Source organism: Microlunatus soli, assembly GCF_900105385.1.
Lineage (GTDB): Bacteria > Actinomycetota > Actinomycetes > Propionibacteriales > Propionibacteriaceae > Microlunatus > Microlunatus soli.
This window is the reverse complement of record NZ_LT629772.1, coordinates 568,195-1,028,306: the sequence shown is the minus strand read 5'-3', so window position 1 is coordinate 1,028,306 and position 460,112 is coordinate 568,195. Positions and strand designations below refer to the sequence as shown.

Genomic DNA, 460,112 nt, shown 5'->3' with positions numbered 1-460,112 from the left:
ACGTCACTGGCCTCGCCGGCGAGGATCTGCCCCATCGCCCACGCCGTGTCGTCGCGGTCCAGGGCCTGGCCGCGGATCAGCGTGGTGAGCACGCCCGGCCAGTTGCGCGGTGCCGGGGGATCGGCGGCAGGGTCCGCCGGTGCCGGGGCGGCGGGAGTGGGCGGGACCGGCTGGGGTGACTGCGGGGTCATCCCGGCACCCGATCAGGCGACGGAGCGCTGTTGCCCGAGCCGCTCACGCAGCAGGGCGGCGACAGCGCCGGGCAGGCTGATCGGATCGATCGGGTGCGGTGCGACCGCGTCGGCCCGAGACCAGGTCGCCAGCCAGGCGTCGTCGGCGCGTCCGGCCAGGATCAGCACCGGCGGGCAGTTGAAGATCTCGTCCTTCAGCTGACGGCAGACGCCCATGCCGCCGGGCCGGGCCTCACCGTCCAGCAGCATCAGATCGATGCCGCCGGCATCGGCGGCCTTGACCACCGCCGGTTGGGTCGCCGCCTCGACGATCCGGATCTCCGGCAGGTCGGAGGCGACCTTGCGGCCGAGCGCGGAGCGGACCTGGGAACGGACCGTCCGGTCACTGGCGTAGACCAGCACGGTCGCCACCCGGGCGGGGGTCTCCTGGCTCATCGGTGCCTACTTTCTTGCCGTCGTGTCGTCGCGTGTTCGTTGCCTGATCCGTCGGCGACCCGGTGTCGTCGACGGCCGTCCGGTCGCCACGCCGAGCGGGCGAACCGGTCACGGTTCCAGGAGAACCACTGACGTATTCGGGTGCCGCAGCGTGCGCTGGTGGCCCGAATGGATCAGTGCTTCCCTGGTGTCGGCATCGTATCGCGCATCCCGGTTTGAGAACTCACCACCGCCCCGGGATGACCTACAGCGTGTAGTAAGGCAATAATGACCCCGTGGCGCTTCACACTCACGGACAGACGGCTCCCGTCATCAAACCGCACTCGGCACTGCATGAGCTGCCGACCTCGCGGCTGCGTGGCCGTCCCGGCCGCCCCGATGCGGTAGCGGTCGGCACGATCATCTGGCTGGCCAGCGAACTGATGTTCTTCGCCGGCCTGTTCGCCGCGTACTTCACGATCAAGAACGTGACCACCGCCCAGGCGGTGCAGGCAGGCCTGACCCCGTTGTGGGAGCAGGGCACCTCGATGCTGAACGTGAAGTTCGCGATCGCCAACACCACGGTGCTGGTGCTCAGTTCGGTCACCTGCCAGCGCGGCGTGTTCCTCGCCGAGATCGGCCGGGTCGGCAGGATCGGCTCGGTCTTCAATCCGCTCAAGTGGGGGATGCGCGAGTGGTATGTGCTGACCTTCCTGATGGGCGCGTTCTTCATCGGCGGCCAGGTCTATGAGTACGCCAGCCTGGTGCACGAGGGCCTGACCCTGTCCAGCGATCCGTACGGGTCGGTCTTCTATCTGGCCACCGGCTTCCACGGCCTGCACGTCACCGGCGGTCTGATCGCGTTCGTGCTGCTGCTGGGCCGCACCTACCTGGCCCGTACCTTCACCCATGAACAGGCGGTCAGCGCGATCGCGGTGTCCTACTACTGGCACTTCGTCGACGTGGTCTGGATCGCGCTGTTCGGTGTCATCTACATCTTGCAGTAGGGACCTGCCAGCCGGGGCGCGACAGAAAGCAGGCGATGGGATAGCCTCATCTCATTGCCTCCGACGAGACGTAGTACTTAGCGAGTAGTGTCGGATCAGATCCGAAGAGTGAGAGGGAAATCCGTGCGATTCCTGTCTTCCAGACGGCGGCACCCGGCGGCAAAGGTGCTGCTTCTGGTTGCCGCGTTGTTCGCCGTGGGAGCGCTGTATGCGGCTGTCGCACCGACCGAGCAGTCCTCGGCCGAACCGGCGACCAGTCAGCAGGTCAAAGAGGGCCAGCAGCTGTTCGCCCAGAACTGCTCCTCCTGCCACGGCCTGAACGGCGAAGGCACCAGCCAGGGCCCGACCCTGCAGGGTGTCGGCGCGGCTGCAGTCGATTTCCAGGTCTCCACCGGCCGGATGCCGCTGGCCCAGCCGGGTGAGCAGGCACCGATCAAGCCGAGCGAGTTCAGCGAGCAGGAGGTGGCCGCGCTGGCCGCCTACGTCGACACCCTGGGCCCCGGCCCGGGCGTGCCGGATCCGTCGACCTACTCCGGCGAGGGGCTGACCGATGAGGAGATCGCCCGGGGCGGCGAGCTCTTCCGGACCAACTGCTCGGCCTGCCACAACTTCACCGGCCAGGGTGGTGCGCTGCCCGAGGGCAAGCAGGCCCCGTCGCTGGTCGGCGTCAGCAGCAAGCATCTGTACGAGGCCATGCTGACCGGCCCGCAGCAGATGCCGGTGTTCTCCGACGAGGTGCTGACCCCCAAGGACAAGGCGCAGATCATCGCCTACCTGCAGACCATCCACGCCCAGCCGAACAACGGCGGCCTGTCGCTCGGCGGCATCGGCCCGGTCAGCGAGGGAGTCGTGATCTGGACGGTCGGCATCGGCGTCCTGATCGGCTTCGCGATCTGGATCACGGCACGAGGTGTTCGTTCACGATGAGTCAGTTGGAGAGCTCAGAGCAGGAGCAGACCGTGGACAGCCCCTCGTCAGAGCATGTGGGTGCGGAGCTGAACGTGCCCGATCACGACCGTCCGGTGGACGATCCGGGCGTCGAGGAGCACATCCCGCGACTGTCCGACGTCGACCAGGCAGCGGCCGACCGGGCCGCTCGCCAGGTGATGACGATGTTCGCGCTGGTCCCGGTGACCGCCGTGTTGTTCATCCTGGTCTACTACCTGGTACCGCGGGACGCGACGATCGACTTCGGCCCGATGCACGCCTCGGCGATGCATCTGGGGCTCGGCCTGACCTTGGGTATCGGTGTGTTGTTGATCGGGTTGGGCACCCAGCAGTGGGCCCGGCAGCTGATGAGCAACCACGAGATCACCGAGGAACGACACCCGTCCAGTTCGCCGGACGACGCCAAGACCGAGGTACTGCAGCAGTTGGACGTCGGCATTGCCGAGTCCGGTGTCCCGCGCCGCAAGATGTTGATCATCTCCGCCCTCGGAGCGGTCGGCATCCTGGTGGCGCCGGCGCTGGCCCTGCTCACCGACCTCGGCCCGGTCGCCACCGGCAAGTACCGCCGCAAGGCGTACGAGACGACGCTGTGGAAAGAGGGCGTCCGGCTGGTCAACGACATCACCTACGCCCCGATCAACGTCAAGGACGTGGTGATCGGTCAGCTGGTGAACGGTGCACCGGAAAACCTGCAGGAACTGCACGGCACCGAGTTCAACAACGAGAAGGCCAAGGCGCCGATCGTGATCGTCCGGATGAACCCGGCCGACATCAAGATCCCCGCCGATCGCAAGGACTGGCAGGTCGGTGGCATCCTGGCCTACTCCAAGATCTGCACCCACGTGGGTTGCCCGATCTCGCTGTGGGAGCAGCAGACCCATCACCTGTTGTGCCCGTGCCACCAGTCGACCTTCGACCTGGCCGACGCCGGCAAGGTGGTCTTCGGTCCGGCCGCCCGGGCCCTGCCGCAGCTGCCGATCAAGGTCGACGACGACGGCTTCCTGGTCGCCCGCAGCGATTTCACCGTCCCACCCGGGCCGAGCTTCTTCGAGCGTGATTCGCGTCGTGATCTTGGACAGAGCGAGGAGTACCGCTGATGGCCAAGCCAGCCAACACCGCGGCGCCGGAGCAGTCGGCGCCGGAACAGCCGGATCGTCAGCTCGGTCCGGTGATGAAGTTCATGTCCGGTCCGGCGAAGTGGGCCGATGACCGGACCGGGATCGGCGGCATCATGGCCGGCCGGATCCCGAACCTGTTCAACCTGCGCAAGCTGTTCCCTGACCACTGGTCGTTCATGCTGGGCGAGATCGCGTTGTACTCGTTCATCGTGTTGTTGATCACCGGCACGTTCTTGACGTTGTGGTTCAAGCCGTCGATGGGTGAGATCGAGTACGAGGGCAGCTACCAGTTGCTGCGTGGGCTGCCGATGTCGGAGGCCTACGCTTCGACGTTGAACATTTCCTTCGATATCCGTGGCGGGCTGCTGATCCGGCAGATCCACCACTGGGCGGCGTTGTTGTTCGTGGCCTCGATGCTGGTGCACGCGATGCGGAACTTCTTCACCGGAGCCTTCCGTAAGCCGCGCGAGCTGAACTGGGCGATCGGCGCGACGCTGCTGTTCCTCGGGATGACCGAGGGCTTCCTGGGCTACTCCATCCCCGATGACCTGCTGTCCGGCGTCGGCGTCCGGATCATCTTCGGTGCGATCCAGTCGATCCCGTTGATCGGCAGCTATCTGGAGACCTGGTTCCTGGGCGGGGAGTATCCGGGTGACCTGTTGGTGCCGCGGATGTACATGTTGCACATCCTGTTGATTCCGGCGGTCATCTTGGCGTTGGTCGGTGTGCACCTGATCTTGATCTTCTACAACAAGCACACCCAGTTCCCCGGACCGGGTCGGACCGAGAAGAACGTGGTCGGTTTCCCGTTCTTCCCCGTCTACACCGCCAAGGCCGGCGGCTTCATGTTCATCGTTGCCGGTGTCATCGTGCTGATGGCGGCGCTGATGCAGATCAACCCGGTGTGGGTGTACGGGCCGTACAACCCGGCGGAGGTCAGTGCCGGTTCCCAGCCGGACTGGTATATCGGCTACCTCGAGGGCGCGTTGCGGATCATGCCGAACTGGGAGTGGCATCTGGGGCCGACGACCTGGTCGTGGAACATCTTCATCCCCGCGATCATCGGGTTCGTGGCGTTGCCGTTGGCGATCGGTGTCTATCCGTTCCTGGAGAAGTGGGTCACCGGCGACGACCGGGAGCACCATCTGCTGGACCGGCCGCGGAACGCGCCGAACCGGACCGCGATCGGGGTCGCCGCGATCACCGTCTATGTGGTGTTGATGGTCGGTGGCGCCAACGACGTCATCGCCACCCACTTCCATTTGAACCTGAACCGGATCACCGAGGTGTTGCGGTGGGCGATCTTCATCGCGCCGATCATCACCTTCATCATGACCAAGCGGATCTGTATCGGGCTGCAGCGTGCGGCCAATGATCGGGTGCTGCACGGTTCGGAGACCGGTGTGATCACCCGGGCACCCTCGGGTGGCTACTCCGAGGCCGACAAGCAGATCACCCAGGGCGAGAAGTACATGATCACCCAGCACGAGCAGCAGGTGCCGCTGGAGCTGGGCGAACAGACCGACGAGAACGGCGTCGCCCGCAAGGGAACCCTCAAGGAACGTGCTCGGCGTCCGTTCACCCGCTGGTTCTACGCCCACAACGTGCCCCTGCCGACCCGCGAGGAGATCGACGAGGCCGCCCACCACGGCGCCCACGGCGACGGGCACGAGATCGATGGGCACGAGGTCGACGGGCACGGCGTCGACGGGCACGAGATCGAGGGCTCCGAAACCGGTCGTGAGGTGACCACCGGTCACTGACCCCTGCAGCTGAACGACACCAACCGATGCGCGTGAGCCCCGAGCTCACGCGCATCGTTTGGTGTGTGGCCGGCGGGCGTGACGGTCGGCGCACGAGGTGCCGCGATCGGGGAGTGCTGGGCCGTGCGGGTGCTGCGTGGTAGTTGCCGACGAAGGGCTGCCACCGGACGGCGGTGATCGGAGTGCGGGGTGTCGGGCTGCAGGGCTATCGGACGGCGAAGGTGGCCAGCGACCGTTCGGCCAGGGTGCTGACCTGGTGGGAGGCGTCGTCGGGGACCGAACTGACGGCCGCGACGACCGAACCGTCGGTGCCGTCCGGGCAACCGACGATCCGGACCCGGTCGAACTTGCTGGCCAGTCCCTTGACCGCGTAGTGCACGTTGGCGGTCAGCTCGGCGCAGGCCGTGCTGCCGACCGTGACCGGGTGATAGTCGAACTTGTCGACCGAGGTCGGGGTGTAGCCGAAGAACTGTTCGGAGATCCCCTTCAAGGCCTTCCGGCCGAAGCCGGGCAGGTCGTCGTCGGTCCAGGCCTCGGCCGGGATGTGCCCGATCCCGACCGTCGAAGCCCAGGTGTCGGCGCCGTTGTAGTCGGCATGCACCGGGGCGTTCGCGACGAACATCGCGTCGAAGACGTGCGGGATCGAGACCGGATCGCTGACCAACTCGTACGGTGCCGGTGGCAGCGTCATCGTGGCCCGGCCGATCGATGCCCGGCGGGTGACCTCGTCGAGCCGTCCGGATCGGTCGGCCTGAGCGTCCGACCCGGAGCCACCGCCGGGACTCGGCCCGGACGATGCCTGCGGCCCAGCCGCCGAGGACTGTTCCGGGCCGCCGGCCGCCGAACCGGCGGGGGAGCGGGCCGACTGATAGCTGCGCCAACCGATCAGCCCGACGACACCGCCACTGACCACCAGACTGACTGCGACCAACAAGGCGACCAGCCGCCCACCCCGAGGCTGCGCCCGGTCCGAGGGGGTGATCGGCTGATGGCCCTCGGCCGGCCCGTCGATGCCGGCGTACTGCGACCGCTGGTCCGGGCCGGCATCGGCGTGTTCGGCGTCGGCGTGGTCGACCGGCGATCCGACTGGTCGGGCATCCTGAGGCTCGGCGACGTCGGCGGTGTCGCTGATCGCATCGGTCCAGGTCGTACCGTCCCACCAGCGGAAGTCGGCGGCGCCGGACGGATCCGGATACCAACCAGCGAGCGGTGCAGTCACGATTCCCGAGCGTACCTGGGCGCAGGAAGGCGTGATGTGCTCACGCCGTCGGTCGCCGCGATACCGGCAGGAGCACACTGGAGGGGTGATCTCCCGAGAACTCGCGGTTCGCCTGGGGCCGTACCTGAACTGGACGCCGCAGAATGCCGACCGCTTCTTCATCCCGCGGCCGGAGATCGGCGACTCGATCTTCATCGTCAGCGACATGGTCGTCGAACTCGTCCGCTATCAGGGAGAGACCAACTTCCATTTCAACGGCACCACCGAGTGGGCGCTGGATTCGGTGGAGTCGGAGGTCGCGGTCTGGATGCCGTCGGAGCAGCAGTTGCGGGATCTGCTCGGCGACGCCTTCCTGTCGCTGGACCGGGTCGGCGAGCGTTACGTCGTGACGCTGCAGGCACCCGAGGGCGCTCGGCACACCGCGGAGATGGTCGACGCCTCGGACGCCTACGCCCTGGCCCTGCTGCGGTTGCACGGCGGCGACGACTCGGTGCCGGTCGACGAACCCGCCGCCGGCGAACCGGCCGACGATCGCTGATCAGGCCCGCAGCATCGGTGATCAGGCGGCATCGGCGATCAGGCAGGATCGGGGTGATCGGGCAGGATCGCAGACGGGGTCGTGCCGAGTCAGGAGTCGGGCAGCCGATCAGGGCAGCGCTCGGAGCAGTAGTGCTGCGGCGTACGGCCCGGCGACCAGCGCGGGCGCATACGGGAAGGCGCCGCGTCGTCGCAGCACCAACCGAACGATCCCGATCACAGCGCCGACCACACTGCCGAGCAGGATCGACCAATACAGCCCCGGCCAGCCGAGGGTGCCGGCCACCGCACCCACCATCGGCATCAGCCGGACGTCGCCGAACGCGATCGCCCGTCCGCCGGTCAGCCGCCACAGCAGGAGGTAGCCGACGCCGGCGATCGCCGCACCGCCGAGGATGGTGATCAGCAACGTCCAGCGGTCGCTGCCGGCGGTGATCACCGCGATGGCCGCGGTGACCGTCATCGCGCCCCACCCGCGATAGATCAGGCCGCTGGGCAGCCAGGTCGTCGCGGCATCGATCGCGGCCAGCAGCACGGCAACGGTCGAGAACACCAACCAGCAGCCCAGGGTCTGCTGGGGTGCGGCGATGCTGGCGACGATCATGCCCAGCACGCCGAACGAGGCGGCACCGAGCAGGAACCTCGGCCGGGCCAGTGACCGGTAGCTGATCTTGGCCGCGTATTCCGCGCGGAGTACGTCGTCGGCGTCCCCGGGCAGGGTCGGCTCCGGCAGGCCACGCAGCACGAACCGGCCGCCGACGGCGATGGCCGTCCCGACGATCACCGCCGTGACCACGATCATCGCGATCGGGGCGGGGGGACCGGTCATGCCGGTGATGGTAACCGGCGGGCACCGGCGACCGGGCTCATGCCGCGTCGGCCAGCAGTGCCCTGGGGGCCGGCCGCGCGCTCACCGGCGGGGTCATCGACCACAACGCCTGCGCCGCCGCCTTCACCGTCGCCTCGGTGAGCTGACTGCAGTCCGCCCGACGACCGGTGGCCACCGCCTGCAGCTCGGCGGCCGGTAAACCGGTGCGGTCGCTGATCTCGGCCAGCGGCCAGCCGCGCTCGGTCAACGCCACCAGCAGCGAACGGGTCAGCCCGGCATGCGCCGGTCGACGGGCCGCGGCCGTGATCGCCTCCGACGTCAGGTGGAACAGTCGCTCGGCGATCAACGGATGCAGCCGCGGCACCGGACGGCTCTGCCGTCTGATCTCCGATCGGGGACCGCCGCGACGTCGTCCGGCCCGAACCGCCGTGCAGCGGCCGCGGATCAGGCCGGCCAACGCCGGCGCCGGCACCTCGGCGAGGACGGCGACGGTCCGCCAGGTCAGGCCGTGCGACTCGATCAGCTGTCGGACATGGGCCCGGAACGGTGCCGCGTCCACCCAATCGGCGTGCTCGGCGTTGTCCAGGTCGTCGAAGTCCGGCTCCAACAGATCGAGCTCGGCCGCTGCTGCCGCACCGACCTCGGCGGTCGGCCGGATCAATTCCCGCACCATTGTCATCGTGCTGCCTCCCCACTGGTGTCGGCGCTGCTGCCGACCGGTTCATCTGGGGAAGGCCCCGACGATGTGTTGACTGTGAGCGGCCGGTGTTGGCCGCCCGGCCACAGGTGTTGTCCGAACCCGATCGCGAGTCCGTTCCGCGGCCGATCCGCGTGACCTGACAGGACACTCGGTCGAGATGGACAAACACTCTTGCCGTCGTCGCGGCGTAGGGCGTAAGGAAGGAGCCATGACAGCTGGCTACCTGCGTTCTCCCGACATCCGCGGCGACCTGATCACCTTCTGCGCCGCCGACGACATCTGGCTCGCCCCGGACAGCGGCGGCCGGGCCTGGCGACTGACCGACGATCAGACCCCGGTCCGCAATCCGCGCTTCTCACCCGACGGTCGCGCCGTCGCCTGGGCCAGCACCCGGGACAGCGGCTGGGAGATCTTCGTCTGTGACGTCGACGGCGGACCGGTCCGGCGGTTGACCTACTTCGGGCATGCCGCGACCTGGCTGCTCGGCTGGGCCGACGACAACGCCGTGCTCGTCGCCTCCGCGGCCCGCAGCCACGAACGTGCGCTGACCTTCGGCTACCGGGTCGGGTTGGACGGGTCGGTGACCCCGTTGCCGTACGGGCCGGTCGCCGGCGTCGCGGCCGGCGAGAACGGGGTGGTGGTGTCCAGCCGGGCCATCCGGCCGGCGGCCGAATGGAAACGCTATCGCGGTGGGACGGCGTCCAAGCTCTGGTGGGACCGGACCGGCGACGGCCGCGACTACCAGCGGGTGCTGGCCGACATCCGAGCCGGGCTGGAGGCGCCGTCCTGGGTCGGCGAGGAGTTGATCTTCACCTCCGATCACCTCGCCGAGCTGCCCGGCACGGCGGACGGGCAGGCCAACCTGTTCTCGATCCCGCGGTCCGGGCTGGCCGAGGCGACCGCCGCCGATCTGACCCAGTGCACCTTCCACACCGCCGAGCAGGGCTACGTACGGGAGCCGGTCACCGACGGCAGCCGGGTCGTCTATCACTCCCGCGGTGTGCTGTACCTGATGGCGGATCCCGGTGCCGAACCGCAGCCGATCGAGATCTCGCTGCCGGTGCTCGGGTCCCGGCGGCCGCGATCGTTGGCGCCGACCGAGAACCTGACCGCAGTCCAACCGGACCAGACCGCGACCGGTTCCGTCGTCACCTGGCGCGGCAACGCGTTCTATCTGAGTCATCGGGAAGGACCGGCCCGCGCCCTGGTGGCATCGTCGGCGGTCCGGGTCCGGGAGGCTCGTCCGCTGGGCCGCACCGGCCAGGTGGTGCTGGTCAGTGACGAGGCCGGCGAGGACCGGCTGGAGTTGCATCCGATCAGCGGCATCGGCGAGCGGCGGGTCGTCGCCGACCTCGGACTCGGCCGGATCCTGCATCTGGCCGCGGACCCGGCCGGGGAGCGGGTCGCGCTGATCAGTCACGACGGACGGATCAGTGTGCTGGACGTCGGCTCCGGTACCGTCCGGCAGCTCGGCGTCAGCCCCGACGGTGAGGCGACCGGGCCGACCTTCTCACCCGACGGTCGTTACCTGGTCTGGTCCCAGCCGGTCGGTCAGTTCCACTCCCAGCTGTGCTGTGCCGACCTGGCGGTCGGCGACGGCCGGCAGCAGGGCGATCGCGACGCCGCCGTTCCGCTGACCAGCGGCCGGTTCGCCGACACGTCGCCGGCGTTCACCCCGGACGGCAAGCATCTGGCGTTCCTGTCGGTCCGCACGTTCGATCCGAGCTATGACGTGCACGCCTTCGAGATCACCTTCCCCGACGGCACCCGGCCCTATCTGGTGCCACTGTCGGCCACCGAACCGGCACCGTTCGGTCCCAGTGTCGACGGCTGGGCCCTCACCGATCCCGAGGACAAGCCCGCATCCGCGACCGATCCCGAAACAGCCGACGCCGACGGCACTGCGACGTCGGCGGCGGCGCAGGACAAACCGGCCACCGACGAGCCGCCGGCCAGCCCCGACCTCGACCTCGACGGCTTCGAACAGCGGTTGGTGCCGTTCGGCGTACCGGCCGGCAACTATCGGCAGCTGCGGGCGGCCAAACACGGGCTGCTGTGGATCCACGAGGCGCCGACGCACGGCGTGCTGGGCAGCGGCCGCGCCGGGGTGACCGAGGACAAGCCGGCCGACCGGTTGGAGCGCTACGACCTGACCAAGCGCTCGGTCGAGGTGCTGGTCGACAAGCTCGACGACTACGCGGTCAGCGGGGATCTCGGCTGGATCGTCGTCCGCGACGGTGATGCGGTGACGGTTCGGCCGAGCGACCGGGAGATCAAGGACGACGACGACCCGGCGCGGGTGATGGTCGATCTGGACCGGCTGCGTTTCGAGCTGGATCCGGTCGCCGAATGGCGTCAGATGTTCGACGAGAACGTCCGGCTGATGCGTGATCACTATTGGCGCGCCGATCTGGACGGCGTCGACCTGGATGCGGTCGCCGACCGCTACCGATCGGTGCTCGACCGGCTCGGCAGCCACGACGATCTGATCTCGGTGCTCTGGGAATTCGGCGCGGAGCTGAACACCTCGCACGCCTACGCCAGCCCGCCCGGTCCGCTCGGTGACCAGGACCGGGCGCTCGGGCTGCTCGGCGCCGATCTGGTGCGAGCCGGCGAGGACTGGGTGATCGAACGGATCCTGCCCGGCGAGAGCTCCGATCCCGACGCCCGGTCCCCGTTGCAGGCCGCCGGGGTGGATGCTCGACCGGGGGACCGGATCGTTGCCGTCGACGGTCAGCCGGTCGATCCGCAGGCCGGGCCGGCGGCCGCGCTGGTCGGTGCGGCCGAGAAGCCGGTGGAGTTGCTGCTGCGTCGACCCGGCAGGCCGGCCGGCCGCCGGGTGGTGGTGGTGCCGCTGGCCGGCGAGCAGCAGCTGCGCTATCAGGACTGGGTCGCGTCGCGGAAGGATTATGTCGCCCGGGCCGGTGGCGGCCGGATCGGCTATCTGCACGTGCCGGACATGATGGCGGTCGGCTGGGCGCAGCTGCATCGTGATCTGGAGCAGGCGACCCGCTGCGAGGCGGTGATCGCCGATGTCCGGTTCAACGCCGGTGGGCATCTCAGCCAGCTGGTCACCGAACGGCTGAACCGCAAGGTGGTTGCCTGGGATGTCGGCAGACACCATGCGGCCGCCGAGGAGTATCCGTCGCAGGCACCGCGCGGTCCGGTGGTGCTGGTGGCCAACGAGTACGCCGGGTCGGACGGCGACATCGTCAACGGCGCGGCCAAGGCGATGGGGATCGGGCCGGTGATCGGAATGCGGACCTGGGGCGGCGTGGTCGGTATCGACGGTCGCTTCGACCTGGTCGACGGCACCTCGGTGACCCAGCCCCGGTACGCGTTCTGGATCTCAGGTCAGGGCTGGGGTGTGGAGAACCATGGCGTCGATCCCGACATCGAGGTGCCGATCACACCCGCCGACTGGCACGCTGCCGCCGATCCGCAGTTGGACCGAGCCATCGCCGAGGCACTGGAACGTCTCGACCGGACGCCCGCAGCGACCCCACCGCAGCCCGCTCCGCCGCGAGTCCGCTGAGCGCCCGCCGACAGCATTCGGGCGGCCGAACCAACCGCCTGAAGCACAGCCGCACCGGTTCCGTACCTTCGCACCCCGTACACCTGGTGCGAAGGTACGCAACCGGTGCGGCGGGGGCGGTCGGGCGAGGTCAGCGGCAGCGCCAGTCGCTGGGACGACGAACGCCCCGGGTTCGCACAACCCGGGGCGTTCGTGGTTTCGGTCGATCTGCTGTCAGCGCTGGGCCTTGGTGAAACCGGCCGCCTGCGCGTCCATCTCGGTCTGGAACCAGACCTCGGCGATGGTCCGGTCGTAGCCGGAGGAACCCACCACGTGGTACTTCATCGAGCGCTCATTGCCCTTGATCAAGAAACCTGCCGGCGGTTCGGAGCCGACGAACGATCCCGGCCCGTAGCGGGACGCGGAATCCGATCCGGACGCGGAATCGGATGCCGCGTCGTCGGCTGCATGAGCCGGCTTCGGTGCGGTGTCGCCGGACTCGGAGCCGTCGGCGGCATCAGTTGCGTCGGACCGGGCGTCACCGGATCCGGTGTCCGCCGAATCGGTATTCGTCGATTCGGTGTTCGTCGATTCGGGGGTGGCGCCGGATGCTCCGTCATCGCCGGGTTCTTCGGCGCCGGTCGGCTCTGGGACGTCGGAACTGGCGATCGCCTCCGGGACCCCGGAACCGGCACCGTTCTCGGTCGGCGACGCGGACGGCGTCGACTCCGCCGCTGCGGCTGCACCGGTCGACCCGACGACCTCGTCCGGCTCGGGTGCGGTCGAGGCGCTGGCGGCGACCGGGTCGGTCGCCGGCTTGGAGGCCGACGGCTGCGGCTCGGTGATCGTCGTCGACGCGTACGGGGTGGCCGGCCGGGCGGCCTGCCAATCGGTGTCATCCTTGCCGCCGAGCAGTCTGCGGGCGGCGACGAAGGCGGCGCCGCCGACGGCGAGGATGCCGGCGAACAGCGCGATCCGCTTGCCCCAACGACCCTTCTTCTTCTGCACCGGCAGCAGTTCGTCGGCCTTCTGCACTGCCGGAACCGCCGCGGCCGGCAGCGCATCGGAGGCTGCCAGTTCGTTCAGTCTGTCCGACAGCTTGGGCAGCACCTCGGACTGGATCCGTCCGCGGGCGTTCTCGACCGCCGGGCTCAACTTGCTCGCCGCCTCGTCCAGTTTCGGACCGAATCGCTCCACGGCCTCCGAGGCAACTCGGGCACCCCGCTTCTTGGCCGACTCGGCGTACGGACCGAACCGTTCGGCCGCCTCGTGCGCGTACGGCTCGAGCCGCTGCGCTGCCTGTTCGGCATAGGGACGGACCCGTTCGGATGCCTGTTCGGCGTAGGGACGGACCCGATCGGCAGCTTGCACGGCGTAGGGCTGGGCCTTGTCCACGGCTGCCTGAGCCAGCGGCGCGATCCGCTCGGCGGCGTCGTGGGCCAGCGGTCCGATCCGGTCCGCGGCCTCGTGCACGAGCGGTCCGATCCGATCGGCAGCGTCGTGGGCCAGCGGACCGATCCGGTCAGCCGTCTGCTGGACGAGTTGTCCGACGGGCAAGTTCTCCGGGGCGGCGGCGAGATCGCGGCGGCCCTCCTGCAACTTGGGAGTCACGGTTCCTCCGATTCTGCGCGTTGGACGCGCGGTGGTTGCTCCAAGGATGGAGCCCATCAACCGTATCGTTGCCACCGGTCGGGATGTCCAGCCCCGGGGCCCGGTCCGGGCGAAGACCCGGAGGCTTGCCGTGCAGACCCCCAGATGTCCCCGAGCCGGAGCGGTTAGAGTTTCTTCCCGCTACCTAGGAGTGCGCTGAACAATTCGCTCTGCTACGCACCACGCTGCACGCACACGGGCGGCGCCGCGCTCGCTCGACGGGCCCCGGCCCGCCTTCGCTCCCGCGACGTGCCCGTGCACGCACATCGCGGCGCTCGCGACGAGCCAATTGTTCAGCGCCCTCCTCGGCGAGCAATCCGCCACCACGGCGAGCAATCAGGCGGCCACGCGGCTGCCGCATCGGATATCGCGATCGAAGGGATCCACTGTGACCGCATCGAGCTCGGCGGGCGCCACGACGGCGACCCTGCACACCAATCACGGCGACATCGTCATCAACCTGTTCGGCAACCACGCACCGAAGACGGTCGCCAATTTCGTCGGCCTCGCCGACGGCAGCAAGGAATACCGGGACGCCGAGACCGGCGCCAAGACGACCGGCAAGTTCTACGACGGGCTCACTTTCCATCGGGTGATCCCCGGCTTCATGATCCAGGGCGGCGACCCGGCCGGCAACGGCACCGGCGGCCCGGGCTACACCTTCGCCGATGAGTTCCATCCCGAACTGCAGTTCGACAAGCCCTACCTGCTGGCGATGGCCAATGCGGGCCCCGGCACCAACGGCTCGCAGTTCTTCATCACCGTCGGTCCGCAGCCGCACCTGAACCGGCGACACACCATCTTCGGCGAGGTCGCTGATCAGACCAGCCGCGAGGTGGTGGACAAGATCGCGACCACCCCGACCGGTTTCAACGACCTGCCCAAGGAACCGGTCGTGATCGAGACCGTCGAGCTGAACTGATCGATCGTGCCGCCGCGGATCCGTTGCCACCCGCACCGGGTCCGCGTCCGGCCAAGATCAACTTGTACCACTCACATACAGTGCGCCTGTGCGAACAATGCTGGTGCCGACACGACGATCAGGGGACCGCCGGTGAGCCGGCCTGACTTCAGTGCACCCAGCTTCGAAGGGTGTTACCGCCATCCGGACCGTTCCACCGGCATCCGCTGCCAGCGCTGCGGGAAGCCGATCTGCGGCGAGTGCATGAATCCCGCCTCGGTCGGCTTTCAATGCCCCGACTGCATCCGGCTCGGTCAGAGCACGACGCGTCGACCGCGGACCTCGTTCGGGGCAGCCCTCAAACTGCGCGGCGGCGCCGTCACCAAGGTGCTGATCGGCGTACTGGTCGCCTTCTACGTGATCAACCTGATCTCCCGCAATCTGCTGATCGGCCTGTTCTCGATGAGCAACCTGGCCGTCGCCGAAGGGCAGGTGTGGCGCCTGGTCAGCTACGGCTTCACCTCCTACGGACTGTTGAACACGGCGATGATCGCGCTGGTGCTGTGGTTCGTCGGCCGGCCCCTGGAGGATCAGCTCGGTGGCTGGCGATTCCTGGTGCTCTACGCCCTGGCCGGGCTCGGCGGCGCGACCCTGCTGTACGCCGTCGGCTCGCCGAGCGTCGGTGCGGTCGGTGGAGCATCGGCCGCGGTGATCGGGCTGCTGACCGCCAACGGCGTGATCAAGTACAAGCACGGTGAGGACATCAGACCCGACATCGGGTTGCTGGTGATCTTGGTGCTGCTCAACCTGGTGGTCGGTTTCGGCAGCCTGGTCTGGGTAGCGCAGATCGGGGGGATCCTGCTGGGCGGACTGGCCGGGATCGCGCTGGTCTATCCGCCGCGGGTGCGGCGGGCTCAGCTCCAGGTGGCCGGTCTGGTCGGCATCGTGGTGCTCTGCGCGGCCGTGGTCGTGATCAAGACGATGGTCAGTTACGGGACCGTCTGAGGATCGGTGACCGAGGGTCGGTCCGGTCAGGCCTTGCCGACGACCGGGATCTTCAACGGCTCCATCGGCGGTGTCAGCCAGATGATCAGGCAGATCACGATGGTTGCGACGGTGATCAACAGCACGATGCCGGCAGCGATCGGGAGTGCCCGGCCGGGCAGCCAGTGTGCCGGGTCGGCCTGCCAGTCCACCGGGGCGATCTCGTCGGGCTCGTCGAACGGATCGAATGTCGACGGAGCTGCCCGGTCCGCCGTCCTCGGCGCCGCATCCCTGGACGGCGACGTAGGTACGTCGCTATCGGCCGCCGACCGATCGCTCTCGGCCGTGCCGCGCAGTGCCGGTCCCTGCAGTCCTGGCCCCGGGTGCTGGTCGGGCCGCTTCAGGTCGGGCTGGGTAGGTGCCGGCGGGAGCTGACCGGTCAACGGTTCGCTCGGACGATCGGAGTTCGCCATCGCAAGCGGCGGCTCAGGCCGTACCCAGCGAGAACGCGGCCTCGAGGTCATGGCTGGAGTAGGCCCGGAACGCGATGTGGGTCTCGGTGCTGAGCACACCGGGCACCTTGTTCAGCTGATCGGCGATCACCTCGGCGACCTGGTCGTGGGTGCTCACCCGAACCATCGCGATCAGATCGATCGCGCCCGTCACGGAGTACACCTCGCTCACTCCGGGCAGCGCCGCGATCTGCTCGGCCACGTCCGGGATCTGCGAGACCTCGGCCTTCACGAAAACGATCGCCGTCACCATGGCGATCATCCTACTGGAGCACGGCTCGGTCGCCCGGTGCGCTCGGCCTCGGAGTTCCCGGCGTCCGACCGCTCGCCGCCAGGCTGCCGATGTGCTCGGCGTCCGGCTGTTCGGCTGTGGACACCTCGGCGATGGTGCGGGACCCCGCGCTCGACGGCGCCGGCTGCTCCGCCCCGAGCAGCTGCTCGACCAGGCTCTGATGGCTGAGCACGCCGTACAGCGGCCAGGCCCAGTCGCCGTCGATCTCGATCAGCCGGACGCCGGGCCGTTCCATCCAGTCGGCGATCCGCAGGCTCTCCTCGACCGTCGCGGCCGATTGCGGACCGACCGGCGGCGGCACGGTCTCGGCGGTCGCCACCAGGGCCCGCGCCACGGCCTGCGGCACCTCGCCCGGTCGGGCCACTCCGGCGGCGGCGAGCCGACCGTGTCGGATGACGTGGATCTGCCACTGCGGTGCCTCCCAGCGGGCGGCGACGATCTGTCGGCAGCCGGCCAGGCTGGTGACCCGGTGGAACCGGGCCGCGGCGTCGAGCAGCGCGGCCACCCGACGGCGTACGGTCTCGGCCTCCTCGTAGCGCTGCTCGGTGACCAGCCGCCGGAGCCGCCGGCGCAACGCCGCGCAGGCCGGCCGGACGTCGCTGAGCAGCGTGCTCCGGACCTGCCCGACCAGTGCGGCGTAGTCGTCGGCCGAGGTGCTGTGGTCGCACGGCGCGACGCAGCGATGGATGCCGGCCAACGCACACGCCGGACTCGGTTTGGTCACCGACAGCCGCTGGGTGCACTGCCGGATCGGGAACGCGTCGTACAACGCGTCGACCACATCCTCACAACCCTGCCGACGACCGAACGGGCCGAAATAGGTCGCCCGGTCGTCGCGGACCTGGGTGACCCGGGACAGCCGGGGGAAGGCCTCCTCGGTGATCTTGATCCAATGCTGCCGTTCGGGAAACTTCGAACGCCGGTTGTAGCGCGGCGCGTGCGCCGCGATCATCCGTAGCTCGGTGACCTCGGCATGCAGCGGGGTCTGACACGGATGGGCCTCGACTCCGGTGGAGACGCGGATCATCTCCTCCATCCGCGGTCGCTTCTCCGAGGCGGTGAAGTAGCTGCGCACCCGTCGTCGCAGGTTGCTGCTCTTGCCGACGTAGAGGATCTGCCGGTCCTCGGGATCGCCGGAGATCGGATTGTCGGCGACGAAGAAGTAGACGCCGGGCTCCTCGGGCAGATCCTTGGCCCAACTCCGCTTCGAACGGCGCTGCGGCGACACCTTCAGGGTGAACTCGCGCAGCTCCTCATAGCTGCCGACGCCGAGGTTGCCGACCCGCTCGATCAGCGCGTGCAGCACCTCGACGGTGGCCTGGGCGTCCTTGAGTGCGCGGTGGTTGGGTGTGACGGTGGTGCCGAAATGCCGGGACAGGGTGGACAGCCGACAATCCGGCACCTCGTCGGCGAGCAGGATGTGCCGGGCCAGGGCGACGGTGTCCAGGATGCCGACCTTCGGCCACGGATAGCCCAGGGCGGCGCAGTTGCGACGCAGGAAGCCGACGTCGAAGCGAGCATTGTGGGCGACCAGCACGCAACCGTGGGCGAACTCCAGGAACGCCGGCAGCACCCGGTCGATGGTCGGTGCGGTCGCCACCATCTGATTGGTGATCCCGGTCAGCACGGCGACCAACGGCGGGATGTGGGTGTGCGGGTTGACCAGGGTCTGGAACTCGCCGAGCACCTCACCGCCGCGGACCTTCACCGCGCCGAACTCGGTGATCGCGTCCTCCTCGGTGCTGCCGGTGGTCTCCAGGTCGACCACACAGAACGTGGTCTCCGACAGGGGCACTCCGAGATCGTCGAACGAGTCCTGCAGAGAGTTGTGTTTCGGCTGAGTTTTTGCCCCCGAATTCGCTTTGCTACTCGTCTGCGTTCGACTCTGTTTTCGATCCTGTGTTCGACCTGCCGATCCCATGCCGCCGACGGTAGGACGAGGCTCGGACATTCCTGGTCGTCACGGTTCGCCGGACGGCTCGACGGCGGAACGGTCGGGACTCGGGCGGACAGAACCGTCGGTGGTCGACGGCACAGTGTCGGCCATGAACGATGTCACCAGGATCGACTGCGCCGGATGCCCGGTCGGGGACGGCGCGGTCGCCGCCCACGCCGAAACAAGCCCGTCCGTGCAGGAAACAGGGCCGACGGAGCCGGAAAGCGTGATCGGCGGCCGCTCGCACAGCTGCGCGGAGTGTGTGGTGTCGCTGCTCCTCGACGTTCCGTCCGGGCCGTCCGGTCTGGCCACCGTGCACGGCCCGACCGGGGCGTCGCGGCGGCCGGTGCCGTGGGCGTCCGAAGGCGCCGGCAGGGCCGTTTTTGATGTCGAGATCGGCCCGCAGGTCGGTCACGAGTGTGACACTGGACACGTGGTCGGGATCCGGACCCGGAATTGCCAGTAATCAAATCGTGACCTAATGTGCTACCTGGCATTCGGCTCGTCGGGTGACCTGACGGTCGCCGACCGGATGCCGTGCGACTGGGAGGACTGCGCGTGAGTTCACGCTGGCTACGGCGGGGAGCCGCTGTTTCACTGTCGGGAGCCGTCCTGGCCGGCACGCTGTCGCTGTGCCCCCAGTTCGCGGCTGCCGATCCGGCGGCGGAGAACATCGCCCAGGCCAAGGCCCAGGTCGAGAAGCTGCAGCAGGAGGCCGCGGCGACCGACCAGGAGTACCTCACGCTCAAGGAGAAGCTCGATCAGAGCAACAAGGAGCTGAAGGACAAGCAGGCCGACGTCAAGGCACAGACCGCCAAGGTCGCCGAGATGCGGTCCCGGGTCAGCAAGGTCGCGCTCGCTCAGTTCCAGAATCGCAGCCTGGACACCCGTACCAAGCTCTTCCTGACCCGCGACACCTCCGGCTTCCTGAACCAGATCGCCACCGTCGAGAAGGTCAGCCAGAACCAGAATTCGGCCCTGCAGGACTACCAGGTCGAGCAGGCCAACCTGGCCGACCTGCAGCGTTCGACCAAGGCCGAGGTCGCCACCCTGGGTGAGGACCAGAAGAAGCTTGCCGCACTGCGGACCAAGGCCGACGACAAGGTCGACCAGGCCCAGGGCGTGTTGGACAAGCTCACCGCCGAGGAGCGCAAGCGGCTGGAGCTGGAGCAGAAGCGGCAGGAACAGGAAGCCAAGAACGCCGCCGACTCCGCGCAGTCCGGATCGTCGAGCAGCACGGCGACCACCACCGACTCGACGTCGGACTCCAGCGTCAAGGCCGCGACCTCCGACGACTCCTCGTCGTCCTCCTCCGGATCCAGCAAGGGTGCCGAGGTGGTCGCCTTCGCCAAGGCCCAGATCGGCAAGCCGTACGTCTTCTCCGCGACCGGCCCGAACGCCTACGACTGCTCCGGCCTGACGCTGGCCGCCTGGAAGTCGGTCGGTGTCCAGCTCAGCCGCACCTCACAGTCCCAGATCAACGACGGCACCCGGGTGTCGAAGTCGGATCTGCAGCCCGGCGACCTGGTCTTCTTCTACAGCTCGACCGCCCCGAGCCACGTCGGCATCTACGTCGGCAACGGTTCGATCATCCACGCACCGCGTCCCGGCAAGTCCGTGGAGTACATCAAGATGAGCTACATGCCGTTCTCCGGCGCCGTTCGGCCCGGCTGATCCGGGTCCCGACCGGAATCGGGTGGCCGCCAAACCATCTCCCAGGCTCGTCAGCCTCCAGGCCGTGATCGGCCTGGTGCTGGCGGGCCTGTTCGGTCTTCTGGTCGGCTGCTCCGACCTCGCCGGACCACCGGCTCAGACCAGCAGCAGGGCCAGTACCCCGACCGAGTCGGCGCAGCTGCAGGACCTGGTGCACCGGATGACCACCGCCGTCGACCGACGGGACCGCCGCGGCTTGCTGTCCCTGGTCTCGGACCGTGATCGCAACTTCGACGCTACGGCCCGGATGATCATGGACAACCTGCTGGCCATCCGGCCGACCGCGTTCACGCTGCACCCGACCGGACACCAGCGCCGGCTGGCCCAGGATCGCGCCGACCTGCTCGGCGATCAGGCCTACGCCGCCGAGATCCGGGTCGGCTGGGCGGTTTCCGGTGATCGCAGAGCCAGCGACCAGACGGTCTGGATCACGGTCGTCCCGGCGGGCGACGGATCAGGGTTGGCCTGGGCCGGGACCAGCGACGGTCCGGACGGTGACCGGCCGACCCCACTGTGGTGGTTGGAACCGGTGCATGTCGATCATGATCACCGGGCGACGGTGATCGGCGGCGATTCGGTGGACACCGCGGCCTGGCTGTCCCGCGCCGACGATGCGGTGCAGGACGTGGCACGACGACTGTCCGGTCGGTTCGACGGCTGGAACCAGCGGCTGGTCGTGATCATCCCCAGCACCGAAGGGCTGTTGGAGCAGATGCTCGGCGTCGGGTCCGGCGCCGAATCCGGACTGGCGGCGATCACCTGGCCGGACGGATCGTCCACCGGGACCGCGCCGATCCGGGTGATGATCAATCCGGTCAACGCCCGGGACGGACTGAGCGCAGACATCGTGCTCACCCATGAGACCGTGCATGTCGCCACCGCGTCGCCCGCCTCGGCGGCACCGACCTGGCTGATCGAGGGACTGGCCGACTACGTCGCCTATCAGACCTATCCGCAGGCCGAGGATGCTGCCGCCGACAAGCTGCTGACCCAGGTCGCCGCTTCCGGTCCGCCGGCGGAATTGCCTGACCAGCAAGCGTTCCGGGCCAGTGGTGCCGACCTCGAACGGAGTTACACCGAGGCCTGGTTGGCCTGCTACCAGATCGCCCAGCGCTACGGCGAGGACAAGCTGCTGGCCTTCTACGCTGCGGTCGACCGTTCTCCCACCGGCGCCGTCGCCCCGGCTGCCCGGGCGACACTCGGTATCGACCAGGATCAGCTCGTGGCCGACTGGCGGACCTTCCTGCAGCAGGCGGCGGCCCGAGGAAGCATCTGACCGTGCCGCCGGTGTTGATCATCAGCAACGACTTCCCTCCCACGGTGGGCGGGATCGAGGGCTTCGTCGGTGAGCTCTGTGGGCTGCTCGACGAGGACGTGGTCGTGCTGACCCGGCACACCCCGGGCTGGCATCGTCACGACAGCAAGATCAACTTCCCGGTGCACCGGTTCGGACGACTGCTGCTGCCGACCCCCGCCGTCGGCCGCCGCGCCGCCGACCTGATCCGTCGGCACCGGGTGGACGCGGTGATCTTCGGAGCGATGGCACCGTTGGCCCTGCTGGCGCCGACCGTGCGTGCCGCCGGTGCCCGGCGACTGTTGGCGATCAGCCACGGCCACGAGAGCTGGTGGGCGACCGTACCCGGCAGTGCCCGTCTGCTGCGCCGGATGGCCGACGATGTCGATCACGTCTCCTACATCTCCGACTACACCGCAGCGCGGATCGCCCCGGCGCTGAGCCCGGCGGCCCGCGCGACCATGATCAGGATCTCGCCGCCGATCGACCTCGCCCGGTTCACCCCGGAGCAGCCGTCCGCGGGAGTTGATCATCGCTTGCTGCGTTGTGTCGCGGTCGGACGGATGGTCCGGCAGAAGGGATTCGACACCCTGCTGCGGGCCTGGCGGCGGGTGCTGGACGACGGCCCGACCGATCCGGATCGGGAACTGGTGCTGGTCGGCGACGGGCCACAGGCGCCCGCGTTGCGTCGACTGGCCGACCGGCTTCGGCTCGGGGCGTCGGTGCGGTTCACCGGGGCCGTGGACCGGGCCGAGGTGGCCCGGCTGCTGCGGACCGCGACGGTGTTCGCGCTGCCGGTCCGAACCCGGTGGGCCGGACTCCATCCGGAAGGGCTCGGCCTGGGCTTCCTGGAGGCCGCCGCGAGTGGGCTGCCGGTGATCGTCGGCCGGTCCGGGGGAGCGCCGGAGACGGTGATCGAAGGCGAAACAGGCTTCGTCGTCGACCCCGAGGACGTACGGGGCTTGGCGAGCAGGATCGACCGGATGCTGACCGACCGGACGCTGGCAGCGACGATGGGTGCCGCCGGCCGACGCTTCGTGGCCGACCGGTACGCCGGATCGGTCGTCGCGGACGCGGTCACCGCCGCGCTGGGCCGCTGAAACCGACCGGACCGGCCCGGGAGTCCGCAGGCTGAACACCTCGCCATCGGGACCGGTGGGCAGCGGATTAGGCTGACCCGGTGGCCAACAGCACGCAGTCCAGCATCGAGATCCCCGCGGATCCGGATCAGGTGATGGCGGTGATCGCCGACCTGGACGGTTACCCGCAGTGGGTGGACGCGCTCAGCACCGTCGAGGTGCTGACCACCCGGGACGACCGTCCGGACACCGTTCGGATGGTGCTGGAACACAAGCTGCTCTCCGACGACTACACGGTGGCCTACCAGTGGCAGCCCGAACGGGTCAGCTGGAAGCTGATCGAGGGCAGGACGCTGAAGGCGATGGACGGGTCGTACGAGATCGAGCAGATCGCTGCCGGGACCAAGGTGACCTACACCCTGAGCGTCGACGTCAACCTGCCGTTGCCGGGGCTGCTGAAGCGGACGGCGGAGAAGACCATCATCGACGCCGCGCTGAAGGGACTGAAACGTCAGGTGGCCGCGGTGCGGGACGGACGGTGATGGCCCGGGCGACCCGACCGGTCGCTCGGAACCGGGCGCCGGTCGCGGTCCCGTACGGCATCGGGGTCGACATCGGCGGTACCAAGGTCGCTGCCGGCGTGGTCGACGGTCAGGGCACCATCATCGAGCGGAAGCTGGCGGCAACGCCCTCCCGCAGTGCGCAGGCGGTGGAGGACACCATCGCCGCCGCGGTCGGTGAGTTGCGGGCCAAGCATCCGGTCGAGACCGTCGGCATCGGTGCCGCCGGCTGGGTCGACACCGACCAGGCGGTGGTCCGATTCTCCCCGCATCTGGCCTGGCGCCAGGAGCCGTTGAAGGAACGCCTCGAAGATCGCATCGACCTACCGCTGATCGTGGACAACGACGCCAACGCGGCAGCCTGGGCCGAATACCGCTTCGGTGCCGGCCAGGGCGCATCGGTGATGGTCTGCATCACCCTCGGCACCGGCATCGGCGGTGGGCTGGTGCTGAACGGTCAGTTGTTCCGCGGCAGCTACGGGATGGCCGGTGAATGGGGCCACATGATCGTGGTGCCCGGTGGCCACCTGTGCGAGTGCGGGAACCGCGGCTGCTGGGAGCAGTACGCCTCCGGCAACGCGCTGGTGCGTGACGCCAAGGAACTGATCTCGTCGGGTTCTCCGGTGGTCCAGGGGCTGTTGGACGCCGTCGGTGGCGTCGACGAGATCAACGGTCCGGCGATCACCCAGGCCGCGGTCGGCGGTGAGCCGCTGGCCCGCGAGTTGCTGGCCGACATCGGCCGCTGGCTGGGGATCGGGATCGCCAACCTGGCCGCCGCGCTGGATCCCGAACTGGTGGTTGTCGGCGGCGGTGTCAGCGCGGCCGGCGAGCTGCTGCTCGCCCCGGCCCGGGAATCGTTCCGGCGCACCCTGACCGGTCGCGGGTACCGCCCCGAGGCCAGGATCGAGTTGGCGTCGTTCCGCAACGACGCCGGCCTGATCGGCGCCGCGGATCTGGCCCGGCACTCGCTGATCGAGCCGCCCGGACGGGCGGTCGGCGGCTTCTGGCCGCGTCGCCGGCGCGGTGCCAAGCGGGCCCGCCGCCGTGAACCCGGGGCACTGCGTCAGTCGGCGGTCAAGCGGGTCCATCGCCGCGCGGACTGATCCGTCTGCTGCTGGGGATGATCTGCCGTCGGGATGTTCGTGCCGTCGGATCATCGTGCCGTCGGATGATCGGGGCAGTCAGAGGCGGGCGCCGTCGTCGTCGTCCGGTGGACGGTGTCGGGGCAGCCGGCTGAGCAGCAGCGCCAGACCGCCGAGGAACGACGCGATGGCGATCCAGCCGGCCCATTGCGGCAGCGGCACGCCGAAGGCCAACAGGAACATCGCGACGATCGCGTAGACGATGCCCAGCCAGCCGACGAACACCGGTCCGGTCGGCCGAGGCAGCGGCGGAGCCGGTGGCGGGATGTACCGTTCCTCCGGCTCGTCGGGCTCTGCGGCAACCGATTCGTCCAGATCGAGTCGGAATTCGAACGGCGGCCGGGCCGACCTCGGGTCCCGCCGACGCTCCGTCGGCCAGGCCGGCCCATCAGCGAGGTCGTCGGGGAACGGGTGGTCGGGGATTCGGCGGTCAGGGTTCTGGGATTCTGGGTCCTGATCGTCGTGGGTCGGATCGCCGGCGGTCGATGCCGGATCGCCGGCGCCGATTGCTCCGTCCCGATCGCTCGGTCCGGCGGGGCCGCCCGGTTCGCCGAGACCGGTCGATTCGCCAGGGCCGGTCGATTCGCCAGGGCCGGTCGATTCGCCGGGAGTGGCCGCCTCGGTGGGTTCGCCCGCCCCGGTCATCGGGTGCGAGTCGGCAGCACTGCCCGACTCCGCACCGAAGGGGCGGCGCCCGATGGGCGCATCGGGGGAGCGGTGGAAGTCGGCGACCAGCTCGGCGAAAGCCCGGTCGATCGCCGCTTGGTCGTCCTCGGGGCGCGAATCGTCGTTCCGCGCGTCCCTCATGACTTCAGGGTAGTCATCGCGGTGGCGATTCTCTATTGCTTGATCCGATCGCTGCTGACCCGGCGGACGAATCGGCTCGACTCGCTGATGATGTACGGCGCGTCGTAGTCCAAGGTGGCGACGTGGAAGCTCAGCCGCAGCTCGCGCTCGTCGATCTCGGCGCTGCCGATCCGGTCCCGGAGCAGCCGGACCGAGGACGGGTCGACGACGTGGTCGTGCAGTGAACGGAACAGCAGGATCGGACAGTCGACCCGGTGCAGGGAGGCGATCGTGACATCCCACAACTGCAGCATCGAGCCGACCGCACGCAGCGGCGTCCGGCTGTAGCCGATCTCGTCGGCGAACGGTCTGGCGATGTCATTGCTGATCCCCGGCGTCGACGCGATGATCCGCTTCAGGATCGGCAACAGCACCAGCCGCGGATCGTTGTTGCGCAGCGCCGGATTGACCAGACAGAGTCCAGCGACCGGATGCAGTTCGGCGAGTCGGAGGGCCAGTGCGCCGCCCATCGACAGCCCACCGACGACCACCGTCCGGGTACTACCGGCCAGTTCGAGATAGGCCTGCTCGACCGTCCGATACCAGTCATGCCAACCGGTCAGATTCAGTTCCTGCCAGGACGTGCCGTGACCGGGCAGCCGCGGCACCCGGACCCGGTAGCCCTCGGCCACCAGTTGCTCGGCCCAGGGCCGCAGCGATGCGGGGGAGCCGGTGAAGCCGTGGATCAACAGCACACCGACGTCGCCGTCGCCGGCGGCGTACGGTTCGGCACCCGGTCTGATCGAGGCGGGTCTGATCGAGGCGGGTCCGATCGAGGCGGGGCCGGTGGATCCTGCCGCGCGATCGCTACGAAACCAACGCTTCGGCAGGAGCTTCATGGATACGAGCGTATCCGGCCGTTCGACCGGCCGAGGACCGAATCCGCAGACACCACCCCTCCTCGACCTGTGGCGACGACCCGGGCTCGTCAACGAGCCCGATCCGAGCCGCACCAGTAGGATCACCGCACGTAGGTGTCGTGATGTCGGCGAACCCGTGCCTGGAGGGAACTTGTTGTACTGGCTGTTGAAGCGTGGGATCGCCCAGCCCCTGTTCAGCGCCTGGTGGCGACCCTGGATCGAGGGTGAGGAGAATCTTCCCGCCGATGGTCCGGCCATCCTGGTCGCCAACCATCTCGCCGAAGGCGAGACCATCCTGCTGCCCGCCATGCTGAAGCGTCGGCTCTACTTCACCCCGAAGGCGGAGTTGTACTCGATGGGCGGCTTCAAGGGATGGGCGCTGAAGTGGTTCCTGCGCGGCATCAGGATGACGCCGCTGGATCGTTCCGGCGGACAACGCAGCGCCGACGACATGGCCGGTTTCGTCCGGGTGCTGCACGAGGGCAACCTGTTGATCATGTTCCCCGAGGGCGGCCGTTCCCCGGACGGTCGGCTCTACCGCGGTCGCACCGGCGCCGCTCGGCTGGCCCTGCAGAACGGCGTCCCGGTGATCCCGATCGCGGTCTCCAACACCAAGATGTTCAAGGGCCGGCTGCGGATCCCGCGGCTGCGACGCCCCGGCATCCGGATCGGCAAGCCGATGGACTTCTCCGCCTACCGCGGTGCCGGCAACAACCGGGACACGCTGCGCTGGATCACCGACGAGATGATGAACGCGATCATGGAACTGTCCGGCCAGACCTACGTCGACGCCTACGTCTCGGCGGTCAAGGCCGGGATCCGCCGCGGGCAGCCGCTGGACGCGCAGGTGCTCGAACGCCCCGGCCTGGGTAAGGAGGCCCCACCGTTGCCCGGACGGGAGGCCGAGGCAGCCTGATGGCGGCCGACGGCGAGAAGCGTCGGCTCCGGGACCGGCTGCCGGTGGTGCGCCGACGCGACCTGAAGGTCCCCGAATTCAAGGTGCCGGACATCTCGGTGCCGGAAAAGCTGCGCGGCCCCGAGGACGAGGAGTCCAATGCCGGAGCGGTGCTCTATTGGCTGCTGCGCAACGTCATCCTCGGCCCCGGCGTCGACCGGTTGTTCCGGCCGAACTACGAGGGCGTGCACAACGTGCCGAAGATCGGCCCGGCGATCCTGGCCTCCAATCACCTGTCCTACGTGGACTGGATGTTCATCCCGCTCGCGCTGCACCGTCGGGTGACCTTCGTGGCCAAGTCCGACTACTTCACCGGCGCCGGGGTCCGTGGCTGGGCGCAGCGCCGGTTCTTCAAGGGCACCGGTCAGGTGCCGGTCGACCGCAGCGGCGGCCGGGCCAGCGAGTCCGCGCTGCAGGCCGGGCAGAAGGTGTTGCGCCGCGGCGAGTTGTTCGGCATCTTCCCCGAAGGCACCCGCAGCCACGACGGCCGGCTCTACAAGGGCCGTACCGGGGTCGCCCGGTTGGCGTTGGAGGCCGGCGTCCCGGTGATCCCGACGGCGGTCACCGGCACCGACGTGATCGCCCCGACCGGGAAGGTGCTGGCCAAGGTGATCAGCCCGACCGTCACCTTCGGTGAACCGCTGGACTTCGGTCGCTACGTCGGGCTGTCGACCGATCGATTCATCCTGCGATCGGTCACCGACGAGATCATGTACGCGATCATGGAACTGTCCGGGCAGACCTACGTCGACAGCTACGCCACCTCGGCCCGCGCCAAGCCGACCGAAGCCCCGGACGAACCGCCGCCACCCGAAGGTACCTGACACCCTGTCCAAGGTCCCTGAGCCTGTCGAAGGGCGGGTTCAGTCGGCGGGATAGACGTCGGGCAGGCCGAAGGCTGCGAACAGTCTCGTGTCGAAGTAGCACTCGACGTGCTGCACCAGGCCGTCGCCGATCGTCAACTGCTGCAACTGGAAGGCTCGATGGGATCCGTCGGATGAGCGCATGTAGAGCGCCAACACCGGCGCCCCGTTGGCCCAGGTGAAGGTGATCAGCTGATCGCCCGGGCCGTCGGCGGGGCAGTGGTTGCTGATCAGCGCACCGATGTTCTCCGCACCCTGGTACCAACCCAGGAACGGCGGCATCTCCCAGATCGCGTCATCGGCGAGCAGCGAAACGATCTTGGTCACGTCGTACTGCTCGAAGGCGTCGGCGAAGTCCTTGATCAACGTCGCGGTCCGTTCGTCGGACGGATCGATCGGCGGCAGCGTCTCGGCGTCGATACCGGCCAGGTGGGCGCGGGCCCGCTGCAGGCTGCTGTTCACCGAGGCGACCGACAGGTCGAGAGCGTCGGCGACCTCCTGGGCACGCCACTGCAGCACCTCACGCAGGATGATCACCGCCCGCTGCTGAGCGGTGAGCAGTTGCAGGGCGGCGATGTAGGCCAGCCGAACACTGTCCTTGGTGATCACGACCTCGGCGGGGTCGCTGCTGCCTTCGGCCCAGATCATGGCGTCCGGGAGTGGCTCCAGCCAGTCGATCTCGAGTCTGGCCTCCAACGGTCCGCGCGGATCGGCGGCCGGTTGCCCGAGCCCGGTCGGGACCGGTCGCCGGGTCCGGGACTGCAAGGCGGTCAGGCAGGTGTTGGTGGCGATCTTGTAGAGCCAGGTGCGGACCGACGATCTGCGTTCGAAACCGTGGAACGCACGCCAGGCCCGGATGTAGGTCTCCTGGACCTGCTCCTCGGCGTCGTGGATCGACCCCATCATCCGGTAGCAGTGCACGACCAGTTCGCGGCGCAACGGCTCGACCAGCGCGTTGAACTCATCCTCGACCATCACCGTCATGGTCCAAATCTAAGCCCCGATCCACCGATGTGCCGCGACGGCGCGACCCCATCCGGGCACATCGGCGGATCGAGGCCGAGCCTTCCGTGCGCCGGTCGAGAAGAAACTTCGGGCGGACCCGATGAGTTCGGCGTACCGCCCCGGTCTACCCCTGCAACACAGCACATCGGCCCGGTTGATCGGCACTGATCAACGGGCCTCGAGCACAGGGTGTGAGAACAAGCCGATGAGTCGCATGATCTTCGTCAATCTGCCGGTTGCCGACGTCGCCCGGTCAACCGCCTTCTACGCCGGACTGGGGTTCACGGTCAACCCGACCTACTCCGATCAGCGGACCAGTTGCATCGTCGTGTCCGACACGATCTTCGTGATGGTGATGACCCGCGACCGATTCGCCGACTTCAGCACCCGGCCGATCGCCGATGACAGCACCGAGGTGATCAACTGCCTGACCTGCGACAGCAGGCAGCAGGTCGACGACCTCGTCGGCCGCGCCCTCGCGGCCGGCGGCTCGGCGCTGCGCGAGCCGATGTCCGACGGCCCGATGTACGGCCACAGCTTCGCCGATCCGGACGGCCACGCGTGGGAGGTCATGTCGATGGACCTCGATGTGGCCGTCCGATGAACACCAGAGGTCCGGCCCCGTTCTCGTCCAGCCCCGTTCCCGTGCGGCCCCGTTTCCGTGCAGCCGGTTCCCGTCCAGCCCAGATCCGTTCTCAGTAAGGAGAAATCATCATGACCACGTTGACCGATCCCGTTCAGATCAGTGCCGTTCCGACCGCCGAGCAGCCGAGACCGCAGCGCCGGAGCCTCACCATCGCCGGCTGGATCCTGACCGCCTTCGGTGGCGCCTTCCTGGTCTTCGACGGTGTCAACCACGTGCTGCTCAGCCAGTCGGTCCAGGCCGGCGCGAACAATCTCGGGATGGATCCGCAGCTGTTTCTGCCGATCGGCATCATCCAGCTGATCTTTGTCGGCCTCTACCTGGTGCCGCGGACCTCGACCTTCGGTGCCATCCTGCTGACCGCGTTCCTCGGCGGAGCCGTCTGCAGCAACGTGATCGCCGGCCAACCGTTCTTCGGCTACGTGATGTCGGGTGTCTACACCGCCGTGATCATCTGGTTCGGCGTCTGGCTGCGCACTCCCGCGCTGCGCCGACTCGTCCCGTTCCGTCGCTGATCTTCGTCGGCACGATCGCAACCGCGGCGGATGGGCCCCGCAGCTGGTGAACCCGGCACCGGCGGCTCGTCCGCTGCGGCACTGCGCTCAGTCGGACGCCTCGTCGGAGCTCTCCTCGGCGGCCTCGGCGACGTGGGTGTTGAGGTCGTCGACCAACCGGGTCAACAAGGTCCCGAGGGTGCGCAGGTCCTCCGGTGACCAGTCGGTCAATGCGTCACCGAACCAGCCGACGATGCTGCGGACGTAGCCGTTCGCGGCATCCGCACCCTCCGGGGTCAGCTCGACGAGCCGGGCCCGGGCGTCGGCCGGGTCGCTGACCCGACGGGCCAACCCACGGCGTTCCAGGTCATGCAGCAGGCGAGTGACGTGCGGTCCGGCGACCTGCATCCGGCGGGCGATCTCTCCGATCCGCAACGGTTCGTCGGCCAGCAGCAGCGACATCAGCACCGACATCGACGGGCGGTCGAGGCTGACGCCGCCGTCGCGCAGCGCCTGCTCGACCAGCCGGCCGCGGTTCATCGCGTGACCGAACTGGGTGAGTCGGGGCAGCACCGCCATCAGGTCGGCGTAGTGCTCGGCCAGCGGGTTCTGCGGGCTGTCGGGCATCGGTCCCTGCCATTCCTTGAATTAGATACCTAAGTTAGTTAGTTTTGTTGGCGGAGGTGCCGATCAGCGGCGATGGGAACCTCCAGCAATCAGCTACCTACGGTATCTATTTCTCGGGCGGTCGACGCAGGTCCGCGCGCCGTTCGGATCGGAGAACATCATGAAGATCCTGGTTTCCGGTGCCAGCATCGCCGGCCCGGCGGTTGCGTACTGGCTGCAGCGGTACGGCTTCGAGGTCACCGTCGTCGAACGCGCACCACGGCTGCGGGGCGGCGGATATCCCATCGACATCCGGGGGACCGCCCTGGAGGTGGTCCGGCGGATGGGGATCTATCCGCAACTGCGGGCCGCCCATGTCAATACGCGTGCCATCTCCTTCGTCGAACCGGACGGAGCGCCGATCGCCAGCGTGCGTCCGGAGGCGTTCTCCGGCGGCGACGACGAGAGCGACCTCGAGGTGCCGCGCGGAGATCTCGCCCGGGTGCTGTACGACGCCACTCGGGACGGAGTGGAATACCGCTTCAATGACTCGATCGAGGAAATGGTCGAGGATGCCGACCGGGTCGACGTCCGGTTCGCCGGGGGCGCGACCGAACCCTTCGATCTCGTGGTGGCGGCCGACGGCTTGCACTCGACCACCCGGGCGCAGGTCTTCGGTCCCGAGGAGCCGTTCCACCGGTATCTCGGCTACTCCTTCGCCGGGTTCACCATGCCCAACCTCTTCGGTCTGTCCCACGAAGCCCTGCTGTGGAACGAACCCGGCCGCGCCGCGGCGCTGTATGCGGTCAATGATCCGGACACGGTGCATGCGTTCCTCAATCTGTCGCTGGTCGAGCCGCCGTTCCACGCATTCCGCGATCCGGCCGCCCAGCGGGAACTGGTCGCCTCGGCGTTCGACGGCGACGGCTGGTGGGTGCCGCGGATCGTGCAGGCCATGCGTACGGCCGACGACCTGTTCTTCGACGTGATCAGTCAGATCCGGATGCCGCGCTGGGCCTCGGGCCGGCTGGTGCTCCTCGGCGATGCTGCGTACGCGCCGTCATTCTTGACCGGCCAGGGATCCAGTCTGGCGTTGGTCGGTGGTTATGTGCTGGCCGGTGAGTTGGCCACGGCCGGAGACCACCAGACAGCGGTCGAACGCTATGAGAAGTTGGTCAGGCCGTTCGTCGAGCAGAACCAGGACCTGGTCAGCACCGGCGATGCGATGATGTTTCCGAGCACCGCACAGGCGCTGATCGAGCGTAATCGGATCGTCCGGCAGTTGACCACGCTGCCGGCCGACAGGAACGCCGCGCATTCGGCGCTGGAGCTGCCGGACTACTCCTGACCGTCGATCAGTCGATCCGTCGGCCGGCGTGCAGCGAGCGGGGCCATCCCCGAGCTCCGATGCGGCGTGTACGGCCGGGGCAGATTAGTCTTGTGCTGTGTCTGAGCTGCCGAGTCTGCCAACGCTGAAGGATCTGCACGCGCTGAAGCCGCTCCAGCAGCCGACCTATGCCGATGCCGACGAGGTCGGCGACGTCGTCCGGCGGCTGCGTCGACTGCCTCCGCTGGTGTTCGCCGGCGAGTGTGACGAACTCCGCGAGAAGATGGCCGGCGCGGCCGCCGGACGGGCGTTCATCCTGCAGGGCGGGGACTGCGCCGAGACCTTTGCCGGCGTGACAGCGGGCAACATCCAGAACAAGCTCCGTACGCTGCTGGCGATGGCCCTGGTGCTCACCTACGCGGCTCAGGTGCCGGTGATCAAGATCGGCCGGATGGCGGGTCAGTTCACCAAGCCGCGCAGCTCCGATACCGAGACCCGTGGTGAGGTGACGCTGCCGGCCTACCGTGGTGACGCGGTCAACGGCTTCGACTTCACCCCCGAGGCGCGCAGTCATGACCCGCAGCGATTGCTCGGCGTCTACAACGCGTCCTCGGCAACGCTCAATCTGGTCCGCGCCTTCGTCAACGGCGGTTTCGCCGACATGCGCACCATGCACTCGTGGAATTCCGACTTCGTCCGGAGCAGCCCGGCCGGGGTCCGCTACGAGCAGCTGACCGCCGAGATCGAACGCGCGTTGGCGTTCATCGAGGCCTGCGGCATCGAGAGCGAGGCGACCCGGCGAGTCGACTTCTACTCCAGTCACGAGGGTCTCAGCCTGGAGTACGAGCACGCGATGACCCGGATCGATTCCCGCACCCATCGGCCGTACAACACCTCCGGCCACCTGATCTGGATCGGTGAGCGGACCCGGCAACTGGACGGCGCGCACGTCGAGCTGATCCGGCACGTCCGCAACCCGGTGGCGGTCAAGCTCGGACCGACGACCACGGCCGACACCGCGCTCGAGCTCGCCGACCGGATCGACCCCGACGGTGAGGCGGGACGGATCAGTTTCATCACCCGCTTCGGGGCCGGCAAGATCCGCGACCTGTTGCCCGACGTGGTGGAGAAGGTCACTGCCAGCGGGCGGCACGTGACCTGGGTCTGCGATCCGATGCACGGCAACACCTACGAGGCCGCCGGAGGTTTCAAGACCCGCGCCTTCTCCGACGTGATCGACGAGGTGAACGGCTTCTTCGACGTGCACGACGAACTCGGCACCTGGCCGGGTGGGGTGCACATCGAGCTCACCGGCGACGACGTCACCGAGTGTGTCGGCGGTTCGCACGAGCTCGCCGAGGCCGACCTGGCCAGCCGGTACGAGACGCTGTGCGATCCGCGGCTGAATCGCAACCAGTCGTTGGAGCTGGCCTTCCAGGTCGCCGAGCGGCTGGTGCAGAGCCGGGCCAACCGGCCGGCGCCGGTGATCGACCTGCAGAGCTCCGGGCTCTGATCGGGCCGCTGATCAGGCACCGGTGTTCCTCGCCACCGTGAGGTCGTGGCCGACGGGCACGCCGATGCACCCGTCTGGTGCTGCTCGCGACGCGGCAGATCGGCGGATCGAGGCCTAAGCCTCGATCCACCAATGTGCCGCTACTGCGCGACCCCATCCGGGCACATCGGCGGCGTTGCCGCCGCTCAACGGTCAACCAGACCGCCCTCGCGGCGGCAACTTGCCGATGCACCCGTCTGGTGCCGCTCGCTACGCGGCACATCGGCGGATCGAGGCCTAAGGTGAAGTCGTGCAGATCACTCACCTGGGACATTCCGCGATTCTGATCCAGACCGATGGAGCGAGGATCCTGCTCGATCCCGGCAACATCGATCCCGAGTGGCATGAGCTGACCGACCTGGACGCGATCCTGGTCACCCATCAGCACGCCGATCACATCGACGCCGAATTCGTCCCGGCGCTGCTGCGGGCCAATCCGGGCGCCACCGTGATCGTCGAGCCGTCGGTGCTCGCGCTGGCCGGCAAGGAGGGCCAGGGCGGCCCGATCCCGGAGCTGCCCGGCGCCGGCAGTCTGGCGCCGGGGGACAGCACCACCATCGGTGGGCTCAGCATCACCGCCGCCGGCGGGCAGCACGCGATCATCCACGCCGACGTGCCGCGGATCGGCAACGTCGGCTACCTGATCGGCGGCGCGGGGGAGCCGACCCTGTTCCATCCCGGCGACTCCTACGAGTACGCCCCCGAGGGTGTCGACCTGCTGGCCTTCCCGACCCAGGCGCCGTGGGCGGCGCTGAAGGAGGGGATCGACTTCGCGCGGGCCGTCGGCGCCCCGACCGGCTTCCCGATCCACGACGGTCTGGTCAACGATCGCGGTCGCGGGATGGTGCTCGGGCGGATCAACTCGATGACGCCGACCCAGCTGGTCGATCTGCGCGGCGCCGGTGCGCAGAGCTTCTGACCGGTTCAGACCAGGCTCAGGGTGATGGTCGAGCCCTTCGGCGCCTTGGTGCCGCCGGCGGGGTCGGAGGCGGCGACGTAGCCGAGGCCGAGGAAGAGCACGCCGGATTTGTTGGTCCGGACCGTGAATCCCTTGTCCTCAAGGGTCTTCTTGGCCGCTTCGACCCCCATCGACTTGACGGTCGGGACAGTCACCATCACCGGTCCGAGCGAGGTCACCAGGGTCACCCGGTCGTCCTTGTGTCCCTCGCCGTCGTCCGGTGACTGCTTGATCACCGCGCCCGGCGGCACCGTGGCCGAGTGCTTGTTCTTGATCTTGACGGTGAAGCCGGCGTCCTTCAGGGCCGCTGCCGCCTGGTCGGCGGGGCGGCCGGTGTAGTCGGTGATGGTGATCGGGCGGGGTCCGGCGGATATCACCAGGTCGATCCGGCTGTCCGGTTTGAGTTGATCACCGGGTGTCTCCGAGGCCTTGATCACCAAGCCCTTGTCGACGGACTCGCTGTAATCGGTGTGCACCGTGCCGGACCGAAGATGCTGGCGGTCCAGGGCAGCAACGGCCGAGTCCTCGGTCAAGCCGGCCACCGTCGGCATCGGATACCGCTCCGGGCCACGGGAGACGGTCGCGTCGATCTCGCCACCGCGCAGGATCTTGCCGCCTGGCTGCGGCGAGGTGTTGATCACGTTGCCCTTCGGCACGGTCTCGGAATAGTCCTTGGCGAAGGCGATCTGCAGACCCGCCTCGCGGGCGATGATCTTGGCCTGGGCCTGCGGCATCGAGGTCAGCGCCGGTGCCGAGGTGAAGCGTCCCTTGGCCAGATACCAGCCGGCAGCGGCGGCGACCGCGGTCAGCAACAGCACCAAGATCAACACGATCCAACCGCGGAACCGGTGCCGGGGGCGGTGTACGGGTTGATTCGGGCGCCGACGCCGGACGTCCCGGTCGTCGTCCACGTCGATCGGGCTCAGCTGCGACGAGGCGCTGTCCTCCGTAGACGGTGAGGACAGGTGGGCCGGCGTCGACGGACCGCTCAGGAACCGGATGTCGGTGGGGGTGAACTCCTGTTCGTCCTCGGCGTAGGCCGCCGGTGTCGGGTCGACCGCCGGCCGGATTTGTTCGGCCCTGATCTGTTCGGCCCGGGGTTGTTGCGGCTGGGCGGCGAACTCCGCGCGTTCCTGCAGCGCGGCTGCCTCCAGCGCCGGGCCGATGGCCGTCGTCGACGCGTACGGGTCGACCTCGTCGGCGGCGTCGCGGGCTCGCTGCTGGCGCAACGCCAGCAGCGGCACCGTCAGATCCTGGCTGAGCTCGGGATCGGAGCGCAGCCCGGCCTGCAGCGCGGAACGTACCCGCCGGACCTGGGCCAGCAGGATCTTGGCGTCATGCGGTCGAGCATCGGCATCGCGGGCCGTCGCCCGCGCGATCAGGGCGTCGACGTAGTCCGGGATCGGCCCGGCGGTCTGGAAGGTCGACGGTGCCGGCACATCGTTGTGGACGTGGGCGTAGGCAACCTGGATCGGGGTCTCTCCGGTGTGCGGCTTGCGGCCGGTGAGCAGCTCGAACAGCACGACGCCGGTGCTGTACACATCGGAACGCGCGTCGGCCTTGCCGGAGACGACCAGTTCCGGTGGCAGGTAGGACACCGTGCCGATCAGCAGTCCGGCGGTGGCCGTCGACGTCTGAGCCGTGACCGCGCGGGCCAGCCCGAAATCGCCGACCTTGATCTCGCCGCGCTCGGAGATCAGCACGTTCTCCGGCTTGATGTCGCGGTGCACCAGACCCGCCTCGTGTGCGGCGGCCAGCGCGCTGAGCACCGGTTCGATCATGGTCAGCGCGCGGATCGGAGTCAGCGGCGACTCCCGGGAGATCACCGAGCGCAGGGTTCGGCCCTCGACCAGCTCCATCACGATGTACGGGCGTCCGGCGTCGTCCCCCTGGTCGAACACCGAGACCACATGAGGGTGTGACAACCGGGCCGCGGACCGGGCCTCGCGATCGAACTTCCGCGCGAAGTCGGCATCGTCGCCGAGCCCGACGTGCATCACCTTGACCGCGACCATCCGGCCGAGCCGGGTGTCGGTGGCTCGGTATACGGTCGCCATGCCGCCACGGGCAACCCGGTCGAGGACCTGGTAGCGGCCGTCGAGTACGTGCCCGACCAGCGGGTCGCTCGTACTCGTCATCGTCACGCCTGCTCCAAAAAGGTGCCGAGGGGAAGGGCGGGTCGGCGCGGTCGACCCATGGCCGAGTGTAGGGCGACCGCCGCGTGATTCCAGGGCCAACGCGCCGTACTCCCGCGTTGTGTCCTGGATGTGCCGTGGCTGTCGAGGCTCGTGTCCTGACGGTGATCACCGCGAGACCTCTGCCGGATAACCAACGGGTGTTCGATTTTCCTTGCTCTGCAGCGATTCCGCGCCCCCCGCCGGCCGGCCCGGTGTGTGGGGCATTGCCGTGGTGATCATCGACGACCCGTGGGCCGGCCCGTCTGCGGGCCAGGTGATCTCGAGTCGGGGGCTCCGGTCTCGTGACAGCGAGACAGCGGCGTTCACATCGCGGACGTCCGGTCGGGGCTGCTGCGACGGCGGGTTAGCGTTGTCTTCGTCAAGAGCGTCAGCGCCAAGCCCCGGCTTGCTGACCGGCAACCCTCCTCCGCGGCGGGGTGCCCCGGGTGAAGACATGGCTGTACGGCCCATCCGGGCGGTAGTGGCAAGTGCGGGCCCATCAGATCGGGGTCCCTGACGAGAGGACCAGGACGCGGTGAACTGTCGATCTAAATCCTAGTTAAACCGTAGGTAATACAGAGAATCTGATGATCATGAAAGGACGATCGGCCCGATGGCTCTCTCCACCTCGCTGCACCTCGGTGTCGCGCTCGAAGGGCTCGGTACCCACCCCCGAGCGTGGCGACTTCGGCCGCAGCTGGCGCGCCGTGCCTTCGGCGCGCGCTACTACCTCGACCTGATCCGGGTCGCCGAACGGGCCGGGATCGACTTCGCCTATTTCACCGACGGCTATGCGTTGCAGAGCGAGGACGACCGCAACTTCCGTGGCCGGCTGGACGCCGCATTGCTGGCCAGCCGACTCGCGCCGGTGACCGGGGGCATCGGCCTGGTGCCCGAATTCACCGTCACCCACGCCGAGCCGTTCCACATCTCCAAGGCGGTGGCCACCCTCGACCACACCAGTGAGGGGCGGGCCGGCTGGGCCCCGATCACGGCCAGCAGCGCCGACCCGACCGCGGAGGAACAGAACCGGCACTTCGGGCGACGGGAGCTGCTCGACCCCCAAACGGCCGACGCCGAGGCCGGCGAGGTCGCCGACGTCGTCCAGCGACTGTTCGACTCCTGGGAGGACGACGCGGAGATCCGCGATCTGCCGACCGGCCGCTTCATCGATCGGGACAAACTGCACTACGTCGACTTCGACGGGGAGTTCTTCTCGGTCAAGGGTCCGTCGATCACGCCGCGACCGCCGCAGGGCCGGCCGCCGACCGTGTTCGTGGTACGGACGGCGGCCGCGGCCAGCAACGCCGGACGTCATGCCGACGTCGCCGTCGTCACTGCCGGTGATCTCGAAACCGACCGGACCCTGGCCGACGGGGTCCGAGCGGCGGCACTCGAGGCCGGCCGCAGCGAGCCGCTGCCGGTGCTCGTCGGCTACCAGGTCCTGCTGGCGGGCACCGCCGATCAGGTCAAGGAGCAGCGCGCGGTTCTTGATCACGGCCTGGCGCAGCGCCCGACGGCCCGCGGGATCGGATTCGAGGGCACGCCGGGAGCGCTCGTCGAGGAGCTCGCCGGGATCGGCTCCGCCGGGTTCGCCGGCGCCTTGATCAACTTCGAGGTACTGCCGGGCGGGTTGGAGCTGTTCGCCGACGCCGTCGTCCCTCAGCTGGAGGAACGAGGCCTGTTCCGAGCCGGCGATCGGGATCTGACGCTTCGCGGACGCTTCGGCCTGACCAGACCCGTCAATCGGTACGTGAGGAGTTGATCATGAGTCAATCGCAGGACCATCGACAAGCCGGGCGGCCGACCAAGCAGGTCCGGCTCGGTGCACACTTTCCCGGCGTCAACCACAACACCGTCTGGTCCGACCCGCAGGCCGGCAGTCACATCGCGTTCGGGTCGTTCCGCGAACTCGCCCAGAGCGCGGAACGGGGCAGGTTCGACTTCTTCTTCCTGGCCGAAGGCCTCCGGCTGCGCGAACGGCACGGCAAGATCCATGATCTTGATGTCGTCGGCCGGCCCGACACGTTGCCGGTGCTGGCGGCGCTGGCGGCGGTGACCGAGCACCTCGGGCTGGTCGGGACGATCAACGCCACCTTCAACGAGCCGTACGAGTTGGCTCGGCAGTTCGCCTCGTTGGACCTGCTGTCCGACGGCCGTGCCGGCTGGAACGTCGTGACCTCCTCCGACGCCTTCACCGGTGAGAACTTCCGCCGCGGCGGCTACCTGGCGCGCACCGACCGATACGTCCGGGCCGCGGACTCCGTCGGCACCGCCCGTGAGCTGTGGGACAGCTGGCAGGCCGATGCCGTGGTCGCCGACCTTGATCATTTCACCCGGCCCGGGGCGATCAGCCCGTTCAGCCACCACAGTGAGCAGTTCGACATCAGCGGGGTGTTCGACACACCCCGTCCGGTGCAGGGACATCCGGTGATCTTTCAGGCCGGTGACTCCGCCGACGGCCGCGACTTCGGGGCCCGAACTGCGGACGCCATCTTCGGACGCTGGTTCGACACGGCCGAACGACGCCGGACCTCCTATGCCGACTTCAAACAGCGCGCGGCGAGCTTCGGCCGGCAGCCCGAGGAGCTGAAGATCTTCCCCGGGGTCAGCTTCGCCCTCGGCGACACCGAGGAGGAGGCACAGCACAACGACTATCGGATCCGTCGGGCGCAGATCACGCCACAGACCGCACTCAACCTGCTCGGTCAGGTCTGGAACCGGGATCTGTCCGACCTCGATCCCGACGGCCCGCTGCCCACGGTCGATCCCGACCGCGGCGGCCCGTCGGTGGTGGCGGGACAGTCGCGGCGCAACGACGAGGATGGTCTTGCCGACCGCTACCGGACGCTGGCCCGGGAGAAGGGGCTCAGCATCCGCGAGCTGATGATCGAGGTGCAGGCGTCGCGGACCTTCGTCGGTACACCCCGCCAGGTCGCCCGACAGCTCGCCGATGCGGTGGCCGACGAACAGGCCGACGGCTTCATCCTGGTGCCGCACCTGACTCCGTCCGGGCTGGACGGCTTCGTCGACACCGTCGTCCCCGAACTGCAGGATCTCGGTGCTTACCGCACCGACTACGAGGGCGGCACGCTGCGGGAGAATCTCGGCCTGCCGGAAGCCGGCCGGCAGCCGATCGCCGATCCGTTGTCGCACCGGGCGGCATCATGATCACCAAACGGATCGGCGGCGTGATCGGCACCGCAGTGGCGGCACTGCTGGTCGTCGGCTGCGGCGGCAATGGAGCAGCACCGGGTGACGAGCCGACCACGAAGAGCGACTTCAGCTTCGCCCTGGCCTCCGATCCCAGCTGCATCAATCCACGGGTCGCCGGCAACAACGACGGCGCCTACCCGGCACGACAGCTGGTCGACTCGCTGACCGATCAGGATCCGGAGACCGGCAGGATCGTCGGTTGGCTCGCCACCAAGTACGCCGTGAACTCCGCAGCCACCCGGTTCACCTTCACGCTGCGTGACGGGGTCACCTTCTCCGACGGCACGGCCTTCGACGCGACGTCGGTGAAGCAGAACTTCGACGAGATCGTCCGCAACGGCGCCGAGCAGCCGCAGTCGCTGCAGTTCCTTGCGGGCTACCAGCGCACCGTGGTGGTCAGCGACCGGGTGGCGCGAGTCGAGTTCAGTGAACCGAACGCCCAGTTCCTGCAGGCCACCGCGAGCCACTTCCTCGGCATGCTGGCGCCGTCGTCGCTGAAGACACCACCGGCGGACCGCTGCGCTGGCCACCTGGTCGGCACCGGGCCGTACACGCTCGACCATTACACCAAGAACACCGAGGTGGTGGAGAACCGGCGGAACGACTACCGCTGGGGCTCCTCGCTGTGGGACAACAAGGGTGCCGCCCTCAGTGCAAAGTTGATCTTCAAGGTGATCCCGGAGTCGGGGGTGCGGACCGGGGCGTTGAAGTCTGGCCAGGTCGACGCCATCGGCGGCGTGCCGCCGCAGGACGAAGCCGGGCTGAAATCGTCCGGGTTCACCCTGCAGTCCCGGCCGAACCCGGGGCAGGTGTTCTCCCTGGTGGCCAACGAGAAGAGCGCGATCGGCCGGGATACCGCAGTCCGACAGGCGCTGAGCAAGGCGATCGATCGACAGGCCGTGGTCAAGGCCGTCCTGAGCCCGAGCTACCACCCGGCGACCAGCACGTTGGCCAGGACGACTCCGGGCTGGACCGATCTGTCGTCCGAGCTGACCGTTGATCAGGCCGCCGGCAGGAAGCTGCTGGATCGTGCCGGCTGGAAGGTCGGACCCGACGGGATCCGGACCAAGGCCGGGAAGCGGCTGCAGCTGAAGAGCTACTGGTCGACCAACTTCAACCCCAACCAAGCAGCTCTGGAACTGATCCAGCAACAGGCCAAGGCGGTCGGCATCGAACTCGATCTGAACTCCACACCGATCGGGGAGCTGCAGGCGAAACTGAAGACCGGCGACTTCGACCTGTCCTGGGGCAACAGCACCCGACCCGACCCCGACATCCTGCGCAACGTGTACTGGCAGAACGGCAACGCGGCCTACGGGATCACCGATCCGAAGTTGATCAAGAGCCTCACGGCGCAGCAGGAGACGATCGATCAGCGCAGGCGCTCCGGCTACGCGGCGCAGGCGCAGAAGATCATCGTGCAGCAGGCCTACGGCATCCCGGTGTTCGAGTTGACCACCGTGCTCGGCCTCGGTCAGCACGCCACCGGGATCCGCTTCGACTCCTACTCCCGGCTGCAGTTCCACGACGCGAAAGCAACGGAGGGGTAGGGATGATCCGCTATCTGCTGGGCCGGCTGCTGCAGGCGGTGATCGTGTTGTGGGCGGCGTACACGGTCGCGTTCGTGATCTTGTACGCGCTGCCCGGTGATCCGGCGGCGCTGATCGCCTCCGGCGGCGATCCGGCCAACAGCACCGCATCACCGGAGCAGATTGCCGAGCTCCGGGCCCGCTACGGATTCGATCAACCGGTCGTCGTCCAGTATCTGCAGCACCTGGGTGCGCTGCTGACCGGTGACCTGGGAACGTCGCCGCGGACCGGATCGGTCTCGGCCGCGATCGCGGCCGCTGTTCCGGCGACCGCCCAGATCGCCGGCCTCGGGATCGCGCTGTCGATCATCGTCGGCGGTGGCTGGGCGCTGCTGGCGACCGCCGTCCGGGTCGGCTGGCTGCGGCAGGCGATGCTCGCGCTGCCACCACTCGGCGTCAGCGTGCCCAGCTTCTGGGCCGCACTGCTGTTGCTGCAACTCTTCTCGTTCCGACTGGGACTGCTGCCGGCCTTCGGCAACGACGGGTTCGCCAGTCTGATCCTGCCCTCGGTGACGCTGTCGATCCTCGGCACGGCCGTGATCGCCCAGGTGTTCGGTCGCGGCCTGCGGGCGCAGGAGGACCAGGCCTACATCGACACCGCTGTGGCCAAGGGCGCGGGCCGGGCCCGGGTGCATCTGCGGCACGCGGCACGCAATGCGGCACTGCCGACGTTGACGATCACCGGAGTCCTGGTCGGCAACTTCCTCGGCGGGGCGGTGGTCACCGAGACCGTCTTCTCCCGCACCGGTCTGGGGCAACTGACCGCAACGGCGGTCAGCACCCAGGACATCCCGCTGGTGCTCGGGATCGTGGTGTTCGGCGCGGCCGTGGTGGTGCTCTGCACGCTGCTGGTCGACCTGATCTATCCGCTGCTCGACCCGCGCGTCGGTCGGTCCACCCGATCCGGCGCCCGGCCTCGTCGAGCTGCCGTCGAGAGGACACCGCTGCCGGCGGGTGAGACCCGATGACCGCTGTTCTGGTCGATCGGCGTTCCGAGCCGGTCGATGTCGATGATCTTGATCGGACACCCGTCAGCAGCCTCGGTCCGGCTCGTCGGCTGCTCCGGGCCGCGCGCCCGGGCCTGGTGTTGTCGGTGCTGTGGCTGCTGGTGGCCCTGCTGGCTGCCGTCGTGCCGGCCGTCTTCACCGGCCACGACCCGTACGCAGCCGATCAGCGGGCGTTGCTGCAGCCGCCGTCGGCGCAGCACTGGTTCGGGACCGACCAGATCGGCCGGGACCTGTTCAGCCGCGTCGTGCACGGGTCGGGACTGTCCCTGCTGTCGGCGGTGATCGCCGTCGCGGTCGGGGTCTGCCTGGGCAGCCTGGTCGGCCTGGTGGCCGGAGCGATCGGCGGCTGGGTGGACGTGATCGCGATGCGACTGGTCGACGTGATCATGGCGATCCCCGGTCTGTTGTTGTCGCTGGCGCTGATCATCGTGCTCGGCTTCGGGACGATCAACGTTGCGATCGCGGTCGGTTTCGCCAGCGTCGCCAGTTGCTCACGGGTGATGCGTTCGGAAGTGATCAAGATCAAGGTCAGCGACTACGTCGAGGCGGCGAGCTCGCTCGGCGTCCGGCGCTATCGGGTGCTGCTGCGGCACGTCCTGCCCAATGCGCTGCCGCCGGTGCTGGTCCTGGCGGCGCTCGACTTCGGCACCGCGATGCTGGCGGTCTCCGCATTGTCCTTCCTCGGCTACGGCGCCAAGCCGCCGACCCCGGAGTGGGGCTCGCTGGTCGCGGCCGGGAGGGACTTCCTGGACACCGGCTGGTGGCTGACCACGATGCCCGGGCTGGTCGTCGTGCTGACCGTCCTCGCCGCCAACCGGATCGCCCGCGAGCTCGAACGGGGAAACCGATGACTCGACAGACACGGGACCGGACAACCGAGTTGCTGACCGTGGACCAGCTGACGGTCGGCTACCGCACCGCCGGCGGATTCGGCGGCAGACAACGGACCCTGGCCGTCCGGGACGTGGGTCTGACGATCGGACGGGGCGAGATCGTCGCAGTGGTAGGGGAGTCCGGTTCGGGCAAGTCGACCACCGCGCACGCCCTGATCGGACTACTGCCGCGTACCGCCGCGATCGATGCCGGTCGGGCGGTGCTGACCGCAGGCGGCAGAGCTCACGACCTGCTCGGACTCTCCGAACGGCGCCGTCGCTCGGTACGTGGTCGGCTGATCGGCTTCGTCCCGCAGGATCCGATGGTGGCGCTGAATCCGGTGAAGCGGATCGGTGATCAGGTCGCCGAAGTCCTGCTGGTGCACAAGATCGCCACCAAGCGGGAGGCACGCCACCGCGCGATCGACGCCCTGGCGGAAGCCGGGCTCGATCAGCCGACGGTCCGCGCCGGCCAGTATCCCCATCAATTGTCCGGCGGGATGCGACAACGAGCGCTGATCGCACAGGCCATGATCGCCGGACCGGAACTGCTGATCGCCGACGAGCCGACCAGCGCTCTCGATGTCACCGTCCAGCGGCGCATCCTGGACCGGATCACCGAGCTCACGCTGGGATCCGGCACCGGCGTCCTGCTGATCACCCATGATCTCGGCGTGGCCGCGGAACGTGCGGACCGGATCGTGGTGATGAAGTCCGGCCGGGTCGTCGAGCAGGGCAGCGCGGACGACATCCTGCATCGGGCCGAACATCCCTACACCCAGGCCCTGCTGGCCGCCGCGCCGAGTCTCAGCTCCGTGCCGCTGATCACCGAACGCCCCGTTCAACCGCCGACCGCCCCCGATCCGGCGCAACCGTTGTTGGCCGTCGAGGGGCTCGTCAAGGAGTACCAGTTGCCCGGTGTCCACGCACCGTTCCGAGCGGTCGACGATGTCGGCTTCACGATCGGCCGCGCCGAGACCTACGGGCTGGTCGGCGAATCCGGTTCGGGGAAGTCGACGACGGCGCGGCTGGCCGCCCGCTTGATCGATCCGGACAGCGGATCGGTGATCTTGGACGGAGCCGATGTCACCCGGACCGACGGCGAGGCGTTACGTCGGCTCCGCCGCCGATTCCAGGTGGTCTACCAGAATCCGTACGCCTCGTTGGATCCTCGGTTGACGATCGAGGCGATCATCGCCGAGCCGTTGTCGGCATTCCGGGACGCAGACCGGCACCGGCCCGACCCGGTCGCACGGCGGCGCCGGGTCACCGAGCTGGTCGACCGGGTCGCGCTGCCGTCCTCGGTGCTCCGGCGACGCCCGGCGGAGCTGTCCGGCGGGATGCGGCAGCGGGTGGCGATCGCCCGTGCGCTGGCGTTGCAGCCGGAGCTGGTGATCTTGGACGAGCCGGTGTCGGCGCTCGACGTCTCGGTCCAGGCCAAGATCCTGGAGTTGCTGGTGTCGCTGCAGGACGACCTGGGGCTGAGCTACCTGTTCATCTCCCACGACCTGGCGGTGATCCGGCAGATCGCCCATCGGGTCGGCGTGATGCGGGCCGGCCGACTGATCGAGTCCGGTCCAACCGACGCCATCTTCGAACAACCGGACAGTGACTACACCCGGGATCTGCTGGACGCGATTCCCGGTCGGCAGCCCGCGATGGAAGGACGATCATGACCAAGGACGTGAACCCCGACCGGCGGGTGCCGCTGTCGGTGCTGGACCTGATCCCGGTGACCAGCGGACAACACGTCGGCGAGGCGGTCGGCAACGCGGTTGATCTTGCCCGCCGGACCGAGGAGTTCGGCTATCGGCGTTTCTGGATCGCCGAGCATCACCTCAACCCCGGGGTGGCCGGTTCGGCGCCCGCGGTGGCGATTGCGCTGATCGCGGCCAACACGTCGAGCATCCGGGTCGGGTCGGGTGCGGTGCTGGCCGGCAACTACTCCGCGCTGGGCATCGTCGAACAGTTCGGCCTGATCGACGCGCTGTATCCGGGGCGGATCGATCTCGGGCTCGGTCGTTCGGCGCATCGCGCACCGGGGCCGCCCCCGAAGACCGATGATCAGGCGCCGGCCGATGACCAGCTGAACACCGATGATCATGAGCCGGTGCCGACCGCGGAGAACGGTCTCCTGCTTCCCAAAGGGCCGAAGGGCCTGCTCGGCAGGATCGGACGGTCGCCGCGCTTCATCGCTCAGGCCAAGCTGCTGGGCAGCCTCGAGGTCGGTCAGGAATACACCGACCAGGTCGGTGATCTGCTGAGTCTGGTCGCCGGCGAGTATGCCGACGACGACGGTGTCGCGTTGCACGCCGTTCCCGGCGAGGGGGCAGGCTTCGAGGTGTGGGTGCTGGGCAGCAGCGGGGGCGAGAGCGCACACCTGGCCGGCACCCGCGGGCTGCCGTTCGCCGCCAACTACCACGTCGCCCCCGAACGGGTCCTGGAGGCGGTTGACGCCTACCGGTCGGCGTTCAAACCCTCCGAACGCCTCGCCGAACCCTATGTGGCGATCTCGGCCGACGTGGTGGTCGCCGAGGACGACGAGTCGGCACGCCGGCTGGCCGCCGGATACGCACCCTGGGTGCGCAGCATCAGATCCGGCCAGGGAGCGATCAGGTTCCCGTCGCCGGAGGAGGCCGACCGGCTGGAATGGTCCGACGCCGATCGGGCACTGGTCGCCGACCGGACGCTGACCCAGTTCGTCGGATCGGCCGAGACCGTGACCGCTCGGCTGGAGCAACTCGCCGAGGCGACCGGGGCCGACGAGTTGATCATCACCACCATCACCCACCGGCACGCCGACCGGGTGCAGTCCTATCGGCTGCTCGCCGAGCACTGGACGAAGAGTTCCCCCACACCCACCGCACCAGAAGGAGACCCGAGATGACCATCACCGACCGCACCATCGTCGATGCCGAGCGAGCCTGGCACGAACTGCGGGCCGAGCGGTTCGGCAAGCTCAGCGAGCCCTACTCGGTGTTGGCCCAGTCGGGGCTGCACTGGTTGACCGAGTCGCCGCAGCGGATCACCGACCTACCGGGGCGCTGGTATGTGGACGGCGGCCGGGCGGCCCTGATCGCCGACGAGGGCGACAGTCTGCGTCGGCCGGTGACCGAGGAGTTGATCATCGGCACCGTCCGGCTGGCGGTGCCGGAGGCCGGCGCTGCGCTGTTCGCCGAGTTCGGACCGCTCGGCGAGGGCGCCAAGCGGATCGAGTTGATCAAGCGCACCGGCAGCTACGCACTCCGGATCTACGACCCGGCAGCGGTCGCCCGGCAGGAGTTCCGCGGCGTACCGGCGTACCCGTTCGATCCGGCCTGGGTGGTGCGGGCGAGTTTCACCGAGTACGTCACCCCTCGGTCGATCACCGTTCCGGGCGCCCAGACGGGCCTGGAGCACCATCGCGAGGCGATCGGTGAGGTGTGGTTCGAGCGGGACGGAGCCGAGCATCGGCTGGTCGTCTTCGGCGATCACGGCACCAGCATCCTGTTCTCCGACGTCACCAGTGGTGCCGAGACCGCACCGTGGCGGATCCTGCCGATCGAGCTCGGCGACCCGACCGCGGGCGGGCCGGCCGACGTGCTGCTGGACTTCAACCGGGCGGTCAATCTGCCGTATGCGTTCAACGACTTCGGCACCTGCCCGCAGCCGCCGGAGGACAATCGGATCGAGCTGGCGGTGACCGCCGGCGAGCAGGCGCCGTACCGGGTCGATCTCGAACCGGCGCTGACCCCCGTCGCCGAGGAACCGGGGATCGGGGCCGATGCCGCATGAAGTTCATCGGACTCACGCTCGGCTTCAACCCCGAACCGCGGCTGTCGTCGAAGGAGAAGCTGGACAACGTCGTCGCTGCCGCGGTCTGGGCCGAGGAGGCCGGCCTGGACGGGTTCGGCGTCGGCGAGCATCACACCCCGGACACCGAAATCTCCTCGCCACCGGTGATCTTGGCCAGCATCGCCGCCCGGACCACCCGGCTGCGCCTGTTCACCGGTGTCACGGTGTTGTCGGTGCTGGACCCGGTCCGGGTGGCCGAGGACTACGCCACCCTGGACAACCTGTCCGACGGACGGGTGGAGATCATCATCGGCAAGGGCAACACACCGTTGCAGGGCAAGGTGTTCGGCTACGACGCCGAGGACCAGTGGGATCGCAACGCCGAGAAGTACGATTTGCTGCACCGGTTGATCACCGAGAAGTCGATCACCTGGTCCGGTCGCTACCGGCCGCCGCTGACCGACTTCAGTCCACGGCCGGACTGGCTGCAGCCGGCGCCGCGGATCTGGCACGGCTCGGCAACCAGCACCCAGTCCACCGATCTGGCGGCCCGGGCCGGTGACCCACTGTTCTCGGCCAACGTGACCGGCAAGCTGGAGCAGTACCGTGATCTCGTCGACGACTACCGCAAGCGATGGGCCGACCACGGTCGCGATCCCGCCGATGCGCTGGTCGGTGCCGGGGCAGCAGCGTTTCATGTGGCGCCGACATCGCAGCAGGCGCACCGCGAGTACGAGCCCTACTTCCGAGCTTTCCTCGACCGGGCTTCGACCTTCAAGCAACAGTTGCCGTTCGCCGACCTGGACGAGGCGATCGCCGGCGGTTCCTACTACGTCGGGAGCCCGGAGCAGGTGCTGGACAAGCTGCACCGCTATCAGCAGGCACTCGGCCACGAGGTGCAGCATGTCGGTGACGTCGACCTGACCGACCCGGTCCGGCTGCGCGGGCTGGAGGCCTTCGCGACCGAGGTGTTGCCGGAGGCCAGGAAGATCCCCGACCGGCTGTGGGAAGGCCCGGCCGGCCGGCCGCCCGTCGACGATGATCATGATGTCAAGGAGGGGACACCGGCATGAGCGCGCACCCCGATCCGCAGCGGTCACCCGATGCCGACCGACTCGCCGAGGTGACCGCCGACGACTTCAGACAGATCTTCCGGCGCCATCCGGCCGGGGTCGCCGTCATCACCTTGATCAACGCTGCCGGCACCCCGGTCGGATTCACTGCGACCTCGGTGATCTCGGTGGCCGCCACACCCCCGACCGTCGCCTTCTCGCTGGCCGCGAGTTCACGATCCTGGCCGGCGGTCGCCCGTAGCGAGTCGTTGGTGATCAACTTCTTGACCGCCGAACAGGCCGAGGCGTCGTCCCGGTTCGCGGCCACCGACGTGGACCGGTTCGCGGCCGGCGGCTGGTCCGTCCTGGAGTCCGGCGAGCCGGTGCTGGACGGCGGACACAGCTGGCTACGCGGCACGGTCAATCGTCGGATCCCGGTCGGGCCCAGCTTCTTGATCATCGTCGACGTGCTGCGGACCGAGGTCCGCTCCACCGAACCGCCGCTGGTCTACCACGACCGCGCCCACCACACTCTCGTGCCGGCCGCGCCGAGAGAGAACGGAGAGCATCGATGACCACCCCACAGCCTGCGACCGCCGGAGCACCCCCGGTCGTGGTCGTCTCCGGCAACCCCCGACCCGGATCCCGTACACTGCGGGTCGGCCGCGCAGTCGGCGAGGCCGTCGCGGGCTCGATCGGAGCCGACCACGGCGATCCGGCGGTATCGGTCGCCGACATCGAGGTCAGTGCGTTCGGCGCCGATCTGTTCGTCGCACCCGACGCCCGTCCGGCCGCTCTGCTGGATGCGCTGCAAACAATCCGTACGGCGTCGCTGCTGGTGGTCGCGACACCGGTCTACAAGGCGTCCTACACGGGTCTGCTGAAGGCGTTCCTTGATCATTACCAGGCCGGGGAGCTGTCCTCGGTGGTTGCGATCCCGGTGGTGGTCGCCGGCGGCCCGGCGCACACGTTCGTGGGGGAGTTGTACCTGCGGCCGTTGCTGACCGAGCTCGGGGCGGTGCTGCCGACCCCGGCGTTCACCATCACCGAAGGTCAACTGCCCGAGCTGGCGACGGTGGCCGCGGATTGGGCCGGTCGGTACGGAGACGTGCTGGCCCGGCAGCTCGCCGGGGCGACGGGATCCGACCCCGGCCGGCGAGAGGCGCTGGGTGTCGCAGGAGGCTGACCCGGTGGCCGGCGAGACGGTCGAACCCGAAGAGCCCTATCCACAAGGCGAGTGGTCCGACGATGCGCCCGACCTGGTGATCGCCGACAGTCACGATGCATCCGAACGATCCGATCAGTAAGGTTCGGGGTGTGAATGTCCTGATCGGCGTCGGAGCCCAGGTGAAGCTGGCCCGACTGATGCTCGTGACCGATACCCGCTCGGCCCAGGGTGACCTGGATACGTTCCTGGAAGCCGCCGTGACCGGCGGGGTCGATCTGGTCCAGATCAGGGAGTCCGGGCTCGCCCATGACGTGGAGTTGGCGGCCCTGCGGACGGCGTGGGACGTCGCTGCGCGGCACCGCCATCTGGTGGTGGTCAGCGATTCGGCCGAGCTGGCCGGTGATTTCGGGGCCGACGCGGTCGAGCTCGCCGAGCCGGCGGACCATCAGGCACTGGTCGACTTCAAGACGCGGCTCGGACGGTTCACCCGACTCGGCGCGACGGCACGGGACCGGGCCGAGCTCGACCGTCTGCTGGCCGAATCGGCGATCGACTTCGTGCTGGTGGACGCGAGCTCCGACCTGGAGCTGGCGGCGGCTGCCGCTGCCGCAGCACCGGTCGGGGAGCTGACTTCCAAGCCCTGGTATGCGGTCGGAGAGTTCGATCTCGATCGGCTGAATCAGGCGATCGAGGCGGGCGTTCGCCGGATCACGGTGACCACGACGCTGACCGAGGCGGCCGATCCGCGGGAGGTCGCGCGGCAACTGTCCGGCCGGTTGCGTGAGGTGTGGGCCGGTGACGAGGAGTTGACCCGGTTGACGTTCTCGGCACTCGCGGAGCAGGCGTGATGCGCCGCGGGGTCGGCCGGCTGGCGGCCGTGATGATCATGCTGATCGCGCTGCTGGCCGGCTGCAGCGCTACCGCGACCGACAGTGACAGCGAGGTCGATTCGGCCTCCGGGCTGCCCTATATCAGTCAAGATCAACTCCCGGCCGAGGCACGGGACACCCTGCAACTGATCGACGATGGCGGACCGTTCCCGTACGACAAGGACGGCGCGACCTTCGGTAACCGGGAGGGCATCCTGCCGGACGAGGCGAACGGCTTCTATCGCGAATACACCGTGCCGACGCCGGGGGAGGACGATCGTGGGGCCCGCCGGATCGTGACCGGCGACCAGGACACGATCTTCTATTACACCGATGATCACTACGACAGCTTCTCCAGGATCCGCCGATGAGCAGCGACGACATCAGCCCTCTTCTCGTCGAGCCGATCACCGGCGGACTCTACGATCTGCCGGATTCCTTCAGCCTCAAGGTCGCCGACCGGCTGACGACTGCCGGCTGGACGGTGCGGCAGGTCGACGGCTTCGACGAGCGGATCGGCTTCTACCGCCAGTTCGCGCACCGGCTCGGGTTTCCCGACTATTCCGGCCACAACCTGGATGCGCTGTGGGACTCGTTGCGTGACGTTCCGGCGATGACCGCGGTGATCATCGACTGGCTGCCGTTCGCGGTCGAGGACCGCGACTATGCCGCCCGCGTGCGGAAGGTGCTGGCCGAACGGACGGCCATGGAACCGCCGTTCGCCGTGATCCTGGACATCGGTGGGGTCGGCGAAGCGGCCGACCACGGCCTGCACTTCTGAGTCCCCACACGGCTAGCCGGTGAGCAGTTCGACGATCTCGTGATGGCCGGCCTCAGCGGCCAGGTCGGCGGCGGTCCGGTTGCCGAAGTTGGGGTGGTAGCCACGATTGTCGGACGACACACCGTGGGCGAGCAGCAGCCGGACCCGGTGGATGAACCCGTGACCGGCGGCCCAGCGCAGCTGCTCTCCCAGCATCTGAACCGGGGTCGGGTAGCTGTCACCGAGCCGATCCCGCCACGGGCTCGGCAGATCGGTGCCCAGACCGTAGTCGAAGAGCAGCTCCAGATGATCATCGGCCGGTGTGAACATCCTGTTGTACAAGGCCTGGTTGTCGTTGGGGTCGGCGCCGGCGTCGAGCAGCAGCCGGGCGATCGGGATCGCAGCGGGGTGCGGCGGCTGGCCCTGCTCGCCGCCGCCGATCGCGCAGGTCAGCGCGGTGAAGGCGGAGGTGAGGCCGAACCACAGGTAGCCGGTGTTCGGATCTGCTCCGGCAGCGAGCAGCGACCGGACGACCGCAACGGCCGGCTCCGGCTCCGACACCCGCGAGGAGCAGCAGTAGAGCAGCGGCGGCCAGTCATAGGGGCCGCCGGACCGGGAGGCTGCCGCGGGGTCGTCAGCCAGCAGCCGATCCAGCTCGTCGCTGCGTCCGGTGGCCGCCATCGTGAAGGCGTCGGCGGTCGCCAGTTCCGGTCGGCGTTGCAGCAGCCGCCGCGGACGATCGAAGGTGTTGCCGCGGTCGCGGGTGTAGTTCAGCACGCTGAGCGCCAACAGGTGGTCGACGACTGCCCGGTGGTCGCTGCTCTCGGGTTCGGTCTCCGCGGCAGGTTCGGGACGTCGGGTGTAGGTGGCGATGACGTCCAGCTGCCGGCGTAACCGTGGCCAGCTGGCGAATCCATAGCAGCGTGCCAGCAGCCATTGCGTGCTGGACAAGGAGATCTGGCTGAAGTCGATCTGCTGGTCCGCCAGCTGCTCCGACACTTCCTTGATCAACTGTTCGTCGCCGGACCGCAGGGACCGTTGCAGACTGCGGGCCTCGTTCTTCAGGTGTTCGAGGCTGGGATCGTCGGGCAGCCGACGGGTCGGTGGGTTGCTGCGCGTGGACATCACAAGCTCCTGTCTCCGGATCCCTGTTCGCTGCGTGGGATGGAAGTCAGGAACATGACGCCTGTCTCCAGCTTGAATCAGGTGGGCTGAGCCCTGCCCGCGAACCGGTGGCGCCCTGATGCGCTCATCAGGAAACTAGCATCCCGCACCCGAGATCTGCCACACCGTGCTGCGGGTGCGGGCCGGTCGGTGCGGCTCAGCTGAACGGTCCGGTCAGCCGCGACGCGGCGTGCTCTCCCGGATGATCACCGAACCGTCGACCGGGACGACCAGGTCGGCGGGGTTGTCGGACAAGGCCAACGACACCGCGAGCTGGCCGATCCGTTGCAGCGGCAATGCCACCGTCGTGAGGGCGGGGGAGACGTCGCGGAGAGTCTCGATGTCGTCGAATCCGGCGATGGCGATCTCGCGGCCGAGGTGCAGGCCGGCAGTGCGGAAGTAGGCCATCGCGCCGACCGCCATCACGTCGTTGACCGCGAACACCAGTTCGGTGTCGGCCAGCTCCCGGCGATGCAGCTCGGCTGCGGCGACGAAGCCGCCGTCACGGGTGAATTCGCCGTGCACGATCTTGCGATCGGGGATCTCGATGCCCCGCTCGGCACAACGCCGGACGAAACCGGTCACCCGGTCCCGGGCGGTCAGCAGGTGTTCGGGTCCGCCGAGCACCGCCATCGACCGGTAGCCGAGTCCGATCAGTTGCTCGGCCAGTTCGGCGGCGGCTTCGGTGTTGCGGACCGCGACCGTACGGAACGGCATGGTCGGCTGGGCGATCACGGTGACGCGGCCACCGGCCTGTTCGTAGGCACTCAACTCGGCCTGCAGTTCGTCGGTCAGCCGTGGGTCGGAGCGGCGACTGCCGACCAGGATCAGCGAGCGGGGTCGCATTCCGCGCAGTGCCCGGACCAACTCCGCCTCGCGTTCGGGGCGGCGTTCGGTGATCGACATCGTCACCACCAGGCCCTCGTCCTCGGCCGATCGCATCACCCCGGAAGCGATGCTGGAGAAGTACGGGTCGGCGATGTCGGAGACGACCAGGGCGACGGTCTGACTGCTGCCTCGGGCGACCGCCTGGGCGGAGTGGTTGGCCGAGTAGTTGAGCCGGCGGGCGGCCGCCAGGACCCGCTGCCGATACTCCTCCCGGACGGTCCGATTGCTGCCGTTCAACGAGCGGGACGCGGTGGCCAGCGAGACGCCGGCCTCACGAGCGACGTCGCTCAGGGTCGCGCTGCGCAACGGTCGTCCGGTGGGCTCTCCGACCGGGGGCCCGTCGTGACCCACCGGTCGCCGGCTGTCATCGGGCTCCGCAACACTGTCGGTATCGTCCACGGGTTCACCCTAGACTCACGCTTTCCGTTCGCGCCAGCACCTGCGCTCCGAATCGGGTGGGAAATGATCGCCGGGCGACTCCCCGTACGGGTGTGATCGGCGGCCCGATGAACCCGATTGACGGCACAATCGGGGACCAGTACGCTGGGAAGCGCTTTCCAGATCGTTCGCAACTCCTGCTCGGTCATCCAGCTCGGTCAACCAGAAAGACGGTCAACGTGTCACACAACGAAGTCGGCATCATCGTCAACGGCGTCACCGGGCGGATGGGCTACCGGCAGCATCTGCTCCGTTCGCTGCTGGCGATCCGCGAGGACGGCGGGGTCGAGCTGGCCGGCGGCCGCCGGGTCCAGATCCGCCCGGTTCTGGTCGGCCGGAACGCCGAGAAGCTCAACGACATCGCGGTCAAGCACGACCTGGCGGAGTGGACGACCGACCTCGACGCGGCGCTGGCCGACCCGTCGATCGACATCTACTTCGACAGCCAGTTGACCAGTGCCCGGGTGCCGGCGGTCAAGAAGGCGATCGCGGCCGGCAAACACATCTACGCCGAGAAGCCGATCGCCGAGACATCGGCGGAGTGCCAGGAGTTGATCACCCTCGCCGAACGGGCCGGGGTCAAGAACGGTGTGGTCCACGACAAGCTGTATCTGCCCGGTCTGCGCAAGCTGCGCAGCCTGATCGACTCCGGGTTCTTCGGTCGGATCTTCGCCGTCCGCGGTGAGTTCGGTTACTGGGTCTTCGAGGGGGACTGGGTGCCGGCTCAGCGTCCGAGCTGGAACTACCGCGCCGAGGACGGTGGCGGCATCGTCTCCGACATGTTCCCGCACTGGAACTACGTCTTGGAGAACCTGTTCGGTTCGGTGCAGTCGGTCTACGCCCGGGCGATCACCCACATCGAGCAGCGGGTCGACGAACAGGGCAAGCCGTACGCCGCCACCGCCGATGACGCCGCCTACGCCGTGCTCGAGTTGGACGGCGGCATCATCGCCCAGATGAACTCCAGCTGGGATGTCCGGGTGCACCGCAAGGAACTGCTCGAGTTCCAGGTCGACGGCACCCACGGCAGTGCCGTGGTCGGGCTGTTCGGTGCCGAGGTGCAGCCGCGAGTCGCGACACCGCGGCCGACCTGGAATCCGGACGTCAAAGATGATCATGATTACCTGTCCGACTGGCAGCAGGTGCCGGAGACGACCGAGTTCGGCAACGGGTTCCGCGCCCAATGGGAGGACTTCATCCGACACGTCGTCGAGGACGGGCCGCATCGGTACGATTTCCGATCCGGCGCGCGCGGGGTCCGGCTCGCCGAACTGGCCCTGCAGAGTTCGACGACCGGATCCCGGATCGAGGTGCCGGCCGATGCCGATCATGATCAGCCGGCGACGCAGAACGGCGCCGCCGCGTCCTCGAAGCCCGCGGTGGCGGCCGTCTGATGACCGACTTCACCCTGGTCGATGATCATGGCGGCCTGATCTCCTACGCTGCTCCGGCGGTCGAGCCGCTGACCCGACCGACCGCGCGATTCGGCAGTCGGATCGCCTTTGCTGCCGCGCATGTGGTGCCGAACGCCTACGCCGACAACACCCCCGGCCGCCCTGCCGAGATCGACTGGGATGCCACGCTGGGTTTCCGCCGGCACCTGTGGTCCTGGGGGCTCGGTGTTGCCGACGCGATGGACACCGCTCAACGCAACATGGGTCTGGACGCCGCCGCGACCCGCGAACTGATCGCCCGCAGCGCGGCCGAGGCGCGGACCGAGTCCGGCTTCGATGATCTTGCCGACGCGGTGGTCGTCGGCGTGAACACCGACCACATCGAGGCCGCGGACATCGATCGTGATCAGGTGATCGCCGGTTACGCCGAGCAGCTGGAGTTCAGCCAGCAGCAGGGCGCCGGGGTGGTGCTGATGGCCAGTCGGCATCTTGCGCGTGCGGCCCGGTCGTCGGCGGACTACGTCGATGTCTACGGCCGGTTGCTGGCCGACGTCGAACGTCCGGTGATCCTGCACTGGCTGGGAGAGGCATTCGATCCGCAACTCGCGGGCTACTTCGGCAGCGCTGACGTCGCCGAGGCGAGCAAGACGGTCCTGGAGATCATCGGCAATCATCCGGACAAGGTGCGCGGCATCAAGATGAGCCTGCTGGACGCCGACGCCGAGATCGCCTTGCGGGCCGAGCTTCCCGACGGTGTCCGGCTGTTCACCGGAGACGACTTCAACTACGTCGGGCTGATCGAGGGCGACGGCGTGCGGCATTCCGATGCGCTGCTCGGTGCCTTCGCAGCCGTCGGCCCGAATGCGGCGGCCGCGTTCGCCGCGTTGGACGATGATGATCATGAACGCTACCGAGCCATCCTCGGTCCGACCGAGGCGCTGTCCCGGCAGATCTTCGCCGCGCCGACCTTCTACTACAAGACCGGTGTGGCGTTCCTGTCCTGGCTGAACGGCCATCAGCCGAGCCCGGCGATGATCGGTGGCCTGCACAGCGCACGCAGCCTGCCGCACCTGTCCGAGATCGTCCGGCTCGCAGCCGAGGCCAACGCCCTGAGCGATCCTGATCTTGCTGCCGCGCGATGGCACGGATTGCTGTCGGTGAACGGAATCGAGGTCCAGCGATGACCCACGGCCGGTTCTCCCTCAACCAGGCGACGATCAAGTACGCCTCCCTGGCCGAGGCGCTGCAGGTCGCGGTCGACACGGGTTATGAGACCATCGGTCTGTGGCGTGAGCCGGTCGCCGAGGTCGGTCTGGACAAGGCCGTCGAGCTGGTTCAGCAATCGGGGCTGCGGGTGTCGAGCCTGTGCCGTGGTGGCTTCTTCACCACGCTGCCCGGACCCGAACGCGACGCGGCCCTGGAGGACAATCGGCGTGCGCTGGAGGAAGCGCACCGACTCGGCACCGACACCCTGGTGCTGGTGGCCGGCGGTCTGCCGGTCGGTGATCGCGATCTGATCGGCGCCCGCGAACGGGTCCGGGACGCGATCGGAGCGCTGGCCGAGGACGCGCGCTCGCTCGGTGTCCGGCTGGCGATCGAGCCGCTGCATCCGATGTATGCCGCGGATCGTGCGGTGATCAACACCCTGGGGCAGGCGCTCGATATCGCCGAGCAGTTCGCCCCTGAGGTGGCGGCAGTGGTGGTCGACACCTATCACGTGTGGTGGGATCCCCAGGTCCTGGAACAGATCGCGCGGGCCGGTAAGGACCGGATCGCCAGTTATCAGATCTGTGACTGGATCACCCCGCTGCCGGCCGACAACCTGCTGGCGCGGGGGATCCCGGGCGACGGCCACATCGACTTCGAGCCGATCACCCGTGCGGTGCTCGCCGCCGGGTACGAGGGTGACATCGAGACCGAGATCTTCCACGCCGATGTCTGGGCCCGCCCGTACGCCGAGGTCGCGACCGAGGTCGCCGACCGCTATCACCGACTGATCGAACCGTTGCTCTGATCACGATCTGCCGACCCGGCGACCGAGTGGGTGCGGCGTCCGGTGCGAAGTCGATTATGGTTCGTCCTCGTCCCGGCCCGAGCTCGGCCGCCCGGGCTGGGGGCTGCGTCATTCAGCTGCGCCGGCCAGATCGGTGAACCGCTGCAGGTAGATCGGCCAGCCGTTCGGGCCCTCGATGCCGTCCCGCTCGGACTCCCAGCCGTCCCCGTGTCGATCGAGGTGGCGGTGTTCCAGCTCGACTCGAGTGTTGTCCTCGCCGTCGGCGACGAAGCGGACCTCGACCTCGCTGCAGCGAGCCGGGTCGGTCTCGATCTGCCAGCGCGGGGTGATGTCCCAGCTGATCACGAACCGGGTCGGCGGTTCGTAGGTGAGCACGCGCGCCCAGCGGCAGATCGAACCGTCCTCGCCACGGTCGTAGACCGAGCCGCCTTCCTTCTGCTCGAAAACCGACTCGACGATCGGCACGGACAACATGTTGTGCTCGCGCGGTTTGATCTTGTCGAACTGTTCGGTGAACAGGGCGAACGCTCGGTCGACCGGCAGTGCGACGGTGACCTGTTGGCGGACGGTGCTGTCGGTGGATGTGCTGCTCATGATCATTTCTCCTTCGGTGATGCTGCTTCGGCGTCTGCGAGCTGTTTGAAGTTGGCCAGTGCGCTGCTCCAGAACCGATCGAGGTCGGCACGGAGCGCGGCTATGCCGTCCGGTCTGAGCTGGTAGACCCGGCGTGCGCCGTCGGGGCGGAAGCTCACCAATTCGCTGTCCCGCAACACCTTCAGGTGTTGGGAGATCGCCGGCTGGCTGATCGGCAGTTCGCCGGTGAGCTCGGCCACCGTCTGTGGCCTGTCTGCCAGTCGCTCGACGATCTCCCGGCGGCGTGGGTCGCCGAGTGCTGCCCACGCGTCGGTTGGATAAGTCGTCACGAATCATAAGGTACTGCTTATTACAAGAATCGGCAAGGGCGGTCACTGCCGGGGGCAGATCGCTGCCCAGTAAGGTCGGAGCCATGGCCCGATCAATTGCCACCAACACCACGGTCGACCTGACCGAACTGCTCGACTTCGTCCGCCCGCGGCATCACCTCCTGCTGGCCACCACCCGAGCCGACGGCCGCCCGCAGATCTCACCGGTCACCGGTGGCGTCGATCAGGAGGGCCGGATCGTGATCTCGAGCTATCCCGGCCGGGCCAAGACCCGCAACGCCGAGCGGCGTCCGCAGGTGTCGGTGCTGGTGCTGTCCGACGACTTCGGCGGCGCCTGGGTCCAGGTCGACGGGGACGCGGAGGTGTTGCACATGCCCGATGCCGCCGACGGGTTGGTCGACTACTTCCGCTGCATCTCCGGGGAACATCCCGACTGGGACGAGTACCGCGAGGCGATGCGGGTCCAGGACAAGTCCTTGATCAGGATCACCCCGACCCGGTGGGGGCCGATCGCCACCGGCGGTTTCCCCGCCGACGTCGCGGAGCGTCTCGGCGACTGATCGCCAGCGTACGTCTCCTTGTCCATAAGGGGCGGGTTGTCCATAAGGGGCGGGCGTTCCTTGTCGGAGCTGCACGGTCCGCGGTCAGCGCCATACGCCGGCCGGATCCGGTCGGCACATTCCCGAGTGACTGGGCCGGCCACGCCGGGAGTGCACGACCTCCCGAGTACCTCGGACCGATCACGCCGGGTACACGACCTCGTAGCTGCTCGAACCCGCCGAACGGGAGGGATGGCCACCAGCCTGCGGACCGCTGCCTGCACGGCCGCGACGACCGGTCCGTCGCCGGTCGTGTTGGCGGGCTAGCGTCGTGCCGGGCACGCGGGGTGTCGGGCACGCGGGGTGTCGGGCACGCGGGGTGTCGGGCAACTGTCGTGCCGGGGAAACTGTCAGTGCGTCGTTCTAGTGTGTTGGACATGAGGAACGGGACGCTCACGACCGGTGCTGCGGGTGATGCTGCGCCGGAGCTGTTGACGGTCCCGGACTGGTTCTATGACGATCCGCGGAACGGGCCCGCTGATGATCATCCGTGCTGGGAACCTCCGTCGCGGTGGGACGATGAGTTGCCCGACGATCCGGGTGAGGATCTGCATACGGTGCCGCCTCCGCTGGTAGGGCTCCGGCAGGCGGTCGAGCGGTTGATGGCTGCAGAGGTGTGGCAGTTGTCCGATGCCGAGTTGTTGGAACGGCTGGATCAGTTGGGTGGTTTCGCCGACCGGCTTCGGGGTGAGCAATTGCGGACCATTGCCGAAACCCAGCGTCGCCGGGTCTGTGAGGAGCAGCAGGGCTGGACCGTCGCTGACCGGGTCACCGATACCGACCGGCTCCGTCCCCGGCAGGGCCGGGCGATGGTCCGGTTGGCCGAACAGTTGGAGCGGTTCCGGCTGATCGCTGCCGCGGTCGGTTCGGCGGATGTGACGGTGGAACAAGCCACGGCGATCTGCACCAGTTTGAAGGAACTCCCGGTCACTGCCGACCCGGTCGAGGTCGAAGGATTGCAGGTCGAGTTGATCATCCGCGCCGCCGAGTTCCCTGCCGATGCGTTACGTCGATTGGCGAATCGTCTGGTCGAGGAGCTCGAACCCGACACGGTGGAGGAACGGCTCGGCGCCCAACTGGAGGCCGAGGAGCGCCGCGCTCAACGGGACCGGTATCTGACCTGGCGCCACGGCAGGCACGGGTCGGTCGACTTTCATGGCCGGTTGCCCGCGGTGGCCGGGGAGGCGTTCATCGGTCAACTCGACGCCTATGAGAAACACGCCCGCGCCAAGGGGGTGGATCATCGGATCGATCCGCAGGCCGAGGTGCCGACGTTGGCGCAGCGTCGGGCCGACAGCCTGACCGCGATGATCGACGACCTGTCCCAACGCCAACTCGCCCCAACGGTCCATGGTGACCGACCCCGGGTGGTGATCGCGATCGACTACGACCAGCTCCTGGCCGGACTTCGATCCGGAGGAGTGATCCTCGGCTCCGACGAAACCGTGACCCCCGGCGAAGCCCGACGACTCGCGTGTGGTGCGGACCTCCTGCCCGCCGTCTTCGGTGGCCCGTCGACCGTACTGGATCTCGGACGCAGGGTGCGGTTGTTCACCGGCGCCCTGCGGCAGGCACTGACCCTGCGAGACGGCGGCTGCGCCTTCCCCGGCTGTGATGTGCCACCGATCCGGTGCGAGGGTCATCATCTGAGGCCGTGGTGGGACGATGGTGAGACCTGCCTGTCCAACGGCGTGTTGTTGTGTGCTCACCATCATCAACTGGTCGAACCCGACCCCGCCGCACGACCGGGGAGTCGGTGGACCATCCGGCTGGATCGACACGGGTTGCCGGAGGTGATCCCACCGGTGCGGATCGATCCGCGGCAGCGGCCCCGACAACACGCCCGCTTCACCGAACGATCGATGCGACTACGCCGCTGATTCGCCGCGGCCGGTCGGCCTTTGTCTCGCGCGGATGGCTACATCATCGGAGTCGACCGGATCCAGTAGCGCGTTGCAGCTCATCAATCGCTTCCGACGTGATGGGCCACCGTGGAGGCCGACCGAGGACAGCTACCAGGACTTGGTGTCGGTCGTGCTGCCGGAGGGCGAGGCCGGTTCGGCGCGTCGTGATCGCCCGCTGCTGGGCACACGCTGTCGTTTCCGAATACGAGGCATCGCAGGTGCTGCGCACAGCCTGTTCTGTCGGGCCTGTGCGTGGCCGCGCCGAAACCGCGCCCTTCTCGTCGACCGCACCTTCGAGACCGCGTACGTCCCGGGGCCGAAGTCGTCGTGCGTCCGCGTGGACTCTCCGAAACCACGGCATAGGTGACTTGGTCTGATCAAGAAGGATGTCCTGAGGATCTTTGCGGTGCTGTGGAGATGGTCCTGGGCGATCGGTCGCGACACCCGGTGTTCCTCTCCCTTGCTGGATACCCACTGGACACGTCGAACCACCTTCGGTGCGAACGTCCTCGCGTTCAGGAGTTGATCTTGGTGAGCAGGGCGACGACTGTGCGGCACAGATCGTCGGTCCAGGACAGGACATCGTTGTCAACGCTCCAACACGCATTGAAGAGATGATTGATCATCCGATACAGATCGACCCGGCGATCATCCACCGGATTGCCGGTTCGTGCTGCGTACTCCGCGATCAGCCGTGGCTGCGGGACCTGCTGGATCGGATCGCCCGCCGGGCCGCCCATCGAGAAGGTGGCGACGTCGTACAACGGATCGCCGATGATTGCCGCTGCCCAGTCGAGGAGACCGGTAACAGTGCGGCCGCTACTGTCCACCAGGACATGGCTCAGTCCCAGATCGCCGTTGAGCAGGCTGCCAGCGGCGAGCTCCGGTGCCGCTCGGTCGATCGCCTCGTAGGCGTCACGGACGAAGTCCGGCGGCAGCCGATCTACCAGAGTGGTCGCACTGTCGGTGACCTGTCGGCGCAGCCATTGCGACCATGAGTCCGAGGTGCCGTGGCCGGTGTCATCGATCCAGCCCCATCCCGGCAACCTGACCGCCCGCAACTTGATCAACAGATTGCCGACCTGATCGATCACCGAGGTGATCTGATCGTCGTCGGCGGAGCCGGCGTCCCAGGATGTACCAGGCATCCTCTTCATGATCATCCAGCGTCCGCCCGGCAGTCGGGCGTCGACGCCGCTGTCGATCACGTCGGGCGCCGGCACACCGGCAGCCCTGGCGCGACCGGCGACCAGTGCTTCGGCCGTCGTGCTGCGATCACCACTCGCCTTGATCAACAGCTCGCCGATCTCGACCACGATCGACGACCCCCAGGTCTCGTGCACAACGGCGGGACCGTCGAGTGCATGGCGCCGACGCAGCAGTCGGGTCGCGATGTCGATCATGACCACACTCTGCGGCAGCCGGCCGGGGTGGCGTCAACCGGATAGCCGTTCCGGAAACCGGCTTTGTGCGAAAGTTGCCGACAGGGCCGGAAAGCTGCCGGCAGGGGATTGTTCGAAATCGGTTTCATCGCTACTGTCTCAGCCACACACACACAACGAAGTGGGGGACGACGATGAACGTCGTGGGGTCAGGTTCTCAGATCAGCAGCTCGGTCGGTTTGTCTCGTCGGATGTTCCTCGGCGGAGCAGCCGGTGTGGTCGGTGCCGGATTGGTTGCCGGCACCATGCCGAGCGCGGCGGCGACCGATTCCGTCGTCGCCGACGGCATCAGGATCAGCAAGGTCGCGGACCTGACCGGTCCCGACATCACCGGCAAGTACGGCATCGGCTACGTCGACCTCGGCATCCCGGTGCGCTGCCCGGACGGCCGGACCCTGTACGTCTTCGGCGACAGCTTCGGTCCCAATTGGGGCGACAACTGGAAGTCGCCGACCGCGTTGTGGTCGCGGACCCGCGGTCTGTCGAGCGGGGTGACGTTCTCCGGTGCGGTCGGCGGCGAGCAGGCCAGCCAGCTGATCCCGTACGAGCACGGTGACGAGATCTCCACGATCATCCCGTCGGACCTGATCACCATCGGCGACACGATGTATTTGCAGGGTGTGGTCAACCAGGGCTTCGGCAACGTGATCTGGAGCGGCATCTGGACCTCGACCGACAACGGCGCGACCTGGACCGACTCCGGAGCCCGATTCCCGGGCGCTGCCTACGACAAGATGTGGCAGCTCTTCACCTGGGCCTTGGGATCCGACGGCTGGATCTATGTCTATTCCGCCGAATTCCTTCGGGAGAGCCCGATGATCCTGCATCGGGTGCGCCCCGACAAGATCACCGACCCCGACGCCTACGAGCCGTGGGGGAAGGCCGGCGACAGCTGGCAGTGGGGAGCCGGACCGGACCCGGTGACCGACGGCATCATCGGTGAGATGTCGCTGCGCCAGCTGGGAGATCGCTGGGTCTTCACCTGGTTCAACTCCGCCGACTACCGGATCGACGCGATGGTGCTCGATCATCCCACTCAGGACCTGCGCACAACCGAGAGCATTACGCTGCTGCACGGCACCAGCTGGGACAACGAGGACATCAACCACGTCGCGCAGCTCTACGGCAGCTACGTGATTCCCGGCTCATCGTTGGACGATCTGCATCTGACCGTGAGCCAATGGAACACCGGCGACAACAGCATCTACCGGGTGATGCAGTACCGCTTCCGAGGGCTGGGGCGGCGACTCTGACCGGTCCTCAGAAGGAACGCCGTACGGCGGCGGATGCCAGCGCGGTCAGGGCGGTCCGGCCCGCATCGGTGATCGGTGCATCGGCGAGCACGGTCATCGCTTCGGAATAATCATGGTCGATCATCTTCTCCACGGCCTCCCGGGCACCGCTCTCGGTGATCACTTGTTGCAGGCCGGCGATGCCGTCGGCGTCGAGATCCTTGTTGCCCAGCTGGGATTCCAACAGCCTGCGACCGGCCGGGTCGGCGCCGGCCAGCGCCTGCGCGACCAGGACCGTACGCTTACCTTCCCGAAGGTCATCACCACTGGGCTTGCCGGTGACAGCGCTGTCGCCGAAGACACCGAGCAGGTCGTCGCGATATTGGAAGGCCCGGCCGATGGGGGAGCCGAACGCGCCGAGTTGATCATGCAACCGGATCTGATCATGCACACCGGACTGCTGGTCAGCTGCGTCGTCGGCACCGCCGAGCGCAGCGCCGAACTGCAGCGGCCTGCGGACCGTGTAGCGCGCGGACTTGTACTCCACCACCCGGGCCGCTTCGTCCAGGGCCTTCTGCAGTTCGGCGTCGTCGCCGGCGGTCCGTCCGGGGAGATAACTGGCGTGATCACGGGCCTGCGCGACCACGTCCAGGAACTGGCCGGCGGTGACCTCGGTCCGCATGCTTTCGATGATCGGCAACCCGCGGTCGAGCATCTCCAGTGGCAGCCCGGCCTGGTGCAACATCTGCATCGACCACATCAACAGCAGATCGCCGAGCAGGATCGCGCCGGCCCGACCGAAGGTCGTCGGATCGCCGACCCAGCCCAGATCGTCGTGCAGTCGCTCGAAGCGCCGGTGCGCAGCGGGCAGACCCCGGCGCAGATCGGAGGAGTCCATCACGTCGTCGTGCACCAGCGCGCTGACGTGCAGCAGCTCAAGACTCGCCGCCGCCGACAACAGCGCGGGCCGCAGCCGGCCCGGTTCGCCGGCCACCGCGACGTAACCCCAGTAGCAGAACGCGGGTCGCAGGCGCTTGCCGCCGCCGGTCAGATCGGCGGCGATCCGCTGGACCGGGTCGAGTTCGGCACCCAGCGGCTTCAGGACCTCGGTCTGGCCGTCGAGGAAGTTGCCGATCGCGGCGGAAATGGCGTCGGTGAAATCCGCGTTCAGCGGCGTGGTCGGATCGAGTGGGGCCGGATCGAGCGAGGGCGGAACGAGCGGGGTCACGTGTCGAGCCTACGTCTGCGCGGACGTCGAACCCGCGTCGGATCACCGACCGGTGGCTGTCCTTGTCGGGATCGGCTTGCCCGGCGTGCGGACGTTCGTCGAGGTTGTCGAGTCGGACGGCGCTGCATCGGTGGGCACCGGGCGTCGCATCCTGATCGGCCAGTGCCGGACGGGCTGGTGCCGGACGGGCTGGTGCCGGACGGAGCAGGGGCGGGTTACTCGGTGACGTGAGGGCCGCCGGTTAGGCTTGGCCGCTATGGCCGTCAACACGACTCCGTCGACCCCACCGACCGCAGCCGGTGAGGCGACCCCGCTGCGTACGCCGACGATCGCCGAGCTGCTGGCTCAGCGGACCCGGCCGCTGTTCTCCTTCGAGCTGTACCCGCCGCGCAACGAGGAGGAGGAACGACGGGCTTGGTTCACCGTCCGCCGGCTGGAGCAGCTGCAGCCGGACTTCGTGTCGGTCACCTACGGCGCCAGCGGATCCACCCGGGACCGGACGATCAAGATCACCGAGCAGATCGCCGAGACCACCACGCTGCGCACGATGGCGCACCTGACCGCGGCGTCGCAGAGCAGGACTGAGCTCCGCCGGGTGATCGGTTCGTACGCCGCCGCCGGCATCCGGCACGTGCTCGCCGTCCGCGGTGACATGCCGGGCGGGCCGACGGTCCCGTGGGAGCGTCATCCCGAAGGCCTGGCCAATGCCACCGAACTGGTGGCGACGGTCAAGGAACTCGGCGACTTCTGCATCGGCGTCGGAGCCTTCCCCGATGTCCATCCGCAGGCCGCCGACGCCGATCTTGATGCCCGGATCCTGAAGGCGAAGGCCGATGCCGGCGCCGACTTCGCGATCACCCAGCTGTTCTTCACCCCGGCCCGCTACTTCGAAATGGTCGATCGGGTCCGGTCGCTCGGCTGCGACATCCCGATCATCCCCGGCATCCAGCCGGTGACTCGGATCAGCCAGATCCAGCGCTTCGCCGAGCTCTCCGGTGCGGCGTTGCCGGCACCGGTGGTGGCCCGGCTGGAAGCCGTCGGCGACGACCCCAAGGCGGTCCGCAAGGTCGGCGTCGAGATCGCCGCCGAGATCGCCGAGGAGGTGCTGGCCGGCGGCGCGCCCGGCGCACACCTCTATACGATGAACCGTTCGCTGGCTACTCGAGAGGTTTACGCCAGGCTGCGTTCGGAGTTCGGTCGAGCGTGATCAACCGCTGGGTCGGCCGGGTCAACGCCACGTAGAGCACCCGCTCGCCGCCCGGTGACTCGGCGACCACGTCGTCGGGGGAGACCACCAGCACGCCGTCGTACTCCAGGCCCTTGGCCTGCAACGGCGTCACCATGATCAACCGACGCAGTTGATCGTCGTCGGTCACTGAGTTGATCATGGTGCTGATCTCGTCGATCAGTGACGGCGGGCAGATCACCCCGACGGTGCCTTCGACCGCGTCGAGCAGATCGCCGGCCGCCGTTGCGGCGTCCCGGGCAAGATCAACTTCGCTGACCCGGAGGTCGGGCTCGACCCCGGTCGATCGGACCGCCTGCGGTAGGTCGGCCTCGGGATAGGCCTGCAGTGCGACCTTGGCCGCGAGATCGAAGACCTCCGACGGGCTCCGGTAGTTGGTGCTCATCCGGAACTCCCGATGCGGTGCCTTGCCGATCACCTGCTGCAACGCCCGCTGCGCCTCGGCCGGATCCGGCCACGAACTCTGCGCCAGATCGCCGACGATCGTCCAACTCGCATGCTGCCCGCGGCGACGCAGCATCCGCCACTGCATCGGTGAGATGTCCTGGGCCTCGTCCAGCAGGATGTGGGCATAGGTCTGATACGGCTCGGCGAACAGGTCGATCTCCCGTTGCACACTGAGCTTGTCGGCCATCGTGACCAGTTCACTGACCTCGGAGCCCTCGTCGTCGAGGAAGATGTTCGGCTCCACCTCCGAGGGCGGCACCGGGCCGATCTTGTCGATCAGCTCGTCCAACAGAGCGCCGTCGGCAACGGTCGGTTCGCCGCCGGCCCCGATCCGGTTGGACCGGATGCTGTCGGCCAGCAGTTGTTGATCATGGGACGACAGGCTGCCGTCTGCCACCGAGGCCAGCGTTGCCGGGTCGCCCAACCGGGCCAGGGTTTCCTCGGCCGACAGGAACGGCCACCAAGCGTTGCAGAACATCCGGAAGCTGGCCATCCCGGTCACCAGGTCGTCGAACTGATCACGATCCAGATCGAGCTGCTCCGGTTTGCGCTGCCACAGCGCATTCCGCAACGCCTCCTCGGCGGCGGCGCGGCCCTGATTGACCCGATAGCGGGACAGCACATCGGACCGGATCCGGGCCAGGGTCTCCGCCCGCAGCACCAGCGGCTCACCCTTGATGGTGATCGCCAGCATGTCCGGCGTACCGCGGGCCGGTTCGGCGGCCAGCCGCTTCAGCACGCCGACCATCGACAGCCTGCCCTTGATGCCACCGACCTCGGCGGAATCGATCCGCTCGCCGTTCAGCCGGACGACGTCGGAGGCGACCGCACCGATCGGGCGCAGCGTCACCGACTCCTCGCCCAGGGACGGCAGCACCCGTTCGATGTAGTTCATGAACACCCGGCTGGGGCCGACCACCAGCACGCCGCCGGACTCGAAGCGGCGGCGGTTGGAGTAGAGCAGGTAAGCCGCCCGGTGCAACGCGACCACGGTCTTGCCGGTGCCGGGGCCGCCGGTGATCATCGTGACACCCTGGTACGGCGCCCGGATCGCCTCGTCCTGTTCGCCCTGGATGGTCGCCACGATGTCGCGCATCTGCGGACCGCGGGCACGACGCAGCGCCGCCATCAGCGCCCCCTCGCCGACGACGATCAGCGAGCCGTCGGCGTTCTCGCCGTCCAGCAGGTCGTCCTCGATCCCGATCACCTGCTGGCCGCGGGAGCGCAGCACCCGGCGCCGGATCACGTCCATCGGCTTGGTCGGGGTGGCCCGGTAGAACGGTTCTGCCGCGGGAGCCCGCCAGTCGATCACCAGCGGCTCGTACTCCTCGTCGCGGACACCGATCCGGCCGATGTAGAAGGTCTGCTGGTCGACCCGATCGAGTCGGCCGAAGACCAGCCCCTCGTGTTCGGCATCCAGCGTGGCCAGTCGTTTGGCGGCCTGGAAGGCGAACACGTCCCGTTCGTAGAGGCCGGTGCCGTCCTCCTCGCGGACATAGGAACCGCGGTCGGACTGATAGAGCGATCGGCCCTCGGTGGCGACCTGCCGGGCCGATCGGGTGGCTTCGCCGAGTCGGTCGTAGACCCGGTCGACATGGGCTTGTTCGCCGGCGATCTCGGCGGCGATCACCTCCGGGGAGGTGGTGGCGGACGGCCCGCTGCCGTTGCCGGAGGCGGTCGGTGCGGGTGTGGAAGTGTTCGACGGCTGAGTCTCACCGGGAGTTGTCAAGAAGGATCCTTACTCCGTAAGTCGAACCGACAACTTTACTCCGCTCTCGCGGCGTCCGGCTGTCGTGTTCGTCACCGGGGTTCCAGCGGCCGGTCCGGGGCGATCAGGTGCTGGCAGCCGTACGCCGCCAGGGCCCCGGACAGCACCTGCATCGAGGGCGCCGGGCCGCCGCGGGAGGACGGGCCGGCGATGAACAGCCCGGCCGGCTCGCTGCTGGCCGGTGGCCGGTCCAGCCAGTGTCGGAACCCGTTCCAGCCGACGCCCGCGGACCGATCCGGCTCTGCGTCGGCGTAGTCGTGCCGGATCAGCACCGTACGGCCCGCCGCGGGTCGGGTGTATTCGATCAGCGGCCCGCCGGTGCTGCGGTGCCACACCGTCTCGGTCGGGGCGTCGGAAGCTGTCGGGTGGGCGGGACCGGCCGGACTTTCCGGGCCGATCGTGCTGTCGGGGGAAGTCGGGTCGGCCGGAGTCGCGGTGCCGGGGACGGCTTCGTCGGTCGGGTGCGGTTCGGCCCAGTCGAGCGTCACCGTAGGCCGCAGCGCGCCGGGCAGCCGGCGCAGCAGTCGGCGTTCGGTACCCGCCACGGTGTCGGGCAGCAGGTCGCGGTAGAGCTGCTCGGGATCGCAGGTGGCGACCACGGCATCGACGGTCAACGGCCCGTCCTCGGTGCTCACGGTGCGACCGTCCGGCCCGATGCCGGTTGCCCTGGTGCCGGTACGGACATCGACCTTGCGCAAGGCGAGCCGCTGCTGCAGGGAGCTGATCAGCGTCGTCCCGGAGCCGGCGGTCCAGCGGCCGAACGTGCGGTCGAGATAGAGCTGGACGGCGCAGAACGCCGGCGTCCGCTCCGGAACCGAGCCGGCGGCGTACGCGAGGTCGGTGATCACCGCCGACAGCTGGGGATGGTCCATCCGGCGGGCGAGGTCGGCGACGCTCTGCCGATGCAGCAGCGCCTTCTTGACCGGCCGGGTGAGCTGTTCCCGCGAGCGCAATTCGGCCTCGATACCCAACGGCCGCAACGCCTGCCAGACGTCGCCGAGACCGTCGACCAGATCCCGCCATCGATCGGCGACCGGTCGTCCGAATCGCTCGGAGATCGCCGCATCCTGGTCGCCGCGTCCGATCGGCAGCACGAACGACGAGCCGTCGGCGAACACGTGCCGGGTGGGCTCGGCGTCGACCAGTTCATCCCCGCTGCGGGCGAACTCGGCCTCCAGGGCACGGCCGCTCTTGCGGAACAGATCCCGCCACGGGGCGGGGAAGGAGAAGATCGGCGGCGCGGCGTCCACCACGGTCTCGTCCAACTCGCGGGCAGCCCAGGCGCCGCCGAGCCGGTCCCTGGCCTCCAGCAAGGTCACCCGATGTCGTGCCTTCGCCAACCGGGCCGCCGCCGCCATCCCGGCCAGCCCGGCCCCGATCACCACGACATCCGCCACAGCGGCAGAGACTACCCAGTCGCCGTCGGTCCGACGTCCATCGCGGTAGCCGGTGGCCGTGGGGTGGCAGGCAATGGTGCGGGTATCGGCGGGTCAGCCATGGTGTCGGGTCGAAGCTGTGCCAATCTGACCGACATGGCAGGTCCGAGGATCGTGATCAGCTATTGCACCCAGTGCCGGTGGTTGCTGCGGGCCAGTTGGGTTGCGCAGGAACTGCTGACCACCTTTGCCAAGGAACTCAGTGAGCACGACGGTGAGCTGACGCTGCGGCCCGGGACGGGTGGCATCTTCCAGGTGTACATCGGCGATGAGTTGATCTGGGACCGGGCTCGCGACGGCGGATTCCCCGACGTTGCCGAGCTGAAACGGCTGATCCGGGACCGGATCGCACCCAAGCGAGACCTGGGCCACATCGACCGAGCCGCTCTCGCCGAGTAACTGAGGCACGCATCCTCTCCGTGAACTAAGGGGTGAGATTCGGCCGCATCGTCGCGGCTGATTCCCGCCCACAAGCATGCGAGGTTGATAGGTGAGTAAATGCTCACCTATGGTTGTGGCGTGGGTGATGTGTTCCGTGCGTTGGCCGACGAGACCCGGCGCGACATCCTCGACCTGTTACGCCGTCGGGACGGTCGCACGCTGGTCGATCTCACCGAGCACTTCCCGAAGATGACCCGGTTCGGCGTCGCCAGCCACCTGCGGGTGCTGGAGGAGGCCGAACTGATCACGATCGTCAGGGCGGGCCGGGAGAAACACCATCACCTCAATGCCGTACCACTGCAGGAGATCGCTGCCCGCTGGCTGTCGGACTTCTCAGCACATCAGGCCCGTGCGCTGCTCGCGCTGCGGAATCATCTGGAAGGATCATCGATGTCCGACTCCGTCTATCGCATCCGGATCCGCTGCACAGCCGAGGCGCTGTGGCGGGCACTGACCGACAACGACACCCCACGGCCCTGGATGTGGGGCGGGACGATCCGCAGCGGATGGGCGGTCGGCGACCGCTACGCCATGTCCGGCGGAGGCGTCGACCTGATCGTCGGTGAGGTCCTCGAGGCCGATCGCCCTCGTCGGCTCCGGCTGACCTTCGATCCGCGGTGGGACGACACGGTGTCGGCCGAGCAGCCAGGCACGCTGGAGTACGAGATCCGTGTCCTGGATGACGGAGTCTGCGAGTTGATCGTGACGATCGCCGGGCTCGACGGTGCGTCTGCTGCGTCGGTTGCCGAGGACACCCCGGAGATCTACAGCAGCCTGAAGAGCTATCTGGAGACCGGCGCCGCGCTCTGAGGAACAAGGTGGCCGCGGCCGTACCGTGGAAGAGTCCGTGGGATCATCGGCCGATGAGCACGTCAGAGGTCGTTGGCTACGACGAGTGCTGGCCGGCGATGTTCCGCGAGATCGCGACGGCGGTCGACCGCGCCCTCGATGAAGTTGATCATGGGATCGAACACATCGGGTCCACGTCGGTCCCAGGCCTGGCCGCCAAACCGATCATCGACCTGTTCGCCGTCGTCCCCACTGCCGATCAGATGCCGGCGGTAATCGCTGCGTTGGTCGGCGCCGGTTGGGGACATGAGGGGGACGGCGGTCTGTCGGGCCGGGAACGGTTCGCGTCACGGCCCGACCTGCCGTACCACCATCTGTATGTGGTGGTCCGCGGCAATCGGCAGCACACCGTTCAACTCCGGTTCCGCGACATCCTGCGGACCGACGCCAACGCCCGCGAGCTGTATGCGGCAAGGAAGTACGAGCTTGCCCCGTTGTTGCGGACCGACCGGACTGCCTACAACGCCGGCAAGTCCGATCTCATCGCATCCATCCTGGACCGTGACCCTTCGAACGCCGCGGATCGTGGCACCAGGCGATAGATTGATCGGCCCGCCCTGCCTGTGAACTCTCGCCCGAAGAGGTGCCTTCAGCATGTCCAAGATCAACAACTCCGAAGCGATCGCAGCCTGGTCGGCGATGCCGGCCGCAGCGATCGCCGCCTATGACGATCAGGGCGACTTCGTCAAACGTCACCTGATCAACGCCAATCTGTTGCGGTTGCTCGGGCCGGTGGAGGGGCGGCGGGTGCTGGATGCCGGCGCCGGCCAGGGCTACTTCAGCCGGCTGTTGGCCGAACACGGCGCGGACGTGGTCGCTCTCGAACCGGCGGCTGCGCTGATCGAACAGGCCCGAAGCATCGAGCGCGAGCGTGACCAGGGGATCAGGTACCTGCAGGCGGATCTCTCCGATCCGGAGACGTCCGGATGGTAGCGCGTGGACCGGCCAACCGCAGGAATTCGATGCGGTGGTCTGCAGCATGGTGCTGCTCTCGATCCCGGACTGGCGACCGGCGATGGCCACCTGTGTTCGGGCGCTGAAGCCTGGCGGCAGGTTCGTGTTCTCGATCAGCCATCCCGCCTTCGAGAATCTGATCGGGACCTGGGCCGTGCACGGGCACTACCGGCTCGATCGCTATCTGGACGAGTACGAGATGCCGGGCGCCCACGCCACCGACTTCCACCGTCCGCTGTCCAGCTATCTCAACGAACTGATCGGTCTCGGCTGCCGGATCACCGAGGTGTGCGAACCCGGTCTGGATCCGCAGGTCGCACAGGACAGCGGCATCGACGGGATCGAGTCCCATGTCGCACTGCCGGCGTTCATGATCATCGCCGCCGAGCGACTGGGATGACGTCCGAGGGTCAGCTGCTGGCACCCTGGTCGTCGTTCAGCCTGACCGGCAGTGCCTTCAGGCCGTACACGATGGAGAGTTCCTGGAACTGCAGCTCGGCGGGATCGACCGCGAGGCTGATGTTGGGGAACCGTTTGGCGAAGGCGGCAAAGGCGGCCCGCAGCTCCATCCTGGCCAATTCGGCGCCGACGCAACGATGGAAGCCATGACCGAAGGCGAAGTGTGACTGACCGGGCCTGCGGTGCGGGTCGAAACTGTCGGCACCGGCGCCGAAGATCGCCGGGTCGCGGTCGGCCCCGCTCAGCGAGACCAGCACCGGGTCGCCGGCCTTGATCTGCTGGCCGCCGAGAAGATGATCTTCGCGGGCGAACCGTGGGAAGCCGATCTGGACCACCGTCAGATAACGCAGCATCTCCTCGACGATCTCGTCCACCGAGTCCGGGTCCTCGGCCAACATCTTCATCGCCTCGGGGTTGCGCAGGAGTACCAGGGCACCGAGCGACAACATGCTGACCGAGGTCTCGTAGCCACCGGTGAAGACACCGTCCGCCAGCCCGGCAAGATCAAGATCGGTGACGTCGGCACGGTTGTCCTTGATGATCTGTCCGATCAGGCCGTCACCGGGGTGCTCCCGCTGTTGCCGGACCGCGTTGATCATGAATGCCCTGGACTCGACCCCGGCGCCCAGCGCACCCATCCCGCCGCTGGTGACATCGAACCGGGCCGGCCCGAGCTCCAGGAAGGTCTCCCGGTCCTCGATCGGCAGTCCGAGCAGATCGCAGATCACCGTGAACGGGATCGGGAAGGCGAAATCGCGGACCAGATCCACCACCGGCCCCTTGGCGGCGACCTCGTCCAGCTGCTGATCGATGGTGTGGGTGATCTTCGGCTCCAGGCGCTGCAGCCGCCGACGGGTGAACTCGGGGGTCAGGATCTTGCGGAGCCGGGTGTGGTCCGGCGGATCGGTGAAGCCGAGTCCTCCGATCCCGTTGGCCTCGGAGTCGTTGATGTTGCCGATGAACGGCCGGATGTTGTTGCTGTAGGCGTCGCGATGACCGAGCACCTGCTTGGCCTCGTCGTAGCCCGACACCATCCAGATGCTCAGCCCGAACAGCTTGCCGAGTCGGGTCACCGGCTCGCTGGCTCGCCGCTCGGCGAGCTCCGGGATCGGGTCGACGCCGTCACGCCGGAACGGCAACCGGAACGGCTGCGGGATCGCCGCCAGCTGGGACAGGTCGAGCTGCCCGCCGGACCTGGCCAACAGCCGTCGGCCCAGCCAGGAGCGGATCGTAGATCTGACGCCCATCGTTCCCTTTTCTTCGTCGACCACCGACCGGTCTGCCGCGGTCGAGTCACCTCGATCGAGGCAGCTGTGATCGGGCGGTCCCGATCGAGCCCCCTCGACCGAACTGCTCGCTCCGTCTCGCCGGCAGCCTCTACGTTCTGTTCCTTGAGACGATACTTGGCGCAGCCGGATCTGTTCGGCGGCCACGCGCATGTGATCAATCACGCAGTCCCGATCGGTCCGTACGGACGACGTGTCCACGCCTCGGACCGATCGGCACCGCGGGAATCGACCGCGGTCCGACCTGGTTCTGGAGTTTTGTCGGAGCTGAGCTGTACCGTGCTCAGTGTCGAATGGTTGTTCGATAACGGTATGTCGTCGGATCGTTCCTCGAGGACTCACAAGTCTCTGGAGGGCCGTCCGGTGGCTCCTTGGGGAAGGGCCCGTACCGAGCAACCGCGACGAGCGTGGTGTTCGCGGCATCGCGCTTCCGGGCCGCTCCGGCCGGGACGGAACTCGACCCCCGTCCCAGCCGGAGCTCCCGAGGGATTGCCGACCGGTGCGTGAAAGGGGGCGAGGTGTTGAGAGACTTTGTGCTGGAAGCCGACCCGACAGCACAGGAGGATCCCGATGGCCGAGTCCCGGCGCAACCGATCCCGTTCGGTGGCGGGAGCATTCCTCGACGATCTGGTCTCCGGACAGATCGCAGCCTGGCAGGCGGAGCGGGGGATCGACGACTTCACCGTCACCGACCTCGGCGGTGGCACCGGCACCTTCGCGATCACCCTGGCCCAGCAGGGTCATCAGGTCACCGTCATCGACCCCAGCCTGGATGCGTTGGCGTCCCTGCAACGGCGGACGACCGAGCGACGGCTGAGCGACCGACTGCGCGGCGTGCAGGGCGATGCTTCGGAGTTGGTCGGACTGATCGGCGCGGACTCCACCGACGTGATGGTCTGTCACCGGACCTTGGAAGTGATCGACGACCCGACCACCGCACTGGCCGCGATGGCCGAGGTGGTCCGTCCCGGTGGCGTGTTGAGCGTGGTGGTTCCGCTGCGCCGGGCGGTGGTGCTGAGCCAGGCACTGCAGGGGCACATCGACGCCGCGTTGGAGGCGTTGGACGACCCGACCCGGTTCGATCCGGACGACGTGGCGGCGCTGATCGGACGGGCCGGTTTCACGGTCCAAGACATCAGTGGCGTCGGGACGCTGGCCAGCCATGTTCCCCAGGCGGTGCTGGAGGAGCAACCCCGACTGGCCGACCAGCTGTACGAGTTGGAGTCCCGGATCTGTCGCGATCATGCGTTCCGGGCGATCGCGCCCTGGGCACACATCTTCGCGCGGCGCTGACCTCGAGCCGGCCGCCGGGCGCGGGTGCCGGCGCGCGGCGGAGTGGTGGCTCGCGGCAGGGTGGTGGCGCCGGATGAGCGTGATCATGCATGTCGACATGGACGCCTTCTTCGCCTCGGTCGCGCTGCGCCATCGGCCGGAGTTGTGGGATGTCCCGGTGATCGTCGGCGGCGAACACCGCAGCGTGGTGCTGGCGGCCAACTATCCGGCCCGGCGTCTCGGCATCAGTTCAGGGATGCCGGCGGTGCGGGCGCGCCGGTTGGTGCCCGGCCTGGTGACCGTGCCACCGGACTACGACGCCTTTCGTACGGTGTCGGCCGGCGTCTTCGCGATCTTCGACAGCATCACCTCCCGGGTCGAGCGCGGCTCGATCGAGGAGGCGTTCCTGGACGTGACCGGCTCGACACGCCGTCTCGGGTCGCCGACCGAGATCGGCGAGCTGATCCGGGCCACCGTCGCCGACGAGCAGAAGATCACCTGCTCGGTGGGGATCGGGCCGACCAGGTTCGTCGCCAAGGTCGCGTCCCGGCAGGCCAAGCCGGACGGCCTGGTCGAGGTCGCTCCCGATCGGGTTGCCGACTTCCTGCACCCGCTCCTGGTCGAGGAACTGTGGGGCATCGGCAGGTCGACCGCCGACTCGCTGAACCGGCTCGGCGTCCGTACCGTCGCCGACCTGGCGGCGATACCGAAGACCGTGCTGCAGCACGCCTTCGGTCCGCGCTACGGCGCGATGCTGGCCGATCTTGCCTGGGGACGGGACGGCCGCCGGGTCACCCTGGGGGCCCGGGAACACAGCACCGGAGCGCAGGAGACCTTCGCCGTCGACACCGCCGATCCACGGATCATCGAACGCGAGCTGTTGCGGATGGCAGGCAGGGTCGCTCATCGGCTGCGGAAGGCCGAGCAACTGGCGCGGACCGTCAGCATCACCATCCGCTACTCCGATTTCTCCACCGTCACCCGATCGGCGGCGTTACCGACGCCGTCCGATGTCACCAGTGAGCTGCACGAGGTCGCGGTCCGGTTGTTCGCCAAGCTGGCCCGCCGGGGCAAGCGGATCCGCCGGGTCGGCGTCCGCGGGGAGGGGATGGTGCCGGCGCGCCGCACCTACCGGCAGCCGCTGCTGACCGAGCCCGAACACGGCTGGCGTGACCTCGAGTTCGCCATGGACGAGGCGGGAGCCAAGTTCGGCAGCGGTGCGGTGCAGCGACTGGCACTGGTCCGCCGCCCGGTCGGCACCGCAGCAGGCTTCGGGTCCGACACCGGGGACGAGCAGGGGCCACGGCCGTTTCTCGGCGGATCGAGCGCGCAAGGGGGTGCTGCGGAACCGGCCCGCCAGTGAGAGCCGGCCCGCCGGGCAGAATCCGGGCCCGAAGGGATTCGCTTCCGGTCCGGCGGTGCGCCCATGGAGAGCGGTCGCCACCGCGGGGACCGGCGTACCACGTCCGTCGAGCAGGTGCGGTCGCGCTGCCGGTACGGCCATCTTGCAGGCACGGTCGGCCCAACGTAAGGTCAGGCCCAACAGCGCGCGGGAGCGCGGATGGCCCGACGGTGTGGTTGGGGAGTGCAGGGCCGAGGACCGAGCTTCGCGTTCGGCTCGAGGACGGACCTGTTTCAGGGACAGATCAGGATCTGTTCCGGGTTCAGGTTTCCCGTTACCCCCTTGACGCCTAGACTGGTCGGTACATCCACGCTGTTGCGTGGACGAGGCGGACACAGAATGGTCGGAGGTGGCCCATGGCCCTCTCAGATGAGGAAGAACGACTCCTCCATCAGATGGAGGAGGCGCTGGCAGCTGAGGACCCCAAGCTCTCGCACGCGCTGAGCGGCAAGGGCAGCCGCCGCGTTCACCGTAGACGGGCCGCGCTCGCAGGCGTCGGATTCTTCGTGGGCCTCGCCCTGCTGGTCGTCGGCATGTCGACGAACATCTTTTTCAGCGTGCTCGGCTTCGTGGTGATGCTCGCCGCAGCTGTGACGGCCATCTACTCCTGGCAGCACGTCAATGACGCTCCGGTCGACGGCGGCAACACCGATCGTCCGAAGACGCCGCAGTCGGCGCCGAATGCGCAGGGTTTCATGGACAAGATGGAGGAGCGCTGGCGTAAGCGCCGCGACGAATCCGGCTTCTGACCTCGCCGACCCACGGCACGACGACGGTTGCAACCGTAACCGCGCCGACCCGATCACCAGCCGCCGTACGGCTTCGACGCGCTCACACCCGTTCCAGGGGTGTGGCGCCGGCGAAACCGTGCGGCGTCGTCGTTTTGCGTGGTGCGCTCCGAGGCCGCTGAACAATCCGCCGTTGCGCAGTCGGCGGCCGTTTCCCGCCACCTCCGATTCGCCCACAACAGCGCTCACCGACGTGTTGTGCTGGGATCAAGCGACGATCTGTCCCGGTGTTGCGAGATGACCGGCCGACCTTACCGGCGGCGCAACACCGACCGTGGCAGCACGGTCATCGCGATCTTCGCGGGCAGAGTCCGGTCGGCGAGCAGTTCGAGCCGGATGGTTCGGACCAGCCCCGGCACCGTCGCGGCGGCCTCGGCGTCGGCGAAGTGGGCTGCGTACCGCTCCCGCTCGACCAACAGGGCCAAGGCGGCCAGCGCATCCTTCGCCCCGCGATCGTAGTGCCGGCCCACCTCGGTGGCGATCGTCCGCGGTGAACCCGCCGGCCACGGCCGGCCCAGATCTCGTACGGTGTCGCGCACCTCCGACCAGCCCGCCTCGATCCGATCGCCGGGGTCGGGCAGCGGGCCGCCGTGAGCGGTTCCGCCGACCGCCAACCGGCTCCGTCGGCGGCCGATCCTGATCGCCGCCGGCGTGCCGAGCAGCGCCACCAGCAGCAGCGCACCGCCGCCCAGCCCGAGGGCCCGTCGCCAGGGAAATCCGGTGTCCGCCGGCGTTGCCGGTGCCTGCACCGGGCCGCTGGACTGCTGCGGGTTGGCCGTCGGACGGGACTGCGTCGTGGGATCGCTCTGCGCCGCGCCGGCGCTGGGGTCGGGCTCCGGTCCGGTGTCGACCGGGACCGTCCAGGACGGTGCGTTGCCGGTCTGACTGGACGGCGTCGGCTCGTAGCGCACCCAGCCGTAGCCGCTGAAATACAGCTCCGGCCAGGCGTGCGCGTCGCGGCCGGTGACCGTCCAGACGTCGCCCTTCTTGCTACCTGGCAGGAAGCCGACCGCGACCCGGCTCGGGATCCCGACCAGCCGGGCCATGATCGCCATCGAGGCCGCGAACTGCTCGCAATAGCCCTGTTTGTCCCGGAACAGGAAATTCTCCAACGCCTGATAGCCGCTACCCGGTCGCGGGTCGGTGCTGTAGGTGAAGTTGTTCGGGTCGCGGAGGTAGGCCTGGATGGCGGCAGCCTTGGCGGCCGGACTGCCCGCCTCGGAGGTCACCCGCTCGGTCAGTCGGCTGATGTTGGCCGGCAGGTTGTCCGGGACCGCGGTGGTCAGGTTGGAGTCCGGCGGGTCGCCGGAGATGATCGCGTCCAGCGTCTCGGCGTCCGGGTCGACGTCTCGACTGACCACCGAATAGTCCAGTCCCTCGGTCGCCCGGTTGCGGTTCTGGCCCCTTTCAGAGGAGATCACCACCAGCGAGTTGGGGTCGTAACCCCAGCGGCCGTCGGCGTCGAACGACTTCGGCACGAACGGCAACGGCAGGTACTCGCTGCCGAAGTCGCGGATCTGGATGCTGGTGCGTCGGTCCTTCCCGGTCGGCTCGGTCAGACCGACCGGTTGCGGTAGTCGGTCACCTTCCTCGATCGAGGTCTGAGCATTCTGCCAGCCGGCATCGCTGAAGGCGGGCAATGACGCCATCCGCAGATACTGGCCGTCGGGTTTGTTGGTCCGGTAGGTCAACACCACTCGATTGGTCGGCAGTGTCAGGTTGCGTTTGAGGTCGAGGGTCGGATCGGTCAATCGGAGTGGGCCGCCGCTGCCGGCGCTGCCCTCGCCGAACCCCCATGCGCCGACCGACAGGGTCGGCAACACCGAACCGGCGATCAGGGTCAGGACCACAGCCGGGACCGCGACCCAGCCGACGGCCCGCCAGACCACCACGCCGGCCTGTTCCTGCACCGAGCCGCCCAGGCTGTCTCGGCTCAACCCGCGGGTCCAGCCGGCATAGCCGTTCAGCCCCTCGGCGAGCAGGATCGCCAGGTAGCCGGCCGCGATCAACAGGAACGGGCGCAGTCCGGTGTCGGTGCCCAGTCCGATCGCCGGCACCAGGAACGCGGTCAGCGGCGGCGCCAGTCCGAGCGCCGGCTTGTGCAGGGTGATCACCAGTAGATCGGTGAGCAGCGTGATCACCCCGAGCGAGGCGATGAAGACGAAGATCACGCCGTTGTCCGGTGGCATCGGCGCGGCCTGGGACTGCATGTGTTCGCCGGCGGTGTGGAACAACAATGCGGTCCGCTGCAGGACGTTCAGCCCGTCCACCGGCGCGAGCTGCCGGGCCACCAGCCCGAGGAAGGTGCCGAGGACGACGAGCTGCACCAGCAGGGCGCCGGTCGAACCGACCCGGGTCCGGCGGCACAGCAGTCCGACGCCACAGATCAACAACGTCAGCAGCCAACTCGACCCGAGGAACGATCGGTCCTCGGTCAACGGCCCGAGGGTGAAGCTGGCCAGGATGAGGGAGAACGCGACCGCGATCGCGTACCGATCGGTGGCGCGCATCTATCCACCCGCCACAGTTGCGTGGTCCGACTCCGCCGACTCCGCCGGCTGCGGCGGCGTCGAGCCGGCGCGACCGGTGGTGCCGGCCAGCGTGGCCCAGGCCGCGGCGACCGTCATGCCGTGGCCGACCCGGACCACCTGCCACCCGTCGGCGGCCAGCAAGGCAGCCGTGGCCCCGAGGTCGCTGCCGCGTCCGACGCGGTCGTTCGATCGTCCGCCGGGCTGCTGCGCCGAGCCGCGGGCAGCGGCGGCCGGACGCTCTCTGGCGTCCTCGGATTCCGGATCGGCGAAACTGTCGACGTCGAGCAGGATCGCCAGCCCGCGCGAGTGCTGACGGCGCACCCGGAGCAGCAGGTGGGCGTCGTCGCTGGTCATCTGCCCCATGATCGCCACCACCAGCTGTCCGCTGCTGTCTGCGGCCGCGGCGTCCAGGGCGTACCGCAGGCTGACTGTCCGCCGCGGGTGCAGGTCGGTCAGCCGGGAGATCACCAGGTCGCCGGTCGCCCGCCGGTTCATGCCGCCGATCGACTCCAGGTGCATCGGGCCGTCGGCCTCGTACAGCTCGGTCCGGAAACCGTCGTCGATGAACCGCAATCCGATCGAAGCTGCCGCCGAGACCGCCCACTCCAGGGAACTGTTCATCCCGGCACCGGCATGGGCACCGGCCCGGGAATCGAGGATGATCCGAGCGGCCGGATCCCAGGCCTGCTCCTCGCGACGCACCATCAGGTCGCCGCGGCGGGCGGTCGAGCGCCAGTGCACCCGGCGGACGTCGTCTCCGTGCCGATACTCCCGGATCAGCACGTCGTCGGCGCCGATCATGCCGATCCGGTGCGGTTGCGATTCGCCGGAACTGGATGCCCCGCCGGAGCCGGACACCGAGGTGAGCGGCACGATCTGCGGTGTGACCAACACCTCGCTGGTCGCGGTGAACTGCTGGGTCCGCTGCACCAGGCCGAACGGGTCGCTGGTCCGGACGATCAGCGGACCGCACTCCCAACGACCGCGGACCCGGCCGAGCAGCGGATACTCCAGCTCCCGTTCCCAGCCGAGCCCGGCGCGGTCGATGGTGAACCGCGGCCGGGTGCCCAACTCCGGCGGCACCGGATCTTCCAGCATCACCAGGCCGACCGGCAGCCGGCTCTCCAGCGAGAGCACGATCTTGCCGATCATCGGCGACCCGAGCTGACCCCGTTCGGGAACGACCGAGCGTTGCGCGGAGAGCCGCAACCGGGCGGCGGCGATGAAGATCAACGCGAGCACCGGCAGAGCGATCAGCAGCAGCCCGATCCGCATCACGTCCCGCTGGCCCGCAAAGATGGCGATCACCACCACGGCGATCCCGAGTCCGAGCGACAACCGGCCCCGTACGGTCAACATCCGCAGCGGATGCCGACTACCCCTCTCACTCATGGCTGGTCACTCATCGTCTGGTCTCGCTCACGCCTGGTCATCCCCGGATCTGATCATCGGCCGACGGTGGCTAACGATGATCAGGTACGGCGACGGTTCGCACGGCGGCGGAGATGATGTCCTCCACGCTGTGCCGGGCAAGTTGTGCCTCGGTCGACGGCAGTACCCGATGAGCCAGCACCGGGACCGCGAGCGACGCGACGTCGTCGGGAGTGACGTACTCCCGGCCACTGAGCGCGGCCTGCGCCCGGGCGGCGCGGAGCAGTTGCAGGCTGGCCCTCGGGGATGCGCCCAGCCGGAGATCGCGGGAGTGCCGGGTCGCATTCACCACCGAGATGATGTACTGCCTCACCGGCAGACTGACGTGCGCGCGCCGGGTGGCCTCGATCAGACCGCGGACGGTTGCGGCGTCGGTGACCGGTTGCAGCGAATCCAACGGATTGGCCGCACCGTGTGCGTCCAACATGTCCAGCTCCGAGGCGGGCGTCGGGTAACCCATCTCGATCCGTGCCATGAACCGGTCCCGCTGCGCCTCCGGCAGCGGATAGGTGCCTTCCATCTCGATCGGGTTCTGGGTCGCCACCACCATGAACGGCGCCTGCAGGCCGTAGGTGGTGCCGTCGACCGATACCTGACCTTCTTCCATCGACTCCAGTAGAGCGGACTGGGTCTTGGGGGAGGCCCGGTTGATCTCGTCGCCGACCACGATGTTGGCGAAGATGCCGCCCGGTTTGAACTCGAACTCCCGGCTCTCGGCGTTGAACACCGAGACCCCGGTGATGTCGGAGGGCAGCAGGTCGGGGGTGAACTGGAGCCGGCGGACCGAGCAGTCGATCGAACGGCCCAACGCCTTGGCCAGCATCGTCTTGCCGACACCGGGCACGTCCTCCACCAGCAGGTGTCCCTCGGCCAGCAGCACCGTCAACGCCAGGTCGACCGACGCCCGCTTGCCCTCGATCACCTGCTCGATCGCGGACCGGACCTTGCCCATCACCTCGACGACGTCGTGCAGTTCGAACGCCGACGTGTCGGCGAACTGCCGGCCGTCGTCGCCGTCGGAGCGGGCTCGCCGACCGTTGGAGACGGCGGCTTCGTCATACGCCTCGGCGGCGTCGTCGTACCTCAGGCTCACGGGTTTCCCTCTCCCAGGCGGTCGAGCTACATGCTATGCGCCCGCAACCGCCCGCGCAGGCGCTGACGAACCCTGATCTCTGGCCCGACCTCTGGACGGTGCGACGACACGTGTCGTTCGAAGATCGGGAGTCAGTGGAGGCAAAACTGGTCTCAGTGGGGGGAAATGGAGTACAGTGGCGCGAAATGGAGGAGATCGGGCCAAGATGACGCAGTTCGGAACCGTGGTGGAGCTGGGAGGTGCAGGCCGTGTTTCTCGGTACGCACACCCCGAAGCTCGACGACAAGGGCCGGCTGATCCTTCCCGCCAAGTTCCGCGAAGAGTTGGCGGAGGGGCTGGTCATCACCCGTGCGCAGGACCGGTGTCTGGCGATCTATCCGATGTCGACCTTCGTCGAGATGACGAAGTCGATCTCGGCGGCACCGACCAGCGTCAAGCAGGTCCGGGACTTCCAGCGGATGCTCGCCGCCGGCGCGTCGGACGAGACACCCGACAAGCAGGGGCGGATCACCATTCCGCAGCAGCTCCGCGGCTACGCGGGACTGGAGACCAACGTGGTGGTGGTCGGTGCCATCAACCGCGTCGAGGTCTGGAACACCAGTGCCTGGGAGGAGTACTCCGGGGCTCAGGAATCGGCATTCGCCGAGATGAACGAAGAGGTATTCCCGGGCATGTGAACACACCGTGATCGCTGCACCGGGCTGAAAGACCCCCGTCCGCGGGGTGCACGGCTCGTGTCTTCAGGCTTCAGCCCTGGGATCTGACTCCCTGGCGCAACTTCCCCGGCGCCAGGTAGTACTTCCCGCAGATCCAGGGCTGAAACCCGAGGACACGAACCGTGCTCGGCACAAGCAGTCGCGAGGGTAGGTAAGGGTCGAGATGGCAGCGCAGGGTCCGTGTGTGCGCAGGAGCAGCCGCAATGGCTGATGCCGCATCCCCTGACCGCACGCCACCCGGTGGCGACCAACACATCCCGGTGATGCTGGAGCAGATCGTCGACCTGCTCGCGCCCGCGCTGGAGTCCTCTCCCGAAACCGAAGCCCCGATCCTGGTCGACTGCACCCTCGGCCTCGGTGGCCATTCCGCGGCGTTGCTCGCGGCCTGCCCACAGGCCCGGTTGATCGGCCTGGACCGCGACACCCAGGCGATCGCCGCCGCCGGTGAGCGGTTGGCGGCCTACGCGGACCGGATCGAGTTGGTGCACGCGGTCTACGACGAACTTCCCGAGGTGTTGGCCGAGCGTGGCATCACCGCCGTCCAGGGCGTACTGCTCGATCTGGGGCTGTCCTCACTGCAGATCGACCGCGCCGACCGCGGTTTCGCCTACGCGCGCGACGCACCGCTGGACATGCGGATGGACCAGACCGCCGACCTGACCGCCGAAGAGGTGGTGAACAGTTACTCCGCCGCGGAGTTGACCCGGATCCTGCGGGACTACGGCGAGGAACGCAGCGCACGGCGGATCGCCGACGCGATCGTCGCGCAGCGGAGGACCGAACCGATCAGCAGCTCCGCCCGACTGGTGCAGATCATCTCCGGCGCCGTCCCGATGGCACTGCAGCGGTCCGGCGGGCACCCCGCCAAGCGGACCTTCCAGGCGCTGCGGATCGAGGTCAACCACGAACTCGAAGCGCTGCGCGGTGTGCTGCCCGCAGCGGTCGCCGCGCTGGACGTCGGCGGCCGGATCGCGGTGCTGGCCTATCACTCCTTGGAGGACCGGTTGGTCAAACAGGTGCTCCGGGTCGCCGCCAGCGATCGGGCGCCGCGCGGCCTGCCGGTGGTACCGCCCGAACTCGGCCCCGAGCTGCGGCTGCTGACCCGTGGCGCCGATCGGCCGGACCAGACCGAAGCGGACAGCAATCCCCGGGCGCGGTCGGCACGGCTGCGCGCGGCCGTCAGGATCGCGCCGGCCCGAGGACGGGCGGCATGACGTACGGCAACAACCACCCCGAGGAGGCGAAGCGATGAGTGCCCTGTGGGCCGACGATTCCCGACGATTCGGACTGCGGAGTCCGGGGTCCGGCCGTGCCCGGAAGGCCACGCGTCGATCGCCGGGCCAGGAGCCGCGGAAGTCCTCCGGTTCGGGAGCCTCGAGCCGCGTCGCCGCACCGGCCAGGCTTGGCCGGGTCCCGTTCGTCCTGGTGTTGATCGCGGTCTTCGGTATCGGGATGGCCGGGCTGCTGGCGCTGAACACCACGCTGCAGGGACAGGCCTTCCAGGCCGGCCGACTCCATCAGCAGGCCAATCAGCTGACCTACCAGCAGGCCTCTCTGGAACGCAGGGTGGAGGAACTGCGGTCGATCGACAACCTCGCCGCCCGGGCGTTCGGGATGGGCATGCGGCCGAACCCACGGCCGGGATTCGTCGAGGTGCCGTCCGGCAAGGTCGACTACAAGCCGAAGCCGGTGACCGGCGACGAAGTGCCCGGCCTGGTCAAGACGCCGGAGCAGATCCAGGCCGAGCAGGAGGCCGCCGAAGCCAAGAAGCAAGCGGCGAAGGCCAAGAAGCAGGCCGACGCGGCGCGTCGCGAAGCCGAACGGGCCGAGAAGAAGCAAGCTGGCAACCAGGCGGCCGGGGCGTCGGAGAACAAGACGAAACGTACGGACGGACGGGGCTGATCGGTGATGGGTGAGCGACGGCAGCATCCTTCCCAGCGCGGCAAGCAGAATCCGAAGAAGGCGGCGACCGGCGCGACGAAGCGGACCGCCGGCGGGCGGACGCTCCGCAACGGACAGTCCGCCGGCAGTGCGAAGAGCGGGGCACGCAAGCAGACAGCACGGGCGACCACCGCGAGGTCGGGTGCAGCGGCCCGCCCCAAGATCAAGACCGGTACCGGTCGGACCCGGTCCGGCAAGATCAACTCCGTAGCCGGCAAGATCAACTCGGGTCGGCCGCGGAAGAAGCGGGCCCTGCGGATCCCGTTGGGCTCGGCCGCCCGGCGGGTGCGGGTGATCGGCATCGTGATGGCGATCGCCATCTCGCTGTGCGCCGGCCGGCTGTTGCAGTTGCAGGGCTTCGATTCCGCTGCCTACGGAGCGATCGCCAGCGCCAACCTGACCACCAAGACCCCGCTGCTACCGGCCCGGGGTGAGATCACCGGCCGGGACGGCACGGTGCTGGCCGGCACCGAGCCGGCCGTCGACATCACCGCCGACCCGACCCTGACCAGTCAGGACTGTGCGGGCAATTACGTCGGCAAGCTGTGCGGACTGAACGAGGCCACCAAGATCGCCCAGATCATCGGCGCCCACACCAAGATCGACATGAAGAAGACGATCAGGACGCTGACCACCACCAAGCAGCCCGACGGCGATCCGTTGCGGTTCGCCTACGTCGTGAAGAAGGTGCCGGCCGACGTCTACAGCGACATCGCCAACGAGCTCGATGCGCAGAATCTGCCCGGCATCTACCGGGAGAGCAACCCGATCCGGACCTACCCGTCGGGCAGCATCGCCTCCAACATCGTCGGCTTCGTGAACTCCGAGAACAAGGGCCAGGCCGGCATCGAGTGGTCGATGAACCGCGAGCTGGCCGGGGTCGAGGGTTCGGAGCAGTACGAGAGCGCCCCGAACGGGAGCAAGATCCCGCTCGGCGAGAGCACGGTCACGCCGGCCAAGAACGGCACCAACTACCAGCTGACGATCGATCCCTCGCTGCAGTGGGTGGCCCAACGTCGGCTGGACGCGCAGGTCGCCAAGACCGGCGCCAAGTCCGGCATGTTGATCAGCATCGACGTCAAGACCGGGCAGCTGCTGGCCGCAGCGCAGTCCCCGGGCTACGACTCCAACGCCCCGGGTGCGGCCAGCGCCGATGATCTTGGCAACCGGCCGGTCAGCCAGGCCTACGAACCGGGCAGTGTGGAGAAGGTGCTGACCGCGGCAGCGTTGCTGGACAGCGGGACCGCCACCCCGGAGACCCGGGTCACGGTGCCGCCGACCATTGCCTCCGGCGGCGGCCGGATCAAGGACGCCGAGCCGCACGGCACCGTCAACTACACGATGCGCGGGATCATTGCGAACTCCTCCAACATCGGCACCCTGATGCTGGCCCGGCAGATGGACAAGAAGACCCTGCACGACTACCTGTCCAGCTTCGGGCTCGGCAAGACGACCGGCGTCGGGCTGCCCGGTGAGGCGACCGGCACACTGCCCGGAGCGGACATGAAGGACTACACCCGCGACCAGATCGCTTTCGGGCAAGGCCTGTCGGTGACCGCGGTCCAGGAGGCGGCAGCGATCGCCGGCATCATCAACGGTGGTGTCTACCACGCGCCGTCGGTGATCGAATCGGCGTCCAACGCCGACGGCACTCCGGTCGACGTCGACCACCCGGCGGGCAAGCGGATCATCTCGGAGAAGTCCTCGGCACAGATCCGGGACATGATGGAAGCCGTCGTGACCCGCAACGAGATCAGCCAACAGCTGCTGATGCTGGACGGCTACCGCAGCGGCGGCAAGACCGGCACCGCCCAGCGGTACGACCCGGACTGCGGTTGCTACAACGGCTACGTCACATCGTTCGTCGGCTTCGCGCCGCTGGACGATCCGCGGATCCTGACCTACGTGGTCTTCGACAAGCCCAAGCGCGGCGACTCCGGCACCGGCACCGCCGGCCCGGTCTACACCGACGTGATGGACTACGCGCTGCCGCGGTACGGCGTGAAGCCCGACATGAAGAGCAAGAAGTGGGGTGCGGCCCAGATGGACCGCCCGCTGACCTGGTGACGTGCAGAACAACGTGAAGGGTTCCCCGATCGCCAAGATCTCTGACCTGGTCGCCGAGGTCCCTGACCCGGTAGCCAAGGCCCCTGAGCCTGTCGAAGGGCACACCCGACCGAGCACGCTGGGCTGGGTGCGGCCCGGTGTCCGGCACTCCACCGGGCTGGGCTGGTTCGGGTCGCGTTCGTTTGGTCCGGCCGGTGCCGATCGGGGTACCGTTCACGCCGTGCCAGCCGCAGCATCCGATCCCGTTCGCCGACCCGGGCTTCGCCCGATCCGGACCGAGCCCTATCCGTTGTCGAGACTGGCCGAACAGCTCGACCTGCAGCGCACGGTCGGCGATCTCGGGGGAGTGCAGCTGACCGGCGTCGCCTTCGACTCACGGTCCGTCCGGGCCGGCGATCTGTATGTCGCGCTTCCCGGGGCCAAGACCCACGGCGCCCGCTTTGCGCCGGCGGTCCTGGACGCCGGCGCGGTTGCGGTGCTGACCGATCCTGCCGGTGCGGACCTGCTGGCCGCAGCGGGCGAGCCTGCGCCGCCGCTGCTGGTGGTCGGCGATCCGCGGCAGGCGATGGCGACCGCTGCTGCGGAGGTCTACGGCCGGCCGGCGACCAAGCTGGCGATGCTGGGGATCACCGGCACCAACGGCAAGACCACCACCAGTTACCTGCTGGCCGCCGCATTGGCCGCCGCGGGGCGGAGCTGTGGTCTGATCGGCACCCTGGGCTACTTCCTGGACGGCGTCGAGATCGCCGCCGACCGGACCACCATCACCACTCCCGAATCGCCCGACCTGCAGGCGCTGCTGGCGGTGTTGGTCGAACGCGGCGCGGACACCGTGGTGATGGAGGTTTCCTCGCACGCGTTGGCGCTCGGGCGGGCCGACGAGATCGTCTTCGACGTCGCGGCCTTCACCAACTTCGGCCGCGACCATCTGGACTTCCACGGCACCGTCGAGGCCTACTTCGAGGCCAAGGCGCAGCTGTTCACCGCAGCCAGGGCCCGTCGGGCAGTGATCAACATCGACGACGACCGTGGATCCGAGCTGGTCTCCCGTTCGGTCGCCGAAGGGCTCCGGGTCGCCACGACGAGTTTCAACGGTGCCGCGGGCGGCGGTTCGGGTGATCACTTCCGGTGCCTGAGCTACACCGCCGAGGGTGATCCGACGCCGGTCCGGATCGCCACCCCAGACGGGGAATTGGACTTCCGGCTCGGACTGACCGGTTCGTACAACGCGGCCAACGCGATCACCGCGCTGGCGATGCTGGACGGCATCGGTGTCGACCTCGGCGCCGCCGCGACCGGGCTGGCCGACGTGTCGGTACCCGGCCGGTTGCAGCGGGTCGATCTCGGAGCCGGCGCACCGCGGGCATATGTCGACTTCGCCCATACGCCGCAGGCCGTCGGGTCGGTGCTGAGCGAACTGCGGATGACCCTTCGACAAGCTCAGGGACCTGTCGAGGGCCCTGAGCCAGTCGAGGGTCCTGAGCCTGTCGAAGGTCCGCTGACCGGGCGGCTGATCTGTGTCGTCGGCTGTGGCGGCGACCGGGACCCGGAGAAGCGCGGACCGATGGGGGAGGCGGCGGCCGAACTGTCCGACGTGGTGATCATCACCGACGACAACCCGCGGACCGAGGATCCGGCCGCCATCCGGGCGGCCACCCTGGCCGGCGCCCGCCGCCGAGCAGCGGTCGGCGATCGTACGGTCACGGTGCTGGACGGCGGCGATCGCACGACGGCGATCCGGCAGGCGTTGCGGATGGCCGATGCAGCCGACGTGATCGCCCTGCTGGGCAAGGGACATGAGCGCGGCCAGGAGATCGGCGGTCAGGTGTTGCCGTTCGACGACACCGACCAACTGGTCAGCGGCTGGCAGCAGCAGCGAGATGGTCGGACGAAGGCAGATTCATGATCAACAACACCGTCGGCGAGCTCGCCGAGCTGATCGGTGCCCGGGTCGTCGGCGAGGGTGACCTGCAGGCACCGGTCGGGGATCTGGTCTACGACTCCCGTTCGGTCTCGCCGGGCAGCCTGTTCGTGGCGTTCCTCGGGGAGCGGGTCGACGGCCACGACTACGCCGTCCGTGCCTGGCAGGCCGGTGCGGTGGCCGCCATCACCCAGCGGCCGGTGGCCGGCGGGCTGTGCCTGGTGGTGGACGACCCGCAGACCGCGATGGGCCTGATCGGACGGCACGTGGTCGCTGCCGCCAAGCGCGGTGGCTTGCGGGTGATCGGGATCACCGGGTCGGCCGGCAAGACGACCACCAAGGACCTGCTGGCCCAGATCCTGGAGCGGGCCGGTTCCGTGGTCGCGCCCCGGGAATCGATGAACAACGAGATCGGTCTGCCGGTGACGGCGAGCTGGGTGACGACCGACACCCAGTTCCTGGTCTCGGAGATGGGAGCGAAGGGGATCGGACACATCGGCTACTTGTGCTCCATCACCCCGCCCGACATCGGTCTGGAGCTCAACGTCGGCGTTGCCCATCTGGGCAAGTTCGGCAGCCAGGATGCGATCGCCGAGGCCAAGGGCGAGTTGGTCGAGGCGCTGCCCGCCGACGGCCGAGCGGTGCTGAACGCCGGCGACCCGCGGGTCTGGGCGATGGCCGGTCGGACCACCGCACCGGTGCTCGGCTACGCCGTCGAGGGCGACCGGTTGCCCGACGGCGTCGTGCCCGAGGTGTACGCCTCGGCGCTGGCCGCTGATGATCTTGATCGTTGGGCGTTCGAGCTGCGGATCGGCGACCGTACGATGCCGGTCCGGCTCCGGATCCTGGGCCGACATCAGGTCGGCAACGCGGTCGCCGCAGCCGCCGCCGGGCACGCCGCCGGTGTCGATCCGCAACTGATCGCCGACACCCTGAGCGGCGTCGGACTGCGTTCGCACTGGCGGATGGAGTTGCACGAGCTGTCGGGTGGCGCGGTGTTGATCAACGATGCCTACAACGCCAACCCGCCGTCGATGCAGGCCGCTCTGACGACGGTCGCCAGTATCGGGAGCCGTCTGCAGCAGGCGGGCCGGCCGGCCCGGTTGACCGCCGTGCTGGGTGAAATGTTGGAGTTGGGAGAGGATTCGGTGGAACTGCATCGCGGCGTCGGCCGGATGGTGGTGCAGGCCGGCATCGACCGGTTGATCACCATCGGTGCGGGCGCGGAGCCGATCGCCGACGGAGCGCTGGCGGCCGGGATGGCTGCCGACGCGATCGAGCGGGCCACGGACAAGTCGGCGGCGGCATCGCTGCTGGGGAACAACGGGGCCGGTGACGTGCTGCTGATCAAGGCTTCCCGGGACGTCGGTCTGGAAACCCTCGGCGAGCAGTTGGTCGGCGCGTCGGCCACCGAGGCCTGATCCGTGATCGCCATTGCGATAGCCGGGGTGATGGCTCTGTTCGGAGCCTTGTTCGGGACCCGACTGGCCATCGGCCTGTTCACCCGTCTGGGCCTCGGTCAGCCGTTCCGGGACGGCACCCCGGACAGTCACCAGATCAAGCGGGGCACGCCGACGATGGGCGGGGTGGTGATCATCGTCGCGGTCGATCTGTCCTACCTATTGGCGAAGTTGATCACCATGGAGAAGCCCAGCATCTCTGCGGTCCTGGTGCTCTTCCTGATCAACGGGCTCGGCGTGATCGGCTTCCTCGACGACTGGCTCAAGGTGACCCGGCAGCATTCCCGCGGGCTGCCGGGGATGCTCAAGATCATCGGCCAGTTGCTGATCGGTGGCGTCTTTGCCGTCGGGGCACTGAGCTTCCCGGACCGGCGTGACCTGACGCCCGCCTCGCCGTTCATCTCGCTGCTCCGGGACATCCCGCCGCAGCTACCGCTGGTGCTGGTGGTGATCTGGATCCTGCTGATGATCGTCGGCGCCAGTAACGGGGTCAATCTGACCGACGGTCTGGACGGACTGGCCGCCGGATCCTGCACAATGATCTTCGGTGCCTACGCGTTGATCAACATCTGGCAGTACAACCAGTCCTGCGCCCGGTTCGCCTCGGCCGGCCCGAACTGTTACGAGGTCCGCGACCCCTACGACCTGGCGGCGGTGGCACTGGCGCTCGCCGGCGCCTGCTTCGGCTTCCTGTGGTGGAACGCCAAGCCGGCCAAGATCATCATGGGTGACACCGGCGCGCTCTCGCTCGGTGGTGGGCTGGCGGCGTTCGCGATCTTCAGCCGGACCGAGCTGCTGCTGATCCTGCTCGGCGGGCTGATGGTGATCGAGGCCGGCTCGCTGATCCTGCAGACCAGCTACTTCAAGGCCACCCGGCGGCTGACCGGCACCCCGAAACGGCTGTTCAAGAACTCGCCGCTGCACAATCATTTCGAGATGCTGGGCTGGGGCGAGGTGACGATCGTGATGCGGTTCTGGATCATTGCCGGCCTCTGCGTCGCCGGTGGTCTCGGGATCTTCTACGCCGAATGGCTGGTCCGATGACGTACCCGACCCTCCGCACCGGTTGCGTACCTTCGCACCGTGCACACAGGGTGCGAAGGTACGCAACTGGTGCGGCGTGGGTCTGGAGTGGTGTGAGAGGGAGCAGGGGTGAGCGATGACGGGCACGGATGAGCTGGCCGCGCTGAACGGTGCGAGCGACTGGAGCCGGTTCCGGGTGGTGGTCGCCGGGCTGGGCGTGGCCGGGTTCGCCGCCGCGGACGGGCTGATCGAGTACGGCGCCCGGGTCACCGTGCTGGACAACGCCGATTCCGGGCCGGTGGCCGAGCGGGCCACGCTGCTGGAGACGCTCGGCGGCACCGTACGGCTCGGGCCGGGCAGCACCGATCGGCTACCGGCCGATGCCGACCTGGTGATCACCACCGGGCTGCCGCCGCATCAGCCGATGATGCTGGAGGCGGCGGCCCGCGGCGTACCGGTGTGGAGCGAACCGGAGCTGGCCTGGCGGCTGATGCAGCCCGAGAAACAGATCCCCTGGCTGGGGATCACCGGCACCAACGGCAAGACCACGACGACCGAGATGCTGGCTTCGATGCTCACCGCGGCCGGGCTGCGGACGGCTGCGGTGGGAAACATCGGCCGGCCGCTGACCGAGATCGTGCTGGACCCCGAACCGTACGACGTGCTGGCCGTCGAGCTGAGTGCGCAGCAACTGCACCGCACCAACAGCCTGTCGCTGCATTCGGCCGCCGTGCTCAACCTGCATCCCGACCACCTGGAGTGGCACGGCAGCGAGCAGCAGTACGCCGCCGACAAGGCGGTGATCTTCCACAACGTGCAGCACTCCGCGGTCTACAACGTCGCCGAGGAGGTCACCCGGCGGATGGTCGAGGAGGCCGACGTCGTCGAAGGGGCACGGGCGATCGGCTTCACCCTCGGCGTACCGAAGGTGGCGATGCTCGGCGTGGTGGAGGACATCCTGGTCGACCGGGCCTTCATCGAGCAGCGGCAGACCTCGGCGGTCGAGTTGGGCACCCTGGCCGACATCGCCCCGGACGCGGCCGGCGCCGGTTCGGCACCGCACAACGTGGCCAACGCGTTGGCCGCGGCCTCGCTGGCCCGATCCTTCGGGGTCAGCCCGACCGCGGTTCGCGACGGGCTGCGCGCGATGCGGGTCGGCGGGCACCGGATCCAGACCGTCGGCGAGATCGGCGGGGTGCGCTACATCGACGACTCCAAGGCCACCAATCCGCATGCCGCACACGCCTCGCTGACCGCGTTCGACTCGGTGGTCTGGGTGGCCGGCGGCCAGGCCAAGGACGTCACTTTCGACGAGATGGTGACCGAGCACGCCGAACGGCTCCGCGGCGCGGTGCTGTTGGGGGTCGATCGGGACCGGATCGCCGAGGCCCTGGCCCGACACGCGCCGCAGGTCCCGGTGATCAGCGTGCCGGACACCGACACTGGTGCCATGGCTCGGGTCGTCGAGGCGGCCGCGTCGTTGGCTCGCCCCGGCGACGTGGTGCTGCTGGCCCCGGCGTGTGCGAGCCGGGACATGTACACCGATTACGCCGAGCGGGGCGACGCCTTCGCCACGGCGGTCCAGGGCTTGGCTGCCCGAGGGGAGTGACTCAGGTTGAGCGCCACCAGCGACGTACGGCCATCCCGGACCAGAACGGGCAGGGCCCGATCGGGCGGTAAGAGTTCGTCGTCGCGTCCGACCTCGGCCTCGAAGACGGCCGCGACCCCGACGGCCGGTCGGTTGGACTGGCTGCGGACGATGCTGGACAAGCCGCTGGCCAGCTTCCATCTGGTGCTCGCCTCGGCCGGCCTGCTGGTCGCTCTCGGGCTGATGATGGTGCTGTCCAGTTCCAGCGTGTACGCCTACCAGAACAACGACGACGCCTACTACTACCTGAAGCGGCAGGCGGTGTTCCTGGTCGTCGGGCTGATCGCCGCGTTCGTGGTCACCAGGATGTCCCGCTCGATGCTGCAGGTGGTCGGCTGGCTGGCACTGTTCGTCTCGGCGGCGCTGTTGATCCTGACCTACACGCCGCTGGGCGTGACGGTGAACGGCAACCAGAACTGGCTGGAGCTGGGCAGCCCGATGCTCCGGCTGCAACCGTCAGAATTCGCCAAGCTCGCGATGATCGTCTGGGCCGCGGACGTGCTCGCCCGCAAGGACAAACTCCTTGATCAACCCAAACACCTGCTGATCCCGTTCCTGCCGGTCACCGGCCTGATGATCATGCTGGTGGTGTTCCAGGGCGACGCCGGGACCGCGGTCGTGATGGCCGGCATCGTCGCCGGTGTGTTGTGGATCGTCGGGGCACCGATGCGGATCTTCGCCTCGATCGGAGTGCTCGGCATCGCCGGCGTCGTGGTGCTGTTCATCAGCAGCCCGAACCGGATGACCCGGCTGTTCGCCTTCCTCAACCCGGCCGCCGACACCGCCGGCGCCAACCTGCAGTCGACGGTGGCGATGCGCGGCATCGCCTCGGGCGGCTGGTGGGGTGTCGGACTCGGCGCCAGCCGGCAGAAGTGGGGCAGCCTTCCGGAGGCGCACACCGACTTCATCTTCGCCGTCATCGGTGAGGAACTCGGTCTGTTCGGCAGTCTCGCCGTCCTCGGGCTGTTCCTGGTGCTCGGCTATGCGGGCCTGCGGATCGCGGCCCGTTCCGACGACCGGTTCTCCCGCTACCTCGCCGCCGGTGTGACGTCCTGGTTCATGGTTCAGGCACTGATCAATCTCGGTGTGGTCCTGCGACTGCTGCCGATCGCCGGTGTGCCGTTGCCGCTGCTGTCCTACGGTGGTTCGGCGTTGATGGCCAACGTGATCGCGGTCGGCGTGCTGGTGTTCTGCGCTCGCAACGAGCCGGCCGCTCGCAAACTGCTGTCCAAGGCCCCCAAGCCGGTGCGGCCGGAGATGACCACCGTGGTCGACGGTCGCGGTCGGAAGCGGAACACCGGCCGATGAACGATCGCACCTCGGGGCAGTCCACCGCGCGCGACCATCGGGTGGCCGGCGTACATCGCGTCGTGCTCGCCGGCGGCGGGTCGGCCGGGCACACTTCGCCGCTGATCGCCACCGCCGAGCAGCTCCGGATCCTCGAACCGGGCATCACACTGACCGCGATCGGCACCTCCCGCGGCCTGGAGACCACCACCGTTCCGGCGGCCGGGCTGCCGCTGGAGCTGATCCCGCCGGTGCCGATGCCCCGCAAGCCGGGCGCCGACCTGGCCAAGCTGCCGTTCCGGCTCGGTGCCTCGATCTCCGCAGCGGCGGCGATCCTGCGCAAGACCGACGCCGACGTGCTGCTCGGCTTCGGCGGCTACGTCTCGACACCGGCCTACCTCGCGGCCCGGCGGCTCGGGATCCCGATCGTGATCCACGAGCAGAACGCCCTGCCCGGGCTGGCCAACCGGCTGGCCGCCCGCTTCACCCGGCACGTCGCGACCTCGTTCCCCGACACCCCGCTGCCGCATGCCCGATGGATCGGCTTGCCGCTGCGCAGCGCGATCACCGAGCTGGCCGACGCCGACGACCAGACCCGGCAGCGGCTCAAGAGCGAGGGACGTTCGGCGCTCGGGCTCGACCCGGACATGCCGACCCTGCTGGTCACCGGCGGATCCCAGGGCGCGCTGCGGATCAACCGGGCGGTCGTCGACGCCCGGGCCGGCCTGCTGGCTTCGGGGATCCAGATCCTGCACGTGCTCGGCGGCCGGAACATCACCGACGCCGATGTCGCGATCACCGACCCGCAGACCGAGGCGCGCTATCTGCCCGTCGGCTTCGTCGAACGGATGGAACTGGCCTATGCCGCGGCCGATCTGGTGCTCAGCCGCGCCGGTGCCAGCTCGACCCTGGAACAGGCATTGCTCGGTCTGCCGTCGCTGCTGGTCCCGTACGCGGTCGGCAACGGCGAACAGGCGCGCAACGCGACCTCGGTGGTCAAGGCGGGCGGAGCCAAACTCCTCGACGACGCCACCCTCACCGGTGACATCCTGGCGACCGAGGTGCCGGCGATCCTGGACGACCCGGCGGTGCGGACCGCGATGTCGCAGGCGGCGCGTAGCGTTGCCTCGGCCGACGCCGCGTCGGCGTTGGCCCGGCTGACCCTCGAGGTCGCCGCCAGCAAGCAGAAGACGTCCGGGGAGCAGCGATAGCCGTGGCATTGATCGAACCGACCGTGGTACCAGACCCCGACCAGCTCGGTCCCGTGCACTTCATCGCGATCGGCGGCTCCGGGATGAACGGCGTGGCCACCGTCTTCGCCCAACGCGGGATCGAGGTCAGCGGCAGCGACCGCAACGACTCCGACTACCTCAGGTCGCTGGCCGCGCTCGGCGTCCGGACCCACGTCGGACACGCAGCCGAGCAGTTGGGGGATGCCCGTACGGTGGTCGCCTCGTCGGCGATCCGGGACAGCAATCCGGAGCTGGCACGGGCCCGGGAACGCGGTCTCACGGTGCTGCACCGCAGCGTCGCGCTGGCGTCGTTGATGTCCGGCAAGCGGGGCATCTCGATCGCCGGCACGCACGGCAAGACCACCACGACGGCGATGACGGCCCACCTGCTGACCGCGCTCGGTGCCGATCCCTCGTACGTGATCGGGGGAGCGCTGCATCACCCCTCGACGGGCTCAGCGACCGAGGACAGGTCGGACTCAGGGACCGAGAAGGGTGACGCGGCCGAGCACCCGAAGACCGGCGGACATCTGGGATCGGGACCCGACTTCGTGGTCGAGGCCGACGAGTCGGACGGCTCGTTCCTGCAGTATCCGACCGAGATCGCGGTGATCACCAACGTCGATCCCGATCACCTGGTCAACTGGGGCACACCGGACAACTACCGGGCCGGCTTCCTCCGGTTCGTCACCACGCCGCATCCGACCGCGGACGGCAGCAGGGTCAGACTGCTGGTGATCAGCGCCGACGAGCCGGGAGCGGTGCAACTCACCGAGCAGGTCCGTGCCCACGGTGCTGCCGGCGAACCGATCCCCGAGATCGTCACCTTCGGCCACGACGCCGATGCCGACATCCGGATCAGCGACGAGTCCTTCGCCGACCTCGGCTCCCGGTTCACCCTGACCGACGGGGAACACTCCGGACCGGTGCGGCTGGTCGTTCCGGGCGACTACAACCTGTGGAACGCCGCCGCCGCCTACGCGGTCGCCACCCGTACCGGCCACCAGCCGGCAGCAGTCCGCGAGGCGCTGAGCAGCTACCCCGGCACCTACCGGCGGTTCCAGTTGGTCGGCAGCAACGGTGGTGTCCGGGTGTTCGACGACTACGCACACCATCCGACCGAGGTGGCCAACACCGTGAAGGCCGCCCGAGCCGCCGTCGACGACAGCGGCAGTGGCCGCCTGGTCGCGGTGATGCAACCGCATCTCTACACCAGGACCCGGGACTTCTGGCGCGAGTTCGGCGCCGCCCTGCAACCTGCCGACGAGGCGGTGGTGATGGACGTCTGCGGTGACCGGGAGGACCCGATCGACGGCATCACCGGCAAGCTCGTCGCCGACGCGGTCCCGGCCGGCAGCGCCCACGTCACCTACGAACCGGACTGGGATGCCACCGCCGCGACGGTTGCCGGCATCGCCCGACCCGGCGACCTGGTGATCACCCTCGGCTGCGGCGACGTCACCAAGGTGGCCCCGCTGATCGTGAACGAGCTCGGCACCCGCTCCGGTGACCCGGGCTACGGAGACCGCGGCCCGGCAGGCCGGGAGGCGACCGGCGATCCGACGGCGGCGCGATGACCATCACCCGCGAGGATCTGCGGATCCGACACGACGACGATCCCGATCAGATCGAACGGCGGGCCCGCCGGCGTCGGCTGCTGCTGGCCGTCCTGGTGCCGTTGCTGATCCTGGTGCTGATCGCCGCAGCGATCTGGGTGGTCGGCTTCTCCTCGCTGCTGGCCGTCTCCCGGGTCCAGGTCAAGGGCGCCAAGCAGCTGGACGAATCGGCCGTCGTCGAGGTCGCCGCCGTACCGAAGGGCGCACCGCTCGCACGACTGGACGTCGACGCCGTCCAACAGCGGGTCGCCGGGATCGGCGAACTGGAGTCGGCCCGGGTCAGCAGGGACTGGCCGCACACGGTGCGGATCGATGTCGTCGAACGCACCCCGGCCTACGCCGTGAAGCAGGGGAACGGTTACCTGCTGGTCGATCGACATGGCGTCGGCTACCAGACCGTGACGTCGCCGGCGGACGAACTGCCGAGGGCCACGGCGAACAGCTCCCAACCGCAGCTGCTGAAGGCGTTGGCGACCGTCGTCGCCGCCCTGCCGAACTCGTTGCAGCGCAAGATCGAAACCATCCAGGCACCGACCAGGGACTCGATCCAGCTCAAGCTGAAGAACGGCGACGTCGTCTTCTGGGGCAGTGAGGATCAGTCCGCGCTGAAGGCGGAGGTGGTGGCCCCACTGCTCAAGCAGCCGGGCACCCACTTCGACGTCTCGGCACCGGGCAATCCGGCGATCCGCTGAGGCCCCTTACCCGACTCCGGTTTCATGATCAACTAGCCGTCAAGGTCAAGTAGAACTTGAGACAAATATGGGCTCTGACACACCGATCTCGCGCCCAAGGTATGTCGTGTGGACTTTCCCGATGCAGACCTCATAACGTGACGTGCACGCCTCGGTCTGGACGTTGGACTTCTTCCCCGTGGACCTCAGGTCGAGACTGACCCGCAAGCAGCGCCGCGGGCCGGTCGAGATCGTCTGATCCGAGCGTCGAGACCTCCCACAGGGGGTTCAGGGCGGGGCATCGACAGACATGCAAGAGCTACGAACCGTTGCACATACCCGGCAGCGAGAAGAGGCGGGATCAAGTGGTCACTGCATCGCAGAACTACCTGGCGATCATCAAGGTGGTCGGGGTCGGTGGCGGCGGAGTCAACGCCGTCAACCGGATGATCGAGGCAGGTTTGCGAGGCGTCGAGTTCATCGCGGTGAACACCGACGCCCAAGCCCTGCTGATGAGCGATGCCGATGTCAAGCTCGACATCGGCCGCGACCTGACCCGCGGTCTCGGCGCGGGAGCCGATCCGGACAAGGGTCGGCAGGCCGCTGAAGATCATTCCGACGAGATCGAGGAGGCGCTGAAGGGCGCCGACATGGTCTTCGTCACCGCCGGTGAGGGTGGCGGCACCGGCACCGGCGGCGCGCCGGTGGTGGCCCGGATCGCCCGATCGCTCGGCGCATTGACCATCGGTGTGGTGACCCGGCCGTTCAGCTTCGAGGGGCGGCGTCGCTCGGTGCAGGCCGAGGAGGGGATCAACAACCTCCGTGAAGAGGTCGACACCCTGATCACCATCCCCAACGACAAGCTGTTGGCGATGACCGACCATCAGGTCGCCATCCTGGACGCCTTCAAGCAGGCCGACCAGGTGCTGATGCAAGGTGTCTCCGGCATCACCGACCTGATCACCACTCCGGGCCTGATCAACCTCGACTTCGCCGACGTCAAGTCCGTGATGTCCAACGCCGGCTCGGCGCTGATGGGTATCGGTTCGGCCCGCGGCGAGGAACGCGCCCGCGCTGCCGCCGAGATGGCGGTCTCCTCACCGCTGCTGGAGGAGAGCATCGACGGCGCCCGGGGCGTGTTGCTGTCGATCGCCGGCGGTTCCGATCTCGGCCTGTTCGAGGTCTCCGCGGCCGCCGACCTGATCCAGAACGCGGCCCACGAGGAAGCCAACATCATCTTCGGTACGGTCATCGACGACGCCCTCGGCGACGAGGTCCGGGTCACCGTGATCGCCGCCGGCTTCGAGGACGGCCATCCGCCGCGCCGCCAGCCCGGCGTCGGACGAACCGCCGTCCGCTCGGGACAGCAGCAGGGTCAGGCCACCGGCAACCAGTCCCGCCCCGCACCGACGTCCACCGGCGCACCGAACAGCGGCGCCGGTGCACCGGCACGGCAGCCGGCGCCGGTCGGGCAGCAGTCCGGCTTCGGTCAGGGTTCCGGCCAGCCGTCCGGTTTCGGTCAGGGTTCCGGCCAGCAGTACGGCGGTCAGCGTCCGGGGCAGCAGGGTGGTAACGCTCAGAACGGTGGCCAGCAGGCCGCCGGGCAGGGCAACGGCCGGACGCCCGGACAGCAGGCCGGCAGCCAGCAGGGAACCGGGCAGCAGGGTGGCCAGCCGGGAAATGGTCAGCAGGGCCGTCCGAGCGGTGCGCCCGCGGCGCAGCCCGGCCAGTCCGGCCGGCAGAGCCCGTTCAACCCGCCGGCGTCCAACGGCTTCGGGCCGCGCACCAATCAGCCGGTGGAGGACGACGACGACCTGGACGTTCCCGACTTCCTGAAGTAACGCCGGCTTCGTGAAGTACCAACAGCTTCATGAGTGAGGCAGCTTCATGAGTAACACAGGCGACCGGGCGGGTGGTGATCGTGGACGAGGAAGCCGCGATCGCCACCCGGTCGGAGGGTTCGGCACCGATTCGGCTCCGGCGGCCGGACGCGTACCGCTGAAGCTGCCTGGGAGACCGCTGAACAATCTGCCCTGCTGCGCGGGCGCTGTACGCACCGCTCGCGACGGGCACATTTGTTCAGCAGCCTCCTAGGCGTGTCGGGCGTCGGTTCGGTCGCAGCGGCCGGACCAGCCGGTAGGGTCGAGCGCGAACGTATCTGGAGCGGAGAGGTCACAGGAAAGATGGCGGATAGGCTGAAGCGGGCGGCGGCGTGGCTCGGTCTCGTCACCGACGACCGGTACCCCGAATACGACGACAACGAGCCGACCGAGGGCGTCGCCCGAGAGGACCTGTTGGCCGAGTCCGAGGGGCAGTCGCGCCAGTCCTCGGGGTACGGCCAGGGCGCCTCGTCGGACCACAGCCAGGACCAGCGGTCCAACGGCGCAAGTGTCACGCCGCTGGAGACCCGCCGCGAACCGGCCGGTCAGCCGACCGCGCACAGCAACGCGCAGCCGGTGGTCACCGGCAACCAGCAGACAGCCGCCGCGCAGGCGGTCGTCGAAGCACCAGCACCTCAGCAGGAGAGAGCCGACTTGTCCCGGATCGTCACGGTTCATCCCCGGTCGTTCAACGACGCCCGGACCATCGGCGAGCACTTCCGTGACGGCGTGCCGGTGATCATGAACCTGACCCAGATGGAAAATGCCGACGCCAAGCGCCTGGTCGACTTCGCGGCCGGGCTGATCCTCGGCCTGCGCGGCAACATCGAACGCGTCACCAGCAAGGTCTTCCTGCTCTCCCCGGAGAACGTCACCGTGACCGCCGAGGACAAGGAACGGATCGCCGGCGGCTTCTTCAACCAGAGCTGACCGGCGCCGCCGAACGTTCGGCGAGCGGGATTCGGGGAGCTCTCCGGGTCGCCTGACCCGGACGACCCGCTGATCTCCGCGTACTCTGGAGTCGACAACGGCAGGCGAGCACAGAGAGTCACGAGGGCAGCATGCAGGCGATCTTCGGAATGATCATCTACTTCATCTTGTGGCTCTTCCTGTTGTTCATGATCGGACGGATGATCCTGTCCTGGGTCCCGGTGCTGGTCCGCGACTGGCAGCCGCGCGGAGCGCTGTTGGTGGTCGCGGAGGCGATCTACACCGTGACCGACCCGCCGCTGCGGCTGCTCCGCAAAGTGCTGCGGCCGGTCCGGATCGGCAACATGATGCTGGACATCGCCTTCCTGGGGCTGTGGCTGGGCGTCATCATCCTGATGCGGGTCAACGCCTACGTGCTGCTGACCTGATTCTCACCCCGACATTCTCACTGCGACCGGGACGCGCTACGGGGTCGAGTGGCCCCGTACGGCGCTAGCGTGGCAGTCCTGCCCAGCACCGCATCCCGGGGAGAATCGAGAATGTCCGATGTGCTGAACGAGATCCGCAACGTCCGGTTCCGGATGGCCAAGCGCTCCGGGTACGAGGTGGTCGACGTGGACGAGTTCATCGACCTGGTCGAGCAACACGTGACGGCGCTGCTCCAGGAGAATCGGCTGTTGCGCGCCGACGTCGAGCGGCTCCGCCAGCAGCTGCCGCAGTGAATCGACAGTTGCCGCAGTGATCTGTCGGTGGCGCTCGAGCCCGGTCCCGCAGGGCCTGCCGTTCGAGTCCGCGCTGTCGGTACCGAGCGGAGTGGACCGGACGGGGTGAATCGGTCCGGACGAAAACTTGTCAACCGTGATTCGCTCACAGTCGCGTGGATTAGGTACGGTAGGTGGGTGTGCCCTGGTTGATCGGGCGTGAACGATGGTCAAACCGGGCGTTGAAGCAGGCAGTGCCTGTCAAGAACAGCAACTTTCAGAACCTGAGGTGAACGATGTCGCTGACTCTGGACGAGGTCCGGAACATCAAGTTCCGGATGGCCAAGAGGTCCGGCTACGAGGTCTTGGATGTCGACGAGTTCGTCGACCAAGTCGAAGCGTCCTTCGAGCAGTTGCAAGAAGAGAACGCCAACCTGAAGCGCCAGGTCGAATCGCTCAAGGCGACCGCCGGCTCGACCGAGAAGGCCGCCGAGCGGCAGCCCGCGGCCGCGGCACCGTCGTCGTCTGTCGCGAACGCCTCCGGTGCGGAGCGGCTCGTCGTCACCACCAGCGCTGAGGCCAGCCCGGCCGTCGTCCGACTGGTGCAGATGTCGACCGAGCAGGCCGAGAGCCTGGTCGCCGAGGCGGAGGCGCAGGCGAGCCAGATCAAGTCCGACGCCGAGCGCACCAGCAAGCAGGTGACCACCGACGCCACCACCCGCGCCGAGCGGGTGGAGAGCGAGGCACGGGTCAACGCCGAGCGGATCCGCTCCGACGCGCAGAACCGCGCCGACAGTCTGGACCAGGACACCGAGGACAAGCGTCGCGAGCTGTTCAGCGAGCTGGAGAAGCAGCGTGACCAGCTGGTCCTCTCGGTCTCCGAGCTGCGGAAGTTCGAGAGCGACTTCCGACAGAACATGACCAATGAGCTGAAGAGCCACATCGACTCGCTGAGCTCCGGCCGCGCCGAGCCGCAGGGGTCGACGCCGAAGCTGCTGTCGGAGACCAATGCCCAGCCGAGTCGCGGTGCGACCGGGTCGGGGTCGACCGGGAGTTCCGGCAACTCCGGGTCGGGCAAATCGTCCTCGGGTAACGCAAGTGGCAACGGTTCCAACGGCAGCCGGGCCGCCAATCAGCAGTCCAGCACCGACAAGGCGTCCGACAGCAGCAGCGCCGACAAATCGCAGGGCTCCTCGGAGACCCCGCGGTTGGACGCCCTGCTGGGCGAGCAGCACTGAGCAGACCTGTTTCGTCCCGGACCGATGGCGCCCATCGGCCCGGACGATCCTGATCGATCATCGACACCGAGTCGTTGCCGAATGGGCCCCACTGCGGGCCCATTCGGCGTTTCTGTGCTCGGATACCGGTGAAAACCCCTGAAGTTACCGAAACATGCGGTTTATTCATTGAAGAAACCCACGTTGGGCCCTACTGTTCGTGAGACTTCCTCGCATCCGCCGTACGGAGCATGAAGGGGCCTCGATGATGACCGCCAACGCGACAAGATCTGCCGCTACGAGTCGACGATCGGTGCCCGGTCCGAAGACCGGGAGCGGTGCCACGCCGGCAGCAGCGCGCGCGGAGAGCCGCGCCGCAGGCAGGACGGGGACGAAGGCCACGGTCCTGGCACAGGCTTCGGCCGCGAAGACGACGGCGACGAAACGGACGTCCACGAAACAGGCCACGGGAACGAACGGCGCATCGGCAAAGAAGACCCAGACGAAGAAGGCCCAGGCGAAGAGGGCCCAGGCGAAGAAGGCCCAGCCGACGAAGGCCCAGCCGAAGAAGGCCCAGCCGACGAAGGCATCGGAAAAGGCGAAACCGGCTGAAAAGACGTCGGCAAAGCAGCCGGGGACGAAAGCCACGGCAAAGAAGACGGCGACAAAGCAAACTGCGGCAAAGAAGACGACCAAGAGCCCGGCAAAGCGCGTGGCGACGAAATCCTCTCACTCAAAGGCCGCCCAAGCCGGCACCGGCGAGACAAAATCGACCGGGACGAAGTCGGCTGCTACCAAAGCGGCGGTGAAGAAGGCCGCGACGAAGAAGACGGCCACCAAGCAAGCCGGGACAAAGCGAGCGGCGACACCGAAAGCGGCCACCCGGAAGCCCGCCTCGACGTCCGACGCGGCGGCCGAGCCGACCACCGGTCGGGCAGTACCGTCCCGGACCAAGTCGTCGGCCTCGGGAGATCAGGCCACATCAGAAGTTCAGACCACATCAGAAGTTCAGGCCACATCAGAAGTTCAGGACAGACAAGACAATGGTTCCGCAGCGACGCTGAACACCGATGTTGAGAATTCGGCCCGAAAGCCGACCAAGACGAAGAAGATAGGGACCGTGACGAAGACATCATCGGCGACCGCAGGTTCGCCACCTTCCGAGACCGCCGATCGGGGCGCGACCGCGACGGCGAGTTCGACCATCGACCCGTCCGTCGCCACCGGCGCCGGGACCACAGCGGCCGACCTGCCGATCCGGCCGGGCGAGGATCCGTGGACCGCAGAGGAGCTGCAGGAGGTCCGCGACGAGCTGGAAAGCGAGATCGCCCGGCTGGCCGATCAGATCGAGGTGTCGGAATCGGAGCTGGTCGGGCTGCTCCGGGACGGGAGCGAAGGTGCCGGCCGCGATCCGGCCGACGTCGGCTCGACCAATTTCGAACGTGACCACGAGATGTCGCTGGCCAACAACGCCCGTGAACTGCTCGACCAGACTCGGCTCGCGCTCCGACACATCGCCAACGGGACCTACGGTGCCTGCGACAACTGTGGCAAGCCGATCGGTAAGGGGCGGCTGCAGGCGTTCCCGCGTGCCACACTGTGTGTGGAATGCAAACAGCGCGAGGAACGTCGATAACCGAGTCCACTCCCAGCAGCAGCCGCCGGCGAGCACCGAGCCGGTGGCTGTTTGCTGCCGTCGCGCTGGTCGGCCTGGCGCTGGACTTCAGCACCAAGCAACTGGCGGTCGCCCACCTGGACCCGGCCGATCCGCCGTCGCTGTTGGGTGGATTGATCACGCTGCAGCTGATCCGCAATTCCGGTGCCGCGTTCAGCCTCGGTGAGAACTACACGATCGTGTTCACCGTGCTGGCGATGGCGGCGCTGCTCTTCGTGCTGTTGGTGTTGCTGCGACGGATCGCCCATCTCGGGTGGGCGGTCGCACTCGGTCTGCTCACCGCCGGGGTGGCCGGCAATCTCACCGACCGGATCTTTCGCCCGCCGTCGCCGTTCCACGGCCACGTCGTCGATTTCGTCCAGTTACCGCATTTCGCGATCTTCAACGTCGCCGACATGTGTGTCACGGGTGCTGCCGCGCTGATCCTGATCCTGGCGATCTTCAAGAACGTCTCACTCGGTGGCGTCCGGTACCCGACTCGAGCCGAACGAGAGGCGTCGGAGACGGCCGTAGCGGGCGCGACCGTGGTGGAGGGCACGACCTCACCGGCGGATCTCGATGATCAGCGGCAGGCAGGCAAGGACTCCGCGGCCGAGGACGGCACTGACCTGGACAGCTCGCGATGAGCGAATCGAAGACCGTCCTGGTCCCCGACGGGCTGGAGGGTGAGCGGGTCGATGCCGCGGTGGCCCGGATGCTCGGGCTGTCCCGCAGCAAGGTCGCCGACCTGGCGGCGTCCGGAGCCGTCCGGGTGGACGGGGCGCCGGCCGCCAAATCGGACCGGGTGCTCGCCGGATCGCTGCTGGAGGTCGACCTCCCCGATCAGCGGGCCGGCGTGCCGGTCACGCCGCAGGTGGTGGCCGGAGTCCGGATCATCCACGACGACGACCACATCGTGGTGGTCGACAAGCCGGTCGGAGTCGCCGCCCATCCGAGCCTGGGATGGGACGGGCCGTCGGTGACCGAGCATCTCGCCGGTGCCGGCTTCCGGATCTCCACCTCCGGGGCCCCGGAACGTCAGGGTGTGGTGCAACGGCTGGACGTCGGCACCTCCGGACTGATGGTGCTGGCGAAGAGCGAACGCGCCTACACCGTGCTGAAACAGGCGTTCCGAGATCGTACGGTCGACAAGACCTACCACACCCTGGTGCAGGGCCATCCCGATCCGTTCGAGGGAACGATCGACGCCCCGATCGGTCGGCATCCGGGTGCGGACTACAAGATGGCGGTGATGGCCGGCGGCCGGCACAGCGTCACCCACTACACCACCCTGGAGGCGCACCGCGGCGCCTCCCTGCTCGAGGTCAAGCTGGAGACCGGGCGGACCCATCAGATCCGGGTCCACATGGCTGCCATCAAGCACCCGTGTGTCGGCGACCCGACCTACGGCGCCAATCCCAAGCTGGCCGCCGAGCTCGGGCTGATCCGGCAATGGCTGCACGCCGTACGGCTCGGATTCGTCCATCCGGCGACCGGTGACTACGTCGAATACGCATCCGACTATCCCGACGATCTGCAGCAGGCCCTGGAGCTCGTCCGCGCCGGCTGATCGGTCGGATCGGGGCTGCGGACCGCCGCCGAGGTCCCGTTCCGCGGTCCGCTGTGCTCCTTCTCAGTCCGACGTAATAGGGTCTGGGGCGTGCGTAGAGCGAAGATTGTCTGCACCCTCGGCCCAGCGACCGCCTCGGAGGAGCGTTTGGTCGAACTGGTGCGCGCGGGTATGGATGTTGCCCGGTTGAACATGAGCCACGGTGACTATCCCGACCACCTGGCCAACATCAAAGGCGTCCGGGCCGCTGCCGAGGAGGTTGGTCGCCCGGTCGGCATCTTTGCCGACCTGCAGGGACCGAAGATCCGTCTCGGTCGCTTCGCCGAGGGCAAGGTGCAACTGGCCTACGGTGCGAAGTTCGCCATCACCACCGATGATTGCGACGGCACCGTCGAGCGGTGCTCCACCACGTTCAAGGATCTGCCCGGAGACGTCCAGCCCGGTGACCTGATCCTGATCGACGACGGTCGGATCCAGCTGCAGGCCGACGAGGTGACCGACACCGACGTGATCACCACCGTCAAGGTCGGCGGTCCGGTCTCCAACAACAAGGGCATCAATCTGCCCGGCGTCGCGGTCAGCGTCCCGGCGCTCGGTGAGAAGGACCAGGCCGATCTGCGCTGGGCACTGGCCCAGGGTGTGGACATGATCGCGATGTCCTTCGTCCGCACCGCAGCCGACATCGAGATGGCCCACAAGATCATGGCCGAGGAGGGACGCAAGGTCCCGATCATCGCCAAGATCGAGAAGCCGCAGGCGGTCGAGAACCTCGAGGAGATCATCGACGCGTTCGACGCGTTCATGGTCGCCCGCGGTGATCTTGGTGTCGAGCTTCCGCTGGAGGAGGTGCCGCTGGTCCAGAAGCGGATCGTCACCGCGGCCCGCCGCTGGGCCAAGCCGGTGATCGTCGCCACCCAGATGTTGGAGTCGATGATCAGCGCGCCGCGGCCGACCCGTGCCGAGGCCTCCGACGTCGCCAATGCGGTGTTGGACGGTGCCGACGCGGTGATGCTGTCCGGCGAGACGAGTGTCGGCCAGTACCCGGTGCTGACCGTGGAGACGATGGCTCGGATCGTGAACGAGACCGAGGCCCACGGAATGGCTGAGATGCATTCGATCGATTGGGATCCGCACACCACCGCCGGTGTGCTGACCAAGTCGGCCGCCGACATCGCCGCCGGTGTCGGTGCGAAGTACCTGGTGGCGTTCACCCACTCCGGTGACTCCGCCCGTCGGTTGTCCCGGCTGCGGTCCGGCATCCCGGTGTTGGCGTTCACGCCGTTGGAGAGCACGCGCGCCGAGCTGACCCTGAGCTGGGGGATCGAGACCCACCTGGTGCCGATGGTCACCCACACCGACGACATGATCCGTCAGGTGGACAAGGCGCTGACCGAGTCCGGTCAGATCGTCGAGGGCGAGCGGGTCGTGATCATCGCCGGTTCCCCGCCCGGCAAGGCCGGCGCGACCAACATGGTCCGGGTCCGCAAGGTCGGCCTCCCACTCTGACCCACCCCCACACACCCGCCGAACAACAGCCGACCCGTCAGTTTCTCCCCGACACGCCCGGCGTGTCGGGGAGAAACTGACGGGTCGGCTGTGTTGTGGTGCGGGGTCAGGACTCGCGGGTGAAGACGCCGACGATGGTCTGGCCGAACGGGATCGGGAGCTTGTCCAGCACTCGGGTCACCGGGACGACGACGGCGTCGTAGATCTTGACCAGGGCCGGCTTCGGGCTGCCGGTGCCGCCCTTGCCGACGAAGGCCCACCAGGCGATGCCGCCGAGCAGGTTCACCGGCTTGCAGGTGCTGACGCCGAGACCGGCCTCCCGGGCGGCGGCCGACAGCGTGTCGGGGGTGTAGCGCCGGACGTGACCGACCTTGCGATCGAAGTCGCCGTACAGCTGCTGGTAGCCGGGCACCCACTGCACGATGGTGCCGCCGGGGCGCACCAGCCGGGACAGTGACCGCAGCGCGGTGACGTGATCCTCGATGTGTTCCAGGACATTGATGGCCAGCACGGTGTCCACCGGCCCCTGGCTCTCGACCAGTCGGTCGGCGTCCTCCGGGGAAAGCGCTGCCAGGTCCAGTCGGGTGGACTGCACCTCGGGGCGATCGGCGAAGCGTTCGGCCATCGACGCGACGGCTCCGGGGTCGACGTCGGTGACGATCAATCGCTTGCGGTCGGTGAACTGGGCGGAGAAGTCACCCATCCCGGCTCCGACCTCGAGGAGTTCGGGGCCGCAGTGCGGCGCGATCAGATCGAACTGGTAGCGGCGGTAGTTGCGTTGGTCGCCGCCACCACCGCTCTGCTCCAGATCGCGTCCGGTCGCGGCGGCGTAGGCGCCCGCCCCGCTGTCGGAAGCAGCCCCGCTGTCGGAAGCAGCCCCGCTGTCGGAAGCAGCACTGCTGTCGGTGTGGGCGGCGTTCTCGGTCTCGTCGACGGTAGTGCCGTCGGCCGGATCGCGGGTGCTGTCATCCGGAACCTGTGAAGCATCCATGATGCTGGAGTGTTTCAGAAACAGGATCCGATCTCCAACGGCCGTCGAGCCTGATCCGGCTCGGCGATGGCACCCGGGCGAGACGGGACGCCGAACGCGCTGCCAGCTGGGCATGGAACAAATTGTCTCCCCATGTGGACAACTGCGGCAGAAATATCGAGGCTCGGTGCTTGACAGCCAAAGCCGCAGGCAAACACCGCTTTCCCGGGCGTGTCGGACTGCGACATGAGACGGCGTGTCGAAATATTTCGAGGCCGCTGCGGTTGATCCTCCGCAGGATCTCGTTAACTTACTTGCACGTGATCAGCGCCCCCGTGACACAGGACCGAACCGCTACCTCGACCCTCGCGATCGACGTCCGCGAACCGTCGTTGGACGATGCCGGAGCTCTGTGGCAGATCGCCGGGGACTCTCGGACGCTCGACCTGAATCCGTCGTACGCCTATCTGTTGTGGTGCCGCGACTACGCCGCAACCTCGGTGATCGCCACCGTCGATGACGATCGCAGGCCGGCAGGATTCGTCACCGGCTATCGGCGGCCCGACGAACCGCGGACGCTGATGGTCTGGCAGGTCGCCGTCGACGAACAACACCGCGGCCGTGGCGTTGCCGGCGCGATGCTCGACCAATTGGTCGATCGGGTCGAGGACATCGATTGGTTGGAGACCACGATCACCGACGACAATGCCGCCTCGATCGCGCTGTTCACCTCCTTCGCCGAACGGCGGGGGAGCACGCTCAGCCGATCGGATCTGTTCCAGACAAAGCATTTCCCGGACAATCACGACGCCGAGCGGCTGTATCGGATCGGCCCGCTGGGCTGACGGTTCGCAGCAGGGCGGCATCCGCCCTTGATCAACTTCGCGCCGATCGGCCGCTGCCCGCACGCGCCGGCCGACCAAGATCAGATTTGTGACGTTGATCGGATGTCACCGTGCAGCACCGCGCACGCCCTTGTCCGTAGAGCGGTCCGCAGACTCGACCGCCACAGCCGGCCGTTGTGACCGTACCGACAATCACACCCACCACCGGAAGAAGATCATCTGATGCCCACCAAGCCGAGCCAGACGCCGCTCGAACAGCAGCGCAACCGGCAACCGGCCGCCGACAGTGACGGCGACGCCGACCCCGCGAAGCCGACCCCGGAGACGCAGATCTTCCATGATCGCGAGTCCCAGGTGGCCAGCTATTGCACCGAATGGCCGGCGGTCTTCGACACCGCCCGCGGCTGTTATCAGTACAGCGAGGACGGCACCCGCTACCTGGACTTCTTCTCCGGCGCCGGTGCGCTCAACTACGGGCACAACCACCCGGCCCTGCGCAAGCCGTTGCTGGATTACCTGACCGGTGAGCACGTGACCCATTCGCTGGACACCTTCACCGTGGCCAAGCGGAACTTCCTGGAGGCCTTCGACCGGATCGTGCTCGGTCCGCGCGGGCTGGATTACAAGGTCCAGTTCCCCGGGCCGACCGGGACGAACTCGGTCGAGGCAGCGCTCAAGATCGCCCGCAAGTGCACCGGTCGTGAGCAGGTCGTCAGCTTCACCAACGCCTTCCACGGCATGACGCTCGGGTCGCTGGCGGTGACCGGCAACTCGATGAAGCGGGCCGGCGCGGGGACACCCCTCTATCACGCCAGCCCGGCGCCGTACGACGACTACTTCGACGGCCAGACCGCCGACTTCCTGTGGCTGGAGAAGGCCTGGGAGGACAGCGGCTCCGGTCTCGCCGTTCCGGCTGCTGTGATCGTGGAGACGGTCCAGGGCGAAGGCGGTCTGCGGGCCGCTCGGATGAATTGGCTCCGCGAACTGCACGCACTCTGCCGTCGGCACGAGGTGCTGCTGATCGTCGACGACGTGCAGGCAGGCTGTGGCCGTACCGGCACGTTCTTCTCCTTCGAACCGGCCGGAATCCAGCCCGACATCGTCTGCCTGTCCAAGTCGATCAGCGGATACGGGCTGCCGATGGCGCTCACCCTGCTGCGGCCCGAACTGGATCAATGGGATCCGGGCGAACACAACGGCACCTTCCGCGGACACAACCCGGCGTTCGTGACCGCAACCGCTGCGCTGGAGACGTTCTGGACCGACGACCGGTTGCAACGCAATGTCGCCGATCGCTCCGAACAGTTGCAGGACGCGCTGAACCACATCGTCGAGTCGGTGGACGGCGCGGCGCTACGCGGTCGCGGCCTGCTGACCGGCGTCGCCTTCGACGACGCCGAGGTCGCGGGCAAGATCCAGGCCGCCGCCTTCGAACGCGGTCTGTTGGTCGAGACGTCCGGGCCGGAGAGCGAAGCGATCAAGATCATGCCGGCGCTGACGATCACCGAGGACGAGCTGGCCGAGGGCATCGACCTGTTGCTCGCCGCGACCGGCGCCGTACTCAAGATCGATCTGAGCCGCGAACCGTCGCTGGTCGGCTGACCGCGGACGTCCCACCCCGAAAACTCGAAGATCCGAAAGGCACCAGATGAAGGTCATCCACCTCGATGAACTGAACGACACCGAGTCCGACGTCGAGCACGGCACCTGGCGGAGCCGCCGGTTCGTGCTGGCCAAGGACGGTGTCGGGTTCTCGTTCCATGACACCGTGCTGTACGCCGGCACCGAGACCGAGATGTGGTACGCCAACCACATCGAGTGCGTCTACGTCTACCAGGGCACCGGCAAGCTGCTGAACCGCGACACCGGCGAAGAGTTCGAGCTCAAGCCCGGGACGATGTACCTGCTGGACAAGCACGATCGACACACGGTCAAGCCGGAGACCGACATCCACTGCACCTGCACCTTCAACCCGCCGGTCACCGGCCGCGAGGTGCACGACGAGGACGGCGTCTACCCCCTCCTCACCGAGGAACCGGCCACCGCAACAGCCTGATCCCACCCGCCCCACAAGCCACAACCGAACCTCGATATATCAAGGTTGGACACGTTCCCGCGGTCCGGGAACGTGCGCAACCTCGATATATCGAGGTTTCTGTGGCAGGGGTGGGGACAACTGAAAAGGAATCTCTCGCGACTTGTACGAAGGAGAAGCCGACATGTCCGTCAGCACGCAGACCGACGCCTACCCGACGCGCACGATCAGCCGGCCGCAGGTGATCGAACGCCGTGAGCCACCGGTCTGGGGTGATGCGGCTGGTGGCCCGTTCGGGACCGCCGACCTGGAACACTTCGCCGAGACCGGCTACGTGCTGATCGACCAGCTGGTCGATGCTGACGAACTGTCGCAGCTGCGGGCCGAGTTGTCCCGGCTGTCGGCCGACCCGAAGGTCCGGGCCGACGAACGCACCATCGTGGAGGCCAAGTCGCAGGACGTCCGGTCGATCTTCGAGGTGCATCGCAGCAGCGAGGTGTTCGCCAGGATCGCCAACGATCCGCGGGTGGTCAATCGGGCCCGACAGATCCTCGGCTCCGAGGTCTACATCCATCAGAGCCGGGTCAACTTCAAGCCGGGATTCGAGGGCAAGGAGTTCTCCTGGCATTCGGACTTCGAGACCTGGCACGCCGAGGACGGGATGCCGACGCCGCGGGCGGTCAGCATCTCGATCTCGCTGACCGACAACTACTCCTTCAACGGACCGTTGATGATCATGCCGGGCTCACACACCCGCTACATCGGCTGCGTCGGTGAGACCCCGGAGGAGAACTTCCGCGGCTCGCTGGTGATGCAGGGCGCCGGTACCCCGGATCGGGAGACCCTGACCCGCTTCGCCGACCAGTACGGGATCGACGTGATCGAGGGGTCGGCCGGCGGCGCGTTCATGTTCGACTCCAACTGCATGCATGCCTCGAACGGCAACGTCACGCCGTACTCGCGGTCGAACGTGTTCATCGTCTACAACAGCGTCGAGAACACCTGTGTCGAGCCATTCGCCGCGCCCGCTCCGCGGCCGGAGTTCCTCGGGGCCCGCGACTTCACCCCGGTCGGTTAGTCCGAGCCAGCACCACCACAGCCGCACCGGCTGCGTCGATCCGCACCAGGCACACCTGGTGCGGATCGACGCAACCGGTGCGGCTGTGTGCTGTCCGCGCACGGTGCCGGCCGGCTGTCTCGTCCGCGGGTGGGTGCCGAGGAGGGGAGTCGAACCCCTACGCCCTTGCGGGCAGACGGGTTTGAGCCGTCCGCGTATACCATTCCGCCACCTCGGCAGGCGGGCCCGAAGTGGACCCGCGAGTAGAGCGACGAACATTGTGCCACAGCCACCTCGCGGGAGCAGAACCCAGGCAAGTCTCCGAATCGTAACGTCGGCTGGTTACAGTTGTCCCGTGACCGAGAGCAAAGCGGCGGTTCCACCGCAGACCAACACGACAGCCAACCCGAGCAAGTCGGCCAAGAGCGCAGCGCCGCGCGTGGTCGTTGCCGAGGACGAGTCGCTGATCCGACTCGACCTGGTCGAGATGCTCGGCGAGGAAGGGTACGACGTCGTCGGCGAGGCAGGCGACGGTGAGCAGGCAGTGGCCCTGGTCACCGAACTCAAGCCTGACCTGGTCGTGCTGGACGTCAAGATGCCCAAGATGGACGGCATCTCCGCGGCCGAGAAGATCGCTGCCGATCGGATCGCGCCGGTGGTGATGCTGACCGCGTTCAGCCAGCGAGACCTGATCGAGCGCGCCCGCGAGGCCGGGGCGATGGCCTACGTGGTCAAGCCGTTCGGCAAGGACGACCTGGTGCCGGCGATCGAGATCGCGATCGCCCGCTACCAGGAGATCCTGGCCGTGGAGGCCGAGGTCGCCGACCTGGAGGAACGTCTGGAGTCCCGCAAGATCGTGGACAAGGCCAAGGGGCTGCTGCAGGTCGGGCTGGGGCTGACCGAGCCGGAGGCGTTCCGGTGGATCCAGAAGACCGCGATGGACCTGCGCAAGTCGATGCGCGAGGTGGCCGAAGGCGTCATCTCACACGGTGCCAAGCCCGGCAACTGACAGCAGCCGGCGCAGATCTGCCGACGCAGATCTCTTGAACCGTCACAACCGAATCAGGACGTTCGACTACGCCCGACCGTGGCCAACGGTCGGGCGTCGTCGCGTTCCGGCCGCGGGTCGTGAGCCGGGTCGTTCGCACAGCCGACACGCAAGGGACGGTTGGGTAACGAAGCGACAACACGACCGGTTGTGGTTCACATGCACTCTCAGTTCGATCTAAAGTTCATCCCCATCCGGGCTTGACGTTGGCGGGAGACCCCTGCCGGGGGCCGGGTAGTCGGCTGACCAGCCGACCTATTCAGGAGGAATCAGTGCGCAAGCATCGACTTGTCATCGCAGGGACGACTCTGCTGGCCCTCGCTCTGACTACGACCGCCTGCGGCACCCGGTCAGGGTCGGGCGGCGGCGGTGGCGAAGGAGGGTCGGGTGAGACCAAGACCGCGACCATCGGCGTGGTGGCGCCGTTGACCGGCGATCTGGCTCCGCTGGGCCTGGGCATCAAGAATTCGGTCGATCTGGCCGTCAAGCAGGCCAACGAGAACAAGACCATTCCCGGTTGGACGCTGAAGGTCCGTAGTGAGGACGACGAGGGTAAGCCGGACACCGGTCGTAACGCTGCCACCAACCTGAGCAGCGACGACGCCGTCGTCGGCGTCGTCGGGCCGCTGAACTCCTCGGTCGGACAGACCGTCCAGCCGGTGCTGAACAGCGCCAAGATCGTCGAGGTCTCACCGGCCAACACCGGGGTCTCGCTGACCAAGGGCGAGGACGCCGACAACCCGAAGCGGGCTTACGAGAACTACTTCCGGACCTGTACGACCGACGACGTGCAGGGCCCGTTCGCGGCTCGTTACCTCTACCAGGAAGCCGGCATCAAGCAGCTCGCGACGATCCACGACAAGAAGGCTTACGGCCAGGGCCTGGTCGCAGCCTTCAGCAAGGAGTACAAGAAGCTCGGCGGCAAGATCGTCTCTGCGCAGACGATCAACCCCGACGACTCCAACTTCGGCCCGGTGATCAGCAAGACCAAGGCGGCCAAGCCGAAGGCTGTCTACTACGGCGGTGAGTACCCCGAGGCCGGTCCGCTCAGCCAGCAGATGAAGGCCGGTGGCCTCGATGTCCCGCTGATGGGTGGCGACGGCATCTACGATCCGTCCTACATCGAGCAGGCGGGCAAGACCTCCGAAGGTGACCTGGCCACATCGGTCGGCGCTCCGGCCGACACCCTCGACTCGGCGAAGGCCTTCGTCGATGCCTACAACAAGGGCGGCTACAAGGAACCGTACGGTGCCTACGGCGCCTACTCCTACGACGCGGCGAACGCGATCATCAACGGCCTGAAGACCTCGCTGCCCAAGGCCGAGGACGCCAGTGCGGCTCGTGAACCCACCATCGCCGCGGTCGGCAAGAGCGACTTCGACGGTGCGACCGGTCACGTCGCGTTCGACGAGTTCGGTGACGCGACCACCCGAGTGCTGACGGTCTACGAGGTGCAGGACGGGAAGTGGAAGCCGGTCAAGACCGGCGAGTTCAAGTGAACAACCACACCGGCGACGCCATCGGGCGATGATGGGTGGACGTCGATGGGGATAGGAGCTGCGTCTCCTGTCCCCATCGGCGCCCTGTCCCGATCATCGATCGGTGGTTGTCGCGTGCGAGCCAATCGAGGGGAGTCCGAGTGCTCGTCCTGCAAGCCTTGATCGACGGACTGTCGCTCGGCGCGTTGTACGCGCTGATCGCGGTCGGCTACACCGTTGTCTACGGGATCATCCAGTTGATCAACTTCGCCCATGGCGAGATCTTCATGGTCGGCGCCTTCGGTGCCGTGACCGTGTGGCTGCTCGTCCCCGGTGGCGTGTTGTCGTTCTGGATGCTGCCGCTGATGCTGATCGGCGGCATCATCGCCTCGGTTGCCGTCGCGCTCCTGATGGAACGGGCTGCCTACCGACCGTTGCGGAACGCCCCACGACTGGCGCCGTTGATCACCGCGATCGGTGTCTCGGTGTTCCTGCAGGAGTTCGTCCGGTTGTTCTACAACCGGATCCCCGGTTTCCCCGACGCGAAGGCCAACGTCGCATTCCCGCGGATCCAGGGCGTCACCGGCGAGGTGATCAGATTCGGCGGCCTGCAGTTGGACCGGCCGTCGATCTTCACCCTGCTGGCGCTGATCATCTGCACGGTGTTCTTGTACTTCTTCATCAACAAGAGCAACCTGGGGCGGGCCATGCAGGCGACGTCGCAGGATCCCGACACCGCACGGCTGATGGGCATCAACGTCGACCGGATCATCATGATCGCCTTCGCCGTCGGCGCTGCACTGGCAGCCGTCGCCGGTGTCGCGCAGGGACTCAAGGACACCAACATCAACTTCCGGATGGGCTTCCTGGCCGGTCTGAAGGCCTTCTCCGCGGCCGTGCTCGGTGGCATCGGGAACATCTGGGGTGCCCTGGTCGGCGGCCTGGTGATCGGACTGTTGGAGTCGTTGGCGACCGCGGTGATGCCGAGCGGCTCGGCGTGGAAGGACGTCTGGGCGTTCGTGGTGTTGATCCTGATCCTGGTGTTCCGACCACAAGGTCTGCTCGGAGCTCGGGTGGTGGACCGCGCATGATCATCCCCGGAGTTCCCGTTGCCCTGCAACGCAAGTACGAGCCGGTCGCGCGGATCGTGGCGATCGTTGCCGGCGTGCTGCTGGCCGGCTCGGCCTATCTGCCGTGGGCCTACAGCGGCGACGCGTTGGACGACGTCAGCTATCTCGGCGGGCCGTCGTTCCTGCAGTTCGTGATCCTCGGCTTCGGCCTCGGCCTGACGGCGCTGATGGTCTGCTCGATCCGATTCAGCCAGGGGATCGGACGCTTCCGGATCGGCTGGATCCGCGGTGCGAAGGCGCTGGCCACCGGTGCGCTGATCGCGATGGTGGTGATCGTCGCTGCGATCTCGTTCGAGCTCGGCGGCACCATCAACGTGATGTACGGCGGCTGGATCGCCACCGTGCTGGCGTTGCTGGCCTTCGTCGCCACCCGCTTCATGATCACCGAGCTGGATCCCGATCTGAACACCGCGAAGACGCCGGCCTGGCTGGGCATCCTGGCGATCGCGCTGATCATGCTGGTGGTGCTGTTCACCGCCTACTACGCCTTGGACCAGAGCGATCCGGGCACCTTCGTCACCTTCGGCATCTACGCCGGGACGGTCGTCGTCGTGCTGCTCCGCACCGGTGCGATGGGCTGGCTGACCTCGGTCTCGTCCAAGCATCGGCGGGTGCTGATCCTGTCGGCGTTCATCGTGGCCTTCCTGTTCCCGTTCACCCAGGGTGGCTCGCAGGCCAACATGTCGATCGCCACCCAGGTGTTGATCTTCGCCGCGACCGCGATGGGGCTGAACATCGTGGTCGGCCTGGCCGGCCTGCTGGACCTCGGCTACATCGCGTTCCTCGGTGCCGGTGCGTTCGTTGCCGCCATGTTGTCGGAGTCGGCCTTCGCCACCATCGGCTGGCATCCGCCGTTCATCGTCACGATGCTGATCAGCGGCTGTGTCTCGGCCACTCTCGGCCTGATCATCGGCTCGCCGACCCTGCGGGTGTCCGGTGACTACCTGGCGATCATCACGCTGGCCTTCGGTGAGATCTTCCGGGTCGCCATGATCAATCTGGACGGCACCGACGGACCCGACCTGACGCACGGCTCGAACGGCATCCCGGGCGTCCCCGGATTGAATCTCTTCGGCTTCGACTTCAGCGAAGAGCACACCATCCTCGGCTTCCAGTTGGGGATGTACAGCAACTACTACTTCGTGCTGTTGGTCCTGGTTGCCGTCGTCATCCTGATCTTCAGCCGGTTGAACAACTCCCGGATCGGCCGCGGCTGGGTCGCGATCCGGGAGGACGAGAAGGCCGCCGAGGCGATGGGCGTGAACGTCTTCGGTCTGAAGCTGTTCGCCTTCGCCAGCGGTGCCTTCCTGGCCGGGGTGGCAGGGTCGATCAAGGCCCACCACGACATCTCGGTGACCCCGGACCAGTACATCTTCCTGGAATCGGCGTTCCTGCTGGCCGCCGTCGTGCTCGGCGGCATGGGCACCGTGCTCGGCGTGCTGATCGGCGCCACCCTGCTGCGGATGATGCCGGAGAAGCTGCGCTTCGTGAACGAATACCGGCTGATGATCTTCGGCCTGCTGTTGGTGGTCATGATGCGGTTCCGGCCGGAGGGCCTGATCGCCAGTGAGCGCCGGCAGTTGGAGTTCCACGACGAGGACGAACAACTGGCGGAGCGGATCGAGGAAGAGCGTCATGACGCCGGTGAGGCCGAGGGCGTTCCCGCCGGGACCGAGGAGGTGACCCGATGACCGAGACCACGACGACCCGATCGGATCCGCCGGACACCAGCGGCACGCCGCTGCTGCAGGCCAGCCAGGTGACCATGCGGTTCGGCGGTCTGGTGGCCGTCGACTCGGTGGACTTCGACGTCCACCCCGGCGAGATCATGGGACTGATCGGCCCCAACGGAGCGGGCAAGACGACCTTCTTCAACTGTCTCACCGGGTTGTACCGGCCGACCTCCGGCCAGGTGATGTTCAACGGTGCGATCCTGCCGCCGAAGCCGCGCAAGGTCGTCCAGGCCGGTGTCGCGCGGACCTTCCAGAACATCCGGTTGTTCGCCAACATGACCGCTCTGGAGAACGTCATGGTCGGCCGCTACTGCCGCACGTCCAGCGGTCCGCTGACCTCGATCCTGCGCGGGCCGAAGTTCCGCCGCGAAGAACGCCAGACCCGGGAACGGGCCGAGGAACTGCTGGATTTCGTCGGATTGAGCAAGGTCTCGGACAACCTGGCCCGCAACCTGCCGTACGGGGATCAGCGGCGGCTGGAGATCGCGCGGGCGCTGGCCACCGACCCGAAGTTGCTGTTGCTGGACGAGCCGACCGCCGGGATGAACCCCCAGGAGACCCGGCAGGCCGAGCGGTTGATCTTCAAGATCAGGGATCAGGGCCTGGCGGTGATCACCATCGAGCACGACATGCGCTTCATCTTCAACCTGTGCGACCGGGTGCTCTGCCTGGTCCAGGGGCGGCCGCTGGTGCTCGGCACTCCGGAGCAGGTGCAGTCCGACCCGCGGGTGATCGAGGCCTACATCGGCACCGGCGCCGAGGCCGAGGAAGACACGGCCGAACAGGACAAGGAAGGCCCCGATGCTTGAGGTGAAGGATCTGCAGGTCGCCTACGGTCGGGTACGGGCGGTGAAGGGGATCAGCTTCACCGTCGAGGAGGGCCAGATCGTCACCCTGCTCGGCACCAACGGTGCCGGCAAGACGACCACGCTGAAGACGGTGTCCGGGCTGCTCCGGCCCGAAGCGGGGGAGATCTGGTTCGACGGCAAGCGGATCGACGCGATGCCGGCCCACCAGATCGTCACCCTCGGCCTGGCCCACTCACCCGAGGGGCGGCGGATCTTTCCCCGGCTCACCGTCGAGGACAACCTGCGGCTCGGCGCCTTCGCTCGCAAGGACAAGGGCGGGATCGCCAAGGACCTGCAGCGGGCCTTCGACCTGTTCCCGATCCTGAAGGATCGGCGTTCGCAGCCGGCCGGCACCTTCTCCGGCGGTGAGCAACAGATGCTGGCGATCGGGCGTGCGATGCTCAGCCATCCGCGGCTGCTGATGCTGGACGAGCCGTCGATGGGGTTATCCCCGTTGATGATGCAGCGGATCATGACCACGATCGCCGAGTTGCAGAACGAGGGCGTCACGATTCTGCTGGTCGAGCAGAACGCTCAGGCCGCGCTGTCGCTGGCCGACTACGGCTACGTGCTGGAGACCGGCATGATCACCCTGCAGAACACCGGGCAGGCGTTGCTGACCGACGAAGGGGTCCGCAAGGCCTACTTGGGCGAGGACTGACCCTCCGTCCAGTTCTTCGGTCGGTCGTAGCGCGATCCGGGTGATTGGGTGCCGTTCGGTGTGGCTGAGGGGGCTCCCGCCCTCGCAGCCTCACCCCTGCTCGCAGGCTCGCAGGGCTGAGTTGCAAACGCCCGACCCACCCAGAGCCCCCTCAGCCACACCGAACGGCACGTTGCGCTGGCGAGTTGCGTTGCCCGCCGGTCGACCGCTCAACTCTTCGGGCATCCTGCTGTCGTCGGGGCCGGAGCCTGCGCTGCTGCGACCTAGGCCCGGAGCTTCTCGAAGGGCTGGGATCTCCCGGGAAGCAGGAACTCTCCTGATGCCTGCGGCTGTCTCGACGTTCCATCGGCGGTTCCTCACAGTGGGGTCTAGGTCTGGGCATGGTTGGGTCATGGGCGGATCAATCGGTGGGGTTCTGGACCGGCGGTGTTGCAGGTTGGGGCTGCGAGCTCGTCGGCGGGGCCGGATGGTGTCGTCGGCGGGATCGCAGCAAACAGCCCTACAGCACGATCGACGAAAGAGGACCTGTCCACCGATGAATCGCATCAGCAAGATCGCTACCGTAGCTGCCCTGACCGTCGCCGGGTTCGGGGTGGCGTCGACCGGCACCGTTCCGACGGCGTCGGCTGCTCCGACCTCCGGGACACCCCAGCAGGTGCGGGCCGCGCAGCAGACTCATCAGTTCGGAGACACCGTCACCGTCGACGGGTTCAAGATCACGATCACCCATCAGCACGCCGGGCGTCTTCCCGCCGGGGACGATTTCGCCGGGCACTACGCCGAAGACATCACCATCCACATCGCTCCGACTCAAGATCACCAGGAGTGGAAGCCGAGCGACGGCTGGTCCGATCGGATCCGGTACGGCGCGCACCAACAGCACGAGCCGACTCTGGTTGCCGGGCAAGGATTTGCCGACGAACGCCCCTGGGTCGCCGGTGGCCGGTATGCGGTCGGCAAGCAGCACTACGCCAAGCACCTGCACTACACGTTCAGCTTCCGCGGCCACAAGATCAACTGGGTCAACGACTGACCAGCCGGCCTGCTCCCCGTCGCGGGTCAGCCGGCTTGGGCCAGCAGGAGTTCGGCCCGTCGGGCGATCGGCTCGTCGACCATCGAGCCCTCGAAGTCGATCGCGCCGACGCCTTCGGCCTGCGCGACGCGATAGGCCTCGACCAATCGTCGGGCTCGATCGACCTCGGCCTTGCTGGGGGCGAAGCCCGCGTTCATGATCGGGACCTGCGAGGGATGGATGGCGCTGGCACCTACGAACCCCAGCTGGCGTGAGGTAGCGACAAGATCGGCAAAGGCGTCGGAATCCTTCCAGTCGGCCAGCGTGCCGACCAGACCGAGCGGCAGGATGCCCGCGGCCCGGGCGGCGAACACGATCGATTGCTTGGGTCCGATCAGCAGATCACCGACGGGTTCGATGCCGACATCGGTGGCGAAGTCCTCCGCGCCGAGCGTGAGTGCGACGACGCGCGGATCGGCGGTGGCGATATCGCGGACACCGAACACGGCGTCCGCGGTTTCCACCATCGCGATCACCGAGACGGATCCGTGTGCCAGTCCGCGTTCGTTCTCGAGCTCGGCGATGATCTCGCTGACCGCCCGGACGTGGCCGGCATCGGGGACCTTGGGCAGTGCGATGGCCCGCACGCCGCTGAGAACGGCGGCTTCCAGGTCGCGTACGGCGAGCCGCCACGGTCGGTTGATCCGGACCACGATGTCCGGTCGGCCGGCTCGACGGCTGTCGGTGATCTGTTGTACCGCGTCGGGCAGCGTGTTCCGCGCGGCCTGCTTTTCCTGCGGTGCAACGGAATCCTCCAGATCCAGCTGGATCGCATCGGCGTCCCGGGTGTGCGCTTTGGCGATGAAGTCCGGGCGGGTCATCGGGACGTACAGCATCGACCTCCAGCGCGGCAGGGCGCGGCCGTTCAGCTCCTCGGACATCTGTTCACTCCTCGATCGTCGCGTCATGCCGGTGGGTCCCGGACAGCAACGGCCCGAGGATCTCGTCGTTGTGTTCGCCCAGGTGTGGCGCCGGTCGCGCGATCGCACCCGGTGTCCTGGTCAGCCGCGGCACGACGTTGTGCATCGGGACCGTGTCCCGGTCATGATCATGATCGTCGCTGTCGTCGGTGGGTGCCGGACCGTCGACGATCACCTGACGACTGGTGACGTATTCGCTGTCCACCAGGTCGGCGATGTCGCTGACCGGAGCGGCGGTAACGCCTGCGGCTCGCATCAGGTCGACAATGTCGGCCAGATCCCGGGCGCCGAAGTAGTCGTCGAGGATCTTGTCGAGTTCGGTCACGTTCTGCAGCCGCGCGCTGTTGTCGACGAAGCGTGGATCGGTGATCAACTCCGGGCGACCGATCGCCCGGAACAGGGTCTCGGTCATCGGTTGGGTCGATCCGGAGAGAGCCAACCAGCGGCCGTCTGCGCAGCGGTACACGTTGCGTGGTGCCGATGTCCGTGACCTGCTGCCGGACCTTTGTGGCGGCTGCCCGGTGATCTTGTACATCGCCGCCTGCGGGCCCAGCACGGAGAACAGCGGTTCGAAGAGGGAGAGGTCGATGTCCTGACCCTCGCCGGTGGTCTCCGCCGTACGGATCGCCATCACCGCGGCGAAGGCTCCGTAACTGCCGGCGATCATGTCGGCCAGCGCTCCTGGCGGGAGGACCGGTTCCCGGTCGGGAAAACCGTTCATCGCCGCCAGGCCGGACATCGCTTCCACCAGAGTGCCGAAGCCGGGACGGTCGGCGTACGCGCCGGTCTGCCCCCAGCCGGAGATGCGGACCAGAACGAGGGCAGGGTTGCGATCGCGCAGCGTCGGTCCGTCGATTCCGAGCCGTTCCAGGGTCCCGGGTCGGAAGCTCTCCACCACGAGTTGCGCACCCTCGGCCAGCCGGAGCAACAGGTCGCGTCCGCCGTCGGACTTGAGGTCCAGGGTGATGCTGCGTTTGTTGCGACCGTAGACCTGCCAGTGCGCATCCTGTCCGTCGGTCCGCCAGCGGCGCAGCGAGTCGCCGACGCCTGGTTGTTCGACCTTGATCACGTCGGCGCCGAAGTCGCCCAGCAACAGGGTCAGTTGGTTGCCGGCGACCAGCCGGGACAGGTCGAGGACGCGGACCCCGTGCAGCGGACGGTCCCGGGCCGGTCCGAGTGTCGTGGTCGGGTCGACCGGAGGGTTCATACGGCGACCTCGACCCGATCGGCCTGGTCGGAGGAGCTTGCCGCGTCGGGCGTGCTCGGGTGCAGCAACTCCCGGTCCGGCTCGCCGGGGAAGATCGAGACGGTGTCCGGGTCGATCACCAGGCCGACCTCCGGCCCGTCCACGACGCAGGTGTCCTCCGCGACCAGGGTCTGATCCTGATAGCTCAACCGATACTCGTAGGTCGACCCGGAGTAGAGCCGTTGCTGCAGCCCGGCCCGCAGCACGTTGTCGCCGTTGTGATCATGGTCGACGACGCGGAGACGTTCGGCGCGGATTCCCAACGTCACCCGGGATCCGCGGATCAGCGACGGGTCCGAGCGTTGATCACCCAAGGCGATGCGTACGGTGCCGGCGCCCAAGGCGATCGTTGCCTGCCGCTCGTCCAGCTGGTCGATGGTGCCGGCCAGGAAGTTGCACCGTCCGACGAAGTCGGCGACGGCCGGCGATGTCGGTCGTTCGTAGATCTCTTCCGGACTGCCCACCTGCAGCATCCGACCACGGCGCATGACGGCGATCTGATCGCTGAGGGTCAGTGCCTCGGCCTGGTCGTGGGTGACGTAGATGGTGGTGATGCCGACATCCTGCTGCAGCTGTTTGAGCCAGCCCCGGGCCTGCTCGCGCAGCTTGGCATCCAGGTTGGACAGCGGCTCGTCCAGCAACAGCACGTCGGGGGAGTAGACCAGGGCACGGGCCAGGGCCACCCGCTGTTGTTGGCCGCCCGACAGCTGGTGCGGATATCGATCACGGAACGGGCCGAGCCCGACCTGTTCCAGGGTCCGATCGATGCGACGCGCACGCTCGGACCCGGACACCCGACGCAGCTTCAGCGGCAGTTCGAGGTTGCCGGCCACCGTCATGTGCGGCCACAGCGCGTAGGACTGGAAGACCATCCCGAGGTTGCGCTCCTCCGGGGTCAGGTAGACGCCTTGATCGGAATCCAGGAAGGTCATCGACCCGGCTGCGATCCGGCCGTGATCGGGCCGCTCCAAGCCGGCGATCGATGCCAGCGTCGTCGACTTGCCGCAGCCGCTGGGACCGAGCAGGGTGAAGAACGAGCCGTCCCGCACGGTGAACGACACTTCCTGCAATGCGGCGTGCGTGCCGTAGTTCTTGGTCAGCTCGTGAACGGTCAACTCAGGCATGAGGCCTCACTGTGAAGAGTTTCTCGGCCGCCGCGACGACCGCGGCGGTGATGGCGATCTGCAGACAGGACAGGGCAGCGACCGAGCCGGTGTTCCCGTTCGCCCACAGCGTCAGCGAGGTGGTGCCGATCACCTGACTGTCGGCATCGCCCAGGAAGACCGCGGCGGAGAACGCCTTGATCATGGTCACGAAGACCAGCACGAACGAGGTCAACATCGCCGGCAGCACCAGCCGCAGCAGCACTCGGCTGACGGTCCGCCACCAGTCGGCGCCGACCGACCGGGCCGCCGCGTCGAGCTCGTCGCCGATCTGGAGCACTGCCGGCGAGATCGCCGAGAACGCCGCCGGCAGTGCCGCGATCCCGAAGGCGATCGTGATCGCAGTCAACGTGCCCTGCAACGGACGGAGGGTGGGGACGAACAAGATCGTCCAGAAGAGTCCGAGCCCGAGCATCACCCCCGGAAGGGCCTGCGGTGCCAGGCTGACGAACTCGACCGCGCGCCGGGGGCGCATCGGCGATCGCCGGGCGACCACGACCGCGAGGGCCGCCAGCAGTGTCGTCAGCACCCCTCCGACCAGTGCGACCAACAGACTGTGACCGACCGAGCCGATGTATTCGCTGTAGCCGAAGATGATCTGGAAGTTCGCGGCTGTCAGCACCCGGAACGGGTTGATCAACGGCGTCAGCACCTGGGTGAACGCCCGGGCCAGCAGCCCGAGCAGCGGCAGCCCCGGCCCCAGCAGCAGGTAGCCGACCGCGATCAGCAGCCCGACCCAACGCAACCGGCCGAGATCGAATGGGCGGATCCGGGTGGCCTTGCCGCGCACTGCGATGAACCGACGGCTGTTCCGCAGCACCAGTCCCTGGACCACAACCAGTACGGCCAACATCACCAGGAACAACACCGCTGCAGCACCGAGCACCCCGTAGTCGGGATTGGCGTTGTCCAATCCGTAGTCGTAGAGGAAGCTGCCGAACAGCTCGATGTCCACCGGTTCGCCGTACAGCAGCGGGATGGACAGCTCCTCCAAGGAGGCGGTGAAGATCAACAGCGCCGCGTACATGATCGGCGGCCGCAGCATCGGGAGGATCACCGACCAGATCACCCGTAGCGGCCGGGCGCCGACGGTCCGGGCCGCATCCTCCAGGGACGTATCGGCCATCCGCAGGGCGTTGGCGCAGTAGAGGTAGGCGATCGGAGTGAAGGCGACGGTCGAGGCCAACGCCATGCCGGGGATCGAGTACAGATTCCACGGTGCTTCGACGCCGGTCACCGCACCGACGATCCGGGTCAGGTAGCCGGCCGGTCCGTAGATGATGATCCAGCCGAAGGCGAGCACCAGGGGCGAGATGTAGATCGGCCACAGCACCATGCCGCCCATCAGCCGGCCGCCGGGGATGTTCACTCGGATCAGCAACACTGCCAGGACGACGCCGGCGACCAACGAGAACACCGTGGTCAGGATGGCCAACAGCAAACTGTTGATGATCACCGTGCCGAAGTCCTCGTCGGCGAACAGCCGGTAGTAGGACGACGGATCGAAGGCTGCCTTCGCCTCGTACAGCGGCCGGCTGGCGAACGACTGCAGGACGGTCGGTACGACCGGTGCCAGGACCAAGATCAGCAGGACGATCAGGGTGGCGTACTGGATCCACCAGCCGCGGGTCCTGCCGAACAGTCGGCGGTAGCGGGGTGCCGGCAGCGCGGATGAGTTGTTGATCATGTCTCGGGTGGGTGCCGTGTCAGCCAAGGCGACGCTCCCATTGCTCGACGAAGTCGTCCTGCTCCTGTTGGCTGCCGAAGTCGTAGCCGATCATCACCAGATCGTCGGACCCGACCTGCTGCCGGATACTGGCGAAACTCGGGTGCGCGGCGCTGGCCGGCACATCGTCGCGGTACGGGGTGAACCCGCCCTGGGCGACGTTCTGCTGACCCTCCCGGGACAGGACGTAGTCCAACATCAGGCGTCCACTGTTGGGCGTCGGTGAGCTGGCCGGGATCCCCATCCCACGCTGGAACAGCGGTGTGGCGTCCCGGGCGAACTTCCAGGTGACGACCCGATCGAGCTGTGCTCGCTGCGGGAACAACACCGTCGAGGAGAGGAAGAAGGCGATCAGGTATTCACCCGAGGCGAGTTTGTCCAGCATCGGGCCGGACGACTCCTCCGCACGGGTGTAGGGCAGCAGGGCGTCGTACGGTGCCCAGCCGTCCTCGCCGCGCCGTCGACGGGTGCGGTAGTAACTGTCGTGGATGGCCAGCCCGAAGCTGAGTCCCGCGGCGTAGGTGGTGAGCTTGTGGCGGAACCGGTCGGGTTCTCGACGGACCAGGCGGATCAGCCCGGAGATCGAGTCGGGTCGCTCCGCGGGGCCGAGCAACAGCTTGTTGTACACCATGATCATCACGTCGGCCGAGAAGGTGTACAACCCCGGGCGAGGACGGGCGAACGACGGCAGATGATCAAGCTCGGGTGAGTGATAGTCGGCGACCTTCTTCGCTGCGGTGAGGTCCAGCCAGTTCTGCGGCGACCCGGACACCAACAGTCCCGCCTTCTGCTGCCCGGCAGCTTCCTCGGCCAGCTGTCGTTGGAACACCTGGGAGCTGCCGAGATTGGTGGTGGCGACGTCGGTGATCCACGGATAGTGCTGCTGGAAGCCGTCCACGATCGGCTTCCAATTGAAGGTGTCCATGTTGGAGTAGATGGTCAGCCGACCCTCTCCCCGGGAGCCGTCGACGATCCGGTCGTAATCGGCGGGGTAGTAGTCCGGACGGGGAAGCGGCGGGACAGCCTCACCGACGGCTCCCTGGGGCGGCTCGCAGCCGAGCAGCGCGCCGCCGGTCAGCAGTCCGGCGGCGGCCGTTCCGGAGCGGAGTAGTGCACGACGCGACATCATCGGCGCTGTCATGATCAACTCCGGCTCAGGACATCGGTGAAGAACTCCTGCACCGTGGGCAACACACCCAGACCGTCGTGCGCGATCCCGGGCACCAGGTCGAAGCGGACGGCGATGTCGTGTGCTTCGAAGTCTCGCTGCAGGGTCTGCAACCGGGCGATCCGGGTGTCACCGGTGGCCTCCACCCCGGGCATCCAGTTGGAATCACCCGGGTTGTTGATCTCCCAGGTCTCCACATCCTGATCACCGACGATCATCTGGACCGGAACCTCGCGGATCGCCGCGGTGTCGACACTGCGTCCGAAGCGTTCGCCGAGGTCACGGGTTCCCAACCACCACGCGGTGTCCGGATCGAGCCGGGTGATCCGACCGGGCGCACCGATGGACGCGGCGGCCAACCGGTCGGGATGCAGATAGAGCATCCGGTGGGTGAACTGACCGCCGCCGGAGAAGCCGTGCAACAGGAAACGCCTGCCATTGACCCGGTAGCGTTCACTCACCTCGTCGACCATGTCGAGCATGATCAGATCGAAGCGGATGCCGTGATACTCGATGAACTTGAAGTTGTGCAGGTCATCGGGATCGTCGATCCCGGCAGGGAACAAGGGCGCCAACACCACACAGTCGTGCTGCTCGGCGAAATCGGCGAAGGCGTCGCGGTATTGCGGTGCCATCCGTCCGGTTCCGTGCATGATCACCACCAGCGGCAGTGGCTCGGTGGCATCCCGATGGGCGTGTGGGACGTAGAGGCAGTAGGAAAATCGCTGATCACTCCGACAGGCGAACAACGGGGTTGCGCCGGTCCGGTAGAAGTTGCGGGTGTCCTTGACCTTGGTGTCGGTCAACGCAGAACTCCTTCACAGGGTGCGTTCCGACGCGGCCTTCGACGTCGGAGGTTGGGCACAACCCTGGAGAAGGAGGAACGGACTGGCAAGAAGATTGCCGCACTCGCGACAATGTTCACCGTCGTCGGGCACGGGGCCCGCAGGTGCCGTCAGCGCCACAGTGTGCTGAGCAGATCCGCGCCGATCCGGCTGATCACCTCGGTGTCCAGGCTGTAGAACACGAGCGCGCCTTCCCTGCTGGTACAGACCAACTCGGCCTCCCGGAGCCGACGGAGGTGGCGGGACACCTGGGGTTCCGACATCCCGGTGTAGTGGGCAAGATCAACTGTGGTCCGGCGGCCGCGGAGCAGGGCGCGTGCCAGCCGGATCCGGCCGGGATCGGAGAGGGCGCGGATCCGCCGGTTGATCTCCTCGTACGGCGGGAGGCGGTGGTTGCCGGCGGCGTACTGGATGATCAACGGTGACGCCGGCGCGTGTTTGATCACGATATGCGGTCCGACCTGCAGCGACGGCACCATCAACAGCGGCTGTCGGCCGACCGTGCCGACACCGTCATACAGCTTGTCGAAGACGATCCGCCGTGGTTCGGGCAGCTCGGTCGCGGTGTCGGAGACACTGCCGATGGCCCCGAGTCCGTCCCGCGCCAGTTCGTACAGCAGCCGCTCCGCCTCACGGTGCAGAGCGGGAACGGTGCGCCGCCACTCAGCGGCGAACGCCCGCCGATCGAACTCGGCGAGGAACTCCAGCAGGCGGCGCCGGCACTGTTCGGGATCCGAGATCAGCTCGGCGGCGAGTTCGGCATGCTGAGGGGAGAATCGGCCTGCATGATCGACGAACCGACGGCCGGCGTCAGGATCCTCGATCACCAGCGAGTAGGGCATCGCCCGATCCCGATCGATCACCGCCTCGACCACCATCGAGGTGAAGCTGCCGACCGGTAGCTCGGCGATCGCTGCCAGTTCGTCGTCCAACGACCGGTCGCCGGCGGCGTCCAGCGGGAAGAGGAATCGGGCCCGCAAAGCGCTCCACAGCGGTGACCAGTGTTCGGCGGCCCGGAGTTGCTGCGCAGTCAGCGCATCGCGGGCAGCTGCCGCCCAGTCGGCGCCGTGGGCGCCGTGATGCTGGGGCACTGCCAGCACATGGAGTGCTGCTCCGAGCTCGCTGAGTCGCGACAGCCGCACCTGTACCCGGTCGGCCGTGGCGCCTTCGATGATCACCGTGACCGGCACTGCTGCATGATAGGGCGCCGCCGGACGGCTGATCGCGCGGGATCGGCTCCGTCGCCTGGATGCGCGTCGGTCAGTCGCCGCGGCCCGGCAGGAGTTGCGCCGCGAGTGACCGCGCGGTGGCGGTGAGGGCGACCGTGTCCATTCCGGTTCGTCCCATGAACACCAGCCCCTGTTGGGCAGCGAGCAGGGCTCGTGCCAGTGCGACCGGGTCCGTTCCGCTGGGCAGGTCGCCTTCGCGCACCGCGCGAACGACACAGTCGGCGATCAGTGCTGTCGACGTCTCGTAACTGCTGCGGGCGTGGGCGAGGACGTCGGGATCGGCGTTGCCGAGTTCGCAGGTGGAGTTGGCCAGCAAGCAGCCGCGCCGGGTCTCGGTCGGGTCCCCGATCGGTGCCTCGAGCATCATCCGGAGTGCCTCCACGGCCCGGGGCGCCTCGGTGAGCGCTTCCCGGAGCCGACCGTGCATTTCATCGGTGTAGCTGCGCAGTGCCTGCAGGAAGAGCTCATGTTTGTCGCCGTACGCCGCGTAGAGGCTGCCTTTGCCCGGACCACTGATCCGCTATTCAGGGGAGTGCGGGCCGCCGCGTTCCGGGCTGATCAGGCCGATGCGTCCCAGGCAGCCGGACTGATCCATGACGTGGCCGAGCAGTTCGGCAGACTGGACATTCTGGTCAACAACGCCGGCGTCACCGTTGCCGCGCCGATCGACAGCGACCTCGTCGACGAAGCGGCGCTGGATCGTCAGCTCGCGATCAACTACACCAGCGTGGTGGCTGCGATCCGGACGGCCTTCCCGCTGTTGCCGGACGGTGGGCGGATCGTCAACATCAGTTCCGGTGTCGGCATGCGGGTGGGGTTCTCGGGGATGACCGATTACGCGGGCACCAAAGCTGCTCTCGAGGGGTACAGCCGGGGTGCCGCGCGCGATCTTGCGCACCGGGGCATCACGGTCAACGTCATTCAGTCCGGCTTCGTCGACACCGAGATGAACCCGGCCGACAGCGCGGCCGCGCCCGCCTTCCTCCCGACGACGGCGATGGGTCGGTACGGCAGGCCGGAGGAGATCGCCGCCGGCGTCGTCTTCCTCGCCAGTCCACAGGCCTCCTACGTCACCGGCGCCGTCCTGAGGATCGACGGTGGCTACGCTGCTTGACACGACGAGCACCTGCAGCCCGTCCGGCAACGGATCACATCGCGATCTGGCTGACCAGGATCGTGCTCCCGCATCGAATCGCCATCCGGCTGTCGTCGGTCGAGATCCAGTTGATCCGGTCGCCGCAACCGTCCAGCTTCGCCGGCTCCAACTGTTCGGGTTGCCCGGGCTCGGATCCGACCGTGGTGAGCGTGACCGCGTGCTGGCTGTCGGCACCGTCCCAGGGCCAGGTTGCCAGCATCGGACCGATCCGTCGGTAGTCGGTGCCGCTGGTGATCTTGGTGGTCTTGATCGGCTTCAGCTCCGACGACAGGGTCACCCATCGGTGGTATCGGGAGTCCGATCCGGGCTCGCCCGCCAGGACGACGGCGACGGCTGAGTCGGGTGCCGGCGACAACGGCGTCGGAAGCATCCGGACGATGCCGCGGCGACCGAGCTGCGGCGGCGACGTGCCGAGCAGGTTGCCACCGCTGTCGAAGATCTGGGTGACCTGCTGATCGGGGCGATCCGGATCGGACGAGTCCTTCCCCGAACGCCATCGTGGCGAGGTGACCACCCGATCGGCTCCGACCGCGGCGATCGTCGGCGGTACGTCGGAGAACATCGTGTCGAGCGCGTGCTGCGAGGACGGGTCGACGAAGCCGTCCGGTGCGTGCAACGTGACGTGGAAGACAGTTTGTGGACCGTCGTACGCGATCAACTCGGTGCGGCACGGCGGCTCGCCGCCGGCCAGCAGATAGACCCGCTTGCCGGGGCCGACCGCTCGGGCGAGTGGGCAGCGGTCGGAATCGGCGGTGTACTGCCAGAGCGGTTCGCCGGTGCTGACGTCGTAGCCGGCGGCGAAACCTGCTCGGCTGCCTCCCAGGTAGCCGCCGAACACGGCGACCCCGCTGGTCTGCACCTCCGGTGCCGAGCTGCCGAGGACGTCGCCGATCATGCTCGGCTGTTCGGTCGGCGACACCGACTCCGCCAGCGGTTTGTGATAGCGGACCGCACCGTCGAAGTCGAGTCCGATCAAGACGGAGCCGAAGTGGATCATGATCATCCGGGTGTTCGGATCGATCACGGCTGCATCGACCGATGCCCGGGCGCCGGAGCTGCCGATCCGATAACGCCACAACATCGCTCCGTCGGTCGCCCGCAGACCGACGACTGCGGATGACTGCTGGTCGTCGGATCCGCTCTCGATCGCGATCACGCGATCACCCGCCGGCTGGGCGGCGGCGATCTTGCCCCGCGACCAGCCGGGACGGTCACCCACGGTCACCGTCGACAGCCCGCTGGTGTCCGGTCGGTCGAACACCTGCGACTCCTCGGCGCTGTTGATCACGCGTGCCCTGCTGAACCGCTGCAACCCGAAACCCGCCGGCACGGCGATCGCCACCACGAGGGCGGCGACGATCACGCCGATGCCGAACCTCAACGCTCGTGGTGGTTGCCGGTCATCGTCATCTGCCGTCGTCCGTCCGAAGGCCAGAACGCAGGCCAGTAAGGCGATTCCGGCCGCAAAACATCGGAGCAGATCGGCGGCACCGACCGCCAGCAGGGCCTGATCCAGTCCCTGGATGCGACCGCTGACCTGCTCGGTCGGCGAGCCGGGGAACAACACCGCGGACCAGAGGACGAAGGTCTGGATCAGCAGCAACAACACCGCCCCGGGCCGGGTGCGGCGCACCGACCAACAGATTGCTGTCACGGCCGCCGTGATCGGCCACACCCAGCCGCCGACGGGAGCAGTCGGATGGTCGCCGATGATCATCACGCACTCGATCACGGTCAGCGTGATGATCAACAGCAGCACGCAGGACAGCCGCGCCGGGCCGACGAGCGACCGCCGAACGTCCGGCCGCCGGGGCGTCACGGACGGGGGGCTCATGGGCCGGAATGGTAGCGGGGGGCCGGGCAACGGGACGAGTTCGGCACAGCGCTCGGCGGCCGGGGTCGGTGCCGCGGGCTGCCGTCTCCCGGGGCATCGTCGGCGGTGTCTCGGTATCGTCAGCGGGTGGCCCGCGGCCGCGCTGTGACCGTCGAGTTATCCGACCGGCCCGGCGGTCGGCTGCCGGTCGCCGGGCGCGGCGATCAGCTGGCAGGTCAGCCGCGCGGTGCAGACCCGGTTGTTGTCGTCGTCGGTGAGCACGATCTCGTACATCGCGGTGTTCCGGCCGAGCTTGAGGGCGGTGGCGGTGCCGGTCACGTGGCCGTCCCGGACGGCGCGGTGGTGGGTGGCGTTGATGTCGACCCCGACGGCGAACTTCTCCGGCATCCCGTGCGCCGCGGCGCCGATCGATCCGAGCGTCTCGGCCAGCACACACGACGCCCCACCGTGCCACAGCCCGATCGGCTGGGTGTTGCCCTTGACCGGCATCCGGCCGACGACCCGTTCGGCGGAGACCTCGAGGATCTCCAGCCCCATCGAGACGTCCAGCGCACTGGGCAGTTCGCGAACCCAGTCCGGCAGCTCCGCAGCCCCGGACACGTACGACGGTGTGTCAGCCATGGCTTCAGCCTAGGGAGTGCCTCCCGTTCCGAGGTCCAGGGTGTCGGTCCGAGGTCCAGGGTGTCGGCCCCGAGGTCTCGTATTTCGCGGGACGCTAGGTTGTCGGCATGGCGGAGGATCGAGGGCCGGAGTTCGACGGTGTGCGGATCGGGCGACCGGCAACCGGCGGCCTGATCGACGCCGGCTACCGGACCCTGGCGGACCTGCCCGACGACCTCACCGAATTGCTCCGATTGCACGGTGTCGGGCCGAAGGCCGTTCGGATGTTGCAGGAAGCCCGCGGCTGAGCGTCGGCGCGAGCGTGCCGACGGCGCAGTCCTACCGATGCGTGACGACGGTTGTCGGTGCCGCCGGTTAGAGTCGGGCCTGTGCCAGCTCAGCGAACCTCGACCCGCAAGACCGCCGCAAAGAAGGCGGCCGCAGCGCCGGCGGCCCCGGATCCGGACAAGCCGCGGCTGCTGCTGATCGACGGCCATTCGGTGGCCTATCGCGCCTTCTTCGCGCTGCCGGTGGAAAACTTCTCCACCCAGACTGGCCAGCACACCAACGCGGTGTTCGGGTTCACCTCGATGCTGATCAATGTGCTCCGCGACGAGCAGCCCACCCACGTCGGGGTCGCCTTCGACGTCTCCCGGCAGACCTTCCGGTCGGAGATGTACGGCGAATACAAGGCCAACCGGTCCAAGTCCCCGGACGAGTTCAAGGGGCAGGTCGCGCTGATCAAGGAGGTGCTGGACGCCCTCAACATTCGTTACGTCGAGAAGGACGGCTTCGAGGCCGACGACATCATCGGCACCCTCACCAAGCAGGCGGGTGAGGCCGGGCTGGAGGTGCTGATCTGCAGCGGTGACCGGGACTCCTTCCAGCTGGTCAACGACCGCACCACCGTGCTCTACCCGCGCAAGGGGGTCTCGGATCTGGCGCGGATGACACCGGAGTCGGTGCTGGAGAAGTATCTGGTGCTGCCCGACCGCTATCCGGAGTTGGCGGCGCTGGTCGGTGAGTCCAGCGACAACCTGCCGGGCATCCCGGGCGTCGGCCCCAAGACGGCCGCCAAGTGGCTGAGCACCTACGACGGGCTGGAAAACCTGATCACTCAGGCCGGTGAGATCAAGGGCAAGGCCGGTGACGCGTTCCGGGAGCGGATCGCCGACGTCCAGCTCAATCGGCAGATCAACGCGCTGGTGCTCGACCTGGATCTGCCGTTGTCGGTCACCGACCTGACCCGACAGGACTGGGACCGCGAGGCGGTGCACACCCTGTTCGACGGCTTGGAGTTCCGGGTGCTCCGGGACCGGCTGCTGGAGACCCTGCCGGCTCATGACGCCGAGCCGGAAGGCGGCTTCGAGGTCACCGGCACGGTGCTCGAGGCCGGGCAGCTCGCCGGCTGGTTGAGCGAGCATGCCGGTGCCGGGCGGACCGGTGTCGCACCGGTCGGGCACTGGGCCGCCGGTGCCGGCGACATCACCGCGCTGGGCTTCGCCTCCGGTGACGGGGCGGCAGGCTATGTGACGACGACCGATCTCACGCCCGACGACGAGCAGGCCCTGGCCGGCTGGTTGTCCGATCCGGAGCAGCAGAAGGTGATCCACGACGCGAAGGGGCCACTGCTGGCGATCTGGTCGCGTGGCTGGGAGCTGCAGGGGCTGGTGTCGGACACCCAACTCGCCGCCTACCTGGTCCGCCCGGATCAGCGGACCTATCAGTTGGACGATCTCACGGTCCGCTACCTCAAACGCGAGCTGAAGATCGACGCCCTCGATCAGGAATCGGCGAGTGGGTCGGATCAAGATCAACTCGCGCTGGAGTTCGACGACGGCGAGGACCATCGGGCAGCCGCCGACGCCGCGATGGTGCAGGCGAGGGCCGTTGTTGATCTTGCGGCAGCGTTGGACACCGCCATCGATGATCATGGTGGTACCAAGCTGCTGCAGGAGGTCGAGCTGCCGCTGCAACGGACCCTTGCCCGGATGGAGCGGGTCGGGATCGCGGTCGACACCGATCACCTGGAGTCCTTGGAATCCGACTTCGGGTCCAAGGTCGACGACGCCGCGCGATCGGCCTACGACGTGCTGGGCAAGGAGATCAACCTCGGATCACCGAAGCAGCTGCAGGTCGTGCTGTTCGATGAGCTCGGGATGCCCAAGACACGCAAGACCCGGACCGGCTACACCACCGACGCCGATGCGCTGCAGGGGCTGTTCGAAAAGACCGAGCATCCCTTCCTGGCCTACTTGCTGGCACACCGGGACGCGATCCGGCTGAAGCAGACCGTGGAGGGTCTGCTCGGATCGATCGCCGACGACGGCCGGATCCACACCACCTACATGCAGACGATCGCCGCCACCGGGCGGCTGTCCAGCACCGACCCCAATCTGCAGAACATCCCGATCCGGACCGAGGAAGGGCGACGGATCCGGGAGGCGTTCGTGGTCGGGCCGGGCTTCGACAACCTGATGAGCGCGGACTACAGCCAGATCGAGATGCGGATCATGGCCGATCAGTCGGCCGACGCCGGCCTGATCGAGGCGTTCAACTCCGGCGTCGACTTCCACACCGTGACGGCGTCCCGGGTGTTCGGTGTCGAGGCCGACGAGGTGACGCCGGGGCAGCGAGCCAAGATCAAGGCGATGAACTACGGCCTGGCCTACGGGTTGAGCGCGTACGGGCTGAGCCAGCAGCTGAAGATCGAGGTCTCCGAGGCCCGCGGTCTGATGGACGAGTATTTCGAACGCTTCGGCGGAGTGCGGGACTTCCTGCGTTCGTTGGTCGACGACGCCCGTCGCACCGAGTACACCGAGACGATTCTCGGCCGCCGCCGCTATCTGCCGGATCTGATGAGCGACAACCGGCAGCGTCGCGAAATGGCCGAACGGATGGCGCTGAACGCACCGATCCAGGGATCGGCGGCCGACATCATCAAGATCGCGATGCTGGACACCGAACGCGCCATCGACGACGCCGGGATGAAATCCCGGATGCTGCTCCAGGTGCACGACGAGCTGATCTTCGAGATCGCGGCGGGCGAGCAGGACGCGGTGGAGGAGTTGGTCCGGGAAAAGATGGGTCATGCGGTGGAGTTGGCAGTGCCGCTCGACGTCTCGATCGGCGTCGGCCGGTCCTGGCACGCCGCCGCTCACTGATCCATCGCTCGCCGGGCGCCATCCGGGACAGCGGAGGCTCGACGAGGTCTAGCGAGGGCGACGGCTGTACCACCAGCGAGCAATGACGACACCGAGCCCGCAGCCGAACGCCATCGCGCCGAGCAGCAGCAACCACCAGGCCCCGACCAGGTGGCCGACAACGGCCACCACCAGCCCGGCCGCGACAGCGATCGGATGACCCCAGCGACTGACCGCCGACGGCGTCGCGTCACCCGATCCGAAGCCGACGAGATAGAAGACCGCGCCACTGATCGCCAGCAGCACGACGCCGAGGTCCCGGAGCACGGCGTCACCGAGAACGAGTCCGGCCACCAACAGACCGAAGCCGGCAACGAACACCACACCGAACGGAGCAGCCTTCGGCCCGCCCATGATGAACAGTCCGCCGACCGCACCGATCATCAACGCCAATCCGATCAAGGAACACATCACAATGATCGCGACCACGGTCGCGTACTCGAACGGATAGATCTCGGCAGCGCCGAGCATGCCGGCGCCGAGGCCGAGCACCGGCCCGGCGATCACCAGCGCTACCGCAAGCCGAGTGGCGTTCTTCTCGAACGGTTCCAGTCGCCGCCGGCGGTCGGCGCGCTGTTGTCGGGTCCGGCTCCGCTGCATGTCCGCACCGTAGGCGACAACGGTTCCTGGTGCCAGCCGGCGTGCCTTGTCGCCCGGGTTCTGATCGGACGTCGTTCGGGCTCCGGTCGAGGAACGTCCACTGTACGGCGCCCTCGGTCGGGCGTCGCGACAATGTGAGCGTCCGGCCGACCGACGCACGAAACGTCGGAACGCTGTGACCGGGTGGACCCGCGTCCTCCACCTCGCATCTCCACCCACTTCTCCACCCCTGGTTGGTGGGCCGGAGCAGCGGATTTCCCGAGACTTGAGACATCAAGGACGCGGGTTTGCTCGATCGGTCGGCACCGGCCGATCACCGGCAGCCCAGCACCGAACTCATCCTCACGGAAGCTGGTATCTCTGATGTCTCCCACCCTGGTCCTCTACGTGGTCGTCGGCCTGGCCCTGCTGCTGTTCATCTCCTTCCGTCAGATGCAGTGGCAGTCGGTGAACGCCGCCAAGATGATGCGGATGCCGCTGATCCTGGTCGGTGTCGGTCTGTTCGTCGCGGTCAAGACCTTCGACACTCCCGGGTCGCTGCACATCCAGGGCGGCGACCTGCTGCTGATCGGGATCGGCGCCTGCCTGGCGCTGCTCGGCGGCTGGGTGATGGGCCGGTTGACCCAGATCGGGACGGTGAACGACGCGACCCACTCCCGGCTGCGCCCTTCGGGCCTGGCCATCTGGTTCGGATTTCTCGCGGTCCGGATCGGGATCGACGTGCTGGCCCACTCGCTGCACTTCGAACTGGCCGCCAGCACGCCGGTGATCCTGTTCATGGTCGCGATCGTGAAGGCCGCACAGGCGCTGACCGTCCGGGAACGGGTCGAGCGGCACGAGCTGGCGGCTGCACGGGACGGCTCGCTGCAGCGGGTCTGACCCGCAGACAGTGGCCGACCCGACCGTAGGATTCGACCATGCGGCACGCCGAGCTGGAGCAGCACGCGGAGAGGCAGAAGCTTCTCAGCGCGCTGCTCCGTTTCGTCGCCGCGGTGGCGATCGCCTACTACATCGTGGTCAGCGGCGGCTTCGCCCGCTCCGCCTGGACGGGCGTCGCGTGTGCTGTCGCGATCGTTGCCACGATGGCGTCGGTTGCGCTCACCTGGGCACCGGCCCGCAATCTTTGGTCCTTGATCATCCGGATCACGATGGTGGTGAGTGGCGGCCTGGTGACGGCCCTGATCGGGGTGCCGGGATGGATCGTGCTCGGCGTCGGTGCCGTGAACATCATCGGGATCGTCGGCATCGACCTGTGGATCGGAGTCCTCGCGGTGGCAGCCGGCGGGGTCCCGATCGTTGTCGGCGCGGTGCTGAGCCGGGACAACCTGGAACAGGTGCTGCTGACCCTGTGCAGTGTCGTCGGCATCGGGGTGGTCGGCTACAGCCGGAGACTGACGCGGGTTCGGCGAGCGCAGGAACAGGCGCTGGTCGAACGCAGTCGGCAGCTCGAACAGCGAAGCCTGGAAGTCATCGAGCAGACCGAGCGGGCGAGGACGGAGACCGCCCGGGTCGCTGCCCTGGAAGAACGAGCTCGGATCGCCCGTGATCTGCACGACGTGTTGGCCCATTCGCTGGGCGGACTGGTCGTGCAGCTGGAGGCCGCCGACGCCGTGTTGTCGGCCGGCGGTGATCGCGAGCAGGTCGCGGCCCGAGTGCGTACCTCCCGCCGGTTGGCCGTCGACGGTCTGCAGGAGGCTCGGGCTGCCGTACGGGAACTCCGTGCCGACCAGGACGGCCCGGGCGCCGATGAGGGAGCGTCCGAGGACACCGCGCAGCTGGACGTCGTCGACGCCGTCCTCGGTGTTGTCCGCGGCCCAGTGGGTATCCAGCTCCGGTTCGACCTCGATGTGGTGGGGCAGCGGCGACCGGTGCCGGCCACGGTCGCGGCAGTGTTCGCAGCGGTCGCCCGAGAATCGCTGACCAACATCAACAAGCACGGCAGCGGGCGGTCGGCCGGATCGTTGATCTTCACCGACGACACGATCCGGTTGGAAATGATCAATGCGGTGCCGACGTCGGCCGAGCCGGAACGCGCCGGCCTGGCCGACACCGGTGGCGGGTACGGATTGTCGGGCATGCACCGCCGACTCAGCGACATCGGCGGTACGCTGACGGCCGGCCGGCGCGGCGACCGCTGGGTGGTCTCCGCACTCTGGCCGGCTACGACGGGACCCGAAGATGATCACGTCGACGCTGCCGAGCGCGACGACGATCGAGCCGGCCGGTCGACCCGAGGGAATGGGGAGGTGTGATGACCGACGTCGGGAGCGGCGACGGCACACCGATTCGGGTGATCGTCGTCGATGATCAGGGCATCGTCCGCGACGGGCTGGTCACCGTGCTGTCCCTGCTCGACGGGATCGAGGTGCTCGGCGCCGCCGACAACGGCCGACGCGGCGTCGAACTGGTGGCGGAGCTGCATCCCGACGTGGTGCTGATGGACCTCCGGATGCCGGAATTGGACGGCGTCGCGGCGACCGCGGTGATCACCGCAGAGCATCCGCAGACCGCGGTCCTGGTGCTGACCACCTTCGATGACGACGCCTCGATCGCGGGGGCGTTGCGGGCCGGCGCCCGCGGCTATCTCACCAAGGACGCCTCGCGCGATGACATCGCGGCGGCGCTCCGCTCGGTCGCGCGGGGACAGGCGACCTTCGATGCGGCGGTGTCGGCCCGGTTGGTCTCCGGCCTCGACGGACCGGCTTCCGCGGCCGATCCAGGATCCGGCGATGATCATGGTTCTGCCGGGGCCGACTCACCGTCGACCGCGGTCGGTCGGTCAGAGGTTGATCAGCTCACCCCTCGCGAACGCGACGTGTTGAGGCTGATCGGCGAGGGTCTGAACAATTCCGAGATCGCTGATCGGCTGTTCGTCAGTACGGCGACAGTCAAGACCCACATCAACAATCTGTTCGCCAAGCTCGGGCTGCGGGATCGCGCGCAGGCCGTTCGGTTGGCCAATCGGGTGCGATGAGCGCCGGCCCGCCGCCACCAGCCGAATGGAAGCTGTCCGATCTTCGGCCGTTGGAGGGCGGAGTATCGGGCGCGACCGTGCTGCGTGGCCTCTCCGCCGGTCGACCGGTGGTCGCCAAATACACCGATCGGTGCGAACGGGACGTGCTGCGGTTGCTTGCCGATCTGGACGAGCCGCTGTTCCCACGGCTGCTGGACAGCCACGGCGAAGGCGATCCGCTCTGGATCATGATCAACTACCACACCGGCGCGGCCGCCGGGATCGCCGCCGGGTTGACCGAGCAGGTGCACGCCGCGGTCGGCCGGATGCACGGGCGGTTCGTCGGCCGTCGGGCGGAACTACCGGCCGACATCGAACTCATCGATCGCGACTTCCTCCGCCGGATGCTGACCAGCTTCGGCCCGGAGCAGTTGATCAAGGCCCGTGATCTCCTCGGTGAACGACTCGTCGGCCGGGCATCGGCGCTGATGCGACGGCTGGCCGCAGACCCCCGCTTCATGAATGCCGGCGAACTGTTCCCCTCGACGCTGCTGCACGGAGACCTGTACGGCCTGAACGTGCTGCTGCCCGGCCCCGGCGATCCGTTGCCGTTGGTGATCGACTGGAACACGGCCCGCTACGGTCCGGCGATGTTCGATGTGGCGATGACGGCGCCGTACGACAGCGAGGCCCGGCGGGCAGCCGGCGACGGATGGACGGCCGTGACGGGGCATCGCCCGGCACCCGCACGGGAGGAGCTCAGCCACGCCTGGTGCTCGACGATGCTCAATCTCGGCTACTCCGGCGTGGTGGCCTGGCGGTCGTCGGCCGCCGACGCCGAGCAGATGATCATCGAAGCCGAACGCGGCGCCGATCGGTTCGCGACGCTGCTGTCGCGGCTGGATCGCTGAGTACCGGAGCGATCAGCTGGACCGATACGTCAATTCGCGGTGGCATGCGGGAAGTCCTCGCCGCTGTACTCGCCCTGCTGGACGAGGACCAGGAAGTTGCCCGAGTTGTCCCGGGCGACCGCCTCCGTCCCGTACGGACGGACCGACGGTTCCTGGACGAACTCGACCCCCTTGGCCGACAGATTGGCGTAGCTCTGCCGACAGTCGGTGGTCCTGAGCACGAACGCGTGCATCACGCCCTTCGCCAGTGAGCGTCGGACGAATTCGGCCGACTCAGGATCCAACGGCGGACCGGGGACCTGGAGATTGACCGACAGGTCGGGCTGGTCGGGGTGGAAGACGGTCGTCCACCGATAGCCGTCGCCGAGAGTGATGTCGGTGTTCACCGAGAAGCCGAGTTTCTCGGTGTAGAACTTCAGGGCCTCGTCGATGTCGGTGACCCACACGCTGAAGAGCGAGATTCCGGTGATCATGATGACGACGGTACGGCAGCAGCTGCGCTCACGGCTTCTCCGGAATTGCGCTGTCTCCGTCGGCGACGTGCTGCCCGCCGGCCCCGATCCTCTGACGATCGGGCCCCACGCCCTCGGCCCGGTCCGGCTCCCGGTCCTGCAATCCGATCATGAACAGGAAACACCCGGGAATCATCGGCGCCCCGGTCGCGGCGTACCGGTCCTGGTATGCGCGCGGCCCGACCCCGACCAGTTCGGTGAACCTGCTGCTGAAGGAGCCGAGGCTGCTGTAGCCGACCAGGTCGCACACCTCGGTCACCGTCAGGTTCGTCGCACGTAACAGATCCTGTGCCCGTTCGATCCGACGATGCGTCAGGTACTGCGCCGGAGTCTGCCCGTAGGCAGCAGTGAAACAGCGCAGGAAGTGATACTTCGACAAGCCGGCGACCGCGCTGAGTCGATCAAGATCGAGGCGCTCGGTGTAGCCGGAATCGATGAGATCACGGGCGCGACGCAGGTGCGGCAGCAGATGAGAGCCGACGGCGGTCGGCGGCAGGGCAGCAGCTGACCCATCGACGTGCCGAGGGCGCGCGGGTTGACTCACACCAGAACCGTATCCGGGCCACAGCAGTTCGCAGTATGGACGAGGTTGTATACGAATCGAGATGATTTGTATACGATCCGTCGCATCATGAAACGTTCTCCCGATCTGCGCCGGGCATCGCGGTTGATCGTCGCCCTGCTGCTGCTGGTGGTGGCCACCGCCGGCTGTTACGCGGTGCAGCGCCCCGGGCCGGCGCCCGAACGGCCCGCCCGGCCCAGCGATCCGATCGGGCAACGCCAGGTCGTCCGCGGCGGGGACCTGGTGATGGGTCTGTCCTCGGAGCCGGACAAGCTGGACCCGACCACGTCGACCTCGCTCTACACCCGGTACGTGATGAGCAGCATCTGCGAGAAGCTGTACGACACCGACGCCGACGGCGGAATTGTCCCCCAGTTGGCCACCGCGCTGCCGACCTTCTCCGCCGGCGGCCGCAAGGTCACCATCAGGGTCCGCGACGACATCCGGTTCGCCGATGGCACCCGATTCGATGCCGACGCGGTACGCACCAGCCTGCTCCGGCACTTGAAGAAGTCCGATTCGGCACGGGTCAGCGAACTCGGTCCGATCACCTCGATCGGCACCCAGGGCACGGACAAGGTGGTGATCAACTACTCCTCGGCCTTCGCTCCGATCACTGCCTCGCTGGCCGACCGGGCCGGAATGATCATGTCACCGACGGCCCTGAAGAAGTACGGCGACTCCTTCGCTGATCACCCGACCTGCGTCGGCCCGTTCCGATTCGAGTCCCGAGTGCCGCAGACCTCGATCACCGTGGTCAAGGATCCGAAGTACTACGCGGCCGACCAGATCAGGCTGGACTCGATCACCTACCGGATCATGTCCGACGCCAACATCCGAGCCGCCAACCTGCGATCCGGTGACATCCAGATCGCCGACTCGATCTCTCCGCAGGACGTCGATGCGCTCAGTCAGGAGCCGGGGATCGGGTTGCTGCAGACCACGTCGTTGGGTTACCAGGGGTTGACGATCAACCTCGGCAACACCCGCGGGGTCGGCAAGAAGCCGGGCACGATCAACACACCGTTGGCGAAGGATCCACGGGTCCGTGAGGCCCTGGCGGCAGCGATCGACCGGGACGGCCTGGTCAACTCCGCCTTCAACAACTGGTACGCGCCGGCCTGCTCACCGATCTCGCCGACCTCGGAATTCGCCGGTCCGGCAGGGGACAGCTGTCCCGATCATGATCCGGCGAAGGCCAAGAAGCTGTTGACCGCCGCCGGTGTACCGGTGCCGTACCCGATCACGGTCAAGGTCTCCAACACCGCCGACGGACTGCGATTCGCCCAGGCGTTGCAAGCCTCGGTCGCCGATGCCGGGTTCAAGATCACCATCGAACCGGTCGAATATTCCACACTGCTCGACCAGCAGTCCTCCGGCGACTTCGAGGCCGTGCTGCTCGGCTGGTCCGGCCGGATCGACCCGCACGGCAACATGTACGGCTTCCTGGCCACCGGTGGCTCGACCAACTACTCCGGCTACAGCTCGCCGACGGTGGACAAGGCACTGACCGATGCCACCCTGACGACCGATCCGAAACGGCGTCGCGCGCTCTACGACAAGGTGGTCGGTCAGGTGCAGCAGGACAATCCGCTGATCTACCTGTACCGGCAACGCAATCTCACGGCCTACACCGACGAGATCGCCGGTGCGGCCACCTATCCCGACGGTGTCGTCCGCCTCACCCGGGCCGGATTCGTGCAGGAGAAGTGATGATCCGCCACATCCTGACCAAGCTGCTGCACGCGGTGATCACCCTGTTGCTGTCAGCGTTCGTGGTCTTCCTCGGGGTCCGTGCCCTGCCCGGTGACCCGGCCTTGGCGCTGGCCGGTGAGGAAGCCGATCCGGCAACCGTCGCCGCCGTCCGACGCAGCCTCGGCCTCGACCAGCCGGTGCTCACCCAGTTCGGACACTTCCTGGCCAACATGGTGCGCGGTGACTTCGGCACCTCGATCCGGACCGGCACGCCGGTGATCGATCTGATCGCCGCAACCCTGCCGGTGACCCTGTGGCTGTCGGCCTACGCGATCGTCATCGCCGTACTGATCGGCATCGTCGCCGGCACCGTGGCAGCGTTGTACCGCGGCAAATGGCCGGAGTGGGTGGCCAACCTGTTCTCCCTGGGCGGACTGTCGATCCCGCACTTCTGGCTCGGCCTGCTGGCGATCCTGTATCTGGCAGTCACCCTGAACTGGTTCCCCGCCTCGGGGTATGTCGCCGTCACCGAGAACCCGCTGCGGGCGTTGTACTACCTGACCCTGCCGGCGGTGATCCTCGGCACCGCACTGGCTGCCGTGGTCGCACGACAGACCCGATCATCGATGATCGAGACTCTGGGTGCGGACTACGTCCGGACCGCACGGGCCAAGGGGCTGTCCCGCCGCTCGGTGCTGGGCAACTACGTGCTGCGGAACTCGCTGATCGTGGTGGTGACGATCATCGGCCTGCAATTGGGCGGACTGATCTCCGGTGCGGTGGTGACCGAACGGATCTTCGGACTCCCCGGGTTCGGCAAACTCACCCTGGACTCGGTGTTCACTCGTGACTATCCGGTGATCCAGGCGGTGGTGGTGATCATCACCGCGGGCTACGTCCTGATCAACCTCGCGGTCGACGTGGTGTACTCGCTGCTGAACCCGCGGATCCGGGTAGGAGGGGAGGCCTGATGGCGACCCAGACCGTCACCGATCTCGACCTCGGCGCCGTCCGCGGCCGGGTCTGGCGGCGACTGCGCGGCAACCCGCTCGGCGTCGTCGGCATGGTGCTGCTCGCGGTGGTGTTGATCATGGCGATCGGCGCGCCGGCACTGGCGCCGTACCCGCCGACCCAGGTGCACTTCGCCACCCCGTTCCAACGGATCGGCACGGTCGGCTTCTGGCTGGGCAGTGATGATCTTGGTCGCGACATCGTCTCCCGGGTCCTCTACGGCACCCGGGCATCGCTCGAGGTCGGTGTGTTGTCGGTCGGGCTGGCCATCCTGATCGGTGTTCCGCTCGGACTGATGTCGGGCTTCTGGAAGACCCTGGACGCGTTGATCTCCCGACTGACGGACCTGATGTTGGCCTTCCCGTTCCTGATCATCGCGGTCGGGTTGGCAGCCATCAACGGTGCCAGCCTTTCCGGAGCCGCGATCGCGCTGGGTATTGCCCAGGTGCCGACCATGATCAGGGTCGTCCGCGCCGAAACCCTGCGCTGGAAGGAGTTGGACTTCGTCGCCTCGGCCCGAGCTCTTGATGCGACCGGTCCCCGGATCATGATCAGTCACATCCTGCCGAACGCACTGCCCGCGGTGATCGTCCAGGCCACCGTGATCATGCCGGTGGCGATCATCGGTGAGGCGACGCTGTCCTTCCTCGGTCTGGGGATCCGGCCGCCGGCCCCCAGCCTCGGCATCATGCTCTCTGATGCCCAGCAGTACATCTATCGCAGTCCGGCGGCCGCCGTCGTACCGGGCCTGATGATCGTGATCATCTGCCTGGCCTTCAACCTCTTCGGCGACGCCCTCCGCGACGCCCTCGACCCTGCCAGGAGCTGACCTGATCATGACCTACACCCCGCCCGCCGAATTCACCACCCGCCCCGATCTGCGTGGCAGCTTCGGGATGGTCGCCAGCACGCACTGGTTGGCCAGCTCGGTCGGCCAGGCCGTCCTGGAGCAGGGCGGAAACGCTTACGACGCCGCCGTCGCGACCGGCTTCGTGCTGCATCTCGTCGAACCGCATCTGAACGGTCCCGGCGGGGACATGGTCGGCATCGCCGCACCGGTCGGGGGCCCAGCGCGAGTGCTGTGTGGGCAGGGGCCTGCGCCAGCGGGGGCCACCATCGAGCACTACCGGTCCGAAGGGCTGGATCTGGTGCCGGGTGCCGGCGGCCTGGCGGCCGCGGTGCCGGGTGCGGTCGACGCCTGGCTGCTGCTGGCCCGTGATCACGGGACGATGGAACTGGCCGATCTGTGGGCCTACACCATCGACTACGCCGAGCGGGGTTATCCGCTGGTGTCCCGGGTCGCCGGCACCATCGGGACCGTCGCCGAGCTCTTCACCGAGTCCTGGACCTCGTCGGCCGACTTCTGGCTGCCCGGCGGGCAACCGGTGGTCCGCAGCCATCGCAATCCGGCCTACGCCGACGTGCTGCGTCGGTTGCTGGCGGCGGGGCAGGGGGCAGCCAGTCGGGAGGATCGGATCGAAGCGGTCCGGACCGAATGGGCGCAGGGCTTCGTCGCGGAGGAAGCGGCGGCGTTCCTGGCCGAACCGCACCGGCACTCCGACGGCCATGATCACGCTGCGGTGATCACCGCCGCAGACTTCGCCGGGTTCGGTGCCGGCTGGGAGACCCCGGCGAGCATCGAGTTCCGCGGTCACACCGTGCTGAAGTCCGGCCAGTGGGGACAGGGACCGGTGCTGCTGCAGGCGTTGCGGCTGCTGGACGGATTCACCGACGACGAACTCGATCCGCAGCAGCCGGCGGGTGCGCACACCATCCTGGAGGCGTTGAAGCTCGCGATGGCCGATCGGGACGCCTACTACGGAGATCCGGGCACCGCTGTTGATCATGGAACCGCCGGCGATCGGGACGCCCTGCTGCAGCAACTGCTGTCGACCGAGTACGCCGATCGGCGGCGTCGCGAGATCACCGACCGCGCGATCGAACAGGCCTTGCCGGGAAGGGTGGACGGCTGGGACCCGTACCCGGTCCCGGTGCTCCTGGAGTCGGCGACCGCAGCCGCGGGTGTCGGCGAGCCGACGGTGCGGCCGACCGGCGAGACCCGCGGTGACACCTGCCATCTGGACATCGTCGATCGGTGGGGCAACATGATCTCGGCGACGCCGTCGGGCGGCTGGCTGCAGTCCTCACCGCACATCCCGTCGCTCGGGTTCTGCCTGGGGACTCGGCTGCAGATGACCTGGCTCGATCCGGCGTCTCCGTCGGCATTGACACCGGGGCGTCGGCCGCGGACGACCTTGACGCCGACCGTGCTGCTCACCGATGGCGTACCGACGTCGGCGCTCGGCAGTCCCGGGGGCGATCAACAGGACCAGTGGCAGCTCAGCTATCTGCTACGCACGCTGGTCGGCGGCTACAGCGGGCAACAGGCGATCGATGCGCCGTCCCTGCACACCACCGCGCTGGCGGGCTCGTTCTGGCCGCGGACCCAGACACCGGCCGGAGCCGTCGTCGAAGACCGGCTCGGTGCGGACGTCATCGGTGATCTTGAACGCCGTGGCCATCGGGTGACCCGGGCCGGCGACTGGGCGCTCGGCCGGTTGTCCTCGGTGAGCCGCGACCCGCGGACCGGTGAACTGACCGCGGCGGCGAATCCGCGAGGGGCACAGGGCTATGCCGTCGGACGCTGAGTCGGCCGTGACCGAACCGGTGCTGGCGGTGCGCGACCTCGAGGTCTCCTACCGCAGCGACCGGGACTGGGAACCGGCACTGCACGGGACCTCGCTGACGGTGGCCGCCGGCGAACGGGTCGCCGTCGTCGGCGAGTCCGGCTCGGGCAAGTCGACGACGGCAGCGGCCGTGCTCGGTCTGCTCCCCGGCACCGGCAGGATCACCGCCGGCAAGATCAACTTCCGGGGCGAGGACGTCACCGACCCGACGCCGGCCCGGCTGCGCCGACTCCGCGGCCGGCAGATCGGCCTGGTCCCGCAGGACCCGATGTCTAACCTCAACCCGGCCCTACGGGTCGGCCGCCAGATCGCCGAAACGTTGGCGGCACACGGAATGGCGACCGGTGCGGCAGCCCGGCGACGCGCGATCGAGCTGATGGGGGAGGCCGGTATCCCTGAGGCCGAGCAGCGTTACCGGCAATATCCGCATGAATTCTCCGGAGGGCTGCGGCAGCGAGTGCTGATCGCGATCGCGCTGGCCTGCGAACCGGAGTTGTTGATCGCCGACGAGCCGACCTCGGCGTTGGACGTCACCGTGCAACGCCAGATCCTTGACCATCTGGAGCAGCTGCGTGCCGCCCGTGGCACGTCGATGCTGTTGATCACTCATGATCTTGGTCTGGCCGCCGAACGGGCCGACCGGGTGATCGTGATGGAACGCGGCCGGGTGGTGGAGAGCGGCCCGGCCGTCGACCTGCTCACCGACCCGCAGCAGGAGTACACCCAACGACTGATCGCGGCCATTCCGTCGCTGAAGGTCCGTGATCGCCAAGCGCACAAGGGTCCCGGGGTTGTCGAGGGATCGGTGGATGCCCTTCGACAGGCTCAGGGATCTCCGGCGGCGGATGTTGTGCTGTCCGCGCACAATCTGCGCAAGGAGTATCGGATCCGTGGGCAGCGTGGGCAGCGGCTGGTGGCTGTCGACGACGTCTCGTTCGACCTGACCAAGGGCAGCACGATCGCCGTGGTCGGCGAGTCCGGATCGGGCAAGTCGACCACCGCCAAGCTGGTGCTCGGCCTGGAACGGCCGACGGCCGGCGAGGTCCGGGTCGACGGCCGCGTCGTCCAGTTGGCCACCGGGCAGGCCCGGCGATCGATCCGCCGCGAGATGCAGCCCGTCTTCCAGGATCCGTACGCCTCGTTGAACCCGACCTACTCCATCCAGCACCTGATCGACGAACCGTTGCGGCTCTTCCGGATCGGGGATCGGACCTCGCGGCGGCGTCGGGTGGCGGAGCTGCTCGACCAGGTCGCCCTGCCGACCTCGATCGCCGGCAGACGTCCCTCGGAGCTGTCCGGAGGTCAGCGACAGCGGGTGGCGATTGCCCGTGCTCTTGCCCTGGAGCCGTCCATCCTGGTCTGCGACGAGGCCGTCTCGGCGCTGGACGTGGTGGTCCAGGACCAGACCCTGCGGCTGCTGGATGATCTTCAACGGCGGCTCGGTCTGAGCTATCTGTTCATCACCCACGACCTGGGGGTGGTCCGTCAGGTCGCCGACCGGGTGTTGGTGATGAATCGGGGCAAGGTCGTCGAACACGGCGACGTCGACCAGGTCTTCGACGCGCCGCAGTCGGAATACACCCGCCGGCTGCTGGACGCGATTCCCGGAGCCGGGCTGCTGGTATGAACGGCGCATCGACGACACTTCCGGTGTGGCCGCGATGACCAGCCTGACGACGCGGGTCGTCGACCAGATCCGTACCGCGATCACCTCCGGCGGTTACGCGCCCGGTGATCGACTCACCGAGACCGCGCTGAGTCGCGAGTTCGGCGTCTCCCGGGTGCCGATCCGCGAAGCGCTACGGACCTTGGAATCGGAGGGCTTCGTCGTCCTGCGTCCCTTTGCCGGAGCGGCCGTGGCGTCGCTGGATCGCGCCGAGGTCTCCGACCTGTTCGCCGTCCGCGAGGTGATCGAGACCCGGATCTTCCGACGCTGCGCCGAGCGGTTCGCCGCCGCCTCCCGGTCCCGGACCGAGCCGACCGGATCGACCATCGTCCGCGAGGCCAGCCAGCAGGCCTGGGCGACCGAACGCGAGGAATTGCGACGGATCGGCTCCGAGCTGGACGCCCTGGTCTCGTCCGGCGAGCGGCTGGTCGCAGCCGGTGAGACCGCCGAACTGCCGGCGCTGAACACCGCCTTCCACCTGGGGGTCGCGCATGCCAGCCAGAGTGCGAGCCTGACCGTGCTGCTCCGCCAGGTCGCCGCCAAGATCGAATGGGTCTACAGCCGCGACGTCGAGACCCGCGCGGCGTCGTCCTGGCAGGAGCACCGGGCACTGCTGGACGCGATCCTGGCCGGCGAGATCGACGCCGCCGGCGCCCTGATCGCCGACCATGTCGGCAAGGCCCGCCGCGCGCACTTCAAGGAGACCCTCGACGCGGCGCGGTGACCGTCTGCGCCTCCCCTGGATCCGTCGGCGTGCCACCCGCGTCGGTGAGCCATGCGGACGGGTCGAGTGTGCCGAACGATCAGAATGACGACCGGCTCGACCGGAGCGTCGATTTTCCGACCCGGAGCAGCGAGCCGGACGTGACAGTCGTCGTGTGCACTGGGTCCGCCGGACCGCAGCCAGCGCGCTCCCCGTTGGAGATGGTTCACGGGTTGTTCTCGACGTGCTGGAGCCACCCGGCGATCGCTCCGGTGCCAAACCCGGGTGGCACCGATCCCGCGCTCAGGTGCGTACGCGGCGAAGCTGCCCGTCGTCAAGATCGAATAGAGCTCCAGCCGAAACGTGGAGACAATGCCTGTTCGGCGGGCACGTCACAGAAGCCGTCAGCGCGTCGCCGTGATCGTCTCCTCGTTCTCGCGTCGGAACGCTGCGGCGGCGTGCCAGCCGACCTCGCGGGCGATGTCGGGCCAGACCCAGCTCGGGATGTAGTGCCCGACGCCGGAATGCACCACCAGCTTGGCTCCCGGGATCGCCCGGACCATCGCCACTGCTGCTGTGACCTTGAGCAGGGGATCGTCCAGCCCGTGCATGATCAAGGTCGGGGTCCGCAGCTCACGCAGCCGGCGACCGTGCCACGTTGCGCCGAGTTGACGGCTCATCGCGCTGGGGTCGCGCAGTCCGGAGTCCTCGTCGATCTCTGTCCAGGCTCGCAGCACCTCCTCGTCGATCGGCACCTCGGGCGAGGCCAGACCGTTCATCGCCATGGCCGCCGCGGAGGCGTCCCCGGCCTTGCCGTCCGGGTGCTTCGTGATGGCGAACCGGGCGACCTGGAGAAGGTTGATGTGACGCAGCACCGCGAGTCCGGACAGGTCGCTGGGCTGGGCGCCGGACGAGGTGAGGCTGATCACCCGATCGGGATGGCGCAGCGCGACCCGCTGAGCGATCAGTCCGCCCATCGAATGTCCGAACAGGTGCGCCCGCTGCCAGCCGAGAGCGTCCAGGACCGCCACCGCGTCGTCGGCCAGGTCTTCGAAGGAATAGCTCGAGCCGCGCCGGAATGCCAAGGCAGCAAGGGGATTGCGGACCGAGGTGTCGGGAAGTCTGCTCGACCGGCCGGAGTCGCGATTGTCGTAGCGGGCGACGTCGAACCCCTGGGCCGCGAACGCCTCGACCAGACCCTGCGGCCACCAGGAACGCGAGATCGCCCAGCCCATGATCAACAACAACGGCTCGGCCCGCGTGTCCGGTGGCGAGCCAGCTGATCGGGGGCTGTCCGGTCGAGGGGCGAACCGCAGCCTGTCGTAGGCCAAGGAGATGTCGCCGTTGTGGGCGTAGCGGGTCTCTGTCCACGGCGAGGAGTGCTCGGAGGTCATGATCGGATCCTTTCTGCGAACGACGTTCGCAGTTGGTGTGTCCACCACAATAGTGCGTACAGTGTTCGCAGAAAAGGGGTGTGATGTGACGAACGGATCGGCGAGCATCTGGCGGCGACCGGCGCGCGGCGGACGAGGGCCGACGCCGAGCTTCGACCGGGACCGATTGGCGGCGGCAGGTGTCGCGTTGGCCGACGAACGCGGTCTGGCCGCGGTCACGATGCGGGCGGTCGCCGAGGCACTCGGGTCGAAACCCGCGTCCTTGTATCGCTACATCCGGACCCGTGACGAGTTGATCGAATTGATGGTCGACCGGGTCAACGGCGAGATCTTACGGCCCGCCGACGGCGACGGATGGCGTACTGAGCTACTCGCGCTCGCTCGGTCCGGACGGGACTGCTATCGACGACATCCCTGGCTGTTGGATGCCACCGCGTCCGCTCATCCGATGGGACCCCGCACCCTCGACTATCTGGAGGATGCGCTGTCTGTGCTGCGCGATGTTCCGTTACCGCCGGGACGCAAGCTGGAGGCGATCGCCGTACTGAACGCGTTGACGGCAGCCTTGGTGCGCAACGAACTCAACTCGCACCAGCGGTCACTACCGATCGGCGAGTCCGAGCTCGCGCCGGGCCCCGACAGCCACCCCATGCTGACCGCCGCTTTGGCGGCAGGAACCGAAGCCGAGCAGGACGACGAGGCGGAGGTCTTCGATCGGATCGTCGCCGGCGTGATCTCTGGTCTGCTGGGATGAGGTCGGTTACCCCGCCTCGGCGGCCCGCCAGGTGAAGGCCTCCTGCCACCAGTCGTCCTCCTCGGCCCAGGCTCGCATGACGTCCAGGGTGGCATCGGCGTTCGGGGTGGTTGCGACCAGTCGCTGCCGGCCGTCGACGATCTCCACCTGCCACCGGCCGTCCACCGGCCGGGCGATCGCGGCCCGTCCCGGCCAGTCGTCGCGACGCAACTCGGCGTAGGTCTCACACTCGTCGAGGAACTGCTTCAGACTGTTCGGCGCCACCTGGGAGATCGTGTTCTGGTTCCCGTCGGTGACCGTGTACGTCGGCATGTTCGCCATTGTGCCAACCGTCCGGTACGGCTCACCTCCGCAGGTGCACGGCTATGGTCGGCGGGTGAGCGTACGCATCCGGTCGGCGACGAACGATGATCTTGACGCCATCGCCGAGCTGGCCCGCGAATCGGTCGGCTGGCACGCCGACCGGTGGCCCGACATCAAGCAGCCGCCGGACGCCGCCGGCATGCGGGCCGCCTATGCCGACCTTCCGACGGGCGACGGCTACTACTGTGCGGTCGCCGAGCAGGACGGCGTCCCCGTCGGTTTCCTGACCGGCAACGTCTCTCCGGCTCCCGAGGGCGGCATCGAACGGCATCACGGTCCGGTCGGGTACGTCGCCGATGTCGCGGTCACGGCCGCCGCGCGCCGGTCCGGCATCGCGACCCTGTTGATGAACGACTTCGAACGCTGGGCTCGCTCGGCAGGTGCAGCCACCATCACGCTGAGTATGCATGCCGGCAACGACGCCGCATCCGCGCTCTATCGATCACTCGGCTTCAACGACAGCTGGATCCGGATGCGCAAGGACCTGTCGGACTGACGGCCCCGACGACGGCCGGCGCGGCGGGCACCCGTGGCAGCGTCCGCACCGACGGCGTCAGTGCCGGTGGTCGGTCCTGACCCGTTCGCTGCCGAGTGCGGCCAGGAAGGCCAGCTTCTCGGCGTCGGCGGACCCTGTCGGTGCGCTGTACAGCACCAGGTGTTGGTCGCGGTCGGTCAACTGCAGGGCGTCGCAGTCCACCGTGATCCGACCGACGATCGGGTGCTCGAAGGTCTTGCTGAGGGTCGGCGCCGGCTGGATGTCATTGCGTTCCCACAACCGGGCGAACTCGCTGCTCCCGGCCCGCAGATCGTCGACCAGTCCGGTGACATCGGGATCCGCGGGATAGCGGGCGGCGACCGAACGCAGCTCGATCGCGACATGCTGGCGGAACTCGGCGGCGTCGGAGATGCCGTACAGCGGTTCGTCCGCCGGTGCGTCGTGCAGGAAGGCGAGCCGGGCGAGATTGCGGCGGTCCGGGTGGTGTGGTCCGAAGTCCTCCAGCAGGGCCACCGCCAGGTCGTTCCAGGCGAGCACCTCGAAGGCGGCGGAGGTGACGAGCCCGGCGGTCTGCGGCAGCCGGTCGAGCAGCGCCAGGATGCTGGGTCGGACGTCGCGGCGGTGCCGTCGGGTGCGGTTCGGCGCCGTGCCGGCCAGCAGGTGCAGATGGTCGGTCTCGGCATCGGTCAGCCGCAACGCGCCGGCGATCCCGGTCAGCACCTCGGCCGACGGCCGGGGCGCGCGGGCCTGCTCCAGGCGTACGTAGTACTCCGTTGAGATGTGCGCGAGGACCGCGACCTCCTCGCGGCGCAGGCCCGGAGTACGACGCCGCGGGCCGTCGGGCAGCCCGACGTCCTGCGGCCGCAGCCGCTCGCGCCGGCTCCGGAGGAACCCGCCCAGCTCGTGCTTGTCCATGACTCCAGGATCGCTCCTCGCGGCCGGCGGAGCCAGGTACCGATGGTGCCTGCATCCGGGCCGGCGAGCCGCCGACGCTGGTGACCATGGCAACCAGAACTGACATCAGCACCGGCGCGACCGGCAGCACCACCGCCGGCCTGCTGGCCGGCAAGATCATCTTCATCACCGGGGCGAGCCGCGGCATCGGAGCAGCCGCCGGCCGGCTCTTCGCCGCCGAGGGCGCCTCCGTCGTGCTCGCCGCTCGGAGCACCGATGCCCTCGATCGCATCGTGGCCGACATCCGTGGCACCGGCGGGACGGCCGACGCGGTGCCCGTCGACCTCGCCGACAGCGCCAGCATCCGGGCTGTTGTGGACCGGGTGCGCGAGCTGTACGGACGGCTGGACGGTGCGTTCAACAACGGCGGCGCCGGCCAGCAGCCCGGCCCGCTGGACAGCACCAGCGACGCCGATATCGACACCCAGTTCTCCGTCAACTTCCGCGGGCAGTGGACCGCGATGAACGCCGAGGCCGAGTTGATGCGTGCCGGTGGTGGCGGTGCGATCGTGAACACCTCCAGTATCGGTTCGCGCCGGGCGAATCCGGTGTTGCCGGCCTACGGGGCGATGAAGCGGGCCCTGAACAGCATCACCGAATCCGCGGCCGTCAGCTGGGCGGCGGACGGCATCCGCGTCAATGGCATCACTCCCGGTGGCACGGTCACCGAGATGATGCTCGAGTGGGAGCGAGCCACCCCCGGCGTCATCGACCGGAACACGGCCGCCACTCCGATGGGTCGGATGGCCGAGGCCAACGAGGTCGCCGAGGCGGCTGCCTGGCTGCTCAGCGACCGTGCCTCGATGGTCACCGGAGCGATCATCCCGGTCGACGGAGGCGCCGGCGCCTGAGCGAAATCTCAGGTCCGCCGGAGCCGCCCGGCCGGATCAGGCAGCGACCGGATCCGGCGACTACAGTGCGGACGTGATCGAGAAGGTGTGGGAGATCGAGCCGTCCGGACCGTTGCGCGGCGACGTCACCGTCCGCGGGGCGAAGAACGCGGTCAGTAAACACATGGTGGCCGCGATGTTGGGCAGCGGCCCGAGCACGATCCGCAACGCCCCCGACGTCGGCGAGGTCGGGATCACCGCCGGCATGCTGGAACACATCGGGATGACGGTCGAGCGCAACGACGGCGAGATCACCGTGGTACCGGGGCCGGTCACCGAACCGAGCGTCGGCAAGGCGTTCTCCGGGCTGAACCGGATCCCGATCCTGATGCTCGGACCGCTGTTGCACCTGGCCGGCGAGGCCTTCGTTCCGTTGGTCGGCGGCGACCCGATCGGCCGTCGGCCGGTCGACTTCCACGTCAACGCGTTGCGTGCCTTCGGAGCGGAGGTGCGGATCGAGGTCGACGGCATCCACGCCAAGGCGACCCGGCTGGTCGGCACCCGGATCGAGTTGCCGTATCCGAGTGTCGGGGCCACCGAGACGACGCTGCTGGCGGCGGTGCTGGCCAAGGGCCGCACCGTGATCCGCAATGCCGCCACCGAGCCGGAGATCGTGGAGTTGGCGCTGTTCCTGCAGCGGATGGGCGCCCGGATCTCGTTCGCACCGGACCGGCGGATCGTGATCGACGGGGTCGACCGGCTCAATCCGGCCACCACCAAGCTGGACGGCGACCGGATCGAGGCGTTCTCCTACCTGGTCGCCGGCCTGGTGACCGGGGGAGAGGTCCGGGTCCACGGCTGCCCACAGGATCGGCTGGTCACCGCGATCACCACGCTGGCCCGGATGGGCGCGGAGTTCGAGATCACCGACGACTGGATCATGGCCTCGGCGCCGAACGGGCTGCGACCGGCGGCCGTGCACACCGACACTCATCCCGGTTTCGCCACCGACTGGCAGACCCCGCTGATCGTGCTGTTCACCCAGGCCGACGGGATGTCGGTGCTGCACGAGACGGTGTACGAGAACCGGCTCGCCTACGTGCCGGCGCTGCAGCGGATGGGTGCCGAGATCGAGACCTACGACACCTGCCTCGGCGGCGCTGCCTGCCGCTATCACGACACCGCAGCCGTGCACTCGGCCGTTGTCCGCGGCGTCACCAAGCTGCGTGGTGGCGACGTGACGATGCCCGACATCCGGGCCGGCTTCTCTGCCGTTCTCGCGGCGGCCGTCGCCGAGGGCCCGTCGACCCTGCGCGGCGTGCACCACATCGAACGCGGCTACCACCGGCCGGTCGAACAGTTCAACGCCCTCGGCCTGTCGCTCATCAGCCACGAGGTCTGAGCCCAGGATCTCGAGCACCGATGGTGCGCCGGTGGCTGCTGCGCATCGACCGGATCGGCGACGGCAGGATCAGGCCGGCTCGGCGGCACCGGCCTCGGTCCACTCCGCGCGGAGTATCCCGTAGCTCATCCCGTCGTGCCAGCTGCCGTCGCGGTGCAGCGCGGTGGCCCGGCTGAATTCCTCGCGGCGCATCCCGAGCCGTTCCATCAGCCGCCAGGAGGCGGCGTTGTCGGCGAAGCAGCCGGCATGCACCCGGCGCAGCTTCAAGGAGTCGAAGCACACCCCGACGACGGCTCGGATCGCCTCCGTCGCGTAGCCCTTCCCGCCGTACGCCGGATCGAACATCCAGCCCAGCTCGGCCTCCAGACCCTTGGCCTGCTCGGCGACATCCTTCTGTGCCCAGCTGTCCCTGGGCATGATCATCACGTGGCCGATCAGCGTCGAATCCAGGAGCACCATCACCTGGGTTGTGGTGCTGGTCTCGGACTCCATCGCGTCGCGCAGCTCGTCGCGGGTGTGTGGTGCCCAACCGAGCCAGCGTTGCACCTCCGGCAACTGTTCGAACGCCCAGAGGGGATCAAGGTCGTCCGGCGTGTACGGACGCAACGCCAGTCGCTCGGTGCAGACGGGCCAGTCGATGGAGGTCACCGGCAGATGGTAGCCAGCAAGCGTGCCGTCGGTCCCGCGGATTTGCCGTGCAGTGGACAACCCGCGCCGCTTGCGGTCGGGGGAACCACTGCTCGGTGCTTCCGCAGGCGGAATGAACGGTCGGCCGGATGCGTTCGACACAGATACGGAGGAGTACGGCGGAACGGAATTGACCGACTTCTCGGCGCAACGTTAAGCTGTAATGTCGCTGTGGTCTGCGCAGACTTCGGACGGAGTAGGTCTCGCTCGCCTCTCGACGGTCGAACGACGGTGAGTCGATCGTCCCGCCGGGGTGTGAAATCAGGCTGCGGCACACCGTACAACCCACTCATCCATAATCGGAGCCCTACTACATGACGTCCTCCCTTGAGGCAGCCCCGCAGGTCGCGATCGACGACTTCTCCTCGCCCGAAGAGTTCCTCGAAGCAGTCGACAAGACCATCAAGTACTTCAACGACGGTGACATCGTCACCGGCACCGTCGTCAAGGTCGATCGAGACGAAGTCCTTCTCGACATCGGCTACAAGACCGAGGGTGTGATCCCCTCCAAGGAACTCTCCATCAAGCACGACGTGGACCCGCATCAGGTGGTCAGCGTCGGCGATGAGGTCGAGGCCCTGGTCCAGCAGAAAGAGGACAAGGAAGGTCGCCTCATCCTCTCCAAGAAGCGGGCTCAGTACGAGCGCGCCTGGGGCACGATCGAGAAGATCAAGGAAGAGGACGGCGTGGTCACCGGTTCGGTGATCGAGGTCGTCAAGGGTGGTCTGATCATCGACATCGGTCTGCGTGGCTTCCTGCCCGCGTCGCTGGTCGAGATGCGTCGGGTCCGGGACCTGCAGCCGTACGTCGGTCAGGAGCTCGAGGCCAAGATCATCGAGCTGGACAAGAACCGCAACAACGTGGTGCTGTCCCGTCGCGCCTGGCTGGAGCAGACCCAGTCCGAGGTCCGGCAGAACTTCCTCACCCAGCTGCAGAAGGGCCAGATCCGCAAGGGTGTGGTCTCCTCGATCGTCAACTTCGGCGCCTTCGTCGATCTCGGCGGTGTGGATGGCCTGGTGCACGTCTCGGAGCTGTCCTGGAAGCACATCGACCACCCGTCCGAGGTTGTCGAGGTCGGCCAGGAAGTCACCGTCGAGGTGCTCAGCGTCGAGATGGACCGCGAGCGGGTCTCGCTGTCGCTGAAGGCGACCCAGGAAGATCCGTGGCAGGCCTTCGCCCGCACCCACCAGATCGGTCAGATCGTTCCGGGCAAGGTCACCAAGCTGGTGCCGTTCGGTGCGTTCGTCCGGGTCGAGGAGGGCATCGAGGGTCTGGTGCACGTCTCCGAGCTCGCCGAGCGTCACGTCGAGATCCCGGAGCAGGTCGTCCAGGTCAACGACGAGGTGATGGTCAAGATCATCGACATCGATCTCGAGCGTCGCCGGATCTCGCTGTCGCTGAAGCAGGCCAACGAGAGCATCGACGTGAACTCCGACGAGTTCGACCCGACGCTGTACGGGATGGCGGCCAGCTACGACGACCAGGGCAACTACCTGTACCCGGAGGGCTTCGATCCGGAGACCGGCGAGTGGCTCGAGGGCTACGACGAGCAGCGGGCGGCCTGGGAGTCCCAGTACGCCGAGGCTCAGGCCCGTTGGGAGCAGCACAAGAAGCAGGTCACCGAGGCCGAGGCGGCCGAGGGCGCGGCGGCCGAGGCACCGGCGTCGTACTCCTCCGGCGGCTCCACCGACGGTGAGTCCGGCAGCAACGGCAGCACCGGCGGTGGCGCGGCAGCCTCCCGCCCGGCGGCAGTCGTTCCGCAGGATCCCGAGGGTTCGCTGGCCTCCGACGAGGCGCTGCAGGCTCTGCGGGAGAAGCTGACCGGCGGCAACTGATCATGGAGCGATGATCGATCCCGATCATCGCGATGATCTTCGAACGAAGCGGCCTCTCACCAGTTGGTGAGGGGCCGCTTCGTCGTTGTCGTGGCGCGACCCGCGATCGTGCGGTGACTGCGTGGCCAGGCCGCCGGGCACACCGCTGGATAGAGTGCAGCCATGGCACGGACTCGAATCGGACTGACCGGTGGGATCGCATCAGGGAAGTCAACGGTGGCGGCGATCCTGGCCGATTGCGGTGCGGTGGTCATCGACTCCGATCAGCTCGCGCGTGACGTCGTGGAGCCCGGCACCGAGGGTCTGTCCAAGATCATCGAACGCTTCGGTGACGGGGTGATCACCGACGGACGACTCGACCGTCCTGCGCTCGGCCGGATCGTCTTCGGCGACGCCGAGGCCAGAGCGGACCTGGAGGCGATCATCCACCCGGCCGTACGTCGGCGCGCCGACGAACTGGAGGCCGCGACCGAGCCGGACGCCGTCGTCGTCCAGATGATCCCGCTGCTGGTCGAGACCGGCCAGTCCGACGACTTCGATGCCGTGATCGTCGTCGACGCGTCGGAGGAGATCCAACGGCAGCGGCTGATGCAACGTGACGGGATCGACGCCGCGCAGGCCGATGCCCGGATCTCGGCCCAGGCCAGCAGGGAGGACCGGCTCGCGGCCGCCGACCTGGTGATCGACAACAGCGGACCCGACGACGAAGATCTCCGGACTCGAGTCGCCGCGGCGTACGCGGCGGTCGTCGGCCGTGTCACCGGAACACGGTAAGTTCTTGCCCCGAATGTCATCGCCGGACGTCCGAATGGACCGTCGATGGGCCAACCTGGTGTCCCGCTGCTTGGCGACACCCGACCACCCGAGGAGGATCCCGTGACCTGCACCCGGTGTGGCGCGGAGACGGCCGAGGTCGCGCATTTCTGTCAGATCTGTGGACTCGATCTCAGGTCACCGGACATGGCGCGCAAGAAATCGTTCGCTGTCAAGCCCGACGAGCCGGTGGCCTCGTTCGCGCTGATCTCGACGATCATGCCGCGCGGGACCGGCCAGCACCCGCAGACCTACCGGATCGCACTGGCCATCGGTCTGGCTGTCGCCCTGGTCGCAGCGATCTTCGGTGCGCTGCCGGTCGCCATCCTGGTGGCAGCGTTCGCGATCCCGATCGTCTACATCGTCTATCTCTACGACGTCAATCTCTGGGAGGACGAGCCGGTGCTGGTCACCGTCGCGGCCTTCCTCGCCACCGGCGTGTTGGCGCTGGCGTTCACGATCCTCTGGACCTCCTGGCGTGCACCGCTGGCCGACGTGGTGAGTTACGGCGGCGGGCTGGCCCAAGGGCCTCAGGTCGGAACACTGCTGCTGGTCGGTGTGCTGGTGCCGATCGTCGCTCAGTTGATCACTCAGGCCGGACCGATCTACCTGGCCAGCCGCCCGAAGTTCGACGACCTGATGGACGGTCTCACCTTCGGCGTCATCTCCGGCGTCGCCTACGCCACTTTCGACACCTTGGTGCGGCACCGGGAGGCCCTCTTCGGAGGTTTCGTCGACAGCGGGAACGCAGCCGGCTGGGTCGCGTTGATCTTCCTGGAAGGCTTCGTCAAGCCGCTGCTGATGGGCACCGCGGCGGGCATCGCCGCGGCGGAGTTCTCCGGACTGGGCAAGGGATACGACGGCTTCACGCCGCGCTACTTCCGTGGCCTCGCCGAGGCGATCCTGGCCAACATCGCCTATCAGGTCGGCGCCTACCTGCTGTCCTACCTGCCGGCCACCCAGGGACTGATGCTGACGCTGCTGTGGGGCCTGATCATCCTCGGGGTCCTCATCCTGCGGGTCCGCAACGTCCTGCACCTGGGGCTGATGGAAGCCGCCCTGGAACGGGTAGCACGCAATGACGAGAGTGTCGGCGACGACGGCGAGCTGATGTTCTGCGCCAGCTGTGAGATGCCGCTGGTGCCGGGGGCGTCGTTCTGCAACGCCTGCGGAACGGCCGTCCGGATCGGGAACCGGCAGCAGTCGCGGTCCGATCTGCCGGACCGGATCGCCCTGGCCACCGGTTCGACCGGACGCGGCGCGGCGCCGGCAGGGTCGGAGCCAGCAGCCACTCGGACGGGATCGGCGACGATGAGCCCGGCGCAGCCCAACGGATCTGCCCCCGGTTCTGCACCATCAGCGGGCCCGACCCAGACGAGTCCCGCCCAGGCCACAAGTCCCTCTCGGACGGCCGATCCTGATCGGTCGGTCGAGCCCGATCGGCCGGCGCGGCACGCGTCGGCGGGCGCCGACGATCCGCAGCAGTCCGATGTCCATCCGTCATCGCAGGTCACCCCGCCGCGGGTGAACCGCAATGATTCCGGCGACCAGAACCGGGGGCAGGCATGAGTAACCCGTGGGCGAATCCGCAGCAGCCCGGTGACGGACAGCGAGGTCAGCAGGGCCAGTTCGGCCAGCAAGGACCGCAAGGTCCGGGTCAGCAAGGTCAGCAGGGACAGTACGGTCAGCCGGGCCAGCCGCAGGGCGGTTACGGTCAGCCGGGCCAGCCCGGACCGTACGGTCACCCGGGCCAGCAGCAACAACCCGGCCAGCAGCAACAACCCGGCTATGGTCAGCCCGGCCAGCAGCAGGGCTACGGCCAACCGGGCCAACAGGCCTACGGGCAACAGCAGCCGTACGGGCAGCAGGGCTACGGGCAGCAGGGCTACGGCCAGCAGCCCTACGGGCAGCAGGGATATGGGCAGCAGGGCTACGGTCAACAGCCACCGGGCGGCGGCGGACCGGGCGGTTCGGGCGGCGGCCCACGCAAGCGGAGCACCGGACTGATCCTGGCGATCGTCGGCGGCCTGGTGGTGTTGGTGGTGATCATCGCGCTGATCATCAGCGCGGTGACCGGCAACAGGAGCGCGGGTTCGACGATCGAACCGGGGTCGGGAGTGCCGACCGCCCAGGGACCGCCGGAGCAGGACCCGTCCAGCCAGCCGTCCGAGCAGCCGAGCAGTCCGCCGTCGGAGAAGCCGTCGGACGAGCCGACCGATTCGGGTGGATCCGAAGGTGGTGGCACGTCGCTCCCGATCGGTGGTGGCTGCGAGGTCACCCCGCCGAGCGGGTGGAAGGTTCAGACCAAGAAGTCGTCGCTGGTCTCGATGACCAACAGTGAACTCGTGGCAAAGGCGAGTGCGCAGTGCGTCGACGTCGGTGGCAGCGCCGATCCGGAGCAGGTCCTGGACACCTGGCTGGACCAGCTCGGCGAGGAGGAAAGCGGCGTCAAAAAGGGGTCCGCGTCGTCGATCGACACCGGCACCAGCAAGCTGAAGGCCGCATCGCAGAGCATGCAGTACGTGGATTCCAGCAGCCAGGGGACCACGACGGTCGCCGTTACCTCGGTGGTCGCGGTCCGGGAGGACGGACTGGCCTCGGTGGTGACCACCTGGTACACGTCCCAGACCGACACCGACGCACTGAACACCGACTTCCAGGAGATGGTGACCTCGGTCTGGAAGACCATGCTCTGAGCCGTCGACCGAAGGGCTGTCAGAGGTCGGGCATACAGTCTGTCTCATGCGTCCGATCGAAGAACTGCAGCGCACCGTCCACCCGCTGCAGGTGCAGAGCGAGTTCGCGCCCTCCGGCGACCAGCCGGCGGCGATCGACGACCTGGAGCGCCGGATCAACGGCGGCGAGCAGGACATCGTTCTGCTCGGCGCCACCGGCACCGGGAAGACCGCGACCGTCGCCTGGCTGGCCGAGCGGCTGCAGCGGCCGATGCTGGTGATGCAGCCCAACAAGACACTGGCCGCCCAGTTCGCCAACGAGCTGCGCCAGTTCTTCCCGAAGAATGCGGTGGAGTATTTCGTCTCCTACTACGACTACTACCAACCCGAGGCCTACATCCCGCAGACCGACACCTACATCGAGAAGGACTCCTCGCTGAATGAGGAGGTCGAGCGGCTCCGGCACTCGGCGACCAACTCGCTGCTGACCCGGCGGGACACCGTCGTGGTTGCGACCGTGTCGGCGATCTACGGTCTGGGCAGCGCCGCAGAGTATTTGCGGCTGGCGGTGATGCTCAAGGTCGGGCAGGTGATCGACCGCGACGACCTGCTGCGTCAACTGGTCAACATCCAGTACGCGCGCAACGACCTGTCCGGCGCGCGGGGCACGTTCCGGGTCCGTGGCGACACTCTCGAGGTGTTCCCGAAGTATGAGGAGATGGCGGTCCGGATCGAGTTCTTCGGCGACGAGATCGAGCGGCTGATGGTGATGCATCCGCTGACCGGGGAGATCATCTCCGAGGACGACGAGGCGATCCTGATGCCGGCCAGCCACTACTCGGCCGGCGCGGACACGATGGCCCGGGCGATCGACGGGATCGAGGCCGAGCTGGAGCATCGGCTCGGTGAGCTGGAGAGCCAGAACAAGCTGCTGGAGGCCCAGCGGCTGCGGATGCGTACCACGTACGACATCGAGATGATGCGCCAGATCGGCACCTGTGCGGGGATCGAGAACTATTCGATGCACATGGACGGCCGGTCACCGGGCGAGCCGCCGAACACGTTGCTGGACTACTTCCCCGAGGACTTCGTGCTGGTCATTGACGAATCGCACGTCACCGTGCCGCAGATCGGTGGCATGTTCGAGGGCGACGCCTCCCGTAAGCGAACGCTGGTCGATCACGGCTTCCGGCTGCCGTCGGCGGTGGACAACCGGCCGCTGCGGTTCGAGGAGTTCGTGGAGCGGATCGGCCAGACCGTCTATCTGTCGGCGACCCCGGGGGACTACGAGCTGGCCCGCACCGACGGCGTCGTCGAGCAGATCATCCGGCCGACCGGTCTGGTCGACCCGGAGGTCATCATCAAGCCGACCCAGGGGCAGATCGACGACCTGATCGGCGAGATCCGGACCCGCGCCGACAGGAACGAACGGGTGCTGGTCACCACGTTGACCAAGAAGATGTCGGAGGACCTGACCGACTATCTGCTGGAGAACGGGATCCGCACCCGTTACCTGCACTCCGAGGTCGACACCCTGCGCCGGATCGAGCTGCTCCGCCAGCTGCGGATGGGGGAGTACGACGTGCTGGTCGGGATCAACCTGCTGCGCGAGGGACTCGACCTGCCCGAGGTGTCGCTGGTCGCCATCCTGGACGCCGACAAGGAAGGCTTCCTGCGCAGCGACAAGAGCCTGATCCAGACCATCGGCCGGGCCGCTCGTAACGTGTCCGGTCAGGTCCACATGTATGCCGACAAGATCACCCCGTCGATGGCCGCGGCGATCGACGAGACCAACCGGCGCCGGGACAAGCAGTTGGCCTACAACAAGGAGCACGGGATCGACCCGACTCCGCTGCGGAAGAAGATCGCCGACATCACCGACATGCTGGCCCGCGAGGACGCCGACACCGACGACATGCTGGCCGGGACCTCGATGGGTAAGCGGGCCGGCAAGGACCGCAAGTCGCCGACCCCCAACCTCGGTGCCGATGCCGTCGAGCAGGCCCGCAAGACCGCCGGGATGCCGGCCGGCGATCTGGCCCAGCTGGTCCAGGAGCTCACCGAACAGATGCACACCGCAGCCGCGGATCTGCAGTTCGAGGTGGCCGCCCGATTGCGGGACGAGATGTCGGAGCTGAAGCGGGAGCTGCGGCAGATGGTGGAGGCCAATCGCTGAGCCCGGATGGGCGAATCGGAATCGGTTCCGAACCGAAACGCGAGTCTCGCCACAGCGCCGGGTCAGGATTTCCCCGGGGCGTACCCGGAGTGGGACACTGGACGACGGAGGGGAGTATTCCTTCGCGACGGCATCGTCATCACGGACAGGCCGTCGACCAGTTCTGGTCGGCGGACACAGCACCCGGTGCCGGCGGTCGGTCTGCTGCGATGCTGCAGCAGCTCGGCGGAAGAGACCTCTGAGGTAAGCGCATGTTCGCACTCAGAGCTCTCGAAAGGTCTAACGGGTGGACGTACATCTCTATGCCTGGATCATCACCGTCGGTGTGATGGTCCTCATCCTCGGCTTCGACGTCTTCGTGATCGGTCGCCGGCCGCACGAGCCGTCCATGAAGGAAGCCGGCCTGTTCATCGGCGTCTTCGTCGCGTTGGCGATCTTGTTCGGGCTCGGTGTCTGGTTGGTCTCCGGTGGCCAGTACGCCGGGGAGTTCTTCGCCGGGTGGCTCACCGAGTACAGCTTGTCGGTGGACAACCTGTTCATCTTCGTGATCATCATGACCAAACTGAAGGTGCCCCGGCAGTATCAGCAGTACGCATTGCTGGTCGGCATCCTGCTCGCGCTGCTGTTCCGCGGTGTCTTCATCGCCCTCGGGGCCGGGCTGATCAGTCTGTTCAGCTGGGTCTTCTTCATCTTCGGCGCCTTCCTGATCTACACCGCGATCCGGCTGTACCTGGACTATCGCAAGGGTGAGGACGAGGAGGACGCTCCGGACAACCCGCTGATGCGGTTGGTCAAGCGTCGGATGCCTTCCACCGAAGAGTTCCACGGCACCAAGCTGACGATCCGCGAGGGTGGCAGGCGACTGATCACCCCGATGCTGTTCGTGATCATCGCGCTGGGCAGCACCGACCTGCTGTTCGCCCTGGACTCGATCCCGGCGATCTACGGCCTGACCCAGGAGCCGTACCTGGTCTTCACCGCCAACGTGTTCGCGCTGATGGGGCTGCGGCAGCTGTACTTCCTGATCGGCGGACTGCTCAAGCGGTTGGTCTACCTGTCGGTCGGACTCTCGATCATCCTCGCCTTCATCGGCGTGAAGTTGGTCTTCCACGCGATGCACGAGTACCACCTGGACGAGAAGCTGCACATCCCGTTCTCCCTCGACATCCCGATCTGGTTGTCGCTCACGGTGATCATCGTGACGCTCGCCGTCACCACCGTGGCAAGCCTGATCAAGTCCAAGCGGGACGCCGACTCCACGGCCGCCCAGCCGAGCAACTGACGACCTCCGGGTCCTGAGCTCGTCGAAGGACCGCAACTCGCTGCTCGGCTCGCCGGCGGAGTGGGACGCGGCCCTTCGACAGACTCAGGGACCTCGGCACGCCAGGCTCAGAGGCTCGAATCAGCAGGTCCAGGGCCTCGACTCAGCAGGCACCGGCGGTTCGACCCGACCCGTGACGATGCGGGAGACGGAACCGATCAGAGATATTCCTTGACAAGAATATTCTTCATAGGGAATGATTCTGGTCATGGAGCAGAACTCAGCGCTGGCGGCGCTGGCCGACCCGGCCCGCTGGCGGATCGTGACTGCGCTCGCGGACCGTCCGCAGTCGGTGGGCGTGATCGCCGACGAGGTCGGCTTACGTCAACCGCAGGCGACCAAGCATCTGCAGACCCTCGAGCGCGCCGGCCTGGTGGTCTCGCAGCGGTCCGGCCAGCGCAAGATCTTCGCGCTGGAGGCCGGACCGTTGCGTGATCTGGCCGTGCGACTCGGTCGGCTCGCCGACGGTGCCGACCGACAGAGCACGGTCCGCGCCGACTTCGACAACTACGGTGCGTCGCTGGCCGAGGAGTTGGCGTCCGCGACGGCCCACCGCTGGGCGGACGGCCGCAGCTTCAGCTTCCGGCGTCGGCTGGCGGCGCCGCGCGAGACGGTGTGGGCGGCGGTCACCGAGGCCGATCGGATGGCCCGGTGGTGGGTGCCGGACCACCTGCGGGTCGCGCGCTTGATCTTCGAGGCGGTCCCGGGCGGACGCGTGATCCAGGAGTACGCCGACGCTGCCGATCGGACCGGCGTCGACGGACTGGTCGGCCGCGCCGAGGGCGTGGTCCGGTCCGTCGTCGACGGTGAACGGATCGGCTTCCGGCTGTCGCCGCTGCTGCCGACCGGAGCGGTCGCGTTCACCGCGGACTACACCGTCACCCTGGCCGACCATCGCGACGCTCCGGGCGGAGCGTCGGCGGGAGATCCGTCCCGACCTGAACCCGTCACGACCGAGTTGGACGTCCGCTTCCGGATCGACGACAGCGTCGTCGAATCCGCCGATTTCATCGCCGGCATCGAGCTCGGCTGGAACCAGTCGCTCGACCGTCTCGCAGCACTGATCAACGCCGAGCAGAAATGATCCGGTCGCCGTGTCGTGATCGGCCTCGGTCCGTCCATCCTGATCCGTCGCGGCCGCGTACCACCGACCGATCGAACCACTCAACACATTCCTCAAGTTCCCGCAGAAGGAGTAACTCCCATGTCCACCAACACCACTCGTCGCGTCGTCACCAACATCAGCCTCACCCTGGACGGCCGGTACGCCGGCCCGGGTGGAGCGACGGACATGGCCTGGCTGATGCCGTACGCGATCAGCGACGTCGCCCGTGATCATCTGACCGAGCTGTGGAAGCCGGCCAGCACCGCGCTGCTCGGCCGGGTCAACGCCGAAGGCTTTCTCGGCTTCTGGCCGACCGTTGCCGACGATCCGAATGCCGATGAACGCGACCGCGGCTACGCCCGCTGGCTGGTCGACGCGGACAAGGTGGTGCTCTCCCACACCCTCACCGAGGCGCCGTGGCAGCGGACCAGGATCCTGGATCGGCCGGCGCCGGAGGTCGTGGACGAGCTGCAGGCCGAGGACGGCGGCGACATCGTCGTCTTCGCCAGCGCCAGCGTGATCAAGGCCCTGCTGGCCGCCGACCGGGTGGACCGGCTGGCGTTCATGATCTTCCCCGAGACCGTCGGTGGCGGAGCCCGGCTGTTCGAGGACGGGCTGCCGGCGGGAAAGTGGGCGCTGGTGAGCAATGCGGCCGGCGAGGACGGCACCATCAGCCTGGTCTACGACCGGATCCGCTGACCGGTCCGGACACGCCGCCGGGGCGCAGCGCACCGCGAACTCGGCCCCGACGTTCCCACGACCCAAGGACGATGTGGTAACACGTGGGGCGATCCGTCCGGACTGCCGGGGGCGGACGAGGGCGATATGGCAACACGTGTGGCGGTCCGTCCGCGGTCGGCGAACCCGGCGGGCAGGTCGTCCGGGGGTATCGGCCGTGGATGTTGCCGACCGTCTCGATCGGGCGAACCGGATTGGCCGCCGACAATCCGGGGTGCGATGATCATCCGGAGATGACGAACCTGGGTGATGAGGCGGCCGAGCACGATCTCGGCAGCGGCCTACGGGCCTACGGCCGGCTGTTGCGCTACCGGCCGGCAGCCAGTCCCTTCCTGACCGCGGTGGTGGCCCGGCTGGCGATCGCGATGGCGCCGCTCGGACTGCTGGTGCTGGTCGAGTCCGAACGGAACGCGTACGGCATCGCCGGGGTCGTGACCGGCGCCTTCGCGATCGGTTGTGCGATCGGCACCCCGTTCTGGGGACGGATGATGGACCGGGCCGGTCAGGTCCGGATCCTACTGCCGACCGCATTGTCCTCGGCGGCGCTGCTGGCCGGCGACGCGCTGGCGACCGTAGCCGGCGCGCCGCTGGCGGTGTTGATCATGATGGCCGGCCTGGCCGGGGTCGCGTTCCCGCCGATCAGCCCGGCGATCCGTACGGCCTGGCGGGTGGTCTTCCCCAACCCGGCCTCGCGGCGGGTCGCCTTCGCTCTGGACGCGACCGCTGTCGAGTTGCTCTTCGTGCTCGGCCCTCTGCTGTTGTCGGCCCTGCTGGCCCTGTCCTCGCCGGTGGTGCCGGTGCTGGTTGCGGCCGGTTGCATGGCGGCCGGAGGGGTTGGCTACTGCCGAACGGCGGCCGCTCGCCGTTCCCGACCGGCCCGAAACCAGCCTCAGACCCAGTCTTCGGACACCGGTATCCCCGTCCGGCATCATCGCTCCGCGATCACCGTTCCCGGCGTCGCCGCGGTGCTCGGCGTGATGCTGGCGATGAGCATCGGCTTCGGCCAATTGGACACCTCGCTGGCCGGGACCGCCGGCGAACTGCTCGGCGGCACCGACCGGGTCGGCATCCTGTTCACCGCGATCGCCGGCGGCAGCACCGTCGGCGGGCTGATTTTCGGAGCTCGCAACTGGCGGCTGCCGGAGCGGCAGGCCGTGATGATCACCACCGGCACGTTCTCGGTGCTGCTGGTCGGCATCGCGTTGATGGTCGGCAGCGGCAAGCCGCCGTTGTGGCTGCTGTTGCCCCTGCTCTTCGGCACCGGTCTGACGATCGCGCCGACCTTGATCATGCAGCAGGGCCTGCTGGATCAATTGACTCCGTCCAATCGTCTGAACGAGGCGCAGTCGATGCTGTCCTCGGTGACCCAGGTCGGCGCCGCGGTCGGCACCGCGCTGGCCGGTGTCCTGATCGACAGCAGGGGACTGGGTTGGTCGTTCAGCGGTGCCGCGATCGCGGTCGGCGCCAGCTGCCTGGTGGCGATCGGCTGTCAACGCAGCTGGGCCCGGCTGACAGCCGCCGGCACCGTACCGGCTCGGGTCTGACGACGCCGAGCAGGCTGCACCCACACCCGACCGGCAGACCCCGTCGACAGCGCCGCACGGTGCGTTCATCGCGGGCGTGGAGACGTTTCCATGGAGTGCTGGTTCGTGCTAGCTTCCTCAGCGACAGAGTTGTCGTACGGTCTGGCGTCCCCCGCTCGGACCGAAGGAGGCATGACATGGTCAGCCGTCGGAGATTTCTTGCAACCAATGCCACCGTCCTCGCCGGGATCGCCCTGACTGCCGGGAGCGGCAGCATGATCGCCAGCACCGGGACCGCCGCTGCATCGCCATCGGGTGTGCAGTGGCAGCCAGGCAGGTTGTTGCCCCGCTTCGCCGTTCCGGGCCGGCTGCAGGCGGGCTCGATCGCCGAGTTGCCCGGTGAAGATCAACTTCTGCTGACCACCCTGCAGGGGATCGTCAACAGGACTCGGCCGGAGCTCTACTTCAACTACGACAAGGGTGACGACACCGCCGACCTGACCTGGCTGCAGGACTTCGCCGGCAGCCGCTGGCACGACGATCCGCGGACCTTGATCGACAAGTACGCCGCCCGGGTCGCCGGGGCGATCCTCTACGACCCCGACGTGCCCGACACCATCAACGTCGCGACCACTCTGGCCGGCCTCCGCAACGCTGTGGTCGCCACCGCGGAGCAGGCCGAGACCTACGGGCTGAAGATCGTGGAGGACCTGCGCGGTCGGTTCACCGGTCAGGACAAGGTCGCGATCTACCGCTGGCAGCTGGACAATCTGTGGCCGCACTGCGAGCAGCGGCTGCTGACCGGGCTGCCGCCGACCCGGACCGTCGCCGTTGACGGCGTCACCTGGCGTGAGGTCGCTCGGGAGACCGAGCAGATCCGGGACTCCTCCAACCGGACCACGCTGACCCTCGACGTCAGTGCCGAGCTCGGAGGCGAGGCGGTCTACGTCCGATTCGCCGACGCCTTCGGCAACGACGGGTGGGGTGCCTCGGTGGCCTCGGTCAAGGCCACCGCCGACGGCACGGTGATCGCCGACTTCCTGCCCGACACGACCGAAGAGGAGGAGTTCCTCTTTGCCAGCACGTCGTCGATCGGTGGCGAGCAGAACCGGTTCGCCGACGGCGGCAACTACTGGATCTACCGTTTCCAGCCGCCGGCCGGGACCACCGAGCTGACCGTGACCGTCGACATCTGGAACCAGTACCTGATCACCGCGACCGATACCGCTCCGACCCGGGTCGAGCCGTTCCCGTACTTCCGTGACTACGTGGTGGCGACCAAGGCGATGTTGGTCTGGCTGGATCCCAACGGTGCGCCCGGGGAACTGCTCGCCGAGATCTTCGGCAGCACAGCCAGCACCACGCCGTACCTGGGTTGGTTCTCCAACGACGTGGCCGGCGAGTGGGGTGGAGTCGATCTTGCCGCGACCAAGCGGGTCGAGGTGTTCGCTGCCGACTTCTACGCCAACGGCACCGTGCACGGCGGAGTGCCGGCGAAGATCTCGTCCAAGATCAACACGCCGGCGCCGAGCAAGCCGGCGAACAAGATCTATCTGACGCTGACCTTCGGCGAGGGCGACAACATCCAGTACTGCCAGCGGCATCTGCGGGAGCTGTGGGACAACCCGGACCGCGGCAAGGTGCCGACCAACTGGACGATCAGCCCGGTGCTGGCCGACGCCGGCCCGGCGATCTACCGCTACTTCCAGCAGACCGCGACCGACAACGACCTGTTGATCTGCGGCCCGTCCGGTGCCGGCTACACCTACCCGGTCTCCTGGCCGGACAGCAAGAGCCTGACCGAGTACGCCGACGTGACCGATCGCTATCTGCGCGAAACCGGGCTCGACCTGGTGTACGCCTACAGCAACGGTGACGGTTCGATCCCGTTCACCGACGAGGTGCTGGACATCTACCGCACCCACACCGGTCTGCGGGGGATCATCCAGTCGTCGGGCCGTGGCGGCGTGGTGACCGGCGGCGAGCTGCCGGTGATCAGGAACTTCAGCCCGGCCGGCGACGCAGCCGAGTTCAAGGCCGGGATGGACGAGTACGCCGCCGGCTGGGACGGTTCGGCCCCGTTCTTCATCGCCGGCGGCGTCAACGCCTGGAACTGGACCCCGACCGATGTCGCCGAACTCGGTGCACTGCTGGCCGACGACGACCGCTACCAGGTGGTGCTCGGCGACGTCTTCTTCGATCTATTGCGGCAGACCGACGACCCGAAGCCCGCTCCGGCAGCTGCGGCAACCACCCGCCGCGCGAGCTCGTCCAGCACCGGCGTCGCCGTCCCGCCACACCGCTGATCACCCCCACACGCCGCACCGTTTCGGTACATCCGCACCCTGCACACCCGGTGCGGAGCTACCGAAACGGTGCGGCGGGGTGGAACGGGGGAGCAGCGGTCCCGCCCTAGGCGTTGATGAAGGCCAGGACGGCGAGGACGCGACGGTGGCCGCTGTCGGTGGCCGGCAGGTCGAGTTTTCGGAAGATGTTGCCGGTGTGTTTGGTGACGGCGCGTTCGGTGATCACCAGCTGGCGGGCGATCGCGGGATTGTCCAGCCCCTGCGCCATCAGTTCCAGGACCTCCCGTTCCCGCGGTGTCAGTCCGTCCAGCGGGCTGCTCCGCCGGCCCATCAGCTGGGAGACCACCTCGGGGTCCAGTGCGGTGCCGCCGGTTGCGACCCGTTCCAAGGCATCGAGGAATTCCTCGACCCGGCCGATCCGGTCCTTCAACAGATAGCCGGTGCCTTCTGCGCCGGCGGCCAGCAGCTCGCGGGCGAACGCCTGCTCGACGTATTGGCTGAGCACCAGGATCGGCAGACCGGGCAGCTGTTCGCGGACCTCGATCGCCGCGCGCAGGCCTTCGTCGGAGAAGGACGGCGGCATCCGAACATCCAGGACGGCGATGTCGGGCCGCTGTTCGATCAAGGTCGGCACGATCTCGGGACCACTGGCGGCGTAGCCGACCACCTGGTGGCCGGCGCTCTGCACCAACATCACGATCCCCTCGCGGAGCAGCGCGTTGTCCTCGGCGATCACGATTCGCACGGCAACCTCACCTCGATCGTCGTTCCACGGCCTGCCGGGCTGTCCAGGGCGAAGCGTCCGTCCAGGGCTGCGACCCGACGACGGATCCCGATCAGCCCGGTGCCGCGCGTCTCGTCGGCGCCACCACGGCCATCATCGCCGACCGTGATCAGCAGCAGGCCGTCGGCCTCGGCGATGATCACCGTCGCGGATCGGGCCGCGCCGTGCTTGGTGGTGTTGGTCAGCGCCTCGGCGACGACGAAGTAGGCCGCCGCTTCGACCGGTGCGGGCAATCGCGGCAGGTCGTCGGCGATCCGTACCTCGACCGGGAAGTCCCGGCCGACCGCCAGCGCGCGGATGGCGCCGGCCAGTCCGCGGTCGGTGAGGATCGGCGGATAGATCCCGCGGATGATGCCGCGCAGTTCGCCGAGTACTTCCTCGATGCCGGTCCGCGCATCGGTGATCAACGGACCGGCGGCAGCCGGGTCGCTGTGGAGCGCGCGATCCGCCAGTCCCAACCGGACCGAGATGTTGACCAACTGCGCCTGTACGCCGTCGTGCAGATCGCGTTCGATCCGCCGCAGCTCGGCGCCGTGCGATTCCAGGGCCGCCGTCCGCGTCTCGGTGACCCGCTGCAGCTCGCCGGTGAGCGCCGCTTGCGAGGTCGGCCGCAGCAACGAACGGCCGATGCCGATCCACCAGCGCGTCACCGGTGGCACCACGAACAGCACCAGTGCGGCATAGCAGATCGCTTGCAGGAATGGCAGCGTGAGCGCCTGCGGCCAATTCCGGATCAAGATCAACATCGCGGTGAACGTGCCGGGCGGATACGCCTGCCAGATGATCGGCAGCACCAGGCTGACCAGGACCGCCGGCCAGAGCGCGACCGCGAGGACCGTGGTGATCGTCCAACCGAGACCGTGTGTCAGCAGCCAGATCAGGTCGCGCCAGGTCGCCGGGTCGGAGAACACCGTCCGGACGGCTGCAGCGTGGCTCCGGGATGTCGATGGTGGGGGGATCGGTCGATACGGCCGGAGCACCGGCCGGCCCGACGTCGAGAGCCGGCTCCGTTCCCGGTCCGCCAATGCTCGCACCGGTCGCATCGCATCGGGAACGAACGGCAGCAACACCAGCAGCAGCGGCAGCAGGGCGAGCGCGAAGAGCGCCGGCAGCGCGGTGGCCAGGCCGGCCAGCAGGCTGCCGGTCGCCGCGGCTGCACGGGTGATCCAGGACTTCATGATGGGTCCATCCTGCCCGGTGCCCGGCACACCGACGAGGGGGCCGGCTGCCCTGTCGATGGTGGACCGTGCGACACCATCGGATGGTGTTCGGCCCGACTGTGCCGACCAAGATCACTTCGTAGCGTCGTCTCCATGACAACACAGCTGCCGGATCGAATTCCGGACCTGACCACCGAGTCCGCACCCGTGCCGAGGGCGGGCGACCTCCGCGCCCTGATCAGCCGTCGGCCGGTGATCAGCTTCTTCGTGCTGGCCTTCGGGCTCAGCTGGCTGGCCTGGATCCCGTACGTCCTGTCCCGCAGTGGACTGGGCATCTGGGACTTCGACTTCCCGACCGTGCTCGGGACAACGCAACTGCTCGGCATGCTGCCCGGCGCCTACCTCGGCCCGATCGTCTCGGCGTTCCTGGTCACCGCCATCAGCTCCGGCCGTGCGGGACTGGCGGAATGGCTCGGCCGGTTCCGTCGCTGGCGGGTCGATTGGCGCGCCTATCTGGCGGTGATCGCCGGCGTCCCGCTGTCCTTGACGGTGATCGGGTTGTTGCTGTCCGGCGGTCGTGATGTCCAGTTGCCCGCCGTGTCGGTGCTGCTGGTCTACCTGCCGATGCTCGCACTGCAGATGGTCACCACCGGGCTCGCCGAGGAGCCGGGTTGGCGGGACTTCGCACTGCCGAAGCTGCAGCCTCGCTTCGGGTCGCTCGGCGGCAGCCTGATCCTCGGGCCGCTGTGGGGTTGCTGGCATCTGCCGTTGTTCCTCACCAGCTGGGGGAACTGGCCGAATGTGCGGATCGTCGACGTGATCGAGTTCGTCGGCACCGCGATGGCGATCTGCATCGTGATGACCTGGGTCTTCAACCGCACCAACCAGAGCCTGCCGCTGCAGATGATCTTGCACAGCTCGATCAACACCTATGCGTCGGTGGTCTGGTCCGGCGTCTTCCCGACCATGGATCACGCGGCGATCACCCACGGTATCGGCATCACGGCCGGTATCGCGGCACTGATCCTGGTGGTCGTCACCCGCGGTCGGCTCGGCTGGAGCGGTCCCGCCTTCGGCTAGTGTCCTGCACCCGAAATGCGGTGCGTAAGTCGGTCGTCTGGAGTAGTGAGCTGCAAGGCGGCGGAGGTGCGCTTACCGGGTGGATGTCAGCCGACGCCAACGCAGCAGATTGCTGCTCCAGGCGCTCGAATTGTGTAGCGGATTTCGGGTGCAGGACACGAGGAGTCGCGGCGTCCGGCCGTAACGGGCTGAGAGGCCGAGGGAATAGTCGATCGCGTCGATCGTGTTGGACCTGGCATGGCAACGATCGGAATCATCGGTTCAGGAAACATCGGCAGCGTGGTGGCTCGGGCGGCGATCGGCATCGGCGACGATGTCGTGATCGCCAACTCGCGGGGGCCGGAGAGTCTGCGGGACCTGGTCTCCGAGCTCGGGCCGCGAGCGACGGCGGGAACCGTCGCCGAGGCCGCTGCGGCAGCTGATCTGGTGTTGGTCGCGATCCCGCTGAAGGCGATCGGCGCGCTCGATCCAGCCGACTTCGACGGCAAGATCGTGATCGACGCCGACAACTACTATCCGCAGCGGGACGGCAGGATCGCCGAGCTGGACGACGAATCGACGACCACCAGCGAGTTGTTGCAGCGTCAGTTGCCCGGAGCGCGGGTGGTCAAGGCGTTCAATCACATCCGGGCGGCGGAGATCATCTCGGCGGCATCAGCGCGGGGGACCGCCGACCGGCGGGCGTTGATCGTCGCCGGCGACGATCAGTCGGCCAAGGATCGGGTGGCGGCGTTCATCGATGCGATCGGCTTCGACGTGCTGGACCTCGGACCACTGGCCGAAGGATGGCGGATCCAGCGAGACACCCCGGCCTACGTCGCGCCGCTCGATCTCGCGGGACTCCGGGACGGCATCGCCAAGGCACAGCGCTATCGCGACATGTGATCGACCTCGCCGGCGGCGTGCCGTCCGTCTGCTGGAAATCATCGAGTGCCTCTGATCATCGCAAGGGCGTGATCATGGAATGCTGCTGGTGGTGGACGAGCCTGTGCCGGTAGGGTCGATGCGGCCACGGCAGGTGGTCGCCGACCTCACGAGCTCAGGAGCTTCATGATCAAGCCCGACAGCGTTGTCGTCTGCTACGGCGACAGCATCACCGACGCCGGCCGATTCGGCGACCCGGACGCCCTCGGCACCGGCTATGTCCGTCGGCTGGCCGACCGGCTGTCCGAGCAGACGGTGATCAACTCCGGTGTCGGCGGCAACCGTGCCGTCGATCTGCAGGCCAGGCTGGCCGACGACGTGCTGGCACACCGGCCGGATCTGGTGTCGATCATGATCGGGATCAACGACACCTGGCGGCGCTTCGACCGCGACGATCCGACGTCGGCAGAAGACTTCGAACGCAGCTATCGCGACATCGCCACGCGGATCACCGACACCGGGGCCGGGTTGGTCCTGCTGGAACCCTTCGTACTGCCGGTCACCGAGGAGCAGGCAACGGCGTGGCGGGAGGATCTGGCGCCCCGGATCGAGACCGTCCATCGGCTGGCGACCGAGTTCGGTGCACCGGTGGTCGCGTTGGACGCCGAGCTGAACAAGCTGGCCGCGGCGAGCAGTGCGGCCGAGTTGGCCGAGGACGGTGTGCATCCGACCGCGATCGGGCACGACGAGATCGCCCGGCTCTGGCTGGCCGCCGTTCAGGCTTGATCAGCGACCTCGCACCGGAGCCGTGTCCGCCGCCCGAAACTGAGGGCGCTGAATCGTGAGGGCCCTGAACCAGGAGTGGACTGCGACCAGGAACGGGCGCGGACCGATCACCAGCCGCGCGACCGCCATTCGTCCAGATGCGGGCGCTCCCGGCCGACCGTGGTGTCGTCGCCGTGGCCGGGATGGATCACGGTGTCGTCCTCGAAGACGTTGAAGATCTTGTGTTCGACGTCTTCGATCAGCGAGGTGAAGTCGGCGGCCGAGCCGGTCTTTCCGACGCCACCGGGGAACAGGCCGTCACCGGTGAACAGGTGGGTGACGTCGCCACGGTAGATGATCACGATCGACCCTGGAGTGTGGCCGACCAGACCGAGGATTTCCAGCCGTTCGTCGCCGATCGGGATCTCGTCGGCGTCCCAGACTCCGGTGACGTCACGGACGCCGGCACCCTGCTGGATCGCTTCCAGGTCAGGGGATCCGGCGTACAACTGAGGACTCCACCGCGCAGTGAGATCGGCCAGAGCCTGCCAATGATCATGATGGCGATGTGTGGTGACGATCGTTCCGGGCGGCGGGTCGCCGGCCGCGGCGACCAGACGGTCGGCGTCGTTCGCAGCGTCGATCAACACCGGGGCGCCGGTCCGGGGCTGCAGCACATAGGCGTTGTTGTCCATCGGCCCGACCGACATCTTGATCATGGTCAGCTCGGGCGACAGCTGCTCGACCAGCGGTTGTCCGCCCGGTTCGACATGTCCTCGTCCGGTCATCTCGGTGTCCTCCTCGAATGCTCAGGGCTCGGTTCTGCTGCTGGTCGGCTCAGCCGAAGGTCGGCAGGGTCGGCACGTCCCCGCGCAGACCTTCGGCACCCGAGCGCTGGGTGAGCCAGCCGAGCAGCCGGTTGGCCGGCCCACTGACCACGATCGGATCGGCGGACTGTGTCGCACCGACATCGACGGTCACCTCGGCGCCGGACCCGCCGTCCGAGCAGGTCAGGCGGAGCGCCGGATAGTCGGTGCGACCGCCCTGGCGGATCGCAGCCCAGCGCAGACAGTGTTCGGCCAACGCGGGATCGATGTCGTCGACGGTCATCCCGATATCGAGATCGACGTGGTGCACGACGACCTCGAAGAGTCGGCCGAGCGGCAACCCTTCGGCGGCCACCCGGATGCCGTGCCGCAACTGGACCGGGGTCTGCCACCCGTCGGCCTCGGCCAGTTGCTCGAACTCCTGTTCCAGTCGCCCGACACTGGTGTCCAGATCGGTCTGGATCTCCAGTCCGCTGCGATCGGCACCCTGCTCGATCTCGGCGTCCCGGTCGCCCGGATACATCACCTCGTCGGTGCCCGCCCGAGCCCCGGACGCCAGTCGTGCGAACGCGTCGGCGTGCCGGCTGAGGTGGGTCGCGACATGGCCACGCGTCCAGCCGGGCAGGGCGGACGCGGATCGCCAGTCCTGGTCGGTGACGGCGATGGTCGCCCCCAGCAGCTGGCGGTCAGCCCGATCGAGCAACTCGCGCACCTCGGCGACGTCGGTGGTCGGCGGGGCCGCGTCCGGCCGGCTCGGCTGTGTCATGGCCGACAATCTAACCGCCCCGCAGGTCGCGCCGAACGGCTCCCCTCCGGCTCACCGGATCCGGTCGCGATTGTGTTGTCTGCGACGGATGTGACGCCTGAGAAACAGCAGACCGGTTCGGAACGGACGATGGATCGACGGCGCGGAGGAAATGTCGGAGGGTGCTCCTAGAGTTGCCGTCGTGACCGATCGACTCATCATCCGCGGTGCCCGAGAGCACAACCTGCGCGACGTCTCGCTCGACCTACCCCGGGACGCGCTGATCGTGTTCACCGGGCTGTCCGGCTCGGGCAAGTCGAGCCTCGCGTTCGACACCATTTTCGCCGAGGGGCAGCGGCGTTACGTCGAGTCGCTGTCGGCCTATGCCCGGCAGTTCCTCGGTCAGATGGACAAACCCGACGTCGACTTCATCGAGGGGCTGTCGCCGGCGGTCTCGATCGACCAGAAGTCGACCAACCGCAACCCGCGATCGACCGTCGGCACCATCACCGAGGTCTACGACTACCTGCGGCTGCTCTATGCCCGGGCCGGTCACCCACACTGCCCGGTCTGCGGCGAGCCGATCAGCCGACAGTCACCTCAGCAGATCGTCGATCGGCTGCTCGGGCTGCCCGACGGCACCCGGTTCCAGGTGCTGGCGCCGGTCGTCCGCGGCCGCAAGGGGGAGTATGTCGATCTGTTCCGCCAGCTCGGCACCGGCGGTTTCAGCCGGATCCGGGTGGACGGCGAGCTGCACCAGCTGACCGATCCGCCGACCTTGGACAAGCAGAAGAAGCACAACATCGATGTCATCGTCGATCGGCTGGCGGCCAAGCCGTCCGCCAAGCAGCGGCTGACGGACTCGGTGGAGACAGCGCTGGCCCTGGCCGCCGGTGTGGTGTCGATCGACTTCGTCGACCTGGACCCGAAGGATCCGGGACGGGAGCGTCGCTATTCCGAGAAGATGGCCTGTCCCAACGACCACGACATCTCCGTCGAAGAGCTGGAGCCGCGGCAGTTCTCGTTCAATGCGCCCTGGGGTGCCTGCCCGGAGTGCTCCGGGATCGGCACCAAGATGGAGGTCGATCCGGAGCTGGTGGTGCCCGATCCGGACAAGAGCCTGGATGAGGGAGCGATCTCGCCGTGGACCGGGATGCATGTCGCCGACTACTTCGGTCGGCTGATCGAGGCCTTGGCCAAGGACGCCAAGTTCAGCACCAGCGTGCCCTGGCACGAGTTGCCTGCGCGGGCCAAGAAGCTCCTGCTGCACGGCGTCGACGGCCAGGTGCACGTCTCCTACAAGAACCGGTACGGCCGGGAGCGGTCCTACAACGCCAAGTTCGAGGGCGTCGTGACCTACGTCGAGCGTCGTCACGCCGAGGCGGAGTCGGACTCCTCCCGGGAGCGGTTCGCCGGCTACATGCGGGAGGTGCCCTGCTCGGTCTGTAAGGGTGCCCGGCTGAAGCCGACATCGCTGGCGGTCACCGTCGGCGGTAAGAACATCGCCGAGGTAGCGGCGATGTCGATCGACAACGCCGCGCAGTTCCTGGCCGCGCTGAAGCTCAGCAAGCGGGAGAAGCAGATCGCCGAGCGGGTGCTCAAGGAGATCAACGAGCGGCTCCGGTTCCTGTTGGACGTCGGCCTGGACTATCTGTCGCTGGACCGGCCGACCGGCAGCCTGTCCGGGGGCGAGGCGCAGCGGATCCGATTGGCGACCCAGATCGGTTCCGGGCTGGCCGGGGTGCTCTACGTCCTGGACGAGCCGTCGATCGGGCTGCACCAGCGGGACAACCGGCGACTGATCGAGACGTTGGTCCGGCTCCGGGACATCGGCAACACGCTGATCGTCGTCGAGCATGACGAGGACACCATCCGGACCGCCGACTGGGCGGTCGACATCGGACCGGGCGCCGGTGAGCACGGTGGCCACGTGGTGGTGTCCGGTCCGGTGGACGAGCTGCTGGCCAGTGCGGAGTCGCTGACCGGTGCCTACCTGTCCGGGCGCAAGTCGATCCCGCTGCCGGCCAGTCGTCGGGCGCGGGACGGTCGTGCGATCACGGTCAAGGGTGCCCACGAACACAACCTGAAGAACATCGACGTGTCCTTCCCGCTCGGTCAGCTGATCGCTGTCACCGGGGTTTCCGGTTCGGGCAAGTCGACGCTGGTCAACGGCATCCTCTACACCGAGATGGCCAAGCGGATCTACAACGCACGGACCGTAGCGGGCAAACACAAGTCGATCACCGGCGCCGACGAGATCGACAAGATCATCCACGTCGACCAGTCACCGATCGGTCGTACGCCGCGGTCCAACCCGGCCACCTACACCGGCGTCTTCGACCACATGCGCAAGCTGTTCGCCGACACCCCGGAGGCCAAGGTCCGTGGCTATCAGCCGGGCCGGTTCTCCTTCAACGTCAAGGGCGGCCGCTGCGAGAACTGCATGGGCGACGGCACCATCAAGATCGAGATGAACTTCCTGCCCGACGTGTATGTGCCGTGCGAGGTCTGCCACGGGGCTCGGTACAACCGGGAGACCCTCGAGGTGCACTACAAGGGTCGGACGATCGCCGAGATCCTGGACATGCCGATCGAAGAAGCAGTGGACTTCTTCGCTGCCATCCCCGCGATCGCCCGACACCTGAAGACGCTGAACGAGGTCGGCCTGGGGTACGTCCGGCTCGGCCAACCGGCGCCGACCCTGTCCGGCGGCGAGGCACAGCGGGTGAAGCTGGCCAGCGAGCTACAGAAGCGTTCGACCGGCCGCACGATGTATGTCCTGGACGAGCCGACCACCGGTCTGCATTTCGAGGACATCCGCAAGTTGCTCGGTGTCCTGGGCCGGCTGGTCGATGCCGGCAACACGGTCGTGGTGATCGAGCACAACCTCGATGTGATCAAGACCGCCGACTGGCTGATCGACATGGGGCCGGAGGGTGGCTCCCGGGGTGGCACGGTGATCGCCGAAGGGACGCCGGAGGAGATCGCCCGGGTGGCTGAGTCCTACACCGGGCAGTTCCTCAACGAGGTCCTGCAGGGCCGCGAGGTGCCGGTCGGTCCCGCGCAGCCGGAGTTGGTGGCGGCAACGGAGTCTCGACGGCCGGTGGCGACGAAGGCGGTCGCCGGCCCCCGGAAGTCGGCGGCCCGCGCGTCGGTTGCCAACGATTCTGCGAAACGGGCCGCGGCGAAGAAGGCCGGGGCACGGAAGGCCCCACCGAAGAAGGCTGCACCGAAGAAGGCCACAGCGAAGACGGCGACCCAGAAGACTGCCGCCGGGAAGGCCGCGGCTCAGAAGGCGGCGACGAAGAAGAGCACCACCAAGAAGGCGACGTCGAAGAGGAGCACGACGAAGTCGGCCGCGGCCCGCTGATCAGCCCCGATCTCGGTGGGTGGCGAACCATCCGGCGTGCTACTCCGTTGACCCAGATGATTGAGTAGTCAGCGATCCGGAAGCCGACGGCGAGGAGACAGCGGTCTTCTCGCGGTGCGGGAGCCGGTCACCTTCACCCCGGAGGACACCAGCATGGTCGACGCATTCGTCAAGCCCACCACCACCCGCAGCCGGCGCGAGCTTTTCCGATCGATCGGGATGGTCGCACTCGGCGGCGCCACCGCGGTGCTCGCCGCGTGCTCCGGGGGTTCCGGAGCCTCCGGTGGGGGTGGGGGTTCCGCGGCGGCTTCCACCGGCCCGATCACCGTCGCCAAGTCCTCGGTGCCGGAGGGCAGCGGCGTGATCAAGGGAGCCTACGTCGTGACGCAGCCGACGGCCGGTGACTTCAAGGCGTTCAGCAGCAAGTGCACGCACGAGGGGTGCCCGCTCAGTGCGGTCGACGGCGACGCGATCGTCTGCAACTGCCACGGCAGCCAGTTCTCGGTCAAGGACGGTTCGGTGTTGCACCCACCCGCGCAGAAGCCGTTGCCCGCGGCGACCGTCAGCGTCGACGGCGACGATCTCAAGGTGTCCGGTTGAGCTGTCGCGCCGGCCGGTCCGGTCGCCCGAGCGGTCGCCCACGCCGCAGGATCGACGCGAGAATCGCGGTGTGAAATGCCAGCACCGATCACGCGTATTTGTGATGACGACATTTGCGAATAGATATACCCATCTTGTATTTGCGTGATCAGGCAAATGCGGCGACGGCGGCGAGAGCGAGATAGACGGTTCCGGTAAGACGTCTGATCAGGAGTTGGAATCGTGCCGACGTCCAGTGCACGGACAGTCGACTCGCCGCCATCGCATAACCGCCGTCGCAGATCAGTGCCAAGCCGACGAAGAACAGTCCGAGCAGCCCCGACTGCAGTGCCGGCGATCCGCGCGACGGGTCGATGAACTGCGGGACGAACGCCAGGAAGAACAACGCGGTCTTCGGATTCAACAGGTCGACCAGCAGGCCGTCCCGATACAGCGACAGCCGACTGCGTGGAGCAGCGCAGGTCTCGGACCGGATCAGTTGTCGACTCGGTCCGAACTGCCGGATCGCCAACCACAGCAGGTATCCGACGCCGAGCAGTCGCACCACGGTCAGAGCCGTCGGGGAGGTCTGCAGCACCGCTGCCACCCCGCCGGCGGCGGCCAGAGCGTGCACCACGGCGCCGGTCTCGACGCCGAGTACGGACCACAGTGCGCCGCCGCGTCCGTACTCGACGCTGCGGGTGACGACATAGACGACGGCCGGTCCGGGGATCAGCAGGGTGGTCAGCGAGGCGATCATGAACGCGAGCAGGGCACTCGTGGCGGGCAGCCCCATGATCAGTCCGTTCTCGACGCGCGGGCCCCGACGGCCAGCAGACGCCAAACCCTCGCCGATCACGGGGGCGCTGCCCAGGGTGTTTCGAACGCCGTCGAATCTCGGTTCGCGGAAAAGGGGTACCAATCCCTCTTGTGACCGGTCCCGGACAAATTGTTTGAGTAATGGGGTATCGGATCGACCCTTGGTTGAGCATAATGTCTGGGTCATCCCGTGATCCGATCGAGGGATTGTGCTCAGAATCCAATTCACACCTGACGACTTGATGCGCGTCCGGGTGACCGATGTGATGGACCCGATGTGGGAAGTCGTCGGCAGCGTTCAGATGTTGCAGTTGGACCGCGGCCGCCGCCCACCGATCTTCGAACCGTGGGTCCGCCGCTCCCGGTCCCGGTTGCGTCATCGTCCGACCCGCAGCGCCACCGAGGTGCTGGCGACCATCGCGCCGTTGAACGACTACTTCCCCGATTTCCTGACCCCCGATGCTCCGTCGGTGGGACTCGACGGTGATCTCGAGACGGTGCTCAGCACGCCGAAGTCGCGGCTGAGCTCCGAGATCGGCCAACTGGGCGGCTCGGCGCCGTGGCTCAAACAGCTGGCCGACGGGCGGCCGGAGACCTTGAAGCGTCTGGGGGACGTGGTCCGTCACTACTTCAGCACGATGATCGAGCCCGACCGGGCGTCGATCGAGGGGGTGTTGGCCGCCAACCGGACCAAGGTGCTCCGGCGGATGATGGTCGGCGGTACCGAAGCCGTTCTGGACGATCTCGGGCCATCGATGCGGTGGCGTTCGCCGTACCTGGAATGCCGCTACCCGATCGACAAGACGGTCGAGCTGAACGGTCGCGGTCTGCTGCTGGTGCCGTCCTACTTCTGCTGCCGGATGCCGGTGATGCTGGCCGATCCGCACCTGTCGCCGGTGCTGGTCTACCCGGTCGAGCATCCGGAGACCGAGGTCGGCGGACGAGGCATCGCCGAGCTGATCGGCAGCACCCGGGCTGCGGTGCTCAGCTCGGTACTGGACGGGGCCAGCACCAGTGATGTCGCCAGCAGGGTCGGGATCTCGTTGGCGACCGCAAGCCATCACACCGGGGTGCTGCGCGGCGCCGGACTGATCACCTCGACCCGACGCGCCAACCGGGTCGTCCATGCGCCGTCATCGTTGGGGCTGGCCATGTTGGACGGCGAAGCTCGGCTCTGACCCGGGGCCACGTGCCGCGGGCCTGCCGGGCCCGGCGGCGGCCGCTCTCCGATCAGGCCGGCGCGCGCATCGCGGCAACCACCTGCTCCTCGGACAGCGAGGGCTGCGACAGCGGGTGGGCTGCGCCGGCGCGGAGCCCGTCGAGCTGGAGATCGACATAACGCTGCCACGCGTCCGGTGCCACCTCAGCAGTCGCCGCGATCACCCGCGACGTCGCCCAGATCAGGAACGCCAGATCCTGCGTCGTGAAGTCCGCCCGGAGCCGGCCCGCCCGCTGGGCGCGCTCGATCAGCGCGCCGACCTGAGCGAAGCCGCGATTACAGGCCTCGGTGAGGGCGGTGGCGTCCGGGAAGCGCATGGTCATCGCCTCGTTCAGTCCGCGATCCTCGGCCTGCAACGAGAAGATCATGATCAGAAAATCCTCGAAACCCTGCCAGGGATCGTCGGCGGCTAGAGCCTTCGTGGCCGCTGCGTCGAGCGCTGCGATCCGCTCCGGATAGACCGCATCCAGCAACCGGTCGCGGGTGGGGAAGTGGTTGTACAGCGTGCCGATGCTGACCTGTGCCTGCTTGGCGATCGCCTCCAGCGGTGCCGCGACGCCACGGGCGGCGAACAGTTCGCCGGCAGCGGTCAGCAGCTTCTGCCGATTCGCCGTGGCGTCGCGCCGCCTCGCCTGGACTGTCATGGCCGCAACGCTACTCGCGACATTCGAGGACGTACTTGAGGGTCGTCTCAGTTTCGCCTATTCTGCTGATCTTGAGGGATGACTCAACTTAATCCGGAGGAATCGATGACCGAACAGGGCAGCTCCACGGCACAGGGCAGGCCAACCGCACAGGACAGGCCAACCGCACAGGACAGGCCAACCGCACAGGACAGGCTGGTGGAACAGACGCCGTCCGGCGGCAACGCATCCCGCGGTGCCGCCGTCGTCCTCGGCGCCGGGCCGGGACTCGGGATGTCGATCGCTCACCGATTCGCCCGGGCCGGCCATCCGGTCGCGGTAGTGTCGCGGACCGATGCCCGGCATCCCGACTACCTGCGCTCGCTGGCGGACGCCGATGTGCCGGCGATCGCCGAGGTCGCCGATGTCCTCGACTCCGCACAGGTGTCGGCCGTACTGGATCGCATCGTCGCCCGCCTCGGGCCGGTCGAGGTGCTCTACTTCGGTCCGGCGGCGATGGAACCGCAGAACCTGCCGGTGCCGATCGATCGGCTGACCGGTGCCGCCGTACGGGACGGACTGGCGATCGTCCCGCCGGCGGCGGACGCGGTCGCCGCCGTGCTGCCCGGCATGCTCGACCGCGGCACGGGGGCGATCCTGCTCCCGACCGGCCTGAGTGCGGTCCGGCCGATGCCCGAGCTCGGCAATCTCGCGCTGGCGGGCGCCGCGCTGCGCACGTACGCGCTGACGCTGAATGCCGCCGTGGCCGACCGTGGCGTCTACGTCGGATCGTTGGTGATCGGCGGTGGCATCCTGCGCGGAGACATCTATCGGGCCATGGTCGAGAACAGGCTCCAGGAACTGGGCGCCACCGGGCTCGATCCCGAGCAACTGGCCCGGATGTCGCTCGATCCCGACGAACTGGCCGAGACCGCGTATCAACTCACCGTCAGCCGGGACCGCGCCGAGGCGGTCTTCTCCGTACTCGACTGAGGGCGGCCGGTGCGAAGGAGGTCAGCCGCGAGCCGTCGCCAGCGCCGAGCTGAAGCGCTCGGCCTTGGCCGTGATCCCCGCCCAGTCCAGAGCCTTCATGTCGGCGGCGCTGCACAGCTCGCTGCCGGCGCCGACTGCGAATGCTCCGGCGGTCAGCCAGTCGGCCAGGTTGTCGGCCGACACTCCGCCGGTCGGCATCAGCGGCACATCGGGGAACGGACCGCGCAGCGCCTTCAGATAGCTCGGCCCGGCCAACGAGCCGGGGAACACCTTCATCGCGGTGACTCCGAGGTCGAGGGCCGTCATGATCTCCGACGGCGTCAGAGTGCCGGTCATCGTCGGCAGCCCGGTGTCGACCATCGCGGTGGCGATCCGAGCCGTGGTCCCGGGGCTGACCAGGAAGGCGGCGCCGGCGGCAGCCGCCTCGGTGATCTGCGGTTCACGGGTCAGCGTCCCGGCACCGACGATCGCGTCGGGAAAATCCTGGGCGATCTTGGCGATGGCGGCTGCCGCGTCCGGGGTGCTGTAGGTGACCTCGATCGCGGTCACGCCGCCGCTGATCAACGCCTCTGCGGCGGCAACCGCGGCCTCCGGCGAAGGTGCGCGGAGGACGGCGATCACGCCGGCTCGGCCGACCTCCTGCAGGGTCTGGGTAACGTGCGGCAGAGCAGGCATCGGGCTGGCAACCTCGTCGACGGGGCCGGGACCTCCGGCCGAGCTGGCAGAAACGGACACCCGTGATCGTACTGAGTGGTCATCGGTCGGATCGGGTGGGCCTCGACAGGATCGGGCCGTCGCCGGTCGAGGGGCACCAAGAATGATCAGCGCGAAGGTGTCGAGGCGGGTTCGGTACGCTCTGCGGGATGAACGTGCTCACGCCGGTGATGGTCGTGCTCGCACATCCGCGCGCGAACAGCCTCGATCATGAACTGGCAGGCAACGTCCGAGGGCTGTTGCGGCAGTCCGGCGTGCGGCAGACCTTCCATGATCTCTACGCCGAATCGTTCGACCCGGTGCTGACCGAGGACGAGGGGATCGCCGGTGAAGTCTGGACCCGCGGGACGAGCTCCGAACAGGTCCGCCGGCAGACAACCTCGGCGCCCGATCCCCTGGTCGACCGACATCGTCGGGAGCTCGCCGAGAGTCGTGCGCTGGTCGTCATCCACCCGGACTGGTGGGGCAAGCCGCCGGCGATCTTGACCGGCTGGCTGGATCGGGTGTTGCTCTCGGGACCGTCGCCCGGTCCGGTCGACCCACCGGCCCCCAACCTTCGGCGGGTGCTGGTGATCAACACTTCCGACCAGGAAGCAGACGGCGCCGACGCGGCGACCGACCCGCTCGGTCTGCTCTGGCGTGAGCAGATCGGCCCGTTCCTCCGCTCACCCGACCTGGAACGTCTCACCTTCCGACCGGTGGCCGGCGCAACCTCCGAACAACGCGCGCGCTGGTTCGGCGCAACTCAACGAGCCGCTGCCTGGGTCTGCGGCGCTGCCCGCTGACGCGGAATGATATATCGAGGTTAGGCACGTTCCAGCACTCCTGGAACGTGCCTAAGTCTGATATATCGCGGTTAGTGCGGGCCGCGGCGGGGGTGTCGGCGGGGGCTTCTAGTCTGGGGGACGTGGCAGATCCGCAGAGTTATCGCCCGAAGCCGGGGGCGATCCCCGACCGACCGGGGGTCTATCGGTTCAGTGACGAGCGTGGGCGGGTCATCTATGTCGGCAAGGCCAAGAGCCTCCGGTCTCGGCTGAATTCCTACTTCGCCGACCCGACCGGGCTGCATCCGCGGACGTACGCGATGGTCAACACCGCCGCCAAGGTGCAATGGACGGTGGTCCAGACCGAGGTCGAGTCGCTGCAGCTGGAGTATTCCTGGATCAAGGAGTACGACCCCCGGTTCAACATCAAGTATCGCGACGACAAGTCCTATCCCTGGTTGGCCGTCACCTGGTCCGAGGAGTTTCCCCGGGTGCACGTCGGGCGGGGTGCCAAGCGCAAGGGCAACCGCTACTTCGGGCCGTACAGTCACGCCTGGGCGATCCGCGAGACGGTCGACCTGCTGCTCCGGGTGTTCCCGATGCGGTCCTGTTCCAAGGGGGTCTTCCGCAACGCCCAGCAGGTCGGGCGGCCGTGCCTGCTGGGCTACATCGGCAAGTGCTCGGCTCCGTGTGTCGGCCGGGTCAGCGCCGACGAGCACCGCGAGATCGTCGAGGACTTCTGCCGGTTCATGGCTGGCCAGACCGCACCGGTGGAGCGCCGGATGAAACGGGAGATGCAGCAGGCCAGCGACAACCTCGAATTCGAGAAGGCGGCCCGGATCCGCGACGATCTCGGCGCGCTGAAGCGGGCGATGGAGAAAAATGCCATCGCCTTCGTGGACGGCACCGACGCCGACGTCGTTGCGATCGCACCCAAGCCCGACGGCAACGGCGCGCTGGACGAGGATCCGCTGGAGGTTGCGGTGCAGATCTTCCACGTCCGCGGCGGCCGGGTCCGCGGCGAGCGGGGCTGGGTCGCCGACCGGGCCGACGATGCCGATGCCGGCGAACTGGTCGAGCAGTTCCTGCTGCAGCTCTACTCCGAGGCCGACAGCGACGACCCCGACCAGCAGGCGATTCCGCGCGAGATCCTGGTCCCGGCGCTGCCGCCCAGCAAGGAGTCGCTGACCGAGCTGCTGACCGAGATGCGCGGCAGCCGGGTCGACATCAGGATCCCGCAGCGGGGCGACAAACGCGTACTGATGGACACCGTGGCCAAGAACGCCGAGGAGGCGCTGGTCCGGCACAAGACCGTACGGGCGCAGGACCTGTCCACCCGCAACCGGGCGCTGGAGGAGATCCAGACCGCGTTGGAACTGCCGACGCCACCGCTGCGGATCGAGTGCTACGACATCTCCAACCTGCAGGGCACCGAGGTGGTCGCATCGATGGTCGTCTTCGAGGACGGCCTGCCCCGCAAGAGCGAATACCGGCGCTTCGTGATCAAGGGCTTCGACGGACAGAACGACGTCGCCGCGATGCACGAGGTGATCACCCGCCGGTTCAAGCGGATGCTCGACGAACAGCGGGCGATGCAGGCGCCGGGGGAGGCGGCGTCCGGTGAGGGCCCGCTGCTGGTCGATCCGACCACCGGCGCACCGAAGAAGTTCGCCTACACGCCGGCGTTGATCGTGGTCGACGGTGGTCCGCCGCAGGTCGCCGCCGCTGACGCGGCGATGACCGAGCTCGGCATCAACGACGTCGCTCTCTGCGGTTTGGCCAAGCGGTTGGAAGAGGTCTGGTTGCCCGACGAGGAGGACCCGCTGATCCTGCCGCGGAGCTCCGAAGGTCTGTATCTGCTGCAACGCATCCGGGACGAGGCCCACCGCTTTGCGATCACCCACCACCGGTCCCGTCGCAGCAAGTCGATGGTGGAGTCGGTGCTCGATCAGGTGCCCGGGCTCGGCGAGGTACGGCGCAAGGCGCTGCTGTCGCATTTCGGTTCGCTGAAGAAGCTGCGGGCAGCGCGGGTGGAGGACATCGCCGCGGTGCCCGGCTTCGGTGAGCGGACCGCTGTCGCGGTCAAGGCGGCGCTGGACGACAAGCCGAACGGTGAGGTGATCAACACCGCCACCGGTGAGATCACGTCGGATTGATGATCACCCGGTTCATGATCAGATCCGTTGACGAGCGGGCCCGGCTCTCGAGCAGGTGCCGAAGATGATCAGACCCACCGAGTCGACCACGTCGTCGACCCGGGTGCGATCGCCGCTGCAGCCTCGGATCCGCACGCCCCGTCCGGTCACCACTGTCGACGGTGCCGACGGCGAATTGATCATGAACGGTGTGCAGGTGCGATCGATCGACCTGACCGGTGTCGACAGCGACTTCGCCGAGCTGGCCGGCAGTCGGCTGGCCGAGGTGCGACTGTCCGCTTCACAGTGGCGGCACGCCGCCTTCGCCGACAGTGAGCTGATCGGCTGCGATCTAGCCAATGCGGAGTTCGTCGAGTCCGGTTGGCAACGGATCGCGATCGGGCACAGCAAGTTGGTCGGCATCCGAGCCGCCGGCTGCAGCTGGAAGAACGTCCGACTCTCCGACTCCATGATCAATCTGGCCAATCTCCGATTCCTGGAGGCGCAGCGGGTGCAGTTCGAGGGGTGCAATCTGACCGGTGTCGATCTCGGGTCGGCGCAGTTGACCGACGTACGGTTCGTCGACTGCGATCTGTCCGAGGCCGACTTCAGCAATGCCCGACTCGCTCGGGTGCGTTTCGAGCGCTGCCGGTTGGCCCGGATCGGCGGTGTCGCCGGCCTCGCCGGGGCAAGTGTCGGCCCCGACGACCTGCTGCAGCTGGCCGATTCGCTCGCCGCGGCACTCGGGCTGCGGGTCGAGACCGAGGAGGACGGCGACGACAGCGCACCGGAGCCGAGGACCGCATCGACGTTGACCGTCGAGGAGTGAATAATGGCCGCCGTGAGCACCCCCTCGACCGACCAGGCCGACGCAACCACACCGAACGAGACCGGACCCGATCAGGCCGGATCCGACCAGGCCGGATCCGACCAGGGCGGGCCGGGGCCGATCGGACCCGAGAGCACGGCGTTGGCCGAACCGCACTCCGCCGGTTCCGAGCCCGGTGCCGGCCCGACGGGCAGCGGTCGGGGGAGCGCATCGGCAGAGGCCGACGCAGCCGACCCCTCGTCCGATCCGGCGGAGGAGCCGAGCGGGCAGTCCGGTCCCGAGGAGCCGACCAGCGACGCCGAACAAGATCAATTTCGGTTGGTGATCGTGACCGGGATGTCCGGGGCGGGCCGGAGCACGACGGCGAACGCCTTGGAAGACGTCGGCTGGTACGTCGTGGACAACCTGCCGCCGAGTGTGCTGCTGGAGGTCTGCGAGCTGGCCCTGCAGGCCAACCAGACCCGGCTCGCGGTGGTCCTCGACGTCCGCACCCGATCGTTCTTCGAACAGCTGCCGACGATGTTCTCCGATCTCAGCAACGCCGGTATTCAGGCCGAGATCGTCTACCTGGAAGCCGATGACGACGTGATCGTCCGCCGTCAGGAATCGGCCCGCCGACCGCACCCGTTGCAGGGCGACGGTCGGTTGATGGACGGCATCACAGCCGAACGGGCCAGCCTGGCGACGTTGCGGGCCGCCGCCGATCTGGTCGTCGACACCTCGTCGCTGAACGTCCATCAGCTGGGCAGCCGGATCGGTGCCGCCTTCGGCGGCAGCCAGCATGATCAACTTCGGGTGACAGTGGTCTCGTTCGGTTTCAAGAACGGCATCCCGATCGACGCCGACCTCGTCTTCGACGTCCGCTTCCTGCCCAACCCGCATTGGATTCCGGCGCTGCGGCCGCTGACCGGGCTGAGCCGCGAGGTCAGCAGCTACGTACTGGAGCAACAAGGAGCAGAGGAGTTCATCTCCCAGCTGCAGGCGATGCTGGCTGTGATCGGCTCCGGCTACATCAGGGAGGGCAAGCGATTCGCCACCATCGCTATCGGCTGCACCGGCGGCAAGCATCGCAGCACCGCGATCACCGAGGAGTTCGCTCGCCGGCTGCGCGCCGACGGCACGGTCACCAACGTGTTGCATCGTGACCTCGGCCGGGAGTGAGCCGATGAACATCGAACGGCTCCCGACGGTCGTCGCGTTCGGTGGTGGCCACGGGCTGTCGGCCAGCCTCGGCGCGCTGCGCCGGATCACCGATCGACTGACCGCCATTGTCACCGTCGCCGACGACGGCGGGTCGTCGGGCCGGATCCGGGCCGAGCTGGACTGCCTGCCGCCCGGTGACCTGCGGATGGCGCTGGCCGCACTGTGCGGCGACGACGAATCCGGCCGCACCTGGGCCGACGTCCTGCAGTACCGGTTTCCCGGCGACGGCAGCCTGGGCGGCCACGCGATCGGCAACCTGCTGATCGCCGGGCTCTGGCAGCGGCTGGGCGGCGATCCGGTCGCCGGGCTGGAAATGGTCGCCCGGCTGCTCGGTGCTCGTGGTCGGGTGTTGCCGATGTCGGCGGTCCCGTTGGAGATCGAGGCCGACGTCGTCGGGCTCGACCCGTCGGTCCCCGACGAGGTCGGCACCGTGCACGGCCAGGAGAAGGTGGCCAAGACGACCGCCGAGGTCCGCGCGGTACGACTGATCCCGGCCGATCCGCCGGCCTCGGTGCAGGCGGTGCAGGCCGTCCGGGACGCCGACTGGCTGATCCTCGGTCCGGGGTCCTGGTTCACCTCGGTGATCCCGCATCTGTTGGTGCCGCAGCTGGCGGAGGCCATCGTGGACACCGGCGCCCGACGGATCCTGACCCTGAACGTCCAGTCCGACGCCGAGACCAAGGGTGCCTCCGCCGCACGTCATCTGGAGTTGCTGGCCGAGCACGCACCGGCGCTCCGGCTGGACGTCGTGCTCGCCGACAGCAGCTTCGTCCGCGACGATCCACATCTGGAGTCCTACGCCACCTCGCTCGGCGCCGAGCTGGTGGTGGCCGACATCGCCCATCGTGACGGCAGCGCCCGGCACGATCCGCTGCGGTTGGCGGCGACCTACGCCGAGGTGATGGGAGTCTGAGACACCGCGCCGACCGGTGCCGACGGTCAGCCGAAACGGCCGGCGTTGCGGACCGCCCAGTCGCGGAAGCTGTGCGGCTGCCGGCCGGTGATCTCGGCGACGGTCGGTAGCACCGGCGACTCGTCCAGTGACCCGTCGACATAGAAGTCGAAGAACGCGTCCACGTACGGTTTCGGCATCGTCGCCGCCATCTCCCGCCGGGCCACGTCATCGGGCTGTGCGACGAAGCGGAGATCACGGCCGAGCACCTCGCCCAGTACGGCGACCCGGTCGGCCGGCCGGGTCGCCTCCGGTCCGGAGATCCGGTAGGTCCGGCCGGCATGGCGGTCATCGGTGAGGGCGGCAGCCACCACGGCGCCGATATCGGCGGGATCGATGACGGCCGTCGCGACCGCACCGAACGCTGCCGTGACGACGTCACCTTGTCGCAGTTGATCACGCCAGGACAATGCGTTCGAGGCGAACATGCTCGGGCGGACGATGGTCCAGGACAATCCGCAAGTGCGTGCCAGGTCCTCGCTGTCGATCATGTAGCGGGTGATCGCGTTGCTCCGATCGCCGCTGCCGGCGGAGACTCCGGACAGTTGGACCAGCCGCCGGACGCCGGCCCGGTCCGCCTCGGCGAGGATGGTCGCCGTACCGGAATAGCCGGGCAATCCGAAGATGCCGTCGACGCCGTCCAGCCAGGGCCGGACGGACTCCGGCCGGTCCAGGTCACCGACCGCGCGCTCGACACCGTCGGGGAGAGGGGTATCGGCCGATCGGACCAGCGCACGGACCGCTGCGCCCTGGTCGAGCAGGGCCCGAACCACCTCACGGCCGGCATTGCCGGTCGCACCGCTGACCAGATACATCTGCTCTCCTCGTTCACGAGCGGGTCGGCCGGTCCGCGGACGATGCCGGGACCGTCCCGCCGTACGGTAGGCCGGTCCGATCGCCAGACGCCGCCCTTTCGGCCCCGCCCGAACGGTCCGCCTGAGCCGGCGGCGTCGACAGCAGGACGGGTGGACTCCTGCGGAATGTCTTCCACAACGCCGCCGAGCTGGTCGCCCGCGGGGCCGGCCCGTCTTTCTATCGACCCAAGCTCGAATCGCGTCACCACCGGCGCCTACCATCGACACCTGGTCCGGGTCCGTTGACCAAGATCATCTCCCGGTCACGATGAGCGCCATGGTCGGCTATGTGAGATAGTGCGGCAATGGCTATGACGGCGCAGGTGAAGGCGGAGCTCGCGACGATCAAGGTCACCAAACCTCATGTGCGCAAGGCCGAGGTGGCCGCGACCCTGCGGTTCGCCAGTGGTCTGCACATCGTCAGCGGCCGGATCGTGATCGAGGCCGAGCTGGACACCGGTGCCGTTGCTCGGCGGCTGCGGACCGACATCGCCGACGTGTTCGGTCACTCCTCAGACCTCGTCATCGTCAACGGTTCCGGTATCCGTCGCGGCACCCGCTACATCGTCCGGGTGATCAAGGACGGCGAGGCGTTGGCCCGTCAGACCGGGCTGATCGACGGCCACGGCCGGCCGGCCCGCGGGCTGCCGCCGCAGGTCGTCGGCGGCGGTATCGAGGAGTGCGTCGCCGCCTGGCGGGGCGCCTTCCTGGCCCACGGTTCGTTGACCGAGCCGGGGCGGTCGATGTCGCTGGAGGTCACCTGCCCGGGCCCGGAGGCGGCCCTGGCGTTGGTCGGCGCGGCCCGTCGGCTGAACATCTCGGCCAAGTCCCGCGAGGTCCGCAACGTCGACCGGGTGGTGATCCGGGACGGTGACGCGATCGGTCAGCTGCTGACCCGACTCGGTGCGCACGAATCCCTGATGGCGTGGGAAGAACGACGGATGCGCCGCGAGGTGCGGGCCTCGGCCAACCGGCTGGCCAACTTCGACGACGCCAACCTGCGGCGGTCCGCGCGAGCCGCCGTCGCGGCCGGTGCTCGGGTCGAAAGGGCATTGGAAATCCTCGGCGACGACGTACCCGATCATCTGAAGGCCGCCGGCATGCTGCGGGTGGAGAACAAGCAGGCCAGCCTGGAGGAGCTCGGGCAACTGCACACCCCGCCGCTGACCAAGGATGCCGTGGCCGGCCGGATCCGCCGACTGTTGGCCACCGCCGACAAGCGCGCCGCCGAGATCGGCATCCCCAACACCGAAGCCAGCCTCAGCCCCGACATGCTCGACGACCGCGACTGACACCTGAATCGTTCGACAACTTCGGCTTCTGACAACTTCGGCTTCTGACAACTTCGGGTGGTTGGATCATCACCATGGCGGCGACGTTCGTTCTCATCCATGGGTCGAACGCCAATTCGTTCGGGTTCGCGCCGTTGCAGCGGGAGCTTGCGCTGCTCGGGCATCGGTCGCTGGCGGTCGATCTGCCGGGGCACGGATTCGCTGCAACCTTTCCGGCCGCGTACCAGGCGCCACAGGATCGCGATGGTCTCGCGACGGCTCCGGCGTCGATCGCGGAGGTCGGCCTGGCCGACAACATCGACCACGTCGCGCAGGTGCTGCGACGGGTACGGGAACACGGCCCGACGATCGTCGTCGCCCACAGCCGGGGAGGTGTCACCCTGACCGGACTGGGCAACGCCGTACCGGACATGATCGACAGGATGGTCTATCTGTCGGCCTGGTGTTGTGTGCGCCGGACGCCGCGGGAGTACTGGGCGCTCCCCGAATTCGCCGACAGCCTGCCGGCCATCGACGGGGTACTCGCCGCTGACCCTGCGGTGCTGGGCGCGGTCCGGACCAACTGGCGGACCGCCGACCCCGAGCAGCTCCGCGGGTTGAAGGAGCTGTTGCTCGCCGACGGGACCGACGACGAGTTCCGGGCCCTGTTGAGCATCCTGCAGCCGGATGAGAACCGTGATGCCGGCGGTCCGGACGACCTCGTCCGCCCCGACACCTGGGGCCGGATCCCGCACAGCTATCTGCGGCTGACCGAGGACCGATCGATCCCGATCGGACTGCAAGATCTGTTCATCGCCGAGGCCGACTCGCTGCTGCCCGACAACCCGTTCGACGTACACACCCTGCAGACGAGTCACGTCGGGCCGTTGGTCCGACCGGCACCGGCGGCGGCGATCCTGGCCTCGCTGGTTGATCGAGACGATCTGGCCTGATTGAGGGGATGCAGGATCGGCAGGTCTTTGCAAGACTCGGTGACCGGGTGCGCCGCCGGCCGGCGCACTTCCGAGTCGGCGTCATCCCCCGGACGCCGGTCGGCTGATGCCGCCTGGAGCCGATCGCATGATCATCCGCCCGCTGTCTGCGCTGCGCCGATTCGTCGCAGCCGTCCTCGGACTGGCGCTGATCGTCATCGGCGGCGTCGCGTTGATCATCGCCCCGACACCACCGCAGGCGGCCGCCCAGCAGCTGCCGGTCTGCCCGGACCCCGGCGAGGGCCCGGACATCGGCTACCTACCGGCCTTCACCGACTCCGGGATCGCGGTTTATGCCGGTGGCGACTACCGAGCCGCCGGCGGCGCCGCGGAGTCTGAGGGCCTGCTGGTCGTGCAGGGTAACGCGACCGTGGCGACCTCCGGGCCCTTCAACGTCGGTACCGTGGGGGTCGGCTCGCAGATCGCCCCACCGCCGGGCAGCGACATGATGGTCGTCGGCGGCGACGTGACGGTGCAGGACCCGGCCGCGTTACACGTCGGCGCCAACTCCTTCGACGAGAACGGGACGCTGGTCGGCGGCAACATCAACGCCGGCGGCTCGGTCACCGGAACGATCGACACAAATCACGGTGCGATCATCCAGAACAACGCGAACGCGACCGCACCGTACGACGATTTCGGCCAACTGCTCACCGACACCTCGGCCGAACTCGCCGGACTGACCGACACCGGGACGGTCGCCCGGAGCGGCCAGCAGGTCACCTTCACCGGCGACAACTCCAGCCGGCTGCAGGTGTTCACCGTTTCCGCGGACGATCTGGAGGCCGGTCGCGAGTTCGCCTTCACCCAGATCCCCGACGGTGAGAACGGTGGCTGGGCGTCGATCGCGATCAACGTGATCGGCGACCCGGGGCAGTTGACCCAGACCTTCGTCAGCATCAACGGCACCCGGGTCGACGACTTCAACGCTCCGGGCCATGCGTTCGGCAACGCCGCCCGGTCCCTGCTGTGGAACTTCACGGATGCCACCGCAGTGACCATCGGTGGCAGCTCCCAGACGATGGGTACGCTGCTGGCGCCACGGGCGGACATGTCGATCAGCGCCAGCACCAACGGACGTGTCCTCGCCGGCGGCGACCTCACCACCTCCGGGGTCGGCAACGAACAACACAACTATCCGTGGAACGGCAACGACGAATTCGACTGCATCCCACCCAATCCGGCACCGACCGGATCGATCGAGATCAGCAAGAGCCTGACGCCGGGCTCGCCGCTGGACGAGGACCTGAATTCCGACGGCCAACTGCCCCGATTCCACGGCGCCGTCGACTGCCAGCTCGATGAGGGCAGCTACCACGAGGCCTTCACCATCCGGCCGCCGTCGACCGTGCAGCTCGACGGACTGCCACTGAACGTGCCCTGCACGGTGCAGGAGGATCTGACCGCGACCGACCAGGGCACCTCGGCCGACGGATACCGCCCGGTCGACATCGGAGCATTCGCCTGGGCAACACCGGTGATCACGATCAACGGCGAACAGACCAACGAGTTCACCGTCACCGAGGAATCGCCGTCGAGCGACATCAAGATCACCATCGCCAACACGCTGTTGGGGTCGGCCGAGCTGACCAAGTCCGTCACCGGAGCACCGGCCGGCGACACCTCGTACGCGATCAACTGGAGGGCCGAGAACGCCGACGGCGAACCGGTGGACGGCTATCTCGCCGGCGACGACGATGCGCCGGCCGAGCCGGTCGCCGACTCGTCTTCCGGCACCATGACCCTCGCCGACGGCCAGACCGCGACACCACGCAGCGCCGACGGTGCTGCACTGCTGTTCCCGACCGGCACAGTGATCAACTTCGCCGAGGCGACCCCGGACCAGATCCCCGGCTACAGCTGGCAAGGCGTCACCTTCGATCCGGCTCAGGCGACCGTCGGCGTCGACGGCAAGGCCACGGTCGACGTCGGCGCGACCAACGCCTACCGGGCCGACAACGCCACCTTCCAGATCGCCAAGGCGATCACCGGCGACGGAGCCGGCGACGTCCCGCCGGACACCGAATTCCGGATCGAGTACGCCGTCAACGGCGAACCGGCGGACGAACCACTGGTGATCCTGGCCAACGGGTCGGTGCAGACCGGGCCGACCCTGCAACACGGCGACACGATCAGCTTCAGTGAACCGGATCTGCCCGACGTACCCGGCGTGGACTGGGGCACGCCCGAGATCAGTCCACAGACGATCACCCTGGACGCCACCGCGGACCAGCCGACGCAGGTCGTCGTCACCAATCGGGCCGATACGGCGGACGCGAGTTTCCGGATCCGCAAGGAGATCACCGGCGACGGCGCCGACAAGGTGCCGGACGACACCGTCTTCAGCATCGACTACACCGTCAACGATGTGCCCGCCGACGAACCGCTGAGGATCACCGCCGACGGAGCCGTTGTCGACGGCCCGACGCTGCAGCACGGCGACGTGATCACCTTTTCCGAGCCCGACCTGCCGACTGTGCCGGGGGTCAGTTTCGGTGCGGTCAGCATCGATCCGCAGACCCTCACCCTGGACGCCTCCGAACCCGACGTCACCGTCACGGTCACCAATCAAGCGCAGCAGCGACACGGGACCTTCCAACTCCGCAAGGCGGTGGACGGCGACGGCGCCGGGCTGGTGCCACCCGACACGGAGTTCTCCGTCGGCTACACCGTGGACGGGCAACCGGCCGATCAGCCGTTGATCATCACCGCCGACGGTGCGATCACCCAAGGCCCCACCGACCTCGACGAGGGCGCGACGGTTGAGTTCACCGAGGTGATGCCCGCCGACGACCTGGGCGGGATCAGTTGGCAGGGGGCGGAGATCACTCCGCAGTCGATCACCATCGATCCCGATGCGGCCACCCCGGTGGTGACGGTCACCAACACCTACAGCACCGATCCTGCGAGCTTCCGGATCCACAAGACGATCACCGGTGACGGTGCCGATCTGGTGCCACCGGACACGAAGTTCTCCGTCGACTACACCGTCAACGGTGCGCCGGCCGACGAACCGTTGACGATCACCGCCGACGGCACGGTCGTCGACGGACCGACGCTGCGACACGGCGATGTCGTCTCGTTCAGTGAGGCGCAGCTACCGAATGTTCCCGGGGTAGCGTGGGGAGCGGTGTCCATCGATCCGCAGACGATCACCCTGGACGCCGACGAGCCGCCGGTCGCGGTGACCGTCACCAACCACGCGATGCCGAAGGATGCGTCCTTCACCATTGCCAAGGAGATCACCGGCGACGGTGCCGATCGGGTCCCCGCCGACACCGAGTTCACCGTGGACTACACCGTGAACGGTGAACCGGCGTCCGATCCGTTGGTGATCACCGCCGACGGCGCCGTCGTGCAGGGTCCGATCCTGCGGCACGGGGACGTGATCAACTTCACCGAGGCCACACCGGAACCCGTCGACGGCATCACCTGGGCCGAACCGACCATCGAACCCGAGACGATCACCTTGGACGCCGAGGCGACCTCGCCGGTCGCGGTCACCGTGACCAACAAGGCATCGCTGGACGATGCGGCCTTCCGGATCCACAAGTCGGTCACCGGTGGTGCGGCCGACAAGGTGCGGGGCGACACCGCGTTCATGATCGACTACGCCGTCAACGACATCCCGGCCGCCGAACCGCTGAAGATCACCGCCGACGGCGCTATGGTCGACGGCCCGACGCTGCGACACGGCGATGTGATCACCTTCAGCGAGCGGCCGCCGACCCCGATCCCCGGCGTGGCCTGGAGCGATCTGTCGATCACACCGAGCACCCTCACCCTGGACAGCAGCACACCACCGGTCGAGGTGACGGTGACCAACACCGCGACGATCAAGGAGGCGACCTTCCGGATCCACAAGTCGATCAGCGGCGGCGGAGCCGGCCTGGTCGACCCGGACAGTTCCTTCGTCATCGACTACACCGTCAACGGACGGCCGGCCGACGAGCCACTGCGGCTGAAGGCCGACGGCAGCGTGGTCGACGGACCGACCCTGCGGCACGGCGACAAGATCAACTTCTCCGAGCGGCGACCGTCGAACCCCGGCGTGCAGTGGCTCGATCCGCTGATCACGCCCGAGTCGTTGACCCTGGACGCCGACGCCGAGGATGTAGCGCTGGTCACCGTCAACAATCAGGCCGACCGGACCCCGAAGCCGACACCCAAGCCGACCCCGACACCTGAGCCGACGCCGACACCTGAGCCGACTCCGACACCGGTGCCGAGTGAGACACCTGAGCCGACCCCGACGCCGGGACCGTCCGACGGCTCCCGGCCCGGCGGAGACAACGGAGGACCGGGCAACGCAGGCAACGGTGGCCAGGATGTCGCCGAGACCGGAGCCCCGGACCTGATCGTGCCGGTCGTCGGCGGCCTGCTCGCCCTGATCGCCGCCGCCGGCGCCTTCTGGGTGGCCCGCCGCCAGCGCCGCCCCCGATGATCCCGCTTCTGAGGTGGGGTGGCAGTGCACGAGAGTGGTTAAGACCAGAGACCAGGTGGTCTGTGATGCAGACCACTAGGGGAGGCGGTTATACCAGCAAATCTCGCGGCACGCTAGCCTGAGGGCGCAATGGGACGAGAGTGCCTGAGCGCAGCACCTTTTCGCAGACAACCCCAGGGAGTAATACCAGCATGACCGTACGCGTTGGCATCAACGGCTTCGGCCGCATTGGACGCAACTTCTTCCGGGCCGCCCTGGCCTCGAACGCCGACATCGAGGTCGTCGCCTTCAACGACCTCGGTGACGATGAGACCCAAGCGCATCTGCTCAAGTACGACTCGATCCTCGGCCGTTACCCCGGCGAGGTGTCCGTGGTCGACGGCGGCATCTCCGTCGACGGCAAGGTGATCAAGTCCTTCGCCGAGAAGGACCCGGCCAAGCTGCCGTGGGGTGAGGTCGGCGCCGACGTGGTGATCGAGTCCACCGGCTTCTTCACCGATGCCACCAAGGCCAAGGCACACATCGACGGTGGCGCCAAGAAGGTCCTGATCTCCGCCCCGGCGAAGAACGAGGACGTCACCGTGGTGATGGGCGTCAACGACGGCGACTACGACCCGGCCAAGCACAACATCATCTCCAACGCCTCCTGCACCACCAACTGCCTGGCGCCGCTGGCCAAGGTGCTGGACGACGAGTTCGGCATCGTCAAGGGCCTGATGACGACGATCCACTCCTACACCCAGGATCAGAACCTGCAGGACGGCCCGCACAAGGACCTCCGCCGCGCCCGCGCCGCCGCGCTGAACATCGTGCCGACCTCGACCGGTGCCGCCAAGGCGATCGGCCTGGTGCTGCCGCAGTTGAAGGGCAAGCTGGACGGCTACTCGCTGCGGGTTCCGACCCCGACCGGTTCGATCACCGACCTGACCGTCGAGCTGCCCAAGGAGGTCTCGGTCGACGACATCAACGCCGCCTACCAGGCCGCCGCCGACGGCCCGCTGAAGGGCGTGCTGCGCTACAGCGTCGACCCGATCGTCAGCAAGGACATCGAGACCGATCCGGCGTCCTGCATCTTCGACGCACCGCTGACCAAGGCGATCGGCAACCAGGTCAAGGTCTTCGGCTGGTACGACAACGAGTGGGGCTTCTCCAACCGCATGGTCGACCTGTCGCTGCTGGTCGGCAAGTCCCTCTGACCCGCAAGTACCCCACACCCCTCCGCTGACCCGTCAGTTCCTCCCGCCTTTCTGCGGCGTGTCGAGGACAAACTGACGGGTCAGCGTCGGGTTTTCGGTTTGCAATGTGCTAGGAAGAGAGCTCGATGAAGTCCATTTCCGATCTTGGTGATCTGCAGGGCAAGCGGGTGCTGATCCGCTGCGATCTGAACGTGCCGCTGGACGGCAGCACGATCACCGACGACGGTCGTATCAAGGCGTCGCTGCCGACCCTGAACAAGCTCCGCAATGCCGGCGCCAAGATCATCGTGCTGGCCCACCTCGGTCGGCCGAAGGGGCAGGTCAAGCCCGAGTTCTCGCTCGCCCCGGCAGCCAAGCGGCTGGGCGAACTGCTCGACACCGAGATCAAACTGGCCGGTGACGTGGTCGGCGACTCTGCCGCCGAAACCGTTGCCTCGTTGGCCGACGGCGAGATCGCCATGCTGGAGAACGTCCGGTTCGAGCCGGGCGAGGAGTCCAAGGACGAGGACGAACGTGCCGCCCTGGCGGACAAGTACGCCGCTTTCGGTGACGTCTTCGTCTCCGACGGTTTCGGCGTGGTGCATCGCAAGCAGGCCTCGGTCTACGACCTGGCAGCCAAGCTGCCGAACGCGGCCGGCACGCTGGTCGAAGCCGAGGTCGAGGTGCTGAAGCAGCTCACCGAGAAGCCGGCGAACCCGTACGTGGTGGTGCTGGGTGGTGCGAAGGTCAGCGACAAGCTGGCCGTGATCGAGAACCTGATCAAGAGCGCGGACACCCTGGTGATCGGCGGCGGGATGCTGTTCACCTTCCTTGCTGCGCAGGGACACGGCGTCGGCAAGAGCCTGCTCGAGGAAGATCAGATCGACACCGTCAAGGGCTACCTTGACCAAGCCGAGCAGGCCGGTAAGAAGATCATTCTGCCGACCGACGTGATCGTCGCGCCGGAGTTCAAGGCCGACGCGGCACCGACCACGGTGACGGTCGACCGGATTCCCGAAGATCAACTCGGACTGGACATCGGGCCGGAGTCCGCGCAGGCCTTCGCGTCGGTGATCACCGAAGCCAAGACGGTCTTCTGGAACGGCCCGATGGGCGTCGCCGAATGGGAGGCGTTCGCCGGCGGCACCAAGGCCGTCGCCCAGGCACTGACCGAGGTCGACGGGCTGTCCGTCGTCGGTGGTGGCGACTCGGCTGCCGCCGTTCGTGATCTTGGTTTTGCCGATGATCAGTTCGGGCACATCTCCACCGGCGGTGGCGCCAGCCTGGAATACCTCGAAGGCAAGGAACTGCCGGGACTGGCCGTCCTCGGCTGACCCGTAGAGTAGTCAGACCGAGATCGCAGAGTAGAGAGAACAAGCATGCGCAAGCCGTTGATGGCCGGCAACTGGAAGATGAATCTGAACCACGTCGAGGCCGTCGGCCTGGTCCAGAAGCTGGCCTGGACGCTGGAGGACAAGAAGCACGATCCGGAACAGTCCGAGGTCGTCGTGCTGCCGCCCTTCACCGACCTGCGGACGGTGCAGACCCTGATCGACGGCGACAAGCTGAAGCTGGGGTACGGCGCCCAGGACGTGTCGGCGCACAATGCCGGCGCCTACACCGGTGAGGTCTCGGCGGCGATGTTGCACAAGCTCGGCTGCGAGTACGTCCTGGTCGGCCATTCCGAACGCCGGCAGTATCACGGCGAGGACGATGCGCTGATCAACGCCAAGGCCAAGAAGGCGCTGCGGTCCGGGATCACGCCGATCATCTGTGTCGGCGAGGAATTGCAGGTCCGCGAGGAGGGACGCCACGTCGAGCTCTGCTCCGACCAGATCGCCGGCGCCCTGCAGGGTCTGTCGGCCGAGCAGGTGTCCGGCGTGGTGATCGCCTACGAACCGGTCTGGGCGATCGGCACCGGCAAGGTCGCCACCAGTGAGGACGCCCAGGAGGTGTGCGCGGCGATCCGGGCCAAGATCGCCGATCTGTACGAGCAGCCCATCGCCGACGCCGTCCGGATCCTGTACGGAGGTTCGGTCAAGGCCAACAACGTGGCCCAGATCATGGCCGAGCCGGATGTCGACGGCTGCCTGGTCGGCGGCGCCAGCCTGACGGTCGACGAGTTCGCCGCCATCGCCCGCTTCTACGCCCTGCCGCAGATCGGCGCCTGACCCCTTCACCGATCGCACCCCACGTCCGACCCGATCCAGGCAACCGATCGAATCGTCCGGGAAACGGGCGACTCGATCAGGAAACGATCGGGACCAAACGATTCTCGCAACGTCTGAAACGTGAGTTAGGGTTACTGGGTGATTTCCGTGGTGCCGATGATGAGCTTTCCGATGACGGCCGTCTCGATCGTGCTGATCGTCACAAGTCTCGCGCTGGCGCTGGCCGTGCTGATGCACAAGGGCCGCGGCGGCGGCTTGTCCGATCTGTTCGGCGGTGGCGTCTCGTCCTCGATGGGCGGCGTCTCGGTCGCGGAGCGGCAGCTCGATCGGATCACCATCATCGTCGCGGTGATCTGGCTGGCCAGCATCATCGCACTCGGCCTGATGTACAAATTCGGTGTCTGAGACCTGACCGCGTTCGGTCGGCGCCTCGCGACGCCGGCTCGACGCTTCCGAGTTCGTAGCGAAGATCGACCAAAGGGGAAAGATCGTGGCTGGTGGGGGAAGCGCCATCCGAGGGAGTCGTGTCGGCGCTGGTCCGATGGGCGAGGCCGAGCGCGGCGATGCCGCACCGCGGCTCTATGTCTCCTATTTCTGCAGCAACGGGCACGAGACCCGGCCCGCTTTTGCCGCCGACGCGCAGGCTCCGGACACCTGGGACTGCCCGCGCTGCGGACTGCCGGCCAACCTGGACTCGTCCAACCCGCCGCCGCCACCGAAGAACGAGCCCTACAAGACCCACCTGGCCTACGTGAAGGAGCGCCGCAGCGACTCCGAGGCCGCCGAGATCCTCACCGAGGCGCTGGCGTCACTGCGCGATCGCCGCGCCCGCGGTGAAGTCATCTACTGAAGCCGAGGCCTTCTGAGTCGGTCGACTGACCGCTCAGCCCATCGACTTGGCCCCGTCCAACGTCTCCCGGATGATGTCGGCGTGCCCCGAGTGCTGCGTCGTCTCGGCGATGATGGTCAGCACCGCCCGCCGCGCCGACCAGGCCTTCTCGGTGAACCAGGGCGCTTCCGGCAGCGGCGTCATGGTGTCCAGTGACGGCAGCGACCGGATGATCTCGTCGGTCTCCTGAGCCACCATTGCGTACGCCTCCAGGACACCCGCCAGGGTCTCTCCCGGCAACAGTTGGAAACCCTTCTCCCGCTCGGCAAAGTCTTCCTCGGTCCAGTCGGCGAAGTCCCTGCCGTCGTCCGACGCCATCGCCGACGGGCCCTCGACCAGGAACCGCGCCCAGTTCCGTTCGCTGTCGGTGACGTGCTTGATCAGCCCGCCGATGCAGAGTGCGCTGACGGTCGGCCGAGCCGCCGCCTGCTCGTCGGTCAGCTCGCGAGCGGTGTACCGCAGGAAGTAGCGGGCCTGAGCCAGGGCGGCGAGCAGATCCTCACGCTCACCGGTCGATGCCGTGGTGGTGGTGCTGGCGGGGGTGGTTGCAGTCATGGTCGGGCCTCTCCTCAGTGAACCGCCGGACGACTTCCGATCGGCTTGAGAACGAGCCTATGGCCAATTGCTGACAGTTTTTGTCCTCAATAGCGAGCAGAATGTGGCCATGGCCAACACCAGTTCGCGGACCCTGCGCCTGCTGTCACTGCTCCAGACCCATCGTTTCTGGTCCGGCGAGGAACTGGCAGACCGACTGGACGTCTCGGTGCGGACGCTCCGTCGTGACGTCGATCGGCTGCGTGAGCTCGGCTATCCCGTCCAGGCAGATCGCGGGATCGGCGGTGGCTATCAACTGGCTCCCGGCGCCTCGTTGCCGCCGTTGGTGCTGGATGATGAGGAAGCGGTCGCGCTCGCGGTCGGCCTGCAGTCAGCGGCGAACGGATCGCTGACCGGCATCGCCGAGGCATCGGTCAGGGCCTTGACCAAGGTGGTGCAGGTGATGCCTCGGCAGCTGCGGCGGAGGGTCGAGGCGATCGGTTCGACGACGGTCGCGACCCAGTGGGGCGAGCAGGAGTCGGCCGACCCCGAGCTCCTGGTGCTGCTGGCGCAGGCCAGCCGGGACGACGAAAGCATCCGTTTCGAGTATGTCGCCCGGGATGGGGCGGCGACCAACCGACGGGTCGAACCGGTCCGTCTGGTGACGGTCGGTCGGCGTTGGTATCTGGTCGGGTACGACCTGGATCGTGGTGACTGGCGAAGCTTCCGGCTCGATCGGATGGCCGCCGCCCGTCGTACCGGCCGGCGGTTCCTTCCCCGGGAGGTGCCGGGCGGTGACGCCGCGGCGTATGTCCGGGCAGGGTTGGAGCGCAACGCCGGGCAGGCCAGGGTGAGTGCCGAGCTGCGGGCGCCCGCCGAACTGATCCGGGACCGGATCGGTCGGTGGGCCGAGGTGACGGCACTGGACGCCGATCGCTGTCGAGTGGACATGGGGGCCGAATCGCTGGAGTGGGCGATCTTTGCGCTCGGTGTCGCCGACGCTCCGATCGTCTCCTGCGCGCCTGCGAGCTTCGCCGCCCGACTCGAGGATTGGTCCCGGCGCTTCCGGGACGTGCCGCTGACGATGTCCGACCCGGATGCCGGGGGAACCGGTCATCCGTTCGAAAGCTGATCCATGGACTTTGTCAGGAATCGACATCGGCTGCTCCGAACGGAAGCAAAATGCGTTTGATAGACCGCAGCGCGGGGCATGATGAGGGCAATTCCGAGGACTGGAGTTGCCATGAGTACATCAACCATCATTTGGATCATCGTCATCGTGGTCGTCGTCCTGCTGATCATTGCGATCATCGCGGGAGTGACCCGCGGTCGGCGCGCAGCGAACCGTCGGAAGGCCGCGGAGCTACGCGACAAGACCGAACAGCAGAAGGCGCAGCTGCAGAAGAGCGACGCCGACGCGCGAGCGACCAGGGCCGAGGCCCAGGGTGCGCGGGCCGAAGCCGATCAGCACAGTGCAGCTGCCGAACAGCAGGCAGCCGTGGCTCAGCAGAAGAACGCCGAGGCCGAGAAGGTCGAGGCGGATGCCGCTGCCAAGGAGTCGGATCGCGCCCAGCAGGAAAAGGAACTGGAGGAGACCCGTCGGGAAGCCGACCGGGTGGACCCCGATCGGCCCAATCCGACCGATGAACCGACCGCGGCCGAGTCGGCAGCGTCGAGCGATGGCGCGGCTGCTGGTGCAGGTACGGCTGCCGGTGCGGGGACAGCTGCTGATGCGGGTACGAGCGCCGATGGAGGCGACAGCGCGGGTGCACCTGACTCCGCCGGTGTGGGTGAACCCGCGGGTGCGGGTGATTCTGCCGGTGCCGGTGAGCCGGTCGGTGCGCGTGAATCCACTGATCTCGGTGAAGGCGCCGGGACCGGTGCCCCGGCCCGCGCGGATGAGACCGGGCAGGGCCGGACGACCAGTGCCGGTGACGCCACCGCGGAGGACGGCTCGCGTGCTGCGGGTGATGCGGCGGAGGACGACCACGGGCCCGGTGCCGGCGCAGTCGGCGCAGCCGGAGCCGTCGGCGCGGTTGGTGCCGCCGGCGCCGTGGCAGCCGGCTCCGGAGGGGACGACGAATCCGATCAAGGGCAAGCTGGCTCCCCGGAGCGGCAGTCGGAGTCCGTCGGACAGGGAGACCGTGCCGACACGGCCGGCGCCGCGGAAGGTTCGGCCGCCGAGCCCGGGACCGCGGCTGCCGAGCCCGGGACCGCGGCTGCCGAGCCGGCCGATCGGCCGGGCGAGCAGCCCACGGAGGAATACGGTCGGGCCGGCGAGCAGCCGGGGCAGGCTGACGACAATGCGTCGTACGGGCAGGTGACGGAGCCGGGCACTCAGCACGGCGAGCCGCAGGATCAGCAAGGGGCTGACTCCGGGCAGGATCTGTCGACCGGTGCGGAGGCCCCGTCCGATCAATACGGCCAGGCCGATCAATACGGCCAGGCCGATCAATACGGCCAGGCCGGTCAATACGGCCAGGCCGGTCAGTTTGAGCAGGGCGACCAATTTGACCAGGCCGATCAGTCCGGCACCTCAGATCACTATGGCCAGTCAGATCAATACGGTCAGTCAGGTCAATTCGGCCAGGCGGATGAGCCTGGCCAGTCAGATCAGTACGGCCAGCCAGATCAGTACGGTCAGCAGGGCGATTCCGCTCAGTACGGCCAGCCGGAGCAGCACGGCCAGACCATCGACCCGGTGGCGCCCCAGGACGGCGCCACCGGCGGACCGGCCGAGCAGTATGGTCGGCCTGCCGATCAGGGGGCTGCCGGTGAATACGGTCAGGCTGGGGATCCGTACGGACAGCCCGGTGGCGACCAGACCTCCGGCGGTGAGTTCGGCTCGCCCGACCAGCCCGGAGTAGCTCCGGCCGAGCCGGCTGTCCCGTACGGAGACCCCAACGACGCCGGGGCGTCCGCGCAGTACGGGCAGCCGGGTCAGGACGGGCAACCGGACCAGTACGGGCAGCCAGGTCAGGACGAACAGTCAGGCCAGCACGAAGCAGGGCCGTATGACCAACCCGGCAACGATGCGACCGCCGGTCAGTACAGCCAGGGCGATTCGTACGGCCAGGAGGTTTCCTCCGGCCAGGGCGATCAGGTCGGACAGGGGCAGTACGGCCAGGGCGAGCAGGTCGGCGAAGGCGGACAGTACGGACAGTACGAACAGCCCAGCCAACCGTCCGCTTCGACCGGCGAACCCGCCGGCCAGCCGGGTGAACAGTCGAGTGAACAGACTGGGCAGCGGCTCGATCCCTACGGACGGCCGATCGCATCGTCCTCGCCGTACGCCGAGCAGCCTGCTCCCGCCGATCAGCCCTCCCAAGCCGGCCAGCCGGCCGGCGATCAACCGGGCGGCGATCAACCGGGCGGGCAGGGCTACCAGTCCGAGCCAGGCGACCGGTACCAGTCACCGGGCGCCGAGCCGCAGGGCCAGCGGCTGGATCCCTACGGCCGACCGATCCCGCCGTCATCGCCGTACGGCGATCAGGGCACGGATCCAGTGCCGCCGCGCGATCCTGGCACCGACTTCCCGGTTCGGGAGCCGGGCACCGACTTCCCGCCGACGGAGCCGGGCACCGACTTCCCGCCGACGGAGCCGGGCACCGATCTGCCGCCGAGAGAACCGGGCACCGACTTCCCGACCGAGGAACCAGGGCCGGACGGACCGCCGCAGCGGCAGTGAATCAACGCTGACCGATGAAGTCGGCGCAGCGTTCGCCGATCATCATCGTGGTGATGTTGGGGTTGACCGTGGTCAACTCCGGCATCACCGAAGCGTCCGCGACCCGCAGCCCGCTGACACCCTTCACGCGGAGCTGCGGGTCCAGCGGTGACTGAGCGTCGTCGACGGACCCCATCCGTACGGTGCCCGCCGGGTGGTAGACGGTGTTGTGGGTCCGGCGGATGTAGTCGGCGATCTCGTCGTCGGTGTTGACGTCGGGCCCGGGGTAAAGCTCGACCCCCGCCCACTCGGCCATTGCGGGCCTGCCGACGATCTCGCGGGCCAGTCTGATCCCGTGGGTCATCACCCGCAGATCATGGTCGTCGGTGAAGTACCGCGGGTCGACCATCGGCTTGTCGCGAAAGTCGCGGGACCGCAGTCGGACCGTGCCCCGGGACCGGGCATGGGTGACGTTCGGCGTCAGACAGAATCCGTTCTCGGTGGTCGGATAGCCCTGCCGCGCGGTGTGCATGTCGAACGGCACCGATCCGTAGTGGTACATCAGATCCGGTCGGTCGAGCCCCTCCTCGGTGGTGGTGAAGATTCCGATCTCCCACCATTGCGTCGAGGTATTGATCATCGGCTGCTTGGCCTCCCACTGGATCACCCCCTCGGGATGATCTTGGAGTTGAGCGCCGACACCGGGTGAGTCGACCAGCAGTCCGATTCCGTGCTCGGCAAGGTGATCGGCGGGCCCGATCCCGGACAGCATCAGCAGCTTGGGCGAATCGATCGCTCCGGCGGACAGCACCACCTCACGGTCTGCGCCGTAGCTGCGGGTGTGGATCAGGTCCGGTTCCAGTACGTCGACGCCGGTGCACCGGCGGGAGTCGTCGAAGTTGATCTTCTTGACCCGATGATCGGTGAGCACCGTCAGATTGGGCCGGTCCAGGATCGGGTGCAGATAGCTGACCGAGGACGAGGCCCGGACACCGTCTTCTCGACCGTTGATCTGGAAGAAGTTGGCACCACGGGTGATGGTGGTCCCGTCGTTGAACTGCACCCGCGGGATACCGGCCTGCTGACAGGCGTCGAGCAGTGCGACACCGCACGGATCGGTCGGCGGCACCTGCCGGATCCGGACCGGACCGTGATGGCCGTGGTGAGCACCGTTCTGATCGTTGTTCTCGAGTTTGGTGAAGTAGGGAAGGGATTTCTCGGCCTCCCAGCCGGTCGCTCCCATCGCAGCCCACTGATCAAGATCCTCGGCCGGAGCCCAGAACGCGATGCACGAGTTGTGTGACGAACAGCCGCCCAGCACCCGAGCCCGTGCATGCCGCATGAAGGAGTTGCCGCGCTCCTGCGGTTCGATCGGATAGTCCCAGTCGTAGCCGGATTCGAGGAGCGCCATCCAGCGGTCCAGCTGCAGGATCGCCTCGTCGCCGACGTCGGACGGACCGGCTTCCAGGAGCGCCACCGTGACGTCGCTGTTCTCGCTCAGCCGAGCGGCCACGGCCGCGCCGGCCGACCCGCCACCGACCACGATGTAGTCGTATCTGATCTCGGTCATGTTTCCTTTCTCAGACGCCGACCCGTCAGTTTCTCCCCGACACGCCCGGCATGTCGGGGAGCAATTGACGGGTCAGCGGGTTGGGGGTGGGGTGTTGGGGAACCAGCCGGTCACCTCGGGGCGGAGGTTGTGGTAGATGTGCTTGGCCTCGCGGTACTCGTCCAGACCGGTGGGGCCGAGTTCGCGGCCGATACCGGACTGGCCGAAGCCGCCCCACTCGGCCTGCGGCAGGTAGGGATGGAAATCGTTGATCCAGATGGTGCCGTGCCGCAACCGTTGCGCGACCCGCTGGCAGCGGCCCGCGTCACTGCTCCAGACCGCACCGGCCAGACCGTAGCGGGTGTCGTTGGCGATCTCGACCGCCTCGTCCTCGCTGCCGAAGGTCTCCACCGTGACGACCGGCCCGAACGCCTCGTCGGTGACCGCCGCCGAGCCGCGACGGACACCGTCCAGCACGGTCGGCAGGTAGTAGCTGCCGACCGCCAGGTCTCCTTCGCCCCAGCGGCCGCCGCAGCGCAACACCGCACCGTCGGCGACCGCCTGCTCGACGTAACCGGTCACCTTGTCGCGGTGCGCCGTCGAGATCAGCGGTCCGGTCTCGGCGGCCTCGTCGAACGGCCCACCGAGCCGGATCTGCTCCGCGCGACGGACCAGCTCGTCGACGAAACGATCATGGATGGATTCCTCCACCACCAGCCGAGCGCCGGCAGAGCAGACCTGACCGGAGTGTACGAAGGCGGCGTTCAGTGCGTTGTCGACCGCCGCGTCGAAGTCGGCGTCGGCGAAGATCACATTCGGATTCTTGCCGCCGAGCTCCAGGGCGACCTTCTTCACCGTTGCTGCCGCCGACGCTGCGATGATCTTGCCGGTGGCCAAGCCCCCGGTGAACGAGACAAGATCAACATCCTCGTGCTCGGACAGCGGTGCACCGGCCACCGGGCCGGCGCCCAGGACGAGGTTGGCCACCCCGGCAGGCACGCCGACCTCGGTCAACAGCTCGATGATCATGATCGCCGTGTGCGGGGTCAGCTCACTGGGCTTCAGGACGAAGGTGTTCCCGGCGGCCAGTGCCGGCGCGATCTTCCAGGCAGCCTGCAACAATGGATAGTTCCACGGCGAGATCAGGCCGCAGACCCCGACCGGTTCATAGCGGATCCGACTCAGCACGTCCGGGCTGCCCGCGTCCACCAGCCGGCCGGCGTCCTGGGCCGCGAGCTTGCCGAAGTAACGGAAGCAGGCAGCGATGTCGGCCATGTCGATCTGGCTCTCCACGAACCGTTTGCCGGTGTCCAGGGATTCGGCACGGGCGAAGGCGTCGGCCCGTTCGGTGAGCTGATCGGCGACGGCGATCAACAGATCGCCGCGTTCGGCAGCCGGTCGGGACGACCACTCGCCGGCGTCGAAGGCTCGGCGTGCGGCGCCGATCGCCCGGACGGTGTCGTCGGCGGTCGCCTCGGAGACGGTGGCCACCAACGTACCGTCGGCGGGGCAGTGGATGTCCCGTGTTCCGCCGTCGGCAGCGGGCACCCACTGGCCGTCGATGAAGAGCGTGGCTGGTCCGGTCATGATCTCCTCGCTGGGGCTGTCTCGTTCATGATCATCAGGGCTGGTCTTCAGCCGGTGGCCACCGGATCGCCATCGGTCAGCGGACGGCTGTCCAGATGCAACAACTGCAGGTGGCGTTCGTACTGGTCGAGGATGTCGTTGATCAACTGTTCCTTGCTGTAGCCGGTGATGTCGTAGCCCTGGGTCCCTTCGTCCAGGCAGACCTCGATCCGGTAGTAGCTGTCGTCGTGCTGGGGCAGGCGACTGGCGAAGGACGGCGTCCGGTGCTCCTCCGGCCACAGCCGGTAGCTGAAGTCCGGATGATCATCCCAGCTGACCACAAGATCGACATGGGGCAGCCCGATCTCGTCGATCTGCTGTTCGGACCAGGTTGCGGCGGCGCCCCGCTCGGTCAACTCGGCCCCGACCTCACCGATCGCCGGCCGACCCACCGACTCCAGGTACCGCAGCGCCTGCTTCTTCGTCGGATAGCTCATCACCCGGGCCAACCGCTGCCGCCAACTGGGCTGCGCGCCGTCGACCGGCGTGGTCCGACCGGAGAGGCTGCCGGGCAGCGCCACCCGCAGCGAATCGATCTTGCGACCCTCGTACTGCAGCGCCCGATACAGCCCGAACATCACCAGGTACATCACGAACGAGAACGGCAGTCCCATGATCATCGTCGCGCTCTGCAGCGTGGTCAGACCGCCGGCCAGCAGCATCCCGAGGGTCAGCAGACCGGTGGCGCAGGCCCAGAAGATCCGCAACCAGTTGGGCCCGTCCTCGCCGGCGGCGTGCAGCCGGGAGGTGAAGTTGGACAACACCAGCGCACCGGAGTCGGCGGAGGTGACGTAGAACAGCAGACCGGTGATGATCGCCAGGGTGATCGTGACCGGCGCCAGCGGGAACTGCTGCAGCAGATCGTAGATGCCGCGTTCGGGTGCGTCCATGGCCTGTTGACCGAACTGCTTGCCGGCCGGCCCGCCGCGCAACACGCGATCCATGGTGCTGTTGCCGAACACCGATACCCACAGCAGGACGAAGATGAACGGGATGCTGAGGGTGCCCGCGACGAACTGGCGGATCGTCCGGCCCCGGGAGATCCGGGCCAGGAACAGGCCGACGAACGGTGCCCAGGCGATCCACCAGGCCCAGAAGAACAACGTCCAGGTGTTCATCCATTCCTGCGGGTTCTCGAAGGCGTACGTGTCCAGGGTCATGCCGACGAATCCGGAGACGTAGTCACCGACGTTCATCACCAGACCGTTCAGCAGGAAGGTGGTCTTGCCGGTGATCAGGATGAACAGCATCAGCGCCAGCGACAGGGCGACATTGAGTTCAGACAGTCGTCGGACGCCGCGGGCGACACCGGAGACGACCGACAGGGTGGCCATCAGCACCGCCAACAGCAGCAGACCGAGCTGAGCCGGTATCCCCTCCGGGATCTTGAGCAGCACGAACAGTCCGCGGTTCAGCATCGCGACCCCGATGCCGAGCGAGGTGGCCAGCCCGAAGATCGTACCGATCACCGCGGCGATGTCGACCAGGTCACCGAGCCGACCCCAGACCCGGTCGCCGAACAGCGGATGCAGCACCGAACGGATGCTCAGCGGCAGGTTGCGACGGTAGGTGAAGTAGGCCAGCGCCATGCCCATCAGTGCATACATCGCCCAGCCGATGATGCCGTAATGGAACAGGGTCCAGACCACCGCCTGTCGAGCCGCGTCCAGCGTCTCCCCGCCGCTACCGGACGGCGGTTTGAAGAACTGGTAGGCCGGCTCCGACACCGAGTAGAACATCAGGTCGGTGCCGATGCCGGCGGCGAACAGCATCGCCGCCCAGGTGAAGAGCCGGAACTCCGGCCGGGACTGTTCCGGTCCGAGCTTGATCCGTCCGGAGCGGGAGACCCCGACCGCGATCACGAAGATCAAGATCACGGCGGCGGTGACGATGTAGTACCAGCCGAAGACGCCGGAGATCCAGCCGACCACGACGCCGATCGCAGCCTCGGTCCCGGCCGGAAAGATGATGGCGAGCGCAGCGACGGCGAGGATGACACCGGCGGAGCCGAAGAAGACGGTCCGGTTCAGCACCTGCCGAACGGCGCTCTGACCCTGCGCGAGCGGGTCGCTCGATGGCCCGGTCGTTCCAACGGTTGCTCGGTGTTCGCTCACACTGACCCCTCGTCGGTCGGGCAGGACGAGCGGCCGACGGTGGCCACCCAGGCGCCGCGGACTGCGAGCGGCACGCGGGTTCAGCTAACCACCACCACTCGGCGGTTGGCCAATTCGGCGAGACCGGTGCGCATCGTCGACACCGTGGCATTCGTGGCGCCACCACGGGTCGGACCGGAGCCGAGCGGGCACCGACGGGTCAAACGGTGCGCACGCAATGTCCGGGGCGGCTCGGACAGCCCGGGACCGGTCAGCCCGGCAACCGGGCGGCCGCCTCCTGGTCGAGCAGCCAGAGGGTCTCCTCGGTGCCCTGGGCGTGACCGGCGGGGACGTTCTTCGATCCGGATGTTGCCCAGCCCACGGCGTCGGCCTTGTCCGCGCCGGAGACGGTGAACCAGACCGCTGCCGACCGGTTGATCGCCGGGTGGGTGAGGCTGATCCGCAGCGGCGGGGGCTTGGGGGAGTCGCGGACCGCGATCACGTCGGTCGACGCGGCCAGCGAGCCCTGGAACGACGGATGGTCGGGGAAGACCGAGGCGACGTGGCCGTCCGGACCCATGCCGAGCAGGCAGATGTCGAAGCTGATGTCGCCGAGCTCGTCGGCGTAGGCGGCGGCCGCCGCGTCCAGGTCGACCGAACCGTCGTCGGCCGGCATCCGGTGGATGTTGGCCTCGACCAGCGGCAACGCCGGGATCAGCGACTCCAGCGCGCCGCGGTCGTTGCGGTCCTCGGAATCGGCGGCGACGAAGCGTTCGTCACCCCACCACAGTTCCACCCGAGACCAGTCGACGGCGGAGCCGGGCCCGTCGACAGCCAACCGCTGGTAGGCGCGGGTCGCGATCCGGCCACCGGTCAGCGCCAACTGCGCGTTGCGTTCCGGATGGTCCCGCTGCACCGCGGTCAGCGCCGTGATCAGCCGCTCGGCGATGGCCTCGGCGACCGCGTCGCCGTCGGCCAGCACCGCGAACTCGGTGCTCATCGGGCCGCCTTCCGCGCCGACTTCTTGGCGGGTCCCGAGCTTGTCGACGGACGGGTACGGGAGCCGGCACCCTTCTTGGCTGTGGCCTTCTTGGTCGCGTTCTTCTTCGCCGTGCTCTTCGTGGCCGCGACCTTCTTGGTTGCGGTCCTCTTCACCGCCGTGGGTTTCGCTCCGCCGACCGGCTCAGAAGTCTTTCGCGTCGCCGAGGTCTTCCTCGCCGTCGACCGCTTGGCGAAGGTGCGCAAGGCCTGCTCGTAGACCACGTCGTGGTCCATCCGACGCAGTTCCTCGGCGATCAGTTCTGACGTCGGTCGACGCTTCAACGCCACCATCCGATCCGGCTGACCCGGTACCGAATAGGAGGCGACCAGGCCGTCGGCGCGGGTGATCGCGATGTCGCCGGCGGCGGTGGTCATCCGGACCGCGGTGATCCCGGGACCGGCACTGGTGGTCAGCCTGACGGGCTGCTTGAGCCGGGCCTCCAACCAGCCGGTCAGCAGGTCGGCCGAGGGGCTGCCACGCTCGGACTCGACGTTGATCGCGGTCACCTTGGACGGGAACTGGTCCAGCGCTGCGGCCAGCAGAGTCCGCCAGGAGGTCAGTCGGGTCCAGGCAAGATCGGTGTCACCGGCGGTCAGCCGTTCGGCATGTCGGCGGAGCTCGCGACGCGGCTGAGGGCTTGCCGCCGCGTCAGTGATCCGTCGGTTGGACAGATCGGCCAGCGCAGCGGCGCTCTTGTTGGTCGGCACCGAGCCGGGCCACCAGGCGACGACGGGGGAGTCCGGCAGCAGCAGCGGCCGGATCACCGAGGCGGGGTGATCGGCCAGCGGTCCACGCATCCGGACCACGACCACCTCGCCGGAGGTGCCTTCACCGATCCGCACCTCGGCGTCCAGCGATGCCGTGTGCCGCCCGTTGCCGGTGACCACCAGCAGGATCCGGCACGGATGCTCCCGGCCGGCGGCCATCGCCGCATCCAGTGCGGCCGGGTATTCGTCCTCGGTGGAGACGATGATCAAGGTGAGCACCATCCCCGAGGCGGGACTGCCGGCACTGCGCCGGGCGCTCAGCAGAGCCGACGAGATCTTCGCCGAAGTGGTGTCACTGAGAGTGATGACCATGAAAACGTCCTAGTTCAGAAGTACTGACGGCTAGCGGCCAGGTGACCGATTCGGGGGTCCAAGGGGGTCGTCCCCCTTGCTCTTCGACTACGGCCTGCGCCAGGCGAAGCCGTCGCGGGCAAGCATCTCGTCGGCGCTGGCCGGACCCCAGGTGCCGGCCTCGTAGTCGTCGGGCGGCGTGCCCAGAGACTCCCAATAGTTCAGGATCGGATCGAGGATCTTCCAGGACAGTTCGACCTCCTCGTGCTGCGGGAACAGCGGCGGGTCACCGAGCAGCACGTCCAGCATCAGCCGCTCGTACGCCTCCGGGGACGACTCGGTGAAGGAGCCGCCGTAGGCGAAGTCCATGTTGACCTCGCGGATCTCCATCTGGGTGCCGGGCACCTTGGCCCCGAACCGCAGCGTCACACCCTCGTCCGGCTGGATCCGCAGCACCAGCGCGTTGTAGCCGAGCTCGGCGGTGTCGGTCTCGGCGAACGGCAGATGCGGGGCCTGCTTGAAACCGAGCGCGATCTCGGTCACCCGTCGCGGCATCCGCTTGCCGGCCCGCAGATAGAACGGCACCCCGGCCCAGCGACGGTTGTCGATGTCGACCCGGATCGCGGCGTACGTCTCGGTGGTCGAGTCGGCCGGGATCCGTGGCTCGTCCAGGTAGCCGCCGACCTTCTCCCCGCCGGCCCAGGCCGCGGTGTAGCGGCCGCGGGCGGTGTGCAGGTCGAGTCGCTCCGGCGGTCGGGTGGCGGCCAGCACCTTGGCCTTCTCGGCCCGCAACTGCCGAGCCTCGAACGAGGTCGGCTCCTCCATCGCGGTCAGCGCCAGCAGCTGCAGCAGGTGGTTCTGGATCACGTCCCGGGCCGCACCGATGCCGTCGTAGTAGCCGGCCCGGCCGCCGATCCCGATGTCCTCGGCCATCGTGATCTGGACCTGGTCGACGTAGTTGTTGTTCCAGACCGGCTCGAAGAGCTGGTTGGCGAACCGCAGCGCCAGCAGATTCTGGACGGTCTCCTTGCCCAGGTAGTGGTCGATCCGGAACACCGAGCTGGACGGGTAGGCGGTGGAGACCACCTCGTTCAGCTCCTGCGCCGACTTCAGGTCGTGGCCGAACGGCTTCTCGATCACCACCCGGCTCCACTGCCCGTGGTCCTGAGCGGCCATCCCGTGACTGCGCAGCAGGCCGATCACGGTCGGGAACAGACCCGGCGGGATCGACAGGTAGAACGCGTGATTGCCGCCGGTGCCGCGGGACTCGTCGACCTCACGCAGCACGTCGGCCAGCCGGGCGAACCCGTCGGTATCGAATTCGCCGCTGACGAACCGGATCCCGTCCCGGACCTGCTGCCAGACCTCGTCGCGGAACGGGGTCCGTGCCGACGCCTTGACCGCCGGCAACATCACGTTGTCGGCGAAGTTGTCGTCGGTCCAGTCCCGTCGGCCGAATCCGATCAGCGCGAACCCGGGAGGCAACAGGCCACGGTTGGCCAGGTCGTAGATCGCCGGCATCAACTTCTTCGACGCCAGGTCGCCGGTGACACCGAACATCACCAGGGCGCACGGGCCCGCGATGTGCGGTAGCCGCCGGTCCAGCGGGTCGCGCAGCGGATTGGTACGTGTCGTCTGACTCAACTCAGAACCTCTTCGGGCAGCAAGATCAACAGGGGGTGATCCGTTTCAACAGAACATTAGTGAGCCCGGTACGACTCATCCAACTGGGGGCAACGCCCGTCCGAGGAGTGGAATTCCGCACTGGTGCGCGGTTTTCGGCCGATCCCGCGTCGGCTGAGCCACGAATCCCCGACACTCGGCCGGTCTTCGCGTGTGGTGTCAGGGGTGGGCGGCGATTTCTGGACACTCGGCCGGTTTTCGGGTGTGGTGCCGGCGGCGTACCGTCGATCTGTCGGGTTCGGACCGGTCCGCCGAGTTGCTCGTGGAACGCAACGACCGCACCGAGCCGGGCTCGGTGCGGTCGCGCGGTCAGGCTGTGCCGGGTGGTGATCAGGCCGACTGGGCCGCCTTCAGGGCGGCTTCCACGGTCTGCTCCAGTTCGCCCCAGGAGACGTCGAACTTCTTGACGCCCTCGTCCTCCAGGACCTGGATGACATCGTCGTAGGAGATGTCGAGCGCGGTCAGCGCGTCAAGCACCTGCTGCGCCTGATCGGCGGTGCCGGTGACCTTGTCGCCGTCGATCTCGCCGTGATCGGCGACCGCTTCCAGGGTCTTCTCCGGCATCGTGTTGACGGTGTCGGCGACGACCAACTCGGCCACGTACAGGGTGTCGGGGAGCTCGGGATCCTTGACCCCGGTGGACGCCCACAGCGGACGCTGCACGTTGGCGCCCTTGGCCTCCAACGCCTTCCAGCGATCGGAGGAGAACGCCTTCTGGTACAGCGCGTAGGCCAACCGGGCGTTGGCGATCGCGGCCTTGTCCTTCAGCGCCTTGGCCTCGTCGGTGCCGATCTTGTCCAGCCGCTTGTCGTACTCGACATCGACGCGGGAGACGAAGAACGACGCCACCGAACGGATCGTGGACAGGTCGATGCCGTTGGCTGCGGCCTGTTCCAGCCCCTCGAAGTAGGCGTCGATCACACCCTGGTAGCGCTCCAGACCGAAGATCAACGTGACGTTGACGCTGATCCCTTCGGCGGTCGCCGCGGTGATCGCCGGCAGTCCCGGCTTGGTGGCCGGGATCTTGATCAACACGTTCGGCCGATCAACCGTCGACCACAATTCCTTGGCCTGGTTGATGGTTCCGTCGGTGTCCATCGCCAGTCCGGGCTCGACCTCGATCGAGACCCGGCCGTCGACGCCGTTCGTGGCCTGGTACGTGTCGGTGAACAGGTCGCAGGCATTACGGACGTCGGTGGTGGTGATCTCCCGGATCGCCTCGGCGGTGGTCTTGCCGTCGGCTGCCAACTGCTTGACCTGCTGATCGTAGGCCTCGCCCTTGGACAACGCGGACGCGAAGATCGTCGGGTTGGTGGTCACTCCGACAACGTGCTTGTCCTTGATCAACTTCGCCAGGTTGCCCGAGTCGAGCCGCTCTCGCGACAGGTCGTCGAGCCAGATGGACACACCGGCGTCGGCCAGTGTCTTCAGCGCTTCACTCATCTGCCTTCATCCCTTATCTCATTGGGAAATCGTGGATCGTTGTGGATCTCCATCGGCACCCGAGGTGAGACGCTCGGGGGTCCAAGGGGGTCGCCCCCCTTGCTAGGAAATCGTGGCGCCCGGCTCGTCCAAGGTGTCGGCGGGGCCGGACGGTCCGCTGGTCAGCGGGTGTGTCGGGTTGCCACCGGACTTGGCTGCCGCGATGCTCTCGTTGGCCGCCTCGACCACCTTCGCCGGTGTGAAACCGAACTCCTCGAACAGCACACCCGCCGCGGCCGAGGCACCGAAATGCTCCAGGCTGACGGCCCGACCGGCGTCGCCGATCAGCCCACGCCAACCCAGCGCGATGCCGGCTTCGACCGACACCCGGGCCTTCACGCCGGCCGGCAGCACCGACTCGCGGTACGCCTCGTCCTGTTCGAAGAACCACTCCACACACGGCATCGACACGACCCGTGCCTTGACCCCGTCCGCGGCGAGCTGCTCGGCCGCCTTCACCGCCAACTGCACCTCCGAACCGGTACCGATCAGGATCACCTCCGGATCACCTTCACTGTCCTTCAACACATACCCGCCCTTGGCTGTTCCATCCGCAGCGGCGAAACCGTCGGTGTCCCGCGGGAAGGTGGGCAGTGCCTGCCGGGACAGGATCAGACCGGCCGGACGGTCGGAGTGCTCCAAGATCGTCTTCCAGGCCCAGGCGGTCTCGTTGGCGTCGGCCGGGCGGACCACGTCCAGGCCGGGAATGGCGCGCAGCGCGGTCAGGTGCTCGACGGGCTGGTGGGTCGGGCCGTCCTCGCCGAGCCCGATCGAATCGTGGGTCCAGACGTAGGTGACCGGCAGCTTCATCAGCGACGCCAGCCGGACGCTCGGCCGCATGTAGTCGGAGAAGGTGAGGAAGGTGCCGCCGTAGACCCGGAGCCCGGTGGACACCGCGATCCCGTTCATGATCGCGCCCATCGCGTGCTCGCGGATGCCGAAGTGCAGCACCCGACCGTACGGCGAGCCGGAGAACTTCTTGGACTGCCGGTCCTCGGGCAGGAAGCTGGGCTGGCCGTCCGGGGTGGTGTTGTTCGAACCGGCCAGGTCGGCCGAGCCGCCCCACAGCTCCGGCAGCACCGGCGCGAGCGCGGTCAGCACCTTGCCCGACGCGGCCCGGGACGCGACACCCTTCTCGTCGGCGTCGAAGGTCGGCAGCGCCTTCTCCCAGCCGGGGGTGAGCTCCCGCTTGGTCAGCCGCTCGAACATCGCCTTGCCGTCGGCATTCTTCGAGGCCCAGGCGTCGAACGACTTCTGCCACTCGGCGTGCGCATCCTTACCGCGCTGGACCAGGCCCCGGGTGTGCTCCAGGACGGCCGGGTCGACGTCGAAGGTCTTGCTCGCGTCGAACCCGATGACCTCCTTCAGCGCCTTGACCTCGTCGTCGCCCAGCGACGAACCGTGCGCGGCGCCGGTGCCCTGCTTGCCGGGGGACGGCCACGCGATGATCGTCCGAAGATCGATGAAGCTAGGCCGGTCGGTGACCTCGCGGGCGGCCGCCAGGGCGTCGTTCAGGGCCTTGATGTTCTCGCCGTAGCTCTTGCCGTCGTTGGTCCAGTCGACGGTCTGGACGTGCCAGCCGTACGCCTCGTAGCGCTTCGCGGTGTCCTCGCTGAGGGCGATGTTGGTGTCGTCCTCGATGGAGATCTTGTTGTTGTCGTAGATCAGCGTCAGGTTGCCCAGCCGCTGGGTGCCGGCCAGCGAGGACGCCTCGGAGGAGATGCCCTCCTCGATGTCGCCGTCTGAGGCGATCGAGTAGATCTGGTAGTCGAACGGGCTGGTCCCGGGGGCCGCGTCCGGGTCCAGCAGGCCACGCTGCCGGCGGGCGGCCATCGCCATCCCGACAGCGTTGCCGACGCCCTGACCGAGCGGTCCGGTGGTGACCTCGACGCCTGCGGTGTGACCGTACTCGGGGTGGCCGGGGGTCTTGGAGTCCCAGGTCCGCAGCGACTTCAGGTCGTCCAGCTCCAGACCGAAGCCACCCAGGTAGAACTGGATGTACAGGGTCAGGCAGGAGTGCCCGGCGCTCAGCACGAATCGGTCGCGACCGACCCAGTTGGTGTCCGACGGATCGTGCCGCATCACCTTCTGGAAGAGCAGGTACGCCGCCGGCGCCAGGCTGATCGCCGTCCCGGGATGCCCGGCCTGCGGCCCCTGGACCGCGTCGGCGGCCAGTGCGCGAACGGTGTCGACGGCCTTGGTGTCGAGGTCGGTCCAACCTTCCGGCAGCTGGCTGGGGTCCTTGGCAGTAATTGTGTCAGTCACAGCGAACTCAGGTTCCTTCCGCTTGCTTCTCCCAGGCCGGGCGAGGCGTATCTCTTGTACATAGGGGTGCGCTTTGGGCTTACCCAAACTCCTGCCGAGCCTATCGCTGCCGGGTACGGATGCGTGAGTTGCGGGTGCCGGAGGCGATACGACGCGCTGAACGGTCCAGGGCATGCCCTAGACTTGCATCCGCGCAGCTTTGCTACGACACGGCGTAGGAGTTAGTGTCGGAAGGAACAATCGCGCTCGGTGATGGCAGGGGAACGCTCACAGTGACAAGCATTGACGTGACCGGTTCGGCCGGTGACGCCGCGAGCCCGGCAACACGTCAGGCGACCGATGCCTCGTCCGGTGATCTCGGCCCCGACCATGTCCGGTCCGAACATGTCGGTTCGGGCCAGGGCGGCACGCGGCGCGATCAATCGGATCGGCACCACGGCAGCCGGGTTCGCGATGTCATCAGTGCCTATGTCGCGCTGACCAAGCCGCGGATCATCGAGTTGCTGCTGGTCACCACGGTGCCGGCCATGTTCCTGGCCGCACAGGGCGTCCCGAATCTGGTGTTGGTGCTGCTCACCCTGGTCGGCGGAATCTTCGCCGCGGCCAGCGCCAACGTCTTCAACTGCGTGCTGGACCGCGACATCGACGAGCGGATGCGACGGACCCGTCGGCGCCCGCTGCCGCGGCATGCGGTGAGCTGGCGGACCGCAACCCTGTTCGGTGCGGTGCTCGGCGCGCTGTCCCTGCTCTGGTTCGGCTTCTTCGTCAACTGGCTGTCGGCACTGTTGGCCCTGGGCGCGAACGCGTTCTACGTGCTGATCTACACGATGATCTTGAAGCGGCACACCTCACAGAACATCGTCTGGGGTGGCATCGCCGGCTGCTTCCCGCCACTGATCGGTTGGACCGCGGTGACCGGCGAGCTGGCGTTGGCGCCGTTCGTGCTGTTCATGGTCGTCTTCTTCTGGACCCCGCCGCACACCTGGTCGCTGGCGATGCGCTACCGCGAGGACTACGCAGCGGCCGACGTGCCGATGCTGCCGGTGATCATGGGGCCGGTCGGCGTGACCAAGCGGATCCTGATCTACTCCGTGCTGACCGTCGCCACCTCGCTGGCGCTCTGGCCGATCGCCGACACGGGACTGCTCTATCCGATCGTCGCCGGCGCCTGCGGCATCGCGCTGCTGGTCGAATCGGTCCGATTGCTGGGCCGCGCCCGGGCCGGGCTGAGCGATGCCCTGATGAAGCCGATGAGGCTCTTCCACTGGTCCAACTCCTACCTGGCCCTGATCTTCGTCGCTGCCGCGGTCGACCCGCTGCTCCCGTTCTGACCGCTGAGGGGATGCCGCTCCCCGTCGGCCGGACCGGCGCCGGATCGGGTCATTCGACCTGACGGGGAGCCGATTGTTCTCAGGTTGTGCCCATCAGGAGGGTCGCGGTGACCCGCGAAGTCGGCCATGCTGCGGTGATGAGCGCAAATCTGTTCGATGCCGCGCCGCTGCCCGGACTGGACGGTGCGAGGACGGTCCCGATCGCCGATTACGGCTTCCTCAGCGACGGCGAGGTGTGTGCCCTGGTCGCGCCGGGCGGTTCGGTCGACTGGATGTGCGTGCCCCGGTTCGATGCCCCGAGCGTCTTCGGCGCCCTCCTGGGCCGGCAGGCGGGTTCGTACGGGTTCGCACCGATCGAGGTGTCGGTGCCGGTCGCCCGCCGCTATCTGCCCGGCACGATGATCCTGGAGACCAGCTGGGGCACCCCGACCGGCTGGGTGATCGTCCGCGATGCGCTGCTGATCGGCCCATGGCATCACTCGGAGGACCGGTCCAAGACCTACAGCCGGACACCGACCGACTACGAGGCCGAACACATCCTGCTACGCACCGTCCGCTGCGTGAACGGCGAGGTCCAGATGGTGATGGACTGCGAACCGTCGTTCGACTACGGCCGCAGCGGCGGCAGCTGGGAGTACACCGAGGAGGGCTACCACCAGGCCCGGTGCACCGCACCCGACGGCGAACTCGAGCTGTATCTGACCTCCGACATGCGACTCGGTTTCGAGGGCGGCCAGGCTTCGTCCCGCACCCTGCTCAAGGAAGGCGATCTGCACTTCGTCGCGCTGTCCTGGGGTGGAGCACCACCGCCGCGCGACTATGCCGACGCCTACAGCCGGCAGGTGTGGACCGCGCACCATTGGCAGCATTGGCTGGCCCGGGGCAACTTCCCCGATCATCCGTGGCGGAGCTATCTGCAGCGCAGCGCGCTGACGCTGAAGGGCCTGACCTACGCCCCGAGCGGCGCGATCCTGGCAGCCGGTACCACCTCGTTGCCCGAATCCTTGGGCGGTGAGCGCAACTACGACTACCGCTACACCTGGATTCGCGACGCCACCTTCGCGCTGTGGGGGATGTTCTCGCTCGGCTACGACTGGGAGGCGGTGGACTTCTTCTCCTTCATCGCCGACCTCGCCGACGGTGACGAACCGCTGCAGATCATGTACGGCATCGGCGGCGAGAAGGACCTGCCCGAATCCGAGCTTGATCATCTTCCCGGCTACGCCTCGTCCCGGCCGGTGCGGATCGGCAACGCGGCCTACCGGCAGCAGCAGCACGACGTCTGGGGTGCGCTGCTGGACTCGGTCTATCTGCACTCCAAGGTGACCAATCATCTGGACAACCGGATCTGGAGCATCTGTGAGAAGCAGGTGCAGGAGGCTCTGGAGCACTGGAGGGAACCGGACGCCGGGATCTGGGAGGTGCGCGGTCCGCTGCAGCACTTCACCTCGTCCAAGATCATGTGCTGGGTCGCCGCCGATCGCGGCGCGCTGCTCGCCGAGGCCTACTCCGAACACGAACGGGCCAAGCAATGGCGGGAAGCGGCCGAGGAGATCAAGGCCGACATCCTGGCCAACGGCGTCGACTCCCGCGGCGTGTTCACCCAGCACTACGACACCGACGCCCTGGACGCCTCGCTGCTGCTGGCACCGTTGCTGCGTTTCCTGCCGCCGGATGACGAACGGATCCGCAACACCGTGTTGGCGATCGCCGACGAGCTCAGCGTGCACGATCTGGTGCTGCGCTATCAGGTGCACGAGACCGACGACGGATTCGCCGGTGAGGAGGGCACCTTCACGATCTGTTCGTTCTGGCTGGTGTCGGCGCTGTGCGAGATCGGCGAATTCCAACGGGCGCACAAGCTGTGTGCCAAGCTGCTCGCCGCCGCCGGTCCGCTGGAACTGTACGGCGAGGAGCTCGACCCGCGGACCGGCCGCCATCTGGGCAACTTCCCGCAGGCGTTCACCCACCTGGCGCTGATCAACGCGGTGATGCATGTGATCCGGATGGAGGAGGAGCGCGGCGGGGTGGACGGCAATCGGCAACAGCGCGGCCGACAGGCCACCCGGGCCGCCGATGACGAACCGCTCGCGACGCGTCCGACAGGTCGCACCGACCAGCCTCCGAGCAATCCGACGGCCAGTACGGGATAATTCGTCTCAACCGACAGGGAAGGCACCCGGTGGTTCACTCGATCGAGTTGTTGCTGGACGACGAGGCCGAAGCCGCGATCCGGCGGCAATGGCGGCTGCTCGCAGACGCCGGGTTGCCCAGTGAACATCGACCACCGCAGGGTGGCGGGCCGCGACGGCCGCACGTCACCTTGGTAGCGGCCGAACAGATCCCCGCCCAGATCGCGACCGGGCTCGGGCCGGTGGTCAGTGAGGCGCTGCCGATTCCGCTGGTGATCGGCGTACCGATGGTCTTCGGCACGGCGAAGGTCGGCCGACCCGGTCTGATCCTGGTCCGCCAGGTGCACCCGACGGTGCCGTTGCTGGAACTCCAACAGCAGGTACGGCGGAACAGCCCGCCGGCGGTCGATGATCATTTCAATGCCGGTCGGTGGGCGCCGCACGTGACGCTGGCGCACCGGCTGCGGCCCGATCAGATCTCGGTCGCGCTGCAACTGTTGGCCCGTACCGGCGCATCGAACGGCGCACCCCGCGAGATCGAGGCCCAGGCGGTCGGCTGCCGATGGTGGCAGGGGGACGTGAAGCAGGCCCGGAACCTCGTCTGAGCCCCGATCCGCCGATGTTCCCGGATGGGGTCGCGCAATAGCGGCACATCGCTGGATCGAGGCTGAGCCGTCCGGGCTCGGGTCAGCCTCGGTGCGGCCCGCGGAGCGAGCAGAACAGGTTGGAGGCACAGGCGATGGTGCCTGCTGCACCCAGCAGATGCAGCTCGACGACACCGATCGGCAGGCCGTTGAAATACTGCACGAAGCCGATGATGCCCTGAGCGATCTCGACGGCCAACAGCAACAGTGCCGGCCGGTGGCCGCGGAGCATGATCACCAGCAGCACGGTGGCGGCGACCAACGCGTACACCGCCGTTGCGTGCAGATGGCTGATCACCACCGGGTCCAGCCCGGTCCGGTGGGCGTTGACGTCGCCGGCGTGTGGTCCGGATCCGGTGACCACGGTGCCCAGACAGACGACCAGCCAGGACAGTGCGAAGATCACCGCCGACAGGGCCCGGGCCGGACCGGAGACCGTACGGCGTGGCGCCGGCCAGGTCAGTCGGACCAGCCAGGCCGAGAGTGCGACCAGCACCATCGAGTTCAGCATGTGCAGGGCGACGACGTACGGGTTGAGCCCGGTGTGCACGGTGATGCCGCCGATCACGCCCTGGAAGGGGATACCGAACCCCATCCCGAAGGTCAGCCAGCGCAGCTTACGGTCCGGGGTTCCGTCGGGTCGGCGGTACAACAACGTGGCGATCCAGGTGATCAACGCGATCACGATCAGGACGAAGGTCAGGGTCCGGTTGCCGAACTCGATCACGCCATGGATGCCGAGCGCCTGGTGCGGGGTGTAGGAGCCGGGTGTGCACTGCGGCCAGGTCGGACAGCCGAGTCCGGAGTCGGTCAGCCTGACCAACCCACCGGTCAGAATGATCACGATGTTCATCACCAGCGATGCGACGCCGAGCCGACGCAGCCAGCGCGGGCTGCCCAGGCCACCGAGTGGAGCCGGTGGTCGCAGATCGGTCAGGGAACCCATCGGAAAGCCTTCCTGGCAAGGAGAATGAACACTGCCGCCCAGATCGCGAGCACCAACAACGGCCAGCCGGTCGCGGTGCCCGCAGCTGCGGCCCGGAGTTCCTCACCCAAGGCACCGGTGGGCAGCAGTCGGACGACCACCGCCAACGCTCCGGGGAACCGTTCGGCCGGGATGACCAGGCCACCGCCGACCAGCAGGATCACGTAGATCACGTTGGCCAGCGCCAGCGTCGCCTCGGCCCGCAACCGACCGGCCAGCAACAGCGCGAACGCGACGAAGGCGATGATCGCGATCACCACGGCCGCGACCGCCAGCAGCACGGTCGGCGCGGTGAACGCGGGATGCCAGCCGAGCAGCAAGGCCACCACGGTCAAGATCACCAGCTGGCCGAGCACGATGATCACCACCGCCATCGCCTTACCGGTCAGCAGTCCGGACCGACCCAGCGGGGTGGTGGCCAGCCGTTCCAGCACGCCGTAGCGTCGCTCGAATCCGGTAGCGATCGCGATCGAGGTGAACGCCGACGACCACACTGCCAGCGCCAGCACCGACGCCGGGAGTTGATCACCGAGCAGCCGGGTGCCGATGAAGCGTGCAGCCACCAGGATCGCCACCGGGATGATCAACGCCAACAACAGCTGCTCACCGTTGCGGACCAACAGCTTGGTCTCGGTCAGTCCGTGCGCCAGCACTCGCCGACCCGCCGGTGCCGCCCCACCTGCAGGAGTGAAGTCGAGCCCCGCGTCCTGAACCACCGCAGGGTCCTGAGCCTGTCGAAGGATCGGTTCCCGCTGGCCGCCGCTCATCCGCCCAACCCCGCATGGGTGTTGGCCAGGAAGACGTCCTCCAGGCTGCTGCCGTCGGCGGTGAGCTCGGTGACGGTGCCGGAGACCGCCACCCGGCCCCGGTCGACGATGTGGATCAGGTCCGACAGGGCGGCCGCCTCCTCCATGGCGTGGGTGGTCAGCACCAGGCTGACGCCGGCCGTCCGCAACTCGCGGAGCAGCTCCCAGGTGGCTCGACGGGCATGCGGATCCATCCCGGCGGTGGGTTCGTCCAGGAACACCAGTTCGGGTCGCCCGATCAGCGCCCCCGCCAGGTTGACGGCCTGTTGCTGGCCGCCGGACAACCGCCGGTAGGGCGTCTTGGCCAGCGGATGCAGCCCGAGCCGGTCGGCCAGCGCGTCCACCGGCAGCGGTCGTGCGTACAGCGACGCCAGATAGCGCAGCAGTTCCAGTGGACGGATGCCGGACCAGGCTCCGGTGCTCTGTGGCATCATGCCGACGCGTGCGGCGGCCGCCGTGCCTCCCGGCTCGGTGCCGAGCACCGAGACGCTGCCGCGCGTCGGCCGGATCAGGCCGGTGCAACAGCGGATCAGGGTGGTCTTGCCGGCGCCGTTCGGGCCGAGGATGCTGGTCAGAGCGGATCGAGCTGCGGTCAGCGAGAGGTCGTCGAGCACCGGGTGGCCGCCGAGATCGACGCCCAGCCCGGTCACCTCGAGGGCAGGACGCAGACCTTGCACGCAGGCGAGTCTAATCCGGACGGCGGCGGTGTACTACACGCGGTCGTATTCCCGGCGTCGCCGTCCGCTGACCCGACACCTTTGCTGCCGGAGGACGGCCGGGCGCGAACCGAGGAACAGGGGATGCTGTCCTGGCTGGCGACGATCGGCACGACGCCGGTTTCTGCGGCTGCGGGCGACCGGCCCCGAGAACCGGACCCGATGGCGCGACAGCGGGCCGCCGATCGGTCAGGATGGGTGCATGGAGCTGCCCGTGATGCCGCCGGTGAAACCGATGCTGGCCAAGTCGACGAAGACCATCCCGACCGGCGAACTGACCTACGAGCCGAAGTGGGACGGATTCCGTTCGATCATCTTCCGCGACGGCGACGAGGTCGAGATCGGCAGCCGTAACGAGCGTCCGATGACTCGCTACTTCCCGGAACTGGTCGAAGCCTTCCGCCGGCTGCTACCCCCGCGCTGTGTGATCGACGGGGAGCTGATCCTGGTCAGCGCGTCGGGTGACCGACTGGACTTCGAGGCGCTGCAACAACGGATCCATCCGGCGGCGAGCCGGGTCACGATGCTGTCCGAGACCACTCCGGCACGATTCGTCGCCTTCGATCTGCTGGCGCTGGGCGACGAGGACTACACCGGTCGGCCCTACGCCGAACGACGTGCCGCACTCGCCGAGGCGCTGGCCGACGTGCCCGAGCCGATCCATCTCACGCCGGTCACCACCGATCCCGCCGTCGCCGAGCAGTGGTTCACCGAATTCGAGGGGGCCGGGCTGGACGGCATCGTTGCCAAGCCGCAGGGCGGTGCCTACCAGCCGGACAAGCGGGTGATGTTCAAGATCAAACACGAACGCACCGCGGACTGCGTGGTCGCCGGTTATCGGGTGCACAAGAGCGGCCCGGACGCGATCGGCTCGCTGCTGCTCGGCCTCTACGATCGGGACGGCCGCTACGGCGAGGCCGGCAATCTGCTGTCGGTCGGCGTGATCGGCGCCTTTCCGCTGGCTCGCCGCAAGGAACTGTTCACCGAGCTGCAGCCCTGGGTGACCTCGTTCGATGATCATCCCTGGGCCTGGGCGAAGCAGCTGGAGGGCAATCGGACCCCACGCAACAGCGAGGGGAGTCGCTGGAGTGCGGGCAAGGACCTGTCGTTCGTCCCGCTTCGGCCCGAACGCGTGGTGGAGGTCCGCTACGAACACATGGAGGGAAACCGCTTCCGGCACACCGCCCAGTTCAACCGCTGGCGCCCGGACCGGACCCCGGAGTCCTGCAGCTACGAACAACTCGACGAGCCGGTCAACTTCGATCTGGCAGCCATCCTGGGCTGACCGGCGTCGTACGCGGCGTCGGTCAGAGGTCGAGCGGGCCCTCCACCACCAGCGCCCACAGCCCGGCTGTTGTCCTCGTCTCGTGCTGCTCGCCGTCGGTCCAGGCCGCGGCGCGGCCGGGGGCGATCGAGGACTGCGCACCGTCCGAGCCGGTCACCAGAGCGTCGCCCTGCAGCGGAATCAGCAACTGGTCCTGAACCGCCGGATGCCGACCGACGACGCCGCCGGGGGCGAGGCGCAGTTGACTGATCCGCGTCGGCCCGGCCGCGGCAGTGATCTTGCCGATCATGAAGCCGTTGCTGTCGAATCGGTGGACAGGGTGCAGCTCGGCGGTGCCGAGGTCGAGGATTCGCACACGTGATCATGGCACGGCGCTCGGCCGGCCTCGGCACGGCCGGCGCGCTACGGTGACCGGTCGATCGTCGGGACTGCCCGTCGCTCGGCAGCGACCAGCCTTCGTTCCTGCGAGTTGAGCAGCACGGTGAAGCGATCGCGGCCGCCGTGCAGGTCGTCGAGGTAGTCGTACAACGCCATCAGCGAGACGCCGAGGCCGGCCTGCCAGTCGCCCGACCGGGACAGCCGTCGCGCCAGCCCGCGACCGTCGGCGACGGAGACCGCGGCGTTGATCGGCTGGTCCAGCCGCACCACCGGGTCGGGACCGGAGTCCGATTGCACTCGGGCCCTGGTGATCGCGGCTGCCATCGTCTCGCGCTCCGGCGGACTGAGCAGACGGTCGAAGCCCGCCGGGCCGGACAACTCGTCCAGATAGTCACACAACGCGGCGAACAGTTCGATGCCGTCCTGCTCGTCGTCGCTGCGTGCGAGACGTCGCAGCCGTTGGATCTCCGTACGGACCCGGATCACCGGCACGCCGGCCAGTCCGGGATCGTGGTCGACGTGGGGTGAGGTCATGAGGCTCTCCCGGTGGGCTGGGCGACGGAACGGACCGCCGGCCGGCGCGCCGACAGGGTGCGGGCGACCGGCGGCTGCACGGCGTGCAGATCGGTGACCGGCCGGACCGACTTGGCTGCCGGCCTCTTCGTGGCTGCGCCGGCCGTGGCAGACGACTTCGACGCGGTCTTCGCGGCGGAGCTCGACTTCTGGTTGTTGATCTTGGTCCTGCTGGTCTTCGTGGTGCTGGTCTTGCTGGCGCTGGGCTTGCTCCGGCTCGGCTTGGTGTTGCTCATCGTGACCGTGCGGTTGCCCGTCGCCTGTGCTGACTTCTTGGCTGTCGACTTCTTGGCTGTCGACTTCTTGGCTGTCGACTTCTTGGCTGTCGACTTCTTGACAGGGGACTTCTCGACAGGGGACTTCTCGACAGGGGACTTCTCGACAGGGGACTTCTCGACAGGGGACTTCTCGACAGGGGACTTCTTGGCTGTCGACGTCTTCGCTGCTGCCTTCTCGGCGGCCGACTTCTCCGCAGCGTCGCTCTTGGCCGTCGGCTCTGCAGCACCGTCCTTCTTCACTGAGGCCGCCTTGGCGGGGCTCTTGTCGGTCGGGGACTTCTTGGCGGGCGACTTGTCGCCAGCTTCCTTCGTAACGGGATCCTTCGTAGCCGCATCCTTCGTAGCGGGATCCTTCGTAGCCGCATCCTTCGTAGCGGGGGACTTGCCGTCGGCGTCCTTCTCGGTCGCGTTGTCGTCGGGGGTGGACAGTGACGGCCGGCTGCCGGTGTGATCGGTGATCCACTGCTGCAATCCGGGGTCGGCGACGACGAGTGTGCCCTCGGACTCCCGGACGAAGCCGGCACCGATCAACTCGTTGCGAGCAGCATCGCGCTCGGCCCATTCGTCGGCATCGATTCCCGTGTTGAGGTCGGCGATGCTGCCGCCGGTCGGGTCGGCAGCGGCGTCGGCCAGGATCGCCTTGGCCCGACCGGTGAGGTTGTTCCAGCCGGCGTTGTAGATCCAGGCGTCGTCGTGCCGCAGCCGGGTGATCGCGGCGGTTGCGGTGTCGGTCGTCACGCCGTGCGGACCGGTCGCGAGATCGGTGGCCTGGTCGGCGAGGCGGAGCAGCCGGCCGGGATCGCCGTTGGCTTCGGCAACCAGCCGGTCCGCGGCATCGGGCAGGACGGCCGCGCCGCTGCGAGCGATCCGAGCCGTCAGCGCGGGGCGCAACTCGGCGTCGGGGACCGGCCCGCAGTTGCGGACGTCGTAACAATGGGCGGCGCCGGATGCCAGCCCCTCCGGCATCGCCGCGACCAGCAGCTTGTCCAAAGCCGGTTGGGAAGCTGCCACGGTCAGATTGACCGGACGCTCACTGCCGTCGAGGTGGGTCGCGAGTTCGTTGATCGCGGCAAGATCGCCCTCCTGAGCCCGATCGAGGCTGTCGATCAGGACCATCACCTGTTTGCCCCGGTCGGCGGCGAGGTCGCCGAGTCGGTCGGCGAGATCGTTCATCGAGGAGGTGGGCCGTTCGAACTGTTGATCACGGCCGCGGGTGAAGGCGATCCGCAGCGGTGGCCACCAGGAGAGCGATCCGGAGATGGCGTGCTGGATGTCGAAGCGGTTGGACAACATCGTGTCCAGCGTCTTGTACAGCCGATTCAACAGTCTGTTCGCCCCGACCGGGGTCTCGCGTTTGAGCTGCTCCAACTGGTCGCCGATCGCGCGGGTCATCCTGCTCTGCAAGGGTTCCCGGGAGCTGGCGTCGATCCTGATCACCAGGTCCCCGGCAGCCCGCGCTTGCTCGGCCGCGTGCCGCAGCACGAACGACTTCCCACTGCCCGGCGCGCCGGTGAAGATCACCGAACGCGCGTTCGCCGGCCGATCGCGCAGATAGATCGAACGGCCGTACTCGTCGGCCCTGTTGATCACGAAGTCGTCCATCGCCACCCCTGTCCTCGCATCGCGTGCCGCTCTGGCCCGCCGGCACCTTTGCCGTCGATGCTAAGAAGATCTCGCCGCTGCTCGGCCGAGTTATCCACAGCTATCTCCCATGGTCCCGGGCTCGACGATCGGTCCTGGGCGGACCAGAGATCGGCAATCGGCCGGGCCGACGACTCGGGCCCGGTCCGTCCGGCAAGCTCTGGTCTGGACTGTTGGGATCGCGAATCGGTTCGCTGATTCACGATCCGAACTTTGTATCGGACGATGCCGCGGTGGTCGTGGCGGCCGGGGGAGGCGTCCGGGTGAAGCGGATGGTTGCCGCCCCGACGCCGGCGACGATGATCACGGCGGCTGCCGCGTAGAAGAACGGCGCAGCCCCGGCCGCCGCGACCACCGCTCCGGAGGCGGCGAAGACGATCGGACTGACCCCGAGGGTGAGCAGTGCCAGCAGTGCGGTGACCCGTCCGAGCAGATCAGGCGGAGTGGCTTGTTGGATCTCTCCGTGGCAACTGATCATGGTCACCGCAGTACTGACCCCGAGCAGCGCGCCGATGATGATCGCCGACCAGGTTGCGGTCGCAGCGGTCAGCGCCACCAGCAGGCCGGCGGTGACGGCGATCGCTGCCAGCACCGTCGGCTTGCTCAGCAATCGCGACGGGGCGACGGCGCAGAGCAGACCGGTGATCAGTGCGCCGATGCTGAAGGCCGACAGCACCCCGCCCGCCGCGGTCGCGGGCCAGTGCCGTTCCTGGACCAACAGGATGACGCCCACCAGCACCGGACCCGAGAACGGGATGTCGGTCAATGCGGTCACCAGCACCAGCCGTCCGAGGCCGTGACGGCGGAGTCGGGCGAGCGTCATCCGGATGCCGGCACGACTGATCCGGCGGCTGTCCTGTGTCGCCGCAGGCGCTGCGTCGGCGCGCGGCCGCAGCCGCACCGACACCAGCAGGCCGACCGACACCGCGAACAGCACGGCGATCGCGGCGAATGCGTGTGCCGCACCGAACGAGATCAGCACCGCTCCGGCGGTCGGGCCGATGATGTTGCTCACCCGGACACCGCTGATCCGCCAGGCCTGCAGGCGTTTGAGGTCGCCGGGACCCACCAGTCCGGCCGGCATCGCGCCGACCGCCGGCATGAAGATCGCGTCGATCACGCCGAAGATCGCGGCGACACCGAGCAACCACCACGGCAACAGGCCGAGCAGGATGCCGAGTGTCGCCGCCACCAGCATCGCCAGGCAACGGCCGAGGTCACTGCCGATCGCCAGCCGACGTGGATCCACCCGGTCGGCGAGGACGCCACCGGGCAACATCAGGATCACCCGAGGGACGGCGCCGGCCGCCAGGATCAGGCCGGACCATTGTGGACCACCGGACTCTGCCGCTGCCCAGGTGAGCACGACATAGAACGTGGCGTCACCGGCGACGGCGCAGGTGTAGGCGACAACCCAGCGGGCGGCGTTCGTCCGGCCGAAAGCGGCAGCGGTCATGATCGCGGATACAACTGCAGGTGGGCGGCAACCCGGCGAGCGTCGTCGGAGTCCGCGCAGGGGTGGTCGCGATAGCGATCGATGACGGCGAGCAACTCTTGCTTCAGCTCCTCGGTCGCCGTCGCCGTCAGTGACAGTTCGCTGTCGAAGAAGGTGGTTGCATCCAGCCAATCCTGCGGTGACGCGGCGACGGTCGAGGCGATCCGCTGCAGTTCGTCGGCCTTCGACAGCACGACGGCCTGCAGATACTCCCGGGACAGTTGATCATGATCATGGTGCCGGGCGGTCTCGAACTGGGTGAACGCCTCGGCGGCACGCCACCACCGTTCGCGCCGGGTGCCGCGCTCGACGTCCTCGACGATCTGGCCACCCTCGGCAAGCCGGCGGAGGTGGTAGCTGATCGCGCCGGAATCGATGGCGAACTCCCGGCCCAGTGCCCGGGCTGTCGCCGGCCCGTCACTGCGCAGTCTGCGGAGCAGTGCCAGCCGGGTCGGGTGGGACAGCACGCGCAGCTGTGCCGTGGTCGGTTCCGGCGAGATCATTCAACAAATCTAGGGGTTGCGAACAGTTCTTCGCAACTGAATGGCGGGTCGCAGCAGCTGCCGCGATTCCCGGACACTCGGTCGAATGTCGGGCGGCGTACGGCGGTGGAGGCCGTGATATCTGGACTCTCGGCCGATCTTCGGGAAGGGGTTCCGGGGGCCGGCCGATCTCCGCGATGCCCGGTCAACCGGGCGTCGCAGGAGTCGGGCGAGGGTGGTCGATTCTCAGGTCGTGACGGCCGCCGAACGACCGAACTGCCGGACGAAGAAGCGCGCCGCCTCATCGGCCACGTAGCTCGGCAGTTCGTGATGCCCGCCAGTGGTGGCCAGCAGCGACTTCTCCGTCGAACCGAACGCGTCGAACAGGTCCAGGCCGGTCTGCCGGTCGATCTCGTGATCATCCCAGGGCAGCAGGAACCTGATCGGGATGGTGATCATCCGGGCCGCCGCCATCAGAACGTCGTAGACGAACACCCCGCCGACGACGGCGGCGCTGATCCGCGGTTCGACGGTGATCAGCGGCAACCCGATCGCCGAGGCCAACGTCATGCCGCTGTACCCGATCGGTGCATCGGGTCCGATCTCCGGCAGTTCCTGCAGTGCGTCGATGGTGGCCCGCCATTCTCCGATCGCCCGCTCGGCGAGTGATCCGTTGTACTCGGCGATGATCGGTCCCATCGGTCGCCCCGATTCCCGGGCCTGCAGCATCTTCGCGACCCATTGCTGATCGCGGACCGAGCGCGGTCGTTCACCGTGTCCGGGGGAGTCGATGGCCGCCACCGAGAACCCGTACCGGGCGACGTACCGTCGGGCCCGCGCCACCAGGTCGGGGGATCTCTTGTGCAGACCACCGCCGTGGCCCATCAGGACCAGCGGAGCCGGTGCCGTCACCGTGGTCGGTGTCCAGAGCACACCGGGTACCTCGCCCAGGATGAAACTGCGTTCGGTGACGCCGTCGGAGATCGTGTGTTCGAGAGTCTTCATGATCGTGCCTTTCTTCGGGATGCCTGTGTTTCGGGCGCTCCCGGCGACGGCTACGTCACTCGCACGACCGTGAACGTGAGAGGAGCACCCAGAGGGTTACGGCCTGCATGGGTTCCACCTCCTCTCCTGAACGTCACGGCATTCGAACAGTATCGGTGACCCGCTGGATGCGGTCGGCTTTTCAGCCTCACCACAGCTCACCTGCGCTCCGTACGATCGGGGCACCGGTAGCGGGTGCTGCCCGGTGCCCTGTGCAGCAGGCCGCGGTCGACCAGACCTCGACGGATCTCTGCCGGATCGTCATGCACAGCAGCGATCCGAGCGTTCACGCCAGCCTCGGTCATCGTCTCGCCGGGGGTGAACAGCTCCGCCAGAGCGTCGTAGAGTTCGTCGAGCAGCACCGGCTCGGTCGGCATCCGGGTGAAGCGTCCCGATTGCACGAACGCCGCCAGGCGCGGTCTCGTCCGCGGCGTGTCCAGCAGCGGGCTGTCGGCGACCAGCTGGCCGACGACCAGATCTCGATGATCATGGTCCAATGCCAGCTCGCCGGCGCGGCGCCGCAGCACACCCAGGGCCTCCAGTCGGCTGACCGTCGTCCAGAATTCCTTGATCGACAACGCCGACCCGTCGCGTACCAGATCGGCGGCGCGCATCCGACCCGGGCCGGATGGCAGCTGGGCGATCACGGCCGCACTGGCCGGCCGACACAGCTCATGCAGCAATCGGGCTGCCCGATGGCGCAGCACGAGATCGGGTGCGGTCGTCATCGGCCGACCTCCGCCGAAGCTCGAACACCGCGATCGCCGGCAACGAAGCGGGGCAGCCAGATCTCTTCCCAGGCAGGGAGTTCGTCACGTTGATGATCATCGCGGACCGGCGGCTCCGAACAGACCCAGTAGCGACCGTCCCGGCGCTGCAGATATCCCAGACCGACCAGTTCGCGCCGTACGGTGGCAAAGTCGGGGTGGATCTCTCCCAGCAGCCTGCTGATCTGCTGCTCGGTGTAGAGCTGCCCGGGATGTACCCGGGACAAAACCTCCAGCAGGACGGCCGCCCGGATCTTGCGCCGACTCGGAATCGCCCGCAGCCGACCATCGACGAACCAGCGTTGCACGATGAGGCGCTGCTGGCGGGCGGCATCCATCCGGGACCGGGCGACCGCGGTGCGAGCCGCCTGGGTCGGCACCCGAGGAGAGGGGATTGCTGCCAATGCGGTTCTGGCGGCGGTGTAGTTCTCCCCGGTGTGCCGCATCCGGGCTCGGACGACGGCCTTGAAATCCTTGTTCCTGGTCACTGTCGGGACACTCCGATCGCACGTCCGCCCCCAGCGCGTGTGCGTCGACGTGGACGACAAAGATCACACCCGAGGATCTGCTCCCCTTCGCCGTCGGTGCGGATGCTGGGGACCCGCACAAGGCTGGGCGCCGGGATAGCGCCACTGCACCAAGCATGGCACATCGGGAGAACACGCCAACCCGGCTGCCGGTGTCCGCAGTCGGGTCTAGCGTCGATCCTATGGATCCGACAATCACAACACAGGGGATTCACAACACAGGGGACCCACAACACAGGGGATTCAGACCTGACGGGATTCACGTCTTGGGGCTATCACAGCAGGGCTGTTGAGGAGGTGGCGGGATGAAGTACGGGCTTGACATCTCGGCCGTCGGGGAGTGGGGCGACCCGATCACGATGGCCGAACTGGCCCGGCTGGCTGAGGATTCCGGGTGGGACGGTGTCTTTCTGGAGGATTATGTGTTCTTCCACGATCCGTCGGTGCCGGTCTATGACCCATGGGTGACCTTGGCGGCGATCGCTGTCGCGACCTCGCGGGTGACGATCGGCACCTGTGTCACTCCGGTCGCCCGTCGCCGGGTCTGGAAGCTGGCAGCGGAGGCCATCACCGTGGATCATCTCTCGGCGGGACGATTGGTGCTTGGCGTCGGGCTGGGGGACGCCGGCAGTCCCGATTTCGGCGGTGTCGGTGACTTGACCGATCCGACGGCGCGGGCGGCCGCTTTGGACGAGGGGTTGGAGGTGTTGGCCGCCCTCTGGTCCGGCGAACCCGTGAGCTATCAGGGCAGCCACGTCTCGTTGCAGGACGTGCGATTGCCGGCTCGGCCGGTGCAGCGACCGCGGATCCCGATCTGGGTCGGTGGCTGCGCCGCCCTGCCCGGACCGCGGCGGCGGGCGCTGCGCTGGGACGGATCCTGCCTGTACGGCACGCCGCCACCGGATTGGCAGGACCTGACGGCCGACGACGTACGGGCTCTGAAGGACGAGGCTGCCGCCGCCGGCAATGCCCACTTCGTTGTTGCGGTCGGTGGCCGGCAGCGGCGTGCCGACCTCGATGCCGAGGTCGACTACGTCAGCTCGATCGCGGCGGCCGACGCGGACTGGTGGTCGGAGTACGTTCCGCCGGACAGGTCGCTGGAGGACACTCGCGCGCTGATCGCCGGTGGGCCGCTCAGGGCTCGCTGAGGCCGACGATCGGCGTCGCCGTGCCGATTCGGCGTCGCCGTGCCGTCGTTCAGTGTTCGCTGTCCAGGTCCCGCATGTGCTCGGGCGGATAGCGATCACCACGGACCGCGCCGCGTGGCACCAGTTCCTCGATCGTGGCGAGGTCATCCTGGTCCAGGCTGACCCCCACGCTGCCGATCATGGAGTGGACCTGCTCGATCCGACGGGCGCCGACGACCGGCACGATGTCCTCGCCCTGAGCGGCCGCCCAGGCGATCGCGATCTGTGCCGGCGTGGCTCCCTTGGCATCGGCGATCGACTGCAACCCGGCGACCAACGCCACGTTGTGTTTCAGATTGGCCCCCTGGAATCGAGGGAACGCTGCCCGTGCACCGTGATCGGGGGAGCTGCCGCCGATCAGGCCGTTGCCGAGCACGCCGTAGGCGGTGACGGCGATGCCGAGCTCGCGGCAGGTGCTCAGGATGTCGTCCTCGATGCCGCGGCTGAGCAGCGAATACGCGATCTGCAGATCGCTGATCGGCGCGACCGCGGCGGCTCGTCGGATGGTCGCCGAGCTCACCTCGCTCAGTCCGATGTGGCGGACGTACCCGGCCTCGACCAACTCGGCGATCGCGCCGACGGTGTCCTCGATCGGCACCGCGGGATCCAGCCGGGCGGGCCGGTAGACGTCCACGTGATCGGTGCCGAGGCGTACCAACGAATAGGCCAGCGAGTGGCGTACGGCCGCCGGACGTCCGTCGAAGCCTCCCACCCGGCCGCCGGGGGTGAGCACGGCTCCGAACTTCACCGAGAGCACGACGTCGTCACGGTTGCGGTCACGCAGGGCACGGGAGATCAGGAGTTCGTTGTGCCCGGCCGCATAGAAATCGGCGGTGTCGAGCAGGTTGCCGCCAGCGTCCAGATAGCGGCCGATGACGCGGACACTCTCCTCGTCGTCGGTGGGTCCGTAGGCGCCGGACATGCCCATGCAACCCAGGGCGGGGGCGGTGACGCTCGGGCCCGAACGACCCAACGTCCGGGTGCGGAGCTGCTGTGCTGATGATGGTGTTGTCGTCATGGGTGCCAGCTTCGGTGTTACCCGAGTCGGCAACCAGGCGCAGCACATCCAGGGACGCGCTCTCCCTGGATACCCGGCGGCGGCTTTTGCATGATGGAGCAATGATCGATCGTCCCGGCCTCGCCGACTTCCTCCGCCGGCGCCGCGAAACCCTTCGGCCGGCAGATATCGGACTCCCGGAGGGCTCCCGGCGGCGCACGCCCGGACTGCGTCGGGAGGAAGTCGCCCAACTGGCCGGGGTGTCAAGTGATCATTACGCCCGACTTGAACAGGCCCGCGGATCGGCGCCCTCGGCGTCGGTCGTGGCGGCCATCGCCCGCGCCCTGCGCTGCGACCTTGACCAGCGCGATCATCTGTTCCATCTCGCCGGACTGGTGCCGCCACCGCATCGCGCCGGAGGCCACCCGAGCCCGGGATTGATCAGCCTTGCCGAGCGGCTCGTCGACGTCCCGGCCTGCATCTACAGCGATATCGGTCAGCTGCTGTGGTGCAACCCGTTGTTCAGCGCCTTGGGCATCCACGCCGAGACCGGATCGGGCCGCGAGGCCAACGCGCTGTGGCGATGGTTCACCCGGCCGGCGGTCCGTGATCTTGTTCCCGAGGAGGACCAGCCGCGCCTGACGGCGGCGCAGGTCAGCGATCTTCGGGCGGTGTATTCCCGACGCGCGGGGGACCGCGACGTGACCGAACTGGTGGATGATCTGCTCGCCTGCAGCACCGAATTCCGTACGTTGTGGGAGCAGCACGAGGTCGCGGTTCGTCGGTCGGACCGCAAGGATCTCCGACATCCAGGGGTCGGTCTGATCCAGATGCGTTGCGAGGTGCTGCTGACGCCGGAGGAGGACGTCAAGCTGACCGTGTTCTTTCCGGTCGAGGGCACCGATGCGGCCGACAAGCTCGAACTGCTGCGGGTGATCGGCATCCAGGACTTCACCATCGGCTCGCCCGCCGGTTCATGATCATCGGCGGCATCGGCGAGCTGATCACGCCTGGGGATAGCCGACGAACGCGAATCGGGTGCTGTCCGGGGCCCAGCTGTTCACGTTGATCGTTCCCTGACCACCGAACAGCCGGTAGCGCTGCAGCGGCGTCGACCAGTCCGCGGTCGAGACGACGAAGATCTCGACCTCCTTGTCGGCCGGGTGACCGAGGGTGCCGGGCGGGAAAGCGATGTAGCTGGCGACCGTGCCGTCGGGAGAGAGGTGGGGGAACCAGTCGACGGTGTCACTGCTGACCAGTCGCTCCATGGTGTCGCCGGAATCGGAGATCCGGGCGAGTTGGGCATGGCCGGGCTCGTCGGTGAAGGTCTGGGTGTTGAAGTAGATCCAGCGGCCGTCGGGCGACCACTCCGGCCCGTCCAGGTGGCCGTTGCCGGTGTCGAGGACGGTGGCGGGCTGACCGGGCTCGATGATCGCCAGCCGCCCGGGCAGGTCGAAGTCGCTGATCTCGACGTAGGCCAGCCGGGTGCCGTCCGGGGACACGCCGTGCAGGAAATGCCAGTTGCCGTCATCGGGAGAGACCCGTTCCACCGGGCCGCCGGTGAGGGTGCCCCGATAGATGTGCCGGTCCGCCGCCGACATGTAGACGTGTTCGCCGTCCGGAGCCAGGACGTGATCATTGTTCAGGTCAGGAAGATCGTCGAAGTCGATCCGCTGTGGACCGGCTCCGGGATCATCGACGCTGAGGGTCCACAATGCTCCGTCGCCGTTGATCACCAGCCGGCTCCCGTCCGGGGTCCAGTTCGGAGCCTCGTACAGGGTCTGGTCGGTCTCGTACAGCAGCTCGGGGTCCGCGATGGTCGGACCGCCGAGCCAGATCTGGGTCCGGCGACCAGGATCGAGAGTACGTGGTGCCATCGGGTGCGCTCCTCTGCGTTGCCGTCCATTTCCGAGCAGGATCAGCCTGCTTCGGGAGTGTACGAGTCTGCTCGCGACACGTCGTCGGCAGCGTCCCGATCCGCGGTCGCGGCGGTAGTGTGCGAACAATTCCGGGGGGCACCATCCGACGGAGGTTGCCATGCGCAAGTTGATGTTGATCATGATCACCGGGCTGACCGGGATCGCGTTGGGGAGCTCGTTGTTCGCCGCACCCGGCGCGCAGGCGGCCGACATCTCGGCCGGCTCGCCGAACTACGGCAAGGGCTGGGTGCGATGCAACCCAACGCTGAACGGAGTGAAGACCACGGTCGGTGCCAACCAGCGCACCGTGACCGTGGTGAACCAGCGTTCCAAGACCTACGCCGACACCGGCTTCTACGTTCGCGTCAACGGCAAGAGGTGCACCCTGCATCGACTGTTCCTGGCCACCAAGAGCCGGCTCGGTTACGGCGGCACGGTCGCTGGGACCAAACGCCGGCAGGGGACCGGGACGACACCGCGGGGCACCTACTCGATCACCTCGGCGTTCGGGCTGAAGGCCGATCCCGGATCCTGGGTGCCCTACCACCGGGTCAAGTCCGGCGACTACTGGGTGGAGGACAATGGCAGCCGCTACTACAACACGCTGCGCAACAGGTCGGCCGGCGGATTCCGCTACTGGCTGCCGACATCCGATGCCAACAGCAGTGAGCGGCTGACAGACTATCCCGGCCAGTACGACTATGCCCTGGTGATCAACTACAACCGGCCGCCGAATGCGGTCCGTTACCGCGGCGCCGGGATCTTCCTGCACGTCAAGGGTGACGGTGCAACCGCCGGTTGTGTCTCGATCAGCCGCACCAACATGCGGATCGCGCTGGCCTATCTCCGCTCTGGTGACAAGATCGTCATCACCTCCTGATCCGATCGACGGCAAAATCATGATGCGGAGCTGTCGATTCGTCGAATGTCGTTCGCCGGTTCAGTAGAGCGTGCCAGACGCGCTCCTGGCTGAACGACGAACAAGGAGACATCATGCGCAAACTGGTTGTGGCGACCTTCATCTCGCTGGACGGTGTGATGCAGGCACCGGGTGGCCCGGACGAGGACCGCGACGGCGACTTCGCCCATGGCGGCTGGGTGGTGCCGTACATCGACGACCTGCTGGGCCGCGACGACGAGGTCGAGCCGTTGACGGCCCTGCTGCTCGGCCGCCGGACCTATCAGGAATTCGCTGCCAGTTGGCCGCTGGTCGGCGACGACAACCCGGTCGCGGAGCGATTCAACCGGGTGCCCAAGTACGTCGCATCCCGGACCCTGCAGACCTCAACTCTCGGCGACCCTGTGTGGCACAACTCCTCGGTTCTCGACGGCGAGGTCGCCGATGCGGTGGCCGAGCTGAAGGCGCAGCCAGGGGAGGGGGAGATCCAGGTGCACGGCAGCAGCGATCTGATCCAGACGCTGCTCCGACACGACCTGATCGACGAATACCGGATCAAGATCTTCCCGGTGCTGGTCGGGTCCGGCAAGCGGCTCTTCGGCGACGGTACGGCGCCCGCGGGGCTGAAGCTGACCGAGACCACGACCTCGCCCGGTGGGGTCACGATGAGCACCTACACCCGCGACGGCGAACTCCGGACCGGTTTCTACGGTGCCGAATTCGCCAACTGACCCGACCGCTTCCGGCATCCGACAGGAAAGATGATCATGCCTCAATACGCAGTGTTCATGTACGAGCAGGAAACGCCGAACGGCGCCGACGACATCCCGCAGGAGGTCATGGACGCCCATGCCGCGCTGCCGGACCGGGTCGCCGAGCAGGGCGGCCGGATCTATGCCGGACTGGCCTTCGAGCCGGCCTCCTCATCGACCAGCGTGCGGGACGACGTGGTGACCGACGGCCCGTTCATCGAGAGCAAGGAGGCTATCGCCGGCATCTTCCTGCTGGAAGCCGATGATCTTGATCATGCGCTGGCGTTGGCGAAGCTGACGCCGATCATGGCCGGTGGCATCGAGGTGCGGCCGCTGTTCGACTTCCAGGTGTTGTGACGGTTCGGCCGGGCTCGGGGTCGGAGGGCGCGCACGCGGTCGCGGAGGCGCACCGCCGGGAATGGGCCGCGGTGCTCGCCGCCACCGTCCGGGTCGCCCGGGATCTCGACCTGGCCGAGGAATGCGTCCAGGACGCCTACGTCGACGCTCTGCAGGCGTGGACGCGGGACGGCGTACCCGATCGTCCCGGCGCGTGGCTGACCACCGCTGCCCGGCACAACGCGATCGATGCGTTGCGCCGGGCGCGCACCTTGCGGACGAAACTGCCCTTGTTGATCGAACCGGGGAGCGCTGGTGACGACGCCGGCGCTGCCGAGCTCCGGCATGCTCAACCGGAGACTGACGGCGCAGTGGACGATGATCGGCTACGGCTGATCTTCCTGTGCTGTCATCCCGCACTGGCCGTCGAGGCTCAGGTGGCCCTGACCTTGCGGCTGGTCTGTGGGGTGAGCACGGCCGACGTGGCCACGGCGTTCCTGGTCAGCGAGTCCACGATGGCGGCCCGGATCACCCGCGCCAAGAGGAAGATCAGTACGGCGCACATCCCGTTCCGGATGCCGGCCGTCGACGAGCTGCCGCAGCGGCTGACGGCGGCGCTGGCGGTGGTGTACCTGCTGTTCACCACCGGGCACACCGCACCGTCCGGGCCTGCCTTGGCCCGCAGTGATCTGGAGCTCAGGGCGCTCGAACTCGCCCGCCTGCTGCATGACCTGCTGCCGACCGAGCGGGAGGTTACCGGCCTGTTGGCGTTGATCATGGTCAACCATGCCCGCCAACCGGGACGGATGGCGCCCGACGGCCGACTGGTGTTGCTGGCCGACCAGGACCGGACGACCTGGGATCGCGACCAGATCGCCGAGGCCGATCGGCTGGTGCTGGAGTCGATGCGGGGCGGGGCGCCCGGGCGCTACGCGTTACAGGCGGCGATCGCGACGCTGCACGCGTTCGCGCCGAGCTACGCCGAGACGGACTGGCCGCAGATCCTTCAGCTGTACGACGGTCTGCTGGCGGTCTGGCCGTCCTCGGTGGTTGCGCTGAACCGAGCGGTCGCGGTCGGCATGGTCGACGGACCGGCGGCCGCGCTGCGCGAGGTGGACCGACTCGCCGAGACGCCCCGGCTGAGCGGCTACCGCTACCTTCCGGCGATCCGCGCCGACCTGCTCCGGCGGCTCGACCGCCGCACCGACGCCCTCGCCGCGTACACCGCAGCGCTCCGGCTTGCCGACAATGAGGCCGAGCGCCAGTTCCTTCGGTCGCGCATCGCGGAGCTGTCGTAGTCGCAACACGACGTGCGCAGCCTGGTACCTGCGCCGCTGAACTAAGGGCGATATATCAAGGTTAGGCACGTTCCCGCACCCCTGGAACGTGCCTAACCTTGATATATCGCGCTGAATTGGCCTGGTCTGGACTGCGGGATCGGCGGGGTTAGGGGAGCCTTGCTTGAAGGTGGTGGGGGAATAAGCGCACACTGGTGTTGTGAAAACCCCGTCGCAGCGTGTTGCTGATGTCGGGTCGGTCCATGCCGTGCCGTCCTCGGACGCGGATGCCTCGACCCGGCAGCGGGTCGCGCAGTCCATTTTGGAGGAAGGGCCGTCCACCGCCGCGGAGCTGGCGGGCCGGCTCGGGTTGACTGCTGCCGCGATCCGCCGGCATCTGGACGGGCTGCTCCAGCTCGGCCATGTCGCCTCCCGTGAGCAGCGGGTCTACGGCGCTCGTGGCCGCGGTCGCCCGGCCAAGGTGTTCGAGCTCACCGACGCCGGACGCGCCGACTTCTACCAGGCCTACGACCAGTTGGCGATCGCGGCGCTGCAGGCGCTGGCTGCCAGTGCCGGCCAGCAGGCGGTCACCGAGCTGGCTCGGTCCCGGATGGCTCAGGTCGAGGAACGCTATCGCAGCATCCGGGCCGAGAGCATTCGGGCTGATCGGGAGATGACTCCGGCGCAGGCCTTGGCCGCGGCGCTCTCCGACGAGGGCTACGTGGCGTCGACCAAGCCGGCCGTCGCCGGTGAGCAGGTCTGCCAGCACCACTGTCCGGTCGCCCACGTCGCCGAACAGTTCCCGCAGCTGTGTGAGGTGGAGACCGAGACCTTCTCCCGGCTGCTCGGGGTTCATGTCCAACGGCTGGCCACCATCGCCCATGGCGACGGCGTCTGCACCACCCACGTACCGCATCTGGATCAGGTCCTGCTGGACAGGACCATCACCCGACGACAACACGACGACGTGTCCGAACAAGCCGCAAGGAACAACCCCTCCACAGGGAAAGGCAACTGAGATATGACCCAGGTCCAGGACCCCAGCAGCACCACCGCGCCCAAGGTTGCGGGCACCGGCGAGACCCAAGATCAACATCTCGACGCGCTGGGCCGGTACCGGTTCGGTTGGGCCGATTCCGATGAGGCCGGCGCGAAGGCCCAGCGTGGTCTGAGCCCGGACGTCGTCTCCTACATCTCCGACATGAAGGACGAGCCGGACTGGATGCGGGAGCGTCGGCTGAAGGCGCTGAAGCTGTTCGAACGCAAGCCGATGCCCGCGTGGGGTGCCGACCTCGGCGGGATCGACTTCGACAACATCAAGTACTTCGTCCGGTCCACCGAGAAGCAGGCCGCCAGCTGGGAGGATCTGCCCTCCGACATCAAGAACACCTACGACAAGCTGGGCATCCCGGAGGCCGAGAAGGCCCGGCTGGTCGCCGGTGTCGCCGCGCAGTACGAGTCCGAGGTGGTCTACCACAAGATCAACGAGGAGCTCGAGAAGCAGGGCGTGATCTTCCTCGACACCGACACCGCGTTGAAGGAGCACCCGGAGCTCTTCGAGGAGTACTACGGCACCGTCATCCCGTCCGGTGACAACAAGTTCGCCTCGCTGAACACCGCGGTCTGGTCCGGCGGCTCCTTCATCTACGTGCCGAAGGGTGTGCACGTCGAGATCCCGCTGCAGGCCTACTTCCGGATCAACACCGAGAACATGGGCCAGTTCGAGCGGACCTTGATCATCGTCGACGAGGACGCCTACGTGCACTACGTCGAGGGTTGTACGGCGCCGATCTACAGCTCGGACTCGCTGCACTCCGCGGTCGTCGAGATCGTTGTCAAGAAGGGCGCCCGCTGCCGCTACACCACCATCCAGAACTGGTCGAACAACGTCTACAACCTGGTGACCAAGCGGGCCACCTGTGAAGAGGGCGCGACCATGGAGTGGATCGACGGCAACATCGGTTCCAAGGTCACCATGAAGTACCCGGCCGTCTACCTGATGGGCGAGCACGCCCGCGGTGAGACGCTGTCCGTCGCCTTCGCCGGCGAGGGTCAGCATCAGGACGCCGGTTCCAAGATGGTGCACTGCGCCCCGAACACGTCCTCCTCGATCATCTCCAAGTCCGTCGCTCGTGGCGGTGGCCGGGCCTCCTACCGCGGCCTGGTCGAGGTGCAGGAGGGAGCCGCCGGCTCCGCCTCGGTGGTCAAGTGCGACGCGCTGCTGGTCGACACCATCAGCCGTTCCGACACCTACCCCTACGTCGACGTCCGCGAGGACGACGTCTCGATGGCCCACGAGGCCACCGTGTCCAAGGTCAGCGAAGATCAACTCTTCTACCTGATGTCCCGCGGCATGGAGGAGGACGAAGCCATGGCGATGGTCGTTCGCGGGTTCGTCGAGCCGATCGCCAAGGAGCTGCCGATGGAGTACGCCATCGAGCTCAACCGGCTGATCGAGCTGCAGATGGAAGGTGCTGTCGGCTGATCTCCCGGGACGTACGGAGGTTCCTGAGCTTGTCGAAGGACGCAACTGGGTGCCTGGTGGGCGGGGGTTCGGGATACGGAGCCTCGCCCGGGGCGATTCCGAGCTCGCAGGCTCGCCCGGCATTCGCTTTACGCCCGCCACACCCAGGCTCCGTATCCCGAACCCCCGCCCGTGTCGGGTGCCGCGGCTTGCGTACGCGGAGGGTGAGCATGCGAAACCTCCGCATTCCCAGCCGACGCACGCAACCTTGTGCAGCGACTCGACCAAGGGCCCTGAGCGCAGTCGTTGGGCTGCGAACTCCACGGCGGGACTCCGTGGGGGTGGCGATCGGCACGAGCTCAACCGGAACTGGCGGGTCTGATGCGGGGCGAGCTCAACCGCAACGTGTAGGTCTGAACTGAACGAACGAGAAAGCGAAATCTGTGACTGTTACCGATGCTGCGACCGACAATGTGAGCGGCGCTATCGAGACGTCGGACAAGGTGGCCAGCCATCTGCATCCGCAGGGGTCGTTCAACCCCGATGATCATGCGGTGCCGAACGGGCTGGAGGAGATCTGGCGGTTCACGCCGCTGAAGCGGCTGCGCGGGTTGCACAAGGATGCGCCGTTCGGTGCGGGCAACGTGACCTTCTCCACCGAGCTTGCCGAGGGCGTGACGGCCCGCGAGGTGCCGGCCAGCGATCCGGTGGTCGGCAGCAGCGGGTACGTGCCCAGCGACCGGGTCAGTGCGCGGGCGTGGCAGGCAGCCGAGACCGCGATCGTGATCACCATCCCGAAGGAGGCTGAGGTTCCGGGAGCGACGATCCTCAGCCACACCGGCGTCTCGACCGAGACCGCCAGCGCCGGGCACGCAGTGATCATCGCCGAGCCGTTCTCGGTGGCCACCGTTGTGCTGCGGTTCGAGGGATCGGCCGTTGTCGCGGACAACATCGAGTTCGTGATCGGTGACGGTGCCAAGCTGACCGTGGTGTCGGTGCAGGACTGGGCCGACGACGCGGTGCATCACTCCACCCAGCACGCCCATGTCGGCAAGGACGCGCTACTGCGCCATGTCGCGGTTTCCTTCGGTGGTGACCTGGTGCGGATGAACGTCTCGCTGGACTACGACTCCGTCGGTGGCGAGGCCGACCTGCTCGGGCTCTATTTCGCCGACGCCGGCCAGCACCTGGAGCACCGACTGTTCGTCGACCACAACAAGCCGAAGTCGATCTCCAACGTCGACTACAAGGGCGCGCTGCAGGGCGAGAAGGCGCACACGGTGTGGATCGGCGACGTGCTGATCCGCAAGGCGGCCGAGGGCATCACCACGTACGAGTCCAATCGCAACCTGGTGCTCACCGACGGCTGCAAGGCCGAGGCCGTCCCCAATCTGGAGATCGAGACCGGCGAGATCCTCGGCGCCGGGCACGCGGCCACCACCGGACGCTTCGACGACGAGCAGCTGTTCTACCTGCGCAGCCGCGGCATCGACGAGACCGAGGCGCGCCGCCTCGTGGTGCACGGCTTCTTCGCCGACATCATCTCCAAGATCGGCGTCCCGGACCTGGAGAAGGCCCTGATGATCGCGGTCGAGAAGGAACTGGCGATCAACATCGGCACCCCGGACTCCTACGCCGACGGCAGCTACGCCCCGGTCGAGGAACTGCACGAACTCGCGGCCGAACCGACCTCGGGGAGCCATCACTGATGTCCGCCGCATCGTCCGAATCGGGGTCCTTCCGCCGGGTCTGCCCACTGGCCGACCTCGCTGCCGAGACCGCGGCAGCGGTCGAGGTGGACGGCGAGGACATCGCGATCGTCAACTCCGCCGGTGAGATCTATGCGATCGCCGACGAATGCAGTCACGCGGCGATCCCGTTGAGTGAGGGAGACGTCGGCGACGGTGAGATCGAGTGCTACATGCACGGATCCCGCTTCAGCCTGAAGACCGGTGAGCCGCTCGGGCTGCCGGCCACCGAACCGGTCGCGGTCTATCCGGTCAAGGTCGAGGACGGCGAGATCTACGTCGATGTCGATCATGCTCTCAACGACGTCTGACGGCCATCGACCCGAATCACCGACAGCACAGCTGATCACCACACAGATAAACCAGGAGAACCACACACTATGTCCACTCTCGAGATCCGCGACCTGCACGTATCGGTGAAGACCGAGGACGGTCCGAAGGAGATCCTCAAGGGCGTCGACCTGACCATCAACAGCGGTGAGACCCACGCCATCATGGGCCCGAACGGCTCCGGCAAGTCCACCCTGGCCTACTCGATCGCCGGTCACCCCAAGTACGAGATCACCAGCGGCGAGGTGCTGCTGGACGGCGAGAACATCGTCGACATGACCGCTGATCAGCGGGCCCGGGCCGGGCTGTTCCTGGCCATGCAGTACCCGGTCGAGGTGCCCGGTGTCTCGGTGTCCAACTTCCTGCGTTCGGCCAAGACCGCGATCGACGGCGAGGCGCCGAAGCTGCGGACCTGGGCCAAGGACGTCAAGGAGGCCATGAACCGGGTCCGGATGGATCCCGACTTCGCCTCCCGTTCGGTCAACGAGGGCTTCTCCGGTGGTGAGAAGAAGCGGCACGAGATCGTTCAGCTGGAGCTGCTGAACCCGAAGTTCGCGGTCCTCGACGAGACCGACTCCGGCCTGGACGTGGACGCGCTGCGGATCGTCTCCGAGGGTGTCAACCGCTTCACCGAGCAGGGCGATCGTGGCGTCATGTTGATCACCCACTACACCCGGATCCTGCGCTACATCAAGCCCGACCACGTGCACGTGTTCGTCGCCGGTCGGATCGCCGATCAGGGCGGTGCCGAGCTTGCCGACCGGCTCGAGGCCGAGGGCTACGACAGCTACGTCCAGGCCGCCAAGGCCCAGGTGAGCTGACACACGCAGGGCGAACTGATCCCACCAACCACCGCTAGCCGGAGCTGATCATGACCACGTTGGACCCCACAGGCATCCCGTTCGACGTCGAGGCCATCCGCGGCGACTTCCCGATCCTGGACCGCACGGTCGGTCAGTTCCCGCTGGCCTACCTCGACTCGGCGAACAGCTCGCAGAAGCCGCAGGTCGTGGTCGAGACGATCGATGATCACTACCTGAACCACTACGCCAACGTCGCCCGGGCGATGCACACCCTGGGCGCGGAGGCGACCGAAGCCTACGAGGGTGCCCGGTCTCGGCTGGCTCGGTTCATCGGTGCTGCCGGGCCGCAGGAGATCGTCTTCACCAAGAACGCGTCCGAGGCGCTGAACCTGTGTGCCCACACCCTGGGCAGCTCGTTGCAGGCCGGCGACGAGATCGTGGTCTCGGTGATGGAGCATCACTCCAACATCGTGCCCTGGCAGCTGCTGTGTGAACGGACCGGCGCCGTGCTGCGCTGGTTCGAGGTGACGCCGGACGGGCGCCTCGACCTGGACAAGGCGGCCGCGGACAACCTGATCAACGAGCGGACGAAGATCGTCTCGATCGCCTGGGTGTCGAACGTGCTGGGCACGGTCAACCCGGTGCGGCAGATCGCCGATCAGGCCCATGCGGTGGGGGCGACGATGATCGCCGACGGATCCCAGGGCGTCCCGCAGATGACCACCGACGTCTCCGAGCTGGGCGTGGACCTGCTGGCCTTCACCGGCCACAAGATGGTCGGCCCGACCGGGATCGGCGTTCTCTGGGGTCGCTACGGTCTGCTGGAGAAGCTGCCGCCGTTCCTCGGCGGCGGCGAGATGATCGAGGTGGTCAGGATGACCGGTTCCACCTTCGCTCCGCCGCCGGCCCGGTTCGAGGCCGGTACGCCGCCGATCGTGCAGGCCGTCGGGTTGGCCGCAGCTGCCGACTACCTGGACACCATCTCGATGGCAGCGATCGCCGATCATGAACAGGCGATCACCGGCTACGCACTGGCCGAGCTGCAGCAGATCGAGGGGCTGACGATCCTCGGCCCGACCGAGCTGGACAGCCAGGGCAGGCCGGTCGACCGCGGTGGTGCGGTGTCGTTCGCGTTGCAGGGCAGGTACGGGCAGATCCATCCGCACGACATCGCGCAGATGCTGGATGCCCGCGGGGTCGCGGTGCGTGGCGGTCACCATTGTGCACGGCCGCTGCATGAGGCGTACGGGATCCAGTCCAGTACGCGTGCCTCGTTCTACCTGTACACGACCCGGGGCGAAATAGACCAACTGGTCGACGCGTTGACCTACACCAAGAAGTTCTTCGACAAATGACAGGTGATCATCGGTGAGTATGGACGTCGAGGAGATGTACCAGGAGATCATCCTGGATCACTACCGCGCCAAGCACTTCAGTGGCCTGCGGGACCCCTACGAGGCCGAGGTGCACCACGTCAACCCGTCCTGTGGGGACGAGGTCACCCTGCGGGTGCACCTGGACGGGACCACGATCTCCGACGTGTCCTACGACGGTGCGGGTTGCTCGATCTCGCAGGCCTCGACCTCGGTGATGGCCGGACTGGTCCGGGACAAGACCGTCGAGCAGACCCTGGCCCTGCACGACGAGTTCCTGGAGATGATGCAGAGCCAGGGCAACGCCCAGCCGGACGAGGACGACCTGGAGGACGGCATCGCCTTCCTGGGGGTCGCCAAGTTCCCGGCTCGGGTGAAGTGTGCCCTGCTGGGGTGGTCGGCGTTCAAGGACGCCGTGATCCGTGCCCAGGGCGCCGAGAGCGACGCAGCAACAACCGATCAGAAGGTGAAGTGATCATGACCGAGACCAGTCATCAGACGCCCCAGCAGGAGGAGCAGAGCAGGCCCTCCGATCTGGTGCGCGACGAACTGCCCGGCACCGCCGATGCCGTCGCGTCCAGCGCCGTGTCGGTGGAGGACGTCACCGAGGCGATGAAGGATGTCGTCGATCCCGAGCTCGGCGTCAACGTCGTGGACCTGGGCCTGATCTACGGCGTGCACGTGGAGGACGACCAGTCGGTCACCATCGACATGACCCTGACCACCGCCGCCTGCCCGCTGACCGACGTGCTGGAGGACCAGACGGCGACCGCGTTGGAGGGCCTGGTGGAGAAGGCGACGATCAACTGGGTCTGGATGCCGCCGTGGGGTCTGGACAAGATCACCGACGACGGTCGCGAACAGTTGCGAGCGCTCGGCTTCAACGTCTGACCGTCACCACCCGCAAAACGGTTCCCGCGCACTTTTGAGGGTCCCGCGCAGTCTTTGACCTGCCCGGGACCCTCAAAAGTGCGCGGGACCGTCCGGGGGTAATGAATTTGGCCAGAACGGCCGAGTGGGGAATCGTGGGTTCGTGCTAGTCGTACGTGATGTCGAGGTCCGGGTGGGTGCCCGGCTGCTGCTGGAGAAGGCGTCGTTCCAGATCGCAGCCGGCGACAAGATCGGACTGGTCGGCCGTAACGGCGCCGGCAAGACCACCCTGACCAAGATCCTCGCCGGCGCCGGTCAGGCTGCGTCCGGGACGATCACCAGCGCTGGCAGTGTCGGCTACCTGCCGCAGGACCCGCGGACCGGCGATCCCGAGGTGCTGGCGATGGATCGGATCCTGTCCGCCCGGGGGCTGGACGCGGTGCTCGCCCGGATGCGTCGCACCGAGGAGGAGATGGCCTCGACCGACGACAGCGTCCGGGAAGCGGCGATGGACCGCTACGCCCGTGTCGAGGCCCAGCTCGTTGCCGCCGGCGGATATGCGGCCGAGGCCGAGGCGGCTCGGATCTCGGCCAACCTCGGGCTTCCGGACCGGGTCCTGCAGCAGCCGCTGAGCACGCTGTCGGGCGGCCAGCGGCGGCGCGTCGAATTGGCCCGGATCCTGTTCTCCGATGCGGAGACGATGCTGTTGGACGAGCCGACCAACCACCTCGACGCCGACTCCGTGGCCTGGCTGCGGTCCTACCTGATCAACTACTCCGGCGGCCTGTTGGTCATCAGTCACGACACCGACCTACTGGGCGAGACCGTCAACAAGGTCTTCCACCTGGACGCCAACCGTTCCGTCCTCGACGTGTATGCGATGAACTGGAAGCGGTATCTGCAGCAGCGCGCCACCGACGAGGAACGTCGCCGCCGGGAACGCAAGAACGCCGAGCGCAAGGCTGATCGACTGCGTACCCAGGCAGAGAAGATGGGCGCCAAGGCGACCAAGGCGGTAGCAGCCAAGAACATGGCCCGCCGTGCGGACAGGTTGATGGCTGGACTGGAGGCCGTCCGTGCCGAAGACCGGGTGGCCAGGATCAAGCTTCCCGAGCCAGCACCCTGCGGCCGGACCCCGTTGACGGCCACCGGACTGAGCAAGTCCTACGGATCCCTGGAGGTGTTCGCCGGCGTTGATCTTGCGATCGACCGCGGCAGCCGGGTGGTGATCTTGGGCCTGAACGGAGCGGGTAAGACAACCCTGTTGCGGATCCTCGCCGGGATCGGTGAACCCGACACCGGACAGGTCCATGCCGGGCACGGGCTCAAGCTCGGCTACTACGCCCAGGAACACGAAACCCTGGATGTTGATCGCACGGTGCTGGCCAACATGAAGACGGCCGCGCCGGACCTGAACGAGACCGATGTGCGCAAGGTGCTGGGATCCTTCCTGTTCAGCGGGGACGATGTGGAGAAGCCCGCAGAGGTGCTGTCCGGCGGTGAGAAGACGCGTCTGGCGTTGGCGACCCTGGTGGTTTCCAGCGCAAACGTGCTGTTGCTGGACGAACCGACCAACAACCTCGATCCCGCCTCCAGAGAAGAGATCCTGGCCGCCATCCACTCCTACGCTGGTGCGATCGTGCTCGTCACTCACGACGAGGGAGCGGTCGAGGCGCTCGAGCCCGATCGGGTGCTGGTGTTGCCGGACGGGACCGAGGATCTGTGGACCGCCGATTACGCAGAGTTGATCACCCTGGCCTGATCGGCCCCGTCGACGGCTTGATCATGATGGTCGAGTGGTGACTGAAACGATTAAGGAAGCACTGATCTATTCGGGCTGAGCTGCGGACCCGCGATGCGCGCCCGATCGCACGGCGCACGCCGGCAGGCGGGCCGGGGCCGGTCAAGGGAGTGCAACGCAGCGAGCGGGTGTGCAGCGCGGGCCGCAGTAACCCGAATAGATCAGTGTTTCCTTTAGGAACCGGTGATCATCGCCGGTCGTTGACGATCATGGAGCCATGATCAGGCGGATCCAGGCGGGCATGAGTTGATCATCTACGCCTAAATTGCACAGAAAGACCCGCCGGATGCTACAAATGATTGATCATTGATCATGAAACGACGATCATGGATCGTAAGTCAACAGACTGAGGTGTCATCGAGCGACTCGCTTGGTGACTGGACATCCAGGAGGAAGAGTGGCCAAGGCATTAGCTAAGGGTTCTCGGATCACCGGTTCGCAGCGAGACACCCTCGCGTCCCAGTTCGCCAAGCGCTACACCGCTGGCGAGAGCATCCGCAAGATCGCTGACGACGCCGGACGTTCGTTCGGTTTCGTGCACGGCGTTCTCTCCGAGGCCGGCGTCGAGTTGCGTGGTCGTGGCGGGGCAACCCGCGGTGCGGCCAAGAAGACGACGGCGAAGAAGGCCCCCGCCAAGAAGGCGGCGGCGAAGAAGGCCCCGGCGAAGAAGGCTCCGGCCAAGACTGCCGCGAAGAAGGCGGCGGCGAAGAAGGCTCCGGCCAAGACCGCTGCGAAGAAGACGACGGCCAAGAAGGCCCCCGCCAAGAAGGCTCCGGCCAAGACCGCTGCGAAGAAGACGGCGGCCAAGAAGGCCCCGGCCAAGACCGCTGCGAAGAAGACGACGGCCAAGAAGGCTCCGGCCAAGACCGCCGCCAAGAAGACGACGGCCAAGAAGGCCCCGGCCAAGACCGCCGCCAAGAAGGCCCCGGCCAAGAAGGCCCCGGCCAAGACCGCCGCCAAGAAGACGACCGCCAAGAAGGCCCCGGCCAAGAAGACCGCGGCCAAGAAGACGGCACGCAAGCGCTGACGTCGACCGAAGACAGTTCCGGGCCCGGACACCGCTCAGGTGTCCGGGCCCTGTCATGTCCGGCTGTGATGACGACGCTTGGCTGCGCGGCAGTGCGGAGTAGGTTCACGGGTGGTGCGTCGGCCCAGTGTCGAAGGATTGCGCGCCGGAGGAGTGTGAGACCGGATGAGCATGCGCGGGCTCGGGGGCTTCGGCTTCGGACTGGGCAGGTTGTCCCGCAGCGATCGGGAAGTGCTGTCGCACAAGCTCAAGAAGGGCTTGGTGCGGCGGGTGATCAGCTTCGGCAAGCCGTATCGTTGGCAGGTTGCGGCGTTGTTGATCCTGGTGATCGTCGGGGCGGCGATCGGTGTCGTGCCACCGCTGTTGTTCAAGGACCTGATCGACAACGGCGTGCTGGGCAAGGACTACGGGCTGGTCGTCGGGCTCGCGGTTGTGGTCGCGGTGATCGCGGTCGTCGACGCCGCACTGTCGATCATCCAACGATGGTTCTCGGCGCGGGTCGGGGAAGGTCTGATCTTCGACCTCCGGACCCAGGTCTACGATCACGTCCAGCGGATGCCACTGGCCTTCTTCAGTCGGACCCAGACCGGCAAACTCGTCTCCCGGCTCAACTCCGACGTGATCGGCGCCCAGCAGGCGTTCACCGGCACGATGATCACCGTGGTGTCCAGCGCGATCACCTTGATCACCACACTGGTGGCGATGGTCCTGTTGAGCTGGCAGCTCACTGTGGCGGCGTTGGTCCTGCTGCCGATCTTCCTGATCCCGGCACGCATCATGGGCCGTCGGCTGGCCGGCATGACACGCGAGCAGATGCAGCTGAACGGCGAACTGTCGGAGACGATGACCGAACGGTTCAGCGTCAGCGGCGCGCTGCTGGTCAAGCTGTTCGGTCGCGGCGACGACGAACATCGCAACTTTGCCGGCAAGGCCGGGGCGGTGCGCGACATCTCGGTCGGCATCGCGATGAACGGCCGACTGTTCGTCACCGCGCTCACCCTGGTTGCTGCGCTGGCCACCGCCCTGGTCTACGGGGTGGGTGGCGCGATCGCCGTCGGGGGAGCGTTGAGCGTCGGCACCCTGACCGCGCTGGCCGGCCTGCTGACCCGGCTGTACGGCCCGCTCACCCAGCTCACCAACGTCCGGATCGACGTCATGACAGCACTGGTCAGCTTCGAGCGGGTCTTCGAGGTGCTCGACCTGCGACCGATGATCGCCGACCGGGACGACGCCCGCGGCTACACCGGACCGGCGACGATCGCCTTTGATCATGTCGGCTTCAGCTACCCCCGCGCCGACGAGGTGTCGTTGGCCAGCCTCGAGTTGGTCGCCACCACCGAGAACAGGCCGGACAACCCGGTCTTGTACGACATCGACTTCCGCGCCGACGCCGGCCAGACGGTCGCTCTGGTCGGTCCGTCCGGTGCGGGCAAGACCACGATCACCCACCTGGTCGCACGGCTCTACGACCCGACCTCCGGCGCCGTCCGGGTGGGGGATTCCGACGTCCGCGACCTGACCCTGGAATCACTGCACGGCGCGGTCGGCTACGTCACCCAGGACGCCCACCTGTTCCACGACACGATCCAGAACAATCTCCGCTACGCGCGGCCGGACGCGACCGATGATCAGCTCTGGCGGGCGCTGAGGGCCGCCCAGGTCGGTGATCTTGTCGGGTCGCTGCCCGACGGTCTGCAGACGGTCGTCGGCGAGCGCGGTTACCGGCTGTCCGGCGGCGAACGGCAACGCTTGGCGATCGCCCGATTGTTGCTGAAGGCGCCGCCGATCGTCGTCCTGGACGAGGCGACGGCGCACCTGGACTCCGAATCCGAGGTAGCGGTACAACGGGCCTTGGACCGGGCGATGGAGGGACGGACCAGCTTGGTGATCGCCCACCGGCTCTCCACGGTGCGCAACGCCGATCAGATCCTGGTCGTCGATCACGGCCGGATCGTCGAGGCCGGTGATCATGACCGACTGATCGCCGCCGGCGGGTTGTACGCCGAGCTCTACCGCACGCAGTTCGCCGAGAAGATGGAGGGCTGACGGCGCGGCCGGGACTCAGCGCTGGGCGAACTCGGAGATCCAGACGTCCACGTCGACCTCGACCGGCGGTTGCAGCGCGCGGACCCGCTCGGCGATCCGTTCGTCGGTGTGGTGCGCATTCGGCCCCATCGTGACCAACGCGATCAGCTCGTCGTCGGCCAGCCGCAGCCGATAGCGCAGCCGATCTCGCTGTACTGGCTCCAGGTGCGCACTCATCGTCGCCTGCAGCCGGTCCTGCTTGTCTGCTTCGATGCCCAACAGGCCGAGCGGTTCGCGTAACTGCCGGAGGTGGTCGGGCCCCGGGGTGACGACGATCAGCCGGCCGCCCGGGGCCAGCAGGCGCGCGAATTCGGGCGGATTACGGGGTGCGAAGATCACCATCAGCAGATCGATGTGGCCGTCGGCGATCGGCAGTCCGGCCCAGGTGTCGGCGACCACCGCCCCGATCCGGGCATGGGCACGTGCGGCCCGCCGACAGGCCGGCACCGAGATGTCGGTAGCGATTCCGGTCGCATCGGTGATCCGGTCCAGGACGGTCGCCAGATAGTAGCCCGTGCCGGCCCCGGTCTCGGCCAACCGCGGCCGCCCCTGCTCGGCGGGCAGTCCGTCGACCGCGGCGGCTGCCCGGTCCGCGATCGCGTCGGCCAGTGCACGATAGTGATCAGCACCGAGGAAGCGGTCCCGGGCGGTGATCATCTCCGGGCTGTCGGCGTTGGCAGGCTGCCGGCCCGTGAGGAGGTTGACATACCCCTGCCGGGCCAGGTCGAAGCTGTGGCCGGTCGGGCACCGCACCGTACGATCCATGATCGACAACGGCCGGTGACAGTTCGGACAGGTCAGCAGATCGGCGACCGCGGACAGGCTCATAGGGCTCGCAGTGCGCCACCGTCGACGGCCAGCAGGCTGCCGCTGACGTACGACGCCGCCGGCGACAGCAGGAAGGTGGCGACCTTGCCGAACTCGTCGGGATCGCCGTACCTGCGCAGCGGGATCCGGGCCGCGCTGCCCCGGCGGGCGGCCTCGGGATCGTCGGCCAACGAGTCCAGGTACTGTACGCGTTCGGTGCTGATCCGGCCGGGCAACAGGCCGTTGATCCGGGTCCCGTCCGGGCCGTGTTCGTCGGCCACCTGCTTGATCAACATCGCCAGCCCGGGACGCAGCCCGTTGGAGATGCTGAGGCCGCCGATCGGTGACAGGGCGGAGGTGGACAGCACACAGGCGATCGCCAGGTCGTCGGCCGTACCATGGTCGACCACGGCGCCGATCGTCCGCAGCGCGGCCAGGAACACCGACTCGAAACCGTCCCGCCATTGGTCGTCGGACATCGCCAACGCCGGGCCGGCCGGTGGGCCGCCGACACTGATCAGGGCACCGTCCAGCCGGCCGTAGGTCGCCACGGCCAACCGGGCAGCCTGCGCCGGGGTCTCGACGGCGGTGAGGTCGGCGGTCAGTGCGACCGCGGAGTCCGAGCCGAGCTCGGCGACCGCCTCATCCAACACGTCGCCGCGGCGGGCGACCAGGACGACCTTGGCGCCCTCGGCGACCAACTGGGTCGCGGTGGCGCGGCCGAGCCCGCTGCTGGCGGCAGTGACCACGAATACACGATCGGTGAGCTGAAGGTCCATGGGCCGATCGTGTCACGACTCAGATCGTGTCACGACTCACGGGCGACCTTGGCCGCCGCCGCACGACGTTCGCGACGATCCCGCAGATCACCGCGGATGAAGACCACGACGCCGAGGACGCCGATGCCGGTGAACATGAACCACTGCACCGCGTACCAGAAATGCGGGCCGTCGTTGAGCTCCGGGAGATCGATCGGGGCGAACGTGGTCGGATCGGCAGGATCCATCGTGAGCGCGTCGATGTAGCCGTTCACCACCGGCCGACCCAGCGCCGAGCCGATCTTGCCTGAGTTGATCAAGCGGGCATGTCCGTTGACCGGAACCGTCGCACTGTCCCGGCCGGTCTCGTCGGCTCGAACCCGGCCGACAACGGTGACCGTCCCGGTTGGCGGTGGTGGCGCCTGCTGAGCGATCCGCTGGCCGCCGTCGACGGGGATGAAGCCGCGGTCGATCAGCACGGTCCGGCCGTCCGAGGTGCGCAGCGGTGCGACGACCTCGTAGCCGGAGTCGTCGGAGTTGTCCCGGTAGCGGATCACGAACTGCCGATCGGCGTCGAAGGTGCCGGTGACCCGGACCCGCTTCCATTCGTCGGCGGCCCCGATCGGGTGACTGAAGATGTCGGAGAACTCCGCGACCGGGGCACGCTCGTTGGCACGGACGACGACGTTGCCGGCGCGCCGCTCATCGAGGCGCCGCAACTGCCACTGACCGAGCTTGACGAACGTCACTCCGAGGACGGCGACGAACAGCGCCAGCGCGACCCAGCGGACCCACAGCGGGTATTTCGGCGCCGGCGGCGGGCCGGACCTGCGCTGCGGCCTGCGCTGCTGGGGCCGACGGTGTTGCTGGGTCGGCCGCGCCGGATCGGTAGCCTGCTGGGACACCACCCGAGCTTACGTCAGTCGTCCACGGCCAATGCCGCCGCGGTCGCCGTCGCGGCCGTCGCGCCGAGCGCTGCTCCGCGGCCGACGGCGACCCCGACCAGGTAGCAGGTCAACGGGGCAGCCGGCCGGTCGATCTGATGCGCCGCGTCGCGGGCCAGATCGAGCAGCGTGTGCATCATGTCGGTGTCGAGCTCGACGTCGCCGATCTTCAGCTCATCGGCAAGCTTGCCTAGCCATGCGTCCAGTTCCATACCTGACTCCATGAGGTTCAGCCCTTCCCATGCGACCGCGGGCCGGCGCAACCGCACTCCTAGACCATCGCAGGCCGATGATCGCACGAGCGGGGGCGGGTGTTGCGAGGTGCCCTCCGCGGGGCATGATGGACGGCACCTTGTCATCCGCGGAAGGAACCCCATGAGCAAGCTCGGCAATCTCGCTCTGCTGGCAGTCCGGCTCGGCGTCGGAGGCACCCTGATCTCGCACGGCGCACAGAAGCTCTTCGGGGCGTTCGACGGGCCTGGGTTGGACGGGGTGACCAAGGGCTTCGAGCAGATGGGCTTCCCCGAGCCGCGCCGGGCCGCACAGTTGGCCGGCCTCGGTGAGACCCTCGGCGGGGCGTCGCTGGTGCTCGGGTTGGCGACCGGCGCCGGTGGTGCGGGAGCGGCAGGCACGATGGCGGTGGCGGCCAGTACCCATGCCCCGAACGGGTTCTTCAACACCGACGGCGGGTTCGAGTTCCCGGCCGTCCTCGGGCTGGTCAGCAGCGCTCTGGCACTCGGCGGCCCGGGTGCGCTGTCGCTGGACGCGGCGACTCGGAACGTCTTCAACAAGCCGTGGATGCGGGTGCTGGCACTGGCCGGTTCGTTCGGTTTCGCCGCCTACACCGCGATGTCGCGGCAACCACCGGCAGCCGCGCCGGTCGACGAACCGGCCTGAGCCCGGAGGCTGAGCCCCGATCCGCACCCGGGCAGGCACCCGGCCGTTTCCGACGGTTTCGGGCGCGCGTAGGCTCGTCGCATGAGCGGAGTGCTGGCCGATCGCCACGGTCGGGTTGCGACCGACCTGCGGGTCTCGGTGACCGATCGCTGCAACCTGCGCTGCACCTACTGCATGCCGGCCGAGGGCCTGGACTGGATGGGCCGCGACGAGTTGCTCACCGAGGACGAGCTGCTCCGACTGATCGGGATCGGCACCGAGCTGCTCGGGATCCGTACGGTGCGGCTGACCGGTGGCGAACCGCTGCTGCGTAAGGGGCTGGAGGAGTTGGTCGCCGGCATCGCCGCGTTGCCCACCCGTCCGCAGATCGCCCTCACCACGAACGGGATCGGGCTGGCCCGGCGGGCAGAGCGCCTGGTCGACGCCGGCCTGGACCGGATCAACATCTCACTCGACACGCTGGACGCCGACACATTCGTCCGGCTGACCCGCCGTCGTCGACTCGACGATGTGCTGGCCGGCGTGGCCGCGGCCACCGAGGCCGGGCTGCAGCCGGTCAAGATCAACTCGGTGCTGATGCGCGGGATCAATGATCATGAAGCCGGGCCGCTGCTGCGGTGGGCGATCGAGCAGGGCGTGCAGCTGCGATTCATCGAGCAGATGCCGTTGGATGCCCAGCACGGTTGGGATCGGGACACGATGATCACTGCCGCGGAGATCCGGACCACTCTGGCGGCGGAGTTCGATCTGGTCGAAGACCAGGTCGACGTCCGCAGTCGGGGGAGCGCACCGGCAGAGCTGTATCGGATCGCCGGCACGGCCCACCGGGTGGGCATCATCGCCGCGGTGTCCGAGCCGTTCTGTGGCGCCTGTGATCGGGTCCGGCTGACCGCCGACGGCCAACTGCGCAACTGCCTGTTCGCCCGGACCGAGCAGGACCTCCGGTCCCGGTTGCGGTCCGGAGCCACCGACCAGCAACTCGCCGACCAATGGATTGCCGCCGTCGCGATCAAGCGTCCTGGCCACGGCATCGACGACCCGTCCTTCCTGCAGCCGGACCGTCCGATGTCCGCCATCGGCGGCTGACCCACCGGACAATTCTGGATTGGGTCAGGGGGCCAGCGGCTCGATCTCGCGGAGGAAGCCGCGGGCGCTGAGGAACTTCGCCAGCGACTCGCGGTGCTCGGCGCAGGCCAGCCAGTGCTTGCGACGGTCCTCGGTGTGGATCTTCGGATTGTTCCAGCGCAGGTCGAAACCGGCCGGTTGCTGGCAGCCCTTCGCCGAGCAGATCCGTTCGTCCGATTCCAGTCCGGGTTCAGCCACGACGTCCTTCCTGCTGGGGTCCGGTGTCCGACTCGCCCGGACCCGGACTGCCCGGACCCGATGCGGTCGAATTCGGGTCGGTGGAGCCGGGGTCGGAAGCGTCAGCGTCGGGGGAGTCGGCCGATCCGTTGCGCGGATCCAGCTCACCGAGGGAGCTTCCGGTGATGCTGAACCGGGGACCGGATCCGGTCTCGAAGGTGCCGCGATCGGAACGCTGGTCGGCCTGATTGGCGAACATCACCGCGATCGCGGGCAGCACGACGGCGGCGGCGAACAACAGCCACCGCCACGGGTTGGGCACCCAGATCATCGCGATGAAGCAGGCGACCCGGAAGCCCATCGTCACGACGTAGCGGATCTGTCGACCGCGGAAGTCCTCGCTGGCGCCCGGCTGCGCGGACGTGATCAGGCTCGGGTTGTCCCCGCGCCGTCCGGTCCGCGAACCATGTGCCGCACTCACACCTTCACTCTAGACGCCCGCAACCAACGAGCACCGCCGCCGTCCGAGTCGAGGCACGACGTAGGGAGATCGGCGTCCCGGGCGGTCGGGCGGCGGAGCGATCCGCGCGACCGGATCCGGTCTTGTGGGGCTGCCTCCGTCGCTGCTGCTGGTCGCCGATCCGATAGCGTGTCGGCGTGACTGACGCAGGACAGACCGCAGGATCAGGTACCGACACAGCCGACGAGGGCTTCCAGCCGCGGAGCGTGCTGGTGACCGGCGGCAGCCGGGGGATCGGCCGGGCGATCGCCGAGCGGTTCGCCGCCGCCGGCCACAAGGTCGCCACCACATCGCGCAGCGGGGAGGCTCCGACCGGGGTGCTCGGCGTCGAGTGCGACGTGACCGACGCCGGCCAGGTCGACGCCGCGTTCGCCCAGGTCGAGCAGGCGAACGGCCCGGTCGAGGTGCTGATCGCCAACGCCGGCATCACCAAGGACACGCTGGTGCTGCGGATGTCCGACGAGGACTGGCAGTCGGTGATCGACACCAACCTGACCGGATCGTTCCGGGTCGCCAAGCGCGCGGTCCGGCCGATGATCAGGAACCGGTTCGGTCGGATCATCTTCATCTCCTCGGTGGTCGGGATGCTCGGCTCGGCCGGGCAGGTCAACTACGCCGCGTCCAAGACCGGGCTGGTCGGACTGGCCCGTTCGTTGGCCCGCGAGGTCGGCTCCCGCGGCGTCACCGCGAACGTGGTCGCGCCCGGCTTCATCGAGACCGACATGACCGCCGTGCTGTCCGACGAGTTGGTCGCCGAATACAAGAAGCAGATCCCCTTGGGCCGGCTCGGCGCGGTCGACGATGTCACCGCCGCCGTCGAGTTCCTGGCGTCCGACAGCGCCGGCTACATCACCGGTGCACAGATCCCCGTCGACGGCGGGATCGGGATGGGCCACTGATCCTCGGCGCGACCCGCGATCACCAAATTTCATGATCAACCCGCAAGATCAAGTACGGGAGTAGCAGTGGGAATCCTTGAAGGCAAGAACATCCTGGTCGCCGGCGTGACCCTGGACACCTCGATCGGTTTCCACGTCGCCAAGATCGCCCAACAGGAGGGCGCGACGGTGATCGTGTCCAACTTCGGTCGGGCGATGAGTCTGACCCGGCGGGTGATCAAGAAGCTCGATCCGGAGCCGGTGCTGCTCGAGGTCGACGTCAGCAACGAAGATCATCTGGCCGCCCTGGAAGGCAACCTGCGCGAGCATGTCGATCGGATCGACGGGGTCGCGCACTGCATCGCGTTCGCCAATCCGGAGACCGCGCTCGGTGGCGGTTTCCTCACCACGCCGTGGCCCGACGTCGCCACGGCGATGCAGGTGTCGGCGTACTCGTTGAGCAGCCTGACGATGGCGGTCAAGCCGCTGTTCGGTGAGACCGCCTCGGTGGTGGGCTTCGACTTCGACGCCACCGTCGCCTGGCCGGTCTATGACTGGATGGGCGTCGCCAAGGCCGCGTTGGAGTCCACCTCCCGCTACCTGGCCCGCTATCTCGGGCCCGAGGGCGTACGGGTCAATCTGGTCTCGGCCGGCCCACTGGACACGCTGGCCAAGAAGGCGATCCCGGGCTCCGAACAGTTCAACGACGTCTGGGGCGAGCGCGCCCCGCTCGGGTGGGACCCGAAGGACATCAACCCGGCAGCGAAGGCCGCCGTCGCGCTGCTCAGCGACTGGTTCCCCAAGACCACCGGCGAGATGGTGCACGTCGACGGCGGCATGCAGAAGATGGGCGCCTGAAGTCTCGGGCAGTCACGTGATCGATCAACGGCAGCGGCACACCACCGGACAGCTTGACGTGACGGTGAGATAGGGCTCGGGGATGGCAGAACGGTTCGCCGGCCGCTACGAGTTCGTCGACGTTCTCGGCGACGGCGGGATGGGTACGGTCTGGCGGGTCTGGGACCACAAGGAAGCGACCTTCCGTGCGGCCAAGATGCTCAAGCAGTCCGACAGCGCCTCGTTGCTGCGGTTCGTCCGGGAGACGTCGTGGCGGATCGATCATGAACATGTCGTCACCCCGGTCGGCTGGTCGGCCGAGGACGATCGGGTGCTGTTCACGATGCCGCTGGTCGCCGGTGGCACGGTGGCCACGCTGGCCCGCGACTTCGGTGCCCTGCCGGGAATCTGGGTCGGTGACCTGATCGGTCAGCTGCTGTCCGCGCTGGTCGCGGTGCACGCTGCCGGGCTGGTGCACCGCGACATCAAACCGTCCAACCTGCTGCTGGACGCGACCGGCACCGGCCGCCCACGGCTCCGGTTGACCGACTTCGGCATCGCAATGGCGGTCGACGATCCGCGGATGACCAGGGTCGGTGAGGTGATCGGTACGCCGGGCTACCAGTCGCCCGAGGCGTTCCGCGGCGCCGACCCCGACCCCCGGCAGGACCTCTACTCGGTGGGGATGGTCGCCGTCGAGCTGCTCACCGGTGCCCGACCCCCGAGTGGGAGCAACGCCGATCCGGTCGAGCTGGCAGAGATCGGACAGAGTTCATTGGCGCCGGTGGTCGGCAGACTGATCGAGCCGGACCCCGAACGCCGATTCGGTTCGGCCCAACAGGCCCTTGATGCGCTGCACGGCTGCACGCCGACGGCCTGGGATCGCGAACGCAGCCGGGAGATCGAGGTCTTCGATCACCTGCCCCCGATGCCCGAAGGATGGACGACCCACGGGCCGCGCGAGACCGCGTCACCGGCCCCGTCCCAACCTGAGCCGTTGCAGTTCCAGCGACCCCCAGGCCAAGAACTCCCAGCCCGAGAACTCCCGATCCAGCACCCCCGGGACCCACAACCCCAGAAGCAGCAGGCCTGGCCACCGGCGTCGGACCGCCCGATCGCTGCCGGGCACGGCGAGCGATATGTGGCGCGCGGCGATGATGGACACGGACCGGCGAACGGCACCGCCGCGCCACCGGCTCGACGGCCCGCTGGGATCGTGTTTCCGCTGCTGGCGATCGGCGCCGGACTGATCCTGATAGCGGTCGCCGCCCTGCTGCTCAGCTGATCGGTTCCGGTGATCAGCTGCGGCGCCGGATCAACACCACGATCAAAGCGACGATGCCGCCGAGGACGGCGAGTCCACCGACCGATCCGGCGGCGATCCCCACCGCGCGGATCAACGGGTTCGGCTTGGCGTCGGAGTCGTCGACGGCCGTACCGCTCTGGTTGCCGGTCGGCGACGGATCGGGCGTCGTCGGGGCACTGGCCGATGGGGTCGGCGTCGACATACTCGGCGTGCTGCCGGCCGAAGGGCTGGCGCTGGGCTGTCGACCCTTTTCCAGATATGTCGGCTTGCCCACCACGTCGCCGTCGACGCCGACATTGAGCGTGAACGGCAGCTGGTAGGACTTACCCTCCGCGGGGCTGAGCCCGACCGCGATGTAGTAGACGCCGGCGCGGTTGGCTCCGGACTTGCTGGTCACGAAGGACGTCCGATTCCGGTACGCGACCGGATAGCTCACCGCATGTGCCTCGGCGCCGTCCGGTGCGACGATGACCTGGGTCTTGGACTTGACGACGTTCTCGGCCATGGCCCGGGACGGCGAGAACAGCTTCACGTTGAGCCAGTTGGGGCCGTTGCCCATCGCGTCGTCCAGTTGCTGGTTGAGTGGCTTGATCCGGGTCTCGGCAGTGAGGTGCTGTCCCCACTCGATCGGCAGCTGGAAGATCTGCACCTCGCCCGGCACCAAGGTGCCGCTGAAGGAGCCGGGCTTGATGTCGGTGGCTTGAGCGAACGAGCTGCCGCCGACGATCTTGGTGGCCGGTCCGGTCTCCGGTGGGGCGTAATCGGAGTCGGGCAGCTCCTTCGGCAGCGAGTCGACGTTGTCGACCGGAGGTTCCTCGGCGACCCGGAGCTCCAACGGCACGGTGCGGGACGCTCCGTCATTTTCCTTGCGGGTCACTTCCACCGTGAACTCGTCGTTCTCGGTGCACTTCTCGTCCCAGTCGCGGTAGCCCGGAGCGGTGATGGCCACGCTGATCAGCTGGCCGTACTGGACGGGGTGCTGTTCGGTGGCGAACCCGCAGTTCGAGGTGTCGCCGATGATCTTCAGGTCCAGGCCGTCGGATTCGTCCAGCGTGGTCAGCGACGCCGAGACGTGGAAGGTCGACCCCGGCAGCGTCCGGCGCAGCGTGTAGAACAGATCGCTTCGCGCTCGCTTCGCGCCGCCGATCTTGTCCTGCCAGTCGCCGACGGTCAGTTCCGGGGCGCCATCGGCCTGCTCGGAGCCGGTGATCGGCTTGCCGGTCGGCTTGTACGGTCGCAACGACCGCGTCGCGACGGTATCCAACGCCTTGCCGATGTCGTCGGCGCTGTCGGCGTCGTAGTAGTGCCCGTGACCGGCCTTGGCCACGCACTGCAGCATCGAACGGGCCTTGCCCGACACGTCCAGTCCGACCACGTCGACCTTCAGATCGATGCCCTGTTCGGCGAGATCGCCGGCCACCTCACAGGGATCCGGCGCGCAGGTCGGCTCCCCGTCGGAGACCAGGACGATGGTCCGTTGGCCGTCGTTGCCGAGGTCCTTGCCGGCCTGCTGCAGCGCATAACCGGTCGGTGTTTCGCCGTACGGCTTGTACTTCTCGACCGCCGCCTTCAGATCGTCACGGTTGTCGGTGCCGAGGTCGACGACTCGCTGGGAGTCGGTGCAGGCACCCTTGTCGCTGCGATCGAAGACCTTGGCCCCGTAGACCCGGAGGCCGACCTGCTGGCTGCCGGGCAGCCCGCCGATGACGGTGTTCAACGCCGACTTGGCGGCGGAGATCCTGGTCTTGCCGTCGGACAGTTTCTCCTTCATCGATCCGGACGAATCCATCACCAGCATCATCTTGTTCGCCGGGTCGGCATGGGCGGCGGGTGCCGCCGGCAGGACCACCGCCGTGATGCCCAGCAGGGCAGTGGCCAGCGCCACGACCGTCGGCTTGATCAGTCCGGTACGCATCAGGTCCTCCGAGAATGTTCAGCACCGAGATTTGCAAAAGTAAATATGCCAGCGGGAGAGGTCACCCGCAAGTCGATCAGGTAGATTTGCTTCAGCAAATATGCGAAGGACCAAGGAGGCTCCCGGTGGGCGGCAGCGATGACGAGGTTCCGCGCAACCGACGTGCCCAGACCGAGGTCTACGGCGAGCCGCTGAACGATCTGCTCGTGCGCTGCGCCGGCGCGCTCGGTCTGACCCAGGGGCGGTTGGCAAACCTGCTCGGTGTCTCCGCGCCGATGCTGTCCCAGTTGATCAACGGGCACCGGGTCAAGCTCGGCAATCCGGCTGCAGCGCTGCGACTGCAACACATGCGGGACCTGTTGATCGACGTCGAGACCGGCCGAACCGCCGTGCCGGAGGCGCTGGATCAGTTGGAGCGCAATCGGACCGCCGACGTCTTCACCATGACCACCCAGCAGGACGTCGGCGGGGTGGTACGAGAGATCCAGGAGGTGTTCCGGGCGACCGCGTCGGCGCCGGAGTTCCTTGCCGCGGCGGACCGGCTGGCCCTCGATCACCCGCAGATCGCGGAGCTGCTGCGTGCCTACGGCGCGTCCCGGACCGCCGATGCGGTCCAGCACTACCGGCGGAGCCGGTCGGTGGGCCGCTGACGGCCGGTCAGGCAGCCGCGTCAGCCGACCGACGACTCCGGACGGGGCGGAAAGCTGACCGCGGCGCAGAGCGCGTCGCTGGCCGCGGTCCGAAGCCGTCGCAGCACCCGGGCTCGCTGGTCGGCCTCGTAGACCGAGATGGCCGCACCATCGTCGTCCAGGGCGACGTCGGCGGCCTGCAGCAGGCGGGCCGCTCGCTCGGCGGTGGCCAACTGCCGGCTCGGGTAGCCGGGGGCCAGGCGCAGAGCGGTGTCCGGCCGGGGCCGGGTGCCGGCGGCGATCTCCAAGCTGGTCAAGGTTGCCGCGGCTTCCAGGACCACCTCGTTCAGGGCGCGCTCCGCGTCGTACGGGGTCAGGGTGGTGAACGGACGCTCAGCGGCGAAGACCCGCCATTGCACCGCCGGACCCACCCGGCCCGGCACCAACGCGATCCCGGCGGTCAGCCCGATCACTGCCTCGCCTGCCTCCAGCGCGGCCTCGTTCAGCTCGCGCGGACCGCGCAACGCACCGGGCGTCCCGGGCACCGGGAGCGCCAGCACCCAACTCTCCCGTTCGACCAGTCGGAGCTCCGGCAGCACCTGCTCCAACGGGTGCGCGGTCAGCGGGTCAAGTCCCAACCGCTGATCACGGTCCACGACGTGATGGGCGACCTCGGGTTCGGTGATCGCCTGCGCGGCGACCTCGGCGCTGATCTGGGCATGCTGCAGCGCATTCAGGTGGCTGGCGAGCCTGACTGACGGCAAGTGCACCCGAACACGGTACGTCACCGGTGGTGAGAGTGGGCTGATCGGCAGCGTCTTCCAGCCCTGTCGGGTTCTTCCAAGCATTGCGGTGCGGGCGCGGCTAGGTTCGGCACGTGCATGCGAAATCGACCTTTACCGTTGCCGACTACACGCCGACCGAGAATCCGGGACAGGTCGGTGACCTGCCGATGATCGACACCGCAGCGTCAGCCGGCCTCGCCTACCTGACCAAGACCTTCACCGGCGAGCTGTCCGGGCGCTCGGTCACCTGGTTCCTCGGTGCGCTGAATCAGCAGACCGGGGCCGGGTCGTACGTGGCTCTGGAGGCGATCAGCGGCGAGATCTGCGGCCGCAGCGGCACCTTCAACGTGGTGCACGGGGCATCGACCCATGGCGCCGACCGCACCGATGAACATTTCAGGATCGTCCCGGACAGCGGCACCGGCGAACTGGTCGGGATCAGTGGCACCGGCACGTTGAGCATCGACCCCGACGGCACGCATCACTTCGACCTCGACTATCGGTTGCCCGACTGAGCTGCAGCCGGTCGATCTTCGGCTGACCGGCCTCGCTCAGAGACCGATCGGCGTCGAATCGGTGCGACAGGGTGCCGGGCTCGACGCCGAGTGAACGGCCATCTTGTAGGTTCTCCAGTGTGGCAGCCGTAATCGATCTCGCCGACGTCAGCATCGTCCGCGGTGGATCGACCTTGCTCGACAAGATCAACTGGACCGTCGACGAGTCCGAACGCTGGGTGATCATCGGCCCGAACGGCGCCGGCAAGACAACCCTGCTGCAGGTGATCTCGGCGCAGATCCATCCGACCGCCGGGGTCGCCGGCCTGCTCGGCGAGGTGCTCGGCACCGTCGACGTCTTCGAGCTGCGGCCGCGGATCGGTCTGACCTCGGCGGCGCTGGCCGAGCGGATCCCGCGCGGCGAGTCGGTGCACGATGTGGTGGTCTCGGCCGGCTATGCGGTGATCGGCCGCTGGCGGGAGTCCTACGACGATCTGGATCATCAGCGGGCCGACGAGCTGCTGGCGCAGTTGTCGATCGCGGAGCTGGCCGACCGTACCTTCGGCACCCTGAGCGAGGGCGAGAAGAAGCGGGTCCAGATCGCCCGTGCCCTGATGACCGACCCGGAGCTGTTGCTGCTGGACGAGCCGGCCGCCGGCCTGGACCTGGCCGGCCGGGAGAATCTGGTCCGCACCCTGTCGGAGATCACCGCCGATCCGTACGCGCCGGCCACCGTGCTGGTCACCCACCACGTCGAGGAGATTCCGACCGGCATCACTCATGCTCTACTGCTGAAGAGGGGCGGCATTGTCGCTGCCGGACCGCTGGCCGAGACCCTGACCGCCGAGACGTTGAGTGAGACCTTCGAGCTGCCGTTGCAGCTGACGGTCAGTTCCGGCAGATACGCGGCCCGCGCTCTGTGATGAGGCACTATGGAGGTAACCGCTCAACCGACGAGGGGGTGACCTACTGATGGCACCGATGATCAATCTGACCGATTGGCTCGGCGACAATCCGTGGGCGCTGTGGCTGTCCCTGGCCGCGCTGCTCGGCGTGGCCGAGATCATCTCCCTGGACCTGGTGTTGATCATGATCGCTGCTGGCGCGGTCGGGGGCGCCGTGACGGCATTGATCGCCCCCGGTCTGTGGGGGTTGCAGATCGTGGTGGCGGTGGCCGTGTCGGTCGGCATGCTGTTCCTGCTCCGGCCGACCTTGATGAAGCGCATCCACCAGATGCCCGGCTATCGCAGCTCGACCGACAAGATGGTCGGCAGCAGCGGAGTGGTGACGGCAGAGATCGGTGCCTCCGGTGGTGAGGTCAAGGTCGACGGGCTGACCTGGACGGCGCGTCCGTACACTCCGGATCTGGTGATCGAAGAGGGCACCGAGATCGAGGTGTACGAGGTCGACGGTGCGATCGCCGTCGTCTACCCCAAGTACGGTGAACTACCGAGCCCGTAGGCTGGGTAGACACGGTTGCTTCCAATCGCAGCAGAGGAGCTCGATAGCCATGGGCGGCATTATCGTCCTGATCGTCGTCGTGATCTTGTTGATCATCGTCCTGGGATCGGCGATCAAGATCATCCACCAGCAGCGCGTCGGGCTGGTCGAACGACTCGGCAAGTTCCAGCGAACCATCGGACCGGGCCCGCACCTGGTGATCCCGATCGCGGACAAGGTGCGCTACAACATCGATATGCGCGAGGCCGTCGTACCGTTCCCGCCGCAGGGTGTGATCACCGAGGACAACCTGATGGTGAGCATCGACTCGGTGATCTACTTCCAGGTGATCGATCCGGTGCGCGCGGCCTACGAGGCACAGGACTACATCCGGGCGATAGAGCAACTGACGATGACCACACTGCGGAACATCATCGGTGGTCTTGATCTTGAACAGACGCTGACCAGCCGCGAGGAGATCAACGGCAAGCTGCGGGTGGTGCTGGACGAAGCCACCGGCAAGTGGGGGATCAAGGTCAACCGGGTCGAGCTGCGGGCCATCGAGCCGCCGCCCACCATCCGCGACGCGATGGAGAAGGGCGCCCGGGCCGAGCGTGACAAGCGGGCCTCGATCCTGCTGGCCGAGGGGCAGCGGCAGTCCCAGATCCTGTCCGCCGGCGGTGAGAAGGAGTCGGCGATCCTGCGAGCCCAGGGTGATCGGGAGGCCGCCGTGCTCCGCGCCCAGGCCGATCGGCAGTCGCAGATGCTGCGCGCCGAAGGCGAGGCCCAGGCGATCAGTACGGTCTTCAACGCGATCCATGCCGGTCAGCCGGACCAGGCCCTGCTGTCGTACCAGTACATGCAGATGATGCCGCAGATCGCCCGCGGCGACGCCAACAAGGTATGGGTCGTGCCGTCGGAGATCGGCAAGGCTCTGGAAGGCCTGGGTGGCGCCTTCGGGCAGGGCGCCGCTGCGGAGGGCAAGGAAGGAAGCGGGATCCCGGCCCGGATCGAGGGCGACTTCAAGGCGCCGGAGAAGATCGACGTCCAGGCCGAGCTCGTCGAGCAGAAGAAGCAGGACGACGCCGAGGCCGACAAGCGGGTGCAGGAAGCGATCGCCGCCGCTCAGGAGTTGGAACGGGAGCCCGGCGGCCGGCGCGGCGGCTCCGCGCTGCGCAGCGACCAGAAGGCAGCGCTGGGCATCGGTCCCGATCAGCCGGCTGCTCCGCAGTTCGACGCCCCGGGCGGTCCGGCGGAGGAGTCCGGCTCGCAACCCCAGCAAGGCCAACAGGCACAGCAGCAGGGTGCCAATCCGTTCCTGCCGCCGGCCGGATCCGATCAACCGGGCGCGGGTCAAGCCGGTCCACAGCACCAGTCGCAGCAGCCGCCGTTCGGGCCGAGTTCGCAGCCGACGCCGCCGGCCGGGCCGCCCCCGCAGCAGTAGGCCGGCCTCCAGGAGGAGACCCGCCGTACGATGCCCGGATCAGCGCAGCGCGAGTTCCAGCAGCTCGGCACCCGGTAGGTCGCCGGCGAGGGCGCCCGGGATGGCGAGTTTGCTGCCGCGCAGCCCGCTGCCGATCACGATCCAATCGCGGTCGGCAACGGCGGCATCGACCAGCACCGGCCAGTCGGCGGGCAGCCCGACGGGGGTGATGCCGCCGTACTCCATGCCGGTCTGCGCCACCGCCTCGTCCATCGGGGCGAAGCTCAGCTTACGGACGCCGAGATGCTTGCGGACGGTCTTGTTGACGTCGGCCTTGTCGGTGGCCAGCACCAGGCAGGCCGCGGTGCTGGTCACCTCGCCCCGACGTCCGGTGACGACGACGCAGTTGGCCGAATTCTCCGGCGGGGAGTCGAAAGCCTCGCAGAAGGCGGCGGTGTCGGCCAACGTCGGATCGATGCTGGTGACGAAGACCGCTGCGGTGTCGAAGCCGCCGGCGTCCAGCGCCTGCCTGACCGGTGCCGCCAGCAGATCGGGCGCCGAGAGCGCCGGCTGCCAGCTCAGATTGCCCAAACCGACCGGAGTTTCGGCCATCGCACACGTCCCTTTCGTTGTTGTCACGGATCGCTGGGGTGCCGCCGTGCTCAGCCGAGACTACGGTCTGCCACCTGGACGATTGCGTCGCCCCCGGGTGGACCTGGGATGATGGAGGCATGAACGCGCCCGTTCCGTACCTCTCCGGCCTCCGCCTCAGCGGCCGCCGGGTGGTCGTCGTGGGCGCCGGTCGGGTGGCCGAACGACGGCTGTATCGGCTGCTGGAGGCCGGCGCGACGATCGAGGTGATCGCCCCCGATGCGACCGCACCGATCCAGCGGCTGGACGCCGCCGGCCGACTGACCTGGACGCGTCGCAGCTACCTGCCCGACGATCTGGCCGATGCGTGGTACGTGCTCGTCGCCACCCGCGACAGTGCCTGCAACGAGCAGGTGTCGGCCGAGGCCGAGCGGCAGCAGATCTTCTGCGTACGAGCCGATGATCGCGACGAGGCGACCGCCTGGACTCCGGCGAGCGCAGAGGTCGACGGCGTCCAGGTCGGTGTGCTGGCCGGCGGTGATCATCATCGGTCGCGACGGATCCGGGACACCCTGGTGCAGCTGCTGATCAAGATCATCGGGTCCGAGCGCCGCGACCGGGCTGCCTGATCCAGCGGCGATGCTGATCGAGATCACCGATCCCGCCGACCCTCGGCTGGACGACTACATCCGGCTGCGCGACGTCAACCTGCGCAAGCATCTGGAGAGCGAACGTGGGCTGTTCATCGCCGAAGGCGAGAAGGTGATCCGGCGGGCTATCGAGGCCGGCTACCCACCACGTTCCTTCCTGCTCGCCGAACGCTGGCTGAGCTCGCTGTCCGATGTGCTGGCCGACCATGATCAGATCCCGGTCTATCGGGTGACCGAGGAGCTGGCCGAGCAGGTCACCGGCTTCCACGTGCACCGGGGCGCGCTGGCGTCGTTGCACCGGCAGCAGCGGCACACGGTGGATGATCTGCTCGCTCTGGATCGGCTCGTGGTGGCTGAGGACATCGTGGACCACACGAACGTGGGGGCAATTCTGCGCAGCGCTGCCGGACTCGGGTGGCAAGGTGCCTTGCTGACTCAGCGGTCGGCCGACCCGCTGTATCGGCGATCGATCAAGGTCAGCATGGGATCGGTGTTCTCCCTGCCGTGGGCCCGACTGGAGGACTGGGGAGGTGCCGTAGGGATGCTTCATGAGCACGGTTTCCGGACCGTTGCCCTCGCGCTGGCCAACGACGCCGTCGATCTTGATCAAGCACGACGACTGCTGCAATCCGACCAGCAGACCAAGATCGCAATCCTCCTCGGCACCGAAGGCGCGGGCCTGTCCCGCCGTTGGATCGATCAGTCGAGTCTGGTCGCAAAGATTCCCATGTACGCCGGCATCGACTCGCTCAACGTAGCTGCTGCGACCGCTGTCGCTTGTTATGCCCTCGGTCCCAGTGGTCACGATCGCCCGACGTCCGCCTGACGTCGGCGGGACGGACGCAGCGGCAAGCCGCCGAGCAGGCATCGGTGCGGTGTTTAGAGACCGGGGTCTTCAGCTGCGGGGCGGTGTGGGCGCGGGAGATTGCCAGATGTGTTGGGCGAATCGTCCACGACCGAGGTCGTAGCTGCCGGTCGCGTTGACCAGAAACACTCTGCCGTCCGGCGCCCGGAACAAGAACGTTCCGGGCTCGGCTCGTCGCCTCTTCCAGAGTCCGTGGGTGATCACATTGTGCTCCCGACGGCCGTTCGGGCCGAGGTTGTCTTCTCGGGTTTGGGCCGGGAGACCGTCGAGGTAGGGGATGTTGTGATCAAGATCAAGGTGCTGCCCGATGGCCCCGGAGAAGGGGAACATGCTCCCGGGATATTTCAGGAACAGGCGTTCCCGCATGGCCCGTGGAATCTCATACGAATCCACCGGTGTCAGGTCAACCGCTAGGTCGATGACGGGTTTGACGGTGATGTTGCACTCGCCGAGCCAGTCGGCCACCAGGGTGGAGACCATGGGGCCGATGTCTTCGACTCGGGTGACGCCGAGTCCGGACTGGAGGGTCTCCTGGGCGATGTGGACGTAGAGGGTGGCGTTGGGTCGGAACTTCGCGGGATCGATCTGGCCGATCGCGCGGATCGCAAGCTCGGCCAATCGCCGATCCTGATCAACACGCGGAAACCGGGTCGACGAGTCGTCCTGGTCGAACGCATCGTTGGTGGGGTCGGGTGGCAGCAGATCATCGTGATCATCACGCTCGCCGAGCAGCTCGTCGGTGGCTGGGCCGTCATCGAGATGGCAGTCGGTGGTCGGGTCGCTGGTTTCTGGATCGTCGTCGGCAGAGCCCTCGGCGGCTGCGCCACCGTCATCAGCAGCGTCCCGCCGGTTCGTATCGCCGCTCATCGGTCGCGGGAGCAGCGAGTCGTCGTCGGGATCGGGGTCGAACAGGGTCGGTTCGGTGTCTTCGGCGATCATCCGGACCGCGTCGAGTGGGTTGGCCAGGACGTCGATCGCTGCGGCGAGGCGTTCGTCCTTGCTGCCGGTGTGGCCGCGGCGGGCGAGGATGTCGGCGATCCGGGTCACCTGAGCGTAGAACCGGATGATGGCCGGGGTTTTGGCCTTGATGTACATGCCTTTGATGCCGTGATGGTTGCTCTGGTTGATCCAGACGCCGACTTCTTCGGCGGCCTGTTCGGCGAGTTTGGCGATGTTGACCGCGTCGACGCGGATGATGATTGCCTCGAGTTGGCTCAGTAGTCGGCCGTAGCTGAATCGGCCGACCAGGTCGGCGATCGACCGGTCGACCTCCCGGGCTTGTTCCACAGTCAGGTGCCGGGTCTGCCGGGCGATGGTCTGACCGTCCAGTCCATCGATCTCGTAGCGACACAACCGCGCCCAGACATGCGGCAGCCGGTGGCGGAGGTCGAGAGCATCGGCGATCATGCGTTCGGCGGTGCCGGTGGATTTGTGCAGCTGGGCGGCCAGGTCGGTGACGCAGAACCGGGTGATCTCGGGGGTGCCGTCGCCGCCGGGCCGGATCGGCCGGTCACCACCGGGGATGGCCAACTGGTGCGGTGCGATGGAGTCGGCGGGGAACCGGTCGGCCCAGCTGGCGATGCTGATCAGCCGGGAGTTGAGTCCGACGCGGACCAGCCAGTCCGAGGCGGTGACCTGGTCCGCGAGTTGATCGGTGGTAAGGCACGTCGGATCGACACCCACCCCCGTGAGGGCGGTGCGCATCAACCCGCTGCCATCGATCATGTGATCAACACTAGACAAAGGGTCTGACACTCTGTGCCGGACGAGATCCCAAGCCAGCAAGGGTTATCCACAGATCTTGGAAGAGATTCTGGAGGTCGATGCCATCCAGATGGGCTGAAGTGTGGAGCGGTGTCGCGGCGAGAGCTGCTACGACTGTGTTCGGTTGTCCGACCGGCTCGTTGGCGGCACTTCGACAAGCTCACGGACCCGTGCGACCCGCGAGAAGTCCAGGACTCTGTCGCTGTCCGCGCTCTGCCGTTGGACGAGCGCGAGCTCCACGTCCGCGCCAAGGGGCGGCCGCCGGCCGACCGCCGATCGCGCTGGTCGATAACAGCAGGCGGGGCGATCGGTCACACGAGTACGGTGCCGGGCATGGACGAGAAGGCGATGTTGATCTACTACCTGCGGCGGCAGCGCGACCCGCTGCTCTGGAAGCTGAGCAATCTGGGCGAGCGTCAGCTCCGGATGCCGATGACGGCGACCGGCACCAATCTGCTGGGCGTCGCCAAACACGTAGCAAGTGTCGACGTCGGCTACTTCGGCGAGGTCTTCGGCCGGCCTTTCGGTGAACCGACGCCCTGGATGGACGAGGGTGCCGAGCCGAACGCGGACATGTGGGCGACCCGCGACGAGTCTGCGGACTGGGTGCGGAGCTTCTGCCGACGAGCCTGGGAACACTCCGACGCGACCATCGAGGCCCTCGACCTGGATGCCCCCGGCGTGGTGGCGTGGTGGCCGCCGGAGCGACGAAACACCGATCTGCGGACCGTCCTGGTGCACATGATCGCCGAGACCGCCAGGCACGTCGGCCAGGTCGACATCGTCCGAGAGCTCATCGACGGACGCGCCGGCGCCGACCAGACCTGGTCAAATCTCCCCGACCAGGGCGACAACGACTGGAAGAACTACGTCCAACGGCTCCGGAAGCTGGCAGAAAGCTTCCCCGGCTGACCCGCCGGGTCGCGGGGCAACGCCACAGCATTAGAGTCCGACCGTGGACCATAACGCGTTGATCGACTTCCGTCGCGAACTGCATCGGCACGCCGAGCCGGGGTTCCTCGAGTTCGGTACGGCCGCCCGGATCGAAGGCCGGCTGGCCGGGCTGCCGGTGACGATCTTGACCGGATCCGATGTTCAGGATCTGTCCGGTGTCGTCGGCGCGCCGGATCCGGCGACCCGCGAACACTGGGCTCGACTGGCGACCGATGGTGGCGCCGACCCCGACCGGGTCGATCACTACCTCGAACACGGGACGGCACTGGTGGCGCAGATCGACGGCGATCGTCCTGGTCCGACCTGGGCGCTGCGGACCGATATCGACGCGCTGCCGATCCGCGAGGCCGACGATGATCAACATCTTCCGGCCCGGGAAGGTTTCAACTCGACCACCGGGGCAATGCACGCCTGCGGCCACGACTGCCACGCCGCCATCGGCGTCGGCTTGCTGCACCGGCTCAGTGATCATGACTTTCCGGGCACCGTGAAGATCTTCTTCCAACCCGCGGAGGAAGGGGTCCGCGGTGCCCAGACCATGATCGATGCCGGCGTCCTCGACGGTGTCGATCGGATGCTCGGGGTCCACGTCCGGGGCGACAGCCCGGTGTCCACCGTGATCGGCAGCGTGGTCGGAGGGATGGCCACCCGCAAGCTCGCCGTCAGCTTCCAGGGTCGCGCCTCGCACGCCTCGGGCGCACCGCAGGAGGGACGTAACGCCCTGTTGGCCGCGGCGATGGCCAGCCTCGGAATCATGAGTCTGCCACGCTATGCCGGCACCGATACCCGGCTCAACGTCGGCACCCTGCACGCCGGCGACAACGTCAACATCGTTCCCGCGCTCGCCGAGCTGACCTGTGAGGCGCGTGCCGCCGACGACGAGGTGATCGACGACCTGACCGAACGGGTCCGGGCCGTGATCGCCGGCGCCGCGGCAGCGTACGGTGTTGATCATGACGTGCAGATCACCGGGCGAGCGGTGACCATTGCGCCGGATGACGTATTGGTGTCCAAGGTGCTGGATGCTGCCGCAACGGTGGACGGCGTGCCTGAGGTGCTGCCGACCAGTCCGCAGGCCGGCAGCGACGACGTCAACCTGATGATCAAGGGAGTCCAGCAGGCCGGGGGACAGGGCGCCTACCTCAACATCGGCGCCGACAGCCCAGCGCCGCATCACAACCCCTACTTCGACCCCGACGAACGGGCGATCTTCACCGCCATCGACCTGTTGGAAGCCATCGTTCGAACGGGCTGAGATCAAGGCAGACATGGAAGTCCCGACGAATCGGCCGGCCGACAGGCTGGCCGCCGCGCTCCATCGCTGGAACTGTCGCGTCGACGGCACCGAGTTGCGGGGCGGGATGTCGGTCGTCGTCCCGGTCCGGTCGGCCGACGGATCGCCGCTGATGATCAAGCTGCTCGATCCACAAGCGGCCCGGAAGGAGGCGATCGCGCTGCGCGCGTTTCCACCATCGGCAAGCGTACGGTGCGAGGACGCTGCCGACGACCTCGGCGCCCTGTTGCTGGAACGGCTCACGGCCGACTCGCTGGCCGGACACACGGTCGACGATCAGATCACCGTCCAGGCCGACCTCGCCCGCCGACTCGCGGTGGCCGACCCCGGAGGAATCGATCATCTCTCCGACAACGACGGCTGGCTGGAACACCTCTCGTCCTTGCTCCGGCAGCGGCCGCGGCTGCTCGACCGGCGGACGATCGACCTCGCTCGACGGACGATCACCGACCTCGATCAGGACCGGACCGTGACGCTGACGCACGGTGATCTGCATGCGATCAATGTGCACGCCGATGCCACCGGTGCCTGGCGAGCACTCGACCCGAATCCGCGAGTCGGCACGATCGCCTACGAGAGCCACACGATCATCCTGGAACGATCGCGATTCGACGACCTGGTTCGGGCCGGGTCGGTCGAACTGCTGCACCGGTTGGCGTTGTTCTCCGAGGTCGCCGGCGTCGACCGCAGCAGCTCGGCACTGCTGTGCCAGGCGCGAGCGGTCAGCTCGGCCCTCTACGAACACCTGCAGGGCAACCGCACACTCGCTGCCCACCTCCGCTGGATGGCCGACGCCCTCACCCCGGCCTGATCACGCCCGGGCCACACCTGGCTGCACCAGCGGCGGGACCACAGGTCAGGATGGAGGGGTGAAACTGTGCATCCTCGGCGGTGGTGGATTCCGGACCCCGTTCGTCTGGCAGGCGCTGCTGCGCGATGCCGGCACGCCACGGGTCGACCGGGTGTCGCTCTACGACACCGATGCGACCCGGTTGCAGACGATGCGGTCCATCCTGACCGCGCAGGCCGCCGACTTCCCCGACGCGCCGACCCTGGAGACGAGCACAGACCTCGATCCCGCTCTGGACGGCAGCGATTTCGTGTTCGCCGCGATCCGGGTCGGCGGCGTACGGGGTCGGCAGTGCGATGAGCATGTCGCCCTCGACCGTGGCGTGCTCGGGCAGGAAACCACCGGACCGGGCGGTTTGGCCTACGCGCTGCGGACACTGCCGGTGATGATCGACATCGCCCGGCGGATCCGAGAACGCGCACCCCAGGCGTACCTGCTGAACTTCACCAATCCGGCCGGCATCATCACCGAGGCACTCCAGACCGAGCTCGGCGACCGGGTCGTCGGGATCTGCGACACACCCTCGGAGATGGGCCGTCGGATCGCCGGCATCCTCGGTCATGATCACACCGCGATCACCATGGACTACGCGGGTCTGAACCACCTGGGTTGGATGCGCAAGATCATCGTCGGCGGACGGGACGTGCTGCCCGACCTGCTCGCCGACGACGCACTGCTGTCCCAGCTGGAGGAGAGCGAGATCTTCGGCGCCGACTGGCTGCGGACCTTGGGCATGATTCCCAACGAATACCTGTATTACTACTACTTCCAACGCGAGGCCGTGCAGCGGATCCGCAACTCCGGGCCGACCCGTGGTGACTTCCTGGCCAGGACCCAGCAGGAGTTCTACACCGCGGCGGCGGAGGCTGCCGCCCCCGCGGTTGTATGGCAGCGGGCCGTGGACGAGCGCGAGGCAAGCTACATGGCCGAGGCGAAGGGCGGAACCCAGGGGGCGCCGGCCGGCACACACGACGCGGCGACCGATCCCAGCCAGCTCGGCTATGCCGGGGTCGCTCTGGCTGTGATGCGGGCGATCAGCCGGAACGAACCGGCGTCGGCGATCCTCAACGTACGCAACAACGACACCATTCCCGCGCTGCCACCCGATGCCGTCGTCGAGGTGCCGACCACCGTCGACGGCACCGGTATCCACCCGTCGAACGTCACCCAACCTGGGCTGCATCAGATCGGTTTGATGCAACAGGTCAAGGAAGTGGAGCGGCACGTCATCGCCGCAGCCCGGGAACATTCGGCACGGCAGGCGTTGCTCGCCTTCGCACTGCATCCGCTGGTCGATTCGGTCCAGGTCGCCGCCGATCTGCTCGCCGGATATCGCGCCGCGATCCCCGAGGTCGCCGCGGTCTTCGACCGAAGCTAGTCCGACTCAGCCGGCCCGGGTCGTGGCCGCCGGTCTGGACACCACCAGATAACAGAAGATCGCAGCGGAGATGCCGGCGATCATCACCCAGATCATCGGTACCGCCGTGACCGACCCGCCGGAACTGGCCAGCGGCGCGGACACCGACATGGCGACGGCCTGCGCAACACCGGTCACCGCAGATGCCGATCCGGCGACCTGGCGGGCCTGGCTCGCGGCCAGGGCGCTGGCATTGCCGAAGACGAAGGCCTGGACACCCATCAGCAGCAGGAAACCGATGCAGGTGAGGACCAGCGGGGTACCGAGGGCGAAGACGCCGATCGCCAACCCCGCGACAGCAGCGGCCGAAACGCTCAGCCCGACCCCGATCAACCGTCGCGGTCGGAACCGGCCGACGATCCGTGCGTTCACGACCGACAGCAGCACCTGGGACAGGGCGGTGGCGGCGAAGAACAGCGCGAACGGCATCGGCTGCAGCCCCTTCTGCTGCTGCAGCACGTAGGAAGAATTCGCGATGTAGGCCATCATCGTGAAGCCCGACAACGATCCGGTGAGGGCGTACCCGACGAAGGAGCGGATCCTGATCACCTGGAGCAGGCCATCGGCGAAGCGGGCCAGCCCTCCGCCGTGCCGGCGATCCGGGGGCAGCGATTCTCCGACGACGACGATGGCGGTGATCATCATCGCCAGCCCGAAGCCGGCCAGCACCCAGAACACGGTCCGCCAGCTGCCGCCGACGGTGAGCACGGCGCCGCCGACCACTGGCGCGATCATCGGTGCCAGTCCGCCGAGCGCCATCATGATCGACATCACCCGTGCCAGCGTGTCACCACGCGCGACGTCCACCACGACGGCGCGGGCGACGACAGCGGCCACCCCGCCACCGAATCCCTGCAGCACCCGGAACATGATCAACAGACCGATCGACGGCGCCAGCGCACAGCCGATCGCGCCGAGCGTACACAGCAGACCACCGGCGATCATCGGCAACCGACGGCCCCGCTGATCCGACAGCGGTCCGCCGAAGAGCTGTCCCAACGCCATCCCGATGAAGAACGCCGTCAAGGTCAGACCGACCAGTGATGCCGAGGTGTCCAGCCCGGCCGTGACTCGCGGGATGGCAGGGGTGTACGTGTCGGTGGCGAACGGAGGCACGGCGCACTGCAGTGCCAGTGTCAACACCAGAACGGTCGACACCGCGGTCGCGGGCCTGCCGGCCGGACGCCGCTCATCGGAGGACACCATGTCGCCGTCAACCTCATCTCGGGGAAGCATGTCCCGGGGGAATGTACCCGAGACCGGCTCCGATGAGGTTCAGCCCTTCGACGACGGTCGGCCGGCTCGGGTCGTGCCGCGATGCCAGATCTCCGCCGGATAGACGTGCAGCCGTTCTGCGGGGCCGTCACCGTTGAGCCGCTGGATCAGCAGCTCGGCGACCTTGTCGAAGTAGTGCGGCGGACCGACCGAGGACAATTGCGGGTCGGTCTGCAACGATTCGGGTGTGTTACCGATGCCGATGATCTCCAGATCATCGGGTACGCCCAGGCCGAGCCGCTGGGCCGCCCACAGCGCGCCGATGGCACTGAGATCCTGGGTGCCGAAGATCGCGGTCGGTGGGTCCTCGGACTGCAGCAGCTCCATGGCCTGCCGGAAGGCGAGATAGCGGTCGGCCCCCGTCGAACGGATCAAGTCCGGGTCGAGCGGCAGGCCGGCCTCGGCGATCACATCCCGGAATTCGAGCAGACGCTCGTCATCGGTGCTGGCGGCATCGCCTGTCAGGACAGCGATCCGGCGATGCCGTGTCGTGAGATCCCGCAACGCCGTGTGCAGCGCCGGCAGGATCGGGCGCCGGATCACGTCGATGTCGTCCGGCTCGGCGGCGCTGTGGAACAGGACGATCGAGATCCCCGATCCGGCGAGCCGGCGCAGCTTGTCCAGATCACCGTCGGCCAACACGCTCTCCTCGATCACCGCACCGTCCGCGCCCTGGCCGGCGAGAAAGGCCGACCAATCGCCGTCGGCAAGGATCAGTGGCCGCTTTCCTGCGGTCCGGCACGCCCCCGTGACGGCGTCGACCAGTGCCTCGGTCCAGGGCGAGTAGAGGTTGAGCGGTACGACGCAGACCTGATTGGTCCGGCCCAGACGGATGCTCTGTCCCAGCAGACTCGGCGTGTAGCCCAGCTCGTCGGCGACCCGGAGGATGCGTGTTCGGGTCGCATCACTGATCCGCACCTTGCCTCGCTGATCATTCCCATTCAGAACGTTCGACACGGTCGGCGCGGACACGCCGGCAGCTGCCGCGATGTCGCGCAAGGTGATCCGCTTTCCGGTTGCCACGGTGAGCCTCGTTCCGATCCCGAACTGTCGTAGGGTCTTGTCCGGACACAGAATAATCCATTAGTGTCTGGGAAAACGTCGGACCGGCCGACAGTGACCGGTCCGCACTATGAATGGTTTCGGAGAAACCCCAGTGGATCCGTAGAGTATGCGGGTAATCCGCGGTGTCGGAAGATCATCGATGATCTGCGGCAGCTCTCCGACATCGCAGCGCCGCCATGTCAAAGGAGCGTCATGAGCTCAGCCAGTTCGCACGCCTTCAGTTCCTCATCCGCCGTCGGACGTTCCGGCCGGATCGCTCGCCGGACGCTGCTCGGCAGCGCGCTGGCGGCGATGACCGCCGGAGCCGTCGGCTGCCAGGTCGATACCGGCACCGGCAGTTCGGCGAGCCGATCCGCCGAAGCGGGCAAGATCAAGATCCCCGACTACTCCACCAAGCCCGAAGCCTCCGGCACGGTCAGTTGGTTGGACAGTGGTGACCTCAAGTCGGTCTTCGAGACCGCCGTGCTGGACGCCTACAGCGCGAAGTATTCCAAGATCAAGAATGACTACCAGGGGACCAGCTGGGAGACGATTCGCCAGGTCGTCTCGGTCGGCATCCGCAACAACTCGGCCCCGGATGTGTTCGCGCTGCCACCGGATATCCCCGCCCAGACGGCGATCGCCCAGGGTTGGGTGCAGCCGATCGAGAAACTGGTGCCCGACTTCGAGAGCTGGCGGGCGAAATGGCCGAAGACCGCGTTGATCCCGGGGATCCACATCTTCGACGACAAGGTCTACAACTTCCCGCTGAACTCCAGCCGGCGGCTGGACAAGCTGCTGTTCGTCGACAGCGCCAACCTGAAGAAGGCCGGCTATGACGATCCGATCTCGGCGATCAAGACCTGGGACGACATCCATCAGGCGTTGACCAAGTCGGTCGGCCAGGGCAGCAGCGGCCTGATGATCGGCAAGGACGGCCTGGCTGCCACGGTCGCCGGGCTGGCCACCACGGTCGGCTGGACCGGGTCGCTGAACAGTTGGACCGGTCTGGACATGAAGACCGGGCAGTATCGCTACGACGCCGATGAGGTGCTGCAAGCGTTCGAGTTCCTGCAGAAGCTGGTCAAGGACAAGCTGGTGGTACCGGGGTTCCTCACTCTGGTGGACAAGGATGCGCGCGATCAGTTCTCGGCCGGCAAGAGCGCGATGATGTTCGTCGGCCCCTACTCGCTGCCGGCCTGGAAGCAGAACGCACCGGACTGGAAGTACGCGGTCGGTCAGCTGCCGTCGGCCGACGGCTCGGACTACGTGGTGCCGTTCGCCGAGGTCGGCGCCAACAGCGTCTGGGTCTACGCCAAGACCGAGATGCCGAAGGCCGTCGGTCAGATCCTCGCCTACATGGGATCGGAGGAGGGCCAGAAGAACATGGTCATTCAGAGCGAGGGCAATCTGGAGTCGCTGCATCCTGCCGCGAACGAGGCGGCCGACCGCGAGGCCCAACTCGATCCGAACGCCACCTTCTGCTCCGATCTCGCGCACAAGATCATGCACACGATCCCCCAGGTGGAGATCCGCAACCCCGATGTGTCGACGGTCAAGCTGCTGCTGAAGCCGGTGACGCCGATCTGGCAGGACCTGATGCAAGGGCTCTTCACCGGTGACCTGAGTAATCCCAAGGCGCAGTTCGCGAAATACAACAGTGCTCTGGACAAGGCGCTGGACACCGCGATCGCGGCGGCGAAGAAGAAGGGGTCGACGGTCACCCGGGACGACTTCGTCTTCCCCAACTGGGATCGCAACACCGACTACACCGCCGCCGATTACCAGAAGCTCTGACCCGACGATGAGTGCGACACGATCCCTGGACCGCGACACCGTCGCGCCGCCGCCTGTGCAGCAGCGGATCCAGCGCCAGGTCGGCAGTTGGTATGCCCGGACCAACACCCGCTGGTGCTATCTGTTCCTGCTGCCGGCGTTGGTGCTGACCGCAGGATTCACCTTCTATCCGATGATCATGTCCTGGGTGTACTCGACGATGGACTGGACCGGGTTCACCGACGACATGACGTTCGTCGGGCTCGGCAACTACGTCCGGCTGGTGCAGGATCACTTCTTCTGGGGTGCCTTCGGCAGGTCGATGATCTTCGTGCTGATCGGCACACCGGTCCGGGTCGGCCTGGCGTTGTTGGTGGCGATGGTGCTCAATCGTCAGGTGCTGAAGCTGTCGCCGGTGTTCCGGACGATGTTCTTCCTGCCGGTGATGGCATCGGCATCGATCATCGGTGTGATCAACACCTTCGTCCTGAGTCCCAACAACGGACCGGTGAACGCACTGCTCACCGGGGCAGGCGTCGTCGACCAGCCGGTGGAATTCCTGTCGGACCCGAAGCTTGCCCTGTGGACCACGCTGGCCGCCCATACCTGGAAGAACTTCGGCACCACGATGATCTACTGGTTGGCCGCGCTGCAGACCGTTCCGGCCGAGTATCTGGAGGCCGCACAGGTCGACGGCGCCGGCACCTGGGCCCGGGTCCGGCACATCACGATGCCGATCCTGATCCCGTTCGCGTTGGTGATCATCGTGCTGACGGCGAAGGAAAATCTGCACGCCTTCGCGTTGATCCAGGCGATGACCGGCGGCGGTCCGTACTTCCGCACCCAGGTGGTCGAGGTCTACATCTTCAACACCGCCTTCCAGCCCGACAACGGAGGGGTACCGCAGCTCGGCTATGCCTCGGCCGCCGGTTGCTTCTTCGGGACCGCGACCCTGCTGCTGGCCCTGGTGCAGGTATGGGCCGGGCGGAGTCTGTCCAGGAACAGAAAGGCGCTGGACCGATGACCACCGTCGACGGCACGGCCGACCGGACCCGGGTCCGCCGTGGCCGGTTCTCCCGCAAGGAACGGGTCTGGGCGGTGATCATCTCGATCGTCCTGCTGACCATCGGGATCGCCTGGATCTATCCGTTCATCTGGACCTTCAGCTCGTCGTTGAAGAACACCACGGAGATCTTCGGATCGGTCAATCCGTTCTCGCCGGTGCTTCGGGTCGGCAATTGGATCCGTGCCTGGCAGGACGCCTCGATGGGGCGCTACTTCATCAACACCGTTCTGGTCACCGGCGGATCGATCGTGATCTCGGTGATCACCGCGGCACTGATGGGTTATGCATTGGGCCGCTATCGCTTCCCCGGCCGCAAGGTGATGTTCGGTCTGTTCGCGTTGGTGATCTTCCTCCCCGAGGGTTACACGATCATCCCGATCTACGACCTGCTCACCAAACTGCATCTGGACGGCAGCCTATGGGGCATGACGCTGGCCGAAGCCGGTGGGGTGAACATCGTCGCCGTACTGCTCTACGCCGGCTTCTTCGGACAGCTGCCTGCCGAGCTGGAGGAGGCGGCCCGGGTGGACGGCGCCGGATTCCTCCGGACCTTCTGGAAGATCTACCTGCCGCTGGCCAAGCCGGTGACCGCGACCGCGGTGATCCTGCAGTTCCTGCATTCCTGGAACGATTTCCTGCTGCCATTGGTGTTCACCCTCACCCGGCCGGAACTGCGGACGCTCTCGGTCGGCGTCTATGCGTTGCGCAACGACTTCCAGTCCGACTGGGGCGTGATGACCGCGGCCGCGACCATCGCGCTGCTGCCGGTGATCATCGTCTTCCTGTTCCTGCAGCGCTACTTCATCGCCAGCATCGCCGGGGCGGTGAAGGGATGAACAACCCCTGAGCTTGTCGATGGGGCCTGAGCTTGTCGAAGGACGATAACCGAAACCGAATCTCGTAACCGTGTTGATCATGACCAAAGGATGCCGATGACCGATTTCGCTGCCCTCAACTACCGTCGCCCGGAAGCCGAACGTCCTCGGCAGTCGCCGGTGATCGTCTTCCTGACCGACCAGCAGCGGTGGGACGCGACCGGGATCGGTGGCAACCCCTGCGGGCTGACGCCGAACCTTGATCACGCTGCCCGGTCCGGCACCTGGTTCGACAACGCGCACACCCCGCAACCGCTCTGCACACCGGCCCGATCCTGTCTGCAGACCGGCAACTTCGCCACCGCCAATGGTGTGCACCGCAATGGTCTGTCGCTGGCGACCGATGCCGACACTCTGGCCAAGCGCTTCTCCGGTGCGGGCTACGCCACCGGCTACATCGGCAAGTGGCACCTGGCACCGACCGGTTCGCGCGGACCGGTCGCACCGGAGGACCGTGGCGGCTACGACTACTGGCTGGCGGCCAACGCCCTGGAACACGTGTCGGACTCCTACCTGACCCGGCTGTACGACAATGATCAGCAACCGGTCGACCTGCCGGGCTATCGGATCGATGCGCTGACCGATGCGGCGATCCGCTACATCGGTGATCATGCCGACGAACCGTTCCTGTTGTTCGTGTCGTTCCTGGAGCCGCACCATCAGAACCGGCGCGACGACTACCCGGCGCCGGAGGTCTACCGGGACGCCTACCACGGCAGTTGGTTGCCGCCGGACCTCGCCAGCCTGCACGGCACCTCGTATCAGCAGATCGGCGGCTACTACGGGATGATCAAGCGGATGGATGAGGCCTACGGCAGGCTGCTGGACGCGCTGCGCAGCCTCGGGCTCTACGAGGACACGATCACCGTGTTCAGTTCCGATCACGGCTGCCACTTCAAGACCCGCAACGGCGAATACAAGCGGTCGGTGCACGACGGATCCACCCGGGTGCCGTTGATGATCAGGGGACCGCAGGTGCCCCGCGGCCGGATCGTCGAGGACGTGGTGAGCACCGTCGGCCTGCCGGCCACCCTGATGGAGTTGGCCGGTATCGAGGCGCCGGTCGGGATCCAGCCGTCGCTGACCCCCGTGATGCGGTCGGTGGAGCCGCCGGCCGGGGAGGCGTTCATCCAGGTCAGCGAGACCGAGGTGGCGCGCGGGATCCGTACCCAGCGGTGGAAGTACGGCGTGATCGCCCCGGACGCGGACCCGATCGCCGACGCCGGCTCCGACCGCTACGTCGAGGGCTATCTCTACGATCTGGAGGCTGACCCGTACGAGTTGAACAACCTGGTCGGACTGCCGTCCCACCGCGACGTCTCGGACCACCTGCGGGAGCGTTTGCTGAGCTGGATGAAGGCGGCCGGCGAACCCGACGCGGTCGTCGAGTCGGCCGTCACCAGCCCGGCCGGCCGCGGCCAGCTGGAAGTCTGGCCGTCCGAGGTAACCAGCTGACCCGTCAGTTTCTCCCCGACTCGCCGGGCGAGTCGGGGAGAAACTGACGGGTCGGCGGGGTGGGGTGGGTGTCTCGCATTCCGATCGTGCCGGCGAATAATTCCTAGTGTCTATATAGGGTTTAGGTGTTCGCATCACCGTCGAGACGGAAGAGGCCTGCAGATGAGCCCGGAATCGACCAGCCCGGAATTCCTCTGGTACATCCCGAACACGGTCGAGCCCGGGCATCGCGGCGACGACGTCCAGGACGGCTGGGGGACACTCGATCTGTCGGTCCGGCACGCGTTGGCGGTGGAGCAGCACGGCTGGGGTGGGGCGCTGCTCGGCTCGGGTTGGGGACGGCCGGACACCTTCACCGTCGCGACCGCGTTGGCTGCTCGGACCACCAGCTTCCAACCGCTGGCAGCGATCCGACCGGGCTACTGGCAGCCGGCACAGTTTGCGGCTGCCTCCAGCACCCTTGATCAACTCAGCCGCGGCCGGCTCTTGATCAACATCGTCAGCGGGATCGACAACCTCGCCGCCTATGGCGACGTGAACAGCGATCCGGCCCGCCGCTACGACCGGACCCGAGAGTTTCTCCGACTGCTGCGTCGGTTGTGGGCGGAGGAGAATGTCACCTTCGAGGGGGAGTTCTTCACCGTCAGGGATTCGACGGTCCGGCCGCGGCCGTTCGACGCCGAGTCCGGCCGGCATCCGCGGCTCTACTTCGGTGGCGCCTCACCGGCGGCCGAGCAGGTGTCGGCGACCGAGGCCGACGTGCAACTGTTCTGGGGTGAACCGCTGGACGGCATCGCCGAACGGATCTCCCGGCTGAAGGCCCTGACCGAATCACTCGGCCGGACACACCAGCCGCTGGAGTTCGGGCTGCGGATCACCACCGTCGTCCGGGACACCACCGACCAGGCCTGGCACGATGCGGAGCAGCGGGTCGCGACGATGGCAGCCAAGGCCGGTGGGGAGATCGACACCAAGTGGCGGAAGGCCGTCGGCCAGCGCCGACTCTACGATCTCGCCGAGCGGGGCGACGTGCTGGATTCCTGCCTGTACACGACTCCCGGCAAGTACGGTGGCGGCGGCGCAGGCACCACCTGGCTGGTCGGCTCGGCCGACGACGTCGCCGCCGCGCTGGGCAAGTACGCCGACCTCGGGGTCAGCCATTTTGTGCTGTCCGACACACCGTACCTGGACGAGGTGGCGCGGATCGGTGATCAACTTCTCCCACGGCTGCGATCGTTGCTCGCCGCCCCTGCTCCTCTCGATGCGGCCGCGGCGCGCTGAGCGTTCACAGGGTGTGCTGCATCAGCAGACACAGACATCGGTAGCGGTAGATCGAACCGTCGGCCGCCTCCTGGTCCCATTCGGCAGCCTCGGTGCCGAACTCCTGATAGCCCCGACGACGGTACAGCCGGATCGCTGCGACATTGTCCTGCTCCACGCCGAGCGTGGCGCGGTCGCAGCCATGATCACCGATGATCTGCTCGGCGCGCAGCAGCAGGGCGGTCCCGATGCCTTGTCCCCGGAGTCCGTCGACGACGTCGAACTGGTAGATCGTGCCGGCGTCCGGGTGCTGGCCGTACCGGATCCCGAGCTTGCCGACGATCCGACCGCCCGGTTGCACCGCGGCCAGATAGTCGTCGGACTCCGCCAGGGCATCGACCAGATGCCGCCGCTGCAGGTCGGTCCGTGCCCAGCCGTCGACATCGTCGACGCCGAACCGCCTGATCCGGAGTCCGTCGATCCCTGCCATGGGTCGGACGATGCCACGTCCGCCAGCACACGACAATCGAATTCCCTGTGCCCCCGTCGTCGCCATTCGTAAATTCGCCGCGGAGTCGCTCGGTGGCCACTACCGTCCGAACTGGCGGAACGTCGCACCGGACGACCCGGTCGTAGCTGATGGCTGAGCCATCGCGGACGGGCAATTGCCACCCACCAGCTCTGCATCACCTCGGGGAAGGGCACCATCGTGAAACGTTCGACGATCATCTGTGCCGTGCTACTCGGCGCAGTCTTTGCACTCGCGGGTTGGATCGTCCGCGACATCGTGGGCGAGCAGCGCCTCGATGCCGGCCGAATCCAGCCTGTAACACCAGCTGTCCCGGCGATCACGCTGATCACCGGCGACGCCGGGGCACCCGCCGTGCCGACCGGCCCGTGGTTTTCGCCGTTCGGCTGTCTGGACGATCCGATGGCTCCGGGCACCGTCGCACCACAGCGACCGGTTGGACGGACGGAGACTTCGAGCAGCGACGACCTGGCCCCCCTCGGCAGACGTGCGGCCGAAACCGTAACCCGGCAACAGGTCGCGATGTTCGGACCGGAGCAGACCCGTCCTGGTGCGGTCGGACATCCGCAACGCCGGGAGACCGGCCGCTCCGACGTAGCCGGCGGACAGGCCGCACCGCCTCGTCCGCACGATCGGACCCGGCAGGGACCCGAACCTTCGACGACCGTGATCAACGAGGTCGCGCCGTCGTGGAGCGAGCAGACCGCGTCGATCGTCGCGGCGAACGGCGGCATCGTGTACATCGGCGACGACGGCAGGCTGATCGCCAACACCGGAGCCGTTTCGGCCAGTGGCGTCGTCGCCCTGGACACGCGAGAATCCGCGCTGGCTTCCGGGCGGTCGACCGGATCGGGATCGCCGCTCCGAGTACGCCCGCAGCGACCGACGACGGCCGCCGGATCGATCAGTGACCTGGCCGACAGGCCTGACGGACAACGGGAACCGGCCGAGGCGATGTCCGACGGATCACTCGCCGGCGTGCTGTCCGGCCTCGGATCCCGCAGCGGTGGCGCGACCTCGATCAGCGGGCTCGAGGACCACTCGGTCAACGTCCGCGGTGATGATCAGATCGTCACCTACGACGATTCGAACGTCTTCATCAACCGCAACGGACGGATCAACGCCAACACCGGCGACACCGACTCCAGTGGCCTGAACGCGGTCGACGTCTCGGGGTCGACGGTCCGCTCCGGAAACTCCGGCGACAGGGAGGATCAGGAGGAAGCGGACGAGGGTTCAGAAGAAGCCGAGGACGAGGAGCCGGCGGACGCCAGGACCCATGCGGACAAGGAAGGCTCAGCCGAGCACGAGGCAGATTCGGCGGACCGGGGCGTGCCGGTCGAACGTGCCAGATCCGGCGGCCGCGCCGACAGTAACCGTCCGGCCGCCGACACCCCGATAGCGGCCGACCGGGCACGAGCTCGGGCCAGCGTGACCGACGAGGGCGCCTCCACCGCCGACGGTGACGACGCGCTCGTGATCGGTGCCGATGGCATCGATGACGTGTCGATCAGGTCCCACGGCAATCGCAACGTCATCAGCTACGACGATTCCAACGTCGTGATCGGCGGCTCCGGGGCGGTGAACGCGCAGATCGGTGACAGCGACACCGGTGGCGCCGTCGTGATGGGGATCAAGCACTCCGACGTCCGAGCTGGATGCGAAGGAGACCGCTGCCGCTCCGGTGCCCCCTGACGCACTCAGCCGTTCCGGAGGGTCAGGTGTCGACCTTTGCTGCTGCTTGGGGCGCGGCGGCACGCCAGATCGTCTGGGCGAAGGATCCAGATCCGAGATTGAAACTGCCGGTCTGATTGACCAGAAAGACTCTGCCGTGAGGCGCCCGAAACACGTGTGTTCCGGGCGACGGTTGTCGACGCCGCCAGAAGCCGTGGGTCGTGACGTTGTGTTCGCCGCGGCCCTTGGGACCGAGATTGTCCTCCCGGGTCTGACCTGGGAACCCCGGCACATACGGGATGCTGTGATCAAGATCAACATGCCGTCCGGTGACACCGGAGAACGGAAAGATGCTGCCCGGAAACTTCAGTAGCATCCGCTCCCGCATCGCCTTCGGGATCTCATAGGAATCCACCGGTGTCAGGTCCGCGGCAAGATCAACAACCGGCTTGACGGTGACATCGCAGCCCCGGAGCCAGTCGGCAACCAGGCTGGACACGATCGGGCCGACGTCCTCGACCCGGGCGACGCCGAGACCGTTCTCCAAGGTCTCCCGGGCGATGTGCACATACAACGTGGCGTTGGGCCGAAGCTTTGCGGGATCGATCTGTCCGATCGCCTTGATCGCCAACTCGGCAAGTCGCCGATCCTGCTCGATGCGCGGGAACCGGGACGGCCCGACCGGCACATCATCGCCGGTGTCGTCGTCCGGCTCAGGTTCGGGTGGAAGGTCCTCGGCTTCGGGCGGCGGCTCGTCGGATGCGGAGTGATCATCATCGGCGGCGGAATGATCATGGTCGGCGGCCTGATTCGGCATGGACGGCGTGGGCAACAGCGAGTCGTCATCCGGGTCGGGATCGAACAGCGTGGGGGCGGTGTCCTCGGCGAGCAGCTTCAGGTGTTCCAACGGCCGGGTCATGATGTCGAGCGCCTCGGCATGCCGTTCACCTTTGGTGCCGGTATGGCCGCGCCGTTGGAGGATGTCGGCGACTCGGTCGGCTTGGGCATACAACCGGATCGCGATCGGTGCCGGGAGTCGGGCATAGACGGTCTTGAGACCGTGATCATTACTCTGGCCGAGATAGAGGCCGATCTCGTGGGCGGCCTGCTCGGCCAGCTTCTGTATGTTCTCGGCGTCGACCTCGATGATCCGGGACTCCAGATGCTTCATCCACCGTCCGAACGACCAGCGACCGACCAAGTCGGCGATCGACGCGTCCACCTGCAGCGCCTGCTCCGGCGTCAAATGATGGGTCTCGCGGGCGATCGTTTGGCAGTCGCGGCCGTCGATCTCCATGTTGCACAGGCGTCGCCACAGTCGGGGAAGCCGATGGCGCAGATCCAAGGCGTCGCCGATCATCCGTTCACCGCTGCCGGTCGGCTTCCCCAAGCTAGAGGCGAACTCGGTGATCGCGAACCTCGCCATCGACGGCGTGCCGGAACCGCCGGGTCGGACGGAACGGTCGCCGCCGCGGACGTCGAGTTGGTAGCGATCAATGCTGTCGGCTGGATGTCGGTCGGCCCAGTCCGCAGCCAAGATCAGGATGCTGTTGATCCCGGCCCGCTCCAGCCACCGGAAGGCTTGGACATGATCGAGCAGCTGAGCATTGCCCAACGTCGACGGGTCAAGACCCGTCGACGCCAGGCTGTTCTGCTGCAGCCCGATCGCATCGATCATGACAACGACAGTAGCCGTCGGGTCAGACACTCTTGAGGGCTCAGAACCCAACCGGGACAGGGATCTGACAAAAGTGACCAAGGCGCGACTCTACCTATCCGACCACCCGACGGTGCTGCAGCCGCCATCGATCGTCAGCCACTCACCGGTGACGAGCCGGCGGCCGGTGAATCGAGGTAGACCACCCCGGCACCGACGTCGTGCGGCGACCAGAGCGGTCCCACGGCAACCGCGGCGTCGTCAGCTACGACGATTCCAACGTCGTGATCGGCGGCTCCGGGGACGGTGAACGCGCAGATCGGTGACAGCGACAGCGGTGGCGCTGTCGTGATGGGCATCAAGGACTCCGGCGTCTGGGCGGGATGCGACGGAGACCGCTGCCGCTCGGGTGCCGCCTGAGGCCGTGGTGCCCCTGACGCATCCAGCCCTCCGGTGGGTCAGCTGTCGATCTTGGGCGATGCCGGCCAATCGGCGGGGTAGCGGTCGGCGACGTCGCGATGCTGGGCGTACAGCTTCTTGCGTGCTCGGGCCGCAAGCCGGTCACCGAAGACCATGCCGTTGAGGTGATCGGTCTCGTGCTGCAGGCAGCGGGCGAAATAGCCGTTGCCCTCGACGGTGATGTCGTTGCCGAAGGCATCCTGCCCGGTGCAACTGGCGAAGTCCGGCCGGGCCAGTTCGATGTACGCCCCCGGCAGCGACAGGCAGCCCTCGTCGACGTAGTCGAGCTTGCGATCCTTGCCCTCGGGCAGCGTCACGACCGGGTTGCAGAAGACGCCGATGTGCCGCCGCCGATCCTCGTCGGGGCAGTCGTAGACGAACAGCGACAGATCGACCCCGACCTGTGGCGCGGCCAGTCCGACGCCGTCCGCGGCGGCCATCGTGGCGAACATGTTGCGGATCAGCGTGTGCAAATCGTCGTCGTAGCTGGTCACCGGTGTCGACGGGTGATGCATCACCGGCTCGCCCCAGCGCGTGATCGGCAGCACGGTGCCGCCGTCGATCAGGTCGGACACCGTTGTGATCTTGCTCGGGGTGTCGGCCGGCCGCTGCTGATCCGGTTCGTGCGCCGTCTGCTGCTCGGTCACTGTGCACTCCTCAGCACGGTGTACGGATCGGCGGTCACGCCGACTCCCTGATCATGGTCGAAGGCATAGACCGGCCGGCCGCCGATGATCACCTGCTCGGCGCGGCTCATGATGTCCAGCGGGTCGCCGTCCCAGATCACCACGTCACCGTCCTTGCCCACCTCCAGCGAGCCGATCGACGCATCCAGCCCGAGCATCCGCGCCGGGTTGATCGTCAACGCCTCCAACGCCTTCGCCGGGTCGAGTCCGTCCTTGACCGACAGGATCGCCTGGTAGACGAGGAAGTTGATCGGCACCACCGGATGGTCGGTGGTGATGGCGATGGTCACACCGGCATCGGCCAACAGGCCCGGATTGCGCAGGTGGCGCTGGTTGACCTCGACCTTGCTCCGGGAGGTGAAAAGCGGACCGATGATCACCGGAATGTCCTTCTCCGCCAGCACATCGGCGAGCAGATGGCCCTCGGTGCCGTGGTTGATCACCAGTCGGTAGCCGAACTCCTCCGACAGCCTGATCGCCGTCGCGATGTCGTCGGCGCGGTGCGTGTGCTGGCACCAGGGCAGATCGCCGGCCAACACCGCGGCCAGCACCTCGTTGTTGCTGTCCCGGGTGAACGGCTTGTCCTCGGCAGCCGCCTGCTCCCGACGCGCTACGTAATCCTGGGCGCCGAGGAACGCGTCCCGGATCACCGACGCCACACCGAGCCGGGTGGAGGGCAGCTTCTGCTTGTCGCCGTAGACCCGCTTCGGGTTCTCGCCGAGGGCCGATTTCACACTGACCGGCTGCTTGATCACCATCTCGTCGACCATCCGACCCCAGGTCCTGATCGCGACGGTCTGCCCACCGATCGGGTTGCCCGAGCCCGGCTTGACCACGACGGCGGTCACACCGCCGGACAGGGCGTCGGCGAATCCCTCGTCGGCGGGGTTGATCGCGTCCAGCGCACGGAACCGGGCACCGACCGGATCGGTCATCTCGTTGGTGTCGTTGCCGGCCCAGCCGTTGCCCTCCTCGTGCACACCGACGTGGCCGTGTGACTCCAGGAAGCCGGGCAGCACCCACTTGCCGGTCGCGTCGATGACCGGGACGTCCTTGTCGACCTTGACCTTGTCCCCGACGGCGGTGATCTTGCCGTCGGAGATCAGGACGGTGCCGTTCTCGATCACCGGTCCGGTGATCGGCAGCACCCGGCCACCCACGATGGCCCGGTCCTGGCCGCCGACGGCCTGTCCCAGGACGGAATTCCCTGCCCTGGAATCAGTCGGCGCGGTCTCCGGGCGTGCCGGGCCGGTGTCTGCGCCGGCACGTCGCCGGGATGCTCTTGCCACGAGGGCCTCCTTGCTCGTTGTACGCCCTTCGGGCGGGTGCCAACGCTACCGTGTCGGGATCACGCGGGCCGGAGCGCCGGTCGACAGCTGATGGACGACCGGCCAGTCCTCGGGCCGGTTGCTGACGGCGGCGGGCTTGATCACGCTGACGGTGTCGCTCTGCTGGTTGCTGACCCAGAGTTGCTCGCCGTCGACCGTCACGTCCCGCGGCCAGCTGCCGCCGCAGTCGATCTCGGTCAGCGGGTGCGGCGTACCGAACGCGTCCAGGGTGAAGATGCCCAGTGTGTCCGCGCCCCGGTTGGCCACCACCAGTTGGTCACCGTAGGCGACCAGTGCCGACGGGTAGATCCGCTCCTCGGTCTGCTTGGTCGAGGTCGGGACGGAGTTGCCGGCGGCGCCGACCGCGGCGTCCAGGGCTCCGACCCACAACGTTGCCGACAACTCGCAGGCGACCACCAGATGACGGCCGCTGACCACCAGATGACGCGGGCCCGAACCGTCCGGAAGCTTGATCGAATCTCCTGCCGGCGTGAGCTCGCCCGCGTCGTCGATCCGGACGATGTGCACGGCGTCGCTGCCGAGGTCGGGGACCATGATCGCCTGCCCGACCGACACCACCTGGTGGGCGTGGGCGGAGGACTGCCGCTCGGCGTCGGGTCCGGACCCGCTGAACTCCAGCAGCCCCTTGCGCTCGGACAGGGCGCCGTTGGGTTCCAGTGCAAAGCTGGCGATCGACCCGCTGGTGTAGTGCGCGACCACCAGGAAGTCGCCGCTGTGGTCGAAGCAGAGATGGCAACCGCCGTCGCCGCCGCTGTCCACGGTGTTGATCAGATGCAGGCCGTCGTCGTCATACCGGATCGCCGACACCTGGCCCGGCGAGCTCTCATGGACCGCATACAGCCACGGCTTGGACGGATGCTTGATCACGTACGACGGCGAGGCCAACCCGAGCGAGGCCACCGCGGCGACGGTCCCGGCGTCCGCGGCCTCGGCACCCGACCCGTCCGACCCCGCCCCGGTCCCGTACATCGTCAGGCCCTTCGCCGTCCCGCCCATCTCGTCGGTGTAGCCGCCGACGAAGACGTACTCGGGAGGGTCGAAGGTCGGGGCCGACGTCGTCGGCTGAGCCTCGCTCGCTTCCGTCGACTGGTCTTCGGTGGAGGGGGAATCCGTCGACGGGGCGTCGGTGGTCGGATCGCCGCTGGTTTCGGTCATGGGCACTTGGATATCACTTTCTGCCCAGCAATACCGAGCCGGCCTGCGATACCGATGTGGTTGGCAATACTGACCCGGTGCGGTACGCGTGGCGGCTTGCCGCGGCCGGTGGGCCGGGCAAAGGTTGTCCCATGGTGGCCGACCAGCACCCCGACGCGGGCGAGGCACGAGTGGAACTGGGCGAGGAGTTCGCCCGGTTGTCGGCCGACTACGTACGCCATCTGCGGTCCGAACGCCGGCTCTCCGAGCACACCGTCCGGGCCTACGCCGGCGACATCCAAAGCATGCTGCTGCACCTGCAGCAACTCGGGATGGCCGGCCTGCAGGATGCCGAGTTGCCGGATCTTCGCGGCTGGTTGGCACGGCAGCAGACCGCGGGCTCGGCCCGGGCCAGTGTGCAGCGGCGATCGGCGGCTGTCCGGGTGTTCTGGAGTTGGGCCGAGCAGACCGGGCGGGTCGATCGCAACATCGCGGCGGGACTGAAGTCACCCAAGAAGCAGCGTCGGCTACCCGCGACGATCGATCAGGCGGCGGCGGACCGGATGCTGGCCGCGGCCACGGCAGCCGCGGAGGAGGCCGGCGGACCGGTCGGGATCCGCGATGTCGCGATCCTGGAGACGCTGTACGCGACCGGCATCCGGGTGTCCGAGCTGTGCGGGCTGGACCTGGCCGACCTCGACACCGATCGTCGGGTGCTCCGGGTCTTCGGCAAGGGCAGTAAGGAGCGCAGTGTGCCGATCGGCGGACCAGGTCTGCGGGCGCTGCAACGCTGGCTGGCCTCGGGCCGAGCGCAGTTGGCCGGTGCGAAGTCGGGGAATGCGGTCTTCCTGGGGGAGCGGGGCGGTCGGATCGACCCCCGCGTGGTGCGCCGGATCGTGCATCGCGCACTCGGTGTCACCGAGGGGGCCCCGGACCTCGGCCCGCACGGGCTGCGGCATGCGATGGCGACCCATCTGCTGGAGGGCGGCGCCGACCTGCGCAGTGTCCAGGAGATGCTCGGGCACTCCTCACTCGCGACGACCCAGATCTACACCCACGTCACCAACGAACGCCTGCGGCGTGCCTTCGAGCAGGCCCATCCGCGCGCCTGACCGGCCACTGGGGCCCCACCGACTGTCCACCGCCGCTCCTCGTGTCGCGCGTCATAAATTCGTTGGCCACTCACGCCTGAAGCGGCGATCTGCTGCGAAGCCAGGTGGCTTACATGCCCCGGCATGCGCACCTCCTCCGCCTTGCAGCTCACCACTTCAGCCGCCGACTGCCTCAACGGGTTTCTGGCGCAGGGCACTGCGGCGTTCGGCACGTGTTTCGCTCGGGTTAAAGTTTCAGTCGATTCTGAAATTTCCGCATCTTCCACTTCCCAAGTCGCTGTTGATGTGGTCATGATCACTCCCAGGCATCGGGCCGCACGACAACGGGAGGTCGGCATGACAGGTCGTTCGGGCAGTGGCACCGGGTGGGCCGGGAACCGGTCGGGGGAGTCGGGACGGTGGTCGGCCCGGATCGTCACGGCGCGCATCGCCGCGGCAGGCATCGCCATGGTGTTGGTGTTGGCCGGGTGCTCATCGGGAGGTGGCGGCGGTACCGAGGACGGGGCGAGGGCGATCAGCATCGCCACCGACGACCCGGTGACCCTCAATCCGCTGCGCCAGACCATCGCGTTCGATCAGACGATGGTGCTGTTCGCCCCGCTGACCTCCATGGACAAGGACAACAAACTGCAGTACGTCGCCGCGGAGTCGGTCGAGAGCGACGACGCGACCACCTGGACGATCAAGCTCCGGAAGGGCTGGACCTTCCAGAACGGCGAGAAGGTCACCGCCGACAGCTACATCAAGGCATGGAACTACGAGGCCTACGGTCCGCACGCCTGGGAGAACAGCGGGCAGTTGGCCAACATCGTCGGCTACGACCGGTTGAACCCGGCGAAGGGCAAGCCGAAGACCGATGAACTGTCCGGGCTGAAGAAGGTCGACGCCCTCACCTTCACCGTCAAGCTGCAGAGCCCCGACGGACAGTTCCCGGTGCAGTTGTCCCAGGCGCAGACCGGCTTCTTCCCGCTGCCCGCGGCGGCCTATGACGATCTTGACGCGTTCGCGCACAAGCCGATCGGCAACGGGCCGTTCGAGATGCAGGGTTCCTATCAGGAGAACCAGCCGATCACGATGAAGGCCTGGTCCGGCTACCAGGGGCCGAAGCCGACGGTGGACAAGATCACCTTCAAGCCGTACACCGATATGACGACCGCCTACACCGACGTGCAGGCCGGCTCGACCGACATCGTCTTCGTGCCGGCCTCGCGGATGAACCAGGTGATGACCGACTTCGGTGATCGCGCCCACGTGTTCCAGGGCCTCGGGATGAACTATCTCGGGCTTCCGTTGTGGGACAAGAGATTCGCCGACAAACGGGTCCGGGAGGCGATCTCGATGGCCATCGACCGGCAGGCGGTCAGCAAGGCGATCTACGGCGGCATCTGGGAGCCGGCGACCGCCTTGACGCCGCCGGGCGAGCCCGGTACGCCCAAGGGCCTGTGTGGCGAACTCTGCGAATTCCATCCCGACAAGGCCAAGCAGCGGCTGGCCGAGGCGGGCGGTTGGACCGGGAAGATGGAGATCGTCTATCCGGGTGGCGCAGGTCTGGACGATCTGTACAACGCCTACGCCAACCAGCTCCGGCAGAATCTCGGCATCAAGGATGTGGTGGCAACGCCGACCACCGACTTCCCGGAGTTCCAGGGGCGACGCAACTCCAGGGATCTGAACGGGCCCTACTTCGCGCGCTGGGGTGCGCTGTACGCCAGCCAACAGAACACCTTGCGGTCCTTCTACCTCAAGTCAGGCGGCTGCGTGAACTGCATCCCCTACTACTCCGATGATGTGGCGGCCGCGATCGCCAAGGCCGATGCCGAACTGGACCGGGCGCAGGCGATCAAGGACTACGTCGCGGTCCAGAAGATGATCATGAAGGAGTTCCCGGCGCCGCCGATGTTCTTCGAGAAGTACACCTACGCCACCTCCACACGGGTCACCGGGCTGGTCGAGGCCGGCGGCAACATCGATCTCACCCAGACCCAGATCGGCGACTCGTGAGCGGCGGCACGTCGGACCGGCTGGCCACGATCCTTCAGCGGGTCGACCGGATCCCCGACTACGACCATTTCCCGGGCGTGGACGAACTGATCGCAGCCTTCGACCGGCTGGCCGACGATCATCCGGATCGAGTCAGCCGCCGCCGGATCGGCACCAGCAGGCTCGGCGAGCCGCTGTGGATGTACGCGATCGGTCGCGGACACAGCAACGCCCTGGTGTACGCCGGTGTCCACCCCAACGAGCCGATCGGGTTCTGCACCGCGCTGCAACTGGCCACCGAGCTGTGCACCGATCAGGAGTTCGCCGACGACCTGGACTGCCGCTGGTGGATCATCCCGAACATCGACCCGGACGGCACTCGGCTCAACGAGGGCTGGTTCACCGGCCCGGTCGACCGGGTGACCTACGCCCGGCACTTCTACCGCCCCGCTCCTGCGGAGCAGGTCGAATGGGCGTTCCCGCTGTCCTACAAGGACGCCTACTTCGATGCGGTGATCCCGGAGGCGTTCGCGCTGATGCGGGTGATCGACGACGTCCGGCCCGACATCGCGGTATCGCTGCACAACGGCGAGCTCGGCGGCGTCTACTACTACCTGAGTCGGCCGGTGCCCGGAATGGTCGAGACCCTGCACCGGATCACCGAGCATGCCGGTCTGCCCCTGGACAACGGCGAACCGGAGTCACCCGTCGCCGAGCAGTACGGGCCCGCGGTCTTCGGGATGATCGACATCGAACGGGTCTACGACCACCTCGAGCAGCTGGGCGTGCCACCCGACACCGGGGGAGCCGGAGCCTCGTCGGCGAGCTACGCCGATCGCCACGGCACCCTCAGCCTGGTCGCCGAGCTGCCCTATTGGACCCATCCGGCCATCGACGACCGCGGGCCGTCGGGGCGTCGCTACGCCGAGTTGCTGCGCGAGGCCGCCGATGAACTGGACTCCGACATGGCGGCGCTCGGCGAGCTCTATCGGCGGGCCGAACCGTGGCTGAGCCACACGTCCCAGCTGGTCCGCGCGACCGCAGCCTTCCTGCCGTCCTTGACCGAGGCCGCGGGCAGCGAACGCGCCCGAGCCGCGGAAACCGATCGGGACCGGATCGCCACGGTTGCCGAGGAGTTCAGCGTGCTGGACCGCAATCGCTGTTTTCGGTTGCGCTACGGCGGGATGCTGGTCCGCGCCGTAGCATCCGAGGTCGGCCGAGGCGCCGCGCCGGCTGACCTGCATCGGGTGCATCGCGACCTGGTCGAGCTGTACTCCGGCTGGCAGCGCGAGGCTGCGGCCGGCGAGCCCGACCTGCGGCAGGTCCCGATCAACAGACTGGTCGGCGTGCAGTACGCCGCCACGCTGGCACTGCTCCAGGCCCGGCAGGCGGGATCATGATCAGGTTCCTGGTCCGTCGGGCAGCCGAGCTGATCATCGTCTTCTTCGGAGTCACGTTCCTGATCTACGCTGCCGTCTTCGCACTGCCCGGTGATCCGATCTCCGCTCTCAGCGGCGGCGATTCCCAACCGCTGTCCCCGGCGGTGGTCGCCCAGCTGCGGGCGCAGTACCACCTCGACGATCCGCTCTGGCAGCAGTACGTCGGCTATCTCGGACGGTTGTTCGGCGGTGATCTCGGGACCAACTTCCACGGTCAGTCGGTCGGCGAACTGCTCCGGATGCGCTGGCCGGTGACCATCCAGCTGGCGATCACTGCGTGGCTGATCGAGGTCATCCTCGGGGTGGTGCTCGGCCTGCTCGCGGGACTGCGCAAGGATTCGGTGCTCGACCGCGGCGTGTTGATCATGACGATCATGATCACCTCGATCCCGATCTTCGTGATGGGAGTGGCGACCCAGCTCGTCTTCGGGGTCAAGCTGCAGTGGGTGCCGATCGCGGGAACCGGTGACGGCTTCCCCCGGTCCTATCTGATGCCGGCGATCGTGCTGGCGATCTACGGACTGGCCGCGGTCGCCAGGTTGATGCGCGGCAGTGTGGTGGACACCATGCAGACCGACTTCGTCCGTACCCTGTGGGCCAAGGGTCTGCCCGGGTCGAGAGTGATCGGGGTCCATGTGCTGCGGAACTCCTCGATCCCGGTGATCACCTATCTCGCCATCGATCTCGGTGCGCTGCTCGGCGGTGCGATCGTGATCGAAGGGATCTTCAACCTCCCCGGCGTGGGGCAACTGCTGTTCCAGTCGATCCGGATCCACGAAGGTCCGACCGTGGTCGGCATCGCTACCGCGTTGATCATCATCTTCCTGCTCACCAGTGTGCTGGTCGACATCATCAACACCCTGCTCGATCCGAGGATTCGCCATGCCTGATGGCGCAACGATGATCACCGCCCTTCCGGGAGGACGATCATGACCGACGTGCTGGCCGGCCCCGAGGCCGTCCCGACCGAGGTCGGCGCGATCCGTCGTCGTGGCGTGTGGCGCACCGTCCGGCGGCGTCCGCTGTTCTGGATCCCGCTGTTCTTCCTGGCCGTGCTGGTCGTCCTGGCGGTACTGCCGGGCCCGGTCGCCGGCATCTTCGGACACGGCGATCCTCGCGCCTGCGACCTCGGCTCCAGCGCTCGGCCACCCGGTCCGGGGCATCCGTTCGGACTGGACCTTCAGGGCTGCGACGTGTACGCCGGCGTGATCTACGGTGCTCGGGCGTCGTTGACCGTCGGGTTGACCTGCACGATCATCGCCCTCGGACTCGGCTTGATCATCGGCACCCTGGCCGGCTACTTCGGCGGCTGGCTGGACACCGTGCTGGCCCGGCTGACCGACGTGTTCCTCGGATTCCCGTTCCTGCTCGGGGCCATCGTGGTGTTGAACAGCCTGGGGCAACGCTCGGTCTGGACCGTCGCCCTGGTGCTCGCCCTGTTCTCCTGGCCGACGATGGCGCGGCTGGTGCGCAGCTCGATCCGTGCCACCCGGGACGCCGACTACGTACAGGCAGCTCGCGCCATGGGATTCAGGACCCGCCGGGTGATCGTGCACTACCTGCTGCCGAACGCGATCGGCCCGGTTCTCGCGGTCGCGACGCTGACGGTGGGCGGCGTGATCGTCGCCGAGTCGACGCTGACCTTCCTCGGACTCGGCCTGCGATCGCCGTCGATCTCCTGGGGGCTGCAACTGGCCACCGCCCAGTCCCGCTTCCAGCAGGCGCCGCACACGCTGATCTTCCCGTCGGTGTTCCTCGCCGTGACCGTGCTGAGTCTGATCACCGTCGGTGACGTGCTCCGCGACGCTGTCAACCCGAAGGGGCGGACGTGAGCGAGGCTTGCCAGCATGATGTCTGCAGACAGATCCGGACCGAACGATGCGACCAGGAGAGGCACCAAGAATGACTGAGGGCTACGACGTCGAGACCGTCACCGAAGCGATGCCGGCGATCGCATCCTGGCTGGAGTACCGACGGGTGATGCTCCGCACTCCCGGCATCCAGGTCGCGGTCAGGGTCGGTGATCAACTGATCAGCTCGCAGGCGATCGGCTACGCCGACGAGCCGGCCGGTGAGCCGCTGCGGACCGACCACCTGTTCCGGATCGCCTCGCACTCCAAGACCTTCACCGCGACCTCGATCATGCAACTGGTCGAACGGTCCGCGATCCGACTCGACGACGTGATCACGACCTGGGTCCCCGAGCTCGCGCCCAGTCCGATCGGGCAGGTCACCATCCGCGAGCTGCTCGGCCATCAGGCCGGCGTCATCCGGGATGGGGTGGACACCGACTTCTGGCAGCTGATGCGGCCGTTCCCCGACCGGGACGAGTTGATCAAGCTCTGCATCGAACACGGACGGGTGTTCGAGCCGAACGAACACTTCAAGTACACCAACGTCGGCTACTCGTTGCTCGGACTGGCGATCGAGGCGGCCTCGGGGCAGAGTTACGCCGACTACGTCTCCGAGCACATCATCGGCCGGCTCGGGCTGACCAACACCGGCCCGGAATACGATCCGCGTCGGCAGGCCGACTACGCCGCGGGGCACAGCGGGCTGCTCGACGGCCTGGACACCCGACAGGCGATCGGCCACGTCGATACCCGGGGAATGGCGGCGGCGACCGGCTTCTACTCCACCGCGGAGGATCTGACCCGCTATGGTGCCGCGCACTTCTTCGGCGCCGAGGAGTTGATCACCGATGCGAGCAAGCGATTGATCCAGCGCACCGAGTCGGTGGTGACGGTGAACGGCAAGGAGCAGGGCCGTTACGGGCTCGGGATGGACCTGACCAGGATCGGTGATCGGCAGTGGGTCGGGCACAGCGGTGGCTATCCCGGCCACATCACCCGCACCTACATCGACCCGGACGGACAGGTGGTCGTCTCGGTGCTGACCAACTGCATCGGCGGCCCGGCCACCCAGTTGGCCGAAGGAGTGATCAAGCTCCTCGATCTCGCCCATCGAGCGCCCGACGGGTCGGCGGTCGGCGACGGCATCGATCCGCACACCTTCACCGGTCGATTCGCCTCTTTGATGGGGGTGTCGGAGATTGCGCTGCTGGGTGGACGGCTGGTCGCGTTGGCCAGCGCCGCCGTCGATCCGACCGACACCTGGGACGAGTTGGAGGTGGTCGATGCCGACACCTTGACGGTGACCGCCGGACCGGGATTCGGCGGGACCGGAGAACCGATGAGCTATCAGCGGGCCGCCGACGGGACGGTCGAACTGGTGCGTGCGGGCGGCGGTTCCCGATGGCCGGTCGAGGTGTTCCGGCAGCGCCGATCCGGTCAGATCGCGGCGTTGGGCCAGATCGAGGGTGGGGCATGACCGACAGCGAGGAGTGGCGGCAGGACACCCGGCGATCAGACTTCGTCGAACGGTTCGGCATCGAGCGGGCGATGGCCGGAGCTCCGCGGATGGAGGGCCGGGTGCTGGGTTACCTGATGACCAGCGACAAGCCGTACGTCGCCGCTCGCGAGCTCGCCCAGGAACTCGAAGCCAGCTCGGGGTCGATCTCGACCACCTGTCGCGCCCTGATGGAGGCCGGCTTCATCCATCGGCACGCGGTCCGCGGCGACCGCAATCACTACTACCGGGTCGACGACGACATCTGGGGGAGCTGGCTGGCCGGCGAACGGCGCTACCTCGACCGTCAGCGGCGGCTGTTCGACGGGATGCTCGACGATCTGCCGGACGATCTGGACATGCCCCGCCGGCGGCTGCAGATCGCGCGTGACTACATGATCTGGGTCGCCCAGTACCACAAGAAGATGCTGGCCGACTGGGAGGACTACAAGCGCGCTCAGAGCCAGGATCCGGAGGAGCAGCCGTGAGCCACGAGCCGATCCTGAGCTGGCACGGCATGACGGTGGATTTCGCCGTCGACGGCGGGCTGCACCGCGCGGTGGACGGCGTCCGATTCGATCTTGAGGCAGACGAGGTGCTGGCCGTCGTCGGCGAGTCCGGATCGGGCAAGAGCGTGACGGCGATGGCCTCGGTGGGGTTGCTGCCGGGAAACGCCCGGGTCGGCGGAGAGATCGTCTTCGAGGGCCGGAACCTGTTGGCCGAAGGCCGCAGCGGGTTCGCCGCCGTCCGAGGCAGCCGGATCGGGATGATCTTCCAGGACCCGATGAACGCGCTCGACCCGGTGTTCACCATCGGGTCCCAACTGATCGAGATGATTCGCTGTCATCACGCGGGTGTCGGCCGTAGGTCAGCACGCGACCGAGCCGTCGAACTGCTCGACATGGTCGAGATCGACAATCCGGACCGCCGACTGCAGGCCTATCCGCATCAGCTGTCCGGCGGACAATGTCAGCGGGTGATGATCGCGATGGCGCTGGCCTGCGATCCGCAGGTGCTGATCGCCGACGAGCCGACTACCGCACTGGATGTGACCGTGCAGCAGGAAGTCCTCGACGTGCTGCTGGCGCTGCGGTCACGGACCTCCTGCTCGATCATGATCATCACCCACGACATGGGAGTGGTGGCCGACGTCGCCGATCGAGTGGTGGTGATGCGTTCCGGCTGCATCGTCGAGGAGGCCCCTGCCCAGCGGCTCTTCGACAACCCGGAGGATCCCTACACCCGTGCCCTGCTGGCAGCCGTCCCGCGCGGACGCAGCCGCGATGACAGTGCTGGCCGCGATGGTGGTATCCGTGTCGACAGCAGGGACCGTCCCGACGTCGACCCGGATGACGAACGGACAACGGAGACGGCCGGGCGATCACCGGCGTTGTTGATCAAGGACCTGATGGTCAGATATCCGGGCCGTCGGCGTCGGGCCGCAACGGCGGCTGCGGTGCAGGGCGCCGGTCTGCGGATCGACACCGGTGAGACGCTCGGCCTGGTCGGGGAGTCCGGTTCGGGGAAGTCGACCGTCGGCAAGTGCGTCCTCGGGCTGGCCCCGATCACCGCCGGAACGGTCCGGGTCGGGGAGGTGGAGATCAGGACCGCGTCGGCCGATGTCCTGCGCCGGACCCGGTCCCGGATCGGCGTGGTCTTCCAGAATCCGACCGCCTCACTGAATCCTCGCTACACCATCGGCGAGTCGATCGCCGAGCCGCTGCGGGTGCACCGCGGGCAGCACGGACCGGAGCTGGACCGGCGGGTCGGCGACCTGTTGGCCAGCGTCGAGCTGCCGGCCGACTGGTCGGTTCGCTTTCCGCACGAACTGTCCGGCGGCCAGCGGCAGCGGGTCTCGATCGCGCGGGCGATCTCCATGCAACCCGACCTGCTGATCGCCGATGAGCCGACCTCGGCGCTCGACGTGTCGGTGCAGGCGACCGTGCTCACCCTGCTGTCCGACCTGCAACAGCAGTTGAACTTCGCCTGCCTGTTCATCAGTCACGATCTGGCCGTCGTCGATCAGGTCTGTGATCGGATCGCGGTGATGAGTGGCGGACGGATCGTGGAGCAGGGCGACCGGGGCCGGGTGCTCGGCGATCCGCGGGACGACTACACCCGAAGGCTGCTGCAGGCCGCGCCGGTGCCGGACCCGGCTGAGCAATCACGTCGACGACAGCGGCGGCTCGCGCCCGTGGTGTAGATCAGCCCCCGGGTCCGCGGTCGTTGCCGCGCTCAGGTCATCCGGCCGGTCGGATCGTCAGCCTGCCGTCCCGAGTGCTGGCGTCGATCCGATGATCACTGTTCTTGTCGCGTGGCACCGACACGTCGACCGCACCGTCCTGGGACGAGGTCTTGACCCGATAGCGCTGGTCGCCGGGGACCTCGATGGTCAGCGAACCGTCCTTGTCCTGCGCGGTCAGCCGATCCGGTGCGGTCCGCAGGGCGAGTCGGACGGCGCCGTCGCGGCTGCTGACGTCGACCTGCCGGGAGGTCAGTCCACTGCCGTCGACCCTGCCGTCGACGGTGTTCACGGTGAGCGGCCCGGAACTGTTCCTGACCGTCACCTGACCGTCCCGAGAGTGGATCTGCACCGCCCGGTCGAAGCCGTCCGCGCGGACCCGGCCGTCGGTGTCGCGGACGACCAGGGCCACGTCGCGCGGTACCTCGATCCGGTGCCGCACGGAGCAATCGGCGATCACCCCCGAACAACGCACCCGCAGGGTCAACCGATCCCGGCCGGAGTGCCAATCCCAGGTCGCCTTCGGTTTCGGTCCGTACAGTGTCCTGGCTCGGAACCACCGGGTCACCCTCACCTCGTCGCCGTCGCCGGGGACCAGTTCGAGCGTCGAGTCGTCGGAATCGACGGTCAGCGTCTCGCCCGTCATCTGGAACGTCTTCCGCTCCGGGTCGGCTTCGGCCGGTGGGGCGATCGCGCATCCTGCACCGCCGACCGCGACGAAGGTCAGGACGGCAGCGGCGACAGCGGTGTAGGAACGACGGATCCTCATGCCGATGAGACTAGGGCGGCCCGACACCGGTGCGACATCGGGCGGACCGGTCGATCGGAGGTGGGGATAACCCCCGCGCCGATGACGCTCCGTTCGATGAAGAGATCCTCATCCGGGACTCATCGGCACCTCATGCCCACCGGCGACGATGGATCGTGTCCGGGACCCGGACCATGATCATCAACCGATCCAGGAGGTGTCGACGTGACCAGCAGGATCCGCGTTGCCCTGTATTCCCACGACACCCTGGGATTGGGACACACCCGTCGCAATCTTGCCGTCGCCGAAACGCTCGTCGCGGCCGACGACCGGATCGACGTGTTGATGATCACCGGCAACCCGGAGGTCCTGCAGTTGCCGCAGCCGCGGCGGACCGATCTGATCACGCTGCCGACGGTGATGAAGGATCCGGACGGGACGTATCGGCCGCGCCGGCAGCGATGTGAGCTGGCGGAGCTGATCGACCTCCGGACGCAGGTGATCACTGCCGCCGTCCGATCGTTCGCGCCGCAGCTGTTGGTGGTGGACAAGATTGCCGACGGACTCCAGGGTGAACTGCTGCCGACACTGCGAGCGCTGCGGGCCGACCCGAACACCAAGATCGTTCTCGGGCTCCGCGAGATCCTGGACTCGCCGACCGCGGTTCGGCGGGAGTGGCGGGCGGCCGGCACCGCCGACGTGATCAAGGACCATTACGACGAGGTGTGGGTCTACGGTGACCCGGCCGTCTTCGATCCGGCCCGGGAGTACGGCTGGGCCGTGGGGCAGGGCAACACGATCAACTATCTGGGCTACCTCGGCCGCAGCCGGCCGGCAGCACCACCGACCCGGCCACGGTCGACGCCGACCGAGCCGTACCTGTTGTGCCAGGTCGGAGGCGGACAGGACGGATACGCACTGGCCGACGCCTTCGCCCGGGCGGAGCTGCCGGCCGGGCATCGCGGCGTCATCCTCACCGGCCCCTATCTGTCCGCCGACGATCGCGATCGGCTGTACCGGGTCGCCGGCAGCGCCGTCGACATCGTGGACTTCGTACCGAACCCCGAGGAGTTCGTCGACGGAGCGTCCGCCGTTGTCTCGATGGCCGGCTACAACTCGACCGTCGAGCTGCTCTCGACCTCGATCCCGGTGCTGCTGGTGCCGCGCGTGACGCCCCGAGTCGAACAGTTGATCCGCGCCGAACGGCTCGCCGACGCCGGCCATGTCGACCTGCTGCGCCCCGAGTTGCTGCAACCCGGGCGGCTGACCGCCTGGATGGCGGCCGCCGTCACCCGGCCGCCGCAGGACCGCTCCGCCGTCGATCTCGGCGGCCTGCAACGGATCCAGGAGCTCGCGCTCCGGCTGATCGAAGGAGTCCCCGATGCTGCCTGACCGTATGGATCCGCGGCAGCAGCCCGCCCGGATCGGTTACCTGATGAAGATGTTCCCGCGGTTCTCCGAGACCTTCATCGTGACCGAGATCCTCGCCCTCGAGGCGCAGGGTCGCGAGGTCGAGATCTTTTCGCTGCGGACGCCGACCGACGGTCGGTTCCATCCCGACCTGGCCCGGATCACCGCGCCGGTGCAGTACCTGCAGCCCGGGACGGTGAAGGCCGAGCAGTTGTGGACGGCGCTGGCAGGATACCGTGACGCCGTCGGACCGCTCGACGATGATCAACTCCGTGAGCTGTTGCGGGTCCCACCACGGGAAGCCGCGCAAGCTCTTGATCTTGCCCGTGCGGTCCGATCACGTCGGATCACCCACCTGCATGCCCACTTCGGATCAGTCGCCACCACTGTCGCGCGGCTGGCAGCACGGCTGTCCGGCATCGGCTACAGCTTCACCGCCCACGCCAAGGACATCTTTCATACCGAGGTCGACGAGGCCGACCTCGGTCAGAAGATCGCCGAAGCCCAGGCCGTGATCACGGTCAGCGACTACAACCTGCAGGATCTGACCCGCCGGTTCTCCCCGGCCGCCGGGCGGGTTCGGCGGATCTACAACGGCATCGACCTGCAACGCTTCCGGTACGCCGCCGCCGATGATGGTCGCCGACCGGCCGGACCGGTACGGATCGCAGCCGTCGGCCGACTGGTGGAGAAGAAGGGATTCGACGACCTGATCGCCGCTGCGGCGCTGCTGGATCGGCGCGGAGTCGACTTCCGACTCGAGATCGCCGGCACCGGTCCGCTCTCCGAACCGCTGGCGGCGATGATCATGGGTGAGGGCCTCGCAGACCGGGTTCGGCTGCTCGGCGCGCTCCCACAGAACGAGGTCCGCCGGCTGGTGTCCTCCGCGGCGGTCTTCGCCGCCCCCTGCAAGGTCGGGGCCGACGGAAACCGGGACGGTCTGCCCACCGTGTTGTTGGAAGCGATGGCACTGGGCACCACCTGCGTCAGTACACCGGTGACCGGGATCCCGGAGGTCGTCGACCATCGGCGGACCGGGTTGCTGGTCCCCGAGAGCGATCCCGAGGCGCTGGCCGAGGCCTTGACCGAGTTGATCACCGACCCGGCGTTGGCTGCTGCGCTGGCCGATGCCGCCCGGGCGAGGATCGAGGCGGACTTCGACGCGGAGCGGCAGGCGAGCCGGATCGCGGCACTCTTCGACAGCCTGCACCAACCGGCGGAGGTGACTGCCGGATGATCAACAGACGACCGATCCACCGGATCGCCTTGGTGTGCACCGATCCCGGGATCGGTGTGTTCGGCACCAAGGGCGCTGCCGTGCATGTCCAGTCGGTGCTCCAGGTGCTGGTCGACGCCGGCTGCGACGTCCATGTGATCACGCCCCGGCCGGGACCAGTGCACGACCATCGACTGGCCCGCCTGGTCACGGTGCACCGGCTCCCGGAGATCTCCGCCGGGCCCGCCGCGGAACGCGAACGCGCCGCACAACGCTCGGACGCCGGCGTTGCCGCGGTCCTGGACGCGGTCGACCCGGACCTGGTGTACGAGCGCTACTCCCTCTGGGGCCGGACGGCAACCGCGTGGTCGAACGCGCACCGGGTGCCGAGCATCCTGGAGGTGAACTCACCGCTGATCACCGAGCAGGCGGTCCACCGCGAGTTGGCCGACGCTGATGGTGCCCGGACCGTCGCCAGGCAGGCGTTCGGCGCCGCCGACGTGATCAGTTGCGTGAGTGACGGCGTCGCCGACTGGGTCGGCACCATGACCGGCCGCACCGCCCGGATCCTGGTACTGCCCAACGGCGTCGACACCGATCGGATCCGGCCGGCCGAACGCCCCGCGGTCACCGGTGATCAGTCGTTCGTGGTCGGATTCCTCGGCACGTTGAAGGCCTGGCACGGCGTCGACACCTTGATCGACGCGCTGGCCGAGGTCGACCAGAGCGGAACGGCCGGCTGGCGGCTGCTGGTGGTGGGGGACGGGCCGCTGCGAGCCGGCCTGGAGCGCCATGCCCGGCAGCGAGGCGTCGACGCCGAATTCACCGGCGCGATCGACGCCGATCGGGTCGGACAGCAGTTGCAGCGGATGGACGTCGGGTGTGCACCGTACCCGGCGTCGACCGATCACTATTTCTCGCCGCTGAAGGTGTTCGAATATCTCGCTGCCGGGCTGCCGGTGCTGGCCAGCGCGATCGGCCAGATCCCCGGCATCCTCGACCACGGCCGCCTCGGCCGACTGGTCGCACCCGGTGATCGGCGTGCGTTGGCCGCGGCGTTGGCCGAGATCCGCCCCGATCGCGATGAGCGGGTCCGGCTGGCGATCGCCGGCCGTGATGCAGCCGTCGAACGCCATACCTGGTCCGGTGTGGTCGAGCAGGCGTTCGCAGCGGCGGGTGCCGGACTCGGCCGGCCGGTGGTGGGAGCCGGTTGATGAGAGTGGCAGCGCGACGAATGGTGCCGCACCATGAGTAGACCGACGCCCCGGCTGCGAACCGCGATCCCGCTGCTGGGTAGGACCTTCCGACGATTCGCACCGCACCTGAGACAGCAGCGCCGGCTGCTGGTGTTGGGACTGCTGGCATTGATCGCCGAGGTCGGGTTGCGGCTCGTCGAGCCGTGGCCCCTGGCGTACGTGATCGACACCCTGGCACGGGCGGCGGGTGCTGACGTGCGGGCTGCCCGCACCGGGTCGGATCTGCAGACGACCTTGATCATCTGCGCGCTGGCGTTGCTCGGTGCTGTCGCCCTCCGGGCCGCTGCGTCCTATGCGATGACGGTGCTGTTCGCGTTGGCCGGCAACCGGGTGCTGGCTCGGGTCCGCAGCGAGCTCTACGACCACCTGAACAGTCTGTCGCTGCGTTTCCACCAGTCCCGGCGGATCGGTGACCTGGTGACCCGGGTGACCGGCGACGTCGGACGGCTGCAGGAGGCCGTGGTGACGGCGATGCTGCCGCTGGTGGGCAACGTGATCACGCTGCTCGGGATGTTCGTGGTGATCGTGATCATGGATGTCTGGCTGGCGTTGGTGGTGCTGGTGGTCTTTCCGGTCTTCTTCCTGCTCGGCACCAGGTCGACCCACAAGATCATCACCGTCTCCCGTAGCCAGCGCAGCGCCGAGGGAGCACTGGCGTCGCTGGCAACGGAGTCGCTCGGTGCGATGCCGGTGGTCACCAGCTACTCGCTGCAGGAACGGATGAACGATCGCTTCGCCACCGGCAACGACCGAGCGCTGAAGGACAGCGTCAAGGGCAAGCGTCTGTCGGCGGGACTCGAACGGTCGACCGACGTACTGGTCGGTCTGGCCACCTGCCTGGTGTTGTTCGTCGGCGCCCAGCGGGTGCTCGCCGGTGACCTGTCGATCGGTGAGCTGACCGTGTTCCTGACCTACCTGAAGACCGCCTTCCGACCGCTGCGCGATATCGCCAAGTACACCGGCCGGATCTCCAAGGCGGCCGCGTCGGGGGAGCGGATCACCGAGATCCTTGATCAACATCCCGACATCGCCGACACCAGTTGGGCTCGTCCGGCGCCGCGACTGCTCGGCTACGTCGAGTTCGACGGGGTCCGGCTCAGCTACGGCCCCGGCCGGCCGGCGTTGCGCGGTCTCGATCTGACGATCCGAGCCGGCGAACGGGTTGCCGTCGTCGGACCGTCCGGAGCCGGCAAGTCCAGTCTCGCCGCCCTGATCACCCGGCTCCGTGAGCCCGACTCCGGGCGGGTCCTGATCGACGGTCACGATCTGCGCGACCTGACCTTGGAGTCGGTCCGTTCCCAGGTCGCGGTCGTGCTGCAGGACAGCGTCCTGTTCGCCGGCACGATCGCCGACAACATCGGCTACGGCATCGGCCGGCCGGCCACCTCGGAGGAGATCGTCGAGGCCGCCCGGATCGCCGGCGCCGACGGCTTCATCAGCGCGCTGCCGCAGGGTTATCAGACCGAGCTGGCCGACCGGGGCGTCGGGCTGTCCGGCGGGCAGCGGCAACGGATCGCGATCGCCCGGGCGGCGATCCGACAGGCACCGATCGTGATCTTGGACGAGGCGCTGACCGGTCTGGACCCGGACACCGAGGCCGAAGTGGTGGCGGCGTTGGGGCGGCTGACCCGTGGCCGCACCACCGTCGTGATCACTCATGATCACCGGGTCGCCGCCGACGCCGACCGGGTGCTCTGGATCGAGGGCGGCGTGCTGATCGCCGACGGGCACCCGGACCAGGTGCTGCAACAGGTGCCGGACGAGGTGATGTCATGATCAACAGCAGCCAGCAGATCATCGATCGCGATCCTGCGCTGCCCGGGATGGCCGTGCTGCTGGCCGATCCGCGGGTCGACTACCTGCGCTACAAGCCCGGCACCAGCCTGACCGTCGCACTGCGGACGGCCGACGGTCCGGCCTTCGGGTACGCGGTCAGCGAAGCGGCCGCGGTCAAGCTGGCCAAGATCGTCCGGAAGGCACCGGCCGGCGCCGTCCTCCGGCATGATCCGGAACGCCGGGTCGTGATTGCCGATCCGGTCGCCGACCGGGATCTACCCGGCGTCGCCGAACACCGCGTCCGGCAGGCCGAGCTGCTGGCCTACAAGCCGCAGAGGCGCTGGATCGCAGCACTTGATGCGGACCGCATCGTCCGCAGCTACCGGTCCTCGGACCTGCCGGCCGCCGTCGGCCGTTGGCCGCGGTCGGATGCCGGGGTGCCGGTCCGGATCCCGGCTGTTGTCGGGCGTGATCGGCGACGAGGACTGATGATCATCGAGCGACTGCGCGGCACCCGATTGGACCGGCTGTCCGGCTCGGCAGCGCTGGACGGTTGGCTGGCGGCCGGCACGGCGCTCGCCGGCTGGCACCGGTCGGCGGTCGGGCGGGCTGTCCGTGCCGACTTCCCGGACCCGTACCCGACGGCCGAGCTGCTGGCAGTCTTGGTGCCGGGATCGGCCGACCGGTTCCGCAGACTGGCGGGGCAACTGGCTGCCGCGACCCACACTGCCGAGACCGGCTGGTGCCACGGCGATTTCTCTGCCGATCAGGTGCTGATCGACCGCCGTGATCACCGGCCGGCGATCCTGGACTGGGACCGCAGCGGCCGCCGGCCACTGGGCTACGATCTCGCGACCGCCGACGCTGCCGGAACGTCCGAGTCGGCACCCGGGCTCCCCGAGCCCGCATGGCAGGCCCTGCTCACCGGCTACACCGGGATCCGGGACCTGCCGACCCGGCTGCACGCGCTGCGGGCGCTGGCCTGGTTCGTCCGCGCGGCCGAACCGTTCCGCAGGGCCGACCCGCACTGGCCGGCCGCGATCCTGGCACGCGTCGACCGCAGTGAGGAGTTGCTGGGATGACGACCATCGGCTCCCAGGGCTGGGCCCGTCGACTGGATGCCGAAGGACTGCGGCTGCGGCGGAGTTGGCCGCGGTCAGCCGACCGGTTGCTGCTGGAACTGCGGGACCACGACGGCCGCCACATCGCCGGCCAATGGTTTGCCGACCCCCATCGGGCGGCGGCGGTGGCCGCGGCGACCCCGGGTGGACGATGTGACGGTGGCGTGGTGCTGCAGCCGTCGGGCGCCGATCGGCGGTTGCCACGGCTGCGGTCCCTGCTCGCCGCGTCCGGGAACAGCCTGATCAGTCATCGCCCGGAGCGTCGAGCCGTGCTCCGCACCGACACCGGGCACCTGAAGGTCGTCCGCCGGTCGGCCCATGACGCGACTGTCCGCCGGGCCCGGCTCGCCGCGACTCTCGGACTCGGCGCGCCGGCGGTGCTGTCCGCCGACGCCGACACCGGTTCGGTCGCGACGGAGACGCTGCCCGGGACGCCGCTGACCGCGATGCTCGCCGGCGCCGGTGCGGCCGACGCCTGCGCCGCGGTCGGACGCCGGCTGGCCCAGCTGCACCGGATCGCACCCGGCGAGATCGCCGACGCCGACCTGGGCCGGCACGGTCCGGACGAGGAGATCGCCGTCCTGCGGCGGTGGACCGAGTTGGCGGCAGCGTACCGATTGCAGCCACGGCCGACCGAGCTGCCGACGCCGCCGTGTCCGGCCGCCCTCCGGTTGATCCACCGCGACTTCCACGACGGCCAGGTGATCATGAACGGCGTCGTCCCCGGCGTGTTGGACTTCGATCTGCTGGCGCTCGGTGATCCGGCGCTCGACCTGGCCAACTTCCTGGCGCACCTGGAGTTGCGTGCCCACCAGGGGCTGCTGGCCGACCTGCCGGCCGCGACGGCAGCGACGCTGCAGGGCTACCGGCCGGACGCCTCGGTCCGGTCGGCGCTGCCGGGCTATCTGGCGACGGCACGACTGCGGTTACGGGCGGTCTACGCGTTCCGGGACCCGGAGCTGGTGAGTTGACCGGCCGGCAACGGCACAGTGCTGGTGACAGCGACACAGCCGGCCCGGGCGGCGGCATCGGCCAGACTGGTCGGGTGAGTGAACGATCCGAACCACCGGAGGGCCGGCGGCGCAGCCTGTCGGTCCGGGTACGGATCCTGACCGCCGTCCTGCTCACCACCGCCCTGGGGATGATGGTGGCGGGCGGCATCTCGTACGCGATCGCCCGCGGCCAGGCCCAGGCCGACGTCTATCGGTCGCTGGATCAGGAGGTCGAGGAGTTCCGGACCAACACCCACAAGGTGACCGCCGACCCACGGACCGGGCAACCGATCAAGGACCTGAACGATGTGCTGAGCTACGCGATCAGGACCACCTACCCCAACGACGACGAGGCCGTGTTGGCGCTCATCGACGGCACGGTGACCTGGGTGCCGAGCTCGGACAATCCGCAGTTCCAGGAATCGGTGCAGCGGGATCGGCAGTTCGTCGCGCAGGCCGCTTCGGTCCGTCCCGGCGACTCACCGGGCGTCTATCGCGCCAGCACGGCAGCGCATCGCGACCTGGCCTACATCTCGGTGCCGGTTCAGGTGTCGGGCAGTCGACAGCTCGGTCATTACATCACCGCGGTCGACATGCGGCAGACCTTCGCCGCGGTGAACCGCAACTATCTCGCCTTCGCCGGGGTCTCGCTGGTGAGTCTGTTGCTGATCGGCGCCGTCGGGTATCTCGTCGCAGGCCAGCTGCTCGCGCCGTTGCGCAGTCTCCGGTCGACGGCCCGGCGGATCACCGAGACCGATCTGGGCGATCGCATCCCCGACGACCAGCTGTCCAGCCGGGACGAGGTCGCCGAACTCGGCCGGACGATGAACGCGATGTTGGACCGGCTCGCCTACGCCTTCGACAGCCAGCGCAGCTTCCTCGACGACGTCGGACACGAGCTGCGGACACCGGTGACGATCGTCCGCGGACATCTGGAACTGATGGACGCCGACGATCCGGCCGACGTCCGGGAGACCCGTGCGCTGTCCCTGGACGAACTGGATCGGATGCAGCGGCTGGTCGACGATCTGTTGCTGCTGGCCAAGTCCAGACGCCCGGACTTCGTCCGTCCGGGCCAGGTGGCGCTGGCCGACCTGCTCGTCTCGGTGCTGGACAAGGTGACGCCGCTGAACGACCGGGACTGGGGCATCGACGCCAGTTCCGACGCTGTCGTCACGCTGGACCAGCAACGCATCACCCAGGCACTGCTGCAACTGGTGTCCAACGCGCTGCGGTTCACCGAAGCAGGCTCGGTGATCGCGCTCGGCGCCCGGATCGAAGCCGACCAGCTCCGGTTGTGGGTCCGCGACGAAGGTACCGGGATCGCACCCGAAGAACAGAAGTTGATCTTCGAACGGCATCAGCGGTCGACCGCGGGGGAGAAGCACCCGCACGGTGTCGGGCTCGGACTGGCCATCGTCTCGGCGATCGCCGAGGCACACAACGGGCGGGTGGAACTGCAGAGCCGGCCGGGTGTCGGATCGACGTTCAGTTTGATCATCCCGCAGCGGCCGAGCAGGATGACTGACGATCAACCGGACCGGGAGGACCGACCATGGCCACGATCTTGATCGCCGAGGACGAACCGCGGATCGCGGCCTTCGTGGAGAAGGGTTTGCGCGCCGCCGGGCACAGTTCGACGATCGCCGAAACCGGTCCGGCGGCTCTGGAACAGGCCAGCAGCGGACAGTTCGATCTGATGATCCTGGACATCGGCCTGCCACAGATGGACGGATTCTCCGTGCTGGAAGCGATCCGCGGCCAAGGATCCCGGCTGCCGGTGATCATCCTGACCGCCCGCGACTCGGTCACCGACACCGTCGCCGGTCTGGAGGGCGGTGCCGATGACTACATGGCCAAACCGTTCCGGTTCGAGGAGTTGTTGGCCCGGGTCCGGATCAGGTTGCGGGATCAGAACGCCAACGGTGGCGTGGTGTTGTCCGCCGGCGACCTCAGCCTCGATCTGCGGACCCGGATCGTCGACGTCGACGACGACCGGGTGGAACTCTCCTCCCGGGAGTTCGCGTTGCTGGAGACCTTCCTGCGCCATCCGGGGCAGGTGCTCAGCCGCGAACAGCTGTTGTCCCAGGTCTGGGGATACGAGTTCGACCCGGGATCCAACGTCGTCGACGTGTACGTCCGCTACCTGCGGAACAAGGTCGGTGCCGGTCGGATCCTGACCGTCCGCGGAGCCGGCTACCGGCTGGCGGTCTGAGACAAGTTGCTGGGCGCCGAAGGGATCAGTCGGCGGAGGCGGGTGAATCCGCCGAGACCGCCGACACCGGTGAATCGCCCGATGTCGACGAATCGCCGTCCGTCGCCGAAGAGCCCGAATCTGTGGATCTTGTCGTCGAATCATTCGACGTCGAACCGGACTGCTGGCCCTGTTCGGAGTCGGTGACCCGATCCGGCGTGTTCGGACTGACCGGGCTCAGCGTCTTGTCGTCGGAGGATGTGCTGCCGCCGAAGGATCCCGTGTCGTCGGGAGATGCGGGGCTGGACGACTTCGTGTCGCCGGAGCCGCGGCCGGCTCGACCAGCCGTGTCGTCCGTTGTGTCCGACCCCGCTGTGGCGGCTCCGGTCGAACTGCTCGGGCTGGCATCCGGCGCTGCCGACCGGCCCCGATCGCCGGCGTCGGAAACCTTGACGATGACGCCGGACCCCGGGATGTCGGGGTCGTCGAGGGATGACGCTGCGATCGCTGCGATCGGCGCGACGGCGAACGCGGCCGCTCCGCCGACGACGAACCACTTCGACTTGCCAGCCATGACGACCACTCTGGTCGGCTGCGATGAGACCGACAGGAGGTGGAGATGAGAGATTTCTCATCAATACCAGCTCAGCGGATCGACCACCTTCCCGTCCAGCCAGACCATCAGATGCAGGTGGCAGCCGGTCGAGAAACCGGTGCTGCCGACAGATCCGACCAGTTGGCCCTTCGCGACCCGATCACCGACACCGACCGCGTACGAGGTGGCGTGGTTGAAGCCGGACACGACCCGATGCCCGTCGACCACGCCATGATCGAGCATCAGCCGATTGCCGTAGCCGGCGTTGAAGTACCTCGCGCTGACCGTCCCCGCCGCGGGCGCCCGGATCGGCGTCCCGCAGGCTGCGCCGAAGTCGGTGCCGTCGTGCAGCTTGTTCACATGCAGCACGGGATGGAAGCGCATCCCGAACGGCGACGTGATCGCGGCCGCGACCGGATGGCTGAACCCGTGCGAGCCGGCCGGACCGAGGCCACCGCCGCCACCACCGGTCGACGGCACGCCGAGCGCCTCGGCGGCCAGCCGGGCAGCCCGGCGGGCAGCCGCCCGCCGGACGGCCGCGGCGCGCTCGTCGGCGGCGACCAACCGGAAGTCACCCGTTGCCTGGTCGGTGGTGTCGGCGACGGTGCGGTCCGGTGCCAACAGCAACGGGTCGAGATAGCTGTCTCCGCGGCGCAGGCCCCAGTGCAGGCAGGCCCGGCCGGCGCCGCAGTGACCGGCGTCCAGGGTGCCGATCTGTTGACCCGCGACCACGGTCGCTCCGACATCGACGGTCGGCGACACCGGCTCGTAGGTGGTCCGGACGGCGCCGTGGTCGACGACCAGCACGCCGCGGCCGGCGAGCATCCCGGCATAGCTGACGGTGCCGGCCGCGGCGGCCGCCACCGGACCACCCGGTTGCCCGGCCAGGTCCACCCCGCGATGTCCCCGACCCCACTTCTCGGCCGGCGGGTCGAAGCCGCGGACCACCGGCGGACCACCCGGCAACGGCCACGCCGTCGCGGTCGGAAGCCGAGGAGTCGGTTGACGCGGCGACGCCTGCGCCGGGATGCTGCCGAGCAGCAGGGCCAGCAGCCCGAGCAGCACCATTGCCGCTGACCCGGCCGGCCTGCGCAGCGCCGGCCGCACCGTCGGCTGTGGCCGGACGGTCGTCGGTAGCGCTGCGGGGCCGGTGTCGATGCGACTCATACCGTCATCCTGGGCGGGAGAGCGGTCTGCTGTTCGTGCTGTGGATAACGCTTCGAGATGCTGTCGCGCTGTGGACAACCGGTGTTCGATTCCGCCGGTACCGGCCGGTGCTCCCGGTGTGCGGACAGGCCGCCGATCGGAGGATCCCGCCGGCCGGTTCCACGGCTGCCGGCGCCGTCCGGGCCGGATTTCCGTGCGGTCGCCGGATCGGCGTAAGATAACCGCCAGCAGCCCCGCGTGGGCTGACTTCGCATGCACACTTTCCGACCCCCCGGGTCGGGCGGCAACGACGGTCTCGACCGGGTTCCTGAACGGGCCCGCCGAGTTCGGCGTCGCGTGTGCGTCAGGGGCGTCGTACCTCGGCGCCGACAAACCGTCGACCGGTCCGGCCAAGCGCCTGCCCGGCCATGTTCACAGGAGGAGACCGCAATGCCGGTCGTCACCACCCGCCAGCTCCTGGAGAGCGGCGTCCACTTCGGTCACCAGACTCGCCGTTGGAACCCGAAGATGAAGCGATTCATCTTCACCGAGCGCAACGGCATCTACATCATCGATCTGCAGCAGTCGCTGACCTACATCGACCGCGCCTACGCCTTCGTCAAGGAGACCGTCGGCCGCGGTGGCCAGGTGCTGTTCGTCGGCACCAAGAAGCAGGCACAGGAAGCGATCGCCGAGCAGGCGACCCGGGTCGGGATGCCGTACGTCAACCAGCGCTGGCTGGGCGGCATGCTGACCAACTTCCAGACCGTCATCAAGCGGGTCCAGCGGCTCAAGGAGCTCGAGGGCATCGACTACGACGACGTCGCCGGTTCCGGGCTGACCAAGAAGGAACTCCTCGGTCTGCGTCGTGAGAAGGACAAGCTGGAGAAGACCCTCGGCGGCATCCGCGACATGGGCAAGACGCCGCAGGCGGTCTGGATCGTCGACACCAAGAAGGAGCACCTGGCCGTCGACGAGGCGCGCAAGCTGCACATCCCGGTGATCGCGATCCTGGACACCAACTGCGATCCCGACGAGGTCGACTACGCCATCCCGGGCAACGACGACGCGATCCGCTCGGTCTCGCTGCTCACCCGGGTGCTCGCCGACGCCGTCGCCGACGGTCTGATGGCGCGCTCCGGTGGACAGTCCGGCGAGCAGGAGTCCAGCAACGAGCCGATGCCCGACTGGGAGCGTGAACTGCTGGCACAGAGCCCGGAGGAGAAGACCGAGGCGACCGATCCGCAGGCTGCCGCGCTGGCCGATGCCGCCACCCCGGCCGCTGAGGCTGCTGCGACCGAGACCCCGGCCGCCGAGTCCGCAGACGCCCCGGCCGCCCGCCGTGCTGCCGACGCCCCGGCCGCCGAGACCCCGGCCGCCGAGGCCACGCGCGCGGCCGATCCGGCCGAAGGCAACTGAGACCACTCCCGTACGCAAGGCTCGGCCGGTCCGAGCCAGTCACGAGTAGAACGAGGACGAACAAGAGCATGGCAACTATTGCCGCAGCTGATGTGAAGAAGCTCCGGGACGCCACCGGCGCCGGAATGATGGATGCCAAGAAGGCACTCACCGAGGCCGACGGCGACTTCGAGAAGGCCAAGGACCTGCTCCGTGTCTCCGGCGCCGCCAAGGCCGCCAAGCGCGGTGCCGAGCGGTCGGCGGACAACGGTCTGGTGGCCGCGGCCGACGGCGCGCTGATCAAGCTCGCCGCCGAGACCGACTTCGTCGCCAAGAACGGCGAGTTCCAGTCGCTGGCCGACGAGATCGTCAAGGCGGTTGCCGCCGCCAAGGCCGACGGGGTGGAGGCAGGCAAGGCCGTCACGCTGTCCTCCGGACAGACCGTCGCCGACGCCGTGACCGGCCTGGCCGCGACGATCGGTGAGGCGCTCGAGCTCGGTGGATCGGCGTACGTGTCCGGCAAGAGCGCGGTCTACCTGCACCGCCGCGACCCCGACCTGCCCCCGCAGATCGGTGTCCTGGTGGAGTACGAGGGTGACGACGAGGACGCGGCCAAGGCCGTTGCCCGTCAGGCCGCCGCGATGCGCCCGAACTACCTCAACCGGGACGAGGTGCCGGCCGACGAGGTCGACCGGGAGCGTCGGGTCGCCGAGGAGGCCGCCCGTGAGCAGGGCAAGCCGGAGCAGGCGATCAGCAAGATCGTCGAGGGCCGGGTGAACTCCTACTTCAAGGACGTCGTGCTGCTGGAGCAGCCGTCGGTCACCGATCCGAAGTCCTCGGTCGGCAAGCAGCTCGAAGCCGCCGGCGTGACCGTGACCCGGTTCGTCCGGTTCGAGGCCGGGGCCTGAGGTAGCTGAACAGCTGACCGGACATGCGCTGTGAGACACACGATTCGGGTGTCGCACAGCGCATGTTTCATGTCCGCACCCGTGAGACCATCTGCAACGAAACCGATCAGGCTGCAACGAACCGATCAGGAGGCAATTCATGACCGACGGCCCGACGAAAGCAGCCGGGAGGGCGCCGTACAAGCGGGTCCTGCTGAAGCTCTCCGGTGAGGTGTTCGGCGGCGGCCGGGTCGGTGTCGACCCGGACGTGATCGCCAGCGTCGCCAAGCAGATCAAGGCGGTCAGCGACCTCGGCGTTCAGGTGGCGATCGTGGTCGGCGGCGGCAACTTCTTCCGCGGCGCCGAGTTGCAGCAGCGCGGGATGGAACGTGACCGCGCCGACTACATGGGCATGCTCGGAACGGTGATGAACTGCCTGGCGCTGCAGGACTTCTGTGAGAAGGAGGGCGTGCAGACCCGGGTGCAGACCGCGATCACCATGGGTCAGGTGGCCGAGCCCTACATCCCGCGGCGGGCCGAGCGGCATCTGGAGAAGGGCCGGGTGGTGATCTTCGGTGCCGGCTCGGGGATGCCGTACTTCTCCACCGACACCGTCGCCGCCCAGCGCGCGCTGGAGATCGGTGCCGAAGTGCTGTTGATGGGCAAGCAGGGGGTTGACGGCGTCTACGACTCCGACCCGCGGCAGAATCCCGCCGCCATCAAGTTCGACGAGCTGACCTACGACGAGTTCCTGGCCCGCGACCTCAAGGTCGCCGACGCGACCGCGATCAGCATGGCCCGGGACTACAAGCTTCCGATGATCTTCTTCGGCCTGGACGCCGCCGGCAGCATCGAGGCGGTTGTCGCAGGTGAGAAGATCGGTACCACGGTGCACGCCTGACCCCGGTTGGGCTTCGGCATCGCCGATCAAGGACAATCAAGCCTGTAGACCGAAGAACGACCTGAGCACGAGACCGAACAGCTCGCGAGGAGAACTACCGTGATCGCCGACATCATCTCTGACGCTGAACAGAAGATGGCCAAGGCCATCGAATTTGCCAAGGAGGAGTTCGCCGCGATCCGGACCGGCCGGGCCCACCCGGCGATGTTCAACAAGCTCACCGCCGACTACTACGGCACCCCGACCCCGATCCAGCAGCTGGCCAGCTTCCAGGCGCCGGAAGCGCGGATGATCATGATCACCCCGTACGACCGGGCCGCGATGCCGGGCATCGAGAAGGCGATCCGCGACTCCGACCTCGGCGTCAACCCGACCGACGACGGCAACGTCATCCGGGTCACGCTGCCGGAGCTCACCGAGGAGCGTCGCAAGGAGTACATCAAGCTGGCGCGCACCAAGGCCGAGGAGGGCCGGGTGTCGGTCCGCAGTATCCGGCGGACGGCCAAGGACGGCATCGACAAGCTGGTCAAGGATTCCGAGGTGGGCGAGGACGAGGCGAACCGGGCGGAGAAGCAGCTGGACTCGGTCACCAAGAAGAACACCGACGTGATCGACGACCTGCTGAAGAACAAGGAATCAGAACTCCTCGAGGTCTGAGTGGCTGCCGAGGCGGACTCACCGAACGACGCTGCCGACGACGTATCGCCGTCGCAGGAACAGTCGACGCCCCGAACGCCGGACAATTCAGGCCCGTCGGGTCCCGGTTCAGCCCACTCGGGTTCGGCGGGCGACGACGATCCGCAGCTGCCGGCCTGGGTCGCTGCCCGGCCGCCGGTCGACTACGGCCGGGTCGGTCGCGATCTCCGCGCGGCGATCATCACCGGCGTACTGCTCGGCGGGTCGATCATCGCCTCGCTGCTCTTCTTCCGGCTCGGGTTCATCCTGATCATGGCCGCGTTGGTGATCTTGGCGACCATCGAGCTCGGTCAGAACTTCCGCCGCCGCGGGATCAGCACCGCCACCGTGCCGATCGCGATCGGGTCGGGCTGTGCGGTGATCCTTCCTTATCTGGCGCACTACGTGCCGTCGATCGACGGCACCACGCCGTTGAGCGGCAACGCAGTACTGCTCGGAGTGCTGGGCCTGACGGCGATCGTCTCGCTGGCCTGGCGGATGCCCCGCGGCTCGGACGGCTACCTCGCCGACGCCTCGGCCAACCTGTTCCTGATCGCGTACGTGCCGCTGCTCGGGTCGTTCGCCTCGCTGATGCTGTCCGGCGAGCAGGGTGTGGCCCGGGTCGTCACGTTCATCCTGGTCGTGGTGATGAGCGATCTCGGCGGCTACGTCGGGGGCGTGCTCTTCGGCCGGCACCCGATGGCGCCGGTGATCAGCCCGAAGAAGTCCTGGGAGGGCTTCGCCGGCTCGATCGTGTTCGCGACCACCGCGGCGATCCTGATGGCGATCTTCGGCCTGCAGGCGCCCTGGTGGGTCGGGTTGATCATGGGGCCGCTGCTGGTCACGGTCGGCACCGTCGGTGACCTGGTCGAATCGCTGATCAAGCGTGATCTCGGGATCAAGGACATGAGCAGCTTCCTGCCCGGCCATGGCGGCGTGATGGATCGGCTCGACTCGCTGCTACTGGCCGCACCGGTGGCCTGGTTGATCATGTACCTGCTGATCCCCGGCGGCTGATCGTCTGCCACCGCAGAAACACACGGCAACATGTTGCCGTAGGGTGCCGCGGGCTGCCATGATGCGGCAATGACGCAGACCACGCCGGCGAGCAACGGCCGGCCAGCCAGCACCGACAGCCGGCCGGAAGGCGCACTGCGCAGCCTCGGTGCCGGCCCGGTGGCGCCGGTCCGAGCAACCGCCCTGCACCCGCTGAGCCTGCGCTCGGTTGTACTCGGCGACGGCTTCCTCGGCGCACTGCAGCAGGCCAATGCCGAGGTGTCGATCCCGATGGGGGACAGTCACCTGCGGGACCAGGGTGCCTGGCAGAACTTCCGCCAGGTGCCGCGCGGCAGCCAACCGGTACCCGATCCGCAGACCGCACAGGCTGCGTATCACGGGCCCTGCTACGAGGACGGCGAAGCCTACAAATGGCTCGAGGCCGTTGCCTGGCAGGCCGGTCGCGGCGCCGCCGACCTGACGGCCGACTGGCTGGCCGAGCACACCGCCGAGATCGCCGGAGCGCAGGCACCGGACGGCTACCTGAACAGCTACGTCCAGAACGGCTGCCGGCCGGAGCGCTACCGAAATCTGGACTTCGATCACGAGATCTTCAACAACGGCGCGCTGCTGCAGTCCGCGGTCGCGCAGTATCGGGCGACCGGCCGGACCGCGTTGCTCGAGGTGGCTCGGCGGACCGCGGATCACCTGTGCCGCGAGTTCGGTACCGCACCGGGCCAGCAGCCCGGCTGCTGCGGACATCCGGTCGCCGAGATGGGACTGGTCGAGCTGTACCGGGTGACCGGCGAGCAGCGCTACCTCGATCAGGCGCGCTATTTCGTCGACGCCCGTGGACACCGGCTGCTCGCCCCTGACGACGAACGTCGGGCCTGCTACCTCTCCGATCGGGTGCCGGTGCGGCAGACCCGTTCGCCGGAAGGCCATGCGGTGCGGGCGGTCTATCTCGCAGCCGGCGCCACCGATGTCGCGATCGAGACCGCAGACGATGCACTGCTGGCGGCGCTGGAATCGCAATGGGAGCAGATGACCCGGACCAAGATGTACGTCACCGGCGGGCTGGGCAGCCGCTGGGAGGGGGAGGCGTTCGGCAACCCGTACGAGCTGCCGTCCGACGTCGGCTACGGCGAGACCTGCGCCGCCATCGCCGGCCTGCAATGGAACTGGCGGCTGCTGCTCGCGACCGGGAAGGCCCGCTACGCCGACCTCTTCGAATGGCAGCTCTACAACGCCGTACTGCCGGGAGTGTCGCTGGACCGCACCCGCTTCTTCTACGTCAACGCGCTCCAGGTCCGGGCCGACTCCGGCGACACCGACGAACGTGCACCCAGCCAGGGCCGCAAACCCTGGTTCGGCACCAGCTGTTGCCCGACCAACCTGATGCGCACCCTGGCCTCGCTGCAGCACTACGTCGCGACGTCCACCGATGAAGCCGTCCAGATCCACCAGTACGGTGCCGGGACGGTCCGGGCCGACCTCGGGACCGGGACGATCGCGCTGACCGTCGAGACCGACTATCCCCGCGACGGACGGATTGTGCTGACCGTCGACGAGGCACCGGACCGGCCGACCGCGATCGAGCTGCGGATCCCCGGCTGGGCGGCCGGCGCCACCGTCCGGATCAGCAGCGGCGGGCCGTCGACGGCGGATGGGCAGCAGACGATGGATGGGCAGCAGGCGCCGGCAGGGGAGTACGTGGCGCTGCGCCGGACCTGGGCCACCGGCGATCGACTCGAGCTCGAGCTGCCGGTGCAGCCTCGGCTGCTCCGCGGCCACCCTCGTGTGGAGGGTATCCGGGGATCGGTCGCGATCGCCCGCGGGCCGCTGCTCTACGCCGTCGAACAGGTCGATCAGCCCGCCGGGGTCCTGGTCGATGATCTTGGCCTGGTCGATGATCTTGGGGCTGATGATCATGATGCCGATGATCATGAATCGGCCGGTGCTCGGTTGACCGAGGTGAACGACGGCGCGGTGCTGGACGGCATCCCGATGATCATCGCCGACGGATGGGCGATGCCCGACCCGGTCGAGCTGTACGGTCCGGCCACCGGCATCGCCGAACCGACCCCGGTGCGGCTCCGGGCGCTGCCGTACTTCCAGTGGGGCAACCGAGGCGCCGGACCGATGAAGGTCTGGCTGCCACGGCTAGGAGTGCGCTGAACAAGGTAGGAACGTGAAGTCGAGCTCGGGCAGGTCCGGGTTGGCATCCAAGGTGTAGCAAACACTGGGTGAAGTGGCCGAACTCTGCCGGTCCCACATCGAACTCCCAGCCGAACAACGCGCCGTAGAAGGTCATCGCGCGGTCGAGATCCGGGATGCCGAGGTCGATCCAGGTCGGTGTGCTGGCCGGCTGCCCGGTGGTGAGCTCGCTCATCGTCTCTCCTCGTCGTGTCCCCATCTTGTTCCGCATGACCCCGGAGCCTTGAGAGGTCCTGGCGCCGGCGTTCACGGACGCCGGTCCTTCTTCCCAACACGCGGCGCGACTCCAGAACTCAGGAGTCGCCGCTCACCGACCGATGCTGACGTGGCCGATGGGCCCGCGTTCCGAAGCGACCCACGGTCGCGACCTGATCAGTCGACGGGTTACTGGTTGAAGAACGTCCTCAGTACACGGGCCATGAGTTCGGGGGCGACGACGTGCCCCTGCCCGTCGAGCGTGTGTCGTTCGGTCTGGGCGATGGCAGCGGTTATCGCTTTCGCGGAACGGTCGAAGAAGTCGGTCGGGAGGCCTGCGAACTGGGGCTCGGTGGCCGGACCTTCGGTGGTCACCAGGACCGACTGAGTGATGCGGGCAAGTCGGTTCGTGGGGATCTTGTAGCCACTCATGATCACGGTGTCTTTGACGAGCGTGTGGGCGAGCGCGACGGACGAGGCCCAGAGCGGGTGCTGTTTGCCAGCCGCGATGTCCGCGTCGGGTCCGCCGGTAAGCCTCATGAACAGTTCCAGGAGCTCCTCGTCCCGGCCGGCTTTGTATGCCTCGTCGGTGTCCGCGATGTACTGGTTGAACCTCGGCCACAGGTCGTCCCCGATCACGTACGGCACATCCCACACCGCGATCTTGTCGATCGCCGAACCGGCCGCTGCTGCCTCCAGCGCGAGGGCGCCGCCGGATGAGGCGCCGTACACGTGAGCTGAGCCGCCGGCTGTCGCAATCAGCGCGTCGAGGTCTTCCACCTCCCGCGCCACGGCGTACGGCGGTGTATTGCCGCTGGCGCCCCGGCCGCGTCGTGCGTAGTTGTAGACCGTGAAATGGTTGGCAAGGAGCCGGGCCAGTGGCGCGTTCTCAGCGCCGTCGTCCAGGGTGCCGCCGACGAGGATCACCGCCGGGCCAGTGCCTTTCCGGTCGTAGGCGATCCTCGTACCGTCGGCGGACGTCACACGAAGTGTCATCTCGTTCACGGCTTCTCTCCATTTCTCGATGTGTGGTCGTCACCGTCGGAGCATGTCGACCAGGATTGAGTTACGTGGGTTTGCTGCTCGGCTACTCCGACAACCCGGCCCACTCGGCCAACGCCATCACCGGTACAAGACCCCGAACTCCCGAAACCGGCCCGAAGTGCAAGTGGCGGAGGGGCCAAACCGGCGACCGCGGGGGTCTTGCCGAAGGTCTTGTTCAACCCTCTCGTCTCGATCGCGAACGTCCTCATGGTTCGATTCCTTCGCTCAGTGATGCGAACGGATTGGTGAGACTAGTCAAGTTTGATTACTTGCCCAGAATGCACCACGAGGAACGTCTAGTCAAGTTTGATTAGAACGCAGGTTGAGGTGAGCGGGGACCCGTTCGCCACGAACCCGGATCATCGGCCATGGTGTAGGCGCCCTCAGACAGTCGTTCGCTCAGGCTCTTCGCCCACTCCAGTTCGGTGCGTGCCTGTCCCGCCCACAGTTCGGCCTGCTCGCGGACGTGCTCGGGAGATTCCGGATTGGGGTGCTCCCGCCACGTGGCCTGCTCTACGAGCTCCGCCTCCAGGCGCGCGACCCGCTCGTTGACCTGGGCGATGGCATCTGTCCTGGTCAGCATGGGCAACATGGCGATAGCCGCGTTGAGCATGTCCGCGTCATGGGTGCGCCGCAGACCGTCGCGGACCAGTTCGACCATCTCGTCACGTCCCCGAGCAGTCACGCGGTACAGGATGCGCTCCGGGCCGGACTTGCCGGGCTCGGCCTGCTCGGTGAGGAGTCCGTCGGCGGCAGCCTTCTTGAGCGCGTGATAGACCGAGCCGGGGTTGATCTTGGCCCAGATTTCCGCGCGCCAGCTTTGTAGCTCGGACCGCACCTGGTAGCCGTGCGCGCCGCCGGACAGGTGCACGATACCGAGCACCAGGAGCTTCGTCGCCGACATGCGCCCACCTCCGCTCAATCTGCTCGGACTCGCTCCGCGCTGCTCAAACAAGTTCAATCGCCTCGGCAGCCAGCGCAAGCGCCGCCTGCGCTCGGCTCCTCAGTTGCAGGCTCGAGCATAGGAGCATCCCCGGTACTGACCACGGTGAGCACGCCGAACCCGATGCGGGCTGATCGTGCCGGAGGCGGCGACATCGGACGATCCGGCGCCACAGGACCCCGGACCGAGCCGCGATGAGATCCCATCTTCGCGGGGCGATGTCCACGCCGTCATTTCGCCCAGTGGCCGATCCGGTTGCGGACGCTTGTTGATCTTGATAGACCGACAGGCAGCCGGAACCGTCCACGGGCGTTGGGACTCGACCGACAGCGGAGCCGGGAGCTGCGGGCAGCTGGCCGACGACGACGGCCCGCGTGTCGAATCCGAGGGATCGCGTTCGACGTGGCAGTAGCAGAGTCGAGTCGGCCCCACGTCGTCCTACCGACAGGAGTATCTCGTGCGATCTCTCATCCTTCGGCACAGTCTGTCCCTCGACGGCTACGGTGCGCCGCCGCCCGGAGTGCCCGACGACTTCTTCGTGCCCTACGACGAGGACCCGGAATTCGTTACGCACATGGCCGAGGTGCTCGGCAGCGCGGGCGTGCACGCGATGGGTGCACAGGCCTATCGCGACATGGCGGGACACTGGCCGTTCCAGGACGGCCCGGAGGCCGAAGCGATGAACAGCATCCCGAAGGTGGTCTTCTCCCGTACGCCGATCGAGACGCCGTGGGCGACGACAACGGTGTGCTCGGGAGACCTGGCGACCGAGATCGCGGCCCTGAAGGAACAGGACGGTGGTCCGATCCTGGCGCACGGTGGCGTTCGTTTCGCCCAGGCCCTGGTCCGTGCCGATCTCGTCGACGAGTACCACCTGCTGATCGCTCCGGTCGCGCACGGCGGCGGCCGTCCGCTGTTCACCGATTTCACCCGCCTGAAGCTGGTCGAGGTGAAGTCCTTCCCGCGAGGCAACCTGGCGCTGACGTACACCCGCCCGGACACCGACGACCACAACCCGGAGCACCAATCGGCGTGACATCGGACCGGGACCTGGGGTGCTCCCGGGTCAGGCCGTCCCGTCGGTCGAGGCACGGACGACGAGGTGGCAGCCGACCTGTTCGCGGCCCGCGTGCGGGCGGCCGTCGATGGCGTCCAGCAGTCGATGTGCTGCGGTCCGGCCGACCTCGGCCAACCCCATGTCGACCGAGGTCAACGGCGGTCTCGCGCCCTCGGTGAGCAGCTCCCAGTTGTCGGTGCCGGTGATCGCGACGTCCTCCGGGATCCGCCGACCAAGGTCACGCAGTGCGTCGATGCCGCCCCGAGCGAGCAGGTCGCTGCCGTAATGCACGGCGTCGATCTCCGGGTGTGCACGCAGCAGGATCTGGGTGGCCTGTCGACCCCAGGCCTCGGTCCAGCCACCGAACATCGGTGCGCCGACCAATGTCGCGTCACCCGCCTGCAATGCCGTACGCAGCCCGGCGAGCCGTTGATGGACCGCATCGAAGTCGTCGGGACCGGTGACGTGCGCGATCTGCCGACGGCCCAACCGCAGCAGGTGTTCGCCGGCCAGCGTGCCGGAAGTCCGATCGTCGACCACCACCGAACAGTCCTGCTGATCGGCGGACGGGGTGAGGGCGTAGACGACCGGGAGGTCGCCGGTGCCGGCCAGCGGTGGCCGCTGATTGGAGCTGCGCCCGGTCACGATGAAGCCGTCCACGCGGCGTTCCAACAGGACCTCGACGTAGTGCCGTTCGCGGATCGGGTCACCGCGGCTGTCGCACAGGAAGACCGACATCCGACCGGCGCCCAAGGCGTCCTCCGCGCCGAGCATCACCGGCACACTGAAGCGTTCGAAGCTGTCGGTGGTGATCACCCCGACGGTGAAACTGCGCCGTCCGAAGACGCTCCGGGCCAACGCGTTCGGACGGAAGTCGAGCTCGGCGGCGGCGGACCTGATCCGCTCCCGGGTCGCGGAGCTGATCTGTCCGGTCCCGTTCAACGCCTTCGAGACGGTCCCGGGGGAGACACCGGCCCGGCGCGCGACGTCGCGTACCGTTGCCCGGTGGTCGGGTCCGCGGTGCCCGGTGGTCGGCGTCGTGTCGGCCACATGTCCTCCTGCCTACGTTTTCCGGAAACAGGGTAGCGGTTGCCCGGCGGGCGGCCCGGTCCCACACCTCGCTTCGCACCCGTTGACGTGTCGATTCGATCCTCCGTAAGCTTTGGGAAACATGTTGCCGAAGTTTCATCGAGGAGGACCAGTGCCGGTCTCGGCGCGCGTGCCCCGGTTTCCCGGCCGGGCCACCATCCGGTGGCAGGATCACCGTTATCCCGAACCCGGTCCGGGTCAGCTGCGGATCGCGATCACCGCGAATGCGATCTGTGGCACCGACCGCCATGAGTTCTACGACGGCAGCGCGATCGTTCCCGGGCATGAGGCCGCCGGCGTGGTCGAATCGGTCGGCTCCGACACCACGATCGCGGTCGGTACCGCCGGTGTGATCTACCTGATGGATTTCTGCGGTGCCTGCCGCAGCTGCCGGTTCGGCGCGACCAATCAGTGCCTGGCCAAGCGGGGCGACGTCGGTCAGAACACCGACGGCGGCTACGGGCCGTATGCCGTGGTGCACGAGAGCAACTTCTTCGCCGTCCCCGCCGATCTCGATCCGGCGACGGCCACCATGCTGCTGGACGTGATGGGCACCAGTTCGCACGCCATCGCCCGGGCCCGGCTGCTGCGCTCCGACATCGAGGCCGCCTACGTCGCCGGCGCGGGGCCCATCGGGCTCGGCCTGCTGGTGATGCTCAAGGTGCGGCTCGGCCGCGACCTACCGGTGACCGTCTCCGATGTCAGCCGCTGGCGGCTGGACTTCGCCGAGAGCCTGGGCGCGGTCCCGGTGCCGGCCGACGACCGGGACGCTGTGCTGGCCTGCGGCGCCGACATCAGCTTTGATACCTCCGGCCGGCAACAGGCCCGGGAACTGGGCCTGGCCGCCAGCAGCAAGCGGGGCGGGTTGATCTGTGTCGGCCACGGCGAAGGTATGAGTCTCGACGTCTCCGGCGATCTGATCGCCCCGGAACGGGCCGTACTCGGCAGCGAGTATTTCCGCTTCGACGAGTTGCCCGGCAATCTCGATCTGTTGCTGGCCGAACAGGACTACATCTCCCGGGTGATCACGCATCGCTTCGACGTCTCCGACATCGACGAGGCGTTCGGCACGTTCTTCTCCGGCCGCAGCGGCAAGGTCGTCGTCACCCAGCAACGATCTCTGAAGGGGGAACGATCATGATCGCGGCGGACCGGCCGCTGCGGGTTGCGGTGGTCGGCGCCGGCGGCTGGGGTGAACAGCATGCCCGGATCTTCGCCGGCCGCGACGACTGCGAACTGGTCGCCGTCGCCGGCCGAACCGTCGACCGCACCAATCGGCGGGCGGCCGCCTACGGCAGTGTCGGCTACACCGACCTGCACCAGATGATCACCGAGACCACACCGGATCTGGTCACCGTCTGTCTGCCGAACGAAGATCATTATCGGACCACTCGGTTCTTGATCGACTCCGGGATGAACCTACTGGTGGAAAAGCCGTTGGTCTTCGATCTCTCCGAGGCCGACGACCTGCTCGCCCGGGCCGAACGGCAGCAGATCTTCTTCGCGATCAACTTCAACCACCGTTACGCCGAAGCGGTGCAGCGGGCCAAGGCCGAGATCGACGCCGGGGCACTGGGTGATCTTGTCTTCCTGACCTGGCGATTCGGCGGCGAGGCCAATATCGGTCGATCGCCGCACGCCAACCTGATCGAGACCCAGTGCCACGGCTTCGACCTACTGGAGCAACTCGGTGGCCCGATCGACACCGTCGCAGCTCAGATGGCCGATCACACCTATGGCGCCTGTAGCACGGTCGCGCTGGCCCTGTCCTTCACCTCCGGAGCGGTCGGCACCCTGCTCGGCAGCTACGATTCCTCTTACGCCTTTCCCGACAGCCAGCTGATCGAGATCAATGGCACCAAGGGTCGGGCGACGATCCATGACACCGTGCAGCGGCTGACGGTCTCCAGCCACGGTGACGAGACCGCCCGGGTCTGGCAGCCGGGCTACTTCGGCGACGATGCGCGATCCTTCCGGCACACCTTCGATCGGTACGTCGACGCGCTGCTGGCAGCCCTGAGAGCCGACGGCCCGCCGCCGGTCCCGGCCGCCGCCGGTCGTCGCGCGCTGCAGCTGGCAACGGCCGCGATCGCCTCACACGAAAGGGGAACGCGGGTTCCGGTCGACGAGTTCGATCCGGCCTGAACCGTTCGCGCTGCGCACTGGTCAGCGGTGGCGCAACTCGGCGCCGATCACCGCGGCCTGGCTACGGCGCTCGACACCCAGCTTGGCGAACAATCGCGAGGTGTAGTTCTTCACCGTCTTCTCCGACAGGAACAGCCGCTCGCCGATCTGCCGGTTGGTCAGCCCGTCGGCAATCAGGTCGAGGACTTCCCGCTCCCGAGCACTCAGGCCCTTCAGACGCGGATCGGTGGACTGCTCGGTGACCACCCGCTGCACCACCTGCGACGCCACGGCGGGATCGATCAAGGACCGCCCGGCGGCCACCTGCCGGATGGCGTCGACCAGGCCCGAGGTGCGGACCTCCTTCAGCACATAGCCGGACGCACCGGCGAGCACCGCGCTCAGCACGGCGTCATGATCATCGTAGGAGGTCAGGATCAGGCAATGCGTCGCCGGAGCAGCCGACCGGATGTCGCGGCAGGCATCGATTCCGCTGCCGTCGGGCAGCCGCATGTCCAGGACAGCCACGTCGGGTCTGATGGCCAGCACGCGGGGAACCGCCTCGGCGACGGTCGCCGCCTCGCCGACGATCTCCAGGCCCGGTACGGCGGCGAGCAACTCCGAGATGCCGTGCCGGACAACCTCATGATCATCCAGCAGGAAGATCCGGATCGGTTCGGTCATGGCACCTCCACACTCCAGGTCGCCACCGTACCGCCGCCGGGGTCAGCGGACAGGGTGAGTCGACCACGGCGTCGCTCGGCCTGCGCGGCCAGCTCGGTCAGAGCCGCGGTGCGCTCGTCGGAGATCGGGGTCGGGCCATTGTCGGTGACCGTGATCGTCAGCCGGCTGCCGTCCAGCTTGACCTCGACCGCGGCATCGGTTGCCTGCGCGTGCTCGACGACCGAGCCGAGCAACTGCCGTACGCAGTCGACCGCCTCGCCGCTGATCGGCTCGCCGAGCGACACCTCGACCAGTCCGGTGACCGCGACGCTCGGACGAAATCCCAGCGCCGGGACGACCCCGTCGACCGCAGCCAGCAGCTGTTGTCGCAGGCCGTTGGGCGGAGTCCGGGCATCGCTGTGCAGGGCAAAGATGCTGGTCCTGATCCGGCGGATCGCCCGATCAAGATCATCGACCCGCTGGCGGAGTAACTCGGCATTCGGATCGAGATCGCCGAGCCGGCTGGCGATGCTCTCCAAACTGAGGCCGACACCGAACAGTTCCTGGATGACATGATCATGGAGGTCGCGGGCGATCCGCTGCCGATCCTCCAGCATGATCATCTTCTGCTCGGCGTCACGGGCGTCGGCGATCTCCAGGGCGATACTGGCGTGCGCGGCGAAACCGGCAGCCATCGACATCTCCACGGTGGTGAACGGATGACGACCACGACGCCGCGCCAGACTCAACACGCCACGGGCGTCTTCCGGCCCTCCGAGTGGCAGCACGATGATCGGGCCGGTGTCGAGCACGCCGATCCGTTGCGTCACCGGTTGGGTGGCCAGGCTCGCGCCGTCCCGAGCCATCACCGGGCTGCCGGTGGTGATCACACTGCCCGCCAGCGTGTCGCTCAGGCTGAACCGTCGGGCCAACAGGTTGTCGGCTCCCTCGCCGATGGCGTACTCGATCACCACGGTCGCCCGATCCGGGGCCAGCAACGCGACCGACACCAGGTCGGCATCGGAGATCTCGATGGTCCGTTGCGCGATGACATGCAACGGGTCCTCGCCGGCGGTGCTGAACAGTTGCCCGTGGACGTCGTTGGAGGCCTGCAGCCAGCGCTGCTGCAGCTGAGCCTCCTGATACACCCGTGCATTGCTGATCGCGTTACCGGCCGCACCGGCCAGCATCCTGACCAGTTCTTCGTCGGCGGCGCTGAACTCGCCGCGCGAGCTGTTGGCCAGATAGAGGTTGCCGTAGACCTCGTCGCGGACATGGATCGGCACCCCGAGGAACGAATCCATCGGCGGATGGTTCGGTGGAAAGCCGACCGACCGTGGGTCGTCGGTCAGGTCACGCAGCCGGATCGCGACCGGGTCGTCGATCAGGGCACCCAGCAGCCCCTTGCCCTCCGGGAGATGGCCGATCTCGGCGACCGTCTCGGCGTCGATCCCGACATGGAGGAAGCGTTCCAACCTCCGATCCTCCGAGATCACTCCCAGAGCGGCGTACCGGGCGCCGGACAATGTGCGCGCGGAGTCGGTGAGCCGCAGCAACACCTGCTCCAACGACAGGTCGCTGCTGATCGTCTCGATCGCCAGCACCAGAGACCGCAGGCGTTCCAGGGCCGGGTCGGACGCGGATCCGGGATCGACGATCTGGTCGATCAGTTCGTCGAGCTCGGACGTCTGTCCGTCCGATGACCGGAGGTCAGGATCAGGCTGTCCGGACATGCCCGCCAGATTACGCCGTTGCCGCCTGTTGCTCGACTGTGCCTTCGCCGCCCGACTCGACGATGACATCCACCAGCCGGCGACGGCGGGTGGCCGGACTGGGAGGTGCGTGGCCGATCTGCAGGACCACGATCGGATCGACGGTGAGCCCCATGGCCGTCCGCAGTCGTTGCCGGATCGCCGGAACCTGGGCGGCATCGCTGGACAGGCCGGCCTGGAGTCGGCGGCCGGTCAGTTCCAGCAGGACGCGTTGCAGGGCCTCACCGGCACGCATCCAGTCCGGAGCCGACTCGGTCCGGGCACACAGCAGCATCGGCAGTCCGCCGGACGGGTCGGTCAACACGGCCGGGTCGTCGGTCGGCGTCGGAGAGTAGCCGGCGGTGACCGACCAGGCCCGTCGTTCGGCGCGGTGGCTCGGCTCGGCCGTACTCATCGCAACGGCCCGCTCGGTGAGCTCGCGCAGCGTCCTCGGTTGATCACCGACCAGCGGGACCAGGACCGCGCCCTCGGCGAGGGCGGCGATCGGTAGCCGCTGCAGCAGATCCGCCGGGACGTCGGCATCGGTGAACGGTTGCCGGTTCGTGCGGCGGGCGTCGGCGACCAGCGCCAGGTCGCCGATCCCTGTGCTGTCAGCGGGCTGGTCGTCGGAGACCGTCACCGTCGCCAGCAGACGTGACCGAGCGCTCGGCCGCTCGTCGGACTCGTGTCGTCGGACACTGACACCGATGCCTTCGGCGGCCAGCGCAGCACGAGCGTTGAACAGCGCGCATCCGCAACTCATGATCAGCAACCGACCCTCCGGGTCGTGCGCCAGCAACTGTCGTTCCGGATCGGACCACAGTTGCAGGGTGCTCGCGGTGAGTCGGAAATGCCACGGCTGGGTGTTGTAGATCGAGGCGGCGAGGGTCCCGCAGACGGCGGCACGACGGAGCGCAGCCGCCGAACATGCGTTGTTCGCCATCTGCCTGCTCCTTGCCCCGAACGGGCCCCCTGCCCGGTTGGGCACCAGTATCGACAGCCGGTGAGCCACGCGCTAGTGCCGTGAGTCACTACTTCGTCCGGCCAGCCAGGAGCGGACGCTCAGCACCCGGTCGACTCTCGGCTCCAGCTCAGCAAGCAGCCTCGGCACGGCGGTGACGGCCTCGGCGCGACGTTGGTCGCCGTCATCACGCAGACCGGCGACGCGTTCCAGGCACAGGCCGAGCCAGTCCAGGCTGATCCGCAGGTCGATCGCCAGATCGGTGGGGCCGATGTCGACGGGGTCGCCGCCAGCAGCGCGATAGCCGGCGACCACGGCACGGGCAACGTCCCGATGCTGCCAGACCGCCAGCGACATGGCGGTCCGGGCCAGCTCCTGCCGCGCCGGCCAGGGTGCGGCGACGTCCCAGTCGCAGAGCACCGGACCGCCGGCTGTGATGATCAGGTTCTTCTGATCGACGTCGCCGTGGCTCATCGGTTGGCCACCGAAGTCGGTGACGGCGTCGCGCAGCAGTTCGCCGACCTCGCGGACCACGGGCGCCGCGTCGGCCGCCCGGTCGGCCAGCACCGGATCGCCCGTTCGGACCCGGCCGACCAGTTCGTCCCAGCCGTCGATGGTCTGTTGATCATGGACCGGGAAGACGTCGGCTCTGCCAGGATGATGATCGAGTGCGTGCATCCGCGCGAGGTCCCCGCCGACCCGGTGAGCGATCTCGGGTGAGACCGGACCGTCGCCGCACGGTTCGCCGTCGGCCCACTCGTGCACCCGTACCGTGACGCCTTCTCGACGAGGGACACTGGGCCGCTCGCCCGGAAGATCGGCGAGCACCGACCCGTCAGTCGTCAGCATCGGTCGCGGCATCGCGATACCGGATCGGTGAGCAGCCAACTCGAAAGCGGCGGCCTCGAGCAGCCAATCCTTCCAGTGCGGATCCCGCCACGGGTTGAGCAGTTGTTTGACGGCGTAACGGCCTTCGGACGTGGTGAGCCGGTAGACCCTGTTGGACCAGGCCCGCCCGATCGGTGCGACGTCGACGACCTCGCCGGGCAGGCCGTACGCGTGCAGCACGTCCGCGATCGAGAAGTCCGGTCTCACGACGTGCTTTCGGACAGTCGCTCGATCAGACCGATCGCGTCGTACGGCGCCCGGACCTTGGCGTCGTTGTCGAAGTAGACGAACACGTCGTCCACCTGGTCGGCCCAGGAGTTGATCTTGTCGGCCCAGGCGTCCAGTGCACTCGGCGGGTAGCCACTGACGTACAGCTCGTCGGCGCCGTGCAGTCGCAGATAACCGAAGTCGGTGGTGAGCTGCTCGATCTGCGGCCATCGACCGGCGGTGTCGGCGATCACCAGCGCGATCCGATGATCATGGAGCAGATCGATCAGCTCCGGTGTGTTGAAGGTGTCGTTGCGGACCTCCACGGCATGCCGGATCGGCCGCTCGGGAGTCGCCGACTGCAGGTGCACCCGATCCTGGTCGAGTCGGTCATCGTGCTCCGACCCGACCGCGATCGCTTCGGCGTGGGTGCGGGGCAACGCGTCGAAGAAGGCGGTCAGCCGACCGGCGTCGTACGTCAGATCGGGCGCCAGCTGCCACAGCATCGGGCCGAGCTTGTCGGCCAGAGCGAGCGGGCCGGAAGCGAAGAAATTCGCCAACGACAGCTGCGGGTCGAGCAGTCGCTTCATGTGGGTGATGAACCGGCCGCCCTTGACGGAGAAGACGAAGTCGTCCGGCGTCTGTTCCCGCCAGTTGGCGAAGCTGCTCGGTCGCTGCAACGCGTAGAAGGTGCCGTTGACCTCGATCGAGGTGAGCCGTTCGGCGGCGTAGCCGAGTTCTTGGCGGTGCGGCAAGCCTGCGGGATAGAAGCTGCCTCGCCAGGGCTGATAGGTCCACCCCGAGATGCCGACTCTGATCATGACCCGATCCAATCATGGCCCGCTATAGTCGGCCTCCTCATATCGCGTACGGACGGAAGCCGGTGAAAATCCGGCGCGGTCGCGCCACTGTGACCGCAGCCGATGGCTGCGGGAGTCAGACCCGCCGGATGCGAGCCTTGTCGATGGGACGCGTCATCCCGGAAGGAAGTATCGCCACCGATGGCCGAGGCCAACCCTGTCCGCCCGACCGACCCTGTCCGTCTGATCACCACCTGGACCCGACGGGACTGGCTGCAGGCCGCCGGTCTGATCGGCTTCATCCTGGCTCTGCACGTCGTCGGTTTCGGATTGTTGATCACCGTGATCGCCCCGCAGCATCATCGGATCGGCGACACCGTCTTCGGTGTCGGCCTTGGCGTCACGGCCTACACCTACGGCCTGCGGCACGCCTTCGACGTCGATCACATCGCCGCGATCGACAACACCACCCGCAAACTGCGCTCCGACGGCGGCCGACCCAAGTCGGTCGGCTTCTGGTTCGCGATGGGGCACGCGACGATCGTCTTCGTGCTGGCGGCGTTGGTCGGTGCCGGTGCGCATACCGTCGGCAACTTGCTCAGCGAGGATTCGCCGGTCCGGCAGACCCTCGGTGTGATCGGCACAATGTCGTCGGGGCTGTTCCTGTATCTGATCGGCATCCTCAACCTGGTGGCGCTGATCGGAATCGGCCGGGTGTTCTGGCGGATGCGCCGCGGCGAGTTCGACGGCGATCGGTTGGAGGCCCAGCTGCAGAGCCGCGGACTGCTGGCCCGGATCCTTGCTCCGATCACCCGGGCGATCAAGCATCCGGTGCAGATGTTCCCGATCGGGTTGCTGTTCGGACTCGGATTCGACACCGCCACCGAGGTGGCGCTGCTGGTGTTGGCCGGGACCGGCGCGGCGACCGGGTTGCCGTGGTACGCGATCTTGGTGCTGCCGTTGCTGTTCGCCTGCGGCATGAGCCTGCTGGACTGTCTGGACGGGATCCTGATGAGCGTCGCCTACGACTGGGCGTTCCTGAAACCGGTCCGCAAGATCTACTACAACCTGACGATCACCGGGCTGTCGGTCGCGGTGGCGTTGCTGATCGGCACCATCGAGGTGGTGTCGGTGCTGCACGACAAGCTCGGTTGGCACAACACTGTTGTCGATGCGGTGGCGAGGATCAGCCTGGACAACGTCGGTTTCATGATCGTCGGACTGTTCGCCGTGGTCTGGCTGATCGCCGTCGCCTACTGGAAGATCGCTCGGGTCGACGATCGGTGGGCCTGACCGGTCGCATCCTGGAAGTCGGCACCAGTTTCGAGAGGGAGAGCCAAACGTGAGCACTGCCAGCGTGTCCGCGATACCGACGCCGAAGCGCACCCGCCGGGTGATCATCAACACCGACGCCAAGAACGAGGCGGACGATCAGTTCGCGATCGTGCACGGGCTGTTGACGCCGATGTTCGATGTCCGCGGGCTGATCCCGGCGCACTTCGGCACCCGGCGCAGTCAACGCAGCATGGCCGAGTCCCGCGAGGAGATCGACCTGCTGCTCGAGCTGCTGGGTCGTTCGGGGCAGGTCCCGGTCGCCGACGGTGCCGCCACACCGATTCCGCACGAGCGGACCGCGGTCGACTCGCCCGGCGCCCGGATGATCATCGAGGAGAGCAAGGTGGCGACCGCCGACGATCCGCTCTACGTGTCGTTCCTCGGCCCGCTGACCGACATGGCTTCGGCGATCCTGCTCGACCCGGCGATCGTCGACCGGGATGTGATCGTGATCTGGATCGGTGGCTTCGACTACACCGCGCCGCCGCCGGAGACCACGATCGAATTCAACCTGTCCAACGACATCGCGGCGGCCAACGTCGTCTTCGACTCCGGCATCACGATCTGGCAGGTGCCGCAGCCGGTCTACACCAAGGTGTCGGTGAGCTACGCCGAACTGATCGACACGATCGGCGGCAGTAGCGAGCTGGCCGACTATCTGATCCGCCAGTTGGTCGAGTGGAACGCGACCTGGCACGCCGAGCCGATCGAATCCCGTTCGCTCGGTGACTCGCCGGCGATCGGGTTGATGATGTTCCCGGCTGCCGGCCGGCTGCGTACGGTGCCGGCGCCGCGGTTCGGCGCCCAAGGTCAGTACGTCGTCGGTTCCGGCCATCCGATCCAGGTCTGTGAATCGTTCGACGTGCGCTTCCTGCTGGCCGACATGTTCGCCAAGATCCGGCTCTTCGGCCGATCCTGAGCGATTCTGGGGCCGCTGGGAGTGCGTGGGACAATGGTGCGGCTATGACAACTCTCCCGCTGGTCTTCGACGCGCCCAAACGTGGCCTGCCGCCGAAGCATCTCGCCGACTTCACCACCGCCGAACGGGCCGAGGCCGTCGCGGCACTGGGGGAGAAGCCGTTCCGGGCCAAGCAGCTGTCCAACCACTACTTCTCCCGGTTGACCGTCGACCCGGAAGCGATGACCGACATCCCGGCCGCGTCCCGGGAACGGTTGGTCGGTCAATTGATGCCGACCCTGTTCACCGAGGTCCGCTCGGTGGCCGCCGACGGCGGCAGCACCCGCAAGGCGCTGCTCCGAGCACACGACGGCACGCTGGTGGAGAGCGTCCTGATGCGCTATCCGGATCGGGCGACGTTGTGCATCTCCAGCCAGGCCGGCTGCGGGATGGCGTGTCCGTTCTGCGCCACCGGGCAGGGCGGTCTGGAACGCAACCTGTCGACCGCCGAGATCGTCGACCAGGTGCGGTCTGCCGCGGCGGTGATGCGGGACGGTCTGATGCCCGATTCGTCCGGTACCCCGACGCCGGGTCGACTGTCCAACATCGTCTTCATGGGGATGGGCGAGCCGCTGGCCAACTACAAGCGGGTGGTCGCCGCGGTCCGCCGGATCACCGAGCCGGCGCCGTCCGGCCTGGGCATCTCGCAGCGTTCGGTCACGGTGTCGACCGTGGGCCTGGCACCGGCGATCCGCAAGCTCGCCGACGAAAAGATGCAGGTCCGGCTCGCGGTATCGCTGCACACTCCGGACGACGAACTCCGCGACACCCTGGTGCCGGTGAACAATCGGTGGTCGATCGACGAGGTGCTCGAGGCAGCCCGCTACTACGCCGACACCTCCGGCCGCCGAGTCTCCATCGAGTACGCCTTGATCCGCGACATCAACGACCATCCGTGGCGGGCCGACCTGCTGGCCAAACGGTTACGCCAGCATCTGGGACAACTGGTGCACGTGAACGTGATCCCGCTGAACCCGACCCCCGGCTCGAAATGGGACGCCAGCCCGAAGCCGGTCGAACGGGAGTTCGTCCGCCGGGTCAACGCCGGCGGGGTCGCCTGCACCGTCCGCGACACCCGCGGTCAGGAGATCGCCGCGGCCTGCGGCCAGCTCGCTGCCCTGGAGAACTGACACCCTCGCCAAGATCCCTGATCTTGTCGAAGAACCCTGAGCCTGTCGAAGGGCCACCAATCACCCTGGAGGATCGATGCCAGACCGCCCGCCGATCGCCGAACAGCTCGACCTCGCGGCACATCCGGAGGGCGGCTGGTTCGCCGAGACCTTCCGATCCGATGCCGAGGTGTCGGTCGACCGGGCGGGCCGTCCGGTGTCCCGCTCCGCCGCAACCTTGATCAACTTCCTGCTGGCAGCCGGTGAATCATCGGCCTGGCACGTCGTCGCCTCGACCGAGATCTGGATCTGGCAGGGGCCGGGGACCATCGATCTGCAGCTCGGCGGCGACGGCGAAAGCCCCGATGATCAACAACCGGTCCGTCGGCTGGGTGCCGATTTCGCCGCCGGAGAGCTGGCCCAGCTGATCATCCCGCCCGGTGTCTGGCAGCGGACCCTGCCCGGTGATCAGGACGCGCTGGCCAGCTGCCTGGTGTCACCCGGCTTCGACTTCGAGGACTTCCGGCTCGCCGCGTCGTAACTGCCGTAGTCCCTCGGCCGATCTTCTGGCGGATCAGAGCTCTGAGGGCGGGAATTCTGGACATTCGGCCGTTCTACGGTCGGCCGCGGTGACGATTCGCCGTGCCAGAAACTCGGACGAGTGTCCACAATTCGCAGGGGTGACCAGCAGCCGATGACGCATGATGAGGCTGATCACCGACGAACGCGAAGGACATCATGAAGCTGCTGCTGACATCGGGCGGTGTCACGAACCGGACCATCGCCGACGCCCTGGTCGACCTGCTCGGTCGACCGATCGAGGAGTCCGACGCGCTCTTCATCCCGACCGCCCAGTACGGCCAGCCCGCGTGTTCACCGGTCTCGGTCCGCAACGCCATCGCAGGCGGCCTGTGTGATCTGGGCTGGAAATCGGTCGGAGTTCTCGAGCTGACGGCACTGGCCAGCATCGGCGCGGACCGTTGGGTCCCGTGGGTCCGGGAGGCCGACGTGCTGCTGGTCGGCGGCGGCGAAGCGACCTACCTGGCGCACTGGATGCGACAGTCCGGGCTGGCCGATCTGCTGCCGTCCCTTGACGAAACGGTCTGGGTCGGGCTGAGCGCCGGAAGCATGGCGCTCACTCCTCGGATCGGCGACGAGTTCGTGGACTGGTCGGCAGCCGAGGACGATCGGACGCTGGGTGTCGTCGACTTCTCGATCTTCCCGCACCTGGACTACCCCGACTGGCCCGAGAACACCCTGGCCAGTGCACGCAGCTGGGCGACGAAGATCACCGGGCCGGCGTACGCGATCGACGACGACACCGCAATCACGGTGGTCGGCGACCGGGTCGAGGTGATCTCCGAGGGGCACTGGGAGCCGCTCAACGCCTCGTGACACGGGCGTTGTCGTCGATCGATCCAGGATCATCGACCGAGGGGCGGTCGGCGCGGCGTCACCAGTCCGGAGTCGTACGCAGTGATCACCAGTTGGGCACGGTCCCGGGCGCCCAGCTTGTGCAGCAGCCGTCCCACGTGGGTCTTCACCGTGCCGAGTGCCACCTGCAATTGTCGGGCGATCTCGGTGTTGGACAGCCCGCGGCCGATCAGCACCAGCACCTCGCGTTCCCGTTCGGTGATGCCGTCCGGCCCGTGCCCGACGCCCGACGGGCCCGTTCCGGTGAACGCGGCGATCAGTCGGCGAGTGGCGGACGGGGCCAACAGCGCCTCGCCCGCGGCGACCAGCCTGATGCCGTGCAGGAGTTCGCTTGCGCCGGCGTCCTTGACCAGGAACCCGCTCGCCCCGGCCGCCAGCGCGGCGTAGACGTATTCGTCCAGGTCGAAGGTGGTCAGGATGAGGACGTGCACCGACGACAGCTCCGGGTCCGCGCAGATCCGGCGGGTCGCCTCGATGCCGTCCATCTCGGGCATCCGGACATCCATCAGAACCACGTCCGGCCGGTGTTCCCGGGCCGACCGGACGGCCTCGCAGCCGGTGCCGGCCTCGCCGATCGGTTCGAACCCGGGCGACGCGTCGAGCAGAGCCCGGAAACTCTCCCGGATCAGAGCCTGGTCGTCGGCCAGCAGCACCGCGATCTCCGACGGGTCGGCCGGTTCGGTTCGGTATCGCATCTGGGTCCCGTCTCCCCGTGTCGTCATCTCCTCATCCCGTCCTCCTGGGGAACGTACGGCAGGTCGGCGATCACCTGGAAGCCGCCCTCGGGGCGCGGGCCCGCCCGGAAGGTGCCGCCGTACATCGTCACCCGTTCCCGCATCCCGATGATGCCGTGGCCGCCGGCTGCCGGATCGGAGATCCGCCGGCCACGGCCGTTGTCGGCGATGGTGACCCGGACCAGCTCGTCGGCGGTCTGCACCGACACCCAGCAACGTTCGGCGTTCGCGTGTTTCAAGACATTTGTGACCGACTCCTGGACGATCCGGTAGACGGTGAGGTCGAGCGCTTCGGGCAATGCGTCGACCTCGCCGAGGGTCAGGTTCACTGCCAGTCCCGCAGACCTCAGCCGGGTGGCCAGGCTGGGCAGGTCGGACGTCCCCGGGGCCGGCGCCAGGTCGCCGAGCGGGTCGTCGTCGGCCCGCAGCACGCCGAGCAGTCGCCGGATCTCGGCGAGCGCTGATCGGCTGGTGTGCTCGATGGTCCGCAGGGCGGCGCGGGTCTCGGTCGGTCGTTCCTCGGCGATGTGGTTGGCCACCGTCGCCTTCACCGCGATCAGACCCATGCTGTGCCCGACGATGTCGTGCAGCTCGCGGGCGATCCGCAGTCGTTCCTCGGCCACCGCGTCGCGGGCGAGCCGACGGGCGAACTCGGCCAGTAACGTACGTCGCCATCGGACCAACCGGCCGACGGCCCAGGCGATGATCAACTCGGCGCCGACCATGCCGAGTTCGATCGGCCACCACAACGGCAGCTCGCTCGTCGGCGCCGTCACCGGGGTCACCTGGAATCGGTGGTAGATCCAGGGGATCGTCCGGGCGGGTACGGCCAGGCCGCCGACCAAGGCGAGGCCGGTCACGACGACTCTCCGACCCTCGGCGGCCACGGTGTAGAGCGCCAACGCCGTCGCCGCGTATGTCACCCAGAGGGCACCGATCCCGACGGCGCCGAGAAATGTTGCGACCGCGGTCGCCGCGACCAGGAAGCCGAAGATCGGCAGCGGCCAGCGGCGACGTACCGCCAGCGGCAACGCGACCGCGGCGCCGGCCACCCAAGCCAGCCACACCGGTCCGGTGAACGCCGGTCCGGGCGGGTCGAGCACGGCCCGGGTGGCGATGATCGACAGCAGCACGGCAACACCGCTGTCGATCAGCACGTCTCGTGTCGTTGATCGGTCCTGTCGCAGCACACGTCGACGCTATCGCCGGGTACGGGGCAGGTCGTCCGACCTGGGTCGGACGTCAGATCCCTGACCTGAGGCAGACGCGCCCGCCCGGTTTCGCTGACACGCTGGCATTCGCGTGCCGCCCCGAACCAACCGATGGGAGTCCTTGACATGACGGTGACCGCGAAGCCGACCGGTCCGAACGCCGCCGCGGATCTGCGGGCAGCGGGGGCGCTCGTCGGCGCAGTGCTGGTCGGTGCCGTCGGCGGGTACGCGGTGGCGACGCTGGCCGGTCTGCGCGATGTTCGGTGGGCCAACACCCAGGTCGCCTCTCTCGCGTCGGCGGCCGGTGGTCTGGTGCTGGGGGCGATCACCAGTGCCGTCCTGCTGGGCCGGCGCGGTCCGGCGTTCCTGATCCGAGCACCGGGCCCGATCGTGGGCTGGCCGGGAACACGACTCGGCGCCGGATCACTCGTCCTGGCGCCGTTGCTGCTGCTGGCCGGCGAGCTCGTCCGCTCCGGGCACTTCTACTTCTTTCCCGATCAACTGGCGGCGATGGAATCCGCCCGGGGCACCATCCTCACCTCCTATGCGCTCTACACCGCCGGGCTGGTCCTGATGATCCCGGCGTTCGTCGCGCTGGCCTCGATGATCGGTCGGGAACACCCGGTCTGGGGATTCTGGGCAGCCACGATCGCGGTGGTCGGCAGCACGGTGCGGATCTTCCAGGAGGGCATCAGCTTCCTCGCGCTGCAGTTGGTCGGGGCGCAGGGACTGGAGACGGCGACCAAGGCTGTCGATGCCACCTACGGCGCCTGGTACGTCCTGGAGACGTTGAACGGCAGCGACAATCTCGCCTGGGCGGTGCTCGCGATCGGTGCCTACCGGGCTCGGGTACTGGGCTGGGCGCCGGCGCTGGCGGTCGCGTTCATGATGACCCACTACAGCGGTGTGCTGAAGGGGACCGACCTGAATTCACTGACCGGTGCGCTGCTGCTGGCCGCCGCGTTGGTGCCGCTCGGCCTTCGCCTGTGGGCCGCCGCCGAACCGGTCTCCCGCAAGGTCTGGTGGCTCGGCGTCGTCGCGATCGCTGCCCTCGTCCTGCAATACCTCATCGCCGTGCTGAGTGGTTTCCGGAGTCTCGGATGATCATGGTCGCCGTTGATGGCAGCGGACACCCGAGTTGATCATGAAGGCCGGTGATCGCCGTGCTCCGGCCCTGGTCCGCGGGGACCTCCTTCGATGCAGGTCAAAACTCGACCGGGCGGGACCTTCCTGGCTGGCACCGTCGCGGGCGGACTCGTACTCGATCTACGGAAGGAACCACGATGCGAACATCCAACTTCGCTCGCAGGATCAGGATCGCCGGGCTGTTGGCCGGCGCAGCCGTGGCATGCGCCGCACCGGGGGCGCTGTCCACCGCGCAAGCGGACGTCAGTGCCAACTACGACCTCAAGGTCACCAAGCAGGGCGACGACAAGGCCGTGTTCGACAAGGACCGGCACATCTTCGACGTCTGCGACAAGGAGAGCGACAACCACGCGGTGTACGCGAAGTTCTCGTCCAATCCCGACAAGCTCTACTACGACTCCAACTCCGGTTGCGACCGGCACAAGGCGCCCGGACATTGGTACAAGCTCGGCGCCATGTATGTCTGCGAAAGCATCCCCTACTGGCCCGATTCGTGCAGCGACGGCGTTGTGCTGAAGACTCAGTAGCGCATCGATCATGATCTTTGTTGATCATGTTCGTGATCGTTGCCGCGAGCGATCATCGTCGTCGGGATGCGGAGGTGGTTCGGGCCGCGTTGATCACCGGCCAGTCGGTCGAAGAGCATCTCGGCGGCAGCTCGACCGATGTCGTCGACATTCTGACTGACCACCGAGATGCCACCCCGGATGACGTCGGCCAGCGGGAAGTCGTCGAAGGCCAGTACCGTCACCGGATCGTCGGCGTCGACGGCGCGGATCACAGCGTGTGCGGCGACCGAACTGGCGGCCAGGATCGCCGTCGGTGGTGCCGGTGCGGCCCGCCAGTGGGCGAGTTGCCGGCGCAGCCGCGGCACCTGATGGTTGCCGCGGACGACGATGCCGGCGTCGACCGGCAGACCGTGATCGGCGAGCGTTCGTCGGTAGCCGTCGTACCGCTCTGCCTGGGTGAACAGTTCCGGATCGTCGCCGACGAACGCGATCCGCCGATGGCCGCGCCGGTGCAGGAGTTCGATCGCCTCGCGGACGCCTTGCCGGTTGTCGCAGAGCACCGTGTCGGTCTCGACACCGTCGATCGGCCGGTCGACGCAGACGGTCGGAAGATCACGGACCAGCCGTGCGAGGTAGCGGCTGCCGATGCCGGTCGGCCAGAGGATCAGGCCGTCGACCCGGCGCGAAGTCAACGACTCGATCGCGTCCCGTTCGCGATCGGGTTCGTGATCGGTCAGCGAGACGGTGACCGCCGAATCATGATCACGGGCAACGGTCTCGATGGCCCGAGCCAGCTGGGCCTGGACCGGTTCGGCGATGTCGGCGCAGACGAAGCCGATCGAACGGGTCAGGTCCTTGCGCAGCATCCGGGCCGCGGAGTTCGGCCGATAGCCCAACGTACGGATCGACGCCTGGACCCGGGCTCGCATCGACTCGCTGACCGCGCGTTCACCGTTCAACACCCGGGACACCGTCTTCGCGCCGACCCCGGCGTGCCGGGCGACGTCATGGATGGTGGGGCGACGCGGCATTCCCACCTCCGACGCGAGTCCTGACACCGATGTCACCGGTGATCACCAGGGCAAACGCTATGCCATCGCCGACGGAGGCCGGCCGACGGCGTCCCGGTGGGTCGCCGAGGGTCCTACCGTGGCAGCACCTGATGATCATGCTCGCTGTCGAGACAGGACATTTTCATGCACCAGCTCTACTACCAACACCCCGGCACCTGGTTCGGAGACTGCATGCCGGTCTACGCAGCCGGGGCCTTCCAGCTCTTCCACCAGCGCGACACCCGACGCCCGGGTCCGTTCGGTGAACCGTTCGGCTGGGCGCTGGCCCGGACGACGGATTTCGTCGACTACGACGATCTCGGTGAGGTGATCCCGCGTGGCGCCGACGACGCCCAGGACCAGTTCATCTTCGCCGGCAGCGTGTTCGAGGCCGAGGGCCGTTTCCATGCCTTCTACACCGGATTCAATCGGGACTTCGCGGCGGACGGGAAGCCGGCCCAGGTCTTGATGCACGCGGTCAGTGACGACCTGGAGCACTGGACAACTCAGGACGGCGAACTGGTCGTGCCGCAGGACGGCTACGACCCCGACGACTGGCGCGACCCGTTCGTGCTTCGTGACGAGCCGAACGACCGGTGGGTGATGATCTTGGGGGCGCGCACCGGCGCGGACAAGCGGGCGCGAACCGGCCGTACGGTGTGGTTCACCTCGACCGATCTGGAGAACTGGGCGTTCCAGGGTGACTTCTGGGCACCCGGCCGCTACACGATGCACGAGATGCCGGACCTGTTCCGGATGGGGGATCGCTGGTATCTGCTGACCACCGAGTACAGCGACCGCAGCAAGACCGTGTATCGCAGCAGCGACAGCCTGCAGGGCCCGTGGAGTGCACCGGTCGACGACGCCTTCGACGGCCGGGCCTACTACGCCGCCCGGTCGGCCTCCGACGGCGAGCATCGCTACCTGTTCGGCTGGGTGGCGACCAAGGAGGGGGATGATGATCTTGGTGCCTGGCAGTGGGGTGGCACCCTGGTGGTGCACGAGGTGTATCAGCGTGCCGACCGGTCTCTCGGCGTACGGATCCCCGAAACGGTCCGGGCGGCGTTCTCACCGGCAACGGAGTTGATCACCGAGCCGATCGTGGTGTCGGCAGCCGACGGTCGGCAGACGGTCGAGCTGGGGGAGACGCCCGCCGGCGAACCGTTCCTGGTCAGCATGACGGTGATACCGCGCACGCTGCGCAGCTTTGCGATCGGCCTGTTCGGCGACCGGGCCGGCACCGATGGGTACGCCTTCACCGTCCGCGCCGGCGAACGCCGCATCGACTTCGACCGGGTCCCGAACTATCCCTGGTATCGCTACGACAACCGGGGTACGGAACGCCCGTTCACCGTCGAGCCCGGCCGCAGCTATCGGCTGGAGATCGTCGTCGACGACAGCATCGCCACCCTGTACGTCGACGGCGTCGCGCTGAACGCCCGTGCCTACGATCAGCCCGGACAACGGCTGTCGATCGCCGTCCAGGACGGCGAACTGCGGGTCGACGCGGTCACCCTGGCCACGAGATGATCATGATCCGGGGACCGATCGGATGGCTTCGGCGCGGGTGAGCATCAGGATGTCCATCCGACCCTGTTGCACGATCTCGTCCCGCTGGTTGATCAACGTCAGTTCGCGCTGCACGACACCGGTCGTGCCCTTGCTGGTCAACCGGGTGCCGACGATCTGGACGGTGCAGGTCAGCGTGTCGCCGATGAACACCGGATTGGTGAACCGCCAGCCATCGATGCCCAGCAGCGCGACCGAGCTGCCCTCGAAGGCACCGATCCGGGAGATCAGACCCAGGCACAGCGACGCACCGAGCATGCCGTGCACGATCCGTTGGCCGTAGCGGGTCTGCCGGGCGAACTCGGCGTCGGTGTGCACCTGGTTGTTGTCACCGGTCCAGGCCGCGAAGTTCACCACATCGGCCTCGGTGATCGTCTTGCCCGGTGTGGTGAAGGTCTGGCCGACGGCGAAGTCCTCGAAATACAGCGCTCCCATGCCCTCATGATCGCAGCCCGCCCGCCCCACAAAACCCGCCGACCCGCCAGTTTCTCCCCGACACGCCCGGCGTGTCGGGGAGAAACTGACGGGTCGGCGGTAGGGGCGGCCTCGGATTTGGTTATGCGGCGAGGGTGCTGGCGGCGGGCTCGGCATCCTCCAGTGCCAGTGCCAGGACGTCGGCGACGTCGGCGACCGGGTGGATGTTCAGGCTGTCCCGCACCGACTCCGGCAGGTCGTCCAGGTCCGGCTCGTTGCGCTTGGGGATGATCACACCGGTCAACCCGGCACGATGAGCCGCCAGCAGCTTCTGCTTGACGCCGCCGATCGGCAGCACCTTGCCCTGCAGGGTGACCTCACCGGTCATCCCGACCGACGACTTGACCGGTCGTCCGGAGGCCAACGAGGCCAGCGCGGTGACCATCGTGACACCGGCGCTCGGGCCGTCCTTCGGTACGGCGCCGGCCGGAACGTGCACGTGGATCCGGTGATCGGCCAGCTTCCCCGCCTGATCCCGCGACCGCAGGTAGGACAAGGCGATCTGCACCGATTCCTTCATCACGTCGCCGAGCTGACCGGTGAGCACCAGGCCGGGCTCACCCTCCATCTCGGTCGCCTCGATGAAGAGCACGTCGCCACCGGCCCCGGTGACGGCCAGCCCGGTCGCGACCCCCGGCACCGAGGTGCGCTCGGCCGATTCCGGCGTGAACCGTGGGCGACCCAGGTAGTCCTTCAGGTTGTCGGGCGTGACCCGTACGGTCTGGTGGTCGCTGTCGGGCGCGTCGTCGTTGTGAGCCGACTCGTCCTGATCATGATCGGCGGCCTTCCGATCCACGCTGTCCAGCTCCACGGTGACCTTGCGCAGCACCTTGGCGATCGCCCGTTGCAGCTGCCGGACGCCGGCTTCCATCGTGTATTCACTGGCGATCAGGCCGAGGGCCTCATCACTGAGCACGACGTCGGTGTCCTCCAGGCCGGCCTTGGCGATCTGCTCCGGGACCAGGTGATCGCGAGCGATCGCGACCTTCTCGTCCTCGGTGTAGCCGTCCAGCGCGACGACCTCCATCCGGTCCAGCAGCGGCTGCGGGATGGTGTCGATCACGTTGGCGGTGGCCAGGAACAACACATCGGACAGATCAAGATCGACTTCGAGGTAGTGATCACGGAAGGTGTGGTTCTGCGACGGGTCCAGCACCTCCAGCAGGGCGGAGGCCGGATCGCCACGGAAGTCCGAGCCGACCTTGTCGATCTCGTCCAACAGGATCACCGGGTTCATCGAACCGGCCTCGGTGATCGCACGCACGATCCGACCGGGCATCGCACCGACGTAGGTCCGCCGGTGGCCACGGATCTCGGCCTCGTCCCGGACACCGCCCAGGGCGACCCGGACGAACTTGCGACCCAGCGCGCGAGCCACGGACTCACCGATCGACGTCTTGCCGACGCCGGGCGGTCCGACCAGCGACAGCACCGCACCCGAGCCGCGGCCGCCGATCACCGACAGCCCGCGACGGTTGCGCCGCTGCCGAACGGCAAGGAACTCCACCAGTCGCTGCTTGACGTCATCGAGTCCGGCATGGTCGGTGTCCAAGATCTCCCGGGTGTGGGTCAGATCGTCGGAGTCCTCGGTCCGTTCACTCCACGGCAACTCCAGCACAGTGTCCAGCCAGGTCCGGATCCAGCCCGACTCCGGGGACTGCTCGCTGGTCCGCTCCAGCTTGCCGACCTCGGTCAGCGCGGCCTTGCGGACGTCGTCGGGCAGCTCGGCCTGTTCGACCCGGGTCCGGTAGTCGTCGGCACCGTCCGGCTCGTCCTCGCCGAGCTCCTTGCGGATCGCGGCCAGCTGCTGGCGCAGCAGGAACTCCCGCTGCGTCTTCTCCATGCCGTCGCGGACATCGGTGGCGATCTGGTCGGCCACCTCCTGCTCGGCGACATGCTTCTTGGTCCATTCGATCAGCTTCTCCAGCCGTACCTCGACGTCGGGTTCGGCGAGCAGGATCAGCTTCTGTTCCTGATCCAGGTACGGCGCCCAGCCGGCGGTGTCGGCGAGCTGGCCCGGGTCGGACAGCTTCTGGATCGAGTCGATCACCTGCCAGGCGTTGCGCTGCTGCAGGATCGAGGTGACCAGCGGCCGGTACTCGGCCACCAGCTCGGTGGCCCGAGCGGTGTCGGCATTCACCTCGTCGATGGCGTGTGCCTCCACCCACAGGGCAGCACCCGGGCCGATCACACCGGAGCCGATGGTGGCGCGGGTTTCAGCGCGGACCACGGCGGCCGGCTCGCCACTGGGCAGTCGGCCGACCTGGACCAGGGTCGCGATCGTGCCGACCGGGGCGTATTCGCCGTCCGGCCGGGGAACCAGCAGCAGTTTGTCGTCAGCGGTCTGGGCGGCGTCCACCGCTGCCCGGGACTCCGACTCGTCCAGCTCGATGGGGATCACCATGCCCGGGAGCACCACCGAGTCGGAGAGCGGCAGTACGGGCAGATTCTGGATGTCGGTCATGTGCTTCTCAACCGCACCGATCCCAAATCCATTCCAGGGTTGAGTCGGGTTCGCTCAAGGTGAACAGCGGGCCCCTGAGGATCTCGGCAGCGATCCTCGCGCTCGGCGACCAGCCGGAACACCCTTGACCACCGACCGACCGCAGGTCAGCCGGTGAACGCCGACCGGTTCCGCGCTGCCCACCCGGCAAAATCTGCCCCCGGCCGACCCAGCACCTCGGCGACGGCTGCGGTCGGACGGGCATGCCGACCCTCGCGAACCGCGAGCTGGGATCCGACGATCTCCTCGGCGACCGCCGTCGGCCAGCCCTGGTCCAGGTAGTGCCGACGACTCTCCTCGGAGGTCAGATCAGTGACCGGAATGCGCCGGCCGAGCAGGTCGGCGAGTACGGCGACCTGCTCCGGCACGCTGATCGGGGCCGGTCCGGTCAGCGTCAGCGCCGTGCCGTCCAGGCGATCGTCGAGCAGCGCCCGGACCGCGACGGCGGCGATGTCCGCCGGATCGATCACCGGCATCGCACCGTTACCGGTGGTGTTGATCACCGGGCGACCGGCCCGGATGTCGTCGGCCCAGGACAGCGCATTGCTGGCGAAGCTCGCCGGACGAAGACTGACCCAGCGCAGCGTGTCCGCGCCGGCCAGCGCGCGTTCGCCGGGCGCGTGCCAGCCCGCGGGTGCGTGGCTGCCGAGATCCGGTTGGTCGGACTCGGGTGTGGTGCCGATCGCGGACAGCTTGACGATCTTGGTCACTCCGGCACGGACTGCCGCGGTGATCAGGGCAAGATCATGGTCCGGAATCGTCGGCCCGGGTGCTGTGGCCAGGAAGACTGCGCGGACGCCCTCGGTCGCGGCCGCCAACGTCGGCGGGTCGTCGAGATCGGCCGCGACAGCGTCCACTCCGGCGACCGAGATCCGGTCCGGCTGCCGGCTGATGGCACGGAGCGGTTCCCGACGGAGTGGATCGGTGCTGAGTAGTTCGAGGACGTGATGGCCGACGGTTCCGGTGGCTCCGGTGATCAGAATCATGATCACCAGCATCGGTCGACATCCACCGCCCGGATAGGAGAATTGGGACGACCTCGCGGGGCGATGCCGGCGACCGGCGGTGATGCTCCTACGCTGGACGGATGCCAGACCGGGTCGGTCGTTCGTCGCTGGTGCCCGAGCTGCGAGATTGGGCTGCCGGTGTCGACATCATGATCATGGAGCGACCGGGCTCGTCACTGCCGGGAGCCGAACGCGTACCCCGCGTCCAGGTGCATCCACCCGAGGTGGGGACGTCGGTGGTCTGGGTCTGGCAACCGGGGACCGACGGGCGGACCGTCGTCCTACCACCCCGTGGGCAGGCGGAGTATGCAGCAGGTAAGGCGGCGTTGCGAGCTGTCCGGCTACGCCTGCGGCCCGGGGTCGGCGTCCTGCTGGGTGAGCCGCCTTCCGACGAGCCGTCGCACACAGCGGCGGCCGGCGGCCTCGTCGATGCGGCGGCGGCATTGCAGTCGCGGGTGGCCGAACGGCTGGCCCGCCGAAGCTTCCGCGACCTGACCCGAGCCCGCACCGCGGTGCAGGCGATCGCCGCACTGGAGAGCGCCGGTCCGCGACGGCAGAGCATCGCCGATGTGGCCGACCGGTTGGCGTTGAGTCGTCGCCAATTGCATCGGATCGTTGTCCAACAGACCGGCATCGGGCCGAAGCAGGTCGCTCGGATCGGCCGGGTCCGTCGGGTGCTGGCCGCTGTCGGCCGAGGGCGCGTGGACTGGGGTGATCAGGCCCTGCAAGCGGGCTACTACGACCAGTCACATCTGATCAGCGATTTCACCGCGATCATGAAGGTGACACCGCAGGCGTACCTCGAGCGACGGCTGCCGACTCCGACATCCTGCTGACCCGACAGACCGTCGGTCGGCGACGACGATCGGTTCGAATTCCGGCCGAACCGGTGTCGCAGGTGGGATGATCGGATTCACGGACTCGGGTGACATCGTGGAAACACGAGAGTGGAGCGAATTCGATGACTGTGCCCCCTGCAGACGACCCCGCAGCGACGCCGATCGGCAGCACCTTCAACGCCATCGCCGGCAAGGTCTGGCTGTGGCCGGTGATCCGTGGCGTGCTGGCGATCATCCTCGGCATCATCGCGCTGGTGGCGCCGCTGTCGACGGCGGTGACGTTCGCGGTGCTGGTCGGCATCTACGCGATCGTCGACGGTGTGATCACCCTGATCGACGCACTCCGGCACCGCGGCTACGGCGGGGTCGGGCTGCGGGTGGCGGTCGCCGTCATCGACATCATCTTCGGCATCCTGGTGCTGGTCTGGCCCGGACTGACGCTGTTGGTTCTGGTCTTCCTGGCCGGCTTCTGGGCGATCGTCCTCGGTGCCCTGGAGATCGTGGTCAACATCCGCAGTCGGCGTCAGCACAGCGGCTGGATCTGGGGCGTGGTCACCGGTGCCCTGGCCGTCGTCTTCGGCATCGTGATCGTCGTCCAGCCCGGCATCGGCCTGGTCGCCCTGACCACCATCCTGGGCATCTTCGCGATCCTCTTCGGGCTGTTCTGGATCGCCGTCGGCCTGATGATCCGCAAGGCTGGTCGCTGACCTGGTCCGCGGCACGCGGAGGGTCTTGAAGACCGCGCTAAACCTGGAGGTAACAGCTGATCCCTCGCAACCCCAGATGGGGCCGCCCCGGATCGTGCACAGCGTACGAAAGGTGGCTTCATGGCTGTTCTCCAACCGAGCCAGGACTTCGGCTCGCTCGCTCACAAGGTGTGGCCCTGGTCGATGACCCGCGGTGTTCTCGCGGTGATCTTCGGCATCCTCGGCTTCGCCGTTCTGTTACCGCTCGGGTCGATGCGCTCGTTTGCGCTGCTGATCGGGATCTTCGCGATCCTGGACGGCATCGCCAACGGGGTCGAGGCGACCCGACGGCGTGGCGCACCGCTGATCCTGCGTGGTGTGGCCGGACTGGTCGGGGTCGTCTTCGGCGTCCTCGCGATGATCATGACCGGGATGTCGATGACCGGCCTGATCTGGGTGACCGCGATCTGGGCCTTCGTGATCGGCGGTCTGGACGTGGTCAGCAATCTGATCGAACGCAGCAGTGGACATCGGGACTGGATGTTCGGACTGATCATGGGAGCGGTGGCGGTCGTCTTCGCTGTCCTGGCCGTGATCATGATGCCGGCGATGACACCGCTGATCTGGTTGGCCGCGATCGCAACCATCCTGTGGGGCGTCGCCGGAATGATCATGGGAGGTAGCGAACGCAGCGCATCCCGCAGCTGATGGTCGCATCGACCGGTCGGCGACGATCGCCGACACAATGACCGGGGGAACGGTACGGGTGCCCGGGTGGTCAGCCACCCGGGTTCCCTGCCGGCCTCCGGTAGAGGACAATCGCGTTCGTGGAGAGCACTGACGAGGTGTTGAGCGACGCGCCGGCCGAGCAGGAAAGTCTGCGTACGGTGCTGATCGCGTTCGGCGCGAATCTGCTGGTCGCGATCGCCAAGACGGTCGCGGCCGTGCTCACCAGTTCGGCCTCCATGGTGGCCGAGGCCGCCCACTCCTGGGCCGACGCCGGCAACGAGATCTTCTTGCTGTTCGCCGACCGCAAGGGTTCCCGCGAGCGCGATGCCGCGCACCCGATGGGCTACGGCCGGGACAGCTATGTGTGGAGCATGTTCGCCGCGTTCGGGCTGTTCACCGTCGGAGCCGTGGTGTCGATCATGCACGGCATCCAGGAGCTGTCCGGCGACGAGCCCGGTGGCAACTACCTGATCAACTACATCGTGCTGGCGGTCGCGTTCGTCCTGGAAGGCACGTCCTTCCTGCAGGCCTTCCGACAGGCTCGGTCCTCGGCCCGCCGGCTCGGCAGCCAGGAGACGTTGTCGTTCGTGCTGCGGACCTCCAACCCGACTCTGCGGGCCGTGTTCGCCGAGGATGCCGCCGCGCTGATCGGGCTGCTGATCGCCGCGGCCGGGATCGCCGCACACCAGATCACCGGGTCGCCGATCTTCGATGCGATCGGCTCGATCCTGGTCGGCGTCCTACTGGCCGTCGTGGCGCTGGTGTTGATCAACCGCAACCGACGCTTTTTGGTCGGTCAGGCGGTCAGCCCGGCGCTGCGCCGCACCATCCTGACCGAGCTGCTGACCCATCCCGATGTCGACCGGATCACCTATCTGCACGTCGAATTCGTCGGCCCCAGCAGGGTGTATCTGGTGGCGGCCATCGACCTGGCCGGCAATCGGAGGGAGGACGACCTGGCCGTCCATCTGCGACGGATCGAACGGGAGTTGGAGACCCGGGATGCGGTCGAGGAGGCAGTGCTCACGCTGTCCACCCAGGATGAGGAATCACTGACCGCCTGAGCAGAACCGGCGGCACGATCACCGACGAGAGGAACGACATGGCAGTCGACATCGGAATCCAGCTGTTCTCGGTGCGCAACAGTCTCGGCGCGGACCCGACCGGAACGCTCACCGCGCTGATGGACCTCGGATTCACCCGGATCGAGGGCGCCAATCATCAGGCGGCGACCGACGACGGCATCGGCTTCGGAATCCACGCCGACTTCCTGACCGAGTTGATCAACGAACGCGGAGCGTCGGTGATCGGCTGCCACATCAATCCGCTGGACCTGGACCGGCTGCCGCGGGTCCTGGACTTCCACCAGCAGATCGGCAATCCGCGGATCGGCTGCGACATCGAGTTCTACCCGTACGGCGACGTCGACTACGTCAAGCGGCGGGCCGAGACGTTCAACCGGATCGGCCGGCTCTGCGCCGAACGGGGGATGGAGTTCTACTACCACAACCACTTCCAGGAGTTCCAACGCTTCGGGGATCAGCAGGTCTACCGGCTACTGCTGGAACACACCGATCCCGAGCTGGTGAAATTCGAGCTGGACACGTTCTGGGCCTACCGGGGTGGAGCCGACCCGTTGGAATGGCTCGCCGAGTTCGCCGACCGCTACATCCTGATCCACCAGAAGGACTTCCCGGCCGACGCCACCCAGCCGCTGAACCTGTACGACGGTGTGGTCGACCCGGATGCGCCGATCACCATGGAGCTGTTCGAGAAGGTCGCACTGCCGGAGACCTTCACCGAGGTCGGGACCGGGGTGTTGCCGATCCAGGACATCATCAACGCCGTCGACAAGCTGCCGAACTTCCGCTTCGTGCTGCTGGAACAGGATCACAGCACCCGAGGCGAGCTGGCGTCGGTGAAGATCAGCCGGGACGCCTTCCTCGGCTACGACAACGTGAACGCCTGAAGGTCCCTGAGCTTGTCGGTCCCTGAGCTTGTCGGAGGGCGGTGGCTTGCTTGCGGTCTTTCGACAAGCTCAGGTCCCTGGGGTGGGATGATCGGCGGCATGCTTCCGGCCGACAGTCACGTGCACAGCGAATGGTCCTGGGACACCGGTGGGCCGGCGGCCAATCCGGGCCGGATGGAAGCCACCTGCGAGCAGGCGATCAGGATCGGGTTGCCGGTGGTGATCTTCACCGAGCACTTCGACTTCGACGGTTGGATGGTCGATCCGCAGGATATCCACGGCACCGAACAGGTCTCCGTCAGCGACGCCGGTCTGCTGATGCCGGCACCCCTTGACGTCGAGGGTTATCTCGACTGCATCGACCGCTGCCGACACCGGTTCCCCGAACTGCGGATCCTGACCGGCGTCGAGTACGGCCAACCGCATCTGTCCGATGATCAGGCCACGCGGCTGATCGATCTGACCACCCTGGACCGGGTGAACGGTTCGCTGCACACCCTGCAGAACGGCGACGCCCGCAGCGAGCCGTACACGCTGTTCCGGCACTGGCCGGCGGACCGCGTCATCGAGGAATACCTGGCGGAGGTGCCGCGGATGGTCACCGGGTCGGACAGCTTCGCGGTCTTCACCCACCTGGACTACGCGGTGCGCTACTGGCCGGTCGCCGAGCAGGGACCGTTCGATCCGCGCCGTTTCGAGGACGGCTTCCGGCAGGCGATGCGGGCGATCGCCGGCAGCGGGCGGGCGCTGGAGATGAACACCCGCCGACTCTGGCCGTGGATCCCGCAGTGGTGGGCCGAGGAGGGTGGCCGGGCCGTCACCTTCGGCAGTGACTCGCACGTCCCGGCAACGTTGGCCGACGGTCTCTCCGAGGCGGCGCTGATGCTGGAGCACTTCGGTTTCCGGCCCGGCCGGCGTCCGGAGGACTTCTGGACCCGCTGACGATCGCGAAGAACGCAGCAGCACTGACACCCTGACCCGGCCGGAGCGCCCCGTCGGGGCCAATGCTGGTGCGTTCTTCGCGCCGTCCACCTGCGAGACTGGTCGGGTGCGAGACGTCGTCATCCTGGGCAGTACCGGTTCCATCGGCACCCAAGCGCTGGAGGTGATCGGCGATCGGCGTGAGCTGTTCCGCGTCGTCGGGCTCGCCGCAGGCGGCAGCAACATCAAGCTGCTGGCCCGGCAGGTGCTGGACTTCGCGCCGGCGGTGGTCGGGGTCAGCCGGGCCAGCGCGGTGCAGGATCTCCAACTCGCGTTGTACGCCGAGGTCTCCCGCCGCGGCTGGAACAAGGGTGAGGTGACCCTGCCCAAGATCGTCGCCGGCCCGGCGGCGCCCAACGAACTGGCCGGGATGGCCTGTGACGTCGTCCTGAACGGGATCACCGGCTCGGCCGGTCTGCCCGCCACGCTCACCACACTGGCCCAGGGCACCACGCTGGCCCTGGCCAACAAGGAGTCGCTGGTGATCGGCGGAGCGCTGGTCACCGGTGCCGCCGCCGACGGTCAGATCGTCGCGGTCGACTCCGAACACTCCGCGATCGCCCAGTGCCTGCGCGGCGGCCGGGCCGAAGAGGTCGACCGGCTGATCGTCACCGCCAGCGGCGGACCGTTCCGCGGAATGACCCGGGACCAGATGGCCGATGTGACGCCCGAACAGGCGCTGGCCCACCCGACCTGGAACATGGGCCGGGTGATCACCACCAACTCCGCGACCCTGGTCAACAAGGGACTGGAGGTGCTGGAGGCCCACCTGCTGTACGGCATCGATCTGGACCGGATCGACGTCGTGGTGCATCCGCAGTCGATGATCCACTCGATGGTGCAGTTCACCGATGGCTCGACGCTGGCGCAATGCTCGCCGCCGGACATGAAGCTGCCGATCGCGCTCGGGCTGAGCTGGCCCGACCGACTCGCCGACGTGAGCCGGCCGGTGGACTGGAGCCGGGCCAACACCTGGACCTTCGAACCGCTGGACAACGAGGCGTTCCCGGCGGTCGATCTGATCCGCCGGGCCGGCGCCACCGGCGGTACGGCCCCGGCAGTGCTGAACGCCGCCAACGAGGAATGCGTCGACGCCTTCCACGAGGGCCGGATCGGGTTCACCCGGATCATCGACATCGTCACCGAGGTGGTCGATCAGCATCTCGGGGAAGAATTGGCCGATTCACAGCCGCAGGCGGGCCGCCGAGATGGGGTCGAGGACGGCTCCGACGTAGGATCGCGATGGACCTCGAGCAGCGACCTCACCGTCGAGGCGGTCCTGGAGTCCGACGGCTGGGCACGTCGACGGGCCGCCGAGCTGTGCCGGAGCTGACCCAACCGGACCCGATCCAACCAGACGTGATGCAGCCAGACGTGATGCAGGGGAGAGCAGTGCTGAGGAACGGACACGCGAGAGTGAGGCGAGCGTGCACATCCTGATCTATCTCGCCGGCGCGGTCGTGTTCTTCGCCATGATCATGGCCTCGGTCGCCCTGCACGAGGTGGGCCATCTGATCCCCGGCAAGCTGTTCGGCGTCAAGACCACGCAATACATGGTCGGCTTCGGGCGGACGCTCTGGTCGACCCGCCGCGGCGAGACCGAGTACGGCGTCAAGGCGATCCCGCTGGGCGGCTACTGCCGCTTCGTCGGGATGTATCCGCCGGATCCGAAGTCGGGCAAGGTCCGGCAGGCCCGTACCGGGATCTTCCAGTCGATCGCCGACCAGGCCCGGGAGGCCGAGTGGGAGGACATCAAACCCGAGGATGACGGCCGACTCTTCTACCAGAAGAAGACCTGGCAGAAGTTGATCATCATGATCGGGGGCCCGGGGATGAACATCATCCTGGCCTTCCTGATCCTGCTCGGCGTCAGCCTTGCCTACGGGATGCCGAAGACGACCCTGCAGGTCGCCGTCGTCAACGACTGTGTGATCTCGGCCGCCCGGCAGACCAGCGGCGACCTGACCTGTCGGCCGTCCGACCCGCCGACCCCGGCCAAGCAGGCAGGCCTGCGGGTCGGCGACGTGATCACCACGTTCAACGGTCAGCAGGTCGGCAGCTGGGACCAGTTGTCGGAACTGATCCGTACCAACCGCGACGGCGTCGCCAGGATCGGCGTGCAGCGGGACGGCAGGACGGTCGCCCTGAAGCCGGTGCACACGGTGATCAACGGCGTCCAGTCGCCGACCGATCCGTCGAAGGTGATCGAAGCCGGTTTCCTCGGAGTCTCGCCGCGTTCGGAGCTGGTCAAGGGCGGCCCGGTCGCCGTCCTCGGCCAGATGTGGTCGATGACCGAGCAGTCCTTCCACGCGATCATCCGATTCCCGGTCAAGGTCTACAACACCGCCGCCAACCTGGTCACCGGCAAGCCGCGGGACGAGAACGGGCCGATGAGCATCGTCGGCGCCAGCCGGATCGCCGGCGAGGTGAGCGCCACCGACAAGATCGACGTGCCGACCAAGGCCGCGCAGATGTTCTTGCTGCTCGGCTCGGTCAACCTGTTCCTGGCCCTGTTCAATTTCGTGCCGCTGATGCCGTTGGACGGTGGACACATCGCCGGCGCACTGTACGAGGGGATCCGGCGCTGGCTGGCCCGGGTCCTCGGCCGGCCCGATCCCGGCCACGCCGACACCGCGAAGATGCTGCCGGTCGCCTATGTTGTAGGTGCGGTGATCGCGGTCAGCGGGGTCGTGCTGATCCTGGCCGACCTGATCGACCCGATCACCTTGTTCTGAGTGAGTGGAGAGACGAACTGATGACAGCGATCAACCTGGGACTGCCCGCCATGCCGCCGGAGACCCTGGCGCCCCGGCGGAAGACCCGCAAGATCAAGGTCGGCAAGGTCGAGGTCGGCGGTGACGCCCCGGTCAGTGTCCAGTCGATGACCACCACCCTGACCGCTGATATCAACTCGACCCTGCAGCAGATCGCCGAGCTGACCGCCGCCGGCTGCGACATCGTCCGGGTCGCCGTACCCAGTGCCGACGACGCGGCCGCGCTGCCGGCGATCGCAAGTAAGAGCCAGATCCCGGTGATCGCCGACATCCATTTCCAGCCGCGGTACGTGTTCGCCGCGATCGAGGCCGGCTGCGCCGCCGTCCGGGTCAATCCGGGCAACATCAAGGCCTTCGACGACCAGGTCAAGGAGATCGCCCAGGCCGCCACCGAGGCCGGGGTCAGCCTGCGGATCGGCGTCAACGCCGGCTCCTTGGACAAGCGGCTGTTGGCCAAGCACGGCAAGGCCACCCCCGAGGCGCTGGTGGAGTCCGCGTTGTGGGAGGCCAGCCTGTTCGAGGAGCACGGCTTCCGCGACTTCAAGATCTCGGTCAAGCACCACGACCCGGTGGTGATGGTCAAGGCCTACGAACAGCTGGCCGAGCAGTGCGATTACCCGCTGCACCTCGGCGTGACCGAGGCGGGACCGGCGTTCCAGGGCACGATCAAGTCCGCGACGGCGTTCGGAGCCCTGCTCAGCAAGGGGATCGGCGACACCATCCGGGTCTCGCTGTCCGCGCCGCCGGTCGAAGAGGTCAAGGTCGGCATCAAGATCCTGGAGTCGTTGAACCTGCGGCCGCGCAAACTGGAGATCGTCTCCTGCCCGTCCTGTGGCCGCGCTCAGGTCGACGTCTACAAGTTGGCCGACGAGGTCACCGCCGGGCTGGAGGGGCTGACCGTACCGTTGCGGGTCGCGGTGATGGGCTGCGTGGTGAACGGACCCGGTGAGGCTCGCGAGGCCGATCTCGGGGTTGCGTCCGGCAACGGCAAGGGGCAGATTTTCGTGCACGGAGAGGTGATCAAGACGGTCAAGGAGAGTCAGATCGTCGAGACACTGATCGAGGAAGCGATGCGACTCGCCGAGGACATGCCCGAGGTGGAGGGCAGTCCGGAAGTCAGCGTCGGTTAGGTTGCGGATGTCGGCCGCGGTCCGGGAGGTGGAATGAGCGAGACGGTGGTTCGTTCCGGCGTACGCGTTCTGACCGCCGCTGACCAACCGGACGCCGTACGGCTGTTGGCCTCATCGCCGATCGACAACGTCTTCGTCGCGTCCCGGGTCCGCAGCGCCGGTCTGGAGGCCCGCGACCTCGGCTGTCCGATCTGGGGCTATGAGGAGGACGGCCGGCTGCGCGCGCTCTGCCACGCCGGGTCCAATCTGGTCCCGGTCGGCGCCGGTCCGGCGGCAGTCAGCGCCTTCGCCGAGTACGCCGGAGCGCGCCGGATGTGCTCCTCGATCATCGGCCCGGCCGAGGTGGCGATGGAGCTGTGGCACCAACTGAGCACCCGGTGGGGATCGGCCTGGTCGCAGGTCCGCGAGGTGCGTCCGCACCAGCCGGTGCTGGCCATGGACACCGACCCGCAGGTGCTGCCGCACCCCGACGTGCACCCGATGACCCTGGAGCACTGGGATGCGTACTACCAATCGGCGGTGCGGATGTACACCGAAGAGGTCGGAGTCTCGCCGTTGCAGGGCAATCCGGCCGGCTATCGCTACTACGTCCGCCAATTGATCACTTCCGGCCGCGCGTTCGGTGTGGTCGACCGCACCGGCAAGGTGATCTTCAAGGCCGACCTCGGCTCGGTCTCTCGCGGCGTCACCCAGGTGCAGGGCGTCTGGCTCGACCCGTCCCTGCGGGGACGGGGACTTGCCCCGTCGATGATGGCGGCCGTCGTCCAACTCGCCCGGGGCATCGCGCCCGTGGTGTCGCTGTACGTCAACGACTACAACACGCCCGCCCGTGCGACCTACGCCCGGGTCGGCTTCCGTCAGGCCGGCGAATTCGCCACGGTGCTGTACTGATCGGCCGATCCGCAAGTGTCGGCCAGGTCGTCCAGGAACTGTCGGCTGGCGACGCTGAGGTCGCGCTTCGGATGCCAGTAGGCCCGGATGCCGCGGGTCCACAGTTCACCGGGCAACCGACGGATGTCCACATCGCCGAAGGCGCTGATGGTCGCTCCCATCTCGCCCAGCATCCCGATCCCGAGTCCGGCCCGCACCATGGCGATCACCGTTGTCGGATGGGTGACAGCGAGCACCGATCCGGGAAGGATCCCTGCGGCCGACAGCCGGTCGGTGAAATCGGTCCAGCCTTCGGTCGGTGAGCCGGTGACGATCAGCGGCAGACCGTCGAGATGACGCTCCGGGTCTGGCTGCTGGGTGACCTGATGGCCGATCGGCAGCGCCAGCACGATGTGTTCGTCGAGCAGATGCCGGAATGCGAGATCGTGATGGGTCGGCATGTCGGCCACCCGGATCGAGAGGTCGAGGGCGAACGAGGCGACTGCGTCTTCCAGCCACCGTGGGCCACCTTCGCGCAGATCGATCGTGACTCCGGGATGACTCTGCCGGAATCGGCGGATCAACGGGGCGAGCAGGACGCCGCTGGGACCGGCGAAGCTGCCCAGCACGATCGTGCCCTGCAGATCACCGCCGAGCGATCCGACCGCCTCCATCCCGAGCCGGATCTCCGACATTGCAGCCCGCGCATGCGGGAGCAGCCGCTCTCCGGCCTCGGTCAACTGCACCGGTCGTGAACCGCGCTCGAACAGCCGTCGGCCGAGCAGCCGCTCCAACCCGGCGACATGAGCACTCACCCGCGGCTGCGACCGGTGGGTGGTGGCGGCCGCGGCGGTGAACGTCGCGTTGTCCACGACAGCAAGGAACGAGGACAGCCACGCGGGCGGAACGTCGTCGGGCTCCATCATCAGCCCAACGTATACCGCGTATGCGAACTACGTCTTGGACGAATAGACGTCCCTCCTCCTAGTGTCGTGAACCGCGCCAACCACCGTCGGATGGGAGTCACCACATGTCGTCAGCACGCCGCGAGATGTCGAAGACAGCAGCCGATCCGACGGGTGCGTTCTCGATGCGCAGGACCGCACTGGCCAGTCTCGCCGGGGCGACGCTGGAGTGGTACGACTTCCAGCTCTACGGCTGGCTCAGCGCGCTGGCGTTCAACAAGCTGTTCTTCCCAGCCGGAGATCCGGCGGTGGGCACTCTGGTCGCCTTCATGACCTTCGGAATCGGATTCATCATGCGACCGGTCGGTGCGATCGTCTTCGGCCACCTCGGTGATCGGATCGGTCGCAAGTCGACGCTGCTGATCACGTTGCTGCTGACCGGGATTCCGACCGTGGTGATGGGGCTGCTGCCGACCTATCAGACCATCGGTGTCTGGGCGCCGCTGCTGCTGGTGGCGTTGCGACTGCTGCAGGGATTCGGGCTCGGTGGCGAGTTCGGCGGGGCGGCGCTGATGGTGGTCGAACACGCACCGGCCGGCAAGCGAGGCTTCTGGGGAATGTTCGCCGGGCTCGGAAATCCGGTGGGCCAGTTGCTGTCGATCATCGTGGTGTATGCCTGTCTCGCGTCGATGCCGGACGAGACCTTCCTCGCCTGGGGGTGGCGGGTCCCGTACCTGCTCGGGATCGTCATCCTGGCCGCCGGACTGTACGTCCGCTTCCGGGTGATCGAGACGCCGGCCTTCCACGCCATGCGTGAGTCCGGAGGCCGGCACCGGGTCCCGGCCAAGAACCTGTTCGCCAAGGACACTCTGACGATCCTCAAGGGCTGGGGTGCGCGGGTCGCCGACGCCGGCACCTGGGCAGTCTTCCTGGTCTTCGGCATCAGCTACGCCACCACCGAGCTCGGCATCTCCAAGACCCAGACCACGCTGGGTGTCGCGATCGCGTTGGTGATGCAGATTCTGGTGATCATCTGGGCCGGCAGACTGTCCGACCGGATCGGACGTCGTCCGGTGATCATGATCGGTGCGGTCGTGGTGGCAGTGGGCATCTTCCCGAGTTTCCTGTTGATCAACACCGCGGATCCGTTGTGGCTGTGGGTCGCCTTCGCGTTGGGGTTCCCGATCGGCACCGGGATGATCTTCGCCCCGGTCGGGGCCTTCCTGCCGGAGCTGTTCGACTCCCGGGTCCGCTACACCGGGACCTCGATCGTGTTCCAGCTGAGCTCGCTGGCCGCTGGGCTGGTGCCCACCATCGCCACCACCCTGATGTTGCTGAACGGTCACCGGCCTTGGTTGGTCTGCGGCTTCGTCATCGTCCTTGCCGCGATCACGTTCGGCTGTGTGAGCCGGCTGCCCGAGACCCACCGACGCGACCTCTGATCGTCCATCGCGATCAGCACCATCCGACAGCACCGCAGGACACCCGAGGAGGAACACCTTGCGCGCACCCGACGCTTTTGCAGGAACGATCGGCACCACCGTTCAGGACTCGACACCCTGGTGGCCACAGCCGCGACGGGCGCGGCCCGGCAGTCCCAACGTGGTGATGGTTCTGCTGGACGACGTCGGGTTCGCCAGTCTCGGGTGTTTCGGCAGCGAGATCTCGACCCCGGTGATGGACGATCTCGCGGCCCGGGGCTTGCGCTACCGCAACTTCCACACCACGGCGTTGTGCTCACCGACCCGAGCCTCGCTGCTGACCGGACGCAACCATCACGCGGTCGGGATGTCGATCATCGCCAACGCCGACAGCGGATTCCCGAGCAAACGCGGAGCCGTGAGCCACAACGCCGGCACGATTGCCGAGATCCTGCGTGATCAGGGCTATAGCACCCTCGCTGTCGGCAAGTGGCATCTCGCGCCGGCTGATCAGACCTCGCAGGTCGGGCCCTTCGACCAGTGGCCCTTGGGACGAGGATTCGAGCGCTACTACGGGTTCCTCGACGCTGCCACCGATCAGTTCCATCCCGAACTCACTCGCGACAACCATCGGGTCGACCCTCCCGCTTCGGCGGCGGACGGCTATCACCTGACCGAGGACCTGGTCGACAACGCGATCTCCTTCGTCACCGACCAGACGTCGTTGGCGCCGGACAAACCGTTCCTGCTCTACCTGGCCACCGGCGCGACCCATTCGCCGCACCAGGCACCGGCGGAGTATCTGGCGAAGTATCGCGGCCAGTACGACTGCGGCTGGGACACCATCCGGCAGCAGCGACTGCAACGCCAGAAGGAACTCGGCATCGTCCCGGCCGACACGGATCTCGCTCCAGCGAATCCCGGGGTCGCAGCGTGGGATTCCCTGTCGGAGCAGGAACAACGACTCTTCGCGCGGTTCCAGGAGGCTTACGCCGCGTTTCTGGAGCACACCGATGCTCAGCTCGGACGGCTGGTTCGACATCTTGATCATGTCGATGAGCTCGACAACACGATCTTCGTGCTGCTGTCCGACAACGGCGCCAGCCAGGAGGGGCAGGCGAACGGGTCGGTCAACATGGCCTTCTACGAGAACCGGGATGTCGACCCACTGGACTACAACCTCGAACACATCGACAAGATCGGGACGGCCGAGGTCCAGAACAACTATCCGCTCGGCTGGGCGATGGCGGCGAACACGCCGCTCAAGCGCTACAAGCAGAACACCCATGCCGGCGGTGTGCGGGATCCGTTGATCATCTCCTGGCCGGCCGGGATCTCTGCCGCCGGCGAGATCCGGGACCAGTTCCACCACGTCACCGACATCGTGCCCACCGTGCTGGAGATCATCGGCGTCGAGGCACCGGAGGAGATCAACGGCGTGCCGCAGATGCCCGTGCATGGCACCAGCCTGGCCTATACCTTCGATCGCGCCGGTGGTCCGAGTCGCAAGCCGGCACAGTACTTCGAGATGTTCGGACACCGTGCGTTGTGGTCGGATGGCTGGAAGGCAGTCGCGTATCACGAACGTGGCGCCGACTACGCTCAAGACCGCTGGGAGCTGTACGACCTGGCGGCGGACTTCTCCGAGTGCCACGATCTGGCTGACGAGGAACCGCAGCGCCTGCACGCCATGATCGAACGTTGGTGGGCCGAAGCGGGGCGTTATGACGTGCTGCCGTTGGATGATCGCGGATTCGCCGAACGCCGAGCGACCTCACAGAGCCGTCCCGACGCGGCGCGGACGAACAATTCATTCCGCTATTGGGGTGGAATCAGTCATCTGCCGAGCGGTGCTACCCCGTTCATCCTTGATCGTTCGTACACGATGACGGCGCAGGTGGACGTCGAGCCGGGGGACCGCGGCGTGATTGTCGCCTGCGGATCGGTCGGCGGCGGCTACAGCCTGTACATCGACGACGGTCTGCTGCATCACGACTACAACTACTACGGTCGGATCTACCGAGCCGTGGCCGCACTTCCCGAACGGTCGGGCCGGCTCCGATTGGAGTATCGCTTCACCCGGACCGGCCCGTGTGCCGGGATCGGCCAGGTAGCGGTGGACGGCCTGCCCGGCGAGCAGATCACGATGCCCGCAACCAGCCGCTACTTCATGTCCTGGGCGGGCCTCGACCTCGGCCGGGATGCGTTGTCGCCGGTCAGCTCGAACTACGACGGTGAGTTTCCCTTCACCGGGCATATCGACCGGGTCGACTTCGAGCTGGGAGACCGTGACGACCTGATCGGTGACTACGAACCGGCGGACTGAGCTGAGCGCGCGCAACCTGGGACCCGTCCGTGGAGCACGGATGGTGGGTCTCAGGCGGCGTTGTTTTGGGGCGCCGCGGCTTGCCAGACCCGGTGGGCGAACGGTCCCTGTCCGAGGTCGTGGTTGCCGGTCTCGTTGACCAGAATGATCTTGCCGTGCGGCGCCCGGAACAGATGTGTTCCGGGCTGGGGTTGTCGCCGGTTCCAGGGGCCGTGGGTGATGCTGTTGTGTTCGCGTCGGGCCAGCGGTCCGAGTTTGACGTCCCCGGTCTGGTCGGGAATCCCGTCCCGGTAAGGAATGCTGTGGTCCTGGTCGACGTGTCGTCCGACGGATCCGGAGTAGGGGAAGACGCTGCCCGGGCTGCGGAGGAACACGCGTTCCCGCATGGCGTCCGGGATTTCGTAGGCGTCGACCGTGGTCTGGTCGGCGACCAGGTCGATGACGGGTTTGACCGTGACCTGGCAGTCCTGCAGCCAGTCGGCGACGAGGCTGGACACGATGGGTCCGATGTCTTCGACGCGGGTGACGCCGAGCCCGTTCTGCAGGGTTTCGCGGGCGATGTGGACGTACAGGGTTGCTTTGGGTAGCAGGCGGGCGGGGTCGAGTTGGCCGATGGCGCGGATGGCTGCTTCGGCCAGTCGTTGATCAGGATCGATGATCGGGAACCGGGGCGGCGCCGCTTCGATTGTCGCGCAGTCGGCGCCTGTCGGAGCCGGACCGTCCGAGTCTTGATCAACAGGACCGACATGATCAACAGGACCGTCCTGATCAACCGCCGCGTCGTGATCAACAGGGCCGTCGTTGTCAACGGGAGCTTCGTGGTCAACCGGGCTCTCGTGATCGGCCGGGGCGTCGCACTCAACAGTGGCGTCGTGATCGGCGGTGGAGGCGGGATCGTCGACGTCGGATGGTACGGGGAGTAGGGAGGTGTCGTCGGGGTCGGGGTCGAACAGCGAGGGGGCGGTGTCTTCGGCGATCAGGCGGAGGGCATGGAGGGGGTTGGCCAGGACGCCGATCGCGGCTGCTCGTCGTTGGTTTTTGGTGCCTTGGTCGCCGCGGCGTCCGAGGATGTCGGCGATCCGGTCGACCATGGCGTCGAACCAGGCTGCGTCGGCTGCGGAGAGGCGGGCGTAGATGGCTTTGGTGCCGAGTTCGGTGCTCTGAGCGATGAAGACGCCGGTGTCGTCGGCGGCTTCCTGGGCGAGGCGGGCGATCCGTTCGGCGTCGACTTCGATGATTGCGGCTTGGAGGTGGCGCAGTATGCGGGACCAGGCCCAGCGGCCGATCCGGTGGGCGATGGCGGCGTCGACCAGGAGTGCTTGCTGCAGGGACAAATGGCGGGTTTCGCGGGCGATCTGTTGGGCGTGGAAGCCTTCGATCTCCAGGGCGCGGAGTCGGGTCCAGGTGCGGGGGAGTCGGTGGCGGATGTCGAGGGCGTCGGCGATGAAGCGTTCGGTGCTGGCGATGGAGAGGGCGAGTTCGGCGCCGAATTCGGCGATGGCGAAGGCGGCCATTTCGGGGGTGCCGTCGCCGCCGGGGTGGATCGGTCGGTCGCCGCCGGGAATGGCCAGTTGGTGTGGGTCGATGGACTCGGGTGGATGGCAGTCTGCCCAGCAGGTGGCCATGATCAGCTTTTTGGTGCGGGCTGCGCGTTCCTGGCGTCGGGCGAGGCTGACATTGCGGAGCACCTGCACGGCATCGAGCCCGGCAGGGACGGACCCTGGGGTGTCGGCTGCCGGCGTGTTGATCATGAAACCACTCTAGAAGTGAGCACCGACAGAACACCGCCCCAACCGACCACTCAGGACACGGTTGGATAACACTCCCGCGAGGGAATCTGTAGTAGATAAGGACTGAGTGCCACGAGTGGATCCCGTAGTGCGCCTGGACAAGACCGGGATCTGCGATGCGCCCAGAGGGCTTGTCCGTTTCAGGAAATCTTCCCGAATACTCACGTCGCCGGGACGTAGCACCGATTGATGCCTGCCGGTCGGAACCCGAGCCGTTGGTAGAGCCGTACCGGAGTGTCACCGACCTCGGCGGCGATCGTGATGTCACCGACCCCTGCCTGCCGCAATCGCGTCACCGCGTTGTTGATCATGGCGGTCGCCAGCCCACCGCCCCGGTGCGCGGGATGGACGAAGACGTCCTCGATCACCCCACGTGCTTGCGGGGTCTGCCAGCAGCAGACGAAGCCGGTCACCTGATCGCCGTCGGTGGTGCACCAATAGGTCGCGAACTGCTCCAGCGCTCGACGGTGCCCGATGACCTGTTCTGTCCGGCTGACCGGTCGTCGACCGCGGCCGAGCCGGTCGTCCTCCTCGAGGTGGTCCAGACGGAACAACGCCTGCCGCTGGGACCAGTCCGGATCGACCTCGATCGCAGGCCGTACGGCGGTCTCGGCCGGACCGGTGAGCAGCCGTCCCGCCGGCAGGATGAGCCGGTATTCGGTCTCCGGTCGCCAGTCCCGCAGCAGCAGCTCGGCCTCGACCCACGACGGGGTGTCGGATTCGACCATCACCCGGAATTGCGGCGCATCAGCCGCTGCCCGGGCCAGATCCTGGTCCAGGTCGGCGACCGACCCGGGGCGTACGGCGTACAGACAGTTGGCCAACAGCAGGTCCGGTGCAGCCGGCAGTCGGCTCAGCGTGGAAGCCGCCAGCTGCCTTCCGCTGCCGGCCAGCGTCCAGAAGCGGGTGACGTCGTCCTCCGGCGGCCGCATGGACACGCATGCTACGTCGACCGGGCCGCTGGGGACCCGCAGGACCGGACAAGGCCCGCAATGTGGAGGTTTCATGGCAGGCGTTCAGCTGGTGCATCTAGACTCCGCTGCAGACGACGTGAGTCGCGGCTGTGATCGCAATATGGAGGGATGGCACGTGCCGGCGATCGATGAACGGTTGCAGGAACTGGTCGACCAGGCGACCGCACGACTGACCGAACGCTGGGAGGTCGCCGAAGCCGAGCTGACCGCCATGCTGCAGGATTCCATCGACACCGAGTGTGCGTTGAACGACCCGGACCGGGTGAAGGTGCAGTCCAGCCGGATCAAGAGCAAGGCCCGGATCGCGGAGAAGATCCAGCGCCGGGTCCGCAATCGGGAGATCGACCCACCGGAGACCATCGAACAGGTCCAGAACTCGATCTTCGACATCGTGGGCTTGAGGATCATCTGCAAGACGTTGCGTGACGTCGACCTGGCGTCCAAGGCAGTGAACGCCGCGTACGGACCGTATCTGGAGCAGGTCGGCGACCCGAAGGACTACATCCGCAACCCCAAGCCGTCGGGCTACCGTTCGCTGCACTACCTGCTGCGAATCACCGTCGACGAGGGCGACGGTCCGGTCCAGGTCCCCTGCGAGGTGCAGGTCCGCACGATGATGCAGGACGCCTGGGGCGAGCTGACCCACGAGAATTCCTACAAGTCCGGCGACGCGGCGCTGCCCGGGCTGTTCCTCGACCTGTCCCGGCACATGGCCGATCTGATGGACCAGGTCGACCAACTCGCTCTCACCCTGGCCGAGGCCAGCGAGTCGATCATGACCCAGATGGCGGTACACAACGAGTTCCCGCTGGTCGATCCGGACAGCGGCAACCATCGCCCGGCCCTGGAATCGGGCAAGGTCTATCTCGGTCGGGTGCTGACCACCGGCCGCAACTACGCCTTGGTGCTGGTCGACCAGTTCCGCGGCCTGCTCGGCGCCTCCGAGGTCAAGCAGGTGCTCGGCCTGGAGAGCTTCGTCGAGGTCAGCGACTACGTGCTGCCCGGCGACTCGCTGCAGGTCCGGATCATCGAACACGACCCGGCCCGGGATCGACTGCTGCTGGAACCCGCCGATGCGGTCGACCTGCGCCGTCGGCACGGCCGCCGCAAGTCCAAGACCGTCGGCGGCGGCTGACCGGTCAGCCGTTCGGGGTCTGCCGGACGTGCTCCCAGATCGGCTGCAGATTGGCCAGCGGTGCGAAGAAGCCGGTGGTCCCGTGATCGAAGGTGATCGCGAAGACGCCCTGCTGTTGGTAGGACGGCACGGCGGACAGGAAGTCCTGTGGTTCGGTCGCCAACACGTAGGCGTCATCCTCCGCACCGGCCACACCGGCCTGCACGGCGAACTGTCGGGCGCGTTGCCCGGAGCTGAACGCCATCAGGAACGGCTTGTCCTCGATCACGCCGATGAACGGCCCGACATCGGCACCCAACTCGCCGTCCGGTCCGACCCCGCGAGCGACGAACCACCACCGTTCCAGGGCGAACGCCGCCTGCCAGAGTGCGGGCTGTGCGGCCGGGTCGGTCTCCGCGGCGTGGGCGAGTTGATCCAGATCGGCGTTCACGTCGGTCATGGCAGAACGCTAATGGCGACCGGGTGCACATCGGACGTGCCTACCGGCCGTGCACCCCGAACGTGCCGACCCGCCTGCAGCCCCGCTGGTCCGGGCGCGGCGATCCAGGCGCCGCCGCGATACCCTTCGCCTCGGAGTTCGTGCAGGAGAGAGGTAACTCGACGTGATCACGCGTATGACGCAGTTGTTCGTCCGGACCCTTCGGGAGGATCCGGCTGACGCGGAGGTGCCCAGCCACCGCTGGCTGGTCCGGGCCGGCTACATCCGGCGGACCGCGCCGGGGATCTACTCCTGGCTGCCGCTGGGCTGGAAGGTGCTGCGCAACGTCGAGAAGATCATCCGGGAGGAGATGGACCCGATCAGCCAGGAGGTCCACCTGCCGGCCCTGCTGCCGAGCGAGCCGTACGAGGCGACCGGCCGCTGGGAGGAATACGGCGACCTGCTGTTCCGGCTCAAGGACCGGCGGGACAACGACTTCCTGCTCGGCCCGACCCACGAGGAGATCTTCGCCCTGCTGGTGAAGGACCTGTACTCCTCCTACAAGGATCTGCCGCTGTCGCTCTACCAGATCCAGACCAAGTATCGCGACGAGGCCCGACCCCGTGCCGGACTGCTGCGCGGTCGCGAGTTCGTGATGAAGGACTCCTACTCCTTCGACATCGACGACGCCGGACTGGAGAAGTCCTACCAGGCCCATCGCGACGCCTACATCAAGATCTTCGACCGGCTCGGCTTCGAATACCGGATCGTCTCGGCCATGTCCGGGGCGATGGGTGGCTCGGCCAGCGAGGAATTCCTGGCGGTCGGTGAGAACGGCGAGGACACCTTCGTCCGTTCACCGGGCGGCTATGCGGCCAACGTCGAGGCGGTCCGCACCCCGGTGCCGGACCCGATCCCGTACGACGACGCACCGGCAGCCCACGCCGAGGACACCCCGGACACCCCGACGATCGCCACCCTGGTCGCGGTCGCCAACGAGCGCGTCCCGCGACAGGACCGTCCCTGGGAGGCCTCCGACACCCTGAAGAACGTGGTGCTGATGGTGTCCCACCCCGACGGCACCCGGGAACCGTTGGCGGTCGGCCTGCCCGGTGACCGTGAGGTCGACATGAAGCGACTGAACGCCCAGCTCGAGCCGTCCGAGGCCGAGCCGTTCACCGACGAGGACTTCGCCCAGCATCCCGGCCTGGTCAAGGGCTACATCGGTCCGCAGGCGCTCGGCACCGAGTCGGTGACCAAGATCAAATTCCTGGTCGATCCGCGGGTCGTCACCGGCACCCGCTGGGTGACCGGCGCCAACGAACCCGGCCGGCACGTCTTCGATCTTGTCGCGGGCCGCGACTTCACCCCGGACGGCACCATCGAAGCCGCCGAGATCAGGGACGGCGATCCGGCACCGGACGGTTCGGGACCGCTGAGCCTGGCCCGCGGGATGGAGATGGGGCACGTCTTCCAACTCGGCCGCAAGTACGCCGATGCGCTCGGCCTGAAGGTCCTTGATCAGAACGGCAAACTGGTCACCGTCACGATGGGTTCCTATGGCATCGGGGTGTCCCGCGCGGTGGCCGCGGTCGCGGAGAACACCAGCGACGACAAGGGCCTGTGCTGGCCGCGGGAGCTGGCGCCGTACGACGTGCACATGATCATCGCAGGGAAGGGCGAGACCGTCGGCGCCGCCGACGATCTTGCGGTTGCGTTGTCCGAACGCGGTGTCAGCGTGCTGCTGGACGACCGGAAAGCCAGCACCGGCGTCAAGTTCGCCGATGCTGAGCTGATCGGTGTCCCGACCATCGTGGTGGTCGGCAAGGGGCTCGCCGACGGCGTGGTCGAGGTCCGCGATCGCCGCACCGGCGAGCGCCAGGATCTGCCGGTCGCCGAGGCCGCCGACCGGATCGCGGCGATCGTCAAGGAGTGACCATCAAGCCAGGATCGTCGACGTCTGATCATCATCGCACTGTTGGTCAGGCGATGATCATGATCAGTCCTGGGTCGGCCAACCCGGCCAGACCGTGATCGTCGAGGTCCACGCGAGCACGTCGCGGGTGCTGTTGATCATGGTCGACAGGGCGATCGACCGGTGGTCGGTGGTGGCCAGCCACTGACCGATGTACGGCAGCACGGCGGTGTCCATCAGGCCGAGCAGCCTGCCGGAGCGGGACGTGCTGGTCGGCTGCAACGGCAGCTGGTAGCCGGCGTGCGGTGCCGGCGGTTTCTGCTCCTGGGCGAGCAGCTCGCGGACCAGCCGGTCCCGCAGATCGCGATAGCGGGCCAGGCTGGACCGGGCATGATCAGCTTGCCGGTCGGAGAGCTCGGCGAGTGCCGTCTGGTAGCCGAAGATGATCGCGTAACACTGCTCCAACAGGTTCTTCGCAGCCTCGGCAGGGTCGGGCAGTGCGATCGCCACGCGTTGACCTCCTGCCGGTTCGGCTGCCGGATCGCGGCCGTCGGTGAGCGCACTGCCGTAGCTGACGGCGGCCGCAGACAATGATCCCCAGAGCAGTGCCAACTCCTCCAGCTGATCGTCGGGTCCGCCGGGTCGGAGCGCCCGGGCGCGGTGCTCCTTGCCGGCTGCAGCCTCCAGTGCTGCGAACGCCTTGATCGCCTTCGCCGGGGTGGCGGGGATCCGGGTCGTCGGTGTCGCCGATGCCGTGGACGAGGCAGAGGCGGTCGAGGACGGGTTCGATGAGGTCGGGGTCGCAGAGGTCGAGGCGGGCGAGGCTGAACCAGAGGCGCTAGGCGATGGTGTGGCGGCCGATCCGGATGGGGTCGGCCGCGGCAGGTCGAACGGTGCGGTCGAGGCCAACACGGCGAGATGGTTCAGATGGGCATCCCTCAGCTGCGCGATCAACTGCCGCTCGCCGTGGGACAGCTCGGCCCGATGCCTGGCCAGCAGGGCGTCGGCGTAATCCGCCAGCTCCTTCTCGGTCGCGGCGCCATCGACCGTGCCGGGCAGCGGAGTGGGCGTCGGGGTCTGCGCTCTGTCCGGTCCCGGACCGGGGACCAGCGGGCTGTCGGTGCAGCCGGTCAGGGCGAGGCCGGCCACCCCGGTGAAGATCAACAGCGAGCGCCGGCCGAAGGTGTGCACGGCCGGTCGGCGGGCTGCCGCTGTCACGGCGCACCCACCTCACTCGTCGCTGTCGGACACTGGTCGCTGTTGCCCACTTCTCGCCTTTGCTCGCGTCACTGACGGCAGGCACGGTGCAGCCTGCCCCCGGACAGTAACGCACTGTGCGATGATGTCCGGCACAATCCCCGGCCGACAGCCACGCGCTCGGGCCGGACGCACAACTGCAGGACACAACCGGATCGAAGGACATCAACGTGTTGCATCAGGAATACACGCTCGGACCGCGGCTGCGCAGCGGCGTGCGGAGGCCGCGATGAAGGCCGACCAGATCGCGGGTGTCCTGGAGCCTGTGCTCGAACAGTTCACGTTGGATCTCGATGCCGTCGAGGTCAAGCCGGCCGGCAAGCGCAGCGTGGTCCGGGTGGTCGTCGACGGCGACGGGCCGGACGGCACCGGCCCGTCCCTGGACGACATCGCCGAAGCAACCCGGGCGGTCTCGTCGGCCCTGGACGCCTCCGATGTGACCGGCGCCGGCCCGTACACGCTGGAAGTCACCTCCCGCGGCGTCAGTCGGCCGCTCATCCTGCCACGGCACTGGCGACGCAATGTCGACCGCCTGGTGAAGGTGACGCTGACGACGGGGGAGACGATCACCGGCCGGATCACCGGCAGCGACGAGACCCAGGCCGCCCTCGACGTGGACGGTGCACCGCGACAGATCGGCTACGACGAGATCGACACCGCGCTGATCCAGGTCGAGCTGAACCGCAAGCCGCGCCCGGCGCCGGCCGACCCGGCCCAACCCGAGAAGGAGAACTGAGCGAGATGGACATCGACATCTCCGTCCTGCGACTGATGGAGCGGGAGAAGGACATCCCGTTCGACCTCCTCGTGAACGCGATCGAGGAGGCGTTGCTCTCGGCCTACGAGAAGACCCCGAGCGCGGTGCCGGGCTCGAAGATCGAGCTGAACCGCAAGAGCGGTCACGTCCGGGTGCTGGCCCCCGAACTGGACGACGAGGGCAACCGGATCGGCGAATACGACAACACCCCCGAGGGTTTCGGCCGGGTTGCCGCGTCGACCGCGCGGCAGGTGATCTTCCAGCGGCTGCGGGACGCCGAGGACGAGCAGAAGTTCGGCCACTTCTCCGGAGTCGAGGGTGACATCGTCTCCGGTGTCATCCAGCAGGGTCACGACGCCCGTACGGTGCTGGTGGACCTGGGCAAGATCGAGGCGATCATGCCGCAGGCAGAGCAGGTGCCGGGCGAGACCTACCGGCACGGCGCCCGGATCAAGGTCTATGTGGTCTCGGTCCGCAAGGAGACCCGTGGCCCGCAGGTCGTGGTCTCCCGGACTCACCCCGGCCTGGTCGAGCGGCTGTTCTCGCTCGAGGTGCCGGAGATCGCCGACGGGACCGTCGAGATCAAGGCGGTGGCCCGGGAAGCCGGCCACCGCAGCAAGATCGCGGTGCAGAGCACCAACCGTGACGTCAGCGCCAAGGGTGCCTGCATCGGCCCGATGGGGCAGCGGGTCCGCGCGGTGATGCACGAACTGAACGAGGAGAAGATCGACATCATCGACTACTCCGAGGACCCGGCGACCTTCGTCGGTCAGGCGCTGTCACCGGCCAAGGTCAGCTCGGTCACCGTCGTCGACGAACGGGCCCGCGCGGCCCGGGTCGTGGTGCCGGACTATCAACTGTCGTTGGCGATCGGCCGCGAAGGTCAGAACGCGCGGCTCGCCGCCCGGCTGACCGGCTGGCGGATCGACATCCGCTCCGACACCGCACCTGCCGACGACTGACACCGGCTCCCCGAGCTGGTCGACGGCCCCTGAGCTTGTGGAAGGGTCCTGAGCTCGTCGAAGGGGCGTGCTCGACTTCACCCTCCTGGGACAGGCTCGGGGTCCGTGGGCTGCGTTCGTACCTAGGATTGTCGAATCGGGTCGTGGCTCATTCGTCTACGTAGTAGTCGACCGCTCCATCGGCGGTCCGTGGGCGAGGGAGAGCCATGACCGAGGTCATGCGGCAGGAGACGACGGGAGCGACCGCAGCGGTCCGTGCCGGGTCGGCTCGGCGGACGTTGCCGGTGCTGGGCGGGTTGATGGCGTTGGGTCCGCTGTCGGTGGACATGTATCTGCCGGCGTTGCCCGGGATCCGGGCCGAGCTGGCTGCAACACCGGCCACCATCCAACTGACGATCACCGGTGTCATGGTCGGCATGGGGCTCGGCCAGCTGATAGTCGGACCACTGTCGGATGCGATCGGTCGGCACCGACCACTGCTGGCCGGACTGATCGTGTACGTGATCGGGTCTCTGCTGTGTGTCGTCGCTCCCGACGCGACGTTGCTGGTGGCCGCGCGGATCCTGCAAGGTGTCGCGATCTCGACCGCCGGCGTGATCGCCACCGCCTCCGTACGGGATCTCTACAGCGGCAGCAGGTTGGCTCGGGTGCTCAGTCGGTTGATGATCATTCCGATGGCAGCCCCGGTGGTCGCGCCGACCATCGGCAGCGGGCTGCTGAGCATCGCTCCCTGGCGCGGAGTGTTCGTCGTGCTCGGTGCCGTCGGGCTGGCGATGTTGATCATCGTGGCGGTATCGGCGCCACGGGACGTGGCGCCCGGCGCACCGGTTCGGGGTGCGGAACGCCCGCTGCGGCTGATCATGATGCGGTCGGTGGAGGCGTACCGGTTGCTGCTCGGCGATCGCCAGTATGTGGCTGCGGCGGTGATCATCGGTGCGGCGATGGCGGCGCTGATGGGCTATGTGGCCGGCGCACCGTTCGTGCTGCAGGGGAGCTACGGCTTGGACCAGCATCAGTTCGGTCTGGTGTTCGGTGCCGGCGGTGTGAGCTTGATCATCTCCGGTCAGCTGAACGCACACCTGCTGCGTCGCTACCCGCCGGAGCGCATCCTGCGGGTCGCCGTCCTCGCCGGTGTGCCGACAGTCGGCTGGTTGGCCGTCGCCGCGAGCACCGGGACGGGTGGCCTGGCCGGACTGCTGATCGGCTTGTGGCTGCTGCTCGGCGTGATCGGGATGGTCTTCCCCAACGCTCCCGCCGTCGCGATGTCTCGGCACGGTGAACGGGCCGGCAGCGCGGCCGCGCTGATCGGCGGCGTCCAGTTCGGTCTGGGCGCCGCCGGCGCTCCCGTGGTCGGCCTGTTGGGCAACACCGAGGCGGCGCTGGTCGCTGTGGCTGCTGCCGGGATGCTGATCGCTGCCGGCACCGTCATCCTGGCCCGGGTCGGCCGCCGATCCGAGCCGTGAGGGCTCAATCGTCGCTGGCGTCGCGGTCGCCGAGGAAGGCGATCAGATCCGGATCAGCTGTGGTCAGGCGATCGACCTCTTCGCCGGCGTCGCAGCGACACAGCGACACCGTCACCTGCCCGTGTCGGCGGGCCAGCACCCGCCAGGTCCCGCCCAGGTCCTGCCAGCGCCGGACCTGGTCGACCGCTGACGTCCGGGGCGCATCCTCGACCATGCATCCATGATCCACCCGCGGCCCCGGCATTCAGCTGTCGGGCGGGATCGGTACGAACGTAGCGATGTGATCTGCGTCACCTAAGTCGTGCGTCGGCGATGTCGGATGTGCTTAGGTCTGGTTGGCGCCAGACGACCGGGAGACGTCCCGGGCCCGATCATCAGCTGCGGGGCTGCGATCGCTCTCCCCGAGCGGCCGCGTTCCGACCCCTGACCAGGACGAGGACGTTTCCATCATGCCTACCACCGAACAACTTGGACCGATCCTGAACGACTGGCGGACCGTGCTCGGCGACAACGCCACCGCCGGCGCCGAATTCGAAGGCCGGGAGCTCTGGCCGGTCACCGCAACCGACGGCCGGTGCTACTTCCTCAAACGTCTCGGCCCGTGGCGCAATCTCCCGCTGGCCGACGAATTCCGGGTGCTCCGGCACTTGGCGGCGCGAGGGATCCTCGTCGCGGAATATCTGATCACCGATCGGGCTCGGCTCTATGCCGGTGCGATCGAGGACTCGTACGTGTTGATGCCGCGGCTGGCCGAATCCCGGCTCGATCGGCGCGCCGTCCTGGCGCTGGAGCCGGTGATCGGCGCCGCCGTGGCCGACCTGCACGCCGCGCTGGCCGGACATCCGTGGCCGGTCGCCTCCTACCACGAGGACATCGTGGGCAACCTGCGGCGGGAGCTGGACCTGCCGCCCGATCTTGCGGAGGCCTACGAGGCCCGCCGTGATCGGGTGATCGACGATCTGACCGGGCTGCCGGAGCAGCTGATCCATGGTGATCTGACCATCGACAACGTGTTGCTCGGCGACGTCATCGCCTTCATCGACCTTGATCATCTTCCGTACGGGCTACGACTGTGGGATCTCGCGAAGTACCTGTCCCGGCGGCTGCGCTGTCCGGCGTCGGAGGCGGCGGAGGCGCTGCCGCATCTGAGTCGCTTCCTGTCCGGCTATCAGCAGCGCAGTCCGTTGTCGGCGGCCGAACTGGCGGCGTTCCCGTCCTTGATCATCGGCGCCGGAGTGATCGAGATCTCCTACCTGAGGCAGGTGCTGTCCGGCGCCCTGGAGCGCCGCCGGCTTCCCGATCATGAACGCACTCTGTGGGCCACCGTGGAGGCCCTGCGCTGGCAGCTCGATGATCACGATTCGATCGCCGAAGCCGTCCGTAGCACCTAGACCACCCCGCCGACCCGGCACTTTCTCCCCGACACGCCCGGCGTGTCGGGGAGAAAGTGCCGGGTCAGCGGGGTTCAGATCACGCCGAGGGCGAGCATCGCGTCGGCGACCTGGGTGAAACCGCTGATGTTGGCGCCGGCGACGTAGTTGCCCGGCACGCCGTACTCGTCGGCGGTGGTCAGGCAGCGGTCGTGGATGTTGCGCATGATCACGGCCAGCCGCTCCTCGGTGTGCTCGAAGGTCCAGGAGTCGCGGGACGCGTTCTGCTGCATCTCCAGGGCACTGGTCGCCACACCACCGGCGTTGGCCGCCTTGCCCGGCGCGAACGCGACACCGGAGGAGGTCAGCAACCGGACCGCGTCCGGCACGCACGGCATGTTGGCGCCCTCGGCGACGGCGATGCAGCCGTTGCCGATCAGCGTTTCGGCGTCGGCGACGCTCAACTCGTTCTGGGTCGCACAGGGCAGTGCGACGTCGCAGGGCAGCTGCCAGATGGACCCGTCGGCCACGAAGCGGGCGTCACCGCCGCGCAGTTCGGCATATTCGGCGATCCGGCCGCGGCGGGTCTCCTTCACCTCGCGCAGCAGCTCCAGGTCGATGCCCTTCTGGTCCACGACGTAGCCGCTGGAGTCGGAACAGCCGATCACCGTGCCGCCGAGTTGCTGCACCTTCTCGATCGCATAGATCGCCACATTGCCCGAGCCGGAGACGACGACGGTCTTGCCGTCCATGCTGTCGCCGCGGGTGCGCAGGATCTCGTCGACGAAGAACACCGTGCCGTAGCCGGTCGCCTCGGTGCGGACCTGGGATCCGCCCCAGGTCAGGCCCTTGCCGGTCAGTACGCCGGACTCGTACCGGTTGGTGATCCGCTTGTACTGGCCGAACAGGTAGCCGATCTCCCGGCCGCCGACACCGATGTCGCCCGCCGGGACGTCGGTGTATTCGCCGATGTGCCGGTAGAGCTCGGTCATGAACGACTGGCAGAAGCGCATGATCTCGCCGTCGGAGCGGCCCTTCGGGTCGAAGTCGCTGCCACCCTTGCCGCCGCCGATCGGCAGCCCGGTGAGGGCGTTCTTGAAGATCTGCTCGAAGCCGAGGAACTTGACGATTCCCAGGTAGACGCTGGGATGGAACCGCAAACCGCCCTTGTACGGGCCGAGCGAGGAGTTGAACTCGACCCGGAAGCCACGATTGATCTGCACCCGGCCGTCGTCGTCGACCCACGGCACCCGGAAGATGATCTGCCGTTCCGGCTCGCACAGTCGACGGATCACCTGCTCGTCGGCGTACTGCGGATGCTTGGCGACCACCGGGGCGAGGCTGTCCAGCACCTCGTGAACAGCCTGATGGAATTCGACCTCGCCCGGGTTTCGGCGCAGGACTTCGTCATAGATCTCGTGCAGGGATTCGGCGAGGGCAGGCAACGGCACTCCGTTCTTCGGTGGGAAGAGGGGTTCGGCTGGATGGTTCGGGTCCCGAACCTATCGGGCAGACCGTTGCCGGAGACAATTTCGTGCCAAGCGGCGAGACGGGACGGAGCAGTCCGACCGGAGATCATCTCTGGTCGCAGGCGGTCGACGCGCCGCAAAATGATCCGCCGCGGTGTTGGCCGCCCGCGTAGACTCTGCCGACGTGGAACCGGTGCGCACCTGTGTCGGGTGTCGTGGCCGGGAGAACAAGGCTGATCTGCTCCGACTGACCGTGGTCGGCGGGGCGATCCGGGTCGATCAAGCCCAACGGAGGCCGGGGCGCGGCGTGTATCTGCACCCTCGACCGTCCTGTTGGGACCAGGCGTTCCGCAAACGTGCTCTGACGCGCGGCCTGCGGGCGCCGACCGCCGATCCGAGCCCGGCGTCGGAGGACCTGCGCAGGCTCACCCCCGAGGGCGACGATCAATCGCTCGACCGTGGGGGCCCGCTTAGGTGAATCGATGCGGGGTGGCATAGAGTTCTCTGTTGAATCCGTCCACCTCGGTGGACTGAAGCACGCCCTGTCCGCGACCGCGGTCAGGTCTGGAACCAGAAGGTGGGCTAACAGCTCATGACCACTCGATGAGTATCGCTCAATGAGCACGCACAACAACTAACTGGTCCAAGGCACCACACCGCCACAACGATCCGGCGGACTGGTGACCGGCTTGGACCGCACGAGGGAGAGTAGTGGCAAAGGTCCGAGTCTACGAGCTCGCGAAGGAGCTCGGAGTCACCAGCAAGGACGTTCTGAACACGTTGAAGGACATGGGCGAATTCGTCCGGTCGGCCTCGTCGACCGTCGAAGCGCCCGTGGAACGCCGGCTCAAGGAGAAGCTGGCGAACGAGCCGATCAAGAAGGGCCGCAAGGGCGCCAAGAAGGCGACCCCGGCACCCCCGAACGGCGCCACCGCAGCGAACGCCGGCGGCGCTGCTCAGGCCTCGTCGCCCCAGCCGACGCCCGGCTCACCGAAGCCGACTCCGGGGCCGACCCCTGGCGCGCCCAAGCCCGGCCCGCTCGGCGATCGGGCTGCGCGCCCGCAGTCGCCCGAGGTGACGGCTCCTGCGACCGGCGCCGAGTCGGCCGTCGAATCCCCGGCTGCCCAGGCTCCGGCGACCGAGACCCCGTCCGCCGAGACCCCTGCCCCGGAGCGCACCGCTCCGGAGGCCGGCGACGCAACCGGCGGGACGAGCGCGCCCTCCGGCGATCAGCCGACGGCCGGACAGCCCGGCCCGACCGGTTCGGGCCCGACCGGTTCCGGTGCAGGCCGGACGCCGACGCCGGGCCCGCGCCCGGGTCCCCGACCCGGTCCCGCCGCACGACCGGGCGACAACCGTCCGGCACGACCGGGACGTCCCGGCGACGGTCGACCCGACAACCGGGAGCGGCCGGCCGGTCGACCGGGCGACGGACGCCCCGGTGAGGGCCGTCCGGGTCCGCGTCGGGACGGTCAGGCGCCGCGACCGCGTCCGGGATCGACCGGCGGTCTGCCGGGTGGAGCACCGCGTCCGCGGCCGTCCGGCCCGCGGCCGGGCAACAACCCGTTCTCCTCGTCCCAGGGGATGGGCACCTCTGCTCGCGGGCCGCGGCCCGAGGGCGGCGGTCGTCCCGGGATCCCGCGTCCGCCGGCAGGCCGTGGTGGCGCCGGTGCCGGTGCTGGGTCCGGCGGTCCGCGTCCGGGTGGTGGTGGCGGCTCCGGCATGCCGCGACCGAACCCGGCGATGATGCCCCGGCAGAGCAACAGCCAACTCGGCCAGGCCGGCCCGCGGGGTCGTGGCGGCCCCGGCGGCGGTCGTGGCCGTGGTGGCCCCGGCGGTGGCGGCAACCGTGGTCCGGGCGGCGGTCCGGGTGGTCCGCCTGCCGGTCGCGGCGGCCGTGGCGGTCGCGGCGGCACCCAGGGTGCCTTCGGTCGCCCGGGTGGCCCGTCCCGTCGTGGACGCAAGTCCAAGAAGCAGCGGCGTCAAGAGTTCAACGAGATGGAGGCGCCGTCGATCGGTGGCGTGCGCGTCAAGCAGGGTGACGGCCAGGTCATCCGGCTGGCCCGCGGTGCCTCGCTGACCGACCTCGCCGAGAAGATCGGCGTCGATCCGGCAGCTCTGGTGCAGGTGCTGTTCCATCTCGGTGAGATGGTCACCGCAACCCAGTCGGTCGCCGACGACACCCTGCAGGTGCTGGGTGCCGAGCTCAACTACGACATCCAGGTCGTCTCGCCCGAGGACGAGGACCGGGAGCTGTTGGAGAGCTTCGACATCGAGTTCGGCGAGAACGAGGGTGGCGAGGAAGCCCTGGTCAGCCGTCCGCCGGTCGTCACCGTGATGGGTCACGTCGACCACGGCAAGACCCGGCTGTTGGACTCGCTGCGCAAGTCCAACGTCGCCGGCGGCGAGGCCGGTGGCATCACCCAGAGCATCGGTGCCTACCAGGTGTCGACCGAGGTCGATGATCAAGAGCGCAAGATCACCTTCATCGACACCCCGGGGCACGAGGCGTTCACCGCCATGCGTGCCCGTGGTGCGAAGTCGACCGACATCGCCGTCCTGGTGGTGGCCGCCGACGACGGTGTGATGCCGCAGACCATCGAGGCACTGAACCACGCCCAGGCGGCAGATCTGCCGATCGTGGTCGCGGTCAACAAGATCGACAAGGAAGGCGCCGATCCGACCAAGGTCCGCGGTCAGCTGACCGAGTACGGGCTGGTGCCGGAGGAATACGGCGGCGAAACGATCTTCGTCGACGTCTCCGCGATCAGCGGTGTCGGGCTGGACAGCCTGCTGGAAGCGGTCGTGCTGACCGCCGACGCGGCGCTCGATCTGCGGGCCAACCCGGAGATGGACGCCCAGGGTGTCGCCATCGAGGCGCACCTGGACAAGGGACGCGGCCCGGTGGCCACCGTCCTGGTCCAGCGCGGAACGCTGCGGGTCGGCGACTCGATCGTCGCCGGGCCGGCGTACGGCCGCGTTCGTGCTCTGCTCAGTGACAGCGGGGAGAACGTGGACGAGGCTCCGCCGTCGATGCCGGTGCAGGTGCTCGGTCTGACCGCCGTACCCGGAGCCGGCGACAGCTTCATCGTCGTCGACGACGACCGGACCGCACGGCAGATCGCCGATCGGCGTGAGGCCCGGGCCCGGATGGCCGCGCAGGCCGCCGGTGCTCGCCGCAAGACGCTGGATCAGCTCTTCGAGCAGTTGGAGAAGGGCGAGACCCAGGAGCTGCTGCTGATCCTGAAGGGCGACAGCTCCGGTTCGGTCGAGGCGTTGGAGGACGCGCTGACCAAGATCGACGTCGGCGACGAGGTGTCGCTGCGGGTGATCGACCGCGGTGTCGGTGCCATCACCGAGACCAACGTCAGCCTGGCGTCGGCCTCCAACGCAGTGATCATCGGTTACAACGTCCGCGCTCAGGGCAAGGCCACCGAGTTGGCCGACCGTCAGGGTGTCGACGTCCGGTACTACTCGGTGATCTACGCCGCGATCGACGAGATCGAGGCGGCACTGAAGGGCATGCTGAAGCCGATCTACGAAGAGGCCCAGCTGGGTACGGCGGAGATCCGCGAGATCTTCCGTTCGTCGAAGGCCGGCGTCATCGCGGGTTGTATGGTCACCAGCGGCCTGATGCGACGCAACGCCAAGGCGCGGTTGCTGCGCGACGGTGTCGTGGTGCTCGACGACTCCAGCATCGCCTCCCTGCGGCGGGAGAAGGACGACGCCACCGAGGTCCGTGAGGGCTATGAGTGTGGTCTGACGTTGAACAACTACTCCGACATCAAGGTCGGGGACATCGTCGAGACCTACGAGATGCGCGAGAAGCCGCGCGACTGATCGCGTTCAGTAGTTCCCGCGCAGGTTCGGTTCTCCCGCGGAGGATCGAACCTGCGCGGGAGCATCACACCTGCGCGGGAACGCGGAGGAATCGAAGTTGGGAGTCGTGGTGGCATCACCTCGAGTGTTGAAACTCGCCGATCAGATCAAGGTCATCGTCGCCGAGATGCTGGAGCGCCGGGTCAAGGATCCACGGCTCGGTTTCGTGACCGTCACCGATGTCCGGCTGACCGGGGACACCCGGGAGGCGACCGTCTTCTACACCGTCTTCGGTGAGGACGCCGATTGGGACGGTACGGCCGCGGCCCTGAAGTCGGCGACCGGACTGATCCGATCGCAGGTCGGTAAGCAGTTGGGGCTGCGCTTCACGCCGACGCTGACCTTCCAGGCCGACGCGGTGCCGGAATCGGCTCGGCAGATCGATGATCTGCTGGCCAAGGCACGGGCCAGCGATGACGAAGTGGCCCGGCGAGCGGCCGGAGCGAGCTATGCCGGCGAGGTCGACCCGTACAAGCACGACGACGAGGCCGACGAGGATCCGCAGGGTCCCGGGACTGTCGACGACCGGGGCAATGCCTGAGGCTGCCACCTCGGGGATCGTCGTCGTCGACAAACCCGCCGGTCTGACCTCGCACCAGGTGGTCGGCAGGATGCGTCGACTGGCGCACACCCGCAAGGTGGGCCACGCCGGAACGCTCGACCCGATGGCCACCGGTGTGCTGCTGATCGGCATCGAACGAGCCACCCGGCTGCTCGGCCATCTGGCGCTGACCGAGAAGGAGTACGAGGCGACGATCCGGCTCGGCGTCAGCACCGTGACCGACGACGCCGAAGGCGAGATCACCGAAACCCACGGCGCGGTCGGGGTCACCGACGAAGCGATCGCGGCCGGTATCGCGGCGTTGACCGGCGAGATCCAGCAGATCCCTTCGTCGGTGTCGGCGATCAAGATCAACGGCGTACGGTCCTACGCCCGGGTCCGGGCAGGAGATCAGGTCGAGCTGGCCGCCCGGCCGGTGACGGTGAGCCGCTTCGATCTGTTGCAGCGCACGGATGCCGACGTCGAGACTGTCGCCGTTGTCGATCTTGACGTCCGGGTGGTCTGTTCGTCGGGGACCTACATCCGGGCGCTGGCCCGTGATCTTGGTCGCAGCCTCGGCGTCGGTGGCCATCTGACCCGGCTGCGTCGGACCAGGGTCGGAGGATTCGGCAGTGCGGAGTCCCGGACCCTGGAGCAGCTCGAAGATGATCTTGGAATCATCGATCTGCCGACGGTCACCCGGCAGACCTTCCGATCGCTCGACCTGACCCCCGAACAGGCATCCTGGGTGCGCAACGGTCGTCGGCTGCCCGACGTGTCGTTGCCGACCGGACTGACCGCTCTGTATGCGCCGGACGGGGAATTCCTCGCGCTCTACCGGCCCGCCGACGGCGGCGCCGTCGCCGAGGCCGTCTTCGTCTGAGACGCCGACCGCGGCACACCAGACGTGGCGTGCTTTACTGGCGGCCGAGTCGGACACAGCAGGAGGAGAAACGTCGATGAGTCAGAGCCGGGTGGTCGTGATCGGCAACTTCGACGGCGTTCACCGTGGCCACCAGAAACTCATCGCCGCAGCCCGTCGAGCGGCCGGTGAACGAGTCGACGGCGGTGCCGTTATCGCCGTCACGTTCTGGCCGCATCCGATGTCGGTGATCCGGCCCGACCGGACCCCATTGCTGCTCACCGACATCAACGAACGACGCAACCTGCTGACCGCCGCCGGCGTCGACGAGGTGATCGTCGTGGAGTTCACCGAGACCGTCGCCGGCTGGCCGCCGGAGCATTTCGTCGACGAAGTGCTGCGACCCCTGCGGCCGACCAAGATCATGGTCGGGGAGAACTTCCGCTTCGGCTTCCGGGCCGCCGGTGACGTCGAACTTCTCGGCAAGCTCGGCGGCGACTCGGCAGGCCACGGCGGCTTCGCGGTGGAAGGCATCTCGCTGCTCCAGGCCGGTGACCAGCCCGATTCCTCGACCCGGGTCCGCGCGGCCATCGCCGATGGCGACGTCGAACTGGCCGCCGAACTCCTGGACCGCCCGTTCCGCGTTCGTGGTGTCGTCATCCAGGGTGCCCAGCGCGGCCGCGAGATGGGCTTCCCGACCGCAAACGTCCCGGTGCCCGCCGGGCTCGCGGTGCCCGCCGACGGCGTCTACGCCGGCTGGCTGACCCGGCTCGATCGACCCCACGCCGACCGGTTGCCGGCGGCGATCTCGGTCGGCAGCAACCCCACCTTCGTCGGCGAGGACCGCCGGGTGGAGACCTACGTCCTGGATCGCACCGACCTGGAACTGTACGGCGTCGAGATCGCCGTCGACTTCGAGCACCGGCTCCGCGGACAGATCAAGTACACCGGGATGGAAGCGTTGATCGAGCAGATGCATCTCGACGTCGACCGGGCCCGCGAGCTGCTGCAGCTCTGACGGCAGGCATCGGCTGCAGGACCGTCGGCCGAACCGCCGGTGACGGTCCGACGAAAACCCTTGCGGCTCCGTACCGAATCTGCGTGACTACCGTCCGTGGACACCGACAACAGACCCTCCTTCGGCCGACGCGGTGCGCTGATCGGCGCTGCCGGACTCGCATCGGCCGGATTGGCAACCGCCGGACTGGCGGCCGCTGGATCGGCGCCGACCGCTCGTGCCGACGACAAGCGCCGTTCGCCGCGGACGCATCCCGGTCGGGTGCGGAGCGGGCTGCAACGGCTGGCCGACCACGGCTATCGAGAACTGGCCGGGGAGAAGGTCGGCATCCTGACCAACCCGACCGGCGTCTTCGACGACCTGCAGCACGAGGTCGACGTCCTGCAGGCCGACCCCCGGGTCATGGTGACTGCGGTGTTCGGGCCGGAGCACGGCTTCCGGGGAACCGCCCAGGCCAACGACTCCGAAGGCAGCTTCGTCGACGACAAGACCGGGCTCACGGTCTACGACACCTTCGAGCTGAGTGGTCGTCCGCTGGCCGACGTGCTGCAGCGGTCCGGGGTGGATACGGTGCTGTTCGACATCGCCGATGTGGGTGCGCGGTTCTACACCTACATCTGGACGCTGTTCGACACCATGGCGGCGGCCGTGCTGGCGGGCAAGCGGGTGGTGGTGCTGGACCGGCCGAATCCGCTGGGCGGACGGCGCGCATCGGGGCCGGTGATGCGGCCGGGATACGAGACGTTCGTCGGCAGGGCTCCGATCTCGCTGGTGCACGGGATGACCGTCGGTGAGCTGGCGACGCTGTTCAACGCCGAGTTCCTTCCCGAGCGCGTCGGGGGACCGGTCGACCTGACGGTGATCGAGATGGACGGCTGGTGGCGCGACTGCGGCTACGGCGAGGACGGCCTGCCGTGGGTGCTGCCGTCGCCCAACATGCCGACCCTGGAGACCGCGATCGTCTATCCCGGCAGTTGCCTGTTGTCCGGCACCAATCTCTCCCAGGGCCGCGGCACGACCCGGCCGTTCCAGATCGTCGGCGCACCGTTCGTCGACCACCGGCTCGCCGCGGAGCTGGCCGCACGGCGGCTGGACGGCCTGGCCGTCCGGGAGGCGTACTTCGCGCCGACCTTCTCCACCTACAGCGGTGAGAACTGTGTCGGCATCGACGTCGCGGTGACCGACTGGCGCGCCGTCGACGCGGTCGCATACGGCGTCGCCCTGCTGTCGGCGCTGCGGCACCTGTATCCGCAGGACTTCCGATGGCGCAACGAGGGCACCGAGGACGATCCGCAGTTCTGGATCGACAATCTGACCGGTTCGCCGCTGGTCCGCGAGGGAGTCGATGCGGGCCATCCAGTCGAGCGGATCGTTGCCTCCTGGACGACCGAGCTGCACCGTTTTGCCGCCGTCCGGCGCCGCTATCTGCGCTACTGACCGGCCCGGGGTGCGCTCCGGTGCGGCGGTCGACGCTGGACCCGATACTCGCGGACGGTGAGTGCGGTCACCGCGATATCGAACAAGGTCAACAGCAGCAGGCTCAGCCGCGGATCGATGACGTACTCATAGACCTGGTAGCCGATGAAGGCCACCAGGGCGGCGATCATCCACGGGTAGGCCCAGAGCTTGTCCCGCAGGATCGCCAGCACCAGAACGACCTTGATCACGCCGTGCGCCAGCAGGTAGATCGCGACGAAGGTCAGGCTGTGCGCATCCAACCGATGGGCCGCCGCGACCAGACGGGTCGCCACGAAGTCGCGGGGGTCCTCGGTCAGCTCACCGCGGGTCAGGATGACGACCAACCGGCTGATCGTTGCCGGCCGCAGGAACAACACGAAGCAGCCGGCGACCAGTTCGCCGACTCCGTCCAGCCCCTTCAGGACGATGCCGATCTCGAACAGCCGGTCCAGCAGGGTCTTCGGGTGAAAACCCGGCATCGTCACCTCCTCCCATCCTGCCGATGTGGCGGCGATACGTCGTCCAATGTAACCGCGGCTACATTAGGCCCGTGACCAACACAGCGGATGCTCAGCCCGACTGGCAGGTGGTGCTGCTCCGACTGCCGAGCTCGCCGTCGCGGCACCGGGTCGCGGCCTGGCGCCGGCTGCGCAAGGCAGGAGCGCTGTCCCTGGGCCCGGGCGTCTGGGCCGTCCCCGACGTGCCGGCCTTCGTGGAGCACCTGGACCACGCGGTGGACAACGCCCGACGGGCCGGTGGCGAAGCGATCGTGCTGCAATCCCGCGGCCGCGAGCCGCAGGACAAGGCGGCGCTCCGGGCGATGTTCGAGGCGGCCCGGAACGAGGAGTGGGCCGAATTCCTGTCCGACTGTGCGAAGTTCCGGGCCGAACTGGCCAAGGAGATCCGGATCGCCAAGTTCACGCTGGCCGAGTTGGAGGAGGAGGAACAAAGCATGCAGCGGCTGCGTCGCTGGCACCGCGAGCTGACCGCCCGGGACGTCTTCGGCGCTGCCGCGGCCGCCGACGCCGGCCTCGCCCTGAAGGATTGTGTGGCTGCCTGCGAGGACTACGCCGAACGGGTCTACGACACGTTGCACGGCCGACAGCAACCCGCCCATGATCCTGGCGGCGACACCGGCTCGGGCGACGACACCGGCACGGAGGTCTGACGTGACACGAACCCCGGCAGCGGAGCGTTCGGTGTCCCGACGTCGGCTATGGCCGTTGTACGCCGCCGGTTTCACCACCGCCTTCGGCGCCCACGGCGTCGCAGCCAGCCTCGGCAGCCCGGACGGCGTGGTCCGCTCGCTGGTGTCATTGGGATTGCTGCTGGCGCTGTACGACCTGGCCGAGGTGGTGCTGAAGCCGGTCTTCGGGGCCCTGTCGGATCGGATCGGCGCCCGGCCGGTGCTGCTCGGTGGCCTGCTCGGATTCGCGGCGGTGTCGGCGGTCTATGCGGTGGTCGGCGGCACGCCGGCGCTCTGGGCGGTCCGGCTCGGGCAGGGGATCGCGGCATCGGCGTTCTCACCGTCCGCCTCGGCGCTGGTGGCCCGGCTCGGCGGCGCCAAACGACGGGGCCGCGCTTACGGCGGCTACGGCCTGTTCAAGAGTTTGGGCTACACCCTCGGTCCGCTGCTCGGCGGCCTGCTGGTGCATCTCGGCGGAATGCGGCTGTTGATCGGTTCGATGGCCGTCGTTGCGCTGCTCGTCGCCGGCTGGTGTGCACTGGCCGTTCCGGCACTGCCGACGCCGCCGAAGCAGCGGCAGACCGTTGTTGATCTTGCTCGACAGATCGTTCACCCGACCTTCCTGATCCCGGTGACCGCACTGGCGTTGGGCACTGCCGCCCTCTCGGTCGGGGTCGGCTTCCTGCCGGTGTCCGGTGGCGCCGACGGTCTCGGTGCGCTGGCCACCGGGGCGATCGTCTCGGTGTTGGCGCTGTCGTCGGCGGTCGTCCAGCCGCTGGCCGGTACGGCCCTGGACCGGGGTCGGCTGTCGTCCCGGATCGGGCTGACCGGCGGACTGGTCGTGATCGCGGCCGGGATGGCCTGTGCCACCCAGCCGAAGGTGATCTTCCTGGTGGCCGCTGCGCTGCTGATCGGGATCGGTGTCGGTCTGGTGACACCGGTCGGATTCGCCGCGCTGGCCGACCGCACCCCGGAGGCCGAGCTCGGTCGGACCATGGGCACCGCCGAACTGGGCCGCGAGCTCGGCGACGCCGGAGGTCCGCTGCTGGTCGGGGTGCTGGCGGCGGCGTACGGGTTGGGTTCGGGTTATCTGGTGTTGATGATCATCACCGTGCTCGGCGCGGGCACCGTGTTCTGGTGGTCACGACGCCACCAGGAGGCAGTGCGGTGATCACGCGGCGGTGATGATCACACGGGGGAGGATGATCACAACGGGCGCAGGATGGTCCGTCGGGCGATCTCCTCGGCCGTCGCGCGCTCCAGGTTGCCAGGGCCCGGCAGCAGCGCGTTCGCCGCACCGCAGCCGCTGGCCAGCCGGAGTGCGTCACCGGCGTCGGCTCCTTCATCGACGGCGGCCAACCAGCCTCCGAGAAACGAATCGCCACTGCCGACCGGATAGTGACCGTCGATGTCGGCCGGCAGTTCGGCGCGGATGATCTTGCTGCCGTCGGTGCCGACCGCGCCGGCCCGGCCGTCGGTGATGATCACCGAACCCTGGGTCCGGTCGGCAATGGCGATGATCATCGCGGACAGATCGGCGGAGTCAGGATCCTGCCCCAACAGTGCTGCCGCCTCGTAGCGGTTGATCTTGACCAACTGCGGGCTCGCCTCCAGGGCACCGGACAGTGCTGGACCGTGGGTGTCGATCGCGACCCGGACGCCGAGCGCGGAGGCTGCGGCGGTCAGCTCACCGAATGCGCCGTCCGGCAGACCCTGTGGTGCGCTGCCGTTGATCGCCAACCAACCCGCTCGGCCGTCCAGGTCCTCCCCGAGCGTGGTCCGGAACCGCTGCCACACATCGGTCGGGATCGGCGGTGCGTACGGGTAGATCTCGGTCAGGTCGCCGCGATCGCTGGCCGCGATCGACACGCAGGTTCGCGTCTCGCTCGGACTGTCGACGGCGTCGACCTGGATCCCGGCTGCCGACAGTTCGGAGGCCAGGAAGTCGCCGGTCGAACCGCCCAACACGGCCACCGTCGCCACCCGTGCTCCGGCCGTCGTCGCCGCCCGGGCCAGATTGAACGACTTGCCGCCCGCGACCCGATGGACCTCGGTCGGCCGGTGGATCGCGCCGAGTTCCAAGCTGTCGACCAGATAGGTGATGTCCAACGATGGGCTGAGCGCGGCGACCGTGATCACGGTCCGAGGGTACCGGCCAGCCACCCTCGGTGGCGGGAGGCGGAAATGCAGGTCGGATTCTCCCGCGGCTGGCACGATGTCGCGGCCCGCCGTACGGTCGGATCATGTCTGTCGTGATCCGACCGTCACGGTTGACCGACTCCGAGGAACTCGGGTCGGTGCATGTCGCCGCCTGGCAGGCTGCCTATCGCGGGATCATGCCCGACGACTATCTCGACGGCCTCGACCCGGTGGCCAACGCCCGGCGCCGGCGCAGGAACTTCGACGACCCGTCCCGGACCGGTACCGAACTGGCGGCCGAGCTCGACGGCCGGGTGGTCGGGTTCAGCTACTTCGGCCCGCCGCGCGACGAGGTGCCCGACGGCTGGGGCGAGCTGTGGGTGATCAATCTGCATCCGGGCGTCTGGCGGCGGGGGATCGGGACCAGGCTGTTCGCCGCCGCGGTCGACGGGCTGCGCGACGCCGGCTACCGGCACGGCTACCTGTGGGTGGTCGCCGACAACCAACGGGCCGTGGAGTTCTACCGACGCCAGGGCTGGGTGTCGGACGGGGCGACCAAGATCGATCAGCGGTTCGGCCCGCCGGTCACCGAAATCCGCTGCTCGGCCCGCCTGACCGATCAGCAGTAGCCCGACTCCGCCGGCGGTGGCCGGTCGTGGCCGGTCGGACTTCGTCACGGTCCGCGCAGCCAGGGCGATTGGGTAACACGTACTGCGATAACGCCTCGGATGTGCGCGAGGAGGGGCGATATGGCAACACGTACTGAGATCTGACCCGGCTGAGGTGGGGCCGTGCGGGGGAATGCCGGCGGGCGGCCGATGGTTGGTGGTGATCATGGAACTCGAGGTGGTGCTGCCGAACGAATCGCCGCTGATGCCGCCGGGGCAGCTGGTCGACCTGGCCCAACAGGCGGAGGAGCTCGGCTTCCGGACGGCCTGGCTGCCGGACCACCTGCTGCCGCCGGGGGAGTTCGGAGCGACGTTCGGCGGCGTCTACGAACCGTTGATGACGCTCGGCCACCTGGGCGCGCTCACCGACCGGATCCGGCTGGGGACCTCGGTGCTGGTGGTGCCGCTGCGCGACCCGTTCCTGCTGGCCAAGCAACTGGCCACCCTGCAGCAGCTGTCGGCCGGGCGGATCGTGCTCGGCGCCGGGGTCGGCTGGTCGCAGCAGGAGTTCGCGGCGGTCGGAGCCGACTTCGGCCGTCGTGGTGCGATCACCGACGACGCACTGGCTCTGCTGCGGCACCTGTTCGGTGGTGGCTCGGCGCCGTATGAGGCACGGCGGTTCGGCTACACCGAGGGCGTCTTCGCGCCGCTGCCCGAGCAGCCGGTCGAGATCATGATCGGCGGCAACAGTGACGCCGCCCTGCGCCGCGCCGCCCGCTTCGGCGACAGTTGGCAGGGGATCCCGGCCGCTCCGGCTGCGTTTGCCGAGCGCGCGGGTCGGCTGGCCGACCTCGCCGGTGACCGAACCGTCGCCGCCGGACTGCGGATCGGCTGGCAGGGTGGGGCGTCCGGCACCACTGCCGAGCAGCTGGCCGGCGAGGTCCTGGAGTACGCTGCCGTCGGAGCGGATCGGGTCGCGGTCCACTTCGGTGACGCCGACGACACTGCCGTACGGATGTCTGCCCTGGTCACGGCGTTGCGTGCCCGCCGGTGACCCACCGCCGGACGCAGGAGCGGCAGCGTCGATCGGGAGACTGCGCCGATTAGGGATCGGCTCGTCGGCACTGGTAGCCTGATGACGCCGTCAGGACGGCCGCGGACGCCTAAGAGCTCCCACTTCACACCGAGTGAAAACTGTCTCGCCCCAGGCGGGGCAGGCTCCGGGAGCGCCGCGCAACGGGAAACCGAAGGGAGAGCTAGTGTCGATCGACGCTGCCGAGAAGAAGAAGATCATCGATGAGTACGGGACCGGCGAGGGTGACACCGGCTCTCCGGAGGTCCAGGTCGCGCTGCTCAGCCGCCGGATCGCCCATCTGACCGAACACCTGAAGCAGCACAAGCATGATCACCACAGCCGTCGTGGTCTGATGCTGCTGGTCGGTCAGCGCCGTCGGTTGCTCAACTACATCGCCAAGAGCGACATCGCGCGGTACCGAGCTCTCATCGAGCGCCTCGGCCTCCGCCGCTGACGCAGAGCGGTCCTCCCCGGAGGGCCGCTCTTCTCATACCGCGAAGTTGTCGGACGCTAGTTTGGCTGTAGCCCGACCACCGTCTGACAACACGGGTGGGACAACTGAATAACTCACCACTAGAGGGATTGCATCCCACGCTGTGCTCGACTCGGCGTCCTCGGTCCTCGGTAGTGGTTTTCGGGACGACCGGCTTGACCCCAAAGGCAAGATCCGGTCGGACCCGCGGACCTCGATCGAAGACCGGTCTCCACGCCAGTCGCCGGCGCTACGCATGATGCGCCATGAGCCCCGGCTCCCGCAGGTGCGGGAAACGTACGGGAGTGTGGGTGCAATCGCACCACATGTCCGCCTGTGCGCAGGCGGACAGCGAGAAAGGACATCCCGTGGAGGGACCAGGTATCAAGTTCTCCGAGGCAGTCATCGACAACGGTGCCCTTGGAAAGCACACCATCCGCTTCGAATCCGGTCTGCTGGCTCAGCAGGCCGCCGGTTCGGCAGCGGTCTACATCGACGGCGACACCATGTTGCTGTCGGCAACCAGCGCGCAGGCCAAGCCGCGCGACGCGATCGACTTCTTCCCGCTGACCGTCGACGTCGAAGAGAAGATGTACGCCGCCGGCAAGATCCCCGGTTCGTTCTTCCGTCGTGAGGGACGCCCGTCGGAGTCGGCCATCCTGACCTGTCGGCTGATCGACCGCCCGCTGCGCCCGCTGTTCGTCAAGGGCCTGCGCAACGAGGTCCAGGTCGTCATCACCGTGCTGGCGCTGAACCCCGAGAAGCTGTACGACGTGGTCGCGATCAACGCGGCCTCGATGTCCACCCAGCTGGCCGGGCTGCCGTTCTCCGGCCCGGTCGCCGGTGTCCGGGTCGCCCTGATCGGCGATCAGTGGGTCGGCTTCCCCGACGCCTCCCAGCTGGAGGACGCCTCCTTCGACATGGTCGTCGCCGGCCGGGTCCGCCCCGACGGTGACGTCGCGATCGCGATGGTCGAGGCCGAGTCCACCGAGCAGACCTGGGAACTGGTCCGCAGCGGCAAGACCGCGCCGACCGAGGAGATCGTCGCGGAGGGGCTGGAGGCGGCCAAGCCGTTCATCAAGTCGCTCTGCGACGCCCAGGCCGAGCTGGCCGCGCAGTTCCCCAAGGAGACCGCGCAGTTCCCGATCTTCACCGACTACGAGGACGACGTCTACGCAGCGGTGCAGGCCGAGGCGACCGCGGAGCTGGACCGGCTGACCCAGATCCCGGGCAAGCACGAACGCAACGACGCCACCGCCGAGTACAAGGCGCAGGTCAAGGAAAAGCTTGCGGCCCAGTTCGAGGGCCGGGAGAAGGAGATCTCCGGTGCCTTCAGCGCGCTGACCAAGAAGGTCGTCCGGCAGCGGGTGCTGAAGGACAAGGTCCGCATCGACGGCCGCGGCCTGGCCGACATCCGGACGCTGTCGGCGGAGGTCAGCGTCGTCCCGCGGGTGCACGGTTCGGCGCTGTTCCAGCGCGGCGAGACCCAGATCCTGGGCATCTCCACGCTGAACATGCTGGGCATGGAGCAGAAGCTCGACAATCTCGGTCCGGACAAGACCAAGCGCTACATGCACAACTACAACTTCCCGCCGTACTCGACCGGTGAGACCGGCCGGGTCGGTTCGCCGAAGCGGCGCGAGATCGGCCACGGCGCCCTCGCCGAGCGGGCCATCCTGCCGGTGCTGCCGGACCGCGAGGAGTTCCCGTACGCGATCCGTCAGGTGTCCGAGGCACTCGGTTCCAACGGTTCCACCTCGATGGGCTCGGTCTGCGCCTCGACGCTGGCCCTGCTGAACGCCGGTGTGCCGCTGCGCGCCCCGGTCGCCGGCATCGCGATGGGTCTGATGAGCGAGGAGGTCGACGGCGAGACGCACTACGTCACGCTGACCGACATCCTCGGTGACGAGGACGCGATGGGCGACATGGACTTCAAGGTCGCCGGTACGTCGGAGTTCATCACCGCGCTGCAGCTGGACACCAAGCTCGACGGCATCCCCGCTGACGTGCTGGCCGGTGCGCTGCGTCAGGCCAAGGACGCCCGGACCACCATCCTCGAGGTGATGGCCGAGGCGATCGACAAGCCGGACGAGATGAGCCTGTACGCACCGCGGATCATCACCCTGAAGATCCCGGTCGACAAGATCGGCGAGGTGATCGGTCCGAAGGGCAAGGTGATCAACCAGATTCAGGACGACACCGGCGCCCAGATCACCATCGAGGACGACGGCACCATCTACGTCGGTGCCGAGGAGGGCTCGGCCGCCGAGTCCGCTCGTTCGATGATCAACGCGATCGCCAATCCGACGATGCCGGAGAAGGGCGAGCGCTACCTCGGTACGGTCGTCAAGACCACCAATTTCGGTGCGTTCATCTCGCTGCTGCCCGGCAAGGACGGACTGCTGCACATCTCCAAGCTGCGCGGCCTGGCCGGTGGCAAGCGGGTCGAGGCCGTCGAGGACGTGGTCAGCGTCGGTCAGAAGATCCAGGTCGAGATCTCCGACATCGACGACCGCGGCAAGCTGTCGCTGGTCCCGGTGCTGGAGGAGGACGAGAAGTCCGAGGCCAAGGACGCCGACGGCGACAAGGAGCCGGCTGGAGCCGACGCCTGATCTATGCCGCGTAAATCACGCACCACGAAGGCCGTTCAGCGGTACCTCGGCGGACAGGTCCGCCGCACGGTACTGCCGAACGGCCTTCGCGTACTCACCGAGCGGATGCCGCACAGCCACACGTTCAGTGTCGGCTTCTTCGTCGACGTCGGCTCGGTGAGCGAGAATCCCAAGCTGAACGGTGCGTCGCACTTCCTCGAACACGTGCTGTTCAAGGGCACCAGGCGTCGACGGCCGGAGGAGATCTCCGCCGCGATCGAGTCGGTCGGTGGTGACATCAACGCCTACACCGCCAAGGAACACACCTGCTTCTACGCCCGCGTGCTGTCCGACGACGCCGACCTGGCAGTCGACGTGCTGGCCGACATGATCACCTCCAGTCAGATCGTCGGCCGTGAGGTGCAGGCCGAGCGGACGGTGATCCTGGACGAGATCGCCATGCACGCCGACGATCCGGTCGAATCGGTGCAGGAGTTGGTGTCGGCCCGGCTGCTGCCGACCGCGGGCCTGCGGTTGCCCGTCATCGGCACCGAACAGAGCATCACCGCGCTGTCCCGCGGTCAGATCCTGCGGCACTGGCAGCGCAACTACCATCCGGGCTCGATCGTGGTCGCCGCGGCCGGCGATGTCGATCATGATCGACTGGTCGAGCAGCTGGCCGCGCTCGGAGACTTCGGGGCACCGGCGAAACGCCCGCCGCGTCCGCTGCGCGGCGGCCCGGCCGGCGGTGAGCGGGTGTTGGCCGACAAGCGGCCGTTCGAACAGACGACGGTCTCGCTGGCTTATCCGGGCCCGGGTCTGTTCGAGGCGGAACGCTTCCCGCTCGGTCTGTTGTCGGTGATCATCGGCGGCGGGATGTCGTCCCGGCTGTTCGTCGAGGTCCGCGAGCGACGCGGTCTGGCCTACGGCATCGAGGCCGGTGAGACCAGCTACGCCGACGGTGGGCTGTGGAGCGTCGACTGGCAGTGTGCGCCGGAGAAGGTCGAGGAGATCCTGATCCTGGTCCGTGCGGAGCTGGAGCAGATCGCCGCCGATGGCGTTCAGGAGTCCGAACTGGAACGAGCCAAGGGCCAGCTCCGCGGTCAGACGGTGCTCTCCTACGAAGGGCCGCAGAGCCGGATGAGTCGGCTCGGGACAGCCGAACTGACCGGCGACCGCCGGACGGTCTCGGAGTTGCTCGACGAGTACGACCGGGTCGACACCGCGGCGGTCGGTCGGTCGGCGGCCGCTCTGCTGGACAGTGAACCGGTCCTCGCTCTGGTCGGCCCGCGCAAACCCGGCCGCAAGATCAACAAGCTGCTCGGCTGAGTTCCGCCGGACTGGCACGCTTCGATCAGGCGGACATCGGAATCGGCGTGCTCACCTCGACGAAGGTCCCGGCCGGGTCCTGGGTGACGAACCGGCGTTGACCGTACGCTTCATCCCGGAGCTCGATGGCGATCTCGAGCCCGTGCCGGCGGGCGTCGTCGTAGAGCCGATCGACGTCCTCGACGACGACGTCGATCAGGACGCCGCGGGGTGGGCCGGTGAGTCCGGGTGGCAGCAGCGGATGGCCGGCGACCCACACTCCGATCTCGAGCAGCGGCTCGCTTCGCCCGGACTCTGCAGATCGATGAACCAGTCGCTGTCGAAGGCCGCGGTGAAGCCGAGGAATCCGGTGTAGAAGTCTCGCATCGCCTCCAGGTCGTCGGCGACGACGATCGGGAATGTCCTGGTGATCATGCTGCCCCTCCTGCTGCCGCGCGGCCTGCCCAACGGACGTCACGTGGCTGCGACGCTAGACCGCCGGTCGCCGACCGGTCTTGGACGAATCGGCGACCCGACGACGCAGCGGAACGACATCGGGCCGCAGGAGACGACGCTCAGCGCTGCTCGTTCTCCGACGGCGGCCGCTGCCGGCCGATGCCCACCTGGACGGCGTGGACCACACCGATGGTCGCGATCACACCGCTGAGCGCTGCCAACATGGCGCCGCCATCAGCGATCGGTGCTCGAGGACCGGAGACTCCGGGCTCGGCGAGGATCATCACCAGAGCGAGAATGCTCAGGACGGTGGTCGTCACCGGCAGTGCCGGAGAGCGAGGCGTGTGGAAGGCGCCGGCGAGGCAACAGCTGATCAACGCCAGCATCAGCAGCACGCCGACCATGGCGATATTGCCGTAGCTGCCCAGTGCAAGCGTCCACAGGCTGCCGAAGGTGCGGGTCATCGTGCCGTCGTGGGTCGGCTCGTACAACGTGGCGAAGCTCAACGGGAATCCGAACACCCCGGCTGCGCCGTACAGCGTGCGATAGCCGGTCGGAGCGGGGCGGGTTCGGTCGTCGGTGGGTGGAGATGGCATCGGACGATGATGCCGCACCGGAGGTTCGCCGCTCGGACGCCCCCCGATCGATCAGGCCAGGGTACGGATCTCCCGGCGGGTGCCGACCAGCAGGCACAGCCCGGACATCGCCACGCCACAGGCGATGGTGGCGGTCAGGACGCCACCGGCACCGGCGACCAGGCCGAAGAGTGGTGTCATCAGTGGCGTGATCACCAGGTCCCCGAGCCGGTTGAGCGAGGAGACCCGTCCGAGGTGACTCGGTGCGATCTCCCGCTGGAAGACTCCGGAGATCCACACCGACGCCAGACCGGCGGTCAGCCCGATGATGATCATGCCGCCGAGCAACACCGGGAGTCGTCCGACCCCGACGGCCGCCAGACCGACGCCCTGCAGCACCAACACCCAGAACCCCCGGGCAGCCAGATGCGTTCCCTGCCAGCGGATGGCGACCGCACTTCCGATGATCGCCCCGACGGCGAGGCTCGCTTCGGCAAGGCCGACCCAGGTCGCGCTCCATCCCGACGTGGAGACTCGCAGCGCCACCCCGACGGCCACCACCGGTGTGATGAACACGTTCAGCGAGCTGATACCCAGGGTCAGGGTCCGCTGCCGCGGATGCCTTGCCAGATAGACGAATCCGTCCTTCAGGTTGGCCAGCACCGACCCGCCACCGGCCCGCGGGAGTCGATACCGGACCCGGATCACGATGATCAACAGCGCGGCGATCACCAGGAACGTCACCGCGTCGACGATCATCGCCACGCCGAAGCCGGCGGCGGCCACCACCACGGCACCGGCCGGCGCGCCGGCGAGGGTGGCCAGCCGGCCGCCGATCTGCAGCCAGCCGCTGACAGCGACCAGATCGTCGGGTCGGACCAGCTGCCGGACCAGCGTCGATCGTGCCGGAGCACTCAGACCGACAGCGATCCCGAACAGCACCTGGACCATGATCATCAGACCGGCGCTGTGCAGACCCGCCTGCCAGGCAAGGACCGCAGCGATCAGCACGAACGCCCGGACCAGTTCGCCGATGATCATCACCCGTCGGGTGTCCAGCCGGTCGGCGATCACCCCGCCGAACAACATCAGCGCTGCCTGCGGCAGCATCCCGACCGCAACGATCAGGCCCGCCAGCGCTGGGGCGAACTCGCGGACCGCGGTCCAGGCCAGCGCAACACTGAACACCGAGTCGCCGAACAGCGAGATCGTCGCGCCGACGATCCAGGTCCAGGCGACCGGATCGCGCCGCACCGGCGGCGGCTCGGGACCGATCGGCTCGACACCGTCCGATGCCACCCGTTCGGTCCCCCCATCGACGCGTTCGTTACCGGCATCGATCGGTTCGGTCCCGGCCATGACCCGTTCGGTTCCGGGCTCGACCTGCTCGGCGCTCATGCCGCACCGGGATCGCTGGGGAAGGCGCGGACGATGGTCCGCACCGGCATCCGCTCCACGTCGGGGCGGGAGCGGGCGTCGTCACGGCAGCGCTGATCCCAGGCGTGCAGCACCCGGTCCAACTCGGCCTGCAGTTCGGCGAACTGCTCGGGCGTCGCCCGGACCAGATTGTCCGCCGACAGCCCGAGTTCGTTCCACGGCTCGGGGTAGGTCGACCGGTCCCGCATCCAGGACAGGGTGGTCCGGGTGTGATGTTCGAAGTTGTTGCGCTCGGCGACGTCGGCGACATCGCGGGCGACACTGCCGGGCAGGAAGTCGTCGGCCGACCAGCTGAACCGGCGACGCACACCGCGCCAGACCGACTCCCGGGTGTCCCGGGCCAGCTCCGGAGCGGGGGTGACGAAGCCGGCCCGGTGCAGCCGCTTCAGGTGATGGCTGACCGAGCCGACCGCGAGCCCGGTCTGCCGGGCGAGCTGGCCGACGTTGGCCGGGCCGCCGACGGTGAGGATCTCGTACAGCCGCCGGCGTGCCGGATGGTGCACAGCGATCAACGCGTCGATCACCGCACCCGCCTCCGGCGGCCAGCTGTCGGTCGCCGGTGCGGAGTCCTGATGCCGTTCGCCGGCGGTCTTCCGTGTCATACCCACAGTCTCGACCGCCTTCCGCAGACCCACAAGTACTCTTGTATAAGTGCTTCGCTGATCCGGTCTCCCGCGGTCCCACCCCTCTGCCGCACCAGTTGCGTACCTTCGCACCACGTACACCTGGTGCGGAAGTACGGAACTGGTGCGGAGAGAGGGTGGGGTCCGGAAACCGCCGGATTCGGAGCGCACCGGGCGGAAGGCTGGTGCCATGGATCTTCACCTGACGAACAAGTTGGCCGTCGTCACCGGGGCATCGAAGGGCATCGGGCTCGCCGTGGTGCGCACCCTGCTGGACGAGGGCGCCGTCGTCGCAGCCGTCTCCCGCCGTCCGTCACCGGAGCTGACCGAGTTGACCGGCACACGGCTGTTCCATGTCGCAGCCGATCTCTCGACGGTCGACGGACCGGCGCGAGCGATCGAGGAAGCCGTGCAACACCTCGGCGGCCTGGACATCGTGATCAACAACGCCGGCGGGCCACCGCCGGGAGCGACCCTGCCACGGTTCTCCTTCGAGCAGCTGACCGATGCCGACTGGCGTTCCATGATCGACTTCAACCTGTTCGGGGTGGTCCGTGCCGTCCGTGCGGCGCTGCCACACCTGCTGTCCCGCGGCGGCGGGGCGATCGTCAACGTGTCCTCCACCCATGCCCACGTTCCGAGTGCGGTCAACGTCGACTACGGCGCCGCAAAGGCAGGTGTCAACAACCTGACCCAAGCGTTGTCGGAGGAGTACGGACCCCGCGGTATCCGTGTCAACACCGTCAGCCCCGGCCCGGTGCGTACGCCCTGGTGGACCGAACCGGGCGGTGCCGCCGAGGTGCTCGCGGCCGCGACCGGAACCGATCGCGAGACGGTGCTGAACACGTCGGCGGCGGAGATGATGCAGCTCACCACCGGACGGCTGATCGATCCGCAGGAGATCGCCGATCAGATCGTGTTGCTGGCGTCGCCGCGGTCGGGCAGCACCACCGGATCGGACGTGATCGTGGACGCCGGACTGGTCAAGACGGTCTGATCGTCGGCGCAGGGCCGGAGCCCGAATGACCGAAAACTCTTCTTGGCAACGGGCATCAGGGTGACCAAGAAGTATCCGGCGCCCGCCATCAGCGATGCAATCGGCAGCCCGACACCGGTGACGAGCAGGCCGCCGAGCAGGCCGCCGAACGGCATCGGTGACCAGGTCAGCGAACCGTTCAGGGCGGTGACCCGACCGGTGAGTGATTGCGGGATCCGTTCGAAGACCACCGCGCCGATGATCGGATTGATGAAACCCGAGGCCAGGCCGGCGATCGTGCAGACGGTCAGGACTGCGGGCAGTCCTGGCTGCAAGCTGAAGAAACCGTGACCGGACTCCTTGGCCCAGACCGGCAGCATCACCGTGGAGAAGGCCTGGTCGACCATTCCCGTCATCGACGCGCTGTCGGTGGTGGTGGTCAGCACCAACCACGGGATCGCGATCATGGATAACCGGGTGCCGGACGAGGAAAGGGTCTCGGCAACGGAGAACGCCACGAACGGCTTGCGATCGCGGTTGCCGGTCGCCGCGTTGTTGATCATGAGTCCGCCGCCGCCGGCGGTTCGGGTTCGCCCCGACCCGGACGACTGAGCCGGCCGGGCCGGGGGAAGCCGTGCACCTGGATCATGAACTGCTCGGCCTCGGCCGTGGCGGTGCCGCGATCGCGGGGTGCTGCCCGGGAGATGGCGTCGATCATCCGGTGCACCCGTCGGAGCATGTCCTCGGCCTGATCGGCGGTCAGCCAGATCACCCAGACGCTGGAGTCGGACACCTCGGCCCATCGGTCGGGAAGTTCGGTCCGTTCCCGGAATGCGGCGGTCAGTTGATCGATGTCGGTGACGGCGAGGGCCTGCCAGAAGGCGCCGACGGCCTCCCGGTCGTTCTGCGACGCCGCCCGGCCGGCGTTGTCCAGCCGCGTCGACCGAAAGCTCGCATGCCACCAGCGCTCCCGCTTGTTGCCGTGACCGGCATCCTCCTCGATGAAGCCGTGATGGGCCAGTTGGCGGAGGTGGTAGGACGTGGCACCGCTGTTCAGCCCGAGTCGGTCGGCGAGCTGGGTCGCGGTTGCCGGGCCGTCCATCCGCAGCATCCCGAGCATCCTCAGCCGCACCGGATGGGCCAGCGCCTTGAGCTGGGTCACGTCCGGTGTGACGAAGTCTGCGTCCTGGACCGGATCCGATGCGGTCGCCGGTGTGTGGTCGCGGTCGGCTGCATCACGCATGGCCGCTGTGCACGGCTGACACCACTCCACCGGTGTCGGTCGGCTGCTCCACCGATACGCGACACTGGACCCGTACAGCGGGCATCCGGCCCGGCAGACTCAGAACGAAGAAGGGGAATCGATGGCGACCACGGTGGCGGTGTTCGGGGCGCAGGGTCGGATGGGGGCAGAGACCTGTCGGGCGGTCCGGGCGTCCGACGGGCTGGACCTGATTGCCGAGATCGGTTCCGGCGACGACCGCGCCGCGGCCGAGGGTGCACAGGTGGTCGTCGACTTCACCCGACCCGACGTCGTGATGGACAACCTCGACTGGTGCATCGAGCGGGGGATCCATGCGGTGGTCGGCACCACGGGCTTCACCGCCGACCGGCTCGATGCGTTGCGAGCCAAGCTGGACGGGAGTGCGACCGGTGTGCTGATCGCCGCCAACTTCTCGATCGGCGCCGTGCTGACGATGCACTTCGCCGAGCAGGCGGCGGCGTTCTACGAGAGTGCCGAGATCGTCGAATTGCATCATCCGAACAAGGCCGACGCGCCCTCCGGTACGGCGACCGCGACCGCAAGCCGGATCGCTGCCGGCCGGACCGCTGCCGGACTGGCCGAGGTGCCGGATGCGACCAGCACCGGACTGGACGGCGCGCGGGGCGCCGTCGTCGACGGCATCCACGTGCACGGGGTCCGGTTGCGCGGTCTGGTCGCCCATCAGGAGGTGCTGTTCGGCGCCGAGGGGGAGACCTTGACGATCCGGCACGACTCGCTGGACCGGTCCTCGTTCATGCCCGGCGTGATCGCCGCCATCCGGGGGATCGGCGACCGTCCGGGGCTGACCATCGGCATCGAGGAAATCCTCGGGATCGGACGATGAGCCAGCCCTGGGATCCGGCGTCGGAGGACCCGGACGGCGGTCGATCGGATCGACCCACCGAGCGCGGCCCGTCCTTCGAGGCGCCGACCTGGCGGCCGGTCGAGACCGGACCGCGCCCGGCGATGCCGCCGGGCCCTGCCGGTCCGCCCGGCCCGGGTGAGGCGTACGGATCAGGTGCGGCCTACGACGGTCCGGACTGGCAGCGGACCGCCGACCTGTCGCAGCCGACCCCGGTCGACAACTTCCAGCCGGGCCAGGTCTTCGGCTCGGCCGGGGCCGCGCCGGTGGTGCCGCCACCGGCCAGGCGGAGCCGCCGGCCCTCCGGGCCTGTGATCGTCGGTATCGTCGTGATCGGTCTGCTGGTGTTGTTGCTCGCCGTGGATCGGGTCGGTGCGGCGGTGGCGGGGCAGCGGACGGCCGCCCACGTGCAGCAGAGTTACGGGTTGAGCCAGTCGCCGCAGGTCGACTTCGGTGGCTTCCCGTTCCTCACCCAGCTCGCCACCTCGACCTTCGATGAGGTCGACGTGCACGCCGAGGATCTCCCGATCCGACAGCAGTCCGGCGAGCTGACGATCGACGAGCTGGAGGCGACCCTGCGCGACGTACGACCGGAGTCGGAACGGATCCGGATCGGGTCACTGCAGGGCAGTGCCCTGGTCGGCTACCAGGGCATCTCCGGCCTGCTCGGCCGTGACGTCGGCTACGCCGGCCGGGACGGTGCCGGTGGACGGCTCCGGATCGAGCTCACCGGCGCCCTCGCCGTGACCGCCGGGCTGTCCTACGACGCTGCCAGCAGCAGGTTCCAGGTCCGCGACGTCAAGCTGACCGCCGGCGGTCAGACGCTGCCCGGCGGCATCGTCGAGCCGCTGATCAATCAGCTGATGACGCCGGTCTCGGCGCTGCCCGACGGGCTGCAGCCGACCCGGGTCGACGTGACGGCCGAAGGTGTACGACTGCACGGGACGGGGGAGGACCTGCTCTTCGACCGCTGAGCCGGGTCCGGACAACGATCAGCGGGTCAGTTCGTGGTCGGGTCGCCACTCTCGGTGATGTCGGTATGCAGCCGTACCTGCTTCAGCCGCAGGCTGCCGTCCTCGGTGCCGATCTCGCGGTGCGCACTGTCCGGAGCCCAGCCGGCGCCGGTGAAGAACCCGCGGGTGATGTCGTCGGTCGAGGACACCCAATACCGTGCACGCCGGAACCCGTCGGCGCGCAACGTGTCGGCGCAGGCGTTCAGCAGTCGGGAGCCGTGCCCCCGCCGCTGCGCCGGCCGGTCGATCACGAATTCGTCGATCGCGCCGTCGGCCTGCAGGTCGGCGTCGCCGTCCAGGGACGGCGTGGTGGTCGCAAATCCGACCAGTTGTTCGTCCCCGATCGCGACCAGCACCCGGAACCGTGCCTCCGGCGGCCGGTTGATCGCCTGCCGCCACAGTTCGGCCATCTCCTCCAGGCTGCTGCCGGCCAGCAGTTGTTCGGCTGCCTCGGCGGGGAGGCGTTCGCCCCAGCTGCGCCGTTGGATCGCGGCGATCCCGTCCGCCTCGCCGGCCAGCGCAAGTCGTACGGAATCGGCGATCGGATGCTCGGGATGATCGGTCACGGCGCGATGGTACCGGCCACCCCGACCCGGGTTCAGAACGTGGTTGCGTCAGGGCCCGAACACGGTCGCACGACGTCGTCGATCGATGTGAGCCAAATCACATCCGGTGGATTGTAACGTTCGGACCCTGATCAGCGATGATATTCACGAAGTCCGTGGTTACCTGAACCCCCGAGCAGGCAACCACGGACTTCTTTCATGTCCGAATGCGCGTACGGCGGCGTCGGCGCCCGGGCGGCGAGTGCTCGCGGCACCGATAGGATCGCCGGGTGGCTGCATCGAGACTTCAGACCCCTCCGCGACTCGCCAAGTCAACGTTGCGGGTGATCCCGCTCGGCGGACTGGGGGACATCGGGCGGAACATGGCCGCCCTGGAGATCAACGGCCAGCTGTTGCTGATCGACTGCGGCGTGCTCTTCCCCGAGGACGACCATCCCGGTGTCGACCTGATCCTGCCGGGCTTCGACATCATCGAGGACCGGTTGGACGACGTCCAGGGTCTGGTCCTCACCCATGGGCACGAGGACCACGTCGGCGCCGTCCCGTACCTGCTGCGGCGGCGTCCCGACATCCCGCTGATCGGGTCCCGGCTGACGCTGGCACTGGTGGCCGAAAAGATCAAGGAACACCGGCTCTCCGGCACCCAACCGCGACCGGTGGCCGAGGGGGACCGGGTCACGCTCGGCGAATTCGACCTGGAATTCGTCGCCGTCAATCACTCGATCCCCGACGGTCTCGCCGTGTTCGTCAGGACCAAGGCCGGCAACGTGCTGCACACCGGTGACTTCAAGATGGACCAGCTGCCGTTGGACGGCCGGCTCACCGATCTGCGGGCGTTGGCCCGGCTGGGTGAGGAAGGCGTCGATCTCTTCATGGTCGACTCCACCAACGCCGAGGTGCCCGGCTTCACCACACCGGAGAAGGACATCCTGCCGGCCCTGCAGCGGGTCTTCGCGACCAGCAACCAGCGGCTGATCGTGACCAGCTTCGCCTCGCACGTGCATCGCGTCCAGCAGGTGCTGGACACCGCGGTCTCGTTCGGTCGCAAGGTCGCCTACGTCGGCCGATCGATGGTCCGCAACATGGGCATCGCCCGCGATCTGGGCTATTTGAAGGTGCCCGAGAACACCCTGATCGACCTGCGCGAGCTGGAGAAGTACCGGCCCGACCAGGTGGTGTTGATCTCCACCGGGTCCCAGGGGGAACCGCTGTCCGCACTCGCCCGGATCGCCAATCGGGAACACCCGACCATCCGGCTCGAGCCCGGCGACACCGTGCTGTTGGCCAGTTCACTGGTGCCGGGCAACGAGACCGCCGTCTATCGGGTGATCAACGGTCTGACCAAGCTCGGTGCGCGGGTGGTGCACCGCGGCAACGCGATGGTGCACGTGTCCGGTCACGCCAGCGCCGGCGAACTGCTCTACGTCTACAACCTGATCAAGCCGCGGAACGTGATGCCGGTGCACGGCGAGGCCCGGCACCTGATCGCCAACGCCGACCTGGCCGTTGCCACCGGTGTGCCACGGGAGCGGACGATCATCGCCGAGGACGGGACGGTCGTCGATCTGCGGGACCACAAGGCCAAGGCCGTCGGCCAGATCGAATGCGACTACATCTTCGTCGACGGGTCAACCGTCGGCGACATCAGTGAGAGCTCGCTGACCGATCGCCGGATCCTCGGCGAGGAGGGCTTCATCTCCGTCGTCGCCGTGGTGAATCTGCAGACCAAGCGGGTGATCAGCGGACCGGACATCCACGACCGCGGCTTCCTGGAGGACCCGAGTGTGTACGAGACCGTCCGCGGTCGGCTGACCCAGGCGCTCACCGATGCCCTGGAGGACGGTGTCGACGACACTCATCGGCTGCAACAGGTGATCCGTCGCCAGATCGGCAAGTGGGTCAGCGACACCTACCGCCGCCGCCCGATGATCATCCCGGTCGTCGTCGCCGTCTGACGACGTTCCCGTCTCGTACTCGTCGACCCGCCCGCTCCGGTCTTCCGCCACACCGTCGCACCAGTTGCGTACCTTCGCACCACGTACACCCGGTGCGAAGGTACGGAACTGGTGCGACGGGGGTTGGGTGGGGATGAGTACGCGGGCGAGCGGGCATGACAAAGGGCCCAGCCGCGGATGCGGGTGGGCCCTTGGCGCGAAGCGCTAGTTCAGCGGGAGACCTTGCCGGCCTTCAGGCAGGAGGTGCAGACGTTCATCCGCTTCGGGGTGCCGTTGACGACAGCCCGGACCCGCTGGATGTTCGGGTTCCAACGCCGGATGGTCTTCTTCTTCGACCACGGGTTGTTGTGGCCGAAGCTCGGTCGCTTGGCGCAGATATCACACACGGCAGCCACGGGAGTTACTCCTGATTGAGGTACGTCGTACGGGGATTCGGGCGGGTGACCGCACCGAGGTCTCGGGACCTGGCCCCGAGCAACTTCGCAAGAATATCCGAAACCGCCCCGAGAGCGCGAATCGGGGCCGATCTGGTCCGGGCAGCGTCGGAATACGCCCGACCGCCGGATGCGGGACGACTGCAACTTTCGATACACCGACCTGTCTCCAACGGCCGATGGCACGCGCCCACCGCGCGGACACGCTGGCAGTATGACCAAACTCCAACCGGCTCTCCGGACCAGCTCACTGACCAAGGTCTACCCGGGTACGCAACCGGTCACCGCGCTCGACAGGGTCGAGGTAGCGGTCCCGCGCGGTGAGTTCGCCGTGATCATGGGTCCGTCGGGCTCGGGCAAATCGACCCTGATGCATTGCGCTGCCGGGCTGGACCGGCCGACCGACGGGCACTGCTGGATCGGCGACACCGAGCTCAGCGAACTGACCGACGACCGGCTCACCGATCTGCGCCGGGATCGGATCGGGTTCATCTTCCAGAGCTTCAACCTGCTGCCCGACTTGACGGCCCGGGAGAACATCACGCTTCCGATCGAGTTGGCTGGTGAGCGGGTCGATCAGCACGCCCTGCGGCGGGTGGTCGATGCCGTCCGGCTGACCGACCGGCTGGATCACCGGCCGGCCCAGCTGTCCGGCGGCCAGCAGCAACGGGTGGCCTGCGCACGGGCTTTGCTCGGCCGGCCGGAGGTGGTGTTCGCTGACGAGCCCACCGGCGCCCTGGACCGGGAGACCTCGGCGGAGTTGCTCGGCTTCCTGCGTCGGACGGTCGACGACGTCGGGCAGACCATAGTGATGGTGACCCACGATCCGGTCGTGGCCGGTTATGCCGATCGCGTGCTGTTCCTGGTCGACGGTCGCCTGGTCGACGAGCTGCCCGACCCCGATCCCGAACGGGTGCTGGACCGGATGAAGACCCTGGACGAGGTGGCCGCCTGATGATCACCTTCGCCCTGCGGGAGCTCGCAGCGAACAGGTCCCGGATCGCGATGGCGGTGATCGCGATCATGCTCGGTGTGACGGCAGCCGTGGCCGGGTGGGTGGCCTCGGACTCGGTCGCCAGCACCCTGGCCGACCAACCCGTACGTGATCGGGTCGACCTGGTGGTGCAGTCCGGACGGACCCCGCTCACCGCGACCGAACGGGCCCGGATTGCCGCGGTTCCCGGCGTCCGCTCCGCCGATCCGATCACCGTCGGGCGCGCCGGGCTGGTCGGGCCGGATGGCAAGTTGGTGCCGTCGCAGACCGCTCCCGAGCAGGCCGGGACCGTGTTCACCGCCGGTGCAGCCGGGCAGCGGTTCGCCATCGTCGACGGCCGCCGGCCGCAGCACGTCGGCGAGATCGCCGTCGGTCCGGACGCGATCCGAGCCGGCGTCCGGGTCGGTTCCTCGGTCCGGGTGCTGCTGGACGGCGGCAAGACGACCACCCAACGGGTCACCGGCAGCTATCGCTACGCGGCGTTGGGGCCCGACGACGGCGCGACTGCCGACCCGCCGCCGGTGGTCGCCTTCGCTCCCACCGAGCCGACCCTGCTGACCCGTGACCTGTCCCGGATCGAGATCGGCATCGAACCGGGTACCGACCCGGCCGCGGTCACCGCGGCGATCCACCGGATCGTGCCGGGCGGCAGCCGGGTCATGTCGGCCGCCACACTGGCGTCCACAATGGCCGACGAGGCGGCTGACGCCGCGAACGATCTCCGGATGACACTGCTGCCGTTCGCTGCGGTCGCAGTGCTGGTCGGCGCCTTCGTGATCGCCAACACTTTCACCCTGCTGATCAGCCAGCGCACCCGGCAGTTCGCGCTGCTCCGGGCGATCGGTGCCAAGCGGCGGCAGGTGCGGTGGTCGGTGATCGTCGAAGCGTCCGCGCTGGGACTCGTCGGCGCGACGATCGGTGGGGTGGCCGGCGTGACGATCGCTCCGGCGCTGTTGCGGATCGTTCGTAGCGACGAGCCGGTCCAGTTGCATGTCTCGCCTGTCGCGGTCGCGGTCGCATACGGGACCGGGATCGTGGTTACCGTGCTGGCAGCGCTCGGGGCGGCACGACGGGCCGCCCGTGTCTCACCGATGGCGGCCTTGCGACTGGACGTGGCGGAGCCGTCGTCGTCGCACCGTCGATCGACGGTGCTGGGGATCGCCCTGGTGGCGATCGCGACGGCCGGCGTCCTGGCGACGGCCCGGCCGGACAGCGCCAACCTGCCGCGGATCGCTGCATTGGTGTCGATCCTGGTCGGCTCCGTCGGCATGCTCGTGCTGGCACCCCAGCTGGTCCGGTTGACGTTCGGCCCGCTCAGCCGACTGCTGGCACCGGATCGAGACCGCAGTTCGGGACGGCGGATCGGTCCCGCCACTCGGCTGGCGGTCCGAACGGCGGCCCGCGATCCACGGCGTACGGCCCGGACTGGGACCGCGATCACCATCGGGCTGGCTCTGATCTGTGCGTTCGGGACGTTTTCCTCGACCTTCGCTCAGCTGATCGCCTCGACAGTGCTGGCCAATACCCCTGCCGCGACCACGGTCCTGCAACCGGCCGCCGGTGGTGCGGCGACCCTGGCCGAGTCCGACCTCAGGGCCGTCCGCAACACGCCGGGTGTATCGACCGCAGCCGCGGCTCGGGACATCATCACCGGCATCGATTCTCCGTCGGGATCGACGCGGTTGGTGATCACCGCCATCGAGCCCGAGGCGCTCGGTACGGTACTCACGCCGAACATGATCGCCGGCAGCGACGACCTGCACCGTGGTGCCGTGGTGTCGAAGAATCAGGCCGACATGCTCGGACTGCGGATCGGGTCGCCGATCACCCTGCACCCCGACGGACGGTCGATCCGCACCACGGTCACCGGACTCTACGAGGCGACCGAGCTGTCGGCCAGTCTCTTCTACGACGTCGATCTTGCGCCGTCGTCGATCAAGCCGGCGCTGAACACCATCTACGCCACCGGGCCCGATCCAGCCGCCGTCCGAACCGAGCTGCAGCAGCGATTCGCCGAGCGCCCGGACGTGATGATCACCGACCGCGAGGGCCTTGCCCAGCAAGGGATCCAACGACAGCAGATCGCGTTCACCCTGATCTATGCGATGTTCGCGCTGTCGGTGATCATCGCCGTCTTCGGTGTGGTCAACACGCTGGTGCTATCGGTCGGAATGCGCACCCGCGAGCTGGGCGTGTTGCGAGCCATCGGCGGCTCCCGGACGATGATCATGGCAATGATCAGGATGGAGAGTCTGGTGATCGCGATCTTCGGCGCGCTGCTGGGGCTGGTGATCGGCATCCTCGGTGGTGCGGTGATGCAGCATGCGATGCTCGGTCAGCGGATCGCCGACTTCGCGTTGCCCACCGGTGTGATCGCCGGCTGTCTGGTCGGTATCGTCGTGGCAGCCGTGCTCGCCTCGATCTGGCCGGCCGCGAAGGCGGCGCGGGTCGAGGTGCTGACCGCAGTCTCGTCCTCGTGACGGGACGGGCCGGCCCGGTCGGTACCGCTCGGGTCAGAGACCAAGGAGGTCGACTGTGATCATCGATGATCGGCATCCGCTACGGCGGGCCGGAGTCGCTGTCACCTTACTGATCCTGCTGGCGATCGGTGTGGCCGGCAGTATTCTCCCCGAACGCGGCCTGCTGCACCTGCCCTCGCCGGTCGGCCAGATCGCTACCGCGACCGTGTCGGTGGCGGTGATCATCACCGTCACGGTTCGCCAGCGGTGGCTGCCGCTGCTGATGGCGGCCGCCATCGCGGAGCTCTTGCTCACCGGACGTCCGCCGCTGATGTTCGTCGCGATCTATCTCGGATCGCTGCGTGGCCGCCGGTTGCTGACGCTGTGCACCGCCGGGCTCGCGGTGATCGCCGCGGCGGTGACCGATCTCCTGCGCCGGACGGTTCTCGGCCAGGAGGGGTCGTCCGATCCGCTCGGCTGGCTGAGCTCCTTCGGGATCTACCTGCTGATGCCGGCCGTGGTGGGTAGTTGGCAGGGTGCACATCGACGGCTGGTCGCCGGTCTGGACGAACGAGCAGAACTGGCCGAGCGGGAACAGCAACTTCGGGCCGACCGGGCCCGGGCCGAGGAACGGGCCAGGATCGCCGAGGAGATGCATGATGTGGTCGCCCACCAGGTCTCGCTGATGGTCCTCTACGCCGGGGCGGTCGGGTCCCGGCTGTCCGCCGGGTCCGTCGATCGTCCGGTGGAGCAGCGGCAGGGATCCGACCGTCTCGGGACCGCCGGTGTGCTCGACCAGGTCGAGTTGATCAGGACGACTGGGCGGAGCACGCTGCGTCAGCTCCGTGAGGTCCTCGGCGTGCTGCGGCGATCCGGTGCCGAGGACGACGGTGACAGCGGCGCGTCCGACATCGATCAGTCCCAGCCGGGACTGGCCGAACTCGATGCGCTGGTCCGGTCGTCGCGGGCAGCCGGGCTCGAACTGTCGGTCGATCGGACCGATGATCCGGACGGACTGCCGACGCTGATCGACCAGGCGGCGTTCCGAGTGATCCGCGAAGCAGTGACCAATGTGATCAAACACGCCGGCCCGGTCGCCACTAGGATCGGACTGCTTCGACGATCCGACGGATTCGAGGTGTCGGTCCGCAATGGTCCACCGGCACCGGACCATGATCGACTTCCCGGAAGCGGCACCGGACTGGTCTCATTGCGACATCGGGTCGAGCTGCTCGGCGGCAGCTTCGACGCAGGGCCGCGGCCGGACGGCGGGTTCGATGTCCGCGCGGCCTTTCCGGTGGCTCAGCAGCACCCGGTCTCTCAGGAGCTCGTCTCGTGATCACCGTCATGATCGTCGACGACGAAGCACTCGTTCGGACCGGGCTACGGTTGATCCTGGAGCCCGCGGGTGACATCGAGTTGATCGCCGAAGCCAGTGATGGGCGACAGGCGGTGGACCTGGTCAGGACCCGTTCGATCGACGTGGTCCTGATGGACATCAGGATGCCGGGCACCAATGGGATCGCTGCCCTGGAAGAGTTGACGGCGCTTGCCCGACCGCCTCAGGTGATCATGCTCACCACCTTCGACCTGGACAGCCACATCCGTCGCGCCCTCCGGGCCGGGGCGGCAGGGTTCCTGTTGAAGGATGCATCGCCGGACGAGTTGATCAATGCGATCCGGACGGTCGCCACGGGCGATGCGATCCTCGCCCCGTCGGTGACGCGTCGACTGATTGCCGACTTCGCCGATCATGACGACGCCGGCGAGTCGTCTGCACGGAAGCGACTGGAGCCACTGTCGCCCCGAGAACGCGATGTCGCCTCGGCGGTCAGCCGCGGACTGTCCAATGCCGAGATCGGTCGGCAGTTGAGGATGACCGAGACGACGGTGAAGGCGCACGTCAGCAGGTCGCTGGCAAAGTTGAACCTGAGCAACAGGGTCCAGCTCGCGCTGCTCGCCCATCAGGCCGGGGATCCGGGGAAGTCGTGACCAGCCGGGACTGTCTGCAGCCGCCGATACGCTGCCGGCCATGACTGACGTACGCACCGTGCAGGTGACCTTCGATTGCGCCGATCCGCGAGCGGTGGGGCTGTTCTGGAACCAGGCCCTGGGCTATCAGGTCCCGCCACCGCCGCCGGGATTCGACTCCTGGGAAGCGCTGGATGCCACCCTGCCGGCCGATCAGCAGGGCAGCCGCTGGGCCGCGGTCGACCCCAACGGTGTCGGGCCGCGGCTGTTCTTCCAGCGGGTGCCCGAGCCGAAGCAGTCGAAGAATCGGCTGCACCTCGACGTCCGGGCCGCGCCAGGACTGGACGGGGATGAGCGGATGGCCGCCTTGGAGTCGGAGTGCGAGCGGTTGGTGGCGATCGGCGCGACGCGGATCAGCCGGACCGAGCCGGCACCTCCGATGGAGGGCGGGTTCATCGTGATGGCCGACCCTGAGGGCAACGAGTTCTGCCTGGACTGATGCGGGTTGCCGGGACTGATCCGGGTTGCCAGGACCCTACGGCGTACGGATTCGTCCGCGGATGGTCGCCATCGCGACGGCGGCAACGGTGACGGCCATCCCGACATATTGGGACGGGGCGGGATGTTCGTCCAGCACGATGGTCCCCAGGACGATGGCGGCCATCGGTTGGAGCAGCATCGCCGCGGCGGCGCGCCCCGCCGCCAACCGGACCGAGCCGTAGCCGATCATCACGAACGACAGCGCCTGGCCGCAGATCGCGACCATGATCAGCCAGAACCAGGCATGCGCATCCAGGTGGAGGTCGATGCCGTGCCCGATACCGCCGACGACCCCGATCACGGCAGCCGCCGAGGCGGTGCCGAAGGCGATCGGGGTGACCACCATTCGCCGGTCGGGGCGGCTGGCCGGACGGATCGCGAACAGATAGCCGGCATAGCAGATCCCGGCGGCGATGCCGAGCGCGGCGCCGCGGACCGGATGGGGCGCGTTCGGGTCGACATCGAGGATGCCACCGGTCAGACCGAGCCCGATGATCATCACCGGCAGTGCGATCAGGAACCGGCGCTGGATCTGCTCGCCGAGGAAGATCCGGGACAGCATCGGGAAGACCACCACCTGGATCCCGATCAGCACGGTGGCCACCGCAGCACCGGCGTCCAGGATGCTCTGGGTCCACATCAGATAGTCGGCGCCGAGCAGCACGCCGGAGCCCAACCCGAACAGCACCATCCGTCGGTGCGGTCGGCCGTAACGGCGCCATTCCAGGACCGCGATCGGTGCGAACACCAGCAGGGCCAGCGCACAGCGGAAGAATGCCGCGGTGTCGGCGGTCGTCCCGGACAGTTTGATGAAGGTCGAGGATGCGCCGACCAGCAGGCAGCCCAGCAACAGCGTCGGCAACGCCATCGGAGAGTGGTCGTCCGGACGCGGAGCCTGTGGCCCCGCGACGGAAGGACCGGCCGGTCCGATTCCGGCGGCCGGTCGGTCGTTGGTCACCCTGCCCTCGATCTCCTTCGCGTCTCCCACTCGTCCCATGGTGACGGAGATGACCGATAAGATCTAGCGAGAAATTCTAACCAATACTGCGAAGCAGGGCTGAGCAATAATGCATTGGGACAGAGTACGGATCTTCGAAGCCGTGGCGACACACGGATCGGTGCGCGAGGCGTCGGAGGAACTCGGCATCAGCGGCTCGGCGGTCAGCCAGCAACTCCGCAAGCTCGAGCGCGAGCTCGGGCAGACGCTGGTCGAGCCGTCCGGCCGCGGCATCCGACTGACTGCGGCGGGCAGTCTGATGGCCCGGCACGCGCGGGCGGTGGATCGGCAGTTCCGGCAGGCCGACGAGGAGCTCAGCCGGTTGTCCGGTGACATCGGCGGACGACTTCGGATCGGTGGTGTGATGTCGGCGCTGCGGACGCTGCTGGGACCGGCGACCGCGCGGCTGGTGGCCGAGCATCCGAAGGTCGAACCGGTGATCATGGACGGTGAGGCGCTGGAATTCGTCGAACTGTTGGCCACCCGCCAGCTCGACGTCGCGATCGTCGAGGCCTGGACCAGCAACACCTTCCCCCAGCTGTCCTCGCTGACCGCGCAGTTGATCTTGGACGAGCCCATCGACCTGGCTGTCCCGGCAGATCTGCCGGACCGTCCGAGGACCATCACCGAGGCTGCCGACCTCGATCTGCCGTGGGTGGTCTGCCCGCCGGGCAGCGGCGCATACCAGACCGTCACCGACGTGTTGCGTCAGGCCGGGCGGGAACCGGAGATCCGCTACCGGATCAGCGCCTATCCCAGCCAACTCGACCTGGTCGCCAGCGGGCTCGCGATCGCTCTGATCCCCCGGCTGGCACGGGAGAGCGCCGAGCAGCGGGACGTGACCTTTCTGCCGTTGGAGTCACCGCTGCGGCGCGGCCTGTATCTGATGACCCGGGTCGGTGACGACCGTCCGGTGGTGACCGAATTCGGCGCCTACCTGATGCGTCAGCGGGAGTTGATCTCTGCAGCGGATCGAGGCTGAGCCACCGTCCCCGGCGTCGGCCAGCTCTCACCGACCCACGCGGCGTTCCAGAACATCCACTCCCAGCGGGTCGCCCGCCGATAGGCGTCAGCCATGGCCTCGCGTACGGTCGGTCCGGCCCGGTCCGCGAGCAGATCGGTGTAGGCCTCCGCTGCGCGGACGGCCTCGGCGAAGGCGGGGTCGCTGTAGGCGCCGATCCAGTCTCGGTAGGGATGATCATCCGATCGCTCGTCCACCCGCTCGGAGGTTCGGACGGCCGGACCGGCGAGGTCGGTCTTGTTCACGATCCAGCAGCCGACCTCGGCATACACCCGGAAGCACGGCAGCACGGCGGCCATCCCGACGCCCAACGGCTGGAGCGCCGCCGCGGATCTCAGGCCCTCGACATAGCCGACGCAGGTCGGCGACGGTTCGGGAGCACCGGCGGCGTCCGGGTCGATTCCGCGGGGGAGCAGATAGCCGCGGTGCAAGGACCGTTCGGCCTCGATCGCCGACGCCGCCGATCGGGCCAGCATCACCCGGCCGTCCAGATCATCGGACCGCGCGGACAGCGTCGCCAGGGCCGCCGAATAGCCGTTGAGATAGTGCGCATCGTCGATCAGATAACGGCAGAACACCTGCTCTGGCAGTGATCCGTCCGCCAACGCGGTGAGGAACGGATGGGAGGTGATCGCGGTGAACCAGGCGCCGACCGATTGCCAGGCGTCCTCGGAGAATCCGCCCGTCGGGCTTCCGGTCGGTGCCGAGGTCTGCTGTGTCAGGCTCATCGATTCCTCCAGAGGTGGTCGACCGGTCCGTTGCCGGACCCGATGCCGAGCTGGGCACCGGCCCGCAGGGCGCCGGTGAGATAGTCCTTCGCGGCTCCGACCGCCGTGCGCAGGTCCGCTCCGCGGGCCAGGCCCGAGGCGATCGCCGAGGACAGCGTGCAGCCGGTGCCGTGGGTGTTGGTGGTGTCGATCCGCGGCGCGGAATAGTGCGTGATTCCCGAGTCATCGGCCAACACGTCAACACTCATAGCATCCTGATCCGGTCTACGGACTGATGGCTTGCCGTCGACAGGCTCGGGGCTCTCGGGCTGGAGATGTCCGCCCTTGATCAACGCTGCGCACCCGAGGTCACGCAGCGCGACGGCCGCAGCCTCCATCTCGTCCGGGCTGTGCGGAGCCAGGTTTCCCAACAGGGCAGCGGTTTCCGGGAGATTCGGCGTGATCACGGTACAGAGCGGCAGCAACGCCTCCTTGATCACCTCCGTCACCTCCGGGGTCACCAGCCGGTCACCGGAGGTGGCGACCATCACCGGGTCCAGCACGATCGCCGGACGGGGCCGGGTCCGCAGCACGTCGGCCACCGCTGCGGCGATCTCCGGGGTGGCCAACATGCCGATCTTGATCGCGCCGACCGCGAGGTCCTCCAGCACCGCAGTCAGCTGATCGGCGACGAAATCGGCCGGCACCGGATGGATCCCGGTCACGCCGTGCGTGTTCTGAGCGGTCAATGAGGTGAGCACCGCGGCCCCGTAGACGCCCAGTGCGGTCGCGGTCTTCAGATCGGCCTGGATGCCTGCGCCGCCGGACGGATCGGAGCCGGCCACACTGAGCATGATCGGCGTCGTCATGACCTGCCCTCTTTGGACTGGTCGACCTCGGCCACCAGGTCCTGTGCGGCTCGCCGGGGATCGTCGGCGGCACAGATCGCGGAGACCACGGCGACGCCGTCCGCGCCCGCGCCGATCACCTCTGCGGCATTGCCGAGATCGATGCCGCCGATCCCGACCAGCGGCAGCTCTGCCGGCAGCCGGTCCCGCAGACGGCGAACACCCTGCAGGCCGAACGGTGTGCTGGTGTCGATCTTGGTCGGGGTCGGCCAGACCGGGCTGGCCGCGACATAGTCGACGGCGGCTAAGGCCTGGTCGTCGCGCAGTTGATCAAGATCGTGGATCGACCAACCGATGCACACGTCGACGCCGAGCCGGCTCCGGGCGACGGCCGGATGAAGATCATCCGGCCCGACGTGGATGCCGACTCCTGGCACGGCAGCGGCTGCGTCGAGGTCGTCGTTGACGACCAGGGTGACGGCGGATCCGGCCAGCCGGTGAACGATCTGTCGCAGCATCCGGATCCGATGGTCGGTGCTGTTGATCTTGTCCCGCAGCTGCACGACGCGCACGCCGCCGGCCACCGCGGCCATGATCAACTCGACGGTCCGATCGGTGCTCGGTTCGGCGGTGACCAGGTAGACACCGAGGTTGCTCCGCACCTGCTCGTGGGTCGTGATCATGACTGATCGTCCCGATGCGACTCCTCGATCCTGCTGCCGACCTGATCGGCCGACAGGTCGGCCAACTCGTCCAGCAGCCGCCAGCGCAGTGAACCGGGACCGGCGGCGTCCCGGCCGGCTCGTTCGATGGCCACGGTGATCATCGCCAGAGCCGCCGCGGTCGCCGCCAGCCGGTCCTCACCGACAGCGCAACAGGCGGCGACCAGCGCCGTAGCCGAACAGCCCAGGGCGGTGATCATCGGTGCCCGCCGATCGCCGCCGTCGATGGTCAGCTGCCGCCGACCGTCGGTGACCAGGTCGCGTGCACCGGTGACCGCGACCACACAACCTGCTTCGGCGGCCAGCGCTGCGGCCTGGTCGCCGACCGCACTGCTGTCGGCGGCGCTGTCGACGCCACGACTGGCACCGGCGACACCGGCCAGGGCCAGCACCTCGCCCGCGTTGCCGCGGATCACCGTCGGCCGGTTGGTGAGCAGCCGGCCGGCGAGGTCGCGGCGATAGGAGGTGGCGCCGACGGCGACCGGGTCCAGCACCCAGGGAACACCGCGCTCGACCGCGACGGTGGTCGCGGCAACAATGCCGTCGGCCCAGTCCGGCGACGGGGTGCCGATGTTGGCGACCACGGCATCGGCGAGGCCGGCGAACTCGCCGGCCTCCTGCGGATGATGCACCATCGCCGGCGACGCGCCGGCCGCGTTCAACAGGTTGGCGGCCAGGTCCATCGAGACGTAGTTGGTGATGCACTGGACCAGCGGCCGCCGCGCGCGGAGTTGCTCGACGACGTGACCGGCCGCTGCCGCGGCATCGGTGACATCGAGGCTTGAGGTGGTGGTGACCGCTGGGGTGCGGGGTGCGTCAGAAGAACTGGGCACAGCAGACATCGCTCTGGCTCCCTTTCGCCGGCATGATCCGGATCAGGTTCGGCGGGTGTGATCTCAGCCCGATCCGTTCGGGCACCCCGGCCATCTCTGCGTCGACATTACCTCGGCCGGGCGGGGCCGTCGGACCCGGCCGTGCCGGACCGCCGTACCGGGGCGCGTCGGAGCCTCTGGTTAGGCTGGCGTCCGTGAGCTCGACTGTCACCCGCTGGCGTACCGAGGCCTATCAGCGCCTGCACGCCAAGATCGCCGCCGTGGTGGGGGACAAGACCGCCAAGGCCTTCGACAAGCTCGACATCCGCACGGTCGGCGATCTGTTGCAGCACGTACCGCGGCGCTACATGGCCGGCACCGAACTGAGCGATCTGGCCGATCTGCAGCCCGGCGAGGAGGTCGCGGTGCTGGCCGAGGTGGCCCGCACCCAGGCGCATGCGATGCAAGGCGGCCAGCGGGGCCGTGGCGCGCGTGGCCGATTGGAGGCCTGGATCACCAACGGGCGGCACGGCCGGCTCAATCTGACCTTCTTCGGCCAGCCCAAGCTGATCGACTACTGGGAGAAGCAACTGCACCAGGGCACCCGCGGCATCTTCGCCGGCAAGGTCGGTGTCTTTCATGATCAACTCCAGCTGTCCCACCCGGACTTCGTGATGCTGGACGAACACGGCCGGGTGGTCGGTGGTTCGAAGGCCAACGAGGCGATGGCCGAGGTCTCCCGGGCCGACCTGATCGGGATCTATCCGGCGACGGCCAAGCTGCGGACCTGGAACATCGCCGAGTCGGCCAACCTCGCGCTGGAGTTCTTCGAGGGGGCCGACGACCCGTTGCCGGCGTCGGTCCGGGACCGGGCCGGTGTGCTCGAGCTGACCGAGGCCTACCGCGCGGTCCACCAACCGCGGACCAAACCGGAGGCGGCTCGCGGACTGGAGCGGCTGAAGTTCGACGAGGCGTTCGCGATCGGGCTGGCGATGGCGCGCCGCAAGGCGCTGGCCCGTAGCCACGGGTCGGTGCCACGGCCACGGCGGGCCGACGGTCTGCTGGACGCCTTCGACGGGTCATTGCCGTTCAGCCTGACGCTCGGCCAACGGCAGGTCTCCGACCAGATCTTCGCCGATCTCGCTCAACCGCATCCGATGCAGCGGTTGTTGCAGGGCGAGGTCGGGTCGGGCAAGACCGTGGTGGCGATGCGCGCGATGCTCGGGGTGATCGACGCCGGCGGCCAGGCCGCGTTCCTGGCGCCGACCGAGGTGTTGGCCACCCAGCACTATCAGACGATCACCAAGATGTTGGGGGAGTTGGCCACCGCCGGCACGCTGGACGCGCCGGAGCATGCGACCCAGGTGGTGCTGATCACCGGTTCGATGCCGGCGGCGCGGAAACGGGAGGCGTTGTTGGCCGCGGCCAGCGGCGAGGCGGGGATCGTGATCGGCACCCACGCGCTGCTCAGCGATCAGGTCCAGTTCGCCGAGCTCGGGCTGGTGGTGGTCGACGAGCAGCATCGGTTCGGGGTCGAACAGCGGGCAGCGCTCGGAGCCAAGGCGACCAGCCAGCCGCACCTGCTGGTGATGACGGCGACGCCGATCCCGCGCACGGTGGCGATGACCAGTTTCGGCGACCTGGAGACGTCGGTGTTGCGGGAGATCCCGGCCGGTCGGTCCGAGGTGAGCACGGTCGTGGTCGACACGATCGCCGCGCCGGCCTGGGTGGACCGTGCCTGGCAACGGATCGTCGAAGAGGTCAAGCAGGGCCGGCAGGCCTACGTGGTGTGCACCCGGATCAGCATCTCCGACGTGCTCGGTTACGACGGACTCGAGGTGGTTCCCGACGATCAGGAGGAGGCACCGAAGACCCCGGCGATCGCGGTCGAGGAGCTGTACGGCGACCTCACCCAGGACGGCGGCCCGTTGTCCTCGATCCGGGTCGAGATGTTGCACGGCCGGCTGCCGGCCGAGCAGAAGGACGACGTGATGCGCCGCTACGCCGCCGGCGAGATCGACGTGCTGATCTCGACCACGGTGATCGAGGTCGGGGTCGACGTGCCGAACGCCTCGATGATGGTGATCTGTGACGCCGACCGGTTCGGGATCTCCCAGCTGCACCAGTTGCGTGGTCGGATCGGCCGTGGTGAGCATCCCGGGGTCTGCCTGCTGTTCAGCTCCAGTGATCCGATGAGCCAGGCCGCCGAACGACTCAGCGAGGTGGCCGCCACCCGGGACGGATTCCGGCTCGCCGAGGCCGATCTACGGCTGCGCCGGGAAGGTGACGTGCTGGGCGCCGATCAGTCGGGTCGGCGTTCGAGCCTGCGGCTGTTGCGGGTGCTGCGTGACCAGGAGCTGATCGCCTCGGCCCGGGAGATCGCCGACGGCTGCATCGCCGACGATCCCGAGATCGAGGATCCGGGACTGGCCGACATCGTCGACAAGATCGAGTCACCGGAATGGTTGGAGCGGGCATGATCAACAGCGTGATCGGGAACGGAGCTCGATGAGCCGGATCGTTGCCGGCAGCCGGCGGGGACGTCGACTGACGACCCCACCGGGTGACCGGACCCGACCGACCAGTGACCGGGTCCGGGAGGCGTTGTTCTCGATCATCGCCTCCTGGGCCGGGACGGCCGGGTCAGGGGCGGAGGATCAGTTGGCCGGGTTGGCGTTCCTCGACCTGTACGCCGGGTCCGGGGCCGTCGGGTTGGAGGCGGCCAGCAGGGGAGCGACCCGGGTGCTGATGGTCGAGTCCGATCGGCGGACCGCCAGGATCATCGGCGAGAACATCCGCGAACTGGACGTCGGCGCCCAGGTCCGGACCGGACGGGTGGAGGACGTGATCGGCTCCCCACCGCCGGGTGAATACGACGTGATCTTCCTCGACCCGCCGTACGAGTTGAACTCGGCCCGGCTGAGCGGCCAGCTGGCGACCCTGCTGGAGCAGGGCTGGATCACCGACGACGCCCTGGTGGTCGTCGAGCGGTCCGCGCGGAGCGAGGAACTGACCTGGCCGGAGGATCCGGCCGACGTCTGGACCAAGAACTACGGCGAGACCGTGCTGCATTTCTGGCAGCGATGATGGGTGGCCTGCGCCGCCGGCGCGGGTGTGAGTGAGCGAAGGGACAGCAGGGTGGCCGATGACGAGGCACAACAGCCGGGCAATGCGCAGCCACGGCGCGCGGCCTGCCCGGGATCGTACGATCCGGCGACCCGCGGTCACCTGGACATCATCGCGCGGACCGCGAGACAGTTCGACGTGGTGCACGTCCTGGTCGGCAACAACAGCAGCAAGACCGCGATCTTCACGCCCCGGGAGCGGGTCGAGTTGCTCGCCGAGGTGTGTGCAGACATCCCCGGTGAGATCGAGGTGCACCTGCTGGACGGGCTGCTCGTCGACTACTGCACCGCGCAGCGGATCGACTGCGTGGTGAAGGGGATCCGGGTCGCCGCCGACTTCGACTTCGAGATGCAGATGGCCCAGATGAACACGGCGATGAGTGGCGTGGAGACGCTGTTCCTGCCGGCAGCCGCACGGTGGTCGTACGTCTCGTCCAGTCTGGTCCGTGACATCGCCCGGTTCGGCGGTGACTTCGACCAGTTCGTCACCCCGGCGATCGCGGCCCGGACCCGGGCCAAGCTCGCAACATCGGGCGACGGTTGAGTCGTTCGGGTGTCGGGACGAGGTAATCCCGACCTGGAGGAGGCCGCTGAACAATTCGCTCCGCTGCGCGCCACGCTGCACAGACGCGGGCGCGTCGCGCTCGCTCGACGGGCCCCGGCCCGCCTTCGCTCCCGCGACGTGCCCGTGCACGCACATCGCGGTGCTCGCGACGAGCCAGTTGTTCAGCGCCCTCCTCGGGTCCCGCCACGGCGGGAAAGAACGTAAAGTTTGTATAACGGTCCGCAGCGACTAGATTCTTGTCCGCTGTGCGTCGGGATGTCGTCCGGTCACCCGGGAGGGGACCGGGCGGCTCGTCCAGCGGAACATGTAGCCACACGAATGCGCGCCCGGTAGACCCGGGACGGGAGGATTCATCGATGCCCGAGGAGCCGACGGCCGAGGCCCGGTTGGAGCAACTGCGGGAGCTGATCGCGTCTGCGCGCGCGATGCCGATGTCGGCGTCCTGCGTGGTCAACCGGTCCGAGGTGCTCAAGGTGATCGACGAGATCGCCGAGACGATGCCGAAGGAACTCGACGAGGCCCGCTCGGTGATCGAGCAGCAGAAGGCCAAGATCGCCGACGGCGAGGCGCAGGCAGCCCAGATCGTCGCCGACGCCAACCAGCACGCCCTGGACCAGGCCGCGCACAGTTCCCAGGTCAAGGTCGCCGAGGAACACGCAGCCAAGATCATCGCCGACGCCGAGCACGAGGCCGAGGCGCTGCGCCGTGAGGTCGACGTCTTCATCGACTCCCGGATGGCCAGCTTCGAATCGGTGCTGGCCAAGACCGGCAGCCAGGTCCGGACCGCACGCAAGCGGCTGGCCGACCGGAACGCCGAGCCGGCGGAGGACCGCCGGCAACGCGCGACCGAACTACCCACTCTCGACTGACCCCGCCCCAAGGACACCGTTCCCGCGCACTTTTGAGGCTGCCGCGCGAGCTGGAGGGCGTGCGGGAACACCGAAGTTGCGCGGGAACTGGTGTTACCGGGTGTGATTTGGCCAGGCCGACCGGGGACGGCTAGAGTTGGGCGTCGGTCATGACGATGTTCTGACCGCTGCGCTGAAGGGAACTGCTTGTGGATACGGCAGCTCGCTCGAGGGAACCGTACTCGGATCTGGTGATCGACACCCACGATCTGGGCCGGGGAGCCGGGCGGATGATGCAGGTCCAGCGGACCGCGGAGGCGCCAGCGGAGCTGGGGATCGAAGTGATCGGGGTACCCCAAGGCTCACCGATCGAGTTGGATCTGCGACTCGAATCAGTGGTCGAGGGAGTGCTGGTGACAGGCACGGCCGATGCTCGGTTGGCGGGGCAGTGCGTTCGGTGCCTGGTGGACCTGACCGATGAGACGGTCGTGGACTTCCAGGAGCTGTACGTCTATCCCGACAAGGAGTCCGAGGACACCGAGACCGAGGAAGAGATCAGGCACCTGAATGGTGATCTGATCGATCTCGAACCGGTGCTGCGCGACTCCGTTGTGCTCGACCTGCCGTTCCAGCCGCTGTGCCGGCCGGATTGTCTGGGTCTGTGTCCCGAGTGCGGGGCTGATCTGAACGCCGATCCGGAGCACGGTCACCAGGCCCCGGTCGATCCTCGGTGGTCAGGTCTCGCGGCATGGCCGGGCGAAGAGTCCTGAGAGCCAGGAAGTCCTGAGCAGACCGCAGGGCTGTGAAGTGACGCGGACGCGACAGTGTCCGTGGCGATTACGAGGAGAAGATCGTGGCCGTTCCGAAGCGTCGGATGTCCCGCAGCAACACCCGGCACCGCCGGTCGCAGTGGAAGACCTCCGCTCCCACCCTGGTCACCTGCGCCAATCCGGCTTGCCGGGAGAAGCACCTGCCGCACACCGCCTGCCCGGCCTGCGGTCAGTACGGTCCCCGCGGCGAACGCCGCCAGGTGCTGGCTTCCTGACCCACTCCCGTACGGGACAAACGATCTTGGCAGAGCAGCCGAATTCCACAGCGCACCCGGAACACCCGGGAGCCTTCGAGGTGCTGGCAGAGCTCGGGATCACCATCGATCCCGGGCTCCTTGATCGTGCCCTGACCCACCGTTCGTACGCCTACGAGCAGGGTGGTCTGCCCACCAACGAACGGCTGGAGTTCCTCGGCGACTCGGTGCTGGGGCTGGTGGTGACCGAACATCTGTTCAGCACCAACCCGGACATGAGCGAGGGCCAATTGGCCAAGCTCCGCGCCGCGGTCGTCAATTCCCGTGCGTTGGCCGAGGTCGCCCGTGGGCTCGACCTCGGCTCCCTGGTCAAACTGGGACGCGGCGAGGAGACCACCGGTGGCCGAGACAAGTCCTCGATCCTGGCCGACACCACCGAAGCCGTGATCGGCGCCGTCTTCGTCGCCGAGGGCATCGACAGCGCCCGCCGCTTCGTGCACCATCTCTTCGACCCGGTGATGGCCGAGGTCGCCACCCTGGGCGCCGGCCTGGACTGGAAGACCAGTCTGCAGGAGCTGTGCTCGCTGAACGGGCTGCCGGCGCCGCAGTACGTGGTGACCGAGACCGGTCCCGATCACGCCAAGACCTTCACCGCCCGGGTACTGATCGACGGCAAGCAGTACGACCCCGGCGTCGGTCACAACAAGAAGGAAGCCGAGCAGAAGGCCGCGGCCAGCGCCTTCAACGAGCTCCGCACCGCCGTCGAACAGCCGCTGGACGAGGTCGGTGCCCTGGTGGCAGCCGCCGACGAGGCAGCCGCCGAACCCGGATCCGGTGCCGGAGCTTCCTGAGGTCGAGGTCGTCCGACGGGGTCTCGATGAAGCGCTCGCCGGCCGGACGATCGCGGCCGTCGAGGTGCTGCATCCGCGGCCCGTCCGACGCCATCCGGGCGGACCCGCCGACTTCGCCGCCACCCTCACCGGCCGTACCTTCGATCACCCCCGACGCCGCGGCAAGTATCTCTGGCTGCCGCTGACCGACGGCGACGCGATCCTTGCCCACCTGGGGATGAGCGGCCAGTTCCTGGTCGCCGACGCAGAGATCGCGGATGCACCGAACACCCGGATCCGCTTCAGTTTCACCGACGGCGGGCCGCAGGTCCGCTTCGTCGACCAGCGGATGTTCGGCGGCCTGTCGCTGGCACCCGACGGCGCAGAACTTCCCGCCGAGATCGCTCACATCGGCCTCGATCCGTTCGACCCGGCGTTCGTCGCGGTCCAGGTCGCCGATCGGCTGCGCCGCAAGCGGACCGGCCTGAAGCGGGCGCTGCTGGACCAGAACGTGGTCTCCGGGATCGGCAACATCTACGCCGACGAGGCACTGTGGCTAGCCCGGCTGCACTACGCCCGGGCGACCGAACACACCACCCGCAAGCAGCTGGTCGAGTTGCTCGACGCCGCCACCGCGGTGATGGCGGCCGCGCTCGGAGAAGGCGGCACCAGCTTCGACGAGCTGTACGTCAACGTGAACGGCAACAGCGGCTACTTCGACCGTTCGCTCAACGTCTACGGCCGCGAGGGCGAGCCCTGCTCGCGCTGCGGGCACGCGATCCGGCGGGAGGCGTTCATGAACCGCTCCTCCTTCCGTTGCCCGCACTGCCAACGGGTGCCCCGACACACACACTGGTGACGTAGCGGCCGTCAGGAGGTCGGTTCACTCCGGACTTCGGGGAGGACCCGTGCGGCGGACAAGTCCGTCGCGTTCGAGGCCGCGCAGCGTCTGGGGCAGCATCTTCTGCGAGACCCCCTCGACCCGCCGTCGAAGCTCGGAGAACCGGGCGTCGCCGTCACCGAGCGCGCCCACGATGAGGACGGTCCACCGGTCGCCGATGTGATCGAGGATGCGTCTGGTCACGCAGCCCGAGCGATACGGCCGCCGCCCGGGGTCACCAGGTCACGGCGTTCAGCCGCTCGCGTCCCACTGAGGCGGTCACCGGTGTGAATCACGTCCAAGGTGATGTCACCGACCGGGTGGCGTTGTCGGCGATCGTCGCCGGTGCCGACGTCGTGGTCGGTCGAGCGGCCCCGCGCATCAGCCGCGAGTCGTCGGAACGGGAATCGGGCAGGGGCCAGGAGCGATGCCCGAGATCTTGGCGATCACGCCGGGCCGGGTGCTCATGCCGGAGACCGATTCAGTGATCTTGTGGGCTGTCAACGCGTCCCTGTCGAGCTCTGCGCCGGAACAGGCCCGGGGCAGTCCCGAACTCCCGACGGAACGCGGTGCCGAAGGCGAACGGCGACCCATACCCCACCTGGTGGGCGATAGCGGAGACCGGGATGTCGGATTCGCGAAGCAGCCGGGCCGCGGTGCTGAGCCGAACCCAGGTGAGGTACGTCATCGGCGGTTGTCCGATCAGCGCTGTGAACCTCCTGGCGAACGTGGTCTTCGACATGTTCACCGTGGCGCCGAGGCCTGCCACGGTCCACTCGTAACCGGGCTCGGCGTGCATCCGATTCAACGCCGCGGCCAGCAGCGGGTCGGCCAATGCCGCCGGCCAGCCTCGGCCGGGGTTGCGCGTGGACTCCTCGTCGAACCAGCCGCGTAGCAGGTCGACCAGCAAGAGATCCAGGAGCGCGGGCAACGAGGCATCCGTGCCGGGGCGCGGATGCGCGAGCTCGGCACTGAGCAGGTCGACCACCGAGCGCAAGGAGCCGTGCCTCTCCGACGAGAGGAGCAGGAAGCCCGGCAACGTCCGCAGCAGCGGGTGGGCATCGCCGCGGTCGAGTCGGTAGGCGCCGCACAGCAGATCAGCGTGCACGTCTCGCGGGTCAGCCGGATCCTGCGTCTCGGCCGAGCTCCCCAGCTCGGCGGCGGGCAGGTCGTCGACGACGCGGTCGGCCCGGTCGGACATGCCGTGCCGGGCGCCGTGCGGCAGGAAGACCACGTCGCCCGCGCTCAGCTGTACCGGCTCTCCGTGCGGTGGCACGAACCAGCACGAGCCGTGCAGCAGCACGTGGAAGCCGGCACCGGGGTAGGGCCCGTAGCTGTTGCCCCACATGCCGGTCCGCCGGGTGCGGTTGAACTTGGCGCGTCCTGCTCGTGTCGACGCGATCACCTGACTGAACACGTCCATGCCGACAGCCTACGGAGGCGGACCTGGCACTGGTCGTCTCGCGTATGTCGATGGCGTTTCCACGCATGGAGACGGTCGACGGCCCTGCCTAGCGTGGTGGCATGACAGCTCAGCAGGCCTTTGTCGACACGATCGAGCTCGGCGACGTGCGCCTCACCAGGGTCGTCGAATGGCAGGCGCCGATGGCTCCGGCCCGCGACGTCTTCCCCGGCACCACCGACGAGACCTGGCGGTCCCATCAGGACTGGCTCGCGCCGCATTTCTGGGACCCGGCAACCACCTTTTTCCTGACGTACGTGCAGACGTGGGTGCTACGCAGCGAGGGTCGAACGATTCTCGTCGACACCGGGCTCGGCAACCACAAGGAGCGTCCCTACGTCGACCAGTGGTCGCGTCTGAACAGTGACTTCGTCGGTCGTCTCGCCGCGGCCGGGGTCGCCCCCGAGGACGTCGACGTCGTGGTCAACACGCACCTGCATGCCGACCACGTCGGCTGGAACACGCGCCTCGACGGGCGCGCGTGGATTCCGGCGTTTCCCAACGCCGAGTACGTCATCCCTCGCGCGGACTACGACTTCTGGAACCCACTCAACGCTCACCCCAAGCGCGGGTCGCTCGCCGGGATCAATGCGGCGCTGGGGAACCAGAACATGTTCGAAGACAGCGTGCTGCCGGTTCGTCGCCACGGCAGGGCGGTGCTCTGGGAGGGCAGCCACCGCATTGACGCCAACCTGTCGCTCGTACCTGCGCCCGGTCACACTCCTGGGTCCTCGGTACTGGTGCTCGAGTCCCGTGGGGATCGGGCTCTGTTCGTCGGCGACCTGATGCACACGCCGCTTCAGCTGGCCGAGCCTGGCGTCGAAGCCTGCCTGAGCGAGGACGTGCCCGCAGCGGTACGGCAGCGAGGGCGGTTCCTCGAGCTCGCCGCAGACACCCGGTCGCTCGTGCTCCCGGCGCACCTGCCCGGCCACGGAGCGGTTGAGGTGAAGCGGGAAGGCAATGCCTACGCCGTCAAGGAGTGGGCGAGGTTCACCCCGACCGACAGGTGAGCCCTCGGGTGCAGTCGTCGGCACGATCGAGATGTTGTGTCAATTGGTTGTATCCCGGGCTGAGGCCGCCGACCGCGTAACTCATACGACATCGGGATCGCGAGTCGTCGCCCACGTATGAAGTTCTGCGGCGACAGGACCAGCCCTTGCTCGATGGCTGCTGGTCCGCGGCGTACGAGTCTTGGTGCCGTTTGGAGGGTACCGATCAGTTACCGCTGCGCCGGACGGCGAAATCGAGGCTGAACTACTCGGGACCGAAGCTGGCTCGGCCGGATTGGAAGTAGGACCGCACGGACGGCGGCAGCCACAGCAGGCCGAGCATGATCAGGTGGATCGCGTCGGTGACAACGACGACGATCAAGAACGGCGTATCGGCAGTTGCCGACAGCAGGCCGAGCACCGAAGCGGTGACCAGATAGCTGCTGAGCGCGATCCGCGCCCACCGGCGACCGCTCCAGGTCTTGGCGGTGAACCACGCGACCAGCACGACCGCCACCCCATGGAACACGGCGGTGTATCCGATCACCGCGGCGAAGGCGAAGCCTCGATGGGCCGGCGGAAGATCGGGCCGACTTCGCAGCACGGAGGCCATCGTTGCTACATGATCAAGAAGCATCCCGACCGGTAGCCCGACCAGCAGGAGCACACTCAACGCCGCCCCGACGACGAGCGCTCGAAGCGCCGAAGGCTGTCGCCATTTGACACCGTCGGTTGTGTCGACGGCGCGGGACGAGTGGTGCGGCACAACAGGCACCCTATCAATACAGTCGTATTGTCGCGGCTGTCGGTCGGCGGCCCGGTCCTGCGTGTTGCGCGGGAACGGGGCGCCCGCGCCGTACGGTAAGGATGTGAACGCGTTCTGGAATCGCTGGCGCAAACAACTCGCCCAGGTTTCCGTGCCGTCGCGGTCGGCGGCCGGGCAGTCGGGGCTGAGTCCGATGCTGCTCGATGATCTTCGGCAGACGCTGCAGCCGGTGGCCCGGGACTGCGCGGCGATCAGTCTGGCCGGTGCGGCGACGTCGCCGATCCAGAGCTTCCTGAGCGGCCATCCGTTCCTGCCGCCGGGTGCGGTCTGGCCGGAGGGGATCGGCGGACCGCAACTGTTCCTCGGCCAGCTCAATTTTGCCGAGGTCGGCGCGCTGTCGGACTTTCCGGCCGCCGGACTGCTGCAGTGGTTCGTCGATGCCGACGAGAACTGGGGACTGACCGTCGACGCTTCGGCGGGATCAGCGGGTTTCACTGTGCGGTGGTATCCCGATCCGGTCGCCGACGGCAGCCCGAGCCCGGACGCGCCGACCCCGACCGATGCGCACGATGAATTGCCGATGGAGTTCGTCGGCGCGACCGCATTGGAGTTCGCGCCCGGGATCAGTATCCCGTCCTGGGACGAGCTGACGCCGGCCGTCCGCGCCGACTCGGTCTGGGAACGGATCGCCCTCGCGTTGGGCGAGAGCAGATCCGAGCCGGCCTTCGTCTACGAAGAGTATCTGCGTGGCAGTGCGAGCCCGTTGGCCGATCATCGGGCGACCAGCAAGATCGGCGGCTTCCCGTCCTTCACCCAACACGACCCGCGCGGAACCGGCGGCTACCCGGCCGTCGACACCGGTCTTTCGGAGTTGATCATCGAACTTGATTCGATGGACGTCGGCGGCTGGGGCGACTCCGGGGTTGCTCATCTGTTCGGCGATCCTATGGCCCTGGCCGCCGGTGACACCAGCGGTGTGAGGTATCACTGGGACTGCCTGTAGCATCCAGGAACCGTGCAGCCGCATCCGGCGAAACCGTTCCGACGAAGGAGTCTCGACCCATGGCCGACCACATCATGGCCATCGATCAAGGTACGACGAGCAGCCGCGCAATCATTTTTGATCATGAAGGCAAGAGTGTCGCCAGCGGCCAGCTCGAACACGAGCAGATCTTCCCGCGAGCCGGCTGGGTCGAGCACGATCCGATGCAGATCTGGGACAACGTCCGCGAGGTGATCGGACACGCCCTGGCCAAGGCCAACCTGACCCGGCACGACATCGTCTCGATCGGGATCACCAACCAACGCGAGACCACCGTGGTGTGGAACAAGACGACCGGCAAACCGGTCTACAACGCGATCGTCTGGCAGGACGTCCGAACCCAGAGCATCGTGGACCGGCTGGCCGCCGACGGAGGCACCGACCGGTTCGCCGACCGGACCGGACTCCCGTTGGCGACCTACTTCGCCGGGACCAAGATCAACTGGATCCTGGACAACGTCGACGGCGCCAGGAAGGCGGCCGAGGCAGGCGACCTGCTGTTCGGCACCACCGACAGTTGGGTCCTGTGGAATCTGACCGGCGGCGTCGACGGAGGTGTGCATGTCACCGACGTCACCAACGCATCCCGGACCCTGTTCATGGACCTGGAGACGTTGGATTGGCGCGACGACATCCTGGACGTCTTCGAGGTGCCGCGGTCGATGCTGCCGCAGATCCGCAGCAGCTCGGAGGAGTACGGCACCGCCTCGTCGCAGAGCCTGCTCCGGGAGACGCCGATCGCCGGCATCCTCGGAGATCAACAGGCGGCGACCTTCGGCCAGGCCGCCTTCGACGCCGGTGAATCGAAGAACACCTACGGCACCGGCAACTTCTTGATCTTCAACACCGGCGAGGAGATCGTCCGCAGCCAGAACGGTTTGCTCACCACTGTCGGCTACAAGCTCGGCGACGCGGCACCGCACTATGCATTGGAAGGGTCGATCGCGGTCACCGGATCACTGGTGCAGTGGGTCCGGGACAACCTCGGCCTGATCTCCTCCGCACCGCAGGTGGAGGAATTCGCCCGTCAGGTCGACGACAACGGCGGCGCCTACATCGTGCCGGCGTTCTCCGGGCTGTTCGCACCCTACTGGCGGCCCGACGCGCGTGGCGCTCTGGTCGGGCTGACCCGCTACGTCAACAAGTTCCACATCTCTCGGGCGGTACTGGAGTCGGTGGCCTACCAGTCCCGCGACGTGATCGAGGCGATCAACAGCGATTCGGCGAACAGTGATCTGGGTGCCGACCTGGCGGAGTTGAAGGTCGACGGCGGGATGACAGCCAACGACACCCTGATGCAGTTCCAGGCCGACATCCTCGGCGTGCCGGTGGTCCGGCCGGTGGTGGCCGAGACGACTGCTCTGGGGGCGGCGTACGCGGCCGGTCTGGCCTCCGGATTCTGGCGGGACCAGGGCGAGTTGCGCGCCAACTGGCAGCAGGACAAGCGCTGGGATCCGTCGATGGACGCCGCCGAGCGTGACCGTCTCTACCGCAACTGGAAGAAGGCGGTCGACCGGACCCTGGACTGGGTCGACGACGACGTCGAATGACCGTGAGCCCGTCCCGGGGATCCTGAGTCCGTCTTCGGATCCTGAGCCCGACGGGGGACCGTAGGGTGATCCGGTGCCCGTGCTCGTCCGACCCGATGTCAGATTCCATCGTTCGTTCCTGGCGGCTCTCCAGGAAGGGCTGGCGCTGGAGGAGGAAATGAGCGCCGCCTACCTGTTCACCGGCGACCAGACGACGCTGGCCGATCCGCAGGTCTTCGCCGACTACGTCGAGAAACTGCTCGCCGACGTCCGCGAGGAAACACCGAGACCGGAACACTTCGTGCCGGGCACGGCGCTGTGGTGGGTGGACGGTACCCAGTTCCTCGGCCGGATCGCGATCCGGCACCGGCTGAACGACTGGCTCCGCAACGGTGGCGGGCACATCGGTTACTGGATCCGCCCGTCGGTCCGGCGGCGGGGCCATGCCCGGGCCGCCTTTCTCGCCGGCTTGTCGCACGCGCACCGGTTGGGGATCGACCCTGCGCTGGTCAGCTGTGACGACGACAACATCGGTTCCCGGAAGGTCATCGAGTCCGCCGGCGGGGTCTTCGAGCGACCCTTTGACGGCAAGCTGCTCTACTGGGTGCCGACCGGTACATCGACCGAACAAGGTCACAACGGCAGCTGAGAACGGCTCCGCAGGAGCCCAGGGGGCCTCTCAACAAGCACGCGACATTCGTCACAGCGCCCGCGTGGCCCGCGCGCCACGACCGCGGTTCGGTCGGTGGGTGACGGTAGGCTCGTTCGATCGTGAGACGTCTGGGCCACTTCCTGTTCGTCCGACATCGCCACAACTGGGCGCAGCTGATCCGGTTCGGGCTGGTCGGCGGCTCCGGCGCGCTCGTGAACATGCTGGTCGTGATCATCCTGAAGAAGGTCGGACCCAGCTATCGCGACGTCTTCCTCGACCTGCCGCTGACCGACTTCAACGTTCGCTGGTATCACGTCATCGTCACCATCGCCTTCCTGGTGGCGAACTTCTGGAACTTCTGGATCAACCGGCGCTGGACCTTCCGGACCACCAAGCATTCCTCCTGGTACAGCGAATATCCGCCGTTCCTGGCGGTCGGCGCGATCGGCCAGGTACTCAGCCTCGGCCTGGTCACCGCACTGATCCACTCCGGGTCGCCGATCTCGCTGCCGGACCGCGTCTTCGACGACTCCAGCGGCTTCCGGACCAAGCTGTATTGGGCCCAGCTGATCTCGATCGTCGTCGTCACCCCGGTCACCTTCCTGGTGAACAAGTTCTGGACGTTCTCCGCGGTCCGCAGCGGTCGGCCGACCAAGCTGGTGCCGATCGACGGCGAGGTACCCGACGATCAACCCAGCCGGCCGGAGCCGGTGCAGCCGACCCAGGCGATCGAGGAGTTGACGACCCACGGGCCGGTGCCGCCGGCCTCGCCGGACCCGTCCGTGGTCGAGCCCGACGTCGGCGCGGCCGAACCGGACCCGTCCTCCGCCGGCAGCGACACCCGAGCGGTCAGCTGAACCAGACGGCCCTCGCCGGGTCGTCGGGCAGGCCCGGTGCGGCGCGTTGTCCGGCCAACGTCGTCACTCCCGTTTACAGTGGCCGAGGAGTAACGGCTGCCTTCCCCGGCCGGTGCCGTCGGTACGTCGCTTGTCGGTTCGTCCGTTGTGGGCGAGTGCTGGCAAGCTATGACCCCGATCGAGCACCGTTCAGCCCGATCAGCACAGTTCAGAGCTGACGCACGAGAGAAGGGGAACGCAGGCGTGTACCTCAAGAGCCTGACCGTGAAGGGCTTCAAGTCCTTCGCCTCGGCGACGACGCTGAATTTCGAGCCCGGCATCACCTGTGTGGTCGGGCCGAACGGTTCGGGCAAGTCCAACGTGGTCGACGCGCTGAGCTGGGTGATGGGCGAGCAGGGCGTCAAGTCGCTGCGCGGCGGCAAGATGGAGGACGTCATCTTCGCCGGCACGTCCGGCCGGGCTCCGTTGGGCCGGGCCGAGGTCACGCTGACCATCGACAACGCCGACGGCGCCCTGCCGATCGACTACTCCGAGGTCAAGATCAGCCGGACGATGTTCCGCAACGGCGGCTCGGACTACGAGATCAACGGCAACAAGGCCAGACTGCTCGACGTCCAGGAGCTGCTCAGCGACTCCGGCATCGGCCGCGAGATGCACGTCATCGTCGGCCAGGGCCAGCTGGACACCATCCTGCAGGCCACCCCGGAGATCCGTCGTGGCTTCATCGAGGAAGCCGCGGGCGTGCTGAAGCACCGCAAGCGCAAGGAGAAGGCGCTCCGCAAGCTGGAGTCGACCGAGACCAACGTCAACCGACTGAACGACCTCGTCGCCGAGGTCCGCCGCCAGCTGAAACCGCTCGGCCGGCAGGCCGAGGTCGCCCGCAAGGCCGCCGTCATCCAGGCCGACGCCCGCGACGCGAAGTCCCGACTGTTGGCCGACGACCTGGTGCAGGCGACCCTGTCGCTGCAGAACGACCTGGCCGACGAGGCCCAGCTGAAGGAACGCCGCCAGGAGTTGGAGGCGAAGCTGGAGACGGCCCGCAGCACCGAGATCGCCGCCGAGGAGACCGTCCGGCAGCAGGTGCCACGACTGAGCGCCGCCCAGGACGTCTGGTATTCGCTGGCCGGGCTGCGGGAGCGGGTCGCGTCCACCATCTCGATCGCCGCCGAACGGGTCCGCAACGCCCACGACGAGTCGACCGAGGAGCGTCAGGGCCGCGATCCGGAGCAGCTGGAGGCCGAGGCCGAGGAGGTCCAGGCCCAGGAGGACGAGCTGGCCGCCGAGGTCGAGCTGAAGGCCGAGGCTCTGGAGTCCGCCACCGAAGCCCGGCATCGGTCCGAGGACGCCCACGCAGCCGAGGAGCAGCGGCTCGCCGGACTGATCCGGGCCGCGGCCGACCGGCGCGAGGGGCTGGCCCGGCTCGGCGGTCAGGTCAATTCGATGCGCAGCCGCGCCGAGGCTGCCGCCGATGAGATCGGCCGGCTGACCGCCACCCTCGAGCAATCGGCATCGCGGGCGGAGAATGCGGCCCGCGAGTTCACCGCACTGGAAACCCGGGTCGCGTCCTTGGACGACGGCGAGTCGGACCTGGACACCGAACACGAGACCGCCAGCGAGCGCCTGGAACAGATCGAGGCGGAACTGGCCACGCTGCGTGCCGAGGAAGCAGCGGCCACCTCCCAGCGCGGTGCGCTGGCCGCGCGGTTGGAGGCTCTGCAGCTCGGCCTGAACCGCAAGGACGGCGCGGCAGCACTGCTGGCCGCCGAGGGCATCTTTACCGGAACCGACGGCGTCAACGATCTGCTCGGCACGGTCGCTGCCCTGGTCAGCGTCGAGGCCGGCTACGAGACTGCGGTGTCGGCGGCGTTCGGCGCGGCGGCCGATGCGGTAGCGGTCACCGGGCTCGATGCCGCGGTATCGGCGTTCGATCACCTGCGCGCCGAGGACCTGGGGCGGGCCGGCCTGCTGCTCGCCGGCGGGCCCGACGGGGACGGCCCCGTGGACTGGCCGACCCTGCCCAGCGGGGTCCGCTACGCCGCCGAGGTGGTGAGCTGTCGCGACGACCTGCGCCCGGCGGTCAACCGGGCGCTCCGCAAGGTCGCGGTGACCGACGACCTCGACCAGGCCAAGGACCTGATCCGTACGCTGCCCGACGTCACTGCGGTGACCAAGGACGCCGATCTGCTGTCCGCGCACTACGCCGCCGGCGGATCCTCGGCCCAGCCGAGCCTGATCGAGGTCCAGGCCGCGGTGGACGAGGCGGAGCAGCAACTGGCCGAGGTCACCCACACCTGCGATCGGCTGAAGTTCGCCCAGGCCGAGCTGACCGAACAGCACGCCGACGCCCAACAGCAGGTCGAGTACGCGTTGGCCAAGCTGCACGAGTCCGACGCCCAGATGGCCGCACTGGCCGAGGAGTTGGGGCAGCTCAATTCCGCCGCCCGGTCCTCCCGGGAAGAGTCCGACCGGTTGCAGAAGTCGATCGCCGAGGCCGAACAGGCCCGCGAGGAGACCGAGGCCAAGCTGGAGGAGTTGGAGGCTCGGCTGGAGGCGGCCAGCGCCGACGAGACCGACGAGGAGCCCGACCCGGCAACCCGGGACCGGCTCGCCGAGGAAGCACGGTTGGCTCGCGCGGCCGAGATGGAGGCCCGGCTGGGTCTGCGGACCGTCGAGGAACGGGTCCGGGCGTTGTCCGGCCGGGCCGACGCGCTGCGCAAGGCCGCCGACAACGAACGCGCCGCCCGGGCCCGCGCCCAGGCCCGCCGGGAACGGATGATCCGCGAGGCCAAGGTCGCCGCCGCGGTCCAGACCGCCGCAACCTATCTGGCCGGTCGGGTCGAGGAATCGATCAGCCTGGCAGCCGCCGAACGGTCCGAGGCCGACGCCGCCCGGGCCGAGGCCGAGGAGTCGCTGACCGCTGCCCGGCGGACGGTCCGGGAGCTGGGCGGCGAGCTGGAGTCGTTGGTCGACACCGTGCACCGCGACGAGATGGCCCGCGCCGAGCGGCGGATGCGGATCGAAACGTTGGCCGAGAAGGCGATGAACGAGATCGGCGTCGAGGCCGAGACACTGATGCAGGACTTCGGCCCGGAGGTGCCGGTGCCGGTGCTGGTCGACGCGGACGGAAACGCCCTCGACCTGGAGAACATGCCCGAGGAGGAACGGCCCGAGCCGGTCCCGTACGTGCGGGACGAACAGGCCAAGCGGCTGCGCAAGGCCGAACGGGCGCTGACCCAGCTCGGCAAGATCAATCCGCTGGCGCTGGAGGAATTCTCCGCGATGGAGGAGCGGCATGCCTTCCTCGCCGAGCAGGCCGAGGACCTGCGCAAGACCCGCGAAGACCTGATGGCGATCATCGCCGACGTCGACGCCCGCGTCGAGCAGGTCTTCGCCGAGGCGTACGCCGACGTGGAGCGGGCCTTCAACCGGGTCTTCGCCCGACTCTTCCCCGGCGGCGAAGGCAGCCTGGTGCTGACCGAGCCCGGCAACTGGCTGACTACCGGCGTCGACGTCAAGGCCCGCCCGGCCGGCAAGAAGGTCAGCCGGCTGTCGCTGCTGTCGGGTGGCGAACGCTCGCTGGTGGCGGTCGCGTTCCTGGTCTCGCTGTTCATCGCCCGTCCGAGCCCGTTCTACATCCTGGACGAGGTGGAGGCCGCGCTGGACGACACCAACCTCGGGCGGCTGCTGGAGATCTACGAGGAGCTCCGGGAAAACTCCCAGCTGCTGGTGATCACCCACCACAAGCGCACCATGGAGGTCGCCGACGCGCTCTACGGGGTGACCATGCGAGGCGACGGGGTGTCGGCCGTGATCAGTCAGCGGTTGCGCGAGGGTGAAGAGTCGGTCGCCTGATCGGCTCACCTGGGGAGCCCGTCGACGGTCCGTGGATCTGGCGGTGACCACCACCGAATGTGAGCGGGTGGTCGTTCTTCGGGCTATATCACAACTATGGGCTCACACTCGGTGCGGTCGGCTCAGCGGGCACGAAGGACTTTCAGTAAACGTTCATGCGGTTGTGGGCGACACGCGGCCCCTCGGAGCCCTCTTGCGGGATAACTTAGGACCCGGCTAGGAGAATGTCGGGGTACGTGTGGTAGATGCCACCGCTAGTCGTGGTGATGCCGCCGTCGGCAGTACCTTCCCCCAGCGCATGTCTGAACTGTTGTGAAAGGCCCGAAAGTGATCATCTACGTCGTCGCCATGATTACGATTCTCGTGGTTGCCGCTGCCGTTGTCGGGCTGGTCCTGGTCGGCATGGAGGGGCGCGGCCGCCGCCGGATGCCCTGGGTCGCCGACAAGCTGACCCGCGCCGCCCAGCACCTGAACGGTGAGGTGGAAGCCCCCGAATCGTTCACCCGGGTGATCGAGCGCTCCAAGTTCGCCGAACGCCGCCAGCATCGCGAGCACAGCACAGCCGGTCGCTGATCGGTTCGCACGACCGGCCGCGGACGGATCCCGGGTCCTGCTGCCGGCGGCGGGTTGGCGGGAACGGACCGGCGACCGCGGCGGATGACGCGATCGTCACCCCTCGGCGTGTTGGAATCGGGGGCGTGCGACGGATCCGACCGGGGCGGCTGACCCATGATCATCACGGCGAGCTCGTCGTCTTCCTGATCGGCGTCCACGTCAACAAGTGGTGGCGGCCCGATCGCTGGCTTCCGGTGCTGATCCAGATGCCGCTGATGCTGCGTGAGCTGACCGACGATCCCGACTCCGGTCTGCTCGGCTACCGGCTCGTTCCGGACCCGCGCGGACCCTGGTACGTCCAGTACTGGAACAGCCTGGACAAGCTGTACGGCTATGCCGACGACCCGAGCGCCCGACACCGTCCTGCCTGGCAGCGCTTCAACCGACTGGTTCGCTCCGGCGGCGCGGTCGGTGCCTGGCACGAGACCTACCGGGTCCACAGCGCGGAGTCGATCTATGTCGACGCACCCCTGCAGGGGCTGGCGAGAGCGACCCGGATCCGGCGCGTCGGCAGCGGCCAGGACCGGGCCGCCGATCGGATGAACCGCCGACCGACCGAACCGCCCGATCAGGACGCCGCCCGGTGAACGCGATCCCACGTTCCTTGATCATCTTCGGCCGGATCGCGCTGCTGCTGGTGTGGATCTACGAGGGGTTGATCGCCAAGCTGGGCGGGCAGCGTGCCGACGAACAGGGGATCGCCGAGGCGGTGCCGTTGCTGCCCGACCACCTCGCCGGCCTCGCGCTGCGGGCGCTCGGCGGCTACGAGGTGCTGCTCGGGGTCTGGGTACTGATCGGGCTGTTGCCGCGGATCGCGGCGACACTGCAGACCCTGACCCTGATCGCGGTCAGCAGTACCGGGTTGCTGTTCGGCCGGGAACAGATCGGTGAGCCGCTGGACCTGGTGATCAAGAACCTCGCCCTGATCGCGTTGGTCTGGCTGGTCGCCGCAGCAGCTTCGGTGCGCACCGATTCGGTGCGGGACAGGGAGCCGGCCGATGGCTGAGCCTGCGCTGCCCGGCACCCCGTGGCGACCGGCCCGACGATTCGGGCCGGTCGGTCGGTCGGCGATCCTGTTCGGGGTCTCGTACGAGGACGAGCGGGTCGAGTCGGACGCGTTCGGTCCGCCCGGTGAGGTGTGCGTGATCGGCGCCTCCGGCGAGACCGCCGCGGCCTGTGCGGCTGCCGGGCATCGGGTCACGGCGGTGGACATCAATCCGAGCCAGCTCGACTATGCCCGCAACCGGTTGGCCGGTGGACCGATCCGGATCGGCCTGGCAGAGCGGGTGATGAGGGTCGGCCGAGCTCTGCTGCGGGTGGCTGCGCCGGCCTGGCGGATGTCCGAACTCGGCCCGCGACTGGCTTCCGCCGGACCGGAGCAGGCAGCTGACTACTGGCAACGGTCTCTGGACACAACAGCGTTGAGCCGCTTACTGGGCGGCACGATCCGGCCGGCCGGCGCCGTGCTGCGGACCATCCGACCGGCCGCGCGCGCGACGTTCCCGGCATCGTTCGACGCGGTGATCCGGCAACGGATCGGCGAGGGCCTGGCGCGGCACGGGATGGTCGGCAATCGGTTCGCCTGGCGGCTGCTGGCGGGTTGCGAGGACCGGAACTGGAGCCTGCCGTCGGCCCGCACCCTGCCTGCTGTGGCGCCGAGCGCCGGGGGACCGGCCGAAATCGTTTGGGTCCGGGCCGATATCGGCCGACACCTGGAGACGGTACCGGCCGGGCGGTACGACGGGCTGTCGCTGTCCAACGTGCTGGACGGAGCCGATCCCGACTACCGGCGGCGACTGCTGGCGGCCGCGCACCGAGCCGTTCGCCCGGGCGGAACCATCGTGCTGCGCAGTTTTGCTCCGCTCTCGGCGGCCGCGACTCTGCACGCCGGCCCGTTCACCGCCCTCGACGCCAGCGCCGCCGACGCGTCGCTGATCTGGGGAACCGTCACCGTGCTGCGGACGCGCTGAGCACAACGCGGGAGATCAGCCCCGTTCATCTCGTGACGCCCCCGATCGCTGGGCGAGCCAGCCGGGAAGATCGCCGACCGGCCGGTCGCCGGCTACGTCCATCAGTGCCTCGACCATCGCGTCGAAGCGAGCACGACCGAGTCGGCGCCGCCAACGGTCCATCACCTGCTCGAAGCCGGCCGCGCTGGCGGCGAGGAAGCTCTCGGCGTGCGGCGTGCGCCGGAGCTGCACCGCACGCCGATCGGCCGGCACCGATTCGCGGACCACAAGGTCGGACCGCTCGAGACCGGCGGCGGTCTTGGCCGCTGCCTGCTTCGAGACCCCGAGACGCTGGCCGAGCTCGTTGATCGTGCACCCGTCGGGACCGATCGCCTGGAGTGCGAACCCGTGCAGCGGTCGAGCGTCGGGGTATCCCTGTTCGGCGAGTTCGCCGTGCAGGGAGTCGACTCCGTCGCGGAACGCTCCGGCCAGGAGCAGCACGACGCGCCAGCCAGGTATGTCGGCCACCGTCACCTCCAGATCGACAACTGGGTTGACGATATCGCACGCAGACGCCTATCGTGATCGACAACCACATTGTCTATCAGGGAGTCGACATGCCTGGCGCCAAGATCGCCCGCTCCGACCATCGCATCACCGAGACGCCGAACGCCTTGATGGCCACTCTGGCTTCGCCCACCCACGGCGGGACCTCGACGCTGAGCCTGTGGCGGGTCACGATGCGTGCCGCGCAGCGCGGCCCTCGGCACGCCTTCGATGTCGAGCAGGCTTGGCACCTGCTCGTCGGTGCAGCGACCATCACGGTCGAGGCCGAGACCTTCGCCCTCCGGGTCGGTGACACCGTGGTCATCCCGGCCGGCTGCCGGCGGCAGGTCAGCACCGACAGCGGCGCGGAGTTCGTGGTCACCGGGCCGGCCGACGGCAGGGCCGTCACGATCTCGGCCGAGGGGGCAGGGGAGCCGATCGCACCCGCCTGGATCGTGTGACGGCAGCGGCTGCTGGGCCGACCAGCCATTAGGGTCCGGGAATGCGTACCCATCCGCTGGACATCGGCAGCCGCAAGTTGTGGCGCACGCTGGGTCGCGAGGTCGATCTGGACGGCGACGACAGCTGGCTGCGGTCGCCGACCAGCCCGCGCGATCTGGTCGCCGACGGCTGGCTGCAGGACGGCGCTGCGGTGCTGGGTGGCAGTCTGATCGCCGACGACCACGACGCCGGCCTGCTCGGCGATTTGTCCGAACTCGACGGTCCGGGCTTCACGGCGGCGGACCTGCACCCGCAGGTGCGCGACTTCTACCACCACACGGCCCGGTATCGGATCGAGGTCTGGTCGTCCTGGACGCCGATCTTCTGGCCGCCCGGCGAGATGATCTCCCGGCTCTGGGGACGCCGACTGCAGCAGCTGGCACTGCCGATGCGGCCGCTGGATGTTGCGCACGGGATGGACAGCCGGGTGCTGCCGATCCGCGATGCCGACGGGCGGCAATTGGCCGCCGGCTGGCTGCGCAGCCTCCGGTCGACCGGCGATTACGTGTACAGCGGCTGCTACCTGCCGCGGAAGGTCCCCGGCGAAGACCGGCTGAGTCTGGTGGTCTCGTTCCCGCTGCAGTCGGGCAACATGCAAGCGGTCCTGCAGCCTCACGTGCTACCCGGCGGTGCGCTGCGGCTGGAATCGCCGCCGGGCCCGTTCGGCAGCGCCGGGACCTACGTCCTGGTCGAGGACGGCGGCCGTACCTTCGTCCGTCGGCTGCCCGTTCACGAGACCTTTGTCGTCTACGTCGACGACGAGGGCGTGGTCCGTACCGATCACGTGCTGCGGGTCTTCGCAGCCCCGGCGTTCCGGTTGCACTATCGGCTGGACCGCCTGGGCTGATCGGTTCCGCCGCCCAGCCCTGCACTCGATAGGCTGGCGCGGTGGATGGAACGACACTGACCCTGCTCATCGCCGGCATCATCATCGTCCTCGGTGTGACCGCCGGGCTGGTCGTCACCAGCAGGCGCCGCGCGCTGCGGGGGACCAGCAAGCCGGAGCTGGAGAAGACACCGGAGCAACCCGCAGGCTCGGCCGGGACCGCTGTCGAGGACCGCGAGGCCGATACCGCGACCCGACCCGATACGGCGCCGGCCCAGCCGGAAACGGCCGAGCCGGAGGTCGTCCAGCCGGAGACCGAGCCGGCGGTCGTCGAGCAGCCGACCGTCGAGAAGCCGGAGGCACCGGAGAGCCGGTTGGTGCGGCTGCGTCGGCGGCTGTCCGGCTCCAACAACGCACTCAGCCGAGGACTGCTCGCCCTACTCTCCCGGGACAAGCTGGACGAGGACACCTGGGAGGACTTCGAGGACACCCTGTTGTCCTCCGATCTCGGCGTCAACCCGACCATGGAACTGGTTGAGGCGCTCCGGGATCGGTTCAAGGTCGAGGGGATCTCCGATCCCGGTCAGGCCCGCGGTGCACTCCGCGAGGAATTGATCAAGATCGTCGATCCCACCCTGGACCGAACCCTCGGTACGGTGCGCGGCGATCATCCCGCCGTGGTGATGGTGGTCGGTGTCAACGGCACCGGCAAGACGACCACGGTTGGCAAACTCGCCCGGGTGCTGGTTGCCGAGGACAAGGATGTGCTGCTCGGCGCCGCCGACACCTTCCGAGCCGCTGCCGCCGATCAGCTGGAGACCTGGGGGAGTCGGGTCGGGGTTCCGACCGTCCGCGGAGCCGAGGGTGCCGATCCGGCCAGCGTCGCCTTCGAGGCCGTCAAGGCGGGCACCGAGGCGGAGGCCGACGTGGTCATCGTCGACACTGCGGGCAGGTTGCACACCAAGACCGGCCTGATGGACGAACTGGGCAAGGTCAAGCGGGTGATCGAACGGCAGGCACCGGTCACCGAGGTGTTGCTGGTGCTGGACGCGACCACCGGTCAGAACGGTCTGACCCAGGCCCGGATCTTCGCCGAGGTGGTCGACATCACCGGCGTCGTCCTGACCAAGCTGGACGGGTCGGCCAAGGGCGGCATCGTGATCCAGGTGCAGCGCGAGCTCGGGGTGCCGGTCAAGCTGGTCGGGCTCGGTGAGGGCGTTGATGATCTGGCCCCGTTCGAGGCCACCGAGTTCGTCGACGCCCTGCTGACCCAGGACTGAGCACGAGGGCCTGAGCAGGCCGGGCGGCGGGAGCGCCGGCGCCGGAGGCAGGGTCGGATGATCCCCGCGACGGCTACCGTTGATCGATGGTGGCACCACCTGGAGTGGATGATCAGCGGGGTGCGGGAGCCGGATCCAACCGGCTGGCCCGGCTGATCGTCGTGCTGGTGGTGTTGTCGCTGATCGTTGCCGTCGTGGTCGTGGTTCGGCAGCTCACCCACGTCGAGGAGACCTCACAGCCGGTGCCGTCGGCGCCGGCGACCTCGGCGCCGCCGCGCCCTCCGGTACGAACCGCACCGAAACCCACCGGCCGGTTGGTCCGCCGACTCGAAGCCCTCGACCTGACCTGTGTCGGCCTGCAGGTCTCGCCGTCGATCAGCGGCTGCTACTCCGGACTCCAGGAACATCCGGGCAGTGAGCTGGACTGGGTGATCGGAAGGGAGCAACGGGTCGACGCCTTCCGATGGAGCGTCGACCTGACCGGTTCGAACGCTGCCGCGACGATGCCGGTCGTCGACGCACTCGGTGGCGACGACCTGCTCGGTGGAGCAGACCTGGCGTTGATCAGGTCGGCGATCGAGGACGCAGTCCGGACCGGTGAAGCCGATGGGTACCGCGCCGACTGGGGTTGGATCACCGTCGACTACGTGGACTCGATCGAGCTGCTCTCGATCGCGGGCACCCGGTATGCCGACGGCGACCCGATGGCCGGGCAGGTCGACGTGCCACTGCTCGACGAACGCCCGTTCGCCAGTTCGTACGAGGTGATCCGGTCCTACGTGATCGAGCTCGGCTACGCCTGCGAGCTCGACCCGGCGAACGCGACGCCTTCGCGTTCGATGCGGTGCTCGAAACCGTCGGTCGACCTGACCTTCTACTTCACCACCGATGACCCCAGACCGCACAGTCTGATGATCTACAACTCCGAACAGCGCGGTGACGGGACCGACAAGATCGCCGCCGCCCGTACGGTGCTGCGGGTGTTGGTCGCCGAGGACGTCGCGGAGCTCGGTCCGATGATCACCGAACAGCGACGCGCGACCGCATTCACCGGCGCCGCGCGCGGCTATCTGCTCCGGATCAGTCGGGACGAACTGACCCTGGACGGCGTCGGCTGGTACTAGTGGGCTTCCAACCCCTAGTGGGCTTCCAGCCCACTAGGCGTGTCTGGCGACCTGTCGGCTACTGCGCGGCGCCCGGCACACACGCTGACGACGTTGTCGTCAGTCGAAACGGGACCCACCGTTATTCCCTCCGCCGCTGTCGTCAGCGCACGCACTGGACACCGCTCGCTGCGCCGCGAGGCTGCGGGACACGCCCTCATCGGACCGGCTGCGCTCAGCAGGCCCGCCGCTCGGGGGCTGGAACGGGTGCGCGGTCCGGTTCGGAGCTGATCCGGCGATGCGCCGACGGCGACATCCCGTACGCCGCGGTGAACGCCCGGGTGAAGGTGCTGTGGTCGACGTACCCGACCCGGGCTCCGATCCGACGCACCGGCACACCGGCGGATGCCGGATCGGTCAGCAACCGGCGGGCCGTCTCCAGCCGCAACCGACGGATCCAGGCCGCGACCGTGATCCCGCGCACCCGGAACAACCGATGCAGGACGCTGAGGGAGATGTTGTGCGCCGCGGCGATCGAGCGAGGGGACAGCGCCGGGTCGGACAGATGCCGTCGAACGTGATCGTTGATCATGGTCAGCAGGGCCTGTTGATCATCGTCGGCCGGTGTCGGATCGGACTGCAGGGTGGCGGCGAACAGGTCGGCGGCCACGGTGTCCAGCCGGACGAGGTCGGCCGCTCCGAACTCCTCACGGTCGTCGGCGAGCCGCTTGAGGAAGTCGGCGAACAACGCGGGCATCCCGTGCGCGGTCGGTACCGCCTCGGCGAATCGCTCCGACGTGGCGGGCCGGCCGAGCTGCACGCGTTCCTGCGGGACCTGGACACGGACCAGCCGGACCGGGCCGGCGTCCGTGCCGATCCCACCGAGCTGGATCTGGAACGGAGCCGAACTGGTGTAGAAGGTCAGATCGCCCGGGTGCAGGATCGCCTCCCGGTCGAGTTGGCGAATGCCGATCCGGCCGCGTAGCAACAGCAGCGCCGCATGGACACCGGGATCCGAGGTGCGGACCAGGCGCGGGCTGCGCCGGATCTGCGCGGTGGAGATGGACAGGTCGACCAGATCGGCCTGAGGCAGCTCGACCGAACGTGCCAGAGCGGTGAACTGCTCCGGTTCGGCGCTGCTCACGCCCATCGCATGCGGGCTGCGCCGCTGCAGGTGGTCGAAACGGGGGAGTCGTTGATCCGCCGGCAGGCGGCGGCTGTCGAAGATGGTGTTGATCATGCTGTCTTCTGCGGCGAGGTGGCGGTCCGCTCGGTGCGTCATGCGGTCTGTGCCCAGCCAACCACACCGGCACAACCCATTTGCCACCGAAGGTCAAGGATCGGACACTGCAGGTCAAGGCCTCGGCGGGCCGGCCCGCGGAAACTCGATGGGTGATCGGAACCCCTGCAGATGATCAGCCTGCCCGCTGTGCGACCTGGCGGTCGAACGATCCGCCGCGCCCCGGCCGGTTCGTGGTCGCCACGGCTGCCCTGACCGCGGTGTGGTGCGTGGGATTCGCGACGGTGAACGTGGTCTTCGAGATCACCGATCACTTCGCGCTCGGTCGTGCCCCGGGCACGGTCGGACTCCGGGTGATGGACTGGCTGGTCGTCGGGCTCAAGCTGATCGGTGCCGCTCTCGCGCTGCTGTCGATCAGCCGACGGTCGATGGTCCCGCCGGCTCTGCTGTCGCCGGCCCTGTGGGCTGCCTTCGGCACCCTCGGGCTGTACGAGGCCGGCAATCTGGTCGAGGGCCTGGCGATGGTGCTCGGGCTGATGCCCGGCGGGTCGGAGCTGCGACTGATCGACGTCGGTTACGTCGTCTTCTTCGGTCTGGCAGCGGTCGGATTCGGCATCCTGGCGGTCGGCTACTTCCGACGGCTCGACCGGCCGCGTTGGCCGGATCTGCTCGGGCTGGCGGGAGGCCCGTTGCTGATCGCTGTCGTGCTCGGGGTGATCCCCGCGATCCTGACCGCCGGCGGTCTGCTGTCCCTGGACGGTCTGCGATGAGTCGCCGTCCATGTCGCGTCCTGGTCGGTGCGGTGATCGGCGCGGTGTTGCTGTTGCCGCTGCTGTCCGGCACGCCGCCGACCCGGGCCGACGGCATCAACAAGTTGATGTTGGTGATGGACTCGTCCGGGTCGATGAAGGAGTCGCTGCCCGGCGGTTCGAGCAAGATCAGCGCCGCTCGGAGCGCGCTGAACACAGTGATCTCCGGCCTGCCCGGGACCCAGCAGGTCGGCTTGCGGGTCTACGGCGCGAAGGTCTTCGACAAGGCGGACAAGGGCGCCTGCACCGACAGCCAGCGGGTGGTCGACCTCGACACGGACAACCGTTCCGAACTGCGTACTGCCGTCGGCCGTTACAGGCCCTACGGTGAGACCCCGACCGGATATGCGTTGGCGCAGGCGGGCAAGGATCTCGGCACCGACGGCCAACGGACGATCGTGCTGGTCTCCGACGGTGAGTCGACCTGCGCACCGGATCCGTGCAAGGTCGCCGGATCCCTTGCCCAGAAAGGATTCAAGCTTCGGATCGAGGTGGTCGGGTTGGGCGTCTCCGGCAAGGCGCGGAACACGTTGCGGTGCGTCGCGCGGGCTGCGCACGGGCACTACTACGACGCCGACGACGCCTCCGATCTGACCCGGGCGCTGGACACGGTCGCGACCCGGTCGGCGCGTCCCTACAAACCGTCCGGCCGGCCGATCGTCGGCGGAACCTCGGCGCCACAGGCGACACCGCTGGCGGTCGGCGACTGGGTCGACCGGCTCGGCGGTGTTGATCAGGAACGCGGAGAGCTGTTCTACACCGTACGGCGCAGCATCCCCGGCTCGACCTTCCACATCTCGGCGGCCTTGATCAACAAGACCGACGACTACGACGGACTGACCGTCGAACTCTCCAGCGGTGGCGAACGGTGCGGCTCCGACGGGCAGGCACTGAACGGCGGCTCCGGACCGATCGTCAGTGTCGCCTTTGCCGCACCGGGGCCCCTGGGATGGAACGAGGAATGTCGGGGCGCCGACTACTTCACCGTCGAGATCTCGCGCGGCGTCAACCACAGCGGCGACGGCCTGGCCGCGACCGTACCGGTTGAGATCAGGGTCACCGAGGAGGCCCCGGCGGGCAACGATTCGGAGCTGCCGGACGCCCTGCCGCGGGTCGCTCACCAGCAGATCGGCCTCGACCACCCGGTCAAGATCGCGGGCGGCAGCTCGTTCGCCGAAGCAACCGGCCTGTCGGCCGGCAGTTACCGGGGCAGCATCGTCCCCGGCGAGCTGCAACTGTTCTCGATCCCGGTCGGTTGGGGGCAGCATCTGGACAGTCGGCTGCGGATCCCGGAGTTGACCGGACGGCTCGCCGACGAGATGGACGACGGTGGGCCGGAGCTGAATCTGCGCCTGTTCTCGCCCTCCCGCGCACCGGCGGAATTGCTGGAGCAGTCCAGTCCGTCCAGCACCCTTGAAGCCGACGGCACCGAGATCGACAGCGTCAGCGCCCCGGTGGTCTACCGCGGCCGGACCTCCAACGAGGAACGCATCGCCGCCGCGAGTGAGGCCGGCCGCTACTACCTCGCGGTCTCGCTCGCCGCCGACGACGGGAAGAGCTACCAGGTGCCGTACGCGTTGGGGGTTGCGGTCGACGGCACGGTCCGGGGCAAGCCGATCGGCTCGGTCCATCGGACACCGACCTCCCCGAACGGGACGCCCACACCCGGCACACCCACACCCGTGCCGTCGGCGTCACCGGTCGCGCCGTCCGGGCAAGCAGCATCGCCGCAGCCCGCTGCAGCCGAGAACTCCTCCGCCGGTCTGCTCGCCCGCACCGTCGCGATCATGGTCGGCACACTCGGCGTGATCGCGGTCACCGGCGGGCTGATCATGATCATCCGGCGGAGTCGGTGAGCCATCACCAGCTGGTAGTGAAGCTGTACCAGGAACCGCGGATGTGGGTGAACCGAGGTGACTCGAAGCTGCTGGTGTCAGCGTTCTCCGGGACGCCGGACGGGAGGTAGGCGAAGCCGGCGTTGTCGGCGATTCCCGAACCGAGGTTGTCGTAGAAGACGTATCCGGTGGGCACCGTGTCACACGTAGTGATGCTGTAGAGGCCGATGCGGGCAGGGCATCGGGCCGGGAACCCATGGGTGTCGGTCTCGGCGTTGGGTTGGCCGGCAACGTCGACCAGGCTGTTGAAGGCCGGGAGGCTCAGACCGAAACGTAGTTTGAGCGCCAGATCGGATGCTGTCAGCGCGACACAGGCAGCGAGGATCAAGAGCGGGGCGATCACCATCCGCACTTGCGCCCGACTCTGTTCGCGACGACGGCGGGCCGCCGCGGCACTCGAGCTGACGATGACGGCGAAGAAGATGATCCGGCCGAAGCACAGCGAAATCTCAGGGCTACGCGACAGGCCGGTCGGTCCGAGCGCCATTCGCGCGGCGCCGCGCCCACACGATGGTCGCGATCCACCCGAGCCAACAGATGAGTGCCACGACTCGGAACCAGGACGGAGAGTCGATATGGGTGCCGGTCGTGCCGTCGACCAGTGCCACTGTCGTCCTGCACTCCGGCCCCGGCGGGAAAAGGCGCCAGCCAGGGTTGCCCCCGTCGCCGCTCTGGCTGTCGGTGAAATCCGCGCACGGAAACATCACCTGGAACCCGGTGACCAGCGCAGTCGCGATCACGCCGCCGATCACAATCGCCCACAGCAAGCAGGTCATGATCTCGTGGTCGATGTTCGGTGGTTCGCCACGTGGTGATTCCCGCCGGTTGATCACGTCAGCGCCACCAGTACAGCGAGGCGTACTCCGCCCTCGATCCGGCTGTCTGGGCACCGGCGCCATCAAGATCCCGCTGGGGCTCGAGCGGGCGCCATCGATCATCGAGCCTCTCGTTGGTACGAGCTCTACGCACCTTGCGAATGAAGATCTCGTCCATTGCGCCGATCCGCTGGTAGCAGCGTTGGCTGTCGACGAGCGACTTCCCGTTGGCGCCGTCTTCAGACAGCGGTCGTTCCAATTGGTTGGGATCGTCCTCCCAGAAACAGACCGCGCACAGGTCGTAGCGGCCGGCGGTCATCAGGGTCCGGTGCCCACAACAGGGGCACGGATGCTGAGGTTCAGACACCGCATGATCATCGCCGATTTCTGCGGAGTGCACGTCGGAACTTGAGATCCGCGATCTTCGAGAGCTGCGGCGGCCGACTTCGCGATCCGATTGTCGTATCAATTGCACCGAGCCCCGCGATAGCGGCCGGGTCCGACGAACTCGTACGACGGACGAGTCACTCCTGATCGGATACCGGAGAGGAGCCGGTCGTCACCAGCGGCAGGAAGATCAGATCGACGATCTCGATCAAGGTTTCATCCGGGATCGGGCCCTGGCCGGCGGTCAGGTATTCGGCCTGCAGCAGGGTGATCGGTAGCCGATAGATCCGACGGTGCAAGGATTCCGGGCGGGCCTGCCCGCGGGCGACCGCTGCCGCGAGGATGCCGAGCATCACCTCCGGGTCGGCGCTGAGTTGGCCGCGGAGATCGGCCATCAGGTCGGGCTGTCGACGAGCCTCGGCCAGCAGCGCTGCCAGGATCCGACCGGTCGCCGGGTCGCCGATCCGATCGGCGACCTGACGCAGCAGGGTCAGCACGTCGGTCCGGAGATCGCCGGTGTCGGGAGGGTCCGCCGGGCGTCCGACCATCGCCATGAAGGCCGCGACGCCGAGTGCGGTCCGACTCGGCCAACGGCGGTAGAGGGTGTTCTTGTTGGTCCCGGCGCGGCCGGCGACGCCGTCCATGCTGAAGCCGTCGTAACCGTGCTCGGTCAACTCGGCCACGGCGGCCTCGAGCAGTGCGAACTCCAGCTCCGCACCGCGCCGGCGAGGGGCTGATCCGGCGCGTCGCGGTGTCGACCGCGATGTGTCGGGTTTCGGTGCTGGTCGCTGCATCCTCTGATCCTTTCCGGCGCGGCATCCACTCCATGACAGCTGTCATGGATTCGCCCGCGGCCCTTGTCCCAGCCACATCTAGGTACTCTAATTAGGTACTGAAGGTACCCCAATGGGTTGAGAGCCGTACTTTAGCTGAGGAAATCATGCCCGAGACAGCAGTCGAATCACCGACGCGGTTCGCCGAACCGATGTGTGTCGGCATCTGTCGAGGAGGGACCTACGGGCTGTTCGGCGAGCCGGACGAATGTGTCGCGCCGGCCCGCGGACTCGGCGCCCGGCTGGTGCGCATCTTCCTCTACTGGGCGCAGCTGGAACCCGAGCCCGGCCGCTACGACTGGACCGCGTTGGACGCGTTCGTCGATCAACTCCGGGACGGCGACCGGGCATGGATCACCGTCGCGGGCAGCTCGCCGTTCGGCAGTCGGGTGGCGACGCCGTTCCTGCCGCCGTCGCCGGCCACCGACCGTGCGGCCTATCGGGCGTTCATCCGCCGGATGGTGCGTCGATCCGCGGGCCGGGTGCAGTTCTGGCAGTGCGAGATCGAACCGTGCGTACCACTGATGTGGGCGGGCAGCCCGCAGGACTACCTCGAACAGCTGGCGATCTTCTCCGCCGCGGTCCGCGCCGAAGCGCCGACCGCAACCGTTGTGCTGGGAGCTGCCGTGCCGGCGGCCATGCTCGCCGACGCACCCGGAAGCGATCGACGGATGCTCGACGGGATGCGGCAGATCACCGTCACCGGGGCCGGGCTGTACGACGCCTTCGACATCCACCCGTACGGCGACCCCTACCTGATCGACGACCTGGTCGCCTCGGCCCGGTCGATGATGGCCGAGGCCGGCGCCCAACGGCCGATCCTCGCCGGCGAGTACGCCGGTCCGATGCCGACCGCCTATCGGCAGAACCTGCCAGCGCTGCGGGGTGTGCTGGCCGGCTACCGACAGGCATTCGGGGACCGACAGGCACAACCCGTCGGACTCGGTCCGGAGGCCGACCACCCGGAGATGATCAAGCTCTATCAGGAGATCGACCATCTGCCCGCGACGCTCCGGATGTTCTTGCGGGACGGCGATCCTGATCTGGCCCAGCGGCGAGATCTGTCCGTCGGCAACGACATGATCATCAGGACCGCACTGTTGGCAACGGCCGGCGTCGGCGTCGTCGCGCCCTTCCAGCTGGCCCCGGAGCGAACGCAGGAAAGTCCGTACACGTTGCGGGCTTTGATGTTCTCCGCCTTCGCCCTCTATGACGATTCCCGCCCCGACGCCGGACCGGGCGGCTGGATCCGATCGCCGCGACGGACGGCACGGACCTACGCCCAGGTCGCCGAAGCCTTCAACGGCGCGACCGGCGCGCGACGCCTCGAGCACGGCGACGACGGACTGTACGTGATCGAGATCGACCGGCCCGACCATCCGGTCCTGGTCGCCTGGCGCCGCGACGACGAACGGACCGAGATCGCGGTGCCGACAACGAGCGACACACCCGGCCGGGTGACGGTCGACGCACATCCACAACTGATTGTTTCCGCTCCCCACCACAGCACAGATCGGAGTCCGTCATGGACCGACGTCAATTGATCATGAAACTGCTCCCCGACATCGCGGTGCCGGCGGTGATCTACTTCCTGCTGCGGGCCGTCGACATCGCACCGGCGTACGCCCTGTTGGCGGCCGCCGTCTACAGCATCGGCCGGGTCGGCTACGTGGCGATCCGTCGACACCGGCTGAACCTGGTCGGCTGCCTGGTCGGTGCCGGTGTGCTGATCGGCGGCCTGCTGACCTTGATCACCGGTGACCCACGCTTCCTGATGGCCCGCGAATCGGTGGTCTCCGGTGCACTCGGGCTGATCCTGCTCGTCTCCTGGGCGATCCGCCGACCGGCGATCTTCGCCCTGGTGCGGACGATGAACAGCGACCGGCCCGAGGCGGTCGGACGACTTGATCAGCTATGGGATGGCCGGCCGGACTTCCGGCACGCGATGATGGTGATGACGGCGGTCTGGGGCTGTGTCGCGCTGGCGGAATCCGTGCTCCGGATCGTCCTGGTCTACCTGCTGCCGCTGGACGTGATGGCCGCCGTCTCGGTCGCGCTGCAACTCGGCAGCACCGCACTGCTGATCTGCTGGACGGTCTGGTATCGCAAGCTGCGTGGCCGGCCGGATCGGCCGGTGTCCGACGCGGCAGCCACTCCCGGCGCACCGCAGCTGTCGACGACCTCGAGTGTCCGAGGTCCGGAGCATGATCGTGATCATGATCGAGTCGTTCACCGTTGAGGTCGCCGATGATGCCTTGCTCGACCTCAGGCGACGGATCGCCGACACCCGGTGGCCGGAACCGGCGACCGCGCCGGGGTGGATCCAAGGCGTCCCGCTGCCTCGGATGCGAGCGCTGGCCGAGCGCTGGTCGACCGGCTATGACTGGCGTCGGCTGGAGGCCGAGCTGATCGGTCGCCCGCAGTATCGGACCGAGATCGACGGTCTCGGCATCCACTACCTGCACGTCCGCTCCAGGCATCGCGACGCGACGCCGCTGATCCTGACCCACGGTTGGCCCGGATCGTTCCTGGAGTTCCTCGACGTGGTCGGGCCGTTGACCGATCCGACCGCGCACGGCGGAGCGGCGACCGACGCATTCCACCTGGTGTGTCCGTCGCTGCCCGGCTACGGGTTCAGCGATCGTCCGACCGCGGCCGGCTGGGACGTGCACCGGATCGCCGACGCCTGGGCGGAGTTGATGGGACGGCTCGGCTACCGGCGGTTCGGTGCCGCGGGCAGCGACTGGGGGACCAGCATCAGCACCATGCTGGCGGCCCGGTCGCCGGATCGCCTGATCGGCATCCATCTGATCCCGCCGCTGGTCGGCCCGGACACCTCGATCCGATCGACCGCGGAGGAGCAGCGGGCGCTGGACGACCTGGCGGAGCGGTCCCGGACCGGATCGGCCTACGGCGAACTGCACGGGACCAAACCGCAGACCATCGGCTATGCGTTGCTGGATTCGCCGATCGCGTTGGCCGCCTGGATCGCGGAGAAGTATCACGACTGGGTCGATCCGGCCGGTCCCGGTGTCACCGACGACCGGCTGTTGGACACGATCACGTTGTATTGGCTGACCGGGACCGGAGCGTCGAGCGCCCGGCTGTACTGGGAGAGCATCGCCGAGGTGAGCGGCTGGTTCACCGCCGGCACCACCGACACGATCGCGGTGCCGACCGGTGCCTCGGTGTTCCCGGCGGAGTTGCCGCGGCCGTCGTGGCGATGGGCCGAGCGTCGATTCACCGATCTCCGCTACTGGGGCACTCCGGCGGTCGGCGGACACTTCGCCGCCCTCGAGGTCCCCGACCTGTACGCCGCCGAACTCCGTGCATCGTTCGCCAAGATCCGCGGTGACTGATCCGGGCGCCGATGCTGCCCGGGCTACGGCTACTGCTGGTGATTCCCGTACTGCTGTTGGTGATTCCCGTACTGCTGTTGGGGATTCCCGTACTGCTCGTGCGGTTGCTCGTACTGCTGGTGCGGTTGCCCGTACTGCTGGGGCGGTTGCCCGTATTGCTGGTGCGGTTGACCGTACTGCTGTTGCGGTTGACCGTACGGCTGCTGTGGCAGTTGACCGTAGGGCTGCTGTGGTTGGCCGTACTGCTGTTGCGGTTGTCCGTATGCCGGCGGTGCCCCGTTCGGACCTGCTGCCCCGTACGGCTGCTGCTGCGGGCCGGCCTGGTGCTGCGGCGGACTGGAGGGCTGGACGGCCGCACCCTGTTGCGGCTGCCCGCTCTCGAGGAGTTGGACCATCCCAGCGGGATTGCTGGCCGCCATCGCTTCGCCGAAGGGAGTCGCCGCCCGCTCCATCACCAGCCAGCCGTTCTCGATGTCGCTGCCGACGATGTTGAGCTTGGACCGGATGAAGATCATCCAGCCCAGCGAGGCGATCAGGAACACGAAGAACAACAGGCTGCCGAAGGTGCCGCGCAACGCGAGCGCCGAAGCGAAGGCCAGCACGATCCCGAGCAAGGTGAGCAGTGACAGCTTGCTGTGCCGGGTGAACGAACGCTGGACCGGACCCGACACCGGGACGTTGATCACCACCGGGCGATTGGTGAGATCGATCACCAATCGCACGAAGCTCGGCATGAACATCGCCCATCGTTTGCCGAACCACACGCGGGCGGTGCCTTCGGCAGGTTGCCCGGTGACCGCGCAGATCGGCGGCATCCGGGCGGTGTCGAGATGTTCTCGCCGCCACATCACCTTCACGAGTTGCCCACTCCTTCTCCGCCTGTCGGCGGGTCACTGCTCCGAAACGTGGCCGGGCGCGCCCGTGTTGCGCAGACCCGACGGGATTGGGACGTCACGCTATCGTCTGCGGTTCCGGCGAGCGCCGGGCGGCGGCGAGTTGCGGGTCGGGGCGACCGGGATCAGAGCCGGCTGGACAGCCGGGCACTGGTCGCGGCTGCGTCGTAGTCGAGCTGCTCCAACATCTCCCGGTAGGTGTCGTCATCCAGCCGCCAGGCGTCCCGTTCGGCGGTCAGTGCCCGCCGTTGGGCGTCCAGCATCTCCATCCGGAGCTCACCGAACACCTCACCGAGGGCAGCTCGACCGTCCTCGGTCTCCGGCCGCTCTGATTCCTCGGCGTGCTGTTGCAACTCCTGACGATTCTGCTGGAAGCGCTGCATCTGGGCGGTGAAGATCTTCAACGCCGCCGGGTCGACCCGGTCGCCGACCCGGTCGATCGCGTTCGTCATCACCTTGGCGGCAGCGTTCTGGGTCACTTCGTTGGCGCGCCGCCGTTGCTCGGCCTCGAACCGCTCGTCGTCCTCCGAGCCGAGATTCAGCTTGCGGATCAGTGGCGGCAGGCTGAAGCCCTGGATCAACAGCGTCCCGACGGCCACCACGAAGGCGATCGCCTGGATCACCGGCCGGCCGGGGAAGGGCTGTCCGTTGGCCACCACCATCGGGATACCGGCTGCGGCGGCCAGGGTGACGACGCCACGCATCCCGGTCCAGGAGATCACCAGGTCGTGTTTGAGTGGCAGCAGCGGGCCCTCGCGGCGCACGGCGGACGGATCCGGTCCGTGATGGCCACGATCGGGAAGTCCGCGCCGGCGTCGTTCTTCCTCGCGTCGCTTCAACTGCTGGGCACGACGTTCGTAGCGGCGCTGCCGGACGGCGTCGAACCGTTCGGGATGGCGATCACGCTGCCGGCGGTAGAACGCGCGCAGTCCGACGAGTCGAGCGTGATTGATCAAGACGTACGCCGGCCGGACGGCCATCACGACCAGCAGGACGATGAACGCAGCCACCAGCACTGCGGGCAGCGAGTACCCGGCCTCGATCACCTCGGCGAAGACGAACCGCATCTGCATGCCCATGTAGGCGAAGACGAACGCCTCCAGCAGGACGTCGAGGCTGTGCCAGACCTGACGTTCCTGGATCCGCGCGGCATAGCCGGCCTTGCCGGAGTTGTGCCCGATCACGAAACCGGCGGTGACCACCGCGATCACCCCGGAGGCATGGAGTTCCTCGGCGGCCAGATAGGCCGCGAACGGCACCACCAGACCGAGCACCGTCTCCAGGCCCGGGTCCTTGAGCCGACGCTGGATGAGCCGAACGACATTGGCCAGCACGGCACCGACCACGACACCGACGACCACGCCGTAGCCGAAGAACAGCACCGGGGAGGAGATGAACTCGGGGGCGCCGGTGACAGCCACCGTGGTGATGGTGAACATCGTCAACGCCGCCGCGTCGTTGATCAGACTCTCGCCGGTGAGGATCGTCATCACCCGTTTGGGCAGGCCGAGTCGTCGACCGATCGCCTCCGCGGTGACCGCGTCGGACGGTGCGACCACCGAGCCGAGCACCAGTCCGGCGCCGACGGTGACCGACGGAACCAACCAATAGGCGGTGAACCCGGCAGCCAGCGCGGTGACGATCACCAGGATGACCCCGAGACCGATGATCGGCCAGAGGTTGCGGACGAAGTTGACGAAGGAGAATTCCAGTGCGGTGGAGTAGAGCAGCGGCGGCAGCACCAGGCTCAAGATCAACTCCGGCTCGATCTCCAGCCGTGGCAGTCCGGGGATGAAGGACACCGCCAGCCCGAGCAGCACCAAGATCAACGGCGCCTGCAGACCCTTGCGCTGGGAGATCGCGGAGACGGCGATCGCGGCGATCACGACCAGCAGCAACTCGACACCGTTCATGGGCTCAGCATAAGGAACCGCGCTGGCACCGTCCTGGCAGCGCGCTGGCACCGATCATCCCCCGACCGATCATGCCCGGTGCGGTGTTCAGTGGGTGTCGGGCGGATGCAGGATCGCGTACGGGTCGCAACCGCCCTCACCGGGTCGCATCACCCGGCGCTCCGGGACGACCATCGAGACGCTACCGTCGGGGGAGCGGACTCCGGCCAGGCAGGCGTAGTTCCGGCTCCTGGTGAGCACCAGAACCCAGGAGCCGTCGACGATGTCGGCTCGCACCGTGAACGGACCGGCGTGCCGCCGGGCGTGATCACGGGCCGCGTCGATGGTCGGCTGCCGGAGAGCGGACTTGATCATGTCGGTCTGGGCGTCGAGGTCGGGGACCGTCGGTGGGGTCGGCAAACCAGGCGGTGTCTGCCCGCGGCAGCTGATCGACCGGACCGACTCGTCGGTGTCGATCCGCACGCAGCGGACGGCGTGCCCGGCCGGGCGGCTTCGGTCGCCGAAGGTGACGGCCGCGTGCGGCGGCACCCGGACCTCGATCCTGGCATCGAGCTCTCCTCGGCCGCCCACCCGCCGCCAGGACAACGGTCGGACCGACACCGTGGCCTCATCGTCGGAACCTGATGCACTGTCGTTCGCGGCCCAAACGGCCAACCAGGACGGATCGGTGTCGGACCGCCAATGCTGCGTCGCCTCGCGGGAGATCCCGTCGGCGACCGCGTCCAACCGACGCCGGGCCTCCCGGTCACCGGATCCGGCGCCGCACCCGGCGACCGCGATCACCACCAAGATCATCGGCAGCAGCAACCACCGCGAGCGCGGACCGGGACGTGTCACGTCATCATCCTGGTCAGTCCGCCGGCGGCCCGCATCGCCCTCCGGGATGATCATCGGCGACCCCGCACCCGGTCGGTGGGATGATGGGGACATGGTGAACCAACGTGCGGTTGCGGTCGTCCTGGACGGCCGACGGCTGCTGGTGATCCAGCGATTCCGGGACGGCAGGCATTACAGCGTCCTTCCCGGCGGCGGGGTCGAGGACGGCGAGAGCTGCGAGCACGCAGCGGTGCGCGAACTCGCCGAGGAAACCTCATTGGTCGGCACCATCGTTCGTCGGCTCGCGACGATCAACGACGGCGGACGCGATGCGACCTACTTCCTGGTCTCGATCCCGGATCCGTCCGTGCAGCCGAGGCTCGGCGGGCCCGAGGCAACACGGCAATCATCGACCAACCGGTATCGTCCGACCTGGATCGACGGACGGCAACTCGGTCTCACCCGGCATGATCTTCAGCCGGAGGTCGTCCGGCCGCTGATCACCGAGCTCGTCGGCTGATCGCTGCGGAGCATGACGACGGGCGGGAGGTGACGATGAAGGCACTCAGAGGTGCGACGGCGCTGGAGACGCACAGCGCCATCCTCGACCTGATCCGGACGTCGGGCGAGGTCAGCAGGATCGAGCTCGCGGCACGTTCCGGGCTGACCGAGGCCTCGATCTCCAGGATCGTCAAACAACTGCTCGTCGAAGGATTGGTGATCGAAAGCGGTGTCGGCGACTTCACCGGTGGCAAACGGCGGACCCTGATCCAGCTCAACGCCGGCGCCCGGCACGCGGTGGGCATCTCGCTGGACGACGCCGGGATCACCTACATGATCACCGATCTCGGCGGCGCGGTGGTCGGCCGCCAGCACAGTGCCGGGATCGCGACGACGAGCCCGGCCACGGTCACCAAACGGGTCGCCCAGGAGTTGCAGGACTTCCTGGTCCGCTCCGGCGTGGACCGCACCACGCTGGTCGGCATCGGAATCGCACTGGCCGGTCGACAGGACGAGAGCCACGACGTTCTGCGGTCCAACCCGCAGGCGACGGAATGGGAGATGTTCGCCGTCGAGGACGCCCTCGGTGCGGCGACCGGACTGCCCGTGGTGATCGACAACGACTCGACCTGCGCGGCGATCGGCGAATACTGGACCGGTCGGTCACCGGCGTCGGAGGATTTCGCGACGCTGTACCTGGCGACCGGATTCGGGCTCGGGCTGGTGATCGACGGCGACGCCTACCGCGGGGCATCGTCCAATGTCGGCGAAATCGGCCATCTGGTGCTGGACGTCCACGGGCCGCCCTGCTGGTGTGGCAACAACGGCTGTCTGGAGGCGTTGGCCGCACCGCTGCGGATCGTGGATCTGGCGCGGCAGGAGCCGACGACCGACGACCGATTGGGCCTGTCCGGCAGCCGGAGCAACCTCCGTCGCGACTTCGCCACGATCACCGAGGCAGCTGCGGCAGGCGACGCCGACTGCGTCGAGCTGATCGAGCAGTCCGCGTTCTACGTGGCGATGGCGCTGGTCTCGGTGACCAATCTGCTCGATCTTGATCGGATCATCCTGGCCGGCCCGGGTTTCAACTCAGCCGCCGACATCTACCTCCGGGTGGTCACCGAACGACTGGACCGGCACTCCTTCGCCCGGGCCGTGCACCCGACGACCGTGTCGCTGTCCAAGGCCGGGCAGGATTCAGCCGCGCTCGGTGCGGCATCGATGGTGCTGCACAGCCGGATGACACCGCATCAGACGTCGCGTCCGTTGGCAGTCGTCAGGGCACCGGGCACCGCCCCCTCCGCCTGACACCTCGCCCGGCCCCTGAGCGGTTCATGATCACGGCCGGCGGCATCATGATCGTCACCGTCACCGGGTAGCCAGGAACGAGCGCAGCCACTCGCCACTGTGCTTGACGGTCCGCCGCTGGGTGTCGTAGTCGACGTGGATCAACCCGAATCGCCTGCTCTGGCCGAACGCCCACTCCCAGTTGTCGGTCAGGGTCCAGATGAAGTAGCCGCGGAGGTCGATCCCGGCGTCGATGGCCTGCCGGCAGGCGGCAAGATGATCGTGGAGGTAACGGCGGCGTTCCACGTCGTCGAAGGCGCCGTCGGCGGAGGGGGCGTCCGGCCAGGCCGAGCCGTTCTCGGTGATGTACAGCGGCAGCTCGGGGGCCATGGCAGCGGCCTGCCGCAGCACGTCGACCATCCCGTCGGGATGGATCTCCCAACCCATCTCGGTGGTGGCAGCTCCGGTGGCGACCATCGTCACCTGCTCCGACCCGGGATAGGCGCTGGGCCGGGCCGGCCGGTCCGTGGTCGTGGTGGTGTGCCGGCTGTAGTAGTTGATCCCGAGGAAGTCCAACGGTGCCGCGATGGATGTGAGATCACCGGTGCGCTCGGCGAACCAGGCCGTCTCACCGAGGTCTGTCAGCACGTCCTCGGGGTAGCTGCCGCGCAACACCGGTTCGAGGAAGAAGCGGTTCTGCAGCCCGTCGATCCGGCGGGCAGCGTCGACGTCGTCCGGCGCGGACGAAGCCGGCCGCACCGAATACAGGTTGAGCGTCACGCCCACCCGTGCGGCCGCGTCGCGGCGAAGTACCTGACTGGCCAGGCCGTGACCGCGCAGCAGGTGATGGGCGGCGTGGGCAGCCTCACTGCCGAGCTGCTTGCCTGGCGCATGGACGCCGGAGGCGTAGCCCAGGAAGGCCGCGCACCACGGTTCGTTCAGGGTGATCCAGTGCGTGATCAGATCGCCGAGACCGTCCTGGACCGCAGCGGCGTAGTCGGCGAACCGGTTCGCGGTGTCCGGGTCGAGCCAGCCGCCGCGATCCTCCAATGCCTGCGGTAGGTCCCAGTGATACAGCGTGGCCCACGGCGTGATTCCCTTCTGCAGCAGGGATTCGGCCAGCCGACGATAGAAGTCGATGCCCGCCGACAACGCGCGGCCGGTGCCGCCGGGCTGGATCCGTGGCCAGGCGATGGAGAAACGGTACGCGTCCAGGCCGAGATCGGCCATCAACGCCACGTCGTCGGCGTAGCGATGGTAGTGATCATCGGCGACGTCGCCGGTCGTGCCGTCGGCGATGGTGCCCGGTGTGCCGGCGAAGGTGTCCCAGATGCTCCGACCACGACCGTCCTCGGTCGTGGCGCCCTCGACCTGATACGACGCGGTCGCCGCGCCGATCACGAAGTCCCGGGGCAGCCGCGGCCCTGCCAGAGTGTCGTCGGAGGTGTTCATGAGTCCAGCCAGTTCGCCCGGTCCGGCAGCAGCGCGGCGAGCTCGGTGAAGAGGCCGTCGGGCAGTGCGTGCTCAAGACCAGCGCGCAGCGCCCGCAGGCGTTCGGGTTTGGAGAAGCCGGTGATCGTCGTACTGATCCGTGGGTCCCGGATCGACGCGTGCAGCGCCGCGGTCGCCAGATCGGTGCCGTAGCGCTCACAGGCCGCCGCCATCTCTGCGACGGCCGACAGGGTCGCCGCAGTGGCCTCCCGGTATCCGTAGCGGGTGCCGCCCGCATGAGGGGCGGCCAGCAGGCCACCGCCGTAGATGGCGGCATTGATCACCGCGATCCCGGCCGCGCGGGCCGCATCGATCAACTCGGCCGCGCTGTGATCCACCAATGTCCAGCGATTGTGCACCAGCAGCACCTCGAAACCGCCGAGGTCCAGATAGCGTCGCATCACTGCCGTGTCGCCGCCGGCGAGCCCGACGTGATCGATCTCGTCCTCCTCGCGCAGCCGCTGCAGGGTCTCGACCGCTCCGCCGGGCGCCGCCATCTCGTCGAAGTCGAAGAACTCCGGATCGTGCAGCATCACCAGCGGCAGCCGATCCAGACCAAGTCGCTGCTTGCTCTCGGCGACACTGCGGCGGACCCGGTCGCCGGAGTAGTCGCCGTCCTTGGCGTCGACCTTGGTGATGATCATGAAGTCGTCCGGCAGTCCGCCGGTGGCGCGGACCGCGGCTCCGATCCGGCGTTCGCTCTCGCCATCGCTGTAGCCGTTGGCGGTGTCGATCGTCCGGATCGGGCTGTCCAAAACCTGCCGGACGAGCTCGATGGCGTCCCCGGCGGCGACCTGATAGCCGAGCAGTTGCGGCATGCTGCCCAACGGTCCGCCACCGAGGGTCACCGCCGAGACGGTGAGGCCGGTCGCACCGAGCGGCCGCAGCCAGGGTTGCGGTGCCCAGCCCAGTGCCGGGGATTCGTTCAGCATCGGGGAATCCTCCCGTGGGGCTCCGGATGTCGCCGCGCTCATCGTTCGGCTCCGAGCGTGATCGGGAAGCCGTCGGCGTCGAGCGTGATCACGGCGCCGTATCCGGTCTTGCCGAGCTCGGTCATGCCTGCTGGCGATCCGGAGCTGCCGCCGATCTCGGCGGCCACGAAGCCGGGTGCGTCGAGCTGTGGTGTGGCCGGTTGTTTGTCCGCTCGGTAGGTGAAGATCTCCAACACTGTCGGTCCTGCCTTCAGATAGCCGATCGAGAAACCGCGCGGATCCTGGGGCTGATCGATGATCCCGATCAGGTCGAAGCCGAAATGATCATGATAGAAGTCGGCGGTCCGCTGCCGGTCGTCGACGGTCAGCGCGACGTGATCCAGTCGCGGTCGGTCCGGTACGCCCAACGCGCGTTCGGCGGCGACACCGTCCTCGTCGATCATCGTGCTGTACTGCAGGTCCCGGGCGACGAACTCGCAGAGCGTACCGTCCGGATCGTAGAAGAAGGCGATCCGCACGTCACCGGTGGCTTCCAGAGGATCGAGGTGGAAGCGGACGCCGGCCTCTTTCAGCGGCGCCACCCAGCGGTCGACGTCGTCGACCTTGAAGCCGATATGGCGGAAACCGCGATGGAGGTCGTCAGCCACCCAGGCATGGTCGGCTGGGTTGTCGATCCGCTGCAATCTCAGTGTCCCGCTGATCAGGTCGAGGACGGCGTGGTCGTCATCGCGGGAGATCGGCTCTGCGGCCAGGAAGCGGGTGTAGAAGTCGATCGATCTGTCCAGGTCGGTGACGTTGATGATCACGGAGGTGATACTCATGGGCTCCTTCAGTTCTTGACGGCGCCGAGCGTCATGCCGGCGACGAATTGCTTCTGCATCCGGACGTAGACCACGACGACCGGCACGATCGACATCGTCAGTCCGGCGGTCAGGGCCGGCCAGTCGGTCGCGTACTGTCCGGTGAGGCTGAACAGCACCGGCTGCAGGGGCAGCTTGCCGCTGTCCTGCAGGACGGTGTTGGCGATCAGGAATTCGTTCCAGGTCTGCAGGAACTGGAAGATCACCACGGTGGCGATGCCCGGTTTGGCCAACGGCAGGATGACCTGCCGGAAGATCGTGAACTCGCTCGCTCCGTCGGCCCGTGCCGCCTCGACCAGTTCGTCGGGCAGCGTGGAGAAGAAGGCGCGCATCAGGAACATCGAGAACGGTGCCGAGCCGCTGATGTAGAGGATCAGCAGTCCGACCTGGTTGTTCAGCAGATGGAAGGACTTCAGCTCCAGGAACAGGGGGATGATCAACGCTGTTGCCGGCATCATCAGCGTTGTCAGCAGCAGCACGTACAACACGTTCTTGAACGGGAAGTCGAGCTTGGCGAAGGCGTAGCCACTGAGCGAGGCGAAGATCAGCACGCCTGCGACGGTGGCGGTGGTGATCCACAGGCTGTTGAAGAAGTGCAACGGGAAGCCGGTGTTCGCCCAGGCGCGGGCGTAGCCGGCGGCGGTCAGATGGGTGGGGAAGAACGGTCCGTTGAAGATCGTGTTCTGCGGTCGCAGCGAGGTCAACACCAGCCAGACGAACGGGAACACCATCAGCGCGCAGATCGGCAGCAGCACGAAGGTCGCGAACGATCGACCGAACGGGAAGCGACGGCGTCGCGCGGTGCTTGTGCTGCTGATCCGCTGGGCGGCGACGGCGGTCATCGATCGCTCCTGTTGGTGATCTTCATCTGGACCAGGACCGCCAGCGTGCACAGGATCATCGTCACGATGCTGAACGCGCTGGCGTAGCCGAACTGGGGGATCGATCCGGAGGTGGAGCCGAAGGCAAGGCTGTACAGGTAGGT

General features: G+C 67.9%; 425 protein-coding genes, 1 tRNA gene, 1 pseudogene and 2 riboswitches (2 of these 429 only partly in view). Of the genes and pseudogenes, 277 read left to right on the top strand and 150 right to left on the bottom strand.

All coding sequences use genetic code 11. The features are described 5' to 3' along the window. Together trpD and BLU38_RS04805 are read right to left on the bottom strand one after the other, a co-directional pair. On the bottom strand, positions 1-191 hold the 5' end (the start) of the coding sequence (gene trpD, locus BLU38_RS04810; protein WP_091520705.1) for an anthranilate phosphoribosyltransferase. 928 nt of this gene lie to the left of the window's left edge; 191 of the gene's 1,119 nt are visible here — the first part of the coding sequence; it begins with the start codon at positions 189-191; the stop codon falls past the left edge of the window. A 12-nt stretch (positions 192-203) separates the two neighbouring features. Then, positions 204-626 carry a response regulator transcription factor gene (locus BLU38_RS04805; RefSeq protein WP_091520702.1) on the bottom strand — a complete coding sequence of 141 codons (423 nt, stop codon included), beginning with the start codon at positions 624-626 and terminating at the stop codon, positions 204-206. 275 nt (positions 627-901) lie between these two features. Between BLU38_RS04805 and ctaE the strand changes: the two genes are divergently transcribed. The 4 genes from ctaE (at position 902) to qcrB (ending at position 5,441) form a co-directional block, all read left to right on the top strand. Further along, the gene (gene ctaE / locus BLU38_RS04800) at positions 902-1,612 is read left to right on the top strand and encodes an aa3-type cytochrome oxidase subunit III (protein WP_091520700.1); all 711 of its coding nucleotides are present in this window, start codon (positions 902-904) and stop codon (positions 1,610-1,612) included. 123 nt (positions 1,613-1,735) lie between these two features. Beyond that, positions 1,736-2,539: a cytochrome bc1 complex diheme cytochrome c subunit gene (qcrC, locus tag BLU38_RS04795; RefSeq protein ID WP_091520696.1), complete on the top strand. Its 804-nt coding sequence runs from the start codon at positions 1,736-1,738 to the stop codon at positions 2,537-2,539. 74 nt (positions 2,540-2,613) lie between these two features. After that, on the top strand, positions 2,614-3,657 hold the full coding sequence (qcrA, locus tag BLU38_RS04790; protein WP_231920178.1) for a cytochrome bc1 complex Rieske iron-sulfur subunit: 1,044 nt from the start codon (positions 2,614-2,616) through the stop codon (positions 3,655-3,657). Next, positions 3,657-5,441: a cytochrome bc1 complex cytochrome b subunit gene (qcrB, locus tag BLU38_RS04785; RefSeq protein WP_407939644.1), complete on the top strand. Its 1,785-nt coding sequence runs from the start codon at positions 3,657-3,659 to the stop codon at positions 5,439-5,441. The genes qcrA and qcrB overlap by 1 nt, the downstream gene beginning before the upstream one ends. A gap of 205 nt (positions 5,442-5,646) precedes the next feature. Here qcrB and BLU38_RS04780 read toward each other — a convergent pair whose 3' ends face one another. Next, the gene (locus BLU38_RS04780) at positions 5,647-6,660 is read right to left on the bottom strand and encodes a DUF2510 domain-containing protein (protein WP_172836077.1); all 1,014 of its coding nucleotides are present in this window, start codon (positions 6,658-6,660) and stop codon (positions 5,647-5,649) included. Between the two features lie 85 nt (positions 6,661-6,745). On the opposite strand from BLU38_RS04780, the gene BLU38_RS04775 reads away from it, so the two are divergent. After that, a complete protein-coding gene (locus tag BLU38_RS04775) occupies positions 6,746-7,198 on the top strand; it encodes a pilus assembly protein CpaE (RefSeq protein WP_172836076.1) in 453 nt (150 codons plus the stop codon). Between the two features lie 108 nt (positions 7,199-7,306). Here BLU38_RS04775 and BLU38_RS04770 read toward each other — a convergent pair whose 3' ends face one another. Together BLU38_RS04770 and BLU38_RS04765 are read right to left on the bottom strand one after the other, a co-directional pair. Then, positions 7,307-8,026 carry a prepilin peptidase gene (locus BLU38_RS04770; protein WP_091520685.1) on the bottom strand — a complete coding sequence of 240 codons (720 nt, stop codon included), beginning with the start codon at positions 8,024-8,026 and terminating at the stop codon, positions 7,307-7,309. A 37-nt stretch (positions 8,027-8,063) separates the two neighbouring features. Next, positions 8,064-8,705: a hypothetical protein gene (locus BLU38_RS04765; RefSeq protein ID WP_157683211.1), complete on the bottom strand. Its 642-nt coding sequence runs from the start codon at positions 8,703-8,705 to the stop codon at positions 8,064-8,066. Between the two features lie 229 nt (positions 8,706-8,934). Between BLU38_RS04765 and BLU38_RS04760 the strand changes: the two genes are divergently transcribed. Then, the gene (locus BLU38_RS04760; protein WP_091520678.1) at positions 8,935-12,261 is read left to right on the top strand and encodes a S41 family peptidase; all 3,327 of its coding nucleotides are present in this window, start codon (positions 8,935-8,937) and stop codon (positions 12,259-12,261) included. 213 nt (positions 12,262-12,474) lie between these two features. Here the strand turns inward: BLU38_RS04760 and BLU38_RS32280 are convergent, their stop codons facing one another. Beyond that, positions 12,475-13,851 carry a sunset domain-containing protein gene (locus BLU38_RS32280; protein WP_091520676.1) on the bottom strand — a complete coding sequence of 459 codons (1,377 nt, stop codon included), beginning with the start codon at positions 13,849-13,851 and terminating at the stop codon, positions 12,475-12,477. A gap of 427 nt (positions 13,852-14,278) precedes the next feature. Here BLU38_RS32280 and BLU38_RS04750 point away from each other — a divergent pair, with 427 nt between their 5' ends. Then, complete coding sequence (locus BLU38_RS04750) at positions 14,279-14,812, top strand: peptidylprolyl isomerase (protein ID WP_091520672.1); 534 nt, start codon at positions 14,279-14,281, stop codon at positions 14,810-14,812. A 243-nt stretch (positions 14,813-15,055) separates the two neighbouring features. Continuing rightward, on the top strand, positions 15,056-15,796 hold the full coding sequence (locus BLU38_RS04745) for a rhomboid family intramembrane serine protease (RefSeq protein WP_091520669.1): 741 nt from the start codon (positions 15,056-15,058) through the stop codon (positions 15,794-15,796). Between the two features lie 26 nt (positions 15,797-15,822). On the opposite strand, the gene BLU38_RS04740 is transcribed toward BLU38_RS04745, so the two are convergent. Genes BLU38_RS04740 through BLU38_RS04730 form a run of 3 tightly spaced genes read right to left on the bottom strand, consistent with a single transcriptional unit; the run spans position 15,823 to position 18,500 of the window. Then, positions 15,823-16,248: a hypothetical protein gene (locus BLU38_RS04740; protein ID WP_091520665.1), complete on the bottom strand. Its 426-nt coding sequence runs from the start codon at positions 16,246-16,248 to the stop codon at positions 15,823-15,825. Between the two features lie 13 nt (positions 16,249-16,261). Next, complete coding sequence (locus BLU38_RS04735) at positions 16,262-16,540, bottom strand: Lrp/AsnC family transcriptional regulator (RefSeq protein WP_091531943.1); 279 nt, start codon at positions 16,538-16,540, stop codon at positions 16,262-16,264. A gap of 10 nt (positions 16,541-16,550) precedes the next feature. After that, positions 16,551-18,500, bottom strand: coding sequence for a DEDD exonuclease domain-containing protein (locus tag BLU38_RS04730; protein ID WP_091520661.1), 1,950 nt, complete (start codon positions 18,498-18,500; stop codon positions 16,551-16,553). Between the two features lie 573 nt (positions 18,501-19,073). On the opposite strand from BLU38_RS04730, the gene BLU38_RS04720 reads away from it, so the two are divergent. The 5 genes from BLU38_RS04720 (at position 19,074) to BLU38_RS04700 (ending at position 24,264) form a co-directional block, all read left to right on the top strand. After that, a complete protein-coding gene (locus BLU38_RS04720) occupies positions 19,074-20,189 on the top strand; it encodes a C40 family peptidase (protein WP_091520654.1) in 1,116 nt (371 codons plus the stop codon). Positions 20,190-20,253: 64 nt separating this feature from the next. Then, positions 20,254-21,504, top strand: a complete 1,251-nt coding sequence (locus BLU38_RS04715; protein WP_091520651.1) for a hypothetical protein — start codon at positions 20,254-20,256, stop codon at positions 21,502-21,504. 11 nt (positions 21,505-21,515) lie between these two features. After that, a complete protein-coding gene (locus BLU38_RS04710) occupies positions 21,516-22,622 on the top strand; it encodes a glycosyltransferase family 4 protein (protein ID WP_157683210.1) in 1,107 nt (368 codons plus the stop codon). A gap of 80 nt (positions 22,623-22,702) precedes the next feature. Further along, positions 22,703-23,143: an SRPBCC family protein gene (locus BLU38_RS04705; RefSeq protein ID WP_091520644.1), complete on the top strand. Its 441-nt coding sequence runs from the start codon at positions 22,703-22,705 to the stop codon at positions 23,141-23,143. After that, positions 23,143-24,264 carry an ROK family glucokinase gene (locus BLU38_RS04700; RefSeq protein WP_091520641.1) on the top strand — a complete coding sequence of 374 codons (1,122 nt, stop codon included), beginning with the start codon at positions 23,143-23,145 and terminating at the stop codon, positions 24,262-24,264. Before BLU38_RS04705 ends, BLU38_RS04700 begins: the two co-directional genes overlap by 1 nt. Before the next feature lie 78 nt (positions 24,265-24,342). On the opposite strand, the gene BLU38_RS04695 is transcribed toward BLU38_RS04700, so the two are convergent. Further along, positions 24,343-25,110 carry a hypothetical protein gene (locus BLU38_RS04695; protein ID WP_091520637.1) on the bottom strand — a complete coding sequence of 256 codons (768 nt, stop codon included), beginning with the start codon at positions 25,108-25,110 and terminating at the stop codon, positions 24,343-24,345. A 32-nt stretch (positions 25,111-25,142) separates the two neighbouring features. After that, positions 25,143-25,988, bottom strand: a complete 846-nt coding sequence (locus tag BLU38_RS04690) for an alpha/beta hydrolase (protein ID WP_091520632.1) — start codon at positions 25,986-25,988, stop codon at positions 25,143-25,145. 172 nt (positions 25,989-26,160) lie between these two features. On the opposite strand from BLU38_RS04690, the gene BLU38_RS04685 reads away from it, so the two are divergent. Further along, positions 26,161-26,925 (top strand): lysophospholipid acyltransferase family protein, encoded by a 765-nt coding sequence (locus BLU38_RS04685; RefSeq protein ID WP_231920176.1) that lies wholly within the window; start codon positions 26,161-26,163, stop codon positions 26,923-26,925. Next, positions 26,925-27,788, top strand: coding sequence for a lysophospholipid acyltransferase family protein (locus tag BLU38_RS04680; RefSeq protein ID WP_091520624.1), 864 nt, complete (start codon positions 26,925-26,927; stop codon positions 27,786-27,788). Before BLU38_RS04685 ends, BLU38_RS04680 begins: the two co-directional genes overlap by 1 nt. 39 nt (positions 27,789-27,827) lie before the next feature. Here the strand turns inward: BLU38_RS04680 and BLU38_RS04675 are convergent, their stop codons facing one another. Continuing rightward, positions 27,828-28,811, bottom strand: coding sequence for a sigma-70 family RNA polymerase sigma factor (locus BLU38_RS04675; protein ID WP_091520621.1), 984 nt, complete (start codon positions 28,809-28,811; stop codon positions 27,828-27,830). 226 nt (positions 28,812-29,037) lie between these two features. On the opposite strand from BLU38_RS04675, the gene BLU38_RS04670 reads away from it, so the two are divergent. Together BLU38_RS04670 and BLU38_RS04665 are read left to right on the top strand one after the other, a co-directional pair. Next, the gene (locus BLU38_RS04670; RefSeq protein ID WP_091520617.1) at positions 29,038-29,436 is read left to right on the top strand and encodes a VOC family protein; all 399 of its coding nucleotides are present in this window, start codon (positions 29,038-29,040) and stop codon (positions 29,434-29,436) included. Between the two features lie 110 nt (positions 29,437-29,546). Next, complete coding sequence (locus tag BLU38_RS04665; protein ID WP_091520614.1) at positions 29,547-29,990, top strand: DoxX family protein; 444 nt, start codon at positions 29,547-29,549, stop codon at positions 29,988-29,990. Positions 29,991-30,077: 87 nt separating this feature from the next. On the opposite strand, the gene BLU38_RS04660 is transcribed toward BLU38_RS04665, so the two are convergent. Beyond that, complete coding sequence (locus BLU38_RS04660; RefSeq protein ID WP_231920175.1) at positions 30,078-30,596, bottom strand: MarR family winged helix-turn-helix transcriptional regulator; 519 nt, start codon at positions 30,594-30,596, stop codon at positions 30,078-30,080. Between the two features lie 160 nt (positions 30,597-30,756). On the opposite strand from BLU38_RS04660, the gene BLU38_RS04655 reads away from it, so the two are divergent. From BLU38_RS04655 to BLU38_RS04645, 3 genes are all read left to right on the top strand, one after another. After that, positions 30,757-31,923: an FAD-dependent monooxygenase gene (locus BLU38_RS04655; RefSeq protein ID WP_091520610.1), complete on the top strand. Its 1,167-nt coding sequence runs from the start codon at positions 30,757-30,759 to the stop codon at positions 31,921-31,923. Between the two features lie 97 nt (positions 31,924-32,020). Continuing rightward, the gene (locus tag BLU38_RS04650; RefSeq protein ID WP_091520607.1) at positions 32,021-33,415 is read left to right on the top strand and encodes a class II 3-deoxy-7-phosphoheptulonate synthase; all 1,395 of its coding nucleotides are present in this window, start codon (positions 32,021-32,023) and stop codon (positions 33,413-33,415) included. A gap of 289 nt (positions 33,416-33,704) precedes the next feature. Further along, entirely contained in the window at positions 33,705-34,373 is a 669-nt protein-coding gene (locus BLU38_RS04645) for an MBL fold metallo-hydrolase (RefSeq protein WP_091520604.1), read from the top strand. Between the two features lie 5 nt (positions 34,374-34,378). On the opposite strand, the gene BLU38_RS04640 is transcribed toward BLU38_RS04645, so the two are convergent. After that, on the bottom strand, positions 34,379-36,550 hold the full coding sequence (locus BLU38_RS04640) for a Stk1 family PASTA domain-containing Ser/Thr kinase (RefSeq protein WP_157683209.1): 2,172 nt from the start codon (positions 36,548-36,550) through the stop codon (positions 34,379-34,381). 416 nt (positions 36,551-36,966) lie between these two features. Continuing rightward, positions 36,967-37,086: riboswitch (SAM riboswitch) on the top strand. 116 nt (positions 37,087-37,202) lie between these two features. Here BLU38_RS04640 and BLU38_RS04635 point away from each other — a divergent pair. From BLU38_RS04635 to BLU38_RS04570, 14 genes are all read left to right on the top strand, one after another. Next, positions 37,203-38,354 (top strand): LLM class flavin-dependent oxidoreductase, encoded by a 1,152-nt coding sequence (locus BLU38_RS04635; protein WP_091520596.1) that lies wholly within the window; start codon positions 37,203-37,205, stop codon positions 38,352-38,354. Between the two features lie 2 nt (positions 38,355-38,356). Beyond that, positions 38,357-39,760 carry an NtaA/DmoA family FMN-dependent monooxygenase gene (locus BLU38_RS04630; protein WP_091520592.1) on the top strand — a complete coding sequence of 468 codons (1,404 nt, stop codon included), beginning with the start codon at positions 38,357-38,359 and terminating at the stop codon, positions 39,758-39,760. Further along, a complete protein-coding gene (locus BLU38_RS04625) occupies positions 39,757-41,355 on the top strand; it encodes an ABC transporter substrate-binding protein (RefSeq protein ID WP_091520590.1) in 1,599 nt (532 codons plus the stop codon). Before BLU38_RS04630 ends, BLU38_RS04625 begins: the two co-directional genes overlap by 4 nt. Positions 41,356-41,357: 2 nt before the next feature. Continuing rightward, positions 41,358-42,362 carry an ABC transporter permease gene (locus BLU38_RS04620; protein ID WP_091520587.1) on the top strand — a complete coding sequence of 335 codons (1,005 nt, stop codon included), beginning with the start codon at positions 41,358-41,360 and terminating at the stop codon, positions 42,360-42,362. Beyond that, the gene (locus BLU38_RS04615; protein ID WP_091520584.1) at positions 42,359-43,252 is read left to right on the top strand and encodes an ABC transporter permease; all 894 of its coding nucleotides are present in this window, start codon (positions 42,359-42,361) and stop codon (positions 43,250-43,252) included. The genes BLU38_RS04620 and BLU38_RS04615 overlap by 4 nt, the downstream gene beginning before the upstream one ends. Further along, a complete protein-coding gene (locus BLU38_RS04610; protein WP_091520581.1) occupies positions 43,249-44,949 on the top strand; it encodes a dipeptide ABC transporter ATP-binding protein in 1,701 nt (566 codons plus the stop codon). Before BLU38_RS04615 ends, BLU38_RS04610 begins: the two co-directional genes overlap by 4 nt. Then, positions 44,946-46,160: an LLM class flavin-dependent oxidoreductase gene (locus BLU38_RS04605; protein ID WP_091520578.1), complete on the top strand. Its 1,215-nt coding sequence runs from the start codon at positions 44,946-44,948 to the stop codon at positions 46,158-46,160. The genes BLU38_RS04610 and BLU38_RS04605 overlap by 4 nt, the downstream gene beginning before the upstream one ends. Next, complete coding sequence (locus BLU38_RS04600; protein WP_091520574.1) at positions 46,157-47,047, top strand: DUF1684 domain-containing protein; 891 nt, start codon at positions 46,157-46,159, stop codon at positions 47,045-47,047. The genes BLU38_RS04605 and BLU38_RS04600 overlap by 4 nt, the downstream gene beginning before the upstream one ends. Further along, positions 47,044-48,120, top strand: coding sequence for an LLM class flavin-dependent oxidoreductase (locus tag BLU38_RS04595; RefSeq protein WP_091520571.1), 1,077 nt, complete (start codon positions 47,044-47,046; stop codon positions 48,118-48,120). The genes BLU38_RS04600 and BLU38_RS04595 overlap by 4 nt, the downstream gene beginning before the upstream one ends. Beyond that, positions 48,117-48,674 (top strand): flavin reductase family protein, encoded by a 558-nt coding sequence (locus tag BLU38_RS04590; protein WP_091520567.1) that lies wholly within the window; start codon positions 48,117-48,119, stop codon positions 48,672-48,674. Before BLU38_RS04595 ends, BLU38_RS04590 begins: the two co-directional genes overlap by 4 nt. Continuing rightward, the gene (locus BLU38_RS04585) at positions 48,671-49,285 is read left to right on the top strand and encodes an NADPH-dependent FMN reductase (protein WP_091520564.1); all 615 of its coding nucleotides are present in this window, start codon (positions 48,671-48,673) and stop codon (positions 49,283-49,285) included. The genes BLU38_RS04590 and BLU38_RS04585 overlap by 4 nt, the downstream gene beginning before the upstream one ends. A gap of 131 nt (positions 49,286-49,416) precedes the next feature. After that, positions 49,417-50,115, top strand: a complete 699-nt coding sequence (locus tag BLU38_RS04580) for a thiamine phosphate synthase (RefSeq protein ID WP_157683208.1) — start codon at positions 49,417-49,419, stop codon at positions 50,113-50,115. Further along, positions 50,115-50,507 (top strand): ribonuclease domain-containing protein, encoded by a 393-nt coding sequence (locus tag BLU38_RS04575; protein ID WP_091520557.1) that lies wholly within the window; start codon positions 50,115-50,117, stop codon positions 50,505-50,507. The genes BLU38_RS04580 and BLU38_RS04575 overlap by 1 nt, the downstream gene beginning before the upstream one ends. Beyond that, the gene (locus tag BLU38_RS04570) at positions 50,504-50,917 is read left to right on the top strand and encodes a barstar family protein (protein ID WP_091520553.1); all 414 of its coding nucleotides are present in this window, start codon (positions 50,504-50,506) and stop codon (positions 50,915-50,917) included. Before BLU38_RS04575 ends, BLU38_RS04570 begins: the two co-directional genes overlap by 4 nt. 12 nt (positions 50,918-50,929) lie before the next feature. Here BLU38_RS04570 and BLU38_RS04565 read toward each other — a convergent pair whose 3' ends face one another. Both BLU38_RS04565 and BLU38_RS04560 read right to left on the bottom strand, forming a co-directional pair. Next, positions 50,930-52,021 carry an ankyrin repeat domain-containing protein gene (locus BLU38_RS04565; protein WP_091520550.1) on the bottom strand — a complete coding sequence of 364 codons (1,092 nt, stop codon included), beginning with the start codon at positions 52,019-52,021 and terminating at the stop codon, positions 50,930-50,932. Between the two features lie 213 nt (positions 52,022-52,234). Further along, complete coding sequence (locus BLU38_RS04560; protein ID WP_231920174.1) at positions 52,235-53,347, bottom strand: LacI family DNA-binding transcriptional regulator; 1,113 nt, start codon at positions 53,345-53,347, stop codon at positions 52,235-52,237. A gap of 218 nt (positions 53,348-53,565) precedes the next feature. Between BLU38_RS04560 and BLU38_RS04555 the strand changes: the two genes are divergently transcribed. Genes BLU38_RS04555 through BLU38_RS04545 form a run of 3 tightly spaced genes read left to right on the top strand, consistent with a single transcriptional unit; the run spans position 53,566 to position 56,794 of the window. Continuing rightward, on the top strand, positions 53,566-54,780 hold the full coding sequence (locus BLU38_RS04555; RefSeq protein ID WP_172836075.1) for a Gfo/Idh/MocA family protein: 1,215 nt from the start codon (positions 53,566-53,568) through the stop codon (positions 54,778-54,780). After that, complete coding sequence (locus tag BLU38_RS04550) at positions 54,780-55,964, top strand: dihydrodipicolinate synthase family protein (RefSeq protein WP_091520548.1); 1,185 nt, start codon at positions 54,780-54,782, stop codon at positions 55,962-55,964. The genes BLU38_RS04555 and BLU38_RS04550 overlap by 1 nt, the downstream gene beginning before the upstream one ends. Further along, the gene (locus BLU38_RS04545) at positions 55,961-56,794 is read left to right on the top strand and encodes a sugar phosphate isomerase/epimerase family protein (RefSeq protein WP_091520545.1); all 834 of its coding nucleotides are present in this window, start codon (positions 55,961-55,963) and stop codon (positions 56,792-56,794) included. The genes BLU38_RS04550 and BLU38_RS04545 overlap by 4 nt, the downstream gene beginning before the upstream one ends. Before the next feature lie 108 nt (positions 56,795-56,902). On the opposite strand, the gene BLU38_RS31160 is transcribed toward BLU38_RS04545, so the two are convergent. Both BLU38_RS31160 and BLU38_RS31155 read right to left on the bottom strand, forming a co-directional pair. Then, positions 56,903-57,388: an SRPBCC family protein gene (locus tag BLU38_RS31160; RefSeq protein WP_172836074.1), complete on the bottom strand. Its 486-nt coding sequence runs from the start codon at positions 57,386-57,388 to the stop codon at positions 56,903-56,905. 2 nt (positions 57,389-57,390) lie between these two features. Next, on the bottom strand, positions 57,391-57,717 hold the full coding sequence (locus tag BLU38_RS31155) for an ArsR/SmtB family transcription factor (protein ID WP_172836073.1): 327 nt from the start codon (positions 57,715-57,717) through the stop codon (positions 57,391-57,393). 83 nt (positions 57,718-57,800) lie between these two features. Between BLU38_RS31155 and BLU38_RS04535 the strand changes: the two genes are divergently transcribed. Together BLU38_RS04535 and BLU38_RS04530 are read left to right on the top strand one after the other, a co-directional pair. Then, on the top strand, positions 57,801-58,277 hold the full coding sequence (locus BLU38_RS04535) for a PPOX class F420-dependent oxidoreductase (protein ID WP_091520542.1): 477 nt from the start codon (positions 57,801-57,803) through the stop codon (positions 58,275-58,277). 416 nt (positions 58,278-58,693) lie between these two features. After that, entirely contained in the window at positions 58,694-60,196 is a 1,503-nt protein-coding gene (locus BLU38_RS04530; protein ID WP_091520538.1) for an HNH endonuclease signature motif containing protein, read from the top strand. Positions 60,197-60,735: 539 nt separating this feature from the next. Here BLU38_RS04530 and BLU38_RS04525 read toward each other — a convergent pair. Beyond that, positions 60,736-61,623 (bottom strand): phosphotransferase family protein, encoded by an 888-nt coding sequence (locus tag BLU38_RS04525; protein ID WP_091520534.1) that lies wholly within the window; start codon positions 61,621-61,623, stop codon positions 60,736-60,738. Between the two features lie 182 nt (positions 61,624-61,805). Here BLU38_RS04525 and BLU38_RS04520 point away from each other — a divergent pair, with 182 nt between their 5' ends. Next, positions 61,806-62,915: a DUF4185 domain-containing protein gene (locus BLU38_RS04520; protein WP_231920173.1), complete on the top strand. Its 1,110-nt coding sequence runs from the start codon at positions 61,806-61,808 to the stop codon at positions 62,913-62,915. A gap of 7 nt (positions 62,916-62,922) precedes the next feature. On the opposite strand, the gene BLU38_RS04515 is transcribed toward BLU38_RS04520, so the two are convergent. Beyond that, entirely contained in the window at positions 62,923-64,122 is a 1,200-nt protein-coding gene (locus BLU38_RS04515; protein WP_091520531.1) for a polyprenyl synthetase family protein, read from the bottom strand. 256 nt (positions 64,123-64,378) lie between these two features. On the opposite strand from BLU38_RS04515, the gene metF reads away from it, so the two are divergent. Continuing rightward, a complete protein-coding gene (gene metF / locus BLU38_RS04510) occupies positions 64,379-65,329 on the top strand; it encodes a methylenetetrahydrofolate reductase [NAD(P)H] (RefSeq protein WP_091520527.1) in 951 nt (316 codons plus the stop codon). Here metF and BLU38_RS04505 read toward each other — a convergent pair. Further along, positions 65,280-67,445 carry a HelD family protein gene (locus BLU38_RS04505; protein WP_091531926.1) on the bottom strand — a complete coding sequence of 722 codons (2,166 nt, stop codon included), beginning with the start codon at positions 67,443-67,445 and terminating at the stop codon, positions 65,280-65,282. The two genes, metF and BLU38_RS04505, sit on opposite strands and share 50 nt — an antisense overlap. Before the next feature lie 170 nt (positions 67,446-67,615). Beyond that, positions 67,616-68,980, bottom strand: coding sequence for a phytoene desaturase family protein (locus tag BLU38_RS04500; protein ID WP_091520523.1), 1,365 nt, complete (start codon positions 68,978-68,980; stop codon positions 67,616-67,618). A 135-nt stretch (positions 68,981-69,115) separates the two neighbouring features. Between BLU38_RS04500 and BLU38_RS04495 the strand changes: the two genes are divergently transcribed. From BLU38_RS04495 to BLU38_RS31555, 5 genes are all read left to right on the top strand, one after another. Then, positions 69,116-69,418, top strand: coding sequence for a SelT/SelW/SelH family protein (locus BLU38_RS04495; protein WP_091531922.1), 303 nt, complete (start codon positions 69,116-69,118; stop codon positions 69,416-69,418). A 120-nt stretch (positions 69,419-69,538) separates the two neighbouring features. Next, positions 69,539-70,270 carry an ArsR/SmtB family transcription factor gene (locus BLU38_RS04490; protein WP_172836071.1) on the top strand — a complete coding sequence of 244 codons (732 nt, stop codon included), beginning with the start codon at positions 69,539-69,541 and terminating at the stop codon, positions 70,268-70,270. 53 nt (positions 70,271-70,323) lie between these two features. Then, positions 70,324-70,851, top strand: coding sequence for a GrpB family protein (locus BLU38_RS04485; protein ID WP_091520517.1), 528 nt, complete (start codon positions 70,324-70,326; stop codon positions 70,849-70,851). A gap of 52 nt (positions 70,852-70,903) precedes the next feature. Beyond that, on the top strand, positions 70,904-71,242 hold the full coding sequence (locus BLU38_RS31985; protein WP_197679995.1) for a class I SAM-dependent methyltransferase: 339 nt from the start codon (positions 70,904-70,906) through the stop codon (positions 71,240-71,242). After that, positions 71,181-71,663, top strand: a complete 483-nt coding sequence (locus BLU38_RS31555; protein ID WP_269458158.1) for a methyltransferase domain-containing protein — start codon at positions 71,181-71,183, stop codon at positions 71,661-71,663. The genes BLU38_RS31985 and BLU38_RS31555 overlap by 62 nt, the downstream gene beginning before the upstream one ends. Positions 71,664-71,673: 10 nt before the next feature. Here the strand turns inward: BLU38_RS31555 and BLU38_RS04475 are convergent, their stop codons facing one another. Next, complete coding sequence (locus BLU38_RS04475; RefSeq protein ID WP_091520514.1) at positions 71,674-72,969, bottom strand: cytochrome P450; 1,296 nt, start codon at positions 72,967-72,969, stop codon at positions 71,674-71,676. 609 nt (positions 72,970-73,578) lie between these two features. Here BLU38_RS04475 and BLU38_RS04470 point away from each other — a divergent pair. The 3 genes from BLU38_RS04470 to BLU38_RS04460 all read left to right on the top strand — a co-directional run bounded on the left by BLU38_RS04470 (position 73,579) and on the right by BLU38_RS04460 (position 76,431). After that, positions 73,579-74,301, top strand: a complete 723-nt coding sequence (locus tag BLU38_RS04470) for a methyltransferase domain-containing protein (protein WP_091520510.1) — start codon at positions 73,579-73,581, stop codon at positions 74,299-74,301. 73 nt (positions 74,302-74,374) lie between these two features. Then, positions 74,375-75,643: a DNA polymerase IV gene (gene dinB, locus BLU38_RS04465; protein ID WP_091520507.1), complete on the top strand. Its 1,269-nt coding sequence runs from the start codon at positions 74,375-74,377 to the stop codon at positions 75,641-75,643. Between the two features lie 395 nt (positions 75,644-76,038). Continuing rightward, positions 76,039-76,431: a DUF3040 domain-containing protein gene (locus BLU38_RS04460; protein ID WP_091520502.1), complete on the top strand. Its 393-nt coding sequence runs from the start codon at positions 76,039-76,041 to the stop codon at positions 76,429-76,431. A 290-nt stretch (positions 76,432-76,721) separates the two neighbouring features. Here the strand turns inward: BLU38_RS04460 and BLU38_RS04455 are convergent, their stop codons facing one another. From BLU38_RS04455 to BLU38_RS04445, 3 genes are all read right to left on the bottom strand, one after another. Next, positions 76,722-78,980, bottom strand: a complete 2,259-nt coding sequence (locus BLU38_RS04455) for a transglutaminase family protein (protein WP_091520499.1) — start codon at positions 78,978-78,980, stop codon at positions 76,722-76,724. Next, a complete protein-coding gene (locus BLU38_RS04450) occupies positions 78,981-80,393 on the bottom strand; it encodes a DUF58 domain-containing protein (RefSeq protein ID WP_091520495.1) in 1,413 nt (470 codons plus the stop codon). 70 nt (positions 80,394-80,463) lie between these two features. After that, positions 80,464-81,384, bottom strand: coding sequence for an AAA family ATPase (locus BLU38_RS04445; protein ID WP_091531918.1), 921 nt, complete (start codon positions 81,382-81,384; stop codon positions 80,464-80,466). A gap of 389 nt (positions 81,385-81,773) precedes the next feature. On the opposite strand from BLU38_RS04445, the gene mraZ reads away from it, so the two are divergent. From mraZ to pyk, 21 genes are all read left to right on the top strand, one after another. Beyond that, positions 81,774-82,202, top strand: coding sequence for a division/cell wall cluster transcriptional repressor MraZ (gene mraZ / locus BLU38_RS04440; RefSeq protein WP_091531915.1), 429 nt, complete (start codon positions 81,774-81,776; stop codon positions 82,200-82,202). Positions 82,203-82,444: 242 nt separating this feature from the next. Next, on the top strand, positions 82,445-83,455 hold the full coding sequence (rsmH, locus tag BLU38_RS04435) for a 16S rRNA (cytosine(1402)-N(4))-methyltransferase RsmH (protein WP_091520492.1): 1,011 nt from the start codon (positions 82,445-82,447) through the stop codon (positions 83,453-83,455). Positions 83,456-83,489: 34 nt separating this feature from the next. Then, the gene (locus BLU38_RS04430; protein ID WP_091520489.1) at positions 83,490-84,143 is read left to right on the top strand and encodes a type IV pilus modification PilV family protein; all 654 of its coding nucleotides are present in this window, start codon (positions 83,490-83,492) and stop codon (positions 84,141-84,143) included. A gap of 6 nt (positions 84,144-84,149) precedes the next feature. After that, complete coding sequence (locus tag BLU38_RS04425) at positions 84,150-86,249, top strand: peptidoglycan D,D-transpeptidase FtsI family protein (RefSeq protein WP_091520484.1); 2,100 nt, start codon at positions 84,150-84,152, stop codon at positions 86,247-86,249. A 220-nt stretch (positions 86,250-86,469) separates the two neighbouring features. Further along, positions 86,470-88,155, top strand: coding sequence for a UDP-N-acetylmuramoyl-L-alanyl-D-glutamate--2,6-diaminopimelate ligase (locus BLU38_RS04420; RefSeq protein WP_231920171.1), 1,686 nt, complete (start codon positions 86,470-86,472; stop codon positions 88,153-88,155). Then, positions 88,152-89,591, top strand: a complete 1,440-nt coding sequence (locus BLU38_RS04415; RefSeq protein ID WP_091520480.1) for a UDP-N-acetylmuramoyl-tripeptide--D-alanyl-D-alanine ligase — start codon at positions 88,152-88,154, stop codon at positions 89,589-89,591. The genes BLU38_RS04420 and BLU38_RS04415 overlap by 4 nt, the downstream gene beginning before the upstream one ends. A 30-nt stretch (positions 89,592-89,621) precedes the next feature. Next, on the top strand, positions 89,622-90,674 hold the full coding sequence (gene mraY / locus BLU38_RS04410; protein ID WP_407939695.1) for a phospho-N-acetylmuramoyl-pentapeptide-transferase: 1,053 nt from the start codon (positions 89,622-89,624) through the stop codon (positions 90,672-90,674). Between the two features lie 115 nt (positions 90,675-90,789). Next, positions 90,790-92,262, top strand: coding sequence for a UDP-N-acetylmuramoyl-L-alanine--D-glutamate ligase (gene murD / locus BLU38_RS04405; RefSeq protein ID WP_091520473.1), 1,473 nt, complete (start codon positions 90,790-90,792; stop codon positions 92,260-92,262). A gap of 6 nt (positions 92,263-92,268) precedes the next feature. After that, positions 92,269-93,609, top strand: a complete 1,341-nt coding sequence (ftsW, locus tag BLU38_RS04395; protein WP_231920170.1) for a putative lipid II flippase FtsW — start codon at positions 92,269-92,271, stop codon at positions 93,607-93,609. Beyond that, positions 93,606-94,799 carry an undecaprenyldiphospho-muramoylpentapeptide beta-N-acetylglucosaminyltransferase gene (gene murG, locus BLU38_RS04390; protein WP_091520463.1) on the top strand — a complete coding sequence of 398 codons (1,194 nt, stop codon included), beginning with the start codon at positions 93,606-93,608 and terminating at the stop codon, positions 94,797-94,799. Before ftsW ends, murG begins: the two co-directional genes overlap by 4 nt. Positions 94,800-94,801: 2 nt before the next feature. Then, on the top strand, positions 94,802-96,397 hold the full coding sequence (gene murC, locus BLU38_RS04385) for a UDP-N-acetylmuramate--L-alanine ligase (RefSeq protein ID WP_091520459.1): 1,596 nt from the start codon (positions 94,802-94,804) through the stop codon (positions 96,395-96,397). Then, the gene (locus BLU38_RS04380) at positions 96,394-97,128 is read left to right on the top strand and encodes a cell division protein FtsQ/DivIB (RefSeq protein ID WP_091520455.1); all 735 of its coding nucleotides are present in this window, start codon (positions 96,394-96,396) and stop codon (positions 97,126-97,128) included. Before murC ends, BLU38_RS04380 begins: the two co-directional genes overlap by 4 nt. Positions 97,129-97,472: 344 nt before the next feature. After that, the gene (ftsZ, locus tag BLU38_RS04375; protein ID WP_091520452.1) at positions 97,473-98,948 is read left to right on the top strand and encodes a cell division protein FtsZ; all 1,476 of its coding nucleotides are present in this window, start codon (positions 97,473-97,475) and stop codon (positions 98,946-98,948) included. Between the two features lie 342 nt (positions 98,949-99,290). Continuing rightward, positions 99,291-99,917: a cell division protein SepF gene (locus BLU38_RS04370; protein WP_091520448.1), complete on the top strand. Its 627-nt coding sequence runs from the start codon at positions 99,291-99,293 to the stop codon at positions 99,915-99,917. Positions 99,918-100,048: 131 nt separating this feature from the next. Further along, the gene (locus BLU38_RS04365; RefSeq protein WP_091520445.1) at positions 100,049-100,345 is read left to right on the top strand and encodes a YggT family protein; all 297 of its coding nucleotides are present in this window, start codon (positions 100,049-100,051) and stop codon (positions 100,343-100,345) included. 111 nt (positions 100,346-100,456) lie between these two features. Continuing rightward, on the top strand, positions 100,457-100,639 hold the full coding sequence (locus BLU38_RS04360) for a DivIVA domain-containing protein (RefSeq protein ID WP_091520441.1): 183 nt from the start codon (positions 100,457-100,459) through the stop codon (positions 100,637-100,639). A gap of 275 nt (positions 100,640-100,914) precedes the next feature. Then, positions 100,915-101,856: a DivIVA domain-containing protein gene (locus BLU38_RS04355; protein ID WP_091520436.1), complete on the top strand. Its 942-nt coding sequence runs from the start codon at positions 100,915-100,917 to the stop codon at positions 101,854-101,856. A gap of 1,183 nt (positions 101,857-103,039) precedes the next feature. Continuing rightward, a complete protein-coding gene (locus BLU38_RS32275; protein ID WP_231920371.1) occupies positions 103,040-103,471 on the top strand; it encodes a TraR/DksA family transcriptional regulator in 432 nt (143 codons plus the stop codon). Beyond that, on the top strand, positions 103,444-104,136 hold the full coding sequence (locus tag BLU38_RS04335; protein ID WP_091520420.1) for a signal peptidase II: 693 nt from the start codon (positions 103,444-103,446) through the stop codon (positions 104,134-104,136). Before BLU38_RS32275 ends, BLU38_RS04335 begins: the two co-directional genes overlap by 28 nt. Further along, complete coding sequence (locus BLU38_RS04330; protein ID WP_091520416.1) at positions 104,133-105,059, top strand: RluA family pseudouridine synthase; 927 nt, start codon at positions 104,133-104,135, stop codon at positions 105,057-105,059. Before BLU38_RS04335 ends, BLU38_RS04330 begins: the two co-directional genes overlap by 4 nt. A 90-nt stretch (positions 105,060-105,149) precedes the next feature. Continuing rightward, entirely contained in the window at positions 105,150-106,565 is a 1,416-nt protein-coding gene (pyk, locus tag BLU38_RS04325; protein ID WP_091520413.1) for a pyruvate kinase, read from the top strand. A 106-nt stretch (positions 106,566-106,671) separates the two neighbouring features. Here pyk and BLU38_RS04320 read toward each other — a convergent pair whose 3' ends face one another. Continuing rightward, positions 106,672-107,556 carry a class I SAM-dependent methyltransferase gene (locus BLU38_RS04320; protein ID WP_091520410.1) on the bottom strand — a complete coding sequence of 295 codons (885 nt, stop codon included), beginning with the start codon at positions 107,554-107,556 and terminating at the stop codon, positions 106,672-106,674. A 314-nt stretch (positions 107,557-107,870) separates the two neighbouring features. Between BLU38_RS04320 and ectA the strand changes: the two genes are divergently transcribed. From ectA to thpD, 4 genes are all read left to right on the top strand, one after another. After that, the gene (gene ectA, locus BLU38_RS04315; protein WP_231920169.1) at positions 107,871-108,380 is read left to right on the top strand and encodes a diaminobutyrate acetyltransferase; all 510 of its coding nucleotides are present in this window, start codon (positions 107,871-107,873) and stop codon (positions 108,378-108,380) included. Positions 108,381-108,602: 222 nt separating this feature from the next. After that, positions 108,603-109,982 (top strand): diaminobutyrate--2-oxoglutarate transaminase, encoded by a 1,380-nt coding sequence (gene ectB, locus BLU38_RS04310; protein WP_091520406.1) that lies wholly within the window; start codon positions 108,603-108,605, stop codon positions 109,980-109,982. 46 nt (positions 109,983-110,028) lie between these two features. Then, positions 110,029-110,436, top strand: a complete 408-nt coding sequence (locus tag BLU38_RS04305) for an ectoine synthase (protein ID WP_091520403.1) — start codon at positions 110,029-110,031, stop codon at positions 110,434-110,436. A 163-nt stretch (positions 110,437-110,599) separates the two neighbouring features. Further along, positions 110,600-111,493 carry an ectoine hydroxylase gene (gene thpD / locus BLU38_RS04300; protein WP_091520399.1) on the top strand — a complete coding sequence of 298 codons (894 nt, stop codon included), beginning with the start codon at positions 110,600-110,602 and terminating at the stop codon, positions 111,491-111,493. A 134-nt stretch (positions 111,494-111,627) separates the two neighbouring features. Here the strand turns inward: thpD and BLU38_RS04295 are convergent. Then, positions 111,628-111,710: transfer RNA gene (locus BLU38_RS04295), tRNA-Leu, on the bottom strand. A gap of 201 nt (positions 111,711-111,911) precedes the next feature. Here BLU38_RS04295 and BLU38_RS04290 point away from each other — a divergent pair. The 7 genes from BLU38_RS04290 to BLU38_RS04260 all read left to right on the top strand — a co-directional run bounded on the left by BLU38_RS04290 (position 111,912) and on the right by BLU38_RS04260 (position 119,403). Beyond that, positions 111,912-112,481: an ANTAR domain-containing response regulator gene (locus BLU38_RS04290; protein WP_231920370.1), complete on the top strand. Its 570-nt coding sequence runs from the start codon at positions 111,912-111,914 to the stop codon at positions 112,479-112,481. A gap of 311 nt (positions 112,482-112,792) precedes the next feature. Next, positions 112,793-114,019, top strand: a complete 1,227-nt coding sequence (locus BLU38_RS04285) for a branched-chain amino acid ABC transporter substrate-binding protein (protein WP_091520392.1) — start codon at positions 112,793-112,795, stop codon at positions 114,017-114,019. Between the two features lie 140 nt (positions 114,020-114,159). Beyond that, positions 114,160-115,089, top strand: a complete 930-nt coding sequence (locus BLU38_RS04280) for a branched-chain amino acid ABC transporter permease (RefSeq protein WP_091520388.1) — start codon at positions 114,160-114,162, stop codon at positions 115,087-115,089. Continuing rightward, complete coding sequence (locus BLU38_RS04275) at positions 115,086-116,819, top strand: ABC transporter permease subunit (protein WP_091520384.1); 1,734 nt, start codon at positions 115,086-115,088, stop codon at positions 116,817-116,819. Before BLU38_RS04280 ends, BLU38_RS04275 begins: the two co-directional genes overlap by 4 nt. Continuing rightward, positions 116,816-117,670 carry an ABC transporter ATP-binding protein gene (locus BLU38_RS04270; RefSeq protein WP_091520380.1) on the top strand — a complete coding sequence of 285 codons (855 nt, stop codon included), beginning with the start codon at positions 116,816-116,818 and terminating at the stop codon, positions 117,668-117,670. Before BLU38_RS04275 ends, BLU38_RS04270 begins: the two co-directional genes overlap by 4 nt. Further along, on the top strand, positions 117,663-118,370 hold the full coding sequence (locus BLU38_RS04265) for an ABC transporter ATP-binding protein (RefSeq protein WP_091520376.1): 708 nt from the start codon (positions 117,663-117,665) through the stop codon (positions 118,368-118,370). Before BLU38_RS04270 ends, BLU38_RS04265 begins: the two co-directional genes overlap by 8 nt. Before the next feature lie 535 nt (positions 118,371-118,905). Continuing rightward, on the top strand, positions 118,906-119,403 hold the full coding sequence (locus BLU38_RS04260; RefSeq protein ID WP_091520372.1) for a hypothetical protein: 498 nt from the start codon (positions 118,906-118,908) through the stop codon (positions 119,401-119,403). Between the two features lie 26 nt (positions 119,404-119,429). Here the strand turns inward: BLU38_RS04260 and BLU38_RS04255 are convergent, their stop codons facing one another. The 8 genes from BLU38_RS04255 to BLU38_RS04220 all read right to left on the bottom strand — a co-directional run bounded on the left by BLU38_RS04255 (position 119,430) and on the right by BLU38_RS04220 (position 128,166). Continuing rightward, positions 119,430-120,323, bottom strand: coding sequence for an HpcH/HpaI aldolase/citrate lyase family protein (locus BLU38_RS04255; RefSeq protein ID WP_157683206.1), 894 nt, complete (start codon positions 120,321-120,323; stop codon positions 119,430-119,432). A gap of 4 nt (positions 120,324-120,327) precedes the next feature. Beyond that, positions 120,328-121,569 carry a CaiB/BaiF CoA transferase family protein gene (locus tag BLU38_RS04250; RefSeq protein WP_091520365.1) on the bottom strand — a complete coding sequence of 414 codons (1,242 nt, stop codon included), beginning with the start codon at positions 121,567-121,569 and terminating at the stop codon, positions 120,328-120,330. Continuing rightward, on the bottom strand, positions 121,566-122,732 hold the full coding sequence (locus BLU38_RS04245) for an ABC transporter ATP-binding protein (protein WP_091520362.1): 1,167 nt from the start codon (positions 122,730-122,732) through the stop codon (positions 121,566-121,568). Before BLU38_RS04245 ends, BLU38_RS04250 begins: the two co-directional genes overlap by 4 nt. Beyond that, complete coding sequence (locus BLU38_RS04240; protein WP_197679993.1) at positions 122,725-124,458, bottom strand: ABC transporter permease; 1,734 nt, start codon at positions 124,456-124,458, stop codon at positions 122,725-122,727. The genes BLU38_RS04245 and BLU38_RS04240 overlap by 8 nt, the downstream gene beginning before the upstream one ends. Before the next feature lie 19 nt (positions 124,459-124,477). Next, the gene (locus tag BLU38_RS04235) at positions 124,478-125,638 is read right to left on the bottom strand and encodes an ABC transporter substrate-binding protein (protein WP_091520359.1); all 1,161 of its coding nucleotides are present in this window, start codon (positions 125,636-125,638) and stop codon (positions 124,478-124,480) included. Between the two features lie 2 nt (positions 125,639-125,640). Next, complete coding sequence (locus BLU38_RS04230) at positions 125,641-126,471, bottom strand: PHB depolymerase family esterase (RefSeq protein ID WP_091520355.1); 831 nt, start codon at positions 126,469-126,471, stop codon at positions 125,641-125,643. A 149-nt stretch (positions 126,472-126,620) separates the two neighbouring features. After that, positions 126,621-127,700 carry an ArsR/SmtB family transcription factor gene (locus BLU38_RS04225; RefSeq protein ID WP_091520353.1) on the bottom strand — a complete coding sequence of 360 codons (1,080 nt, stop codon included), beginning with the start codon at positions 127,698-127,700 and terminating at the stop codon, positions 126,621-126,623. Positions 127,701-127,770: 70 nt separating this feature from the next. Further along, on the bottom strand, positions 127,771-128,166 hold the full coding sequence (locus BLU38_RS04220; protein ID WP_197679992.1) for a TetR family transcriptional regulator C-terminal domain-containing protein: 396 nt from the start codon (positions 128,164-128,166) through the stop codon (positions 127,771-127,773). On the opposite strand from BLU38_RS04220, the gene BLU38_RS04215 reads away from it, so the two are divergent. Beyond that, positions 128,161-128,853 (top strand): SDR family NAD(P)-dependent oxidoreductase, encoded by a 693-nt coding sequence (locus BLU38_RS04215; RefSeq protein WP_269458157.1) that lies wholly within the window; start codon positions 128,161-128,163, stop codon positions 128,851-128,853. The genes BLU38_RS04220 and BLU38_RS04215 overlap by 6 nt on opposite strands. Positions 128,854-128,887: 34 nt before the next feature. Here the strand turns inward: BLU38_RS04215 and BLU38_RS04210 are convergent, their stop codons facing one another. Further along, positions 128,888-130,729, bottom strand: a complete 1,842-nt coding sequence (locus BLU38_RS04210) for a PQQ-binding-like beta-propeller repeat protein (protein WP_157683205.1) — start codon at positions 130,727-130,729, stop codon at positions 128,888-128,890. 156 nt (positions 130,730-130,885) lie between these two features. Continuing rightward, the gene (locus BLU38_RS04205) at positions 130,886-131,350 is read right to left on the bottom strand and encodes a PaaI family thioesterase (protein WP_091520344.1); all 465 of its coding nucleotides are present in this window, start codon (positions 131,348-131,350) and stop codon (positions 130,886-130,888) included. Between the two features lie 107 nt (positions 131,351-131,457). On the opposite strand from BLU38_RS04205, the gene BLU38_RS04200 reads away from it, so the two are divergent. Both BLU38_RS04200 and polA read left to right on the top strand, forming a co-directional pair. Beyond that, positions 131,458-131,637, top strand: a complete 180-nt coding sequence (locus BLU38_RS04200; RefSeq protein WP_091520340.1) for a helix-hairpin-helix domain-containing protein — start codon at positions 131,458-131,460, stop codon at positions 131,635-131,637. A gap of 168 nt (positions 131,638-131,805) precedes the next feature. Further along, a complete protein-coding gene (gene polA, locus BLU38_RS04195; protein WP_269458185.1) occupies positions 131,806-134,493 on the top strand; it encodes a DNA polymerase I in 2,688 nt (895 codons plus the stop codon). Positions 134,494-134,541: 48 nt separating this feature from the next. On the opposite strand, the gene BLU38_RS04190 is transcribed toward polA, so the two are convergent. Continuing rightward, positions 134,542-135,132: a hypothetical protein gene (locus tag BLU38_RS04190; RefSeq protein WP_091520335.1), complete on the bottom strand. Its 591-nt coding sequence runs from the start codon at positions 135,130-135,132 to the stop codon at positions 134,542-134,544. A 363-nt stretch (positions 135,133-135,495) separates the two neighbouring features. On the opposite strand from BLU38_RS04190, the gene BLU38_RS04185 reads away from it, so the two are divergent. Genes BLU38_RS04185 through BLU38_RS04170 form a run of 4 tightly spaced genes read left to right on the top strand, consistent with a single transcriptional unit; the run spans position 135,496 to position 138,996 of the window. Beyond that, positions 135,496-136,011 carry a hypothetical protein gene (locus BLU38_RS04185; protein ID WP_091520331.1) on the top strand — a complete coding sequence of 172 codons (516 nt, stop codon included), beginning with the start codon at positions 135,496-135,498 and terminating at the stop codon, positions 136,009-136,011. A gap of 38 nt (positions 136,012-136,049) precedes the next feature. Then, positions 136,050-137,384 (top strand): ATP-binding protein, encoded by a 1,335-nt coding sequence (locus BLU38_RS04180; RefSeq protein ID WP_091520328.1) that lies wholly within the window; start codon positions 136,050-136,052, stop codon positions 137,382-137,384. Continuing rightward, positions 137,384-138,106, top strand: a complete 723-nt coding sequence (locus BLU38_RS04175) for a response regulator (protein ID WP_091520324.1) — start codon at positions 137,384-137,386, stop codon at positions 138,104-138,106. The genes BLU38_RS04180 and BLU38_RS04175 overlap by 1 nt, the downstream gene beginning before the upstream one ends. Beyond that, positions 138,103-138,996 carry an aminoglycoside phosphotransferase family protein gene (locus tag BLU38_RS04170; protein ID WP_091520319.1) on the top strand — a complete coding sequence of 298 codons (894 nt, stop codon included), beginning with the start codon at positions 138,103-138,105 and terminating at the stop codon, positions 138,994-138,996. Before BLU38_RS04175 ends, BLU38_RS04170 begins: the two co-directional genes overlap by 4 nt. A 29-nt stretch (positions 138,997-139,025) precedes the next feature. Here BLU38_RS04170 and BLU38_RS04165 read toward each other — a convergent pair whose 3' ends face one another. Beyond that, positions 139,026-139,469, bottom strand: coding sequence for a VOC family protein (locus tag BLU38_RS04165; protein WP_091520315.1), 444 nt, complete (start codon positions 139,467-139,469; stop codon positions 139,026-139,028). A gap of 28 nt (positions 139,470-139,497) precedes the next feature. Beyond that, a complete protein-coding gene (locus tag BLU38_RS04160; RefSeq protein ID WP_231920168.1) occupies positions 139,498-140,052 on the bottom strand; it encodes a helix-turn-helix domain-containing protein in 555 nt (184 codons plus the stop codon). A gap of 87 nt (positions 140,053-140,139) precedes the next feature. On the opposite strand from BLU38_RS04160, the gene BLU38_RS04155 reads away from it, so the two are divergent. The 6 genes from BLU38_RS04155 to BLU38_RS04130 are packed head-to-tail and all read left to right on the top strand — an operon-like array spanning position 140,140 to position 147,853. Then, positions 140,140-141,783 carry an ABC transporter substrate-binding protein gene (locus BLU38_RS04155; RefSeq protein WP_091520311.1) on the top strand — a complete coding sequence of 548 codons (1,644 nt, stop codon included), beginning with the start codon at positions 140,140-140,142 and terminating at the stop codon, positions 141,781-141,783. After that, on the top strand, positions 141,783-142,736 hold the full coding sequence (locus BLU38_RS04150) for an ABC transporter permease (protein WP_091531897.1): 954 nt from the start codon (positions 141,783-141,785) through the stop codon (positions 142,734-142,736). Before BLU38_RS04155 ends, BLU38_RS04150 begins: the two co-directional genes overlap by 1 nt. After that, a complete protein-coding gene (locus BLU38_RS04145; RefSeq protein WP_091520308.1) occupies positions 142,736-143,605 on the top strand; it encodes an ABC transporter permease in 870 nt (289 codons plus the stop codon). The genes BLU38_RS04150 and BLU38_RS04145 overlap by 1 nt, the downstream gene beginning before the upstream one ends. 7 nt (positions 143,606-143,612) lie before the next feature. Then, positions 143,613-145,424 (top strand): gamma-glutamyltransferase family protein, encoded by a 1,812-nt coding sequence (locus tag BLU38_RS04140; RefSeq protein WP_091520303.1) that lies wholly within the window; start codon positions 143,613-143,615, stop codon positions 145,422-145,424. A 7-nt stretch (positions 145,425-145,431) separates the two neighbouring features. Then, positions 145,432-147,090, top strand: coding sequence for a dipeptide ABC transporter ATP-binding protein (locus tag BLU38_RS04135; protein WP_231920167.1), 1,659 nt, complete (start codon positions 145,432-145,434; stop codon positions 147,088-147,090). A 34-nt stretch (positions 147,091-147,124) separates the two neighbouring features. Further along, positions 147,125-147,853 (top strand): GntR family transcriptional regulator, encoded by a 729-nt coding sequence (locus BLU38_RS04130; protein ID WP_091531894.1) that lies wholly within the window; start codon positions 147,125-147,127, stop codon positions 147,851-147,853. 383 nt (positions 147,854-148,236) lie between these two features. On the opposite strand, the gene BLU38_RS04125 is transcribed toward BLU38_RS04130, so the two are convergent. After that, a complete protein-coding gene (locus BLU38_RS04125; protein WP_091520295.1) occupies positions 148,237-149,226 on the bottom strand; it encodes an alpha/beta fold hydrolase in 990 nt (329 codons plus the stop codon). Between the two features lie 85 nt (positions 149,227-149,311). Between BLU38_RS04125 and BLU38_RS04120 the strand changes: the two genes are divergently transcribed. Further along, the gene (locus BLU38_RS04120; RefSeq protein ID WP_172836070.1) at positions 149,312-149,980 is read left to right on the top strand and encodes a TetR/AcrR family transcriptional regulator; all 669 of its coding nucleotides are present in this window, start codon (positions 149,312-149,314) and stop codon (positions 149,978-149,980) included. Positions 149,981-149,986: 6 nt separating this feature from the next. On the opposite strand, the gene BLU38_RS04115 is transcribed toward BLU38_RS04120, so the two are convergent. Beyond that, on the bottom strand, positions 149,987-150,292 hold the full coding sequence (locus BLU38_RS04115; RefSeq protein ID WP_091520288.1) for a hypothetical protein: 306 nt from the start codon (positions 150,290-150,292) through the stop codon (positions 149,987-149,989). Between the two features lie 64 nt (positions 150,293-150,356). Here BLU38_RS04115 and BLU38_RS04110 point away from each other — a divergent pair, with 64 nt between their 5' ends. Further along, a complete protein-coding gene (locus tag BLU38_RS04110) occupies positions 150,357-150,839 on the top strand; it encodes a GNAT family N-acetyltransferase (protein ID WP_157683204.1) in 483 nt (160 codons plus the stop codon). A gap of 57 nt (positions 150,840-150,896) precedes the next feature. Here the strand turns inward: BLU38_RS04110 and BLU38_RS04105 are convergent, their stop codons facing one another. Further along, positions 150,897-151,754: a helix-turn-helix transcriptional regulator gene (locus tag BLU38_RS04105; RefSeq protein WP_091520279.1), complete on the bottom strand. Its 858-nt coding sequence runs from the start codon at positions 151,752-151,754 to the stop codon at positions 150,897-150,899. Between the two features lie 86 nt (positions 151,755-151,840). Between BLU38_RS04105 and BLU38_RS04100 the strand changes: the two genes are divergently transcribed. Both BLU38_RS04100 and murA read left to right on the top strand, forming a co-directional pair. After that, positions 151,841-152,644 (top strand): SDR family NAD(P)-dependent oxidoreductase, encoded by an 804-nt coding sequence (locus BLU38_RS04100; RefSeq protein ID WP_091520276.1) that lies wholly within the window; start codon positions 151,841-151,843, stop codon positions 152,642-152,644. Between the two features lie 73 nt (positions 152,645-152,717). Continuing rightward, complete coding sequence (gene murA / locus BLU38_RS04095) at positions 152,718-154,025, top strand: UDP-N-acetylglucosamine 1-carboxyvinyltransferase (protein ID WP_091531891.1); 1,308 nt, start codon at positions 152,718-152,720, stop codon at positions 154,023-154,025. Positions 154,026-154,094: 69 nt separating this feature from the next. On the opposite strand, the gene BLU38_RS04090 is transcribed toward murA, so the two are convergent. After that, positions 154,095-154,673, bottom strand: a complete 579-nt coding sequence (locus tag BLU38_RS04090) for a GNAT family N-acetyltransferase (protein ID WP_231920166.1) — start codon at positions 154,671-154,673, stop codon at positions 154,095-154,097. Between the two features lie 353 nt (positions 154,674-155,026). Between BLU38_RS04090 and rpsA the strand changes: the two genes are divergently transcribed. The 10 genes from rpsA (at position 155,027) to BLU38_RS04040 (ending at position 169,204) form a co-directional block, all read left to right on the top strand. Further along, positions 155,027-156,547 carry a 30S ribosomal protein S1 gene (rpsA, locus tag BLU38_RS04085; RefSeq protein ID WP_091520272.1) on the top strand — a complete coding sequence of 507 codons (1,521 nt, stop codon included), beginning with the start codon at positions 155,027-155,029 and terminating at the stop codon, positions 156,545-156,547. 162 nt (positions 156,548-156,709) lie between these two features. Further along, entirely contained in the window at positions 156,710-157,321 is a 612-nt protein-coding gene (gene coaE, locus BLU38_RS04080; RefSeq protein ID WP_091520269.1) for a dephospho-CoA kinase, read from the top strand. 186 nt (positions 157,322-157,507) lie between these two features. Further along, positions 157,508-158,929: a PrsW family intramembrane metalloprotease gene (locus tag BLU38_RS04075; RefSeq protein ID WP_157683203.1), complete on the top strand. Its 1,422-nt coding sequence runs from the start codon at positions 157,508-157,510 to the stop codon at positions 158,927-158,929. Further along, a complete protein-coding gene (locus BLU38_RS31320) occupies positions 158,926-160,056 on the top strand; it encodes a hypothetical protein (RefSeq protein WP_197679988.1) in 1,131 nt (376 codons plus the stop codon). The genes BLU38_RS04075 and BLU38_RS31320 overlap by 4 nt, the downstream gene beginning before the upstream one ends. Positions 160,057-160,102: 46 nt before the next feature. Continuing rightward, the gene (gene uvrB, locus BLU38_RS04065; RefSeq protein ID WP_091520261.1) at positions 160,103-162,211 is read left to right on the top strand and encodes an excinuclease ABC subunit UvrB; all 2,109 of its coding nucleotides are present in this window, start codon (positions 160,103-160,105) and stop codon (positions 162,209-162,211) included. A 286-nt stretch (positions 162,212-162,497) separates the two neighbouring features. Continuing rightward, positions 162,498-163,493 carry a TerC family protein gene (locus BLU38_RS04060; protein ID WP_091520258.1) on the top strand — a complete coding sequence of 332 codons (996 nt, stop codon included), beginning with the start codon at positions 162,498-162,500 and terminating at the stop codon, positions 163,491-163,493. A 247-nt stretch (positions 163,494-163,740) separates the two neighbouring features. Then, positions 163,741-164,616 (top strand): metalloregulator ArsR/SmtB family transcription factor, encoded by an 876-nt coding sequence (locus BLU38_RS04055; RefSeq protein WP_091531884.1) that lies wholly within the window; start codon positions 163,741-163,743, stop codon positions 164,614-164,616. Positions 164,617-164,736: 120 nt separating this feature from the next. After that, complete coding sequence (locus tag BLU38_RS04050; protein WP_091520254.1) at positions 164,737-165,336, top strand: dihydrofolate reductase family protein; 600 nt, start codon at positions 164,737-164,739, stop codon at positions 165,334-165,336. A 272-nt stretch (positions 165,337-165,608) separates the two neighbouring features. Continuing rightward, positions 165,609-166,919 (top strand): MFS transporter, encoded by a 1,311-nt coding sequence (locus BLU38_RS04045; protein ID WP_157683202.1) that lies wholly within the window; start codon positions 165,609-165,611, stop codon positions 166,917-166,919. Positions 166,920-167,095: 176 nt separating this feature from the next. Next, positions 167,096-169,204, top strand: a complete 2,109-nt coding sequence (locus BLU38_RS04040; protein ID WP_091520246.1) for a GxGYxYP domain-containing protein — start codon at positions 167,096-167,098, stop codon at positions 169,202-169,204. Between the two features lie 106 nt (positions 169,205-169,310). On the opposite strand, the gene BLU38_RS04035 is transcribed toward BLU38_RS04040, so the two are convergent. Next, positions 169,311-169,949, bottom strand: a complete 639-nt coding sequence (locus BLU38_RS04035) for a response regulator transcription factor (RefSeq protein WP_172836069.1) — start codon at positions 169,947-169,949, stop codon at positions 169,311-169,313. Beyond that, on the bottom strand, positions 169,937-171,166 hold the full coding sequence (locus BLU38_RS04030; protein WP_091531880.1) for a sensor histidine kinase: 1,230 nt from the start codon (positions 171,164-171,166) through the stop codon (positions 169,937-169,939). The genes BLU38_RS04035 and BLU38_RS04030 overlap by 13 nt, the downstream gene beginning before the upstream one ends. Positions 171,167-171,301: 135 nt before the next feature. On the opposite strand from BLU38_RS04030, the gene BLU38_RS04025 reads away from it, so the two are divergent. The 3 genes from BLU38_RS04025 to BLU38_RS04015 all read left to right on the top strand — a co-directional run bounded on the left by BLU38_RS04025 (position 171,302) and on the right by BLU38_RS04015 (position 173,878). After that, the gene (locus BLU38_RS04025; RefSeq protein ID WP_091520242.1) at positions 171,302-172,228 is read left to right on the top strand and encodes a CPBP family intramembrane glutamic endopeptidase; all 927 of its coding nucleotides are present in this window, start codon (positions 171,302-171,304) and stop codon (positions 172,226-172,228) included. Between the two features lie 237 nt (positions 172,229-172,465). Continuing rightward, positions 172,466-173,113: an NADPH-dependent F420 reductase gene (locus BLU38_RS04020; protein ID WP_091520239.1), complete on the top strand. Its 648-nt coding sequence runs from the start codon at positions 172,466-172,468 to the stop codon at positions 173,111-173,113. 165 nt (positions 173,114-173,278) lie between these two features. After that, positions 173,279-173,878, top strand: a complete 600-nt coding sequence (locus BLU38_RS04015; protein WP_091520236.1) for an SGNH/GDSL hydrolase family protein — start codon at positions 173,279-173,281, stop codon at positions 173,876-173,878. A 107-nt stretch (positions 173,879-173,985) separates the two neighbouring features. Here the strand turns inward: BLU38_RS04015 and BLU38_RS04010 are convergent, their stop codons facing one another. Both BLU38_RS04010 and BLU38_RS04005 read right to left on the bottom strand, forming a co-directional pair. After that, positions 173,986-174,645, bottom strand: a complete 660-nt coding sequence (locus tag BLU38_RS04010) for an MBL fold metallo-hydrolase (RefSeq protein ID WP_091520232.1) — start codon at positions 174,643-174,645, stop codon at positions 173,986-173,988. Positions 174,646-174,694: 49 nt separating this feature from the next. Further along, positions 174,695-175,450 (bottom strand): maleylpyruvate isomerase family mycothiol-dependent enzyme, encoded by a 756-nt coding sequence (locus BLU38_RS04005; RefSeq protein WP_091520228.1) that lies wholly within the window; start codon positions 175,448-175,450, stop codon positions 174,695-174,697. A 181-nt stretch (positions 175,451-175,631) separates the two neighbouring features. Between BLU38_RS04005 and uvrA the strand changes: the two genes are divergently transcribed. Beyond that, positions 175,632-178,799, top strand: coding sequence for an excinuclease ABC subunit UvrA (gene uvrA / locus BLU38_RS04000; protein ID WP_172836068.1), 3,168 nt, complete (start codon positions 175,632-175,634; stop codon positions 178,797-178,799). Positions 178,800-178,952: 153 nt separating this feature from the next. Next, on the top strand, positions 178,953-179,399 hold the full coding sequence (locus BLU38_RS03995) for a Rieske (2Fe-2S) protein (protein ID WP_091531876.1): 447 nt from the start codon (positions 178,953-178,955) through the stop codon (positions 179,397-179,399). Between the two features lie 148 nt (positions 179,400-179,547). Here BLU38_RS03995 and BLU38_RS03990 read toward each other — a convergent pair whose 3' ends face one another. Further along, on the bottom strand, positions 179,548-180,174 hold the full coding sequence (locus BLU38_RS03990; RefSeq protein ID WP_157683201.1) for a LysE family translocator: 627 nt from the start codon (positions 180,172-180,174) through the stop codon (positions 179,548-179,550). A 277-nt stretch (positions 180,175-180,451) separates the two neighbouring features. Between BLU38_RS03990 and BLU38_RS03985 the strand changes: the two genes are divergently transcribed. Next, entirely contained in the window at positions 180,452-181,375 is a 924-nt protein-coding gene (locus tag BLU38_RS03985) for an ArsR/SmtB family transcription factor (protein WP_157683200.1), read from the top strand. A 52-nt stretch (positions 181,376-181,427) separates the two neighbouring features. Here the strand turns inward: BLU38_RS03985 and BLU38_RS03980 are convergent, their stop codons facing one another. Then, positions 181,428-182,060, bottom strand: coding sequence for a TetR/AcrR family transcriptional regulator (locus BLU38_RS03980; protein ID WP_091520216.1), 633 nt, complete (start codon positions 182,058-182,060; stop codon positions 181,428-181,430). 198 nt (positions 182,061-182,258) lie between these two features. On the opposite strand from BLU38_RS03980, the gene BLU38_RS03975 reads away from it, so the two are divergent. After that, complete coding sequence (locus tag BLU38_RS03975; protein WP_197679986.1) at positions 182,259-183,032, top strand: SDR family NAD(P)-dependent oxidoreductase; 774 nt, start codon at positions 182,259-182,261, stop codon at positions 183,030-183,032. A 21-nt stretch (positions 183,033-183,053) separates the two neighbouring features. On the opposite strand, the gene BLU38_RS03970 is transcribed toward BLU38_RS03975, so the two are convergent. Continuing rightward, positions 183,054-183,707 carry a bifunctional 4-hydroxy-2-oxoglutarate aldolase/2-dehydro-3-deoxy-phosphogluconate aldolase gene (locus BLU38_RS03970; protein WP_091520208.1) on the bottom strand — a complete coding sequence of 218 codons (654 nt, stop codon included), beginning with the start codon at positions 183,705-183,707 and terminating at the stop codon, positions 183,054-183,056. Between the two features lie 188 nt (positions 183,708-183,895). Between BLU38_RS03970 and BLU38_RS03965 the strand changes: the two genes are divergently transcribed. From BLU38_RS03965 to BLU38_RS03945, 5 genes are all read left to right on the top strand, one after another. Then, on the top strand, positions 183,896-184,531 hold the full coding sequence (locus BLU38_RS03965; protein WP_091520205.1) for an NAD(P)H-dependent oxidoreductase: 636 nt from the start codon (positions 183,896-183,898) through the stop codon (positions 184,529-184,531). Between the two features lie 122 nt (positions 184,532-184,653). Beyond that, a complete protein-coding gene (gene uvrC, locus BLU38_RS03960; protein ID WP_091520202.1) occupies positions 184,654-186,666 on the top strand; it encodes an excinuclease ABC subunit UvrC in 2,013 nt (670 codons plus the stop codon). A 64-nt stretch (positions 186,667-186,730) separates the two neighbouring features. Next, positions 186,731-187,474, top strand: a complete 744-nt coding sequence (locus BLU38_RS03955; protein ID WP_157683199.1) for a pentapeptide repeat-containing protein — start codon at positions 186,731-186,733, stop codon at positions 187,472-187,474. Positions 187,475-187,486: 12 nt separating this feature from the next. Continuing rightward, positions 187,487-188,635: an RNase adapter RapZ gene (gene rapZ, locus BLU38_RS03950; RefSeq protein WP_331715067.1), complete on the top strand. Its 1,149-nt coding sequence runs from the start codon at positions 187,487-187,489 to the stop codon at positions 188,633-188,635. Positions 188,636-188,639: 4 nt separating this feature from the next. After that, positions 188,640-189,590, top strand: coding sequence for a gluconeogenesis factor YvcK family protein (locus BLU38_RS03945; RefSeq protein WP_091531872.1), 951 nt, complete (start codon positions 188,640-188,642; stop codon positions 189,588-189,590). Positions 189,591-189,616: 26 nt separating this feature from the next. Here the strand turns inward: BLU38_RS03945 and BLU38_RS03940 are convergent, their stop codons facing one another. Further along, positions 189,617-190,444 (bottom strand): NAD(P)H-binding protein, encoded by an 828-nt coding sequence (locus BLU38_RS03940; protein WP_091520190.1) that lies wholly within the window; start codon positions 190,442-190,444, stop codon positions 189,617-189,619. Between the two features lie 344 nt (positions 190,445-190,788). On the opposite strand from BLU38_RS03940, the gene whiA reads away from it, so the two are divergent. From whiA to BLU38_RS03900, 8 genes are all read left to right on the top strand, one after another. Continuing rightward, on the top strand, positions 190,789-191,775 hold the full coding sequence (whiA, locus tag BLU38_RS03935; RefSeq protein WP_091520186.1) for a DNA-binding protein WhiA: 987 nt from the start codon (positions 190,789-190,791) through the stop codon (positions 191,773-191,775). Positions 191,776-191,849: 74 nt separating this feature from the next. After that, positions 191,850-192,707 carry an alpha/beta hydrolase gene (locus BLU38_RS03930; RefSeq protein WP_091520182.1) on the top strand — a complete coding sequence of 286 codons (858 nt, stop codon included), beginning with the start codon at positions 191,850-191,852 and terminating at the stop codon, positions 192,705-192,707. Between the two features lie 127 nt (positions 192,708-192,834). After that, entirely contained in the window at positions 192,835-197,190 is a 4,356-nt protein-coding gene (locus BLU38_RS03925; RefSeq protein WP_172836067.1) for a DUF5979 domain-containing protein, read from the top strand. A 191-nt stretch (positions 197,191-197,381) separates the two neighbouring features. After that, positions 197,382-198,386 carry a type I glyceraldehyde-3-phosphate dehydrogenase gene (gene gap, locus BLU38_RS03920; protein ID WP_091520175.1) on the top strand — a complete coding sequence of 335 codons (1,005 nt, stop codon included), beginning with the start codon at positions 197,382-197,384 and terminating at the stop codon, positions 198,384-198,386. Between the two features lie 125 nt (positions 198,387-198,511). After that, a complete protein-coding gene (locus BLU38_RS03915; RefSeq protein WP_091520172.1) occupies positions 198,512-199,699 on the top strand; it encodes a phosphoglycerate kinase in 1,188 nt (395 codons plus the stop codon). A gap of 45 nt (positions 199,700-199,744) precedes the next feature. After that, positions 199,745-200,536 (top strand): triose-phosphate isomerase, encoded by a 792-nt coding sequence (tpiA, locus tag BLU38_RS03910; protein WP_091520169.1) that lies wholly within the window; start codon positions 199,745-199,747, stop codon positions 200,534-200,536. A 171-nt stretch (positions 200,537-200,707) separates the two neighbouring features. Further along, entirely contained in the window at positions 200,708-200,941 is a 234-nt protein-coding gene (gene secG, locus BLU38_RS03905) for a preprotein translocase subunit SecG (RefSeq protein WP_197680159.1), read from the top strand. 85 nt (positions 200,942-201,026) lie between these two features. Further along, complete coding sequence (locus tag BLU38_RS03900; RefSeq protein ID WP_091520166.1) at positions 201,027-201,386, top strand: RNA polymerase-binding protein RbpA; 360 nt, start codon at positions 201,027-201,029, stop codon at positions 201,384-201,386. Between the two features lie 33 nt (positions 201,387-201,419). Here the strand turns inward: BLU38_RS03900 and BLU38_RS03895 are convergent, their stop codons facing one another. Next, a complete protein-coding gene (locus BLU38_RS03895; protein ID WP_091520162.1) occupies positions 201,420-201,980 on the bottom strand; it encodes a DinB family protein in 561 nt (186 codons plus the stop codon). A gap of 109 nt (positions 201,981-202,089) precedes the next feature. Between BLU38_RS03895 and BLU38_RS03890 the strand changes: the two genes are divergently transcribed. Beyond that, positions 202,090-203,091, top strand: a complete 1,002-nt coding sequence (locus BLU38_RS03890) for a helix-turn-helix transcriptional regulator (protein ID WP_091520160.1) — start codon at positions 202,090-202,092, stop codon at positions 203,089-203,091. 111 nt (positions 203,092-203,202) lie between these two features. Then, a complete protein-coding gene (locus BLU38_RS03885) occupies positions 203,203-205,647 on the top strand; it encodes a hypothetical protein (protein WP_091520156.1) in 2,445 nt (814 codons plus the stop codon). A gap of 1 nt (position 205,648) precedes the next feature. On the opposite strand, the gene BLU38_RS03880 is transcribed toward BLU38_RS03885, so the two are convergent. The 8 genes from BLU38_RS03880 to tkt all read right to left on the bottom strand — a co-directional run bounded on the left by BLU38_RS03880 (position 205,649) and on the right by tkt (position 218,424). After that, a complete protein-coding gene (locus tag BLU38_RS03880) occupies positions 205,649-207,196 on the bottom strand; it encodes a GMC family oxidoreductase (protein ID WP_091520153.1) in 1,548 nt (515 codons plus the stop codon). Positions 207,197-207,268: 72 nt separating this feature from the next. After that, the gene (locus BLU38_RS03875; protein ID WP_091520149.1) at positions 207,269-208,762 is read right to left on the bottom strand and encodes an aldehyde dehydrogenase family protein; all 1,494 of its coding nucleotides are present in this window, start codon (positions 208,760-208,762) and stop codon (positions 207,269-207,271) included. 47 nt (positions 208,763-208,809) lie between these two features. Beyond that, positions 208,810-210,915 (bottom strand): choline BCCT transporter BetT, encoded by a 2,106-nt coding sequence (gene betT / locus BLU38_RS03870; RefSeq protein WP_269458156.1) that lies wholly within the window; start codon positions 210,913-210,915, stop codon positions 208,810-208,812. 250 nt (positions 210,916-211,165) lie between these two features. After that, positions 211,166-211,894, bottom strand: a complete 729-nt coding sequence (gene pgl / locus BLU38_RS03865) for a 6-phosphogluconolactonase (protein WP_091520143.1) — start codon at positions 211,892-211,894, stop codon at positions 211,166-211,168. Beyond that, entirely contained in the window at positions 211,891-213,015 is a 1,125-nt protein-coding gene (locus BLU38_RS03860) for a glucose-6-phosphate dehydrogenase assembly protein OpcA (protein ID WP_091520139.1), read from the bottom strand. Before BLU38_RS03860 ends, pgl begins: the two co-directional genes overlap by 4 nt. Before the next feature lie 87 nt (positions 213,016-213,102). After that, entirely contained in the window at positions 213,103-214,638 is a 1,536-nt protein-coding gene (gene zwf, locus BLU38_RS03855; RefSeq protein WP_091520136.1) for a glucose-6-phosphate dehydrogenase, read from the bottom strand. 369 nt (positions 214,639-215,007) lie between these two features. Next, entirely contained in the window at positions 215,008-216,120 is a 1,113-nt protein-coding gene (tal, locus tag BLU38_RS03850) for a transaldolase (protein ID WP_091520132.1), read from the bottom strand. A 102-nt stretch (positions 216,121-216,222) separates the two neighbouring features. After that, on the bottom strand, positions 216,223-218,424 hold the full coding sequence (gene tkt / locus BLU38_RS03845; RefSeq protein WP_231920164.1) for a transketolase: 2,202 nt from the start codon (positions 218,422-218,424) through the stop codon (positions 216,223-216,225). 224 nt (positions 218,425-218,648) lie between these two features. On the opposite strand from tkt, the gene BLU38_RS03840 reads away from it, so the two are divergent. The 3 genes from BLU38_RS03840 to BLU38_RS03830 all read left to right on the top strand — a co-directional run bounded on the left by BLU38_RS03840 (position 218,649) and on the right by BLU38_RS03830 (position 222,492). Beyond that, the gene (locus tag BLU38_RS03840; protein ID WP_407939643.1) at positions 218,649-219,755 is read left to right on the top strand and encodes a heme o synthase; all 1,107 of its coding nucleotides are present in this window, start codon (positions 218,649-218,651) and stop codon (positions 219,753-219,755) included. A 137-nt stretch (positions 219,756-219,892) separates the two neighbouring features. Then, a complete protein-coding gene (locus BLU38_RS03835; protein WP_091531865.1) occupies positions 219,893-221,908 on the top strand; it encodes a glycoside hydrolase family 15 protein in 2,016 nt (671 codons plus the stop codon). A 29-nt stretch (positions 221,909-221,937) separates the two neighbouring features. Then, positions 221,938-222,492, top strand: a complete 555-nt coding sequence (locus BLU38_RS03830) for a 2'-5' RNA ligase family protein (protein ID WP_157683198.1) — start codon at positions 221,938-221,940, stop codon at positions 222,490-222,492. Between the two features lie 82 nt (positions 222,493-222,574). On the opposite strand, the gene BLU38_RS03825 is transcribed toward BLU38_RS03830, so the two are convergent. The 3 genes from BLU38_RS03825 to BLU38_RS03815 are packed head-to-tail and all read right to left on the bottom strand — an operon-like array spanning position 222,575 to position 224,999. Further along, the gene (locus BLU38_RS03825; protein WP_091520118.1) at positions 222,575-223,477 is read right to left on the bottom strand and encodes a COX15/CtaA family protein; all 903 of its coding nucleotides are present in this window, start codon (positions 223,475-223,477) and stop codon (positions 222,575-222,577) included. Further along, positions 223,465-224,232, bottom strand: a complete 768-nt coding sequence (locus BLU38_RS03820) for an ABC transporter permease (RefSeq protein ID WP_231920162.1) — start codon at positions 224,230-224,232, stop codon at positions 223,465-223,467. The genes BLU38_RS03825 and BLU38_RS03820 overlap by 13 nt, the downstream gene beginning before the upstream one ends. A 47-nt stretch (positions 224,233-224,279) precedes the next feature. Next, the gene (locus tag BLU38_RS03815; RefSeq protein WP_172836066.1) at positions 224,280-224,999 is read right to left on the bottom strand and encodes an ABC transporter ATP-binding protein; all 720 of its coding nucleotides are present in this window, start codon (positions 224,997-224,999) and stop codon (positions 224,280-224,282) included. A gap of 241 nt (positions 225,000-225,240) precedes the next feature. Between BLU38_RS03815 and BLU38_RS03810 the strand changes: the two genes are divergently transcribed. Continuing rightward, positions 225,241-226,323 carry an ATP-dependent DNA ligase gene (locus BLU38_RS03810; RefSeq protein WP_091520107.1) on the top strand — a complete coding sequence of 361 codons (1,083 nt, stop codon included), beginning with the start codon at positions 225,241-225,243 and terminating at the stop codon, positions 226,321-226,323. 22 nt (positions 226,324-226,345) lie between these two features. Here the strand turns inward: BLU38_RS03810 and BLU38_RS03805 are convergent, their stop codons facing one another. The 8 genes from BLU38_RS03805 to BLU38_RS03770 form a co-directional block, all read right to left on the bottom strand. Then, the gene (locus BLU38_RS03805; protein ID WP_091520104.1) at positions 226,346-226,678 is read right to left on the bottom strand and encodes a hypothetical protein; all 333 of its coding nucleotides are present in this window, start codon (positions 226,676-226,678) and stop codon (positions 226,346-226,348) included. A 47-nt stretch (positions 226,679-226,725) separates the two neighbouring features. Next, positions 226,726-227,235, bottom strand: a complete 510-nt coding sequence (locus tag BLU38_RS03800; protein ID WP_231920161.1) for a hypothetical protein — start codon at positions 227,233-227,235, stop codon at positions 226,726-226,728. Next, a complete protein-coding gene (locus BLU38_RS03795; protein WP_157683197.1) occupies positions 227,232-229,154 on the bottom strand; it encodes an AAA family ATPase in 1,923 nt (640 codons plus the stop codon). The genes BLU38_RS03800 and BLU38_RS03795 overlap by 4 nt, the downstream gene beginning before the upstream one ends. 238 nt (positions 229,155-229,392) lie before the next feature. Next, positions 229,393-230,649: an MFS transporter gene (locus tag BLU38_RS03790; protein ID WP_091520098.1), complete on the bottom strand. Its 1,257-nt coding sequence runs from the start codon at positions 230,647-230,649 to the stop codon at positions 229,393-229,395. Further along, complete coding sequence (locus BLU38_RS03785) at positions 230,646-231,191, bottom strand: winged helix-turn-helix domain-containing protein (RefSeq protein ID WP_091520094.1); 546 nt, start codon at positions 231,189-231,191, stop codon at positions 230,646-230,648. Before BLU38_RS03785 ends, BLU38_RS03790 begins: the two co-directional genes overlap by 4 nt. Before the next feature lie 225 nt (positions 231,192-231,416). Then, a complete protein-coding gene (locus tag BLU38_RS03780) occupies positions 231,417-232,175 on the bottom strand; it encodes a dienelactone hydrolase family protein (RefSeq protein ID WP_091520090.1) in 759 nt (252 codons plus the stop codon). Positions 232,176-232,372: 197 nt separating this feature from the next. Beyond that, positions 232,373-232,942, bottom strand: a complete 570-nt coding sequence (locus BLU38_RS03775; RefSeq protein ID WP_091520085.1) for a DUF2087 domain-containing protein — start codon at positions 232,940-232,942, stop codon at positions 232,373-232,375. Continuing rightward, the gene (locus BLU38_RS03770; protein WP_091520082.1) at positions 232,939-233,469 is read right to left on the bottom strand and encodes a DUF2087 domain-containing protein; all 531 of its coding nucleotides are present in this window, start codon (positions 233,467-233,469) and stop codon (positions 232,939-232,941) included. Before BLU38_RS03770 ends, BLU38_RS03775 begins: the two co-directional genes overlap by 4 nt. Positions 233,470-233,813: 344 nt before the next feature. On the opposite strand from BLU38_RS03770, the gene BLU38_RS03765 reads away from it, so the two are divergent. Then, the gene (locus BLU38_RS03765) at positions 233,814-234,656 is read left to right on the top strand and encodes an LLM class flavin-dependent oxidoreductase (RefSeq protein ID WP_091520079.1); all 843 of its coding nucleotides are present in this window, start codon (positions 233,814-233,816) and stop codon (positions 234,654-234,656) included. Between the two features lie 49 nt (positions 234,657-234,705). Here BLU38_RS03765 and BLU38_RS03760 read toward each other — a convergent pair whose 3' ends face one another. After that, positions 234,706-235,713: an aldo/keto reductase gene (locus BLU38_RS03760; protein WP_172836065.1), complete on the bottom strand. Its 1,008-nt coding sequence runs from the start codon at positions 235,711-235,713 to the stop codon at positions 234,706-234,708. 101 nt (positions 235,714-235,814) lie between these two features. On the opposite strand from BLU38_RS03760, the gene BLU38_RS03755 reads away from it, so the two are divergent. After that, on the top strand, positions 235,815-236,672 hold the full coding sequence (locus BLU38_RS03755) for a helix-turn-helix transcriptional regulator (RefSeq protein ID WP_091520072.1): 858 nt from the start codon (positions 235,815-235,817) through the stop codon (positions 236,670-236,672). Between the two features lie 24 nt (positions 236,673-236,696). Here BLU38_RS03755 and BLU38_RS03750 read toward each other — a convergent pair whose 3' ends face one another. Next, positions 236,697-237,569, bottom strand: a complete 873-nt coding sequence (locus tag BLU38_RS03750) for a TolB family protein (RefSeq protein WP_091520068.1) — start codon at positions 237,567-237,569, stop codon at positions 236,697-236,699. 160 nt (positions 237,570-237,729) lie between these two features. Between BLU38_RS03750 and BLU38_RS03745 the strand changes: the two genes are divergently transcribed. From BLU38_RS03745 to BLU38_RS03675, 15 genes are all read left to right on the top strand, one after another. Further along, entirely contained in the window at positions 237,730-238,491 is a 762-nt protein-coding gene (locus BLU38_RS03745) for a L,D-transpeptidase family protein (RefSeq protein ID WP_091520064.1), read from the top strand. Positions 238,492-238,604: 113 nt separating this feature from the next. Next, positions 238,605-239,240, top strand: coding sequence for a dihydrofolate reductase family protein (locus tag BLU38_RS03740; protein ID WP_091520060.1), 636 nt, complete (start codon positions 238,605-238,607; stop codon positions 239,238-239,240). Between the two features lie 36 nt (positions 239,241-239,276). Continuing rightward, complete coding sequence (locus BLU38_RS03735) at positions 239,277-239,618, top strand: YciI family protein (RefSeq protein ID WP_091531858.1); 342 nt, start codon at positions 239,277-239,279, stop codon at positions 239,616-239,618. Continuing rightward, positions 239,615-240,895, top strand: coding sequence for an RNA polymerase sigma factor (locus tag BLU38_RS03730; protein ID WP_231920160.1), 1,281 nt, complete (start codon positions 239,615-239,617; stop codon positions 240,893-240,895). The genes BLU38_RS03735 and BLU38_RS03730 overlap by 4 nt, the downstream gene beginning before the upstream one ends. A 247-nt stretch (positions 240,896-241,142) precedes the next feature. After that, positions 241,143-241,892 (top strand): helix-turn-helix transcriptional regulator, encoded by a 750-nt coding sequence (locus BLU38_RS03725; protein ID WP_091520057.1) that lies wholly within the window; start codon positions 241,143-241,145, stop codon positions 241,890-241,892. Positions 241,893-241,895: 3 nt separating this feature from the next. Next, complete coding sequence (sufB, locus tag BLU38_RS03720) at positions 241,896-243,359, top strand: Fe-S cluster assembly protein SufB (RefSeq protein ID WP_091520054.1); 1,464 nt, start codon at positions 241,896-241,898, stop codon at positions 243,357-243,359. A 422-nt stretch (positions 243,360-243,781) separates the two neighbouring features. Then, positions 243,782-245,047, top strand: coding sequence for a Fe-S cluster assembly protein SufD (gene sufD, locus BLU38_RS03715; RefSeq protein WP_091520050.1), 1,266 nt, complete (start codon positions 243,782-243,784; stop codon positions 245,045-245,047). Beyond that, entirely contained in the window at positions 245,047-245,397 is a 351-nt protein-coding gene (locus BLU38_RS03710) for a non-heme iron oxygenase ferredoxin subunit (protein WP_091520047.1), read from the top strand. Before sufD ends, BLU38_RS03710 begins: the two co-directional genes overlap by 1 nt. A gap of 69 nt (positions 245,398-245,466) precedes the next feature. Further along, a complete protein-coding gene (gene sufC / locus BLU38_RS03705; RefSeq protein ID WP_091520043.1) occupies positions 245,467-246,237 on the top strand; it encodes a Fe-S cluster assembly ATPase SufC in 771 nt (256 codons plus the stop codon). Between the two features lie 74 nt (positions 246,238-246,311). Continuing rightward, the gene (locus BLU38_RS03700; RefSeq protein ID WP_172836263.1) at positions 246,312-247,574 is read left to right on the top strand and encodes an aminotransferase class V-fold PLP-dependent enzyme; all 1,263 of its coding nucleotides are present in this window, start codon (positions 246,312-246,314) and stop codon (positions 247,572-247,574) included. A 19-nt stretch (positions 247,575-247,593) separates the two neighbouring features. Continuing rightward, positions 247,594-248,067, top strand: a complete 474-nt coding sequence (sufU, locus tag BLU38_RS03695) for a Fe-S cluster assembly sulfur transfer protein SufU (protein WP_091520036.1) — start codon at positions 247,594-247,596, stop codon at positions 248,065-248,067. A 2-nt stretch (positions 248,068-248,069) separates the two neighbouring features. Beyond that, positions 248,070-248,483, top strand: a complete 414-nt coding sequence (locus BLU38_RS03690) for a metal-sulfur cluster assembly factor (RefSeq protein WP_091520033.1) — start codon at positions 248,070-248,072, stop codon at positions 248,481-248,483. Positions 248,484-248,625: 142 nt separating this feature from the next. After that, a complete protein-coding gene (locus BLU38_RS03685) occupies positions 248,626-250,224 on the top strand; it encodes an ABC-F family ATP-binding cassette domain-containing protein (RefSeq protein ID WP_091531852.1) in 1,599 nt (532 codons plus the stop codon). A gap of 436 nt (positions 250,225-250,660) precedes the next feature. Next, the gene (locus tag BLU38_RS31545; protein WP_231920159.1) at positions 250,661-251,290 is read left to right on the top strand and encodes a helix-turn-helix domain-containing protein; all 630 of its coding nucleotides are present in this window, start codon (positions 250,661-250,663) and stop codon (positions 251,288-251,290) included. Positions 251,291-251,455: 165 nt separating this feature from the next. Next, on the top strand, positions 251,456-253,336 hold the full coding sequence (locus BLU38_RS03675; RefSeq protein ID WP_091520030.1) for an ABC transporter ATP-binding protein: 1,881 nt from the start codon (positions 251,456-251,458) through the stop codon (positions 253,334-253,336). Between the two features lie 15 nt (positions 253,337-253,351). Here BLU38_RS03675 and BLU38_RS03670 read toward each other — a convergent pair whose 3' ends face one another. From BLU38_RS03670 to BLU38_RS03655, 4 genes are read right to left on the bottom strand one after another with little or no spacing between them, the layout of a single operon-like run. Then, entirely contained in the window at positions 253,352-254,203 is an 852-nt protein-coding gene (locus BLU38_RS03670) for a putative RNA methyltransferase (RefSeq protein ID WP_091520027.1), read from the bottom strand. Then, on the bottom strand, positions 254,200-254,961 hold the full coding sequence (locus tag BLU38_RS03665; protein ID WP_091520025.1) for an SDR family oxidoreductase: 762 nt from the start codon (positions 254,959-254,961) through the stop codon (positions 254,200-254,202). The genes BLU38_RS03670 and BLU38_RS03665 overlap by 4 nt, the downstream gene beginning before the upstream one ends. A gap of 29 nt (positions 254,962-254,990) precedes the next feature. Continuing rightward, the gene (locus tag BLU38_RS03660; RefSeq protein ID WP_231920158.1) at positions 254,991-255,845 is read right to left on the bottom strand and encodes an SURF1 family cytochrome oxidase biogenesis protein; all 855 of its coding nucleotides are present in this window, start codon (positions 255,843-255,845) and stop codon (positions 254,991-254,993) included. Between the two features lie 14 nt (positions 255,846-255,859). Then, complete coding sequence (locus BLU38_RS03655; RefSeq protein WP_091520022.1) at positions 255,860-256,096, bottom strand: DUF6457 domain-containing protein; 237 nt, start codon at positions 256,094-256,096, stop codon at positions 255,860-255,862. 163 nt (positions 256,097-256,259) lie between these two features. On the opposite strand from BLU38_RS03655, the gene BLU38_RS03650 reads away from it, so the two are divergent. Continuing rightward, the gene (locus BLU38_RS03650) at positions 256,260-256,781 is read left to right on the top strand and encodes a DoxX family protein (RefSeq protein ID WP_091520018.1); all 522 of its coding nucleotides are present in this window, start codon (positions 256,260-256,262) and stop codon (positions 256,779-256,781) included. A gap of 81 nt (positions 256,782-256,862) precedes the next feature. Beyond that, positions 256,863-257,867, top strand: coding sequence for a GTP 3',8-cyclase MoaA (gene moaA / locus BLU38_RS03645; RefSeq protein WP_091520014.1), 1,005 nt, complete (start codon positions 256,863-256,865; stop codon positions 257,865-257,867). Positions 257,868-257,891: 24 nt separating this feature from the next. On the opposite strand, the gene BLU38_RS03640 is transcribed toward moaA, so the two are convergent. Both BLU38_RS03640 and BLU38_RS03635 read right to left on the bottom strand, forming a co-directional pair. After that, on the bottom strand, positions 257,892-258,104 hold the full coding sequence (locus tag BLU38_RS03640; RefSeq protein ID WP_172836064.1) for a hypothetical protein: 213 nt from the start codon (positions 258,102-258,104) through the stop codon (positions 257,892-257,894). Beyond that, a complete protein-coding gene (locus BLU38_RS03635) occupies positions 258,097-258,564 on the bottom strand; it encodes a DUF3099 domain-containing protein (RefSeq protein ID WP_091520010.1) in 468 nt (155 codons plus the stop codon). The genes BLU38_RS03640 and BLU38_RS03635 overlap by 8 nt, the downstream gene beginning before the upstream one ends. Positions 258,565-258,809: 245 nt before the next feature. On the opposite strand from BLU38_RS03635, the gene fabG reads away from it, so the two are divergent. The 3 genes from fabG (at position 258,810) to BLU38_RS03620 (ending at position 261,603) form a co-directional block, all read left to right on the top strand. Beyond that, complete coding sequence (gene fabG / locus BLU38_RS03630) at positions 258,810-259,502, top strand: 3-oxoacyl-[acyl-carrier-protein] reductase (RefSeq protein ID WP_231920365.1); 693 nt, start codon at positions 258,810-258,812, stop codon at positions 259,500-259,502. Between the two features lie 66 nt (positions 259,503-259,568). Then, complete coding sequence (gene fabI, locus BLU38_RS03625) at positions 259,569-260,339, top strand: enoyl-ACP reductase FabI (protein ID WP_091520002.1); 771 nt, start codon at positions 259,569-259,571, stop codon at positions 260,337-260,339. A gap of 82 nt (positions 260,340-260,421) precedes the next feature. Then, the gene (locus tag BLU38_RS03620) at positions 260,422-261,603 is read left to right on the top strand and encodes a serine/threonine-protein kinase (RefSeq protein WP_091519999.1); all 1,182 of its coding nucleotides are present in this window, start codon (positions 260,422-260,424) and stop codon (positions 261,601-261,603) included. A 13-nt stretch (positions 261,604-261,616) separates the two neighbouring features. On the opposite strand, the gene BLU38_RS03615 is transcribed toward BLU38_RS03620, so the two are convergent. Then, positions 261,617-263,539 (bottom strand): VWA domain-containing protein, encoded by a 1,923-nt coding sequence (locus BLU38_RS03615; RefSeq protein ID WP_091519996.1) that lies wholly within the window; start codon positions 263,537-263,539, stop codon positions 261,617-261,619. Positions 263,540-263,664: 125 nt separating this feature from the next. On the opposite strand from BLU38_RS03615, the gene BLU38_RS03610 reads away from it, so the two are divergent. Then, the gene (locus tag BLU38_RS03610) at positions 263,665-264,189 is read left to right on the top strand and encodes a helix-turn-helix domain-containing protein (protein ID WP_091519992.1); all 525 of its coding nucleotides are present in this window, start codon (positions 263,665-263,667) and stop codon (positions 264,187-264,189) included. Positions 264,190-264,209: 20 nt separating this feature from the next. On the opposite strand, the gene BLU38_RS03605 is transcribed toward BLU38_RS03610, so the two are convergent. Beyond that, on the bottom strand, positions 264,210-264,938 hold the full coding sequence (locus BLU38_RS03605) for a hypothetical protein (RefSeq protein WP_157683196.1): 729 nt from the start codon (positions 264,936-264,938) through the stop codon (positions 264,210-264,212). Positions 264,939-265,045: 107 nt separating this feature from the next. Between BLU38_RS03605 and BLU38_RS03600 the strand changes: the two genes are divergently transcribed. From BLU38_RS03600 to BLU38_RS03585, 4 genes are all read left to right on the top strand, one after another. Further along, positions 265,046-265,468: a DUF3224 domain-containing protein gene (locus BLU38_RS03600; RefSeq protein ID WP_091519985.1), complete on the top strand. Its 423-nt coding sequence runs from the start codon at positions 265,046-265,048 to the stop codon at positions 265,466-265,468. A gap of 119 nt (positions 265,469-265,587) precedes the next feature. After that, positions 265,588-266,370, top strand: coding sequence for an ABC transporter ATP-binding protein (locus BLU38_RS03595; protein ID WP_091519982.1), 783 nt, complete (start codon positions 265,588-265,590; stop codon positions 266,368-266,370). A gap of 58 nt (positions 266,371-266,428) precedes the next feature. After that, entirely contained in the window at positions 266,429-266,908 is a 480-nt protein-coding gene (locus BLU38_RS03590) for an NfeD family protein (protein ID WP_091531838.1), read from the top strand. A 49-nt stretch (positions 266,909-266,957) separates the two neighbouring features. Beyond that, the gene (locus BLU38_RS03585; protein ID WP_091519978.1) at positions 266,958-268,331 is read left to right on the top strand and encodes an SPFH domain-containing protein; all 1,374 of its coding nucleotides are present in this window, start codon (positions 266,958-266,960) and stop codon (positions 268,329-268,331) included. Positions 268,332-268,370: 39 nt separating this feature from the next. On the opposite strand, the gene BLU38_RS03580 is transcribed toward BLU38_RS03585, so the two are convergent. Further along, positions 268,371-268,922: a YbaK/EbsC family protein gene (locus BLU38_RS03580; protein WP_091519974.1), complete on the bottom strand. Its 552-nt coding sequence runs from the start codon at positions 268,920-268,922 to the stop codon at positions 268,371-268,373. A gap of 119 nt (positions 268,923-269,041) precedes the next feature. Between BLU38_RS03580 and BLU38_RS03575 the strand changes: the two genes are divergently transcribed. After that, positions 269,042-269,530: a precorrin-2 dehydrogenase/sirohydrochlorin ferrochelatase family protein gene (locus BLU38_RS03575; RefSeq protein ID WP_091519970.1), complete on the top strand. Its 489-nt coding sequence runs from the start codon at positions 269,042-269,044 to the stop codon at positions 269,528-269,530. 10 nt (positions 269,531-269,540) lie between these two features. Continuing rightward, on the top strand, positions 269,541-270,377 hold the full coding sequence (locus tag BLU38_RS03570; protein WP_091519966.1) for a TrmH family RNA methyltransferase: 837 nt from the start codon (positions 269,541-269,543) through the stop codon (positions 270,375-270,377). 69 nt (positions 270,378-270,446) lie between these two features. On the opposite strand, the gene BLU38_RS03565 is transcribed toward BLU38_RS03570, so the two are convergent. Further along, positions 270,447-272,201, bottom strand: coding sequence for a DUF222 domain-containing protein (locus BLU38_RS03565; RefSeq protein ID WP_157683195.1), 1,755 nt, complete (start codon positions 272,199-272,201; stop codon positions 270,447-270,449). 312 nt (positions 272,202-272,513) lie between these two features. Between BLU38_RS03565 and BLU38_RS03560 the strand changes: the two genes are divergently transcribed. Genes BLU38_RS03560 through BLU38_RS03545 form a run of 4 tightly spaced genes read left to right on the top strand, consistent with a single transcriptional unit; the run spans position 272,514 to position 276,656 of the window. Beyond that, entirely contained in the window at positions 272,514-273,092 is a 579-nt protein-coding gene (locus BLU38_RS03560) for a DinB family protein (protein ID WP_091519958.1), read from the top strand. A 43-nt stretch (positions 273,093-273,135) separates the two neighbouring features. Next, a complete protein-coding gene (locus BLU38_RS03555; protein WP_091519955.1) occupies positions 273,136-274,389 on the top strand; it encodes an amidohydrolase in 1,254 nt (417 codons plus the stop codon). A gap of 13 nt (positions 274,390-274,402) precedes the next feature. Further along, on the top strand, positions 274,403-275,239 hold the full coding sequence (locus tag BLU38_RS03550) for an aminoglycoside phosphotransferase family protein (RefSeq protein ID WP_091519951.1): 837 nt from the start codon (positions 274,403-274,405) through the stop codon (positions 275,237-275,239). Positions 275,240-275,297: 58 nt separating this feature from the next. After that, entirely contained in the window at positions 275,298-276,656 is a 1,359-nt protein-coding gene (locus tag BLU38_RS03545; protein WP_091519948.1) for a 6-phospho-beta-glucosidase, read from the top strand. Between the two features lie 6 nt (positions 276,657-276,662). Here the strand turns inward: BLU38_RS03545 and BLU38_RS03540 are convergent, their stop codons facing one another. Beyond that, positions 276,663-277,901: a multidrug effflux MFS transporter gene (locus BLU38_RS03540; protein WP_091531835.1), complete on the bottom strand. Its 1,239-nt coding sequence runs from the start codon at positions 277,899-277,901 to the stop codon at positions 276,663-276,665. A 69-nt stretch (positions 277,902-277,970) separates the two neighbouring features. Beyond that, on the bottom strand, positions 277,971-278,993 hold the full coding sequence (locus tag BLU38_RS03535) for a LacI family DNA-binding transcriptional regulator (protein ID WP_091519945.1): 1,023 nt from the start codon (positions 278,991-278,993) through the stop codon (positions 277,971-277,973). A 234-nt stretch (positions 278,994-279,227) separates the two neighbouring features. Here BLU38_RS03535 and BLU38_RS03530 point away from each other — a divergent pair, with 234 nt between their 5' ends. From BLU38_RS03530 to BLU38_RS03510, 5 genes are all read left to right on the top strand, one after another. Next, positions 279,228-280,811 (top strand): ABC transporter substrate-binding protein, encoded by a 1,584-nt coding sequence (locus BLU38_RS03530; RefSeq protein WP_091519941.1) that lies wholly within the window; start codon positions 279,228-279,230, stop codon positions 280,809-280,811. 7 nt (positions 280,812-280,818) lie between these two features. Continuing rightward, complete coding sequence (locus tag BLU38_RS03525) at positions 280,819-281,814, top strand: carbohydrate ABC transporter permease (protein WP_091519938.1); 996 nt, start codon at positions 280,819-280,821, stop codon at positions 281,812-281,814. Beyond that, the gene (locus BLU38_RS03520) at positions 281,811-282,692 is read left to right on the top strand and encodes a carbohydrate ABC transporter permease (protein ID WP_091519934.1); all 882 of its coding nucleotides are present in this window, start codon (positions 281,811-281,813) and stop codon (positions 282,690-282,692) included. The genes BLU38_RS03525 and BLU38_RS03520 overlap by 4 nt, the downstream gene beginning before the upstream one ends. A gap of 96 nt (positions 282,693-282,788) precedes the next feature. Further along, positions 282,789-284,186, top strand: a complete 1,398-nt coding sequence (locus tag BLU38_RS03515; protein WP_172836063.1) for a sulfatase-like hydrolase/transferase — start codon at positions 282,789-282,791, stop codon at positions 284,184-284,186. 162 nt (positions 284,187-284,348) lie between these two features. Continuing rightward, entirely contained in the window at positions 284,349-285,467 is a 1,119-nt protein-coding gene (locus BLU38_RS03510; protein WP_091519926.1) for an LLM class flavin-dependent oxidoreductase, read from the top strand. Between the two features lie 4 nt (positions 285,468-285,471). On the opposite strand, the gene BLU38_RS03505 is transcribed toward BLU38_RS03510, so the two are convergent. Continuing rightward, positions 285,472-285,936, bottom strand: coding sequence for a GNAT family N-acetyltransferase (locus tag BLU38_RS03505; protein ID WP_157683194.1), 465 nt, complete (start codon positions 285,934-285,936; stop codon positions 285,472-285,474). A gap of 219 nt (positions 285,937-286,155) precedes the next feature. Between BLU38_RS03505 and BLU38_RS03500 the strand changes: the two genes are divergently transcribed. Further along, complete coding sequence (locus tag BLU38_RS03500) at positions 286,156-287,670, top strand: hypothetical protein (protein WP_091519919.1); 1,515 nt, start codon at positions 286,156-286,158, stop codon at positions 287,668-287,670. A gap of 22 nt (positions 287,671-287,692) precedes the next feature. On the opposite strand, the gene BLU38_RS03495 is transcribed toward BLU38_RS03500, so the two are convergent. The 5 genes from BLU38_RS03495 to BLU38_RS03475 form a co-directional block, all read right to left on the bottom strand. Further along, positions 287,693-289,327 carry a DUF222 domain-containing protein gene (locus BLU38_RS03495; RefSeq protein WP_091519917.1) on the bottom strand — a complete coding sequence of 545 codons (1,635 nt, stop codon included), beginning with the start codon at positions 289,325-289,327 and terminating at the stop codon, positions 287,693-287,695. 134 nt (positions 289,328-289,461) lie between these two features. Then, entirely contained in the window at positions 289,462-289,665 is a 204-nt protein-coding gene (locus BLU38_RS03490; protein ID WP_091519913.1) for a hypothetical protein, read from the bottom strand. Positions 289,666-289,764: 99 nt separating this feature from the next. After that, positions 289,765-290,412, bottom strand: a complete 648-nt coding sequence (gene def, locus BLU38_RS03485) for a peptide deformylase (RefSeq protein WP_407939641.1) — start codon at positions 290,410-290,412, stop codon at positions 289,765-289,767. Then, a complete protein-coding gene (locus BLU38_RS03480; RefSeq protein ID WP_231920157.1) occupies positions 290,409-291,740 on the bottom strand; it encodes an amidohydrolase in 1,332 nt (443 codons plus the stop codon). The genes def and BLU38_RS03480 overlap by 4 nt, the downstream gene beginning before the upstream one ends. A 45-nt stretch (positions 291,741-291,785) precedes the next feature. Further along, the gene (locus BLU38_RS03475; RefSeq protein WP_091519910.1) at positions 291,786-292,955 is read right to left on the bottom strand and encodes a lactonase family protein; all 1,170 of its coding nucleotides are present in this window, start codon (positions 292,953-292,955) and stop codon (positions 291,786-291,788) included. Between the two features lie 131 nt (positions 292,956-293,086). On the opposite strand from BLU38_RS03475, the gene BLU38_RS03470 reads away from it, so the two are divergent. The 8 genes from BLU38_RS03470 to BLU38_RS03435 all read left to right on the top strand — a co-directional run bounded on the left by BLU38_RS03470 (position 293,087) and on the right by BLU38_RS03435 (position 303,016). Continuing rightward, positions 293,087-294,046 (top strand): tyrosine recombinase XerC, encoded by a 960-nt coding sequence (locus BLU38_RS03470; protein WP_091519907.1) that lies wholly within the window; start codon positions 293,087-293,089, stop codon positions 294,044-294,046. Between the two features lie 336 nt (positions 294,047-294,382). Next, positions 294,383-296,047, top strand: coding sequence for a peptide ABC transporter substrate-binding protein (locus BLU38_RS03465; RefSeq protein WP_197679978.1), 1,665 nt, complete (start codon positions 294,383-294,385; stop codon positions 296,045-296,047). Next, positions 296,044-297,426 carry a M14 family zinc carboxypeptidase gene (locus tag BLU38_RS03460; protein ID WP_091519903.1) on the top strand — a complete coding sequence of 461 codons (1,383 nt, stop codon included), beginning with the start codon at positions 296,044-296,046 and terminating at the stop codon, positions 297,424-297,426. Before BLU38_RS03465 ends, BLU38_RS03460 begins: the two co-directional genes overlap by 4 nt. Next, entirely contained in the window at positions 297,423-298,355 is a 933-nt protein-coding gene (locus BLU38_RS03455; protein ID WP_091519900.1) for an ABC transporter permease, read from the top strand. The genes BLU38_RS03460 and BLU38_RS03455 overlap by 4 nt, the downstream gene beginning before the upstream one ends. A 39-nt stretch (positions 298,356-298,394) precedes the next feature. Continuing rightward, positions 298,395-299,297 (top strand): ABC transporter permease, encoded by a 903-nt coding sequence (locus tag BLU38_RS03450; RefSeq protein ID WP_091519896.1) that lies wholly within the window; start codon positions 298,395-298,397, stop codon positions 299,295-299,297. Between the two features lie 70 nt (positions 299,298-299,367). Then, positions 299,368-300,795 (top strand): serine hydrolase domain-containing protein, encoded by a 1,428-nt coding sequence (locus BLU38_RS03445; RefSeq protein ID WP_091519893.1) that lies wholly within the window; start codon positions 299,368-299,370, stop codon positions 300,793-300,795. Next, complete coding sequence (locus BLU38_RS03440) at positions 300,792-301,301, top strand: GbsR/MarR family transcriptional regulator (RefSeq protein WP_091519889.1); 510 nt, start codon at positions 300,792-300,794, stop codon at positions 301,299-301,301. Before BLU38_RS03445 ends, BLU38_RS03440 begins: the two co-directional genes overlap by 4 nt. Then, positions 301,298-303,016: a dipeptide ABC transporter ATP-binding protein gene (locus BLU38_RS03435; protein WP_231920156.1), complete on the top strand. Its 1,719-nt coding sequence runs from the start codon at positions 301,298-301,300 to the stop codon at positions 303,014-303,016. Before BLU38_RS03440 ends, BLU38_RS03435 begins: the two co-directional genes overlap by 4 nt. Positions 303,017-303,053: 37 nt before the next feature. Here BLU38_RS03435 and BLU38_RS03430 read toward each other — a convergent pair whose 3' ends face one another. Beyond that, positions 303,054-303,824 carry a DUF4097 family beta strand repeat-containing protein gene (locus BLU38_RS03430; RefSeq protein ID WP_091519886.1) on the bottom strand — a complete coding sequence of 257 codons (771 nt, stop codon included), beginning with the start codon at positions 303,822-303,824 and terminating at the stop codon, positions 303,054-303,056. Between the two features lie 204 nt (positions 303,825-304,028). On the opposite strand from BLU38_RS03430, the gene BLU38_RS03425 reads away from it, so the two are divergent. From BLU38_RS03425 to BLU38_RS03390, 8 genes are all read left to right on the top strand, one after another. Next, positions 304,029-305,195: a glycosyltransferase family protein gene (locus BLU38_RS03425; RefSeq protein WP_091519883.1), complete on the top strand. Its 1,167-nt coding sequence runs from the start codon at positions 304,029-304,031 to the stop codon at positions 305,193-305,195. Continuing rightward, on the top strand, positions 305,185-306,450 hold the full coding sequence (locus BLU38_RS03420; RefSeq protein WP_197679977.1) for a glycosyltransferase: 1,266 nt from the start codon (positions 305,185-305,187) through the stop codon (positions 306,448-306,450). Before BLU38_RS03425 ends, BLU38_RS03420 begins: the two co-directional genes overlap by 11 nt. After that, the gene (locus BLU38_RS03415) at positions 306,447-307,643 is read left to right on the top strand and encodes a glycosyltransferase family 4 protein (protein WP_091519877.1); all 1,197 of its coding nucleotides are present in this window, start codon (positions 306,447-306,449) and stop codon (positions 307,641-307,643) included. Before BLU38_RS03420 ends, BLU38_RS03415 begins: the two co-directional genes overlap by 4 nt. Before the next feature lie 33 nt (positions 307,644-307,676). Next, entirely contained in the window at positions 307,677-309,461 is a 1,785-nt protein-coding gene (locus BLU38_RS03410; RefSeq protein WP_091519873.1) for an ABC transporter ATP-binding protein, read from the top strand. After that, entirely contained in the window at positions 309,458-310,543 is a 1,086-nt protein-coding gene (locus BLU38_RS03405) for a phosphotransferase (protein ID WP_091519869.1), read from the top strand. The genes BLU38_RS03410 and BLU38_RS03405 overlap by 4 nt, the downstream gene beginning before the upstream one ends. Beyond that, positions 310,540-311,553 carry a phosphotransferase family protein gene (locus BLU38_RS03400; RefSeq protein ID WP_091519865.1) on the top strand — a complete coding sequence of 338 codons (1,014 nt, stop codon included), beginning with the start codon at positions 310,540-310,542 and terminating at the stop codon, positions 311,551-311,553. The genes BLU38_RS03405 and BLU38_RS03400 overlap by 4 nt, the downstream gene beginning before the upstream one ends. A gap of 74 nt (positions 311,554-311,627) precedes the next feature. Continuing rightward, positions 311,628-313,145, top strand: a complete 1,518-nt coding sequence (locus BLU38_RS03395) for a sensor histidine kinase (RefSeq protein ID WP_157683193.1) — start codon at positions 311,628-311,630, stop codon at positions 313,143-313,145. Continuing rightward, positions 313,130-313,789, top strand: coding sequence for a response regulator transcription factor (locus BLU38_RS03390; protein ID WP_091519859.1), 660 nt, complete (start codon positions 313,130-313,132; stop codon positions 313,787-313,789). The genes BLU38_RS03395 and BLU38_RS03390 overlap by 16 nt, the downstream gene beginning before the upstream one ends. A gap of 25 nt (positions 313,790-313,814) precedes the next feature. Here BLU38_RS03390 and BLU38_RS03385 read toward each other — a convergent pair whose 3' ends face one another. Together BLU38_RS03385 and BLU38_RS31540 are read right to left on the bottom strand one after the other, a co-directional pair. After that, on the bottom strand, positions 313,815-314,342 hold the full coding sequence (locus BLU38_RS03385) for a hypothetical protein (protein ID WP_091519855.1): 528 nt from the start codon (positions 314,340-314,342) through the stop codon (positions 313,815-313,817). Between the two features lie 60 nt (positions 314,343-314,402). Next, on the bottom strand, positions 314,403-315,530 hold the full coding sequence (locus BLU38_RS31540) for a peptidoglycan DD-metalloendopeptidase family protein (RefSeq protein ID WP_231920155.1): 1,128 nt from the start codon (positions 315,528-315,530) through the stop codon (positions 314,403-314,405). 429 nt (positions 315,531-315,959) lie between these two features. On the opposite strand from BLU38_RS31540, the gene rpsB reads away from it, so the two are divergent. The 6 genes from rpsB to BLU38_RS03345 all read left to right on the top strand — a co-directional run bounded on the left by rpsB (position 315,960) and on the right by BLU38_RS03345 (position 322,544). Further along, complete coding sequence (rpsB, locus tag BLU38_RS03370; protein ID WP_091519852.1) at positions 315,960-316,928, top strand: 30S ribosomal protein S2; 969 nt, start codon at positions 315,960-315,962, stop codon at positions 316,926-316,928. Positions 316,929-316,996: 68 nt separating this feature from the next. After that, entirely contained in the window at positions 316,997-317,815 is an 819-nt protein-coding gene (tsf, locus tag BLU38_RS03365) for a translation elongation factor Ts (protein WP_091519849.1), read from the top strand. Positions 317,816-317,954: 139 nt separating this feature from the next. Beyond that, positions 317,955-318,695: a UMP kinase gene (gene pyrH, locus BLU38_RS03360; protein WP_091519844.1), complete on the top strand. Its 741-nt coding sequence runs from the start codon at positions 317,955-317,957 to the stop codon at positions 318,693-318,695. 102 nt (positions 318,696-318,797) lie between these two features. Then, on the top strand, positions 318,798-319,352 hold the full coding sequence (frr, locus tag BLU38_RS03355; protein ID WP_197680156.1) for a ribosome recycling factor: 555 nt from the start codon (positions 318,798-318,800) through the stop codon (positions 319,350-319,352). A 147-nt stretch (positions 319,353-319,499) separates the two neighbouring features. Next, positions 319,500-320,387, top strand: coding sequence for a phosphatidate cytidylyltransferase (locus BLU38_RS03350; protein ID WP_091531813.1), 888 nt, complete (start codon positions 319,500-319,502; stop codon positions 320,385-320,387). A 69-nt stretch (positions 320,388-320,456) separates the two neighbouring features. Then, entirely contained in the window at positions 320,457-322,544 is a 2,088-nt protein-coding gene (locus BLU38_RS03345; RefSeq protein ID WP_091519837.1) for a glycoside hydrolase family 127 protein, read from the top strand. A gap of 423 nt (positions 322,545-322,967) precedes the next feature. On the opposite strand, the gene BLU38_RS03335 is transcribed toward BLU38_RS03345, so the two are convergent. Continuing rightward, entirely contained in the window at positions 322,968-323,774 is an 807-nt protein-coding gene (locus tag BLU38_RS03335; protein WP_172836261.1) for an alpha/beta fold hydrolase, read from the bottom strand. A gap of 358 nt (positions 323,775-324,132) precedes the next feature. Continuing rightward, positions 324,133-324,726, bottom strand: coding sequence for a PadR family transcriptional regulator (locus BLU38_RS03330; protein ID WP_091519830.1), 594 nt, complete (start codon positions 324,724-324,726; stop codon positions 324,133-324,135). 496 nt (positions 324,727-325,222) lie between these two features. On the opposite strand from BLU38_RS03330, the gene BLU38_RS03325 reads away from it, so the two are divergent. Then, complete coding sequence (locus BLU38_RS03325) at positions 325,223-325,801, top strand: dihydrofolate reductase family protein (protein WP_091519826.1); 579 nt, start codon at positions 325,223-325,225, stop codon at positions 325,799-325,801. A 30-nt stretch (positions 325,802-325,831) separates the two neighbouring features. Here the strand turns inward: BLU38_RS03325 and BLU38_RS03320 are convergent, their stop codons facing one another. Then, positions 325,832-326,872, bottom strand: a complete 1,041-nt coding sequence (locus BLU38_RS03320) for a LacI family DNA-binding transcriptional regulator (RefSeq protein ID WP_091519824.1) — start codon at positions 326,870-326,872, stop codon at positions 325,832-325,834. A gap of 151 nt (positions 326,873-327,023) precedes the next feature. On the opposite strand from BLU38_RS03320, the gene BLU38_RS03315 reads away from it, so the two are divergent. Both BLU38_RS03315 and BLU38_RS03310 read left to right on the top strand, forming a co-directional pair. Beyond that, positions 327,024-328,052 carry an alcohol dehydrogenase catalytic domain-containing protein gene (locus tag BLU38_RS03315; protein WP_197679975.1) on the top strand — a complete coding sequence of 343 codons (1,029 nt, stop codon included), beginning with the start codon at positions 327,024-327,026 and terminating at the stop codon, positions 328,050-328,052. After that, a complete protein-coding gene (locus BLU38_RS03310) occupies positions 328,049-329,056 on the top strand; it encodes a Gfo/Idh/MocA family protein (RefSeq protein WP_091519817.1) in 1,008 nt (335 codons plus the stop codon). The genes BLU38_RS03315 and BLU38_RS03310 overlap by 4 nt, the downstream gene beginning before the upstream one ends. A 21-nt stretch (positions 329,057-329,077) precedes the next feature. Here BLU38_RS03310 and BLU38_RS03305 read toward each other — a convergent pair whose 3' ends face one another. From BLU38_RS03305 to BLU38_RS03290, 5 genes are all read right to left on the bottom strand, one after another. Then, positions 329,078-329,719: a response regulator gene (locus BLU38_RS03305; RefSeq protein WP_091519814.1), complete on the bottom strand. Its 642-nt coding sequence runs from the start codon at positions 329,717-329,719 to the stop codon at positions 329,078-329,080. Next, on the bottom strand, positions 329,716-331,431 hold the full coding sequence (locus tag BLU38_RS03300; protein WP_172836062.1) for a sensor histidine kinase: 1,716 nt from the start codon (positions 331,429-331,431) through the stop codon (positions 329,716-329,718). Before BLU38_RS03300 ends, BLU38_RS03305 begins: the two co-directional genes overlap by 4 nt. Positions 331,432-331,441: 10 nt before the next feature. Continuing rightward, positions 331,442-332,392: a nitroreductase family protein gene (locus tag BLU38_RS31150; protein WP_172836061.1), complete on the bottom strand. Its 951-nt coding sequence runs from the start codon at positions 332,390-332,392 to the stop codon at positions 331,442-331,444. A gap of 72 nt (positions 332,393-332,464) precedes the next feature. After that, positions 332,465-333,505: a phosphotransferase gene (locus tag BLU38_RS03295; protein ID WP_157683192.1), complete on the bottom strand. Its 1,041-nt coding sequence runs from the start codon at positions 333,503-333,505 to the stop codon at positions 332,465-332,467. Continuing rightward, the gene (locus BLU38_RS03290) at positions 333,502-334,326 is read right to left on the bottom strand and encodes a DUF72 domain-containing protein (RefSeq protein ID WP_091531808.1); all 825 of its coding nucleotides are present in this window, start codon (positions 334,324-334,326) and stop codon (positions 333,502-333,504) included. The genes BLU38_RS03295 and BLU38_RS03290 overlap by 4 nt, the downstream gene beginning before the upstream one ends. A gap of 180 nt (positions 334,327-334,506) precedes the next feature. Here BLU38_RS03290 and nicT point away from each other — a divergent pair, with 180 nt between their 5' ends. The 5 genes from nicT (at position 334,507) to BLU38_RS03265 (ending at position 339,102) form a co-directional block, all read left to right on the top strand. Then, the gene (gene nicT, locus BLU38_RS03285) at positions 334,507-335,598 is read left to right on the top strand and encodes a Nickel transporter NicT (RefSeq protein ID WP_091519804.1); all 1,092 of its coding nucleotides are present in this window, start codon (positions 334,507-334,509) and stop codon (positions 335,596-335,598) included. 49 nt (positions 335,599-335,647) lie between these two features. Further along, entirely contained in the window at positions 335,648-336,559 is a 912-nt protein-coding gene (locus tag BLU38_RS03280; RefSeq protein WP_231920154.1) for a nucleoside hydrolase, read from the top strand. 44 nt (positions 336,560-336,603) lie between these two features. Next, positions 336,604-337,728, top strand: a complete 1,125-nt coding sequence (gene rlmN, locus BLU38_RS03275; RefSeq protein WP_091519797.1) for a 23S rRNA (adenine(2503)-C(2))-methyltransferase RlmN — start codon at positions 336,604-336,606, stop codon at positions 337,726-337,728. Between the two features lie 76 nt (positions 337,729-337,804). Beyond that, entirely contained in the window at positions 337,805-338,248 is a 444-nt protein-coding gene (locus BLU38_RS03270; protein ID WP_091519794.1) for a cupin domain-containing protein, read from the top strand. 197 nt (positions 338,249-338,445) lie between these two features. Further along, positions 338,446-339,102: a Type 1 glutamine amidotransferase-like domain-containing protein gene (locus BLU38_RS03265; protein WP_091519790.1), complete on the top strand. Its 657-nt coding sequence runs from the start codon at positions 338,446-338,448 to the stop codon at positions 339,100-339,102. 29 nt (positions 339,103-339,131) lie between these two features. On the opposite strand, the gene BLU38_RS03260 is transcribed toward BLU38_RS03265, so the two are convergent. Further along, positions 339,132-339,836 carry a response regulator gene (locus tag BLU38_RS03260; RefSeq protein ID WP_091519787.1) on the bottom strand — a complete coding sequence of 235 codons (705 nt, stop codon included), beginning with the start codon at positions 339,834-339,836 and terminating at the stop codon, positions 339,132-339,134. 23 nt (positions 339,837-339,859) lie between these two features. Next, positions 339,860-341,065: a sensor histidine kinase gene (locus BLU38_RS03255; RefSeq protein ID WP_231920153.1), complete on the bottom strand. Its 1,206-nt coding sequence runs from the start codon at positions 341,063-341,065 to the stop codon at positions 339,860-339,862. A 147-nt stretch (positions 341,066-341,212) separates the two neighbouring features. Here BLU38_RS03255 and BLU38_RS03250 point away from each other — a divergent pair, with 147 nt between their 5' ends. Further along, on the top strand, positions 341,213-342,190 hold the full coding sequence (locus BLU38_RS03250; protein WP_091519780.1) for a hypothetical protein: 978 nt from the start codon (positions 341,213-341,215) through the stop codon (positions 342,188-342,190). Between the two features lie 179 nt (positions 342,191-342,369). Next, positions 342,370-342,759 carry a hypothetical protein gene (locus BLU38_RS03245; protein WP_091519776.1) on the top strand — a complete coding sequence of 130 codons (390 nt, stop codon included), beginning with the start codon at positions 342,370-342,372 and terminating at the stop codon, positions 342,757-342,759. An 8-nt stretch (positions 342,760-342,767) separates the two neighbouring features. On the opposite strand, the gene BLU38_RS03240 is transcribed toward BLU38_RS03245, so the two are convergent. Next, positions 342,768-343,772: a LacI family DNA-binding transcriptional regulator gene (locus BLU38_RS03240; RefSeq protein ID WP_091519773.1), complete on the bottom strand. Its 1,005-nt coding sequence runs from the start codon at positions 343,770-343,772 to the stop codon at positions 342,768-342,770. Positions 343,773-343,937: 165 nt separating this feature from the next. Between BLU38_RS03240 and BLU38_RS03235 the strand changes: the two genes are divergently transcribed. Next, positions 343,938-345,323: a glycoside hydrolase family protein gene (locus BLU38_RS03235; RefSeq protein ID WP_091519769.1), complete on the top strand. Its 1,386-nt coding sequence runs from the start codon at positions 343,938-343,940 to the stop codon at positions 345,321-345,323. On the opposite strand, the gene BLU38_RS03230 is transcribed toward BLU38_RS03235, so the two are convergent. The 3 genes from BLU38_RS03230 to BLU38_RS03220 all read right to left on the bottom strand — a co-directional run bounded on the left by BLU38_RS03230 (position 345,324) and on the right by BLU38_RS03220 (position 349,325). After that, the gene (locus tag BLU38_RS03230) at positions 345,324-345,797 is read right to left on the bottom strand and encodes a MaoC/PaaZ C-terminal domain-containing protein (protein WP_091519766.1); all 474 of its coding nucleotides are present in this window, start codon (positions 345,795-345,797) and stop codon (positions 345,324-345,326) included. It lies immediately after the preceding gene. A gap of 121 nt (positions 345,798-345,918) precedes the next feature. After that, positions 345,919-348,300 carry an endopeptidase La gene (lon, locus tag BLU38_RS03225; RefSeq protein WP_197679970.1) on the bottom strand — a complete coding sequence of 794 codons (2,382 nt, stop codon included), beginning with the start codon at positions 348,298-348,300 and terminating at the stop codon, positions 345,919-345,921. 146 nt (positions 348,301-348,446) lie between these two features. Beyond that, the gene (locus BLU38_RS03220) at positions 348,447-349,325 is read right to left on the bottom strand and encodes an NAD(P)H-binding protein (protein ID WP_091531801.1); all 879 of its coding nucleotides are present in this window, start codon (positions 349,323-349,325) and stop codon (positions 348,447-348,449) included. Positions 349,326-349,426: 101 nt separating this feature from the next. On the opposite strand from BLU38_RS03220, the gene BLU38_RS03215 reads away from it, so the two are divergent. From BLU38_RS03215 to BLU38_RS03170, 10 genes are all read left to right on the top strand, one after another. Next, positions 349,427-350,182 carry a helix-turn-helix domain-containing protein gene (locus BLU38_RS03215; RefSeq protein ID WP_091519762.1) on the top strand — a complete coding sequence of 252 codons (756 nt, stop codon included), beginning with the start codon at positions 349,427-349,429 and terminating at the stop codon, positions 350,180-350,182. Positions 350,183-350,307: 125 nt separating this feature from the next. Continuing rightward, a complete protein-coding gene (locus BLU38_RS03210; RefSeq protein WP_091519758.1) occupies positions 350,308-350,892 on the top strand; it encodes an HdeD family acid-resistance protein in 585 nt (194 codons plus the stop codon). 120 nt (positions 350,893-351,012) lie between these two features. Next, the gene (locus tag BLU38_RS03205) at positions 351,013-351,579 is read left to right on the top strand and encodes a DUF308 domain-containing protein (RefSeq protein WP_091519755.1); all 567 of its coding nucleotides are present in this window, start codon (positions 351,013-351,015) and stop codon (positions 351,577-351,579) included. Positions 351,580-351,698: 119 nt separating this feature from the next. Beyond that, positions 351,699-352,664 carry a cation diffusion facilitator family transporter gene (locus BLU38_RS03200; RefSeq protein ID WP_231920152.1) on the top strand — a complete coding sequence of 322 codons (966 nt, stop codon included), beginning with the start codon at positions 351,699-351,701 and terminating at the stop codon, positions 352,662-352,664. Between the two features lie 38 nt (positions 352,665-352,702). Further along, positions 352,703-353,569 (top strand): sugar phosphate isomerase/epimerase family protein, encoded by an 867-nt coding sequence (locus BLU38_RS03195; protein ID WP_091519751.1) that lies wholly within the window; start codon positions 352,703-352,705, stop codon positions 353,567-353,569. 99 nt (positions 353,570-353,668) lie between these two features. After that, positions 353,669-354,511, top strand: coding sequence for a PHP domain-containing protein (locus BLU38_RS03190; RefSeq protein ID WP_091531792.1), 843 nt, complete (start codon positions 353,669-353,671; stop codon positions 354,509-354,511). Between the two features lie 106 nt (positions 354,512-354,617). Then, positions 354,618-355,883, top strand: coding sequence for a 1-deoxy-D-xylulose-5-phosphate reductoisomerase (gene dxr / locus BLU38_RS03185; protein ID WP_091519748.1), 1,266 nt, complete (start codon positions 354,618-354,620; stop codon positions 355,881-355,883). 94 nt (positions 355,884-355,977) lie between these two features. Next, positions 355,978-357,285, top strand: coding sequence for a M50 family metallopeptidase (locus BLU38_RS03180; RefSeq protein ID WP_091519745.1), 1,308 nt, complete (start codon positions 355,978-355,980; stop codon positions 357,283-357,285). A 20-nt stretch (positions 357,286-357,305) separates the two neighbouring features. Next, positions 357,306-358,454, top strand: coding sequence for a flavodoxin-dependent (E)-4-hydroxy-3-methylbut-2-enyl-diphosphate synthase (gene ispG, locus BLU38_RS03175; protein ID WP_172836060.1), 1,149 nt, complete (start codon positions 357,306-357,308; stop codon positions 358,452-358,454). Between the two features lie 33 nt (positions 358,455-358,487). Further along, positions 358,488-359,345 carry a GNAT family N-acetyltransferase gene (locus BLU38_RS03170; protein WP_091519740.1) on the top strand — a complete coding sequence of 286 codons (858 nt, stop codon included), beginning with the start codon at positions 358,488-358,490 and terminating at the stop codon, positions 359,343-359,345. On the opposite strand, the gene BLU38_RS03165 is transcribed toward BLU38_RS03170, so the two are convergent. After that, positions 359,312-360,250 carry a LysR family transcriptional regulator gene (locus BLU38_RS03165; protein WP_091519737.1) on the bottom strand — a complete coding sequence of 313 codons (939 nt, stop codon included), beginning with the start codon at positions 360,248-360,250 and terminating at the stop codon, positions 359,312-359,314. The genes BLU38_RS03170 and BLU38_RS03165 overlap by 34 nt on opposite strands. 104 nt (positions 360,251-360,354) lie before the next feature. Between BLU38_RS03165 and BLU38_RS03160 the strand changes: the two genes are divergently transcribed. Then, on the top strand, positions 360,355-361,671 hold the full coding sequence (locus tag BLU38_RS03160) for an MFS transporter (RefSeq protein WP_091519732.1): 1,317 nt from the start codon (positions 360,355-360,357) through the stop codon (positions 361,669-361,671). Positions 361,672-361,729: 58 nt separating this feature from the next. Further along, positions 361,730-363,976 (top strand): arylsulfatase, encoded by a 2,247-nt coding sequence (locus tag BLU38_RS03155; RefSeq protein ID WP_197679968.1) that lies wholly within the window; start codon positions 361,730-361,732, stop codon positions 363,974-363,976. Between the two features lie 50 nt (positions 363,977-364,026). Here the strand turns inward: BLU38_RS03155 and BLU38_RS03150 are convergent, their stop codons facing one another. Together BLU38_RS03150 and BLU38_RS03145 are read right to left on the bottom strand one after the other, a co-directional pair. Next, positions 364,027-365,727 (bottom strand): DUF222 domain-containing protein, encoded by a 1,701-nt coding sequence (locus BLU38_RS03150; RefSeq protein WP_091519726.1) that lies wholly within the window; start codon positions 365,725-365,727, stop codon positions 364,027-364,029. A 200-nt stretch (positions 365,728-365,927) separates the two neighbouring features. Continuing rightward, positions 365,928-366,698 carry a GNAT family N-acetyltransferase gene (locus BLU38_RS03145; protein ID WP_157683190.1) on the bottom strand — a complete coding sequence of 257 codons (771 nt, stop codon included), beginning with the start codon at positions 366,696-366,698 and terminating at the stop codon, positions 365,928-365,930. A gap of 157 nt (positions 366,699-366,855) precedes the next feature. On the opposite strand from BLU38_RS03145, the gene BLU38_RS30745 reads away from it, so the two are divergent. Continuing rightward, positions 366,856-367,875, top strand: coding sequence for a hypothetical protein (locus tag BLU38_RS30745; protein WP_157683189.1), 1,020 nt, complete (start codon positions 366,856-366,858; stop codon positions 367,873-367,875). 4 nt (positions 367,876-367,879) lie between these two features. Here the strand turns inward: BLU38_RS30745 and BLU38_RS03135 are convergent, their stop codons facing one another. Then, on the bottom strand, positions 367,880-368,314 hold the full coding sequence (locus tag BLU38_RS03135) for a hypothetical protein (protein ID WP_091519718.1): 435 nt from the start codon (positions 368,312-368,314) through the stop codon (positions 367,880-367,882). A gap of 175 nt (positions 368,315-368,489) precedes the next feature. On the opposite strand from BLU38_RS03135, the gene BLU38_RS03130 reads away from it, so the two are divergent. After that, the gene (locus tag BLU38_RS03130; RefSeq protein WP_172836260.1) at positions 368,490-370,229 is read left to right on the top strand and encodes a proline--tRNA ligase; all 1,740 of its coding nucleotides are present in this window, start codon (positions 368,490-368,492) and stop codon (positions 370,227-370,229) included. Positions 370,230-370,292: 63 nt separating this feature from the next. Here the strand turns inward: BLU38_RS03130 and BLU38_RS03125 are convergent, their stop codons facing one another. Beyond that, complete coding sequence (locus BLU38_RS03125; protein ID WP_091519711.1) at positions 370,293-371,426, bottom strand: DUF4439 domain-containing protein; 1,134 nt, start codon at positions 371,424-371,426, stop codon at positions 370,293-370,295. A gap of 268 nt (positions 371,427-371,694) precedes the next feature. Here BLU38_RS03125 and rimP point away from each other — a divergent pair, with 268 nt between their 5' ends. The 3 genes from rimP to BLU38_RS03110 all read left to right on the top strand — a co-directional run bounded on the left by rimP (position 371,695) and on the right by BLU38_RS03110 (position 374,647). Next, the gene (gene rimP, locus BLU38_RS03120) at positions 371,695-372,201 is read left to right on the top strand and encodes a ribosome maturation factor RimP (RefSeq protein ID WP_091519707.1); all 507 of its coding nucleotides are present in this window, start codon (positions 371,695-371,697) and stop codon (positions 372,199-372,201) included. Between the two features lie 5 nt (positions 372,202-372,206). Next, positions 372,207-373,184 (top strand): transcription termination factor NusA, encoded by a 978-nt coding sequence (gene nusA / locus BLU38_RS03115; RefSeq protein ID WP_091519704.1) that lies wholly within the window; start codon positions 372,207-372,209, stop codon positions 373,182-373,184. A 206-nt stretch (positions 373,185-373,390) separates the two neighbouring features. Further along, the gene (locus BLU38_RS03110) at positions 373,391-374,647 is read left to right on the top strand and encodes a multidrug effflux MFS transporter (protein WP_091519701.1); all 1,257 of its coding nucleotides are present in this window, start codon (positions 373,391-373,393) and stop codon (positions 374,645-374,647) included. 4 nt (positions 374,648-374,651) lie between these two features. On the opposite strand, the gene BLU38_RS03105 is transcribed toward BLU38_RS03110, so the two are convergent. Further along, positions 374,652-374,861, bottom strand: coding sequence for a hypothetical protein (locus BLU38_RS03105; protein ID WP_091531782.1), 210 nt, complete (start codon positions 374,859-374,861; stop codon positions 374,652-374,654). 235 nt (positions 374,862-375,096) lie between these two features. Here BLU38_RS03105 and BLU38_RS03100 point away from each other — a divergent pair, with 235 nt between their 5' ends. Further along, on the top strand, positions 375,097-376,038 hold the full coding sequence (locus tag BLU38_RS03100; protein WP_091519697.1) for a phosphotransferase enzyme family protein: 942 nt from the start codon (positions 375,097-375,099) through the stop codon (positions 376,036-376,038). A 74-nt stretch (positions 376,039-376,112) separates the two neighbouring features. Here BLU38_RS03100 and gdhA read toward each other — a convergent pair whose 3' ends face one another. After that, entirely contained in the window at positions 376,113-377,462 is a 1,350-nt protein-coding gene (gdhA, locus tag BLU38_RS03095) for an NADP-specific glutamate dehydrogenase (protein WP_091531778.1), read from the bottom strand. Between the two features lie 178 nt (positions 377,463-377,640). Between gdhA and BLU38_RS32270 the strand changes: the two genes are divergently transcribed. The 6 genes from BLU38_RS32270 to BLU38_RS03065 all read left to right on the top strand — a co-directional run bounded on the left by BLU38_RS32270 (position 377,641) and on the right by BLU38_RS03065 (position 385,223). Beyond that, positions 377,641-377,964, top strand: coding sequence for a YlxR family protein (locus tag BLU38_RS32270; RefSeq protein WP_407939640.1), 324 nt, complete (start codon positions 377,641-377,643; stop codon positions 377,962-377,964). A 233-nt stretch (positions 377,965-378,197) separates the two neighbouring features. Then, on the top strand, positions 378,198-381,326 hold the full coding sequence (gene infB, locus BLU38_RS03085) for a translation initiation factor IF-2 (protein WP_091519693.1): 3,129 nt from the start codon (positions 378,198-378,200) through the stop codon (positions 381,324-381,326). Between the two features lie 109 nt (positions 381,327-381,435). Further along, positions 381,436-381,906 carry a 30S ribosome-binding factor RbfA gene (gene rbfA, locus BLU38_RS03080; RefSeq protein ID WP_197679966.1) on the top strand — a complete coding sequence of 157 codons (471 nt, stop codon included), beginning with the start codon at positions 381,436-381,438 and terminating at the stop codon, positions 381,904-381,906. Beyond that, positions 381,899-382,789, top strand: coding sequence for a tRNA pseudouridine(55) synthase TruB (gene truB / locus BLU38_RS03075; RefSeq protein ID WP_091519682.1), 891 nt, complete (start codon positions 381,899-381,901; stop codon positions 382,787-382,789). The genes rbfA and truB overlap by 8 nt, the downstream gene beginning before the upstream one ends. Before the next feature lie 76 nt (positions 382,790-382,865). Continuing rightward, on the top strand, positions 382,866-383,786 hold the full coding sequence (locus BLU38_RS03070) for a bifunctional riboflavin kinase/FAD synthetase (RefSeq protein WP_091519680.1): 921 nt from the start codon (positions 382,866-382,868) through the stop codon (positions 383,784-383,786). A gap of 96 nt (positions 383,787-383,882) precedes the next feature. Then, complete coding sequence (locus BLU38_RS03065) at positions 383,883-385,223, top strand: exo-beta-N-acetylmuramidase NamZ family protein (RefSeq protein ID WP_197679964.1); 1,341 nt, start codon at positions 383,883-383,885, stop codon at positions 385,221-385,223. Here BLU38_RS03065 and BLU38_RS03060 read toward each other — a convergent pair. After that, positions 385,217-385,723: a DUF2127 domain-containing protein gene (locus tag BLU38_RS03060; protein WP_157683188.1), complete on the bottom strand. Its 507-nt coding sequence runs from the start codon at positions 385,721-385,723 to the stop codon at positions 385,217-385,219. The two genes, BLU38_RS03065 and BLU38_RS03060, sit on opposite strands and share 7 nt — an antisense overlap. Positions 385,724-385,794: 71 nt before the next feature. Between BLU38_RS03060 and BLU38_RS03055 the strand changes: the two genes are divergently transcribed. Further along, complete coding sequence (locus tag BLU38_RS03055; RefSeq protein ID WP_091519673.1) at positions 385,795-386,412, top strand: Chromate resistance protein ChrB; 618 nt, start codon at positions 385,795-385,797, stop codon at positions 386,410-386,412. Position 386,413: 1 nt separating this feature from the next. Then, positions 386,414-387,601 (top strand): MFS transporter, encoded by a 1,188-nt coding sequence (locus BLU38_RS03050; RefSeq protein WP_231920151.1) that lies wholly within the window; start codon positions 386,414-386,416, stop codon positions 387,599-387,601. 35 nt (positions 387,602-387,636) lie between these two features. Here the strand turns inward: BLU38_RS03050 and BLU38_RS03045 are convergent, their stop codons facing one another. Continuing rightward, on the bottom strand, positions 387,637-388,569 hold the full coding sequence (locus BLU38_RS03045) for a 1-phosphofructokinase family hexose kinase (RefSeq protein WP_157683187.1): 933 nt from the start codon (positions 388,567-388,569) through the stop codon (positions 387,637-387,639). Between the two features lie 104 nt (positions 388,570-388,673). On the opposite strand from BLU38_RS03045, the gene BLU38_RS03040 reads away from it, so the two are divergent. The 5 genes from BLU38_RS03040 to BLU38_RS03020 all read left to right on the top strand — a co-directional run bounded on the left by BLU38_RS03040 (position 388,674) and on the right by BLU38_RS03020 (position 394,644). Continuing rightward, entirely contained in the window at positions 388,674-389,198 is a 525-nt protein-coding gene (locus tag BLU38_RS03040; RefSeq protein ID WP_091519662.1) for a GNAT family N-acetyltransferase, read from the top strand. Positions 389,199-389,403: 205 nt separating this feature from the next. Next, positions 389,404-390,231, top strand: coding sequence for a TIGR03619 family F420-dependent LLM class oxidoreductase (locus BLU38_RS03035; protein WP_091531767.1), 828 nt, complete (start codon positions 389,404-389,406; stop codon positions 390,229-390,231). A gap of 211 nt (positions 390,232-390,442) precedes the next feature. Continuing rightward, positions 390,443-390,706 carry a 30S ribosomal protein S15 gene (gene rpsO / locus BLU38_RS03030; RefSeq protein WP_197680153.1) on the top strand — a complete coding sequence of 88 codons (264 nt, stop codon included), beginning with the start codon at positions 390,443-390,445 and terminating at the stop codon, positions 390,704-390,706. Between the two features lie 386 nt (positions 390,707-391,092). After that, the gene (locus BLU38_RS03025) at positions 391,093-393,336 is read left to right on the top strand and encodes a polyribonucleotide nucleotidyltransferase (RefSeq protein WP_091531763.1); all 2,244 of its coding nucleotides are present in this window, start codon (positions 391,093-391,095) and stop codon (positions 393,334-393,336) included. Between the two features lie 3 nt (positions 393,337-393,339). Further along, the gene (locus tag BLU38_RS03020) at positions 393,340-394,644 is read left to right on the top strand and encodes a M16 family metallopeptidase (protein WP_091519654.1); all 1,305 of its coding nucleotides are present in this window, start codon (positions 393,340-393,342) and stop codon (positions 394,642-394,644) included. A 25-nt stretch (positions 394,645-394,669) separates the two neighbouring features. Here the strand turns inward: BLU38_RS03020 and BLU38_RS03015 are convergent, their stop codons facing one another. The 5 genes from BLU38_RS03015 to BLU38_RS03000 form a co-directional block, all read right to left on the bottom strand. Further along, positions 394,670-394,903, bottom strand: coding sequence for a VOC family protein (locus BLU38_RS03015; RefSeq protein WP_091519649.1), 234 nt, complete (start codon positions 394,901-394,903; stop codon positions 394,670-394,672). After that, positions 394,840-395,058: a VOC family protein gene (locus BLU38_RS30740; protein WP_157683186.1), complete on the bottom strand. Its 219-nt coding sequence runs from the start codon at positions 395,056-395,058 to the stop codon at positions 394,840-394,842. The genes BLU38_RS03015 and BLU38_RS30740 overlap by 64 nt, the downstream gene beginning before the upstream one ends. Positions 395,059-395,198: 140 nt before the next feature. Further along, complete coding sequence (locus BLU38_RS03010) at positions 395,199-395,675, bottom strand: hypothetical protein (protein ID WP_157683185.1); 477 nt, start codon at positions 395,673-395,675, stop codon at positions 395,199-395,201. Positions 395,676-395,726: 51 nt separating this feature from the next. After that, positions 395,727-397,052, bottom strand: a complete 1,326-nt coding sequence (locus BLU38_RS03005) for an MFS transporter (RefSeq protein WP_091519642.1) — start codon at positions 397,050-397,052, stop codon at positions 395,727-395,729. Beyond that, positions 397,049-397,693, bottom strand: coding sequence for an ArsR/SmtB family transcription factor (locus tag BLU38_RS03000; RefSeq protein WP_157683184.1), 645 nt, complete (start codon positions 397,691-397,693; stop codon positions 397,049-397,051). The genes BLU38_RS03005 and BLU38_RS03000 overlap by 4 nt, the downstream gene beginning before the upstream one ends. A gap of 211 nt (positions 397,694-397,904) precedes the next feature. On the opposite strand from BLU38_RS03000, the gene BLU38_RS02995 reads away from it, so the two are divergent. Beyond that, on the top strand, positions 397,905-398,711 hold the full coding sequence (locus tag BLU38_RS02995) for an SDR family NAD(P)-dependent oxidoreductase (protein WP_091519636.1): 807 nt from the start codon (positions 397,905-397,907) through the stop codon (positions 398,709-398,711). On the opposite strand, the gene BLU38_RS02990 is transcribed toward BLU38_RS02995, so the two are convergent. Both BLU38_RS02990 and BLU38_RS02985 read right to left on the bottom strand, forming a co-directional pair. Further along, entirely contained in the window at positions 398,624-399,253 is a 630-nt protein-coding gene (locus tag BLU38_RS02990) for an MFS transporter (RefSeq protein WP_091519633.1), read from the bottom strand. The two genes, BLU38_RS02995 and BLU38_RS02990, sit on opposite strands and share 88 nt — an antisense overlap. Continuing rightward, complete coding sequence (locus BLU38_RS02985) at positions 399,250-399,933, bottom strand: ArsR/SmtB family transcription factor (RefSeq protein ID WP_091519629.1); 684 nt, start codon at positions 399,931-399,933, stop codon at positions 399,250-399,252. The genes BLU38_RS02990 and BLU38_RS02985 overlap by 4 nt, the downstream gene beginning before the upstream one ends. 121 nt (positions 399,934-400,054) lie before the next feature. Here BLU38_RS02985 and dapB point away from each other — a divergent pair, with 121 nt between their 5' ends. After that, positions 400,055-400,798 carry a 4-hydroxy-tetrahydrodipicolinate reductase gene (gene dapB / locus BLU38_RS02980; protein ID WP_091519624.1) on the top strand — a complete coding sequence of 248 codons (744 nt, stop codon included), beginning with the start codon at positions 400,055-400,057 and terminating at the stop codon, positions 400,796-400,798. Beyond that, positions 400,795-401,790 carry an LmeA family phospholipid-binding protein gene (locus BLU38_RS02975; RefSeq protein WP_091519620.1) on the top strand — a complete coding sequence of 332 codons (996 nt, stop codon included), beginning with the start codon at positions 400,795-400,797 and terminating at the stop codon, positions 401,788-401,790. Before dapB ends, BLU38_RS02975 begins: the two co-directional genes overlap by 4 nt. A gap of 26 nt (positions 401,791-401,816) precedes the next feature. Here the strand turns inward: BLU38_RS02975 and BLU38_RS02970 are convergent, their stop codons facing one another. Continuing rightward, on the bottom strand, positions 401,817-402,395 hold the full coding sequence (locus BLU38_RS02970; protein WP_091519616.1) for a GNAT family N-acetyltransferase: 579 nt from the start codon (positions 402,393-402,395) through the stop codon (positions 401,817-401,819). Positions 402,396-402,664: 269 nt separating this feature from the next. On the opposite strand from BLU38_RS02970, the gene BLU38_RS02965 reads away from it, so the two are divergent. Next, complete coding sequence (locus tag BLU38_RS02965; protein ID WP_197679961.1) at positions 402,665-404,350, top strand: ribonuclease J; 1,686 nt, start codon at positions 402,665-402,667, stop codon at positions 404,348-404,350. Positions 404,351-404,559: 209 nt separating this feature from the next. Here BLU38_RS02965 and rpmB read toward each other — a convergent pair whose 3' ends face one another. Beyond that, complete coding sequence (rpmB, locus tag BLU38_RS02960) at positions 404,560-404,745, bottom strand: 50S ribosomal protein L28 (protein WP_091519612.1); 186 nt, start codon at positions 404,743-404,745, stop codon at positions 404,560-404,562. A 253-nt stretch (positions 404,746-404,998) separates the two neighbouring features. Between rpmB and BLU38_RS02955 the strand changes: the two genes are divergently transcribed. Genes BLU38_RS02955 through BLU38_RS02935 form a run of 5 tightly spaced genes read left to right on the top strand, consistent with a single transcriptional unit; the run spans position 404,999 to position 410,707 of the window. Then, the gene (locus BLU38_RS02955) at positions 404,999-405,739 is read left to right on the top strand and encodes an ABC transporter ATP-binding protein (protein ID WP_091519610.1); all 741 of its coding nucleotides are present in this window, start codon (positions 404,999-405,001) and stop codon (positions 405,737-405,739) included. Beyond that, complete coding sequence (locus BLU38_RS02950) at positions 405,739-408,258, top strand: ABC transporter permease (protein ID WP_091519606.1); 2,520 nt, start codon at positions 405,739-405,741, stop codon at positions 408,256-408,258. The genes BLU38_RS02955 and BLU38_RS02950 overlap by 1 nt, the downstream gene beginning before the upstream one ends. A 55-nt stretch (positions 408,259-408,313) precedes the next feature. Then, the gene (locus tag BLU38_RS02945) at positions 408,314-409,576 is read left to right on the top strand and encodes a sensor histidine kinase (protein WP_091519603.1); all 1,263 of its coding nucleotides are present in this window, start codon (positions 408,314-408,316) and stop codon (positions 409,574-409,576) included. Then, positions 409,573-410,229: a response regulator transcription factor gene (locus BLU38_RS02940; protein ID WP_091519599.1), complete on the top strand. Its 657-nt coding sequence runs from the start codon at positions 409,573-409,575 to the stop codon at positions 410,227-410,229. The genes BLU38_RS02945 and BLU38_RS02940 overlap by 4 nt, the downstream gene beginning before the upstream one ends. A gap of 40 nt (positions 410,230-410,269) precedes the next feature. Continuing rightward, complete coding sequence (locus tag BLU38_RS02935) at positions 410,270-410,707, top strand: VOC family protein (RefSeq protein WP_091519596.1); 438 nt, start codon at positions 410,270-410,272, stop codon at positions 410,705-410,707. A gap of 36 nt (positions 410,708-410,743) precedes the next feature. Here BLU38_RS02935 and BLU38_RS02930 read toward each other — a convergent pair whose 3' ends face one another. Further along, complete coding sequence (locus BLU38_RS02930) at positions 410,744-411,736, bottom strand: DMT family transporter (RefSeq protein ID WP_172836056.1); 993 nt, start codon at positions 411,734-411,736, stop codon at positions 410,744-410,746. Between the two features lie 79 nt (positions 411,737-411,815). Here BLU38_RS02930 and BLU38_RS02925 point away from each other — a divergent pair, with 79 nt between their 5' ends. After that, positions 411,816-412,727: a LysR family transcriptional regulator gene (locus BLU38_RS02925; protein ID WP_091519588.1), complete on the top strand. Its 912-nt coding sequence runs from the start codon at positions 411,816-411,818 to the stop codon at positions 412,725-412,727. On the opposite strand, the gene BLU38_RS02920 is transcribed toward BLU38_RS02925, so the two are convergent. From BLU38_RS02920 to thiM, 4 genes are all read right to left on the bottom strand, one after another. Then, on the bottom strand, positions 412,691-413,494 hold the full coding sequence (locus BLU38_RS02920; protein WP_091519585.1) for a TenA family protein: 804 nt from the start codon (positions 413,492-413,494) through the stop codon (positions 412,691-412,693). The two genes, BLU38_RS02925 and BLU38_RS02920, sit on opposite strands and share 37 nt — an antisense overlap. Then, entirely contained in the window at positions 413,491-414,342 is an 852-nt protein-coding gene (gene thiD, locus BLU38_RS02915; protein WP_091519582.1) for a bifunctional hydroxymethylpyrimidine kinase/phosphomethylpyrimidine kinase, read from the bottom strand. Before thiD ends, BLU38_RS02920 begins: the two co-directional genes overlap by 4 nt. Beyond that, the gene (thiE, locus tag BLU38_RS02910) at positions 414,339-415,004 is read right to left on the bottom strand and encodes a thiamine phosphate synthase (protein WP_091519578.1); all 666 of its coding nucleotides are present in this window, start codon (positions 415,002-415,004) and stop codon (positions 414,339-414,341) included. Before thiE ends, thiD begins: the two co-directional genes overlap by 4 nt. Beyond that, entirely contained in the window at positions 415,001-415,885 is an 885-nt protein-coding gene (gene thiM, locus BLU38_RS02905) for a hydroxyethylthiazole kinase (protein WP_091519572.1), read from the bottom strand. The genes thiE and thiM overlap by 4 nt, the downstream gene beginning before the upstream one ends. After that, positions 415,878-415,975, bottom strand: a riboswitch (TPP riboswitch). It overlaps the preceding gene by 8 nt. A gap of 77 nt (positions 415,976-416,052) precedes the next feature. On the opposite strand from thiM, the gene BLU38_RS02900 reads away from it, so the two are divergent. The 8 genes from BLU38_RS02900 to mutM all read left to right on the top strand — a co-directional run bounded on the left by BLU38_RS02900 (position 416,053) and on the right by mutM (position 423,106). Then, on the top strand, positions 416,053-418,335 hold the full coding sequence (locus tag BLU38_RS02900) for an ATP-dependent DNA helicase RecG (RefSeq protein WP_091531758.1): 2,283 nt from the start codon (positions 416,053-416,055) through the stop codon (positions 418,333-418,335). A gap of 28 nt (positions 418,336-418,363) precedes the next feature. Continuing rightward, positions 418,364-418,942 carry a 16S rRNA (guanine(966)-N(2))-methyltransferase RsmD gene (gene rsmD / locus BLU38_RS02895; protein ID WP_091519568.1) on the top strand — a complete coding sequence of 193 codons (579 nt, stop codon included), beginning with the start codon at positions 418,364-418,366 and terminating at the stop codon, positions 418,940-418,942. Between the two features lie 51 nt (positions 418,943-418,993). Continuing rightward, positions 418,994-419,524, top strand: a complete 531-nt coding sequence (gene coaD / locus BLU38_RS02890) for a pantetheine-phosphate adenylyltransferase (protein ID WP_091519564.1) — start codon at positions 418,994-418,996, stop codon at positions 419,522-419,524. A gap of 377 nt (positions 419,525-419,901) precedes the next feature. After that, positions 419,902-420,414 carry a hypothetical protein gene (locus BLU38_RS02885; RefSeq protein ID WP_091519563.1) on the top strand — a complete coding sequence of 171 codons (513 nt, stop codon included), beginning with the start codon at positions 419,902-419,904 and terminating at the stop codon, positions 420,412-420,414. 188 nt (positions 420,415-420,602) lie between these two features. Beyond that, the gene (locus BLU38_RS02880) at positions 420,603-421,163 is read left to right on the top strand and encodes a YceD family protein (protein ID WP_091519560.1); all 561 of its coding nucleotides are present in this window, start codon (positions 420,603-420,605) and stop codon (positions 421,161-421,163) included. A gap of 83 nt (positions 421,164-421,246) precedes the next feature. Continuing rightward, entirely contained in the window at positions 421,247-421,438 is a 192-nt protein-coding gene (rpmF, locus tag BLU38_RS02875; protein WP_091519558.1) for a 50S ribosomal protein L32, read from the top strand. 26 nt (positions 421,439-421,464) lie between these two features. Beyond that, positions 421,465-422,268 (top strand): ribonuclease III, encoded by an 804-nt coding sequence (gene rnc, locus BLU38_RS02870; protein ID WP_091519556.1) that lies wholly within the window; start codon positions 421,465-421,467, stop codon positions 422,266-422,268. Continuing rightward, complete coding sequence (gene mutM, locus BLU38_RS02865; protein WP_091531755.1) at positions 422,252-423,106, top strand: bifunctional DNA-formamidopyrimidine glycosylase/DNA-(apurinic or apyrimidinic site) lyase; 855 nt, start codon at positions 422,252-422,254, stop codon at positions 423,104-423,106. Before rnc ends, mutM begins: the two co-directional genes overlap by 17 nt. 24 nt (positions 423,107-423,130) lie before the next feature. Here the strand turns inward: mutM and BLU38_RS02860 are convergent, their stop codons facing one another. Continuing rightward, on the bottom strand, positions 423,131-423,331 hold the full coding sequence (locus BLU38_RS02860; protein ID WP_091519554.1) for a winged helix-turn-helix transcriptional regulator: 201 nt from the start codon (positions 423,329-423,331) through the stop codon (positions 423,131-423,133). 74 nt (positions 423,332-423,405) lie between these two features. On the opposite strand from BLU38_RS02860, the pseudogene BLU38_RS32265 reads away from it, so the two are divergent. After that, positions 423,406-423,615: pseudogene (locus BLU38_RS32265) on the top strand (hypothetical protein); the annotation flags it as partial. On the opposite strand, the gene BLU38_RS02855 reads toward BLU38_RS32265, so the two are convergent. Continuing rightward, complete coding sequence (locus BLU38_RS02855; protein ID WP_091519550.1) at positions 423,609-424,550, bottom strand: AraC family transcriptional regulator; 942 nt, start codon at positions 424,548-424,550, stop codon at positions 423,609-423,611. The pseudogene BLU38_RS32265 and the gene BLU38_RS02855 overlap by 7 nt on opposite strands. Positions 424,551-424,651: 101 nt before the next feature. Here BLU38_RS02855 and BLU38_RS02850 point away from each other — a divergent pair, with 101 nt between their 5' ends. Next, on the top strand, positions 424,652-425,599 hold the full coding sequence (locus BLU38_RS02850) for an MBL fold metallo-hydrolase (protein ID WP_091519547.1): 948 nt from the start codon (positions 424,652-424,654) through the stop codon (positions 425,597-425,599). A 244-nt stretch (positions 425,600-425,843) separates the two neighbouring features. Here BLU38_RS02850 and BLU38_RS02845 read toward each other — a convergent pair whose 3' ends face one another. Next, on the bottom strand, positions 425,844-426,344 hold the full coding sequence (locus BLU38_RS02845) for a hypothetical protein (protein ID WP_091519543.1): 501 nt from the start codon (positions 426,342-426,344) through the stop codon (positions 425,844-425,846). Between the two features lie 103 nt (positions 426,345-426,447). Here BLU38_RS02845 and BLU38_RS02840 point away from each other — a divergent pair, with 103 nt between their 5' ends. The 9 genes from BLU38_RS02840 (at position 426,448) to BLU38_RS02800 (ending at position 436,861) form a co-directional block, all read left to right on the top strand. Beyond that, the gene (locus BLU38_RS02840; protein ID WP_091519539.1) at positions 426,448-427,347 is read left to right on the top strand and encodes a YwqG family protein; all 900 of its coding nucleotides are present in this window, start codon (positions 426,448-426,450) and stop codon (positions 427,345-427,347) included. A 59-nt stretch (positions 427,348-427,406) separates the two neighbouring features. Then, a complete protein-coding gene (gene glpK / locus BLU38_RS02835) occupies positions 427,407-428,936 on the top strand; it encodes a glycerol kinase GlpK (RefSeq protein WP_091519536.1) in 1,530 nt (509 codons plus the stop codon). A gap of 73 nt (positions 428,937-429,009) precedes the next feature. Then, entirely contained in the window at positions 429,010-429,564 is a 555-nt protein-coding gene (locus tag BLU38_RS02830) for a GNAT family N-acetyltransferase (protein ID WP_091519534.1), read from the top strand. Positions 429,565-429,686: 122 nt separating this feature from the next. Then, on the top strand, positions 429,687-430,424 hold the full coding sequence (locus BLU38_RS02825) for a GtrA family protein (protein ID WP_091519531.1): 738 nt from the start codon (positions 429,687-429,689) through the stop codon (positions 430,422-430,424). A gap of 243 nt (positions 430,425-430,667) precedes the next feature. After that, positions 430,668-434,276: a chromosome segregation protein SMC gene (gene smc, locus BLU38_RS02820; protein ID WP_091531751.1), complete on the top strand. Its 3,609-nt coding sequence runs from the start codon at positions 430,668-430,670 to the stop codon at positions 434,274-434,276. Positions 434,277-434,624: 348 nt separating this feature from the next. Next, on the top strand, positions 434,625-434,849 hold the full coding sequence (locus tag BLU38_RS02815; RefSeq protein WP_157683183.1) for a hypothetical protein: 225 nt from the start codon (positions 434,625-434,627) through the stop codon (positions 434,847-434,849). Between the two features lie 125 nt (positions 434,850-434,974). After that, the gene (locus tag BLU38_RS02810) at positions 434,975-435,478 is read left to right on the top strand and encodes a DUF4188 domain-containing protein (protein WP_091519522.1); all 504 of its coding nucleotides are present in this window, start codon (positions 434,975-434,977) and stop codon (positions 435,476-435,478) included. Beyond that, positions 435,475-435,897, top strand: coding sequence for a DoxX-like family protein (locus BLU38_RS02805; protein ID WP_197679960.1), 423 nt, complete (start codon positions 435,475-435,477; stop codon positions 435,895-435,897). The genes BLU38_RS02810 and BLU38_RS02805 overlap by 4 nt, the downstream gene beginning before the upstream one ends. After that, positions 435,890-436,861 (top strand): class I SAM-dependent methyltransferase, encoded by a 972-nt coding sequence (locus BLU38_RS02800; protein ID WP_091519519.1) that lies wholly within the window; start codon positions 435,890-435,892, stop codon positions 436,859-436,861. The genes BLU38_RS02805 and BLU38_RS02800 overlap by 8 nt, the downstream gene beginning before the upstream one ends. A 15-nt stretch (positions 436,862-436,876) precedes the next feature. Here BLU38_RS02800 and BLU38_RS02795 read toward each other — a convergent pair whose 3' ends face one another. After that, positions 436,877-437,368, bottom strand: a complete 492-nt coding sequence (locus BLU38_RS02795) for a MarR family winged helix-turn-helix transcriptional regulator (RefSeq protein ID WP_091531745.1) — start codon at positions 437,366-437,368, stop codon at positions 436,877-436,879. 89 nt (positions 437,369-437,457) lie between these two features. Between BLU38_RS02795 and BLU38_RS02790 the strand changes: the two genes are divergently transcribed. The 4 genes from BLU38_RS02790 to BLU38_RS02775 all read left to right on the top strand — a co-directional run bounded on the left by BLU38_RS02790 (position 437,458) and on the right by BLU38_RS02775 (position 441,117). Continuing rightward, positions 437,458-437,847, top strand: coding sequence for a cupin domain-containing protein (locus BLU38_RS02790; protein WP_091531742.1), 390 nt, complete (start codon positions 437,458-437,460; stop codon positions 437,845-437,847). Between the two features lie 41 nt (positions 437,848-437,888). Next, entirely contained in the window at positions 437,889-438,734 is an 846-nt protein-coding gene (locus BLU38_RS02785) for a hypothetical protein (protein ID WP_091519514.1), read from the top strand. Between the two features lie 41 nt (positions 438,735-438,775). Next, a complete protein-coding gene (gene ftsY / locus BLU38_RS02780; RefSeq protein ID WP_091519510.1) occupies positions 438,776-439,993 on the top strand; it encodes a signal recognition particle-docking protein FtsY in 1,218 nt (405 codons plus the stop codon). An 86-nt stretch (positions 439,994-440,079) separates the two neighbouring features. Continuing rightward, on the top strand, positions 440,080-441,117 hold the full coding sequence (locus BLU38_RS02775; protein WP_157683182.1) for a hypothetical protein: 1,038 nt from the start codon (positions 440,080-440,082) through the stop codon (positions 441,115-441,117). 214 nt (positions 441,118-441,331) lie between these two features. On the opposite strand, the gene BLU38_RS02770 is transcribed toward BLU38_RS02775, so the two are convergent. After that, positions 441,332-442,336: an AraC family transcriptional regulator gene (locus BLU38_RS02770; protein ID WP_172836054.1), complete on the bottom strand. Its 1,005-nt coding sequence runs from the start codon at positions 442,334-442,336 to the stop codon at positions 441,332-441,334. Between the two features lie 152 nt (positions 442,337-442,488). Here BLU38_RS02770 and BLU38_RS02765 point away from each other — a divergent pair, with 152 nt between their 5' ends. Further along, positions 442,489-443,106, top strand: a complete 618-nt coding sequence (locus tag BLU38_RS02765; protein ID WP_157683181.1) for a hypothetical protein — start codon at positions 442,489-442,491, stop codon at positions 443,104-443,106. After that, positions 443,103-445,001, top strand: coding sequence for a vWA domain-containing protein (locus tag BLU38_RS02760; RefSeq protein ID WP_091519497.1), 1,899 nt, complete (start codon positions 443,103-443,105; stop codon positions 444,999-445,001). Before BLU38_RS02765 ends, BLU38_RS02760 begins: the two co-directional genes overlap by 4 nt. 4 nt (positions 445,002-445,005) lie before the next feature. On the opposite strand, the gene BLU38_RS02755 is transcribed toward BLU38_RS02760, so the two are convergent. The 4 genes from BLU38_RS02755 to BLU38_RS02740 all read right to left on the bottom strand — a co-directional run bounded on the left by BLU38_RS02755 (position 445,006) and on the right by BLU38_RS02740 (position 447,036). Further along, positions 445,006-445,527 (bottom strand): hypothetical protein, encoded by a 522-nt coding sequence (locus tag BLU38_RS02755; protein ID WP_091519494.1) that lies wholly within the window; start codon positions 445,525-445,527, stop codon positions 445,006-445,008. Next, the gene (locus BLU38_RS02750) at positions 445,496-445,873 is read right to left on the bottom strand and encodes a hypothetical protein (protein ID WP_091519490.1); all 378 of its coding nucleotides are present in this window, start codon (positions 445,871-445,873) and stop codon (positions 445,496-445,498) included. Before BLU38_RS02750 ends, BLU38_RS02755 begins: the two co-directional genes overlap by 32 nt. 1 nt (position 445,874) lies before the next feature. Next, on the bottom strand, positions 445,875-446,222 hold the full coding sequence (locus BLU38_RS02745) for a CPCC family cysteine-rich protein (RefSeq protein WP_269458154.1): 348 nt from the start codon (positions 446,220-446,222) through the stop codon (positions 445,875-445,877). Positions 446,223-446,379: 157 nt separating this feature from the next. Next, on the bottom strand, positions 446,380-447,036 hold the full coding sequence (locus BLU38_RS02740; RefSeq protein ID WP_091519483.1) for a TetR/AcrR family transcriptional regulator: 657 nt from the start codon (positions 447,034-447,036) through the stop codon (positions 446,380-446,382). 146 nt (positions 447,037-447,182) lie between these two features. Between BLU38_RS02740 and BLU38_RS02735 the strand changes: the two genes are divergently transcribed. From BLU38_RS02735 to BLU38_RS02725, 3 genes are read left to right on the top strand one after another with little or no spacing between them, the layout of a single operon-like run. Then, positions 447,183-448,619 carry an alpha-amylase family protein gene (locus BLU38_RS02735; protein ID WP_091519480.1) on the top strand — a complete coding sequence of 479 codons (1,437 nt, stop codon included), beginning with the start codon at positions 447,183-447,185 and terminating at the stop codon, positions 448,617-448,619. Beyond that, complete coding sequence (locus BLU38_RS02730) at positions 448,601-449,314, top strand: VC0807 family protein (protein WP_091519479.1); 714 nt, start codon at positions 448,601-448,603, stop codon at positions 449,312-449,314. Before BLU38_RS02735 ends, BLU38_RS02730 begins: the two co-directional genes overlap by 19 nt. Then, on the top strand, positions 449,292-450,434 hold the full coding sequence (locus tag BLU38_RS02725; protein ID WP_091531739.1) for an epoxide hydrolase family protein: 1,143 nt from the start codon (positions 449,292-449,294) through the stop codon (positions 450,432-450,434). Before BLU38_RS02730 ends, BLU38_RS02725 begins: the two co-directional genes overlap by 23 nt. 29 nt (positions 450,435-450,463) lie before the next feature. Here BLU38_RS02725 and BLU38_RS30730 read toward each other — a convergent pair whose 3' ends face one another. The 3 genes from BLU38_RS30730 to BLU38_RS30725 form a co-directional block, all read right to left on the bottom strand. Beyond that, positions 450,464-451,291 (bottom strand): hypothetical protein, encoded by an 828-nt coding sequence (locus BLU38_RS30730; protein ID WP_157683180.1) that lies wholly within the window; start codon positions 451,289-451,291, stop codon positions 450,464-450,466. A gap of 161 nt (positions 451,292-451,452) precedes the next feature. Then, positions 451,453-453,240: a cation:proton antiporter gene (locus tag BLU38_RS02715; RefSeq protein ID WP_091519477.1), complete on the bottom strand. Its 1,788-nt coding sequence runs from the start codon at positions 453,238-453,240 to the stop codon at positions 451,453-451,455. Positions 453,241-453,327: 87 nt separating this feature from the next. Then, positions 453,328-454,077: a hypothetical protein gene (locus BLU38_RS30725; RefSeq protein ID WP_157683179.1), complete on the bottom strand. Its 750-nt coding sequence runs from the start codon at positions 454,075-454,077 to the stop codon at positions 453,328-453,330. Between the two features lie 91 nt (positions 454,078-454,168). Between BLU38_RS30725 and BLU38_RS30720 the strand changes: the two genes are divergently transcribed. Next, positions 454,169-454,576 (top strand): NUDIX domain-containing protein, encoded by a 408-nt coding sequence (locus BLU38_RS30720; protein WP_157683178.1) that lies wholly within the window; start codon positions 454,169-454,171, stop codon positions 454,574-454,576. 35 nt (positions 454,577-454,611) lie between these two features. Next, complete coding sequence (locus tag BLU38_RS02700; RefSeq protein ID WP_091519469.1) at positions 454,612-455,865, top strand: ROK family transcriptional regulator; 1,254 nt, start codon at positions 454,612-454,614, stop codon at positions 455,863-455,865. Between the two features lie 60 nt (positions 455,866-455,925). On the opposite strand, the gene BLU38_RS02695 is transcribed toward BLU38_RS02700, so the two are convergent. The 5 genes in view from BLU38_RS02695 to BLU38_RS02675 are tightly spaced (at most 38 nt apart) and all read right to left on the bottom strand, a layout consistent with a single transcriptional unit that may run on beyond the window. Further along, positions 455,926-457,296 carry a GH1 family beta-glucosidase gene (locus tag BLU38_RS02695; protein ID WP_091519466.1) on the bottom strand — a complete coding sequence of 457 codons (1,371 nt, stop codon included), beginning with the start codon at positions 457,294-457,296 and terminating at the stop codon, positions 455,926-455,928. After that, positions 457,293-458,267: an aldo/keto reductase gene (locus BLU38_RS02690; RefSeq protein ID WP_091531735.1), complete on the bottom strand. Its 975-nt coding sequence runs from the start codon at positions 458,265-458,267 to the stop codon at positions 457,293-457,295. Before BLU38_RS02690 ends, BLU38_RS02695 begins: the two co-directional genes overlap by 4 nt. Before the next feature lie 38 nt (positions 458,268-458,305). Beyond that, the gene (locus tag BLU38_RS02685; RefSeq protein WP_091519463.1) at positions 458,306-459,088 is read right to left on the bottom strand and encodes a VOC family protein; all 783 of its coding nucleotides are present in this window, start codon (positions 459,086-459,088) and stop codon (positions 458,306-458,308) included. 8 nt (positions 459,089-459,096) lie between these two features. Then, positions 459,097-459,969 (bottom strand): carbohydrate ABC transporter permease, encoded by an 873-nt coding sequence (locus BLU38_RS02680; protein WP_091519459.1) that lies wholly within the window; start codon positions 459,967-459,969, stop codon positions 459,097-459,099. Next, on the bottom strand, positions 459,966-460,112 hold the 3' portion of the coding sequence (locus tag BLU38_RS02675) for a carbohydrate ABC transporter permease (RefSeq protein WP_157683177.1). The gene runs 825 nt beyond the window's last position; 147 of the gene's 972 nt are visible here — the last part of the coding sequence; its start codon lies beyond the right edge, outside the window — the gene reads right to left on this strand; it ends in the stop codon at positions 459,966-459,968. The genes BLU38_RS02680 and BLU38_RS02675 overlap by 4 nt, the downstream gene beginning before the upstream one ends.

Excerpts from the sequence above, each read along its gene's own strand:
- pyrH (WP_091519844.1), top strand. The coding sequence starts at position 317,955 with ATGACCGACGGCCCGACGAAAGCAGCCGGGAGGGCGCCGTACAAGCGG.
- BLU38_RS04615 (WP_091520584.1), top strand. The coding sequence starts at position 42,359 with ATGACCGCTGTTCTGGTCGATCGGCGTTCCGAGCCGGTCGATGTCGAT.
- BLU38_RS04660 (WP_231920175.1), bottom strand. The coding sequence starts at position 30,596 with ATGCCCGACAGCCCGCAGAACCCGCTGGCCGAGCACTACGCCGACCTG.
- BLU38_RS02695 (WP_091519466.1), bottom strand. The coding sequence starts at position 457,296 with ATGAACACCTCCGACGACACTCTGGCAGGGCCGCGGCTGCCCCGGGAC.
- BLU38_RS04655 (WP_091520610.1), top strand. The coding sequence starts at position 30,757 with ATGAAGATCCTGGTTTCCGGTGCCAGCATCGCCGGCCCGGCGGTTGCG.
- BLU38_RS04105 (WP_091520279.1), bottom strand. The coding sequence starts at position 151,754 with ATGGACAAGCACGAGCTGGGCGGGTTCCTCCGGAGCCGGCGCGAGCGG.
- BLU38_RS03465 (WP_197679978.1), top strand. The coding sequence starts at position 294,383 with ATGACAGGTCGTTCGGGCAGTGGCACCGGGTGGGCCGGGAACCGGTCG.
- BLU38_RS03620 (WP_091519999.1), top strand. The coding sequence starts at position 260,422 with ATGGCAGAACGGTTCGCCGGCCGCTACGAGTTCGTCGACGTTCTCGGC.
- BLU38_RS03790 (WP_091520098.1), bottom strand. The coding sequence starts at position 230,649 with ATGACCGCTGCCGCTTTCGGCCGGACGAACGCCGCCCGCTGGGTTGTC.
- BLU38_RS04040 (WP_091520246.1), top strand. The coding sequence starts at position 167,096 with ATGGTCAGCCGTCGGAGATTTCTTGCAACCAATGCCACCGTCCTCGCC.
- BLU38_RS03010 (WP_157683185.1), bottom strand. The coding sequence starts at position 395,675 with ATGCCATCTCCACCCACCGACGACCGAACCCGCCCCGCTCCGACCGGC.
- BLU38_RS04550 (WP_091520548.1), top strand. The coding sequence starts at position 54,780 with ATGACCGACTTCACCCTGGTCGATGATCATGGCGGCCTGATCTCCTAC.
- BLU38_RS02700 (WP_091519469.1), top strand. The coding sequence starts at position 454,612 with ATGAAGGCACTCAGAGGTGCGACGGCGCTGGAGACGCACAGCGCCATC.
- BLU38_RS04185 (WP_091520331.1), top strand. The coding sequence starts at position 135,496 with ATGTCTCCCACCCTGGTCCTCTACGTGGTCGTCGGCCTGGCCCTGCTG.
- BLU38_RS04630 (WP_091520592.1), top strand. The coding sequence starts at position 38,357 with ATGAGTCAATCGCAGGACCATCGACAAGCCGGGCGGCCGACCAAGCAG.
- BLU38_RS03455 (WP_091519900.1), top strand. The coding sequence starts at position 297,423 with ATGATCAGGTTCCTGGTCCGTCGGGCAGCCGAGCTGATCATCGTCTTC.
- BLU38_RS03345 (WP_091519837.1), top strand. The coding sequence starts at position 320,457 with ATGACGCAGACCACGCCGGCGAGCAACGGCCGGCCAGCCAGCACCGAC.
- BLU38_RS04770 (WP_091520685.1), bottom strand. The coding sequence starts at position 8,026 with ATGACCGGTCCCCCCGCCCCGATCGCGATGATCGTGGTCACGGCGGTG.
- BLU38_RS04485 (WP_091520517.1), top strand. The coding sequence starts at position 70,324 with ATGAGCACGTCAGAGGTCGTTGGCTACGACGAGTGCTGGCCGGCGATG.
- sufB (WP_091520054.1), top strand. The coding sequence starts at position 241,896 with ATGACCCAGGTCCAGGACCCCAGCAGCACCACCGCGCCCAAGGTTGCG.
- tpiA (WP_091520169.1), top strand. The coding sequence starts at position 199,745 with ATGCGCAAGCCGTTGATGGCCGGCAACTGGAAGATGAATCTGAACCAC.
- BLU38_RS04050 (WP_091520254.1), top strand. The coding sequence starts at position 164,737 with ATGTCCACCAACACCACTCGTCGCGTCGTCACCAACATCAGCCTCACC.
- BLU38_RS03765 (WP_091520079.1), top strand. The coding sequence starts at position 233,814 with ATGAAGTACGGGCTTGACATCTCGGCCGTCGGGGAGTGGGGCGACCCG.
- glpK (WP_091519536.1), top strand. The coding sequence starts at position 427,407 with ATGGCCGACCACATCATGGCCATCGATCAAGGTACGACGAGCAGCCGC.
- BLU38_RS03160 (WP_091519732.1), top strand. The coding sequence starts at position 360,355 with ATGTCGTCAGCACGCCGCGAGATGTCGAAGACAGCAGCCGATCCGACG.
- BLU38_RS04240 (WP_197679993.1), bottom strand. The coding sequence starts at position 124,458 with ATGATCAACAACTCATCCGCGCTGCCGGCACCCCGCTACCGCCGACTG.
- BLU38_RS03250 (WP_091519780.1), top strand. The coding sequence starts at position 341,213 with ATGACGGTGACCGCGAAGCCGACCGGTCCGAACGCCGCCGCGGATCTG.
- BLU38_RS04415 (WP_091520480.1), top strand. The coding sequence starts at position 88,152 with ATGATCAACAACACCGTCGGCGAGCTCGCCGAGCTGATCGGTGCCCGG.
- BLU38_RS04255 (WP_157683206.1), bottom strand. The coding sequence starts at position 120,323 with ATGTCCGAGGAGCTGAACGGCCGCGCCCTGCCGCGCTGGAGGTCGATG.
- BLU38_RS03550 (WP_091519951.1), top strand. The coding sequence starts at position 274,403 with ATGGAAGTCCCGACGAATCGGCCGGCCGACAGGCTGGCCGCCGCGCTC.
- BLU38_RS04670 (WP_091520617.1), top strand. The coding sequence starts at position 29,038 with ATGAGTCGCATGATCTTCGTCAATCTGCCGGTTGCCGACGTCGCCCGG.
- BLU38_RS04635 (WP_091520596.1), top strand. The coding sequence starts at position 37,203 with ATGGCTCTCTCCACCTCGCTGCACCTCGGTGTCGCGCTCGAAGGGCTC.
- BLU38_RS02690 (WP_091531735.1), bottom strand. The coding sequence starts at position 458,267 with ATGCTGAACGAATCCCCGGCACTGGGCTGGGCACCGCAACCCTGGCTG.
- BLU38_RS03475 (WP_091519910.1), bottom strand. The coding sequence starts at position 292,955 with ATGACCGAAACCAGCGGCGATCCGACCACCGACGCCCCGTCGACGGAT.
- BLU38_RS03675 (WP_091520030.1), top strand. The coding sequence starts at position 251,456 with ATGAGCATGCGCGGGCTCGGGGGCTTCGGCTTCGGACTGGGCAGGTTG.
- BLU38_RS04250 (WP_091520365.1), bottom strand. The coding sequence starts at position 121,569 with ATGAACCCTCCGGTCGACCCGACCACGACACTCGGACCGGCCCGGGAC.
- BLU38_RS03775 (WP_091520085.1), bottom strand. The coding sequence starts at position 232,942 with ATGACGACCGCACCCGATCTCGTGCTGCGCCATCGGGCAGCCCGATTG.
- whiA (WP_091520186.1), top strand. The coding sequence starts at position 190,789 with ATGGCTATGACGGCGCAGGTGAAGGCGGAGCTCGCGACGATCAAGGTC.
- BLU38_RS03205 (WP_091519755.1), top strand. The coding sequence starts at position 351,013 with ATGGCTGTTCTCCAACCGAGCCAGGACTTCGGCTCGCTCGCTCACAAG.
- sufU (WP_091520036.1), top strand. The coding sequence starts at position 247,594 with ATGGACGTCGAGGAGATGTACCAGGAGATCATCCTGGATCACTACCGC.
- uvrB (WP_091520261.1), top strand. The coding sequence starts at position 160,103 with ATGCGTCCGATCGAAGAACTGCAGCGCACCGTCCACCCGCTGCAGGTG.
- BLU38_RS04525 (WP_091520534.1), bottom strand. The coding sequence starts at position 61,623 with ATGATCGACATCGCGACCCGACTGCTGCGTCGGCGCCATGCACTCGAC.
- qcrB (WP_407939644.1), top strand. The coding sequence starts at position 3,657 with ATGGCCAAGCCAGCCAACACCGCGGCGCCGGAGCAGTCGGCGCCGGAA.
- BLU38_RS03955 (WP_157683199.1), top strand. The coding sequence starts at position 186,731 with ATGATCAGACCCACCGAGTCGACCACGTCGTCGACCCGGGTGCGATCG.
- BLU38_RS03060 (WP_157683188.1), bottom strand. The coding sequence starts at position 385,723 with ATGCCGGGTTTTCACCCGAAGACCCTGCTGGACCGGCTGTTCGAGATC.
- BLU38_RS03575 (WP_091519970.1), top strand. The coding sequence starts at position 269,042 with ATGAACGCGCCCGTTCCGTACCTCTCCGGCCTCCGCCTCAGCGGCCGC.
- BLU38_RS04150 (WP_091531897.1), top strand. The coding sequence starts at position 141,783 with ATGATCCGCCACATCCTGACCAAGCTGCTGCACGCGGTGATCACCCTG.
- rpsA (WP_091520272.1), top strand. The coding sequence starts at position 155,027 with ATGACGTCCTCCCTTGAGGCAGCCCCGCAGGTCGCGATCGACGACTTC.
- BLU38_RS03735 (WP_091531858.1), top strand. The coding sequence starts at position 239,277 with ATGCCTCAATACGCAGTGTTCATGTACGAGCAGGAAACGCCGAACGGC.
- BLU38_RS03530 (WP_091519941.1), top strand. The coding sequence starts at position 279,228 with ATGAGCTCAGCCAGTTCGCACGCCTTCAGTTCCTCATCCGCCGTCGGA.
- BLU38_RS02985 (WP_091519629.1), bottom strand. The coding sequence starts at position 399,933 with ATGCGTGATGCAGCCGACCGCGACCACACACCGGCGACCGCATCGGAT.
- BLU38_RS03420 (WP_197679977.1), top strand. The coding sequence starts at position 305,185 with ATGCTGCCTGACCGTATGGATCCGCGGCAGCAGCCCGCCCGGATCGGT.
- BLU38_RS02725 (WP_091531739.1), top strand. The coding sequence starts at position 449,292 with ATGATCGAGTCGTTCACCGTTGAGGTCGCCGATGATGCCTTGCTCGAC.
- BLU38_RS04075 (WP_157683203.1), top strand. The coding sequence starts at position 157,508 with ATGGCGCGCAAGAAATCGTTCGCTGTCAAGCCCGACGAGCCGGTGGCC.
- BLU38_RS03800 (WP_231920161.1), bottom strand. The coding sequence starts at position 227,235 with ATGACCTCACCCCACGTCGACCACGATCCCGGACTGGCCGGCGTGCCG.
- BLU38_RS03495 (WP_091519917.1), bottom strand. The coding sequence starts at position 289,327 with ATGATCGATGCGATCGGGCTGCAGCAGAACAGCCTGGCGTCGACGGGT.
- BLU38_RS03520 (WP_091519934.1), top strand. The coding sequence starts at position 281,811 with ATGACCACCGTCGACGGCACGGCCGACCGGACCCGGGTCCGCCGTGGC.
- BLU38_RS03655 (WP_091520022.1), bottom strand. The coding sequence starts at position 256,096 with ATGGAACTGGACGCATGGCTAGGCAAGCTTGCCGATGAGCTGAAGATC.
- BLU38_RS04585 (WP_091520564.1), top strand. The coding sequence starts at position 48,671 with ATGACCACCCCACAGCCTGCGACCGCCGGAGCACCCCCGGTCGTGGTC.
- BLU38_RS04210 (WP_157683205.1), bottom strand. The coding sequence starts at position 130,729 with ATGAGCCCCCCGTCCGTGACGCCCCGGCGGCCGGACGTTCGGCGGTCG.
- BLU38_RS04010 (WP_091520232.1), bottom strand. The coding sequence starts at position 174,645 with ATGACCGGACGAGGACATGTCGAACCGGGCGGACAACCGCTGGTCGAG.
- BLU38_RS03130 (WP_172836260.1), top strand. The coding sequence starts at position 368,490 with ATGACGCAGTTGTTCGTCCGGACCCTTCGGGAGGATCCGGCTGACGCG.
- BLU38_RS04620 (WP_091520587.1), top strand. The coding sequence starts at position 41,358 with ATGATCCGCTATCTGCTGGGCCGGCTGCTGCAGGCGGTGATCGTGTTG.
- BLU38_RS03890 (WP_091520160.1), top strand. The coding sequence starts at position 202,090 with ATGGCCAACACCAGTTCGCGGACCCTGCGCCTGCTGTCACTGCTCCAG.
- BLU38_RS04025 (WP_091520242.1), top strand. The coding sequence starts at position 171,302 with ATGACAACACAGCTGCCGGATCGAATTCCGGACCTGACCACCGAGTCC.
- BLU38_RS02885 (WP_091519563.1), top strand. The coding sequence starts at position 419,902 with ATGCCCGAGGAGCCGACGGCCGAGGCCCGGTTGGAGCAACTGCGGGAG.
- BLU38_RS03430 (WP_091519886.1), bottom strand. The coding sequence starts at position 303,824 with ATGAGGATCCGTCGTTCCTACACCGCTGTCGCCGCTGCCGTCCTGACC.
- BLU38_RS03860 (WP_091520139.1), bottom strand. The coding sequence starts at position 213,015 with ATGGTCATCACTCTCAGTGACACCACTTCGGCGAAGATCTCGTCGGCT.
- BLU38_RS03260 (WP_091519787.1), bottom strand. The coding sequence starts at position 339,836 with ATGCGATACCGAACCGAACCGGCCGACCCGTCGGAGATCGCGGTGCTG.
- tsf (WP_091519849.1), top strand. The coding sequence starts at position 316,997 with ATGGCAACTATTGCCGCAGCTGATGTGAAGAAGCTCCGGGACGCCACC.
- BLU38_RS04735 (WP_091531943.1), bottom strand. The coding sequence starts at position 16,540 with ATGGTGACGGCGATCGTTTTCGTGAAGGCCGAGGTCTCGCAGATCCCG.
- BLU38_RS04100 (WP_091520276.1), top strand. The coding sequence starts at position 151,841 with ATGGCAACCAGAACTGACATCAGCACCGGCGCGACCGGCAGCACCACC.
- BLU38_RS04805 (WP_091520702.1), bottom strand. The coding sequence starts at position 626 with ATGAGCCAGGAGACCCCCGCCCGGGTGGCGACCGTGCTGGTCTACGCC.
- lon (WP_197679970.1), bottom strand. The coding sequence starts at position 348,300 with ATGACCGACATCCAGAATCTGCCCGTACTGCCGCTCTCCGACTCGGTG.
- BLU38_RS04700 (WP_091520641.1), top strand. The coding sequence starts at position 23,143 with ATGGCCCGGGCGACCCGACCGGTCGCTCGGAACCGGGCGCCGGTCGCG.
- BLU38_RS03210 (WP_091519758.1), top strand. The coding sequence starts at position 350,308 with ATGACTGTGCCCCCTGCAGACGACCCCGCAGCGACGCCGATCGGCAGC.
- BLU38_RS03020 (WP_091519654.1), top strand. The coding sequence starts at position 393,340 with ATGCCGCGTAAATCACGCACCACGAAGGCCGTTCAGCGGTACCTCGGC.
- sufC (WP_091520043.1), top strand. The coding sequence starts at position 245,467 with ATGTCCACTCTCGAGATCCGCGACCTGCACGTATCGGTGAAGACCGAG.
- thiD (WP_091519582.1), bottom strand. The coding sequence starts at position 414,342 with ATGACGACGCCGATCATGCTCAGTGTGGCCGGCTCCGATCCGTCCGGC.
- BLU38_RS03265 (WP_091519790.1), top strand. The coding sequence starts at position 338,446 with ATGAAGCTGCTGCTGACATCGGGCGGTGTCACGAACCGGACCATCGCC.
- BLU38_RS04355 (WP_091520436.1), top strand. The coding sequence starts at position 100,915 with ATGTCGCTGACTCTGGACGAGGTCCGGAACATCAAGTTCCGGATGGCC.
- BLU38_RS31150 (WP_172836061.1), bottom strand. The coding sequence starts at position 332,392 with ATGGCGAACAACGCATGTTCGGCGGCTGCGCTCCGTCGTGCCGCCGTC.
- BLU38_RS03310 (WP_091519817.1), top strand. The coding sequence starts at position 328,049 with ATGATCGCGGCGGACCGGCCGCTGCGGGTTGCGGTGGTCGGCGCCGGC.
- BLU38_RS04015 (WP_091520236.1), top strand. The coding sequence starts at position 173,279 with ATGATCAAGCCCGACAGCGTTGTCGTCTGCTACGGCGACAGCATCACC.
- BLU38_RS04125 (WP_091520295.1), bottom strand. The coding sequence starts at position 149,226 with ATGACCTCCGAGCACTCCTCGCCGTGGACAGAGACCCGCTACGCCCAC.
- BLU38_RS04545 (WP_091520545.1), top strand. The coding sequence starts at position 55,961 with ATGACCCACGGCCGGTTCTCCCTCAACCAGGCGACGATCAAGTACGCC.
- BLU38_RS03215 (WP_091519762.1), top strand. The coding sequence starts at position 349,427 with ATGCCAGACCGGGTCGGTCGTTCGTCGCTGGTGCCCGAGCTGCGAGAT.
- BLU38_RS03880 (WP_091520153.1), bottom strand. The coding sequence starts at position 207,196 with ATGACCGAGATCAGATACGACTACATCGTGGTCGGTGGCGGGTCGGCC.
- BLU38_RS02800 (WP_091519519.1), top strand. The coding sequence starts at position 435,890 with ATGGCTGAGCCTGCGCTGCCCGGCACCCCGTGGCGACCGGCCCGACGA.
- BLU38_RS04115 (WP_091520288.1), bottom strand. The coding sequence starts at position 150,292 with ATGCCGACGTACACGGTCACCGACGGGAACCAGAACACGATCTCCCAG.
- BLU38_RS03995 (WP_091531876.1), top strand. The coding sequence starts at position 178,953 with ATGGTCGACGCATTCGTCAAGCCCACCACCACCCGCAGCCGGCGCGAG.
- BLU38_RS02950 (WP_091519606.1), top strand. The coding sequence starts at position 405,739 with ATGATCACCTTCGCCCTGCGGGAGCTCGCAGCGAACAGGTCCCGGATC.
- BLU38_RS04425 (WP_091520484.1), top strand. The coding sequence starts at position 84,150 with ATGGGTGAGCGACGGCAGCATCCTTCCCAGCGCGGCAAGCAGAATCCG.
- BLU38_RS04535 (WP_091520542.1), top strand. The coding sequence starts at position 57,801 with ATGGCCCGATCAATTGCCACCAACACCACGGTCGACCTGACCGAACTG.
- BLU38_RS02815 (WP_157683183.1), top strand. The coding sequence starts at position 434,625 with ATGATTACGATTCTCGTGGTTGCCGCTGCCGTTGTCGGGCTGGTCCTG.
- BLU38_RS04695 (WP_091520637.1), bottom strand. The coding sequence starts at position 25,110 with ATGAGGGACGCGCGGAACGACGATTCGCGCCCCGAGGACGACCAAGCG.
- BLU38_RS02790 (WP_091531742.1), top strand. The coding sequence starts at position 437,458 with ATGCCTGGCGCCAAGATCGCCCGCTCCGACCATCGCATCACCGAGACG.
- BLU38_RS03740 (WP_091520060.1), top strand. The coding sequence starts at position 238,605 with ATGCGCAAACTGGTTGTGGCGACCTTCATCTCGCTGGACGGTGTGATG.
- BLU38_RS04690 (WP_091520632.1), bottom strand. The coding sequence starts at position 25,988 with ATGAAGCTCCTGCCGAAGCGTTGGTTTCGTAGCGATCGCGCGGCAGGA.
- BLU38_RS04045 (WP_157683202.1), top strand. The coding sequence starts at position 165,609 with ATGACGAACCTGGGTGATGAGGCGGCCGAGCACGATCTCGGCAGCGGC.
- BLU38_RS02715 (WP_091519477.1), bottom strand. The coding sequence starts at position 453,240 with ATGAACGGTGTCGAGTTGCTGCTGGTCGTGATCGCCGCGATCGCCGTC.
- BLU38_RS03150 (WP_091519726.1), bottom strand. The coding sequence starts at position 365,727 with ATGATCAACACGCCGGCAGCCGACACCCCAGGGTCCGTCCCTGCCGGG.
- BLU38_RS03405 (WP_091519869.1), top strand. The coding sequence starts at position 309,458 with ATGATCAACAGCAGCCAGCAGATCATCGATCGCGATCCTGCGCTGCCC.
- BLU38_RS02735 (WP_091519480.1), top strand. The coding sequence starts at position 447,183 with ATGCCCGAGACAGCAGTCGAATCACCGACGCGGTTCGCCGAACCGATG.
- BLU38_RS03445 (WP_091519893.1), top strand. The coding sequence starts at position 299,368 with ATGACTGAGGGCTACGACGTCGAGACCGTCACCGAAGCGATGCCGGCG.
- BLU38_RS02770 (WP_172836054.1), bottom strand. The coding sequence starts at position 442,336 with ATGATCAACACCATCTTCGACAGCCGCCGCCTGCCGGCGGATCAACGA.
- murD (WP_091520473.1), top strand. The coding sequence starts at position 90,790 with ATGACGGGCACGGATGAGCTGGCCGCGCTGAACGGTGCGAGCGACTGG.
- BLU38_RS04130 (WP_091531894.1), top strand. The coding sequence starts at position 147,125 with ATGACCAGCCTGACGACGCGGGTCGTCGACCAGATCCGTACCGCGATC.
- BLU38_RS03835 (WP_091531865.1), top strand. The coding sequence starts at position 219,893 with ATGAGCGCAAATCTGTTCGATGCCGCGCCGCTGCCCGGACTGGACGGT.
- BLU38_RS03240 (WP_091519773.1), bottom strand. The coding sequence starts at position 343,772 with ATGCCGCGTCGCCCCACCATCCATGACGTCGCCCGGCACGCCGGGGTC.
- BLU38_RS03135 (WP_091519718.1), bottom strand. The coding sequence starts at position 368,314 with ATGACCGACGTGAACGCCGATCTGGATCAACTCGCCCACGCCGCGGAG.
- BLU38_RS03415 (WP_091519877.1), top strand. The coding sequence starts at position 306,447 with ATGATCAACAGACGACCGATCCACCGGATCGCCTTGGTGTGCACCGAT.
- BLU38_RS04360 (WP_091520441.1), top strand. The coding sequence starts at position 100,457 with ATGTCCGATGTGCTGAACGAGATCCGCAACGTCCGGTTCCGGATGGCC.
- truB (WP_091519682.1), top strand. The coding sequence starts at position 381,899 with ATGCCTGAGGCTGCCACCTCGGGGATCGTCGTCGTCGACAAACCCGCC.
- BLU38_RS03515 (WP_172836063.1), top strand. The coding sequence starts at position 282,789 with ATGACCGATTTCGCTGCCCTCAACTACCGTCGCCCGGAAGCCGAACGT.
- BLU38_RS31320 (WP_197679988.1), top strand. The coding sequence starts at position 158,926 with ATGAGTAACCCGTGGGCGAATCCGCAGCAGCCCGGTGACGGACAGCGA.
- BLU38_RS04235 (WP_091520359.1), bottom strand. The coding sequence starts at position 125,638 with ATGACAGCGCCGATGATGTCGCGTCGTGCACTACTCCGCTCCGGAACG.
- BLU38_RS03290 (WP_091531808.1), bottom strand. The coding sequence starts at position 334,326 with ATGATCAGAGTCGGCATCTCGGGGTGGACCTATCAGCCCTGGCGAGGC.
- BLU38_RS02755 (WP_091519494.1), bottom strand. The coding sequence starts at position 445,527 with ATGGCGCTCGGACCGACCGGCCTGTCGCGTAGCCCTGAGATTTCGCTG.
- BLU38_RS03795 (WP_157683197.1), bottom strand. The coding sequence starts at position 229,154 with ATGGACGACTTCGTGATCAACAGGGCCGACGAGTACGGCCGTTCGATC.
- BLU38_RS04020 (WP_091520239.1), top strand. The coding sequence starts at position 172,466 with ATGGCAACGATCGGAATCATCGGTTCAGGAAACATCGGCAGCGTGGTG.
- mraY (WP_407939695.1), top strand. The coding sequence starts at position 89,622 with ATGGCTCTGTTCGGAGCCTTGTTCGGGACCCGACTGGCCATCGGCCTG.
- BLU38_RS02975 (WP_091519620.1), top strand. The coding sequence starts at position 400,795 with ATGAGCCAGCCCTGGGATCCGGCGTCGGAGGACCCGGACGGCGGTCGA.
- tal (WP_091520132.1), bottom strand. The coding sequence starts at position 216,120 with ATGAGTGAAGCGCTGAAGACACTGGCCGACGCCGGTGTGTCCATCTGG.
- BLU38_RS03220 (WP_091531801.1), bottom strand. The coding sequence starts at position 349,325 with ATGATTCTGATCACCGGAGCCACCGGAACCGTCGGCCATCACGTCCTC.
- rimP (WP_091519707.1), top strand. The coding sequence starts at position 371,695 with ATGAAGGCCGACCAGATCGCGGGTGTCCTGGAGCCTGTGCTCGAACAG.
- BLU38_RS02760 (WP_091519497.1), top strand. The coding sequence starts at position 443,103 with ATGAGTCGCCGTCCATGTCGCGTCCTGGTCGGTGCGGTGATCGGCGCG.
- moaA (WP_091520014.1), top strand. The coding sequence starts at position 256,863 with ATGAGCGGAGTGCTGGCCGATCGCCACGGTCGGGTTGCGACCGACCTG.
- BLU38_RS31160 (WP_172836074.1), bottom strand. The coding sequence starts at position 57,388 with ATGAGCAGCACATCCACCGACAGCACCGTCCGCCAACAGGTCACCGTC.
- BLU38_RS03895 (WP_091520162.1), bottom strand. The coding sequence starts at position 201,980 with ATGACTGCAACCACCCCCGCCAGCACCACCACCACGGCATCGACCGGT.
- BLU38_RS03300 (WP_172836062.1), bottom strand. The coding sequence starts at position 331,431 with ATGTCCGGACAGCCTGATCCTGACCTCCGGTCATCGGACGGACAGACG.
- BLU38_RS04765 (WP_157683211.1), bottom strand. The coding sequence starts at position 8,705 with ATGACAATGGTGCGGGAATTGATCCGGCCGACCGCCGAGGTCGGTGCG.
- BLU38_RS04600 (WP_091520574.1), top strand. The coding sequence starts at position 46,157 with ATGACCATCACCGACCGCACCATCGTCGATGCCGAGCGAGCCTGGCAC.
- BLU38_RS03570 (WP_091519966.1), top strand. The coding sequence starts at position 269,541 with ATGCTGATCGAGATCACCGATCCCGCCGACCCTCGGCTGGACGACTAC.
- BLU38_RS03940 (WP_091520190.1), bottom strand. The coding sequence starts at position 190,444 with ATGTATCTGGTCAGCGGTGCGACCGGCAATGCCGGCCGTGAGGTGGTT.
- ispG (WP_172836060.1), top strand. The coding sequence starts at position 357,306 with ATGACAGCGATCAACCTGGGACTGCCCGCCATGCCGCCGGAGACCCTG.
- BLU38_RS03945 (WP_091531872.1), top strand. The coding sequence starts at position 188,640 with ATGAACATCGAACGGCTCCCGACGGTCGTCGCGTTCGGTGGTGGCCAC.
- BLU38_RS03665 (WP_091520025.1), bottom strand. The coding sequence starts at position 254,961 with ATGGACCTTCAGCTCACCGATCGTGTATTCGTGGTCACTGCCGCCAGC.
- BLU38_RS04200 (WP_091520340.1), top strand. The coding sequence starts at position 131,458 with ATGGCGGAGGATCGAGGGCCGGAGTTCGACGGTGTGCGGATCGGGCGA.
- BLU38_RS03990 (WP_157683201.1), bottom strand. The coding sequence starts at position 180,174 with ATGGGGCTGCCCGCCACGAGTGCCCTGCTCGCGTTCATGATCGCCTCG.
- BLU38_RS03245 (WP_091519776.1), top strand. The coding sequence starts at position 342,370 with ATGCGAACATCCAACTTCGCTCGCAGGATCAGGATCGCCGGGCTGTTG.
- BLU38_RS04605 (WP_091520578.1), top strand. The coding sequence starts at position 44,946 with ATGACCAAGGACGTGAACCCCGACCGGCGGGTGCCGCTGTCGGTGCTG.
- BLU38_RS03825 (WP_091520118.1), bottom strand. The coding sequence starts at position 223,477 with ATGGGTTCCCTGACCGATCTGCGACCACCGGCTCCACTCGGTGGCCTG.
- BLU38_RS04205 (WP_091520344.1), bottom strand. The coding sequence starts at position 131,350 with ATGGCTGACACACCGTCGTACGTGTCCGGGGCTGCGGAGCTGCCGGAC.
- BLU38_RS03330 (WP_091519830.1), bottom strand. The coding sequence starts at position 324,726 with ATGTCGGCGACGAAGCTCCTGGTGCTCGGTATCGTGCACCTGTCCGGC.
- gap (WP_091520175.1), top strand. The coding sequence starts at position 197,382 with ATGACCGTACGCGTTGGCATCAACGGCTTCGGCCGCATTGGACGCAAC.
- BLU38_RS02785 (WP_091519514.1), top strand. The coding sequence starts at position 437,889 with ATGCGTACCCATCCGCTGGACATCGGCAGCCGCAAGTTGTGGCGCACG.
- BLU38_RS04495 (WP_091531922.1), top strand. The coding sequence starts at position 69,116 with ATGGCAGGTCCGAGGATCGTGATCAGCTATTGCACCCAGTGCCGGTGG.
- BLU38_RS04570 (WP_091520553.1), top strand. The coding sequence starts at position 50,504 with ATGAGCAGCGACGACATCAGCCCTCTTCTCGTCGAGCCGATCACCGGC.
- BLU38_RS04335 (WP_091520420.1), top strand. The coding sequence starts at position 103,444 with ATGCAAACAGCGCGAGGAACGTCGATAACCGAGTCCACTCCCAGCAGC.
- BLU38_RS04155 (WP_091520311.1), top strand. The coding sequence starts at position 140,140 with ATGAAACGTTCTCCCGATCTGCGCCGGGCATCGCGGTTGATCGTCGCC.
- thiE (WP_091519578.1), bottom strand. The coding sequence starts at position 415,004 with ATGATCACGACCCACGAGCAGGTGCGGAGCAACCTCGGTGTCTACCTG.
- BLU38_RS02685 (WP_091519463.1), bottom strand. The coding sequence starts at position 459,088 with ATGAGTATCACCTCCGTGATCATCAACGTCACCGACCTGGACAGATCG.
- BLU38_RS03930 (WP_091520182.1), top strand. The coding sequence starts at position 191,850 with ATGGCGGCGACGTTCGTTCTCATCCATGGGTCGAACGCCAATTCGTTC.
- BLU38_RS02730 (WP_091519479.1), top strand. The coding sequence starts at position 448,601 with ATGGACCGACGTCAATTGATCATGAAACTGCTCCCCGACATCGCGGTG.
- BLU38_RS04380 (WP_091520455.1), top strand. The coding sequence starts at position 96,394 with ATGACCATCACCCGCGAGGATCTGCGGATCCGACACGACGACGATCCC.
- BLU38_RS03690 (WP_091520033.1), top strand. The coding sequence starts at position 248,070 with ATGACCGAGACCAGTCATCAGACGCCCCAGCAGGAGGAGCAGAGCAGG.
- BLU38_RS03710 (WP_091520047.1), top strand. The coding sequence starts at position 245,047 with ATGTCCGCCGCATCGTCCGAATCGGGGTCCTTCCGCCGGGTCTGCCCA.
- BLU38_RS04165 (WP_091520315.1), bottom strand. The coding sequence starts at position 139,469 with ATGATCACCGGAATCTCGCTCTTCAGCGTGTGGGTCACCGACATCGAC.
- BLU38_RS04365 (WP_091520445.1), top strand. The coding sequence starts at position 100,049 with ATGCAGGCGATCTTCGGAATGATCATCTACTTCATCTTGTGGCTCTTC.
- nicT (WP_091519804.1), top strand. The coding sequence starts at position 334,507 with ATGGCCGAGGCCAACCCTGTCCGCCCGACCGACCCTGTCCGTCTGATC.
- BLU38_RS04610 (WP_091520581.1), top strand. The coding sequence starts at position 43,249 with ATGACTCGACAGACACGGGACCGGACAACCGAGTTGCTGACCGTGGAC.
- BLU38_RS03110 (WP_091519701.1), top strand. The coding sequence starts at position 373,391 with ATGACCGAGGTCATGCGGCAGGAGACGACGGGAGCGACCGCAGCGGTC.
- BLU38_RS04260 (WP_091520372.1), top strand. The coding sequence starts at position 118,906 with ATGAATCGCATCAGCAAGATCGCTACCGTAGCTGCCCTGACCGTCGCC.
- BLU38_RS03810 (WP_091520107.1), top strand. The coding sequence starts at position 225,241 with ATGGAGCTGCCCGTGATGCCGCCGGTGAAACCGATGCTGGCCAAGTCG.
- BLU38_RS04175 (WP_091520324.1), top strand. The coding sequence starts at position 137,384 with ATGACCGACGTCGGGAGCGGCGACGGCACACCGATTCGGGTGATCGTC.
- BLU38_RS03670 (WP_091520027.1), bottom strand. The coding sequence starts at position 254,203 with ATGAGCCTGTCCGCGGTCGCCGATCTGCTGACCTGTCCGAACTGTCAC.
- thpD (WP_091520399.1), top strand. The coding sequence starts at position 110,600 with ATGTCCGTCAGCACGCAGACCGACGCCTACCCGACGCGCACGATCAGC.
- BLU38_RS04330 (WP_091520416.1), top strand. The coding sequence starts at position 104,133 with ATGAGCGAATCGAAGACCGTCCTGGTCCCCGACGGGCTGGAGGGTGAG.
- BLU38_RS02925 (WP_091519588.1), top strand. The coding sequence starts at position 411,816 with ATGCATTGGGACAGAGTACGGATCTTCGAAGCCGTGGCGACACACGGA.
- BLU38_RS02955 (WP_091519610.1), top strand. The coding sequence starts at position 404,999 with ATGACCAAACTCCAACCGGCTCTCCGGACCAGCTCACTGACCAAGGTC.
- rsmH (WP_091520492.1), top strand. The coding sequence starts at position 82,445 with ATGGCTGATGCCGCATCCCCTGACCGCACGCCACCCGGTGGCGACCAA.
- BLU38_RS03400 (WP_091519865.1), top strand. The coding sequence starts at position 310,540 with ATGACGACCATCGGCTCCCAGGGCTGGGCCCGTCGACTGGATGCCGAA.
- secG (WP_197680159.1), top strand. The coding sequence starts at position 200,708 with ATGACGGCCGTCTCGATCGTGCTGATCGTCACAAGTCTCGCGCTGGCG.
- BLU38_RS03615 (WP_091519996.1), bottom strand. The coding sequence starts at position 263,539 with ATGCGTACCGGACTGATCAAGCCGACGGTCGTGGCGCTGGCCACTGCC.
- BLU38_RS04055 (WP_091531884.1), top strand. The coding sequence starts at position 163,741 with ATGGAGCAGAACTCAGCGCTGGCGGCGCTGGCCGACCCGGCCCGCTGG.
- BLU38_RS04005 (WP_091520228.1), bottom strand. The coding sequence starts at position 175,450 with ATGACACAGCCGAGCCGGCCGGACGCGGCCCCGCCGACCACCGACGTC.
- BLU38_RS04190 (WP_091520335.1), bottom strand. The coding sequence starts at position 135,132 with ATGCAGCGGAGCCGGACCCGACAACAGCGCGCCGACCGCCGGCGGCGA.
- BLU38_RS02855 (WP_091519550.1), bottom strand. The coding sequence starts at position 424,550 with ATGGACGTGTTCAGTCAGGTGATCGCGTCGACACGAGCAGGACGCGCC.
- BLU38_RS04530 (WP_091520538.1), top strand. The coding sequence starts at position 58,694 with ATGAGGAACGGGACGCTCACGACCGGTGCTGCGGGTGATGCTGCGCCG.
- BLU38_RS04305 (WP_091520403.1), top strand. The coding sequence starts at position 110,029 with ATGAAGGTCATCCACCTCGATGAACTGAACGACACCGAGTCCGACGTC.
- BLU38_RS03750 (WP_091520068.1), bottom strand. The coding sequence starts at position 237,569 with ATGGCACCACGTACTCTCGATCCTGGTCGCCGGACCCAGATCTGGCTC.
- BLU38_RS03525 (WP_091519938.1), top strand. The coding sequence starts at position 280,819 with ATGAGTGCGACACGATCCCTGGACCGCGACACCGTCGCGCCGCCGCCT.
- BLU38_RS02850 (WP_091519547.1), top strand. The coding sequence starts at position 424,652 with ATGACAGCTCAGCAGGCCTTTGTCGACACGATCGAGCTCGGCGACGTG.
- BLU38_RS03885 (WP_091520156.1), top strand. The coding sequence starts at position 203,203 with ATGAGTACATCAACCATCATTTGGATCATCGTCATCGTGGTCGTCGTC.
- BLU38_RS04665 (WP_091520614.1), top strand. The coding sequence starts at position 29,547 with ATGACCACGTTGACCGATCCCGTTCAGATCAGTGCCGTTCCGACCGCC.
- murG (WP_091520463.1), top strand. The coding sequence starts at position 93,606 with ATGAACGATCGCACCTCGGGGCAGTCCACCGCGCGCGACCATCGGGTG.
- BLU38_RS04565 (WP_091520550.1), bottom strand. The coding sequence starts at position 52,021 with ATGTCCACGCGCAGCAACCCACCGACCCGTCGGCTGCCCGACGATCCC.
- BLU38_RS02935 (WP_091519596.1), top strand. The coding sequence starts at position 410,270 with ATGACTGACGTACGCACCGTGCAGGTGACCTTCGATTGCGCCGATCCG.
- BLU38_RS02995 (WP_091519636.1), top strand. The coding sequence starts at position 397,905 with ATGGATCTTCACCTGACGAACAAGTTGGCCGTCGTCACCGGGGCATCG.
- BLU38_RS04145 (WP_091520308.1), top strand. The coding sequence starts at position 142,736 with ATGGCGACCCAGACCGTCACCGATCTCGACCTCGGCGCCGTCCGCGGC.
- BLU38_RS03785 (WP_091520094.1), bottom strand. The coding sequence starts at position 231,191 with ATGATCTCGCCGGAACCGACCACGGCACAGCTGCGCGTGCTGTCCCAC.
- BLU38_RS03875 (WP_091520149.1), bottom strand. The coding sequence starts at position 208,762 with ATGACCGGACCAGCCACGCTCTTCATCGACGGCCAGTGGGTGCCCGCT.
- BLU38_RS03490 (WP_091519913.1), bottom strand. The coding sequence starts at position 289,665 with ATGCCCATCACGACAGCGCCACCGCTGTCGCTGTCACCGATCTGCGCG.
- BLU38_RS03165 (WP_091519737.1), bottom strand. The coding sequence starts at position 360,250 with ATGATGGAGCCCGACGACGTTCCGCCCGCGTGGCTGTCCTCGTTCCTT.
- BLU38_RS04680 (WP_091520624.1), top strand. The coding sequence starts at position 26,925 with ATGGCGGCCGACGGCGAGAAGCGTCGGCTCCGGGACCGGCTGCCGGTG.
- BLU38_RS03195 (WP_091519751.1), top strand. The coding sequence starts at position 352,703 with ATGGCAGTCGACATCGGAATCCAGCTGTTCTCGGTGCGCAACAGTCTC.
- BLU38_RS04455 (WP_091520499.1), bottom strand. The coding sequence starts at position 78,980 with ATGCGCGCCACCGATCGGTACGCGATCGCGGTCGCGTTCTCCCTCATC.
- BLU38_RS02740 (WP_091519483.1), bottom strand. The coding sequence starts at position 447,036 with ATGCAGCGACCAGCACCGAAACCCGACACATCGCGGTCGACACCGCGA.
- BLU38_RS03590 (WP_091531838.1), top strand. The coding sequence starts at position 266,429 with ATGATCAATCTGACCGATTGGCTCGGCGACAATCCGTGGGCGCTGTGG.
- BLU38_RS03450 (WP_091519896.1), top strand. The coding sequence starts at position 298,395 with ATGACCGACGTGCTGGCCGGCCCCGAGGCCGTCCCGACCGAGGTCGGC.
- metF (WP_091520527.1), top strand. The coding sequence starts at position 64,379 with ATGGCCGTCAACACGACTCCGTCGACCCCACCGACCGCAGCCGGTGAG.
- BLU38_RS03035 (WP_091531767.1), top strand. The coding sequence starts at position 389,404 with ATGGAACTCGAGGTGGTGCTGCCGAACGAATCGCCGCTGATGCCGCCG.
- BLU38_RS03585 (WP_091519978.1), top strand. The coding sequence starts at position 266,958 with ATGGGCGGCATTATCGTCCTGATCGTCGTCGTGATCTTGTTGATCATC.
- BLU38_RS03145 (WP_157683190.1), bottom strand. The coding sequence starts at position 366,698 with ATGCGGCCGCCGGAGGACGACGTCACCCGCTTCTGGACGCTGGCCGGC.
- BLU38_RS03915 (WP_091520172.1), top strand. The coding sequence starts at position 198,512 with ATGAAGTCCATTTCCGATCTTGGTGATCTGCAGGGCAAGCGGGTGCTG.
- BLU38_RS04745 (WP_091520669.1), top strand. The coding sequence starts at position 15,056 with ATGAATCCCGCCTCGGTCGGCTTTCAATGCCCCGACTGCATCCGGCTC.
- BLU38_RS04470 (WP_091520510.1), top strand. The coding sequence starts at position 73,579 with ATGGCCGAGTCCCGGCGCAACCGATCCCGTTCGGTGGCGGGAGCATTC.
- BLU38_RS04140 (WP_091520303.1), top strand. The coding sequence starts at position 143,613 with ATGACCTACACCCCGCCCGCCGAATTCACCACCCGCCCCGATCTGCGT.
- BLU38_RS04265 (WP_091520376.1), top strand. The coding sequence starts at position 117,663 with ATGCTTGAGGTGAAGGATCTGCAGGTCGCCTACGGTCGGGTACGGGCG.
- dinB (WP_091520507.1), top strand. The coding sequence starts at position 74,375 with ATGAGCGTGATCATGCATGTCGACATGGACGCCTTCTTCGCCTCGGTC.
- BLU38_RS03925 (WP_172836067.1), top strand. The coding sequence starts at position 192,835 with ATGATCATCCGCCCGCTGTCTGCGCTGCGCCGATTCGTCGCAGCCGTC.
- coaE (WP_091520269.1), top strand. The coding sequence starts at position 156,710 with ATGGCACGGACTCGAATCGGACTGACCGGTGGGATCGCATCAGGGAAG.
- BLU38_RS03270 (WP_091519794.1), top strand. The coding sequence starts at position 337,805 with ATGCCAGACCGCCCGCCGATCGCCGAACAGCTCGACCTCGCGGCACAT.
- BLU38_RS03335 (WP_172836261.1), bottom strand. The coding sequence starts at position 323,774 with ATGACACTTCGTGTGACGTCCGCCGACGGTACGAGGATCGCCTACGAC.
- BLU38_RS02680 (WP_091519459.1), bottom strand. The coding sequence starts at position 459,969 with ATGACCGCCGTCGCCGCCCAGCGGATCAGCAGCACAAGCACCGCGCGA.
- BLU38_RS04275 (WP_091520384.1), top strand. The coding sequence starts at position 115,086 with ATGATCATCCCCGGAGTTCCCGTTGCCCTGCAACGCAAGTACGAGCCG.
- BLU38_RS04625 (WP_091520590.1), top strand. The coding sequence starts at position 39,757 with ATGATCACCAAACGGATCGGCGGCGTGATCGGCACCGCAGTGGCGGCA.
- BLU38_RS03980 (WP_091520216.1), bottom strand. The coding sequence starts at position 182,060 with ATGACAGTCCAGGCGAGGCGGCGCGACGCCACGGCGAATCGGCAGAAG.
- rsmD (WP_091519568.1), top strand. The coding sequence starts at position 418,364 with ATGAGCCGGATCGTTGCCGGCAGCCGGCGGGGACGTCGACTGACGACC.
- BLU38_RS04445 (WP_091531918.1), bottom strand. The coding sequence starts at position 81,384 with ATGGGCAAGGTCCGGTCCGCGATCGAGCAGGTGATCGAGGGCAAGCGG.
- BLU38_RS03390 (WP_091519859.1), top strand. The coding sequence starts at position 313,130 with ATGGCCACGATCTTGATCGCCGAGGACGAACCGCGGATCGCGGCCTTC.
- BLU38_RS03760 (WP_172836065.1), bottom strand. The coding sequence starts at position 235,713 with ATGACGACAACACCATCATCAGCACAGCAGCTCCGCACCCGGACGTTG.
- BLU38_RS04270 (WP_091520380.1), top strand. The coding sequence starts at position 116,816 with ATGACCGAGACCACGACGACCCGATCGGATCCGCCGGACACCAGCGGC.
- BLU38_RS03470 (WP_091519907.1), top strand. The coding sequence starts at position 293,087 with ATGGTGGCCGACCAGCACCCCGACGCGGGCGAGGCACGAGTGGAACTG.
- rpsB (WP_091519852.1), top strand. The coding sequence starts at position 315,960 with ATGCCGGTCGTCACCACCCGCCAGCTCCTGGAGAGCGGCGTCCACTTC.
- BLU38_RS03580 (WP_091519974.1), bottom strand. The coding sequence starts at position 268,922 with ATGGCCGAAACTCCGGTCGGTTTGGGCAATCTGAGCTGGCAGCCGGCG.
- BLU38_RS30740 (WP_157683186.1), bottom strand. The coding sequence starts at position 395,058 with ATGATCACCAGGACATTCCCGATCGTCGTCGCCGACGACCTGGAGGCG.
- BLU38_RS04180 (WP_091520328.1), top strand. The coding sequence starts at position 136,050 with ATGCGGCACGCCGAGCTGGAGCAGCACGCGGAGAGGCAGAAGCTTCTC.
- BLU38_RS31985 (WP_197679995.1), top strand. The coding sequence starts at position 70,904 with ATGTCCAAGATCAACAACTCCGAAGCGATCGCAGCCTGGTCGGCGATG.
- rlmN (WP_091519797.1), top strand. The coding sequence starts at position 336,604 with ATGACAACTCTCCCGCTGGTCTTCGACGCGCCCAAACGTGGCCTGCCG.
- BLU38_RS04590 (WP_091520567.1), top strand. The coding sequence starts at position 48,117 with ATGAGCGCGCACCCCGATCCGCAGCGGTCACCCGATGCCGACCGACTC.
- BLU38_RS02920 (WP_091519585.1), bottom strand. The coding sequence starts at position 413,494 with ATGAGCCTGACACAGCAGACCTCGGCACCGACCGGAAGCCCGACGGGC.
- BLU38_RS03780 (WP_091520090.1), bottom strand. The coding sequence starts at position 232,175 with ATGAAGACTCTCGAACACACGATCTCCGACGGCGTCACCGAACGCAGT.
- BLU38_RS04450 (WP_091520495.1), bottom strand. The coding sequence starts at position 80,393 with ATGAGTGAGAGGGGTAGTCGGCATCCGCTGCGGATGTTGACCGTACGG.
- BLU38_RS04245 (WP_091520362.1), bottom strand. The coding sequence starts at position 122,732 with ATGCCTGAGTTGACCGTTCACGAGCTGACCAAGAACTACGGCACGCAC.
- BLU38_RS03410 (WP_091519873.1), top strand. The coding sequence starts at position 307,677 with ATGAGTAGACCGACGCCCCGGCTGCGAACCGCGATCCCGCTGCTGGGT.
- BLU38_RS04320 (WP_091520410.1), bottom strand. The coding sequence starts at position 107,556 with ATGGATGCTTCACAGGTTCCGGATGACAGCACCCGCGATCCGGCCGAC.
- BLU38_RS04030 (WP_091531880.1), bottom strand. The coding sequence starts at position 171,166 with ATGAAGTCCTGGATCACCCGTGCAGCCGCGGCGACCGGCAGCCTGCTG.
- BLU38_RS03305 (WP_091519814.1), bottom strand. The coding sequence starts at position 329,719 with ATGACCGAACCGATCCGGATCTTCCTGCTGGATGATCATGAGGTTGTC.
- BLU38_RS03190 (WP_091531792.1), top strand. The coding sequence starts at position 353,669 with ATGCTTCCGGCCGACAGTCACGTGCACAGCGAATGGTCCTGGGACACC.
- BLU38_RS04675 (WP_091520621.1), bottom strand. The coding sequence starts at position 28,811 with ATGACGGTGATGGTCGAGGATGAGTTCAACGCGCTGGTCGAGCCGTTG.
- BLU38_RS03100 (WP_091519697.1), top strand. The coding sequence starts at position 375,097 with ATGCCTACCACCGAACAACTTGGACCGATCCTGAACGACTGGCGGACC.
- BLU38_RS03510 (WP_091519926.1), top strand. The coding sequence starts at position 284,349 with ATGAGCCCGGAATCGACCAGCCCGGAATTCCTCTGGTACATCCCGAAC.
- BLU38_RS03385 (WP_091519855.1), bottom strand. The coding sequence starts at position 314,342 with ATGGCTGGCAAGTCGAAGTGGTTCGTCGTCGGCGGAGCGGCCGCGTTC.
- BLU38_RS03505 (WP_157683194.1), bottom strand. The coding sequence starts at position 285,936 with ATGGCAGGGATCGACGGACTCCGGATCAGGCGGTTCGGCGTCGACGAT.
- BLU38_RS04475 (WP_091520514.1), bottom strand. The coding sequence starts at position 72,969 with ATGGGCGTCAGATCTACGATCCGCTCCTGGCTGGGCCGACGGCTGTTG.
- BLU38_RS03040 (WP_091519662.1), top strand. The coding sequence starts at position 388,674 with ATGTCTGTCGTGATCCGACCGTCACGGTTGACCGACTCCGAGGAACTC.
- ectB (WP_091520406.1), top strand. The coding sequence starts at position 108,603 with ATGCCCACCAAGCCGAGCCAGACGCCGCTCGAACAGCAGCGCAACCGG.
- BLU38_RS03070 (WP_091519680.1), top strand. The coding sequence starts at position 382,866 with ATGAGTCAGAGCCGGGTGGTCGTGATCGGCAACTTCGACGGCGTTCAC.
- BLU38_RS04460 (WP_091520502.1), top strand. The coding sequence starts at position 76,039 with ATGGCCCTCTCAGATGAGGAAGAACGACTCCTCCATCAGATGGAGGAG.
- BLU38_RS04640 (WP_157683209.1), bottom strand. The coding sequence starts at position 36,550 with ATGACGAGTACGAGCGACCCGCTGGTCGGGCACGTACTCGACGGCCGC.
- BLU38_RS04575 (WP_091520557.1), top strand. The coding sequence starts at position 50,115 with ATGCGCCGCGGGGTCGGCCGGCTGGCGGCCGTGATGATCATGCTGATC.
- BLU38_RS30720 (WP_157683178.1), top strand. The coding sequence starts at position 454,169 with ATGGTGAACCAACGTGCGGTTGCGGTCGTCCTGGACGGCCGACGGCTG.
- BLU38_RS04595 (WP_091520571.1), top strand. The coding sequence starts at position 47,044 with ATGAAGTTCATCGGACTCACGCTCGGCTTCAACCCCGAACCGCGGCTG.
- BLU38_RS03965 (WP_091520205.1), top strand. The coding sequence starts at position 183,896 with ATGAACGTGCTCACGCCGGTGATGGTCGTGCTCGCACATCCGCGCGCG.
- BLU38_RS02775 (WP_157683182.1), top strand. The coding sequence starts at position 440,080 with ATGGTGGCACCACCTGGAGTGGATGATCAGCGGGGTGCGGGAGCCGGA.
- BLU38_RS03540 (WP_091531835.1), bottom strand. The coding sequence starts at position 277,901 with ATGGTGTCCTCCGATGAGCGGCGTCCGGCCGGCAGGCCCGCGACCGCG.
- BLU38_RS03970 (WP_091520208.1), bottom strand. The coding sequence starts at position 183,707 with ATGCCTGCTCTGCCGCACGTTACCCAGACCCTGCAGGAGGTCGGCCGA.
- BLU38_RS04730 (WP_091520661.1), bottom strand. The coding sequence starts at position 18,500 with ATGGGATCGGCAGGTCGAACACAGGATCGAAAACAGAGTCGAACGCAG.
- BLU38_RS04370 (WP_091520448.1), top strand. The coding sequence starts at position 99,291 with ATGGCGGATAGGCTGAAGCGGGCGGCGGCGTGGCTCGGTCTCGTCACC.
- pgl (WP_091520143.1), bottom strand. The coding sequence starts at position 211,894 with ATGAGCACCGAGTTCGCGGTGCTGGCCGACGGCGACGCGGTCGCCGAG.
- BLU38_RS03005 (WP_091519642.1), bottom strand. The coding sequence starts at position 397,052 with ATGAGCGCCGAGCAGGTCGAGCCCGGAACCGAACGGGTCATGGCCGGG.
- BLU38_RS02990 (WP_091519633.1), bottom strand. The coding sequence starts at position 399,253 with ATGATCAACAACGCGGCGACCGGCAACCGCGATCGCAAGCCGTTCGTG.
- BLU38_RS03560 (WP_091519958.1), top strand. The coding sequence starts at position 272,514 with ATGGACGAGAAGGCGATGTTGATCTACTACCTGCGGCGGCAGCGCGAC.
- dapB (WP_091519624.1), top strand. The coding sequence starts at position 400,055 with ATGGCGACCACGGTGGCGGTGTTCGGGGCGCAGGGTCGGATGGGGGCA.
- BLU38_RS03755 (WP_091520072.1), top strand. The coding sequence starts at position 235,815 with ATGATCGATCGTCCCGGCCTCGCCGACTTCCTCCGCCGGCGCCGCGAA.
- BLU38_RS04170 (WP_091520319.1), top strand. The coding sequence starts at position 138,103 with ATGAGCGCCGGCCCGCCGCCACCAGCCGAATGGAAGCTGTCCGATCTT.
- BLU38_RS04220 (WP_197679992.1), bottom strand. The coding sequence starts at position 128,166 with ATGCACGGTCGGCTCCGGGAAGCGCTCACCGAGGCGCCCCGGGCCGTG.
- BLU38_RS03650 (WP_091520018.1), top strand. The coding sequence starts at position 256,260 with ATGAGCAAGCTCGGCAATCTCGCTCTGCTGGCAGTCCGGCTCGGCGTC.
- thiM (WP_091519572.1), bottom strand. The coding sequence starts at position 415,885 with ATGTCTGCTGTGCCCAGTTCTTCTGACGCACCCCGCACCCCAGCGGTC.
- BLU38_RS03440 (WP_091519889.1), top strand. The coding sequence starts at position 300,792 with ATGACCGACAGCGAGGAGTGGCGGCAGGACACCCGGCGATCAGACTTC.
- BLU38_RS03235 (WP_091519769.1), top strand. The coding sequence starts at position 343,938 with ATGCACCAGCTCTACTACCAACACCCCGGCACCTGGTTCGGAGACTGC.
- BLU38_RS03105 (WP_091531782.1), bottom strand. The coding sequence starts at position 374,861 with ATGGTCGAGGATGCGCCCCGGACGTCAGCGGTCGACCAGGTCCGGCGC.
- BLU38_RS03000 (WP_157683184.1), bottom strand. The coding sequence starts at position 397,693 with ATGACACGGAAGACCGCCGGCGAACGGCATCAGGACTCCGCACCGGCG.
- BLU38_RS03170 (WP_091519740.1), top strand. The coding sequence starts at position 358,488 with ATGAGCGAGACGGTGGTTCGTTCCGGCGTACGCGTTCTGACCGCCGCT.
- BLU38_RS04740 (WP_091520665.1), bottom strand. The coding sequence starts at position 16,248 with ATGGCGAACTCCGATCGTCCGAGCGAACCGTTGACCGGTCAGCTCCCG.
- BLU38_RS03230 (WP_091519766.1), bottom strand. The coding sequence starts at position 345,797 with ATGGGAGCGCTGTATTTCGAGGACTTCGCCGTCGGCCAGACCTTCACC.
- nusA (WP_091519704.1), top strand. The coding sequence starts at position 372,207 with ATGGACATCGACATCTCCGTCCTGCGACTGATGGAGCGGGAGAAGGAC.
- BLU38_RS31540 (WP_231920155.1), bottom strand. The coding sequence starts at position 315,530 with ATGAGTCGCATCGACACCGGCCCCGCAGCGCTACCGACGACCGTCCGG.
- BLU38_RS04430 (WP_091520489.1), top strand. The coding sequence starts at position 83,490 with ATGAGTGCCCTGTGGGCCGACGATTCCCGACGATTCGGACTGCGGAGT.
- BLU38_RS03745 (WP_091520064.1), top strand. The coding sequence starts at position 237,730 with ATGCGCAAGTTGATGTTGATCATGATCACCGGGCTGACCGGGATCGCG.
- BLU38_RS04760 (WP_091520678.1), top strand. The coding sequence starts at position 8,935 with ATGACAGCTGGCTACCTGCGTTCTCCCGACATCCGCGGCGACCTGATC.